Below are 461373 nucleotides of genomic sequence, written 5' to 3'. Positions count from 1 at the left end.
ATCGCAGGATTACTATTAACGAGTCTAACTAATTTTAATGAAGTACAACCATTTATTTCTAATTTTTTGTGGCAAGGCATTATTCATAAACTCCCAAAAACAATACAAAATTTTCTGTTAAAAACCTCTTTTTTACATGAATTAGAGCCTGCTATATGTGACCAATTAATAGAGGAGACGAATAGTGCAGAACTATTAGCTTATTTAGAAGAAAATGGCTTGTTCACAGTTTGTCTTCAATCATCAAAACTTGTTTTCCGCTATCACCATTTATTTGCTGAGGCATTACAAGAAGAACTGATGAAGCAATATACCGAACAAGAAATAAAGTCCCTTGTCGAAAAAACGGTTCAATTAATTTATGGAAAAGGTGATTACACTTCCGCGATTGAATTAGCATTAAAACATCATCTATATGAGCAAGCCCAACAATGGATTTCTCATCATCTTGTTCAACTTTTTTTATCAGGTCAAACTGCAACTTTCATGCGCTGGTTACAACAGCTAAGAGACAATCAACAAACAGTCCGTTATGAAATGCTTATTTTGGGCTATGAACGTGCAATTTCAATATTAGAAATGACAACCGCTACCTCCATAATGGAAGAGCTTGAACAGCGTCAACTCAGTGAACAATGGATGGAACAAAAAGAAAATATAGCTATCGCGAATATTTACGAACGAACCAAAGCATATGCCTTAGTTGCCTCGGGTGGCAAATTACAAACGGTGAAAGAAATATTAGAAAGGCAGCTTACTACACAACAAGCTCCGTGTCGTTGGGATAAAGTACGAATTCCCTACAATAATTTTGAATATAAACTCTCGCGCACAAATTTAGCTTCAAAAGGCAAATTACCTGCAATGGATGAAGTTCCTAAAATTACACAGCTATTTCGGAATACAAATTTTAAAACATTATATGTGACCGCCTATATATCTGGCATTGCTGCTGAGGTGTACTATGAGAGAAATTTACTAGAAGATGCGCAAAAGGAGCTTGATATTGCAATCCAATTAACTCAACAACAGCCAGATCCTAACTTATTTGTTCCTATGTATTTGCTAAAGGCTAACATTTACATGCATCAACAGCAAACCAATACAGCGCGGGCTATGCTGACACAATTGTTAGAAGATGTTGTTGAAAAGCATTGGCGGAATACTATCCAAATTATGATTGCTTTTTGTTACATTGTGGAGGGTGATGACGAGCGTGCAGAGTCTATCCTACAGGCTACAAAAACGAAACAGCCATTTTGGATGCTAGTGTATGCTAGATTATTATTATTAAAGAAACAACCAAATGATGCATTATCTATCGTTGTACAAGTTAAAACAAAAGCACAACAAGACGAGCAAGTTGGGACAATTATTGAAGCAACCATTCTTGAAGCCGTTTGCCAACTACGTTTAGACAACCATGATATTGCTTTAGATACTTTACACGAAGCGCTACAATTGGCAGCAAAGTTTTACTATGTACGAACCCTTTTAGACGAAAAAGAAATACTGCCCCTTCTTAACCAGTATTTTCAATTAGAGTCCTTAACATCTAAATGGAATCCTGTCCCTAAAAGTTATTTTGACTATTTACAAAAAAATTGTACAGTGAAGAAGGAACCGACTGATTTACTTACCCCGCGCGAACAAGAACTCTTCGATTTATTAACAAAAGGGCTGAGTAATCAAGAAATAGCCAAACAACTGCATTTATCTAATGGTACAGTTCGCGTTTATTTATCTACTATTTATAGTAAGCTAGGTGTCAATTCAAGAGCGAAAGTAATTGCACTTAAAAACCAACGATAGCCATTCGTAAAAAAAATGTACATCACTAAAATCGTTAGGGATGTACATTTTTATTTGTCCTTTAGACAATTGTATATTCAGTTATGTTAAGTAAGGCACCGACTGCACCGGAAAAACCGTGGTCATTGATAAAAACAGGCGTATGCTTTTTCGTGCGTGTATAATTAGCAATGACTTGTGCAAGATGTTCATTATAACTTAAGGTAGAGCCAATATACACAATATGTTGTGCATTTTTTTCCTCGGCATATTGAATACTAAGCGTCGTGATAACCTCACCAACGAGGCCTTGAACAGTCGCAATAATATCCTCAGCAGGCTGTTTCAATTCCTCAGTAATACTGACTTTACCAAAATTACTTGCCGTTAAATGCCCGTCAATAGGTGTATCCATACCTTGATAAATATCTTTGACAAGCAAGTCTACACCTTCACGATTACCCTTTGTAGCCATTTCTCGGATTTCATTGTAATCTGTAATCCCTGTTGTAAGCGCTGACAATCCAATCAAGGTTCCGCCCCCAACGCCTGTCCCTCCTACACGTATATGGGTGTTCCCCTCCATATAATGGATTGAAGTTCCTGTACCGATATTGGTAATCATACTACGCTCGAAGAAGTATCCTTCTTTATTTAGTAAAAAACGAACTCCCTTCAATGTAGCTTCAAACTCTACTATATAATGAATCGATTTCATTGTTTTGATGACATCAAGTAATTGTTCTGTACGCCCCCCCGTAACACCAATATCCTCAATATCTGGATTATTTCGAATCCACTCCATTACAGACTGCAAATCATTAGACGGAAAAGTTGTTAAAATAAGCTCATTGTGCTCGTCTAAATAAGCAACCTTCGTCAATGTGCCACCTGCATCAATACCTATAGCCTTTGGCATACCATTCTCCTTTAACTTTATTCAGCAGAAATTTTTCTACCTAAATAGATGGTTAGTTGAATATGAATACTAGTTTACTCTTTTATTCAGCGTGTGTCTAAACGCTAACTAATAAAAGTTCATGCCTCCGGCGATTGTCACGGATTTCAAAAGGAGTTTTTTGTGTATGCACAATTCAAAATCCTGACGCACTTTATTTTGCGCGAAAGCGAAAGGTCAGCGATCATTACGCCGAGGCATAATTGAATATTCGCTCTCCCTAAACTTTACCGCTGTTGAAATGATTGTGCAATAACTTGGCAAACTTTCATGTAAAATAACATGAAAAAAAGCTCGTTAAATAGATAAATTAAACAAATTATAGAAATTTATGTAAAAAAGAGCCGCTGTCAAAACAGTGAACTCTTTTTGAAATCGTATGAATTCTAACAAGCAAACATAATTATTGTGCAGAATATCCGCCATCAATTACTAGTTCGCCACCTGTAATATATGAAGCTTCATCAGATGCTAAGAATAAAATAGCATTGGCAACTTCTTCTGGTTGGCCAAGACGACCCATTGGAGTAGCACGAACTAACATATCCATTGCTTCTTTGAATTGACCGATGTTCGCAGTCATTGGTGTTTCAATTACACCTGGGAATACTGTGTTTACACGAATATTAGATTTTCCTAATTCAGCAGCAGCAGCACGTGCGATGGCGCGTAAAGAACCTTTTGATGCTGTATATGAATTTAAGCCAGAACCGATAATAGCTGTGTATGAAGATGTATTAACGATTGAGCCTTTACCTGCCTCTTTCATGTATTTAGAAACGTGTTTAATTCCTAAAAACGGACCGAATGAGTTAATTTTGTGCATAATCGCCCAATCTTGGTCTGTAATATCTTGTGGAGATTTTTGTGAAGAAATACCAGCATTGTTGATTAAAATATCAATTCGACCGTATTTTTCAATAACTGCTTTTGTAAATGCAGCCCAGTTTTCATCAGATGAAACATCTAATTTCATACCTTCTACATTTTCTAATTCAGAAATTTTAGCTAAATTTTCTTCGTTAATATCCGCAGCGATGACGATTGCGCCCTCTTTAGTGAATAATTCTGCCATTGAAGCACCCATACCTGATGCGCCACCTGTAATAATTGCAATTTTGTTGTCTAAACGACCCATAAATAAAAACTTCCTCTCTGTTCTATTTCGCCTAAGCGTCTTAAGCGCTGTAACGTATCTTTTTATACCAACAGTCACCAAGTACTTTAAAACTAATACCGATATTCAAATACTGTATAGTTTTAAATAGTTTACTATTAAACTTTATCATATATTTGAAGTGTTTTCAAAGATTATGACTAGAATTTAAACAATCTGTTTTATCTTTCTCCTGTTTTGCGATACGATATAGATAGAGGCTTGACCATTTGAACGGAGGAATACAAGTGAAAGATCAAAAAACACTTTATAAAGAAGCGATGCATGTTTTAAAAGAAACGAGTCGCACATTTTATATACCTATTACTTTTTTACAAAATGATTTAAAAATATCTGTTGCCGCTGCTTATTTAGCGATGCGTGCCATTGACGAAATTGAAGACCATGAAAAGCTATCGAATGATGTGAAGTTTGATTTACTTTCAGCAATAAGTGAATTATTAAAAAATGAATTCGATGCTGAAGCATATCAAACCTTATTAGCTCCATATGCCGATCAACTGCCGGAAGTTTCCCTTCGCCTAGCAGATTGGTTAACATTTTGTCCAGATGAATCTCGAAAAATTGTCCAAGCTTCTACAAGTGAAATGGCTTATGGCATGGGAAAATGGGCAAAAGCCAACTGGCAAGTGCATACACGTGAAGATTTGGATGACTATACATACTATGTGGCAGGTCTCGTTGGAACAATGCTGTCAGAGTTATGGGCGTGGGGTGCAGGCATTCAAACAGATCGTGATTTAGCGATTGGCTATGGTCGCGGACTTCAAGCCGTCAATATTTTACGTAACCAGCATGAAGATTTAGATGAGCGTGGTGTAAGCTTCGTGCCGGACGGTTGGACACGAGAAGATTTATTTGCCTATGCAGAGGAAAACTTAGCCAAAGCAGACCTTTATATAGAGGCTATTAATAAGCGTACCATTCTATTGTTCTGCCGACTCCCACTTGCGCTAGCGCACAAAACATTAAAAGCGATGCAAGAAGGTCGTGAAAAAATGACACGCGCAGAAGTGGAGCAAACAGTAGAAGAAGTGCAAGGAGAATAGAGGTGCCTGACACCCAAACAATTCAAACAATTCACTCCAATTTATAAAAATGCATAGGCCCTTGTCTTAAGTAAGCTTAGGACAAGGGCTTTGCTTTTATATTTCGCTGATAAATCGACTAATCAGCTCATAGCTCAAGTATAGCGAAAGTACAGATAATAATGTAAATACAATCTTTTCTACTTTTCCACCTGTTCTTGTTGTTAGTGGAAAACGAACCGACATGTTGAACGGAAAGAAAAGCTTCACTCCCTGTTTCGTTCCCATATCCAATATAATGTGACTCGACATCCCTATTAAAAGTCCCGCAACAATCGACGGATATGGAATAATTGTCTGTAACAATAGCGCGACAAGAACCACAAACAATAAACTATGTGTAAAAGAGCGATGTCCAAATAGCTTGTTTACCATTTTTGAAATAAGAGGAAAGGTTCTCCCGATTTTACTTCCTCCGTGGCAAATATCTGGAAGTAATGCACCGAGTACACCCGCTCCTACTAATACAAATGGATTATCATTCGAAATTTGTGCAAAAGCAAGGCTTGCTGTGATGCCTCCAACAATATGTGTATTCCCTTGCATGATATCTACCTCACTTTTTATGTATTAAACGTGCTACTTTTCTACTGTACCATATTCCTCATTAAAATAGAACATACATTCCAAACATACGTTTTTATTTTACAACGTTCTATCTTTTTAAAAATTTATTACACGAACATCAAAATATCAGAAATAATTCAGTAACTTAGTGTATATCTAGTATGTCGAGAGAGAAAAATGATTACTGGAGGTTAATATGAAATCGTATAAAGGAATGCTATTTATTTTAATAACAATGTGTGGCAGTGGCTTACTATGGTATTTTGCCACTCCGATTGAAACGATACATGTGTTAAATAAGCTTAGTCACATCGTCGGCGGATTGGCGATCACTGGATTTTTTCTAGTATTTTTATTAGCAACACGAGTGAAAATTCTTGAAAAATGGTTTCACGGCTTAGAATATGTTTATATGTACCATAAATATTTGGCGATTTTGTCATTAGGGTTGGTCATTCTACACAGCCAATTACAGGATTTGGTCCCTCATGGAGACCAAGCTATTGAAACGCCGCTGAGTGAATTTGCAAAAGAACTTGGAGAGCTGGCGCAAAATGGCTTTATCGGACTTATAGTGATAGCATTATTTGCTAAATTTCTAAAATATGAGCATTGGCGCTATATCCACCGCCTATTGCTAATTCCTTATGCATTAGGTCTTTACCATGCATACTTCTCAAGTAGATATGATTTATTTCAACCGACACCTTTAGGGATATTTACGGCCATTACTGCTATTGTCGGGACTATGTCCGCTCTGTACATGCTGACAATGTATCAGGACATGCGCTTTAAACATACGGGTAAAGTTTCAGGCATTCGGAAATTAGGTGACAGTGCTGTTGAATTAGAATTGACTTTAGATCGCAAACTGAGTTATCAAAATGGCCAATATATCTTTTTAAAAATTTTCCAAACGGGGCTAGAAAAAGCGCCACATCCCTTCTCTATTTCATGTGGAGATGGGCAAAAAATATATGTAACGATTAAAGCACTTGGAGATTTTACTAAAAAGGTCAATGCACTGATACAATTAGATTCAAAAGTAGCCGTTGAAGGCCCCTATGGTCATCTAGACTTTGACAAAGGTTATCAGCAGCAAATTTGGATAGCAGGCGGTGTAGGTATTACACCTTTTTTATCTTATTTACAATCTAATCCTACCGATCGAGACATTGAATTATTTTACACTTACCGTGGGCACAACGATGCGATTCACAAAGATCTTTTGCAAAAATATGCAGAAAACAATAAACATTTCAAAGTGAATTTTATTGATACGACTACTATGGACAGGCTGACATTTGATGATGTTTCAGTGCCAGCCCATACGAGTATCTTTATGTGTGGGCCTGAAAAAATGGTAAAACGTTTTACAAAACAGTTTAAACAATCTAGCACTAACGATATCGATGTCAACTTTGAAGCTTTTAAATTTAAATAATAGTCTTATTTCCAAATAAAAGAGGCTTACATCCCATAGAAGAGATGTAAGCCTCTTTATTATTGATTCATTTTGATTACAAACAACTGCCTATTTTTACCGATTAGGATACTTACTATTGCTAGTAATAGACCCGAAATCATAAATACTATTCTTATGCCGAATACATCTGCTATTATGCCCATTACTAAAGAGGCAATGCCAAATCCCCCCGTTAAGATAGCGCTTAAAGCCGTATAAACAGCAGATAATTCCTTTCTTGAAACACTTGTTTGAATAACGGTATGTTGTGGGATGCTCTTTATTTGCCCAAAAAGCCCCACACAAAAAGTTAAAAATAATGCAATGTTTGGCATGCTGTTGACACTAAATAAAATAGTGGCACAACACGTAAATAATGATCCAATCACCATCACTTGCGCTATGTTCTTTTCAATGGATGCGCTATATTTCACACAATAAATGCTGCCCACTATTAATCCCACAAAATATGTGCCATTGATAAAGCCCCACCACCGCTTGTCAACATGCAAAGCATCATGGACAAATACCAATATAATGGCTGCAATCCATACCGTACCCGCAATGGTTTCAAGAATATCAATCCATACGATTTGACGTAACAAAGGGGCATTCCACAATGTTTTCCAGCCCTTAACAACCTGATCTATTTTCCCTTGTTGTTCGAGTGATGGCTGGTCTACATTTTCTAATAAAGATAATACAAAACTTGCTATGGCAAACAAACACCCCACAACCCAAATAAGTTGCTGAGAGCTGAGAACAAGTAAAAATAGGCTCCCTACAAACCACATAATGGATTGAATAAATTGCGTGACTCCTTCATCTATGCCATTTGCTTTCAATAATTGTTCATCCTTCACATAATGAGGAACCAATGTCTGTCTTATTGGGTTGGCACAGCCATCAAGAAATGCAATCATACTGATGACAATAAACAACAGGTAAAAATTTGTTGTGGAGATGCTAACTAACAATAGCCCTAAAGCAAATAATAAACACGTTTTTCCGATTTGCGAACCTGCCATTAACCACTTTAAATTTACCTTCTCGAACAAAAGCGGCGTCAATATACTGGACACAAACATCGATGTTGCAATCGTAAATGGCACAAAGGATGCGGCAATAGCTGATCCCGTTAAAAGATAAATGATATGAATAACACTTACGATATATAAAACGTCACCTATATTGGCAAGTGACTGCCCTACAAGTAATAACCAAAAATTTCTACCCAAATTCATAAACTATCCCCCATTTTTCAAGAAAATAAATTCATTGAAATGGGCGATTTTAAATTGGACGATTCATGAAACTTGCCTCCCCCATTTTTAACGAAATACCATTCATTAAAATGAGCGATTTTTAAATTGGACGATTCATACAAACGGTCTCCTTCTGCTAGCTGATAAATCAGGGGGATTTAGATTTATCAAATTTTTATAGTGAATAACTTATTTTTCTATATTTTTATTTTCCATACAATAAAACTTGCTTACAATTATACCGATATTTATAAAAAATAGTTGTTTTTTTATTTACTTACAGAGCATGTTGAACTGGATGATATCATAAAGTGATTTAATGTTCCCTAAAGTAATTAGTCCATTTTTATAGGACTATTACGATATTTCTTGGGAAATGATGTGGATTTTATGTGCTTAAATAAACGTATTGAAAGGGGAGAGTTTTAATGAATTATTATGATCCGTATTATAGTGATTATGATGCAGTCTTTGGTGGTTTCATGGTGGTTTTCTTTTTCGTATTATTGGGCATGTTAATTGTTGGGTACGTTGTGAATGCACTTATTTATTTTATGGCTTCGAAAACAAACGGTTTTAGCGATGTAGCTTATATAGCATGGATTCCAATTATCAATATTTATAGTTTATTTCTACTTACCGCCAATGGTGATGATGATGCGACAATCCGTGCAACAGCGAAAAAAACAACATTCATTTATGCAGCATTATTTATCATTTCGTTCGTCCCATTAGTTGGATTTATTGCTTCACTTGTTATGTTCGGCTATTGGGTTTACTACACATATCGTCTTCTATTCCGCTGGACTGGTGAGTCTGGAAAAGCCGTTCTCTACATTATTTTATCTATTATTACATGTGGCTTATTCTATGCTATCTACGGCTTAATGCGTATGAAGCGACCATTTATCGTATAGTTGTAGTGTAAAGTGCCTCTTTAAATCCCTTTTCGTCCAGCAAGACGGAAAGCGGATTTTTTTGTGCTTATATCTTGTCGTTTCTGTTCATATCCCCTCCTATTTCCAATATTTTTTCCAAAATGAAGCCAGCGTTCCAGATGAATATGCTATATTATAGTTAGAAAATTTAGAATTTCTAATTTTTAAACAAAGGGGATTTTATTTATGTATGAAAATATTTTAAGACATCCAGGACCTACACCGATTCCTAAAAAAGTGCAACTTGCGATGAACCGAGATATCTTCAGCCATCGAAGCAATGAATTTGTTGAGCTATATCGTGAAACGACAGAGCTAGTGAAAGCTGTTTTCGGCACGAAGCAGGACATATTATTGCTTCCATCTGGTGGCACAGCAGCACTGGAGGCTACAGCTGTCAATACCGTTAATGCGGGCGATGATGTTGTTGTCATTACCGTAGGAGCTTTTGGAGATTATTTTGTTTCAATTTGCGAAAAATATGGCTTTAACGTACATAAGCTAGCAAAACAATGGGGACAAGCATGCACAGCTGAAGAGTTGCGTACTTTTTTACAACCTCTACAGCATATTAAAGCTGTTTTTATTACGTACAACGAAACGTCAACAGGTATTTTAAATCCCATTGCAGCGTTAGCACAAGTCGTGCGTGAAGAAAGCGATGCGTTAGTTATTGTTGATGGCGTAAGCTGTATTGGTGGAGCTCCTGCTGAGATGGATGCATGGGGAATTGATATCCTCGTAACAGGCTCGCAAAAGGCGATGATGCTTCCACCTGGGCTTTCTCTCGTTAGCGTTAGTGACAGAGCTTGGAAAGTTATCGAAGAAAATACTATGCCATCTTATTACTTAAATTTATTGAGCTATCGTGATTGGGCTCACAAAGGGATGACACCAAATACCCCTACCATCACACTTATTTATGGATTACGTGAAGTATGTAAACTCATTGAAGAAGAAGGTGGCTTTGCTCACACTGTTGCACGCCATGAATTGATGAAAAATATGGTGCGCAGTGCAATGAAAGCTCTTCACATGGAGTTATTGACAACGGATGAGTTCGCTTCACCAACGATTACTGCTATCATGGCGCCAAAAGGAATTGCATTAAATGCGTTTTTACATCACCTTAAACAACACTATCATTTAGATTTTGCTGGTGGTCTTGGGCCTTTACAAGGGGAAATTTTTAGATTTGGGCATATGGGCTACTGCTTCCCTAGCGATATTTTACAAGCCGTTTCTTTAATGGAAGCGGCATTGCAAGACTTTGCCTATGACTTTGAGCCAGGTGCAGGTGTCAGCGCAGCACATAAAGTGTTTTTAGCCGCACAGGCGAATACGATTACAAGCCCCTAATTAGCTGACCTATGAGCTTGGACAAAAGAGAAAAAATGTTAGATTGACTAAAGTCGTTCTAACATTTTTTCTTATCTAGACAATTTTCTTACAGACTATAAAGATAATAATAAAGTTGAGTAAAATCCTTTGCAATTAACGAATCTCGTTCTATAAAAAATTGTAATGTACCCGAGTCTGCTATCATAGCATATGTTTTTTTGGCATTACCTTCCATATCTAATTGAAATAGTAACTCAGCATTGCTATTTTTTTCATCAAAGCTATTTTTATCCATAAATGCATAGCCACCTATTTTCGTTCCACTACCATCTGTTTCATCAAAGTACTTTGAATAAGCAGGATTCTCTATTGGTAAGTCATAATGAACGGAGCGAGGATCCGTATACGGTACTAGCTCTTGAAGTAATGTTGCCTTCAATGCATAAGGACCCCCAAAAATAATCGGTTCACATAGCTCATACTCCATTTCTTCATCTGAAAATGGCTCGATATCATGAGAGGGATCAAAGTCCGAATAATACCGACAATAATAGCCATCCTTGTCAACACCATAATCTTCATCAGCCAACACAAAAAACTGTAGAAGCCCTTGCTGTGGATAATCTTTTAGCTTAGGTAGCTTTGCAAAATTAAGCTGTGCTATAAACATATATGGTATGCCACTACTATGTACTGGGAAGTCATCACCTAATTTACAATACGGTCTTCCACCTAATTTACTATCCGTATAAGTAACTGACTCCTCTACTGCTTGTAAAATAATCGCCTGCTTTAATGAATCCTTCAATAACGTTCAATCCTTTCCTATTAACTAAAAATATTTCCTAATTAACATCCTGCAAAATAAAAAGACACATACCACTCTAACAGAGCATATCTGTCTTTTTATTGACTTTACTCATCATTTTATCATTAACTGTGATTCATTATTTATTTTTGCTACATGTTCACCTTCGCCATGTACTGTTCTCGCATCTCTTGTGGTACCATACTTCCCCCTGTTGCCCAGACAAGATGTGTAGCTTGTTCCATTTTATCCTGTAAATGATGCATTTCTATATAGTTTTGTCCGTTCTTTAGCAAATGAATGGGGCCAAACATTCCGGCATGTGCAGAAGGCTCTAAAAATACCCCTTCACTTTCCATTGCTAAAGCAAGGGACATAAACAATTCTTCATCTTTTACGGTATAGCAACCGCTAATATACGATTCCATCACTTTTCCTACAAATTTAGAAGCACGCCCTACAGCAAGACCGTCTGCCTCTGTTTGATTGTCCAAGCCAATATCCTCTACACTGATTTCATCATGTAAGCCTGTCATAAGCCCAATCATCATACAAGGTGAGGCAGTTGGCTCTGCAAAGAAGATATGAACATGCTCCCCGAATATTTCACGTAAACCGTATGCAACCCCTCCAGGTCCACCCCCTACCCCACATGGTAAATAAACGAACAATGGATGTGCTTTGTCCACTTGAATGTTTGTCTTTTCTAACTGGACTTTTAGGCGTTTTGCTGCTACTGCATAGCCAGCAAATAAATCTTTTGAATTTTCATCATCAATAAAATGACACATTGGATTTTGTGAAGCTTCCAGACGCCCCTGTTCTACAGCAACACTATAGTCTGCTTTATATTCAATAACCGTTGCACCTTTTTCTCTTAGCAACGCTTTCTTCCACTCTTTTGCGTCACTAGACATATGTACAACGACATTGAACCCTAATTTTTTAGCCATTATGCCGATACTGAGCCCTAAATTACCAGTTGAACCTACGGCAATCGTATACTGCTGAAAAAACGTCCGTAGTTCTTCAGTGGCGAACACCGCATAATCATCTTCTATTGTTAACATACCATTAGCAATCGCCAAACGCTCTGCATGCTTTAAAACTTCATAGATTCCACCACGAGCTTTGATGGAACCAGAGATAGGCAACGTGTGATCACATTTTAAAACGAATTTACCTGGAATGGATAGTGCGAACATTCTCTCGAGTGCCTTCTTCATTTGTGCAATTTGTTGAATAGGTGATTCAATCAGCCCTTTACTGTGTAATAGTTCAGGATAAGCAATAATTAAATAGGAAGAAAAGCGTTGCAGCGTTTCTTCCGCATCTTTAACCTCCTCGTTAGAAAAGAGTGTTGTTTTTGCCTTTTTCGTCCATTTTGTATTCTCCCAAAATACAGTCTCCCGATTTTTTATCGTTTCTAATAGTGGATATTGGTGAAATAATTCGTGTTTTAGGTCATTTTCCATCTGCTGATTCCTCCATTTTTTGCGCTAAAATTGCTCGTTCACAAATTTGTCGAAATTTCATTTCGAACAGCATATTATTTTCTTTCGTTCTTTTTTTAGGTCCCTTGGTTCGTCCTCCAGCACGTCTAATTTTCTGCCCAACATGGCGCATATCGAGCAAACGTTCGATATTTTCATTAGACATTTCCCTGCCATTTTGATCGATTGGATAACCTCCACGTGCCAACACCATGGCCGCTAAACCGTAATCCTGTGTAATAACAATATCATGTTTTGAAAGCGCATTCACTAGCGTGAAATCAACCGAATCTGGACCCTTTGGTACAATAATTGTTATTACATTATCACGTTCAATACGGTGTGATGTATCGCAAAACAAGATAGTTTCAATCTCAAACTCAGATGATATAGATAGCGCTAAATCCACGACTGGACAGGCATCAGCATCAATTAATACCTTCACAATAAGGCATCATTCCCTTCTCATTATTAGATAAATCAAGTACTTGTATATTATTTTAATATAATATTTTCTCGGCCCTGTTTGCTCATTTTTTCACAAACTTATCCAACTTGGAAAAAGTATTTTATTGAATAGTGTGAAAAATAGATATACGATACACCTATCAACCAATTTGGAGGTTTTCATTATGACAACAACAACTTTAAGCAATGAACAATTAGCACAAGAATACGTTGACGGCGTGTTCGAGCAACTAAAACAACAAAATAGCCATCAAGCGGAGTTTTTACAAGCAGCTGAAGAAATTTTCCTTTCATTAGTGCCTGTATTTGCACAACACCCTGAATATATTAAAGCAAATATTCTTTCTCGTATCGTTGAGCCAGATCGCATCATTTCATTCCGTGTCGCTTGGCAAGATGATAACAACCAAGTACAAGTGAACCGTGGTTACCGCGTTCAATACAGCAATGTAATGGGTCCTTACAAAGGTGGACTTCGTTTCCACCCTTCTGTAAACGAATCAATTATTAAGTTTTTAGGTTTTGAGCAAATCTTTAAAAACGCTTTAACTGGTCAACCAATCGGTGGTGGTAAAGGTGGATCTAACTTTAATCCAAAAGGTAAATCCGATTCAGAAATCATGCGCTTCTGCCAAGCATTCATGACTGAATTATACCGTCATATTGGGCCAGATGTCGATGTTCCTGCTGGTGATATCGGTGTAGGTGCTCGTGAAGTGGGTTATCTATGGGGTCAATACAAACGTTTAACAAAAGCAAATGAATCTGGCGTATTAACAGGTAAAACTCCTGGTTATGGTGGTTCATTAGCTCGTAAAGAAGCAACTGGTTACGGTACAGTATACTTTGTAGAAGAAATGTTAAAAGATGCAAATGATTCTTTTGAAGGTAAAACAGTTGTCGTTTCTGGTTCTGGTAATGTATCGACTTATGCAATTGAAAAAGCTCAAGCTTATGGTGCTAAAGTAGTTGCGTGCTCTGACTCTTCAGGCTATATCTATGATCCAGAAGGTTTAGATCTTGATGCCGTTAAAGAAATTAAAGAAGTAAAAGGTGACCGTATATCAACTTACGTTAATTACCGTCCAAATGCTACATTTACAGAAGGTTGTACAGGAATTTGGTCAATTCCATGTGATATCGCGCTTCCATGTGCTACACAAAACGAAATCAATGGCGACGCTGCTCGTACATTAATCTCAAACGGTGTAAAAGCAATTGGTGAAGGTGCTAACATGCCATCTGACCTTGAAGCAATTAACGAATTTTTAAATGCTGGCGTATTATTTGGTCCTGCTAAAGCAGCAAATGCTGGTGGTGTTGCTGTATCTGCACTAGAAATGGCACAAGATTCAAGCCGTGTATTCTGGTCATTTGAAGAAGTAGATGCGAAGTTACACCAAATTATGAAAAATATCTACGCAGATAGTAAAGCTGCTGCTGATAAATACGGTTACCCAGGCAACTTAGTTGTTGGAGCAAACATCGCTGGCTTTATTAAAGTTGCTGATGGTATGCTATCTGAAGGCGTATATTAATAAAATCCTTTTACAATTTATTCAATCGTTCTAGCATCTAGTAACTAGAATCTATTGATAAAATTTAGAATCTTCTTAATTTCACTTAAGATGATAACGAACATTCGTTATCATCTTATTTTTTTGTAGAATATAGGTGAAAAAATAAGTATAACAAAGATTAAAACGAACATTATTTATATTATATATTTAAAACATTCGTGTTATAATTATTGTGTACTATGAAATATTGGAGGGTTTTTTGTGGAATTATTGTATACAGGTAAAACGAAAAATGTGTTCAAATTAGAAGATGGTCATTATTTATTAAAATTTAAAGATGATGTAACTGGTGAAAATGGCGTATTTGATCCGGGCGCAAATACTGTTGGTTTAACAATTGATGGTGCAGGTCTTGCAGGTCTTCGCCTAACTTCTTATTTCTACTCAAAACTAAACGAACAAGGTGTCCCTACTCACTACGTAGACGCAAACTTCGATGATGCTACAATGACTGTAAAGCCCGCAACGGTTTTTGGAAAAGGCTTAGAAGTCATTTGCCGATTCAAAGCTGTTGGTTCTTTCCTACGTCGCTATGGTGCTTACGTACAAGAAGGACAACCTTTAGACTCTTTCGTAGAAGTAACAATCAAAGATGATGATCGTCTAGATCCTCCAATTTCTGAAGATGCTTTAGCGATGTTAAACCTGTTAACACATGAAGAATATGCTATTTTAAAACAACGCACAATTGAAATTTCTAAATTTGTTGGTGCTGAGCTTGCGAAAAAAGGCTTAACACTTTACGATATTAAATTAGAATTTGGGCGTGACGCTCAAACAAATGAAATATTATTAATTGATGAAATTTCTGGCGGCAATATGCGCGCTTACAAAGGTGAACAATATATTGAGCCATTAGAGCTTGAAAAAATTATGTTAGCTGACTAATCACTAACCCCTTCATGCAACCAATGCATGGAGGGGTTTTCTTTAGTGTGTAGTAGTAATGTTTTTACATTCAATCCAAAATTTCCAATCTAACAAATTTTTTTGAAACCTTTTATCACTTCACTCGTATATTGAATAGAAACATATATTATCATCTTTGGAGGTACTTTAATGGAAAACTATAATGAAACACCGCAACAAGAAAGGTCTAAAGTGAATCCGTTTCTGTCTACTTGGATGCATCCAAAGCAAACTGCTCGCTATATGATTGATGCCAAATCAATCGGTTATGCAATTCTTGTTATGTCCATTGCCTATATTGGAGCTATGCTTACTGGTCTTATAGATAGTAATTTTTTACTTGATGTATCCCCTTGGATTATCGTGCTATTCTGTGTGATTTTAGCACCGATTTCAGCAATTATTGGTACAGCTTTTTCTACCCTAATTTTGTGGTTAGTCGGTAAATTATTTAAAGGTAGTGCAACGTTTTCTGAAATGTTTAAAGGATTGAGCTTAGCGGGTGTACCATTTATTGCGCTTATTCCATTCTACTTAATATGGCTATTTACATCACCTGAGTCTTTAATGGATGCTAACTACATGGAATCAGCCCCTTGGATTTTTTGGCCGTCAATACTTATGACAGCTGTTACTAGCATTTGGTCTATGGTTATTACAGTTGGTGTTGTAGCAGAAGCACATCGATTTTCAAATTGGAAGGCATTCTTTACAGTCCTTATTCCTTCAGTTGTTAGTATAATCATCATATTTATCCTTGTTATTATCATATTCATCGGAATAATCGGTATCAGTATGATTTAAAAAAATCTCCCCTCTCAAATTATTGAGAGCGGGAGATTTTTTGGACCATAACAATTTACATTATACCGAAAGGACGGTTTGTTGCTGGAATAACTCAGATACACCAGATGCAACGGCTGCTCCACTAACTGCACGTGAAACAATTTCAACAACACGCTCATCTAATGATTTAGGCACGATATATTCCTCAGTTAATTCTTCATCACTCACAAGAGAAGCAATCGCCTCTACTGCTGCTAACTTCATATCTTCGTTAATATCTGTTGCGCGGACATCTAATGCTCCGCGGAAAATCCCTGGGAAAGCTAGGACATTATTAATTTGATTTGGATAGTCAGAACGACCAGTCCCCATAATACGAACACCCCACGCTTTCGCATTTTCATACGTAATTTCTGGATTTGGATTCGCAAGTGCAAAGACAACTGGATTTTCATTCATTGATGCAATATGTGCCTCTGTTAGTAAATTCGCAACAGATACGCCAATAAAGACATCGGCACCTACGAGAGCATCATCCAACGTACCATGTAATTTTTCCGGATTTGTTAAATGTGCCACCGCATCTTTAATCGGGTTCATGCCTTCCGCACGGCCTTCATAAATAATTCCTTTTGTATCACACATATAAATATTTTTATAACCCATTTGTACAAGGATACGTAAAATGGCAATACCAGCCGCACCAGCTCCGTTAATAACTACTTTCATCGTCGCTACGTCCTTCTTCACAATACGATTTGCGTTTATCATCCCAGCACCTACAACAATTGCCGTACCATGCTGATCATCATGAAACACCGGAATATCACATTCTTGACGTAGACGATCTTCAATCTCAAAGCAACGTGGTGCAGAAATATCTTCCAAATTAACACCACCGAATGTTGGCGCAAGCGCCTTCACAATGCTGACGATTTCATCCGTACTTTTTGTATCTAAACATAGTGGAAAAGCGTCAACATTGGCAAAACGCTTTAATAAAATTGCTTTACCTTCCATTACAGGTAGTGCTGCTTTCGGCCCAATATCCCCTAGCCCTAACACCGCAGTACCATCAGATACAATAGCCACCATATTGCCCTTCATTGTATAGTCATAGACAAGCGATGGATTTTTTTCAATTTCAATACAAGGTGCCGCTACACCAGGCGAATACGCAAGGCTAAGATCATAAGAGTCTTGCACAGGTACTTTTGAAATCACCTCTAATTTCCCACTATATTGTGCATGCATATCTAACGCTTTTTTCATAATATCCATTCAATCCGCCCCTTTTTCTTCTGTTTTATTGTATGTCAGTATCATAATACTTTGTGAAATCGTAGTCAATGAAAAAACTCTAAAAAGCAGTATTTTCTTTGATAAATCAATATTCTCTATCATTTATAACGTTTTATTGTATTGTTATTAATTTCACAATCAATTATTATAATATAATAAATAACCTTTTTTAGCTTTTAAAAAACGTAGTCATAACAGCAATCAACCTGTTCAGCTTTTCACATAGTATTTTACTGCAGTAAATGAGAACAATTTCACAAACTCATGTAAGCGCATCCATTGTGAAATCTAACTTCGCCACATTTTATTCACATTTTTTCACAAACTTTTTTAACAACAGAAAAAAGAGTCCTTAGCAGAAGGACTCTCAGAGCGAGGACTAACTCAAATTAAAAAGGAACATACTTGCCAAGTAGTGTAGTTTACCCGCGGATTGAGCTAAAATACCCACGAAGTAGCACGCTTTACCCGCGGAAAAAGCTAAAATACCCGCGAAGTAGCACACTTTACCCGCGGATTGAGCTAAAATACCCGCGAAGTAGCACGCTTTACCCGCGGAAAAAGCTAAAATACCCGCGAAGTAGCACACTTTACCCGCGGAAAGAGCTAAAATACCCGCGAAGTAGCACGCTTTACCCGCGATGTATTTTAAGACTCTTGCTTAAATTGCTTAGTAAAAGCGGTAATAATATGTTTGGATGACCATTGCTCCCCCGACACCTTGGTGATTGGGTACTCTCGGCGAAAAATGGCTTTCGTTATGGCATCGTCTGTGTAACCTTGGGAATAGAGCTTTCGCACCTCTCCCTCCAAGTCCTCTAAATAAGCAATTTTTTCGCTTATTTTCGCCCGACCATCCGCAAGAAAACCTGCATGGCAACAATAGACCTGCTCAAAGTCAAAATGTAATAGTTTCTTTAACGATGCCAAAGTATGTACGATGTTTTCCTCATCGAGCACATCCTTTGTCTTCGTTTGAATATATAAATCTCCTGTAAACATGGCACCTGTTGCCCGATTGTAAAACGACAAATGATCTGTTGTATGTCCTGGTGTCGTAATAATGTCCCAAGTGGCAGATTTCGTTTCAAGTGTGTCTCCAAATGGCTGTGCAATAAATGCTGGTCGCTGTCCCCAGAGCGCCTGACGATAGAATGGATAGTTTCCGTCTTCCGCACAATTCGCAATGGACTCACGATGAACGTAAATCGGGATCTTTTGTTGTTGCTGAATCCAAGCAGCATTGCCCGAATGGTCTTCATGTGCATGAGTCAACGCAACTTGTTCAACCGACAGCTCGCGAAAAAAAGATTGAAACTCCTCTGCAAGCGAATTAGAACCTGTATCAATCAGGAGTCCATCCACATAAAAGCTATAGACACTCATTCCTATACCTTGAACAGCTACTTTACCATGTGCACATTGCACGTTACCGTGTTGTTCGATTTCAATACTTTTCTCTAATTTATACATATGTTTCCCCTTTCCCCTTTGTAAAAAAAGTGTAGCATAAAATGAATGACGAGTCATTTTTAGCGTAAATTTCCATTTGAAGCCCCATGAGCGATCTATTTTAATCTGGCCAAGTATTTCTGAAGAAAAAAACGCCCACCAAGGTGAGCGTCTTCTCCTAATTATTCATTTGTTCCAGTTTCTACATCGTATGCTGTAATCCAATCGCTATAGCTTCCTGTATAGAGCTGAATATTTTCATAACCTTCATCTGCAAGTACTGCGTAGAGCGGTGATGCTGTGACACCACTGCCACAATAAACCACTATCTGTTCATCTTGTGCAACCTTCGCACGAAGCGCATCATTAGCTTGCAGTGTTCCTTCAACTTTTAACTGCTCCCAATCAAAGTTTTTAGCAGTTGGGATATGACCCGCCACTTTATCAAGCGGTTCAACTTCACCACGGTAACGGGCAGCAGCTCGTGCATCTAATAGCGTTGCTGACTGTTCTCCATCAACAATTGCCTTAACTACTTCACGTGGCGCATACAGATGATCTTGCCAATTCAAATCAAGCGTTGTCGGCGCATATTTCACAATATCCTTTGTGAACGTCACTTTTTCTTCCAATGCCGTCGCTCCACCATTGACAATGACCACATTTGGGAAACCTGCATAGGTTAACATCCACCAAGCGCGCGGTGCAAACGGTGATGCTCCTTGGTCATAAACGACAATTTGATCTTCGTAGCGCAGACCTAATTCTTGAAAGACAGACGCAAGCTTTTCCTTACTCGGCATCGGATGACGGCCGTTTTCGCTTTCCATATCTGATAAATCTTGCTCTAAATCAACATACACCGCTCCTGGTGCATGACCTGCCTCAAATGCTTGCTTTCCAAATTGTTTGTTTTGTAAATCATAGCGAGCATCTACAAAACGGACACCGTCAACTTGAATTTCCTCAACTGTTTTGAACACTTTTCCCATGTGAATCACCTCATGCGTATTGTAGTTGTGCGTAAATTGATTTCCAGGAAGCTAATCGACTTTCCTCTTGTAACACAAGTCGTTCAGTTGCAATTTGCTCTAGTGCTTGATGGTAAATATGCAAGCGTAATCTTTCCGCTTCTTCACCGATATAGGCAATGGCCCAAGTCATGAGTGCTACTTTTTGTCCATCTAAATAATTTTGAGCATCTGGCTTTGTTAATGCTTCTAACGCTTCACTTAGCTTGACTTTTTCATTTTTCTCAAAAAATGCTTTTTGATTACGGAAATGCGATTTCACACTTGCATATTTTGTACCATCTGCAAATGGACCTTCAAATGCTAATAAATCTGGCTCAGATGATTCAAAGGCTAAAAACGAGAAGCTACGGTTCATTTCTTTCAGCTCACGGACTTCATCTTTAAAACGAAGTTGCATTTTCTTACTAATAAATTGGGATAAGCGGAAGTTTGTAACACGCATTTCCTGTGTAAAATCAAATCGTAAGCTTTGCAAGACTTCTTTCAACGCATGCTCTAATGCTTGCTGTGCAGGCATAGCCGCAAAGGTTGAAGGGTTATAACCTTCTTTAAAGAATTCAGGGTAGCGATAAAAGACGCGTTGTAAAACATAATACAATAATTCATCTAGTTCCTGTTTTGTTTCACTTTCCATCATGCTTGTATTTAAGGCATTAAACTTCGATTTAATGTGCTGTTCAAGCGTAGTCAGCTCAGCTAAACGCTCATCTTTACGTTTTAAGTTTTCCTCTGTTTGAGCAATTAAATCACCTAAACGTTGCTCTGTTTTGTCCACTTCTTCTGCAAGTGCCTGCACCGCTAATGCACTTAGCTCATCATTTAAAAATGTATGGAAAGCATCCTCGAACGGCGGCATGCCCGATGCAAATGAAGCACCCTCTACTTTTTCTTTTAATGCCATTAAACTAGATACCCCATATAAACGTGGGAAACGAATACCAAAGCGTTGTAATTCTGAACGAACATAACCTTTTACATCTTCTTGTTCTTCTTCTGTCGTCGCCAAATCAATCGCATTAACGATAAAGAACATTTTATCAAGTTCAAAGGCATCCTTTACACGACCTAATTGAATTAAAAACTCTCGATCCGCTTTAGCAAATGCGTGGTTATAGTACGTAATAAATAAAATGGCATCCGCATTACGAATATATTCAAAGGCAACCCCTGTGTGACGCGCATTGATGGAATCTGCCCCCGGCGTATCGACAAGCGTTACACCCATACGCGTTAACGGACTATCATAATAAAAGTCAATATTATCGACGAAGCATGATTTATTTTCTTGTGCTACAAATTTTTCAAACTCTTCACGCTCTACACGTAACACTTGTCCAAGTTCCGTTTTAAATGTTGGATAGCCTTCTTTATATGCACGAATAAATGATTTATGCACATTTAATCGTTCATCAGTAAGCTGTACCGCTAGTCCTTCATCTGCACGGTTAAATGCTTCATCTAAAGACGAAACCGTTAAACCAATCGCCGCATAAGAACCTTGGATATCCTCAAGCATTTGTGCTGCCGTTTTTAACTGAACATCTGCTGTTTCGTGAGGATGCTCTGGTGTCACCGGACGAATTTTATTAATAGCCGCTGTTGTAGGATTAGGTGATACTGGTAACACTTTTGCACCCATTAAGGCATTCGAGAAGGAAGATTTCCCTGCACTAAACGCACCGAATAATGCAATCGTAAAGTCCTTTTTCTGTAATCGCTCTACTTTATTTTCTAAATAGCTTGCTACTTCTGCAAAACCTTGGACCTCTTTCACCGCATTGGCTGTATGAAGTGCCCGTTTTATAACACCTTCAATAGGTAGACTAGATGTACTCACTGCATGTTGCGTTTCCTCTTGCTGAATAACCTCTTCTTTTGGTTTGAGCATCGACTCGTCAAATAATCGGATATCTGCTAAATCCTGCTCAAACGCTTTTTCCCAAAGTGTGAGTTGATCATTCGCTTCTTTTCGAATTTCATTGCTTGCTTGGTGCATAACACCTGCACTATATTGCTGATAACTTTCGATTTCTAGTACAGCTTGAATGGCATCTACTTTTGCCTGCATACCAGCCATTTTCAACTTAGATGGTGCTGCTGTTTCTGTTGCAACAGTTTGTAATGTTGTTGCTTGTGCATCCTTCCACACATCTGTTTCCTGTATAAAATAACGTTTCGTTGCTTCTGCAACACGGTTGGCAAAATTAAGAACAGCCTCTCCTGTTAATATAGCACCGACTTGTACTTGCTGTTCAATTAACGAAAATGGTAAATCAAATACATAAGCATCCACTGCTTGCGCACGTTCCTCACTTAACGCCCCGACATCTTTTAATGCCTTTTTCATTAACCCTTTTAAATGACCCGTAATTTGAGCGTGTACAACTGTTTGATAGGCACTGTATGCTTCTTCTTTACGACGATTACGCTCTTCCTCAGTTTTCTTTTTCGCTGAAAATAAACCGCCTACTTTAAACCCTTCCTGCTTACTTTCTAAATAAAGACGCAATTTATCTCGCACATCGGCCGGCATAATGGCTGCATTAGCAAGTAACTCTTTACGTTCTTCCTCAAATGTTTCATTCCAAGCTTCCACTGAGAATAATTCTACTTGACGATTTAACTTATTATATTGCTCTAAAATATCCTGATGATGTGCCCAATCATCGGCACTTAAAATATCTTCATCAATATCTAAACGATCTTGCTTTTCTTCCATTAAGAAGTTGTCATGCTCACTTTGCAATAAACGTAGCGTATTGGTTGCTGTCTGTACAAGCTGATCTTGCCAATCGTTCATGCTATCCATCACAATTTTTTTCACTGTTTCAAAATCATTATTTGGATGCTCTGGCTCTCGTAAAGATGTGAAAAAGACGCCTTTTGGCACAACGCCCCATGCTGAAAATGAATTGTGAACAGTCGCTTTAAAGTCTTCAAAGCTTAATTCATTTTCCTTATGCTTATCAATCATATTAACGATTAAATATACATTTGGATTATATTTCATTAATTGTTTTGTAAATTGAAAGTTCAACTCCGATTGAACATGATTATAGTCCATTGTATAGAATACAATATCTGCAATATGAAGCGCTGATTCTGTAGACATACGGTGTGCGTCATCTGTCGAGTCAACACCAGGTGTATCCATCACTGTTACGCCAAGAGGTAATGTAGAAGCGCTATGACCAATTTCAATTTGTGATACAAGATCTCCATTTTTGCTGAGTTCTTTAACGGTTTTAAAATCATATCCCGCTTCAAACTTAACAGGTTTTTCATTATGCATATAAACGACGGCGAAATCTTCTTCTGACTTATGCACCTTCACGATATTTGCACTTGTTGGTATCGGGCTTGACGCAAGTAAATTCTCACCAGATAAGGCATTAATCATACTTGATTTACCAGCAGAGAAATGGCCAGCAAAACCGATGACATATTCTTTCTGTTGTAATTTACGTGCAAATAGCGAGGTTTTATCCATACGCTCTGTATCACCATTATGCTGATAGATTATGTATTGTAATGAAGCTTGCTTTAAAAGCCCCTCTAGTTGTTGGTCAAATTCTTTCATAAAACTGTAACCCCTTTATCCTTTTAATTATTCACAATTAGTATTCTACCTTATTAGATATGCAAAGTATAACACTAATTTACTTTGAAAAGCATATATATCAAGGTTTCAGACGTAATATTCGTCAACATAGTCATGTTTATCCAAAATGAAGTAGCATGATCCTTGTAGAAAATCTACTATTTTTATCTGCAAAATGGATAGTTAACTAAGCAGTTCTTCTTTTTTTTCATATTTTAGATAAGAGTGAAGGTTAAAAAGCGGTTACAAAATAACAATTTGAGGTTCAGTACTAAACAAATCTGATACAACTATAGGGGCATAAAGATCAAAATAAAAGGAGTGATTATATAAATGGTAAAGCAAAAACATTGTTTTCAGATTACACCGTTATGCGATTGTGAAAATCAATTTAGATGGCCTCGTATTATAGCTCGTGATGTCCCTATTCCCCAACCCCCTTCCATCATTGTTCCTGAAGGGATGGTTATTCCTAGAGTAAATAGATATTTCTATATAGTAACATCCGATATTCAATTGACAAATGGGGCCACTTTAGCAGCGAATCTATTTTCTGATGACAACGGCGTAAATGTACCAGAATTTATTATCACCTATCCAAATGGCTATGTAAATCTCTATATTAACGCCGTTATGCAGGAAAGTGGCATTTATTCCGTAACACCAAATGCACTCATCTTAAATGCTGATAACGCAACTATTTATAGAGGAACACCCATTATTATTGAATCTCTCGGCTTTTTTAACGAAACTCACTAGCACTATTGAAAGGAGGTGAATGCACGTGGCACTTTCCATTATTAATATTAATGTCAATGTTTCAGGCACATCCACGAAATTTTTTAATATTTTAGCAACACCACTTGCCATTACAGATGGTACAACACTTGCTGCAACAACGTTTTTGACTGACAGTGGTACTGCAGCAACTGCTTTCCCAGTCGTAATTAATGGCTACTATAATTTATATATCAATGGTGTGCTTCAAGAAGGTGATGCCTATACAGTTTCCGCAACAGAAATAACATTTAACACTGTGACAGCGACTATCTCGGCAGGCACTCCAATTATTATTGAAGCTGTAGAATTAGTGACAACTATTTAATAGCATTAGAAGAAGTATTTTGCTATTAAATCGAGTCATTCAATGTATTTTTTAATTGGATGGACGCTCTTTTATTGAGCATCCATCCATTTTGTTATCCTATTTGTTTCCTTAACGCAAAAATCTTCTTTGCAAAAGTCAATGCATGTGGGCCATCTCCATGTATACATAATGTTTGGGCAGAAAGTTGTATTTTCTTTTGTTGGACAGACATCACTTCATTGGCAGTTAAAATACCTTTGACATGCACAAGCATTTCTTCTTCTGTTTGAATTAATGCATTCGGCTCTTCTCTACTTACCAATGTCCCATCGTCATTGTAATGACGATCCGAAAAAACTTCCTCATAGACGCGTAAGCCCTTTTCCTTCGCAATATGCACGATTTTGCTACCTGCTAAACAATATAAAACATACGCTGGGTTTAAATCATATACCGCATTGACAACGGCTGTTGCTTTTTCTATATCATTGGCACTTTGATTATACATTGCGCCATGTGGCTTCACATGATGAAGAATGCCTTTTTCTACCGAGACAAATGCTTGCAAAGCACCAACTTGATAGACCATCATATTATAAATTTCTTCCGCACTAACATCCATATTTCGACGCCCAAATCCTTGAAGATCAGGATAGCCTGGATGTGCTCCAATACGAATATTTTTACGAATAGCATTTTGTACAGTCCTATGCATGATTGTATGATTCCCTGCATGATACCCACAGGCTATATTAATTGACGTTACATAGTCTAAAATTTCGTCATCTTTGTCGAGTGTCAAAACATCCATACCTTCGCCCATATCACAATTAATATCAATTGGCATACGATTCCTCCGTTAGTACAAATCTTATTGTGTTAAACATACGCATTTGGGCAACTTTATGTAAATCATCTTCATGGATGGTAGCAATGATTGGATAGCCGCCGACTGTTTGGGCATCGGCCATTAAAACAATAGGCTGACCGCTTTGTGGCACTTGAATTGTCCCAAATTGGGTCGCTTCTGAAAGTATATCTTTCCTCGTTTTCAAATCGAGGACGTTCCCTTTTAAATAATAGCCCATACGATTCCCGCCAAAAAATTGATAGGAGCTAGCTAAAAATTGTTGGCTACTTTCTTCTGTAAATAATTGAAAATGAGGCCCTTTAAAAACCCTTACTGTAATAGCCGTATGAAAATAAGGGCGGTAAGGTGCATACAGCCCTCTTGTCCATGATAATGGCGTTGCATGTTGCCCATACAACACACTGCCCACACATGGAGTACTATCTACCATTGGTAAGCTGGCTTTACTACCAAGTACAAGGTCTGTTTGAAATCCACCTTTAGGTGTGAGATAAACAATCGAGCCGTTCTTTACGCTTTTGATAGATAAAATATCTCCCTTAAATAATTGAAAGGTTTTCCACATTTCAATGGGACGTCCATTTAATAAACACAGACAAGTTGCACCAGTCAATACATAAGTTCCATCATTTAACGCTTGAAATTCAAAACCACCTATAAACATTTCAAACGACGTTTGGTCCACTGTCGCATTATCTACAATAGTATGTGCAACTTGAAATGATACTTTGTCCATTGGCCCTGATCTAGGGACCCCAAATGCTCGGTAGCCCTCCCTCCCTTGATCTTGTATGCTACCATAAACACCTTGTTTTTTAACAATAAGAAGTGGCTTCAATTGCTACACTCCTTTACTTTTATTTCTAAAAACGCCTGTTTGGTTATTTCGTAAAATTGCACTTGACCTCCAAGAGTAAAGAGAAAAGGGGCTTTCCTATGAATATCAAATAATGTGAATGGTGTCTTACCAATAATATTCCATCCCCCTGGTGAATCGAGGGGATATATACCTGTTTGTAACCCGCCAATACCGACCGATCCTGCGGACACAAGCGGGCGTGGTTTTGTTAAACGTGGGACAAATAATTGGCTATGTAAGTCCCCTAAATAAGGGAATCCAGGTAAAAAGCCGATTAAATAGACACTATATACTTTATCCATATGCAATTTTTTTATGGCCTCAAATGGCAAAGCTGTAACATCCATCACACGGTGCATATCCAAAGCATATTCCTCATCATAACAAATTGGTATTTGTAATGGTTGGCTTGTTACTTCACCAACCTGGGCGTTAATTTGCATTGTAAGCCATTGTTCTTGTAAGAAGGCTATATCTACTTGGTGTTTCACATATGCTGTAACCGTATGATAACTAGCAACACTTTCAATAAGATTGGTATGTAGCATTTTTTTCAAAAAGCGGTTAAACTGTTGGACTAGCTGAAAATTTTCTTGCGAAATGGCTTCATCGAAGGCAAAACGGATAGTGTATTGACTAATCCACATTGTATGAGGGAACTCAATGATTTGTTTCACGAATGGTTTCCTCGATACAAAGCTTAATGCACGTCATTAAATCTTGCATATTCCAACCTGGTATTTTGCCGTGCTGAATCGCTAATTCAAAAGATGCCGGAATATGAATAAAGCCAGCACGAATCCCTGTATGTTGCTTAGCATAAGCTAGCCCTTCATACATAATATTATTGCATAGATAAGTACCTGCCGTATTTGAAATTTCTGCAGGATAACCTTCTTTACATAATCGATCAACCATTTTCCGAATAGGTAAATTGGTTATATAGGCATCCTGCCCCCCATCATCAATGCTTTCATCAACAGGCACATAGCCATTGTTATCAGGCTCTCCATCTTTCACATTAATCGCTATGCGCTCTGGTGTGATTTTAAATCGTCCACCAGCTAACCCTAAGGACATAATAATTTCAGGCTGTATTTCCCCAATATATCGCTTTAACTGCTGCGCGGATTGCTGAAAATCAACGGATAGCGTCCGTCCAACAATTTCATAGCCGTCCATTATACTCCCGTTTAAACTTTCTACAATTTGCATCGTAGGATTGATTGTGTAGTCTAAAAATGGGACAAAGCCCGTTAATAGTATTTTTTTCATATTCTTCACCTAATTTCTATCGGACATTGCTTTATCGCAAGCCCTTTTCATTTTTTTAATGAATACTGCAAAGTCGGTTCTCCAATTCCCCGAACTCTATAACCTGCAACCTGCTTCAATTTTATCAAACATTAAAAATAAATGCCCTTGATGGCTATTAAATTATGCTATTATTCTAAATTTTTCGTCCTATACTATTAAACTTTAGATGGTTCTTATCCAAGTTGAAATCCGAACTATAAAATTCCATAAATAAAAGAGTATGACACAAGTCATACTCTCAGATTTCAGAAAATAGAATTTCATAGATTTTAGTAATCGATTGTCGTTCACCAATTTTTGTGTATCCATACTTCTTTAGGAGCTATTTGCTTATAAGAAGTCACTACTACATCTCCAGCTTTATCTAGTACTAAAGTAGTTTGCGTTGGAGAATGATAAAGAATTTTCGCTCCGGTATTTTTATCTACATATTTTGTTCCATATGCCATTGCAGATGCAAAATGCCTCTCAGTTATACCTCTTTGAGCAGCTCTTTCAGCTGCATGCTTAGAAATTTTCTTTACAGCCTGTTTTCCTACCCATTTGGCAACTAATCTTACTACGACTCCAATAACAATAGGAACAAATGGAAGAGCCCTTGCTTCAATTTGAGGCTCTTCTAAATTATTGTCAGAACCTCCATTATCATCTGAATCATCCAGATAAATTGCCCAATCAAAACCTTCAACACCCTCGTGGTAATCAACTATGTAATCATCTTCAAAAACTTCATCATCTTTTGCATAACTTACAGTTGTCCCAATAGTAGCAAATAAAAGAGTAAAAACCATTAAATGAACAAGTACTTTTTTCATTTAGAGTATTCCTTTCTATTTAATTACTATTCAAAAACATTGAAGAAGGTTGAAAAACAATTTTTTATTTTTATTTCACTCATCACTTTTTCCGTTAATCTTAGTCCTATTTCATTATGTTGTTTTTCTAGATTCTCACCTCCAACAATTAAGCTATCAGAGTCCACATTTATCCATGCTCCATAATCATTTATCCATGATCTTAACTGTATCTTTAAGGAATCAGAAATCTCCATTTTATCCATATCCAAATTAAAGCCACAAACCTTACACCATAATGGATCAGCACCAATATCTGCTTCCACTTTTATTTGCACAAGTTCCTTGCAATTACATAATGAACCCATAAATTCCACTCCCGAAAAATTGTGCATCAAATATATTATCTAAAGATTCAAGAGTATGACACAAGTCATACTCTTGAATTAAATATTAATGTACTGTAAAAACGATTGAAAATCAGTACCACAAACTATAGTACTATTAATTTAAATGTGCAGTCGCCTGCTTCATCACGTATTTCCCTACTCCAATATAAATAGCTACTGTTGCTCCAATGAAAACGAATGTCATTGCTGACCGCTCCTTTTCTTCTTATTATGTACACTATAGCACAAATTCATTGATTTTGAAAATCATTCTCATTAATATAATATAAATTTCATCCGATTTCGTCAAGACATACTTTCATCTTACCCTTTCAGCATGGTAAGATGTAGAAAAGTCGGAAAAAGGATGCGGTAATGATGAGTAATTCGAAGTACTTTCAAACTATTTTAAACGGGACAATCCATGCATTAAAAACAATCCTACCTATGGACATCCAAGTGAAAGCGCCAAGTATTATTTCTGAGCCCTTTCAACAACAGCAAATGGGTGTATTAATTGGCCTAATTGGAGATGTAAAGGGACGTGTAATTATAGATTCCTCCCCTGAAGTATTTAGCGGTATCGGCAGTACAATGTTTGGTATGCCATTAGAAGGAGAAATGCTAGAATCCTTCACTGGTGAATTTGGCAATATGATTGCAGGTAATTTATGTACAGCAGTAGGACAGGAAAATTTAGAAATAGATATTACACCACCTACTGTTATGGTCGGTAACACAAAACTTTATGGTTTTGAAAAAGCATTTGTTCTACCTGTTACGATTCCCAACATTGGTGCACTTACGGTATTACTGACGATTGAAGAAGAAGTCATAACAAGTTAACTGTGGCTCTTTCAAACGATACATTCTATGTAACTACAGCTAGTATTTATGAATACGCTTTGTTATACGCATAAATCTGAAAGGAGTTGGCTCATATTATAGCCAACTCCTTTTGCATTTCAATATTTCACATTTTTTTCACACATTCTACTTAGATGTGTGATTTTTTTCACATCAAATTGAATTGGATAGTAATATTATGACTTTAAGAAAGCTACTATGAAAGCTTAGGAGGGAGTAAAAATGGCTAATAATAAAAAACCAGAAGATAATCTAAAAGGTTCACTTTATGGCGTGTTCGGAGTAGGCTTTATCATTATTTTAATTTGGATATACTGCTTCAATTTATTTATGGACCGCTTTTAATTTCCTTAGTAAAAGGCACTATTTCATTAACATGATGTAAGTAATACAACAGAGGAGGACAACAGAGATATGCATATACATAAATATGAGAAGTACTGGTTGGTATTTGGCGTAGCTACGTTAGTTGCATTTCTTATTATTCTTGGTATCGGTGCATTCCATCAAGGCTCACATCCGAACAGTAATAAGAAAACCATCGATTATGAAAAAGTAAAAGAAATTGCACCATTTACAAATCCAGGTGTACACAAAGTGGAAGGAAAGGATTGGGATTATGAGGTGGTTATTTTAGCATCTGCTTTCTTTTACAATCCACCTGAAATTGAAGTACCACTTGGTTCAAAAGTAAAATTTATCGCAACAAGTGAAGACGTGATTCATGGGTTTGAAATTGCAGGCACTAATATTAACATGATGCTTGAACCTGGATATATTTCTGAATATGTAGCTGAAATCAATCAAACTGGTGAATTTTTAATAGTATGTAATGAATACTGCGGTACAGGACATACGCTTATGCATTCTATGCTGAAGGTGGTGGATCCAAATGAGTCTAAATAACGCTATGACAAAGGTGGATCGTCGTGATGCGAAACTAGCCCTTGCCCATGTTTATGTGGCATTTATCGCATTATTATTAGGTGGTCTCGCCGGTTTATTACAAGTATTTGTACGTTCAGGTCAATTCAAATTGCCAGCTGGTATTGGCTATTATCAAGTATTAACAGTTCATGGTGTCTTACTCGGTCTTATTTTAACAACGTTCTTTATATTCGGTTTTCAAATCGCAGGTGTTAGTCGTACATCTGGTACTTTAACAGATAAACAGCGCTTGCTTGGATGGATTGGTTTTTGGTTCATGACGATCGGTACAGTTGCGGCTGCAGTCATGGTGTTATTAAATAAAGCAACTGTCCTTTATACATTTTACGCACCATTGCAAGCGCACTGGATTTTTTATCTCGGTTTAACACTCGTAGTTGTTGGCTCTTGGATTGGTTCGGCAGGACAAATTTTACGCTATGTTCAGTGGCGCAAAGAACATAAAGGCCAAACGTCTCCCCTACTATCTTTTATGGTAGTAGTCAATAATTTACTATGGTTCGTTGCTTCTTTAGGCGTAGCCGTTTCTGTTTTATTCCAACTATTACCGTGGTCACTTGGTCTTATTGAACGTGTAGATGTATTACTTTCTCGTACACTTTTCTGGTATTTTGGCCATGCGCTCGTTTACTTCTGGTTATTGCCAGCCTATATGGTGTGGTATGTAGTCATTCCTAAAGTCATTGGCGGAAAAGTTTTCTCTGACTCATTAGCTCGCTTATCATTCATGCTGTTTTTAATTTTCTCAGTACCGGTTGGTTTACATCACCAATTAACAGAGCCTGGTATTGATACAACATGGAAATTTATACAAGTAGTATTAACAATGGCAGTTGTTGTGCCTTCCTTAATGACCGCATTCTCTTTATTCGCAACGTTTGAATTACGTGGTCGTGAGCTTGGTGGTAAAGGACTTTTCGGCTGGTTTAAAAAATTACCTTGGAAAGATGCACGTTTTATCGTTCCATTTATCGGTATGCTTGCTTTCATTCCTGGTGGTGCCGGTGGTATTGTCAATGCATCTTACCAGATGAACCAACTTATTCATAATACTATTTGGGTTCCAGGGCACTTCCATTTAACATTTGCAAGTGCAGTTGTTTTAACGTACTTTGGAGCAGCATTTTGGTTAATCCCTCATTTAACAGGTCGTAAACTGACAAAGTCATTAAATTCACTTGGTATTGTTTCTGGCGTGCTATGGGCAGTAGGTATGACGATCATGTCAACAGCCATGCATATTGCAGGATTACTTGGTGCTCCACGCCGCTCTGACTATTCAGAATATGGCGGTGCACAACAAGCATATGATTGGATTCCCTATCAGATTGCGCAAGCGGTTGGTGGTACTATTTTATTTATTGCGATTTTAGTTATTACGTATGTCGTGATTAAGCTCGCTTGGTTTGCACCAAAAGGCGAAGAGGAATTCCCAATTGCTTCAATCCATGAAAGCAGTGGTCCAACACCACCTATGCTTGAAAACTTTAAAGTATGGCTGGTCATTTTAGTAGCATTAATAATTTTTGCTTACACAATTCCAATCTTTGATATTATATCAAATTCACCAGCAGGCTCAAAAGGCTTTAAGCTCTGGTAAAATATTTTAAAAACAAGCGATTTCTCATTGGAGAGAAATCGCTTGTTATTTATAGCTGATACAATTTTGTATATTTTTCTTGTAAATAGTTTGCAAGATACTTGGCATTTAAGCCTTCTCCTGTCGCCTCTTGTAGTAGCTCGAACGGCTTTTTCAGCGCACCATATTGATGGACTTTGTCTGTTAGCCATTCGCGAATTGGCAGAAGCTCGCCTTTTGCGAGTAAGTCATCAAAATTTGGAAGATCTTGATCCATCGCATGCTTCCATTGTGCCGCATAGATCATTCCTAATGCGTAGGATGGGAAGTAACCAAACATGCCCCCTGCCCAGTGTACGTCTTGTAAAACACCCTTGGCATCGTTGTCTGGTCGAATGCCTAAATATTCCTCATACTTCGCATTCCACACTTCTGGAAGGTTTTTTGCTTGTAGATCCCCATTGAACAAATCACGTTCAATTTCATAACGAATCATAATATGCAGTGGATACGTTAGCTCATCTGCTTCAATGCGAATTAATGATGGCTCTACCATATTAATAGCACGAAGAAAATCATTTAACGGAACATCTCCAAATTGTGCTGGCGAATGTTTTTGCAAACGTTCATAGTTATGCGCCCAGAACTTTTCATTGCGACCGACCAGATTTTCATAGAATAGTGACTGCGATTCATGGATGCCTGTCGATGTCCCAGTTGCTAATAGTGTACCGGCAAGCTTGGCATCAATATTTTGCTCATACATTGCATGCCCACATTCATGAATCGTGCCAAAGATAGCAGAACGGAAATCAAGCTCATCATATTTCGTTGTAATACGTGCATCGCCATGATTAATGCCAATCATAAATGGATGGACACTTTCATCTAAGCGACCTGCGTCAAAATCATAGCCAAGCTGTGTTAGCATCTCTAATGACAATGCTCGCTGTGCCTCTTTCGGAAATTGTTTAAATAACATCGTTGTATCTGGCTTATTTGGAGAAGCTGCGATTTTTTGGACAAGCGCCACAATCGTTTCACGTAATTCGCCAAATACTTGATCTAACACCTCCGTCGTCATATCTGGTTCATATAAATCAAGTAACGTATTGTATGTAGAACCGTTTTTAACGCCCCAATATTGTATAAATTTCTTTTGCCATTCAATGATTTGCTCTAGATAAGGTAAAAATTGCGCAAAATCATTTGTCGCTTTTGCTTCTTCCCAAACTGTTTCCGCTTTCGCTTGTAAAATAACATATTCTTTATATTCTTCAGCGGGAATTTTCTTATTTTGATCGTAATTTTTGCGTACTTCCTCGACTAAACGGCGTGTTACATAGTCCAGTTCTGTGTTTTGTGCCTCTAAAGCCGTCAGTAGTTCCCCTAATTGCTCACTCGTTTGCATGTCAAACAAGGAGGCCGATAATGTGCCAACTACTTCTGAACGCTGCGCTACCCCTTTCTTAGGTGCACCAGTACGCATATCCCAATAGATTACCCCCAATGCTTCCTGATAGTGCTGCATTTTTTTCACATAGTCTGTAAATTGCTGTACAGTCATATCCAATCATCCTCCTTTTTTACGTTACTAGTTTAGCATATTTCCGAAAATTTTATATATTTTGGACATTGAAATTTCGAATTACATTGAGTATTCTTTTTTCAAAAATCTATTGCGCGCTTTTGGGAAAAATATCTGCGGGACAAAGTTTATTATCTGCTTAAATAGACATTCTGTTTAAGAAAAAGGCTCCCTTGATATGTAGGGAGCCTTCAGTATATTAGTGCTTTTGAGTGCCCAGAAAATCTTAGTGGCTTGGCTTCTCCTAAAAAGTGAGTCATTAAAACGTATTCATGTGCTATAAACAACACGATATAAATTTATGGATACTTAAACTTCAACTCAAAAATATAATTATAATATTTTGGTGATTATATTACTTCCTTATTTTAAGCTCTTGTATAATGTGTATATAATTGTTGTGTTCTAGCACTATTACTGTAATACGTAATTACTAAATATCTATTTATACCTGTTGAATCCTCACATTCTCTCACTTGAATAGTTGTATATAAATTTTGACTTCTTGGAATAGTGATGAACAGAGATGCAATCCCACTACTAACAAATGTTCTAAGTCGTGTTGCTGTAAATCTACCAACAATAACAGCTACTCCACCATTTATAAGAAACGTCAATACTCTTTGTTCCCAGTTATTATAAGTCACATTATCTCTGTGTTGTGTCTCTATTATTCTACACAGGTTCGTAAAATCCCCAGGTAATGAATATGCAGAGATTCTGCTCGACAGATTTATAAATTCATACCTCAAACATTGTTCTAAAATTTCACTCTTATCTTCTAAGCTGTAAGGTTCAATTACTGGCTCATTATTAAGCTGGGGCAAGGAATCATCATTTTTCTCCTTAATGTTTGCAGCATACCCTAAATTAGGAGCAACTGCAGTAAAGGCCAACATAAATGTTAGAAATAGTAATAAAAATTTTTTCATTTACTTACTCCCTCCTAAAAATTTAGTGTAATAATTGTACAATAAAAAAATAAAATATAAAATAATTTATAGAATATTACAAAAATAGAAAGAGGGGTTTAAATGAAGTATTTTTGGTATTTTATTATTGGAGGTTTGATAGGATTAACCCTTTCATTAATTGCCACTGAAATATCACGGATAGTAGCTTTTTTAACCCTGGGCATTGTAGCTACTACAGCCTACTATTTAATAAAAAGTGACCGTCACTCAAACAATTCCAAGCTTAAATAACACTGCCAGTTTGGTAATTTCATACTTAACTAATTAAAAATCCACGGGAACTCTTGCGGGAAAGTTTCTTCTCATGCCCTATCAACATTTCCAAAAGGTTTATTGGAGTTTACTTAAATCAGCAGAATCCATCTTATTTAATTTTAAAAAGCGAAAGCTCCCTTTTAATCAAGGGAGCTTCTTTTTAAAATAATTTGGGGATAAACCAATTTTTATGCTCGGTTTCCAATCAAACATATTGTAAAGCAGACATATAACGTTGGGGAAACGCTATTTGTCTTCAAACCTACTAGTTAAATGTTTTGGCAAATTTGTAATACTTGCTTAACGGCTTGTGCTGATTGATGGAGCGCCGTTTGTTCTTCCTGTGTAAGGTGCAATTCAATAACCGATTCAATGCCATTACCGCCTAAAATCGTCGGTACACCTAAAAATAATTCATGGTAGCCGTACTCTCCTTCTAACAGGGCAATGGAAGGAATAATTTTTCGTTGATCTTTCATAATGATTTCCACCATGTGCGCACAGGCAGCAGCTGGCGCATAGTAAGCACTACCATTGCCCAATAAGCCTACAATTTCACCGCCGCCTTTACGTGTACGTTCGACGATTTGTTGTAGTCTATCTTGGGGAATAAGCTTTTCTAACGGGATGCCTCCTGCATAGGAATAACGGATTAATGGCACCATTTCATCACCATGTCCACCTAATACAAATCCCGATACATCTTCGGGTGCAATTTGTAACTCTTGTGCTACAAATGCATTAAAGCGTGCGGTATCTAATACGCCGGATTGCCCGATAATACGATTTTTAGGAAATCCTGTTTCTTTATAACATACATATGTCATCGCATCTACTGGATTGCTTAATACAAGAACAATGCTATCAGGTGCATAGTGTTTAATTTGTCTCGAAACTTGTTGAATAATTTTCGCATTTGTCGTCACTAAATCATCTCTGCTCATCCCAGGTTTACGTGGAATACCGGCTGTAATAATAACGATAGATGCGCCTGCAATATCTTCATAATTACTTGTTCCTTGGATCGACACATTAAATTTTTCAATCGGCCCTGTTTGTAATAAATCCAGTGCTTTCCCTTTTGTTGGATTTTCAGCTTCTGGAATATCTAGCAACACAACATCGCCTAATTCCTTTTGTGCGAGGAATAAACTCAATGTTGCACCCGTATGACCGGCTCCAATAACAGCAATTTTATTTTTGCGAAATGCCATTATGCTTCACCTCAATTGTCCGTAGTTGCTGCTTCTGTTGTTTTTTTAGCACGTGCCGGTGTTGAGACCGGTTTTTTCTTTGGCGTCTCTGGTCCTTTAATCATATTGAAAACATCTTCGTCTGGTCTAGGAATGACGTGTGCGCCTAATAATTCTCCAACGCGTTTTGCCGCCTCTTTACCAGCATCGACTGCTGCTTGTACTGAGCCAACATCGCCTGTTACGACGACTGTTACAATACCACCATCGACAAATTCTTGTTTAACAATCGTGACATCAGATGCTTTAATCATCGCATCCGCAGCCTCATAAGACCCCACTAATCCCTTTGTTTCAATCATGCCAATTGCGCTACTCATTGTCTTCACCTCGCATTACATCTGTAGAGTCTATAATTCCGATTACAACTGCATCAATAGGGAGGGGATTGTCCTTCATAATATAACGGGAAGACCCTCCACTCGTAATCAGTACATCATCACCAATCCCTGCACCGATGCGATCAGCTGCTACTATTTCCGTACGAATTGGCTGTTGGTTGGAATCAATTGGTTGGATAATTAATAGTTTTAAGCCATTTAACCCTTCTTCCTTACGTGTTGCCCATACGCTGCCAATCACTCTTCCCATCTGCATAAACTCACCCTCTTTAGGTTGTCTGGATAATACTTATTATTCAGAGCGAATCGTTATTTTTTTATTCAGCTCTCGTATTTTGTCATAAGCTAATGCTGTCACGATGGTTCTTTTTGGCACGACAATTTCTTGAGCTTCGATTTCCAGCACATCTACCTGTGAAAGTAGCTTTTTTTCAAAGTGATAGATAGATTGTTTTGCAGGCGCTTGCTTTGCGACTAGTGGCATTTCCTTTACAGTCAAAGGTTCCATCACTTGTCCATTAACAATTTCTGCAAAAGCACCTTGCTGAATTAAGCCTGCATTTGCTTCATCCGTATCAATATGCATTTCCAAACGATAGCGCTCAGATACACGAATCATCACATTGGATAAAATAATCGGTCGTAGTCCTTGCACTTTGATTTGTACCGACTGCCCATCTACTACTTGAAATCTTTCGCTATCGGCAGGAGACATATGAATATGCGCTTGTGCAATAATAAGACCTTCTGGCAAAACAACACTACCTTTTGGACCAATTAACGTCACAGGGCTAGAGTCTTTAATATCTCCAGAGATTCTTAATGGCGGCTTGACGCCGAGTTTCATCGCATCTGTCCAACTCACTTCTACTTGTGTTAACGTTCGTGCTGGACCTAATATGCGAACTCTTTCAATAGAACCTTTTGGTCCTGCAATGACGACCGTTTCTTCAGCAGCAAATTGTCCTGGCTGCGAAAGCTCAAACTTCGGCGTTAATTGATAGTTTTCTCCAAAAAGCTGCTCCACTTCTGCCTGTGCAAGATGTGCATGTCGCGCGGATACGCCGATTGGAATTTTACCGTCATCTGGGCGGGAAGGCTGATTTTTTAATACTTGCTGTAAAACTTCTTCGACGATTTTTTGCACTAATTGTTCTTGCATCAAACCTCCTCCTTACGAACATGATTTCACAATTCTTCCTTGTGCTTGTTGTGCAATAAAGCCCGCATTGGCCTCATCTGTATCAATATGCATTTCTAAGCTAAAATCATTCGAGACACGTACTACTACAGCACGAAATGTTACAGGTCTTTCACTGTCAACTTCTACAGAAACGATTTCATTATTGTGTACTTCCAATGCTTTCGCATCTTCTTCTGTCATATGAATATGGGCCTGTGCTATAATGACTCCTTGCTCGATCAACACTTCTCGTTGTTGATAGATAAGTTTAATACTAGCTGAATTTTCGATATCTCCCGATTGTCTTAGGGGAGGGTTTAAACCTAGTTTCATCGCATCTGTTCGACTTATTTCCACTTGCGTTGCTGCCCTTACAGGTCCTAATACACGCACATTGTGAATGACTCCTTTTGGTCCCTCAATGGAGACACGCTCTTTTGCTGCAAACTGTCCTGGTTGCGAAAGGTCAAAATCCTTTGTCAACGTTGCGTTTGGACCAAATAGTGCTTGTAAATCTTTTTCACTTACATGTATATGACGGGCTGAAATGGCAACTGGAAATGCTTGTGATTTTATATTCAAGTTAGCCACCTCTAAATCTAGTAATTGATTTTTTTACTGTTGATAGTAGGCATTCATCACATCAAATTGACAAGCGATGAATGCCTCTTCAGTCGTGTAATTAAGCTTCTGCTTTTGGTAAAATTAATTCTAATTCGTTATGAGGGCGTGGAATTACATGCACAGATAGCAATTCTCCAACACGTTGAGCTGCTGCTGCACCTGCATCCGTTGCTGCTTTTACTGCACCTACATCGCCACGAACCAAAACAGTAACAATTCCGCCACCAACATGGACTTTCCCTACTAAATTGACACTTGCCGCTTTTACCATTGCATCCGCTGCTTCAATTGCTCCTACAAGACCTTTTGTTTCTACCATTCCTAATGCTGTACTCATTTGTCATTCCTCCAATTATTTAGTTTGTAATGTAATTTGCTTTAAAACTTGATCAACAATTTGTTGCACCACTTTTGTATCCAATGATGGTGCTTGTGCCTTTATATTTTCTACCACCGGATGTAAATCAAATTCCGGAGCTGGCACCTCTACATCTTTCATGCCATAAGCCATGCGCTTAATATTTAATAAATGTCTAGCTGTAATGTTATCGGACGTAATATTACCACCAAATGTCCCACAACCTAATGTAAAGGATGGTGCTAATCCAGTCGTACCACCAACCGCACCAATTGAAGATAGCGTGTTCACAACAATACGCGACACTGGTAAATCAAGCGAAAACTGCTCTGCTAGCGCTGTATTTTCCGTATGAATAGAACAAGAATGTCCCCGTCCTCCAATATTCAGTAGATCAATCATTACTTGTTTGGCCTCTGTGCTATCCTCTACTGTGTAGAAAGCAAATATTGGTGATAGCTTTTCTAGTGAAAATGGAATGTTTTTTCCAATCATTGTCTCCAACCCAACAAGTACTTTCGTCTCTTCTGGCACCATAATGCCGATAGAATGTGCTAAACTCACCGCTGATTTTCCAACAATTTGTGGATTCACTTTGCCAGGAACAGGAGATATTAACTTTTCCATCTTTAATTTTTCTTCAGCATTCAATATATAAGCATGCTGTTTCTTTAATTCTGCTAAAACTTGTTCAGCTATCACTTTATCCACAATAATGGCCTGCTCTGTCGCACAAATGGTGCCATTATCAAAGGATTTACTTTGCACTAGCTGACGTGCGGCTTTTTGAATATTGGCTGATTTTTCGATGTAAGCTGGTACATTGCCAGGACCTACCCCATAAGCTGGTTTTCCAGAGCTATATGCCGCTTTGACTAACGCCCCACCGCCCGTTGCTAAAATTAAGTGAATCTGTGGATGTTTCATTAATTGTTGTGTCGCTTCCATTGAAGACATTGTTAAACATTGTAACAACCCTTCTGGCGCACCAGCATTTTCTGCCGCAACTCTACAAATATCTAAAGCTTCCTTTGTACATTTAACGGCATATGGATGCGGGCTTAACACAAGGCCATTTCTCGTTTTTAAAGAAATAAGCGTTTTAAAAATGGCTGTAGATGTAGGATTTGTTGTTGGCACAATTCCTGCGATAACGCCAAATGGACTAGCAATCTCTGTTACTTTCTTTAGTCGATCTGTGCCAATCACGCCAACTGTCTTTAAATCTTTAATATCTTCATATACATCTCTAGACGCTACTTCATTTTTCATTTTTTTATGATTTTGGATACCCATCCCTGTTTCTTCGACAGCCATTTTGCCTAATCGTTCTGCCTCTTTAAATGCGGCATCCGCAACAGCCTTCACAATACTATCCACTTGTTGTTGGGAATATTGCATATAGGCCGCTTGTGCTGCATTTGCTTGACTAACAGCGTCTCTCATTTCCTGAATGGCTAATAAGTCTTTATCTAATGTCGCCATAAAGCCGCCTCCTTTCTAAATAACCGGATTTCTCGCAACATGTTCAATTGCTTCTCTAAATGCATCTGCAGCAGCTTGGCAGGAAGACTGACTGCCGCTAACTATGCCACCACCAAAGTTGGTTTCGGAAGGTGGTCCAAAAAATGTTTTAGCTCTACATCTGCTGCCTTTAAAGCGGCATCTAAACCGACAACCGCCTCAAGTGGTGGTGCGATTAAATAAGCGAGCGCAGTGCCAATCTTAACGTCTGCTAACTGTGCTAAATAGCTGCCACAGCTTGCCACAGTATGCGCAAAAAGTGCATGGTTTTCATTATTATTAATGGCTTCGAAATACGTATCAAATTGCACCTTTTGCTCAATTGCCTCCAGCCCACTGCGAATTTCATCTGGGGAGCTACCCGCTATAATGCCAATCATTTCACCAGATAATGGTCCTGACGCATGAGCCGCTCCTGCATAGAAGCTTTTTGCATAAACCACTTCCACATCTGCTTTTTTTGTCGCTTCATCTAAAGCCACATATCCGACATCATCAATGGTTAGTGTGACTAGCCCAATGCTATGCTGATTTGGCTTCAACGCAAGCTGTGCTGCCAAGTCTCTATTCACTCTAGGAATCATCTGCATAGCCAAAATATCAGCCATAATTTTATGAGGATGCATTGCTTGTTCCCCCTAACCTTCTTTTGCGACAAGGTTTACGCCACTTGCCTTGTATTGCAATATTTTTTGCACGACAGTTCCTAAATAAGCTCCTGCCTCTAATGGAGGAATACCACCTTTATGAATGTTGGAAATGACCATTCGATCTGCTTCAACCGTACCTATTCTCGGCTGATAACATAAATACGCACTCATCGACTCTGCTGACACTAGACCAGGACGTTCACCAATTAAGTAAACAATGACCTCTGCTTGCAATAGCTCGCCAATTTCATCCATAAGCGCTACACGCCCTTTATCGATGTAAAAAGTAGTGCCTATTTCAATATTTAAATTGGTAAGACTTTGTTGTAATGCTAAATATACATCTTGGACATTTTCTTCAATCGCACTCGCACTTAAGCCGTTGGAAATAATAATTTGCACGGTTGGGCGTGCTTTACATGTTGATTGAATAAGTGTCTTCGCTTCATCAGATAAGCGGCGACCTAAATCAGGTCTCGTAATGTATTCTTCTTTATCCGTTACTTTTGTTGTTACTTGGAAGACATTCAGTTTTTGTAATAGTGCTTCTGTCACTTCTCCATACACTGCATCTACTGCAGCAGCATGATCGAGTCGGAATTTCAACCAAGTTTTTGTTTTTGGTCTTGTCCCCGCTCTACCAACACCAATTCTTGCAGGTGTATGCTTTTTAGCTGCTTGCACACTTTCTGATACATTATGCTCTTCAAATTGAAAAGCCTTCGCCGTTTCTACAGTTGTGGAAACATCATAATTAGTAGTATTTTGCGAATAATCCTTTGTTGAAGCTGTTTGGTAAAGCTTAATTAACGATTGATCTGATGTTGCCTGTGGACTTGATAGTTCTTCTGTATGCTTAGCTGCACTATCATAAAATTTAATTAATGGTTGTTTTTGTTCTTCAGCTGGTGGAGCTGTTTCTGAAGAAGTGCCCGATGTATTGGTCATTTTCTCCATCACAAGCTGTGTAATCATGGATACTAGCTGTTCATTCAATGGTCTCACCTACCTTTCAAATATCGATAAATCGCCAGCTCTAGCTGAAAGACGACCATTTTCGTAAATGCCCATTTTTTCTAACCAAGCTAAATATTCAGGTGCTGGTGTTTTACCAAATGTTTGGAGTAATGTTGCAACATCATGGAAGCTCATAGACTGATAGTTCAGCATAATATCGTCTCCCATCGGTGCCGCAATAATAAAGTTGACACCAGCTGCAGTTAGTAACACACTTAAATCTTCCACATCATTTTGGTCAGCCTTAATATGATTGGTGTAACAAATATCCACGCCCATAGGAATGCCGTGCATTTTACCCATAAAATGATCTTCTAACCCTGCCCGAATGACTTGCTTGTTGTTATATAAATATTCAGGGCCAATAAAGCCAACAACTGTGTTGACTATGTACGGATTAAAATGTCTAGCAAATCCATAGTTGCGTGATTCGAGTGTTACTTGGTCTATGCCCATATGTGCTTCAGCCGAGAGCTCGGAACCTTGCCCAGTTTCAAAGTAAAATAAATTTGGGCCCGTTCCCGTTCCCTGTTTCTTCACGAGTTCCTCTGCTTCTCGAATTAAGTCAGCAGAAATGCCAAACGAACGGTTTGCAATTTCTGTCCCTGCAATACTTTGGAAAATCATATCGGCAGGAGCTCCTTGCTTAATGGCTTTCATTTGTGTTGTAATATGAGCCAATACACAGTTCTGCGTTGGAATCGACCAATCAGTAATAAATTCTTTTGTCGCCTGTAACACCTTTTTAACGCTTTCGACCGAATCATCTACTGGGTTAATGCCGATAACTGCATCACCGATTCCATAGGATAATCCCTCTTTTAATGAGGCAATAATGCCATCGATATTGTCTGTTGGATGGTTCGGCTGTAGTCTTGAAGAAAGCGTACCCTTTTGCCCTATCGTAATATTGCAAGTTGATAAGATTTCTACTTTATTGGCTGCATGAACAAGATCTAAGTTAGACATCAATTTCGTAACGGCTGCAATTACTTCTGAATTCATGCCTTTACTTAAACGTTTTAACTCGCGATCACCTGTATCATTCGATAAAATGTATTCTCGAAGCTGTTCAATACTCCAGTTTTTTATTTCGCCATATATTTGTTCATTAATATCGCCTTCAATAATGCGTGTCACTTCATCATTTTCAGGTGGAACTAGCGGATTCTCGCGTATATCCTTGACTAACAATTCACTTAAAACAGCTTTTGCTGCAATTCGTTGTTGGACAGATTCAGCAGCAATCCCTGCTAGCTGATCTCCTGATTTTTCCTCATTGGCCTTAGCCATCACATCTTTTAATGACTGAAAATTATATTTTTCTCCACCAAATATCACCGATAGATTCACGTTCATCCTCCTTACTTTGAGTGGAAAGCAAGTGTTTTCACTACAATGGGGACAACACCAGAAGGTAGCACTTCCCCAATGTCAATGTAATCGCCTGTTTCTACTTTAATTTGATCGATGCATAGTATAGGAACTGTTGGATTAATGGCTTGTAGCGTTTGCCCTATGACCTTTGCATAATCTGATTGAATGACTATGATAATTGGTATGTCCTTGGAGCTTCTTGTTCCTAAGTATCGTAAAACGGCCTCGCACAATGCATGGACATCTTCAAAACTTAAATACGGTAACTCACTAAAATAAAGTGCAAAGGGTGCGCGGTGATCATCCAGTGAAAAAAGTGCATCTGCTCTGTCCACTGCTGTCTTCACGGTTTGATCAAACGCTTTCGTTGCTACACCTGAACAATTAAATACAGGAATATTTTTTAACGGTAATACATCCGCATCAACTTGAATCGTTGCACCACTAATTTCGGTTGTTTGGGTTCCTGCTCCAGTTACTGTAGCGCGAGCAGTTTCCTGCGGCTGTAGCCATAAAAACGCTTGAAGTTGCTCATGTTGTAAAAGCATGTTCGCAAGTTTTTCACCAATATCATCATATTGGCGCTGCGAACAATCATGATCATAAATGCAAGAAGCTACACCACCTGAAAAAACGATTGCATCCACAGGCTTATGCCAATTTGGTAAATGTCCTAACAATAATGGATGTTGTGCATCTTGTAGTTGTCCGCTTAACGTGTTAGCTAAAAAGTCCGCCATTTCTTGAATAAGTTGTGCAACGCGCGCGTCTTCTGCAGAGTCACCTACTTGTAATGGATTAGACCAATGCTTCATTAATTGCTTTATAGGAGGTGAGATAGAATAGACTTTGCCATGCTGAAATTCGATTAATCTACCGCCAACATGTAAGGTGCATGTACCGATTACTTCACCGAACTGCATCACTGCAATATTTGCCGTACCGCCACCAATATCTATATTGGCAATTACTTTAGCTGTGTTTTTGGACTGTTGCACAGTCCCCGCCCCTTTTGCAGCAATAATCCCTTCTAAATCCGGACCCGCAGTGGCAACTAAAAACTGTCCAGCTGCATCTGCAAGGGTATGGACAACCTCCCTAGCATTTTCTTTCGTAGCAGATTCACCTGTAATAATAATGGCGCCTGTTGAAATATCCGCTGGTGAAATTTGAGCCAATTGATATTGCTGAAATATAAATTTTGCTATTTGTTCCATATCAATAATGTCTTTCGTAACAAACGGTGTTTTAATAATAGGACTTTGATGCAACACCGTTTTTTCAATAATTTCTATTCGTGGCACATGGGTCACACCAGCAACATTTTTCAACAGAAAACTACTGACAACCATCTTTGTTGTACTTGTCCCAATATCAATGCCTGCACTATAAATTTTTTCTGTCTTCAACCTATACCTCCTCTATGCCACTATGGGCAATATATGAGATAGGGACTATCACGGTCCTTGACAAACTGGCGAATTTCTTCGTCTGACCGCAGTTGAATAAGTGGTGCAATCAACTCAATGCCCTGCTTTTGCCATGCTGATGTTTTCACAATTGGACCGTGCGTCATCACATTTTTTAACAATGCTGTTGCTCTTTCTACATCTGCAAGGGGTGCATCAATTTTGGTAATGACACCAATTTGAATTTTGGGTATACCCAAGCTAAACTGCGGAGGAAAAACACTCCTTGATGACGTGGCATCTTGCAAATAAATCACATGTGTTACTTCAAGTGATGTTGCCATAATATTTCTGTAGTACATTGGATTTTCTATATATTCTCCAGGTGTATCAACAATCCAGTCATCAAATACGAGTGCTTGGGTTTTAATAGCTTGTCCATCTTTGCCTAATAACGCATTCATTAGCGTTGATTTACCAGCTTGCACACCACCTATTATCATTACTCGATTTTTCATTTGACACATCCTATGACTTCGTTATTTTAGATGGCGTATAACCGAGCATTTCCGATAAAAAACGATTAATCTCCAACATCGCCATTTCTACTTCAGATACACTGCCAACAATAACGAGACTACCAGTAAAACGGTCTAAAAAACCTAGTTTTACATTGGCTGCCTTTGTTGCTAAATCCCCAGCAATAATAACTGTTTCGCTCGGTGTACAAGTCATAATGCCGAGCGCACCTGCTTCTTGTATACCAAGTTTTTGAAACATATCTGGATCAGGATTTGCAATAAGATGACTCAATGTTAGTTGCTTACCCGGCACAAACTCCTGAATAAAACGTTTCTTTTCCTCACTCACATTTCATCACCTCTTTCTATCAAGACTTTTGATCTGTTAAATATTCTCCCTCTTTAATAATGCCTGCCTTACGATCCTCTTGTTCTAGTTTTAATGCGGTCGGTACTGATAGCTTGTAAGCTAAAATAATGGCAAGCACCCCTGCTAACAGCTTCCCTGCTATAACAGGCAATATAATGGTTGGTTGGAAATTAGCCGTAAAAGATAAATGGTCGCCTAACAGGAATGCTGAACAAACCCCGAAAGCAATGTTGATTACTTTATCTTTTGGTGGCATCTGACGAACAAGTGTAAACATGGCCAAAATATTAGCACTTGTCGCTAAAATCCCTGCGCTTCCTACTGAAGAAAGACCTAATTTCTTCCCTGCTGTTTCAAGCGGTTTAGAAGCATATTTTCTTATTAAGTACACCATTGGGAATGCACCCGCTAACATAATACCGATATAACCAGCCGTTTCTAATGCGCGGAATTGGTCGACACTATCTGCCATGATGGGATCAAAGCCCCATGCCCCAAAAATCTTAGTAAAAATGCCTGTGAAAATTTCGACAATAGAGAATACAAGCACAAGCTTAATACCTGCATCCATCACACGACCGAAAATCATAAACCCTTTGATCATGCCATTCGGAATAAGCTTTAGCCCTAACGCAATTAAGATAACAAAAATAAATAACGGTAATAAATTAAGTAATATTTGTAAAATAGAAATGGCAAACACATAGGTTGGTGCAGATGTTGTACTAATCACTTCACGAACCTCTGTGTTAAACATCACAATCATAATCGACGAAATAAATGCACCAATCGGAATCGTTAATACGCCTGCCATAATGCCTAATGCCATATACTTATGATCACGCTTGTCTAACATCGCAAGCCCCATCGGAATCGAGAATACAATGGTTGCACCTGACATAAAACCAACGACAAGCGCCATCACCCATCCTTCATACGACTCTTTTAAAGCATTTGCTAATTGATATCCCCCCATGTCCGACGCTAAAATTGCTGTAGCTGCAATTGCTGGGTCAGCTCCAATCAATTCAAAAATCGGACTAATAAAATGACTAATAAACCACGTTAAGTAAGGTATAGCTGCCATGATTCCTGCCGCTGGTACAAAAATATGACCTACTGTATGGAGTCCATTCATAAATTCTTTACCAATTCCATACTCTGCATCTCGAATCGCTCCGATTGCCCCTAAAACTGCACAAATCATAATAATATAAACGATGATCGTTCCTATCATTGCCATCCTACTTATCCCCCCTTTGATTTTGATAAATATATATAAAAAAAAGACGCATTAAAGAAAAATTCTCTTTAAAGCGTCTTTGCTTCATCTATTTACTTGTAATGTATTTATAATTCGTTTTGCAATTGTTACCATTTCCTGTTGACTTTGCATACTCTCATTGCGAATTTTTTTATATGCCTCGTCTTCACTAAGATTTTCTACTTGCATCAGTAAACCTTTCGCTCGTTCGATGACTTTTCGCTTTTCTATCTCGCTTTGCTTATGCAATAATTCTCCGTTTAAACGGTTAAATTTATCGATTTGATGAAACGCCACTTCCAACGCTGGTAGGACATTTTTCTCAGAAAACGGTTTCATAACATACCCTAAAATATTATCCTGTTTCATGTATAATAACAATTCTTTTTCACTATAAGCAGATATAAAAAGCACTGGTATACCGAGCTGCTGTTCAATAATTTTACTCGCCTTTAGTCCATCTAGCTTCGGCATTTTGATGTCCATTAGTATCAGCTGAGGCTTATGTGTATAAGCTAGTTCAATCGCAGATTCGCCATTATTTGCCTGTGCTACTACTTCGTAACCATTATCTTCTAGCATAAACTTCAAATCAATTGCAATAAGTGATTCATCTTCGACAATCATAACTTTCCTAGTCATTTAGGATAAATACCTCCTCACTTACAGGAAACTGAATTTGAGTATGTGTACCTTGTTCACTAGGGATAATTGTAAATGTGCCAGCTAAATCATATTCAACAAGTCTTGTAATAATCTCCATTCCAAAAGATGCCTTCACCTCTTGCATCCCAACGCCGTTGTCGGAAATATGAAGTGAAATAAAAGATGCATCCTGAAGAAATTTTATATCAATTGTTCCTTCCTCACGATCAATAAAAGCATACTTTAAAGCATTTTGTAATAACTCACAAATAATTAATGCGAGTGAAACCGCCTTTTTAGAATGACAATATAGCTGTAGTTCATCGTGATGGAAGATTAATTGAATGGCTGCTGTATGAGAAGTGCCAACCATTTTATACCCTATTTTTTTAGACAAAGCGATAACATCCACTTTTTCTTCCGCATTATCCTCATTTTCTAAAATAAGTTCGTAAACAGAAGAAATACTATAAATGCGATTTAATGCTTCCTGAAAAGCACTTGCATTTGAAGCCGCTAGGTCATTGCGCATTTGCAGTCGCAATAGGCTTGTAACCGTTTGTAAATTATTTTTTACACGATGATGAATTTCCCGTATAGCAAATGTTTTCATCATCAGTTCATTTTCTTTCAGCTTTAGCTCTGTTAGATCATGAATAATAAGCAGTGTCACTTTATCATTTTGACTGCGGATAGGAATTTTTTTCACAATAAAAGATTTACGATCAATCGTAATTTCTAAGAAAAAGACATCATCGCCTTTATCATAGACCTCTTGTAAAAAAGGTAATATTTTATCCAAAGCAACATTATCGAAATTTTCTAGTCCTGAAAGTTCCGTTATAAATCGGTATCCTGCAGGATTGCTATAAATGACCTTATTTTCATGATTTGTCAGAATAATTGACTCTACTAATAAATCAGACACAACAGGAATTGGCTGCGCGTTGGGTTCGACAATATGCTCAATTAATGCAAAAGGCATATTTTGAAAATCATCCTTTGGTGCAGTTTGCATCTTAACCTTTTTTTCTTGAATCAACACGGCGATAACCTGTCCATCATCATTAAAGAGTGGGACAACGTTTTGTTCTACAGTTAGACCTTCCTGTGTGATTGCTCTCGAAATGGATGATCTTTCTTTATGTTTAAAAGCTGCAAATACTGCTGGCTCGAAGCTTTCAAAGACAAATTTTCCAATCACTGATTTTTCATATAAACCAATTTCTTTTGTAGGGAATGCCTCTGCTACAACAATTGCATGTGGTAAATTTTCCATCATACAATCTATGAACATATAGCAATCTGTCAACTCAGCATAATAAGATAGTGTAGTTTCAATTTCTACTAACTTCTCGATATCCTTACCTGATAAGCTTGTATATTTACTACACAACGATTGAATGCTCGACAGGTCCACCCCCTATCATAGAATACTCAACAGTGATTGTGACTATTCCTTTAAATTTCTTGTCATCATTATAAACCTTTTGCAAAATTATTTTCAAGAAGAAAAATTTTTATATTTAATAAAATTCATTGCATTACAAAGAACTATATAGTTTAAAACAGAAATATTCAACACTTTTTTCGACAATCTCTAAAATCGGCACAATAATTATTATTTTAAAATAGCAAAAAGGCAAGTTTACGCCAATGGTAAACTTGCCTTTTTTTTTACTTTATTTCTGGTGTCACTGCTAAAATATTTTCAAATGTTTTCTGCTGTTTCGCTTCTTCCTCATTTAACAATATATGAATATCGCCATGATCATTCGATGTGCGAATTAATCGTCCCATTCCTTGTTGCAAACGCAATTGCATAAATGGTAACTCTACTTCTTCATACGGATTTTCAGCAAACGTCCGTTTCGCGTCAAATAATGGATCATGTGGTGGGAAAGGTAAGTCATATATTATCACACGTGTTAGCGCCTCTTCTGGCAAATCTAAACCTTCCCATAAATGGTAGGAACATAGTGTTTTTACTGTACCTTCTTGGAAATCACGAACAATAGCTGATAGTTCACGATCTCCTTCAAACGCCACATACATTCGCTCCATTAGTGGTAATTCTGCTTTAAAGTTTAACATCGCTTGTTTTGATTTGAATAATATTAATGTTTTCTCACCGTCTCGTAACAATTGTTGGACACGGGCTGTTTTATTATTTTGAGATAGCTCATGTAAATAAATTCTCATCACTGCTTCATAATCAAACGGTGATGGAACTGAGAAAGATTGGTAATTATGGATACCAAGACTATAAGCAATATAGGAGAAATCCTTATTGACAGATAATGTTGCAGAAGAAAATACGATTGGAAGCTTTTTTGAGAATAACTTTTCTTCTAAAACTTCTGTAATCAGTCGTGGCATAATAACTAATGTTTCTTCACCATCTGTTTCCTCTAACCAATCAACAGCATCGCCTTGTGCAGTAAAAATGCGAAGTGACGCTTGATATTGCTCTAAATATTCCTCTGCCATATTTAACTCATACTCTGGAATCATATACATTTCTGATTCAAAAACAAATTCTTCTAGTAGTACATCTACATCGGCAATCAATTGTTTACCATACTTTAAAAGTGTCGCAGATTTATTAATACGCTTCCGTTCTTCCTCAGACGCCACAATATCATCACGTAACTGATCGAAAAATAGTTCGTGATCGTCTTGCAATTTTTCCATTGCGTACAAAGTTCGTTCACGTACCCCATCTACCATTAAACGCTCTAACAGAGGAACAATCGTCGTTGCCTGCACCTTATATGTCATTGCCTTTTGCGCCGCATATTCCAATAAATGCCCTTCATCTAGCACCATCATTGATACTTCAGGAAGTAACGCTAATTGCCCTTCACGTTCACGGGACTCTTTCGTTGCTAAATGCTCCATTAAAAAGTCTTGCGAACAAATAATTAAATCCGTTGATTTACGGTAATGTGCGCGATGTAATGTTTGACCACAGCGATTACGCAAATCACATACTGAACATTGCATGATTGCATTATAATTTACTTTATGCCAATCTTCATCACTAACCGTCGGATAATCACTGCGATCACCATATGGTTGCACTGCAATCATTGAACCTTGTGCATATACACCATCGGGAATTGAAAAAGCAATATCATCGATCCACTCATCCGTTTCGACTTTTTCTGCTTCTTCAAAACGCTTTAAGCATAAATATTGATCACGTGATTTTGCTAAACGGACATCAATTTCTAAACCGAGTGTTTTTTGTAATTTATAAATATCGCCGCCCTCTTTCACGAGCTGGTCGATTAATGTTTCATCTGCACAGGCAATGAGCGCTGGCTTACCTGTATAGCGTGCATAGGATACAGCCGGCAGTAAATAAGCAATCGTTTTTCCTGTTCCTACTCCAGCTTCAGCAAATAACACATTTTTTTCTTTTAGCGCCTGTTCAATTTGATAGGCCATGAAAATTTGCTCATCACGGCATTCAAATCCTTTTTCTGGTAATTCATCATAAAGGACATCGCCCATCCAGTCACCTAATGACTCGAAAAATGAGCGATCCTTCGTTAATGCAAATGGTAAAGATTTACGCAATTGACGTTCCCCCTCATACAATCTGTTCCTATTATACGCGACGAAACGGAAGATAAGAAAAAATCTTATCTTCCGTTATTCTAGTTAGTCTCTCTTGGACTTTTGTCCCCAATATTGATAATAATTCGTTTCAATAAAACCATTGAATAATTTACGTTTTTTCGTTGTTTGACGACCGTATAATTCTTCGAAGTTTTTCATGGAGGATAGCATGTATACCGACCAAGTTGGGTAGTTTTTCATGACTTGTCCTAAATCACGAATGACTTGTTCCACAACTTCTACATCGCCTATACGCTCTCCATATGGAGGGTTCCCAATCATTACACCATCTGTTAGCTGTGTTGTAAAATCACGAGCTTGCATTTGTTTAAACGTAATAATATCCCCAAATCCTGCTTCTAGCGCATTTTCTTGTGCAATACTTACCATGCGGTGGTCAATATCTGATCCAATTATTTCAAGTGGTTGGTCATAGTTGGCTATACTATCCGCTTCATCTCGCACAGCATCCCAAATTTTCGCTTTCATCCACGGCCAACTTTCAGAAATAAATTCTCGATTATAACCTGGTGCAATATTTTGTCCATACATTGCTGCTTCTAGGGCAATTGTACCTGAACCACAAAATGGATCGACAAACGGACGGTTCGGATTCCATTTAGAAATCTGAACAAGTGCAGCGGCTAATGTTTCTTTTAGCGGTGCTTCCCCTTGCGCTTGTCGGTAGCCCCGCTTATGTAAGCCAGCGCCAGAAGTATCAATAGTAAGTGTAGCCACATCTTTTAAGATTGAAACTTCGATTTTGTATGTTGCCCCTGATTCATCTAAAAAACCAAGGCGTTTGTAATGCTGTTTCATGCGTTCAACGATTGCTTTTTTGGTAATCGCTTGGCAATCTGGCACACTAAATAATTTAGATTTTACTGATTTCCCTGAAACAGGGAAAGATGCATCCACCGGTAAATATTTTTCCCATGGTAATGCCTTTACACTTTCAAACAATTGTTCAAAAGACTTTGCAGGAAATTGTCCTACAACAATTTTTACTCGATCTGCTACACGTAACCATAAGTTGGCACGAGCAATGGCCGTTTCATCACCCTCAAAATAAACTTTGCCATTTTCGACTGTCGTTGTATAACCGAGTGCCTGTACTTCTTGTGCTACAATCGCTTCTAAGCCCATTGCAGCCGTTGCGACTAATTTATAGTTTGCCATACATTATTTCCTTCCTTGATGTTCAATTTCCCAATACTCAATATACTCCAGCAATTCGGGAAGTGGTAATGGTTTGCTGTAATAATAGCCTTGGATAATATCACAGTTCATTTTCCGTAGTATATCCACTTGTTGCGCTTGTTCTACACCTTCTGCTACAACTTTCATTTTTAGACGATGCGACATTTGAATAATAGCATCTACAACTGCCTGTTTTTCATCGAGCGAGCAAATATGTTGAATAAAGCTACGGTCGATTTTTAAACAGTCGAGTGGGAATCGAACTAAATAGCTCAATGATGAATAGCCTGTACCAAAGTCATCAATAGAGATTTTAAAGCCAAGCTGCTTTAGACGGACAAGCTTGCTTACCGTTTCCGTTGCACTATTCATGACAGTGCGTTCTGTAACCTCTATTTCAAAATTATTGGCAGAGGTGTTATAACGTTCTAATATTGTTTGAATGGACTCTAAAAAGTTTTGCTGTTTAAAATGAATGCTCGAAATATTGATAGCAATCGGTATTTTGCGACCAAATTGTTGTAACTTAGCTGCAGCTTCACATGCTTTCTCAATAATTACTTCACTTAAAGGAATGATAAGGCCCGTTTCTTCCGCATAAGGAATAAATTCTGCAGGCGATACAAAGCCAAGTCGCTCATTATTCCAGCGAACAAGCGCCTCTAGTCCTTGTATATGTTCGTTTTCCAACATAATTTTAGGTTGGAAATGCAACTCAAATTCACGATTTTCAATCGCTCTACGCAATTCAGAATCTAACAAAAGAACGCGCTGCGTGTCTGTTTGTAATTCATCAAAATAAAACGAATAGCCGTTAAGACCATTCTTTTTGGAATAGGTCATCGCCTTATCTGCACAAGTAATAAGTTGCTCGGATGTTTCGCCATCAGCCGGATACATACTTACGCCAATGCTTGTTGAAACAAAAATTTCTTGTCCATTAATGTTCATTGGCTGTTCCATTATAGCAATAATTTGCTCTGCAAATTTTGCTGCTTCGCGAACATTTTTTACATTCGTCAATGTGACGATAAATTCATCTCCACCGTATCTTGCAATGATATCTTTGTTTTTGAGCAATGTTTGAATACGTCTTGCTGCTTCTATCAGAATCGTATCTCCCACCGCATGCCCTAAAGTATCATTTATTTGTTTAAATCTGTCCAAATCCAAGAAATAGACAGCATGCTGTACTGAATGAGAAATAGTAGAAGACGATTCCAGTAAGCTATCCATTCTCTCAATATAAGCAAATCTATTCGATACATCTGTTAATGAATCCGTTAACAAACGTTTTTCTAGTTCATTTTCTACTATTTTTCTTTCAGATAAATCTGAGAAAATGCCACAATAGTTAGTAATTTCTCCACTATCATTCGTTATGCTAACAATTGTTAACCATTCAGGATACACATCTCCTGTTTTACGACGATTCCAAATTTCCCCTTGCCATATTCCTTCTTGTCGTATCTTTTCCCACATTGTCAAATAGAATGATAACTCATGTACACCTGACTGCAATACCGCGGGCGTTTTTCCTATCACTTCATCGCGTTTATAGCCTGTAACGAATTCAAATGCTGGATTAACCATCTCTATTTTTTTATGTTTATCCGTAATCATAATGCCTTCAGATACATTTTCAAAAATTTTCTTCAGTAAGGAAGTGGGGTATTTAGAAATCGAATTAATCTTATCCAGATTAGTAATTACTCCGCCCATATTTCCGCTCCATCCTATTTATCGATACTACCCTTATTTTTAGAAAAGCGCGTTCCTACTCATTTAGTAGGTATGTATGTCGCGTTCATACGATAACGGTGATGTTATAACTTCGAAGCGTATCGACAAAGGCACAATCCATGGTATTCATATTACCTCAGGCCTATATCGCGTATGACTAGACATCGTTAAGTAACAGTTACTTCTTTTATTAGTTCAAAAGAAAAGCTCTCCACCGAATTGGAGAGCGCTTGTTATTTCGTAGATAAGCATCAAAAAATTCAATAAGCCATGTTTTGTTCCCGAGTACTCAAACAGCTTACGCCTCGTACGACCGGGTAGTAATCATCTATCTACAGAGCGAACTCTGTCCCTCTATCCGTTCAATTCCTTCAAGAGAGTGCCCCTACCATAATTTGGGTTTCTCACTCGTGGGGTTTACCTCGTTCCACCTTGTATGTTTCCAAACAAGCTTCGTCACTGTGGCACTTTCAGGAAGTGTCGACCATATCCAATAGACTTAGGTCTTCCTTCCGCCGTCAGCTTTAAGCTGCCTTACCTTATTTTTTCAGTAAGCACGAACACTACGGCCATCGCAGAACCGTGTGAGCATGGACTTTCCTCTACGACGTCTAGCGCCGCAGCGATTACTCGAATTTCATGATGATACGAAGATTATACTAGACTTTTATGATAAATACAATGTAAATGATAAAAATTATTCGTAAAGTTTACTACCAAATACATGTTTTTCTAAATTTGAAAGACGTTTTAGAATATCAAAGTTGGTTGTACCCGCTGCGGATGCGGCTGGTTGTGGTTGTCTCTTTGGTGTATTCTCGATTTCTTCTTTTAGTTGTCTATTCTCTTCTCTTAATTGAGCAACTACTTTTTCAAACGATTCATAATCTTGAATAATTTCATCAAGAAAAGAATCGACCTCTTCTACATTATAGCCTTTAAAATTTTTCTTAAATTCCTTTTCAAGAATCATTTTTGAAGTTAATTTAATGTCCATACACATCGCCCTTCCTCGCACTACATACACGAATTCATTATAGCATATTTCATAACATTATATCGTCTGCAAACATTAATTGTAAGGCTAAACTTGTCGTTTCTTGCGCTTCCCCGGGAAATTATTGCTTATTTCCTAATCTGTGCAATCTCTTTTCCCAAGAAATTTCCCATTTTTGTTTTTGTTCCATTCGCCAATCCTCAGTCGAAGTAATCAGTTGTATGCCTTCTAATGTATAAACAAGGGCCTGTTTCATATCTTTTAAGTGATGCTCATAGATTATGGCTAGTTGTTCTAGTGCCTGCAACTTTTTTCGTGGCTCTATAAAATGGAGTGAAGCAACGAAGGCATCAACAGCTTCGCTATACTGCTTATTTTTTTTAAGTTGCATAGCAAGATAAAATTGGGCATTTCCCGCTTCACGCGCATCAAATTGAGCTGTTACCTTTTCTAAAACGTTTACACTTTGTGGACGTTTCTTTAAATCAGCATACCATTTCCCAATATTCGTGTAAGTATTGGCTGATTCATCACTCGATTGTTCAAATAATAAGTAAGTGGAATGAACATACAAGGTAATGAGCGACAACAAATCCCACTCGTTATGAACAAGTACCTTCATAAGTGCATCTGGCACACCACTTTTCACAGCATCTAAGTAAATAATTGGCGCTAAGTGTCCTGGGATATCCCCAACGCGTGAGAAACCAAGCTTTTCTTCTTCTACTGATTTTAGTTTCAACCGCTCCATATCATTTTTCCATAATCGCTTCGAGCTATGCAATAAATCGATTTGGCGCTGGGTACGAAGTTTAGGTAAAACTTTTTGGTTGAGTGTCCAACGTGTTTCTAGCTGTGGCCAGTCAAAGCTTTTGCCATTATACGTAATAATTGTCGCTGTTTTTTGCCAAAGCCTTGACTCAAACAGCAAGGCTGCTTCATGTGCTGGATCAGCTAAGACATATTGTGTTAATACAAAATCGTGTTTGGTCACTTCTAAAAAACCAAGAAGAAAAATTTGTGTTCCAACACCCTTTAATCCTGTCGTTTCTGTATCAAAAAACAGGACATTTTCGTCCACATCTAATGCATAAGGATGATCAAAATCAGCGGATTGCCATTTAATTAGCGCGTCAAAAAATGACTGTAATGGATAATGACCGTGCTGATAATGGAAAGGATAATGTACTTGTCGCTTAAAAACAATACCAAACTCATTATCGATACGCGTAAGACCAGCTTTCTCCCACTGATTCACATAGTTTGGTATAACCGGCTTTTGATACGTTGATTGCTCATTGGCAACTGGTTGTTGCACCTTTTTTCCGAGCATTTTTTTCATTTGTAGTATTTTATTTTCGTAAGACATCGACTTCACTCATTTTCTACCTGTAAGATTTTTTAATATTGTTAGCAAGCTATCAATTAAGGTGGAAAGCCTGTTGCCAAAGCAAACTTATTACAATATGTTCCACTGAATAACCTTATCGATTACCTAGAATCTCTTATGCTACATATATCATACCAAATCTAGACGACTAAAAGGCTCATCGCGCTATTCTGTACCTATCATTGCCTCAATTTGTTAGTCAAAAAAGGTGTACGATAATCACGTTACTTTTAGATATGGTGAATAAAGCCAATGTTATCATACGTACCAAAATGAATTTTAATGAATTGTTATGCACCGATTGTTTGCATATGAATATCTTCATTTACAAAGTTTAAATTGTTTAATTAATGAATATTCCAACTAAAAACGCTTTTATGCCACTATTTCCCTCAATAAACAGGTCCTCTAAAACTATCATATTAAATCTTAATCATTAGTAAAGCACATCTTCTCACTTATGTAAAAAGTGAAAAGATGTGCTTTTTCGATTAGCGATTCATTGCTCGGTACATCAATGCAACAAATTGTGCACGTGTCAGAGGATCATTCGGTTTAAAATAGCCATCATCCCCTAATGCAATTCCTTCTTGTTGTAAGGTCGCTATATAGTTGTAACTCCAATGTGTCGGTGGCACATCTTTAAAATGGCTTATACCATTGGGTGTTAGCTGTAACGCTTCTACAAGCACTTTAGCCATTTGTGCACGTGTCAGAAAGGCATCTGGATGAAATTCTCCATTTGAACCATCGACAATCCCTGCCTGATATAATTTCGTAATAGCTTCATAATATGGATGACTCGGCAAAACATCCTTAAATGATACCGTCTCACGTATTGCTTCTAGCTCAAAAGCACGCGTAAACATAATGGCAATATGCTGACGTTTAATATAATCATTCGGACGAAATGTTTTATCGGGATAGCCAGTAATAATTCCTTTTCTCGTCATATCCTGAATCATCTCCCAAGCCCAATGCGTTTTCGGAACATCAGAGAAAATAATGTCTTGCGCCTCCGTCTCTGGTTTTGATGGCTCAGTATGTGGCGTTTCCACAGGATTACTTGGTTCATTTGATGGCGTTTTTGGATTCTCTGGAACGGACGGCGTTGTTGGTGTCGAAGATTGACCATCACTACCAGATGAACTATTTACAAACCATTTTGCATATAGCGCTGTATCTTTTGTCACCACATCTATTAGGAAATCCCATTGTGTTGTCAAAGTATCGCTCTTATACCAGCCCGCAAACGTATGACCTACCTTTGTTGGTGCTGCCGGTTTCGTTATTTTTTTATCATATGTTATAGTGACGGGCGCTACGGTAGTTCCACCATTTGTGTTAAAGGTCACCGTATAACTATTGATTGCCCACTTACCATACAAGGTTGTATCCTCTGTCACTGTTTCAGTCGCAAAATCCCACTTGTTAGTTAACGTCGCATCTTTGTACCAACCGGCAAATGTATAACCTGTTTTTGTTGGCGCTGTTGGCGCTGTTGCTTTTTCGCCATATGTTGCTGTGATTGGGGCTACCGCTGTACCACCATCTGTATGAAACGTCACCGTATAGCTATTTGCGTCCCATTTCCCATACAAGGTTGTATCCTCTGTCACTGTTTCGGTCGCAAAATCCCACTTGTTAGTTAACGTCGCATCTTTGTACCAACCGGCAAATGTATAACCTGTTTTTGTTGGCGCTGTTGGCGCTGTTGCTTTTTCGCCATATGTTGCTAAGATTGGGGCTACCGCTGTACCACCATTTGTATGAAACGTCATCGTATAGCTATTTGCGTCCCATTTCCCATACAGGGTTGTATCCTCTGTCACTGTTTCGGTCGCAAAATCCCACTCGGTAGTCAACGTTGCATCTTTGTACCAACCGGCAAATGTATAACCTGTTTTCGTTGGCGCTGTTGGGGCATTGATTTTGTCGTCATAAGAGATTGTTAAGTCTCCTACTGGACTACCACCGGTTGCATCAAAGCTGACCGTTAATTGTTTTGGCAAAAGTGTAACACCTGAGCTTGTTATCTGACCGAGTCCTGTTGCGTCGAATGACAACTGTGCGCCAGAAACATTTGCTGCATTCACTGATCCTAAATCAGAAAAGCTGACGATTCCAGCATTTGCTTTCGCTGTTAACGTCCCTGTTAATGTCCATGCGCCTGCGTCTTTTTTCGCCACAGTAATAATTTTAGTATAATCATTGACACTGACATTTTCATAAGCATCATAAAGTGTCACTACAGGTTGTTGACTAAATAACCCTCCATTTATTGTGGGGGCTTTAAGATCTGTCGTTACCTTCATGCTAGCCGCACTTCCCGCAACTGGTGTAATCGTTACCGAATTGCTACTAGCTGTGTTTACACCTAACACACTAAACTCAATTGACTGTGTCGTTGCTGCATTCAATTTCAAATTCGCTGTAGCTATTCCGTTCGTGAAGTCTATAGCGACTACTTGACTTGATGAAGTCAATGGCTCTCCATTTACATTCCCAAACGACCCATTGGGTGCTTGGTTGTAGCCCAAAATCGTAACGTTTTTAATGCCATTAAAGGTTGTATCTATATCTCCCAGTGCATTTTTTACAGATAACGTAATCATATTATCGGAACCTACTGTTGGCGTATTCGATGCCACCGAAGCGACCACCGTTTGCGCAGGTTTTGGAATGAATTGTACACTGGTCGTGGCGGCAATGGCATTGCCATTAACAGTTGCACTGAGTATACTCGTACCAACAGTGCTAGGAGCGGTTAGAGTCGCTGTATAGGTACCATTGTTATGAGTTGTGACGGTACCAATTATCCCTAGAGTTGACGATATACTTACTGTCGCTCCACCAGTTGTAACATCATTTCCTTGCGCATCTTTCAACTTCACGGTTACAGTCGTCTGGCTTGTTCCGTCCGCGAGCAGCGAACTATCGTTAACAGTAACGGTGCTCTTTGCTAATGATGGTGGACCAGAGACAAATTGCACGCTAGCCGTTGTTGGTATCGTTCTTCCACCGACACTTGCATTGATGCTACCAGTACCGATTGTCGTCGGGGCAGTTAGAGTAGCCGTATAGCTACCATTGTTATGATCCGTCACAGCACTAACCGTTCCTACTGATGACGCAATCGTTACCGTCTCCCCACCCGTTGTAATGTTATTTCCTTGTGCATCTTTTAACTGGATGGTCACAGTCGTCTGGCTTGCCCATCCGCTACAAGGCTAGTATTATTGATTGTCACTTGACTCTCTGCTGGGGATAGTGCGTAATCAGGAATCATATACGTTTTGAAAGTGAAATCTATTCCAAACCCTGATGAGTACCCTCTTGAATACGCATCATAGTTACTTGTAAACCACCCAAAACCAGCACTGCCACCGTTTTCAGTAGAAACAACCATTCGATACATCGTTTCCCTCGTCAAATATGGTAATATGCTTGAAAAATCAACCGATGTCCAACCCGAGCCGAATGATGCTAATTGTGCAGAGCCAAGGGGTGTCGATAAATCGCCTTCCTTGTAAATACTTACTTTTAGTGCTCCAGGTGAACCAAAACGATCCATTATGCCAATATCAATCTTGCTTAGTTGCCCAGAATAGAAAGGCGTAAATGTTTGATAGCGTGGATAATCAGAATTAACCCAAATATTACTAGAATAACTCGTCTGCTCTTGATCCAAAACATCAGAAGTAGCGGCTTTAGCACTTCCCCCAAAAAATAGAACGATACTTATTGTAACTACTAGAAGTAATACAACCGATAGCTGAAATTGCTTTTGATTGTTCATCCGTGTCCCCCACTCTTTAACCTAAAATAACCAGTTAAATATTTATCTTTTTTCTACTTTTTAATAATACTGATTTATGGTCTAATAGAAAATATTTTTTTCAGATACACACTTATTTTTTTGATTTTTTTTATAATTGTTAAAATTGTAAAACTACACAATAAATCATTCTACCTTCGGGTAATCAACATGAGGTATTCAGTATTCATCCTATGAGAAAAAAGAATATGGTAAGAATAGAGTAGAAAGCGTTCATTCGAAGTAGTCTAACTTATTTAAACAAACACCTCAGTTGATATGCGTCTTTTCTAACACACAAAAGGACTTCAAACAACATTGGTCTGAAGTCCTTATATTTGAAAAAAGATTGTTCGATATAATATATTGATGTATTCAAGCTCCCTATTGGCGCTACTTTGACAAATTTGTATGAACAGTCAAACAATGTACGATTAAGCTCATTAGGAAGTAACAGACCATGTTGATAAGGAGCTGCGGAATGCGAAGAAAGGGATGGAGCCAGTCATAACCATCATTCAAACCCCTCAACCACTACTTTCCCAATGGTTTTTCCATTTTCAAGAATTGCGTGTGCTTTTCTCAAATTTTCTGCATTAATTGGATAGAGAATTTCAGATATTGTGGTTTTTAAAATATGACTATCAATTAAAATAGCTATTCTATTTAAAAGTTTATGTTGGTTTATCATATCTTCAGTTTGATACATCGACCGAGTAAACATGAGCTCCCAAACAAACGTTACACTTTTATTTTTTAATAAAGTTAAATTAAGTGGTTCATCCGTTTCCACAATAGAACAAATCGTTCCTTGTGGAGCTATGACCTCAGCCATATTAGTCCAATAATTATTTGTGGAATTTAAACACAGAATATAGTCAACCGCTTCAATATTAAGTAAATTTAACTGTGAAACAAAGTCCTCATAGTGATTTATCGTATAGTCTACACCTAATGCTGTTGCCCAATTTTGTGACTCTTGTCTCGAAGCTGTACCTATAACAGTTAATCCAGCCCATTTAGCCAGTTGGATTGCAATAGAGCCCACTCCCCCAGCCGCACCAATAATTAAAATGGTTTTATTTTTATTATCCTTTGAAAAACTACTAATTTTCATTCTATCGAATAATGCCTCATATGCTGTAATTGAAGTCAATGGTAATGCGGCAGCTTCCGCAAAATTTAATGTCTTTGGCATATGACCTACAATTCTCTCATCAACAAGATGAAACTCACTATTACAACCTGGACGTGTTATATCTCCCGCATAATATACCTTATCGCCGGGTTTAAACAGTGTGCATAATGGCCCTACTTCTTCGACAATCCCAGCCACATCCCATCCTAAAATTTTTGGCATGTCTTCAAACTTGTCTTTCGGAGATCTCACTTTATAATCGACGGGATTCACTGAAACCGCCTTTACTCGAATTAATAAATCTCGGCCTTTCGCCCTTGGCTTTTCTATTTGTAAATCTAATAAACTCTCTGGATGATCAATAGGTAAGTATTGTTGTAAACCTACAGCTTTCATTTTTTTCATAAAGAAAATTACTCCTTTATCACTTATTTTTAATCATTTCCCTTACGTCTGTTATAATAAGCTAAATGATTATTATTATGTAAGTACGCACATTTTTGTTTGATAGTATCAATTTTTATACTAATTACTTAGGAGATATTCAAATGTCAGACAGTAAATTAAATCTTTATACAGCTTGTCCAGATGCCTATGGATGTCCCGTTGAAGCAACACTTGGCGTAATCGGCGGAAAGTGGAAAGGTGTTATTTTATATCATCTTATGTCAGGAACGAAGCGTTTCAATGAATTTAGACGCTTAATGCCCGATATTACCCAAAGAATGTTAACGTTACAACTTCGTGAATTAGAGAAGGATGGAATCATTCATAGAGAAATCTTTAAAGAAGTACCGCCTAAAGTAGAATATTCACTAACTGAGTTCGGGCGAACACTTGAACCTATAATTAAACTAATGAGAGATTGGGGAGAGCAGTACAATTTAAAAAATAATAGTATCTTAAAGTAAAAGCGTATAAATAAAAATAACCAAGTCTACGACATATGACTTGGTTTTTGTTTTTTATTCAACTACATTCGCAATAACTTTTTAATACCCCCGTTACGTTAGTGATAACCTCCCCCAGTTGCATTTTTGAGCCACACGGTGCACCTTGTTATATAATCCACCAGTTTCTATCTCCTCTTACACATAAAAGAAAAAACAATTTTTTTATCCCTCACCTCTATTACCCAACTTTTTTTCTTGCAAGTATTGAAATTAAAGTGATGTTATATCGTTCATTCAATAAAATTTATTATTCACTATATATTTAATTTTTAAAATTATTAGAATATAAAAATGCCATTTCATTATTCCTTGTCTATTTTTTAACAAAAAAATAACATTTTATAACTTTATTTCTAAAATTAAAATGATAGGATTATAACATTATTAGGAATTGGAGAGAACAACTTATGTCTATACGGAACAAACTTTACGCAGGATTTGGAACTATCATTTTATTTTTACTCATTAGCTCATCATTAGCCTATTACCAAATGAACAAATTGAATAACCAGTATACATTCTTACTGGAAGATAGAGTATACAAAACTATACTAGTGAATAAGATTTTGAATGCATCCTCGTCTCAAGGAAACTACATTCGATCGTATATACTAGAGCCGGATAATCCAACAACACTAGAGAAATTAGAATCTCACAAAGAATTAATAAATGATGAAATTACAGAACTAGAGAGCACTTTTAATGAACAACAATTACAAAAAGAAATACAAACGCTAAAGGAGAATCAAGCAAAATTTAACGCAGCTTCACAAGAAATTTTAAACATTTATAACGGTGAAAATTTACAGGAAGTTATACATATTCTAAGTAATAATGCAGGCCCAGCAAATTCAGCAATCCAATCCTCTATTAAAGAAATTGTCAATTTTCAAACTAAAAAAATGATAGAAGTACAGGCGAATTCCACTAAATCTGCAAAAGTTGCTTCCATTTTAATTATTGTTATTTCTGCGATTTCAATTATTTCAGCTATTTTTATTGCTTTAGTGTTAACTCGTGCAATTACGATCCCAGTTAACAAATTAGCGGCTTCTGCCAAAACGATTGCTGAAGGTAATTTAAATCAAGAAGATGTAAACGTCAGTACTAAAGATGAAATTCGCAAATTAGCCGATTCATTTAATCTTATGAAACACAATTTACATAAACTAGTAAATAATGTGGCGACAAATGTGGAACTAACTACTTCTTCTGCTGAAGAACTAGCAGCTAGTATAGACGAAGTATCTCATTCTTCGAAAGATGTAGCTAAACGTGTAGAAAAAATGGCCTTAAATGCAAGCCAAGCCTCATCTAATGCTCGTGAATGCTCTATGACTCTCGATGAAACTGCCAACGGTGTACAACGTATTGCAGAAGCCACGCAAATATTGAATACCAAAGCTTCAGACACTCAATTGATTGCAAATAATGGTGGCGAAATATTACAAGCAGTTGAAAGTCAAATGCTTGTTATTCAACAAACTTCCAATGATACCAATAATCGTATTAAACAACTAACCATCCAATCAGCGGAAATAGAAAATATTACAAAAGTTATAACAGACATCTCAGAACAAACAAATCTTCTTGCACTCAATGCTGCTATCGAAGCTGCTCGTGCTGGGGAACATGGAAAAGGGTTTGCTGTGGTGGCTGAAGAGGTTCGCAAACTAGCGGAAGAATCAAAAGAATCTGCTAACAAAATAGTGAACATAACATCTCTTATTCAGCAAGATACAAAAGAAGTGGATAAAGCTGTATCTGTATCTGTTCAAAAAGTTGATGAAGGCGTGTCATACATTGCGGATGCACAATCTGCATTTGGTGATATCCTAAATGCTATTGGAGAGATAAGTGCTCATATAGAAGAGGTATCTGCCTCTACACAACAAATTTCTGCTAGCACTGAAGAAGTAGCTGCATCGATCAATGAATTATCATCTATTGCTGAGCAGGTAACTGTACAGTCTGAAATGATATCCGCCGCAGTAGAAGAAGAAACGGCAACTATTCACGAAATTAATTCTGTGTCGAAATCAATGAGTGAAGGTGCTATGACGCTACAAGACGAAATCAATAAATTTCAAGTTTAAAATAGGTTAATTCATTTAAAACTCCAGAGGAAGTATTTGCTGGGGAACTGAATAAAGGAAACAACGAAAACGTTGTTTGATTCTTACGCTATAAGGATTTTGTGTAGCTTATCAAGAAGCCTAAACAACCGTTCATTGCAGTAAATGTGATAAGCTTCCCAAGTAGTATTTAAAGATAAAATCTATCTACTTGGGGAGCATTTTTTACATATTCTTTCAATATATTGTGCGGAAGAATACGATAATGGCAATTACGAGCATCCCACCGAAGAAAATAATTTGGTGGTATAACAATAATACACCCCATCCCCTCTTCTTTTGTGTATATTAATATAAAATTTGCAGTAACTCTTTAACTTTCCGTTTCATGTTTACTAAAGCATTTTGAGGCCCAATACAGGATGGGCAGCCCGATTCACAAGGGCAGTTTACGACATGATTCATTGTCTTGGTCAATAAGTCTTCCCATAAATCATACACTTTTTCACTTAAACCAATGCCGCCTGGATACTTGTCGTACACAAAAAACGTTGGCAAATTATTATGTGTAGCCTTTACCTGTGGAACTACTGCTACATCACTGGCGTCACATTGGATGAATAGCGGGATAAAGGCATTCATTGCATAGGCTGCACCTGTCATCGCCTCTGTTAATTCTGCCTCAGACCATTGTAGTGTATTGCTAAAGGACAACCATGACGAGCTTGTATGCATTTCATCTGGTGGTAGATGGATTGGACCCGAGCCAATATTATCTTGTTTATCATTCAAGCTTATTTTCTTAAAGATGGTAGCCTGTGCGACTAATCCTACATCACCAAAGCTAATAGTCCCACCTTGGTAGATGCGACTTCGATCTTCTTCAAGCACTTTCATCTCTACTGCTAAATTCGCGTCTGTGTAATAATCAACATCTACTTCTCGCACAAAAGCTTTTTTTTCTTCCCAATCAAGTTTTTCTACTTGATATTGAATGCCCTGATGCAAATAGATTGCTTCTTCATGTAATAATGTCATAGCACTATGGCGATCCATTTCCCCAATGACTTTTGTACGAGCAGGTACTGTCATATCAATAATTACAACATTTTCTTGAGATGCTGAACGGAGGCTTATATCATGTGCAGGAAAACGATCACTCATCCAATGCCATTTTTCACTCGTTTTAAAAACAACACCTTCTTCTGCTAAATAGTCGAGCAGTTCTTGTATGTCATATTCTCCGTACGTATCGCTTGTTGTGAACGGTAACTCAAACGCCGCACATTTAAGATGATCCATTAAAATCAACATATTTTCAGGATATATACGTGCCTCCTCGGGGTCGCTCCCTAGTAAAAATAGTGGATGATCTACCACATATTGGTCTAGTGCAGTAGACTGTGCAACATAAATAATAAGCGCCTCGTCTTGACGTCGACCAGCTCGGCCCGCTTGTTGCCATGCACTTGCGATATTTCCCGGGTAGCCTGTCATAATACATGCCTGTAATTGACCAATATCCACCCCTAGCTCCAGCGCATTCGTACTAACTACGGTTTGAATTGTACCATCACGAAGCCCACGTTCTATAACACGTCGCTCTGACGGTAAATAGCCTCCTCGATAGCCACGCACAGATTCATCTTGTAGCTTATTGCGCGTCAGTTCTTTCAAATAAGTAACAATCATTTCAACACGCACACGACTTTTAGCAAAAATAATCGTTTGAATGCCAGCTATATAAAGTCTTTTGGCAAGATCACTTACCTCTAAAACCGCACTACGCCGAACACCAAATGTTTTATGGATAATTGGAGGGTTGTAAAAAAGGAATGTTTTTTTACCAACTGGAGCACCTGAATCAGCAATTAAAGTGTGGGTATCATTTGTTAAATTTTCAGCTAATTCTTTTGGGTTTTTTATCGTTGCTGACGTACAAATAAACACAGGTTTACTACCATAAAATTCACAGATACGTTTCAATCTGCGAATGACATGTGCCACATGTGAACCAAATACACCTTTATATGTATGTAATTCATCAATAACGATATACTTTAAATTTTCAAAGAGCGATACCCACTTCGTATGATGCGGTAGTATACCTGAATGCAGCATATCTGGATTGGTCATCACAATATGCCCTGCTTTCCGTACCTTTTGCCGAATACCAGGAGCCGTATCACCGTCATACGTATAACTTAAAATGTCCTCTCCACTCTGTTCAATCAGGTCATTTAAATCATTTTTTTGATCCTGTGCTAACGCTTTCGTTGGAAATAGATAAATTGCCCGTGCATTGCGGTCTTCTAAAATTTTTTGTAATACAGGTAAATGATAGCAGTAAGATTTCCCTGATGCTGTCGGTGTTACGGCAGTAAAGGATTTGTGACTCGCCGCCAAATCAAACGCTTCCCGTTGATGTGTATACAATTGTGTAATTCCTCGGGCATGTAATGCTTTCACAAGCGCAGGGTGTAAATTTTCTGGGAAAGGCGCGTACTTCGCTTCGCGGCCTTCTAAAGTGTGCCAATGAATAATTCGCTCTTTTAATTCGTCATCATAGCGCCATTCATTTAACAATGCATTAATTGTCCGTTTTTTCGATAACATGATGTTGCGCCTCCTTCACTAAGCGATAAAAATTATTTAACGTATAGGAAGTAGAATGCGTTGCATCTAAAAAGCGTTTTTTACTTGTTTCTTTATAAAAAGATTGCACAACAAATTGCTCCATCGATTCAGCCGCTGAAGCAATTTGTCCTATATGCATATATTTCGGTCTGTTTTTTTGAATCCAAGCAGTCGCCTCTTGCTGCCACTCTTTCAGCAGTTGATGAATGACATCCGCATGCGGCTTGACTTCTGCAAAAAAATCTGGCGTCCGATCCTCCTCGCGCATTTGCCAAAAGCGTGCAACACATTTTTCACATTCATCTATTAATATGGAAGTTTGCTGTATTAATAACAATTTCGCACCTCATCTCTTTCATTGTACCTTTAGCTAATGATTGTGTGATTATCGTTCACAACCAATAATACACTGTGTCAAATGTTGAAAAAACATAAGTTCAGGTTCATATGCCTTCCTCTTCTCTTTACGACATACTACTGCAAACTATCTGAAAGTATCTCTTCGTCATTCTTAACACGCGCTAAAAGCATTAAACGATTGCATCTAATGAATCATTTTTATAGGTATGAGGTTAGTGTACCAAAGTCTATCATTTTTCACTACTAATAGGCGAACAAGCATTCTTTACTTGCCAGTTCTTTTCTGCTAAGCTTACTTTCTGGCTAACAGATTTGAGCTGCATAAAAAATTGCAGGCTATGTGCATTATTTTCTAATGACACCCTCGTGATAAGTAATTGATTGACCAGATCCAACTGCGCAACTAATTGTCCTAATTTGTTCAATACAACGCCTCCTTTTATCTTTACTTATGTATTCCTCGCATGTATAAAATAACCTTCATGCGTGACAAAAAAAGCGTAAGTTAGCTGAAAGAAGAAGTATTTCGATAAATTTTTAATAAATACTACCTAAGAGCAGCATTCGTAAATAGGCTGATAAAAGACTCTATCTCTACGAATCTAGCAATAAATGAAAGTATTAATAGGACAATTTCTATGACGAATGCAGTTGTTTCCTTGGCGAATTTTCTACTTTAAACAGCGAATCATGCTACGAATTAGCAATTGTCATCTAACTTTAGAGCAATGTGCTGACTGTGGTGAAGTTCTACAAAAATCATGGTAAACTATTGTGTATAATAGCAGTATTATAGAGGGTGAGCTAAGTGACAATTCGTTATCCAAATGGGAAAATCTATACCCCTGCACAAGCTATTCAAAAAACAGAAAAAAAGGGGAAAAAGAAGGATTTCTCCTATAGTAATCGAGGGAAGACGCTTGAGGATGAAATTAATGAAGCAAACGACTATTATTTAGAAAGGCGACTTGCTATTATTCATAAGAAACCTGTTCCCGTACAAATCGTCAAAGTAGAGTATCCATCACGAAGTGCTGCCGTTATTCGTGAAGCTTATTTCCGAACGCCCTCTACAACTGACTACAATGGTGTTTGGAATGGGCACTATATTGATTTTGATGCAAAGGAGACCGCCTCGAAGACGAGCTTTCCACTAAAAAATATACACACACATCAAATGAAACATATGCAGCAAGTGAAGGAACAAAATGGTGTGGCATTTATTATCGTTCGTTTTTCAGCTTTTGAGCGTTATTTTTTAGTGCCATACGAAGTTTTACAAAAGGCCTGGCATGCAATGAACAATGGTGAACGTAAATCGATTCCCTTTTCAACCATTGAAAAGGAAGCTTATGAAATTCCTACAAGCTATTATCCACGTATCGATTATTTACCTGTTCTCCAGCAGTTTATTGAAGCAACAAGTCATGGCTCTGAAAGTGAGGAGATAAAAAAATGAGTGAACGTCGTCAAACACGCGGAGAGCATCAAAAAGCTCTCGCTCAAAAAAATAAAAAGAAAGCGCCGAAAGCAGCGAAATCTTCGACTAAAGTTTGGTTGAAGCGTATTGTTCTAACAATACTTATTATAGGGATTGTTGGTTTAGTCGGCGGGGCAGGTGTATTTGCCTATTATGCAAGTACAGCTCCTGAACTGGATGAAGATTTATTGAAGGACCCCGTTTCCTCTGAATTTTATGATAAAAACGGTGAAATTTTCGCCACAATCGGTGCAGAAAATCGAAAATACGTAAAATACGAAGACATTCCTGAAGATATGATTAACGCCATTCTCGCAACAGAAGACGTTCGCTTTTTTAAACATCATGGTATGGACTTTTATCGTCTTGGTGGTGCAATACTTGCCAACTTCCGTGATGGTTTTGGGTCACAAGGGGCTTCAACATTAACACAGCAAGTTGTCAAAAATTCATTTTTACAAAATGAGAAAAAATTAAAACGTAAAGCACAAGAGGCATGGCTTGCTTTCCAACTTGAACGCAAATATTCAAAAGAAGAAATATTTGAAATGTACTTCAATAAAATGTTGATGTCCGGCCGTATTTATGGCTTTGGGACAGCAGCTCAATATTTCTATGGTAAAGAGTTAAAAGATTTATCATTGGATGAAGAAGCGCTACTAGCTGGCTTAGTTCAACGTCCAAACGCATACAATCCATTAAAAAATCCAGAGCTGGCAGAGAAACGCCGAAATACAGTTTTGGGCTTAATGTACCAGCATGGAAAAATTACAAAAGCTGAAATGGAAGAAGCGAAAAAAGTTGATGTGCAAGCAGGTCTTTCAGACGACGCTACACGCCAATCATTTGCTGGTTCTAAATACGATGCCTTCCTAGATATCGTCATTAATGAGCTAGAGAAAAATGGCGATGGTTCTGCTATGGCTGAAGGTATTAAAGTTTACACAACACTTGATCCAAATGCACAGCAAATTGTAGAAAACATCATGAATGACGATAGCAATTTCCCAACAGAGAAAATTGAATCAGGCGTTGCTGTTATTGATACAAAAACTGGTCAAATTCAAGCAGTCGGCGGTGGACGAAATTACGGCAATCGTACATTTAACTATGCAGATGACTTAAAGATTAACCACCCTGGTTCAACAATGAAGCCATTACTCGATTACGGTCCAGCAATTGAATATTTAAAATGGTCAACAGGTAAAACACTTGTCGATGATCCAATGAAATATACAGGTACAAATCAAACGATTACAAACTGGGATGGGAAATATTTAGGTGCTATGACAGCACGTAAAGCGTTATATGCTTCTCGCAATGTGCCAGCTGTTAAAACGTTTAAAGAAGTTGGCGCTGACAAAGCGAAAGAATTTATCGGTCGCTTAGGAATTAAGGCAGAAATTGCTTACGAGACAGATGCAATTGGTGGTGGTGACATTACAATATCACCTATTCAAATGGCAGCATCTTATGCGGCATTTGGGAATAACGGTGTATATACTGATCCTTATGCCATTACGAAAATTGTTTACCGCGATGGTAAATCAACGAAAGACTATACACCAAAATCTACGGTTGCCATGGAAGATTACACGGCTTATATGGTCACAGATATGTTACGTGATGTAGTCAGCAATAAACCAGATGCATCAGGTACAGCCGCAAATGTTTCAGGCTTAGATATTGCTGGTAAAACAGGTACAACCAACTATTCAAACGATGAGTTTAATAAATATAATTTACCAGATACAAGTGTGCCAGATTCATGGTTCGCTGGTTACACTACTAACTATTCAATCGCTATTTGGAGTGGATACGAAAAACGTTCGGATCCAATCACTACATGGGATGAACGCCGTTTACCACAACATCTATTTAAAAATATTATGAAAGACCTTTCTGCGAACATTGAAACTGCACGTTTCAAAAAGCCAAGCTCGGTTGTAGAAGCGACGATTGAAGTAGGCTCTAGCCCACTGAAGCTAGCTAGTGATTATACTCCAAGTGAATTGCGCCAAACAGAACTATTTGTTCGTGGTACAGAACCTACAGAGGTTTCAAATGAGTATGAAGCACCTGAACTTTCTACACCTTACAATGTAAGTGCAAGTTTAGATTTAGCAGGTCAATCTATTAATATTGGCTGGGAACATGATGCCATTCTTGACCCAGAAACAGATGAACCAATGGCTACTACTTTTGAAGTATCTGCTACACGCGAAGGTGGCGAAACGGTAGTGCTTGGAACTACTGACAATAAAGGTTTAACTGTTAGCAACACATTAGAAGATGGGAATTACACGATTTCTGTCGTAGCGATTGTAGATGGTACACGCAGTGAACCAGGAACGACATCTTTCGAAATTTCGAGTATGCCTGATGAGGATTTAGGTACCGAAGATCCAGATAATCCGGATATAGAACAACCTACACCGCCTGATCAAGGCAATGGTGAGGACAATGGCAACAATAACGGCAATGGCAATAACGGCAATAATGGTAATAATGGTAATAACAACGGTGGTAATAACGGCAATAACAGCAATAACGGTAACAATGGCAATAATGGCAATGGTACTGGCAACAATGGCAATGATGCTGGTAGCCAACCTCCTGTAACACCAACTGACCCCGTAGTGCCAAACCAAGAGAATGATAGTGAACAATAATTAATTTAAGATTTACTAAATACTAAAAAACAGGTGCAGAAACCGAAATGTTTCTACACCTGTTTTTATATTTTATAAATAAAAGAAGGTTGTCCTTTTTAAGTTCAATCACTTATCGGACAACCTTTTATTTATCATGTATACTTTAGCGTTTAGTCGCCTGTAAGCGCAAACGTGCCGTTCGTTTTTTCGTTTCTTTAAATAATTCATCTATTTGACGATAACACGCATATTGACCTGGTTTCGTTTTAATAAAAGTTAAACGTTCCACTCCATTTATGGGCAATACTTCTTCGCCTGCTTCGTTAACTAAACGTTCAAACAAACGTATAGCCTCTTCCATAAGGCCTTTTGCTTTCCCATTACGTGCTTGATGGGCTGCATGTATTTGCGCTTCTAGCAATGCCCACTCTGCAAACCATTCATCAATTTTTTCTTTTGTGATTGCATCAATATTCATGCTTTGGTCACCAGTCCTTTTTTAAAACGCTTTTGTCCTTCACGACAATCACCTAATAACGGACATGTTGCGCAACCTGGATTTTGTGCCTTGCAATGATAGCGACCGAAGAAAATAAGCTGATGATGGGTTTTCGACCACTTGTCCATCGGTGTTTTTTTCATAATCGTTTCTTCCACCTCAAGAACTGAGTCTTTCCAGCGACATAAGCCTAATCGTTTAGATACGCGCTCTACATGTGTATCGACTGCAAGCGCTGGTATGTCAAAGGCTACGGATAGCACAACATTCGCTGTTTTACGACCTACACCTGGCAAGGTAACAAGTTCCTCTCGACTTGCAGGAATTTGCCCACCATATTCAGTCAAAAGTCGCTCACATAAAAGTTGAATATTTTTTGCTTTATTTCGATAAAGACCAATAGAACGAATATCCAGTTGTAGCTCCTCTAAGGACACCGCTAAATAATCTTCGGGTGTTTTATATTTTTGAAACAATGTTTTCGTTACTTTATTAACAAGTACATCCGTACATTGTGCAGATAATAACGTGGCGATTGTCAGCTCGAACGGGTTGTCATGCACAAGTTCACAATGTGCATCAGGAAACATGCGGTCCATTTCAGCTAAACAATGCTCCCACTGTTTTTTTGTTAACATTCCCTAAAATCCCCCTATTCTCTTTCTTCTAACCAGTTATAAAATGGTACTTTATTTGTCGACTGCGTTTCTTGCTGTAACGTGCGGGATTGCGGTCTAGTCAAGTTTTGCTTTTCACGGAACTGTTCGCCTTGCTTATGTGCAGCTTGTGGTGTTGTTATATTTTTCTTTTTCCACTCCAACAAAATCCGATCGATATAGCGAATGCTTAGTTTTCCAGCAAACACAGCCTCTTTTAACGCTTCTTTAATAAGTGAAGGACTGTGCCTATCCTCATCTAACCAAGAACCAATTTTTTCTAGCTCTAAAGGAGATAAAAGACGCCCCATTTCTTCTTCAAATAAACGGAATACCTCGCCCTCTTCTTGACGAAGCGTAGTTGCTGATTTTTGTTGCTCTTTCAATTCTATAATCTGCAAGATACGTTCCCAAAGAGGGTACACCGAATATTTTTCGTACAGCTTGCCAGTTGTCTTATCAACGTCACGTGTAATCTCAAGGAAGCCTTTTTGCATAAGTCTTTGTAAGCGCGATGTAATGTCATTACTAGGCATCGTGAGACGATTCATCAGGTCTGTTGGTGTAGGAAAATCATTTCCTTCAACATGATAGGCAAGTAAATGCAAGACGATAAGCGCCTCATCATCCTCAATATTTAACTCCTTATAAAACTGAAAAAAGAGCTGAGGAATGTGTATCGTTCTCTGCTCAGTCCATGTACGGAGTCGATTATTTTTTGTATTCATGTAGACATGACTCCTTTTTTCTAAGTAAGTAGAAAAGCCGCGTAGAAATTTCACTACGCGACTTTGCAATTGTTTCTGTTTATTGCTAACCGATTATGGATATAAGCGGTTTAATAAACGTGGGAACGGAATCGTTTCACGAATATGCTCTGTCCCAGAAATCCATGCAACTGTTCGTTCTAACCCTAGACCGAATCCAGAATGCGGTACGGATCCTTGCTTACGAAGTTCTAAATACCATGCATAAGCATCTAATGATAAGTTATGTTCTTCTAGACGAGATTTTAATAATTCGTAGTCATGAATACGCTCTGAACCGCCGATAATTTCACCGTAACCTTCAGGTGCAATTAAGTCAGCACATAACACAACATCATCACGATCAGGATGTGGTTGCATGTAGAATGGTTTGATGCCTGTTGGATAGCACGTAATGAATACTGGTTTGTCAAATGAATTGGCAATGGCAGTTTCATGTGGCGCACCGAAGTCATCTCCCCATTCAATATCATCAAAACCTTGTTCATGTAATAGTTTAATGGCATCGTCGTATGAAATACGAGGGAATGGCGCTTTGATATTTTGAAGTGTAGATGTATCACGGCCAAGTCGCTCTAATTCTAGCGTACAGTTTGCCAGAACAGACTGTACAATATGCTCAACATATTGTTCTTGTACTTCTAAATTTTCTTCAAATTCCACAAAAGCCATTTCCGGTTCAATCATCCAGAATTCGATAAGGTGACGGCGTGTTTTAGATTTCTCCGCACGGAACGTCGGACCGAAAGAGAAAACCTTCCCTAACGCCATTGCTGCTGCTTCCATATAAAGTTGACCAGATTGAGATAAATACGCATCTTCATCAAAATATTTCGTGTGGAATAGCTCTGAAGTTCCTTCAGGTGCTGAACCCGTTAAAATTGGTGGATCCATTTTCGTAAAGCCATTATTGTTGAAAAACTCGTAAGTAGCACGAATAATTTCATTACGAATTTTCATCACCGCATGTTGCTTACGAGAACGTAACCATAGGTGGCGGTTATCCATTAAAAATTCAGGGCCATGCTCTTTAGGCGTAATTGGGAAATCAGTCGCTGCATGTAGCACTTCAATGCCTGTAACTGCTAGTTCACAGCCAAAGCTTGAACGCTCGTCGGCTTTCACCTCGCCAATTACATACATCGACGTTTCTTGCGTCATACCTTTTGCAATCGCAAAAATTTCTTCGCCTACTTCTTCTTTCACAACAACGCCTTGCACAAAACCTGAACCATCGCGCAGCTGTAAGAAAGCAATTTTACCACTTGAACGTTTGTTAGCTAACCAAGCACCTAGCTTGACTGTTTCGCCGATATGCTGTGGCATATCTTGAATCATAATTTTTTTCATAGAAATCCTCCAAAGTTGGTTAGAAGGATTAGTCTTGCCATTTTGATTTTACGAATGCATCAATACGACGGACTGCCTCTTCTAATAATTCTAAAGATGTAGCATAAGATAATCGCATTGTAGTTGGTGCACCAAAGCCAGAGCCCGGAATCACTGCTACGTTTGCTTCAGTTAAAATATCCGCAGCAAATGCATCTACTGAATCATAACCAGTATGAGCCATCGCTTCTGCTACATCTGGTAATAAGTAAAATGCGCCTTGCGGTTTTAATACATTGAAGCCAGGAATTGCACTAATTTGTGGATAGATTTTTTCAAGACGAGATTCAAATGCTTGGCGCATTTCTTCTACAGTGTCTTGTGGTCCATTATACGCTTCCACTGTTGCATACTGTGCAGTTGTTGTCGCGTTTGAAGTAGAGTGTGAAGCAAGGTCAGTCATTGGTTTAATAATGTCTGCATCACCTGCTGCATACCCGATACGCCAGCCTGTCATAGAGTGAGATTTAGCTACACCATTGACTACAATTGTACGTGCTTTCAATGCATCTGAAAGTTGTGCAATTGAATAATGCTCAATACCATTGTATACAAGCTTCTCATAAATTTCATCTGACACGATTAAAATATCTTTTTCTTCTGCAACAGCTGCAAGTTCTGCTAGCTCATCACGAGAATAAATCATACCAGATGGGTTGCTTGGCGAGTTAATGATGACTGCTTTCGTTTTATCCGTAACAGCTGCTCGTAATTGATCCGCAGTAATTTTATAACCTTGTTCGCGTGTTCCTTCAACATAAACAGGCACGCCACCTGCTAATTTCACTTGCTCTGGATACGATACCCAATAAGGAATAGGGATGATTACTTCATCGCCTTCATTTAAAATAACTTGGAATAACGTGTAAAGAATATGCTTCGCCCCAACACCTACGATAACCTCGTTCGGTTTATATGTAAGATTGTTGTCGCGTTGAAGTTTGTCAATAATGGCTTTCTTTAGAACTGGAAGACCGCCGGCAGGTGTATATTTTGTTAAACCTTTTTCCATAGAGTCAATAGCCGCATCTAGAATATTGCGTGGTGTGTTGAAGTCTGGCTCACCAGCACCTAGACCAATTACATCGATACCTTGCTCTTTTAATTCTTTTGCTTTTGCAGTAATCGCTAATGTTGAAGATGGTGTTAAAGTTTTCACTCGGTTTGCTAATAATTTTTTCATACGGGATCTACTCCTCTTATAAATTCTTAATGCGCTTCCACCAGTCGCCGTCCTTAAACAAAATATAGACATAGTTGAGTTTATCTTGATCGTTCAGGTATGAAATTTCCCAAACAGCTCCAGCCTCCTCATAGCCTAATTTCATATGAAGAACCTTTTGTACATTTCCTTCTTTTTTAAAAACCGATAATGCTTGCTTTTCCGTAATACCATCTTTCAAAAATACTTCCTGAATGGAATCCTCTTCTAGATTCGTTGGAACAAAGACAGCCTTTTTGTCACCGTATTCGTCTACCCCGAATACAGTAACATACGAATTTTTGCCATTATATGTGTAGGACTCCGTGACAATTGCTAGGGCTTTGGCATCAAGTGCCAACTGTTCAGCCTTTTCTTCAATTGAACTAAACGGAGCCTCGGCTTTCCAGAGTACTAAAATACTAATGACAAGTGATAAGGAAACCATAAAGACAGAAATGAAAATCAACCAGTTTTTCATATATTCACCTTATGTTTCACACCTAGCTTTTTGTTTGCTAAGAATGCCTGATATTTTTGCGTGTCGAACACTGCGCACACTTTCATTTTGCTTACCATTTTTGCCAACCTGCTTTCTTTCCTCATACCACAACATTATACACCAAAATCCCGTTGTCGTGTTTGCTAATTTCATTTATTGTACGTTGATAAACCAACGTTTTCAAATGATTAGAGTATCTATTTTCGATTTTTACTCTTTCATGAAAATAGACAGCCCTTTCCCGTCAAAAGTTCCTATTCTTTTTCACAAAGAGAAAAGTTTTTTTGAGGGAAATCTCTTTTTTCTATATTAAAAAGGATAATTATATGAAAACAAATTTATTCCCACTGCCTAGTATTGACAGTGGGAATGATGAAAGCGGATTTTTACTAAAATAGACAATGCATTTAAAGCTGCAAAACTTTTTATTGTACACTAATAACATAACTAGCACGCCCGTTATTTTTTGCTTTGTACAAGTTGCGATCTGCTTGCTTAAAAAGCTTTATATATTCATAATTTTTTTGGTCATTCAAACAAGCGCCTAAACTAACCTTTAATGGATAGCTATCATATTCATGTTCTAGTTTTAAAGTTAACATGTAGGCATGCAATTCTCTTATACTCTCATTTAAAAACATCTTACTTTTATGCCGAAGACAAATAATAAATTCATCTCCACCATAACGGATAATCACCGCTTCTTGATTATACAAAAAATCTTTTAACCCCGTAGCAAGGAGTTGCAACACCATATCTCCAAATAGGTGGCCATATTGATCATTGTATGCTTTAAAATAATCAATATCGAGTACAATTACACCAACATATTGGTGGCATGCCTGTGCCTCATTTAACCAATCATTCAGTTCTATATCAAGAAAATGGCGATTTAGGACACCTGTTAACGGATCATATAGCGCTCTTTTTTCCAGTGTCTCTTTTTGCCGATTAAATTCTAAATTCATCACCTGTTGAAGCAGATTATCTGCACTCATTTTTTCTGATAGCTCTATATAAGCGCGTTGCACATCAAATATTTCATTACGATAATCCAATTGATAAAGTACGTTTAAAAGCATTCGCATCACTTTCTTCGTAATGGGGTTATCACCATAGGATTGTGCTAATTCTATCGCTTGCTTATAATAGTCTACCGCTTCTTCAAGTCGATGTTGATGCTCGTATAAAAAACCATAGCCAAACAATGCAGCTACCTTTTCTCGTTTATGATTTTGAATAATTTCAGAATTCAATGTCTGATCCAACAAAGCTTGAGCAGTAACAAAATCGCCCTCTAAAATATACACATCCGCCATATTATTATGAATGCGAATCTCTTGTAATTTCGCTAATTCTGGAAGTGTCTTCGCAAGCTCCTCATTATAATTTCTTGCAATAAAAGCCGCTTCCAGAGCCTCCATATAACAGCCATTTTCAACTTCTAAATAGCATAGATTACTATGGCAACGTACAAGCATTTTAATATCTTTTAACTGCGTAGCATATTCTATAGACTTTTTTGTCATTTCCACCGTTTTATCTCTGAAACCAACCAAATCATATACTAAAGACATGACCAGATTGTAATTCATAAAGTCCTTTTTCGTGCCGTACTTTTGGCAGCACTCCTCATATTCTTGGATATGACGTACCATGCTTAATGTATCACCTAGCGCATGATGAATTAATATCTTTTGGAAGAATAAATCTAGTCCATACCTATGATTATCATTTTCTAATGCTACTAAAAGTCCCTGTTCAGCAAGAGTTAGAGCTTCTGTCAAACGCCCTTTCGTCCGCATTTCTAGGATTGTTTTGTTTAATTGTTCTAATGTTAACTCCAATTCATCACCACTTCTCTAAGCTCGGATTTTCCCTTATCCATCACACCTTAATGTAGCAGTTAGCCTATTCATTAATTATAAGCGAAGTCCTATACACTCGTCCGTCATTTCTATCATATCCCATAAATTACTAAACATATCGATTGATGAATGTTTTGTAAAAAGCGTATAATACTTGCCCTTCCTTTATGCTAGTAAGCCACAATAAGCAAAGGGACTGCTCGTTCATCAGCGGCCCTTACGCTATCAACTAAAAACGCTGCTTTCGTTTTATGTATAGTAAATATATGCCTTATTGGCTACTCATTAGCAGATTGCATGAATTTTTGAAATTTAATATTTTTTATATATTAGCACAAATACTTCCATTATTGTCCTCGTTTCTTATTGTTTTTACCCATATGATGAAGTTAAGTTTGTAAAAATGTAAGGGACGTGATGTTTTGAATAAAAAAATCAATCCTGCTGACCCAGCAACAATCCCCAAATTTGTAGATGCCTTACCGAAACCCGTTACCGCAAAACCAAAATTCAGTAGCAGACATCCGAAGAAAGATTATTACGAGTTGCAGATGATAGAAGCAGAGCATAGTTTTCATAAAAACTTTCCAAAATCCACGATTTGGGGATATAACGGGCTTTATCCAGGACCGACCATCGAGGCTTCAAAAGACAAAACGATTTATGTCAAATATAAAAACCAATTGCCAACCAAACATTTTTTGCCAGTTGATTATACTCTTCATGCGGCTAATGACTCCCAAGAGGTTCGAACAGTAACTCATCTTCACGGTGCCAATGTAGATTGGGAAAGCGATGGACATCCTGAAGCTTGGTATACAAGAGACTATACGTATACTGGTCCTAAATTTAATAAAGAAATACATGAATATACGAACCATCAACCAGGTACAACTTTGTGGTATCATGACCACGCAATGGCTTTAACGCGCCTAAATGTTTACGCTGGACTTGCAGGTTTTTACCTGCTTCGAGACTCCATAGAAGAACGTTCAAACTTACCATGTGGCGATTATGAATATCCGTTATTAATTGCTGATAAATCCTTTAATGAAGACGGCTCACTGTTCTATCCAGAAGGTCCTCCATTCCCAGTGCCGGTGAATCCATCCATTACACCTGGATTTGTTGGAAACACAATCGTTGTCAATGGTAAAGTATGGCCTTATTTAAATGTTGAACCTCGCAAATATCGTTTTCGTTTGTTAAACGGTTCAAATAGAAGAGGCTATGTTTTAAGCCTGTCCAACAAGCAGCCAATGATTCAGCTTGGCACAGATGGTGGCTTTTTAACTGCCCCAAATGCAATTTTCTCGGTTGAATTATTGCCAGCTGAGCGAACAGATATCATCATTGACTTTTCAACATGCGAAGGTCAAGAAATCACTTTAATGAACGGTGATACCGATTTTTTTGATGAGCATACTAGCGTCATTATGCAATTTAACGTAAATTGCCCACTTCGATATGAGGATACGAGTGAAGTGCCTGCAAGACTTGCAATGTCAATGGATTTACACCCTCATCATGCACAGGTTGAACGCAACTTACCGTTAAGTGCCACTACGGATGACTTCGGAAGACCTATGTTGTTATTAAATGACCGAATGTACCATGACCCTGCTACCGAAAAGCCTGCGCTTGATAGTATAGAAGTTTGGAATTTTATTAATGCTACGCCGTTTATACATCCTATTCATCTGCATTTAATTCAATTTAAAATTCTTGAACGACGACCATTTGACGTGGAACTCTATCAAAATGAAGGAAGGCTAGCATTTACTGGTCCTGCAGAAAAACCGCGTGACTACGAACGAGGTTGGAAAGATACCGTCAAAGCTGATGCAGGGAAGGTTACAAAAATTATTATGCACTGGAAAGACCATATCGGGAATTATATGTGGCATTGCCATTTCCTCGAACATGAGGATCATGATATGATGCGACCTATTCTCGTAATGAAAGATGTACATCCCGTATCGGAGCCACATGTTGAAGTAGCGCATGTTACAGAAAGTCCTAGCACCACAGCAACAACCATTTCAAATGATTCGGACACCACTCCCCCCTTGTTGAATAATGCTCAAAATATTACAGCAGCGCCTGAGCCAACACAGCACGCATCTAGAAGGGCTAATAAGCAAATGTCCGTTGCGAAGGAAACTGCACCTCATGTTGCGACTCATACACAAAATGTCTCACAGTTTGTACCGCTACCTATATATCCTTCAAAAACAAGCCAAACACAAGCCCACACGGCAAATAGATGGCGTAGAAGACGGTCATAGCAACCTACTTCAGCCCATATAATGCCAAATAAAAACGAGGTATTTGACATTAGCTTGTCAAATACCTCAGTTTGTAAAATAAATATTAGCTATCTCACATCGTGTTTCATTTCTCTATAATTGGATAACGGGCAATAATAAGTCTAATTGCGTAAAATCTTTATCACCTATGATAGATAATGCATTGTAATTATTGTAAATAATCGTCATTTTTTTATTTCCATTTATAGTATACTAAAAGTCTAGAAAAGGAGGTGAACAAAGTAGATTAAGATAAAATACATATTCTTCACTACCTACTAGTAGTATTTGAAGAAAACAAAAAAGCGGCACAATCTAAACCACAACGTCGCAAGTAGTCATTTGAAGAAGGTGAAAACCTCTTTTTACTTAGTATTTTATCGTAACCACTAATTATGCGAAGGAAAACCATACGAATATTTAACATTGTTATCATCATAGTACTAACTTTTATAATGGCACAAACAACAGACTTTAGTAATTTAACAACGTCGGACTATGTATATTTATCACTGTATGTTTTGATTATTATTCTTTTCATCGTTAACACTATATTAGAAGTAATCAATAAACGACGTGATATTAATGAGTAATATCCGTAACACAGATAATCCGTTATTCAAAGGTATGGATATAGCAGAAGCATCCGGATTATGCGGACTGTCTCAACTACAGATCAAATTGTTATGTAGTATACACCTATAATTGAGGAAGAATGACACCTTAGAAGCAGATAGTGAAGGCGTATTTCAATTAAGTGGAGACTTTAGCACAGAGTAAAAAATAATACGCGTGCATTTTAACTAACAAGAGGCTGGGACAAAAGAGAAAAGGGTTAGATTGATGGCAGTCAATCTAACCCTTTTCTGCTGCGCCGTTGTTGTCCGCTTCTGCGGTGCTTACCGCGGGCACACACGTAAGCCGCAACCCTCGCTAGCGCGCGGAATGCCAGCGTCTTACGCTGCGTGCATGATATGAACCCATAAAGTTGTACTGCTTTTATGTTGTTTTTTCAAATTTTTTTCTGTACTCAACTGGACTTAAACCGTCCAGTTTTTCTTTTATTCGTTTTTTCTTATAGTAATGAATGTAATCGTGGATGGCTTTTTCTGCTTCTTGAACGGATGGAAAAGATGTTTGATAAATACATTCATTTTTAAGAATGCCAAAGAAGCCCTCCATGAGCGCATTATCTAAACAATTTCCTTTACGTGACATACTTTGGGTCATCCCATACGTCTCTACCATTCGTTGAAAGCGACCAATTTGATAAAGCCAGCCTTGATCCGAGTGAATCAAGAGATGATGGGGTACTTTTTTTAATTTCCTTGCACCTATAGCTTGAGTGAACGATTCTTGAATGAGATTAAAGTTCGGATTTTTAGCTAGGGCATAACCAACAATTTCACGATTAAAGACATCGAGAAAGGCGGATAAATAGCGTTTCACTCCATTCACTTTAATCTCCGTTACATCTGTTAACCACACTTGGTTAGGGCGTTCGGCTTCAAATTGGCGATTTAATTTATTGGGAGCCACACGTCCTACTTCTCCTTTGTATGATCGATAAGTACGCTTCTTTTTGCGTCCTTTTAAGCCCATTTCCTTCATCAAGCGAAACACGGTTTTATGGTTAACTCGTACGCCTTGTTTACGTAATTGTATAGTGATGCGGCGGTAGCCATAACGTCCTTTGTGTTCTCGATAAATCGCTTGAATTTGTTTTTTCAGTTCGTTATATTTATCTACTTTTGCGGCTGCTTTTAGGTGATAATAAAAAGTTGATTTCGTTAGGTTCGCAACTTTTAATAAAATCTTTAAGGTGAATTCAAGCCTTAATTCATTAACAATCAGGACTTTTTCTTTCGTGCTAACTTTTCTTTTTCTTGAATTAAGGCATGTAACTTTTTTAAATAAGCATTCTCCGCTCTTAATAGCTCCAGTTCTTCTTGTAGCTTTTCTGTATCATTTTGTGTTGTCGTAGTAGATTTTTTTTTCATGTCTCGACGCTCCCGTTTCTTATGATAGAGAGCCCAGTCACTTTCGGTCATGTAAAGGTGCATCCATTTCCATAAAGTTGCCCGACTGTGAAGATTAAATCTCCCCGAAACTTCGGTATACGACTCGACGGTCTCTATTAAATAGTGTATGACTTCTAGTTTAAAGGAATCGTCGTAGCTCTTACAAGGGGGAGCTAATAATCCGTCTAACCCGTGATATTTATAGATCGCTAACCAGCTTGACACAACCGCTTTATTAATCGATAGTTCTCTAGCGATGGCACTGTGTGAAAGTACACCTTTCTGATAAAGTTCGACTACTTTCTTTTTCTTTTCTCTTGTTTCCATCGATGCACCCTCCTTGTGAATATAAAGTTCAACAATTTGGGTGCATCTCACATTCCCGCAGGAGTCACCGCCTCCGCTACCAACAACTAGTGAACCCTTCTAATTTATTATTAATTGCAAAAGAAATAATAGTAAATATGTTCTATATATTTTCTTAGCAAAAATTTATCAAAACCAATGTCCCTCTATTTAAGATTCTAAAGTTATGTGCCAGCCTCTAATTGTTTGCCTTTTATCCATGATTAATAATCTTATCTGTATAGAAGACTTGCTCCTTGACAACTCTTTGATGATTGGTGCATATACGACGCTAAAACACGATGAGTAATCGTAATTACTGTAAAATAATATGGATTCAACAAATAACTTTAAAAAATCATCTCACTTTTCATTTCTCTCCAATTGGATGACGGGCAATAATAAGTCTAATTGCGTAAAATCCTCTCCTCGGTACCACTCGATAATTGAGCGGGTAGGCACCCAGCTATGATGAAAAGCATATTGTAATAATTTGTGATAACCGCCTTTGATTTTTGTAGGATGTTCTTTAAATGGTAATGCTAAGCAAATACAGGCAGGCATATGTTCGATAAAATCAACACCCTTTAATCCATTTAGCATGGAATCTGCTGTCACTCCAAAACCGATTTGTACTTTTATCAAATCTTGTCCTGATAAGTAGTTTACATAATAACTTTTAATGCGTATATTGTTCTGCTTTAATTTATTCGCTCTTTTTGCAAAATACTCTCCAAACTTCCCTGTTGTCGATTGCTCAATGAACCAAATAATTTTTTCATCTTGTTTATCGATAAGATAAATATCTTCTTGAATTGAATCACTTTCTAAAAAACGTAAACTAACATCTATTAGATCACGTTTTTTCTTAATAGAACGAATCCAATTTTCCATCATGGTTTGACGAGCTATTTCATCATTTTCCTGTAAATAATGTTGAATATCTTGTAGAGGGACATCTGCAATTCGCAAAGTGGTAATTAATTTGACTGTAGCAATTTGATGCTGCGCATATACACGATAGCCATTCTCTCTTCGTTCTACTGGCAATAATAAATTTTTCGATTCATAAAAACGTAACGTGCTCTTTGCAATTCCAGTTCTATTTGAAAATTCTTGAATCGTCATATCCTTTTGCAAAGTCATCTCACTCCTTCGCTTTAACAGTAAACCTTAAAGCTACTTGAAGGTCAAGAAAATTTTCAGAATTGTTTGGGTGACTGGCACTGCCTAAAATACTGATAGACTTTTTCTAACTTTTTTTGTTGCCCTCCCTTTTTACTTTCCATATTGCCAAATTCAAAAAACTTCACCTTTTTAATTCCTACAAAATTAAACAATGCTTTTCGCATTAACACTTTATGCGCATTATTCAACCAAAAGAGTGGATAATTTGTCGGGCCTTTCATTGTAGACACACAGACGACCGACTTCCCTTTTAAAAGTCCTTCTGGAAACAAGCCTTTTTTATCTCTATAAGCAAAATTAGATGCAAATAGTTGATCGATATATCCTAAAAGCATTGCAGGCGGTCTTCCCCACCAAATCGGATAGATAAAAACAATCTGATCTGCCCATGTAAGTTGTTCTCTATATTTCTCTAAGTTAGGCTCGCGATACATATCACGTCTTCGTTTATGTTCGTGAAAATGTAAAATTGGATCAAATTTTTCCTCATATAAATCTAACACTTGTAATTCGGTTATGTACGGATTTTCATTACAACCTTTAAGGACTTGCTGTAAAAAAGCATAATTCAAACTTTGATGATTTGGATACGTATAAATGACTAACGTGTTCATAACATCCCCCTATTACTTATCATTTGATAAGTAAATAATAACGAATACTGTTTTAGTTGTCAAATGATAATTGTTTTAAGATAAGTTCTTTGATATCTTGTCAGTAAGAGGTGAGATATTTGGACAAGAATGCATTATTCAATCAATTTGTTACGTTTACCGCAGCCGTCCACCAAGTAACAAGTGACTTAACACAAAACATTAATACGGATGCTATTACGCCTGTTCAATACAAAATTTTAGAGTATTTAAAAGTAAGCCAACCTGTTACGATTACCGAAATTAGTGAATGTCATCATATGTCGTTACCCAATACAAGTCGCGAGCTCAAGAAACTTCAAGAAAAAAATTTAATTGAAAAAATAAGTGATATAGCGGATCGTCGTAAATTTTTTGTACGTCTATCAGCAGATGGTGAACAAATGATGCATGAAGCGTTTGCCCGTATCGAAGAACGCTTTCAACAGCTCATTCAACATGTTCCAGAAGAAGATTTAGAGGAAATCAAACACGCTTTGGATATTTTGCAACAGAAGGTATTTAAACAAGAAGATAGGCTTTAATATACGTGTGACCTCAAATGCAAACTGATTTGAGGTCACTTTTTTTCAAGATTTTTAATTAGTTTAGCGATATAAATTAATAACCCAATAATTGTTAGTGGTATCGAAAGTGCAACTAATGTAGCGATAACTGCAAATATATCTCCAACAAGTATTTTTGGCATTATTAAAATTCTCCTCTTTTAAATTTTTGTAATGTCAAAGAATAAAAAACTTTGACTTTGTTCTACATTAATGATTTTATTGTTGCGATTACTGGTCTTCTATATGTTTTATTTTTTATCTACATAACCTTATCACACTGACAACGATAAATAATTCTTGATTTTAATGTAGGAAGGTATGTAGCCCCTTTCACATGATTTATAATTCGGTAAACTACATTTTTAACAGAGGAGGTCAGAATTCCTTTTATTTACGAAAAAGAGTACACCAAAACAAATTTTTTTTTAAATCCCTACTCTCATTAATAATACGAATTCCATCCCAAACCAGTTCTATTATTACCCACATAGAAAGATAGACTTCTATTAAAGGAACCTATTTCAAAAATCATGTTAAATTGTGCTGATAATCGAGCTTCATCGTGCCAAGAAGTATTTACATTCGAAGAGATGGATTGGCATAACTACCCGTTACTGTCCAAACATTGTAGTTTCCAACCCAAGTAATTGAATCATATCCAAAACGATTTAGGTAGTAGTTAACATAATAGGACATCCCATAAAAAGGGGTATTATTACTAACCTTTACTGACTTACACTCTGTTCCAACTGTTGTTGTTTGACAACGACCTCCGCTAATACTAGCAAATGGAGTTATTCTTCCTAGTAGCTTTAATTCAGTAATTTGCATTTGGGCTCTAGAGCCATCTGGAAATTCATAAGTTGTTGTAGTAGTGTCACCTTCAACGATAGTATTTGAGCTTATAGCATCCTTAAAACTCATTAAATCTGCATCAGCTAGTTCTCCTTTTTTATACTTTTCGATCAATTGGTTAGCAGTTTTTTCATCGCTTCCCATTTTTAGTTGGTTTGCTTTGATTGTCATTAATTCATGCTCAGAAAGGGCTGGTTCTTTCGTTTGATTTGCATCTAATGGCATAGCTTTTACATGATTAGTTCCAAATCCAATCCCTGAAAGACCAAGAATAACTACTGATGTTAAAAGAATTGAACGAAATTTCATAGTACAGATCTCCCTATATTTATATGTTATATAATACTTTTATCTTATCAAATTATAAAAATATACAAAAGTTAAAAATAAATAATAATTAAAAAATTCAAAAAAACTTTCATATTATTTAAATATAGAATATCTGGTTAATTAACAATGGTATGCAACTATCGGTTTAACATAATTTTTTACACCATTGGAACGGCAAAATAAGCGCACTATGTAGACTAGTTATAAATAATCCCTAATATTCGTCACCCAATGACACTTTCCTTAATAGTCTAAAGATGTATAAAGGAGGTGACTCATGTGGGAGCAGTTTTTGATAAAATTTGGCTTGAACAGCATTTGGCTTCCCTTCCCTTATGGCAACAGATGGCATTTCAAGATTTTGCTTCAATGGTTGCAGATGATGCAAATGCATTTCCTTGTATTCCTGCGCGCTCAGGGTTTATTTCGAATCAACTACGCTACAGTTTCGTTGGCGATCCCCGAGAGTTACAATCAGCTAAAGATTTGGCAAATTGCTTAAAGGCGTATGGTGACTGTGCTCGATCTACTGGGAAATATACTTCGCACGCCATTTTCTTTGAGACGCCAAAAGATATGCTTGAAAATTATGATGTAGAAGATTACAGAGCTTTATTTTGGACCATGCTAAATCATGTAACTGCCTTTGACGAAAAAGAATGGCCTAGAGAAATCCCTGTAAATCCGTCTAATCACACATGGGAATTTTGTTTTAATGGGGAGCCTTATTTTGTCTTTTGCGCAACACCTGCCCATCAATTGCGTAAAAGCCGCCAGTTTTCAACTTTACTAATGGCATTTCAGCCACGCTGGGTCTTTGAAGAGATAAATGACACGACCGTGCTAGGCCAAAAACTAAAAAAGTTAATACGAAAGCGCATTGAACAATATGATGCTATTCCAGAACACCCCGACTTAAAATGGTATGGGCAAAAAGATAATTTTGAATGGAAGCAATACTTTTTAAGTGATGATGAACATAGCCCTGCCCAATGTCCATTTGTAAGAGGAAATTTACCACTCACTTTGCCACAAAAACGAAAAAATTAAACGGAGCGATGGTTGCTCCGTTTTTTCATAACAATTAATGTTGCCAGTGCAATGAAGACGATGAACAGTAAGCTTATGTAAAAACCGAGTCTGCTTGTTTTTTCGCCTAAAGTGCCCGAAACAGTTACCGCAATTAGCAGCATCCCAACAATATTTTTTACATGTTGCCACTTCGTTAATGTCATAAGTTTTGCATAGGTTACTAAAATAAAAAGCCAATTATAAATTAACATTAATCCTGCTGCCGTTATTAAGTATTCAAAAATCTTTTCTGGAATCATGAAACCGATTGTAATAGTGATAATTAAACCACCCGTGAGGAACAGAAAGGCTGGTAATGGAACTTTCATTTTTCCTTTTTTCGCTAATATCGCTGGTGCATCATGATCTTCAGCTAAAGCCGTTAAAATCGTGACAACAGCATACAAGGACGCAACCATTGTAGAAAATCCAGCAATAATTAAAATACCCGTTATGATATCCGCAACAAATGGGATATTAAAATTTGCAAGAGCAGTAATAAACGGGCTTTCGTCTATTGTGAATGATGCCCAATGTACTAATGCAAGGGAACAGACTAGAGCAATTACATAAATCGTAGTAAGGATAACAATCATTACTTTTCCGGCTTTCGGTGCCTGATGGGGATCTTTTAAATCGATTACGAGTAGCCCCATCACCTCTATGCCACCAAAAGCAAAAAATGCATAGAGTAAACCAAGCCAAACACCCTTTACTCCTTCCGAAAAAAAGCCTTGAAAGTTTGCTAGAATAACATCTACTTGCCTTGGCTCACTATTCATCCCCTTTATCATTAGGATAGCAGCAACTACAATAAACATTACAACAGCAGCGGCTTTCATTGCCCCAAATACATTTTGAAATTTTTCAAAGCCTTTCATTCCCGTCAGTATAATGAGCAAGCCAAGTGCACCAAAACCTGATGCAGTCATCCATAGCGGTATGCTAGGAAACCAAAAACGCGTGAAAATTCCTAATGCCATTAATTGGCTCCCCATAATTAATAGTTCAGAAATTAAATAGACCCAACCATTACTAAAACCTGCCCAATTGCCAAAAGCTTGTTTTGCATACGTACGAAATGATCCTTTGTCAGGATTGGCAACAGACATATTCACGAGCGCATCATAGACAATGTAGGTGCCAATGGCTGCTAAAATAAATGGAATTAAAACAGCAGGCCCACTCTTTGCAATGGCCATGCTTGTTCCAAGAAAAAAACCTGTCCCTAACGTACACCCTACACCTAACAGGGACAACTGCCACCAAGACATTTGGCCTTTGCTTGTTTTTGACTCCATAGAAATCACCTCTATACCGATTTTCGCACTAATGGTAATGTCATACAGCGAATACCACCACCGCCTTTTTCAAGCTCTGTCACGTCAATTTCCACAATATTTTTCTTTTGTAATTTTGGATGCGCTTTAAAATGCTGTTTAGTCGCCTTTTTACTGACTAACAATGTTTCGGGATTGAGATTTAAAAAATTGATATCAGGAATGGTGTTATACTTTTCTAACCAATACAACTCAAACCCATGACGATTGAAAAATTGTTCGGTCATATCAAAACGAGTCCCACTTGTTGTAATTACTTGGATAGGAAAATAACGCATAAAACTTTTCGCTATGACGACATCGTTGTTGGCAATATTACAATTCATATCTAAATGCAGTGTATCCGAGCTTCGAGGCAAATCAATAATGCCTATTTCAGAGAAACCTGCTTGAAAAATACTGTCTTTTATCTGCTCTACACCCTGCCTTGTCGTTCTTACACCTATATTAATAAGCACAGCATCACGATTTAACACCATCACATCTCCAAACTCTAATACATGGCTACTTTCCTTAGCGGGCATAAAGTGTTGCGGAAACCATTTCTGAAGTAATGTGTGCGCATGTCCATATTCAGGTCGTCTAATCGAGCTACCCGCTGCACCTGGTAGCATTCGGTTACCAAACACACATGCAAGATCACGCACAAAATAACGATTTAGAAGTTGTTCGCTAAGGTGCTGCGCATCTGCTAATAGATGTGTTGCGTAATCTATTACGTGCACGCCTGCCTGTTGTAAAGTCTCTTTCAACTCTATAAAATTTTCCATTGCTTGGGTATGTGAAACAGCCGCACTCCATTGTACATTTTCTGCCGTTTTTAAATCCGGTACATCTAATTTGGAAGGCGCACAAAGCATAACCGCAGTAAGCTCTCCGTGCTCCGACCAACAGCTTGGTTGAAATGACATCATGATGGTAACTCCCCCTTTTCGTCGCGATTATTGTTAGCCTTACCAGCAACTTAAAGATTATACGATGCAGCGCTACAAGAAAACACACCATACATAACGGTGTGTCTGAAAGTGTAAACAAACTCATAGAATGAAACTGTTTCTGGATTTCCACTTCGTACAGACGCTTTCAAGGAACAGCAAAAAATGAAATACTTCTTTTAAACGTTTACTATGACAATCTCATGACCACGTAGTATTCTTTGCAAAGGCGAGGTAGGTTTATTGTTACCTCAAAAATATTCGGCATGCTAGGAGCTTGACTAGTTGAGTGGAGTGGAAGGCGCGACGCTCCAGCTCAGAACAACACGAGCTGAAAATCCATTTTTTACGGCTTTTGTCGCAAAAATTAGTTGAAGCCGTGCCTGCGGAAAGGGAGCGCCTGGAACGGAATTCAACGATATGTTTACGTAAAATACTCTAGTTTCGCATTGGGGAAAAATTTTTTCATATAGCCATAAAGATGTTCTTTTATGTCTTCCTCTTCTTCTTTTTGATAAATATATTTACCAATCCCATATTTCCCCCACTTGTATCTTCTCGCAGTTTCATCCAATTCTAATTTTGTCATCGGATAGTTTTTTTCGATTACTTTTTTCGCAGGCTTTGTAAAGCGATGTTGAATAAATTCAAAGGTAATATCGTCCCTTACATCATGGGGCAATTCCGCATCTAGACGCTCAAACATATGATAATAGCCTTCCTCCCAACCTTCGTGCAGATAAATGGGCGCAACAATAAAACCTAGAGGATAGCCTGCTCTCGCTACTTTTCCAGCCGCTTCAATGCGCTTATCTAAAGGAGATGTGCCTGGCTCAAAGTTTTTAATCACATAGTCCGCATTTACACTAAAACGAAATCTTGTCTTGCCATTATGTTTGGCATCTAATAAATGGTCCACATAATGGAATTTCGTTACAAATCGCAGTAAACCAAACTCACTTTGTCCAAAATGCTCAATCGCTCTTTTTAACGTATGTGTTAAGTGATCAATTCCAACAATATCTGATGTACACGATGCTTCAAAGCGCGTAATTTCAGGTGCTCGTTCTGCCATATAGTTGTCTGCAGCTTCAAGTATTTCCTCAACATTGACATATGTGCGAATATAAGGCTTGCTGCCCATCGTTGTTTGCAAATAACAATAATGACAATGCCCCATACATCCAGTGGCAAAAGGAATAGCATACTCTGCTGACGGTTTAGAAGTATCAAATTTTAATGTTTTTCGAATACCCACGACGAGCGTTGACTTGGCAATCCGATACTTTTGCAAATCATTGTCTCCAGGAAGATTGCGCACTTGATTATGAGATGTAGTATAACGAATTTCTATGCCCATTTGCTCAAACTTCTCTTTTAGTTCTTGTCCAAGCGGATAGTCGAGCGCATCAGGTTCAAAATAAACGAGCTGAGGTGTAAATGGTTTTCGCATCCTCTACCTCCATCAATGAAAGTATTGATGATATGCTTGCTCCGCATCCATCTCACTTGAAAAAATAACAAAGTCATTCGTTAACGGATAGTAAGTTTCAAAAAGAAATAACGCCAATTCATTTGGATTTTCCGGATTAGTAACAACTGCCGCTTCCTGTATATTTGCGACATCTTGAATATGTGGATTGCGGTAAAAGATATAAACAATATCCCCTGCATTGTATGATTGCTGTTGCATTTCTTCATCCTCCTTTAGTCATTTCTATTAGTTTGGCTAAAGAAAGTGAAATTATGTTGTGTATTGAAATCATATTTTCACCTAGCTATTTACTTGAAGAAATTATTTCAAAATAACAAATCCCAAGACAGATCTTCTTATAATTAGATAAGTAATTATTTCCTTTATCTACTCTATTCTTTTTATCAAATTCCGTTAACAAGCAGAGTTTACTTCATATCTCTAAGTACCAGTTAGTGCAAGATGTAAAACTGACCACTATTTTTTTTACAAAATTGATACTTTTAAATAGGCCAAGCCTTTGCTAATGTTATCCTAGCATGCAGCATTGATTTACGAAGTAAGGTTTTGCGCAACTATTCTTTGACATTGAAAAAGCAAATAAGGAAGGTTTACAACTATGCAAAAATCAATAAGCTATTCACATTCACGCACTTTTGATCTCATTCTATCAGCCATGTTAATTGCACTTGTGTTTGTAGCAACACTCACATTGAATATTAAACTACCTATTAAAGCAAATGGTGGATTGGTTCATCTTGGTACAGGTATGCTCTTTATCGCATCTATTCTTTTTGGTCCTAAAAAAGGTGCCATTGCAGGTGCAATAGGCATGGGTTTATTTGACGTTGTATCTGGATGGACATTGTGGGCGCCTATTACAATCGTAGCTCGTGGCTTACAAGGCTATATCGTAGGGAAAATCGCTTGGTCGAACGGACGCAAAGGAAACAGCATTGCTTTTAATGTTCTTGCTATGATTATTTCAGTTCCATTTATGGTAGCCGTTTATTATGTTGGGGAAGGTATTTTATATGCCAATTGGGTTGCACCATTGACTTCTATTCCTGGAGACTTAGTTCAAAATGTTTTAGGAATGATTGTGGCAATTCCGGTTTGTATTCTCTTAAGAAAAACACCGATTTTCAAATAAATATTCGTAGTTCTTTGAGTTGTTCTCGCTGTTAAATCAGCGAGAATTTTTTATTTGCGATACACGCCTGTTCCCTTTACAAATAAAAACACACTCGCTTGCGCGAATGTGTTTTTCTATTTGGATAAATCTATTTTTTTATTTAATAAGTAAATGGTCACGCCACCAACAGTCATCGATAATAATTCTCCGACACCAACCGTAAACCATGTCGCCCAAAATGGCAGATCATACAGTATCGTTAATTGGCCTGCAACAGTAAACATCGATAGTGCAAAAATCACTGCTGTGATGACCATTTTCCAACTATCCTGCTTAATGTTTTTAGTTACCATTCGACAAAGAATTAATACTAGAAATGTTGCAATTCCGCCGATAGGCACATCAAGAATCCAAGTCGGCGACATAAAATTTGCTAATACAACACCTAGGGTTACTGCTACTACATAGCGTTTATTGTACAGCGCCAAATAGTTGAACATCTCTGACAAACGTAGCTGCACTGCTCCAAAGCTAATCACTGACAATAATACAGTTACAGCCACATATAAAGCTGCGACAAGTGCTACTTTTGTAAGTTCCCTTACAGAAGTACGCGGTGAATCTTTTACAATAGATGTATTCAATTTACATTCTCCTTTGTAAAATAGCAAGTTGCTATTTTAGTAATAACTACGACCAAAGGAAGAGAGCATATTGCCCTAACTGAAGTGCCGTAGTGTAAGCTGTTTTTGCTTACTTGCGTATTATAGCAGAAGAATGATTCATTGACCAATACTATTTCGCAATCCAACCACCGTCAATTGGTACCACAGCTCCATGTATATAATCAGCGGCATGACTCGCCAAAAAAAGCGTTAAATTCGCCACTTCGCTTGGTTGTGCCCAACGACCCGCTGGCGTCTCATTGGCAACCCATTTTGCCATTTCACCATCGCCTTCAAAATCCGCTTTGGTCATAGCTGTTTGAATAGCTCCTGGTGCAATGGCATTCGCACGTATCCCCTCACGACAATAATCTAAATCCAACTGTTTCGTATAGCCCACAATGGCATGCTTGGATGCTGTATAAGCCGCACCCCCACCTCCTGCAATCAGCCCAGCAATAGACGCCATATTAACGATGATGCCCGATTTACGCTTTACCATATGAGGCAAAATCGTATTCGTTACAAAAAAAGTACCCTTTACATTCGTATTCATAATTTTGTCCCATAGCGCCTCATCGGTATCTAGTGTTTTGGCAAAACCATCTAAAACGCCAGCTGTATTCAGTAAGATATCTACGCTGCTAAAGCTTGCCATTGCTGCTTGAAAAGCGTGCTCTACATCACTTTTTTTACAGACACTTCCTAGCGTATAAGCAAAGCGCTCAGGGTATTGCTGCTGTAATTGCCCTAACCCTCGCTCATCTACATCCAAACCAAAAACATAAGCACCGTTTTCTAAAAAAGCAATAGCTTGTGCTTGGCCAATACCTGACGCAGCACCTGTAATAAACACTGTTTTACCATTATATTCTGCAAACTTCATAGGATCTCTCCTTTATAAAAAGTAATCTACTATTAAAAACACTGACACAAGTCGCAGCTCTACATGCATTGTGCCAGCTCTTATCAACTATACCGCCTACAAAGCTTAACCTTCATATCAAAAAAATAGCATACTAAGAATCACTTAGCATACTATTATAACCTTTGAAACGACACTGAATTTAGTTTACGATTTTCCAATCTTCGGCTAATAAATCACATACTGTTGGTGTGAACATCGTGTAACCCTCGCCACGCACATTAATTAAAAAATAGGGGTTCAAATTCTCTCCGTCGTGCACGCTTTGACCTACAAGCTTAACATATAATTCAGCACCGCACCATCCTTCACGAATTACTTTCTCGCCCGCCTTTAAACGCGGTAATACTTCTTCAAACGTCATCTATACTCATCCTTTGTTAATCTTTTCTAATATGCCATACGAAAAAAGTATACTGGATATTTATTTTGTTTACAACAGAAGCTAGTTCATTTATAATTTTCATTCTAACTACTTTTTTGTTATATTAGTTCCTTATTTAGTAATATATTGGAAATTTAGAAACAACAGCAATATAAAAAAAGAATAGCTTCTCTACTTTTGCTCAACGTAACAACTCATTCCCTACCCATGAAAAAAGAACCCTCAATCCAAAATGGATCGAAGGTTCATAAGTTGATTAGTTTTTGTTTAGGCCTAGAGTCTCTGCTGTTGAAGTATGAACTTCTTCAAGAAGCTCTGGATTTTGTAATAATGAGATACCGTAAGATGGAATCATTTCTTTTAGTTTTGGCTCCCACTCTTTAGCTTGTTGAGGGAAACATTTTTGAATAACTTGCAACATAACGTGAACGGCAGTAGATGCACCTGGTGAAGCACCTAATAATGCAGCGATTGATCCGTCAGCAGCACTTACTACTTCGGTACCAAATTGTAATGTTCCTTTACCGCCAGCTTCAGTATCTTTGATAACTTGTACACGTTGACCTGCTACGACAATATCCCAGTCCTCGCTTTTAGCAGTTGGGATAAACTCACGTAACTCTTCCATACGTTGATCTTTTGATAATAACAGTTGTTGGATTAAATATTTTGTTAAAGACATTTCTTTAACCCCTGCCGCTAATAATGTTGTAATATTATGCGGTTTTACAGAAGCGAATAAGTCCATGTTCGAACCTGTTTTTAAGAATTTTGGTGAGAAACCAGCAAATGGTCCAAATAGTAATGATTTTTTGTTATCGATAAAGCGAGTGTCTAAATGTGGAACAGACATTGGTGGTGCACCAACTGCAGCTTTACCATATACTTTTGCATGATGTTGTTCAACCACTTCTTGGTTTTTACATACCATAAACAATCCACTAATTGGGAATCCACCAATGTGTTTTCCTTCAGGAATGCCTGATTTTTGTAATAATTCAAGACTTCCTCCGCCAGCTCCAAGGAAGACGAATTTTGCTGTATGGTATTCCATTTTACAGCCATCTTTATCATGTACTTTTAATTCCCATAAACCGTCTTTCGTACGTTTAATGCTTTCGACACTATGGTTGTAGTTGATATCTACATCTTTCGCTTTTAGGTGGTCAAATAAAATACGTGTTAGAGCACCGAAGTTAACGTCTGTACCAGTGTCAATTTTTGTTGCAGCAATGGCCTCATTTGCTGGGCGGTCTTCCATAATAAGTGGAATCCATTCTTTAAGTTTTTCTGGATTATCAGAGAATTCCATCCCTTTGAAAAGAGGATTATTTGACATTGTTTCATAACGTTTTCTTAAATACTCAACGTTTTTTTCACCTCTTACCATACTCATATGTGGTAATGGCATAATAAAATCTTGCGGATTTTGGATCAGCTTGTTCTTTACAAGATATGACCAAAACTGCATCGAAACCTGGAACTGTTCATTAACATTAATTGCTTTGCTAATATCAATAGTACCGTCTGGTTTTTCAGAAGTGTAGTTAAGCTCGCATAGTGCTGCATGCCCTGTTCCTGCATTATTCCATTCATTAGAGCTTTCCTCACCGGCGTTTGAAAGTTTTTCAAACACAGTAATATTCCAGTCCGGTGCTAATTCTTTGAGCATTGTCCCCAAAGTCGCACTCATAATTCCGGCACCAATTAAGATGACGTCTGATTTAGTTACTCTGTTACTCATTTTTACCATCCTTATATTTTAAGATTTGCAGAAATGATGTAGGTGTAAACTAGTCACACACCTTTTCTGTATCAACTATAAACTTACAATAGTCTATCACAACTATTTAAAGAATAAAATATCTACTACAATATTATAGTAATAAACTAATTAAAAAGTAGTAAAAAGTGCGAAGTCCGCTCATAATGTCCTTTGTACATATTTAAAACAAAAACCTTCCCCCTGTTTCCAGGAGAATGGTGCATTGATCAAATCGGATAAATGCATCGTCTGAAAGATGTTTTATGTTGTATAAAGTCAACTGATTGAATTTTAGTATGCTACTACTAAAATAATTTATCCATCATTTTTTAATGAAAGATATATTTTAACTTCACTCATACTAAAAGCACTAGACCTTTTAGTCTAAAAGTGCTTAATCGACTCTATTTTACATGATTTGCTAACATTCACAAGGTACCTTCAAACTAATTTTCGCTTTTTCGACGGGATATTCCAGCATTTTCACTCCAATTATGTATAAAGGTCAAAAGACACACTTCTTTAAACAAACGAAACAATTACTTCCAATCCTCTTCAATAACAAAAGCTCAACAATTATTTTTTCTCATTAAGCTAAGTGTTACAAATCAAACGATTATCTGTCACTTGCCTCATTAGTTACTGTATACGCTTCCATTAAATCTATCAAGACTTAAACCTTGGTTTTATTATCTCTTCCTTTTTAAGGAAATCATATACAACCTACAAAAATATTTTCTTCATATTGTTATATAACACAATCAAGTTTACCATACAACAACAAAAATTATTAGAATATTTTATTTTTTAAATAACTTATACATCAAGTAATTTATCTTTTCCAATAAATTCATTGCCCTAAACAGACAACTAAGGTAGGTCACTCAATGATAAGTGACCCGCCCTTTCGGTATACAAAATACAAATAATTATAAATTCAGATGTATATTTAATCGATTTTTACAATCTACCATACTACAGCGTACCTTCCTTATCTACGAAAAATAAGAAAACACCATAAGCTCTAATAAACGCAAGAAAAAAACGCCAATCCTGTATATGGATTAACGTCTCTATAAATCGGTACCGTACTTTTTCGTCGATAGAATATTGAACTATTGGTTGCCACAAACTATTACGCCCGTGCATATTAGTCTGACAGCACAATGACATTTTCTGCAACCTGCTTTTGATCAGTAGAATTGGGTATCTCAATTAAATCAAAGGAGACTTTTTGGCCTTGTTTCAGAAAGCGAAATGCATTTGGAAATCTTTCCTTATCCGGCAAAATCGAGCTAAAATGAACAAAAACATGATTGTCTTCCTCACCATTCAGCATAATACGTCCATAGCCTTTTTCATTTTTATACCATTTTACAATTCCTTCTCGTTTCATTTCTATCCCCCAAAATTATTATTGTAACGTCCCTAAGGTTGCTAAATCGGCTAATGTTAGCTGTTTTAAAATTTCATAGCCATTACCCACACCTTTGGGCTTGATAATAACGGTTCCCATGCTTGTCATTTCACCTATGGCAGTCCCTTTCGGAAAACTGTGTGCAATAATTACTTGATTAGTCCCAGGTGGTGGTTTTACTTCTAGATGTTTTTGGGCTTCCATTACAATTTGTTGTTGTTCCGTAGTGGAAATCGTTTCTGCTAATTTAGTAATTGAAAACCAGAACGGGTCAATTTGTAGATACATTGTTGGAAATGCAAGCTGTGCCGTTTCAATTGTTCGACAAAACGGACTTGTCATTATAGGTGAACTAATTGGAATTTGCCAATACCGCAGCATTTGTCCATAGTAAACGGCTTCTCGCCGACCGTAATCAGATAAATTTCTTTGCGTATAGCAGTTTTGAAAATTAACATATGGCTGATCTTCACCAACAGTTGCTTCTCCATGTCTAACATATAAAATCAATCCACCTGCTCTTAGTAAATCAAGGATTGGCTGTTCCAAATTGTTTTTATCCTCCTAACCTGCCCTATTAGATTTACTGTTAATGTATGTTTGGTATTAGCTCATACATGCTATGCAAAACATCTGCATTTTCTTAGCAACAAAAGCCTCCTACTCTATACATGTAGGAAGCTTAAGCTATTATTCTATCCTGTTAAGATGACTTTGCTTTAGCGAAAATTAGCGGTGAAGGAAAAAACCGCTAATAAACAGCCCTATAGACAAACCACATCAAAAAATTTTAATACTATCAGCCAAGTACATTTGCCCATTTACTTTAAAGGAATAATGACAATCGCTGTTGTCTCAAATTGTGCAGTAGATTGGATAGAAATGGTGCCGTTGTATTTTTTCACAACTTCTTTCACAATAAACAAGCCTTGGCCTCTAATTTTTCCTAGTTCAGCTTTTTTCGTTGTAAACCCTTGCTTAAAGATTTGATCGGGGTCTGGAATTGTTGGTCCTGTATTAACAATTTCAAATACATACTTCATTTCATCCGCATGACAACAAATTTTCATTTTGCGTTCACTTTCAGGCAATTCAGTTGTCGCATCAATCGCATTATCAATTAAATTTGATAATAATTTAATGATATCAGTTGTTTTTATTTTATCGAAAGTATCCTGTGAAACCGATATATCCATCTCAATATTATGATTTTGAGCAGCTAACTTTTTTGTTTGCAATAAAATTGACAGCCCCGGATGGTTAATATTTAATTTCAATGACTTTATTTCCTGTACCTCTTTAGATAATGATGATAAATACTGTTTCGCTTGATCTGGCTCTCCCAATTGTAAAAGCCCATGCAACACTTGAATATGGTTGGTAAAGTCATGTCTTAAGGACGATACAGAGGTAATTAACGCTTTTATTTCAGTTTGGTAGGTATCTTCTGTTACCTCTACTTCTTTTGTCACTTCTTTTTGATACCATCTCTGTAAAAAGAAAAACGATGCAATAACGATTACTATAAATATTCCATTATAAATAAACAAGAATAAATTATTTTCTAATACTTTTCCTTTGATACCATTAAGTTTGTCTGCGCTTATATCAATCCCGAGATAGCCAATAACGTGACCTTCTTCATTCTTAATAGGAGCGCCTACAGAAAGATAATCTCCGTGTTGAGGGTCATTAATGACATTCGTAACATATGTCAACCCTTGATAAGCTAGTTTGATTTGCTTTTCTGGAACAGTACAAATTTGTCCAATATCAAAGCCTACTGTGAGATGATTAGGAACACCGGCAATCATCGTTTTTGATACTTTAGGATTATCAATTTCTAACGTATAGACATTTAAGGCCCCTATTTTTTCTCGTGCATCATTTAAGTATTTTCTTATTTCCCAATAAGTTGCATTTTTCACAGGATTATTTGCAAATTTTTGATACAACTTAACATCAATTGATGATGCGATGGAAATAGCCGCTTCTAAGCTTTGGTTAGCGATAGATTCTTCCACCGTCTTTTTCATTTTCACATATGAAGTGAGCACATTTAAACTTGTGAACAATGACAATAAGACTGTCGCTAATACTAATATTAGTTTAATTTTACGATTTTTCATACAAACTGGTACTTCCTCATCTATTGTATTCATTATTTAACGATGTGTAATTACTCCTAGAACAAATTAATATTTATATTAATAACAATAATATTATACTATAGTAATTTTCGTTTTTTCATGTATATTTTTTAAAGTACGTTGAAAACAATACTTTTATCCAAGTTTATTTTTAAAACTTAGTAATTGTTATGCAAAAATGGAATAATTTATTTTTCTTTCGAAAAGCGAAATAGCTACAAAACGAAAGGAGAATAGCCCAACAAATGTTACGCCATTCCCCTATTTATTCTATTAAATTATAAACCAAGCCTAACAAATTAGATAGCCTGAATTATGTTTCCTTTAATGGTTATCGGAAAAATAAGTTTACCTTCGATAAATTGTTGGAGAGAAAATGATTGCGGCTCACAATTTTCACCTATTCCAACAACTACCTCTAATTGCTTCGGTGAGTATATAACAGTATGGAGAGTACCAAAATATTCTTGATATTGTTTAAAAAATAACGGAGAATCTCCATTATTGAAATGGTGATAGACAGACATGGTCGTACGCGCATCTACTACATAGCGATTTATAAAGCTTTTTCGTTGTTTTGAACCCTCAATGCAAGCTTTGTTTTTCCCTGCCAATTGTTGAGACTCAAAATGATTTGTGCATATAAGCGGATGTTCAGCAGAAACTACCCGCTCTATTGGTGTAGCCTCCACCACAACTGCTTTTCCACTTTGATCTGTCATGGAGTAATTGTAGCAATAGCGATGTGGAATTTTATTTAAAAGTGCAATAGCCTCTTCAATATTTTCACACTGTTCAAGCACTATTTTAACGATTGTAGTCGCCAAAAAGCCATCTCCTTTCCAATCATTATTGACAAAATGCAGCCCTACTACAAGCCCTTTTTCATTCATTCCATCTAACCTACCAATAATTTGCTGGCTAAAACCTACACTGGCATACCCTTTAGACGGTTTAGAAAAAACGAGTCTTGCATCATACATAACTGGACTAAAATCATAATTTCTTACATACTTCCCATTGTGTACAACCGAGGTACATCCCATATTTGGAAATATTATATTATAACCGCTATACATTTTTATAATGGTTTCATACGGCTGTTTTAAGCCAAACGCTAATCCCTTCATCTCTTGCAAAAGATTGGGCGAAACATGTCGCAACAGCTCTTGTACCCGCTGTGTATTACAAGTAGCAGATAAAGCTAACAGTTGTTCATTTTGCGCTAAATGTGCATTTGTTTTTATTTCGTTACTTTGTTGAAAACCTATTTCATAAGCATCGCCTCTTAAAGCTACTACAGATACGATTAATTCTTGATATTTATTCATTGAAATCCCTCCCATACAGCTATTCAATCTTCAGTATCATCGTAATCCTTCAAGTAACTGGAAGGTCAAGGGTATAAAAAAAGTTGCCTTCCTATAGGAAGACAACCTTTAACGTGACCAAATCAGTAGTAAAAGGTATAGATAAATTATTTTGGTGAAATAAAGATATTATCTTTATTTACATTATCCAAAACAAACGATACCCATTAGCTAAAGTTTTTTTCTTTTGATTTGAATGTTTTACAACACGTATCGGATGATTGAATGGCTGCTGCCTCTTCTGACATTGTATGCATTTCAAAGTCAGAAGCAAACTCCGCATCACGTTTGTTCGTATTACGTTTATCCATGTCGATTGCAATTTTTTCAGCTCCGCAATAATTACCTTTGGCATGGAAAACACAATTTGATACTGCACAGCTAACTTGGACATTCGGCATAACTATCCACCCCTTATGATTGGTCTTGAAAAATATAGAATGGAAAATCTAATCTATACTCTTCACTTTGTATTTTGTCCAATCCATAGGTTTTTACAAGTCAAGCTTAAAAATAACTTCAACATAATCGGTCAATACGATTGCAAGTAGCACATGTGATATTGTAAATTGTCGTGCTACAGAAAGACATCTAATTTTTGCCCGATGACCTCGTCTCATCTTGAGGATGTAGAAATTTTGGTCGTTTACTATATCCTTTTGGCGATAGACGTATTAATGTTTTCTTGGTATCGGACCAGTTTAAATTGGCACCAATATTTAAGTACGGAACGCTTAATACACGGATATTGGCAAAGTAAATAAGAATGAAAAACAAGGACAAAAAGAAACCAAATAATCCAAAGAAAGCGGCCATTGAGATAACAAATAACCTAAAAATACTCATTGCAGTTACAAAGGATTGATTGACAAGAGTATAGGCGGCAATACTTGAGATGGCAATCACCACGATCATGGAAGGACTCGTTATGCCTGCCTTGATTGCCGCATCTCCGATGATTAGTCCACCTACGACACTCATTGTTCCACTCAAAATAGACGGTAAGCGTAGATTTGCTTCGCGAAATATTTCAAACATAAATAACATTAGCAATATCTCCAATATCGTTGGAAAAGGCAAGCCAGTACGTGATTGGACAACCGTCGCTAACAGTAATATTGGCATCTGCTCTTGATGATAAGTCGTTAATGCTAGCCAAAAACCGGGTAAAAGCATACTTATTAATATCCCTACGATTCGTAACAGACGCTCTAATGTACCGACCATAGATGGATAATCATTATCCTCACCTGATTTAAAAAGTAGAAACATATTAGGCGGCGTAATAATTGCGTAAGATACGCCATCGACAAAAAGAAGTATTCGTCCTCTGACTAGCGCTTGTATTGCGAAATCTGGTCGCCCTGTATAATCATGTCGCGGTAAAATTTTCGCGGTTTTTTCCACACTTTCCATCATTATATCGCCACTAAAGACAACATCTGTATTAATTTTCCTTAATTGCTTTTTTAGTTCCGTGACCATATTTTTGTCCGTTATATCACCCATGTATAGGACAGCCACTGTCGTTTTAGAGCGCTTTCCGACTTCCACTGTTTCCACGCATAAAGAATTTGTAGGCAATCGCTTACGAATTAAGGCCACATTAATAAAAACATCTTCTATAAAATCATCTCTCGGCCCTTTTACCACTAGTTCTTGCTTTGTTTCTTCAGGATTTCGATTTGGTTTTTTTGTAATTTTACTTGAAAATAAAATTTTTTCCCCTTCAAAGTAAAGCAAAACAAACCCTGAATATACACGCGTAATAGCATCATCTAAAATGGTTACTTTTTGAAGATTAGGAATGTGTAAATCGTTTTTTATTTTTTCCTCTAATAAGTTTACAGAGCTGTCTTCAAACAAAGATTGAACTCGATCGATAATGACCTTATTCAATAAAAACTGATCGACCATCGACTCACATGTAATAAAATAAACATGCTGTTGTTGAAAGGTAAAGGATTGAAAAATTACGTCAGCAGAGCGTTGAAATAATTCTTTCAACATTTTCAATTCGATTTCTTGTTCTATTGATTGAATATTCCTCATCTCCTACTGAACCAAATTCAAACAAATTATTTTACTAAAATACTTATAAACATATATTTCCCAATGTCCAAAAAATTATGCAATAAATTTTACGACCATGCATCCTTTTAGCCAATCATTTTTTGTAAATTAGCCATTTCAATTGCAGACATCGCTGCATCATAACCTTTATTGCCAGACTTTGTTCCAGCACGTTCAATCGCTTGTTCAATATTTTCAGTTGTGACAATACCAAAAATTACTGGTACATTTGTCGAAAGCGATACGTTTGCAATGCCTTTAGCTGATTCGTTACACACATAATCATAATGCGTTGTAGAGCCACGAATAACTGTACCTAGACCTATAATGGCATCATATTTTTTCGTTTCAGCTAGTTGCTTTGCGATAAACGGTACTTCAAATGCACCTGGTACCCACGCAACATCTATTAAATCATCGTCTACACCATGACGCTTTAGCCCATCTAATGCACCACTTAATAATTTACTTGTTATAAATTCATTAAAACGACCAACGACCACCGCTATTCTTAAATCATTGCCAATTAATTGTGCTTCAAATGTTTTGCCCATCATTTCATTCTCCTCTTTTACATAGTAAGTGAATTTTCTATTTGCATATGTTGACGACGGTATGTTGCTAATGCGTCAATCGAAATCATTTTTAATTTATGTTTTTTTGCATACTTCACTAAATCATCAAAGCGTAACATTTCCCCATCATCGCCCATAATTTCACATATCACGCCAGCTTGTACACTGTTGCAAAGTTTAGCCAAATCGATAGTAGCTTCCGTATGCCCTCGACGCTCTAATACCCCATTGTCTTTTGCTATTAGCGGAAAAACATGTCCAGGTCTACGGAAATCCGATGCTTGTGCATGTGACGCTAGCATTTTTTGAATCGTCAAAGCACGTTCAAACGCACTAATGCCTGTTGTTGTCTCTTTATAATCAATACTGACAGTAAACGCTGTTTGGTGATTATCAGTGTTATCTACGACCATTGGCTGCAACGCTAATTTTTGTGCAAGCTGCTGTGAAATGGGTGTACAAATAAGCCCCCTACCATATTTCGCCATAAAATTAATCGTTTCTGGTGTCATGAACTCTGCAAGGGCCAGTAAATCTCCTTCATTTTCACGGTCTTCATCATCCACGACAACAATCATATTGCCCTGTTTTAAATCGGCAATCGCTTCTTCAATTGAATGTAGCAACATTGCCACCTCCTAATAGATATCACTTTATAAATTATGTTTTTTCTTTCTATAGCAGGTTAAAAACCATGCTTCGCTAAGTAATCTTTTGTAATAGTCGACGATTGCTGACTACCCTTTAGCTGGTGAATAATGTATTTGCCTACTAAATCGGTTTCGATATTGACTAGTGCCCCAACATTTTTAATTCCTAGTACGGTTTCTTTGTATGTGTGTGGAATAAGTGATACTGTGACACTGTTTTTTTCAACATGAAAGAGCGTTAAACTCGTTCCATCAATTGTGATTGACCCTTTAGGAATACAATAGCTCGTTAAGTCTTCTGAAAGTTCGATCTCAATATAGACCGCATTTGCCATTGGACGTTTACGTAAAATTTTCCCTACACCATCTACATGCCCTGAAACAAAGTGGCCACCAAATCGTCCATTGGCTGGCATTGCACGCTCTAAATTGACCGCATTTCCAACAGTTAGTTGCTGTAAATTCGTCGCTTTCACTGTTTCAGGCATTACATCCATTGTTAGCTCTTGGTCATTATAATGAGTTACTGTCAAACAAACCCCATTTACGGCTATACTATCCCCAAGCTTCACATCCGCCACTATTTTGGGCGAAATCACCGTTATTTCCATACTTCTCCTATCGCTTTGCAAGGCTTTTACTGTACCAATATCCTCAATAATACCTGTAAACAATTTTCCACCTACTTTCTTAACCCTATGTCGTAAACCTTTTGATAGTGATTATTTTAATTCCCCTTTCATTTTTTATAATCGAAACAAACAAAAAACCCCTTTCACATAAAAGGGGTTTGGGAGTACTTGTACATAAGACGTCACGAAATAAACCTAGTGGATACAAAAATTTTCCACAGGCTGCCATCTCATTGTTCTTCTCCCATCCAGACTATCACTGTCGGTTTTGGATTTGCACCAAATCAGCTTGCGCTCACGGACTTTGAATTGCTTCATCACCGCCGATTGGGAATTTCACCCTACCCCGAAGAACAGATATTTATTCAATTTTTGCCTAAATAAAAAACTTCCCAGCAGAAGCGATGGGAAGTAGTATGCTATATAAGCGTAGCCAAATAGACCTTTTAAAGTCATACGAATTTAAAAAGCTTATACTTTCATCCTTCTCCCATCCAGACTGTAACTGTCGGTTTTGGATTTGCACCAAATCAGCTTGCGCTCACGGACTTTGAATTACTTCATCACCGCCGATTGGGAATTTCACCCTACCCTGAAGGATATATTATTTAGTTACTTCATACGATAACATTATTTTAATAGATTATCCACCTAAAATTTTATTAATATTCTCAGATCCTTACTTACTTTGGCACACAAACTATACGAGCAGATTTAAAATAATGATTTATCCTTTGTTTGGATAAAGCTCTTTAACAAATACTTTCATGACTATATCTTTAGGCTATATCCAATTTAAAACACCATCAATGTATGCTTCATTGTTTCTTAAAAGAAACTTTCATCTGTTATAAGCGTTACTTCTTACATGACCACATATAACCAGCTTGACATCTAAAAATTGGAATGTTAGTGTGTGTTATTATTCAACGCTACTCATATAACACAGTCGCTTGTTACTGGCATTGTCAAATTCCCCTCATAGGAGGTTTTTTTATTGTTTACTACTATTTTTAATACAATATCAACCCAACGGATAGTAATAATTTTTTTCTTGGTACTATGCTTTATAGCTTCTGTTATTTTCGTTCAACATAACGAAACATTTTATGAGCGTCCAATCGCAGAAGTTATAAAAACAGAATTGGAAGATTCAACATCTGTCTCAGATATGTACAGTAATGACGATTATTTATACACGCAGCGGATCACAGCAGTACTAAAAAATGGAAAAGATAAGGGGCGGCTTGTTTCTTTAATAAATGAGTATTCTTCTTCTGCCGCTTTTGATCACGAATACAAGGTCGGGAATAAAATATTTGTCTCTATTAAGGCAAATACAGATAATAACGGGACTTTAACAGGTACGATTTTAGACGTCAAACGTGACCAGTACGTATTAGTGGTTGCATGGATTTTTATTTTTTCTTTACTGATTGTTGGAAAAAGACAGGGCTTATTATCAATCATCAGTTTGATGGTGAATGCACTAATATTATCATTCGCATTGGATTTATATATAAAACACGCTAACGTTAGGTTAGTATTTGTCAGTGGTGTATGTATTCTATTATTTACATGTGTTTCATTGATTCTTATTAATGGATTAAATGAAAAAACCTATGCTGCTATGCTTGCAACAATACTAGGCACTTTCGTTTCATTACTTATTACCTTTTTCGTGTTATGGATAACATCGGAAAACGGCCTACGTTATGAGGAAATGCAATTTTTAACACGACCATATCGCATAGTGTTTATGGCTGGGTTATTTATCGGAGCACTTGGGGCTGTAATGGACGTTTCGATTACCATGGCTTCTTCCATGTTTGCTTTATATGAACAAAATCCTACTATTTCAGACAAAGCCTTAAAAGCTTCAGGTCTTGATATCGGCAAAGATGTCATGGGCACCATTACGAGCATTTTATTTTTCGTGTATATTTGCGGCTCCATCCCTATGCTTATTTTATATTTAAAAAATTCTTCTACACTAGGGCTAACACTTTCCATGAATCTTTCATTAGAAATAGCTCGCGCTCTAGCAGGTGGCATCGGCGTTGTTTTAACAATTCCAATTAGCCTTTACACTTCTATTTTTTTCATTAAACGAAAGAGGGTAACAGGATGAATGTATTAGTGTGGCTATCAACCATTTTATTTATTTTGATGCTCGTTATCGGTGGTAAAAAAGGGGTACGTTCATTTCTTTCGTTATTTTTAAACTTCGGGGTACTCTTTATAACAATTTTTTTAATGACCAATCCTAAGAACAGTCCCATTGTGTTAACGTTTATTGCCTGTACAATCATTAGTTGGATTAGCCTATTTTATATTAATGAAAAGAACAGCAAAACAATTACCGCATTTATTTCGACAATGATTACCATTGTGATACTGCTAATTTTTATTGTGGTTGTCACAGAGAAATCTATGATTCAAGGATTTGGAGAAGAATCTGCTGAGGAGATTAGCATATTTTCGCTTTATATTGGCGTTAATTTTGTTCAAATAGGCGCTTCAGTTATTATTATGAGTACAATTGGAGCTATTTTAGATGTCGCCATCTCCATCTCCTCGTCAATGCATGAAATTTTTCACCACAACCCATATATGACTAGAAAAAAATTATTCACATCTGGTGTAAATATTGGGAAGGATATTTTAGGAACAGATACAAATACGCTATTTTTTGCTTTCTTTGGTGGATACCTAGGTCTTTTAATATGGTTTAAAGATTTAAACTATTCGATTGGCGAAATTATCAACTCCAAAGTGTTTAGCACAGAACTTATTACAATTTTTTGTGCGGGTATTGGTATAGCAGCCATTATTCCTATCACGTCCTCAGTTAATGCCTATTATTTAGTCAAAACACGGGAAAAAGAAATTGCCAGTCAATCCAAGTGACAGGCACTTATATTCCTTTTTTGCATTCATGTCATCATGAACGAATGACTATATTGATTTAAGTATTATGAATGGTAAAGCCAAATACCCTTTAAGGAGAAAAATACAATGAAACATATAATATTTGATTTTGATGGCACACTTGCGGATTCCACGGCAGTGTTTGCTTCTGTATGGAATACGATTGCTAAAAAACATGCATTCAAAGAAGTACAGTTAGAAGATATTGATGCACTAAAAAAATTATCGATTGCTGAACGAAGTAAATTATTTAACTTCCCGTTACACAAACTACCTACTATACTCCCGCAATTTTATCGTTTATATCAGCAATCATTACAAGATGTTCATTTATTTCACGGTATGAAAGAGGTCATACAGGAACTTGATAAGAAAGGATATACAATTGCCATTATTTCCTCCAATTCAAAAGATAATATTTTGGCGTTTTTACAAACTAATGGTATCGACCATGTGTCCGAAGTACTTTGTTCGAGCCGTATTTTTGGTAAAGATAAAGTGATAAAAAAGTATTTAAAACAAGCCAATTTAAAAACATCCGATGTTTTATATATTGGGGATGAGCAACGAGATATCGTCGCCTGCAAAAAAGTAGGTATTCCAATTATTTGGGTTGGTTGGGGGTATGATGCCATTGAGATTGTCCAATCCGCAGAACCCGATTACAAAGTATTTACTCCTGCAGAAATACTAACTATTATTTAAGGTTTATGAACTCTATCACCACTGCCTAGGCTCTAAAAAAAGACACTCTTTATAAGTGTCTTAAAATACAAGAGAAGTTGATTATTATTCCTACATCAACTTCTTTCTTATTGTGGGGGAAGCTTTGTTAAAATTTCTTGGTATTTTTTTGCTGTCCTTATTTCCACTGTCAGAAAATCTTGTCCATAGGTCGCCTTAATTAAAAATGGTACATCACTGGTGTTTTGAAATCTAAAATCTAAGCCACCATAGGACACCGTTGCATCTCTGCCCTTTGGAACATATCCTACATCTAATGAATGATAGTGTCGCTCCACAAATTTAATCGGGAGTTGATCGACTGCATTAAACAATGTTGAAGATGTTTGGCAAATCCCCCCACCAATGCCCATAACAAGCTTTTTATTAATAATTTCAGGTGCGGGCTGATAGCCATTCGCTTCATCTCTAGGGCCTACAACAGTATTAAACGAAAAAGTATCTCCGCTACCAACAATCACATTGTGAATGGCTTTTGCTGAAAGTTCAATATTTTTATTTCTTCCAACATCCGCTCCATTGAAGTAGGTTGTATAAGAAGCCACTACAACATCTTCTAAATAGGGTATGTCTTCAAAATAATAGCCACTTTCAGTAATATACAGTGGCATTTCTACTGTGCCACCCGTTGCTGATGCTGCCATAATTTTTTCTACCAATTCACTTTCTTTTAAAATAACTAATGGACTACCTTTTATAATCCGACCATTGTCATCGACTTTATCAAGCATCATTCGCTTATCAAAACCAACTTTTGTTTCTGTGCCTCTCGCTAATTGTTGTGCCAATTGTTCAATGTTCTTTTTATACAAGACTGGGTCTGTTTCAAAGCCTAATTCTATGGGCGATACGATGTGGATGATTTCTTTAGATTGTGGATTAACAATTTCAACCACTACAGGACCTACTTCCTGCTCCTTGTCCTGCGTGTACATAACGGGTTGTTGCACGTCGTCTTTTTCAATTTGTTCATGCTTTATTTTACCCTGACAACCTGCTAAAGCCATTACACTGCCTAAACAAAATACAACCATCCATTTTTTCAAGTTTAAACACCTACCTCCGACTTACTTACAGCAACATCTTATTCGACTCGTTAAGATAGTGTGTTTCTTTTTATGGATTATTATTGACTGTTGCTTAAATATTTGTTCATTTACTTTATCTTTTGCAATTAAAAACACACCCATTAAGATTTTGCTCTTGCTTTAACAGCATTTTGTAATCTTTACAAGACTATAGTTATATATGTGTCGTTTCCCATGTGTCCTGTGCAAAAATAAGAGAGTACAGCCTTATTTGAGGTCTTTTCTCACTCATTCACCAAACGGAACATATGTTTGTTTATTTTCACTGTATTCTGTATAATAAAACAGAAATGGTGCTAAGAGGAGAAGTTTGGATGTATTAGGGATGATGTTTTAATGGCATTTGCAGTAGCTAGAAGGAACATTGCAAGTATGCCAAATTAGAATAAGATATTTTATAGGAGCATGCTACACTTACTATCCATAAAAAAAATTCCCTTCACGGTTTCGTTTTTTGTTCTCCACTCCCCTGAATTACACTAAAACTAGAGGTAGGTGCATAGATGATTCACTTAACAAACCGCCAGGCACGACAATTTCTGTTGTTGAAACATGGACTTTTGGACGACTATAAATTTAGCGGGAAACGGGGTGTAATGGACTTTACTCGACAAGTTGGTTGTATTCAATACGACCCTATCGATGTTTGCGGAAAAAATGCCGAATTGGTGTTACAGTCCCGAATCAAAGAATTTACTAAAGAAATGCTCGCCGATTTGCTGTATGAAGAAAGAAGCCTTGTCGATTATCCCGACAAGAACCTCGCTATTATGCCTATTGAGGACTGGCCGTATTTTGAACGCTATAGGGAAGCCGCCCGACAACATGCTAAACGCTATCCCGAAATGGAAGCGTTGACAACGCTAGTACGGGCTCATATCCAAAATCATGGTGCACTAAGTTCAGATGATTTAAAATTGGATGGAGATTTCTCTTGGCAATCAGCCATTCACTGGAGTAGCGGAAACAATCCATCTCGCTCAGTACTGGAACAGATGTATTCAACGGGTGAGTTGATTATCCATCATAAAAAGGGAAGCCGTAAATATTACGATTTAGCCAAGAAGTACATAAAGCCAACTCTGCTGACTGCATCAGAGCCCCTAGTTGATGAACTTGCGCATTATAAGTGGCGGGTACTACGTCGAATCGGCTCGGTCGGTCTCTTATGGAATCGTGCGTCAGATGCATGGTTGAATATTTGGGGGTTGAAAGCAGCACAACGCAAAGAGGTTTTTAGCCAGCTATTGCAGGAAGATCGTATTGTTGCCGTTACTGTGGATCAAATGAAGGATATGCTGTATTGCCTTGCGGAGGATTTACCGCTTATTGAAGTGGTTTTGCAAAATCCAGAACCAAAATGGCGTTGCGAGCTGATTGCGCCGCTCGATAATTTCCTTTGGGATAGAAAACTGATTACCGCATTATTTAACTTTGATTATACGTGGGAGATTTACACACCTGCAAGCAAACGAAAATTCGGCTACTATGTGCTCCCCCTCGTATATGGCGAACGCTTCATTGGACGAGCTGAGATTATCGCGGAGCGAAAAACTAACACACTCGTTGTTAAAAACATCTGGTACGAGAACAGTGTGAAGCAAACAACTCAATTGCGTACAGCTTTAAACAGCTGTCTCAAAAAATTTGCTACCTTTAACGGGTGTGAGACTATTTCGGTAGAGTCTTTGAACGAATAGCCATAATTTTTTACCATATAGGCGATATAACATACTTAATCTCTCCACTAGTATCATCATATAATTGTTACAGAGTTGGATGCCCAAAGTAAAAACGGCAGTTCTGAAAGATTCAAAACTGCCGTTTAGGTCTATAGCTATTCGCTACATTTTAAAATTAATTCATATCATCACGCAGTGCATCGACGATATTTTCTTTTTTAATTATGCGAAGTGCGTACATTGTTGTAATAAATATGACAAGGAATACCCCCAGTACACTAATGCCCATACTGCTCCAAGGGAATGTGAATGCAACTTCCGCTCCACCGATAAACATCCCTTTATAGATTAGCCAAGCTAAAATACCTGAAATAGGGAGTCCAAATAGTAATGTTTGGAACCCATAAAGAACACATTCAAAGCGCATCATCTTATTGAAATCACGATTGGACATACCAACTGAGCGAAGCATTGCAAGCTCTCGTCTACGTAATCGAATATTCGTAGAAATGGTGTTAAACACATTGGCGATTGCAATAAGTGACATCATTATGACGAAAACAATGGTGAACAAATCAATGATGAAGATAATATTGCGGTTCTGGTCAAATATTTCATTGGCATTGTATATCGAATATTCGTATGAGGTTTCTTCCGATTCGATTATTTTTTTCATTTCATCAACTGACTGCGATGCATCCTTTGATAGGAACGTTAAGCCCCAATCCATCGGAACATCAGCTAGTGCCCATGTATCGATTAATTGATATGGTGCAACAATCATAAACGTGTACGGTCTTACTTCAGACGGTAACTTTGGTAATGGATCGACAGGATACGTATCGACAAATGTAATCGTTACATTTCGCTCTTCATTTAAGATTGCGCTAGTATTTACGTTTGGTGTAATATCTAAATTCATCGACTGTTTTGTAAACATATCTATTATGTTGTCTTTTTCCGATGCAGTAGCCGTTTTATTTTTCACTTTGGCAACGGCAATGACTTTCGCATTTTCCCCTGTATATTCAGCTATATCTAAACCTAAGCTTTTAATAAAATCTAGGTAAACACTATCCTCTAAAAACTGCATGTCTAGCGGTACATCAATCGTCTTATCGAGCTCAACATAACCTGCTGCTTGACGGTAGTCTGCTGAGAAATCATGTAAGTTAATTTTACTTGCATATTCCATCATGGATTGATAAGAGCCTTTATAAACCCCATCTACATTTTGTAGTTTGTCAAATAGCTGAAATAAATCGTTTTCTTTCATGTTCTCACTAAAGAACATAATATCGTAATCCGTATTGACAACGGATGACTCTGCAGCCTGCTGGAGCGTTGTTTTAAATGCGCTAGACGATACAAACATAACTACACTTAATATAAGTGATAGGACGATACTGCGATATCGTCTTTTGTTTCGTTTAAAGTTTTTAAGCGCAAGTGTGCGTTCTAAGCCGTAAATACGCTCCATCCATTTAGACGTATTAATGGCTTTTGATTCCACTTTAATTTCATTTGTTTGACGAATACAAGCCATAACTGGAGTATTAGCAGCTTTGCGTGCTGGGATATAAGCTGAAATTAAAATGGTCATCAAACTAATAACGACTGTGGCGATTATGATAGGTATTGAAACGGTCAAAGTTAATGGTACATTATCATAGGCAATATTTTCAAAATTTTTCGACACAAGAGAAAGAACACCTTTGATACTTGGGATGCCAACTAGCACACCAATTGGTATACCAACAGCACCAATACATAGTCCTTCAAATAATACAGAATTTCGCAATTGTTTTGCCGTTGCACCTACTGACATCAGAATTCCATATTGTCGCATACGTTCGTTTAACGAAATGGAAAAGGCATTGTATATAAGGAAAACTGAACCGAGCATAATTAAGGCAACTAACATGCCACCAATTGAGTAGAGTAGACGATTAAATAGTTTATCATTTGACAGACCCATAAATCGTAACACGTTGTCATTTGTAACAAATTGATGTTCAGTTGCGAATTCATCTGCATAATCATGCACTTTACGAGGACTTTTCATTTTAATAAAGGTACTAAAGCTACTCGCTTTTTTCATAGCATCAGTTGTTGTAATTAATGTATAACCAGGTGCCCTTACCTCTTCGAATCCAGGTCGTTTGAATGTCCCAACGACTGTATAGTGTTTCTTACGCTCAGCTACAAAGCTTTCTGGATTAGTTGAAAGATAAGGGTCATATTGTGAGAGCTGTTTATCCTCGCTTATACGTCTTCCAATATTCAATGCAAGGGTATCACCTACAGAAATCGTCACGCCCCCATTTTCCTTAAGGTGCGAAGGAATGAGAATTTCCGTGTTATTTTTAGGGTATCGACCAGCAGTAAGTGTTATTGGTAAATGGGCATACGTGTCTTGGTCAAAGCCAGCAATAAAGAGATACGGCTTGTTGACGTTTTTACCTCCCTCCAGTTTGGCATAACCAATGTTTTCAAAGGTAATGGTATTGGCTATTCGATTATCTTCATTTTGTTGTTCGATAAATGTAGCGTCAACATCAGAAAATCCAACGTGCCAATCGCCGTATTTTATTATCGAGCCATTAATCATATAGTTTTGTAGGGAGGTCGCAAAGGTCGTAACGCCTGTAATCATCGCTGCAGATAAAATAACGCCAATAATGGTCACAATCGTTCGCGTGCGGTTTTTTAGTAAACTTTGCAAGGCGACTTTATTGAAAATATTCATTATCTTGCCACCCGTTTCTCATCTCGAATAACTTTGCCGTCAGACATGGAAATAATCCGATCCGCTTGTAAGGCGATATTTTCATCGTGTGTGACTACAATCAGCGTTTGCTGATATTTTTCGTGGCTGGATTTTAACAAACGCATAATTTCATGCCCATTTTTGCTATCTAAACTACCTGTAGGTTCGTCAGCTAACATCACGGCTGGCGCGTTCATCAGTGCACGTCCAATCGCAACGCGTTGCTGCTGACCACCTGATAGTTGATTGGGTAAATGGGTTTTTCGGTCTTCGAGGCCAAGTAAGTTTAATAAGTCCATTAATCGTTCTTCATTCACTTTACGTCGATCCATCAAAATCGGTAATGTCATATTTTCTACGACATTTAACGTAGGAATAAGGTTATGAAATTGATAAATCAGACCAACTTCTCGACGACGGAAAATTGCCAGTTTTTCATGATTTTGAGCATACACATCTTGTCCGTTCAAGTAAATTTTTCCGCTTGTCGGTACATCTACGCCAGCTATTGCATGTAGTAATGTCGATTTACCTGAGCCAGATGAACCGATAATGGCAGTAAATTCCCCTTTTTCTATCGTAAGTGAAACATTGTCCAATGCTGTCACTTGATTTTCACCTTGCCCATATGTTTTGTATAAGTTTTCAATTTTTAAAAACTCCATTATGTGAGCCTCCTTTTGTGCTGTACCCTTATAATAGAATTTTTAACTTACATCCTCGTGACTCTAAAGTGAGAGATTCGTCACTTTGGGAAACGAATAGAAAAAATTGCGCCACCTTGCGGATGATTTTTGGCACTAATAGTTCCCCCTTGGCGCGTAATAATGGTTTTGCAAAGCGCTAGGCCAATGCCATATCCTGTCGTGCTCGTATTTTTCCCACGGTAAAATCGTTCAAATAAGTAGGGCACATCTTCTTTTTTAAAACCTGGTCCACTATCATGCAAGGTGATTTCTGTATACAGTATATTTTCCTGACAAACAATTTGAATCGTCCCGTTATTGCCTATACTCTCTATGCAATTTTTTAAAATGTTTTGAATGGCCTCTGAAAGCCAACCGAAATCTCCATGAATAACTAGTCTGTCCGCTGTATTCACTTGAGGTGTAATATTATGTAAATCCATCGACATAAGAAATGGATGAAGCGAATCCTTTATTAAGGTTGTGACATCCAATGGTTTCATTTTGAAATTTACAATATCTGCATCTAAACGTGATAATTTTAACAGAGAGGTTAATAGCCAATCCATTTGTACAAATAATTTTTGAATATCCCATAGCAACGTTTTACGCTCATGTTCCTCTGGATTGTTTTTCAGTAAAGATACAATCAAATTCGCTGAAGTTAGTGGTGTACGTAGTTGGTGTGCAATATCGGCTAGTGAATCAGCTAGATATATTTTCTCTTTTTTCAGTGCTTCATTTTGTTCTCGTATGCGAAGCGTCATTTTAGTAATTTCATTTTGTAAAATAGACAGTTCGCCTTCTTCTGCATTACCAATAAACAAATGATCTGTATTATGCAGCGCTAAATTTATTTGCTCTGAAATTTGTGTAATCCTTTGATAATGCGCTTTTGTAAATAAGAAAAATAAGATGCCAAACGCAACACAAGTAGAAAGTATTAATAGGCCAGCTACGGGCTGAATAGTAAAACCTAAAATGGCGGTAATGATTGTGATGCCGGTAAATAAAAGTGTAAATTGTCGAATCTCCCTATTCCGCAACATGGCTAGCTCCTAGGCGATAACCTGTACCACGAACAGTTAAAATGTATCGCGGGTTGCCAGGTTCTGTCTCAATTTTTTCTCTTAGGCGTTTTATATAGACGGTTAGGGTATTGTTCGTTACAAACTCGCCGGATGCATCCCATAATTCGTCCAATAGCCTGTCGCGCGTGATAATACTTTTAGGGTTATTTATAAACACTAATAGTAATCGGTATTCAAGCGCAGAAAGAAAAACTTCTTGCCCATACTTTTTGACTACGCCACTCAATGGATCAACATGAAGGTCCCCCATTTCAAAGACAACTGGAGAATGGCCGTTTTTTCGTAATGCTGTTCCAATTCGAGCAATCAATTCGCGTGGACGAAAAGGTTTAGTAACATAGTCATCAGCCCCTATGTTCAGCCCCGTTACAACACTGCCTTCATCGCCAGAAGCTGTTAGAAAGATTACTGGAATGTTCTGAGTTTGCTTGATATCCGTACAGACTGCAAAGCCGTTGCCATCAGGAAGTGAAATATCAAGCAATGCCAAGTCATATTTCTGCGCAGCAAGCATGAGTATGGCTTCTTTTTGCGTCGCAGCATGGGTGATGGTAAATCCTTCAGAGCGGAGTAAAAGAGCGAGGTTTTTCGCAATTTCCAAATCGTCTTCAACTAAAAATATATGTTTCATTTATTATCACCAACCTTTATTAGCATATTTTGTATTTTTAATATATAGATTTTCTGTTTCAATCGGACCATAATCCATACTTCAACACCTCTGAAATTGATTTCAAGAGAAATCATACCATGTATCTCAATGAATCCGTACAGACTATAAAGTTTTTGCATTCAATTAAGCTATGGTACCTGTCACACACTTTTCGTGGATTACGTCGCACTTATGCAACGTTTCGATTAAAATAGACAATGATTGGAACTGTGAAGTGTTGAAACGAACCTATCCAATAAAGGCGCCAAGTGTGCCGAAATCGGGTCCGTTTACTTTAGGAAAAGAGGTTGAATATGGCGAAACAACATTGTTGTGAGTATATGGATTACCATGCAAATTTCAAATGTGACATGCATATCGAACCATTTGATTGTCCTGACAAAATAATCATTTTTTCGGATAAAGATAATACATACGGTTTGATTATTCATGATGGTGGTTCTTCAAGTATAGCAATTGAATTCTGTCCATGGTGTGGTTCAAAATTATAGTTAGTTGTTGGTGCATGTGTTTATCGAATACATGAATAGTAGAATCAGATACTGAAATTGTATTGAGGGAGAGTTATAAATGAAAAAAATTAGAGCAATATTTATTGGCGATGTCAGATTTGACCAATGTCCAGTGTTTGAACTTAATGTTGAAACAAATTATTTTGAAATGCTGATTGATAAAGAACTTAGATATGAAAAAGAAGTTGTAGAAGAAGATAATGATTTTTTAGTTTTTGAAATAGAAAACGATGTCGCAACATTGATTAAATAAAATTATGGCATTTCACAATGGTGAATATAATTTTCGAAAAAACGTTGCGAATATAAATATGAATAATCTATACCTTCACTCGAGTCTAGCATGTTTAACTAACGATTTTGATAGCGGTTTTGGACTTCCTCACGTCTTGTAAATATTAGATGTTTGGGGTAGTTCCCAACGTAAATACAAAAACCAATATTAGTTATATTAAGTAAATAATGTTATATTTAAATCATAAGTAATTGAATACTATGCATGAAGGTGCTCCACACACAAGCCTGCTTAATTAATAAACTTATTGATTTAAAGGGGGTTACATTTTTGAACAAAAATATATTAGGCGTTTTATCAGTTTTGACAGTAGCAATAAGTATCATTTTTTTCTTTATCATCAGAGGACCTAACGCAAACTTAACTTTGGGTATAAATGTGTTTACAGTGCTTTCTGTACTAGGCATTATCTTTGCTATCTTATCTAAAAAACTATGGTTTATTATTACAGGAATCTTGTTAAATGGTGCCGTGTTAGTATTTGTTTATTTTCTGTTGCTTGCAGTAGGAATTAGTGAACCATAAAAAAATAAACGTCAAGAAAATGGCGTGATTGTTGTATATCCTCTTTCCTGATTCGGCTAACGTGTGCTTAAATTTTAAGGATTTATAACATTTACATAAATAAACCTACTAACGTTTCCAAATACTGTTACGTTAGTAGGTTTATAATGAATATAAAATGGTTTTAGGAGTTACTTATTTATATCTTTCGAAATGGAATAAAACTAAAGACGATTTGCGTTCAAGAATGGATTTTCAGTTCATTCATAATAGATGTGCGCATGACTGGCTGGCAGAGCCGTCATGACTTTGATACTCTCTATTCTCGCTAGCTTGGGAGAACTTCCGTTGAATTCAACTCACATTACTTTAAGTGCATTGCTTCCTCTTCTTTTAAAATCGTTCAGAACCCAAACTTCCCACTTTTATTCCAATTGGCAAGTAATACGATAAATTGTTTGTAATCATTCCACCAATGCGTAAACCAATTGCGCTTGGCTTTCCGCTAATTAAAAAGCTACCAACCAATATGTCTCCTGTTTGTTTGCCTTTTTCACTGTGAAATGTTGTTTTTGGTTGCTCGATATATTGCTGATACACCTTTGTATAGTGATGATAAGATTTTTGTGCATCCGCCTTTAGTAAATGTCCATCTGCTTCATAAATCTCTATCGTATCCCCTTCACGACCGAATACAGGTTTTTTTACATAGCGCAGCCCTTTGTCCATAAACGGGCTTTCTTCTAAATAGGTAGGTAACAAATAATCGGCAATCCACTCATGCTCTTCAGCAGAAAAAAATTCATTTCCTTCCTCGTGCAAGCCCCAAATGACAGCTTGTACCGCTTTGTTTTGTAGTAAAAAAGCAGAGGGTGGGTTGATAATCGTTAACAAATTTTGTTCAACTAACTCTAATAGCCACAAGCCGATTTTATTTTGTGCTTCATCCTCGTCTAGAATTAAATTTTCAATCGGAAACGTTTGACGATACAGGATATCGATTTGCTTCCCGTCCTCATCAAATAACCCGACACCTCTTTGAATTTGTAATTGATGCAACGGCGTAAATTTGGCTCCAGATATAAATTGCATTAAGTAAAGCGTTGTATAGTAGTCTTCTATATTTTGTTCATGCGCAGTAAAGACGATATGTGTTTTTGGAGAACATTTATTTTGTTTAACGCTTTCCTGAATCAAATCTTTTAAAACCTGCTCCGCATCAGCATTCGGATTTTCCATTGCGAACGCATGACAAATGCGTTCGTTGACAAAAAATAATTCCTTAATAAACGTCGGTGTATCTGCATTCATTTCAATACATTTATAGCTACCGTTATGTGGAATAAAGTCAAAGCGCGCAATTACGCTTTCAACCTCCATCGTTTTTAAACGGAGAAAATGGAGCGTTTCTTCCGGATAACCCATTTCAAGTAATGTCTCATTGGATACGTTGCGTAATAAATGAGCCGTTTTAAAAAAAATTTTACCCGTTCGTTCCGTTGCTAACCGAATCTTTTCAACTTCTTCCTCTGTTATTTCATACATATCATAAAGGGCATATTCCTCGTCATATAAATCGGCCCAAAACTGTTCAATTTGCGTATAAAACTGTTGGCGCTCGCTTTTATACATGAAACCATTCAGCTCACTTTCAATTCCGTTACATAAATCACATAAACGCCACGGTCCTCATCAATTTCAGTAGAAGTAACAAGCATTTGTCCGATATTAGGAATATCTACAACATTCTTTAATAAATAGCGAATAACTTCAGTATGTGTCTCACAAGGGATACGTAAGAGCAATGGATAATTTTCACGTTCATTTGGACTTCTAAATTCGATATGTATGCCTCGTTCACGAAAGCTTCGCTCATCCTCACCTGATAAATTACGGCCCATCTCTCTTAATACAAGCACTTCCACATTCCCTTCCATCTCATTCGATATAAGCTCATATTGTATACCTTGCATGATAAAATATGTACAAAGCTGTCGCGCATAAAATTCATCTAGGCCAACTTTGGGTTCCATATATTCAAAAAACGGCTCAAAATATCCATTTCCTTTATCAATATAATAAATTAACTCCTTCAGAGCTACCCCTCCTCAAACTAATATGATAAACATTTCGCAACAATCCAACCAACTGCTAATGATAACGATAATAAAATTGTTCCAACTGCTCGATTATCTTCTTCAATTGCTTTTTGAATGCTAAAACGAATCGTTATTAGTTCTGCTATGAAAAACACAACGACTTGCGCTACAATGCCGATTGCACCCCAGATGACCATATCAAATAATGAAATCGAATACTCTACAGCCGCCCCTAATACGATGGCTAAGCCGATTACTTTACCACCTAATAGCATCGCAGCACTTACATTTTTTTGCGCAATTAATTGGAACTCTTTAATTTTTGGTGTACTTAGCGTAAATAGCAACATACCGATTACTAATAAACTAATGGATACACCTAGATATGATAAAAAATTTAAATACACATTCATATTTTTCGCCCTCTCTTATCCTCCGAAACTTTTTAATCCACTGCCAAACCCTGAGCTGGATCGCCCTGCTTTAGAGCTGGTACTGCTTTTATAATTTTTGTAGTCGCTGCTACTCTTTAACGCTGACTTGGTATTATAATAGCTTCCCCCGTAATAGTAGGCTCCATAATGCCCTGAACGACTTTCATCACATTGCCATACGCCCTCTTCCTCTGACCAATCCCAGTCATTACAGCTTTCATCTGTTGGCTTTGATGGTAAGCTACTTGTTGATGTGTCACAACCAGCTAAGCTTAACGTTAAGGCTGTTGCTGATATACCAACCATCATTTTTTTCGTTTTCTCCATTTCTATGAGCCTCCATTTCCTTTCCTACTTTAACGTACGAAAGAAGAACGAGAAAAGATTCAAAAAATTTAACATCGTATAAATCTTGGAAAAAAGTGAAACTGCAATCATCGGAAAATTCACTAGTATAGGTTTTTTTGCAATGTTAACTATCTTTGTGATTTTTCCCATGAAAAAAAGACCGCAAATGATGGTCTTTTAACTAAACATTCAAATCTCTTTTTTTATAATAAACATAGGTTATGACCAAAAATGATAGAATCAATATTAGGGAGATTACGACAAAGCTTATATCTAACCCACCGCCATACATTACATTTTTCGCTTCAAAATATTTAAATGGTGTAAAATACCTTATTCCTTTTATACTCTCATTCAGATCAATAATCATTGATAACATATACATAAGTAAGAGAATTCCAGTAGCCACTGATGCAGCCGTTTTTGGTTTCTTCTTTACAGCAGCAATGGCACTGCCAATAACCATAAACAACACCTGCAAAATGAACATTGCTACCATTAAGATTGCGATTTCACCATTCACCGCTTCGCCATCACTGTATTTCCCTAAAAGAATAATAGACGAAACGAATGTTGCGAGATTGAAGATCACAATATTTATCAACGCAGCCAATAGCTTGGCTGTAATAACTTTACTTCTAGATACTGGTTTAACGAATAAAAACTCAGATGTTTTATCTCGCTCTTCTTTGGCAATAATGGTCGCTCCGAGCATGACTGCATGAATAGTTGCCATTAACACTAAATAGAGAAAAAGCATACCATAGTAACCGCTAGCTTTCGTTAAATCCAAATCATTGAAACCTAATACAGCCTGTAGCGATTTTGGCATATCTGCCATCAATTTATTTATCGATTGGCCCGATGACGAATACGCTTCATATTTAGTCATTCCTGATGCCACCATCAGGAAAACACCGATGCTCCAAAATATGAGTGATTTTCGATGAGACTTCAATTCTTTTAAAAATATATTCATTACCGAACCCCTCCATTTCGCTTTCTACAAGTAAAGCTAACATTTTTAAACCGCATGGATATCCTTCTTACTATAGACAACATAACTAGCTGCAATTGCAAGAATAATAATCACTGCACCAGCAATTAAAAATGTTGTTTCATAGCTGGAATGCTTTATGATATAAGCGGTGTCGAAGTATTTAAACGGCGAAAAATAACGTTTCACTTCATCACCAGTCGTATCGCTGAACATTCCGACAAAGTAAAAAGCAAAGACGGTAGCAAGTGAGACGGTCAGCACAGATTTAATCTTTTGGACAATAACGGAAATGATTATTCCTAAGGATAGGAATATCAGCTGAATAAAGAATATTGTAAGTGAAAGCAGCAAGAAAATTTTTAAGCTAAAATCATCAGTCTGAACTTGTAATGCCACAAAGCTAGCGGCAGCGAAATAAAAGATATTCGTCACGACAATCGAAACGAAGGCTGCTAATAATTTAGCTGTCAAGATTTTTGTACGGGTAACAGGCTTCGTTAGCAAAAAGTCCGCTGTTTTTTCACGGACTTCCTTATTGACAATGGACGTGCCGAGATTCATCGCCTGGATTGCTGCGCAAAGAGTAATAAACGATAACGGGAAACTATAGAATCCTAAAATAGTAAAAAAATTTTCTTGATTAAACCCCATTGCATTTCTGATCGCCTCTGGATAGTTTTCAACGATTTTCATAAAACCTTTTGCATCTTCAGCAAATGTAGAATACATTGACATAAAAATAATCATAATGGCAATTAACGATAGCGACCAAATAATTGTAGACTTTCGATACGTTTTCAATTCATGTATAAAGATATTCATTAATGCTTAGACCTCCTTCTCATAATAATGTAAAAAGATCTCCTCAAGGTCTGGTTCTTCAATCCACAAATTCGTAATTTCAATGTCAGCGATTTTTTTCATCACCGTATTAATATTACCTTTAAATAAAAAGCTAGTTACGTTATTGTGAATATCTAATTTATTGACCCCATCGATTTGGAAGTAATTTTTGTCTAGGGGTGCATCCGTCTCAACTTTAAACTTTTTATAGTTATTCTCTTGTAACGTACTAATCTTTTCTACCGTTACAATTTTACCTTCTTTAATGATGGCAACACGATTACATAATCTTTGAACCTCACTGAGGATGTGCGACGAAAATAAGATCGTAGCACCTTTTTTATTCTCTTCCTCTAATAGTTCAAAGAATTTTTGTTGCATTAATGGGTCTAGCCCGCTTGTCGGTTCATCTAAAATAATGAGTTTCGGCTCATGGAGGAGCCCTTGAACAATTCCGACCTTCTTCTTGTTTCCTAAAGATAGGTCATCAATTTTTTTATTCAGATCCAAGTCCATCATTTTTGCTAACTCTTTCATTCTCTTACTGCAATCTTTTTTATAAAAGCTAGCTGAGTATTTTAATAGGTCCTTTACTTTCATATTGTCATAGTAAAAGATTTCTGATGGTAAATAGCCGATCTCCTTTTTTATTTCTGGTGCAAATTGAATGCAGTCCTTGCCAAAAATCGTGGCGCTGCCGCTCGTTGGGTAAATAAGCGATAATAATGTGCGAATTGTTGTCGACTTTCCAGCACCATTAGGTCCAATAAATCCGAAAATTTCACCCTGTTCAACGTTAAAACTAACATCAGCTATTCCCCTTGCTTTGCCGTAAGTCTTCGTTAGATTTTTAATTTCTATTACGTTCATTGATAATACCTCCCTTTTTCTTCTCAAACAGTTTCGCAAAAGATTACTGTCTTATTCGTAAGTCAGCTCACAGTCAACTACGATATTTCTCTTTTCACTTTATATATACATACATTAGTATTTTTGTAAATTACAACTTGCAACATTCATTTTTCTAAATGGAATCTATAATAAAAGGGGTGTTAAAATAAAAAAAAGACTTTTGTTTTCGAGGTTGAGCTAAAATAAAAATTACAACTACTAATTTTAAGTATTTGCTGTTAGGGAGAGGTCACGAGACAGCTCTTTATATAGGGGTGCTGTTGAAGTAAGCTTACTGTTAAGCCTAGAAGCTTGTTCTCTAAAATCATAAAAAAGTCAGATCACTGTGACTATCCTAGTTTTTTGTGAAATGACCTTTATTAGTAAGGTTCACCTTCTACTTTTATTACTTAAAGGTATATACTGATTTTCCACATTAGGGGGTAAATTCGTGAAATTAAAATGCAAGTGTTTGCTATCTATCGTCTTATGTTTGAGTATATTGAGTGGATGTAGTAATGAGAATCGTTCTAACGGGACATACGTTTCTTTTGCTAGAAAAGAAAATTTATCAGACGCGTTACGAAAATCGTTATTCGAACAATTAAAAGAAAATGATATAGAATATATAATAGATACTGAAGGTTCCGTATATGTAAGTGAAAAAGATATCAATAAAGCTGTTTCGTGTTGTTCATAATACAACAAAACTTGCTATATGTCGTTAGGCTATGGAACAGTTATCAACGACACCGTCAAAGAGAGTTACATCCATTAATGGATGTCCTCACACTTTTGCAATGATTCTAATAAATAATGGGCAAAACGTAAACAACATTGCTGAACGATTAGGTATAGCTCAGCAATGTTGTTTAATTTTACGGACTTGTAATGAGAGCGTTAGAGAAGCAATCAATAGAAGTGTGTAGCATCATTTATTTTATTAATATTAAATCTGGGGATTGTGATTTTCAAGATTATCAACAAATCGCTGAATACGTTTCATTGCTTCTTGTAGTTGTTCCATAGAGGCAGCGTAGGAGCAACGAATATTTCCTTCACCGCTTTCACCGAAAACATCTCCTGGAACAACAGCAACTTTTTCAGTTAATAACAACTGCTCTGCGAATGCTTGAGAACTTAGTCCTGTTGACGCAATGGATGGAAATGCATAGAATGCTCCGCCCGGATAATGACAACTTAACCCCATATCATTAAAAGATTTAACGATAAAATTACGACGTTGGCGATAAATGTTTCTCATATCCTCTACATTGGATCTACCATGTTTTAGCCCTTCTAGCGCTGCATATTGGGCCATCGTTGGAGCACACATAATAGTGTATTGATGAATTTTTAACATGCCCTGTGATATTTCTTCAGGAGCACAAACAAATCCTAAGCGCCATCCTGTCATCGCAAATGCCTTTGAAAAACCGTTAAATAAGATCGTTCGCTTGTGCATTCCTTCTATAGAGGCAATGCTCGTATAGTTTTCATCATAAACAAGTTCTGCGTAAATTTCATCAGAAAGTACAAGCAAATCATGTTGTTCACAAAGTTCAGCAATCTTCTCTAATTCTGTTTTATTAAGCAAAGAACCAGTAGGATTATTAGGAGAACAAATCATAATCGCTTTGGTCTTTTTTGTAATAGCTGCTTCTAATTGATGCGGAAGAATTTTAAATTCATTTTCTTTTAATGCTTGCACAGTAACAGGTACGCCTCCAGCCATTGTTACGAGCGGTGCGTATGAGACAAAGCAGGGCTCAACAACAATGACTTCATCACCTGGATCTAGTATTGCTCTTAAAGCTATATCTATTGCTTGGCTAGCACCCACAGTCACAATAATTTCTGATTGCGGAGCATAAGTAACTGAAAAGTATTTTTTCATATATAAAGCAATCTCTTCTCTTAGTTCAAGTAGTCCAGCATTTGCTGTATAAGAAGTATAGCCTTGTTCTAACGATGAAATTGCAGCTTCTCTGACATGCCAAGGTGTGACAAAGTCTGGTTCTCCTACGCCAAGAGAAATAACACCTTCCATTTTTGTAGCCAAGTCAAAAAAGTGGCGTATACCAGAAGGCTTTAATTGTTCTACAGCGTTTGCTAAATAAGATTTTGTTTCGATCATTATGGGACACCACGATTCTTTTATCTTTATCTTTTGTTCGTATTCTATTTCAATAATATGTAAAAATATTGCTAAGGCTACTATCTGCTTATTATTGCTCTATCCATCATTTCTCTTTACTTTAAGTGATTTTTCAATGATCAAGTCAAGTAGCTGAGGATACGGAATACCTGCTGATTGTGCACTTTTAGGTAACAGGCTGTTTTTCGTCATTCCAGGTAATGTATTAACTTCCAATACATATGGAACGCCGTTATTGATGATCATATCAATACGGGCATAAACGCTACATTTCAATGATTTATAGCAAGAAATCGCTGAAGCAACAACACGATGATATGTTTCAGGCGGTAGCTGAATCACCTCTTCAACTGTAGTCACATCATTATATTTAGAAGTGTAGTCAAAAAACTCGTTCTGATGACGAATAGAAATTACCGGCAAAATTTTGCCATCCAATATCGAACAAGTGATTTCCTCGCCCGTTACCAGCTTTTCGATTATCACTTCGGAATCCCATTTGAATACTTCCGCAATCGTAGATTTTACCGCTTCTTTGTCATACACAATTTTTACGCCTACACTTGAGCCACCTGCATTAGGTTTCACTACTACTGGGTACCCCATGTTATCTAGCTCTTCCATATTAAGCTCTTCCATACTCATAAGATGAATCCAATCTGGTGTTTGCACACCTTCATACCTCATGATTTTTTTGGAAATATTCTTATCCATACATAAGCTACTGGACAGGACACCGCTTCCTGTATAGGGAACTCCCATAGTTTCAAGGGTACCTTGAACGGTGCCGTCCTCACCATACTTGCCATGTAACGCCAGTAACGCAACGTCAAGATTCCGTGCATTTTCCACTAAATCTTCTTTTTTCTCTATGTGGATTGGTACAATTGTATACTTATTTTTATCTAAATTAGCTATCATTTCTTCACCTGTCATAATCGAAACTTGCTTCTCGGAAGAAACCCCGCCCATAATGACGCCAACTCTCATTTTTTTAACCTCCATAATTATTTTTTAAAGTGTCTCCTATGATTTTAATTCCTTGAATAATTTCTTTCTCATGTAACCTAGAAAATCCTAACCGCAACGTATGTTGTCCACTACTGTCTGTGTAAAATACATTGCCTGTCGAAAAAACAACTCCCTTTTGGTAACACTTTTCTAAAAGCTTTTGTGAGTCAATGTTGTGATCTAGTTCTATAAAAAGGTGGAGCCCACCGTCACTTGTGATTCGCTTACATGGAATATATTGCTTACAATAATGGACAGCTAGTTCATATTTTTTCTTATAGACTGCTTTTGCTTTTTTTATATACTTCTCAAAGTAGCCATCATTTAAATATTGATATAGCACGGCTTGATCTAAAGTTGACGTATGCACCGTTCGAGCTCTTTTCATACTTTCCAAATAATAAATCAACTCTTTGTCTGCTAAAATCCAGCCAACTCGCAAGCCAGGAAAAAGAATTTTAGAGAAGCTACCAATATAAATCACATTATTGCCGTTTCCAGCAAAAGCAGCTAATGGAGCCTGATGGGACCCTGAGTAACGTAATTCTTCATTAAATCCATCTTCTATAATAGGAAGCTGATAGGCCGAAAACAGGTCCATGATTTTCTTTCTTTTTTGAGAGGATGTTACGATTCCAGTTGGATTATGATAAGACGGAATGAAATAGGCAAAATCATATTCCTGTTTAGATAAGCATTTTTCTAACTCACTAACATTGACACCGTCATCCTCCATTTCAATGCCATCAATCTCATAGCCATGTAATCGAAAGAGCTTGAGGGCTGCATGATGGGTTGGATTTTCACAAATCACACGGCCGTTCTTTTTATTTAAGGTGGATAAAAGAATATCCAGTCCTTCCGTAAAACCATTGGTAATTAAAATATCTTTGTTTCGAATGTCTACTCCCTTAATCTCCATGTAGTTAAGGAGGTAATCGATAAGCGGTTTATAGCCCTTTGCATAACCATAGTTAAGAACAATGTCTCCTTCAATGGACATACGATTTAAAAATGCCTTTTTAAAATTTTCTACATCAAATAGCTTTTCATCGGGCGCGATACTTGTAAATGAAATCATTTCTTTATTCCAACGTACTCCGTGTTTCATGAGATCTAATTTTTCAGATAAAAAGGTTTGCTCATTGATTTTTTCAGTCCAATTTAACTCGATAGTTGGAGCTTGAAAGGTCTCTACATGACTTACAAAGTGTCCTTTTCCTTTTACTGCATAAATCATGCCTTCTTGCTCTAAATCTGCATAAGCCGTAAGAACGGTATTTCGACTGATAGCTAATAATGAGCTGAGTTCACGAGTGGATGGAAGCTTTTGATGTTCAAGTAAATGCCCGTTCGTCATCATTCTTATTAAATATTCCTTAAGCTGAATATACAAAGGCCTGCCTTCCGTTATCTTAAAATCCTTAAACACTGAATTCATCTCCTTATTTACATTTTTACATTTCTGCACCGATACCAAAAGGTCCACTCAACATGGATTTTTATGGTCTGGTGGTAGGGTGTGGAACGATTCTTTTCTTTCACATAACCTACAAACGATGAAACACGTAATTTTGGTAGTATACTCACCAACATGTGAATACAATCAGGACAATTTGTTACTTCACTATTTTCTACTCTATTTCTTTTACATCACTAGCGAAGAATCATCTATTATTTGCCAAGGACGATGTGATACTTATAATCCTGGTCGTGTGCTTTCCTTTCGTACGGCGTTGCTAACCAAACTTGATTTCATGTTACGATTGTTTTTTCTTGTTGTACTAGAACCTGTTTGGCTGTCTCTATTACGAACGTAGCCATTCAAAACTATTCAGTTATTCCATTATAGAGCGCCTTTCCAGTGTAACGATAAACTAAATTTCTCGAGCAAGTTGGTTTGTTATATTGTACAGGTTCTATTGTTGTAGCTATAAAAAGAGTATTATTACATCAACCTGTTCTTAATGGTTTTTAGGATGCAGCGATTACTTCGCAAGATATATCAAAAAACGAAGGAAGAACCTTGATATTCTATATTTAAAGGAGGTGTCTTCGTTGTATAACCATGAAATTATAATTAAAAAAATTATTTTATATGTGGAAGAAAATCTACATGAACCACTTACATTAAAAAATATTGCAGCACAATCAAATTTTTCAATGTATCACTTCCATCGAATATTTCAAGCCACGGTTGGCATGACGGTAACTGAATATATTCGGTTAAGAAGATTGGCTAATGCTTCTTCCGCCTTGCTTTACACAAGTAAACGCATTCTGGATATTGCTTTATATTATCAGTTTGAATCACAAGAATCATTTACGAGAGCATTTAAAGAGATTTATAAGCTACCACCTGGTAAATATCGCAGAATAATGTCAGACGTGATGAAAATGAAGGAGGAAACAAATATGGATACAAAGGTGAAAGGTTGGTTTTTAAGTGGATCAAATCCATTTAATTACGAAATGGGAATTGATCATGAAGTTGTTCATCAGGGGAAAGCATCAGGTTATTTAAAATCCAAAACAGTGTTAGATTCAACTGAATTCGCTACTATGATGCAAACATTTAAGGCTAATCAGTTTGTTGGAAAGCGTATTCGACTCTCTTGTTTCATCCGTACGGAAGAGGTAAATACGTACGCTGGGATGTGGATGCGAGTAGACAACACAACGGAAGATGTTCTTCAATTTGATAATATGAGTAATCGCCCCATTAAAGGTACAACAAAGTGGAACCACTACTCTATTATTTTAGATGTTCCCACCCAAAGTGCTGTTATTTCGTTTGGTATCATGCTGTGTGGACAAGGAACTGTATGGGCAGATCAATTCACTTTTGAAGAAGTAAATAAAAATATTCCAACAACTAATTTAGATGTGCATGGTGAACTGCTGGACGAGCCAGTAAATTTATCGTTTGACGAAGAAATATAATTTAAGAGATGGTGATAACATGGCTAATTCCGGTAAAAAGGCTATTGGTGTAGTATTAAGTATTATCGTTATACTTATAATTATGTCTGTAAAGTTTGCAGGAATTAATACGTTAGTACATTACTTAACGTTTTGGTGAATATACGCCTAACTACACTGCAAATGTGCGCATTTCTTTAATAAAGAGATGCGTATTTTTTCATTAAAGGCTATATTGTAGTCATTCCGAATATCATTTTTGAAATTTAAGGGGCAAATTGAAGAGTCAACTTACTAACTAGAATAAATGCATCGAAACATTTGATTCGATGCATTTTTTTATATCTAATTTGTAAACTGGTTATCTTTTGAAGTAGTTTTAGAGCATGTCCTACCCATCACTATCCTGTTATAAAGTATATTTGTCCATTAAAGCATTTAAATCTCGATTTAATTCCGTTAGTGTTTCAGCAGCACTAGCAACATCAGCAATTGCTTTAATGTGTTCATCTATGGACGATGCAATTTCCTGTACTGAAGCCGCCGTCTGTTCTGATACACTGGACGCACTTTCGATTCCTTCACTCATCAACTTATTATAGGATGTCATAACGTCCATTTCTTTATTTACTGCTAATATCGATTCTACTATTTGTTTAACAGAATCAGACATCTGATTGAATTTGCTTTGTGTTAGAACAACATCATCATTTAACTTTTTAGCAGTCTCCATTGTTACTTCTACAGTTTCAACTGTTTTAGTAGTTTCTGAAACAATGGATAAAACGACTCCTTGTACTTGATGAGTAGCATTTTTTGATTGTTCCGCTAGTTTCCTTATTTCATCGGCAACAACTGAAAATCCTCTACCATACTCACCTGCTCTTGCTGCTTCAATACTCGCATTTAAAGCTAGTAAATTTGTCTGTTCTGCGATTGTTTCAATTGTTTCCATTACCTGTGTGATTTGATTTATTTTACTATTTAAATTTTTTATTTCATGACTGACTTCTTGTGATGCTGCTAATGAATCCGTATTTGATTTTTGTAATTGGTGAACGATTTCAATTCCCTCGGATGATAGTTTTTCTGCATGTTTTGTAATGTCGTACATAACTTTACTTTGTTTTTCCGTAGTATCTATTGAACAAGATAATAGCTCTACTGTTTGGTTTATCTTGTCCAAATCATGGGCTTGTTCTTGTGTACCAGTAGCAATTTCGGTAATTGCTCTACCAACTTCATCACTACTAGCTGATGTTTCTTCTGAAATTGCTGATAAGTTTGTCGCTGAATCCAATAATTGTTCACTAGTATTTTTAGTATTTTCGACAAGCGTACGTAATTGCTGTGACATTTTATTAAAAGCCATCGCAAGTTGTCCAATTTCATCACTTGATTCAGGCAAATTGGTAACCATTATATGACCATCAGCAATTTTTGATGATGTTTCAGCTACATCTTTTAGTGTATTTATTTTCCTGCGAATACCTAAATAAAACACAAGTGAGCTTAAAATAATGAGTACAACTGTTGTACCAAAGATAATATATTGTAAAATGTTTAATCCTTCATAAAATTCATCTTGAAAAACAGCAATGCCAATAGTCCAGTCCCAAGGCTCAAAATATTCTGTATAGGCTGTTTTATCTTTAAAAGAACCATCAGGCTGTTTGTCGGAATAAACGACATAACGATCTGATTCATTTTTGGACTTACCACCTGCAACTATCTTTTCTCGATTGCTTCTGTTAAGTTCATCGGTAGGAGCTCCACCTATTTTAGAAGGGTGCAGTTGCAACACTAAATCTTCGTCAAAAGCTAATATATAACCATTTTCTTTGTAAGTAAAATGGGATTTTTTATAATCGTAGTCTCCATTTTCATTTACTGGTCCATTTAGAATAATTCTCGCTTTTTCTTTCCCTTCCGCTAATGTTATTTTGCCACTTTCTACTTCTTCATTAATCAATTCTAATGAAGTATAGGCCCCCTTAACAATGCTTTGTAGTTCTCTTTGACCTGATTCTAAGAGCTGATTTTTGGCAACCAAATAACTTGTTGAGCCGATAATCACAACTGTGACAAGTATAATAGTTGTGATAAGTAGCATTAACTTCCCTGAGATACTTCGTAACTGTAAATTTTTCTTCTTCATTTGCTTCCTCCCACAACTATATATAGGTATATTTCGACAATAATCTACATAATTCAATAGTATCGAAATTATTTTTTATATTAGGAGAATGGATCTACGAACAGCTAGAAGCAAATTCTTTTTTAATCATTTGTCTTTTTCCACTGCCAATAGCCTTTTAAAGTTGTAACACTCTTGTGAGATGTCATCTAAAAGCAATCGCGTATAAATAACTATACATTGCTCATTCTTTAGTACTTTATGGTCTCCATCTTCCACAATCGTGCGTTTTTTGTGAGAAACTATGAAAGTGTTCATCTTGTTAAAGATTATATTGTTGAGTTACGCTCAATTTTTTATAATTCATTCATAACAAAAAACATGTTAGGGGGCATTGTTATGGAAATACATTGGGTAAATGGACAATATAGAGAAGATAATAGAATTTTTGATTCTCCGTTTGAAGTATATGAATGGACGGACTCTTTGTATCAAGATTTCTCAAATCACTTTTTGAGAGAAGAAAATGTCGGTTATGCCAGTCCTGATGTAAAGGTTATTGATTGTTTAACTGAACTAATACCACAATGGGCGATATACATTAATGTGGTTGTTATATTACATAGAGATGTGATAGAGGTAGATGGTAAAAATGTGTATAGGGTTTGGACGTCATATAGTAGATAAAGTTAATCAACAATCGGGCGCATTTCTTTAATAAGGAATGCGCCTTCCTCTTTTAAAGAGCCATTTTGTTGATTAACATGCTTTTGTGAAAGGTTTCAAACGGAAAAGATGCGCTTATTATGTATCATTAATATGTTCTTACGGAGACCGGTGTAAATTCTTTTATATATTGTTCCATTTTTGTAATGGAATCCGTAAATAACATCGCTTTTTGGTCAGCCATTGTTAAAAATCCACTTTTTACCATGTCATTGTAAAAATCCTTTAACTTATCGTAATAACCTGCTACGTTGAACAGGATACATGGATTTTTGTGTTGCCCAATTCTTGCCCATGAAATAACTTCTGATATTTCTTCTAATGTCCCTGGTCCACCTGGTAATGCAATATAGCAGTCTCCTAATTCAATCATTTTATTTTTTCTTTCAGACATTGAATTTACAATTTCTAAACGAGTTAAATTTGGATGACTTAGCTCTCGGTCTACTAAAAATGTCGGAATAATTCCGATTACTTCACCATTATGGTATAAAACTTCATCAGCAATGACGCCCATTAATCCTGCTTTTCCCCCACCATACACTAGCGTATGACCATGATTGGCAATCCACTTACCTAACGCTTTTGCTGCTTCAATATAAACTTCATTGTTTCCTAAACTCGCGCCACAATAAACTGCAATATTCAAATTTAACGCCTCCTTCATGCTATTATTATCATTATAGAAAAATAAGGAGTAGATTGCATTGAATATTGTAGAATATCAAAAATGGATTACAAAATTTTATAAAAAACGAGGTTGGTATGACTTAAATCCATTTATTCGTGTGAATTTTTTAACAGAAGAAGTAGGTGAAGTATCAAAAGCCATTCGTACACTTGAGATTGGTCGCGACCGTCCAGATGAAATTACACAATCTAAAGAACAACAAATCGAAAACTTGAAAGAAGAACTGGGTGATGTATTGGATAATTTATTTATTTTAGCAGACAAATACGAAATTGATTTGACAGAAATTATGGAAAGTCATAAAGATAAATTAACGAAACGCTATCAATAATACATATAGAAAGCGTCCCAAACACTGCTTGTAAAAAAATGCGGATTATCAACGTTAAAAATAGGCAAATTCTTATTCAATAATGATGAAATCGAAAGGTTTCAAATGCGCAATGCTTTTATCGTTTAAATAGGGGATTGTTAAAAATTTTACTCTGTTGCTTCCTTTTTTGGGTCGTCCAAAGTCTCCTTTTCCGCTTACTAAATAGCATAGAGACCACCATTAATAGAGTAGTCTCTATGCTATGTTGATTAACTGTTGAATCACTTCTTTTACATTTTTTTCGATTTCATTTCTTTTATTTTCTATGACTTTGCTTAATCCAAAATTAAATGATATTTTATATGGCTCAATTCCAATTAGATAACCTTTAATTTGATTTCTCAATTGATACAATACTTGGAATAAATGAAGATTATGAACTGAAAAGTCGAATGAACGAGATACAACAAGATGATCTAATGAATGAATTGTTATCTCTCCTGGTTGCCCACCTGTAATGGTACAATCTATTATAATAACAAACGTTGCATTTTCGATTTGTTGAATACAATAGTCGATGTCTGACTCTCCGATAATATACTGGGTATTTTGTGCACTTGCATCTCGCATCATTTCTTCCACTAAATAAATGCCAATCCCATCATCCATCATTAACCGATTTCCAATACCAAGTACGATAACTTTTTCCATTAGAACACCTGAATAGTTTTCACTTTTTTTCCGGGGCTGTATACATGTGTTGCACATGACATGCACGGGTCGAATGAACGTAGTATTCTGCCGATCTCAACCGGTTCATCGGGATTGGCTATCGGTGTCCCAATTAGCGCTTCTTCAGCTACTCCTCTATAACCATTCTCATCTCGTGTTGAAAAATCCCATGTTGATGGTGTTATAATTTGGTAGAAGGAAATTTTCTGATTTTTAATCTCTAGCCAATGCCCTAATGCTCCTCTTGTAGTATCTACTAGTCCCCTACCAGATGCTGATAAAGGGAGGTCGTATTTTTGCTGCATTTCCACATCCGGTATAATTTGTTTCAGTAGTATTTTCATAATTTCTGCAATTTTCTTTGTTTCTAATGCTCTGGCAATTGTACGGTCCATTGCTGAAATACGATTTATATAATTTCCACTTAAAATTAGTCTTGCTAGTGGTCCTACTTCAAAAGGAAGTCCATTATATCGTGGTGCCTTTACCCAAGAATATGCCCCTTTTTTATCCATGTCTGGTTCTAGAGCCAATTGATTTTGTTTATCAGTTTTCTCTGACAACTTGTAATAAGAATAATCTATTTTTTCTTCTATATTATTTTCGTTAAACACTTCTAGTCCTTTATTGGATAGAACAAGTGGATTCGTATACAGTGTTCCTAACTCTTTATAATTATGAAATGAACCATAAGATAGTAAGTTACCGTACCCTCCACCTAGTTGAAAATATTCGGGATAATAATGAGCAATATCATAAACGTCAGGAATCATTTTTTCGTCTATAAATTCTACAATTTTTTGTAATAGTGAATCAATCAATGCTACCTTCTCAGATGTTGCTTTTGTTGTAATACCACCGATAAACACCCCATGATTATGTGGTGCTTTCCCTCCTAATACCGCTAACATTTGGTGTGCCGAACGACTGATAGCGAGTGAATCTAAATAATGCTGTGCAATCCGATTATTCATTTCTTTAGCTAATCGAAAATCATGATGATCCGTTTCTAAGAGTGTATTTTGACCTAATTTAACATAATCTGGAACAGTATATTGATAAAAATGACGAATGTGATTTTGTAAAAACTCACAGCAATGAATGATATCTCGTAAATAGCGTCCTTGTTCCATAGGCTCAATTTTTAGTGCATCTTCTAAAGCCAGTGAGGAAGCCATAGAATGAGCCGCCGAACAAATTCCACATATTCGTTGTGTAAAGTAAACCGCATCAAAAGGACTCCTACCTACTAACATTTGTTCAAATCCTCTAAATAAGTTTCCTTTTGTTTTTGCATCCACAACTACATTGTTTTCAATCCGAACGTCAATTTCTAAAAAACCACTAATACGTGTCAAAGGATTTATGATAATTCTTTTATTCATCTTTTACCACTCTCGTTGTGTCATAGCTAATAAAAGGAGCCATCGCATCTGGAAAACCAAATTGCGCACATCCAATACAAGGTGTATCATCCCCAATTGGCCAATTTACGTGTCCGTTCCATTGCCTTGTCGGACAATCCGTTCTCGTTACTGGGCCACGACATCCAAGTTTGAATAAGCAAGTTTTATCACTTAATTTCTCCGCAAAAATTCCCCGATCAAAAAACGGTCTTCTTGGGCAACGGTCATGAATAAGCGTACTATAAAACATCAATGGGCGGTTTAAGCTATCTGTATCTGGCTCCCCATATAATAAAAGATGGGCTAAGGTTCCTAAAAACCAATCTGGGTGTACAGGACAACCAGGTAACATTATCATTTTTTTATTTGTTAGAACTTTGTTTATACCTACTGATTCAGATGGGTTTGGTTTTGCTGCTGACACTCCACCATGTGTAGCACATGCACCGACTGCCAATATGTGTGATGCTTTTTCTCCTAACAACTTGATTGCTTCTAGTCCTGTTAACGGTTTTCCTTTCCAACTACCAATGATGTTGTAAAGACCATTATTTTTTAAGGCTACTGCCCCTTCAACGGCTAAAATATAATCTCCTTCTAGTGCGTTCATTAATTTTGCAATAGCTTTTTCACCCTCCGAAACCATTAACGAATTACTGTAAAGAATATTGACCATTGATGTAAAAGCGTATTCAAAGTCTGGATTTTGCCCGTTTAACAAAGATATAATATTTCCTGAACAACCATTCAGTTCTAAATACACAAGATTCTTTTTGTTAATCAGTCCATTGTTCACATTATTTAACGCATTTGTCGTTAACCTTTTTGAAATAGCTTCATTACTTAAATCTTCCGGCGGTAAAATAAGCTTATTCAAGATATAACCTCCCCACAACAGGTAGAGTTGTTAAAATAGATTGTTGTCCAGCATGACATGAAGCAAATTCTTGTGAATATTCTTTACCAGCTAGTAAACCAAAGTGGGTCGCTGCTGCCCATGCTCGATTATTGGTGATATCATAAACAGTGCCGTTGACAGCAACATAAGCAGGATTTCCATTTTTACCATTGAAATTTGCTAATTCTCCTATTGTAAAATTACGTCCGTTTAAATGTGGAATGGATTGATTTGGCGATTGAGGTGTAGTAGGTGGCACTTGAGTGTTTTTAGGGGTACTGTTTACAGAAATTATTTGTGAATTATCAGATATTGGCTGGTAACAATTTAAAGCTTGATTGACAAGTAATTCACCAATGAAATGGATACTAGAAGTTGTATCCCATAACCTTTGAAGAATTACAGGGGTTATTGATGATTGATTAGTTGTAGAAAGTGTATAAATATCTTGTTGTACTTGCGAAACAAGGCTGTTCAACTGCCATCGAAGCATCTCGATATTTTGCATGTTTTCCTCCTAATTAGAGAGACTCCACACATTTTATGCTTCATGTTTATTTTCATTAACAAATTCTAGGTAATAGCAGGCCTGAAAGACGGAAAAGACGTCTTGTAGAACCTATAGGTGTTTTTAATAACACCTTCCCCTCTTCTTTTTGACATTCAGTAATTTGGCCAATTACTTTTGCATCTTTGCCTAGTTCGTGATTTTGTAGGATATCTAAAACACAATCTATTTGATTTTTGTCAACAATTAGCAATACTTTACCTTCATTAGCAAGATAGAGTGGGTCAAAACCTAAAATATCGCATGCTCCTTCTACCTCTTGCCGAATAGGAATTGAACGGTCTTCTATTTCAATTGTACAATGCAATTCTTCGCATAGTTCGACAAGTGCCGTTGATACACCACCACGTGTAGGATCACGCATTACACGAATCCCATCCACTTGCTCTAAAAGCTCTTGTAGTAAATGATTTAATGAAGCACAGTCACTTTGTACATCTGTCATCAAACCCAATTCCTCGCGTGCAGATACGATAGCAATACCATGGTCTCCAACTGTTCCACTTACAATTACCATATCGCCCACGCTTATATTTTCTGGATACAATTGATGTGTTTCTTTTATAAAACCAATTCCGGTTGTGTTAATAAATAATCCATCAACACTTCCCTTTTCTACTACTTTCGTGTCACCAGCTATAATTGACACACCTGCATTTTTGGCTTCTTCCGCCATACTTTTAACGATAAGTTTTAATTGCCTTATTGGAAATCCTTCTTCAAGAATAAAACCTGCAGTAATAGCTTGAGGTGTTGCACCACTTACTGCTAAGTCATTGACTGTTCCCGTAATAGCAAGCTTACCAATATCTCCACCTGGGAAAAATAAGGGTTTTACAACGTAACAATCTGTTGTAACTGCTAATTTTGAAGCGTTTAATTTAATGATTGCTGCATCAAGTTGTGTGTGCTGAAGATTACCAAAAGATTCGATAAAAACATCTTTAATTAACCGATGAGTTAACTCGCCGCCTTCTCCATGTGTTAAACTAATACGCTGCACCAAATTATCCCTCCTTCATATATTGGTAATGTGCTGCACAAGTACCTTCTGCCGAAACCATACAAGGACCAATTGGAAATAATGGTGTACACCCTTTACTAAATAGGATACATTCCTCAGGTGTTATTACCCCTTGAATAATTTCACCGCAGCGGCATTTTGTTTTTCGCGGCTCTTCAACAGACACATGAAACTTTTTCTTTGCATCGAATATCGCATATTCAGGTTTTAAAATGAAGCCACTGTTTTGAATTACGCCTATACCGCGCCATGCTTCATCGTGGTAATCTAAATATTTTTCCATCAACTTTTTCGCGACTATATTTCCGTCATTTTTGACCATATATTTATAATCATTAATAATTTCATTTTTTCCGCTTAATAATTGCTGTAATAGTTTATAAATCGCTCTTAACAATTCAACTGGTTCAAACCCTGTTATTACACCAGAAATACCGTACTCTTTTACTAAAAAATCAAAACTATTCTTTCCTGTCACCACAGAAACATGACCAGGTAATAAAAAACCATCTATATTAATCTCTTTGCCATTAAGTAGCGTCCTTAGTATAGGCTCCACTAATTTCGTTGTCATCCAAATAGTGTAATTTGTTAATCCCTTTTTTTCTGCCTCCTGAATAGTTGCCACAAGAATAGGTATAGTCGTTTCAAAACCAATACCTAAAAAAATGACTTCTTTTCCTGGATTCTCTTCTGCAATTTTAATACTGTCTAACGGGGAGTACACAACTCGTATATCCTTGCCTTCTGTTTTTGCCTCCATTAAAGAAAACTTTGATCCTGGGACACGCACCATATCACCAAATGTACAAAGAATGCGATTGGTATCACGCGATAATTCTATCATGGTATCTATGGATTTTTGATCTGTTACACAAACTGGACATCCTGGTCCTGCGATTAAACGAACATGGTCTTTCAGTCTTGTTTTAATACCAGTTTTTGCAAAAGCCATTGTATGTGAACCACATACTTCCATCAGTACAGGGATTCTACCTTTTTCTTTCTTATATTGCTCAGCAAGTTGAATGACTGCTTCCAAAGATTTTCGTAGAATAATAGGATTAGATAAATGTATCAGATGTTCCATTCATTATATTCCTCCATTCTTCCATACTCTCTTTTGCAAATTTCTCATCAACTATAGTCATGGCTTGCCCAGCATGTAACAAAACAAAATCGTTTAATTGAACTTCTGGTACAAAAACGATTCCAACAAACATCTTTGATCCCATTACATCCACTAATGCTTTCTCCGCTTTTATTTTTATTACTTTAGCAGGAACCCCTATACACATTGTTTCAAGTCTCTCCTAACTATTTTTATCTATAATTTTATGTGCAGCAATTAAAAGTTGTCCTATAGCTAAGCCACCATCATGACATGGAATCTTTTGATGTGTATATACTTGAAACCCTTCCTCACGAAGCTTATTCGTTATTTCAATTGACAAATAGTTATTTTGGAACGAGCCACCCGAAAGAACGACATTTCTATTTAAAACAGGGGATTTTTTCACAATTAATACAATCATTTTAACGCAACTTTCAACAATCGTTTGATGGAACTTTTGGATGATTTGGACAATAGGTTTTTGTTCTAATTTATCAATGACTATTTGACGTATCATAGCACTCATATCAAGTACAAATTCTTGAGGATTTTCTATAATTTCGAAGGAATACATATCCTTCGTTGATTTATTCATTGTGTCACGAGTTAAGTAATCAGATAACTTGATTGCTGCTTCTCCCTCATAAGTAGAACTTGTACAGATGCCCAATATTGCACTAACCGCATCAAATAAGCGTCCACAAGTTCCTGCCATTACTGTATTTAATTGTTTTAGAATCATTTGTTCTATGACATGAATTTCGTTTGATTTTTCAGGGAAAAGTTGTGTAGCAAATCTATTTCCTTCTTCTTTCAAAGATGAAACAATCATCCCAACTGCATTTCGCCACGGTTCTTTAACTGCCTTTTCACTTCCAGGTAAAGGTGTGTACTTTAAATGGCCTAATCTTCTGATTCTTTTTGCATCTCCATATAAAAATTCAAATCCCCAAATATGACCGTCATTACCGCAACCAGTACCATCTAAAATAATACCCAAACATGGTTCTTTGAGATTATGTTCTGCCATACAAGATACGTGATGAGCGTGATGATGTTGAATCGGTATTACTTCACTTTTCGATTGTTTTGCCAGTATAGTAGTTGCGTATAAAGGATGCATATCAACGGCGATATATTTTTCGTCAACAGTGTACCATTCTTTAAAAGATTGAAGCTGTTTGTTCAAGCTATTCATCATTTCCTCATTTTCTAAATCTCCAATTTGCGGACTAAGTACTAGACCTTTTTGACCCCCTATAGCAAATGCGTTTCTTTGATTTCCACCAAGAGCAATAATATTTGAAACATTCATATTGGATTTAATTACTTCAGGTGCCAAACCTCTAGCACTTCTAATAATGACCGTATTCTCTCCATTATGTTGTATTACTGAATCATCAATTGGATGTGCAATTTCACGATTATGCGTTAAGATATAATCACTAAGTTCACTCAAACCGTCATAATCTGAATCTTTGTAATAAATGGGAGAGCCACTTCTGTTGGCACTTGTCATAATTAGACATTCCAGTTCTGGCGTATCAAATAACAGATGATGAATAGGTGTATAGGGTAACATAACTCCAAGCTTGGTTAATCCAGGAGCAATATTAAGTGGTAATAAATTTTCTTTCTTCATTTCCAATAAAACGATAGGATTTGCTGAACTTGTTAATAATACGGCTTCATCAGATGTTATATAACAAAATTTCCGCGCGACTTCTAGTGATTTTACCATTATAGCGAATGGCTTTTGAGGACGTTTTTTTCGATTCCGTAGTAAATCTATTCCTTTTTCTTGGGTGGCATCACAAACAAGATGATAACCGCCTATTCCTTTAACGGAAATGATTTTCCCGAGTTTCAATAACTCTGTGGTTTTGGCGATTGCGAAAAGGTTATGCGCTATTAACTCACCTTTTGTATTTAGTAGATTCAATGTTGGTCCACAATTAGGGCAACAAATTGGTTGTGCATGGTGCCGTCGATTATTTGGGTTATGATATTCATTTTGACAGTCTGAACACATCGGAAATTTACTCATAGTCGTCTGAGGACGATCATATGGAAAACGATGTATTATCGTATAACGTGGACCGCATTGAGTACAATTAATAAATGGATGTTGAAAACGGCGATTTTGTGGATTCATCATTTCTTCTAAGCACAATTCACAAATTGCAGCATCTGGAGTAATAGCAAGAGTCGTAGGATGTTTGCTTTCTTTACTTTGAAGAATAGAGAAATCTTTGTAATAATGAGGCGGTATTTTTTGTATTTCCAAATCCGTGATGTTGCATATTTTTGGTGGATTACTTTTTAATTCGTGTATCATCTCGTGTAGTCTTTCTTCTTCACCCTCTATAATAATCGATACACTGCCAACGGTATTTTGTACAGTTCCTTTTAAGTCGTACTTTTTTGATAGATCATACACAAAAGGACGAAAACCTACACCTTGTATTTTTCCCTGCACAACGACATTTAATGCTTGATACATGTACGATAAACATCCTTAATCCAATTAATCCAATCATCTATACCTTCCCCTGTCGTTGCAGATACTAATTTGAATTGTGCGGTGGGATTAATTTGTGCTAAATCTTGTTTCGCCTCTTCGATGTTGAAAGCTACATATGGCAAAAGATCTATTTTATTAATAATCGTTAAATCGGTTCTTCGAAACATGACAGGATATTTCGGTATTTTATCATTACCTTCTGGAACACTTAAAACGACAACTTTATAATCTTGGCCTAAATCATAACCAGAAGGACAAACTAAATTACCAATGTTTTCTATAAAGAGTATATTAATAGATTCAAAGTTGAATTCTGGAATAGTCTTGGCAATCATTCTTGCATCTAGATGACAACCACCCACAGTATTAATTTGAACTGTTTTGATTCCAAGAGAGCGTAATCTTTCTGCATCTCGTTCTGTCGCTAAATCTCCTTCAATCACAGCAATATTGAACTTGTCCGCTAGTCTTTTAACTGTTTCTTCTAATAGGGTTGTCTTACCCGCACCAGGTGAACTCATTAAATTAATTACTAGTGTTTTATTCTCTTTAAACAAATTCCGATTAAATGTTGCCGCGGCATTCAGATCGGTTAATACTTCTTCTTTAAGTTTTATTTTCAAACTAATCACTTCCTTCATAAAATTCAACTTGAAATGTTTCTCCTGATATAATCAGGCCATCTAGTAAATTGCATTTTGGACAAAGGGCGATGCGATAGTCCGGTTCAAACTGAAATAAACAGTTTTGGCATTGTGATATTGCCTTTTCACGGATAATTGTTAGTTGTGATTCTTCATTCAGAAGACAGGCTCTCTCTTTACAAAAATACAAAAATGCCCATTCTAACGCATCTGGCAACACGTTTGATAAATCTCCTACAATCACTTGGATTTGTTTTACTTTTTGAAAACCTCTTAATTTCGCATCCTCTGAAACAAGCTGAATGATTTCATACATTAATGACATTTCATGCATCTAATAGGCGCCTTTCTTCAAACTTCTATAAAAATTTTATGTTTGATATTACTAAAAAGAACTTAAATTATAAATTAAGGATTATGCTTATTTATTTCTCACTTTGTCCATTTTAGTATGCGTGCTTCAAACGAAAGAAAGAATTCACCCCCGTAACTAGCTATGACATAACCATACATTTGGATATTAAAACACTCTAAGATAAGTAGAAGTAAAGAAAAGTCGACTGCCATCTAGAACCATTTGTAAGTCTGTATATCAAAGCCGCTAACATCCCTTCTATGAATCAATCCACTTCTTCATGCAGTTAACAAATTTCATAAAGGAATTTCTCCATTAGCCCTAGCGTAATTCCCTATAAAACATATTATGGAGATAATAAGTTGAAACTTTTTGGGGTGAGTTTATGCATAGAAATAAGACCTATAAAATCGTTCAAAGATGCTGTTCAGAACAAGAATGTAAAAAATATACTAAGATAAAAGCAGTTTGTCCACCAGAGCCACAGAGAGAAAAAGAACCTCCGGCAAGCAGCGGGCTATTGACGGAATTTGATCAAAATATCGTTATACCTACTTTTATTGAGCTTACGTTGTTACCAACACTGTTAGCTACTGTCACATTAAATATTGACGACTTAGGTGACCGAGTATGGTTTACTGGAACAGTTCAGACAAGGGTATCTACAGGTGCGCCTGCACCAGGTTTTGTACAAATTGCTCTCCAAATATTTAGAAATGACCCTACGTTCACTTCATCAATTTTCCTGATTGAAGATGTAGTAGTGAATAGCGGGTTTGTAAATGGCAATGCTACTACCTTTACCTTTGTAGACCTCTCACCGCCTACTGGTGTGAATACTTACTATCTTACTGGACAAATATTATCTACAGATCCCCAAGCTACAGGGGCTTTTGTAGAAAAAACTGTTTTTACAGGGGCAGAAATTGAAGCAAATAATTAGCTATTTTCAATTTATTTAAAAAGTGATTATTATAAGAATGCCAAAACCGTTATATGTCCCAAGCAGCAGCCGAGCGTTCTTCAATACGCTTTCCTGCTGTTTCTTTATCCACTGAATTAGAGAGCAGGCAATGGAAGTGTTTAGTAGAAGTGTAGCAATCGCGGGAATTAGTTGAAAAAAAGTATGGGTCACATATTAAAGGTAAAGAATGTTATAGCATAGGGCTCCAGCTAACCTCCCAATACTTCAACATCATCAGAAATAAGGGGGAAAGGTCCGCTCCATGTAAATGATGGGCTAGAGTCGCGCCACAAGAAATGAAGCCGGTCACCAACCAGTACGACCGATAACTTCAAGATTACCACCACCATTATTTGAAGTTACTAAAACATATCTTAACCGATGCTGGAACAAAATTATGAAGATAACCTTGTGAACCTTAAGTGAGAGGCCTTACAACATGTATGTAAAAAAACAGAGGAAACCGAAGAGGCAAAACGAATATAATATAGCGAAAGGGGATTATGATGAAGAAAATGATCAGTACACTTGCCCAAACCAACAACAGCTTGAATTTAAATACGTACCACGCTACTGGATTTATGAAAGTACAAGAAGGATCCGCTCAATTACAACAAACAACAGAAACATTTAAATCTATTAATGAAGCAATGCAACAAGTAGCGAATCATGTAGTGCGTATGATGCAAAATGTTCAAGGTATAGCGAAAGAAGGAAAAGAATTCAATGCTTCCATTCAAGAAATTACCGCTATTACAAAAGAGGCATCAGCTGGCGTTCAAGGAACAGAGCAACTAGCTACCCTGTCTACAGAACTAGATGCATTAGTCAAACAATATAAACTATAGCCATTACCTTAAACATACAAATAAAATAGCATTATAAAAGCGCAATAATCCTTACAATACAAGGATTATTGCGCTTCTATTTATTACTAAAGTTCTTTCTCTAAATCCGTTAATAAACCCAAAACAATTTCGGAATATTTCTCTAATTCTTCAAAGGCTTTCTCTATTCCTATAGGATCATTCATTTCAAAACATTTCACTGCCAGTTGAGCACTTTGATGTACTTTCATATGCGGTTGTTCCAAGTCTTTAAATGTTTTTTTGCTTTTCACATGATTAGGTAAATCTCCGTAATACCAATTGCCTAGCCTACATTCTTTATGTGAAATCATTTCTTTTGAGTCGATCGTCCCTATGCCTAAAATTAAGTTATACACTCGCCATTTCCATAGTAAATGGTCCGTTTTCGCCACTTTTAAAATATCTTTTGATGTTAGTTTCACATTGATATTTAAGAATTTTTTTCGATACGTATCCATTTTATTACTAATTTCAAAAAATGTTTTTGCTGTTCGTTTTGATATTTCTTGTGATTCCACACTATTATCATAGATACTGGCATTTCGTGAAGCGATGTCCACAATCGTAGCGGTTTGCTCTTCACTCATCGCTGCGATTTGGGAGGTTGATTCATTAATCCCTTTCATCATTTCCACGATACTGATTAATGCTTCACTTGCACTTTCTGCCCCTACAACACTCTTTTCAACTAATTTTTCCGTTTGGTCAATCCCTTCAATGACTTCCAAAGATACATTTTGCAATGACTCCATATTAGCAATAATCTTCACGATTTCTTCCTTCGTATGCTCCGACAGCTTTCTCACCTCTGAAGCAACTACCGAAAAACCACGTCCATGCTCCCCTGCACGAGCCGCTTCAATGGATGCGTTAAGTGCTAATAAGTTGGTTTGATCAGCGATTTCTTTAATGATTCTCACTATATCCTGTGTATAGTCAATTTCTTGATTCAGTTGTTCTACATTCTTTACAATTTTTCCATATACATGACCGACTTGCTTTATATCTTCCATCGTTTCATCTACGACTTTTCCGCTTTCTGCCGCTGAATGAACCGCCTCATCTGTTCCTTCTGCTACTTCAACTGCATAATTTGCTACCCCATGTATAGAAGCGCTCATTTCTTCCGTTGCGGCAGTTACACTATGGGTCTCATCTATCTTTTTCTGCATATTCGAAAGCAGTTGTTTGATTGTATCTAAACTCATCATATCATTTAACATGTCGGATACTTCGTTTAAAAAGTATTTAAACGTATTTTCCATATATACTTCAACGATTAATTGTTTGTCATAGGCTGCTAGCTTTTGTACAGCAACCACACTTTCTATCATACGCTTAGGATGTCGATGTAGTTTTTCCATTAAAATTGTGGTCATTATCTGAATCAGCAAATCATGTGCAGCAACAAAATTTTCTGCTGTCAAATTAATTCGACTATTGTACTCCCCTATTTTTATTCGCGTCACGATATAATGCTGATCTACTTCCGCTTCTAAAAATTGATCGATATATTGTTCTATCTTCTCTCTTAGACGATCGACTGTGGCGTGTTGCACAATAAGTTGATTAAATATATGTTCAGATTGTATTCTTCCGTAAAATTTATCAATCATTTCCTTCTTAAAAGGAGCTAATATATTCGCTGATTGTTTTACCCTATTAAGCGTTTCTTGGTCAACACCTAAGAACGATAAGCGCTCCTTCGCTCGTTCCCCCACTTTAGGTAAGTCTGTTTCTGAAGCATTTATATATTGATCCCAGTTGTTAGATTTATTTATGAAAAAGACCATCTTTTCCCCTCAACTTTGCATAATATTATTTTTCATTTGAATACATACATTCCATTTCGTATTTCTATTCGGTTAGTAACTTGAAGCTATTCTAGAATTAGGTATTTTAGACTATACACAATTAGAAGTTTCGAGGGCTTTTCGTATAATAATAAGGAGGGCAAAAAATCTAATAAAACCCCCTATAGTAAGTAGTGATACAAAGGTATTTCACTACTAGCTTACATCCATTCAACCGTTCATCACTTCAGCTACTTTACTCTATTATAGTTATATATAACTAAAAATCAATATTTATTATTACTTTTACGAAAAATAAAGAGCACAAAGAATCAATGTATGCGTCTTTCATTTAGGAATATAGAATTTGAAGGATTGAATCAACGCTTTAATCCGGCAGCTGTCGCCTTTGTCCAAGAAGTCTTTACTTTCCTTCTCACACAAAAACTTTGTGCGACACAATTCCTCTCTTCAGATATCCTTTTAGCTTTCGAACCTATTCGGATTTTAGATACGACGGTGTTTCAACTGCCTGACTCCTTCACCATTGATTATCAAGGCTCTAGAGGGAGTCGTAACATAGTAACGATTTATTATTTTCAGGAAATAGTTTATCCCCTTAAAAAGATGAAATGATTATAAACATTACGGGATTGCTCATTAAGCCATTTCATTTAAGGTATATTCTCTTTTTTAAACAGGCAAAAAAGCCTCATCTCCTTTTTAAATGGAAATGAGGACTTCTTTTTAATAGAAAAGGATGATTTTTTTCATAAAGCAACTAACCAATTTAATCCTTTCATTATATTTTAAATTTATTAATTTCTTCTTGCACTGTCATTGCACCTTCACTTAACGATTTAGCTACAGCATTGATTTCTTGAATCGTTGCTGTTTGTTCTTCTACGGCTGCAGCAATCATTTCGGATTGTTCTGCGGCGGTAGTTGCAGCAGAAGCCATTTCATTTACTGAAGCGGCAACTTCTTCAGTACTTGCCGAAATTTCTTCAGTAGAAGCTGAAACATCTTCAATTTGAGAAGTAATTTCTTGAATGGCCTTCATAATAGTATCAAATGATACTTGGGCATTTTGGATAAAGGTAACACCTTCTTCGACATTTTGCACAGTGACACTCACTGCCTTTTCAACTGCATTTGTTTCTTGTTGAATAGATGTTGTTAGATCAACAATTTGATGAGCAGAAGCCTTTGATTCTTCTGCAAGCTTCCGAACTTCATCGGCAACGACTGCAAAACCTTTTCCATGCTCACCAGCACGTGCCGCTTCGATAGCTGCATTAAGGGCAAGAAGATTTGTTTGCTCCGTAATATCCGTAATAACTTTTATAATTTTTTCTATCTCTGTTGATTGTGCACTTAACTGTTTAATTCGCTCATTTGTCTCATGAGAAGATTGTTGAATAACAGCCATTTGGTTTTCTGCGGTCTGTAATGTTTTTCCGCCTTCATTGGCAATCACTTGTGTGTCTAATGCTTTTGAATTAAGTAGCTGTGTTGCTTCTGCAATTCGTTGTACACCATGGGCAGTTTCATCCATTGCGGTCGCACTTTCTCGTCCCGTTATAGCTGATTGATTAGCACCCTCTGATGTTACCTCTATTCGATTGGCTACTTCATTGGATGAGATAGCTACTTGATCTGTACTGGCTGCTAATTGTTCAGCAGCGGCCGTTGTCTGCTCTACATTTGCAGCAACATTATTAATAATTGAATGTAATCTCCTTTTCATTTCATTAAATGAATCAGCTAATACTCCAATTTCATCGTTTGTTTTCACATTTATATCTTCTCCGCTTAAATCACCCTCAGCAATAACTTTTGCAGTAGCATTTAGTTTATTAATAGGTACAGTAATTAAACGAGTAATAAATACTGAAATGAGAAGAGCAAGAATTGTGGTTACGATAGCAATACCTAAAATGATCAGTGAACTATTATTTGCAATTTTAGTTGCTTCCGTGTTCGCCTTTTCCATCAGCTCCTTTTGATAAACAGAAATTTTATTCACTGCAAGTTGAATACCTTCGTTTGCAGGACGCACCAATACTTGTATTTTTTCAATTGAAGCTTGAACATCTTCTTTGTCATATGTATTGATAATATCTTGCGCACCTTGATTAAATTTTGCTTGGTTTTCTTTTATACTTTGAAGTTGTTTTTGCATTTCAGGATTTTTTATTATTTTTTCTAATTCTGCAGTTTTTTGTTCGATTAGTTCTTCCTGTTTTTCCAGGTTTTTAATTGTTTCATCACTTGGATCAAGTATGTAAGAACGAATGTAAAGACCTTGTAAAGAAGATGCGTTTAATATTGCATCGACTTGTAAAAGTTTATAGACTCTGTCTTCTATAGTAAATGAATACTTGTTATTAACACTTTTTAATTGGACAAATGCAATGGTAGAACTAAGTAGTAGAAATAACATAATACTACCAAACCCTAAGTAAATTTTCTTTTTAATTGACATAAATCTAAACCTCCCATATTTTGAAACACCTTTCTTACAAAAAGTATATTAGAATAATAATTAAATAATGCATTAACCTTTTAAAATTCATCTTGTTATATGAAAATATCCATATGTTAAAGTATGTCTTTTGTTCCTCTCGATCTTCTATAAAAGCCAGTAATCTCACCCTTAAAGCCAGTATTATGCAAATCTAAAACGATTTAAACAGTTCAATCAAATAGCTTAAAAAAAGGTAATGCAGGAATCGCCCTTCTTACAGTAACGAATCTTCCTTGGTATGTCTATAACTTAATCAAATGTTCTTCCGACTTTTTAAACTTGTTATACTCAGAGTCATTATTTAATGAATTAACCTAATTGAATAATTTAGAGTTCACTTTTTATATACAATAAGTCATCTAGGTCAATGGTGAATTTTACAAAATCCTCTCAATTATTGTACTAAATCAATAAAATAATGTGGGGAATTATACATATAACAAGTTAAATCATACGTAAAAGAATTAATATATAATAAATAGTTTTATACTAAATATTGTTCCGTTCTAAATCTAACTATACCGTTCCATTTTTCTTCAAAATTACAGAATGCCTTTTTAATTATCAACCCTCTTGATTCTATTCATTCTTCGAAATTCGAAAGACAAACAAATTGCTTTTTATTGTCTTTGGATAAAAGGCTATTTGTTTAGTGAACTCTAAGGACCACTTGGCTCAACTTGGATTTATCTAATGCTAGGACTATTAACATTCGAAATTATGTTAACGCTTGTAGTAAAATTAATTACATCATTATCCTAAATTAAAAAAATGAGGTAAAAAAGATGTCTACTACACTAGTATCTTCTAAAATAACTATTCCTCTCAATACACCTGATTTGATTGAGCGCAAGCAATTGTTTGATCTTTTACAGAACCAAACTTATAAAAAAGTGACGGTTCTCCGTGCACCAGCAGGTTATGGGAAAACGACTGTTCTAAGTAGTTGGTTCAAATGTAAGAAGGCAACGGTGGCTTGGCTTTCACTTGATGCTGCTGATAATGATCCGATTCGTTTTTGGACGTACGCTGTGCATGCCGTTGCAAAAGCCTATCAATGCCCTATCGATCAAGTACTTGCACCGCTTTTACACACCCAAGACCTAGCTACACTGGAATTTTTTATAAATTCATTTTTAGAGGAGCTCCATTCTTTAGCAAAACCGATTCAAATTGTATTAGATGATTATCATGTAATCGATAATCCGGTAATTCATCAACTTACGACACAATTTATCGAGTACTTACCTGTAGAGATACACGTCTATCTAACGACTCGAACAACCCTAGCCCTCCCTATTGCTAAGTGGCGAGTGAAACAATGGCTACAAGAATTCGATGCGGATCATTTACGCTTTACGTTTCAAGAAACGAAGCAATTTTTTTCTTGCAAACAGGTAACACCACTCAATCAACAATTTTTACAACAAATGTTGGACAAAACGGAAGGATGGGTAGCGGGCCTATTATTAACACGCTTGGCAAATGAACACCAACTTGACTTATACGATCATATCGCACAACCGTTTATTTCTGAATTTTTATGGCAAGAAATCATTCAAAACCTTCCGACAACAACGCAAAAATTTCTTATAAAGACCTCCCTACTGCACGAGCTAGAACCAGCGATATGTGACCAACTAACAAAGCAGTCAAATAGTCTTGAACTGTTGGAAAGTTTAGAAGCAAAAGGTCTATTTATTATTCGTCTCCAAACAAAAAAGCCTGTTTTTCGCTACCATCATTTGTTTGCCGAAGCTTTACAAGTAGAACTAAATAAACAGTATTCTGTGCAGCAAGTACAGACTATTGTCCAAGAAGTCTCACATGCTATTTACAATCAAGGAAATTATCATTCTGCCATTGAACTTGCACTTAAATATGAACAATATAATCAAGCTGCTTTATGGATTGCAGAACATCTTGTCCAGCTATACGCTTCTGGGCAAACGACAACATTCATGCGCTGGTTGCATCAACTTCGAAGTGCTCATTATACCGTTTCGTATGAAATGCTTGTTATCGGCTTCCTAACTTCTATAACAACAATGGACACAAAAATAGCTACTTCTCTAATGGAAGAGCTTGAACTGCGACAGCATGTAGAACAATGGATGGCGCAAGAAGAGCATGCTGCAATGGCCTATATATATGAAAGTGCAAAGGCGTATGCCATTGTCGCTTCCGGCGGAAATTTACAATTGGTAGAAGAGATTATGCGCAATTTGCTTGCGAATGGTCCTGCTCCTTCTCGCTGGGATAATGTTCCGATTCCCTATAATATTTTTGAATATAAGATTTCACGTACAAGTATTGGCTCTAAAGGAAAACTGCAACTGTTTGAAGAAGGCGAAGCTGTTAGCAAACTTTTTCGAGAAACAACATTACAAACTGCAAATGTGACAGCATTTAGTTATGGGGTTGCTGCTGAATCTTTATATGAGCGAAGTTTTATAGAAGCAGCCCAAAAAGAGTTGGAAATCGCCATTGCATTAGGTCATCAACATCAAGACCCAGGTTTATATATCCCTATGTATTTACTTAAAGCGAAAATATACGCTCATCAGCAACAGTCAAATACAGCCCGTATCATGTTGTCTCAGGTGTTAGAAGATGTTTCAGAAAAACATTGGCAAACGTCGATTCAAATTATGCAAGCCTATTGTTATATCGTCGAGGGAGATAGCCAAAACGCAGAGATGCTCTTACTAGCAACAAAAACAAAGCAACCATTTTGGCAGCTCGTTTATGCTCGTTTATTGTTATTAAAGGACACACCTCAGGATGCACTACCAGTAATCATTCAAGTTAAAACAAAGGCACAGCAAGATGATCAAGTTGCAACGATGATAGAAGCAACAGTACTAGAAGTTATTTGTCAGCATCGTTTAGGAAACACTGCTATTGCATTAGATATTTTACATAAAGTATTGCAATGGGCCGCTAAATACTACTATGTTCGGACATTGGCAGATGAAAAAGAGCTACTCCCCCTTCTGGAGCAATATTTTCAATTAGATTCATTGGCAGCTAAGTGGAATCCTTACCCAGACTATTATTTACATTATTTACAAAGCTGTACAACCAATGTAGTTCGTCATGAAGTGTTGACACCGCGTGAAAAAGAGGTATTTGATCTGTTAGCCAAGGGTGTAACCAATCGTGAAATTGCAAACATGCTAAATCTATCGGCTGGCACTATTCGCGTTTATTTATCTACTATTTATCAAAAACTAGGTGTAAAATCCCGTTCACAAGCTATTCTCCTTGCCAAAAAGTAATAAAAAGCAACTAACAGCTCTTGAAAGCTGGTAGTTGCTCTTTTTTGTCAACTTATAGACGACACGCAAAGGCCGCATAATTCATGAATGCACGTCATAAAAAAGAACTGTTCCACTTTGAGAAACAGTTCTGAATATATTATTTTTGAATAAACATTTGAGACCAATAGTTGCCGTCTTTCACAAAGCCAACTCCGATATGTGTATAGCTTTTGTTTAAAATATTTGCACGGTGTCCTTCACTATTCATCCACGCATTTACGACTTCAGAAGCTGATTTTTGACCTTTGGCGATATTTTCTCCAGCTGCTTTATACGTAATGCCAAATTTCTTCATCATTGCAAATGGTGAACCATACGTTGGGCTAGTATGGTCAAAGTAATTTTTATCATGCATATCTTGAGATTTATATTTTGCTACTCGTGATAGCTCCCAATCTTCTTTTAATGCTGGCAGACCTGCTTTCGCTCGTTCTGCATTGACAAGTTTCACTACTTCTTGCTCTACAGAAGCTTGTTCATTTGTTGGAATATTAATTTTTTGACCTATATTTATTTGATCTGGGTTTGCCAGTTGAGGGTTTGCATCTATTAATTCTTGTACACCTGTTTGTGTTTTTACAGCAATTTTCCAAAGAGAATCGCCTGCTACTACTGTATATGAGTCAGCGGCCATTGCGCTAATTGGTACCAATAAGGATAGTGATAATACGGATGCCATCGCTACTTTTTTTACTTTTCTAAACATGTAAATCATTCCTTCCTGTTTTGCTCTATATTTATGGTAAATAGATTAGTGAAATAATGCATCACTAAATATTTGGAAGGATTTTTACAGTTGTATGACATTTGAAATAATTGACGAATAGATTACGAGTTTATCAGTGTTTATTCTCAACTTGTCAGTAATAAAATTGAAATATAGTTGTAACAGGAATATATTACTACAAGATTTTAAACAGCAAAGGCACCATTCCAGTCATAAACTTCATGATAAATGGAAAACTTCCCGCCCACATTAAATTGTTTGAGTGACTGGCACTATATTCAGAATTGTTTGGGTGACTGGCACTAAACAGTCATACATAAAGGTTGCCATAGAGATAATTGTAATAAGTGGAATGCTACTATAGAAATAGAATGCGACGGCTGCAAATAATGTTCCAATCATTTTGCACACTGCAATAGACATAGATTGACCTGCCAGACTCCCCCTTGCAAAAAACAAGCCGATAAATAACCCTGACATCATTAAGTTTTGTATAAACGCAGCATATATCCGTTGCATATCATGAAGTTCATGCGAGAGTGCCAAAATAACTAAAAAGCTTGTTGCCAATGTAAAAAGGAAAGATGTATAAAAAAGTGTGGTAGACATAGTATTTTTAAATTCTTTGCGCCCATATATTAAATACTGCCACATAATTACAAGATCAAGTACAAACCAACTAAACGTAATGATTCTTTGAAAATCATTGTGTGGATATATAAACGTAAAGATAAACTCCCATGAAATATTGGCACAAATTGCAACCATTGGCATACCATATTGCTCATCATGAAAACCACGTTTTATAATAAATATGTATGTCACTATCCAAAACAGACCCATGCCTATTTGACAAATTAAAAGAAAGTAGTCTTGATTCATAAACACACTCCTTTTTACTTGAATGTTGGTAATGTAACCTCTACTTTGCTACGGTATGATAAGGTATGAATCTATTATGTCTGTTTAAAGAAAGTCCGTTTTTTATAAGTAAACACAGTGAGGTCAAATAGCCTGTAACACCAGATACATATTGCATAAGCTATACATTGGCAATCTAATCCGATATAGTTAAACGGGGTGATGATATGAAAACTAAATTTTATTACAACAATAAGCAATTCATAGCAGGAACTACCTTAAAGGACGATTTGGAACTTGAACAAAATAATATGGCACTACATGTCTGCACAAGTACTGAGGATGTGTTAAGCAATCGAAAGAAATTAGCAGCTTCGTTGCAATGTGATATCAATGATTTTATATGTACTCAACAAACACACAGTGCTAATTTTTATCGTGCAACTGTAGCAGATAAAGGTTTAGGCGCGCTGAGGCAAGATACAGCCATTGCCAATACCGATGCACTCTATACATTTGACCAAGATGTAATGCTTTGTACTTTTACTGCTGATTGTGTACCTGTTATTTTTTATAATGAACGTAGTGGTGTCATCGGTGTCATTCATTCTGGCTGGCAAGGAACAGTCAAGGAAGTGACATTGAAACTTTTCCGTCATTTAATAGAACAAGAGCACTGTAATCCACAGGATTTCCATGTTCAAATTGGCATGGCACTTAGCCAGCAAAAATTTGAGGTTGATGGTGATGTCTATGAACAATTTAATCGTCTAGGCTATGCCGATAATTTTATGTATTTCAATGCTGACACAAACAAGTATCACATTGATAATCAGCAAACTGTGAAAAAGCAATGTGAAATTGCCGGCATTCCGTCACAACAAATTACGATTGATCAAACATGTACGTATCTTAGTGAAGAAGGTTTCTCCTACCGCCAAGACAAAACATGTGGCCGACATGTAAGCTTTATTATGCGAAAATCATTCTAAAAAAAAGGCAATTATCACTTTTTCTAAATGATAAATTGCCTTTTTTATAGCTTTCAAGTCCAGTTGTATTGATGATAGCTGTGAACATATATACCTGTCAATAGTGGCACTTTCTTTACTGAATCAGTTTATTTTAATGTCCCTGTACTAATGATGGATGTTTTCACCTGTACATCAATTGCTACATTACTAATAATCTCCCGCTTTTTTTCAGTTGTCCATTTTCCGCGATGGTACATTCGGAAATATTCACTAAGACCACTTGGATCTACTTGCCATTCATTGAGTTTATCTAAAAACTTTTTAATATCTTGCTCCAACTCTTTATTCACGTCTTTTTCTAAATCCGCTAAACTTTCTATAGTAAATAAATCATTTTCTCGTGCACCTTTATATTCACTTAATGTTCCTTTGATTGTTAATGCTATCGTGAGTTTAGGTGAATGCATATTTTTATTGCTCTCAATATGCACATCATTTTCCACTAAGTCAATCAATAACTTTTCTTTGCCATGCCCTTGTTCCATTTTAATATCTAATGGCGCAAGATTTTTTCTTCCTTGGATTGCCTGAATAATGAGTGCCTCATTCGGCGTGATCAATTCAATCATCTGGTTACCTTTAAATACAGCAATCCCTTTTATTTCGATTTTATCACTATTTTTATCAATAAATGGAATAATCGGATCAAATACCGGATTCGAAATGGTATACATAAAATCATGGATGTTCGTATTAGGATTAAATGCTGTATTAATGCTAGGTTGCAATAAATCGTTTAAATAGAAATTAATATTCGGTTTATCGGGATAATTATATTTTAGCATTTCCTCTCCTTTTTCCTTTACAATGGCGATAACTACTTTATTACCAACTTCGGCATTTCGGTATAAATGCTGAAGCACTTTGCGAATATTGCCTTGACGTGCGAACTCTTCATTAAACAACACAACGCGTAACTGATTAAAAACAATTTTTTTGTCTGAAAGTTTTTCTATTTCCACAATGCCATTTGAAACAAGTTCCGTAGTCACAGAAAAAGTTTGCGTACTACGTTGCGCTTCAGGTGAATATTGAGGAATGGCGACGGTTAATTTCATACTATCCTTATCAATATAATCAAATGCGATAATGCCCACCATCCCGACATCTTCAAGTGGAACTTTTACTTCTTTTTCCGTACAGGCGGCTAAAACGAATAGTTGGATACAAAGAGTTACATAAAGAAGTTTTCTGCTCATACTTGCACCTGCTTCTTTTTTCGAAGTACATAAACCATCATTAATAATACTGGCCAAAGAATTAACATATAGCCAACATAATTGGCACTTGTAAATAATTTATCTTGAAATTCTCTGGAAGATGGCATTTTTACAACAAAGAAAATAATCGCAACTAAGATGTACAAATAAACATTACTTTTTTTAGATACTAAAGTCTCTACCCCTTTTTTTGCACACCATAAATAGGCGGCCACGGTCGATAAAATTAAAAAAACCCATAATGTAATGCCAAAAATATCAATTCTCTCAATAAACGAAAACTCTCCAGCTTTAAACAAGTTTAGTACTGAAAATTCCACATATTCTAGCTGCCATTCAGAATAATACATAACACTAATCGCTGTCGTAATAAAACAAAGTAAGATACTAATCCAAATGCCAATTAACGAATGACGGAATGCTTTTTTTTGATCGACAATGTAGGGAAAATAAAACATGACTAATTCATAACCTAGAACCGATAAATACCCTCTTTTTAATGCCTCATAAAAGTCATTTACACTAAAAAAATTAAATAGAGGTAAAAAGTGACTCATATCGCCCTTTTCAAATGCCCAATGTGTAAAATATAGAAAACCAATCGTTAGAAAAAAGGTCATGATACAAAAACGGGCAATTGATTTAATGCCTCCACTGACAATATAAATAAGCAATAATAAAAAACAAAAAACAGGCCCCGTAATGGTTTGTTCTTGAAGAGCAGTACTTTGAATGAGATGCATATAATTACTAATAATGCCTGCAATAAAAACGAGAAATTGAATAACAAAAAAAAGATTGATACATTTCCCTAACCATTTACCTAGTAGGATTTCATTGATACGAAATAGGTTGTCATTTGGAAATTTAGAATTAATCCAAATCATTGGGTACAGTGTAACACTTGCAATCACACCAAAAATCAATGGCATCAATGCTTGGCTATAGCCTAAAGAACTAAGTTGCTGAGGCAGGGAGAGAATACCAGTACCAATCATGACGCTTTGTGCTAAAAACACAACATGATATGCATTTAATAACTTTTTCTTGCTCTTACCTGTACTCAACTAAAACCACCTCAAATGCTACAAAAGCTGTTATTTTTTTTGTGCTCTAGAAATACCCTTCTTGGTTTTTAAATATTTGGTTGGAAATCGAATAATACTATCGAATAAATCACTGGCATTACGAGGAACAACCGGTGACATATACGGTGTTCCTAATGAATTTAATCGTAATAAATGAGCAAATAGCCATGCAAATGCTAGCATTAATCCGTATAACCCAAACAGACCAGCAGACAAAATAAAAATATAACGAATAAATCTACTTGTATTACTCAATAAAAAGATCGGTGGTAGAAATGACAGTAAGGCAGATGTCGCAACCAATACAATTAGAATATTACTAAGCAATCCCGCTTCAACAGCTGCTGTACCGATCACGATACCTCCAACGATACCAATCGTTTGACCGACTTTAGCAGGCATTCGCGAACCTGCTTCACGCAGCACTTCAATAATTAATTCAATAAACAATACTTCTATTAGTGGCGGAAATGGAACTTTACTTCTGGATTCCTGAAGATTTAACAAAAGCTCATAAGGTAATACTTCAGGATGAAATGTTAAAGCAGAGATATACATCGGCGTAATCATAATGGTTAGGAAAAAGCCAAAAAATCGAAGCATTCGTAATAATGAGGCTGTTGTCCAACGGTTATAATAATCTTCGACCGAAACAAACATTTCAAAAAAGGATGTAGGACAAACAATCGCAGCCTGACTATTGTCCATAAAAATCACGATTCTTCCATCAATAAGATACTGACTAACACTATCTGGTCGTACGCTCATATAATGCTGTGGGAAAGGAGATAACGGATTATCTTCAATCAGTTGCTTGAGCTCTGATATATCTGTAAAAAAAGGGAATTGTATTTGATTGATTCGCTCTCGTAGCGTGTCTAAATTTTCTTTATTTACGATATTGTCTATATATAAAATTGAAATTTTAATATTGGTTTCTGTTCCTACAGTGCGTGTTTCATTTTTTAACATTGGATTTTGAATCCGTCTTTTTACTAATGAAATATTGGTCTCTAATGATTCAGTAAAAGCATCTTGTGGTCCAATAACTGTTGACTCTGTTTCCGTATTTGTTATCGAACGCGTAGGGGCACTATAGGTGTCAATCACTCGTAGTTGCGCTGTTTTATGGAAAAACAATAAGGTTTGGCCTGCATCTAATTTTTGCAAAATCAAATCCACATCGTCTAATTCTACTGCATCAGATACTTGAAAAATTTGATTAACATGGTTCGCTAACGGTATGAAAACCATCGATTGTAAAGTCATTTTCTCGATAAGAGAAGAGAAATAGATAATTGTCGCATCCCCTGCATCAGTAACCATCTCTTTTATAACGACATCATCAATTTCTTGAACCTTGTCCTTTATCTGGTCAATTACTTGCTGTTCTCTTTCTTCCATGCCATTTCAACCCCCGTTAAACGCCTGTATGTATCATGAACACAACATATTTCTTTATGTAGCTTATCCCTTTTTTGAATAACTATGTATGGAACATCTCTAAAAAATCTTGATTCTACTATAGAAAAAAAGGATGTATCTCAAATTAAAGAGATACATCCTTTTTCTATTATTTTGTATGCTTGTCAGCAGGTCTTTCTTTTCCAATACCAAACACATAATAACTAAGTGTTACAAGTATAAGGAAAGCAATCCCTACAATTAACGAAACGCGCGTATCCTCATTAAACCACATACCGATAAGCACCATAACTAAAAAAGCGATGGTTGCATAGTTTGTCAAAGGAGCTAAAGGCGTTTTAAATGGGTGGTTTTCCATTTGCGCTGCTTTTACTTTTCTAAACCGAATTTGACTAATTAAAATGATAAACCAAGGAATCATCCCAGGAAGTACGCTTGCACTATAAACATAGACAAATAGGTTTTTTGGTGCAATATAACTTAAAATAACACCAACGACTAACCCAACTAATACGCCAGCAGTACCTAAAATTGGAACTCCGTTATTTGAAACCTTTGCAAAAAACTTAGGTGCCTGACCATTCATAGCAAGTGTATAAAGCATACGTCCCGCACTGTAAATGCCACTATTACAACCACTCATAGCTGCTGTAATTACGACAAAGTTAATAATACCGGCTGCTGCAGTAATCCCTACTTTAGCAAAAGTGGCAACAAACGGACTACCAATCGTCCCTAACTCATCCCATGGGTAAACCGTTACAATAACAAAAATTGCACCGATATAGAAAATTAAAATACGCCAAATAATACTTTGGATAGCATTGGTAATTGTTTTTTGCGGATTTTTTGCTTCTCCAGCCGTAATTCCGATAAGCTCTACCCCTTGGTAAGCCGCCACGACTAAAGATAATGCAAAGAAGAAACCTGTCCAACCACCTGTGAAGAAGCCGCCATGCGACCACAGATTGGATAAACCGATTGGCATACCGTCATTTCCAAACCCAAAGAAAATAAGGCCAATACCAGCCACAATCATAAGCACAATTGTAACGATCTTAATCATCGCAAACCAAAACTCGAATTCGCCGAATGATTTAACAGAAATAAAGTTTGCTACACCTAGTATAACCATAGCAATTAACCCAGGAATCCATGCAGGTAAATCAGGATACCAATATTGCATATATGTTCCGACTGCTATAATTTCAGACATCCCAACGATAACCCACTGAAACCAGTTACTCCACGCAGTTAAATAACCCGCCAATGGGTGAATATATTTATAACCGAATGTTGCAAAAGATCCAGTACTTGGCTCTACATAGAGCATCTCACCCATAGCTCGCATGATGAAAAATATAAAAATGCCCGAGATAGCATATGCAAGGAGCACGGATGGCCCAGTCCACTGGATAGCGCTAGCGGAACCCATAAATAGGCCTACACCAATCGTACCACCTAGAGCGATCATTTGAATATGTCGCGCCTCCAGCCCTCTCTTTAATTCTTTGTTTGCCACTTGAATACGCCTCTTTCTATCTTAATATAAGAACGATAAATTACTTTATAAATAATAATAAATTCTTCTCAAAAACACAAATGTATTTTTAGGAAAAACAATATTTTTTAAATTTTAATATAATAAATACACGATTTAATACCCTCTTTGAAAACAGTTTTACCTAGACACTACTAAAGAAGTCAACAATCCATATATATCTAGTTAAAAGAACATAATAAATGTGCTAAAGAAACAAAAATTCTTAAAATTTACTACCTGCTTTTCCCATGTATAACGCACGCTCAATTACTATATTAGTAGCGTAATAATATCGTTAAACTTCCTTCTCTTTTTAAGAGTATTATTATTTCAGAATATTCATAATTATCATTTCTACACTAAAAACCTTCTTTCTTTTCTTTAGATTTTAATATTTCTTAAAATTCAACCAATTTCACTTCGAATTCGTAAAAATAATTGACCTGAATGTCAAAAAAGTATAATATTTTTACATATTTCTAAGAAAAAGAGGCTTTCATGTGAGAAATTTATTATTTAGAAGAAAAAATATAGCGGATTTATTGAAAAAGGAAGGAACTATTCAGCTCAAACAATCGTTAGGTGCTTTTGACCTGATTTTGCTTGGGGTTGGCGCAATTGTTGGCACAGGGATATTTATCTTGCCTGGAACGGTGTCAGCTACCCATGCAGGGCCAGGAATTGTTTTTTCATTTATCATAGCCGCTATTGTTTGTGCATTAGCAGGTATGTGCTATTCTGAGTTTGCTTCAAGCGTACCTGTCACAGGGAGTGCCTATACGTATGGCTACATTGTATTTGGCGAAATCGTTGCTTGGCTAGTTGGCTGGGCACTGTTACTAGAATATGGATTAGCCGTTGCAGCCGTTGCAACTGGATGGTCATCGTATTTAAGTGCGCTCCTTGCTGGCTTTAATATTTCGCTGCCAACAGCAATCTCAGGATCATTTAACCCTGCCGCTGGTACGTATATCAATTTACCTGCCATCGTTATTATTTTTGCCACAGCCTTTTTCTTAATGCTAGGCATAAAAGAATCCACTCGATTAAATTCCATTATGGTCTTTTTGAAAGTGGGTGTTATTTTACTATTTATTGGCGTTGGCGTATTTTACGTGGAACCATCAAATTGGCAACCGTTTCTACCATTTGGCGTAAGTGGTGTACTAAGTGGCGCTGCTCTTGTATTTTTCGCTTATCTTGGATTTGATGCTGTTTCATCAGCAGCTGAAGAAGTAAAAAATCCCCAACGTAATATGCCAATTGGTATTATTGGCTCCTTATTAATATGTACAGTTCTTTATGTTGTTGTTTCACTTGTATTAACAGGTATGGTGCCCTACACTGATTTAAACGTTAGTGATCCGGTCAGCTATGTTATGCAACTTGTTCATCAAGACTGGATTGCGGGTATTATTTCCCTTGGTGCAGTTGTCGGCATGATGACGGTTATCCTTGTCATGTCCTATGGAGGGACACGCTTGCTATATGCTTTAGGCCGTGATGGTTTACTGCCAAAAAGTATGGCTGAACTGAGTCCTAAGTTTAAAACCCCTGTCAAGAACACTTGGGTATTCGCTATCCTTGTAGCCTTTTGCGCTGGCTTTGTCCCGTTATCGAAGCTTACGGAACTTGTCAATATGGGGACGCTAGTAGCTTTCACAATCGTTTCAATAGGCGTCATTTATTTACGTAAAAACAAAAATATTCCATCAGGTGGTTTTAAAGTACCGTTCTTCCCAGTACTACCGATTCTGTCATTCTTGATGTGCTTATTTTTAATTTCCCAGCTATCTATTCATACATGGATTGCTTGTGGACTTTGGTTTGTATTCGGTTTAATTGTGTACTTTGTATATGGCCGAAAGCATAGCACGATGAACTAAATCGTGCCAGTCACTCAAACAATTTGCAAACAATTTAAAAGCTGTGTTGCCCTTGTGGAAACACACAAAACGTAAGCCGCAACAATCTGCATGGTAGCAGAGGTTGCGGCTTACGCAATAGCTATTGCAATAAGGTTTGTTCCTGAAGTTTTGCGGCGAAATATTTGCGGGCATCCGCTGTAAGAATTTTCAAATGTACAACTTCTTCCTGCCGAGCAAACTCTACAAACATACCACTTAAGTTTTCATAGACATATTGTATTTTAAAGCCGCTGTCTAAAAAGTCATCAACTTTCTTTATTTCTTCCGTACTTTGTAAAAAATCTGACATGCGCTCACCCCTTCTCTCTACTAATCAGCACCTTTTATTTCTAAAAGTGGTTCCGTTTGATCTACTGCCTCAACGTCATCTGAGCCAACTGCGGGCTGTGGCACCAAATCTTGCCCAAATAGTTCATCTAAGTTATGACCAGCTGTAATCCCTAAATACTTCGCATCACTTGGATCTTCTAATTCAGCTTGAGGATACTTTTTAAACCACCAGTACTTCGCTAATACATAGTAAACCAACGCTCCAACGATAAAACCCACTAGTGATGAATAAGCAGAGAAAATATTTGCAATGACACCGCCGATAACCCAAGCGATTAAGCCAGCTAAATTAAAGCCATTCAAATATTTGAATTGACCGTTTAGCTCATACAAATCTTTGACATTGATGCGTCTTTTTCGAATTAAATAATAATCTGCGTATAAAATACCAACAATGGCCGTTAAAATACCACCTATAATTAAGAGCGCGTTGACTAAAACATCAAATAAGCTCCATGGCTGTGCAAGAATTCCTATTACACCCGCAATTACAACGCCAACCCAGAATGGTACTTTTGGGCCGCCAATATTAGAGAAAATAGTAGCTGCTGGAATCACATTAGCAGACGTATTCGTTGACCATTGCGCTAAAACAATCATTAATAATAAAATTCCAAGTATCAAGCCACTTGCACTTTGCTGTAATGCATTGATTGGATCTGCAGATGCAACCGCCATATAACAAACCGCGCCAATTGTAACGATAAATGTATTCGTGATGGGCATAACAATTAAAGAACCGACTAACTGGGTTTTGTTCCGTTTAAACCAGTTGCGCTCATTTTTAGGTGCTTTAAAGAAGCGAGACAATGATGGCATATCAGCGGCTAACGTAGCCCAGAATCCCATATTCGCCATGATAACAATCATAAATGCTGTAAAAGCCGCTACACCCGTAGTTGGCGTCTCAACCCAAGACCAGACATCTTTGCCTTGTGTTGTGGCCGCATCTGCTAATGTTATATACATCCAGCAGGAAATTAAAATAATAATGGGCGCCGCTAAATCTGCAAAACGCTCAATTGATTTAATGCCTAACGAAGTATTAAATAATTGTAGAGCAGCAAAGACTAGAAAACATAGAAACCAATTATTAAAACCAAAAAGTAAATTAAGAATGCCATTAATAGCCATGGCGCCGAAATAGGTGTTTATACCGAACCAACAGGCTGCTGTTACGCCTCGCACTAACGATGGAATGTGCGTTCCAAAAGTACCGAATGGAGCACGCATATATACAGGAAAAGATAAGCCATGCTCAATCCCGATATCACCAATTAATGTCATAAATACACCGATTAAACAAGAGCCAATCAATGTCGCTAAAATAACCATTGGCAAAGGTAAACTCATAATAGCAGAACCACCAATTGCAAATGCGGCTAGTACAATAGCCATGCCTATCCAAATGACTGCAAAACCGAATGTTCCAATATTTCTTTGTTGATGTGTCACTGGAAGTAAATCAGGGGATTTCAAATAATTCCCGTCATGTTCCATACATTTCGCTCCTTTTTGAATAGATTATGCATCGGCACAAGGAATCCGAATATCATTCGTACCATGTACTGACAGCATGCATTTATCCAGACATCGAATCATTATCCCCTGAAATCTAGCATTTTGTACCAGTTAGCTCTTACATGGGGAAAATGCTCTACTGAATAAACGAGAGATTTCCGTGACAACTCCATGAGGCTTTCCTTCCTTTTCGAAATCATTCGTAAGGAAGGTGGAAAAACAGTTAATCATTACACAGATGAACCTTTTATTTAGATAGACTATTCATTAACAATTGGCGCTCATTCCAAGTCATTGGCGCAATAGCGGATTGTCTTTCGACCATAGAAATTGCTCCATCAACCGGACAGACAATCGAACATAAATTACAACCAACGCAATCTTCTTCGCGAACCTTTAGCATAGGTTTTCCATTTTCCGTATACAAATCGATACATTGATGGGACGTATCTTCACAAGCAATATGACACTTATTACAGTTAATACATACATCATTATTGATGTCCGCAACAATTTTATAGTTTAAATCTAGATTGCCCCAGTCCGAATATCGAGGCACCGAGCGACCAACTAAGTCCTTTACCGAGGCAATTCCCTTATCATCTAAATAATTATTTAGTCCATCAATCATATCTTCGACAATACTAAATCCGTGGTGCATAGCTGCTGTACAAACTTGCACACCCGTTGCACCCATCAACATAAACTCTGCTGCATCTTGCCAATTGGAAATACCACCTATACCCGATATCGGAACCTGAATGTGAGGATTACGAGCACACTCTGCTACCATATTGAGTGCTATTGGCTTCACAGCTGGACCACAATAGCCGCCATGCGCCCCTTTACCTGCAACATGAGGTATTGTATTCCATGTATTTAAATCAACACCTGCCAAGCTGTTGATTGTATTAATCATACTAATAGCGTCCGCTCCGCCTCTTATCGCCGCTTCTGCTGTTACTGTTATATCCGTTATATTTGGCGTTAGTTTCACAATAACTGGCGTACGTGCTACTTCCTTCACCCAATACGTTTGCTTTTCCACCAATTCAGGTACTTGACCAGAGGCGGAGCCCATTCCTCGTTCTGCCATGCCATGTGGACAACCAAAGTTAAGCTCAAGACCATCTACCCCCACATCTTCTACGCGTTTGACAATTTCATGCCACTTTTCTTGCTTTGGTTCTACCATAAGGGAAGCTATAATGGCGTGATGAGGAAACCTTTTTTTCGTTTCATAAATCTCTTTTAAATTTACCTCCAACGGGCGATCGGTTATTAATTCAATGTTATTAAAACCTGCCACACGTTGCCCGTTATAACTAACCGCTGCAAAACGTGAAGAAACATTCAAAATCGGTTCACCTAATGTTTTCCAAACCGCCCCACCCCACCCTGCTTCAAATGCACGCTGCACTTGATAGCCTGAGTTCGTAGGTGGTGCGGATGCGAGCCAAAATGGATTGGGTGATTTTATCCCCGCTAAATCTATTCGTAAATCTGCCATGTCACTGCCCCCCTTATGCAATCTCGCTTGGTTTTCTTAAACGTTCATGAATCTTATAAGCAGCATCTTTTCCTTGTTGAACCGCTGTTACAACCATTGCCTCTCCTTGTCCGTTGCCAAAAACAACATCCCCACATGCAAACACTTTTTTATTCGATGTTTGCATCGTCGTTTCATCAATATCAACAACGCCATTTGTATGCTGTAAGCCAAACGCTTCAATTAATGACACAAAACGCGTTTGACCAATTGCTTTAATAACTGCATCCACCTTTAAAATAAAATTGGATCCTGCAATCTCTTCTGGTCTTTGACGACCATCTGCTCCTGCTTCACCGAGCTTCATGTGAACGCATTCAATGCCAATCACTTCACCTGCATCATTGCCGATGATTTTTTTCGGCGCTGTTAACCATTGAAACTCCACGCCATCTTGCTTGGCAAATTCAAATTCAAATTTGTATGCGGTCATTTCTTTTTGCGTTCTTCTATAAAGTATTTTCACATTATCCGCACCTAATCGCATGGCACAAGTAGCACCATCAATTGCGGTATTCCCAGCACCGATAACTGCAACACGTTTCCCTACTAAATCAGTTGGAAGCGCTCCCACTTTTGTTTGTTTTACAAATTCAATGGCATCATGCACGCCTAACAGACCTTCTCCTTCAATGCCCAGATGTGGCACAGCCCCCATACCAACTGCTAAAATGACACTGTCATATTGTGCTAATATTTCTTCTGCAGAAATGTCGCTACCTACTGTCGTATTTGTTTGAATGTTCACACCGAGTTTGACAATTTGCTCGACTTCCCAATCTGCTACCTCATTTGGTAAGCGGAACGACACGATACCATAGCTTCCTAAACCACCTGCTTTCGCTTCAGCCTCATAGATTGTGACACTATAACCAAACCGACTAAGCTCACGCGCCGCCGAAAGACCAGCTGGACCCGCCCCAATAATGGCTACTTTCAGTCCATTGCTTTCGCCTTTCTTAAATAGCTGTGCACCTGTCTCCATCGCCCAATCTGTCGCATAACGCTGTAGTTCTCCGATTCTAATTGGCTTTGTTGAGGAATTTAACACACATGCCCCTTCACAGAGCTCTTCTGTTGGACAAACTCTTGCACAACTTGCACCAATTGGGTTTGCTTCTAATATAGTAGTGGCAGAACCCTTCATATTCCCTGATGCAATTTTTTTTATGAAATTTGGGATTTGAATGCTTGTTGGACAAGCTTTAATACAGGGTGCATCATAACAATAAAGGCAACGATTTGCTTCTTCCATTGCCTCATTTTTTGTCATTCGACTTGTTAACTCAACAAAATTACGCTGAAGTAGCTTGGTCATTGCATGCTCTTGCATCGGAACCATTTCCACATCCCCCTCATGTGTTCTTGTTGAACTTGCCATTGTTTAATAGCCGATTGTTTTGTTCTCCAGTCAAAACAATCGGCCATGTATTACCTATTGCTAATTACACCTTTGCATGATTGTTTAAATCCTGCTTGAAAGGTGGTGCTACATTGACTGTGTGACAACAGTGTTGAAGCCACACGAAATATTTGCAAAAACAAGTTAGATTTTTATCGTTTCCGCAGTCGTTTTCAGTTGGCGTTTGATATAGCGACCACTGCCTAGTACACCAACAAATTCTTTCTCTTTAATAACATATTCCCCACGGACAAGCACAGTGACCGGTTCACCCGTCACTTCCCAACCTTCATATGGGTTGTAGTCCACATTCATATGGTGGGTTTTTGCTGAAATTTCGCGTTTTACATTAGGATCAAAAATCACGATATCTGCGTCAGAACCTATAGCAATTGTCCCTTTTTGTGGAAACAGACCAAAAACTTTTGCAGCATTTGTAGCAATCATATCCACAAATTCATTGACAGTTATTTTCCCTTTGGCAACCCCTTCTGAATATAAAATACTAAAGCGATCTTCAATAAACGGTCCACCGTTCGGAATTTTAGAAAAATCATTTAACCCTAATTGCTTTTTGCCGTTAAAACTAAACGAGCATTGATCGGAACCAATTGTTTGTAATTGCTTCGCTTTTAAGGCATTCCATAAATGCTCCTGATGGTATTTCGGACGAAGTGGCGGTGACCATACGTATTTCGCCCCTTCAAAGCCTGGTTGTGCTAAAGCAGACTGGTCTAATGTTAAATAAGGTGGACATGTTTCGCCATAGACGTTATAGCCTTTTTCACGTGCTGCAATAATTTCATCCACCGCTTCTTTACAAGTAACATGGACAACATAAAGCGTTGCACCTGCGATATGGGCTAGTTCAATCGCACGTTTTGTGGCTTCTCCCTCTAATTGTGCTGGACGCGTAAGCGCATGATAAATCGGCTCTTTATGTCCCGCACGTCTTGCCTCTTCGACAAGCTCATCGATAACTGAGCCATTTTCACAGTGCACCATAACAATAGCACCAACATCTTTTGCAATTTTGAACGCTTTAAAAAGCGTGCGATCTGTCGCTTGGAATTCTTTTGCATAGGCCATAAAAACCTTTACAGAGGTAATTCCTTCTTGCTCTAGTAACACAGGTAATTCCGCTTCTGTCTGTGGTGTTAAATCCCCAATCATTAAATGGAATCCATAATCAATTGCAGATTTCCCTTTTGCTTTTTCATGCCATTTTTCAACAGCAGTAGAAAGTTTCTCTTCACCTGCTGTTAAACAAAAGTCTAAAATCGTTGTGGTGCCTCCAAACGCAGCCGCTATCGTACCCGATTTCCAATCATCGTCTGTTACTGTATTATTAAAAGGCATATCTAAATGGGTATGCGGATCAATTCCTCCTGGCATTACGTATTTATCAGTAGCATCAATGATTTCCGCACCTGCAACAGATAAATTTTTACCTATCTGTACAATGATTCCGTTCTCAATAAGAATATCTGCTTCGTAGACATCTGAAGCAGTTGCGATTCGTCCACCTTGAATGATTTTTTTCATACTATCCTACCTTTCGTGGTCGATATTCAAGTAAACTATTTTCACTTTCTTCTTTTAACTTGATTCATTGCAGCATCACTTTGGCAGCTTTCTAGTTAGTAATAGAGACGTAACAATCATGATAAATTTCACATTTTAATGTAAGCTGTACGTTTGGCCCATACTGTATTTTGTTTGCATCGTTAATACCGTTTCGAGGAGAATATCTGCTCCCTTTGCGCAATCTTCAAATGATGTGTCTTCCTCCTCGCAATGACTCTTCCCATTAATACTTGGTACGAAAATCATTGCTGAAGGTATCATCGTCGCTATATATTGCGCATCATGCCCTGCTCCACTAAACATTCGATGAGCGGTATAGCCAAATCGTTGGCAAGCTGTTTCGATTTCATCACAAATTTGTCGATCAAATAATACTGTGTCTCTTCCCCATAGTTTCACAGCTTCTATACGACAACCTGTGTCTTCTGTAGGCAAGTTTTTCAATACTTCCTCGACCTTTTGCATAATAGCAGGATTTTGATGCCGTGAATCAATTGTAAACGTCACTTTATTTGGTATAACGGTATGAATATTAGGTAAAACATGCATCCGCCCAAAGGTATATACTAGTTGCTCATCAATCTTGCCAAGCTGTTCATGTAAAAATACCATTGTTTTTGCGGCAACAATCATTGGGTCTTGGCGCATTGCCATCGGTGTTGTTCCTGCATGATTGGATTGGCCAGTAAAGGTAATTTCATAACAAACCATTCCTAGTACCCCTTCAACAACACCTATTTCCATTTGCTTTGCTTCTAAAACGGGCCCTTGTTCGATATGGAGTTCAATATAAGCAAGGGCTTCCTTTAAGCGATGTTGTTGCTCACCCTCATAACCACTTGCTTGTAGTGCAGCTTGAAAAGTCATGCCATTGTTATCGACCGACTGTAGCATTTGGGCTTTTTCAAATTTTGCAGCAATGACGCCTGAGCTCATCATCGCCGGATCAAAGCGAGCCCCTTCTTCATTCGTAAAATTCACAATCATTAATGGCACATCTAACTCTACGTCATTGTCCTTTAATGTTCGAATCGCTTCTAAGGCTGTTAACACACCTAAAACACCATCAAATTTCCCACCCTTTTCAACTGAATCCAAATGAGAGCCCATAACAATTGGCGGAACTTCTTTTTTGCCTGGTAGCATCGCATAGATGTTGGCCATATCATCTACTTTGATTTCCATCCCTAATTCTTCACAACACTTACAAAAATAATTTCTAGCTAGAATATCTTCTTTCGAAAGAGATAAACGCGTGACACCACCGTTTAAAGTAGCTCCAAACTGACTAAATTGTTCAATCGAATCTTGCAATCGTCTACTATTACATTTATACATATGCAAGTCCTCTCTTTCACAGTAGTTACTAAACATTCTAAAATAGATAAATTTTAAGAGATATGGATATAACACTAAAAAAATATGTGCATCTGCACATGATATATGGTAAGTTATGTTCATAATAAGGGGGGAAACGATGGGAACGATTCGCAAAATTGTGGAGGGAGTTCAATTCCCTATGCTTACATTAGTAGCTGGACATAGTGGTGTACATCGAAGAGTTACAGGTATTAACGTAGTAGAGAGCATTGATTTAATTATGTTTTGTCGGCCAAATGAATTGGTCGTCACGACAGGTATTAACTTATCACAGCAGGAAGATTCCTTAGAACAACTCGTTAAGTTAGCTTATAGCAAAAAAGTAGCAGGATTTATTATCAATATCGGCCCTTATATTCCTGCCATTCCTGAATCTATCATCGCTTTTGCTAACGAGCATGATTTCCCTGTTTTTCAAATGCCTTGGCATTGCCGCGTAGCTGATTTATTAAAAACTACTTTTCAATTTATAGCTAACCATCATCAAGAACATTCCATTGAAGAAAAGGTACTTTTCAATTTACTTTTTCACTCCAAAAAACAGATGGATACAAGGAAAGTACAACTGGCGCAACTTGGATTCCCACAAGGTAGAGAACTTGCTATTATCACTTGCACAACAATAGGTGTACAATCTAGCATTGACCGCTATGAAGTGATGATCCAATTTGCTTTTCAACATCGTTATAAACGCTTTTTAAAACTAAAACATAAAAATCACCTCATTTTTTTAATTGACCGAGCGCAAATTAATACACCGAACATCCCCTTCTCAAAAGTAGTTGAAGAAATCTATGAAAAAATCAAACAAAAAAATGGCTTTCTCGATATCATTATTGGCAAAGGAAACTATCAAAAAGAACATGAAAATATTCGTAAAAGCTATGAAGAATCGTTAACCGTTATCCAATTAGCACAGCTTCATAACAATCGTTTTTTGTACAAATATAAAGATATCGGTGCCTACCAAATTATTATGGCCGTACAAAACCAACCATTAATGCAATCCTTTAGCCATGATATTTTAGGTCAATTACAACGATACGATGAACTGCACAATACGGATTATATAGCCTTTTTGCGCATATTTCTCGAGGAAAATGGGAGTACAAGTAAAATTAGCGAACGGCAATTTATTCACCGTAATACTGTGCTATATAAAATTAAAAAAATAGAATCACTGTTAGATATGGATTTAACAAATCCATTTACCAAAACCAATCTCTACTTAGCATTTTTAATTGAAGATGTCTTAACACATCAATAATGAATGAGATACTAAGTTTATACACCTCGTTTTATATATCAGAATTTTCGATTAATAGATAACCCTTCTAAATTATTTTTCCTATTCATATAAAGTATTATTGACGTAGCCTTTAAACGTCATAGATTACCCCCATCTGTTGGTATAAGGGAAATTGCGACAATAGGGTACTAGAAAGTTAAACAGATAAAGCATAACAAAACTACTTATTCGTCGTATCATTTTCACAATGAATAGAGTAAGAATACCTTATGTAATGTTTTTAGTGCATATAAACGAAGGAGGAATAATGAGGATGGTAACGAATACGGACGTAAAAGAATTAGGGCATTTTATTAATGGCACCGTAGTGGCGGGTCAAAGCGGGCGCTTTTCAAATGTCTATAACCCGAGTACAGGAGCTGTCATTGCCCATGTCCCACTTGCTACAAAGGAGGAGGTTCAACAGGCAATCGCTACTGCTCAAAATGCCTTTCCAGCTTGGCGCGCACTTTCAGTTGGCAAACGGGCGGAGATTGTACTGAAGTTTCGACAATTACTAACAGCACGTATGGACGAATTAATTGACATGATTTGTACTGAAAGTGGCAAAACCATTGAGGATGCTAAGGGTGAAATTACACGCGGTTTAGAGTCAGTGGATTTGGCAATTAATGCTCCTCATTTAGTTAAAGGGGAATATTCGGTCAATGTAGGCGGAAATATTAATGCCTATTCTACAAAAGCGCCCCTTGGCGTTGTGGCGGCAATTTCTCCTTTTAACTTCCCAGTGATGGTGCCACTTGCCATTACAAGCATGGCAATTGCAGTAGGAAATGCCGTTATTTTAAAACCGTCAGAACGTGTTCCTTGCTCTGCCCTCTTGCTTTCAGAGCTGTGGAAGGAAGCTGGCTTGCCTGATGGGATTTGGACGGTCATCAATGGTGATAAAGAGACGGTAACCGAATTATTAGAAAATCCTTCTGTTGAAGCGATTTCTTTTGTCGGATCAACACCAGTTGCTGAATATATTTACGCAACAGGCTCAAAATATGGAAAACGAGTAACAGCATTAGGTGGTGGTAAAAACAATATGGTGGTCATGCCTGATGCCGATTTGGAACAAGCTGCAAATGCCTTTTTAGGGGCGGCTTATGGGGCGGCTTCTCAACGTTGTATGGCGATTTCAACAATTATTCCAGTCGGTGATACAACGGCTAACAAGCTTGTTAAAATATTAGCCGATAAAATTGCCAATTTAAAAGTAGGCCCTTACACGGATCCAGAAGTAGATTTTGGTCCTGTTATTACACAACAATCGAAGGACTCCATCATCGGCTTTATCGATCGCAGTCTTCAAGAAGGTGCTACAATCGTGTGCGATGGTCGCCAACCCGATATCTCAAAAAACTCTAAAGGATTTTACTTAGGGCCAACTCTATTGGATAACGTCAAGCCAGGGATGGAAATTTACGAACAGGAAGTATTTGGACCTGCACGAAATGTCGTACGTGTACAAACATTGGAAGAGGCGATAAGCTTAATTAATAACCATGAGTTAGGAAATGGCGTCACGATTTTTACAAATAATGGGGCTGCTGCGCGTAAATTCACTTCTGAAATAGAAGTTGGGATGGTAGGCGTTAACGTACCTATTCCAATTCCTGTTGGCTACCATAATTTTGGTGGCTGGAAACGTTCAAAATTTGGCGAAGGTCATATGTTTGGGCCAGACCAAGTACGCTTCTTTACAAAGGCTAAAACAATTTCCGAAAAATGGTTTGAGGATACGAACGAGTCTGCATCCTCTTTTGCCTTCCCAAGTAATAACGACTAATAGGAGGAGCCGTTTCATTTTTTGAGGCGGCTTCTTATTATTAAAAAACTGACGCACCCAAAGGGCCATCAGTTTTAAAAAGCTTACATTTTTTTATTTCCTGAATCCTTTTTCTTCGCTTTTGGCACGTCTGTAAAATCGGCTTCTTCCCCAGCTTCCATACCATAACTCGGATTGTTGTGAATACGAGTATGTGCATCGAAGTCTTCTTCCTCATCTAAACGCTTCATAAGGATTGGGATTGATATAAGCCCAGCAATTCCGACAAGTGCATAAATCCATCTCGATAATACGGCTGTTTGACCGCCAAATAAATATGCGACTAAATCAAATCTAAAAAATCCTATTAGTCCCCAGTTAATTGCACCAATAATTACGAGAACTAAGGCAATCCTATATACTACACCCATTTGTAGCACCTCCTTCCTTCTGTTGTTCCAGCGAAGCAATCATTGTATGGTAATGACAAACCTTTACCATTCTTAAACGCAACACTGTTATAACTGTCTTGGCGATAACGCCAAAATTACTTGCCATTTCTTGAATGTGCAATGTAAATTTTTTACAACACTCATGATGACGGTCTTATTTTTTGCAATAACCGTTTTTTTATACAAAGAGCAATTTCAGCTCGTCGAGAAGAAATTGTTTTCATCAAAATTTTTTGCAATACAAAAATGCACTAATAAAATGACTATAAATAAGCATTCATTAGTGCGTAAATGCCATATAGAATGATGTTCATTTCTATTTTATCTAACGAAAGATTTACGTTACTATCCATTAAGTACCTCTTCTTTTTCAGCAATTTTTATAAAAATGATGTATTCTCTGTCTCCACTAATCGTGTTGCATTTTTTAGGATAGATACTTCATCCTAAAATGCTGGAAACGTTGAACACCCTTCGTTCCTCATTGGTCTAAGGTAACATTTGATAATATAAAAATCATGTATTTTATTGGTAAATTCAGAAAATAGCAAATAAAATATGGTATATTACTTAAGGTATATTCTTCTTAAGGAGCTAATACCCTAAGTTGCTAAGTATTACGTATAATTCTAGATACGATTAATTGAATGACTTATTTATGAAACGTAGGTGAAAGAAAAATATGAAAAAGAAAATTGTAATAAAAGTTATCGTTATGATTGCAATGTTCGCGACATTAAGTACGGTAATGCTATTTCCTTTAAAAAGTTATGCCACAGAACTTTCAGAGCCTATTGTATTAGGGCAATACTTTGATATTTTTCGTGATCCTTCAAAATCCATTACAATTGAGGACATTTTATCTGGTGATTATGATCAATCCTTTGAGACAAGTAACCAAAATTATTTGTTTTTTTGGCATACAAACGATACGATTTGGCTAAGGCTCCATACCGCAGAAATTATGGATAATAAACAAGGGCCCTATTGGCTAGAATCTATTGATAAACTAGACAATGTTGAATTGTTTTTAGTAAAAGAAGATGGTTCTTATGACCAACAAAAGAGCGGAGTTGCCCATATAAACGAGCAAAAGATTGACTACCGTTCGAATGTCTTTACTATAACAGACCCATCTACTACAGCAATTTATGTAAAGTTAGATGGTGTTCTTCCAAAAAGTTTTATGTCCTATTTGTATACAACAGAGGGCTTTTTAGAAAAAATCATTTCATATAAATTTTTCTCGGGTATGTTTTATGGCTTTATGTTTGCCTTATTAATATATAATTTATTTTTGTTTTTTTCTTTAAAAGAAAAAGCGTATTTTTATTATGTCTTGTATATGCTTAGTTTTATTTTTTATCAAGCGACGATGAACTCCTTAGATTTGGAAATTGCAGGTCATTTCTTGCCAGAATGGTTTTTTATCCGATCGTTAGTGATCAGTAGTAATTTTTTACTGATATTTATGATTTTATTTTCCAAAGAGTTTCTAGAGTTAAAAACATATTTACCGAAGTATCACTTACTCGCAAATATTTTATTATGCCTTTCGATTTTATCACTTATTGCCGTATTTATTATTCCAGATGTTGCTATTGTCAATAATTTCACAACCATTTTTGCAGTCGTAGTACTTTCCTTTCTTTGGTTATCTGGACTCCTTGTATGGTTAAAAGGACAAAAAATGGCTCGTTTTTATTTGATTGGTTGGTCAGTTTTACTAGGGTCTGTTATTGTTCAAGCGTTAGCCTTTTTAAGTATCATTCCATTTCATCCAAGAATATTCGAGGATATACCAGCAATTGGAGCTACTTTTGAAGCAATCTTTTTATCACTAGCACTCGGGGATAAAATTAATCTTATTAAAAAAGAACATCAAAAAATGCAGCAAATGTTAACTGAAACGCTTGAATATAAAGTACAGGAACGAACGCAAGAGTTAGAGAAAGCAAGGCAAGAGCTTGAAAATATCGCCAATACTGATAAATTGACGCAAATACCAAACCGAGTCCGCTTAGATGATGTATTGGATGAAGCATTAAAGCAAGCACAAAATCATGCAACGCCTCTTTCTATTATTTTGCTCGATATTGATTATTTTAAAGCCGTAAATGATGAATTTGGTCATCAAGTTGGGGATATTGTATTGATTAATGCAGCGGAGTTATTTAAAAAATCTATTCGGGAACAGGATACAATCGGTCGATGGGGTGGTGAGGAATTTTTAGTTATTTGTCCTCAAACCACATTACATGAAGCACTTCAACTTGCTGAGCAGCTCCGACATCAGCTAGAGAATTATCAGTTTCCAATCGTAAAGCAAAAAACGAGTAGCTTTGGTGTAACCACTTATGTACATGGGGATACGCTTACAACATTATTAACAAGATGCGATCAAGCATTGTATCAAGCAAAAAATAATGGACGTAACTGTGTCGCGTATTTACATAATGAAGAAACAACAATTCCCCATTTCATTTAAAAAATCCCTTCTAGCCTCATGCTAAAAGGGATTCTTTTTATTTCTGCCAATTACTTAATTCCTTCAGCAATTCTGGCAATTGGAGTTTCTTGACATCTATAGGCGGTAATGCATGAATAAATTCTTTGCCATAAGATTTTGTGCTAATACGGCGATCTAGCACAATAAATGCGCCCTTATCTTGGGATGATCGAATTAAACGGCCAAATCCTTGCTTAAAGCGCATAATTGCTTCCGGTAAAGATAGCTCCGTAAAGGAGTTGTGCCCTTGTAATGTTAGATGTTTGGCTCGTGCCTTGAACACTGGCTCCTCTGGTGAAGAAAACGGTAGTCGTACAACAATGACAGAAGAAAGTGCATCACCAGGAACGTCTACCCCTTCCCAAAAGCTGTTTGTGCCAAATAGCACTGCTTGGTTGAACTTCTGAAATGATTTAAGAATGCGCATTCGACTACCACCTGTGACACCTTGTGCAAAGAGCATATAGTCATCGAGAAGCTCACTATCTTGTATCAGCTCAACCGTTTTTCTTAACATATCTTGGGCAGTGAATAACACAAAGCAACGTCCTTCTGTCATGCGAACCGTGCGTGTAATCGCATGTGCCACTGCTTCAATATAATCTGCCTGCGTCACCTGTTGAATATCTGGCATATCTGTGACAATAAACGCTTTTGCACCAGAATAATATGATGCTGGTGCTTGTAACTGCATAACTTGGACACTATCTGAAATGCCAAGCTGACGCGTAATAAAGCGTTCATTTCCTGGTACCGTTAAAGTGCCTGAAGTCCAAACGATACTTGCTTGTTTACGAAGTGGCGCCATTACTTTTTCTATAATTGGTGTAACATTAACTGGCTTCTTATAAACATGCAGACTGCCAGGGACACTGCGTAAATCAAATTCAAACCAAACGGAATGTTCGTCCTGATGTAAAAGGAAAATTTCCTCCCATTCCGCAATTCTTAGCTTCAACTCTCGAATCCAATAGTGCCACTCAGATAAAATAAAAACCTCATTTTTGTCTAACTGTTCAATATTATTTTCAAAAGCTTTACCAGCTTCCACCGCGAGATCAAGCCAGTGCTGTAATAGTTTGCTGACTTGTAAAAGCGGCTCTTTTGCTAGTGATACATCCTCTAAGAACAGGGTACATTTGCTACTAGCCTGTTTGCCTCGAACTTGCTGTTGCATTTTTTGTACAGCATGCCCAATGGTGTCATCGAAAACGCGCTGTAATCGGATAAATTGTTTGTCAAGTTGCTGTAAACTTTGCATTGGGATGCGCTGTTTCTTTTTAGCTGCCTGACTGAATTGTTGAAAGAGCGCTGTATCTTCCATTGTTCCAATTTGGCCAAAAATATATTTCCATTGTGTGTAGGAAAAGACGGTTTCATCTTGTTGCATAGCTGCTTGAATAACTTGATGCGCTTCATCGATAATCCACCCATCGATTTGTCTAAAGATTGGTGTTTGTCGAACTAAATCACTAATGACCATCGAATGATTTGTCACGATGCAATCCGCTGTCGTACTATTTTTTAATGCTTGCTCATAAAAATCAAAGCCCTTTGTCGGTTTCTCCTCAGGCAATTTGCGAATTTTTTCTAAAAAAAGCTGTCCCCCACCGGAAACATTAAGTTCACTTAATACGCCTGTCTGCGTTTTTGTCAGCCAGACAAGCAACTGTAAAATGGTAAATGTATCATCATATGATTCATCTGCATATGCCATACACTGTTCAAAGCGAGCAAGGTCGATATAATGTTGCATGCCTTTCAGTACAGCAACGTTTACTTTTGTATCAAGAATTTTTTCGATTTTTAGTAGTTCTTCTTCTACAAGTTGCTCTTGTAGATGTGCTGTATACGTACTAATCGCAATTTTTTTATTGTTCGCCCGCGCATATAAAATACTAGGTAAAAGATAACCGACTGTTTTGCCTATGCCCGTCGAAGCCTCAATCACACATTCTTCTTTGTCATTTAATGCTTGCCAAATCGTATCCATCATCGTAAATTGCGCAGGTCGTTGCTCGAAGTTGGGCATAGCTTTTGTCATCAGTGCTTCTTTTTCATTTATTGTTTTTGGATAAGGTGCTAGCTCGGATTTTAGAACCCGTTTTTGACGACCATCACAAATTGCAATATTGCGATAGTACGTAATATTTTCATCAGTTGTTCTATGATGACGTTTAAATTGTAATGCTTCAAAGAAAAGCTGGGACAAATTAGATTTTAAACGGAATGAACGTTTATGCATTTGTTCGAGCGTTAGTTGTGGAAGGCTTAGAAGCTCTTTCCAACTACGTTTAAAAAGTTCAGCCGTTGCCAGCGCATCATCATCCGCTCTATGCGCATTTTCAAGTTCAATATTTAAGTCTGCGGCTAAATCACCTAGCTTAAAGCTAAGAGACATGGGAAATAAAATTTTTGCTAGTTCAACTGTATCCATTTTCTTACCATGCCATTTTGGTAAACCCGCTCGTTTAAATTCTGCTTGTAAAAAGGATAAGTCAAAATCCGTATTATGCGCGACAAAAACACAATCGGAAATTAATTCGTATATGTAGTCGGCATGTGCCTCGAACGGCAAGGCATCTTTCACATCCTCGTCCGTTATATGCGTTAAATCTTGAATAAAGGACGGAATCGATTTCCCTGGATGAATAAATTTTGTATAGGTACGTTCTATTTCCCAATCCTTCATAATGACAATGGCAATTTGAATCATTCGGTCACCATTTGCTGGAGAATGACCTGTCGTCTCCAAATCAACTATTGCATACTTTTGACTTTCCATCATACATCTCAACTCACAGTTCACATTAGATAGATGAATTTTATCATAAATACATCTCGCAGGTCATCCTTGCGCCATTTCAATAAAAAAATGCACGAGAATCATATGAATTATGCGAATTTTGCGAATCGTTTTGGTGACTGGCACCAAAAAAAATCCACTTCGCTTTCTGCGGATACACCGTTAGCGAAGTGGATTTTACTAAAAGAATTGTGTAGGTGACTGGCACTACAATACAGTTGCTTCTGGCTCGTAGGCAATCATTTCTTTAATGGTATTGCCTTCTCCCATAATGGCTACTGTCGGTTTATGGTCCTTGGCCTCTGCATTATCCACATAAACATAAGAAATAATAATTACAATATCTCCACGTTGTACGAGACGCGCTGCTGCCCCATTGACACAAATCACGCCTGATCCGCGCTCACCTGCAATAATATACGTTTCAAAGCGCGCACCATTGTTATTATTCACAATATGCACTTTTTCATTTGGTAACATTCCAACGGCATCTAAAATATCCTCATCAATTGTAATCGAGCCTACATAATTTAAATCCGCTTCCGTTACAGTAGCACGGTGGATTTTACTATTCATCATCATTCGTAACATGTTATTTTCCTTCTTTCACATTAAAAATACAATTATCAATTAAACGTGTTTGGCCGATGTAGACGGCGGCTGCCAAAAGAACTTGTTCCGTTTGGGCTGTTACAGGCAGGAGATCCGGATAAGCCAATAATTCTATATAGTCAATTTTGCCATGTGTGCGTGCTGCGATATGAGCTTTTGCCTTTGCAAGGGCTGCTGTTGCATCACCATTTGCTAAAAAGCTATGTTGAGCCAGTTGCAAAGCCTCATAAATCGCCGGTGCTTCTGTGCGGTCCACCTCGTTCAAATATACATTGCGAGAAGACTTCGCTAAGCCATCTTCCTCTCGGACAATTGGTACAACACGAATCTCTAAAGGAAAATGGTAATCTCGCACCATCGTAGAGATAAGTGCCACTTGTTGGGCATCCTTTTGTCCAAAGTAAGCACGTGTTGGCTGTGTTAAATGAAACAATATTGAGACCACCTGTAAAACACCATCAAAATGCCCTGGACGGCTTGCTCCGCATAGAAGCGTTGCCTGCTCACCCGCGCGGATACGAATACCACCATCATGCGGATATATCTCTTCCACACTTGGTGCAAAGATTATGTCTACACCGACAGATTGTGCTAAAGTAGTGTCCCTTGCCAAATCACGAGGGTAACTTTCAAAATCCTCATTTGGCCCAAATTGTGTTGGGTTAACAAAAATGCTCATCACAACAAGGTCATTTTCTGCACGAGCTTTTGATGCTAATGTTAAGTGACCTTCATGTAAAAAACCCATTGTTGGCACTAGTCCAATTGTTTTTTGTGCTCGTTTAGCTGCTTGAATTTCTAATGTCAGTGCTTTGATTGTAGTAATGACTTTCATTTACTTTACGCCCCCGTATAGCTGATCCAATGCTTCTTCTTTCATCGTAAAGGAGTGGTTTAATGTTGGAAATGTCCCTGTCTTCACAGCATTAACAAAACTTGCAATGCCGCTGCTGGCTTCACTTCCCATATCAGCAAATTGTGCTACAAATTTTGGCACATGGTGCGAACCATAACTCAGCATGTCATGGAAAACTAATACTTGTCCATCAGCCTCAATACCCGCCCCAATACCAATTGTCGGAATCGTAAGTGCTGCGGATACTAAATCCGTTAGTTGATGTGGAATACATTCTAAAACAACTGCACATGCGCCTGCTGCTTCACATTGTTTGGCATTTTCAATAAGTTGTGCTGCCTGTTCCGCGGTTTTCCCTTGCACCTTATAGCCTCCAAGCACGCCTGCTAATTGCGGTTGCAAACCTAAATGTGCAACGACTGGAATACCTGCTGATGTTAATTTACTAATCACTGGCACGACATCTCCTGCACCTTCAACCTTAAGGGCATCTGCACCCGTATCTTGCATCATAGATACCGCTGTTTTTAACGTGTCATTGACATCCCCGTGATAAGAACCAAATGGCATGTCCACGACAACAAACGTATTTTTTGCCCCACGACGGACAGCTTTTGCATGATGAACCATATCGGCTACTGTCACTGGCATTGTAGAAGAATAACCGAGTACAACCATTCCAAGTGAATCTCCCACTAAAATCATATCAACGCCGGCTTGCTCGGCAAATGTTGCGGAAGGATAATCGTAGGCTGTTAGCATCACGATTTTCTCCCCATTTGCTTTCATCTTTAAAAAATCTGATGTTGTCTTCAATGTGTAGTCCTCCTTTTTTAAGGAAAGAAAACAAAAAAGACCTTTCTATTCCTAAATTTGGACAGAAAGGTCATGAGTTCGTTCAGTACCGTTTTTTCCTCAGATGCATGATGAGGTTTTAACGTTAATTAGCAGATAAAAACTAGTCGCGACTTATCATTTGCGATTAGGTTCCCCACTCAATCAAGTTAAATTTTGAACGTATCGTTTTCTTCCGTCCCTGTCTATAAAAGATCAAGGCAGATATTTGTTGTAAATTGTAAAACGCTGTTGAAGGTGCCGTTCACAAGGATACTGCCCTTCAGCCATTACTATAACAGATTCACTAGCTAATCTTCAATTAGTTTTTTCTAGCAAATCACTACAAGGAGCATTTATTTGTAAAGATAATGGTAAAAAAAATTGACAAGTATATACTATACGTCATATACTATCCACATACTATACAACATATAATATAAAACCTTGTATAGGTAATAGAATGTGAGGTGGAAAGATGACATTTCAGCTTGGCTCCGCATTACTTGACGCTTGTGTACTTGCCATTGTCGATAAAGAGGATGCATACGGTTACTCGTTAACACAGCAAGTGCAATCTGTGATGGATATATCCGAATCAACGCTGTATCCGGTATTACGTCGTTTACAAAAAGCTAATTATCTAACAACGTATGACCAACCCTATCAAGGACGAAATAGACGGTATTATCAAATTACCGAGCAAGGGCGTAAACGATTGCTCGAGCTTTTACAGGAATGGCAAATGTATAAACAAAAAGTTGACTGTGTACTTTTAGGAGGGAAATTAGATGGATAGAGAAAGCTATTTAAAAAAGCTACGAGGGAAATTACGGCGTCTTCCAGCGCATGAACTAAATGCAGCGCTTGTCTACTATGAAGAGTATTTTGATGAAGCAGGCGTAGAAAATGAGCAACAAGTTATACAACAACTAGGCTCTCCTTCTGTTGTGGCCTCACAAATAATGGCTGATTTTGCCTTAAAGGATTTAGATGCGACACCCGCTTCTACAAAGAAAAATATGACGGCTATTTGGCTTATTATTCTTGCAATCTTGTCGGCACCACTATCTTTACCATTACTTGCCGTAGCGGTAGCACTTATTATATCGGTTGGAGCAGTTATTTTTAGTTTTGTTATTGCAATCGTTGCAATGGTATTAAGTATTTTTTTTGGCGGTATTGTAGCACTTATTTCAGGAGTGCTCGTATTAACCGAACACTGGCCAACCGCATTACTCTTTATAGGCATAGGATTAGTAGTAACAGGTTTAGGTGTCCTGCTTTTCCCAATCGTTGCCCGCCTACTAAAGAAAATTGGTATGGTTTGCGTGGAAGTATTAGCAAACTTGTTCCATAAAATGACGAAAAAGCACAAGGGGGGACTATAGATGACTTCACGACATAAGCTCATCGCTTTTAGTATGATTACTTTAGGGATTTTACTTGCCGTCGTTGGTTTTACCTCTGGTGGTAAATGGGTAATTGTAAAAGGGGATAACGGCTTCTCTGTACCAAGTAATAATGGGCTCGAAAAGAATTCCCATACACTCGAAGCATTTTCAGATATTCATGTAATAAACAACTATGGAGATGTTGAAATACTTCAGGGCGATAGCTACACATTAGAAACAAATGTTGTTAAAAACACAGATGTATCTTACAGCATGGATAATGGTACATTAACAGTTGAAACAAAAAGTAAAGGAAAAAATGGCGTCACATTTGGCATTGGAACGTTTAAAACACCTTCTATCATCATTACTGTGCCAAAAGATGCAAAGTTAAATTCGGTTATAGTAGACAGTGATTTTGGCGATACGATGCTTCAAGGACTACACTACCAACAGCTAAGTATCAAAGGGGATTATGGGGATATCCTACTCCAAAATATTACTAGTGACAAAACGGAGATTACACAGGCTTTCGGGGATTTGACACTCGAACAATTCATCAGTAATGGCTTTGTTGTTGAAAGCGAGCATGGAGAAATTGATATAGAAGGAACACTTAACGGTCAATCACAAATCACTTCTAACTTTGGGGATACAACGTTAGACTTGCAAAATAAAAAAAGTGAACTAGGCTTTGAGTTAAAAACAAGCTTTGGGGAGATTACAGTGAATGATCGTGAGCACAATAGCAAGGCTTCACAACCTCTTGAAGGACATAATCAGCTAAATGCGTCTCTGTCACATGGGGATTTAGAATTATCCTTAAACTAAACGTCACATAGCCTCAGCGCTCATCATGAAACGTTATCTTACTTAAAAAACAAGAGAATGGGACAAAACTAAAAAAATTTAAGGAACAGAGGAAAGCTGTTCATAAATTTTTGCTTTATGTGGACCTTAGCTATTCTTGCTTTTGCAATTAAAAAAATTAGAAGTGTTCACTAGTTGTTGGCAGCGGAGGTGGTGACTCCAGCTCAGAACAGCACATAATGTAAGACGCGGGCAACAACCGCATAGCAAAAAAGTGTTAGATTGATTGGGTTCAATCTAACACTTTTTCTCTTATGTCCCATCCTCTTTCATTTTTTATAAAATTTTAATATCACCTGAATAAATCGTTCGTATTGTCCCATCGTTTTGCGTTAGCTGAAGCACGCCATCATCTGTAATACCGCTAGCAATTCCTTCAAAGCGTTCTCTTAAAGTTGTCACTTCGATGCGTTGACCAATCGTGCACGACATCTGCTCCCAAAGCGCTTTAATACTAGAGAAGCCCTCTTTCACGTACAGTGCAGTAAACTGCTCCAAATATTGCAAAATTGTTGCGACAAGTGCAGCACGGTTAATTTCCTCCCCTGCCGCAATACGTAACGATGTCGCAATATCTGCGATGTCTGGTGAGAAATCGTTTTCTAGCTGGTTGGCATTGATGCCGATTCCTACAAGTAATGCTTGTACAAGATCTGCCTCTGCCTGCATCTCTGTTAAAATACCTGTGCATTTCTTACCGTTTATCAGTAAATCATTTGGCCATTTAATAGCAGGCTCTACATGTTTATACAATGTTTTAATCGCCATTGTAACCGCAACCGCTACGACAAGTGTGAACGAAGATGCTTGCTGTGGTGAGACATCTGGTCGTAAAATAATGGTCATCCAAATACCCGTACCATTTGCTGATTCCCATGGTCTTGCCATACGTCCACGCCCTGCTGTTTGTTCTTCACTAATCACAATTGTGCCATCTGGAGCACCTTCCTGTGCAAGTTTATGGGCAATGGTTTGTGTGGAATCGACTACATCAAAATAGTGAATTTCTCGCCCAAAACGCTCTGTATTTAAAAATAATTCTATTTGTGTAGGACTTAAGCTATTCGGTACACCAGTCAACATATAACCTTTTTTCTTAACGGTTTCAAAAGTATAGCCTTCCTCTTGCAACGTCTGCATATGCTTCCAAATAGCCGTACGTGAAACCCCTAGTGAATCTGCCAACTCCTGTCCTGAAACCGCCTCACCGCTAGATGCTAATAATCTTTTTAAAATTTCATCCTTCATGGACATACTCATATTCAAACCAATCCTTTAGTATTTTTCTTCATTGCAAACCTTAACCCATAACCTATCTCATTAGCACGAAATGCGAATAAGATTTACCATTCATGCTTTAAAATACTGAATAAAAGAGAATCTCGCCAGCCGTCTTTTAGTAGCAAATCTTGCCGTATTCTACCTTCGTAAGTCATACCGATTTTTTCTAACACTTTTGCCGAGCCTAGATTTCTTGGGTCACAAGTAGCAAAAATACGGTGTAAATTGAATGCACTAAATCCAAATTCAATCAGAAGCTTTGCTACTTCAGTAGCGTATCCCTTTGCCCAATCATCTGGATGAATAATATAACCAATCTCACCTTGTCTATTGGTAAAATCCCGAATATTCATTTCTCCAGCACCGATGACTCGATTCTTTTCCATAACAGCAAAAACGAAGCGACTTCTCGGAACGTTAGCCGCCTCCAAAACTACTTGTGTTACAAAATCTTGTGACTCTTTCTCGGAATTCGGACCCCATGGTTGATATTGGCAAACAATTGGTTGCGATGCATATGCATGCACAGCGCTCCAATCTTGTTGTTCCATTTCTCTCAGTATCACTCTCTCACCTTTTAAATGGTTCATGTCAATCATCACCCAAACACCCCTTGATTGAAATTTACTTCACGATTTATGTATAAAGTGTGTGCTATGTCCCAAAAAAGATAAAGCAAGTGACCCTTTTAATGACGTATTTTCATGGTCACTTGTTGTCACTTGCTTAATTTACTTTATATCAACAATGATTCATCCTTTATGGACATACGCACGCTCAAACCAATCCTTTATGTGGTTTCGCTCATTTATTAGCTCCCCGTTAACAACAGCCGTTAGAATCCTTTGCAACGCTTCTTTTAACCATGGACCACGTTTTTGTTCAGACCATTGTAGTAAATCCATTCCATTGACTACAAGCTCTTGGCGATTTCTTATTGGTAATCTTGCCTGCACTTCACGTATACTGTGCTGCGAAATGGTAACTTGCTCTTTCAATTGTGCAAAGTAGTGTGCTGTTTCAAGCTCCTCAAGCGAATACGTAAAATAGTCCATGCTCGTCCAGCCATTCTGTAAGGCATGGAACGCACTTAAAACAGCCTTCACAAATGCCATTTCCTTATTCGATAAACGATAAGCACGCAACACTTCCTGCCAATTTTCTTTTTGTCCAAGAGCAAAATACGCCCAACCGCAAGTTGCATTTTCTACAGCAAAACCACGCCAATGGTCTACTTGGAAATCCCCTTGTAAATAAGACACAAGTCCACTTTCTTCAAGCTTTTTAATGCCATTATATACATCTTTTCCTAGCCATAGCTTATCAAGTTCAGCCTTCATGCGCTCTTTGGCAACCCATGCAATATCGGGGGCCTTTTGCTGCATTGCCTGAAGGGTAGCCACTTCAATCGAAAAGCCAAGCTGTGCTGAAAATCGCACAGCTCTTAACATTCGTAAGGCATCCTCGGCAAAGCGCACCTTCGCCTCCCCTACAGCTCGAATCACGCTAGCCTCAATATCACGTTGTCCACCGTAAAAATCAACAAATGACCCATCTCTACGCATGGCTATAGCATTCATCGTAAAATCACGGCGCTGTAAATCTTCTTTCAAGGAACGTACAAAATGAACTTCCTCAGGTCTTCGATGATCTGTATACTCTCCATCTGTGCGATAAGTTGTTACTTCAACAGGCCCTTCTGGCACAATGACAAGTACAGTTCCATGTTGAATACCGATATCAACGGTACGATTAAAAACAGTTTTAACTTCTTGTGGCAATGCATTTGTCGCTACGTCAACATCATGTGCAGGACGATTTAAAATTGCATCTCGCACAGCGCCACCTACGACAACTGCTTCAAAGCCAGCCTCCTCCAATTGCTCAATAACTGTGAAGGCTGCTTGCCATTCTTTAGTGTTTTGCATGGTTTATTTCCGCTACCTTTTCATACAGTTGTTCATACTGCTCGACAATTTTAGATGAATGGAATTTTTCATTGACTGCGCGCATTGCTGCTTCACGGAAACGAAGTAATTTATCTTCATCATTTAATAATTCTACAGCATACTCAGCTACTGCATCTGTATCGCCTAATTCTACTAAGTAGCCATCGACACCATGATCAATGACTTCTGGTATTCCACCAACGTTCGAACCGATACATGGCACACCACAAGCCATTGCTTCTAGCAGTACAAGGCCAAAAGATTCCTGTTGAGACAGTAATAGCTTTAAATCACTAATAGCGTATAATTCAGCTAAATTTTCTTGCTTGCCTAAAAATAAAACATCCTTCACATATGGACTTTCCTTTACTTGGTCCATCACACGATGCTTTTCAGGTCCATCTCCTACTAACAATAGTTTCGCTTTCATATTAGCGCGGATTTTCATAAAGGCATCGACAATATGAGGAAGGTTTTTAATTTTACGGAAATTTGACACATGAATGATAACTTTTTCATCAGCTTGAATACCAAACTGTTCTTTTAAGTTACCAGCGTCAAGTGGACGATATTCACGCTCATCTACAAAGTTATAAATTGTTTCAATTGGTTTTACTGTATCAATTAGTTTGTAAGTTTGTTCTTTGAGTGACTGTGATACTGCTGTGACAATATCAGATTTATCAATGCCGTATTTAATAGCTTGTGAAAGCGTTGAATCCTGTCCAAGTACGGAAATATCTGTGCCGTGTAGCGTTGTCACAATACCTATATTTTGCCCACTCATTTCTCGGGCTAGCACCGCACATACAGCATGTGGGATAGCATAATGTACATGGAGTACATCTAGCCCTTCATCTTTAATCACGTCCGCCATTTTACTCGCTAATGCAATATCATACGGCGAATACTGAAATACTGAATAATTGTTTACTTCTACTTCATGGAAAAAGACGGTCGGATAAATTTTATTCAATCGAAATGGTACGCTGGAGGTGATGAAATGTATTTCGTGTCCTCTCTCTGCAAGCATTTTTCCTAATTCTGTTGCAATCACACCAGAGCCTCCAACAGTTGGATAACAGGTAATGCCGATTTTTAGCTTTCTCATTCGATGATCATCCTTTCTAAAATCACGTCTTTTAGTCTCGTCTTTCTTGAATCAGTCTCCAATCCACAAAGCCTTCTTGTAGGCCTTTTAGTAATATTTCTGCAGTTCCCATATTTGTTGCCAGTGGCACTTGGTAAACATCACAAAGACGGATAAGTGCAGAAACATCTGGCTCATGTGGTTGTGCTGTTAATGGATCACGGAAGAAAATCACCATGTCCATATCATTGTTGGCAATCATAGCGCCAATTTGTTGGTCTCCTCCAAGAGGACCTGAGCGAAAACGTGTAATTTCTAAGCTCGTAGCTTCCATCACACGTTGCCCTGTTGTACCTGTAGCATAAAGCGTATGCTCATTTAAAATATCGCGGTAAGCAATAGCAAACTGTACTAGATTATCTTTTTTGCGATCATGTGCAATCAATGCAATTTTCATAAGTATTCCATCCGTTCTTTAGATGATGTTTTCTAAACCATAAACGAGCTGATCCATTTTCATAACTTCTTCTACACAAAAAGCAACGCCAGACATAAAGGAATTACGATTTAATGAGTCATGACGGATTGTTAACAGTTGGCCGTCTCCTCCAAATAATACTTGCTGGTGTGCCACTAAACCAGGTAAGCGAACAGAATGAATGCGCATGCCATCAAAATCTGCTCCTCTTGCTCCTTCAATCGTTTCTTTCTCCTCTTGATGACCTTGCATTTTTTGTGCACGCACCTCTTGGATCATTTGTGCTGTTTTAACCCCTGTACCAGATGGTGCATCTAACTTCTGGTCATGGTGCATCTCAATGATTTCTACATCAGGTAAATATTTTGCTGCTTCTTTAGCAAATTTCATCATCAGAATCGCGCCAATCGCAAAGTTTGGTGCAATAATACAACCTAACTCCTTCTCATTCGCAAGTGCTGATAATTCTTCTAGTTGTGCATCTGTAAAACCTGTTGTACCAATCACTGGTCGTACATTTAAATTTAATGCTTCTTGTGTATGATGATATACTGCATGTGGATTCGTTAAATCGACTAAAACATCAGGGGCCGTTGCCTCTACTAGTTCATGCATATCTGTAAATATTGGTGCTGTATAGCTTGCTGGGAACATTTCTAAATCAGCTAATGTATGACCAACCTCTTTATAATCTAGTACAGCTACTAACTCCATTTTGGCATGTTTCATGACTGTATGTACAGCTTCTGCTCCCATTTTTCCTCTTGGCCCTGCAATGGCTACACGAATCGACATTATTCCTCTTCCTTTCTTGTCCAGCGATCCTTATCTCTCGTCTCAAATTTATGTATGACACGCAACAGTGCCTCATCTAATTTTATACCTTGTGCATTTGCAAAGCATACTAAAACAAAGAAAAAGTCACCTAGTTCTTCTTCAATACTATTCGTTTCTTCTGTGCTCTTTTTCTTTTTTTGACCGTAAACGTCCTGCACTTCGCGCGACAGTTCTCCAAGCTCTTCCGTTAAACGTGCGAGTAGTTCAAAAGGTGGGAAATAACCTTCCTTAAATTGCCCAATGTAATCATCCACACGTTTTTGCAAGGCTTGCATCGTAATCTGTTCTGTCATCTAATATCACACTCCTAATTACCATCGTATAAAATTTACACCATTGTTGTCAAAAACAATAAAATGACAGATAATAGAATCCACTACTTCATAGCTAAGAACTACAGGAGGTCTTATGTTTAAACAGATTAAAATACGTAATATTATCGCAATAATGCTCGGAGCAGCCATTTTTAGCTTTGGTTTTGTACACTTTAATATGCAAAATCATTTAGGTGAAGGCGGTTTTAGCGGAATTACCCTTGTTCTCTATTTTACACTAGGTTGGGACCCCGCATTACTTAATTTACTGTTGAATATTCCAATGTTTTTATTAGGTTGGCGCTTACTAGGTAAAAAATCTTTTATTTACACATTAATTGGTACCATTTCAGTATCAATTTTCCTGAAAATTTTCCAGAAATACCAATTCACTATTCACTTAGAGGATGATTTATTTCTCGTGGCATTGTTTGCCGGTATCTTCGTTGGACTTGGACTAGGAATTGTGTTCCGCTTCGGAGGTACAACTGGTGGTGTGGATATATTAGCACGTCTCGGACATAAATATCTAGGCTGGAGTATGGGGAAAACCATGTTTATATTCGATGCCATTGTTATTTTATTATCTTGGCTAACATTTTTAGATGCACGTTCAATGATGTACACGCTTGTCGCTGTATTCGTAGGTGCTCGTGTTATTGATTTTGTACAGGATGGCGCCTATTCAGGGCGTGGCGCACTCATTATTTCAGAAAAATCTAGTGCGATAGCGGATATGATTACTTTGCGCATGGAACGAGGTGTCACGATTTTAGAAGGTCACGGTCACTTTACAAAACAAGCAAAAGAAGTAATTTACTGCGTTGTTGGACGCAATGAAGTTGTACGCTTAAAATCGATTATTCATGAGGTCGATCCGCATGCTTTTGTCTCTATTTCAGAAGTTCGGGATGTTGCGGGAGAAGGCTTTACGCTGGACGATCAAAAGCAACCTTTACATTAAGGTTCACATATTGCAGTAGCGCAGATGAAATAGATTCTAAAATACTAGCTATGTAAATAAATTAAAAAAACTTGTTATAGTGGTTAACCCACTATAACAAGTTTTTAGTCGTCACTACGCATATTTGTAAATATTAATATTAAACGTAATAATTCTAATACAGCTACTGCTGCTGCTGCCACATAAGTTAACGCAGCGGCACTTAACACTTTACGTGCAGGGCGTTCTTCTTCATTGGTAATAATACCAAGGGAATTCATTTGCACTAATGCACGCTTCGATGCATCGAATTCAACTGGTAGCGTAACTAATTGGAACACTACGCCTGCTGCTAATAGGACAATACCTAGTAATAACATGTTTGATAACCCAGAAAAAATACCAATCATAACGAATATCCAAGATGCGTTTGATGAAATATTTGCAACTGGTACAAGCTTACTACGTAAAGTAAGCATTGAATATGCCTCTTTATGCTGAATAGCATGACCTACTTCATGGGCAGCAACTGCTGCGCCAGCAACACTTGCTTCATAGAAATTGCTTTCTGATAATGCGACTGTTTTTGTCGCAGGATTGTAGTGATCAGATAACACACCTTGGGTTGGCACAACTCGCACATCGTACAAACCGTTCGCATCTAAGATCGCCCTAGCTACCTCAGCACCAGTTTGTCCCTTCATGGTACGTTCCTTTGCAAACTTTTTATACGTACCTTTTACCTTCATCTGTGCGTACAATGGCAGCAGCATAATAATCGCAAAATAAACAATATACATGCTTGTTGACAATTTTCTAACCCCTTTCTATCTCGATACTATAATTCTATAGAGATTTCCCTAATTGGGCAAATATTTGCGCCACCTAATTGAGAAAATGGCGATAAAAATACAAGCAATTGATAACCAAAATGTAAAATAGCCAATGATACTTGTATAGTCTGCTAAATCACGGTACATTGGCATTTGTCCAAATACATAGTCAATAACATCATTGTGCAAAGTCCATACCGCAGCAAAAGCAACATGCCAATATGAAAATACATATTTACCGATATAAAGAACACCTTGGACAGCCATCGCAAAATGTGAAGCAATCAGCATCCAACCTTGCCAGCCTATATAGCCCGTTTCAACTAGCGTCCAAAGATTCATCACATCTGCCCAAATACCATATTTAACCAATGTCACAAGCGCTAATACTTCCATCAATGGCCATCGTTTTCCTAAAATCCATGCCAGCAGCACAAAACAAAAAAATAAACTAGCAGTGGGACTATCTGGTACAAAAATATAAAAAATGGGCTTTGTTATCGCAAGTTGCCAACCATACCAGTAATAGCCGTAAATGGTTCCTAACAAGTTAATAAGCAGTAAAATGATTAAAAATGTTTTATGCGTAAGGAGATACCAAATGTTTGCAGGCGTTATTTGCATGATTAAAACTCCTTTACTATCCGTCTATTCTAAGATGTCTTTTTTCCTCGATTTTTATGTATGATGTGACGGCTGCGCTTCTTAGTCCACTATGTCATATCGTAGTTTCCTTTCAAAGCTGTGCCTTATTAAGTATATCGTAAACATCGATATAATTTTGATAAAAACTAGAAAAAAAGAGTCAGTTTCCTGACTCTTTTTGAAATTATTCAGCTTTTAAGCTTTCGATAAACTCAGCAAGCTTTTGAAGATCTTCATCAGATCCTGTCCATAGACCTGCTGGCATTTTACCGCTAGGCGTACCATTGTGTGCGATATCCTTAATTTCATCAGCTGTTAAGCCAGTGTTCATAAGTGTTGGCGCACCAGCACCACCTTCTAAGCCTTCACCGTGACATGTAATACATGCAGAGCCGGCATAGATTTGGTAACCTTCTGAGCCTTTATCGAACTCTACAGTTTCCACGATAGCACCTTGAATTTTTTGAGCTTCCCAGTCATGATTAACAACTGACTCCCAAGTTAAATAGAACATAGCAGCCAATGTTAATAACATAAACGCAGTTGGTAACGGACGTTTAGACGGACGGCGTTCTGGACTCTTATCTAAAAATGGCATTAATAATAGCGCTCCAAATGCTAGACCTGGAATGACAATTGCTCCGATAACATTATATGGACCAGAAGCAAATGAGTATTTTAAGAGTTGGTACATGAATAAGAAGTACCAGTCCGGTAATGGCGTGTATGCTCTTGTTGGATCAGCTGGCCCTTCAAGTGGAGATGGGTGAGCGACTGTTAACAGTAAATAACCGATTAAGAAAACAGCACCTACCATCCATTCTTTTAGTAAGAAGTTCGGCCAGAAAGCTTCAGTTTTACCTGGATATTCGGAATAATCCTTTGGAACGTTCGGCATTCTGTGATTCGCTTTGATACGAGAATCGCCGACAAATTTCATTCCTTTTCCGCGATGCATAGTGTCCCCTCCTTTAAAAAATCATCGAACCGTCAAGAAGTATTACAACGGCCCTGAAATTCCTTGACGACGAATCATGATAAAGTGTGCTGCAAGTAACCCAAACAATACTGCAGGCAAGAAGAATACATGAATCGCAAAGAATCGTGTTAACGTTTGAGCACCAAGAATAGTACTGTCACCCGCTAATAATACTTTAATCATCGAACCGATAAACGGTACAGATGCTGCAATTTCGATACCTACTTTAGTAGCGAATAATGCTTTCATATCCCATGGTAATAGGTATCCTGTAAAACCAAGACCCATCATTACTCCAAAAATACCTACACCAACCATCCAGTTTAACTCACGAGGTTTCTTATAAGACCCTGTGAAGAATACACGAAGCGTATGTAAGAACATCATTACAATTACTAATGAGGCTCCCCAGTGGTGCATACCGCGCACGATTTCACCAAATGCTACTTCGTTTTGTAAATAATAAACTGACTTCCAGGCATTCACGACGTCTGGTACATAGTACATTGTTAAGAACATACCAGAAAGAATTTGAATTACTGTGATGAAAAATGTTAATCCACCAAAGCAGTAAACGAATGCTGAAAAATGGTGTGCAGGGTTCACGTGCTCTGGCACTTCGTGGTCGGCAATATCACGCCAAATTGGTGTAATATCTAATCGTTCATCGACCCAATCATAAATTTTATTTAGCACTGAATTCGTACCCCCTTACAAATTAAACTAGAGTATTTGCTCTTGCTGGACCAATCATTAAATAACCATCTTTTTCTTGTACTTCAAATTCATCCAACGGACCTAGAGGTGGTGTACCTGCAATGTTTGCCCCGTTTTTCTCGTAACGCCCTGCATGACAAGGACAGAAGAATTGATCTGGGTGTGCTTTATCGCCACCCCAGTCCACCATACAACCTAAATGCTTACAAACTGGTGATAGAGCAATTATTTGGTCGCCACTTTTGTAAACCCAAGCTACGTTTGTAACGTTAGATTTGTACCATGCGTCAACTTGTTCAAAAGTAAAGTCAACTTTAATTGGCTGTTCAGTAATGTCGGCGACTTTATGTTCGGTTTTGATAAAATCCCCACCTTCATGCTTTTGTAAGACTGGGTCAATTGCAAAACGAACCATTGGCATCAACATACCTGCCGCCATAAATCCGCCAACACCAGTAAGTGTGTAGCTTAGAAATTGACGACGTGAAACTCGATTGTTACTCATCCTTTTCCCCCCTCTAACTTTAAAGGTCAGTCCAACGGACATACTTTTACAAATAGTAATACTAGGACATATCTATGATATATCAAGTCCATAGCTTGGTCAATATAGCATTCTGTGGAAACCTGGAGAATGTGAACATTTATTGAAACAAATTGCTAAATTTGTGACCATTTAGTCGAAAATACAGGGATTACTTGCCGTAACTGATCTTCGAGAATGGTGTTTTTCACGCCTTTATCCATGGATTCTAACGGAATAGCTGGCAACCAAATTATATTTACTACATCTCCAATATTTGTCCAAAAATGGTCACAAGTAATGAAGAACACATGCTTAAAACCAGCAGTATGTAATTGTGCTTCTAATTGCGCTGGCAATTCTTCGTTTTTCAAGGTCGTACTATATGAAAATGGTGGCATCACTAGTAAACGTCCTTTAAACTGTTGTTCAATAAAAGCCGTTAACGATAATAAGTAATCTGCTTCTGCGCCACTTTGCTTCAACTTTTCAGCAGCAAAATCGATCCCTACGAGTGGTACAATCGCTGTATCGATAAAATCCTTCTGCGCTAAAAAAGATGTTACATCGTTTGCATTAAAATACATCCAACAACCCTCCTTACGATTACAAAATAAAAATGCCCTTTTCCACTCTTTAAATAGGATAACCAATAAAAAGTGAAAACAATCATTCACTAGTCATGTTACCATATAGAGGTGGAGAAAGGGCATTCAATTTTTACCTATTCGGCTTGAGATTATTGTAAATTAGCAGTTTCCTTTAAAACTTGTAACAAATTAGACAATTCATAAAATCGTTCTTCATCGCCCTTATCTAGAGCTTCATCAATTTGCGCAAGTAATTTTTCTTCTTGGAATACGAGTAAACTATTGGAAAGTAACTCTTCAGCCAGTAAACGATCCTTTTCACTAACAATCAATGTTTCTGGCATATAAGGGTTTTCTTCAAGAACTGCTAAGTATTGTGCACTTGGCGGTATATTTGGAAAGTTCAATTGTATATACATATCTTCTTGCTCATGTAAACGTAAGTCATGGAAAGATTTCTCGGCATCGGCTGTCATCACATTGCCTTTATAAAAACGAAATGGTACACCTGTTGAGTCTACTGTAGACATCACCATTGCTCTAGGACAATAGTGTGCTTCTTCTACAAACCGTATTCGTTTTAACAACTCATCATTACTTAATAAGTAATTTAAAATCCATACACACTCACGACGTTTTAATTGGTAATTTTTCAAAAACCAGCGAACAAATGCTTTTTTATCGACAACTGATACAGAAGCAGTCATACCCACTCCCTCCTTTACTCTAATTCTAAGCCTTCTAACATCTCTTGCCATTGTGGTTCACCTGGCTGAAGCTTGATTAAATGACCGATTACCTCTTTAACCTCTGAACGCTTGCCTTCTTCTAATAAGAAATAAACATATTTCTCTAAAAATGCTGCGTCTTCCTTAAAATCAGTATATGCCAAACGGTAAAATTCGTATGCACGGTCGTACAATTCTAAATTTGCATATGCGTCGGCAGCGTAAGGGTATAAAGTGTTCCACTCAAAATCATTTTTTTGCAATGTCTCAAATAATTCAACAACATCTTCAAAACGTTCTTGCTGTGTCAGTATAGAGATAAGTGTTAATACTGCCTCCATATATTCAGGATCTAAGGCGATCGCTTCACGTAAATAACTTTCAGCTTCATTTGGCAATGCATTTTTTAATGCCATTTTACCTGCGAATAAGAATAATGATTTGTCGTACTCATCACGCTTTAAACCTTCTTTAATGGCAGCATATGCTTTTTTATTGTCTTCCGTCATAGCATAACTTTCCGCAAGTAATAAATAAGCAGAGAAATAATCAGGATCCAATTCCTTTAAGTCCTCTAATTGTTTAATCGCCATTTCATATTTTTGTGATTGGAATGCAGCGTATGCTGCGCCAAATAAAATATCTGGCTTCACTTCGTCCTCAAGTGCTGCTAAATAATAGTCTAAAGCTGTTTCATAGGCAGCGCCTGCACGATATACTTCAGCTAATCGTTCAACGAGACTGATACCTGCAAAGTCTTCCTGCTGTTCATGTAATTCTTCATAAAGGCGTGCGGCCTCTAGAAAACGTCCTGTCTCAAATAACAGCTCGGCTTTAGCAAATTGTAGTAGTGGCTCATCAGGTAAGATGGCTAGCGCTTCATTAATGCGCTTTTCTGCTACCTCAAATAACCCTTGCATTTGATAATAATCAGCTAGCACTAGTAATGCTTGCGGGTACTCTGGAGCGGTATCTTCGACTGCTAACAACATGTCTAACGCCTCGTCCTCATCACCAAGCTCCATTAAAACATTGGCACGATCAATTTTTAATTGTGCCTCTTCAGGGAATAAAAATTGCAAATGCTCCAGTACACGGTCCGCTTCTTTCATATACCCATATTGCATAAAAACTTCCGCCAGTGCGTAAATTTCCTCAGGTAACTCCTTCATTAAAAAAGATTCGAGTAGCTGGTCTATTAAAGCTAAATCCCCTTGCTCAAGTGCTTGCATCATTTCAGTCATCGCATTATTCACAGTCATTCACCTATTCTTTCTTGTATATCTTTATGCTACAAAATATTTTCTTTCGAAACAAGAAAAAACTCCCCAAAAGGATTGGGGAGTCCAGACTTTAGACAACCCAAAGAATGACGCATTTGTCTACTGTCTTGTTTGATTAAAAATACTTTTACATTATTACTGCCTGTATTAATTGACAACCTACTGTAAAATACTAGAATTACAGCCAACTGCTACATCAACTAAACTATCATGTAAGAAATTTAAACGATAGAGAATGGCAATAGATGAAAGCATACACTTGCAGACTATTTCTTCACAGCTTCAACATGCTCGAAAAACGATGGGTAGGATACAGCGATGCATTCCGCATCATCTAATGTCACTGCACCATTCGTAATTAAAGCTGCCACAGCGCCCATCATACCGATACGGTGGTCTCCGTATGTTTGTAGGCTAGCCCCTTGTAATGGCGTTGGCCCTTCAATCACCATGCCATCCTCAGTTGCTTCAATACGTGCACCAAGTTTTTGTAGTTCATCCACCACAGCCGTAATCCGATCTGTCTCTTTAACCTTAAGCTCCTCAGCGTCTTTAATAATGGTTGTACCATGTGCTTGTGTTGCTAAAAGTGCAAGAATCGGAATTTCATCGATTAGTCGTGGAATTATATCGCCTTCAATAATTGTCCCTTTTAATGTAGACGTTTCAATTGTAATAGTTGCTGTTGGCTCAAATTGATCGTCTTCATTTGGCACTACTGTCATCGACGCCCCCATATTTCGAAGCACTTCAATAACCCCATCACGCGTTGGGTTAATGCCCACATTTTCTAAAACAACTTTACTATCTTGGCAAATAGCACCCGCCACTAAGAAAAATGCTGCGGAAGAAATATCTCCTGGTACCGACACATGTGTTCCTAATAGTGTTTGTCCACCTTCAAATGAGATAACGCCTTCCTCCACAGTTAGTTGTGCCCCAAATTGACGTAACATGCGCTCTGTATGATCGCGAGAAATTTCCGTTTCGCGCACTACTGTTGTGCCTTGCGCACGTAAACCTGCTAGTAAAATAGCAGATTTCACTTGTGCACTCGCAACAGGCATTTGGTAGTCTATCGCTTGTAGCGTTGTACCCTGTATGGCAAGAGGTGTATATTGTCCATCTGCACGTCCCGTAATATGAGCACCCATTTGACGTAGTGGATCGATGACACGTCGCATCGGACGCTTCCCAATTGATGCATCCCCTGTCATTACAGAATGTACGTTAGAGCCTGCTAGAATGCCAAGCATTAAGCGAGTCGTTGTACCGGAGTTCCCTGTATAAAGCACTTCGCTAGGCTCTTGCCATGCTTCCATTCCTGCACTTTCAATTGTTACATTTGTACCGTCCACATCAATTTTGACGCCAAGCTTGCGGAAGCAATCAATTGTGCTTAAACAATCCTCTCCAAGTAGAAAGCCATCCACCGTTGTTTTCCCTGTTGCGATAGCGCCAAACATAACTGAACGATGTGACACTGATTTATCACCTGGGATTGTTAAGTGTCCTTGTAATGATGGTTTATGATATTGTAATACTTTTTCACTCATCGTTATCTCCCGCCTCCATATGAAGATAGAAAGCGCCGATATATCGACGCTTTCTTCATTATTAGTAATCCAACGTCTGTTCTTAACGTGAATGCACTTACCTATGAAATATATGTTTCAAATTTTGCACGCTGTTGAATACATGCAGCTGCACGCTCACGATCACTTTCACTTTGTAAACTAATGACAAGTATACCGAAGACATCTTCGCGAGATTCTACGATACGTAAATTAGTAATACTAATTTTTTCATCTGCAAGTAAACCTGTTACTTCAGAAATTACCCCTGGGTAGTCAGGAACATCGACATACAAATCAAACGACGTGAACATTGCCCCAGCACTAATTGGTAATTCATCACGAAGCTCCTTAGCAATTGCAAAATAGTTTTCAATATCAGCAGAGCTTCCATTTAGTAAAAGCTCCTTCACACGATTCATTTCGGATTGCCATCCCTCAAGCTGGGCTACTAATTCATCACGATTTTGTAGTGTAATATCACGCCATAATATCGGATTAGATGATGCAATACGCGTGACATCACGGAAGCCCCCTGCTGCCAGTGAGCGTGTCATCGGATACTCACCATTTTCTCCGCCTAATTGATGCACAAGAGATGCCGCAATAACATGCGGGAAATGGCTAACTACGGCTGTCATATGATCGTGCTCACGTGCAGATACACTAACAACTTTGGCATGAGTGAATTTCAATAGACTTTCAAGCTGGGCCATATTGATAATTTCTTCACCCGCTAGTGGTGTTAACATATAGTACGCATTTTCAAAAAGATGAGCCTTTGCAGCTAAAACACCACTTTTATGAGACCCTGCCATCGGGTGTCCACCGATAAAGGTAATACCTAATTCACGTAACTCCCCAGCTTTTTGCATAATCATTTTTTTCGTGCTACCTGTATCTGTTACAATCACTTTATTTTTTAACGGCCATGTTTTTAATTGTTCCATCCACTCAAGTGTAGCGTTAACAGGAGTCCCAAATATAATGATATCAACTTCTGCTGCAACATCTTGTGGATTTGTCACAATGTCATGAACAATATTTAATGTTTTAGCATGTTCACGTGTTGTTTCGTCCATATCATAGCCTATAATTTTTGTGTTAGGTGCTTTTTGTAAAGCAAGAGCAATCGAGCCCCCAATTAAGCCTAAACCAATTACAAGAACTTTGCGTGTCATGCAAAAACTCCTTGTTCTTGTAACACGGCTTCAAGATGCTGTAACAACGCCGCATTTTGCGCTTCAGTACCAATAGTTACACGAATAAAACCAGGGGCACCTAAAGCGTTCCCACTGCGAATAATAAACCCGCGCTTCATAAGTTCCTGAAAAACAACATCACTATTAGCTTTCGTATCAAATAAAATAAAGTTCGTATCAGATGGGTAGTATTTCAAATTATGCTTTTCACAAAAATCAACATATTGCTTTTTACCTAGTTCATTTGCTTTACAGCAATTTTTAATATAGTCTTGATCATTTAATGCAATCGCCGCAACTGCTTGGCTTAAAATCGTATTGTTAAACGGTGCACGCACTGGATCTAGTTTAGCAATGACTTCAGGTTGACCAATTGCGTAGCCTACTCGGAAGGAAGCAAGACCGTATGCTTTTGAGAATGTGCGCATTAATAGTACGTTTGGATACTCGTTAATTAATGGTAGTGTTTCTTTATGACCAGGGTGTGTCACATATTCGATATACGCTTCATCTAACACGACCAGTACATCGCTTGGTACTTTCGCTAAAAACGCTCGTAAATCCGTATCTGCAATGACAACACCTGTTGGATTGTTCGGGCTACATACCCACACAATTGAAGTATGCTCGTCAATTGCTGCCGCCATAGCATCCAAGTCATGTGCACCATCAATACAAGGAATTTTACGAACTTCTGCGCCTTCAATTTCAGCATTATGAGCATATTGTGAGAATGATGGATCTGCCATGATTGTATTCACACCTGGATACAACAGCGCACGAGTAAGAATCGCAATAATATCATCTGAGCCATTGCCAAAAAGAAGCTGTGTTTCCTTGACACCTACATGATTTGCTACAGTTGTACGTAAGTTTTGCGCATAGCCGTCTGGATATAATGCATGGTTTACTGCACTATTGTGTAAATATGCTGTTACCTTAGGGGAGCAACCAAATGGGTTTTCATTTGATGCTAACTTTACGACTTCTTGTAAGCCAAATTCACGTTGTACTTCTTCAATTGGTTTACCTGGTTTATATGCTTGCATCCCGTCCAATTGTTGTTTCCATTTCATCTCAAACATCTCCTCTTATTATTTAGCTTGGGCTAAATCTGGTCTTAATTTGATTGCATCATTTAAATAAATATGCTTTACATCTTTTTGCGCCATTTCGACATTCGCATGAATTAACACGCGAATGCATAATGGCAAAGCTCCAGGCACGTCCATTTCATGCATACACATGACAGGAACATACTGCCAGCCTTCCATTAACCTAACAGCACGCGCTGGAAACGCTGATGTAATATCCGGCGTTGTCGAAATGACAATAGAGGCAATATCCTCTACCGCAACACCGTTTACTGCTACTACTTCACGTACTAATCTAGCTGTCTCATCCCATACAAGCTCTGGCTTGTCCAATTCAATTGTAATTGCGCCTCTTAAACCACGAATCATCCAAGCACCTCCGCTAATAATTGGCGGAATTCTGCATCTATTTCTTTGCATTCTGCTAACTCAATTGGTCGCACAAAAGGTTTCCCAATTTCTTCTAGCAGGACAAATTGTAATACACCATATTCCGCTTTTTTATCTTTTAATAAATACGTTGTTAACTGTTCAAATGAATAATCATTCACCGCTTCGAAAGGATAGCCGTTTTTTACAGCAAAATGTAAAAATGCTGTTGTAAAGTCACGATCCAGCTTACCATATCGCTCACTCAGTAAAAGACAATACACCAGACCAATCATCACTGCCTCACCATGTGCGACTTTCCCATAACCTGCTGCTGCTTCAATAGCATGGCCATATGTATGACCTAAGTTTAAATATTTGCGCACAGATTGTTCGGTTTCATCTTCAGACACAATTTTCGCCTTTACCTCAATGCCAGCCTTTAGCTGTTGAGCCAATTCCGTTGTACTAAAATGAATGACTGATTCAGCCCCCATTAATTGCTGTAGCCAGGAAGCACTTGAAATCATCGCATGTTTTATAACTTCAGCTGTTCCCGAACGCACCTCACGCTCTGGCAAACTCTCAATAAAGAGCGTATCGTATATTACCCCTTCAGGCTGGTAGAAAGCACCAATCATATTTTTGCCTAGTGGATGATTGATAGCTGTTTTACCTCCCACTGCTGAGTCATGTGCTAAAATCGTCGTTGGGATTTGAATAAACGGTACTCCTCGCATATAGGTAGCTGCAACAAAGCCTGTTAAATCGCCAACTGCTCCGCCGCCAAAGGCAAAAATAAATGATTTTCGTGAACATTTTTGTTCAAGTAAGAAAGTTTGTGCTGCATTGTATTGCTCAAAAGTTTTACAAGCTTCACCACCCGGTAGCACAAAGACCTCAAAGTCATATGGGAAATGGCCCTTAAAATATTCCCCTTGGGCAGCCCACACATTGGCATCTGTAAAAACAATGAGTTTATCTGCTTTTTGCAGTTTATCGTCAAATGTTTTGACTGCTTCAGCTAAAAAATTATGCCCAAGCACTACTTCATACTGATGTGATGTTGTCGCTACTGGTACACGCATATATCAAAACTCCTTTGCGTAACGGCGTTGTTCTTCAATTTGAGCTTGTAGTTGTGGCAATTGATCTCCGTGGAATTGCTCCATAATCGCATTTGCTATTTCCCAGGCAATAACATGTTCGGCAACAACAGATGCCGCCGGTACTGCACAGCTATCAGAACGTTCAACACTTGCTTTAAACGGTTCTTTTGTTTCAATATCAACACTTTGCAAAGGTTTATACAGCGTTGGAATAGGCTTCATAACACCGCGAACGACAATTGGCATACCTGTTGACATACCGCCTTCTAAGCCACCAAGTCGATTCGTTGCACGTGTATATCCTTCTTCTTCTGACCAAATAATTTCGTCATGGACTTCTGAACCTTTGCGACGAGCCATTTCAAAGCCAATACCGAATTCAACACCTTTAAAGGCATTAATTGATAACATAGCTGCCGCTAATTTCGCATCAAGCTTGCGATCGTAATGCACATAAGAGCCAATACCAGCTGGCATACCCTCAACAATTACTTCAACAACACCACCGATAGAGTCACCTGCTTTTTTCGCCTCATCGATTGCCTCCACCATTTTTGCAGAAGCAACAGGGTCTACACAGTAACATGGATCTGCTTCAACAATCGTACGAATTTCTGCTACTGATTTCCCTTCAATTACAGAAGTGTCTGCCTTAATGCCTACGATTTCTGTAACATGTGACACAATTGATATACCAAGCTCATTTAATAATGCTTTAGCAACGGCACCAACAGCTACGCGGACAGTTGTTTCACGCGCAGACGAACGCTCTAAAACATTGCGTAAATCGCGATGCCCATATTTCATGCCGCCTACTAAATCTGCATGACCCGGACGCGGACGTGAAATCTGACGTTTTATATCTTCTGGATTAATATCCTCTGCTAATGGTTCGGCCCCCATAATTTTTGTCCAATGCTTCCAGTCATCATTTGTGACAACAAGCGCAACTGGAGAACCTAGCGTTTGTCCGTGGCGCACACCACCTACTATTTCTACTGTATCTGTCTCAATTTGCATACGGCGACCGCGGCCATGTCCTCCTTGACGACGTTTTAAATCATGATTAATTTTCTCTGCTGTAATTGGTAAAAGTGACGGTAAACCCTCAATTATCGTTGTTAATTGCGGTCCGTGTGATTCACCTGCTGTTAAATAACGCATAAACGCTTTCTCCCTTCAACTCGCTAAAGTATGTATTTTTCACTATATCATATATTCTCTAAAAAAACAGTCCTTTTACAAATGTCATACCACCTTGCTATTAATACGATCAAATAAACAGCACAGTATTATATGCGAATATTCTGAACGATTCATTTAAAAAAAGAAGGTTTTCTAGTAACACATCCAACTATTCTAACGCTACACATTCTACTGGAAATTATCGGCAGCAAAATGGTGAACTTAATAAAAAAATACGCTTTTTGCTTATGACAAGCGAAAAGCGTACGATCATCTATGTCTAGTGTCTTGGCAATTTTATGTACGTGACAGTCATCTTGTTCACTGTACGAATGCTTTTCATCATATAGTTTGCTATTTTTTTCGATAGAAGAATGTATCCTCTACCTCAAATTCATAACGCGAAGGATTAAATATTTGCTCCGTTGAGCCGACAAATAAAATGCCATCTTGTCGTAATGCTTTACTGAAGTTTGCATAGATTTGATCCTTTGCTTCTTCGGTAAAATAAATCATCACATTGCGGCACACGATCAGATCATAATTGGCATCATAATGATCGTTAAGCAAATTATGCTTTTTAAATGTCACACAACGTTTAATTTCATCTTTCACTCGGTAGAAGCTTCCCTCTTGCTCAAAATACTTCGCCTGAATATCTTTTGGAACCTCTGCTAAAGAACGCTCTGGATAGACGCCCAATTTAGCTTTTTGAATGACATTTTCATCTAAATCTGTGGCGATTATTTGAATTTGCGATAACGGTACTAATTGTGATAATACCATTGCTAATGAATAAGGTTCTTCCCCAGTAGAACAGGCAGCACTCCAAATTTTCAAACGCTTGTTGGATTGCAACAACTTTGGAAAAATTTTCTTTTGCAATACTTCCCAGCGCTTTCCATTTCGATAAAACTCCGAAACATTAATGGTCATTCGATCTAGAAATTCATTCATTAAATCGCGATCTTGTTCAAGAGCCTTAAAAAAATCAACAAAATTACGATATCCCTTTTTCTCATAGAGTGAAGTTAATCGTCTTTTCATTTGCGCTTCTTTATATAACGCTAAATCAATACCTGTTTTGCGCTTAATACCTTCTACAAATTGTTCATAATCTGACATACGGTCATCTTCCCCTCTAGCGTCGTATTTCCATTATAGCGGAAAAATGCCTTTACTGAAATAGTCTTTCATGTGTATTCAAAGTTACCTCGTTGTATTTTTCTTCTCTTCTAATAGTAGCACTTTCGAATGTTCCAATTCTAGTCGCAGTTTTTCGGTTTCTTTTGTATATGATTCCAATCTTAGCTTCTCTAATTCCACTTCTTGTTCGATTGTCTTTAATTTAAGTTTTTGTCCCTTCGTACGCGCATCAGTAAATATCCCAGCCAAAGCGACCATAATGCCGCCAATAATAGCAACAATAGCGATTTCCATAATTTCTCTTCCCCCTATCTATAAAGATTATACGATAAAACAAGCAAATAGTTTCCTTTTTTAAGTGTACTCCATCCATTTTCTAATTAATCAACAATGGAAAAACTAGTTCGAGGAAAAACACACGTCTTTTGTTATAGACATCAAGCGTTTTCTCTCAACACAGCATCCAATGCAATAAAAGGCATCAAAAGAGAAAAAGTGTTAGATTGACTGCAATCAATCCAACACTTTTTCGCTATGCCGTTGTTGTCCGCTACGGCGGTGCTTTCCGCTCAGCACAGTAAGCCACAACCCTCGCTAACGCGCGGAATGCCAGCGTCTTACATTGTGTGCTGTTCTGAGCAGGAGTCACCCCTTCCGCTACCAACAACTAGTGAACACTTCTAATTTTTTTATTGCAAGAGCATGAATAGCTAAGTTCTCCATATAGCAAAAAATTATGAACACCTTTCGTCTGTTTCTTAAATTTTTTGAGTTATGTCCCAGCTCCAGTCTATTACCATATTAATATAACTGTTAAATTTTCACACGATAATCTTTTAAATTTTCCCTTAACTTAGCTTTCATAAATTTGCCAACGGATGTTTTCGGCACTTCATCTAAAAAAACAACATCATCGGGAATCCACGTTTTATGGAACTGTGTACGCAAACTATCGAGCAGTTCCTCCTTCGTAATGGAATCTTTATATTCAGGCTTAGGAACGACACATGCCAGCGGACGTTCCAACCATTTCTCATGTGGAATGGCCACCACGGCCGCTTCAAACACTTTCGGATGTGTCATTAAGGCATTTTCAAGCTCCACAGATGAAATCCATTCCCCACCACTCTTAATCAAGTCTTTTGTACGATCTGTAATTTTTATATAGCCATCAGGGGTCATCACCGCAATATCTCCAGTATATAGCCACCCATCTTTAAAAGCTTCTGCCGTGCGCTCATCTTTATAATATTCACTAGCAATCCAAGGGCCTCTTATTGTAATTTCCCCCATCGTCTTGCCGTCCCACGGTACCTCACCATGTTCATTAACGATTCGCATATCAAGAAGTGGCATCGTGATCCCTTGCGTTGTGCGAACGTGCATTTTTTCGTCTGTCGTATAGTGTTCCATATGTGATAAGTAGGTCGATAAGCTAACAAGTGGTGATGTCTCGGTCATACCGTAGCCCGTAAAATACGGAATTTTTTGTTCTTCTTCAAAACCGCGCACAAGACCAATGGGCGATGCAGAGCCACCACAAATAATCGAACGTAACGACGATAAATCACGTGGTTGTTGACGTTGCGCTTGTAACACACCAAGCCAAATCGTTGGAACGCCCGCTGTTAATGTTACTTTGTACTGTTCAATTAAATCCGCTAATAGCTGCGGTGTAAACATCGGTCCAGGTAGTACTTGAGTAGCCCCAAATAACACGCTAGCAAACGGTAAGCCCCAAGCATTGGCATGAAACATTGGGACGACCGGTAACACGACATCACGTTCACATATCGCGATGCTATCAGACAGCCCAGCTGTAATGCTATGAAGAACAATGCTCCGATGTGTATAGACAACACCCTTTGGCATACCTGTTGTTGCACTTGTATAGCACATGCCAGCAGGTGCATTCTCCTCTATATCGTCTGGAAATTCAAAATCACCACTTGCCTCTGCAAGTAGGTCTTCATAAGACAGCGCATTGGGTAATGCCGAGTTTTGCAATTCCACTGCATCCCCCATAACAATAAAATACTTCACTGTTTTAAGCTGAGACACGATTGGTGCAATGACAGGAACTAGATTTTCATCAATAAGTAAAATTTCATCTTCTGCATGATTTATCACATACACGATATGCTCAGGCGCCAAGCGAATATTAATCATATGCAGTACTGCACCAGCACACGGTACGGCAAAATATGCCTCTAAGTGACGATGATGATTCCAAGCAAAAGTACCCACTTTTATACCTCGGTCCATGCCTAGTGTTGTTAAAGCATCCGCTAATTTACGAGTACGAATAGCAAACTCTTTATAAGTAAACTCATGAATCGTTGTAGGGCATGTACGCGAATAGATTTTCTTCGCATGAAAGAATCGTTCTGCCCGACTTAAAAAACTTGTCAGTAGTAAAGGTGTATCCATCATATGCATAACATCGCTCCCTTTCATTATCTTGACGTTTATCACGCCCTAATTAAACCGAAGCTGACCGCTGCTACAAAACATTTGTTTTTATCGACGACTATTCATTTACATCATAAGTACTTCAATTTTATTATTTCGGTTGCATGCGTATCGCACCATCAAGGCGAATGACCTCGCCATTAAGCATAACATTATGAATAATACTTTCTACAAGCAATGCATATTCGGATGGTTTGCCAAGACGTTTAGGAAACGGTGTCATAGTTGCTAGTGCTGTACGAGCTGGTTCAGCTAGCGACGCAAACATCGGCGTTTCAATTAGCCCAGGCGCGATCGTCATTACTCGTATTCCTAACGCTGCAAGCTCGCGCGCAATTGGCAATGTCATCGCCGCTACTCCACCCTTTGAGGCACTATAAGCCGCTTGTCCTATTTGACCATCAAATGCAGCCACAGATGCTGTATTAATCATAACGCCTCGCTGCCCATCTTCATCAGGCTTATTATGCTGCATTTGTTCGGCTGCAAGACGAATAACGTTAAATGTCCCAATTAAATTGACAGCTATCACTTTCGAAAATAACTCAAGTGCATGGACACCTCGTTTTGAAATGACTTTACTCGCATCCGCAATCCCTGCACAGTTAACAGCTACATTAATCAGTCCAAATGTTGCTATCGCATGTTCAATGCCCGCTGCCACATCCGCTTCCTGTGTCACATCAACACGGACATAGCGGACATTATCACCTAATTCTTGCACAAGTGTCTGCCCTCTCTCATCATTGACATCAAAAATAACAGCTTTACCACCTTCTCCAACAATTTTCCGGACAGTTGCCTCCCCTAAACCTGATGCACCACCTGTTACAATCGCTACAACTTCATGACATTTCATCCCACACAACCCCTTTACATTTTTTCAATAATTGTGGCATTTGCCATACCCATACCCTCACATATAGCAATGAGGCCATAGCGTAAATTTTCACGTTGCATCCGATATACCATTGTCGTTAACAACTTCGTACCCGTTGCTCCTAATGGATGCCCTAAAGCAATAGCACCACCATCTGGATTTAGCTTTGCTGGGTCTGCACCGATATCATGTAACCAAGAAAGTGGCACAGGAGCAAAGGCTTCGTTGACTTCATACGTATCTATCTCTTCAATTGTCAGTCCTGCACGTTTCAAGGCTTGTCTTGTAGCTTCAATTGGACCCGTAAGCATAAGCGTCGGATCAGAGCCTACCACAACGCGTGTAACAATTTTTGCAAGCGGTTGAATGCCAAGCTCTTGTGCTTTTTCTAACGACATCAGCACGACAGCCGATGCCCCATCACTCATTTGGCTTGCATTACCGGCTGTAATAACCCCTTGCTCTTGAAAGACGGTTTTTAAGTTATTTAATCGTTCCATAGTGGTATCTGCTCGAGGCCCTTCATCGACATTAAATATGGTAACCGTTCCGTCTTCTTGTGTGAGATGGACAGGCATGATTTCCTGTTGAAAAAGACCTGCCTCAATGGCTGCTAAAGCTCGCCTATGACTCTCATAAGCAAAATGATTTAAATGGTCTTTTGAAAATTGCCATTTTGCCGCCATTTTCTCAGCTGATAGCCCTTGATGAATAATCGTATAATTTTCTTGTAAGCGTTTGCCTTTATGGGCACTCTGCATATTTGAAAACATTGGCACCCTTGTCATACTTTCTACACCACCAGCAATGACAGTATCCATATCACCTGCTAAGATAGCTTGTGCGCCAAAATGCACAGCTTGCTGGCTAGAACCGCATTGTCGATCAATCGTGACGCCAGGAACTTTCTCTGGGAAGCCTGCCATTAATAACGCTGTGCGGGCAATATTTGCACCTTGCTCACCTGATTGCGTCACACAGCCGAAAATAACATCCTCCACTTGACCTTTGTCAATCCCTGCACGCTTTACTACTTCTTGTAATACATCTGCTGCTAAATCATCTGCACGTACATCCTTTAAAGCGCCTTTACTACGTCCAACTGCGGTACGAACAGCTGCTACTATTACTACTTCTCTCATATCACTACCCCTTTTCTAAAACGTTTCTGTCATTCCCCTTAATGCATTACGTTTAAGTTTATTTGCTTGCTAGAAAATATATACCGCTTTATAAAACTATTTACTAGCAACGAATTATCTGAATATTATAGCATTTATCTAAAAAAAGTTATAGCTTATAAGGATTGCACTCTCAGCCAAAACAGATGGAAAGTTTGTAAATTCATATGTCTTTCAATAGCTATTTTGTCACTTATTATAGCGCCTTCCATTGTTATGCTTTCTCCAATTGTGTCAAGAAAGGATTTATTAAACATAAAAAAGAAAAGATGACTTTTATAGTCACCTTTTCACTTGTAAGTAGCAATTTAGTTATTGAATATTTGTTCGTAACGGTGGAAGAATGCCACTGTGTGCGCTCTTGCTAGAGAATCATTTGGTTTAAACTCTTCATTTGTTTTAGTAGTTGTTAAACCATTATCACGAAGGAATTTAATAGCCTCTGACTGAGATACGGTCTTACCATAATGCATTGAAACTAAGATACGAGCGAAGTTACCTCGTGTGATATCCTTCCCTGCAATGGCTTGTTTGGATGCTGTGTTTGCACCTAGGACTGGTAGAGAGTATTTTGTAGCCAGTTGGTAGTTTACGTCTCCATACCATGAAGTATTAGCTTTCGTTGAAGCTAGTTCTGATGGTTTGAAGTAACGGAATAGGATAGATAACATTTGGTTTTCCGTTAAGTTCGTGTACGGTTTAAGTAAGTTTTCGTACTTACCTGTTGATGGGTTTTTCACATTTGGGTATCCACTGATGATACCGATGTTGACTGCCCACTTAAAATCCTCAGCCCAGTATTGGTTTGCATTGTAATCAGCAAACTTTGATACATCAATGTTGCCCGTTGTGGGCGGTGTTACTGGAGGTGTTGGTGTTGCAGCTGAGTAGTTTAAATAACTTGATGCTACATAGCCCTCTGTCCCGTCACTTCTTTTCACAGGATACCACACAAAATGGTTTTTCTTCGTTGATACTTTTTCATATTCAAAAGGACCTGTAATGGTAACAATTTCACCTTCACGTAAAGTACCCAAAGAAGGACTATCCGTAGTAGGTCGTGTCCTAATTGTTACATTCGTTATTGCACTAACTTTTTGATTTTTTTCAAAATAATACTTAGATTTTGTTAATGGTAAATCAAAGTCATAGTTCATCGTTGAAAATTTAATATTTTCCCTGCTGTTAGAGTCATACTGAAAATGTTCACGTGAAAAAGGCAGCTCTGTTAAGTCTATTAATTCCAATTTATTAATAATACGGAGAATTCTTTCTTGATAGGCATTGGTATTTCTTTCACCAGTTGCTTGAACAATTGGACTATTTACTGGCTTAGTACCGTTATAAGCCATAATAGCGAAGTACCAATGTTCCAGTACATCTCTTTCTCCACCGTTGATGCTAGGTAAATCCTTTCGCTTAAACATATTATCTAGCGTCTCTACACCAGCTTGAATATTATAGACAATATCGCTTTTTAGTCTATCTTGGTTGTAGCCTGCTTGATTTGTAATTTGCATAATGCCTATTCCATTATCAGCTGTCACAATTGCTTCACCATTCTTATCAAAATGACGCCAATTTCCACTTTCACCTTCCGCTATTGCCTTCACAATTTCAGGAGGAACATCATATTTCAGTGCTGTTTCAGTTAACAAACAGTTCATTGTGGAATAATCAGGGTTTACTTTCGATGTCGAATTATACGCACATGTATTTGCAATATTATTAGCGAATACATTTTTATCGATGTTTATAGATAGAGAGAGGGTACCAATGGCAATAACACTAATCAATGGTTTCAATATCTTTTTCATATATGATTATTACACTTCCTTTCATAAGTATTTAAAGTTAAAAGATTCAAATATATGTTATCATAATCCCAATATTTGAGATAGAGGTATTAGTCATTTATTCCTTAATTTAACATAGTAGAATGATAAATGATAGCTCAAACATATATTGTTTAATTTTAATTCGGTGAAAAGTTTGTACATAGTGATTGTTATGAAATAGGTAAGCTTCCTAACGTCCATTGAAACAAGCCCAAGCAAAATCTATCAACTCTTGCAAGCTCGTTAAAGTACTCTATAAGCTTGCTACCATTGTTGTTGTAAGCTGGCTGACTCAAAGTTGAAAGAATAGCACTTTGTTACACGCCTTATTACCACCATGAGCTTGTGTTCGCTTTGTCGCTTTATATTTATTCATTAATCTATTCATATAGAAAAGCACACCAACTTAATGATAGGCTACCGCAATCTCATCATAATCTGTTTTATAATCTCGCACTTCTACACACCCATTAATTCAACTGAATAGAGGGAATCTTTCTTCAAGAAATTATTTATCAGGTCGATAACGATAATAATGTTTTAAGTAAAAATCAAACGCAACCACATGGTTGATTTATCCAAAAGCAATAACACTAATGCTAACTCTTTTTCTGTAGCAGCTTCCTTAACGCTTGAATTTACTTTTATTTTGATGTTTGTGCAAAACTTTAAGTATATCGTAACACTTGCTTAAAACGGCTTAAACGACCATATAAAGAAATGTCCTTCACAAATATTGATCAATTTTTCATTATTAATTTTATGTAGATATTCAACTTCGGTTACCTCAACAAAACGCTTAAAATTATAGTTATACCTAATCAATTGTCCTTGGTCTTAATCCACTTAGTCACCACTGTTGATTTAAAATTTGTGTCGCGTATTGAATTGTTATATTTTTGTTGTCCAACTCATCAAAAGAATCCATTTTAACTATTGAGTTATTGATTTTTTCACCATTGCTTTCTTTGGTGTTCTATTTCAGTTTTGCTAGTCAAAAAGCTTAAATCAATGTTTGCGTTCTTCACTTTATTGAGAGATATTTGAACAAACAAAAAACCCCCTAACATTTTTTGTTAGAAGGTAAAAGTTACATCGGAAAAATAGATGATTTTTTTTTGAGTTCTATTCGTAGTTTTTTTTCGCTATGCTTCTTAAGAAGTGCGAATTAAACTAAATCTTCACCGAAGAATAAACCGATTTCGCGCTCTGCAGATGCAAGAGAGTCAGAACCGTGGATGATGTTGTGAGATACAGTTGTAGCGTAGTCACCACGGATTGTACCTGGGTTAGATTCTTCTGGTTTCGTAGCACCCATCATTGTACGTGCAAGTTTGATTACGTTTTCGCCTTCCCATACCATAGCGAATACTGGACCAGAAGTGATGAAGTCTACTAATTCACCGAAGAATGGACGTTCAGCATGCTCAGCATAGTGTTTTTCAGCTAATTCTTGAGGAATTACCATTAATTTAGCGCCTTTTAATACAAAACCGCGACGTTCAAAACGGTCAACGATGTCACCTACTACTTGTCGTTCTACGCCATCAGGCTTAACCATTAAAAAAGTTTTTTCGATTGCCATGTTTAAAACACTCCTTAAATTCGTCTAACAGGTTTTACACCTACCGATAAATATTAACAAAAAATAAGCTTTAGCACAACAAAAAGCTAGAATTTACGCTTGCCCATAAACAAAGCGATGTCACGAAGCTTTTTCTTAATTGGATGTTTTGGTAAAGCATCTATTTCTTGTAAAGCTTTTTTCAAATACTTATCACTCATTTTATTAGCTTGTGTAATTGCGTCAGATTTACGCACATATTGCAACAAATTTTGGCGCTCAAGCTCCGTTAATGTCCCTGCAAACACTTTTGCTAAGTAAGGTTGCATTTGTGGATCATCTTTTAATAACAAAATCGGCAAGGTAATATTACCTTGCAATAAGTCACTACCTGCTGGCTTCCCTAATTCTTTATCTGTCGCCATAATATCTAATACATCATCGATTATTTGAAAGCTCATACCAACAAAGTAGCCAAAGCGTTTCAAATGGCTTACTGTTTTTGCATCAACACCTGCTGCCACTGCACCAATCTCACAACTTGAAGAAATAAGTAATGCCGTTTTTCGTTTAATACGTCTGAAGTAATCCTTTAAGCCCTGATCCAATCTAAACTTGTCCTCAATTTGTATCACTTCGCCATTGCAAATTTCTACCATTGTACGTGCCAAAATTTGATGAACAAGTGGATCCTCTAGCTTTGTGATGTACTCAAGTGCACGTGCAAAAATAAAATCGCCCGTGTACATTGCTACTCTGTTATTCCATTGGGATTTGACAGTTGGACGTCCTCGTCGCATATTGGAATCATCAATCACATCATCATGCACTAGCGACGCCATGTGAATGAGCTCTAAAGGCACAGCCACATTTTTCATCTTTTCGATATCATAATCGCCAAATTTTGCGCCAAGCAACACAAAGATTGGTCGGATTCGTTTGCCACCAGCTTGTAATAAATGGAGAGAAGCATCGTTAATTAAATGCGAAGACGAATTCACCGCTTTTTCTAATTCTTGTTCGATGATATCAATATCTGACTTCAAATCGGAATAGAGTAGTTTTAACTTCATCTTTTCCACGCTTGAAAACCTTCCCCCATTAACGTACCTTTTTAAAGCCCATATGCATTGCCGCAGCACCGCCACTGTATGCTTTGTACGTTACTTTTTCTAAACCTGCCTGTTCAAACATTGCCGCTAGCTTCTTCATACCTGGGAAATCATTTGCAGATTCCTGTAACCAAGAATACTCTTTATAACTTTTCGCAAAAATTTTACCAAATATCGGCATAATATATTTAAAATAAAAACGGAATAGTTGTCGATAGCCAGGTATTTCTGATTGAGATGTTTCTAAACATACAACCATGCCCCCCGGTTTTACAACACGATTCATTTCTTTTAACACTTGTAAATAATCAGGAACATTGCGTAGACCAAAACCAATCGTCACATAATCAAATGTATTGTCTGGAAATGGTAATTCCATTGCATTTCCTTGTATCAGTTCAATTTGTGGGTAAGGCGTTATTTTTTTTTCGCCCACTTGCAGCATGTTATGACTGAAATCCAGTCCCTTAACTTCGCCACTTTCTCCAACTGCTTCAGCTAGTGCAATTGTCCAGTCAGCTGTACCACAACAAACATCTAGCGCTTTCGATCCAGGCTTGACAGCCATGCGCTTCATCGTATCGTTGCGCCAGCCTACATGCATTTGGAAGCTAATTACACCATTCATTTTGTCATAGCTTTCAGAAATACTTTCAAATACTTCGTGAACGTGCTCTTCTTTTGATTTAGCCATTTTAGAAAAACCTCTCTTATCCGTTTGTAGAAGCAATCGATGCATCTACACGTGCTTGTAGAGCTTGTTTCACATCACTTTGTAAAAATGATGCTTGTGCTATTACTTGCAACAGCTCTGTTTTTAAGCGGGCAATTTTATCTTGTAAGACGCTATTGAAGGTCGCGCCTGTCTGTAATGCACTTTGTTCTAGCACTTTACTCATCAATGATTTTTGTCCACGTTGATACATAGCCCATTCTCTTTCTAATCGTAAGATCAATAAGCTCTTCTCCATTATTGGAATATAATGATGCAATGCATAAAGCTCAAAAAATTTCGCAATTAAACCTGACTCGATATTGCTAATTGAAGAACACCATTGTTCCACTGTACGCTGTTTTGCCTCATACACTTTTATTTGATGTTCGCAACGTGACACGATACCTTGTGATAAATTCCGAATTAATGCGACATTTCCCGACATTGCTAAAATTTCATAATACCGGCCACTATAAAAATCCCCAGCCAAAACGGTTAGCTGCTGTTCCTTTGAAGTGGCATCTAATTCTTTTATATGATCATGTGCCGCTAACGCTGCATATACAATTCCAACAGTTATTGCAGCTTCCCTTTGCTCTTGTTGCCACTCTTCTCCATTCAAGAAGGGCACTAACAAGTAAAACAGTTGATTTTCATCGAGCACAGGCGCTCCTGTGTATTTTTGCAAAGTTCTATGACGAACATCCATGAAAATCTCTGTTTTTAACTGTGCAATTGAATTTTGAATGTATGTTGCATTCATAGACCTTACTCCATTTCACTTTCAAATACGTTCATCATCAACATGACTTAACGCTTGCTTACTGAGTCATTATAGCATAAGCATCTATTCGGAATAAAAAGTTTTTGCTTTCACCAACACGAACGGGCAGTAGAACCCTACCACGGAAAGTACAAGAAAAAAATGGTAGGAAATCTACTTGCCCGTAAAAGCCAGTTTCACCAACACATATTACTTTTTTCATATGCATTTGGCACATCTGCAGATTATAACTAACCAGTCATCAGCACTGTATGTTGACTCTACCGACGGAAGCTAACTTACATGACTATGCTACTTTTTACCTTCACTTTGAATAACACCATGTGCTGTGTGGATTTGTGCTTTGCCACGAATTTTCATGGCAGAAGTATGCTCAGTAAATTGAGCAATCATTACTTCCCCTGCATCTAATTTTTCAGAATGATGGAATTTCGTATCCGTACCACGTGTTAACCCAATTACATGTACACCATCTTCTTCTGCCTGTATTACTATATAATCTTGCGCCATTGTCTGTACACTCCTTAAATCCGACAAATTCTTAGTCCATCATAACATAATTAGACATGCAGTTTAAGACATTTGAATAAATGACAAGACTTCTCTACGTTTTACCTCATCTTGTTCATAAATGCCACGTGCAACTGATGTAACCGTTTTAGATCCAGGCTTTTTCAGTCCACGCATAGTCATACACATATGTTCTGCTTCAATAACGACATAAACACCTTTAGGAGATAGCATTTCCATAATCGTGTCGGCTACTGATGATGTAATCCGTTCTTGTAATTGCGGACGACGTGCAATCGTTTCCACTGCGCGACCTAATTTACTTAGGCCCGCTACAATGCCGTCGTTTGGTATGTAAGCTACATGTGCTTTGCCGTAAAATGGCACTAGATGATGCTCACACATTGAGTAAAATGGGATATCCTTTACAAGCACTAGTTCTTCATGATCCTCATGGAAAACCGTTTTAAAATAATCTTTTGCATCTTCATGTAAGCCACTAAACATTTCAGCATACATTTTAGCAACGCGTTTTGGTGTATCGAGTAATCCTTCACGATTCACATCTTCGCCCACAGCTTCTAAAATCATTTTCACTGCTTGTTCTATTTTCAATAAATCTACATTCGACATTCGTAAAAACCCTCCTGCGTATCAAAACATTACACATTTCCCTATGCATCGTAGCATATCCAAAAGTTAAGCGCAAAACGACTTACTTGAATTAAAAGAAATTCAACATAACTTCTGTAATTAGGCATTAACTGCCGTCTTTGTTTCCAAATTTTATATTCAAGTTTGCTCAAAAAGTCATCTTAAAATCCATGCTATCCTTCTAGAGCATTTAACATAAATCAATCTTTGATGGAATGCTTGCTCTTATCCGTTCCTATTTGGCATTTATCCTCATTTTTAGTAATAAGGGACTTGTGGTGAAGCAAGTTATAGTTGTCGTTCATTATGCTATGTATACAAATCTTAGTAAAACGATTTCATGTATTACTGCTATAAGTCATTTTATAAATTAAGTTAAAAAGAGCAGCCCTCATGCTCGTTTACATGAAGACTGCTCTATGTAACTACTAGACGTGTATTATTTTACAGCATCTTTAAGCGCTTTACCTGGTTTGAAAGCAGGTACCTTGCTAGCAGCGATTTCGATTTCTTTACCAGTTTGTGGGTTACGACCTTTACGAGCCGCACGTTCACGTACTTCAAAGTTACCAAAACCAATTAATTGTACTTTGTCACCCTTTGCAAGAGCATCTTGAATTGTATCAAATACAGCTTCAACTGCTTTAGAAGCGTCTTTTTTAGAAAGACCTGCAGCTTCAGCAACAGAGTTTACTAATTCTGTTTTATTCACACCATTCACCTCCTCTCAAAGGGTCATGAACCAATTCTGTAAAAAGAGTAACACATAGAAAACCGCGACGCAACTGTATTCATTCATGATTATAACCAAAAAATGCGTTTTTCACGCAAAAAACAAAAATAACAGGACTTTTCGCATAAATACGAATAGTCCTGCACTATTTTTTTGCTCAGTATTTTCCATTTTATCTCTATAAAATAAATGTCACTAATCCTCTATCACCTTCATTCACCATACGCTCAATTGTTTGACGCATACGTTTTTTAGCTGTAGGTGGTACTGCATTCATTTTATAACGTATGCCCTCTTTTAACACTTCATGCAATGGCGTACCGAAAAGTTGTGTTTGCCAAAGCGCATCACGATCATGTAAATAAGCATGGTTTAAATCTTTTAATAACTGCTGACTGTGGAATTCAGAACCAATAAGTGGCGCAAATTCTGATTCCATATCAACACGAATAATATGATAGGATGGCGCTTTTGCTTTCATCCGTACGCCGTAGAAATTATTTTGCTTAATTAGTTCTGGAGCAGTTGGTTCGAATTCTTGCATCATTGGCAATGTTACGCCATAACCACTATTATCTGCTTCAGTAATGGCATCTTTAAAGCGTTTTTGGGCTTCTTTTGCTTCAGCAGCCTCTTTAATAAATAGCAGCCAATCGCGCTTTGTTTCAATCGGCTCTTCCAACCATTCATTACAAACAGCTTTATATAATTCACCTTGTAATGACACACGAATAACCGCTGTACCGATTCCTGAATCGACATGTACCACTTCACTTTGATCGATAAAATCAATCGCTTTAAAGGCATCAGAAGCTTGTTGCACGTCCCTAATTTTCATCACAGACGAAAGCACTTCTTCCATCGAATCAATTAATGCCACGTTTAGTGGGTGAGTAGCATCAAGGACATCGAGCCAATCTGGTTTTTCAACCTCAATCGTCCGAATCGGAAACTCAAATAGTGCCTCTTGTAAAATATATTGAATATCAGAAGCACGCATTTGATCGATTGAAATCGCAATTACCGGAACATTATATCGTTCAAATAGCTCATTTCGAAGCTGTACCGTTTCTTCTCTTGCCGGCATTTGACAATTTAACACAATAACAAAAGGCTTGCCAATTTCGGTTAATTGCGCAACAATCTCTTCTTCCGCTTTTTCAGCTGCACGACGGCTGATGCCATTTACTGTTCCATCTGTTGTCACAACAATCCCGATATTCGCATGGTCACGAATCACTTTATCTGTGCCAATTTTCGCTGCTTCTTGGAAAGGAATTGGCTCAGTATGCCAAGGCGTATGCACGTATTTCGGACCATTTTCATCCTCATAGCCCTTTGTACCTTCAATCACATAACCAACGCAATCTGCTAAACGAATTTGGAATGTCATTTCATCTTCGCCAACCGCAATACGAGTCGCTTGAGCAGGCACAAACTTCGGCTCAGCAGTCATGATAACTGGGCCTGGCGAGCTTTGTGGCAGCTCGTCCTGTGCTCGCATTCTTTCTGTATCATCCACAATATTCGGCAATACTACAGCTTCCATTACTTTTTTTACAAATGTTGATTTACCTACCCGAACTGGACCAACAACACCAATATAAACATCGCCATTTGTGCGCTCTGCAATTTCTTTAAATACTGCTTCACTCAAGGTTTCTGCCTCCTTTATCTACGCTTTTTCACTATATGCGCCCATGCAGATAAATATGAAAATGTATGAGAATTGTTTGAGTGACTGGCACATAAAAAAAATCCCCAATCATTAGACCAACATCTAATGATTGGGGTGAAAAATTTATTTTGAATCCGTAGCTTTGCTTTCTTTCTCTTGCGCGGCTTTAGCTTCTTCCTTAGCTTTTTTGACGTCTGCATTATAAGCATCCATCATATAAGTTGGCTCTCCATTTTCATCCACAGTATATGGCACTGAATAAGCTGGAACAACAGGATACTTTTCGACAAGCAATTGACGAATATCATCACCTGGTTTCACATCTGGCTTGTCTTCTTTTAAAAGTTGGCCTAAATCAATAGAATAATCCACATGCATTTCGCCATCACCAGTCATAAAAATTGGTAATTCAGCACCTGAATATGGACTTTTCACCGTCACTTCTGATTTATAGCCTAATTTTTCAAAGTTAATTTGATACACATTATCGGCAATTGCCCCCTTTGTCGGGATATATTGCGTACCCAATTTTCGAATATTAATCTCTCGCATGCGCTCAGCAGAGTTTAAGTCTACTAACTTAACTTCAGCACTGTTTTCCGGATCCCAAATAATGTATTGATAAATACCGCCCTTTTCATAGGCATTTCCAGGAATTTGAGCAATATATTTTGGCATAAGTTTTTCAAAATCGATTAAATATTTTATATAAATATCTGTATCCATTTCACTGTTTTTAATTGGCACAAGGCCACCAGTCGCTTCACGATATTCATTGACAGCACGTTGTACGGCTGCTAACTGATCGACATCTGGCACTTGGTTTGCGGCTTTTTCTTCCTCAGGATAGGCACAGCCACCTAACAAGACGGCAATTGCCACTGTTAAAAGAAAAGCATTTAGTTTTTTCATAACACGTTCTTCCTCCTTTTAAGGCCATGTGGCAATAATCAGTACCATTAAAAATGTTCCAAGTCCAAACAGTATGTATGCTAATAAATTTACGATTGTACGTAAAAAACCATTTGAAATTTTATTGCGGCCTAAATAAATTAAACCCACCGACAAAATCATAAAGCCGATACAATAAAAAGATACCCACATGACATCTAGTGCAGGCATATGTGCTAACGGACCCATTTTCGTCTACCACCTTTCTTCAATGACACGAGACAATCAACGTTTATTATACTATGGGCAACTTCAAAAAAGAAATGGCGCTGTAGCAAAAAAGAAAATAGCCTAACGACTTTAGTGAAAATACTATTTTTTTGATATACTTATAAAATCCAAGAAATGTACTACAGAAATAAGAACATAGCTATATTCAATTATATACCCATGGAAATTATAACATATATTTACTAAATAGAGAGAGGATTATACACATTAAAAGGACTTTTTGCATAATTGCATTATGAGAAAAGTACTAAAAACAACATTTCTCTTTTGTCATTTAAATTAAAAAAGGTATCTCACAGTGTGTCTGAGATACCTTTTTGTGTCCATTTCATGACAAATTCTTGCTGTTTAATAAAATAAAAGTTACGGTAATTTAATGCATCATTTCGTCAATTTCACGCTTTTTCATACGCATCATTAATGCATCAACCGCCACTTTTGGTTCTACATCGTTGAACAATACACCATAAAGTTCTGTTGAAATAGGCATTGCGACATTATATTTTTCTGCTAATTGATAGGCTGCCTTTGTTGTTCGTACGCCTTCCACTACCATACCCATTTGATCGAGTACTTCTGGTAGTTTCATACCCTTACCTAACATATTTCCAGCACGCCAATTACGAGAATGCACGCTTGTACATGTAACGATTAAATCACCCATACCTGTCAGCCCCGCGAATGTAAATGGATTTCCGCCCATTTTGACACCTAAGCGCGTAATTTCAGCGAGTCCACGTGTAATTAGTGCCGCTTTTGCATTATCACCATAATTTAGCCCATCTGTAATGCCTGCCGCTAACGCAATCACGTTTTTTAATGCCCCACCCATTTCTACGCCTATAACATCCTCATTCGTATAAACGCGGAAAAATTGATTCATAAACAAATCTTGGACTTTTTCAGCTGCTTCAATATTGGCACAAGCTGCCGTAATCGTTGTCGGATGATGTAATACGACTTCTTCTGCATGACTTGGCCCCGAAAGTACTACAATGTCTTCGATAAATTCAGTTGGCAAGCTTTCAGCCAAAATTTCAGATATACGTTTTAATGAATCAGGCTCAATTCCCTTTGATACATGGACAAATAATACTTTTTGATCTAACGTAGCATTCATCTTTTCACAAACTTCTCGAATAGCCTTCGTTGGTACTGCTACAATTATTGTATTGGAGTGAGCTACTGCCTTTGCAATATCATTCGTTGCATGTAAATTCTCCGGTAATAGCGTTTCAGGTAAATACTTTTTATTTGTATGTTGCGTATTCATTTCTTCAGCCTGATCTGCTCTATGCGTCCAGACAAGCGTATCATGTCCATTTTCCGCAAGTACCATTGCTAGTGCCGATCCCCATGAGCCTGCTCCTAGTACACAAACTCGTTCCATTGTTATTCCCCCTTTTAATTCCTACAGGTTAATTGCTAAAGGTCCATATGCATGCTAGACATATTTTAACCAATTAGTGATTTAGCCTAATCCTTTGAAAAAAGACGCCACCCAACAACAATTGTCGGGTTGGCGTACTGAAGTGTAATATTTTAAATTATGCACGTGCACGTGTAATTAAACGAATTGGCGTCCCTTCAAAATCGAATGTTTCACGAATTCTATTTTCTAAAAATCGCTCATAAGAGAAGTGCATTAATTCTGTTTCGTTGACGAATACCACAAACGTTGGTGGTTGAATCGCCACTTGAGTAGCATAGTAAATACGTAAACGGCGACCTTTGTCAGTCGGCGCTGGGTTACGTGCCACAGCATCTTCAATCACTTCATTCAGAATAGACGATTGAATACGCATTGCATGATTTTCACTTACGCGCTGCACAATCGGTAAAATTTGATGTACTCGTTGTTTTGTATTGGCTGATACGAAAATAATTGGAGCATAGTCTAAGAATAAAAAGTGCTCACGGATTTGCTGCGTAAAAACATTCATTGTTTTTTCGTCTTTTTCAATCGCGTCCCATTTGTTAACGACAATAACAATTGCTTTTCCAGCCTCATGTGCATAGCCTGCAATTTTTTTATCCTGTTCCTGAATGCCCTCTTCAGCATTCAGAACAACTAATACAACGTCAGAGCGTTCAATGGCACGAAGCGCACGTAACACAGAATATTTTTCTGTCGTTTCGTACACTTTTCCTTTTTTACGCATACCGGCTGTATCAATAATGACATATTCATGCCCATCATATTCGTAAGGTGTATCAATTGCATCTCGCGTTGTCCCTGCAATGTTGCTGACAATAACGCGTTCTTGACCTAAAAAGGCATTGACTAGTGATGATTTTCCGACATTTGGACGACCAATTAAAGAGAATTTAATTACGTCATCGCCATATTGATTTTCATCCTCTTGAGGGAAGTGTTTTGCACACTCATCTAATAAATCCCCTAAGCCTAAGCCATGAGAGCCTGAAATTGGCCAAGGTTCACCAAAGCCAAGTGCGTAAAAATCATAAATCATTTCACGCATGTCCGGATTATCAATTTTGTTGACAGCAAGAACGACAGGCTTTTTTGTTTTGTATAAAATTTTTGCAACTTGTTCATCTGCTGCTGTTACGCCTTCACGGCCATTCGTCATAAATATAATAACGTCTGCTTCTTCAATAGCGATCTCTGCTTGTTGACGAATTTGTTCTAAAAACGGCTCGTCTCCAATTTCGATACCACCTGTATCAATAATATTAAAATCATGTGTTAACCACTCTGCCGAACTATAAATACGGTCACGTGTTACTCCCGGAATATCTTCTACAATCGAGACACGTTCTCCAACGATACGATTAAAAATCGTCGACTTACCTACGTTCGGACGACCTACGATGGCTACTACTGGTTTCGTCATCTGTACTTCATCCTTCCAACTTCTTATCTTTCGCTATTATACACGAAAAATGCCATTATATCATAACATATCCATCGAGGAGAGTACTTTTTACTTTTCTGCTCGACATAATCGTTGTTTTTTGTCCCAACGTGCTCTTTATTCCTCGTATTATTCACCTATTTATTTTCCTTTGCGCACGTGCCATTTCGCTTAGTATCACCAAATCGGCAAATTAACATGTAAACAAAATAAGCCCCACCAAATAGGCTTCTGTAGGCAGCAAACTAGACATGGCTTCACTCATTTATTAGGCAAATGCCATGGATAGAAGCTCTTACTCGCTCACTAGAAGCGCAGTGATGGGGCTTGCATAGTTACATTACTATGTAGCTTAATTATCATATGATGACAGACGAAAGCGAGGATACAACATCATATCCTCGCATGTCATGATTATTTAAAGTTTTTCAGTTGATCGCCGATGACATCACCAAGAGAGAAACCTGTGTTTTCTTCTGGTAATTCATAATCGATTACTTCTTCTGCCTCTGGATTTTCCAATAAATCTTTTATACTTAATGCTAGACGACCTTCGTCAACGTTAACATCCAGCACCTTCACCTGTACTTCTTGCGCTTCTTTTAACGCTTCATGTGGTGTATTAATATGTTTATGCGCAATTTGCGATATATGCACTAAGCCTTCCACACCAGGGAACACTTCTACAAAAGCACCAAACGATGTAAGGCGTTTGACTTTCCCTACAAGTATTGTGCCTTTCGCTGCACGCTCTTCAATATTCGACCAAGGTCCAGGAATTGTTTCCTTAATGGATAATGAGATACGTTCATTCTCTGGATCTACCGACAGAACTTTTACCTTCACTTCTTGTCCTTCTGATAAAACCTCACTGACATCACTTACATGCTCATGTGATACTTGTGAAATATGAACAAGGCCATCGATACCACCAAGGTCAATAAATGCACCAAACGATGCTATACGTTGCACTTTACCGTCTAATACATCACCAGCTTTAATTTGGTTAATGACATTTTTCTTCTGAGATGCTTTCTCAGATTCAACTACAGCTCGATGTGATAAAATTAAGCGGTTTTTTTCTTTATCTAGCTCAACAATTTTAAAGCTTAATACTTTCCCTTTATAATCTTCAAAATCATCAACAAAATAATCTTCTACTAAGGATGCCGGAACGAAGCCACGAACTCCTAAATCAACAACAAGACCACCTTTAACAATATCCTTTACTTCCGCTTCGAAAACTTCCTCAGCAGTAAATTGTTGTTCAAGTGTATCCCATGCTTTTAAGGCATCTACTTTACGTTTTGATAATACATAGTTTCCTTCTTCAACTTTTGTAATCATCAATTCTAACTCATCCCCAACGGAGATTGCGTCAGACGCTTTTTCAATGTGTAAGCTCGATAATTCACTTATTGGTACGATACCGTCAAACGGTGCACCTGGAATTGAAACAGTTACCGCTTTTTCATCAACCTGCTCTGCAATACCTTTGACGATATCACCTTCGTTAAACGTTTGTTCTGCATAGTTCATTTCTTCAGACATATGTAACCCTCCTTCGCATCTTCCCTTACTATTTTATTCGATATTGAAGACAAAGACAAAAATAAATCCTTTAAATTCAAAAAATGTCTGAAATTTTAGGATTTATACCATTTTTTCTTGTGCTAATTTTAAAATGGCCTGTGCTGCGGCATCAATTGATAGCTCCGTTGTGTCTAAAAATATAGCATCCGCTGCTTGAATCAGTGGTGATGCTTCGCGCTCACTGTCCATTTTGTCGCGCAAAGCAATCTCTTCTTGGAGCTTTTCTATTGAAGACGCGATCCCTCTTTTTTCATTGTCAATAAAACGACGTCTTGCACGTTCTTCTACAGTAGCAGACATGAAGATTTTGAGTTCAGCATTTTTTAACACATGCGTCGCAATATCCCGTCCATCCATCACAACACCACCATTTGCAGCAAGTTTTTGCTGCTGTGCGACCAACAATTCACGTACTTTGGCATGTGCTGCTACTTGTGAAACAGATGATGTCACTTCGTTAGAGCGTATTGCATCTGATACGTTTTCGCCGTCTAAAAAAACAAGTTGACCTTGAGGAGATGGCTTTAATTCAATTGAGCTAACGGCTAACATTTCTGCTAATTTTGCTTCATCATCTAAATGTATGTTTTGTTGCATCGCTTTATACGTAACTGCTCGATACATTGCACCCGTATCGATATACGTGAATCCTAGTGATTCTGCAACGATTTTCGCGATTGTACTTTTCCCAGCTCCTGCAGGTCCGTCAATCGCAATTTGAATGTTTTTGTTCATTATGCTTCCCTACTTTCTTTCACACCATATTGTATCATACTAACAAAAAAAAGCCCTCTATTTACAAGAGGGCTACTGTGATTTTAATCATCGAAAGGATTTAATTCTTTACGGCGATTGACTAGCTGACGTTCGAAGCAGAAACGTACAATATGTTGTTGATCGATATCATCCGTATCTGTTAACTGAATGGTAGCAATTGTCTTATCTTCTTTTTCAAATATCTTAACAACAGTAGCTTCTGTTACGACATAAATGACATCTCCATTGGCAAATGGTAAGACAATCGTTAACTTAACATCATCATCGTCTTTGAAAGCTACATCACCTTTCAAAATTAGTGCAATACCACCCGCACTGATATCCGCTGTGACTAATTGATACTTAAATTCATTAAATTGAACTGCCACATCAACAGGTGTTTCAACACGAACATATTCACGACGTTGAATTTTAATAAAATCATCTTCTTGAGGGCAATGCAACATAATCATCGGTATATTGCCCGCCTTGCGTCCTATTACTTCTGTATTGAATGCATAGGAAAGCTTATCCTCTGTTCGAAAGGTTGCCCTAAATTCTGAACCATCTATTAAAAAAGCGGTTTTCTTTGTTACTACATTTGTTGGATAGTCAATATAAAGAATATTGTCTTTTTGTTCAACTACTTTACAGCGGAATTTCTCTATACGTTCTGTATAAGTAGGTTCTAGTTGTAATAGTGTTCCAATTTTTATTTCCATGAGCATCTCCCCGAACAATATATATACCTCCATTATCGCATGGGATGTAAATTTTGGCTATATGAACTGGGAGCTTTTTCTTTATCTTAGGTTAAATATTCTACTTTTAAAACATTGTGATTTTCAGCATCAATGACAATACGGAATGTTTCTTGCGTCTGTTCATCTCGAACAGCTATCACTTCATAGCAAAGTCGTTGCTCGAATTGTCCATTATCCGTATAAATATTTTTCACTTCTTCCACACGCACATTATTATCAAAGAAAGATTTCCAATCAATTGGATTGGCCTTTTGAGGTTTGATTGATTCTTCTTGGATATATTCCATTGCATTGGCACCTAGTAATTCCCCAGTATCTTTTGCAATTTTTAACTGAACACCATCCGCATAGATTAATGCATTATCACCAGGATGAACGCGTGCAAATGTAACATGCCATGCTAAATGATTTTCACGAGCTTCAACATAAGCAACATCTTTCATTTCCAATCGCTTTAAATGTTCTTCAGCTTTTTTAATTATTTCATCTTGGGAAAGTTTTGCTTCATCCACAGGACGTTCCACTAAATAGGACAGTAAATGTCCTCCTTTTTCAGTTAAATCTACATAGCCTAAGCGAATTCCTTGGTGGAACTGTATGTGATAAAACGGATACGGTGCGGTATCACTACTTTTGGTCACAGTAAATGTAGCATCTTTAATAAGCGGGAATAAATATTTCACTTTTTCCAATGCTTCTTTTTCCGTAATAACTGAATCTTGTAACGCTTTTAATTCTATTTTCTTTTGCCAATCTGCTTCACTTAAAGTAAGCGGGAAATCACTTTCACCATAATCTTTTAGGGTCTTTTGAATATTATCGAAAGAGGTATTAGGATTTTTATTGTCTACTTGACGCATCCAAACATCCATTTTTCCATCTTGCTTGTAGTAATCAACCGTTGCTGTCGTCCACTCGTCAGATAAAGCTTGTAAATTCGTAGAAATTTGCGGCATTTTTTCTCGCCATGCTTCATAATCCCCCGATTTAGCTGTTTTCTTTGCTTCATCTCCTAGTTTTCCCAAATAACCTAGCCACTGATTAGAAAGTTCTTGCCCAATTGGAATATTCGCTATAGAAGAACGTACTTCAGAGCTTAGTCGCCAAATAGAATCTAACTCACTATCGATCGCCTGTTCATCCTTAAATAATAAGGATTGTGAAACGGCTCTTTGTAAGTATGATAATTTTTCAGAAGCGTCCGTTAATTTTTCTGTATACTGCGCATGTACAGTACGTTGTAAACTTTCTTTATCGCCATGTAAATCAATGCTATAGGCACCCAAACCAATTACTGCTATTGTTAAAATAACGAGCATTGTTCTCAATTGTTTTCCTCCTTTCTATGAACAGAAAATATGCTCACCTATTTGTTTTATTTGAGGACGAGTCCAAATCCACTTACTTGTTGCTGTTTTTGGATTAAAGTAATACAGGGCATTTTCCGATGGATCCCAGCCATTCATAGCATCAATGACCGCTTCTTTTGCACGTTGGTTCGGCTCTAACCAAATTTGTCCATCTGCTACTGCTGTAAATGCTAATGGTTGGAATATAATACCTGATATTGTGTTAGGGAAATCAGGGCTTTCTAGTCGATTTAAAATCACTGCTGCTACAGCAACTTGCCCCTCATAAGGTTCTCCCCTCGCTTCTCCGTAAACGGCATTAGCGATTAGCTGTAAATCTCGCTCTGTATACTTTGGTGGAATTTGTGTATCGGTACCATTACTATTGCTGCTACCACTGCTGTCACCACGATTTGCTGTACTGCCTCCACCACTATTTTTCACCTGTTGATCAAGAGGCACACCACCATAATAGGTAAATTGATTGCCTGCTTTTAATTGCGCTTTTACCCAATTCTCATCATAATCTGAATAGCCAGCTAACGCTTTTTTCGTCTTTGCCCCCGCTATTCCATCAATCGGCAATCCATATTTTTCTTGGAAATTTCGCAGTGCCCAATACGTGTTGTAGCCAAATTTCCCATCAATTTTACTTTTATAAAATCCTAAGTATTGTAGTCTAGCTTGCAGCTCAATCACGTCATCTCCATAAGCACCACGAGCAATCTGTTGATCGCTAAACGCTATGGCGTCATTTTGCGGTATCGAGACTATACTAATAGCAAATAGGAAAGCAAAAAGTATGCTTAATAAACGCACAATCATCACTCCTTTTTTTTATAGCTTGAAACAAAAGACACTTTTTATACATTGAATAAAAAAGAAAAAAACGTAGAAATCGTTTTTAGATTTCTACGTTTTTATATTTTTTTTATGCATATGCAAATGTTGGACAAGATGATAGTGCGCTAGCTTTACTTTACGTAAGCCAAACCACCATAAAAATAACATAAACGGTATCATTAAATATACCCAATGCCCTTTAAATGATAATATTGTATTGTATAAAATGTGTAATACTACCGGTGCGCAAATGGCCATTGCAATCATTTCTTTCGTCTTTGCATTTTTTGAAAATTTAGCACGTCCATAGTAATAGCCCATTACTACACCGAACAGAGCATGACTGGATACGGGTAATAACGCGCGCATAAAGGCCGTGTTTAAACCGAAAGAAAATAAATATAATATATTTTCTATCGTAGCAAATCCAAGAGATATACTCGCACCGTACAATATACCATCATAAGGATCATCAAATTCCACATGATTGTAAATAGCTATTAACAGAACAAACCATTTAAAAAACTCTTCAATGACACTTGAAAAAAGGACATCTTGTAAATAAAGATATCGAAAAACTCCCTCCTCCGTTAATACATATTGTAAAAACAAGATAGGGAAAGTTAGAAAAGCACCATACAAAAACGTTTGAAGTAAAGTTCTTCTTGGCTCCGTTGCCATTTGATTGCGCAAATAGAAGTAACTAAAAAGCGCTAGACCGGGAGCAATGGCAGCTGATAAAAGAATGATCATGTTGCCGGCTCCTTTCAACAATAGACTGATTTCATTATACCATGTAATGACAAAAAAACTTTTTAAAAGGAGATATATTTTTATGAAAAAAACAATTTTATTAATTCATACGGGTGGCACAATTTCCATGGCAATGAGTGATGAAGGTGCGGTGATGCCTAACAAGGAAAATCCATTAATAAAAGAGAGTAAAAAACTTGATACACTGGCATCTATAAAAGAAGTGGAGGCGTTTAATCTTCCTTCACCACATATAACACCAAAAGAAATGCTTCATTTACGTAACTTAATTATGGAAAAAACTTCAACAGAACATTTTGATGGTGTGGTCATTACACACGGCACAGATACTTTAGAAGAAACAGCCTATTTTTTAGAGTTAACAACCAATTTATCCATTCCAATTGTCTTAACAGGTGCAATGCGCTCCTCCAATGAGCTAGGTGCTGACGGCATATACAATTTAGTGGAAGCTGTTCGTGTAGCGATAGATGCTGAAGCAAAAGACAAAGGTGTGCTAGTTGTGATGAACGATGAAGTCCATTTGGCTGTCAACACAACAAAAACGAGTACGAGCTCAGTCAATACATTTCAATCCCCACAATACGGCCCAATCGGACTTATTACAAAAACACGTATTCTGTTTCATCATGCCCCGATTCGTCGCCAATATGTAGATGTACAAGGCTTAACAAAACGAGTAGCGATGCTGAAAGTATATGCGGGAATGGAAGTTGATTTACTTGATGTGGTCCTCGCCTGCCAATATGATGGTGTTGTACTTGAAGGACTCGGACAAGGCAATGTACCACCAACAGTTGTAAAAGGCATTGAAAGTCTATTGGAACGAGGTATTCCGGTCGTTTTAGTTTCTAGATGCTTCAATGGCATCGCAGAAGGCGTATACGGCTACATTGGTGGTGGTAAAATGCTGGAAGACTTAGGCGCCATTTTCGCCACAGGTATTAACGGACAAAAAGCACGCTTAAAGTTACTAATCGGTTTAAATACAGCAGGGAATCCTTTAGACTTAAAAGAGTTTTTCCAGTAATAGTACTGCCCCAATTGTTAGACACCACCTAACAATTGGGGCAGTTTATAGTTATTTGATATGTCACTTATAAATCAACTGTTTGCTTATAGAAAGTTAACAAATTTTGCAAGCGCCTATAGGCTAACTCAAAATCAGGTTGAATCACCGATAACTGTATAAAATTTCGATGTTTTAAATAGTTACTATCTGCATGCACAAATAACCCGTTTAATTTTAAATCTGTTGCTAGCTTGGTTAAGCCATTTGGACATTGTATAGTGATGATCATTGGATATGCTGTGATTGGTAAACGATAATGCATAAAAGGCAACTGCAACAATGCCTCATAGCGCTGCTGTAGTTGATGATAACGCGCTGGATAGGCTTGTAAGGCTTCCACTACATTCCCAACAAGTGCTGCTGGTAGTGTATAGGGAATTGTTCCATGTTGATAATTGGTTAAATCCAAATAGGCAGGCAACGCTGTCACAGGCTCTACAAGTTCTTGAGAAAACACAAAGGCCAAACCACTCAATGCCCCAATAGCTTTACCACTCACCGCTGTCGCTAAATAGCAATCGTCCAATAAAAACGGCATAGCACCAAAAGAGCTAATACAATCAACACAAAGTTTTATGTTATAGCGCTTAGCCAACTGCTTCATCCCGTGTAAATCATTGCATGCACCTGTTGACGTTTCTCCGTGCACCATAAGCAACCACTGATAAGCCCCCGTTTGTAATAAATCCTCCAATGCCTGCATGTCAAATGCGCTTCCCCACGCTTGCGTAACAACATCAAAATCCAATAACCAACGTTCTGCCTGCTTCTGAAGACGCTCTCCAAATTCGCCATTTGTTAAAATAAGTCCATGCCCCGCTTGTTGAGCCTTGAGTTGCCCAAGCATCACTTCATTTGCGAGCGTCCCTGATCCAACGATTGTAGCGACTTGTTTAGCCCCAGATAATTCAAGCAACTTGCTACGCATACGTGCATAGAGCGATTGAAAGGCTTGTGACCTGTGCGACATATCAGAATACACAATTGCTCCCTGCTGTTTCACTGGTCCTGGATAAAATGTATAACTTTCTTGCGCAAGCTTGTGTTGCAACGACTGTTCAAATTGTTGCCTTGTTAAGACCATTGGTAAAAACATTGCTTCGTTTGTTCCTACCGCAGGTGCGAATTGGCTAAAGCCCATTTGTTTATACATCTTTTCCTCACGTGTAGTACCTGAGATAACAGCTGCTGAGTACCCCTTTTCATAGGCAAATGCATTTAATGCTTGTGTTAATCTGATTAGTACTCGACCTGAGCGGTAAGGCTTTTTCACTGCGAGTAAGCGAATTTCACAAAGCTTTGTACAAATTTCCTTTGGTAAAAATTGCTCTACTTCGCCAATTTTTTCATCAATTGAAAACGGTCGCTGATCTCGAAAGGCTAGCATACCGATAAGCTCAGTACCTTTATACACCACTAAATACGTATTTTCTTTATGGAAACGATCGACTTTTCTTTTTAGCGCATTTGGTTCATGTTGTGGAATTTCCTCAACAAAAGTTTCATAATTCAACTGCGCAATTGCATCAAATTCCTTTTCTGTCTGTGCGACTTTACACCAGTACATAAATTCACTTCCCTCTTCTCAATGACTCCTTTATATTGGATGAATGCTTCAATAGCATACACATAATGGCAACAAGTATCGGTATGTATAACTGTAAATGTCCTGTCAGTACAATTGCGCCAATGTAAAATACAAAGCCACCTAACATGCCGAGTGTTAAACTTCTTGTTACACCAAGTACAATAGCTGTACCGACAATCATCATTGAAAATAAAGATGGAGAAAGGGCAAGTCCAACACCAATAAACGTTGCAACCCCCTTACCACCATTAAATTTTAGCCAAATCGGATATAAATGACCGAGAATCACGAAACAGGCTCCAGCCATAATAACCCACTGTTCCAAATGCCAGAAATAGCCCAATGTTACAACTAGTACACCTTTTAATGCATCCCCCAAAAATGTCCACATAAATGCAGCCTTGCCAATTACACTCCCTGCATTTCTGGCTCCTAGATTTTTACTACGTTCTTGTTGCAAATTGACACCATACATTTTTCCAACGAAATAAGCCGTCAAAAAGTTTCCAACACTATAACTAAATAGCCAATAAAGCCAAGTCATTATTCCCCTCCTTCTACAGTCTAAAGAAGCTGTATAAGCAGTGCATGCCTATACAGCTTCCTTTTTCTTTTATAGCTTTCTTTCCGCAATAGCTTGAGCAATACAATCCCCATGGAAGCGGCCATTTTCTATAAAAATTTCATTGGCATTATTCCCTGCTGCAATAACCCCAGCAATAAATAATCCAGCTACATTGGTTTCCATTGTTTCTGGATGACAAAATGGTCGACCTGTTTCTTCGTCAATTGTAACTCCCATCGCACGGATAAATGAATGGTCTGGATGATAGCCTGTCATAGCAAAGACAAAGTCGTTTTTTATCATTTCTTCACGACCATCAATATTAATGATGACTTCATGCTCACGGATTTCCTTCACAATTGTATTAAAATGCATTGTGACTTCTCCATTGCGCACAACACCTTCAAATTCTGGTAAGACCCATGGCTTAATACTTGATGAATACTCGCTACCTCGATAAACAACTGTGACACGAGCGCCCGCTTTGTTTAATTCTAAAGCTGCATCTACTGCTGAATTTTTGCCACCAATCACAAGGACATCCGTATCAAAAAATTCATGACCTTCTTTAAAATAATGGTGAACTTTAGGTAATGCCTCGCCAGGAATATTCATATAGTTAGGATGATCATAGTAACCCGTTGCAATGACCACATAGGGTGTTCCATATACATCCTTATCAGTCGTAACAGTAAAAAGTTCCCCTGATTTGACAACACTTTCGACTTTTTCAAAACGGTTTACTTGAATATTTTTCAAGCGTACTACTTCACGATAATAAACAAGTGCCTGATTTCGCTTTGGCTTCCGTCCTTCAATAATAAATGGTACATCACCAATCGCTAAACGTTCACTCGTACTAAAAAAAGTTTGATGTGTAGGATAATTGTAAATAGCGTTTACGATATTTCCTTTTTCAATTACAATCGGTTGTAAACCAATTTTTTGCAAAGATATTGCTGCGGCTAAACCACAAGGGCCTCCTCCAACAATAATTGCATCAACTTGTTGCATTGTTTGACACTCCTATCAAATTGGCATCAGCGTATTAAACACAGATGCTTAACTGTTGCAGATGAGCTCCCTTTAGGGCATCTACAAAATGATTTCAAAATCCACTATCGTTTCCATTATACGCCTTCTATACATTTTTGGTTGTTTATTTATCCGAAATATCGATGTCAATAATATGACACTCTGGTTTCGCGCCTAAACGTAATGGCAATAAAGTTGTACCATAGCCATTACTTACGAGCGTCATAATGCCTTCACGTTGTCGATAGGAGCCTAGCGGATGCACACCATATGGCCCCACTCGTATTTGCCCACCATGCAAATGTCCACCAATCATTAAGTCAGCTCTAAATTTTGCTCTTACTCGGGCAAAAACACCTGGATTATGTGAAATAAAAACGACTAAATCCTCCTCACCCACTTTTTCAAAAGCAGCATCAAAACTATATTTCATTGTCGAAGTATCTTCAATCGCACTTATCCAAAAGCGGTTCTTATTAGGCAATAACACAGCATCATTGGCGATAATCTTTACACCATGCTGTTGTAAAATAGCTCGGAGTCGCTCCTCGCCCACTTCTCTATCATTATTTCCCCAGACAAAATAAGTAGGACCTAACGGTGTCAATAAATCGAGATTTTCATGAATACGCTGAATTGGCGTGCGTCCATCTGCAAAATCTCCACCGATGATGACCGCATCAAATGTACTTTCTAATCGTTCAATCATTGAGCGATTTATTTTCCGTAAATGCGTATCTGAAATAAAAAATAGTCGAATCTTTTCTGGTTGACCTTTAAGTGATAATTGATGATGCAACACATTATTTTCGTGCGCGACCTTCCACATGTAGAGTAGGAAGGCGATAACTATTAAAAGAAATAGTCCAATATATAGCATTCCCTCACTTCTCCTTACGATAGCAAAAAGGCGATTCAATACGCTATAGAATCGCCTTTTTGCTAATTAGACGTTTGCCTCAACCTTATGTTGGTGTTGACGTTTGTCCTTTATTTTATACTAGAAAAACATCGTTGCCAAAGAATGACACCGTTTTTCTTATGGTAGTTTAATGACTTGCCCAACAATTACCGTGTCAGAAGTCATACCGTTCGCAGCTCGAATTTTCGCTAGCGTTGCTTCACTACCATCACCGTAGTGATTCAATGCAATACGATATAGATTTTCATTAGGTTTAACTGTATGTGTTTTTACTGGTGTCGCATTTTGCTTTTCTTGTTCGGCTTTACGAGCTTGTTCCGCTTTACGTGCTTGCTCCGCTTTTTTCGCTTCCTCGGCCTTTTTTGCTGCCTCTGCCTGTTGCTGTGCTTTCTTCGCTTCTTCCGCTTTTTTCGCCTCTTCAGCTTTTTTCGCTTCTTCTGCCTTCTTTGCTTCGTCAGTAGCTTTTTGTTGTGCAGCTAGCTTTTCAGCATCTTTTTGCGCTTGTTCTTTTGCTTGTTCATTTGCTTTATCATCTTTTTCTTTATCTGCTGATGTAGATGCTTCCGCTTTTCCATCAGTCTTATCAATTTCTACAACAGCATCCATCGTATCTTTTTCAGCTTCTTCAATCGTTTTACCAGGATCATAGAATTGCACAAAATAAATTAATATAGTTAATGGAATTAAGATAAATGTAACAAAAAGAATCGTCATTAAAGGAAATTTACGTTGTTTTGTATTTTTCGGCTTTTTGTTATTACTTCCATTTTTATTCATTCTTGAAACTCTAGATAGATTTTGCTGTTCTTGTTGTTCTTCTTCAAATGACTGACGATGTTCTTCGATTTTATCACGATAGTCTTCTTTACTCATTCGACTTTCCTCCAACCTTGCTACGCATTCTTCTATCATTCTATTATGACGAATTTTGCGAAAAAAGTAAATGACCGTAAGTTTAGTCTAGTCGCTTATTAAAAGCTGTTTTAATCGACTTTCCCACGCCATCATTTCTACTTTCTTCTCTTCCTTCATGCGTACTGTATTGATTTCATCATAATGGATTCCACAATTTTCACAACAGTTTTCAGGTTTTTTCTTCAATTTTTGCCCAAAATACCCGATAAGTTGCTCGCGCAAACAATCTTTTGTCTTTATAATTTTTAACATTTCATCCACTGCCTGATATTTTTCAAGTGCAAAATGACGAAGTCGTGCTTTTACTCGTTCTTCAGGTTCCTGATGGAGCCAATAATCTAGCACACGAAAGGCTGTTTCACTCAACTCACCATTTTTTAACATTTGAGAGGGGGCAATACGCTGCAATACAAGCTCTTGATAGCGATCGACATGACTAGATGACGGTAAATCTCCTGTTACTACAAATTTCGCCAGTTCCTCGTCACCATCGCTGTAAAGTAAAATCGCAAGAGCAGGTTTACCATCACGACCTGCGCGCCCAATTTCTTGCATATAATTCGCAACATTGGCAGGCATTGTCTCATGTATCACCTGTCGAATATCTCCCTTATTAATGCCCATACCAAACGCATTGGTCGCCACAATCCAATCTAACTCTCCATCGATAAACTGCTGTTGAATAAATTGACGATCCTCCGCACTATAGCCTGCATGATATGCGGCAGCTCGCAAACCCGCTTGCATAAACAGTTCACAATATTGCTCAGCACGCTTGCGTGATGACAAATATAAAATACCTGGTCCAGCGGTTTTTTTTACATGCTCCACTATCCATCTTGCTTTATCGCCCCTATCCTCGAAAAGAACACGTCCGAGGTGAATATTTGGACGATCAACATTATACATAAATTCAAACGGTGCATGCAGTGATAGTGTAGCATGAATATCTTTTACTACTTTTTCAGTTGCAGTCGCAGACAACGCTAATACAGGGGGACGATTACCTTGTGAAAACCAGTCGCCGATGCGCAAATAATCCGGACGAAAATCAAATCCCCACTGCGAGATACAATGTGCTTCATCTACAACGATAAGACTTAACGTCATATTTGCTAACTTCTCCTGTACCTGTTGTTGTAACAACATCTCCGGCGATGTGAAAATAAAGCGATACTGTTCTAAAAAATGGAGAGCATATCGTTTTTCTTCTACTGTTAAAAATGAATTTAATGCTACTACCCTTTTTTCACCAAATCGCTTCAGTTGCTCTACTTGATCTTGCATTAAAGACAATAGCGGAGACACTATTAACACTGGTTTTTGCAATAAATAAGCGGGCAACTGATAGCACAATGATTTACCCATGCCTGTTGGCAATAATGCAATAACATCTTTCCCGCTAAGAATTGCTTCAATTACCTCTTTTTGCCCTGGTCGAAAGGTGGCATAACCGAAATATTTTGCTAATGTTTGCTCTAGTTCCATTATACTTCTCCTTTCGCGAGGACAAGTCTGAGCTGGAAATAACTCAAGTCATTGACCACTTCATGCAATGCCTTTAATTTCTTTGTTTGATATTGCTTGGATGCCTGCCAAACTTTTTCCGCTTCCTCATAAGAGACGAACGGACCAATCGAAAAGTTCGGTTCGTTCATTGCTATTTCAACTAAATGATCTTCAATTGTACTTTGTTTCAACTTTCTAATTTGAACAATCTGCTCAATTGAATACCCTTGTTCATATAAATAAGCGGTTTGCTGTGTCGAATCTGTCAACAATGCCTTTACTCGCAATTCTTCTGCTATTTTGCCAAGCAACGGGTAGTTGTTTGTTGCATGCACTTCATTCAATAGTGTATGTAGTAACTCAATAAATGCTAATTGACTATCAAGTACCGTTTCTTTGCGTTCAACGGAAAGTTGCTGCCATGTCCAACCTGGTAAACTATAGCCACTCAATCGATAAAGGGCAAGTTGCTTATTACTTTCAGAAACGGCTAGTGTTGCGAACACACGCAAGCATTCATCCAGTAATTGCTGTTGCAAATGCCCTGATTGATACTGCTGATCTTGTAAAAAAGCACGTACCCATGATTGTACTTGCGTATCCTTACTAATTGGTGAAAATGACCGAATTCCCTCTTTTTGATAGGACAAACTTTGTACAACTAAGGAAAGCCGCGCAAAAAACACATGTTCATTTCCTCGATAATGCCAACCGTCAAATAAAAAAGTTGGTGTTTGCGCTGCTCGCTGTAAACCTAGCTTTTTCATGGAATAGTGACCTGATTCCTGCATAATTAACCAACTATATTGCAAAAAGGTAGAAACAGCTTCATCAAATGTCGCACGAGGTAATTTTGGGAGTAATCCAAAATAGTTATGTAACTGAAACAGTCCCACATCTTGAATTGTCTGGCCTGAACGCTTTCCTCTAAGGATATGATAGGCCGCTGATACGGTTCGTTCATTATTTAATTTTTGAAAGATTTGCAATAAAATTTGATAAAACATTGAAGCAAATTCCTCCAATTTAATAGTATTAGGTTGAAATGTCAGTTAAACATCTTTAAAATGAGTATGAAGCTTTGTAGGAACATCGTAAAAGGAGAGAAAGAAATGGCTAAATACACAATTGTTGATAAAGATACATGCATCGCTTGTGGCGCATGCGGAGCCGCAGCACCAGATATTTATGATTATGATGATGAAGGAATTGCCTTCGTTATTTTAGATGATAACATGGGAACTGCTGAAGTTCCAGAAGATCTACTAGAAGACATGCAAGATGCTTTTGAAGGTTGCCCAACTGATTCTATCAAAGTGGCTGACGAACCTTTTGACGGCGACTCTTTAAAATTCGAATAGTCTATACCTTACTAAAAAGGCATCCAATAAAGGATGCCTTTTTGCATGGATTCACCGTTAACAATCTCAATGATTCCTAGAATTGAAGAACGCATTGAAATCAATTTTATGCCCTTTTCATCTTATTATTGCAACCATAATTTATGTATGATAAGATTTTAGTAGTTGGTACTAATAACAGATATTATTTCGTAAAGGGGATTCTTATAAATGATGGATAATTTATTACAATTAAAAGATAAAAATATTGTCGTAATGGGCGTTGCAAACGATCGCAGTATTGCTTGGGGGATTGCTAAACGTTTATTTGATGTAGGGGCAAACGTGATTTTCACATATCGTCAGGAACGTTCTTTAAAAAAATTACAAAAACAACTTGAAAATTATGGGCATGCAGATGCTCTTGTTGTGCAATGCGATGTGAACAGTGATGAAAGCACAAAATCAGCATTCGATGAAATCGGTTCAAAAGTTGGGGTTATCCACGGTATTGTGCACTCAGTAGCATTTGCCAATGCAGAAGATTTACACAATCGCTTTTTAGAAACAACTCGTGATGGCTATGCATTTGCCCAAGATACAAGCGCCTATTCCCTTATTTCTACAGCCAAAGCAGCACATCCATACATGACAGAAGGCGGCTCAATTGTAACAATGAGTTACCTAGGTGCAGAACGTGTACTTGACGGCTACAACGTAATGGGTGTTGCCAAAGCAGCATTAGAAGCATCTATGCGCTACCTTGCTGCCGATATTGGTCAAGACAATATCCGTGTCAATGCAATATCTGCAGGTGCTATTCGTACACTTGCTGCGAAAGGCGTTCCTTCATTTAATACAATTTTACACAAAATTGAAGAGACAGCACCGTTAAAACGTAATGTTCAACAAGATGAAGTAGCTGATATGACAATCGTGATGTTATCTCACTTATCACGTGGTGTAACAGGCGAAACAATCTATATTGACGCAGGCTATAATATAATGGGTTAACACCTAAAAAGTGTTAGATTGACGACAATCAATCTAACACTTTTTCTTTGCTTTTATTAATGCCTAGTTGTAACACTAACTTAGCACCTCACGCTAATGCCCAGTAAGGAACCGTTGTTTGGCAATAACGCTTTTTAAAACAAATGTTAGCCCACAAGCAATGACTAAAAAGACAGTGATCATGGCAACCACACCCATCCAGCCAAAATGCATCCAAAATATGCCTCCTACCGTTCCACCGACACTAGAGCCAAAATAGTAGAAAAATAAATATAAAGACGATGCTTGTGCTTTATCATGAGTAGCTCGTTTGCTCACCCATCCACTTGCGATTGAATGGGCTGCAAAAAAACCAAAGGTAAACACTGTAATTCCTACTATTTTTAATAAAAGTAGACCTTGTAGAGTAATAATGGCACCAGCTAGCATAATTGCAATGGCTAACAATAACATTTTCTGACGCCCAAAACGATCAGCTAAACTGCCAAACCACGCAGAGCTAAATGTCCCAACTAAATAAATTACAAATATCCAACCGACAATTGTGGCACTCAAATGATAGGGAGGTGCCATTAATTTAAAACCAATATAATTGTAAAGTGTTACAAAGCTTCCCATTAGCACAAAACTAATAGCAAACAAGCACTGCATGGATGGATCCTTTAAATGCTGCATAAGTGATTTGGTTAAAGCTTTTATTTGTAACGGCCGTGCCGAAAAATGCTGCGAGTTCGGTAGCATCCAGACAAATAACACACTAATGATTAAGCTAATGATACCAAGTACAATCATACCAACCTGCCAGTTATAAAGGTCTGTTAATGTACCAATAATGACACGTCCACTAAGACCACCTACAGAATTGCCACTTATGTAAAGTCCCATTGCAATACCTAGGCTAGATGGGTTCATTTCCTCTCCTAAATAAGCCATCGCAATTGCTGGTAAGCCTGCGAATACAACACCTTGAATTACACGCAATACTAATATGGTTTCAAAATTTGGTGAAAAAGCGAGTGCTAGCGTCAAAATAGATGCTGCAAATATCGAAATCGTCATTAATGACTTTCTACCCCACGCCTCAGATAATGAGCCAACAATGATCATACTAATTGACAGTGCCAATGTGGTCACCGATAGTGACAAACTCGCTACTGCTGGCGAGACATGAAATTCCTCTGCAAATGTCGGTAACAATGGCTGCGAAACGTATAAATTCGCAAAGGTAATAAAGCCTGCTAAAAATAAAGCCCAATTTGCTTTGTGGAATGCCTTTGTTCCTTTCTCTATATACTCCATTTCAATCTCCTTCCATTTACGAGTCCATCTATCTATTATTCTAATACAATATTCTCCAAAATACAGTGTGAATTGTCGAAAAATAGACAAAAATAAAGAACTTCTTTATATTTTCTACCATTTTCATTTGACAATTCTATACATTACTAAATAGCATTCTTTCTATTTTTTCCAATTAATATATTTAATAGAAATAATAGTGATTTAATGTTAAATGCATGTTTTTGCTATGTTGAATTCGGCGTTTATATGCTACAGTGAGTAATATAATGACTGTTATTCTACAATTTGGAGGTATTTCATGAAAATAATCGAAGCTTTAGCACAATCAGCGCACTATATCCATCTTGCATTAAAAGAAGAAGCCATTGTAGCTGTCGTTGATAAAGAAAGTGAAACAGTTGTAAAATACTTAGCAGGCAAACGTGTTGACTCAGGTTATGTAGATGGGCAACAAGTAAATGCAAATGATCAAAATGTTTACATCGCCTTTACTGGAAAAAATGCAGATGTCATCATACCCGAGGATGTATATGGCATTGCCATTAACGCCTTTGCATTTCCAATTCGAGAAAATGGCAAAGTGATTGGCGCTCTAGCGTTTGGACTTCCTATCGATAATGAGCTAAAACTCGAACATTATATGAATACAATGGATAGTATCGTCTATAACCTTCAAGATAAAGTACATAACATCGCCTCTCATTCGGAGGAGTTAGCTGCCACTAGTGAGGAGATTAATAAACAGGCACAACATGCCCTAGAAGATTCTGAAAAAACAAATGATGTCACAGATTTAATAAAAAACATTTCTCAACAGACAAATTTACTTGGCTTAAATGCCTCGATTGAAGCTGCGCGTGCGGGTCAGCATGGAGCTGGTTTTAATATCGTAGCACAGGAAGTTAGAAAGCTTTCTTTTGAAACGTCAAGTGCCACGGAAAATATTGAAGCTTCTCTGCGCAATATTACTCGAAATCTTGATAATTTAAAGAAAAACATGGGTCAAATCTCCGATGCGACTAATGAACAAGCACAACTTGTCCAAGATTTTAGTGAAATTATCGACGAACTTACAACCTTAAGTCAAGAAATGAAGGGCTTCATGCATAATGCCTTGAAATAAACTACGGAAATGGAGGGCTACAATACCAATGCAGATTACAATCAATCACGAACTAATGTTAAGAACCATCACGCTTGATGATGCAGAAACGGTTTTCGCACTAACGGATACATCGAGAGCATATTTACGTGAATGGTTACCATGGTTAGATTTTACAAAGGAACTAGCGGATACAAAAAGCTATATAGAAGGCTGTATTGCTGGTTATGAAACAAAAAGTAGTATGTCCTTTGTGATTATTTTCCGCGATAAAATTGTAGGAATTGCGGGTTTTAATACGATCAATCATGCTAATAAAATTGCAGCCATTGGCTATTGGCTTAGTGCAGATGCTCAAGGACATGGCATTATGACAACAACAGTACAAGCGCTATTACAGTATGCTTTTGTCGAGCTCCAGTTAAACAAAGTGGAAATTCGTGCTGCTGTTGGCAATACAAAAAGTCGCGCGATTCCAGAGCGACTTGGTTTTAAAACGGAAGGAACCATTCGCGCGGCAGAATGGCTATACGATCACTATGTCGATCACGTCGTTTACGGCATGCTTGCGAGCGAATGGACATCAGCATCAGTACTATTGGGTAACGATATTCGTCGCTAATAGTATCCATCCCCACTAAAAGTTCCACTTAACATAAAAAAGCTACCTAATCCCGAAGTTTTAGGTAGCTTTTCTCAATGTTTATTGTTCGACGGTTTCTTTTACTTGTTCTGTCGTCGCAACAGGCTCTGGCTTTTTCACTAGCTCCGTTGCAATACGCTCAAGCTCTGGACGCAATGTATGCTTGCCCGCATAGCTTTCGATTAACTCCTTCATATCAATACCGGAAGTTTCCTTTAATGTTTCTTGCAAGGTTGACATTAAATTCGTTGCATAAGAAGTGACCTTGTTCGCACCACTGCCTCCTTCTCCACTACCCGTGTCAACAACTGTAATTTTGTCAATATTGCCAAGTGGACTTGCAAGCTCTTTTGCATACTCAGGCATCATGCGTACAACCATATCCAGGACAGCTGCTTGACCGTAGTATTCAAAGGCTTCCGCAATTTTACGTTTTGCTTCTGCTTCCGCTAGACCACGAAGACGAATAATATCGGCATCTGTTTCACCCTGTGCACGCTCAGCATCTGCTTTCGCAATACCATCTAAACGTATTTTCTCCGCTTCCGCTTTTGCTAACGACTCAATACGATATTTTTCCGCATCTGCCTGTGCAAGCTCACGCATTTTTTCCGCCTCTGCATTTTGCTCAACTGCATAGCGGTCGGCATCTGCCTTTTTCTTCACTTCTGAATCATATTGCTTTTCACGACGTAGAATTTCTTTTTCTTCTAATTCAATTTGCTTTTGACGTTCAATAATGCGAATTTGCATTTCTTGCTCTGTTACTTCCTGCTTCGCACGTGCAGTTTCTAATTCATAAGCTTGGTCGGCACGAGCTTTGGCTATATCTTGCTCACGACGGAATTCCGCCACTTTTAATTGATTTTCTTTTTCCGCTTCCGCAATTTCTGTTGCCCGTTCTAGCTCAGCTTTTTGCGCTTCTTTTGATGCTTCTGCTCGTTTAATGCGCGTTTCTTTTTCTGCCTCGGCAGTTGCAATATCTGCATCACGTTTCACTTGTGCAATTCTAGGCTTCCCTAGTGAATCAAGGTAACCATTTTTATCGCGCACATCTTTAATTGTAAAGGACACAATGACAAGACCCATCTTCGCTAAATCTTGAGAAGCTACACGTTGTACCTCTTGCGAAAATTTATCGCGATTTTTATAAATTTCCTCAACTGTCATTGATCCTAAAATAGAACGTAAATGTCCTTCTAATACTTCACGTGCTTCCCCTTCACGTTCTGCCTTTTGCTTTCCTAAAAACTGTTCAGCCGCTGTAGCGATTTCTGAAATGGAACCACCAATTTTAATAATCGCTGTACCATCCGCCATTACCGGAACACCTTGCTCTGTATAAACTTCAGGCGTTGTTACTTCTAACTTACTTGATAATAGACTTAATGGTTGTGCTTGCTGGAAAATTGGGAAGACAAATGTACCGCCCCCACGAATAATTTTAATACGGTTTCCTGACTCATCTATATGTACATTTTTTGAGCCAAGATAGCTACCTGTCACAATCAGTGCCTCATCAGGACCCGCTGTACGATACTTTGTTACATACAGTGCCACTAGTGCGATTAAAATAAATGCTACAATTCCCAAGACAATTAAAATCTCCATTGACATGACTGTATCTCTCCTTTATATAAACTTTTTTTCATAGGCTCTTACAAAAAGAGTGCCTTCCTTCACTTCAACAACAAGGACGGTCGAATCATAATCGATGACCTCATTGTCATAGCCTGCTGCGCGCTTTGCAATCATACCGCTCGTTGTCTCAATAACAACTTCACCGAAGCCATCTTCTGGTATTGGTACAATCACTTTACCTAACTGCCCCTCAAGAGATTGTTCCGTATAGGCTAATGAAACATCCGCTGATTTTAGTGGAACAAGAATAAATAAATAAAATAGGGCACTTAAAATCACGCCGATGATAGCAGCCACACCTATGTTCCATGCGCTAGAGAAAAAGGCTAACTTTTCTAATATAAATCCAGCTGCTGACATCAATGTGAAGAATGATAAAATGACACTTGGATTAAAAATCGGTAGACCATCCCCAATGCCCTCGACTACTTCGCCGAAAAACATAAACAAAATCGTTGCAAGTCCCGCGAAAATCAACACCACCAAATAAATTTGCTCGAGTGAATAGCCAAATAGCGTCAAGTTGTTCACCCCTTTTCATCATATTACCTACTATACGGATGCCCTAAGGAAAAAGTTTCATAATTTTTAAAAAATACAATAATTTCTTTGCAATGTCCTATATTTGCCATTAAAATTGCTAGTTTTCAACTTCACACTGCACATATTAAGGAAGTTGGACAATACGTAATTGCACAGCATGTCTACCGTATTGCGTTGCAATTTTTTCAGATTCTACAAGAATATCTAACTTAAAACCTTTGATGGCTCCACCTTTATCAGCTGCAATTGCAATAAACGATTCATAAGGCGTCCTTATTTCTACAATTGTTCCTAATGAAATAACTTTAGGATCCACCGCTACAATCCTCATTCCATTATAATAGTAGGTTTCATGAACATTAATACCTGTAACTGTAATACCACTACATCCATTGCAATCGGGTCCATAATAGGATGCATTAAATTGCATCCATTTTTTAGAGCTTGTTTCTTGATTCTCTGGATTACTGTTTATTTGTCCTTTCTCTTTAGAAAACGAATTTTTATTTTGTTCAACTGGTATTATTCCTTTTTTATGCATAGTTTCATGTTCTATCTTCTGCTTTTTCTTTTCTACTTGTAACCTTTCTTGCCTTAATGTTATTGCTTTATTGCGAATCATATCCATAGAGGCTGCAAGCTTGTGTTTTGATGAATATTGTAATAACTCTTCACCTTTATCGCTGCTTACATTTGTTATTTTATTTTCATAGGTAAAGTTCTTTAACATAAAAAGTAGTATTACTATAAATGTTATTGCTTTATATACATTCATTAATGTACCTTTCTCTTCAACAGAAAACCATTCTAAATATCGAATTTTTATATTAATTCATCCAATATAGTTATTATATTTATGTATCTTATGTATTAAATGCTATGTATTAAGTATTTTTAATTAAAATATTTATTGTCTTTAAAAATGCTTCTACTGTTTTCATTGTTTCGATTTCTAAATGCTCCATCTCTTCTGAAATCTTTAAATTCAATTTGCCCATTTCCTGATAGGCTAAAGCCATTGCATAACGATCAACTTTATTTCTATTTAAATTTCTGTTGTTGGAAGCCTTCATGTATTTCCCTTCCCTTCACCTTAGCAATAATTTAAATCATTGAGCATCAACCTGTCTTTCTAAAAATTCAATTAGCTTATTCAACCTTTCTAAAGTTTGTTCTTTTTCTGATTGAATTTGTAATTCCTCTACATGCTTTGTAAAATCCCTTAACTTTAATTGAAACCCTTGACTTCTATGCAAAAAATCTTTCATATTAATGTCACTTTCAAATACTCTTCCTTGATTAACAGCGCCAAAAATATAACCAAAATCTAACGTCAATTCTTTTAATAATTTATTTATCGTTTCCATATGAACCCAACCTTTATTATGTAATATCATTTTTAAATTATTTCACTTAAATAATTCTTCTATGTCGATTTCATTTATGCGTTATTAACTTATCTTCTCTAAAATTCTATGCTTTGGATAGTGATTATTTAGATATTCTTTTAAACTTTCTAAACATGTAATACTATCATCAAATATCGACTTTCTTAAAAAACCATTATATAAATAAATTATATTTTTAAGCTCCACAACACAAAATAAATTTTCTTGATTATCATCCAATTGAACTAAACTATCATATTGAATATCTATATTTTGTGATTGTTGATAGATAAATTTTGTATCATCAACCCCTTTAATTAATTCTAGTTCATCCTCATTCCAAGTATCCATTAGTATTAAACTAGATACAGAACTGTCCATACATTTACATTCTAAAATATTTCCTCCCTCATCGCTTAAAATAACATTTGTAATTCCACCATTAAAGTCCTTCAATAACTCGCGTGAGATATTACTTTCATTGAAAAGAACTAACTCTAAAATAGCTGTTGTTTGTAATTCATTCACTTATATAACCTCCCAGTATTACACTAAACTAACATATTTTTCTCAACAATATTAGATTCGTTCTTATTTTATCACGAACAGATGTTCGTTTACAAGTTATTTTAGAGAATTTTTACATTTTATTTACTGTTTAATTAAAAAGATACCCTGAAAACTAGAGGAATGAATTGATAAAACTTAAACTAGCTAACCTTGTCAATGTCATTCTCTAAAAGTGCTCTTAAAATTCTGCAATAAAAAAAAACTGGTATCACACCAGTTCTATAGTTCTATATTAAAATGTCCATAATTTTTTTTCATAAAATCAAAATCTAATTTATGTTTAAGCACAGAATAACTTACATATTTATTATCTTTGTTTGCAAAACCTGTATCATATTTAAGGGCCACTTTCTCAAGTAGTTCTTTATTCACTACTTTTATTTCATCATCTTTAATAATCTCCCAAATATACCACATCATCCCTGAGATTTGGATGGTGCTAGCAATTAAATTATTATTATCAAAAACTATTTTTGCTAATTCTAATGCTCTATTTCCGAAGGAAGCTCTCAGTTGAATATCACTACTTTTTACATTCGCTTTTTTAAAAATATAGGTATTGTCAGAGAAGTATTTTTGTCCTTGTTTAGGTATTAAACTTGTCGAAGACACCTTGTCTAATTTTTCAAGTTTCCAATAAAGATCTTCTGTAATATTTATTTTTCTTTTATAGCCTTTATTACTTATTAATCTAGCAAAATAATGACCATTTTCTTCGCTTAAATCTTCCATTTTTAAATTTAGTATTTCACTATAGCCTTCTCCTTTTATTCCTTCGAATAAACATAATAAAAATACTGCATGTCTTTGGTCATCAAATGAACGCATATAAGTAAATAATTGGTCTCTAGTGTATCTTACAATTGATGCTTTAAAAACAAATCTACTACAGTATTCCATATCAATGATGCTCGGTAACCTTTGTGAACGATTTTTTGTATAACCGTTCATTATTGCCCAATCGATATATCTAGAAATAAAACCGATAGACGCACTTAACGGCTGGGGGCTAGGAGATTTTAAGCTATAAAATAGTTCTTCTAACTCCACTTTATTCATATCAAAAATATCTTTATTTTTTTGATTTTCAATTTGTGTCGCTTTATTAAAGAGAGAATAATACGTAGTTAAACTATTATCTTTTACATCTAATGTTGCTAAATACCATTCCTTTATATCCTTATTAAATACATTATCTTTTAGCATCAGTTGTACACCTCATTATTGGATTAAGTTCCTAAATATTTCCCGAAGTTTTTTTCTATTTTGAACGCTAAGTCCACCATACTGATGAATACCTAGCTCTTCCCATAACGGATTTTGAATAGAAAAGTCTAGCTGATTTAAGTAATTACTCAAACCTTCAAATGTGATATTTTTATTATGCATTTGTGCTGCCAATTCAATATGACCATTAAACATTCGATTTCTAAACATTAAAGAGTTTTTATCATTTAAATGTTCTTTATAAAATGCAAAAAGATACATCATATAGTCATTAATCACTTTGGCTACCTTTACTACCTCTATTCGACTTTCCAATTGAAAGCTACTTTCGATTGCATTTGAAAGCTCTGAAAAAGTAACGACTTCACCATATGAATATTTAATATTAGAACTTGAAGTGATCCTTCCCTTCAATTCCCCTTCCACCTTTAATTCAATCACCACTTCATCCGATAACTTATCTTTAGCCAATTCTTGCAATCTTGGTTTTGGAATCGGATTAGCTTTTGCCATATCTACTTGAACTCTTTTGCATTGTGCTTCTGTCATATTTGAAAAGATAACAATCATATTTCCCTCTAGTTCAGTCTTTTTCATATAGGCGTTATAAATAGAGAACGTTCTATGTGCACCATCTAATACATCCAATATAGTACCTTCTAACAAAGTCAGCGTTTTTTCCTTGTCATCATAAAATAATTCCACTCCTTCATTCCCTGTACCAACTTTAGCATTGTATCTCAAAGTAGAAGTAATCAAATCTCCATTTAAAGTTTGTTTTTCAATCTCACGTAATGATTTAGGATTTAGATTCATCACTTCTATTATTTCGCTTTTTAGCTTTTTCTTTTTTGCTTGTCGCTGAATATTGGGGTTATACATCGTAATACCACTCATCCACAACTTCCCAATGATTGCATTTGGTATCACTGCAGTGAATTCGTTATGTCCTGTTTTTATCACATTTTCAAAAGAATAAGGTAAACTGATAGTCTCTTCATAAGGTGACACTCTTTTATACAATCTTAATTCTTTGATTTCAGAAGGATTTAACCATTCCTCTATCCAATTTGAATTAGTTTCTTTAAGTTTTAAATTAAATTGTTCACCTAATAATAATAACTCAAATAAATTTGCTTCTTGTAATACATCTTCGTCGTTAATCATTTCTAAAATATTTCCGATATTTATGTTATGTCTATTGAGTTGAATAGCCATTTCATCTAAAAATAAATCATTCTGAACGATTAATGGAATTTTAGCTATAATCTCTTCAATTAATAATTCGCGGGTTTTACCAATTTTCAACGTTTACACTCCCTCGTTTTTCCATTAATTATCTAATTATTTCAATAGTACCATACGAGAAATTAAAATGTAACTATTATAAATGAATTAATTAAAGTTATAATCAATTGATTGAAACTTTGTTAAAAATTTTTAAAATACCTTTATATAGGTAGAAACACAGTAAATATGTATATCGGAAATTTTTTATAAATGAATTAATTAAAAATATGTTGAATAATTCTATGTTACGACTATAATAACATTAAGAGCGACTGAATTAAATGAAAGGAGACGATGTTATTGGCTCATCAAACAGCTAAAGATGCGCGATTCAAACAATTAGTATTATCAGATGAAACAGTAATTAAGGAATTATTGACGTATAGAGGTTCGATCGATGATACGTTGTTAAATGGAAACCAAGGAGGCTGTACGTCTAGCACTTTAAAAATGAATACGGATGTTATTAGTTTATTTATTGATTTAGATGAATTAATTAAAAAAAGTTTGAACGAGGAACAGATAAAATTACTTACCTACATAGCTAAAGACTATTCATACCATAAAATTGGACAGCTTTTAGAAATTCCTATTAAAACAGTGGGACGCAGACTATCTACCATTTGCTCACGAATAAAACAAGAAAATGATCGACAATGGAGAAAAACTGTTTATACGGAGAAATTGCATTTAAAATCGAAACGATGTAGCAAATGTAAAGAAGTGCTTCCTGCTACTGATGAATTTTATAGCATAAACAACAGTAGCAAAGATTTATATCATTCACAGTGTAAAAAATGCAAAAAGTAAGGGAAAAAATATTTGGGCGAAAATAGTAGTTTTTTAGATACACTAGTCAACTTAATAAGTAGAAGGAGCATTTATATGAAACTACAATTACCTCACGCTATCGTAGAGCTGAATGTAAATCTTCCAATTGAGGAAAGAGTTCAGTATATAAGATGTATGCTAGAAAATGAAAAATTAACTTATAAAGGCGAAGAAATTCCGTTAGAGTTATATTTTAGCATCACAGCAAATACATATAATACATTAATTCTATTGGACATGATAGGTTATTATTTAACAAAAGGTTATTTCACAAAAGAGGAATTACTTTTAGAAGAAGAGAATTTGAAGTTTATTAAAGAAACAAAAAAACGTAATAAAAGACGTAGAGAAATCACTCAATTACTTAAAAGCCAAGGGGGGCAGCATCGCTTGCAAGATAATTATGTACTATCTCATTATAAACAAAAGGAAATCAAAAAGGGATCAACAAGACATAACACTTTTTCAAATACTTCCTATTTAGAAGCTATTACTTTCGGCATTGAAGAGGTAGAAGAGGAGTAAGTTAAATAGATGAATTAATTTAAAAACACATAATGAAGGTTTCAAATGTATCTATGGCACTTTGCATGGATACATCATGAAGGTTTCATATAAAAATTTTCAATAAGTACATAATGTTTAAGCTTAAATTCAATAAATAAATAGTAGGTGATGCCATTGCATGAATTAATGTAAAAAAACAAACGAAACCTTCAGAAATATACCCTTCTCTTAGGAAGTGAGGACAAAGGAGAATGAAAATTGTAAATAATTTATCTACATTTTATCAACTATTGATAAATGATAAAAAATTACTTCGTTTACTATATTATTTACCAAAAGATGATGTAAACGACCCACTGGATGAGTCCAAAATTGAGGTATCTATGTTACCTGAAAAAGATCTTATTATAAACAATTTACTTGTAATTGGAGACAAAACAAACGATTTAACAATGGATTCTTCTTTTTGTCGAATATGTTTATATACCGGTTCACGAACACCTCAAAAACATTATCTTAACAAAACAAAACAATTTATAGATAACCCTTATTGTAGCACGCAACAATATATTTTCGATATTTATACACCCAATTCAATTAATAACGTAGATTTTCGACTTGATTGGCTGGGTGAAGCGCTTAATGAAGTACTATTTCATGGGGAACAAGGAGAATTAAATGAGTTGAGATTCCATAGTGGGATGCCACTATTAAATATGCCTAATGGTTTTGTAGGTTATCGTTGGACTTACATCCTCCCTTCCGACCAAAAAGCACGAGGTTATCAAAAATGAGCATTTCAACAATAAAAGCATTTGGCAAGCCCACCCCTTACAAGGGTTTACATCTTCATCCTATCCGAATGAAGGATGCTGATGAATTTTACGATTGTGTACAATGTTTACTTTTGCCTAAAAATGATTTTCAAGAACCCGAAGTCATTAGAATGTCTTATTTCATGTTTCTCCTAGCTCTCTCCCAAAATAAAGATGGTAATGATTTAATAGTAAAGCTATTGGCATTATACCGGCTGATCTTTAAAACAGAAAACATACAGTTAACTGTCAATGAAAAAGGTATGGCGTTTATTATTGTCGACGGAATTTCCTTACACGAACGTGACTTTGATAAAATCAAGACCATTATTAGTGAGCAAAACCTAATCGATTTAGATGATGAATTTATCGACCCAGATACTAAAAAAGCGATTCAAGATGCGCGTGCATTTATGGCTAAAAGAAAAACAAGACAAGCAGATATAGAGCAGCAAATAGTAGCCTATCATTGTAAATCTGGGCTCCCCTATCACGAAATACAAAACTTAACCCTTTATCAATTTCACAAAGGATTAGTACGTATGGATTATATGATTAGTAGCGATGCAATTTTAAATGCTCGTTATTCCGGTATGGTTGAATTTAAAAATGAGCAAGATCTCCCCCATTGGTTAGGACATATAGAAGAACCAAAGAAAAATGAAGATGTCATTATGACAAAAACTGCATTTGATAAACAAATGAAACAACTAGGACTTGATCCCAGTTTCAATAAAAAACAATAATCTAAAAGGATGGTAATTTATTATGACACAACAAAATCAATTTTTAACTTCAGTAGCAAATGTTCGTTTATTTGATCGTTTAACAGATGAATTAATTCTTAATGGGAAAACATTATTAAATTCATCAATGACACAAGCAATTCAAACACAAGCAATTCATGCAGGGAAAGGCTCTAAAAAAGTTTATGAACTTAACTACCAAAAAGAATTGACATTCTCCATTGAAGATGCCGCATTCGATACGGCTTATATTGCTTTGCAAAATGGGACAGAAATTAATCATCAATTAGCGGAATTCTATACAGATGAAATTATTTTACTTGATGAAAATGGGAAAGGATCGTTAACTGATACGCCTATTGGCAAAGTCCATGTGGAACAATTAAACGGCACGTTCTCCCAATCCACTCCAACTGGTAAAGATATCTCAATTCCAACTTTAGCTGGTAAAGAAGTGCAGGTTGTCTATGCAGTACAGGAAATGATGGATACGATTGAAATCTCAGCTGATTCATTCCCGAAAGCTGTGCGTATGGAATTAAATGTAGATATTCGCTCTAACAATGGGAAAACAGGTGAAGTCATTATTGAAGTGCCTAACTTTAAACCAAATGGTGCAGTGGAAATTTCCATGACGCACGAAGGTGTAGCTTCTTCTTCTCTTGCAGGTAGCTCACTGGCTGATAAAAAAGGAAACTACGCCTACATTAAACTTCGTAATTTAACGGATGAAAAGGTACAAGTTACAGCATTAGCTTCAAATCCTTCTCGTTTAGTTCTTGATTCAGCTGTTCCTGGAGATTCACAAAAAATCACTGTACTAGGTATTCGCGGTCCTGGTTACAGTAATGTACTTTTACAAAACAGTGATCTAACATGGACTTCAAAAAATCCAACAATTGCAACTGTCGATACTAATGGTGTTGTAACGTTAGGCGCAAGTGCTGCAACGAATGGCCAAACAGTTATTGAAGTAACAGATGGTACATATATTGAAACAATTACTGTAGATGTCATTTAAATAAATTAATTTAAAAATGGTAGAGAATATAATTCTCTACCATTTTTATTCTAAAAGAAGGAGTCGAGAAAATGGCTAAACGTGAAACGAAATTAACTTTAGTAGATATTCAAAAAAATGCTGATGAGCTAAACAAAAAGCAAAAGTTTTACATTGATAAAAATCTTGGAAAATTTATTTATTACTATCCAAAGTTCAGTAAACGCAGAAAAACAATGTTAATTAATGATTTAGCAAGTACATTTGAATATGTTCAACAAAACAACTTGGATTTCTTTAAAAATGACCATGAATTACAACACTATATTCTCTTTTTAATTATCAAACATTTTACTGAACTAAAAGCTGAACTGAAAGATAAATCAATTGAAACTCACTTTGCTACGATGCACAATCTAGTAGAGCTTGGCTGGTATGACCTATTCCTAATGGACATGTTCTCTGTTCAAGAAATCTCGCATGTTCTCGAAGAAATTAGTAAGCAATTCAATATAAGCATCCAGTTTTTGGAGCTCGAAAAGCTATTAATGAGTAAATTAGAATCCAATGCCAAAATAGAAAAATAAATAGTTAAAATTTTGAACTACTCCCCTACCTTTTTAGGTGGGTATTTGAACATTTTAGGATATTTATATATTCGTAGAAAATTAGATAAAACAAGAATACAGTTACTATTTTAGGGCTGTATTCTTGTTTTATCTCATATTAGGAGGGAAAAACTATTGAGTACTAACCGTACACGATCAAATAAACCAATGAATTTATTAGTCGCACTAGGAGTCAATGACGAAGTTTCAAAAAAGAATATTAATACCTACATAGAGAGATTAAAAAACATTAATACATTTACAGTAAACCTAGACGTAAAAGGTTTTAATACGAATCCATTTATGGAATACGAACAGCAAATTATTGCCCTACAACAGCAATTAAACACGTTAAATTCACAAATTCAAAATATTGGAAGTGAATCATCCCCTACCCTTTCACGATTTGAAGAATTCAAACAACAAATAACCACATCAGTAAATTCGATAGCTAAGTTTAATGAAGCAGTCGATGATAGCAATATAAATGTAAAACAATTTTATAAGCATTTAGCAAATATTCCTACTGGTGACTTACAATCACTAGAGCAACTCGTAAAGCAATTAAAAAACGAAGTAGAAAAAGTAAGTTTCAACCATTTTCAATTAAATGGTGTACAAGAAACTCAACAAAGTCTGCAAAATCTCGAAACAACATTATCCAACTTTTACGCATTATATAATGGCTATGCAAACAACACGGACTTTGAACAATTAACGGCTCAAATTACAGATTTAAACTCTCAGATTACAGACATTCAATTCGGTGAAGGTTTCAACATCGCTGGTATATCAGAAATCTCAAGCCAACTAGAAAAAATTAATCAAGGAATTATAGGTTTTAATAAAAATACAATAGAAACCGCCCAAAACTCTACTTCTCTTACTGATACATTAGTGGGTGCAATAGAAACAACAACCACACTGAAAGAGACCTTTTCAACCGCTGGCACAACTGTAGCGACGTTTGGAAGATCACTATTATCTGCAACAGGCATCGGCTTAGGCCTTATGGCTGTTGACTTTGTTATAGGGAAAATTAGTGAAAGCATCGCAAAAGCAAAGCAAAAGGCAGAAGATTTTAAAGCCTCTCAAAAAGAAATGCTGGATACTTATAACCAAAATTCAATTACAATCGATAGTTTAATTCCTAAATATGAACGATTAAGCGAAATTGTTAACAATGGGAATGCTGATAATAATACCCTTGCAGAGTATCGTGATATTCAAAATGAATTAGCTACGCTTCTCCCTTCACTAGCCACAGGTGAAGAAGAATATGGCAAGAAAATGGTGGGGTCAGTTGAATCTATTAAAATAAAAACAGCATTGTTAAAAGAGCAATTAGAAATTGAGAAAGAAATAGAAAATGCTAAATCTGAGGAAGATAAAACTAGAGTAAATTTCATTGAGGATAAATTAGATAGCTATGATAATCATAAGTCCAATATTGAAAGTAAACTTAAAATGTTTGCCAACATAAATGACTCTAATATCTACAAAAATGTAAGTCCCAATTATAAAATAGATTTTTTCGAGAAAAAAGAAAACTTTTGGGATGAAAATATACCTATTTATAACTCTGTTGAAAAATTGGAAAAATTACTTCCTGAGCTTAAAAATAAACTAGCAGATGCCAAAATAGGAGGAACAGAAGAAGATGTTAAATACTTAAATTCATTAATATCAAGTACAGAACGATACATTAAATTACTACAAGACCCATCTCTCGAATTAAATAAAGTATCCTCTGAAATAAAAACAGGCTATATTGAGAACTTAGAATCTATCATCAGTAACAATGAAAATATAAAAGGAAGTTCTATTGATCTAGCTCAAACGCTTAGTTCTCAATTAATTTTTTCATCGAATACAAGTGAAGTCCAAAATTTAAACTCTGCGTTAGAAACTTTATTTCAGAATACAAATGCTTCTGATTTTATAAATAATATTAACTCTCAATTCAGTAAACTGGAATATGCTTCTCCAGAAAAGTTTATAGAAAGGCAAAAAGAAGTAGAAGATTATTTCAACGGAATAAAAGATCAATTAAAAATAGCTTATCCTGATATAGATGATAGCAAACTAGCTTCTATTCAAGAAGGCTTAAAAAGACATCTTGGAAGTATAACTACTGATTACAATAAATATAAAAATGTAATGAATTCAACTGGCTTGTCACTTCACAATTTCACTTCAGGTGCTACAGCATCAGGCAATGAACTAGATAATCTTGCCTCCAAAATGAAGAACTATAAAGACGTGACTGAAGAATCATTAGGTATTTCAAGTACTTATGTAGATGCTTTAGATGATTCTTTATTTAGTTATGAAGCCTTAACAAATCAATTAGCTGGTTATTCTCAACAGACTTTAATAGATATTTTTAACAAAGAACAATTAACTGAAAAAGAACAACATGTAAAAGATTTATTAAATAATCGATACAAAATTATACAAGATTTAGCTTCTGTCTATCCAGAACTCATGAACAATGATTATAAATTTATTGGTCTTTCTTCAGAAAAAATAAATATGATGAGCGCAGAAAATAAGGCAAATGCTGCATTATTAAATGCCTATAGATTGTTTCGTGAAAATAAACTTACTGAGGAACAAAAAGCCACTCTTGATCTTGCACTTGAAACGAATAAACGTATTACAATTATTAATTGTGAGATTGCAGCACTTGAAGAAATAAGTGATAAAATAGACAACCCATCTTCTTCATCGGACATAACAAATCTACAAAATGAAATGAGTTATCATAGAACAGCTGATAAAGTAACTCCTAAAAAAGCTAAATTAGTTGATTTAAAAAAATTACAAATACAATACGGTGAAGAATTAAGCAAAATTGGTAATAATGTCGCTTCAGTAAATACAGCTGAAAAAAACGCTAATAAAACAACCCAACAATCCATTTATGTTACTGACAAATATAAAATGTCGCTAGAAAACCTAAATCTTGAAATTCAAAAGCAAGTAAAACTTCAATCTACTTTTCCTAAGCATTCTGAAGAATATCGAAAATCACTAGAACAGCAATTAAAACTAGAAAAAGATAAATTATCTATTATAGAAAGACAAGCCAGCTCCATTCAATCTCAAATCTCTTCATCAAAAATCAATAAAACCGGTGTGATTACAAGTAATGAATCGACATCAAATACTGCAAAAAAAATAAGTGGATGGTCGGGTAAAATTACAAGTTCTTACGGAGGACGTCTAGATCCTATTACTGGTCAACCAGATAAACATTCAGGTATAGATATATCAGCTAAAAAAGGGACCCGATTAGAAGCAAACGTATCTGGTACTGTCGTAAAAGCAGGTAACGCTGTAAAAAATAATGAAGATGATACATATGGAAATATTGTAGTCATTAGAGATGATTCGGGCATTGAACACCTTTATGCTCATTTAGATAAAACTGTAGCCAAAGTTGGTGAATACGTTCAAGCAGGGACCTATATTGGTGACATAGGAGAAGAAGGACGGACAACTGGTCCCCACCTTCATTATGAAGCGCGTAAAAACGGCCAAAAAATTGACCCAACAGCTTATTATAAAAATGCAAATTCAGGCACAATACCTGATTCATCAAATGTTACTGCAAGTGGACAACAAGCAATTGATCAAGCAAAATCTGAACTAATCAATTTGCAAATGGATATTTTAAATCAAAAAGAAGCGATTGCAAAATTAGAAAAAGAAATTATAGATGCTTACTTACTTCCATTCGAATATAAGAAATCTAATTATGATAAATTCCTTGAAAATAGTGCTAATCGTTTAAAGAAATATAAAGAATCATCAAAGGAGTACCGTAATGAATTAGATAAGCAAGCACAAGCTTTAATTGAAAAAAGGAAAATAAATGTTGCTGAAATTGAGCAATTAAAACAATTTATTAATAGTGGTCAACTATCCGCCTCTGTCGTCGATGAGTATACTGAAAAATTACACGAATTAGGGAAAATCAATAGCGAAATTGATTTTGCAATTGTTGATGTTGATACGGCAAAACTAGAGTCGTATGTAAACCTTGTAGAAGATCTAATCAATTCCTTTGAAGATAAACGTAAAACGAAAGATTCCGCCCTTGATTACGAGTATTTGGTTTTAAATGAACTCGATACTGCATCACTCAAATATCAACGATCACTTGAAAAAATTAATAAAACAATGAGTGAAAAACAAAACATTAATCGTCAAGAATTAAGTGATATTCAAAAATTAATTAATAATGGCCAATTATTTGGCGAGGCATTAACGAAAGCAAATGATAGAGCGACCGAATTAAAAACGGACATTAAACAACTCCAGCTTGATTTACAAAAAAATAATTATGAAATCATTATTAATATTAAAACCCAATCTGATGTAGCTATTGCCGATATGCAATTTGGGCAAGATAGAGCAGAAGCAATTCGTAAAATGTATGAAGAAGGTTCTGCAGACTATGCCAAATATACTGATATCATGCTAAAGCAGCAAAAAAAAATCGCAGAGAAACATTTAGAAACAAGCAATAATTTAGCTGAAGAATTAAAACGACAAGATATAACAATTGAAGATGCCAAGAAAACTGAAGATTTATTAAAAGCGGAAACTTTAGCTTATATTAATGCCACATTGGCAGTAAAAGATTATAAAAAACAGCTTGAAGAAGCTAATAAATCCAAATTAGAAAAAATTGCGAATGATTTAATTTCCGCATATAAAGATTATGTTCAAGAACGTAGAGATGAGCATATGAAATTAATTGAAGATGAAGTCAATCAAGAAAATGAAAAACATGAAAAAATCATGAATAATCTTCAAGATGAAATGGATTTATTTAGAAAGAATGTAGAGGATAAATTAAAGCTTCTAGATAGGCAAGAATCTGAACGTGATTATGAAATGGAAATAGGCGATATGGAAAAAGAAAGAAATACTGCCCAAAGCCAATATAACCTATTACTACTTGATAACTCACATGAAGCAAAATCTAAGCGAAAAAAACTGCAAGAACAACTAGCTGAAATTGATAAACAAATTGCCGAACGTAGACATGATCGAGAAATTGAATTACGTAAAGAGTCTTTAAATGATGCACTTGAAACAAAAGAAGAAGAAATAGACGAAAAAACCAAGCTTCAAGAGAATGAACATGAAAATGTCCTCAACAACATTAACCGTGAAAAAGAGTATTGGGAAAAACATTATAATGATTTACTTAATGATGAACGAAAGTTTGCACAATTAAGAGAAGACATTATGGCAAAAAACTTTGATAAAATTACTGCCGATTTCCAAGGATATATTAATGAAATGAATTTAACCATGCCAGGATTAAAAGATACAATGAATGGCACTATGGAAGCAGTTGGTATATCTATTCGTTTAAATGTTATAGACCAACTACAAGAAGCCTTAAATTTAATTGATAAATTTAAGGCTTCACAAGTTGAATCAAATGGTTTACCAGAAGGCTATAATCCTGAGATTGATAAAAATTACGGCAATGGTACTTCATCAAAAGGGAATTTATCTGAAGCACACTTAAAAGTGCTACTAGGAAAATTTTTAACTGATAATGTCGCGAATATGTTGACAGGTGCTGAAAAGGAACAAGCTCATTATAAAGGGAATATTTATGGGGAAGCAGGTCGCAACCAAGGAGCTAATAATATTTCAAAAGATATTAGTTTTGATTCTGCGATATCTGGACTAACTCAAGCTGAGATGGAAACTTTAAAAGCATACTTTAAAGAACAATCTAATATTAACGATGGAGCCTATTCAAAATACTTTAATCAGTTTTTAAATGGTGGTGCTATAGGTGGCTCTTCTGAAAACTCCTATAACAATGCTTCTAAATATGGTATTGGTGCTTCAATAAGCCTAGGAGATTCTAGGGTGTTAACTGCTAAATACTTTAAGGATGTGTTGGTCGACCAAATTAGTGACCCTATACAGCAACAAATATTACGTAATACTGCTGATAATATGGCTAAAGCTGGTAGAGATCAAGGTTCAAAAATCCAGACGAATGCAGGTTACAGAGAGATAACTAATACTTTAAATGCAACTCAAAAATCCCAATTAAAAAATATGATGCAAAATTACATAGAATTTATTCAAAACCCTAAATTACAAGATTATTTTCGAAGTCATATAGCATCATTAGATTCAGGCGGGTATATGAATTGGTCTGGAAGTGGTATTGATGGTAAAGGTGGTAAAGCAATCATCGCACATCCAAATGAAATTATGTTAGATTCGGCAGATACTAAAGGTTTGTTTAACTCCATTAATGTCATGGATAAAATTTTTAGTGCCCTATCCCCTTCTTCATTCCGTTTGCCTGAAACGTCAATGTTAAAATCTTATCATTCTGAAGGGGCTACATACGGCAACATAAACATTGAATTCAATATCGATAAAATGAATGGCGATATGAATGATCTTAATAAATTTAGCAAAATGATTAACGATAACTTACTACGTAAGAAAGGAATGAGAACTTAGTGTTAGAATCTATTCATTTTATGTATGATCATATTTCATCAAAGGATATGGGCGTTTATATTGGATGGTCTTCGGGTAAATTATTCGAAGAGAATTTTTTACCGCAACGTCGCATTATCGAAAAGAAAATCGCCAATAATGAAACACCTTACTTTCAGAGAGTGGAACATGATCCACTCTCTTTTACATTGTCTTTTTATATTGATGATTGGGTTAATGCGCACGACTTGAGAAAAATTGCACGTTGGCTCTTTCAGCCCTATTACAAGCCACTAGTCTTTGATTCTAATCCTAATCGAGTGATGTATGCACTTGTAGAAGGTGATTCTCAATTAATTCATAATGGGCTCAAACAAGGATTTGTCGAGTTAACTTTCCGATGCAACTCCCCTTATAGCTATTCTCATGAACAAATAATAGATAAAGTCGCGTTCAGAGAAGCTAATAAGCGCTATCTGCTAAAAGATGATACCGCTACATTTGCGGAAGGACAATTGTATAATATGAAACTCACTTCCAATGGATTAACTATCGATGAACTAACGAACACTTGGGGCACTTTATATGCAAATACTTTAAGATGGAGTGATATTTAATGGAAACTACAACTAAATTGGACTTAAAAATTGTAACAGAAGATACCTTTGAACAAGATGATATTAAAGAGACCATTATCAACTATGGTAAAAATTTTTCTAAGCTGGAAAAATACTTGAAATCTACAGTACAGTCTATTGAAGATTTAAATGAAAATACTTTCTACGCAATCGGTCATGTGATATGGAACAAAACACCTGCCATTGGGAGCCATATTGGCTGGGTTGCCACAAGAGAAGGCATTCATGCTAAATCGAGAATAAGGAATAAAGAATATGTGGTTGGCGAGTTAATAAAAGCTGTTCCAGATAATGGTGGTTTGTACGAATGTGTAGTGGATGGTAGAAGTTCAACTAGCTCCCCTACCTACCTTACTGGATTAAATCAAGAGTTCTACGATACAAACGGAAACAATTGGCGCAAAGAATATAACTATGAAGTAGGCGATATTATTTATCCTACTAACGGTAATAAACAATACTACTATATTTGCGAAACAGCAGGATTGTCTTCAACAACTGAACCTGAATGGACTGCTATTCAAAATGGAATTACATCTATTGATGGCTCTGTCGTTTGGCGTAAAGCAAAAACAATTAAATGGAAACGGATTGGCAGTAGCTGTGAGTTCAGACCGTTTGGCAAAATTGAATAGGGGTGCTTATTATGAAAAAATGGGGTGCTGTTCTAAACGTAAAAGGCTCTTATATCTCTAAAATTCATTCAATTTCTACTAATGCTCATAAATATTTTACTACGATTGCGGCAAGTATTATAAATATCCATGCCCAACAAGTCGAATTTTATTATTCAGTTTCATACGATACAGTCGATTGGACAAATTGGGTACCAATAAATTTTAATAGTACCGATTTACTAGATCAATACGGTCTTCAAAACTTGTCTTTTCGCTATAAAATTGTCATGAGTACTACTAAAGAGTATCAAAAGCCATATATTCAAGCATTTTCTATTGATTTTGATCCATGTGCCGTTATAGAAAACTTGGGTGATTTCAATTTAAAACCTAAGCTTTGGATTACTAAAAGAAACGGAAATGGATCAATCGAAATCATTAATACCGTGACAAATCAAAAAATGCAATTGCAAAATTTAATTGATAACGAAGAAGTTTATATTCATTGTCAAAAAGAAGAAATCGTGTCAAATAGACAAAATTTAGGGGTCTATCGCTATGATGATCATAATGATGAATTTTTAGATTTAGTTGTTGGAAAGAACTACATTCAAGCAAACGGTGATTTTGATATGCATATTAGGTATCAGCATCAATTTATTCAACAATAACTTCAGTGAAAGGAGGTGATAAAGTGAGAATAGGTGACATTAATTATGATTTAAAAGTAGTAAAACCGCGAATATTCCTTTGCCGCCCTGATAAAAAGACAATTGCACCACTAAGTGAAGCCTATGATATTAGTTATAGTACAAAACTTTCTGTATTAAATGAACTATCATTTAAGATTCCCACTGTGGTTTTCCAAGACGGTGTGCCAATGGACAATAGAAATATACAAGCGATTAAAAATCGTTATCTATTTAAATTGAAATTTGGTCCTATTACAGAATACTTTTTATTAAATGAATCAAACAAAACGTATAGTGATGATGAATATATACAGTATTCCGCCCTATCTTTAGGTGTGCAATTAAGTGACAAAAATATTCGAGACTTCGAAGTAGTTAGTAAAACACTTGCACAAATAGCTACAGAAATATTGGCATCAACCAATACGAAGTGGAAGGTTGGATATGTCGATAGCTTTTTTGAAACGCATCGAAGTTACGAAGTTTCCTCAAATAATATATTAGAAATCATTTATGATTTAGCAAACGTATGGAACGCCCTTATCGTTTGGGATACTGTTACATGTGAAATCCATTTCTATAAACCCGATAATATTGGCAATAATAAAGGTTTTTATATTCGAGATGGCAAATATATAGAAAGCTTTAATTTATCTACCAATACGATTGATACGATCACTCGCTTAAAAGTATACGGTCAAGAAGGACTAACCATTCATCGATTAAATCCAACAGGCCAGTCTTATTTAGAAGATTTTAGATTCTATCTCTATCCCTTCAAACGAGAAAATGGAGTTGTCGTTAGCCATTCAGAATATTTGAGTGATGAGTTGTGTATAGCATTAGAAGATTATCGTACATTAGTTGACTCATTGGCAGAAAAGTTTACTTATCTAACTACAGTAATCACCACACAAACTGCTGTTATTCAAACTGAAAATCAGCTACTTAGCACTTTAATTACACAAAAAATCATTTTGGAAGATGAGTTAGATTTATCTAACGCCAATTTTCAATCCAACTCCCCTGCCCATTTAGATATTATTAGCCGATTAGAGGCAAAAAGAAATGAGATTTCCAATCAAGAGGCATTTATTCGACAATTAAGTTATCAGCTAAAAAACTACGAAGATGAGTTGGAACAATTAAGAAACAAATTACAAAGAGAAAATAATTTCTCAAATGAGCAACTAGCAGAACTATCTAATTTTGAAATCGAAAAAGAATACACAAATGACTCCATTGTCGATGATCAAGATTTATTAACAGAAGCGCAAGAAATTTTTAGGCAATATTTAGAACCAAAAATAAAATTAGATATGAATATCATTGATTTTTTAACCGTCGTAGAATGTCAAAATGATTGGGATAAACTCAATTTAGGGGATATCGTTTCTGTTCGTTACGATCGATTACAAGTAGATATTAAAGCAAAAATTACGGAAATTACATTTGACTTTGAAAGAGAAAGTATTTCAGTAATTATTACGAACGAAATGGACGAAAAAAATACTTGGTTAGAGCAGCTTAGTAAAGCTGGTAATACTTCTACCCTTGTCCAAATGGAGAAATGGAAGTGGAATCTTTCCGAAAAAAACAACGGTGCCATTAATGACATCATTCATAATAAATGGGACGCGTTAAAAAATGCGGTCATGGCAGGCTATAATCAGCAAATTGAAATCAATGAACGTGGGATTACTGTAAAAGATTTAACAGATCCTTTAAGCTGGTTAGTAATACAAAATGGATTTTTAGCAATTACCAATGATAACGGTAATTCATGGAAACATGCTATTTCGAAAGATGGCATTTTTGGCGAGCGCATTTTCGGCAAAATTATTTCCGGTGTGAATTTAATCATCGAGGATGAATCAGGTATTTGGCTCACCCAAGGTTCACGGACAACAATCTATAATCGAAACGGTGATGAAGTCATGCGTTTAGGGTTAGTAACAGATGACCCAGAACCCGAATGCTTTGGATTAACTTCATGGAACGATATTACAAGAGTTGCTATTACAACTTGTGAAGGGTTCGCAGTTAGTCAAAAAGAAGATGACAATTGGAAGAAAATTTTATGGGCGAATACAGACGGAACATTATATTCTCGGAACATGGTAGCTGAAAATATTAAAATCGTTAATAATCTGGAGCAAGTAATTATAGATGCTGAAAATAATTATTTTGATATTGGTTTATTTGATAAAATAGTTGCAGATGGTAAGTTAACGACACTTGAAAAATTGGAGCTTATTAAAGAATTATATAAAATCCACACCGACTATCAGTTACTACTTCAACAAGCCCAAAAATATATACGAAGTGAACGAGATAATGAGACGGATGTAAATGGTCCATTTGATATTGCTACTCAAACCTTCCCTACTGTCTATTCGATAACAGATCGATACTCAACAAGTAAAGTGAAAGAAGCCTATTTAGCATTAATGAATTACATAGATAGTTACATAAAAGTATTGAAAAACGGTTACCGTGAGTCTGAAAACTTAGAAATCGATATGACTGATCCCCTTACTGAATCCACGAGTTCTATTGAAAATCGTGGCTTTTTTGTACAAAAATTTAAAGACTATTACGACGAAGCTACACGTTTACGACAAGCAATTGAAGACTCCCTTTTTTATTCAGGCATTCATATGGGCTCTTATAATAACAATTTAATCATGAATGAGTTTGGGTTTATCGCTGTTCGAAGTGATGGGAAATATCGCGCATTCCTCAATGCCACAAATGGACTTGCCCTACAAAAGTGGGAAAATAATCAATGGGTAAGTAAATTATTTGCTACACTGGGTGACGATAAGTGGGAAGACGGTACCCTCTACGCTGAAGGATTGGTGACAAAAAATCTTCGTATTGTAGACGGCAATTTAGGTGATGCTATCACGCTTGATTGGGAAAAGGGGATTACCATCTACGGAAAAAACAGAGAAATAATTAAGCTTAATGCCAATGAAGCAATTTCTATTTATGTGGGGAATGAGAAGAAATTTTACGTTGGCACTGACGGTAGGCTTTATGCAAAAGATATTACCACACATAATCTTAAAATTGTGGACGGGTCTTTAGGAGAGAAAATTATTTTCGACCAAACTAAAGGCATTACGATTAATGGGAATAATGGAGAACAAATCCGCTTAAATGCGAATGAAGGAATTGCCATTGATGCTAAAGGTGAAAAGCGTATTTGGATTGGGAAAGATGGGCTTATTTACGCTAAAAAGCTTCTTGTTATGGGCAATGATACCGATGAAATCATTAAAGATGTGGACGGCAGCTATATTTCAGATTTAACCGTTAATAAATTAAAGACACTTAATTCCAATCAACCTCAAGATTTTATTCATATTAAGGACAATTTCTTTAAAATCAAAACAAATTATGGCGGTGCTGAAAAAGATAAGCTCACCATTACAGTAAAAGAAACAGGCGATGCCGCTTACCCCCATATGACTTGGGGTGCTGGCGGTGATACAGGCGCTGGAAATAATGTGGGTTACCAATACAAAAAAAGTGATGGTTTCTATTTTGATTATGTAGGTACAGATGGCCAAAAACGCGAATTTGCCCTTAAAAATGGCGATGAATCTATTTTAATGAAGACACCCCATTCTATGAACTTTGATGGTAAAAACATTAATTTCAAAGCCTCCTCTGCCATTACTCTAGCTGTAGGAGAAAACAAAATCATTATTAATGGTGAAGGTGTCAAAGTCAATGGTACACGAATTAACTTAAACTAAGGAGGCGGTGACATGCCAGAAGTAGCGATAAAAGGTGCCAAAATACAAAATAGTATGGCACCAAATCATATTCAAGTAAGAAAGCTTAATCCTGATACTCTTCCTCCCTACTCCTCCTATATTTATGATTACATTAACGCAACCATTGAAGGAGAAATTAACGAAGGCAGTTCCAATGTATTTGTAAATGGAAAGGAAGTGGTATTCTCAGGCGCCAAAACAACCGAAAATGATAGTTATTCCCTTCCTGATGGTTGGACTTATGATAGCGGTGCTCATACAAATACGAATGGTTCCGTTACTAATGGCAGTCCTACAGTTTTTGTTAATGGAAAGCCATTAGGAAGAAAAGGGGATGCAATTAAAACACATGCTGGCTCAAATGCAATAATTACTGAAGGTTCTAGCAATGTGTTTGCAAATTAATTATGAAGAAAGAAGGTGATACTTTGTCATTACCTATAAACTATTTAGAATTTAATAACCCTATCCATATCGTTTGGAGAAAAGGCTCACCAAACGACCCTTTTATCGATAGACTTGATATTGCACGTGTAGTAAATCAACGTGTGTGCTTATTAGAAATTCCTGATGAATTGTTTAAGGTACGTATTGCAAATATGCTTGAAATAAACTATGAAGCATTTATAAAACATAATCTCAGTGATCATGAGTTTTACGTTGACTATACGAATGGTTTTGTTTATTTTCATCAATCAAAAGAAGCACAAACACTGTCCATTATTTATAAAGGAAGAGGCCTTATCCTCTACCCTTCCACACGGATTATTCACTATGACGGAACAACTGCTACTGAATCATTGCATCACATTATTGAAAAAAGCAAAACTCAAGTACAAGAATTAATAGATCGAACAGATACATATGAAAATTACTTAAAACGCCTTGTGGTTGCCATTAATGATGCTTCTAATGCAACCGATCAGGCATTAATTGCAACACAAAAAGCACAAGACGCCACAGAATTGGTCAAAGATGCATATGAAACAACCGTGTTAATATATCAGCCTTATGTTCATACATATAAGGATATTGCCAAAAAGTACCCTTACCCTGAAGTTGGCTGGACAACTCACGTTTTTGATACAGGTATACGCTATCGCTGGAATGGTAAAGATTGGACTCCAATTGATGCATTAGGCGGTAATATCCCATTAGCAAGTGAACTATTAAATGGCTTAATGAGTAAAGAACATTTCATTAAATTAAAAGGTATTACAGAATTTGTTAACGACAAAACAATTGTATTTATTATCCCAAAAGATATTTTAGAAGGTGTGCAAGACCCTCATATAGTTTTTGATTATGCTGGTGAAATTGTCGAAATCAAAGCTTCCGTTACATCAAAAGGCTTAGCACCAACTCCTATTTGGGTACAAAAATCAGCTAACTTCGCGGATTGGTTCAATGTAACCGATAATCCAATAATGATTAGAGAAAACAATAATCTTGATGATCAATCTCATACTTTAACAGCATTTACCGTGCAAAAAGGTGATATTTTCAGATTAAATATTCCCTCCTTTTCTGTGGATGCCCAAAATCTATCTGTCAATGTCAAAATCATGTTAACCGACTCTTTAAACTCCTAGCGGGACTTAAAGAGTTTTTATTATATAAAAAACAAAATGAACTAGAAAGAAGGAATTTATTTATGTCTAACCAACCAATCGTATCATGGTATGAAGGTACTAATGAATTATCAAAAGAAGTTAATTACACAGTGAACTACGATACTGTTGATGCTGCATCCCGATCAAAAACAAAGATATTCTATATTTGGAACAATCGAGAGCAAGCAACCGATGCTCCTAAAATGGAAGAAGTAACATTTACAACACGGGATCGAAGCGGTGGGACAGGCGATTCAGATGGAATGGTTGTAGAAGCTGTAAAAAACAATTGGTTCCATGTCCGTGTTGATAGTTTATCAGAGTCCCGCTTCTTACCTGTTGGAAAAGGCGGAAATCCTCTTAATCCATCCGGTACTAAGGACTTAGGCACAAACGGTACTACTACAAATATTAACGCTTCAACTGCTCAAGTTTGGTCTGCTGAAACAGCAATGACACTAGATGCATACGTTCAACCAACATCAAGTAATGATTATATTTATAAAGTAACGAAAGCTGGAACGACAGGTGTTACACAACCTTCATGGCCTACTGTAGAAGGCAACCCTATTATGGATGGAACGGTAGAATATATTGCAATTAAAATTAATAAAACACCGAAGGCTAAAGAAATTTTAGGTTTAGCCAATGCTACGAATGCCGAAGGAACTAACGCAGATTTAGCAGGCGGTAACTTCGTTAAAATTTCTGTTTATGCAGATGTTCCAATGGATGCATCTGCAGGTAAAAACCTACTAATGCAACGTGTTTCTTATCGTTACGTATAAAAATTAATACAATACGAGTAGTTTTCAGGGTAAGGGTCAGTCCCCTACCCTGTTTTTATGCAATCAATAAAACACTTCAATACAATGAAGGAGATGGGTATTATATGTTATTCACCAATACTGAAAACTATCAGGCAATCAATATCCCCTTTAATTGGAATGCCGATTACGCCAATGGTAAAAACTTCGCTGAGTATGACCTACTTACGCATAAAAAAAATGATTTTTATTTAATTCAGAGAAACCAGGTCATTCGTTTTGGTTTGTTTGGACAAAGGATGAAATTTTATTTCGAAATGTCAGATGGCTCCTTCAACATAGATGGTAGAAAAATTGAAATTGAATATGTGAAAGAAGATGGCACAACCTATCCTTTAACAACGAATTACGAGCATAAAGACCTTATCACATATAAAGAAGCCTTTACTGATTTTAGTAATCAACAAGGAGTTCAACGATCGAATATCAAATCGATACATTTTGGCTATAAAACAAATTACAAGATGGAAGATATCCAACTGTTTTTTCAACCGATTGTCACATTGCCATTTAACGAGCATGCCTTCATTGCTGTAAAGCTTACTTCAACTAAAGCAATGAACGGATATTTGCTTTTCAAAACAAATGGCATTGAAGTAGGACGGTTTTATGCTCCATTAGAAGCCAATCGAGTTGGTCAAATAAACTGGATTATTAAATAATTCATATAGAAAGGAAGAAGGGAAAATGAAACGATTTTGGTTGCAACTACCTGACAAAAGCAATTATTTTGAGATTACTGCAGCTAACAACAAGTTCTCACTATTTGAATCATCCACTGAACGAAGCTATACAATAGCTGTGGGAAAATACACATTAGAAAAGCTTATTGAAATGTTCTCAAACGAAGGCTTGGTTGCCAAAATGGGCGGTATCAATGCTGATAAGAAAGCTAAATTTCTTGTGTTGTTTTTAAGTCAATCTATTACGAACATTAATGGAAACTTTCTTACGTTCATAGGCGGGATAGAATCGATTGATACTGGAGATAGACAAGAAGAAAGTATCATTCATTAAGAAAGGAGGATGCTCTCATGGCTTTAATAGGCGGTAATGTAGAGAAAAAAGAAATAGGGCTAGCCCTCGGTGTATCTGGTACATATAAAAACACAGAAATCGACAAAACAACAGGACATTTACGATTAACTCAAATCGATTTTGATAGTAATGAAAACCCGATCTATGCCGCAGAAGGCAGTTGGACTTCTGATGTAATTAATCTCGGAGATAGATTTAATCGCTACGAAAAAATATTTACAACAAAAACAACAAATGGCTCAAGCTCATTCACAGTATCCACAAGAGTATCAGCTAACGGTGTAAATTGGTCCGATTGGTTACCTATTGCAACGGACGGAACAATCCAGTCAGCTATGAAACCATACATACAAGTAAGAATTCATTTACTTGCAGGGTTTGTGTCGGATGAATTTATTATTGCTAAAGGGGATTTTGAGGCTAACCCATACGTTAAAGAATCTCCATCTAGAGTTGGGAACTATATTGTACCAAAATTAACTTCTAATACATCATCACAAATGGGTTTTGCTTTCTCCGAAACAGTATATAGCTCAAGTTATCCTGCATGGAAAGCATTTAGTGGAATTGATAACTCAGAAAGCTATATTACTAAAAGTGGAGTTCTTGGTGGTTTTTTAGGTTTTTATTTTAAAAATAAAATTAGAATAAATAAATACAAAATTAGAAGTATGGCAGGCGCTTATTTAAATTCTATGCCCAAAAGTTGGGTGCTAGAAGGCAGTTTAAATACAACTGATGGTATTGATGGCACTTGGTTAGAACTAGACCAAAGATCAAATCAATCTTGGTCAACAAACAATACTGACAAAGAATATGAGTTCTTCAATAATAAAGGGTACAGGTCATATAGGATAAAATGGAATGGTAATAATGGCCATAGTAGCTACACAGGAATTGGTGCATTAAACTTCTTTCAACCTTCAGAATCCACAATATCATTAAAAAGAGATTACAATTTTGACATGAATATTGATTCAACATGGTTAGAGGCAGGTAGTATTCATAGACAGCAAATAAGTCGTAGCCAATGGTTAAGTATTAATAGATTGGATGTGAAAAGAAAATGACAACATGGAATCCAATTGAAAAAGGCTCTGTTACAACACTCAGCAACGGAAATTTAACTGCCAACAATATACTTCAAAATAGCTCAGTTAAATCAACTGACCCAAAATCTAGCGGAAAATGGTTTTGTGAAATTAAAGTTGACGCATTAAATATTAACTGCATAGGGATAGGTTCATCAGATTTACTCATGACTAGTGGAATTACTTCATCTAATAATTTTTTTTATTATTACTTTGATGGGAGAAAAAGTAATGGTGGTTTAACCTCGACTTACGCTTCTACACTATCTGTTGGGGATATTATAGGTATCCTCATAGACTTTGATGCTGGTACTCTTACTTATTATAAAAATGGAGTGAACTTAGGAATAGCTTTTGACAATATTAAAAAACTATCAAATTTCTGCATTATGGTATCAAGTGGAACTTTGAGTGGAAACGGAGGTGTTACTGCCAATTTTGGTGCAACACCTTTTAAATATCCTCCTATTGCTGATACTTTACCTTTTGGAGTTAAAAGCTATGATGGTTCACAGACTCTATCACATGAGAGTAAGTCTTTTATTTTTCATGAGTATCAATACAAAAAATTTATTTCAAAAACATTAGGTACGCCTGCTCATTGGGAAATTGTTTCCTCTACTCTACCTTGTTCAACTATCTTTTTTGAGCAAGGTATGGATATTTTATCATTAATTGACCGAAAAGTAATGAATTTAGAGTCTACTACAATGACACAAAGAAGTGACATTCTAGGTGAAGAAGTTGGTAAGGTATTTAGTAAAACTATAGATTTAAATAGATATTTTGATATTAGAATTATCATGGTTGAGGTGAAATAAATGAATTGGTATTTAAAAATAGAGGGTTCAGGCGGTGGCGCTAGTGGTAGTGGAATAAATTTCATTGAAGTATATGACCAATCGGGCGCAATATTAGGGTTAACAAAAAGTGATGTAGTTGAAACCAATGCAGCTTTTAGAATAGATGAAACAAACTATGTTCAAATGTTTCAAACAAGAGGTGCATTAATACCTTATAACGGTAATGCTAGTGGAATTTATTATGTGATTAAACTTCCTGAACATGTGGTAGGTTTTACAAAAGTATATTTAAAAAATTGGGGCAATGGTTCTTACGACATTAGAAATATCAGAGTGAGTGTTTCAAATGACAATCTTGACTATAAGGAAATTTATTATGGTGAGTTTGGGACATCCGAAGAAAAATATATTTTACAAAATTATTTTCTAAACAAGAGAAGATTACTTGTTCAATCAAAAGATCATATTTATTCTCTTATATATAGTGATTCATTTGAGCCATTAGCCATGACCTCTTATACAACACCCTCACCATATGAAATAACATCTAGTGGTGATTACAGTACTTCTTACGCTTGTTGGAAAGCTTTTGATGGGAAAAACGTAGGCTACGGCGATTCATGGTTGACAACAAACGGAAGTCCTTTAGGTTGGCTTCAAGTAAATTTTGGCACAAGTAAAAGATATAATAAAATATCTTTCACAACAAGAAACTATAGTGACAGCAATACTACTGCTCCAAAAGAGTTTAAGATATTAGGCTCTCCTGATGGATTGCTTTGGACAGAGTTAGCATTAATCCAAAATCAAACAAGTTGGAAACAAGATGAGACTAGAATATTTGAGTTCAATAATACAAGAGCTTTTCAGTTTTATAGGATTCAAATAACAGCAGCAAACTCATCAACCTACTCTGCTATTGGTGAGGTGGTTTTTGGTTACAAAGGTATTTCTATATTCAGTTTGAGTAAAAAAACAGCAAGTGATTTTTCTAAATATGGAGTAATGGAACTAAAAAATCTCGATGGTGCTATTAACGTAGTTAACTATGTTGTGCAAGAAATTGAGAAAAAGACTCTTACAACAAAAAAAGTAGACAAAAAACCCCTCAGCATCGGAATAATCTAATGCTGAGTTTTATTTTAAATTAAATACAAAGGAGTACAACAATGACTGTTACATGGAGTAGCACACTTAAAAGCACTGACGCAACTGTGTCTTCTGATGGAAAAACAGCTTCTATTAGAGGTGGTTGGGCAGTCACTCAAGAAAACATCACAAGTGGAAAGCATTATTTTGAGTTTGTAATAAATACTTATGCTCAAATAGTAATAGGTATTTCTCAAAGCATATCAGCACCTATAAAGCCAACAGAAAGTCAAGTAAGAGCAATATTTGGTTATGATGGGAACAAAGTATATCCTAGAAGTACTTATGGGAGTTCTTTTAATGCATCAAACATTATAGGAATGGCAATTGAAATGGATGTAGGAGAAATATCTTTTACTAAAGATGGTGTTAATTTAGGGGTCGCATTTAGAAATTTAAAAGATTTAGGAGAAATTAAATTGTACGTTTCCACTTCCACAATTGGAGGAAATGAATCTATCACAATTGTAGATGACTTAGATAAAATGAAATACTCAGATGTAGCAAGAGATTTTCTATTTCACAAATGTTTAGCATTAAAAAATCCTAGCAATCATGCTCAACCCTATTCCTTATCACATAACACTCTTATTCACCTTTCTGACAATTCACCTCAAAACATGATCTTATGGGGTGTTGAGAAAGGTAAAGAAGTTCAATTAGATACAACTTTCACTAAACAAAGCTACCCTAATGATTTAAGTAGCTATGGAAATAACATAGAGAATAGAATTGTTTCCTCAAAGCTAGCGAAAAAACCAAAAACAATTATCTTAAAAACATAAATAAAAAAACAATTTAAAAGAAAGGAAATGATTATTTTGTCAGAGCTTGTGTGGTATGAAACTAATATGACTTCTAACACATCTCCTTCTCCATTAGTTGTGAGTGCTAGTAGTGAATTTTCAGGTGCTTTCAATGCATTTAAAGAAATGAGCAACAATAGCTTTTGGGGCACAACTAATTATTCACAAAATAACTCATGGGTAAAAATAGACTTCGGTGAGTTAAAACTTGTAGATAAATTTAGAATAAAAGGTCATTCTGCACTTACAGAAAACCCAAAAACATTACGGCTTGAATATTCACTAGATAATAATAGTTGGACTAGAATATATGAGGGTATAGAGCCTGCTTGGACAGCCAATGAAATACGAGAGTTTAAAGTACCCAAAACAATTGGAAGATACTTCAAACTAACTGTAGTAAATAATCATGGTTCTTCATATTCATCAATAAAAAAATTACAATTTGGATTTTATGATGTACTTGCTAAATTTATTATTCAGTCTAATACTGATTTTTTCAGTTTTGATACATCAACAAAAACATTAATACATCTACCGAATAATTCTGCTTCAACTCTTATGAAATTTGGGGTAGACAAGAACAAAGAAATTGATTTAACTACTCCATATAAGAATCACAAGTATGTCACTTATGATGCAACAAATGATGTATACAATGAATCAACATTATTAGTAACAGAAGGATTCTCCGTTTATGATTATTTAGTTGATAACCCTATAATTACAGTGATTTCTGAATCTGATGTTGCAATAATTGAAACCGAAACCGAACCATTTAGTGTGTATGACTATATTGGTGATTTTCCTGAAGTCATAGTTTATACAGAAGATAAAGAAGACGTTATTGTATCAATCAACAGTGAACCATTCGACATTTACGATGAATTCGGGGATAGTGTTGAAGTACTTTACTACACTGACGATCCAGAGGTCACAAATGCTGATTTAATCTTAGAAGCCAATTGGTCACCGCTTGATGAATTAGAGGGTGATTTCGAGGTTGTGACATGGACTGATGAAGCGCCTGAGACTGCACAGAGAGTACTTGAAATGAAAGCTATACCTAAACCTCAGTTTATTAAGTTGGTCAATCCAAAGCGAATCTATGGTGCTTTAGATGAAGTGTTAGTGAATGATCTCTCTCAATCCTATCGTGATGAAGCTCGTTATTTTATCTCTGGCACGGATACATCGAAGTGGTATGTTTGGAATAAGGTTCTTAAGAAGTTTGTCATAGCCGATGCTTCTAGTGAAGAAGCTATTATCGCCAATGGTATGAAACATACAGACTTAAACAACATCACTGACACAGAATGGCGAACATGGAATGAACAGTTCTTAAATATTGGGATCTTCTTAAAAGACAATCCTCGTGATACCATCGTTTCAGTTGTTGAAAATGTTTCATATGAAGATTATCTTCCACGTCATACATCCACAATTCAGGACACAAGTCTTTATATTTTGAATACAACTGCCAAAATTGATATTGCTTTTAATGGAAATGTTTTAAAAGGAATGTTAAGTGATGATGACTTAACACGCGTTCAATATCGGGTAATACTGAACAATCGCTACTACTACCCTGCTGATGGCAGCTTTACACAACTAGGTGAATCTCCTCAAAATATTGAGTTAGTAATACGAAGTAAGGACATTAAAATTGATGATTGGAATACTTTAAAAGTAGAGTTTCAAGATTCCTTTGGTACTACCGATTATTGGTCCACAAACTTTATGGGTACATATACAGGACTTATGTTTAAAGATGTTTACGGTGAATACTTTTCTAATGAAATTGGAGAAGTATTAAAATATCTTGATTTTGGTGTCATTATAGCAGGACAAACGACTATCGAGCATGAGGTATTTCTAAAAAACCAATATGGATATGATGTTAAAAATGTGCACTTACTTGCAAATACAACTAATTTCCCAAGCGATATGACGGTCGAGTTTAGTCAAAGTAATTCACCTTTTACACCTCATTCAGATTTAAACCTCAGTGGTATGCTTGCGAATAATGCTGAAACGTCCTTTTTTATTCGCTTAAAAACAAAATTAGGTTCAACGCCTGACGCAAATGGATCGTTTGACATTATCGTGAGAGCTGATAAAGCCTAATCACAATACAATGTGATAAGGAAGTGAAAAGATGAACGAAGATAATAATATTGAAATAGTGAAGGACCCTCCCCTATACCAACAGACAGATGAAAGCGAAACCTTGCAAAACGATTGGCTGGGCATAGAATCTGTTCTTACCGTTAGTAATAGTTTTAAGGCAAAGTATAGTTTAATTGCGGTTGGCAGCGCTGATATTTATACAGAAATTATTTCAAGACCTAAAAAAAATGCCGACGTTCATATGGAAATTATTTCTCGTGCCTATGAAGAGTCTTCGAAAGAAACTTACATAAACATAATGTACCGAGGAAATGCTGATGTACTAACAGTAATTCAACCAATTGGATATAATAACCTACTGGCCGAAATAGAAGTGCCGCCGCACAACAGAATGTCGGCTATTTATGAAGTTCAGCAACCGCCAATTATTACGAATGTATTCACCCCTACTCAAGACGCTTTTACTCGTGAAAAAACGGAATATCAAACGATTAACTATGGTGATTATTCATCTATGTTGGTAGGTCACGGTCATGATGATATTTGGCGATCTTTTGTACAATTTGACGTTTCTTCTATCAATCCTTCTTTTGTCTTAACAAATGCATATGTAAGGCTGTACTACAATGGTAGTATTCCTAATGGCATTCAACTGGAACTTTTAAATTCTGGTAGTAAATGGTCAGAAACTAGTATTACACACTTAAATCGCCCTACGCCTATTCAACTAATTACCAATCAATACACTATCAATGAACAAGCAGGTTACGTTGAATTTAACGTGTTCGATATCGTAAAAAGTTGGGTCTCCCTTAGTCAAGTGAATAATGGCTTTATTATTCGTGTATCGAATGAAATAGCTAATGGCTCCGCTAACTTTAAAACAAAAGAATCGCTGCAACCTCCTGAACTAGTAGTAAATTATTTTGACTCTACAATATTTAGTTTTGGTAGAAGTCAGCACATTACTGAAATTTTTGTTTATACGTCGCGGCATTCAGTTAAAGAAGCGGAAATCACAGTTGGTTCAACATTTGAACATTCTGATCATGATACATTTCTATACGTTCACCGTGCTGAAGTACCTATCGACGAAGATATTTTCGTAGATATACAAGTGAATCAACCGTTAATTCCAAGTGAGCTAGTAGTAGCTATTCCAGATGAAAGCAAGATTTTGACGGAGATTAGCGTTAAAGTTGCAAGAACATCTTCAATTTTTACAGATATTACTATTAATAAACCGAATATTCCAATTGAAATAACAGCATCCGTAAGTAAAGATGAAGAGCATGAAATAGAATTAGTTGTAAATAAGCCTTTCACAGAAGCAGAAATCACTATACCTTCACATAAGGATAGTGATATGAATACTGAAATTGATATTAACACTATTTTTTCAAGTATTGTACATACAGAGATTCTTGTAAGTAAAGATACTATTCCTGTTGAAATTTCATCACGAGCTCTTAAAGATCATAACTTATATTCAACAATTTCTATTTCTAAACCAAAGATTGAAGCAGAAATCGCGGTAAACTATCGAGACGATATTTGGATTGAAATCGAACCAAATATCATTAGTGATCTTGCAACTGAACTTGTTGTATCAAAGCCTGCAGTTGCAACTTGTATAGCCATTAGAGTACAAAAAGCTCTAGATTTAAATGCCGAAATTTTTGTCTCTTACATAAATGAAATCCATACCGAGATTACAGCAAAAAAAGTCAGCCAGTTACCTACTGAAATTGATATTAAGGCTGTTAGTCAAATTGACACGATATTAATTGTATCAAAACCATCTATCCCGACTCAAATTACAATCCCAACTTGGGATAATTCAGATATTTTAACAACAATAAAACCGCGAATATTGTATGTAGACAACATAAATACAATTATTAGGGTAAACGGTGGCGTTTCAGGTTATGTATTTATAATGTAAAACGGAAAAAGGAGAAAAAACGATGATTATTAAAAATTACGAAATTAGTGAGTTATATGCTTTTCTATTTAACCTTATTTTAAAAGGGAAAGAGTCACGCATGCGTACCAGGTTTCTCAAACTATTGGAAGATCAGCTAAATTTAGTAAATCAGGAAAGACAACAATTAGTAGCTGATTATGCCGATAAAGACGACAACGGAGAAGTTTTATATAACAAAGAAATTGTTGATAATAAGGAAATTGAAATACCTATTTTCGGTAAAGATGCTGAAAAAGAAGTTCAGCGTCAAATATTAACATTACTTCATGAAGATTTTATTATCGAGGAAACTGCAGATAAAATAGACATGCTGCAAGTTTTACAAGAAATACTGTTAAATTTAGATTTAGAGTTCACTGGTAAAAAAGCAACTTTATATAATCGATATTGCGAAATTTTCGAGGACATTCAATTACTTGAAAAACAATAGAAGTATTCTTTTGGGATAGTTGTGGACTGTAAATCCACACTATCCTTTTATTATTTTTTAAAGTTGGTGATGAATATGGAAATTGAAAAACATGGAGAACGATTGGCGACTGTAGAAGTAGAAATGAAGAATCACGAAAAAAGAATATCAAAATTAGAAGGTAACCATGAATTATTACAACGTTTAACAGTCGTTTCAGAACAACAACAAGAAATGAATAAATACCAACAAATTCAATTAAATCGAATGGATAAAACATTTAACAACATCAATATCAATCTAACGAAACTAAACATGTCACAAGTAGAACTGCAAGATGATGTAAAAGGTATTGGTAAACGAGTAGACAGTATTGAAGAAGATTTAAAATATGAATCTGCAAAAGATAACATTTCCATTAGCGAAATCATTAAACAATATCTAAATTGGTGGATTCTTATTCCTCTCACCATTTTAGGCACTGAAATATTAAAATGGCTTGGTTTATAAGAAAGGAAGGATTATATATGAAAATCAACTGGAAAGTACGTAGTCGAAACCCTCAATTTTGGATTACGTTTGGATTATCTATTATTACCCCACTATTCGCCTACTACGGCATTACTGGAGCTGATTTAACTACTTGGGATAGTGTACGGAGCTTAATAATCAATGCCGTGTCTAATCCCTACGTATTAGCTTTAATGGCAGTAAGCACCTATAATGCCGTTTTAGATCCTACCACAGCTAATTTTAGTGACTCTCAAAACGCATTGACATATGTGAAACCGAAACGAGATGATTTTATTGACAATTAATATTAAACAACATTTAGTACATCCTTCAAAATATACGATTAAATGCCCTTATACGATTAATGCGCAATTTTTAACGGTACATAATACAGCTAATGATGCATCAGCAGCAAACGAAATCAATTATATGATTAGTAATAGCCAACAGGTATCCTTCCATTATGCTATCGATGATAAAGAAGTAATCCAAGGTTTACCTTTAAACCGTAATGGTTGGCATTGTGGCGATGGTAAAGGATTTGGAAATATGCAATCAATTGGTATTGAAATTTGCTATTCTAAATCTGGTGGTAATCGTTATGCAAATGCTGAAAAATTAGCTACACAATTTATAGCGCAACTTTTACTAGAACGAGGTTGGAAAATTGATAGAGTAAGAAAACATCAAGATTGGAGTGGTAAATATTGTCCACATCGCATTCTTGATGAAGGAAGATGGGCATCGTTTTTAAATAGCATTCAAAAAGAACTGAATAAACTCACTAGCAATAAAGGAGGCTTCACTGTGTCACAATATGAAGAATTAAAAGCTGACTGTCAAAAAATTTTCCAACAATTAGCATTTATTAATGCAATGTTAGGAATAGAAGAACGACCTGTTAACAAAGCTCATGAAACAGGATGGAAATGGACTCAAGAACAAGGTTTATTAAATGGACAAAACCCACAAAAACCACTTACTAGGGAGCAATTTGCTACAGTTCTTTATAGATTAAATAATCAAAAATAGTTCTTTCCTTGTAAAAAATATAATCCTTAGAAGGTTGTTAGCGGAGAGAGACGACCCCTATTCAGAACGAACAAAACAAAAACAAGTGTTGTCAGTTTACGGTGCTAAGGCAAAAAGTACGGCGCCGTAGCGGACAACAACAGCAGAGTAAAACATTTTTTCTCTTTTGTCACGCCACGAGTTTTTCGCACTACATTTTCAGCTGAAGGATGATTAAACATGCAAACTCAAACCATGTTACAATAGAAAAGAATAAAGGCATCGAAGGAGATATTGCATGAAGCGATCAACAATTATTAATGTTTGTATTTTCATTTTTTTCACTTTACTATTCGTCAATGATTTTTTCCCTGCCACTCCGTTAGCAGAAATATTGTCGAAGAAAATTATTCTTGTTATATTAATTGTCCTAGTTGGTATAAATCTAGTGTCATCAAAAGGTACATATAAAAAGCTATCCAAAAAAGCATATGCTGGTTTAACACTTTATACAGTTGGTCTTTGGATTGTGCTCACATTATTAGGTGGCGAGTCCGAAATTGGCTTATCTTATAATAGCCCTATTTTCTATCTTATCGTGATTGTACTAGGGTTTGACTTATTACGAGTTTATCGCCAATGGAAGCGTGAAGAAGCAGAAAAAAATAATGCAAAATAAAAGCATGTTGCCAATTAGCAATGAACACTAATTGGCAACATGCCTTTTTTGTATATAGCAGCTTAGGATTCTAGTACATTTAAAATCGTATCAAGTTCATTGACAGCGTGGTCTAATCGTTCCTTTGCCTCAATGTTTTGTTGCTTTAACTGACTATACTCTAATAAATTTTTTTCATGCTTTAATTTAATAGAAGATAAGCGCTCAATGCGTGCTTCTACTTTGTCAATTGCTTGCTCACAAACGCTAATCCATAATTTTTCTGATTGCTGAATTTCTGTCGTGGATGGATTGTGCTGACGCATAATACGTGCATATATTGCTTCTATTTGCTCAATCATTTCACTATAAAAATGACGCTCAACTCGCGTAGTTTGGAAAGTAGGATGCTCTATATCTTTTGCATATGGCGTAATTTGACGTAACAGCTTTCCAGCATTTTCACCAAAACTATGCGATAAATTCAATACATTCATCAATTGCAATAATAAGCGAACTTCTTCAAGATTAATAAGCTGTGAATCGATATTTTCTTTGACTTTTAGCGACTCCATATAGCGGCGATCGAAATGCTCAATTTCCCCTTTATGTTGCTCTACTAAATGGGCACTCGCATTTTCTTTTAAACTTTTAATATATCGGATTGCATGACTTCTTAGCTCCTCCATTGAAAGCATGTTGTCATTATCTTGTTGTGGTTTTCCTCGTTGAACATACGCAAATGCATCCACTTTTCGGGGCCATTTTGCTTCTTGGTTTTTTTCTGAGACATTGTAGCGTATATAAATTCCGTGCATTCCATATCCTCCAAGTCCATTTAACAAGTATCTCTAAAGACAATAAATCGAATACCACTTTTTTTCAAGTAATTTACCTTCAAAAATTTACTTATTTTGCAGACCTTATTTCTTGAATTGTTTTCCCTTCTGTAAATGCATGTATTGATTTTATTTTACCAAAAGAATAAAAATTTGCCTTTTCATATACTTTAGCGACTTGCTCATTAATAGGCAATAGCCAAAGATGTTCTAAGTTATTTTTAACAGCTTCTTTTTGAATATGTTGCAATACATAACCAATCAATCCTCTTCCACGATAGCTTTCTAATGTTGCGACACTTTCAATTCGACCTTGACGACCAGATAGAAACAAATTGGCCGTACAGCAAGCAACACCATCTATTTTTAATAAATAGTACGTAAAATGCGGTGAACAGTACATGTTTTCGAACGCCCTTTTTATTAAAGCAGGCTCACCAAATGTAGAGATAGTCATTTCTACTTCAAGTGCTTCTTGTACATTTGCATCTGTCACACGTTCAATGCGAATCGCTGGATTATGCGGTAATATAACAAATTCGCCATTCCAACACTGGATGTCATCCGTAAAAGACTCATATTGAAAACCATGTGATGATAATGCCTCCACACAGTGATGATTTTCCTCAACATTATATAAATACATTCTCGGAATTAATCCTTTTGAGAGATAGAATTGTTTTACATTAGTTAAAAATGTCTCTGCTTGCTCTACTCTCTTCCATATATGTGCATGGTTGGCGTCATAGTACATAGGCATTTCCTTATTGTAAAAAAATACTCCTTCCGGACACCGTTCCATCTCACTAAACTCATTGATATAGTCAATATCTAACTGCATAATGTCTTGGAGCTTATGCATGTGTTGTTCCTCCTTCCAACCATTTAACATATAGAGCTTCTAACTGTTGCTCCAATTTTTGACGTTGCTCTTTAGCAAGTGTAGGTTCTTTTAATTTAAATTCTACTTTTTCAATTTGTTCTTCAATTGGGAGTTCTTTATCACTGTGATCTTTTGTCTTTGTGCTGCTATCCACTTTTACTTCAGGCACTTGCTCAACGAGGGCATGCTTTGTTCTTGCCCATTCATAATCCCCTTCATATACATAAATCTTTTCTTGCTCAATCCATGCAATTTTTGTAAAGATTTTTTGTAAGAAGTAGCGGTCATGGGATACACCAATAATAGTACCTGTAAAGGATTCAAGGGTGTCTTCTAATACCTCTCTTGCTTCTATATCTAAATGGTTAGTCGGTTCATCTAAAATAAGTAAATTAATATCTTCATGCATTAATTGTGCAAGACGCAGACGCATCTTTTCTCCACCACTTAAGTCCTTCACTTTCTTAAAGACATCGTATCCATAAAACAGAAACTGTGCTAACAAATGACGTGCCTCTGCTTCTGATACGGATACACATTCCCGAAAGGCATCAATTAAACGAATAGCAGGATTTTCATGGTCAAATTGCTGCGATAAATATCCTATTTTTACACTACTACCTACTTTACACTCTCCTTGATTCGGTACAATCTCCCCTAACATCATTTTTAATAAGGTCGACTTTCCACTTCCATTATTGCCTACAATCGCGAGACGTTGTCCAAAATAGACCGATAGATGACTATTGTTAAATAATGGCTTATCAAATGCATGACTTATCGCTGTCATCTTTATCACTTCTTTCCCACTACGTTCAGCCATCGTTAAGGCGAGATTCATTTTCTTTTTTGTGCCAGGTTTTTTAACTCGTTCTATACGATTCAGTGCCTTTTCCATACTTTTAGCACGGCGAAACAATGCGGCATTCGGTGGGTTCGCTTCATTTGCCCACTGTCTTAAACGTTTAATCGCTTCTTGCATCTTCTTAATTTTCTTTTGCTGTTCCTCATATTCAGCAAATTGCTGTTCAACTTTCGCTTCTTTCTGTGCAGTAAAATCATCATAATTTCCTGCATAGGTAAACGCCTCTCCATCCTCAATTTCAATGATTTTTTGCGCTACTTGATTCATAAATTGACGATCATGCGAAACAGCAATGACAATGCCAGCAAAGTGTTGTACATACTGTTCAAGCCACTCAATTGCTTGCATATCTAAATGATTGGTTGGTTCATCTAAAAGTAAAATAGATGGGTTACTTAAAAGCATTTGACCTAGCATTACCTTTGTTTTTTCGCCACCGCTTATGCTTGCAAAGGGCACAGGAAGTAAAGATGTAATGTTCAGTCCATTTGCAATAGTAGCTAATTGCGCATCGACTTCATAGCCCCCCTGCAGCATAAATTGTTCCTGAACTTGACCATATTGTTGTAACACTTTGTCTGTACTATTCACTTGCATTGCCTGTTCCAGTGTGGTCATTTTTGCCTTCAGTTTGTAGATGTCAACAAATGCTTCCTCCAGTACTTCTTTAACAGTAAGCAAAGGATAGCTTGGAATTTGGTGTAAGTAGCCAATAGTTGCTCCTTTACTTTTAATAATACGACCAGCATCAGGTGTATCGAGCCCTGCTAATAATTGCAGTAAAGTTGTTTTTCCACTACCATTCACACCAACAATCGCTACATGTTCCCCTTTATTGACTTCCAGTTGCAATCCTTCAAATAATACGTTTCCACCGATGATTTTTTGTATTTGTTCAGCCTTTATTTGCATTGTTTTTTCCTCCATGAAACGCGCGAAAAAACATCTCTAGACAACAAAAAAGACTGCTCAATTAACAAGCAGTCTTTTTCTTCAATATATGTGAAAAAGAATGGTTAATTCGCTACGTTTAGTATTTGATTTTGCTTAAAAATAGACAGACTTATCCCGTTGTTAGCAAAATCGAAAGTTTGAACACGTGTAAAATAAATAGCTATATCTATATTTCCACCTGTTCTCGTAGCGTTTAAATTCATTCCTTTTCACCTCCGTTCAAATTAGTTAGGTATAGCATACCATATTCCATATAATTTGGGAATGTTCAATTTCAACAACTGGAACAACCATCATTGCAAAATTCCACTATTTAGCAATGAAATAATCTAAATGTCACTAATTATATTTAATTTTGAAATATACAAATAGCGTAAGTAATTATATACTAGTAAAAATACAATGTTTTCCTGAAATACATACAATTACAGCAAGTTACTTTGCAATACTTGCTGTCTATTTATGTGGACAAAAACGTGGAGGGAATCTATGAAAAATTTAACGATGCAAATGAAAATGAGCTTATTGATTGTAACAGTTATTTTATTTGTTTTAATTGCTGTTGGTATTGTCAATACAAGCGAAATGAAAACGACCATTGAAGCAGAAAATAAAGCACGTCTTAGTCAAATCTATGATTTAAGTGTTTATAATTTAGATCAGGCATTACCTGGCGAATGGCATTTAAAAAATGGGGAGCTGTACAAAGGTGACGCTAAAATAGCAGAAGAAACTGCATTAATTGATAAATTAGGAGAATTATCCCACGCAGCTATTACTATTTTTGCTCAAGATACACGAGTTAACACGAATATACAGGTTGATGGACAACGTGCGATTGGCACAACTGCCGATCCTAAAGTGACAGAAGCAGTGCTTACACAAGGAAGTCTTTACAAAGGAGCAGCTGATGTAGTTGGCAAACCTTATTTTACACAGTATGGACCCATTCAAAATGCGAATGGAGAAACGATAGGTATGATTTTCGCTGGTGTTCCCTCCTCTGAAATCAATGCTATCGAACAAAAAATGCTTCTTAAAATGGCGGTTGTTGCCATCATTGCAGCAATTATCGCTGTCATTGCTGGAACATTGCTTGTGCGTAATATTGTTAAGCCTTTAAAGCGTTTAAATAGGCAGTTGGAAACCATTTCAGCTGGCGAAGGCGATTTAACGCAACAGTTAGTTGTAACAACGAAAGATGAAATCGGAGATCTTGCTACATCCTTTAATGCAATGCTTGCAACACTCCGAAAAATGATGCAACAAGTTGATGAAACAGCCAATGAAGTCTCGGCATCATCTGCTGAGCTTTCTGCAACAGCAGGCTCTACAACAAGAACAACGGAACAACTAACAGCCAATATGCAAGAATTAGCGAGCGGTGCAAGCACCCAAAAACAAAGCGCCAATGAAAATGCAGAAGCCATGCAGGATATTGCAGGCGGTATTCAGCTTGTAACGGAAACAAATATGGAAGTTTCATCTCAAGCTTCAGAAGCGTTTGATACGGCTAAACATGGCGAAAAAACAGCACATGCTATGCAAACTCAAATGCATGCTATGACCGAAGCCGTCTTACAAAGCGTCAATTCAATCGTAGCATTGGATAAACACGCCAATACAATTGGAGACATTGTAGAGGTTATTCATGCTATAGCCGATCAAACAAACTTACTTGCTTTAAATGCATCTATAGAAGCTGCACGTGCTGGAGAACATGGCAAAGGCTTTGCTGTTGTCGCAGAGGAAGTTCGTAAATTAGCCGAGCAATCTAAAACATCTGCCGCTCAAATTACCGAGACTATTCATACAATGCAACAATTAGCAAAAGAAGCAAGCGACTATATGCAACAAAGTGAAAAAGAAGCCGCTTCAAGTGTAGAAATAGTGCGTACAACAAATAGCGCATTTGAGAACATTACAACAAAAGTAGCGGTAGTCACACATAAAATTCAGGAAGTTTCGGGTATTGCAGAGGAGCTATATGCGCGTATTGAACAAGCCAATGCCTCTACCCAAATCATGGCTGAAATTGCGGTTGATGCACGCGAACAATCAAAAGTCGTGACCCAAATTGCCGAGACAAATCTTTACTCTATGGAAGACATTAATAACGCAGCTACAACACTTACAAAAAATGCCGAAACACTCCAAAACTTAATTCATCAGTTTAAATATTAAGGCCAAAAGATTGTTCATCGCGGGAACGTATGAGCAATCTTTTTTATTCTCTAATCATGAACTTTCACCTTTTTGACAAACACCTTTACCAATGGGACAAGAAAGACAGATACTATCAATACCCTAAATAGCTGAAAAGCGGTCACAATAGTTACATTTGCATGTATAGAAGCGGCTATAATGCCCATTTGATCGAGTCCCCCTGGTACAATACTTAAAAATCCTGTACGGAAATCAAGGCTATACAAATGTTTCATCACAAAAGATAAAACATAAGCAGCACCGATAAAAAGACTTGCTGACGCAAAAGCATAAAATACATGCTTCTTTGATAAATGTAAATCTTCCTTTTTCAATAAAAGACCAATATAAATACCGATTACTAGCTGTGCTATATGCAGCAATGATAATGGCATCTTTGGCACAGCAACTTCTGCTATATTCAACCCCATTAATAAAAATACTGGTCCTAACATATAGCCCGTTGGAATTTTTACCTTTTGAGCAAGCCACCCTGCTAAGCCGCAAATAAGTAGTAAAGTTAGCAACTGCCAAGAAAAGACTCCATCTACCATGACAAGATTTTCACCAGTGCCTGTCACCATTAATGGCACAAAGCCAACGATTAAAAGGACTCGCAATACCTGATAAAACGTAATGACAGCCATATTCATATTGCCTTGCTCCTCGGCAAATGCAATAATTTGTGTCATGCCTCCTGGTACACAACATGTGAGCGCAGTGGAAAAATCTAAATCCGTACGCCTTGCAACTAAAAAACTGATGGCAAAAAATAAAATAGTAAAAATTATATTTAGCACAATTATACTGCCTAAAAACTGTTGAATATCCTGAATGGCTTCTTTAGTAAAAGCAAATCCAATGGAGTAGCCCGCCACGACTAATCCAATATTGCGGAAATAACGATGCCATCGCAACTGTATGTTTGTAAATAACTGCACGCAAAGTACAGCGGCAATAGCCCCTAACAACCACGGCATCGGAATATGTAAAAGTTGAAATAAAAGCGCTCCTAACAACCCTATACATAGTGTTAGGAACATCTGCTTATAAAATGTAAACATTGCTAGCAACCCCTCAAGAATGAATAGTTCTATTATGACGTGAACATCCCCAATTTACTACCCATGCCTTTTACTCAACGTGCCTGTCACCAAAACAAATTTGAATATTCAAAAAAATATAAATGCAATGGAAATAATTGATGTTAGTTGCCGTTATTGTATAAAACAAACCTGTTAGTCATTAATTTTTACCACTTATTAAACATTTAGCCTTCGTTAAAAATTTCTATGCTACATTAATATTAAGCTGATTCAGTACATAAATGCCTTTTTCTTTTACGGGAGATGAGGTAATACGATTACCAAAGGAGGCCTCCAATGAAAATTCATTTAACCATTAATAGTGCGCTAGAAGAAACAGAGATTCATATACATGCCAAAGAATACAACGAACATATTGAAAAATTAATGAAGCAATTACAAGCAGTCCAAACAACCATGCTTGATGGCTATTTACAACAGGAAATTCATCTAATCAAAATCACAGATATTTATTCGATTTTTGCTGAAGGGGCAAAAGTTTTTTTGCAGACTGAGGAGCAAGAATTTGAGTCCAAACGCAAGTTATATGAGCTAGAAGCCCAATTAGCAAAAGACTTTGCAAGAGTTAGCAAATCGACGCTCGTCAATATCAATAAAATTTCATCTATTCAAATGGGTAAAATTGGCGCAACAGAGTTACTGCTTGAAAATGATGTATCCATTCATGTTAGCCGAAAATATTTAAAAGAATTAAAACGCCAATTAGGTATAGGGAGGGAATTATAATATGAAAATATTACGCATGATGATAATTGGACTACTGATTTCACTAAGCTCATCCTACATTTTAGTAACAATAAGTGTTATGTCGAATCATTCAACAATAGTAGGAGCAGAACTTTTCGAACAAATAATCATAGCCGCCATACTTGGTGTTGTAATAGGTTCACTATCCCTCATCTTTGAAATAGAACGTTTAGCATTTTCTATTCAGCTCATTGCACATTTTATTGCTGTGACATGTTGCGTAATGATTGCTGGTTATTTTGGGCGTTGGTTTGAGCACTCGAGCATACTGTATGTGCTTGTAGCGGAAATTATCATTTACTCCATCGTATGGTGCATTTTATATGTACTGCAAAAAAACGATATTGAAGAAATCAATAATCAAATCCAAAAAAGAAAGGAATAGACGAATATGACATTTGCCATTCAAGTTGACCACTTACAAAAGCACTATGGCGAGCATTTAGCTGTAAGAGGAATTTCTTTCAAGGTGGAGCAGGGCTCCCTCTTTGCATTTTTAGGTGCTAATGGCGCCGGTAAATCGACGACCATCGAAATTTTATGTACACTACTACAAAAATCTAGTGGTACCGTTACGATTAACGGTTATACACTTGATGATAAATCACATAATGCAAAAATACGCAAATCTATCGGCGTTGTTTTTCAGCAAAGCCTCCTAGATGAACGATTAACCGTTCGAGAAAATATCCTGCACCGCGGCAAAACATATGGCTTATCGAAAGCACAGCTGACAAAAAATTATCAATTCGTCTCGACCTATTTACATTTAGATGATATTGAACTGCAAAAATACGGGACATTATCAGGCGGACAAAAAAGACGCGCGGATATCGCTCGGGCACTTATTCATCGGCCACAAATTTTATTTTTAGACGAGCCTACAACTGGTCTCGACCCCCAAACACGCCAATTTGTTTGGCAAGCAATCAAACAACTTCAGGCAGAAACAAATATGACCGTATTTTTAACTACGCACTATATGGAAGAAGCTGCCGTGGCGCATCAGGTGATTGTCTTAAAACAAGGTCGTATTGTCGCTGAAGGAACCCCAGATGCCTTAAAAACAAAATATGCCTACGACCAGATGGCACTTGTATTTCATGATCGTTCATTAGGGCTGAAGTGGCTTAAGGAAAATACCTTACCGTACACAGAAAAGCAAGGCATTTTCTATGTTCGAGTTAGCTCTACACTGACAGCACTTACACTTTTAAAAAGTGCCGAGCCCCTATTAGCCTCTTTTGAAGTTATGAAGGGCACGATGGATGATGTCTTTCTTCATATCATGGCACAAGGAGATGATACAAATGGAAGCAATGATTAGCTTAATACAGCGCAATAGTAAAGTTTTTAGAAGAGATAAAACCCAAGTCTTTTTCTCTCTGCTTTCCGTCATTATTGTGATTGTTCTTTACGCAATTTTTCTCCAAAAAATGCAGGTGGATGCGATTGAGCAAGTAACAGAGGCTACTCCTGAGTTGATTACAATGGTCAATGAATGGCTTGTTGCTGGTCTATTATCAATGATGGCGGTTACGACAACTTTAGGTGCATTTGCCATTGCGGTGCGCGATATGGAGTCAAAAGCAACTGCAGATTTTCTCACAGCTCCTATTTCTCGTGCAACGATTCACATGAGCTATGTATTGAACGCTTTTATTATCGGTTGTCTGTTCTCCTTCGTAGCGCTAATAGGCTGTGAGATTTTCATTGTATCAACTGGCGGAAAGCTACTTAGTTTTAGCGCCTTCATCAACGTGATTGGCATACTTTTATTATCCGTATTCCTTGCGAGCGTATTTAATATGTTTCTTGTATTATTTGTTAGCACGCAAAATGCCTTTTCTACATTAAGTACAATCGTTGGTACAGTACTCGGTTTTTTATGTGGTGTTTATGTCCCTGTGGGCGTCCTCCCTAGCTTTGCTCAACAACTAATCATGTATTTTCCAATTAGTCATACTACATTACTATTGCGAAATGCCTTTATGGAAAGCTCGATTGCGAAAGTTTTTGATGGCGTTCCGACGGAGCATGTGGAAAGCTATAAGCTGAATTACGGTATTATTTATGAGTTTAATGGCCATGCTGTTAGCCTAACTACAAGTTATATAATTATTTTAATAACTATTGTTCTCCTTGCTCTATTATCAATTATTATTTTCAAAAAGAAAAATCACTAGGTTCATTTAAGATACACATCGGCGATAAATGCGGTGTGTATTTTTATTGCTTTTTAACAAACGTTTTGTTATTTTAAATATAAATAAGCAAACAAAAATTAAATACGTTTGTTTTTTTAAAAGGAGGTTCCATATGGATCTAAACCAATTATTTTGGCAGGCTTCTATCGAGGACATTAAGCAAGGCTACACAGATGAAGATACACACTACACTTGCCTTCTTTGTGGAGAGAAAATTGAAAAAGGGATTATATATCCACATGAAAATGTCCTGTATGAAGCAAAAAAATTTATGCAACATCATATTTCGGCTGCACACCAATCTGTTTTTCACTACTTAAATGGATTAAATAAAAAAATGACAGGCTTAACGGACCATCAAAGTCACATTTTGCGTTTATTTTACGAAGGTAAAACCGATCAGGCCATTAAAGAAGAGCTTGCCATTGGCAGTGCCACAACGATTCGTCACCACCGTTTTGCCTTAAAAGAAAAAGAACGTCAGGCTAAAACATTTCTTGCCATGATGGAACTATTAAAAGAACAAGGTCAAAAGGAAGAACCTTTTGTCCCTATTCACAAAACAGCTACGATGGTGGATGATCGCTATAACATCACCTTGGCCGAAGAACAACAGCTACTGGCTAAATACTTCCCTCATGGTATTGGGCAGGAGCTTGTCCGCTTTCCAAAACGAGAAAAACATAAAATTGTTGTGCTCCGTGCCATTACAAAGCTTCTCGATGAGTCAATACACTATACAGAAAAGGAACTTAATGCAATTATCCAGCCGATGTATGAGGATTATGTACAAATTCGTCGCTATTTAATTCAATATGGATTTATGGATCGTCAGGATGATGGTAGTGCATATTGGGTAAAAAAATAAGAAAGTAGGGTTATGAATGGACCACAAAAAAGAATTAAAAGAACTTTATAAAGAAATGAAAATTGAAGCAGGCGTTTTTACCATGACGAACAAACAAAATGGCAAAGTGTTTGTTGGTAGCTTCAATAACTTAAAGCGCCTAAATGGCTTTCAGTTTATGCTAAAGACAAATACGTATACAAATAAAGCGTTACAAGCAGATTACAATACATTTGGTACGGATGCCTTTCAGCTCGAAGTAGTGGAGTATTTGAAGCAGAAAGAAGAGGGATTTTTTGATGCCAAAAAAGAACTCGAAAAGCTTGAACAAAAATGGCTTGAAGAGCTACAACCTTATGGCGAACAAGGCTATAACTCTTGAGAATTGTTTGCGTGACTGGCACTCAAATGCCTATTTCCTGTTGTGCTTTTTTTGTTAGCTTTTCGAATACGAGCTCGTAGGAATGCTGAATTAAATGTTCAAGTAACTCGTTCGGTATATTGGCATCTAAATAAATAGAATTCCAGTGTGTTTTGTTCATATAGTAACCTGGAATAATGCCTTCATAGGATTCTCTTAATTCTTCTGCACGACTAGGTGCACATTTTAACGTAATAATCGGTTTTCTCGTTGCATCTCCGCCCATCATGGCAAACATTTTGCCACCGATATGATAGCGATCAGCCTGCCATTCGTCCTTGTAATCATGCGTTGTGCCACGAAGTTTTAAACAATACGAATGAATGCTATCTTTTTGCATGTTTACTCCTTTCTTCAACAAAAATTTAAAAACACACGTTCGATTATATTATAATCAATTACGTGTGTTTTTAAAATACATTTTTTGCAAATGATTGAACTTTCCTATCATTTGGAACCGCGGTCAAACATACCAATCACTTCTGTTGTTTGCAAAATATTCACAAACGCTTTTGCATCTGCTTCTTTTATTAGGCTTTTCACTTCAGCAAGCTGATAACGTGTAATGACGGTAATCAGCACTTTTCGCCCTTCTCCTGAATAGCCACCTTTCGCATCCATCATCGTAATCCCTCGATGCAGCCTAGCTAACAGTTGTTGTTTCACATCTTCACCGTTGCTAGTAATAATCATAAGCGTCAGTTTAATATTACTCGTATGGATGGTATCAACAACTTTTCCAGTGGCATATATCGAAACGAGCGTCAGCAAAGCGGCATCCCAACTAAAAACAAAACCTGAAATCGCTACTACGACCCCGTTCATAGCTGAAATAAGTACCCCCAGTGGAAAATCCCTTTTGCGACTCAACAACATCGCAATAATATCAAAGCCACCTGAGGAGCCAGATGCGCGAAAAATCAAACCTACACAAAGGCCCACAATAACCCCACCAAATAAGGAAGCTAAAATCGGTTCCTGTGTTGCCTTATAAATCGGAATAATTAACAAGGCGATAGACATCACCGCAACTGAAAGAATTGTATAAGCAATAAAACGTTTCCCTAACTTCATCACACCTAATATAAGCAAGGGCAAGTTTAATAAAAGATTTAACACACCTGTATTCAACGGCGTTACGATGCCAAGCATAATGGCAATCCCACTTAATCCACCACTTAAAATCTCATGCGGTATTAATAAAAAATTATAAGCAAATGCCATTAAAATGGATGCAAGCGTTATAATAACAATATTGCGCATAAACTCCCCTACCATTCTAAAACGAACAAATTTTGATCAACTTATCGTTAGAATACCCAATTTATTCGTCTGAAAAACCTCGGCAATTGTGGATTATTAAACTTCCATCATTACCTCGTTTTTTTCTGTTCTTCTTTTATCGGCTTTTCTTTGATTGGTTCTTCCGTTTCCGCTACTTTCATAATGCGGTCAAGCATGGTTGGATGTGTATAGCGGAACCATTTCACAAGAAGCGGTGGGTTCACTTCACTTAATCCTGATATGGTAAGCTTTTGGAATGCCGTTACAGCTGCCTGACGATCGTCCATCATTGATATGGCATATTGATCGGCTCGCGTTTCCTGATATCTTGATATAAAATTCGATAAAGGGCTCGAAGCAAATAATAAAAAAGATGTAATAAGTAAAAATAGTGGCAAAGAATTGATGTCACTTATTTTTGTAATTTTTAATGCATGTCCGTAACGGGCTATTACCCACCGCATAATTTTCGCTGTTATCCAAAGCCCGACTAAGGTCATTAATAAATAACCCGCAATGCCAAAGTAAATATGTTTCTCAACATAATGCCCCATCTCATGTGCCATAATAAATAAAATTTCATTATCTGTTAAACGATTTAACGTCGTATCCCACAGCACAATTCTTGAATTACTACCAATACCCGTCACATAAGCATTTAATGCATTGGTCTTTTGTGCCATATTCACTTCATACACATGCTCTGCCGGAATATCCGCTTGTTCTGCTATTGCTAATATTTTGGTTTCTAGCTCCTTGTTTTTTAGCGGATAAAAATCATTGTATAACGGATCAATTACAACGGGCTGAATAAACATTACAAAAATTGTAAAGGGAATCGTTAATATCCACGCATATAGCCACCATCTCTTGGCACTCTTTTTCATAAGCCAATAAAGAACGGATACGATAATAAAAGTCATGCCAAAGTTAACCCAAAAATCGATGACACCGTCACGCATCCAAGACGGAAAAGCTTGAGTGCTAATGCCATAGCTTTTACTTAAATAGTAACGATAGTATTCAATTGGGAAAAGGACTACATACAGCAAAAACGATAATAAAAATAAATAAGCAGCATTTTGTAACGGCTTCCTTTTCGTTTGGGACGTCGAAACTTTTTCAAAATAGCGAGAAACACCCATTAACAAAATCACAATATAAGCAAGCCATTCAAATGGTGTTACTACAAAAAATAAGAAATTTCGTATTTTCGAATATTCCAGACTTAAGTTTAGTTCTTTTTCAGACATAAACATAACTGGGTCCGCAACGGAGCCTTGAAACGCTCGCGGTATTGTGCCACCACCACTATGAAATATATACCAATACATGCCCAGAACGTAGGCACCAAATATTAGTAGTGCCACAACTCCCATTTTTTTCGCTATGTTATTTCCCCCTTACTCCACACAAAGTTCGTCCTATAGTAAGTGTAAGCTAAATTAAAAAAGTTAGAACAAAGTTTATAGGTTTTATTTTCACGCTTTGACCAATTCACTCCATAGTCAACACGATATTTATTACCTACTAGGCTGTTCATTATCCATACTTATTTTAAAGCCGTAAATTAACAAAAAAATCCCGTGAACGTATCACGAAAAATTTTTTTCATCCGTATTTAACAATATTATTGCAGGTCCTCGTTCTTCGCGGGTATTTGTCTTTGTTCCGCGGGTAAAACCTCTCACTTCGCCGGTATTTCACCTTGTTCCGCGGGTAAACTCTCACTTCGCGGGTATTTTACCTTGTTCCGCGGGTAAACTCTCACTTCGCGGGTATTTCACCTTGTTTCGCGGGTAAAACCTCTTACTTCGCGGGTATTTTACCTTGTTCCGCGGGTAAAACCTCTTACTTCGCGGGTATTTTACCTTGTTCCGCGGGTAAACTCTCACTTCGCGGGTATTTTACCTTGTTCCGCGGGTATTCTTATTGCTCCATTACAAAGGCTGTTTTTCCACGTTGATCCGCACTAAGATATCCAGCTGCTTCTAGCTGATCATGCCATACTTGCTCAATTACTGCATCTTTTGTGGCGTCGTCTTCTTTAGTAGATAGTTCTATCATAACATCCCCTTGATAATGCCAAACCTCGATATCAGCCTCATAGCCTGCATAACTTCCTTTATAGGTTGTTGCATTGGCAGGCCCATACACGATGGCTTGCGATAACGTGTTGTTATACCATGTTGCCGAATCCCAATTTAAAATTTTCTTTGGAACATTATCTAAAATCATTTTTTTCGCAGCATTTTCATCCACTGCATCGAAAGAAACTTTAGTCGTTGCTTTTAACGATTCTTTGCGACTAATTGTAAATGTACGATTTCCCCCCTTAATATCCATTTCAAACTTATAGTTAGATTCATCCCCTGTAAAGCCGTGGCTTTGGGTGATTGCTAGTGCTTCGTCAAGCGGTGTATTCAGAAATCTCTTTTTATACGTAATATCGATTTTCGTGCTATCTTTATAGACACGTAAACGGTTGTTATAATCTGCATTTAAAAATTCTTGATTATTTGTATCGAAATAGTAAATCTTTACTTCATCTTTTTTCGTTGCTGCAAAAAGTTTTAAAATGGCTGATTCATTAAATAAATCCGTTCGCAAATTATATTTAATCTCATGACTAGGCTCTATTGCTGCTTTCGCTTGTACTGTATTCAATAGGCCAAGCGTGCCCAGTACCATGACCATTACGACCAATTTCAGTGCAACTCTTTTAAAATGATTCATCCTATATCCGCCTCTTTTCCGATTAAAGTTAATAGTGTTGTTTCTTCATTTGTAAAATGGCTGTGAAAATAAATGGTTTTCTCAGCATTTATGTGCTTGGACAGGGCAATAATATCCTCATAATCCGGATGTGTTTTGTAAAAAAACTGTTTTACTTGATGGGGTGCTAATGGTTGAATATAACTAGCTTTATTCAAATATCCTGTAAAGATAACAATTGCTGATGGATTATTTTTGAGTAGTTGCGATATTGTTGCTTCCTCTCGCTCTGGAACAAAATAAATAGCATTTTCCTCCACAGTCTTCTCTTGTAAGCATTCACTTCTAAACAACGGCAATATCGGAGTAGGTACCACATTTTCAGGTGCTGCATAGTAATCTTCAAACAATGGGAAAAACTGATGATCAATACACACTTTTCTTGTACTATGCGCAAAAAGATAAATCGCAATATCAGCCGTTTTGCCTGAAAAGGACGAAGGGAAAATAATCGGTCTACTAGCGTTCGTACAAATAAACTCCACTATTTGTTGCAATACTTCTTCGTTCTTAATGGTCTTTTCAACATGCCCACTATCGATAAACGCGACGTTATACTTCCCACAATCCTCATACGGAAGATTGGCCTTTAATAGATAGGAATCTAAAACATAGTCTCCCGAAAAAAATATCACCTCCCCCAAAAATCGAATGCTGTACCAAACACTTCCTATTAGATGCCCACTAAAACCCCATTGAAAAGAAAGATGCTGATTAATATGTAACCAATAACCAATCGATTCTGGTGAAAAGGTTTGAATGTTTGGATAAGCGTGTTTTAATTGTTTTGCTGTCATCTCACTCATAATTAGTTGACCATTGTAACCCCACTGTTCCAGTAAAGGAAGCGCGCCGACATGATCAATATGCGAATGAGAAATAAACACAGCATCAAGTTTTGCCACATGAGCGGGAGTTAAGGTTGGCATCGTTTTTTCTCGATTATTCATGACACCACAATCAAGTAATATCGCTCGTCCGTCCTTTTCGAGATAAAAGCAATTTCGTCCGTACTCTCCAACCCCTCCTAAAATCTCTACATTAAGCACGTACATGTCCTCCCCATCTTTGAAGCCAATTTAATAGGAACATAAAAACAACGGTCATCGCGACTGTAATAACTGCAACAGCCATTCCTATCCCAACATTGCCTTGTTCAAATTGGCTGTAAATAAATGTTGCGCCTGTCTCAACTGAAGGAGGCAAAATAAGGAGACCCGCGACTAGTTCGCGCATTGAAATAATAAATGTCATCATCATACCAGCAAGTATTCCTTGCATTAGCAGGGGGATGATGATAGCTCGATACACGTCCCAACTATTGCGTCCAAAAATCGCAGCTGATTGGAAAATAGATTGATCTAGCTGTGATAAAGAGGATTTTGTATATTGCACAGCGTAGGGTAAGAACAGCACACAATAAGTTACAACAACCATCGCCTTTGTATTGTAAATGGTTGCTGGTAACCATGGGGCATTCCAAAACATAATTAAGCCGACAACAAAGACGATACCAGGAATAATATTCGGCATTAGACTAAAGAAATCTAATAGTTGTTGCTTTTTCGTTTCTCCTTTTTTAATGTAAAGGGCAATAAATAAACCAATTATCGCTGTAATAACTGCTGTAAATATTGAAAAAACAACGCTATTTAAAAATGCCGTTAAGCCAGCGCTACCACTAGTAAAGACAGCCTGATAAGACGCTAATGTGAAATTGCCTGCACGTAAACCGTCTCCCCTTACTTTTTGTAGCGAGGTTACAATTATTGAAAAGTAAGGAATACCGATTGCAAACAATAATACAAAACCTACATAAAACCATGATCCCAATTGGATAAACCATTTATCTTTTATTTCACGTGCAGCGGGCGTTTTTCCTGAAAGTACGCTATATGTAAACTTTCGTCCGATAAGATTTTGAAAATACCAGATAATAAGACATACGGAAAGCAAAAATACAGAAAGCGATGTAGCCATTCGAATATCTACTGGCCACCTTGAAAGATAAGCATGAATTTCTGTCGTAAAAACATGAAAACCGATACGGCTTCCAAACGTAGCAGGCGTCCCGAATTCCGCTAGCGTTTTAATGAAAATTAACAATACCCCAAGAACATAACTAGAAATAAGTAACGGCAGTATTACTTGTAGCCAGTTGCGCAAAGAGCTACGTCCGAAAATAAGTGCAGCATCCAAAAAGGAACCATTTATTCTAAGCAACGTATTTTTCAGCATTAAGTATAGAAAAGGAAATAGATGTAGACTCATAACCATGACCATGCCAAATAAAGAAAAAAAGGCATCAGACAACCAAGCTGTGCCTGGCACTAGTTGCTGTAAAAATCCATTATTTTGCATAAATAATATCCATCCCATGGAACCGATATAAGGGGGTGTCATAAAAGGAATCGTTAGGACAATATCTAGCCAATCATATTTTTGTAAAGTTGTTTTCGTGCGAATAAATGCCATAGGCAATGCTAATATCGTCGTACCTAAAATAACCAATACACCTAATAATAATGAGTTGCCTAAAGTCTGCCATAATCTTTCATTAGCAAACATGCTACTAAATTGTGAAACATCAACTAGACCATCATGGACAAATGTATAATACATAATGGCTATTAATGGTGCGATCGCAAACGTTGCGACAATCGTCAATAACAAGCCAAAACTTCGTCTGCTTTCCATTATCATGTTGCGTTATTCCTTTCAAAGAGCTTTATTTTCAAAAAATTCGCAATAGTCAGTATTATAAAGTTATGACTGACCAATAGCGAATTTTACACACGCAGGATGATTGCATCATCTAGAAGGAAGCTTGCAACTTAACGAAAAATATCATTGAACTTCGTTAAAATATCAAGTTGCTTTGCTTCTGAACCTTTCCAGCTCACATTTAACTGCGGGATTTCATCCAATGCTGCGCGATCTTTTACAGCTATATCATGATTGCCAGGTAGTAGATAAGCATCTGCCACTAGTTTTTGTCCTTCATCTGAAAGTAAAAAATTCACATAGGCCTGCGCACCTTCCACATTTTTAGCATCTTTCATAATGCCTACTGCTCGCGGACTAACAACCGTTCCACTCTTCGGATAAACAATTTCTACTGGTTCCCCACTCGCTTTCGCTTTATACGCCATATAGTCAACACCTGAAATGGTTGCATTTTTATCACCTGTAATAACAGCATCCAATGCTTCCTTATTGGCTCCATTCACTTGTAGTCCATTGTTTTTCCATGCTTGGATTGTATCCCATGCCGATTTTTCCGCTTCTGTATAACCGTAAATAAAATCAACAGCAGATCCAGACAAACTTGGATCAGGAATATTTATTTTACCTTGCCACTGTGCTTTAGCTAAATCTGTCCATTCGCTTGGTATGTCTTTCGTATTTTTCGTATTGTAGGCAATGCCTAATGCCGATGCGCTATAGCCATAATAATAGCCTTCTGCATCTGACCAATCGGGGTTCATTTTACTAGCATTTTCAGCTTCTTTGTAACTTTGTAATTGGTTGGCTTCCTTTAATCCATCCATTGATGCAATAGAAGCTAGCACAACGACATCTGCGACCGGATTATTTTTCTCTGCTTCTAAACGCGATAAAATTTTGCCCGTTGTCCCTTGGAACATCTCTACTTTCATGCCCGTTTTTTCTTCAAAAGCTTGTTGAATATTTGCTGCCAAGCCATCAGGACCAGCAGAATAGACTGTTAGTGTTTGCACTTCATTTGGCTTTGCACTGGCTGCATCATTCTTCACACTGTCAGTCGACTTTGTAGCGTTGCACCCTGCTAATGTTAATGCCACAAGAAAGCTCGCTGTTGCTAATAATTTGAAACGTTTTTTCACTGTAAACCCTCCAATTGATAGATTTGTTTAGTATCCACAAAAACTTCCAGTTGCTGTCCGTGTTCAAGCGGTACAGCTTCATAAAAGCTCCATTGCTTCCCTTCAACTTGCGCATGAACTAAATAGCGATCACCAACAAAAGTACTTTTCACAATCATTGCCTGTTTCGCAATGCTTCCAGGATAGTGTTGTCTCGATACTCCCTCCGGACGTACAATTCGATTCCCTTTACCGAACCAATTGACCTTCCCTATAAAATCCGCTACATAAGGTGTTGCCGGCGTATGATAAATTTCCTCAGGTGATCCAACCTGCGCAATTTTACCTGATTCCATCACAATTATTTGATCCGACATCGTCATAGCTTCTGTTTGATCATGTGTTACAAAAATAGCTTGGCAATCCAGTTCATAAATAATATGCATAATTTCATCCTGCATTTTTTCTCTAAGTACGGCATCTAACGCTGATAATGGTTCATCAAACAAAATTAACTTTGGATTCGTTGCCAATGCCCTTGCCAATGCAACTCGTTGTTGTTGGCCTCCCGATAATTGTCCCGGCTTACGTTTTTCATATCCTTCCATCTTCACTAACCGCATCACATATGCTACTCGCTCTGGTATTTCTTCTTTTGGCATCATTCCTTTTAAGCCGAATGCGATGTTTTGGAAAATGGTCATATGAGGCCATAATGCGAAATCTTGAAAGACCATGGCAATATTGCGTTTATTTGGTTTAACATTTTTGTGAAGCTTAGACGAATAAATGATTGTGTCATCGAATGCAATTTCACCATTTGTTGGCTTTTCAAGACCAGCTAGTATTTTCAAGAATGTTGTTTTACCACAGCCCGATTGTCCTAAAATTGTAATGAACTTACTATCTAATTCCACATTAATGGGCCATAACGCTTGTGCCTGTCCATATTTTTTCTCTAAGTTCGTTATTGAGATTTTCATGGTATCCTCCTCGTCTATCTCTACTATAGTTTCCAGATATTTAGAAAATATTAACCTACTATTAATATGTCGTTAAAAAAAGTCTAATAAACTTAAGGAAATGCAATACTTTTTCGAATTTCCTTTAGGAGGCTAAAATGAATCATCTGAAATTACAGGCATTTTGTTTACTCGTCGATTTTAAAAAATTAGCTCCTGTCGCTAAAGAGCTAGGTATTACGCCGCCTACGGTGTCCTTTCATATTCGCTCGATTGAAGAAGAGTACGGGATACGTTTGTTTCGCACAAATGCGGGTGGCTATCGTTTAACAGAAGCTGGAGAGGGGCTCTATCACTACGCAAGACAAATTGTCCAACTACAAAACGATATGAATCGTTTCATTGAAAATCTATTAGCAGGCAATATTGGCTCCATTCGATTAGGTGCAAGTGCCCTACCTGCGCATATTTATATGCCTGAAATTATTAATCAAATTTCCACTACATATCCTGACATCCGTATATCCTTAGAGGTTAAAACAGCACCTGAAATTGAAAAAATGGTAGCCCTGCAAGAACTAGATTTTGGGTTAATTATGGAAACAAAGCAAGAAAACAAAGCATTAATCTATGAAACAATTGGTGAAGATTCGCTTGTTTTAGCTCTAAGCCCTCGTCACGAGCTGGCAGCAAAAAAGGACATCTCGCAATCCGATGTCCTTAAAAACAAAGTATTATTACATACTTCCTCTAGTTCAACCAATCATTTTATCGAAAAATGGTTGGACCCTTTCCAACCAGCATTTAATACCATTGAACTCGATTCTGTAAGTACGATAAAAAAAATGCTGACGTTTGGTAAAACCATTGCTTTTCTTTCCGTTTCCCTTATTGAGGACGAACTGCAATCTGGCTTATTAATCAAAAAAGATTTAAATGATATTACGCTAAAACGGAAAATCCAACTAGTTTACCCGCAATCTAGACTAGACAATCAAATTGATGTATTTGTCAAAAAAGTGATTTACGAGTTAGCACAAAAAATCAAAACATAATCCGCTTCAAGCAATGAGTCTCACAGCATCAACCAACTGTGAGCTCTCCCTCATCTATCTGCATAAAATAACTTTCAACTTACTCCCTTTTTCAACATATTTACTAAAAAAATTCAGTAATCTGACATAATTACATAGCAACCATTAATAACATGGATAGAAGACATGTTGTGCTCTAACGAAAGGAGGAATGACAAGTTGCTTACCGAATTGCTTCAGAGTGAGACTATCCAAATCACAAACGAAGTAGCAAACTGGCAGGATGCTATACGCTTTGCTGCATCACCACTCTTACAGCAAAACAAAATAGAAAAGCGCTATATCCAAGCCATGATCGATTCCATTGAACAACACGGTCCCTATGTTGTACTTACACCTAAAGTAGCAATTCCACATGCGCGGCCATCCGATGGAGTAAACGAATTAGCGATGAGTTTATTAGTTTTACAAAAACCTGTATATTTCGGACCCGATAAACCTGTGTATGTAATCATTATTTTAGCAGCGACAGATCATACAACCCATTTACAGGCATTAGTAGATTTAACACAAGTCTTACAAGAACCTAGCCAAATCGATAACATTATCGGATGTAAGCGTGCAAAATGCGTCATGGATAAAATCAAACAATATGCAACAAAGGAGCAATTATAAATGAAAATTTTAGTCGTTTGTGGAAATGGCTTAGGCAGTAGCTTCATGATGGAACTGACTATCAAAAAAGCATTGCTAGAACTCAGCAAAGAAGCAGAGGTAACGCATACTGATTTAACATCTGCAACTTCTGAAAAGGCTGATATTTATATTGGTGCAGGAGATATCGTCGACCAACTAGATAATGGTGTGCGAAAAATTGTGCGAATCGTCAATATGATGAGTATCCCAGAAATCAAAGGAAAACTTGCCCCACTATTGTAATGGACAATATGATGTGCAGTTGTAACGCTTACGTTGCTTTTAAAATTGGATAAGATGAGGTGTTGGTATGTTAGATGTTATGATGAATGACATTTTAGGTACACCAGCAATACTAGTCGGCCTATTTGCGCTTGTCGGCTTATTAATCCAAAAGAAATCTGCTTCAACTGTTCTTTCAGGGACGTTAAAAACTATTATGGGCTTTGTCATTTTAGGTGCCGGTGCAGCTGTTTTAATTGGTTCTTTAACTCACTTTAGCAAAATGTTTGATCATGCCTTTCAGGTACAAGGGGTTATCCCCAATAATGAAGCCATTGTTGCTGCGGCACAAACGACATTTGGCACATCCACAGCCTTGATTATGGTATTCGGGATGGTAATGAATCTTTTGCTAGCGCGATTTACGCCTTTAAAATATATTTTTTTAACTGGTCATCATACATTATTTATGGCGTGTTTAATCGCAGCTTCCCTCTCTGTTGGGGGGATGAGTGGCGCTCCTCTCATTATTTTCGGTTCTATATTGTTAGGTTTATGTATGGTGATTTTCCCTGCCATTTTACAGCCTACCGTGCGTCAAATAACAGGAAATAATGACTTTGCAGTTGGACATTTTGGCAGCATTGGCTACTATGTATCTGCTAAAATTGGTCAACTATTTGGCAACAAAGCCAAGTCGACTGAAGCAATAGCAGTGCCTAAATCACTTGGATTTTTAAGAGATACATCCGTTGCCATTTCCTTAACAATGAGCTTATTTTTCATTGTTGTCGCTTTATTCGCAGGTCGTTCTTATATTGAAGCGCAATTATCCGGGGGATCGAACTTCATTGTTTTCGCGATTATCCAAGCGATTACCTTTGCAGCGGGGGTCTATATTATCCTTGCGGGTGTTCGTATGCTGATTGCAGAAATTATTCCTGCATTTAAAGGGATTGCTGATAAGCTCGTACCAAACGCTAAACCTGCTTTAGATTGCCCGACAATTTTCCCATTCGCACCGAATGCCGTTATTATCGGTTTTCTCTTTAGCTTTTTAGCTGGCTTATTGTCGATGTTTGTCCTGCCGCTGATTGGGCTTAAAGTTATTGTTCCTGGCCTAGTGCCACATTTCTTTACAGGTGCTGCGGCAGGTGTTTTCGGTAATGCAACGGGTGGTCGTATTGGCTCCATGGCAGGTGCATTTGCTAACGGGATAATCATTAGCTTTATCCCAGCGATTCTCCTTATCTTTATGGGTGATATCGGCTACGAAGGAACAACATTTGGTGATTCTGACTTTGGCATCGTAGGCATTATTATTATTAATATTTTAAAATTATTTGGTGCGGTGTAAGCACATCACTTCATATTTAAAAACTCGTTCTAACATGCAGAACGAGTTTTTAAATTATCAGAATTGTTCGGGTGACTGGCACGACTATCTTTTTTACTTAGCACTGATTATAATTAGTTATGTCTTGTTATAACGAGTTATAAAAGGAGTAAAATCAGTGAAAAACTTTTATCGTTTATTTGCGACACTGGCTCTACTAGTAGGTCTATTAGTAGCTTGTGGTAACCAAGAAAAAGAAGGGACTGCAAACGAACCTGTTGAATTAACGATTTCTGCGGCAGCTAGTTTACAGGATGCCTTAGAAGAACTTAAAACAACGTATGAAAAAGAACACGATTCGGTCAATATCCTCTATAACTTTGGCGGCTCTGGTGCATTGCAACAACAAATTTCACAAGGTGCACCGGTGGATTTATTCTTTTCAGCAGCGAAAGATAAATTCGACGCCCTAGTAGAAAAAGAAATGATTGAACAACAGCAAGGAACAGATCTTTTAGCTAATGAGTTAGTATTAATCGTTCCTAAAAACAACGAAAAGCAAATCCATTCCTTTGACGATTTACTTCAAGCAGGAAAAATTGCGCTTGGCACACCCGAAACGGTTCCTGCTGGGCAGTATGGCGTCGACACATTAAAAAGCATGCAGCTTTGGGAATCACTTGCTTCTAAAGTGGTATATACAAAAGATGTGCGTCAAGTACTTACTTATACTGAAAGCGAAAATGTAGATGCTGGCATCGTTTATAAAACAGATGCCCTCGTCTCCGATAAAGTCGATGTCATTGCGACTGCCGATGGTGCGACCCATGCACCGATTATTTATCCTGTAGGCGTCCTAAAAGCGAGTAAGCATGAACAAGAGGCAAAAGATTTTTATCAATATTTACAAAGTGATGAGGCAATGAATATTTTCAAAAAGTATGGCTTTAAAGGAGCTCAATAAATGGGTACCGATTTTTGGTCTCCTCTTAGGCTTTCCATTGAAATTGCCTTTGTTGCTGGAATTACTGCTATTATAGTTGGTATTTTAATGGGTAAATGGATGGCAACTCGCCATTTTAAAGGCAAACTCTTGTTAGAAACGGTGTTGCTTTTACCCTTAGTATTACCTCCTACTGTAGTTGGTTTTCTGCTCATCGTTATTTTTGGAAAAAATAGTGTATTAGGAAATCTAATTATGTGGCTTTTCGATCAACCAATCATGTTCACATGGTGGGCTGCCGTCATCGCTTCTACAATTGTTGCCTTTCCATTAATGTATCAATCCGCGAAAACGGGCTTTGCCTCTGTAGATAAAGATATTGAAAATGCAGCACGTGTTGATGGGGCGAATGAATGGCAAGTCTTTGTTTGTGTATCTATTCCGCTCGCATTAAAGGCACTTGTATCTGGTGGAATTTTAAGCTTTACACGTGCTTTAGGGGAGTTTGGGGCGACCTTAATGTTTGCGGGGAACATTCCAGGAAAAACACAAACAACACCGCTAGCGATTTATATGGCACTTGATTCAGGTAACATGACGCTAGCTTGGACATGGGTTTTGTGCATGATTGCTATTTCCTTTCTAATGCTTCTTAGTATCCATTTACTAAAAGTATAAAAAGAGAAAAAGTGTTGGATTAATTGCAGTCAATCCAACACTTTTTTGCTCTATCATTGATGTCTGCTACGGGTGGTCTCTTTTCGCTCAGCACAGTAAGCCACCGCCCTCTGCTTGACCGCTAAATGCCCTCGTCTTACGGTTGAACAGGAGTCGCCTCTCACCGCATTCATCAACTAGTTTTAACTTCTAACCAAAATTTATAAACAGCTTTCCTCTGTTCCTTCAATAAATTTTTTGTTTTGTCCCAGCTTTTTTGATAGCTGTTAACTACGGCTGATGCTCTCGTAGCGCTACTTACCGCATAGTCTCTTTCATCATCCCCCGCTAATAGGTGGGATAAAGGCGATAGTATCACCCGATTTAACAATTGTCGTATCGGTTGCAAATTCCTCATTGACTGCTGTCATTATTTGTTGTAATGCTAGCTGCGGATAGTGCTTTTCTAGCCACTCTTTTAACTGAGCAACTGTGACATCTGACAGTGCTACCTTGAGTTGTGATTCACCAACTTGTTCCTGTAAGTGAGCAAATAATAAGATGTTAATCACGCTTTCCCTTCCTCCTCTTGAATAACTGGTGTTCCTTGTGGATAGGGGATATTTTCTAATTGGTCACCAATCCATTCCGTCCCGTCCTCCCAATGCTCTTTTTTCCATATTGGAACAATTTGTTTAATGCGATCAATCGCATATTCATTTGCCATATAAGCTACTTTACGATGTGGTGATGATACAGCAATAACAACAGCAATGTCTGAAATATCCAAGCGACCTACTCGATGCGTAATAGCCACGATCGCTTCTGGCCACTGCTCTTGAATTTCCTTTGCAATCTGTTCAAACATTTTTATCGCCATCGCGGGATAGGCTTGATATTCCAAATGCAATGTTTTTTTACCATTTGTAATTTCACGTACGGTGCCGATAAATAGTGTAACGGCACCAGCATTTCGATTTAGTACTTTTTGTCTTACTTGCTCGACATCAATCGGTTGGTCGATAATTTCAAACAACGCTACCGTCATGGTCTTCCCTCATTTCTTTCAACAAAAATTCCATATATTTTCTTTCTTCATAAATTGAATACGCTGGGATTGTTAAGGACGGATTGAATGGATAGCTCGGCCAATAAATGACACAAATAATATTGGTTACTTGCTGCAATAGCACTTGGTCCTGTGCTGTTCGGAGTAGTACTACTTTTGGATAATGTTCCTGTTTATATCCTTCAATCAGCACGACATCCATCGAAAAGGACGCATAGATTGCTAGAATTTCAGCCAATTGCCAGCTATTTTGGTGAATACTCATACGTAAAGTACCCTCCCCTTCCACAGCAGTCACAATCGCACCTGCCTGCTCATGCCGACTACTATCTTTGGACGTTTCGATCATTGGCGCACCACCATGTCCGTGATGCTTAATCGTTCCTACTCGTAGCCCTTCCAGTGAAGCTTGTTTAATTAATTGCTCCATTAATGTTGTCTTTCCACTATTTTGATAGCCAACTATCTGTAAGATTTTTCGAGTTTGTCCCAAGGCCACTCACTTCCTTGTAAATCTTCTAACAATAAGACTGCTACGGACATGCCTCTTTCATAACCTCGTGAACCACCTGGTAAAACGATAAAAGCATTAGCTGTCGCCAACGAAGAAACAGCACTCGATTTATCAAAACCAGATGGCACAGCAACTAGCTGCCCTGTTTCGTAATAAGCTGTCGCGCGCACAAATCGTGTAAAGGGATTCGGCTTTGTAAAATCCGCCCCTAATATAGCTTGCTCTCTGCGTAAATGAGGTTGCGGATGACAATAGGCAGTGCGTATAATGGGGCGTACAAATAGTTCAAAACCAACATAGCAGGCTGAAGGATTACCAGAAAGGCCGAATAACAATTTACCATTGCAAGCAGCGACAGTTGTTACACTGCCTGGACGCATTGCTACTTTATTAAATAATACCTTTGCATCCATCGCCTGATAAATGGCCGGTAAATAATCATAATCACCTACGGAAACGCCCCCCGTTGTAATTAGAATATCTACTTCCTGCAATGCTTTTTCCACGATTTTAATACATAATGCCAAATCATCGCTAAACTTGCCAAAATATTTGACTTCTGCGCCTGCACGTTCAATTTGTGCCATCATCATATAAGCATTACTATTTCGAATTTTGCCCGGCTGTAAACATTCACCTGGCTCTAGTAATTCGCTACCCGTGGCTATCACACCAATGACCATTTTACGATAAACCGGTACTTGCTCGTAGCCAAACGTAGCGAGTAAAGCCATCACACCGGGGTTAATATATTGACCTTTGTCAATAAGGATTGTACCCTGCTGTACATCTTCCCCCTTGTAGGAAATATTAGTCCCCGCTTCAATAGAGCGTTTAATCGACATATACTTTTGTTGATTTTCTTCAAAAGTATGGGTTATTTCTAGCATAACCACCGCATCACAGCCTTGTGGTATCGGTGCCCCTGTCATAATGCGAACAGCTTGACCTTTCTCCACTACACTGTCATAGACATAGCCTGCGCCAATTTCCCCAACGACCTGAAATCGAACTGGCTGCTGTGAACAAGCGCCTTGACTATCAATGGAACGAATGGCATAGCCATCATACGGTGAACGATCAAAAGCTGGGACATCTTGATCGGCTCGAATCGCTTCTGCTATAAAGCGACCATGGGCTTGTGTTAATGGTACAAGTTCATTTTTTGCTTGAAAGGCATAGTCCATTACACGATGAACAGCTTCTGCCACAGGAATTGGTTGTCTTTTTTCTAGCATTTAGCACACTCCTTTAACCTAATAAACGATAGTAAATTGTTTTAGCTTTTTGTATATCTTGTATACCATGAATCACAACTCGCCCATCTTGAAAAATAACGATTCGATAATCGTCCGCTTGACAAGAAAGCAAATAAGGATTCATCTGAATTTCACCATAGGAACGAAGCTGATGTGCCAACTGCTCGAACTGATAGTAAATGGGCTTTGGTGGTCGAATTTGCACAGCGTCCCGTCCACAAAGTATTTGTAATTTCGTTTGATTTTCATAGGATAAGTAAGGATATGTTGGCGCATTGCCGCAAGATGGACAATCAGCCTGTCTCATTTTAGCGACATTGATTTCATAGTGTTGATTTTGCCAAACATCAAATGTTAAATAGCTTTTTCGTAGCGCTTTGTCATCTCCAACAAGCACTTTTAACACTTCAGCCACTTGATATGCGGCAACGATTTGAACCGTTGGGCTAATAATACCTACCGTATCACAAGTCATCCCTGTTTGGGGTATTGCTTTTAATAAGCAGTGCAAACAAGGTGTTTTGCCTGGCACAATCGTATAGGTTGCGCCATAACTACCGACACAAGAGCCGTACACCCACGGAATTCGATACTTTTGTGCAAGGTCATTCATTAGAAAACGAACATCAAAATTATCGGTCGCATCAACCATTACATCTACATCTTTTAGCAATGGTAGCAAAGTCTCTATACATGCATCCATAATGGCAACATTGATTTCAACCTCTGTGTTAATTTCTTGCAGACGTTTTTTAGCTGCGATGGCTTTTGGCATTTTTTCTTGGGCATCTTGCTCTGTATATAATTGTTGTCTTTGTAAATTACTCCACTCTACATAATCACGATCAATCAGTGTTAACTTGCCGATACCAGCACGTACAAGTGCTTCGGCACTAGCACTCCCCAATGCACCGACACCTATTAAAAGGGCATGTTTTTGTTGGATCGATACTTGCCCAGATTGTCCGATAGGGGTAAATAATTGTTGTCTCGAATATCTATTTTGCATACGTATAGAGCCTTTCTTTCTATGAATTTCGTTTGACCTTTTTATTTATAGCATTATAATAAAAGCAATGTTTTTTAGTAATTTTGAAGGAGGTCTTTACTGTGCATCCCACACATCATCAGCAACCCATTCAAGTTGCTCTTTTAACTGTCAGTGACACACGCACAAAGGCAAATGATCACGCTGGACAGCGTATTCAAACTTTACTTCAAGAAGCAACATTCGAAGTAGTGGACTACCAACTCACAAAGGATGAACCACGGGATATCGCTCGTTATGTGAAACAGTGGTCCAGTGATCCATCCATCAATACCATTATCGTAACGGGCGGAACAGGCTTTACACCAAGAGACCAAACTTACGATACCATTTTGCCTCTTTTCGAAAAGGAAATGATGGGATTTGGTGAGTTATTTCGAACACTTAGCTATGACGAAATTGGCCCAAGGGCAATGTTTAGTCGTGCCACTGCTGGGACTATTCAACAAACAGCCATCTATGTTTTACCTGGTTCCACAAATGCGGTATCACTAGCTATGACGAAACTTATAGTACCCACTGTTCAACATTTTGTTGGTGAGTTGAATCGTCTATGAAAATTGCAGGGATTATATTAGCAGGTGGTCAATCCTCTCGATATGGTAAACCTAAAATGTTCGAGCTGTTTGCTGGGCAGCCTTTATACAAGCATAGTCTTATCGCTTTACAAAAAAATCAGCTATCCCCTATTATTATTGCTACAAACGCACAGTTACAACATCAGTTTGAGCAGGAAAACGTCCAATGGATTATCGACAAACAGCTACATCAAGGACCACTTTTTGCTTTACATCATATCATGACAGCCTACCCTGATGTGGAATGGTTTTTTGTCGTGGCTAGCGATATGCCTTATATGAATGCTGATTTTATCAAAAAAATGGTCGGTCGAATAAGTGACGATTATGATGCAATCGTTCCTATGCAGGCGCAAAAACATCAGCCATTAGCTGCATTATTTCGACGTACAGCTTTACCTAAAGCACAACAATTAACGAAACAAAACAAACGAAGTATGAAAGTACTGTTAGAGCAACTGCGAGTTTGTTACGTCCCTTTTGATGACGATGACACAACATTTATCAATATTAATGCACAACAAGACTGGTCTCAAACAAGGAAAAAGGAGTCTAATAATGAATAATTTTACACACTGGAACGCAGAAGGTCGTCCTAAAATGGTTGATATTTCAGAAAAAGAAATCACAACACGTACAGCCATTGCGCGTAGTACAATCACGTTATCCGATGCTGTCTATGAAGCCATCCAACAAGGTGGCATTAAAAAAGGCGATCCAACACAAGTTGCCCAAATTGCAGGGATTATGGGGGCTAAAAAGACCGCTGATCTTATTCCCATGTGCCATCCTATCATGTTACAAGGCACGGATTTCCAATTTAACTATGACAAAGTAGAGAAGGGCTATGAGCTTCATATTCAAGCTACAGTCAAATGTAGTGGGAAAACTGGTGTTGAAATGGAAGCCCTCACAGCTGTGACGATCGCTGCCTTAACTTTTTATGATATGTGTAAAGCAGTTGATAAAACGATGGTCATTAAAGACACCTATCTTGTTGAAAAAACGGGTGGGAAAAGTGGCACTTTTGTGCATAAATAAACAGAAAAATTCGGCATCACTTTGCCGATTTTTTCTGTTTTTTTCGCACTACCCCCCAATATGAGACATTTCAATTTTGGCATTTTTCCTTGTTGTCATCGTTTGTTCATTGCGTTCATCTGAGTAACGATCGTCCCTTGTTTCCCATACCTTTGATACACATTCACGGATAGCGGCATCATCTTGTCCTGTTCGTAACAGCTCTCTTAAATCTGTTCCCTCTGTTGCAAATAAACAAGTATATAAGGTCCCTTCTGCTGAGAGACGAGCACGTGAACAATCGGAACAGAAGGAATCTGTAACGGATGAAATCACACCTATTTCCCCTTGTGCATCTTGATATTGATAACGTGATGCCACTTCCCCTTTGTAATTAGGCGCTACTTGTTGTAGCGGAGAAAACTGATGGACTCGCTCAATAATATCCTGCTTCGACACAACATCCTGTAAGTTCCAACCATTCGAATTGCCTACATCCATATATTCAATAAAACGTAAAATATGCTGTTTTTCTTTAAAATATTGTGCCATTGTAACAATATCTTGGTCATTCTTTCCTTTTTGCACAACCATATTAATTTTCACTTGTAAACCTGCTTCCGCAGCCTTTTCTATGCCCTCTAACACCGTTAATACCTTACCTCGATGTCCATTCATTTCCAAAAATCGTTCATCATTCAATGAATCTAGACTAACAGAAACGCGAGTTAAGCCTGCTTGAGCCAATGCTTGTGCATATTTTTTTAATAAAGTGCCATTTGTTGTTAAAGCAATATCTTCTACACCTTCAATGCGGTGAATGCGTGCAATTAATGCTGGTAAATCACGACGAAGCAAGGGCTCTCCACCTGTAATTCGGATTTTTTTCACATTCAACGACACAAATATTTTTACTAATCGTTCAATCTCATCAAAAGTTAATATTTTATTAGATGGTAAAAATGCATAATCTGGACCAAATACTTCAGCTGGCATACAATAGCGGCAACGGAAATTACAGCGATCTGTTACAGATATTCTTAAATCTCTTAAAGGTCTATTGAATTGGTCTTGTAGATTTGGCATTTAATCTCCTTCTTTCAGTGCATTCTGGGCTGGTAATAGGATGCGTCGTGGCTGTGTATAAATATTCAAAGCTTGTTGTCGGATAAAACCTACCGTTGTAATGCCGAGCTGCTCTGCTAATTGTAATGCTAAGTCCGTTGGTGCTGATTTAGATAGCACAATTTCACAGCCTATTTTGGAGACCTTTAGTAAAATTTCTGACGATAATCGTCCGCTAAAGACGATAATTTTATCTTGCATACTGATATTGTTGCGCAGACAATAGCCGTAAATTTTATCTAACGCATTATGACGTCCAATATCCATGCGACTTAAGACAATGCCATTGACATTACATAGTGCAGCATTGTGCACACCACCCGTTTGCTTAAAAATGTCTGCACCTTCCTGCATATCATGCATTAAACGGAAGCAATCCTCGGTTGTGATTTGCACATGCACATCGTCCATTTTTTTTGCCACTAATGCATCATTCGTAAAAACAAAGCCTTGTCGACTCATTCCACAACAAGAGGTAATATAGCGTTTGTTTTGCGTCTGCTGGTAATAGGGATTAACATGCTTTGTTTTAATATGCACAAAGCCTTCTTTTTCTTGGTGCCAAATTTCCTCAATATCATCAAAGCTGCGAATAACTCGTTCAGAAGCTAAGTAGCCAATAACCATATCTTCCACATACTCTGGTGAACATACCATCGTGACAAATTCTTGCTGATTGATTTTTACAGTTACAGCGTATTCTGTGACGATTACATCATCCATTTCTTTTACTTGCTGTCCTTCAACGCGCATAATTTTCCTTGTGATTGCTCGTTCCATAAGGCATCCCCTTTAGACACTGATATTCTTTTCAAAAACAAAGACGGAAATTGCAAAATCCTCTTCAATTTTAATATCTGAAAATAAGTGGAGCAATTTGCTGCCCATCAATTCTTCCATACCCTCTGGCGGTGATTGTGCATATAAATCTTGAATCATAGTTGTCCTTGCAGCATGCACCATTTTTAGTCCTTCTGGTGTACTGGCAATAAATTTTTCGGTTGGTGTTATATTTCCATACAAAGTAGATACAGCCATATTCTCGACAAAAACTGTATGAATACGCTCTGGACCTTTACCAAATACTTCTTTTCTTAATTTACGTATCATATCATTAAATTCATGTATTTTTTTAGACATAGCAACGATTCTCCCATCGTAATAAAACTTTTTAGTCAATTTAATATGACGGTCACCCTTACAGTTTGTTAATGATATAGCAACTTGAAAAAAATTAAAAGAGAAAATACTTTTTGATAACCATTATCATCTAATAATTTTTTATGATAAATATTGTTCATTTTGTAGAAAAAGGCTATAATTATTGTTATTCCAAATGGAGTTTATCTATTTTGATCCCTTTCTCACGATGTTGGAAAGTGGTTTTAATAGTTACATTCTATTGTTATTTAACATAAAAGTAGATTGAGTTTTTAGCAAGACCTGCTAAGAATTTTATCCACCATGAATGATTAGCATGTCTTGGACATGTAATTTCATGGTGGATTTTTTTATTTTACAAACCAAGACATGGAGTACTGGTTATGAACTAGACATTTAACTATTTCTAGGTAGATTAAAGACGAAGTGGGAATTACAATAATAACAAGACAATCAATTCTATCAACAACTCAATTCGTCATTCCCTTTTTGTCTTAAGCCGTAACAAGTTGTTTCATGAGTCTCAACGTGCAAAAGGAGGAAGTATCTTGACTCAAATTCTTATTAATGGGGTACCGTATGATGTCAAAGAAGGAGCTACAATACTTGATACCATTAATCAACATGACATTCCTCATCCACAGATTTGTCATGTGCCAGCTGTAGACCCAATCGAAACATGTGATACATGTATCGTGGAGGTAAACGGCCAATTAGTTCGTTCTTGCTCCACAAAGGCAGTAGAAGGCATGAATGTGTTATTAGCTTCTGACAAAGCTAAAGCAGCACAAACAGAAGCGATGGACCGTTTACTCGAAAACCATTTACTGTACTGTACAGTGTGTGATAATAACAACGGAAATTGCTCATTACACAATACAGCCGAATTAATGGAAATCGAACATCAAAAATATCCGTACAAACCAAAAGTTGAACCACATGAAGTAGACATGTCACACCCATTTTACCGATATGACCCGAACCAATGCATTGCATGCGGACAATGCGTAGAAGTTTGTCAAAATTTACAGGTAAACGAAACATTATCCCTCGATTGGGAGGCAGAAAGACCACGTGTAATTTGGGATAAAGGTGCTGCCATTAATGATTCTTCCTGTGTAAGCTGCGGACAATGTGTAACCGTTTGTCCTTGTAATGCTTTAATGGAAAAATCCATGCTTGGAGAGGCTGGATTTATGACGGGTTTAAAACAAGATATGTTAGATCCCATGATTCATTTGATTAAAGAAGTTGAACCAGGGTATAGCGGTATTTTTGCGGTTTCTGAAGTGGAAGCTGCCATGCGTAGTAAGCGCACGAAAAAAACAAAAACAGTTTGTACTTTCTGTGGTGTAGGTTGTTCATTCGAAGTTTGGACAAAAGACCGAAAAATTTTAAAAGTACAACCTTCTGATGGTCCGGTCAATGCCATTTCTACATGTGTAAAAGGAAAATTCGGTTGGGATTTCATCAATTCGGAAGAACGCATTACCAAACCACTTATTCGTAAAAATAATGAGTTTGTTGAATCTTCTTGGGATGAAGCGTTAGATTTAATCGCCACAAAACTTGGTGGCATTCAACAACAATATGGTCCAGGTTCTGTCGGTTTTATCTCTTCTTCTAAAATTACAAATGAAGAAAATTACTTAATACAAAAAATGGCACGTCAATTATTTGCAACAAATGACGTCGACAATTGCTCTCGTTATTGTCAGTCTCCCGCTACGGACGGTTTATTACGTACAGTAGGTTTAGGCGGTGACGCTGGTACGATTCAAGATATTGCCAAAGCAGGCCTTGTCATTATTGTTGGTGCTAACCCAGCCGAAGGCCATCCTGTTTTAGCAACACGTGTGAAACGTGCCCACAAATTACATGGTCAAAAATTAATCGTTGCCGATATTCGTAAACATGAAATGGCTGAGCGTTCAGACATCTTTATGCATCCAAAACAAGGTACTGACCAAGTGTGGATTATGGCAGTTACCAAATATATCATCGATCAAGGATGGCATGACGAAGCCTTTATTCAAGACAATGTCCTGCATTTTGAAGATTTTAAACAAGTGCTTGCAACCTATACCCTTGATTACGCTGAAGATATGACAGGAATTAGCAAGGAAACATTGATTGAAGTTGCTGAAATGATTCGTGATGCAGACGGCACTTGTGTTCTTTGGGGTATGGGTGTCACGCAAAATACGGGAGGCTCTTATACATCAGCGGCTATTTCGAATTTACTATTAGCAACTGGTAACTATCGTCGTCCTGGAGCTGGGGCTTACCCGCTACGCGGTCACAATAATGTTCAAGGTGCCTGTGATATGGGGACATTACCAAATCTATTGCCTGGCTACCAAAAAGTGACCGATGATGAAGCACGAGCAAAATTCGAAAAAGCTTATGGTGTCCCTATTCAATCTCAACCAGGTCGAAATAATATGCAAATGTTAGATGCTATTATGGAAGGTAAAATGAAAGCGATGTATTTAGTGGGCGAGGATATGGCACTTGTTGACTGTAATGCCAACCATGTAGATGAGGTTCTTTCACAAATAGAATTTTTTGTTGTCCAAGATTGCTTCCTATCACGTACTGCCCAATATGCAGATGTGATTTTACCAGCAGCCCCTTCGCTTGAAAAAGAAGGCACATTCACGAATACAGAACGTCGCGTTCAGCGTCTCTATCAAGTTTTGCCAACACTCGGTGAGTCAAAAGCAGATTGGGAAATCCTTCAAGCAGTCGCACGTCGATTAGGAGCAGATTGGCAGTATAATCATCCAAGCGACATTTTCGATGAAATGGCGAGTCTATCCCCCCTATTCTCACAAGCCAACTATGAAGTCTTAGCAGGCTGGGGTAGCTTCTGTTGGGGTAGTCATGATGGCAAAGATACACCATTATTATATGAAGACGGATTTAACTTCCCTGATAAAAAAGCACGTTTTGCTTTACATGATTGGGTGCAACCGGTTGAATTTGAGGCACAATACGATTGTCATATTAATAACGGTCGTATGCTCGAGCACTTCCACGAAGGAAATCTAACAAATAAATCGAAAGGTATTCAATCAAAGGTACCTGAAATTTTCGTTGAAGTTTCACCACAATTGGCGAAAGAACGAGGCATTGAAGATGGCGCCCTACTCCGTTTAGTATCTCCATATGGCGCATTAAAGCTCAATGCATTAGTAACAGATCGCGTGCAAGGGAATGAATTATTTTTACCAATGAACTCTGTTAGCAAAGATTCAGCTATCAACTTCTTAACTGGTCCTGCAGCAGATATTAATACATCAACACCAGCCTACAAACAAACAAAAGTTCGAGTAGAAGTGCTAAAAGCAAAAGGCAAGACGCCGTTGCCACGCACTAACCCGCGCTATAAAAAGCGTCATCCTCAAAATGGTGTAGAGGTACAACGAAAATGGAATCGTCCTGGCTACGTTCACTTAACAACCCTAAACGAAAGAGAGTGAGAACATGGCTGAACCCATTACAAGCATAAAAAAACAACAAGTAACAGACGAACAGCTCAAGGAACAAAAATTAGATAATCTTAAACAACTGCTTTCTGAGCAGGAAGAAGCGGTCAATCAAGTATTGCTTATTATGGCTGAATTAAATCATATCGGTGCACTAGAAGCCGCAATGAAACTACTAGAAGCCAAAGAAGAAGTGGCCCATATTGCGCTTGGACAACTAACAAGAAAGCCTGTAACCAATATGATTAATAATTTAATGGGGGTTGCAGGAGCTTTGACAGAACTCAAACCGGAAACAACAGCGAAGCTTATTGAAGGCTTAAATTCAGGTGTAGAAGAAGCTAACAAAGCACTTGAATCCGATGACAAAGTTAGCACCTTTAAACTTGTCAAAATGTTAAATGATCCAGATGTCAATCGCGCACTCAATTTTGGTGTTCATTTCTTAAAGGGACTTGGCAAAGGGTTAAAAGAATAAGGTGGTTCTAATATGTTAGTACAAGAAGATGTTATCAACGCATTACAACAAGTTCAAGATCCTGAGCTTCATCAGAGTATCGTCACATTGAATATGGTACGCAATATTCACATAAGCGGCACCCATCTATCACTGGATATTATGTTAACCATACCAGGCTGTCCGTTAAAAGCGAAAATTCAGCAAGATGTGGAGGAGGCACTACAAGCAATTGGTGCCTCCAGTGTTGCCGTTACCTTTGGTGTTATGACTGAACAGGAACGTCGTGCACTATCGTCCCTGCTACAAGCGAAAAATAGTAACGAACAAGGGATGCCAAACATGTTGCAGCTTCATTCAGGTGTGCAGTTTATTGCTATCACAAGTGGTAAAGGCGGCGTTGGGAAGTCGACAGTGACCATTAATTTAGCGGTCGCTCTTGCTCGTCTTGGCAAACGTGTAGGCATACTAGATGCTGATATTTACGGCTTCAGCATTCCTGCAATGATGAACATTGAGCAAAAACCTATTATGCTTGACCAAACAGTGATACCAGTTGAAAGTCATGGGGTTAAATTAATGTCAATGGGCTTTTTCACCAATGGGAACCAGCCTGTTATGTGGCGTGGACCAATGCTCAACAAATGGATTCGCAATTTCCTTGTCAACACCGTATGGGGAGAGTTGGATTTTCTGCTAATTGATTTACCACCAGGAACTGGGGATGTGGCGATTGATATGGCCGCGATGATTCCACAAGCACAAGAGATTATCGTAACGACACCGCATTTGGCCGCTTCTCACGTCGCATCCCGTGCAGGCTTAATGGCTCAACATACGAAACATTCCATTATTGGTGTAGTTGAAAACATGGCTTATTTTGAAGGGGCAGATGGTCAAAAAAACTATCTATTCGGACAAGGTGGAGCCGAACATTTGGCAAAATTACTCCAAACTGAAGTGATTGCCCGTATTCCTTTCGCCCAGCCTGAAGAAAATACAGGTTCCTCCATATATGATGAAGAAACAGTGATTGGCGAAATCTTTACTCATCTAGCAGAAGATTTACTATATCAATAAAACAACAATCCCTTGATTTGCTTATTCACAAATCAAGGGATTTTCATTGCTACAAATAACCCGCTTTTTTTAACACTTGTATGAAATAAAAACGATACGTATTTTGGACAAATGTATCTAAAGGTAACCCTACATGCACCTGATACTTTGTAAAAATAAAATAAAAGCGTTTATCCCATTTTAAACGTAATAACGCTCCTGCCTCTTCACCATATTTCGCTGTAAATTCTCCAATCAAAGGCTCAATTATGTTGTAACAATAGCTTTTTAAATGTGCTAATGCTTCAATATCTTTATCCCTTTGAAAGCGTATAATCCAATCTACTAATTGCTCATTCATGTTGTCTAAATGCCATCCTTCAATATAGAGTTTCTTCCTATTTAAATAATACTCCATATTAACGCAATTGATAAGCGAATAATTTTCAGAATTGTTTGGGTGTCTGTCACTAAAACTAAATCGGGGTAGCAAATATTTGTTTTTCTTTTGGGTCCCATAGAACAATGCCGATATCTTGGTTTTGATCGATAATACGAATCGACACAGGCACATAGTCAAATAAAATAGTATTTAGTTTTGTCCCTATAAACTGTAAAAGCCCAATCAGTTCGGTATCGTTTATTAAAGGGGCATGTACCTCTATTTTTATATCTGCTAGCTTGCCATTTTCATATCGCAACTTTCCAATTATTTTAGGATTTAAATGTTTGAAATTCTGTTGTATATCTTCCTTAAACTTTAATAATTGATTATATGTATCTTGATCTAAACTATATAAGGCATCAGAAGGAAACGTATAGTCTTTTTTATCAATGTCATTCCATTTATCTATTTTCTCCTTCCCCTCTGCAATATAAGTATCAGCTAAAAAAACACCTGGAATAATATCGTTTTTATTGGACTCTTGATACAATGTTAAATAGATTGGAACATTAGGTATTGCGGCATTTTTCCTTAGATCTTTTATGATGCTTTCAGCCACTTTTTTGCCATACTCAGCAACATCATTCACATCATCATCAGTATTATCTACTTTCACTTGCCCTGTATAAATCAAGCCTTTATCGTCGGATACCCGAATATCATAAAATTCATTTAACGATATAGCTAAAGACATTCCTTCTATTTTCCCGCTTTTTTTGTTAATAAAATTTTGCTCTAACACATGTGATAATATAAGCGGATTCATTTTTTCATCCTCTAAAACATTGCCCGTACTATTTTCGATAGCTGGATTTAACCCTAAACCTTCTTCAGTTTTTCTAGCTAACCATTGATTTATAATATTTTTATCTAAATATTGTCCTTCTTGCATATAAAAACTCTTGGGAGAAAAATGGTCAACTGATAAATTCATGAGCCCTTTTTCGATTTCATTGATATTGATTGAATTGTTCATGTGACCAACAATTAGCCCTCTTGAAACGTTCGATTTGGCAGGCTGTTGAATTTCATAAATTTCCTTCTTTTGAATTGAAGAAATATACATTTTTTCTTCTTTCGTATTTACATCGTCATTATCACTACAAGCAGCTAAAAAAAACAAAGGGGATAACCAAATTAGCGCACTCTTTTTTATATCCATTTCTTTTTGCTCCTTAATCATTGTCATTTCAGGCAATTCTCTACAAATAATTCCACACCTAATATTACCATAAATTGTACAAATATTGGTTAACGCCATCAATAACCTTTACCTGATTAACTGCCCTCTTATTCTATTTTTACACCATACAAAAAACCCTGTAATAAAACAGGGCTTTTAATGAATTCATAATCAAACATGTCTTGTTTTTTGGATTAACGACAACAATACTACCCCTACTACACAAATACAACCAATAAATAACAACAAAAATCCTATTGGTATTAAAAAGAACGGTTCCTCTAATGTACCATCAGGTGCAACACTACTCCCCTTTATCATAAAGATTAAAAAGCTGATGACTCCTAAAACAATTGGTGTTGAAGCTAACACATATTTCTTCATTTCTTTGTCCCTCCATATAAATAATTTTGGATTCAGTGTTTTAATTTAGCACCAAATCCCTTGCTATCCTGTTGCTATCATAAACGAATCATTTAACCTAAGTCAATTATTTTTTATCGTAAATCGATAAATTTTTACTCTTTAATACGTTCTTTTATTTTTGACTTTTAAAATCTAATATTATAAAATAACCAAAAATCTTATATAAATATGGAAGGGTGTTTTTATGAACTATGAGGATTTAATGCAGCGAGAAGGTTATTTATTTTTAGATAAGATAACAGAGCCTGGAACAAACGCTTTAAGGATTTCGATTAATAGAGCTTCTATCAGTTCAAAAAGCGAGGATGTCAACATTCATGAATTTCAATTACATGATGCCTATCCTATTGAAATTGATAAGACACTACCACAAATCCATATCGAATTCGATTCGTATGTAGCGTACACTGTTTTTGATGAGTCATTCCACTTTGTCAATAACGAAGATGAATTTCGAGGTCATGCCATACGCATATTTACAAAATCCGCCTATTTAGATTTTGTATGTAAAACAACGATTGCACAGGAAATATATTCTTATAAAGAATTAATCCACTATCAGATTGTTTGTCTAGACCATATAGTAGATATTGTTTCCTTCGAACAACCTAGCATTTGGACAAGCGAAAAATAGATTTCAAAACAGACAATCATCATATGTCTGTTTTTTTATTTTCTATTCATTTCATTGATTTTAGAGAATTTATGAAACAGCAATTCTATTATTTGGTATAAACACGCTATCATTTGCATATTCTATTAAATAGAAAACTAAAGGAGGACACTGTAGTGAGTAATGCCGAAAATGATAATCTCTTAGAAAATAAAACGATTACATCTCTTTCTACATCTCTCCTAGAAAATATTAAGACCATTAAAAACTCACTAGGTAATAGCAATGATATTATTATCCGTGAATTTTTAGTTGGCAAACCGGTGGAGATACCAATCGCTATTATTTATACGGATGGTCTGGCAGATAATACCTCGATTAACGACTTTGTCTTAGAGTCTATTATTTCTAATTTTGAAGTGACATCTGAAACTACTTTGCAAGAAATTGCGATTCGATTAAAAGCTTATTGCATAACCGTTGGCAGTATAAAAGATATTGCGGACTTTTCATCATTGTTAAATGCTATTTTAAGTGGCGAAACTATTTTATTAATAGATGGGCTTGCTATCGGTATTTCAACAAGTACTAAACGAGTCAAAGATAGGGCGATAACAGAGCCCGTTACAGAAGCTGTTATTAGGGGGCCTAGAGAATCATTCACCGAAACTTTACGAACGAATACAGCTTTAATTCGACGGAAAATAAAAAGCCCTAATCTATGGATAAAATCAAGAGTGATAGGTGAGGTTACACAAACAGAAATCGCCGTTATGTATATAAACGGCATAGCCAATGAAAAAATAGTGAAGGAAGTACTGCATCGATTAGATCAGATTGATATTGATGGTATTTTAGAGAGTGGTTACATTGAACAATTAATTCAGGATACAAAGTTTACTTTATTTCCTACTATCTACAATTCCGAAAGACCAGATGTTATAGCTGGAGAATTACTAGAAGGAAAGATTGCGATTCTAGTGGATGGTACACCTTTTGTTTTAATTGTACCTGCTTTATTCACTTCCTTTTTGCAATCAGCAGAAGATTATTATCAGAGCGCATTTGTTAGTTCGTTCATCCGTCTTATTCGATTTATAGGGATTAGTTTGGCATTAGTTGCGCCATCTCTTTATATTTCTTTAACGACCTTTCATCAAGAAATGCTACCAACATCGCTACTAATTAGTATTTATGCGCAGCGAGAAGGCGTTCCATTCCCTGCTTTTGTTGAAGCTTTAATAATGGAAATCGCCTTTGAAGTTTTAAGAGAAGCTGGTTTGAGGATGCCGCGAATGATTGGATCAGCCATTTCGATAGTCGGCACACTTATTATTGGACAAGCAGCCGTTGAGGCCGGCATTGTGTCCGCAGCAATGGTCATTATTGTAGCTTTAACAGCTATTTGTAGTTTTCTGTTCCCGGCATATGGTCTTTCCAATTCAATTCGTATTTTACGCTTCCCATTAATGGGGTTGGCAGCGATGTTCGGGCTGTTTGGCATATTTATTGGAATTATGCTATTAATTATTCATTTATGTAGCTTACGTTCTTTTGGCGTTCCATATATGAGCCCATTTGCCCCTTTAATACCGAAGGATCAAAAAGATGCTTTAATTGTTTTACCGCGTGGTTCTTTACTAACACGTCCGCGACTCATTAGTCAAATTAATAATGTAAGAGGACGAAAAAATCGCTAATCACTATCTGGTTAAATGAGGGTACCTAATGAAGAAGACCATACTAATAATTTCATTAATCTTTCTAATTTCAATTCTTAGTGGTTGTTGGAGTAAACGTGAATTAAATGATTTGGCACTTGTTGCTGCTCTAGGTATAGACTTTGTTGATGATGAATATGCCATTTCTGTACAAGTAATTGATCCTAGTCAAATCTCTTCCAAGCAGACGGCATCTAGACAAGCACCAGTCGTTACTTATCACGCGAAAGGAAAAACTGTCTTTGAAGCCATTCGAAAAATATTAGCCTTGTCTCCAAGAAAATTATATTTTGCGCATGTACAATTAGTTGTACTTGGAGAGGACTTAGCTGTAGACGGTATACGAGATTCTATTGATTTTCTAGCAAGAGATCAGGAGATACGAAACGATTTTACGATTATCGTTTCGCAGCAAGCAACAGCCAAAGATATTTTAAATGTCTTAACCCCAATAGAAAAAATACCAGCAAAAAAAATGTTAAATTCGCTTACCGTTACCCAAGATGCATGGGGCTCTACTTTAGAAGTCGATGTTGAAGACTTAGTAACAAAATTAGGAGTAGGAAATCAATATTTTGTTCTATCAGCTATTGAAATTCAAGGGGATAAAAGTTTAGGCATTGACCAAACAAACGTAGAAAGAATTGAAACACCTGTAAAACTTAAGTTTACTGGCCTTGCCATTTTTAAAGATGATAAATTAATCGGTTATCTCGATGAGTACGACAGTAAAAGTTTTAATTACTTAAACGATAATATAAAATCAACTATTGAAATTATTGCATGCCCTTCTGATGGTGTGTTAACAACTGAAATTACGCAATCCAAAACAACAACAAAGGGAGCAATGAAGAACGGTTCACCTACTATCAACGTTAGTATCGACATTGTCCAAAATGTTGCAGAAGTTAAATGTGACATCAATTTAACAGAATTGACCACGATTGATTGGATTAATCGTCAAACCGAGTTATCTATCAAAAAGAATATTGATGAATCGCTGCATGTTCTCCAAGAAAAATTTAACGCAGATGTTCTCGGTTTTGGAGAAGCGATTCATCGTGCTGACCCTAAAGAATGGAAAAAAATAAAAAAGATTGGCATACCATTTATCCTAATGTTGAAGTAAATGTCAAGGTAAACGTCAATACGCAAGGTTCAGGAACGATGCAAAATTCAAAATTAAAGGAGTAAAAAACACTATGTTCATTGCTCTAGGTATATTAGTGATTTCACTTGCTATTGTTTTGGTCGAACGTCCTAAATTAAAAAAGGAAGGAAAAAAGCTAATTTGGACATTTTCCATTTTTTTAGTCATAGGGACATCCTTAAACATTGCTATCAGTTTGCAAACTTTTATTCCTAGCCCACTGGACGCAATTATGTATATTTTTCATCCAATTAGTGATTTTCTAAAAGAAGCATTACTAAATAAAAAATAACAAATAAGAGGCTATTATGAAAAAACAATTGATAAGCTCCCGTCAATTCACAATCATTGTTATCCTTTATACAGCTGGAACAGGAGTACTAATAATACCTGCAAGTATTGCCTTAGAAGTACAGCAAGATGCTTGGATGGTAGCAATAATCGGCACTCTATTAAGTTTATTATTAATAAAGCTATTTATTATGTTATCAAATAAAATGGCGGATCTTTCTCTTGTAGAAGTAACGGAAAAGTTTCTAGGGAAATTTATCGGGAAAGTTGTTTCTATCGGATTTGTACTGTTAACTCTTTTTTCATCCGGTGAGTTACTATATTTCATTGGTAATTTCCTACAAACAGAGGTGATGCCTGAAACACCTCCAGTCGTATTTGCTATACTTTTTTGCTGTATTATTTTATTTGCTGCATATCAAGGGATTGAAGTATTTGCACGTACTTTAGAGATTCTATTTCCTGCCTTTTTATTGGTATTTATGATTTTCTTGTTCTTTGTTTCACCCCAAATAGAAATAAAACATGTGCAACCAGTTTTTGAAGTGTCCTTTCAACCATTTATCTATAGCATTATACATTTTATGGGGCTATTTTCTTTTCCATTAATCGTACTATTAATGATTTTCCCTTCCGTAATCAACAACCTACAATCAGGTAAAAAAGGATTTTATATAGGCACATTAATGGGAGGATTTATTATTACTTCCTTTATAGCCTTATCAATACTCGTATTAGGCGTTACCAATACCACTATCAGAACCTTTCCTAGTTATACATTGGCACAAAAAATTTCTGTAGGGAAATTTTTGCAGCGCATTGAAATTATTATGGCATTTATGTGGATGGTCACAATATTTGTACGAGCGTTTATGTATTATTATGCTTCTTTAATTGGCATTAGCCAAATACTGAAACTAAAGGATCATCGACCATTAATTTTGCCACTTGGCATGATCTCAATAGCACTCTCTCAAATTGTTCATGCAAATATTATTCATTCCGATAAATACAACCAACAAACATGGCCACTTGCTATCGCTGTTTTTTCTATTTTTCTACCCATCATCTTGCTATTGATAGCGATGTTTAAAAGATCAAAAAATAAGAAAAAAATTGACCCAGCTATGGACGATGGTGAAACGCCTCCTAATGCATCATCATAAGGCTCAATTTAACACTAAGAGAATCACAAAAAAATCGGTAGCCAAGGATTTTTCCACTGGCAACCGTTTTTTTATATTCCGTATCTATTAATATCTTGCCGCTTCAGAAGAAGGATTTAAAATTATAACGCCGAAATTGCTAATGCTGATATTTCCAATTCATGTGTTTACACTCCTAAAACAATGTTAGTTTAGATTTTATTGATAATGATTGTCAATATCAATTATTGCTCTACAGGATTGTATCACTATGAGTCAACACCCTCTTCATATTTTATAATCATCTTATGAAATACAAAGGCTTAAAAAAGCCCTTCTGTATGATACAGAAGGACTCCATGTAACAACTATAGTTTTTCTAAGCACTGTATTTAAGGGACGTCGCATTCTCTCGAAAAAAAGATACATACTATTTTAGGGTCGTAACGATTTCCAATGTATAAAATTATCGTTTTATTCTGCTGGAATAGCTTCAATGACTATGGCAGCTAAAGCTTGAATCGTGTCGTAGCTATCACCTGGAAATTCCGCTTGAGCAAAATCAACTTGCAGTTCTTCACATATTATCTGACATTCACTTCCGATTTCAAAATAAGACTCGACATCTGCTGAAAGAGAAAGTAATTCACATGTGACAAAACCTTGGGCACCCTCTCCATGTAATATATACATCATATCTTTTATATCGGGACCAAGCCAGCCAGCTTTTCCATGACTACTTCGATATGTCAGATGCCAGTTTTCTATCTCAGCAGCTTTTGAAATGGCTTCGGCTAATTCAAAATACTGGTTTACGTAATTTTCATTGTTTTCAGAATTAGTCGGTTGACTATGTACTGTATATAAAACATGTGTTTGCGCTTGTTTTCCAGTAGGCATCCATTCGTATGCGCGTTGTACACGATCTTTATAAACAGCAAGCAATTCAGCGTTTTTATGCCAATTTTTTGCATGAATAACTGTGACATTATGAGAAGCTAATATCGCACTTACTTCATCATGAAACGCGCTAGCACCTGAAGACATAATCGGATTTACAGGCAGTGTAATAAAAGTTGTAATGCCATCTTTTAGCATTGTATCCACAACATCAGGTATATAAGGTTTGGTATGTTTGTAAGCATTATATACTTTTATAGGTTGCTTGAAACGTTGCCGTAAAGCATGTTCTAACCCTTTAGCAATGCGCTCGGTATTTGCTGCTAAAGGATCAACAGCACCTAATTTTTTAAATTGTGCTGCTATACTATCTATCACATGTGGTGGTGGCGTTTTTCCCTTCATAATATGCGTGAAATAAGGGATAACGTCATCTAAAGATTGCGGTGCGCCATAAGCGTAATAAACTATACCAATCATTTTGATAAGCTCCTTTTCTTCATTGTAATAAGTTAATTTTTATATGTGTTGTGGCTCATATTTCTATCAGAGCACAGTTTTACCGGAGTAAAGATTGGATTTCCATCTTGCATATAAATTTCAGCATCTATTTCAAAAATTGATTGGAACATTTCTTTACATAATACATAAAATGGTGAGCCATCATAATATATTTTCCCTTTCTTTAGTACAATCAGACGTTCGCTATTTTGGGCTGCTTGGTTAATATCATGTAACACCATAATCACTGTCATATTGTATTTATGATTTAACTCTTTTACGAGCTCCATCACTTCTAATTGGTGTGCAATATCAAGGTATGTTGTTGGTTCATCAAGTAGCAACACCTTGGGATGCTGTGCTACAGTCATAGCAATCCAAGCACGCTGGCGTTCACCTCCAGACATCGAAGGCAACACCCGATTTTGTAAATGTCTCAAGCCAGTTACGTCAATTGCCCAATCGACTATTTCTTTATCTGCTGTTGACAGAATCGTCTTCCCTCCACTATGTGGATGGCGTCCAAACTCTACTAACTCTCGCACAGTTAAATCTAATTGATGGCTATTCATTTGTGGGAGCATCGTTAGTGTTTTTGCGACTTCTTTCGTCTTCATTTTATGAATGTTTTGCTCATCTAAAAATACTTTACCACTATTTGGTTTTAAAAGGCGTGAAATCACACGTAATAATGTTGATTTCCCAGAGCCATTCGGTCCTATTAAACTAACTACTTCTCCTTCATTAATTTTCAAGTTAATATCCTCTAACTGAAAATTGGTGAACTCATGTTGGTATTGAATATGCTCAGTTCGCAGCAATGGAATTCCCCTTTCTATGAATTAAGTATAGGAAGTAAGGTCCTCCGATGAATGCTAATAAAATGCCAACAGGAACCTCAATCGGATCAAATAATGTTCTTGCAATTGTATCAGCGAAAATTACAAGTAAGCCACCAGCAAATGCTGAAGCAGGTAGTAAATACTTATGATCTCCGCCGATAATTAATCGTAAAATATGCGGTACAACTAAACCTACAAAACCAACTAAACCAGCAACACTTACTGCAATCCCCGCCAATAACGTACTCAATGCAATTAAAAAGAACCGACTTCGTTCAACATTGTGCCCCAAAAGGCTTGCCATTTCATCTCCTAGACGCATAATACGAATATGTTTAATTGCAAAAAAAGATAAAATCATTACGACAATGACATAGTAAATAATCATCTTAAATTGCACCCAGCCAACACCTGTTAAACCACCAGAAAGCCATGGCAATACAGATTGCACACGATCGCTATACAAAATCATTAGTGCATTTGTTCCTGCACCACAAAGTGCATTAATGGCTACCCCTACTAAAATAATACGCATTGGGGATGTACCACCTTTTTTCACTGATAAAGAATAGACAATCATTGCAGCAACAAAAGCACCTAAAAAAGCTGCAATAGGTAAATAAATAATATAGCCAGGAAACACTACCATAACTGCTACAGCCATAATGCCAGCGCCAGAAGTAATACCAATAACTCCTGGATCAGCTAATGGATTTTGCATAACACCTTGTAAAATCGAACCTGCAATAGCCAAACAAACACCAACAATAATACCTGTTAGTATACGGGGCATACGGATTTCCCAGACGATTCGCCGTGCCAATGTATCTTCTGAACTAAAAATCCCACTAAACACGTCACTTACTGAAAACGAAACTTGCCCGATCATAAGGCTTCCGATACTTACGATGACCAAAAGTATCGGTAAGACAATTAGCGACAGTCTTCGTTTTTTAGCAAGAGGGTGTGCATATTTTTCCTCTTCTACTATCATCATTATTTCCCCACTATAAAAATTGATTAAACTGCTTCTTCAGCTTTCTTTAAAACGTCTCGCATATAGTCAATGGCTTCGATGACTTGTGTGCCAGGATTGTCAAACAATTCTGCTGGTAATATAATAATTTGATTATTTTTTACTGCATCTAAATTTTTCCATGCGGCATTTTCTTTCAATTGTTTTTCAAAACCTTCTTTTACTACAGCTGGATTCGCATGTGTAATTAGCATAATAACTTTTGGGTTACGCTCAACTATTTTCTCAACACTTAAATTTGCATAACTAGGATATTTATCTGTCGCCGGTAAATCAGCCGCGATATTTTTTCCACCTGCATTCTTTAATATATCTCCGTATAACGAATTATCCAATGCGGCCAAATATGTACCTGGTGCTCCATAAACAATTAGCGCATCTAACGTTGATTGTGTAGCGCCTTGTGCAATTTTCTCATCAATTTGTGCCACTATCTTTTCAGCGGTTGCTGTGTTATTAAACAACACTCCATATTTTTCAATCGTATTTTTAATATCATCAATGGAATTCATAGTAGAGTAGACTATTTTCGTTCCTGTTGCTTCTACCGTTGTAGCAAACTGCTGGAAGTTAGGTGGCACAATCAGCACTTCCGCATTCAATGCAGCAATTTTCTCAAATGATGGTTCATGCGGATTACCTATCTCTTGTATCGCTTTTACTTCTGCCTTCATATCAGAAGAAATTGTAGGACGACCCGTAACGTTTGCACCTAACGCAAGCAAAATATCCAGTACTCCTCGATGTAACGTTGCAACTGAAGCTGGCGTTACGGCAAACTCATGCTTAATTCCAAGGTCATCTATTAATGTTACCGCCCCCCCTGTTTCTACTTGTTGTTCCATTTCCACTTGATCAGATGAAGCATTAACATCCGCTTGTTTACTTTCCTCTCCACATGCAGCTAATAATAATGCTAACGCAACTACTAATAAATATTTAAACCTTTTCATTTTACTACCAACCTTTCTATTATTTTTATATCTAATTGATAATCATTCTCATATATTTGCTTATGATTTTATTCTAAATTAAGAATGATTGTCAACCAACTCGTAACGGATATTACTTACTTGCCATTTGTTCAGAAACAGTTGTATCTTTCAAGTATTCGAGATTTATATAAGCGAAATTATTGCTTGAAACTGGATTTGTACTGCATACGTTAGCCCAAGTCAATTATTTGCCTGAAGGGTGTACATTGCAAAGTGACCAAGGCGCGATGTATACATCTTATCACTAACAATAAGCTGTATAAGCAAAAGGCATTACCATGAGCATGTCCCGTAAAGGTACGCCCGCTGATAATGCCCCAATCGAATCGTTTCATTCTGTATTAAAGTCTGAAACATTCTACTTAGACAATTTGAAAAATACTACGACAGCCATCGTAGAACAAACTGTCAAAGACTATATAAATTATTATAACAATAACCAAATCCAAACGAAACGAAATAACCAGTCGCCGGTTCAATACCGACAACTGGTTGGATGTTGCTTTTTGATTGCTGTCTTATATACGGTAGTTCTTTTTATTATCCAGCTGCACAATCAAAGTGTCGTCCAATGTTTCGGAAAGCCATATGCCTTACTTCTACAACTATTATTTAAAATTATATTGTGTAACAATTGGCTCACGGTTTAGTTGTTGATCTTTAAAATACTCATACAAGCTAATTCCTAAAAATGAGCCCGAGATATTGTAAACTTGATCATAACCATTATGCTCTAGCACCATTACCGCATTGTAACTACGTTGTGCAGAACGACAATGGACATAGACAGGTACGTCCTTTGGAATTTCATGCATACGCTCACGTAATTGACTTAATGGAATGTTTTTTGCACCCTTGATTGCACCATTTGCAAATTCATTAGGCTCACGTACATCAATTATAACTGCGCCTGACTCGACTAATTGGCGTACTTCACTGACACGCACTTGCTTAAAACGACCTGCCATAATATTTGTTGCGACAAGAGCCGCTAAATTGACGACATCTTTCGCGGTTGAAAACATTGGTGAATATGAAAGCTCTAGCTCTTTTAAATCTTCAATTGTCCCATTCATTGTCATCAATGTCGCAATGACATCGATTCGTTTATCTGCATTCCCCTTACCAATCGCCTGTGCGCCAACAATTCGTCCAGTTGGTACTTCATAAATTAATTTAAAATGAAGTGGATTACTTGTAGGCATCAGCCCAACTTTATCTGGCGCAATGATATACACGGCATCAACTGGTAACCCCATTTGCTTTGCTGTCCGCTCATTCAATCCTGTTGCAGCTGCTGCATAATCAAAAACTTGAATACTCGATGAACCTATAACACCTTTATTAGCCGAAGTTATTCCATATATATGATCCGCAGCTGCACGAGCTTGCTTTTGTGCAGGCCCAGCTAATGCTAAACGAGTCGCTTTATTCATCAAGCGATGATACACTTCTATGGCATCTCCAATAGCATAAATGCTCGGGTCATTCGTTTGATAATTTTGATTTACTTTAATGGCACCAGTTGCACCAATCTCTAGTCCTGCCTCTACTGCTAATGTTGTTTCTGGACGAACGCCAATCGCTAAAACAACGATGTCAGCATCCATTCTTTTTCCTGAATTTAATGTAATAGAGTCTGTCGTAATTTCTGCTAAGCCATCCCCTACAATCAAGTTCACACCATGATCTAATAACTCTTTGTGTAAAATTTGAACCATATCTTCATCAAAGGGTGTTAAAATTTGTGGGGCAAATTCCACTAAAGTAACACCGCGTCCAGCTAAGCGGAGGTTTTCAGCTACCTCTACACCAATAAATCCGCCACCAATAACTGCGATATTTTGAGCATCTTTTTTAACAATTGCTTGTTGTAATTGTTCAATATCTACTACATTTCGCACAGTGAACACATGTGGTAAATCCGTACCTTGAAGATTTGGAACAATCGGGCTAGCTCCTGGAGATAAAATTAATTCATCATATACTTCTGTTGATAGCTCTCCTGTTTGTGTACTTCTAATCGTTACTGACTTTTCATGACGATTAATGGCAATCACTTCACTATTTACACGTGCATCAATTTTATATTTTGATTCAAAAGACTCCGGTGTCATCATTAATAAACGTTTACTATCTTCCACAACACCGCTTAAATAAAAGGGTAAAGAACAATTTGAAAACGATACATGAGGCCCTTTTTCAAACATGATAATTTCAGCTTGCTCGTCTAACCGTCTAATTCTCGCCGCAGCAGAAGCGCCTCCAGCAACTCCACCAATAATAATAATCTTCTTCATCAAAATCCCCTCCAAAAAATATGTAGAATACAATACATGTAATTGATTAGCACTTTCACAATACACTATATACCCGTAGGGGTATATAGTCAACTAAAAATTTACCAAATTAAAGGAGCATTAGAAAAACTTTCGATTTTGCTTCACAAAAGCAACATCACAAATTTCGTCATGCACGTCATATAAAGTAACAATATATTGCTTCTTTCCATACTTTAAAACCCTAAATTTAGCGTCTCCCACAAACAGAAATACTCAAAGGGCGTAAAGCACTGGAAATGCTTCACGCCCTTAAAAGATTTATTGCTGCATCGCTCGGTATAAAAATGCTGCTAATTGTGCTCTTGTCACAAAAGCTTCAGGTCGGAACTTACCATTATCTCCTAATGCAATCCCTGCTCGTTCTAATGCCCCAATATACCCCGCACTCCAATGACTACTATCTACATCTGTAAATGAACTTGTAGTTTGTGGTTGGAGCTGTAATGTATTCGCTAATATTTTCGCCAATTGGGCGCGTGTAAGATGGTCGGCTGGATGAAAGGCTCCATCAATCCCGTCTATAATACCCGCCTGCTGTAAGATCGTAATCTCATGATAATACGGATGATGTGATGCTACATCTGAGAAAGCTATTGATGGACGACTCGCCTCAAATGTAAATGCACGTGTCAAGAGGACCGCTACGTGCTGGCGGCTTATCGTCTCATTTGGACGGAAAGTACCATCCTTATAGCCTGTAATGACCCCTTGCGTCGCCAATGCCTCAATTATTTCCTGTGCCCAATGGTTTTCAATATCTTGGAAAGTCACGATTGGCTGCAATGGCTGTGGTGTTTTAGGTGGCTGTGAATTTATCGCTTCTTCCTCTGGTAAGGCTGTCCATTTTGCATAGAGCGTTAAACTTTCTTTCACCAGCATCCCTTTATCCCACAGTTTCGTTAATTCCTTGTCTTGATACCAACCAGCAAAACGGAAACCTTCTCTTGTCGGTATAGGTAAGTCGTTGACTGTTGTATTATAGGCAATCTCTATGTCCTTTAAAGATAACCCTCCATTTGTCTCGAGGGATATTTGAATGAATCTTGATGGATTAGCGTGAATTGTACCTTCCGATGCAGATGGACCCGTGACATTACCTTCACTTGGTGTAGAAGGATTCGATGCCCACTGTGCATACAATGTGACATCTGCTTTTCCCATTTGGAAGGTTGCATTTTCGACATAGGAAATGCCTTTTCCATCTGCTTGAGTATTCCAGCCTGCAAACGTATAACCAGTTCTTACTAGCTGTCCACTATTTCCTTGAACTGTTACCGTTTTGTTTTCTTCATACTGGGTACTGTCCTGTGGCACAGTGCCACTCGTTGCGCCATTTGCATGATAGATTACGGTATACGTTGGCGTATTAGGTTTCGTCCAGTGTGCATAAAGAATTACATCTGCTGTACCATTGGAAAGTTGCATTTGCATTATACCCCTGTGTGCCTTGTCCATCCGCTTGTGTATTCCAACCTGCAAACGTATAGCCTGTTCTTACTAATTGTCCACTATTTCCTTGAACTGTTACCATTTCATTTTCTTCGTATAGCGCACTATCCTGTGGTACAGTACCACTTATTGCGCCATTTGCATCATAGGTTACGGTATACGTTGGCGTATTAGGTTTCGTCCAGTGTGCATAAAGAATTACATCCGCTGTACCGATTTGGAAAGTTGCATTTGCATTATACGCCGCGCCTTGTCCATCCGCTTGTGTATTCCAACCTGCAAATAGATAGCCATCTCTTACTAGATTGCCGCTATTTCCTTGGACTGTTACCACTTCATTTTCTTCGTATAACGCACTATCCTGTGGTACTTGACCACTCGTTGCGCCATTTGCGTCATAGGTTACCGTATAATGATTCTTTATCCATTGTGCGTATAGAATCACATCCGTTGTACCGATTTGAAAAGTTTCATCCGCAAAATACGGCTCTCCTTGTCCATCCGCTTGTGTATTCCATCCCGCAAATAGATAGCCATCCTTTACTAGATTACCGATATTCCCTTGGACTGTTACTATTTTATTTTCTTCATACTGGGTACTGTCCTGTGGTACAATACCACTTGTTGCGCCGTTTGCATTATAGGTTACTGTATAGTACGGTGTCGTTTCGTATACACCTAAATCAATGGCTGCGCCTTGAATTCGTCTTTTCCCTGCTAAATCTGTGGCAATACTATGTGCATCTGAATTCCCTGCATCAATTGCTGGTCCGCCAACTTTTAAATGCAGATTTCCGCTAGTTGGGGAGACGAATACATCATCAGGCACATAAGTTGCAGGACGGGTAGGATTTGAAGTTGCATCAAACAATTGACCTTTGTATCCTCTTTCTACCGGCACATCGAGCAAACTCTTTGTTGTCTGCCCCTGATAATCAGTCAGTGCTGCTGTATGACCATTTCCAATAATAATACTATTAATAATTTTGCTATTTGCAGCACCTCCGTAAATAGCTGCTGGACTATTTGAATAGATGGTCGCATTTATCAAGCTAAAATCCGCAAAAATATTATAAAGAGCACTACCCTTATTCGCATTATTTGAAATAAATAGGGCATTAATTAATGATGGATTGCCAGACTCATTAAGTAATCCACCACCTAACTCGCTTTTATTTCCATTAAAAATTACATTTGTGATAAGTGGATTACTTTGCAATCGATTGTATATTCCACCACCCCTACTTATTGCTATATTCCCATGAAATTCGACGTTATTTAATTCCGGAGCACTTCTGTTAGCATTAAACATAGCTCCTCCACTATCCGATTCATTGTTCCTAAATATTACATCTGTGAATTTTGGGCTACTCTCTCTATCATTAACTATTCCCCCTCCAAAATACGCTGCTTTATTTTGCTCAAACATGACATTGGTTAAGATTGACTTATTACCAGGTCCATTATTGTATATCCCACCTCCTTGTTGCGATGCTATATTTTGACTAAATGTCACATCTGTTAAGGTTGAGGCACTATTACCGTAATTTGCTATACCTCCTCCGTGAGCCGCTTCATTGTTCGTAAATTTTGCGTGCTCTATTATAATGTCACATGAATTATTTTGAATGCCCCCACCACTACGTGTTGCTTTATTTTTATTAAAAATCACATTTGATAGCTTCGGAGCACTCTCATTCCAATTGAATATACCTCCTCCTGAGGTCGCTTCATTGTCAGTAAACTCAACATTCATTAAGGTTGGTGAACTTTGCAAATTGTACATCCCACCACCAAAATAGTTTGCCTTATTGCCATAAAAAATAACATTCCTCAAAGTTGGGTTATTTCCTGAATTGTACATACCTCCCCCATGCATATGAGAAGTGAGATAACCATCCGCATGTCCTGCTGTGATTGTGACGCCATCAAGGATTGCAGTTGCATTTAATTTTAAATCATAATTATTTGGATGATAAAAAACATGATATGCCGCTTCTCCACTTGGAAGTGCACCACTTAATATCGTTTTATTGTGCGTGAAATCTCGATTCTCGACTGTCTCCTCGTCACTATCTCCTTTAAAGCCACCGTAAATAGCTACACCGTTTTTCATTTTGAAATGGGCAGTACGAGCGTCCCTCACATCATCTAGTCGTGTCGGTATATATGTTCCTTGTGCTATCCAAATTTGGTCGCCAGTCTTTGCCTTTGATAATGCGCTCTGTAAATCTAGAAAAGCATTCTCCCAACTTGTACCATCTTTTTTACCACCAGCAGCATTTGTATTCACATAAATAATGTTGCTCGCCGCTAATAACGAGCTTTGCTGGACTGTCTGATTATTCATTGCTGCAAGCACAGGTATACTGCCTATTAAGGAATATGCGATTAATAAAAATAGAGAAAAAATAGGTATCACCTGTCTCCATATCTTTCTCATACCATCCCTCTTTTCGTTTAACCTTGTTAGAAATTGTTACTATAGCCCGCATATATTACTCAAAAGTAATATAATGATACATCGTGATGATTTCAGTACTGCAACCGCACACCTTCTGTCCGTGGACTCTACTAACCTCCTTTCTATTTATTTTATCTTCTCTCTGACTATATATAAAATACTGGAATTATATTAACGGAGGGAATTGCTTAAAAAGCCTTGAGCATACATCCCGATACGACATAGCTATAGCCAATTTCATTTCCAATTTTATATTACTGAAAAGTAATATTCAACTATAAAAAGAAAAATATAAATTTTCCTTTTTAACTCCATTTGAGAACACTATTTTTCTCTATTTAGCATTCCTTCTATCAGTAAATCGACAATATCCGTTGCTATTTCTTGTGGTTGTTTTTTCTGTGGTAGTAATTGAATGAATGTTAATCGTTCAATTATGCCTATTAAGCACTCTGCCACTGTTTGCGTATCTAAATCTTTCCGAAAGTAACCTGCATCTACTTCAAAATCCAGATTGTCTTTTATTTGCTTGACCATTTGCGCTTTTATTTCATCTGCCTTTGTTGATAAATAAAACCCAATACGTGTTAAATTAGGGTTTTTAGAAAAAAACACCAGTAATTCTTTTACGTTATATATAATACGCTCTTTTACTGTTGCTTGCTCCAATGCAGGCTGTAAGCGGCTTTTTTTGGCAAAATCAATCATGCGTAAGCGAAATAAATTTTCTAATTCTTCGAAAATAGCATCCTTATTTTTAAAATACAAATAAAAAGTGGGTTGACTTAATGAAGCAGCTTTAACAATCGAACTCACTTTTGTATCATGATATCCATGTTGTGCAAATTCATTTGCTGCGATTTCAAGAAGTAGTGCCCGACTTTCTTCACCACTAGCACCTTTAGGTCTTCCTCTTTCTCCCATTCAAAACACTCCTACATAAAAATTACTACTAGTCCCACATCTACATTTCATTATAATGTATATGTAGTTACAATTTCTAAACGAACAATCAAAAATTTACTGATACTATACATGAAAGTGACCAATTAGGCAAATACTTTTCCATTCATTCAATTACTTTATTTTGCGACCTTTTATCGCACATCAACATTGTGACACACTATTGGCAAAAGTATAACAAATACACCTCGTAAAAATTAGACATGAAATCTATCTTTTACGAGGTTGTCTTTTGTTTGGCTCACCATCTTTTTTTACTATTGAAATTTTAAAATCTGCTCATTACTATTTGCCAGACTTAATCCGCCGTGGTAACAAACTACGGATTCTATGTCTAGATTTATATATTTCTTTAATGATTGGCGAGCAGCCTCTATATTTAAAGTAGTTGGAAGATGAACTCCCTGCAGTACACCGTTTACACTATACATCGAATCCCCTGCAACAAGTGTTTTACTTTGCCTCAAATATAGACTAATGTGACCTGGGGTATGTCCTGGCGTATGGATTACGAGAATTCCCCCACAATATGGCAGCTCTTGACCGTCATGTAACGTCTCATCTACTCTTCCCTTCGGTGGATTCGCTATATGCCCATCTTTCAGAAGTGGAAAATCCCCTTGAATATAAGGTTTATCTAGCTCATGCGCGTATACTTTCATATTACTTCCATCGTTTTGTAATATGTCAGGTAGGTTCCCTATATAATCTATATCCTGATGTGTCAAAATCACAACTTGTATATTGTCAAAAGCCACGCCTATCTTATCTATTGCTACGCGCAAATCTTCCATTTGTCCAGGAAATCCAGTGTCTATTAAAACGGCCATGTCTTGATCCCATAAAAGCGTGGGATAGATCATGGTCCCATTAAATTCAAGCTCCAAAACCTCTACTCCTTTAGAAACTTGCATAACTTTGCCTCCTTGACAATTCGATTTTTTAATAAGATTTTCTTACATTAGAAAATCTTTTGCTTAATAACATGCTGCAAAGTCCCTTTCTGCCAGAGTAACTTCTTCAATGTTTCGTAATTGACGAGAACCGTTCCAACAATAATCGTCAAAGTACCTATGCCAGTTAACCAAGATAGATATTCTTGATAAAAAATAACACCTAATACTACAGCGATTAAGGGAGAAATATACAGCCATGTAGAAGGAAAAATTGGATTTGTCCGTGAAACAAGCCAATAATAAATGCTATGCCCAATCATTGAGCCTACAATAATTAAATAAAGAAGGGAGCCCATTGAAGCGAGATTTAACAGATTGTTAAACTGAATGTTCTCGGTAAAAAACGATAAAATAATTAATAGCATCCCGCCGTACATCATTTGCACTGCATTTAAGGCAATTGGTGATGTCGTTTCAAATTTTTGGATAACATGTTTCGTATAAATCGTTCCTATTGCATAAAATAGCTCACCTACTATGATGGCGAGACAACCAACCATCCAGAAGGTACTTATTTCAATTGAAAAACTAGGTATAATCAACAGTGTGACACCAATAACCCCGACAACACAACCGATCAATGATTGACGATTTCCTTGTTGTTTCAATACCAATGTTTGAATAATGATAATCATCATCGGACCCGTAGCAGATAAAACAGCTGCAATTCCTGATGTCACATACTGTTCTGCCCAGTATAATGCGGCAAACGTTCCAAAAGTCAAACATACCCCTGTAAAAAACATCTCTTTCCGCCATAATAACCGGATTGTCGTTTTTTCTCTCCAAACCATAAAACTAAATAGCAGCAAACCAGCAATGAAAAAACGAAGCCCAGCTGATAAAAACGGAGGTACCCCTGCATCAACACCAATTTTAATCGCTAAAAAAGTCGTACCAAAAATCAAACACATAAAAATATAATTAATCATCACCATATCAATCTCCTCCTTTTTTCTATCATAAAAGAAGGAACGTAGAACAGATTGAAAAAGATAGAACAGATTAACATCGTTCGTGATACAATCTTTTTGAATAGGGGGAATCGAAGTGGACAAAACGATTGAACATAAAGATTATCTTTTTAAGAAAGTATATGATTATGTACTACACCGTATAGAACGCAACGAATGGAAAGAACATGAAAAGATTCCCTCCGTCCGCCAATTAGCTTCTGAAATGAATGTTCATCGATTAACGGTCTTAAAGGCTTATCAATTATTAAAAAAGCATGACAAAGTTTATGTAAAAGATAAAGCAGGCTATTTTGTCCAATCAATCGAAACAAAACATTTTGAAAATCTAAATCAAAGCAATCCGATTGTTTCTGCATACTTACAAAAAAATCATTTATCTGAAATCCATCAGCCAGCTGTTTCCTATCAATTTTCGCAGGCGTTAATTGATCCCAATCTTTTACCTAATCATTATTTTTCAGATTACGTAAAGAAAGTGTTTGATCTTTATCCAAAAGTACTTGCAACTTACTCAACTGTGCAAGGTGATTTAGAACTACGTGAAACACTCACACAGTATTTTATCAACCAGTATAAAACACATATTAGTGCAGATGAGTTGCTCATTACTTCTGGCTCACAGCAAGCGATTCACCTTATAGCCCAAACTTTTATTAAGCCTAGAGACGTCGTTTTATTTGAACGTCCAAGCTATAGTGCTGCGATTGATATTTTTAAAGCACAGGGAGCCCAGATTGTTACGGTGGATATTCATCCAAAAGGGTACGATTTACAACAACTTGAATTATATATTAAGCAATATAAACCGCGATTATTTTATCTCAATCCGACATTTCATAATCCGACTGGCTATACTGTTCCTATTGAGCAGCGCAAAAAATTAGTAGAATTAGCTGAACAATATCGACTGTTATTAATTGAAGATGATGCTTATCACGACATATATTTTGATGAACCCCCTCCGCCACCCATTTATACCTATGATAGTGCTGGGACAGTCATTTATATCCGAAGTTTTTGCAAATATATTTCACCTGGTTTAAGAATTGCGACTGTTATTTGTCAATCATCATTAATGAACGCATTGCTAACAACTAAATCGTTAGCGGATAATGGCTCACCACTTCTCAATCAAAAAATTTTTCTCCATTACTTTTCATCTCTAAGATTGCAACAACACTTGGAGAAAATTCGAATTGCTCTTCAAATTCGAAAGGAAATCATGGAGGAAGAGCTAGCCATAACAGATTGGCGATGGACCAGTCCAAAAGGCGGTTTGAATTTATGGGTACAGCTTCCAAATAATTTTCCAACTGAATTATTATTAAGCAAAAGTTTCGAACAAAATATTTCCTTTGTGCCAGGACAAGTTTGTGATCCATTAAAACAATTATCTTCTTGGATTCGTTTAAGCTATTCTTACGCAAATGAAAAACAATTAAAAGAAGGGCTAAAAAGGTTTGTAGCAGTGGCACAATCACTTTCTAAGTGAGCTGCCATACAACAAAAGTGTTAGATTGACTGCAATCAATCTAACACTTTTTTGTTATGTCGTTGATGTCACCAAAGGCTCCGTTACCGACAACTAGTTTTTCATTCTATTTTTTGCAAAAGCAAAATACACGAACATTATTTCTCTGTTTCTTAAAACTTATTCGCATTGGCCCAGCCTCGATACGATAGACAAAGAAAGTTCAAGTTATTTCTCGTATGTCATTTGTCTTTTTCTTCTCATATACCATACAGATTATTTTTCTACTATTACTTGTATGACACGGCGAGTACTTGTTTGAATCGACGTATCATATTGTTCTACTTCCCCCGTAAAATAATGTTTTAATTTATAACGACGAGCCCATCTTAAGATATTCTCCGCATTATATAAATGAGACATATCTTTTGGTCCCCCCGTATTGTATAAAAGCTGTGCGTATTCATATACCTCAAACATAAATACACCGTTTAGTTTTAAAGAGTTCATAATTTTATCAAGTACTACTAATTGGAAGCTATGAGGAAAATGCCCAAAAACCATTATTGCGCCATCATAGTTTTCTTTAGGCAGTTTGTACTCTATTAATTCTACCCTTTTTGTGTCGATCGTTACGCCATTCATATTTGCCAGTAATTGAACTTTAGCTAGTCCTTGTGAAGTAGAATTATAAACCGTTACCTTATATCCGAGTTTTGCTAAAAATACTGCATTCGCTCCCTCATTTTCTTCATACGCAGCAATTTTGCCATGCTTTGGGAAATAATGTACAGAAGACTTAATAAATCGATTCGCTTCCGTTCCATACACATATAGTGGTGGACTCTCTTGTTCACGCCCCATGCTCATACCCTTCCTCCCATTTATACGTAAAACGATTCCAGTATTTTAAACTGATGTTTTTATTACCATCATTATAAAAAACAATTGAGAAATTCTAATGAATTTTAGTAACAAAAAAGTAAATTTCATTTACAGTCGATATTTTACTCTCAACAATTAGCTTCTATTGCGTGAAATCAAGAGAAATCGGACAAACCATTTCTACGTTATACATACTATTTTGACAAACTAATGAAGTTTAGTTGCTTTGGATTTCACATATTACTCATCTGCGTTTCAAATCTATTTAGTATGATATGCGTTGAATGTCATTAAAAACAGAAAGGAAGAGGAACTATGAATTTTCCATCGGTCGATTATACTTGGTTTGGGAACGGCAGTGTCATTGCTCTTATTGCCATTATTCATGTAATTATTAGCCATGGCGTGGCAATTGGAACCTCTGTTTTAGTTGTATCTACTGAGTATAGAGCCATGAAAAGAAAGAACGAAGCTTTAGATCAAGTAGCAAAAACAATGTTGAAATGGGTATTAATCATTACTACAACTATGGGAGCTATGACTGGAGTAGGGATTTGGTTTTCAACAACCGTCATACAACCGGACTCAATTTCTTCTTTACTACGCATTTTCTTTTGGGCATGGGTTGTGGAATGGGGCGCATTTATTTCTGAAGTGATTATTCTTATTGTCTATTACTATACATGGGATAAATGGAAAGAGGGCGAACGTAAACGAAAGCATATTATGTTGGGTGTCGCACTTAGTATTGCTTCATGGGTAACGATGGTAATCATTACAGGTGTCTTAGCCGCAAAATTAACGCCGGGACGTTGGATTGACACATTTTCATTTTGGAATGCATTTCTCAACCCAACTTACTTCCCTTCACTCGGATTCCGTATGTTTTTAGCAATAATGCTAGCTATCTCGTTAGTATCATTTTTCATTCGTTGGCGCATTAAAGATAAAGCGTTACGAACAGAAGTTTTTCGAGTGTTTGCATTCTGGGGTGCTATCGCCTTACCACTAACTTTTATTACGGGATTATGGTATTTATGGGCCATCCCAACTGAAGCCTATAACATGATTGTTTGGTCGACAGGCATGTCTGAGGTCATTTTCAAAAGTCTCAATATTTTAGGTTTTAGTATCCTTCTTATTTTCTTAGTATGGCTCGTTAAAAGTCCAAAAAACGTTCCGTGGATGCTATCAATTGCTGTCATGTTTTCTTCGATCGGTTTTATTGGGGAATTTGAAGTTGTAAGAGAGAGCGTTAGAAAACCATACATTATTTATAATTATATGTACGCAAACGGAATGTTAGCAAAAGATGAAGAAACACTGAAAAAAGAAGGTTATCTAGCAAATGCAACATGGGCAAAAGAAAAAGAAGTTACTGACAACAATATGGTGGAAGCTGGTCGAGACGTTTTCGTTGGTCAATGTATTACTTGTCATACGATTGATGGATGGCGAGATACACGAGCTTTAGCTACTAGAATGAAAGGTTGGGATAAGGAAGCCATTATGTCCTTTATTCCTAATATGCATTATGCACAAGTAGCGATGCCGCCATTTATGGGGACAGAAGAAGAGATTGAAGCATTAGCCACTTATATTGTAACAGAATTGGAAAATGATAAAGAGGTGACCCAAAAATGAACCATCTAGTTTTTGCATTAATTTCTTCTGATAACCCTTTACCGATTCCTGCACCTATTGGTTTACTAGAAATTTTGATTGTCTTAACATTTATTCTTCATATTATTTTTGTGAATTTTACTATTTCATTGACTGCAGGTGCTGTTGGGCTAGAAATTACGGGGATAATGAAAAAAAATAGTTTATTTGATAAAATGGCACAAATTTGTTCCTTCCATGCTTCAATACATAAAAGTATTGCAGTTGTTTTAGGTGTTGGTCCATTATTAATTGTAAGTGTCTTATATACACAATATTTTTATTCTTCCACAATTTTAATAGGGAAGGCTTGGATGAGTTTATTAATCCTACTCATTGCTGCATTCCTTTTGTTATACATTTATAAGTTCACTTGGGTTAAATTCCAAACAAACAAATTATTGCATTTGAGTATTGGCCTATTAGCCATGTTAATTTTGTTTTTTGTCCCTCTTATTTTTATTGTCAATGTCACTTCCATGTTATATCCGGATCGTTGGGGAGAAGCAAATGGTTTTTTTGAAAGCTTATTTTACTATCCTCAAATTTGGCAACGTTACCTACATTTTATGTTAGCGAGTTTAGCAACAGGTGGCTTTTATATGTTTGTCTATTTTGCTTATTTGAAACGAAAGCAGAAGAAACTAGAGCAACATGAACAAGCATTAAAACTTTTTGGTGCCAAAGTAGGCTTTTGGGTTACAATTACACAGTTAGTAACTGGTTTTTTATTATTATTTTCTTTCAATACGAATATTCGTATGCTTTATTTAGGCGAAGATTTATTGTTAACTTCTTTACTTATTATTTCTATTGTCTTAACAGTCATCCTTTGTATGCTACTCTATGCAGCAGGCTATAAGGATTCTGCTAATTCTTTTCTCGCCTCTATTTTGGTCTTTATGTTTGTTATTGGTATTATGGGCTGGATGCGTCATGAATTGAGAGAAGCCTATTTATCACCTTATCTCGATGAACATCCACGAACAGAGGAGCGATTAGAGTCTACGTTAAAATAGAAATATAGACCGCAAGGAACACCGTAGACAAAGTCGATTTATTCGACTTTGTCTATTCAATATATAGTGATTACGTTTTAAACACTCGTAACTTACTATTCTTCTTGCAGCAGAAACTCTTCCTCATCTGGTTCCCACGCTTGACCAAATGAATGATCTTTAAATAGTGCTGCAAGTCCTGTAATCTGCTTCAGTCGTAATATTTCATCGCGATCCATCCCCAAATGCTTTGCAATCCATGCATCAGAGCGCCCCAGTTCGTGTAGTTCTTTCACGATGTTACTCATTAAATCTACATTATGGCTTCCTCTAGCACGGTTATGTCGTATGGTACTTGCTATTCGCTGATCAATCGGCTTATCTATGATAGATACAGGTAGCATACCTCCTTCACGCTCATAGATATCTGAAAACTCCTTCATAATTCGATAACGATGAAACCCATCCACAATAATATAGTTATCCTCTTCCTTGTTATGATAACAAACGATGGGCATTGTATAGCCGTCATTTTTAATACTATCGTACAACAGTTTCATCTCGGGTGGCGCAACGGCATTCGGATTATAATCATTCGGTAAGATTTTTTCGAAAGGGATTGGGTAAATTTGATAAACTGGACTCTTACTCTTCACTATCCATATCCTCCAAACTTCTATATTTTTTTTTGATATAGTCAAGTTGGGATTGTTGTTGACGTGTTAAACCATATCCCATAAATCGGCATATATGATCATTCTTCAAAATACAGAAACACATCCGTTTCCAACTTGGAATATCCTTAGTTGACTTGATATCATCCGTATCATCTGGTATTTTTTGCAAAAAAATGATGCGCGAATTCTTAAACGTCGTATAGTTAGACACGCCATTCCTTTTAATTTTATAACCGTTTTCTTCCAATTCTCGAATTGTTTCTTCTTCGAGTCCACCACCAACTGTATGCCAAAATTCAATGGATTTATTAAATTTCTTAATATAATTATTCCGTAGTTGTAAAGGCAAAGTCTGCAATAAAAATTGCGTATAGGACTTCCATGTATGCCCTTCTGGAAGTGTGACTGTCCGATATCCCATGGCTTTTGTCTTTGCATATATCTGCGTAAAATTAGCACCTTGTACTCTTCCTACTAACTTCACCCAAATTTGTGGATCAAGAATTCGGTAGAGGTTCAAGGAATCTTTAGCATAATCTTGAAACGGGGAGGCAACACGCATTTGAGAAGCTGTTAATCCAGCCTTATAATACAAGTCATAAAGTGGATTATAATCATAGTTGAAAGCATAATAGGCATGCCAAACATCTTCAACAGACCAGTCGTAAAGCGGTGAAGCTGTCCAAACATCCTTAAACTGTTGTGTAATCCAGCACTGTTCTTTATAACCATACTTCTTATTTACAAATCCACTATACCGTTGCAGAGACTCGTCTGCGCGAATTCCTAGTAAGCAGACCGTTTTCTTCCCTCCATGTGACTGTCGATACCATCGGCCAAATTGCTTTGCCAAATCTTCCTGATGCATCTTATAACGGTAAGTATGTATTGGATTATTCTCAAGATTAATGACATAGTCGTATTTCGGCATTGCTCTGACCCAACTATCTTTCTTACTATCATCCCATGGATACCAGTACATTTCGTAACTACTTAAAGCCGTTCGAGTAGCCATCGGCAAGCATACCCAATAACGCTCCACTCTATCTGTCAAGCGTTCAAATGTTTTTTCTACATATTCTGTCGTTACACTATATTGCGCTTCAAAATCCTGATGAAATACGCCAATTATCTGATGTGGATAATAAGTATCTCTAAAATCCATCAAAAGATTCAACAATAGACCGCTGTCCTTCCCACCAGAAAACGAAAGATAGATGACATCAAATTCACTAAAGATAAAATGCAACCGCTCCTGTAATGCTTGGTATACATTTTTTTGAAGATAATTTCTCCGCACACATACCTCTCCTTGTCATTTTCAACAATGTCCTTAAAATCAACAAAAAAACAGCTATGCAACTGTGTTAGATCAGTCGATACCTGTCTTTTTCTTTCAAAACTAATCCTTCACATAGCTTTAATAGCAACTGTTTAATCCGTCAATAGATTACCAATATTGCTAGACTAGCCCTATTTTTAGCAACAACAGCTTGTTAAACACAGTGACATTTCTTCGAATACCGATAAATTATGTACAAAGTTAGTATAAAAAATTTTCTATTGAGTGAAAAGCATCTTTTTTTCGAAAATTTCGTGAACTAATTGTACTTTGGCTTAGGTCTTATCTCTTACATTAAAACATTGTATGTTTTGTTAGAAGAAAGTAATTAAAGATAATCAGGCAACGATAACTATTCCGTTTCTTAAAATAATTGACATCAAAGTAACCAATGGTTATTATATAACCATTGGTTACTTTATAAGGGAAGCAGGTAATTTAGTGAAGAATAAACAGGCGGAACGGTCAGAAGAAACAAAAAGGCAAATAGTAACATCCGCGGGAAGATTATTTTCCGAAAAAGGATACGATTCTGTGACAATACGTGCAATTGCAAAGGATGCTGGTTGTTCTCATACAACCATTTATCTTTACTTTAAAGACAAGGAGGAATTATTACATCACCTTTCTATGCCTCCTTTGCAGGAACTACATCAACAATTTTTGTATCTTTCGAACTTAAGTACATTATCTTCAGAAGACAAATTGAAACAAATCAGTCTTGAATATATTCAATTTTGTCTACAGAATCGAAATTTGTATGATATTTTCTTCAATACAAAGTCAACAAGGGTAGATGAAGACAATCCAAAACTTGAGATTAATAGACTGCGGATTGAGCTCTTTGACATAATGAAGAAATTAATTCAGGAATGTCTTGCTATATCAAACGAAAATCAATTATTAGCTTTTTCTCGAATTTATTTCTTCAACCTAAATGGGATTTTAAGCACTTACTCGTATCAACATGAACCTCTTAATGTTCTAATAGAAAGATTAAATCCAACATTTAATCTTTCTATAGAAATTCTTCTTTTAGGCATTAAAGAAAAATTAAAAAGGGGAAATGAAAATGAAAGCTGAACAAATCTCAGACCATATCTGGAGTCTAAAAACGTGGATGATTGTTCCAATACATGTGTGGGTAGTTATTGAGGAGGATGGGGTCACTTTAGTAGATGCGGGAATGCCGATGATGGCAAAGGGTATTATAAAATTTATTCAACAGCTAAATGCAGGCCCTTTGAAAAGGATTCTCTTAACGCATGGACACTCCGATCATGTTGGAGCAATAAAGGGAATACTGGCTCAAAGTAAAGTACCCGTATTCGCACACGCTATAGAAATACCATATATGGAAGGTAAGGTTCTATATCCAAAAAGGAAGAAACTTGAAAATAATATCCCTAAACAATTAGCTCAGCCTCTTCTAGAGCGTACGCATGGAACGTTACAAACAATTGCTGGACTTACACCTTATTTAACACCTGGTCATTCTCCAGGACACGTAGTTTATTACCATGAAAAAGACCAAGTCCTGCTAGCTGGTGATCTTTTCAACTCTAAAAAAGGGAAATTTCGTCCACCAATGTTTACCCCTTATATGGAGGAAGCATTACAAAGTAGTTTAATTGTAAAAGAATTAAAACCTGAGCGAGTAGAAGTGTGTCATGGCAGCACCGTATTTCGTCCAGCAGAGCAACTAGATGAATATGTTCGACAAACGAGAAGAAAATTAGAGAGCTAGTTTTAGTGTGAGAAGGATAATGCCTTGACTATGGGACGGGTATTTTCTTCTCTTTTGAATGAATAGGCTAGACTTCTATACTTCTCATTTGCAATTGAATTTGCCCATGTATCAGCCTCATATAGAGAATCAATAATAACTCTTCGACATTCCACCCAGACTTACACAGGCGTTCAGACTACAAATGCGATGAACTTGACACAAAAAATTGTACCGGATATAAAAGAAAACGGTAGCCAATGATGTTCCTCCTGGCAACCGTTTAAACTTTAATACACTATTTTCTATTTAAATATACAACAACGAATAAAACAATTAGTGCTAAGAAGTTTGTAACCGGCACCCATTCATTCTGATTCTTCCAAATTACTAAATATCCAAAATATATATTTAATGCAAATATAGGAATGAAAAATAATATAATAAAATAATGTTTTTTCATTATAACACCCCGCCTCATTTCCTTATTATTGAGACGTAATATTATAAATTGTTGCCCAAGTCATATCTACGATAACACCGCTACCTTTATTATTAGCATTTAAACGCTCCGAAAGTAGCCAGAAGTAACCAGACGTCAGTCCAGAAATAGCACCAACAGCAAGCAAAGGAGGGAACCAAACCCCAAGAGCAGTAAGACTCGTTGTCGTTATCGCGCCACCTGCTGCAATTGTACCTGCATCAGAACTCACTTTAGCCGTATCACAACTATTTAACTTTGTTTTATAACCCCACCAGAAATATTCAGGCGAGGTAGTTACACCTCTACACCTTGTAAATCGTATAAATGTATTGTTTTGATTTTCATTATTATTTGATAGTCTCTGGATAGTTAAATCTGATGCTACACTAATCGCATTTAATTTAACCTGCTGATTTAAAAAAATAAAATACTCTTGTTGGCCTTTTATTAATATAGAATCAATTCCAGCTTCACTTGCACCGTTTTCATTAAGGACGAAAAAACCATCTTCGACATGGACAAAAGGCTTTAACGATAGAATATCTTCAAAAGTATAATCTTTAAAGTCCTCTATGCTATCCTTTTCTATTACAGAAGGTCCATAACTTTGAGCCGTTGCTGGATTTACAGTAGGAAGCAAAAAAATTGTTAGTAATGCTAAAATAAATATTTTACGCAATTTCAATTCCTCCATTCATGTAAATAACTATTTTGTAATTATTATAAAATGGAGTACAACATGGGAAAAGTTAAATTATTTGAAAATTCAGTGAAATAATTTTATTCCATAATTAAAAAAGATTTACATTAAAAGCATTGTGTATTTTGTAAGTAACCTTAACTCGAGTGTCAAACTTTAACTAACTTGTTACTTTATTATTTTACAACATGTAACCAGTCCATAGTTATCTAGATAATAAAACTTGATTCTCTCGTGCTTTTTTAAACGAACTTTTAAATCAAAAATTTTACTATTTATCTACCCTCTTTTCTCTTCATTTTATAAAGAATAATTTTTTACTAGAATTTTCTTTTTAGATATTTTTATTATTTGGATAACGATATAAAGTTATAAGTATGAAGTATGACTAAGAAATAATTATGAAAGAGTGACCCCAAACAGTTACATTTGAGGTCACTCTTTTTAGCAGTTATGTCGAAATTTAATCATCATAGTCACTTTGAAGCTTTAGAATAGTACCTGTTATTGCATCTATCTCAATATCGTATTCTATACGACCATTTTGTATTTCGATCTCATAAATAGCAATTCCATCATCATAGTCCAACTCAATCTTTGTAACATTACCTGAAACCTTCTCTTTTGCTATTGCAATTGCCTTGTCTTGAGATATGAATTGAGCTAATGAAGGTTTTGAAGGTATAGTATAGTTTAGATCTGACATTGTATCACTCGTTGTATTGAGTGTATAAACATTTAAAGCAACAGATGAAATATTAGTAATATTAGCGTAATTTAATCTATAAAAAAACGTTACCAATTGCTTTCTAGTCAGCACATTTTCTGAACCAAAATATTTTTGAATATTGATATTTTGATATTCATTATTTTGCCCTGTCGTTATTTTATTTTGTAATAAGTATTGGATAGATTCATTCAAATTATTACTTCCATTTGCTAAATAAGCAATTGCTTGTGCAACAATACCTCTATTCACAGCCATATCTTTCAACTTAGTATCGTTATATCCGTTTAATGGAACCCCATACTTAGCTAAAATATTATAATTTAATTCCGTTTCTGAAACGTTGCCATTGCTCTTATTATCTAGCTTAAAATAATTCACCAGTATTTTTGCGAACTGTCTTTCTGTCACAATATTATTCGGTCTAAAAGTCCCGTCTTTATACCCATTTATTAAACCCATTTTTCTAGCCCAATAAATAGGCAAATTATTAGGATCATTGACATCTACATCTATAAAGTAATTATTAACCTCACGTTCTGTAACCCGTATCTCACCTGTATTAGCATCAACATCCATTTCAACTTTTTCTGTATTCGTTAGAACAGTGATTTCGAAATGAGATTCATCATTATCAAAACTCGCTTCAATTACCTGCCCCCCAAATTTCTTAATAGCAATTTCTTTTGCTGTTTCTAGTGTAATGTTTGTCGTAGAAGCAGAAGCCTTCTCTTTTACAATGCCAATTAGACAAAACAAAGTAAAAAATACAACAAGTACTGTTTGAATATTTTTCAAAATAAAGTCCTCCAAATTTAATTTTTCATTGTAACTATGAATTAAAATTTCCAACTTACTGTTGTCATTTCTGGAACTTGATATTAGGTACAAACCATAAAAATTGCGTCAGTTGGCTTAATCATTATGGTAATCTAGAAATATTTTAATATCCCTATCTATTTCAATTTATCTATTAGTCTTGATTTTGCATCAATCTCCATCTCATATTGCAATTAAGTTTTGATTGATATAAAGTAACAATCCCTTTAAGAGATACCCCCTGCACCTATCCACCGGGTCCAAAACTTGGATAATAAGAATAAATAAACCTATTATACTAAGTATAATTCAGAACAGAAGTGAATTGAAGAATTAAATCATTACAATTTTTTAACAGGTATTCCTGAAAATTTTACACACAACTACAAAATAACTTGACTAAATACCCCCTTGATTTGTCATGTCGACTAACTCTGATTATCGTTCATATTTACTTCCAATAGACCAAACTGATTGGTTAATTTCATCAAAAAAACTTTTTGTGACACCTAATAAAGTCATCTGATCCTAAAAGCATAAAATACTGTGAAAAGAACCTATTCTATAGTAACAATTATTTACTTCCAGCACTTGCTTGCACTGTATTTTTCAATTACTACCTGCCAACCGTAGTTACCTTTATTGATTTAATTTACATTTTTGTTCAGAATGTTTATTAATAACTCTACGCAAAAGTAAATTTACTTTCAAATGGTAAAACATTCTCAAAAATAGCCTGCCCAAAAGCAATGATTATATTTAACCCTTCATATCATCAATTTACAAAACAACTCAATGAAACCATATTTTAATAATTGATAACGTTTACTAAAGTAATAGATAATAAAGTGGATAAAATCTATTACAAAGGAAGAAAGTAATGAAGAATCCATTAAAAAAATATTTGGTAATACCAGCTATGCTCACTACTTTATTAGCTACTCCGTTTAGCGCTAATGCCTCAGAGAGTGATATACATATGTCCTATTTATATAGCGGAAATACAAGCTCTTTCATAAAAAATATAGATATGACCCAAGGTGCGTTAAATATGGCAACACCTAACTTTTTTAATTTAAATGCAGATGGTAGTTTGAGTGCTACGATTGATAAAAGTTTAGTCGATGCAATGCATAATAGAGGATTAAAAGTTGTGCCATTCATTTCTAATCATTGGGACCGTAAATTGGCTCAAATCGCAATGACAAATCGAGAAATATTGTCTACTCAAATCGTCAATTCTATTGTGAAAAATAATTTAGATGGCGTCGATATTGATATAGAAAATTTAAACTATACAAATAAAGAAGAGTTTACAGATTTCATCCGATTATTACGTGAAAAAATGCCTAATAATAAAACAATATCCATAGCAGTCGCTGCAAATCCATATGGGTGGACAACAGGTTGGCATGGTTCTTATGATTACACGAAACTAAGTGAGTATAGCGATTATTTAATGCTGATGGCGTATGATGAAAGCTATAATGGTGGTTCAGTCGGTCCTGTCGCAAGTTTATCATTTGTTGAAAATTCGATTAAATATTTATTAGATAAAGGGATTCATCCAAATAAAATAGTATTAGGCCTCCCTTTTTATGGACGAATTTGGAAAGATGATGTGGAAATTGGAGGCGACGGCATTGCTAATAATGCCGTAAACTCTATTGTGAATAGCCATAATGGAAAATTTTATTTTGATAATACTTCAAAATCAGCATTTGCCAAATTTACAGTAAAAAGCAGTGACTCTCCTACTTATATCGGTGGCAAAAAGCTAGTACCAGGAAATTACACGATATGGTACGAAAATGATTTATCTTTAAAATATAAGTTAAGACTTGTAGAGAAATATCAGTTAAGAGGAACAGGTAGCTGGGAGTTAACTCAAGCGGATAATGGTATTTGGAAATTTTATTCTTCTTGGGCAAACGGGGAACATAACTTTATAGATTCGGAAAATCATTGGGCAGAACAGGATATTATGGCCCTTTACCGAAAAGGCTGGATTAGCGGCAAAAACGAATACACTTATGATCCAAATGGTAATTTAACAAGAGCTCAGGCTACTGCTATCCTTATTAATGCCATCGGTTTAGACACAACAAACGAAACTGTACCTAATTATTTCAAGGATGTGCCAGCAAATCATTGGGCGAAACGTGCTATTGAAATTGCCTATAAGTATCATATTGTGAATGGAACAAATGAAAACATTTTCGATCCAAATGCCAATATCACAAGAGCACAATTAGCAGGTATATTATCGAGAGTATTAAATTATCCATTACCTACGGATGAGTCCAGTTTTTATGATGTTCCAAAAGATTTCTGGGCAAATGCGGATATTTTAAAATTAAGTAGTAAAGGGATTATAAAGGGAAGAGAAGATGGAGGATTTTATCCATTTGATCATGTCACGAGAGGTCAAATGGCAGCAATGGTAAACCGCGCAAGTGCAGACTTAGAAAAGTATGCAGTAAAAAAATAAATTCTTTCACAATAGTTAATAATAACTCAACTAGTTTAAATAAAATAGCTAATCAACAAAAATGAGGAGCTATAAAACGAATTGTACATCGATGGTTTCTTACATCATAACTTGTTTATAATGTCGCTCATATAATAAAAATGTACATTACTAAATTCAATTTTAATAGTGTACATTTTTTATTTTGCTTAATATTTCTACTAATATTTACCAAAAGATGTAACATTTACAATAATCAAAGTTACCAATATCTTGTTTATTTATATAATAATCGGTATTCACTTATCACAACGCCCACAGCAGATTGGAACATGAATTACAAAAAGGAGTGCCCCCAAAGCTTATCTACTCTCCAGAACCTCATTTACTTATGATACGGTTCACCGTAGTATCACACATTACCCTCTCACAAATGCCACTGGGTTCAACTAATTTAGTTCATTTTTATGTAACAATGATTAATGAAAACATTTGTTTTAAAGCAAGACATTCTATTACAATCCAATGACTAATGGCATTATTATAAATTTGATGGAAACAATTTTTAAAATTTTCCATTTTAACCACAATTATCATGAAATGAACCTGCTGTGTATTTTTATCACATCGACTCCCTCCTTTTATTCCCGAAACTAATCACCATCTAAAATTCCTCTCATATTCTATAATTAGACCTATTTTGAGGGGGAAACTATATGGGGATTGAACTTACTTCTCTCCATTGGATTTATGTTGTTTTTATTGTTTTAATTATTGGCTTTATGGTAAAACGTCGGGATACTACCCTCATTTGTATTCTTGGCATTTTCCTACTTGCGATTATCGCTACGGGTGATCTCACCTCGTCTATAAGTGGGGTTTTTAACAGCTTTATTTACGCGATTACGGAGCTGTTATCGACCATTTTGATTATCTCCATTATTGTTGCAATGAGTCGTGTGTTAATAACTTCTGGTATTAATGAGGTCATGGTTGCACCATTTACAAAAATTATTAAAACACCGACACTCGCCTATTGGACGATTGGTATTTTAATGATGATTATTTCTTGGTTTTTCTGGCCCTCTCCTGCTGTAGCATTATTAGGAGCAGTGCTACTACCTGTAGCGATTCGAGCGGGTTTACCAGCGTTGGGCGTAGCCATGGCAATGAACTTATTTGGTCACGGAATTGCTTTATCTAGTGATATTGTGATTCAAGGCGCTCCAAAGTTGACTGCAGATGCAGCAGGTATTCCAGTAGGGGATGTTGTTTCAGCCAGTATTCCGCTTGTTATGACGATGGGTCTTGTGACGACGATAGCTGCTTTTATCTTATTAAAACGTGATATGAAGCGAGGCACTCTTCAGTTAACAACTTCATCTGTAACGAATGATGGTATAGAACAAGTGACAGATGAACATTTGCTTACCCGTGGACAAAAACGATTTTTTGCGATGCTTATTCCATTCACCTTTTTGCTCGATGTTATTGCGATGTCGGTATTAAAACTGCAAGGCGGTGACGCTACTGCTCTAATTGGTGGGACAGCTGTCTTTATATTGTTTGTGCTCTGTCTTGTTGCACATAAAAAACAAGGATTTGAGAAATCAACAGATTATTTAATTCAAGGATTCCAATTTGGATTTAAAGTATTTGGACCCGTTATCCCCATTGCAGCTTTCTTCTATCTTGGTGACTCCGGATTCACCAAAATTATCGGTGACTACCTCCCTTCCACTTCTCATGGCATTGTCAATGATCTTGGTGTCGGCTTAGCCGCCGTTGTACCATTAACGAAAGAAATTGCGGTCGTGACCCTTGCGATCGTAGGTGCCATTACAGGTTTAGACGGCTCGGGATTCTCTGGCATTTCGCTAGCTGGGTCAATAGGTAGCTTATTTGGCAATGCGATTGGAGGAGGTACAGCAACCCTAACCGCACTCGGACAAATCACTGGAATTTGGGTTGGTGGAGGTACACTGTCACCAATGGAAGACATATAAAAAAGGGGCTTCTAATACAAGGTATCAATTTAAAGCAAAACGGAAAGAATTCGAAAAAAATAAAAAAACGGCTTGAAATTATCAAGCCGAAAATAAAAAGAGAGAGTTAAATTATTAGTGAATTTATTATGCTAATTTATATATTTATTATAGTAATTTGTCTTTTAAAGCATCCGTTAAAGTTTGGGAAAAGTTTATACCTTGTTTCATACCTAAATCATTTAAATAGCTAGGAATAGTTAAAGTTTTTTTTACTGGTGTTAAATCTAAAGCTTTCTTATGTGCCTCTATATCAACATCTACAAGTGTTACAATATCTTCTTCTTTTGGCGTAAAAGAAACAGTATTCGGTTTATTTATTGGTTCATCAGCAAAAGCTATAGCATTACCTATATAATCCCTTGCATACTCAATAGCTTCAGCAATAGTTTCCCCTTGGGTAATCCCGTCAATATCAGGAATTGTCACTAAGTGAAAACCGTCTGCTGATAGGGGTGAAATAACCACAGGATAAACTACAACATTTTTCATTTTCTACCTTCTTTCGTTTCTATTTTTATTGGGCATGAAAGCCAACCCTTTTACAGGTTGTGCTTTCTAATTAACCCTTTTGCTAATTCTTCATTAACTTCTCTATGCCTAGGAATTTGTTCTTTCTTGCCTGTTGGTGACATCCATATATCATGTTTACCACCATGGGTCAAAAATTCCCATCCTTTAGCCGAGAAGCGTTTCTCTAACTCTCTCTTTTTCATTTTTTAACCCCTTTCCGCTATACGTATATTATACGTATCAAAAAGAAAGGAGTCAATGAATTTATACGTATTGTTTACGTATAACTAAAATTTTATGCAGGCGATTATTCATTTATGTTCATCGCCATTTCACTATATGTAGCCCTTGTTATTGCTACGATTATGCTTGTTTTTTTTGGATTTTGAAGGACGAGCAAGAAACGCAACACCATTTTCATTAATCACTTTGCATAGTTCAAATATTTTTGTGTTTATATTAATTACACAATTTAATGAACTATACCCTTTTATTATTCAAACAATCTGTATCATGCTATTTAAAAATAAGTATCGATTACAGTATTCTCTATTGAAATCCAAACAAATTTTTTTGTTACAATTTTGTGTATTATATTTTCAGTTTTAGGTTTTTTATTTAAAATATAAGAATAATCAGAATATTATAGGAGGCGTTATACAAATGAGGAAATTATTTTTTATGCTGACTTGTTTGGTTCTCTTATTCTTTTTCACGGCAAATATTGGCTTACCTGCATCCACTGTTTCTGCAGCTGAACAGAAAAACGATTTTGCCATTACCATTTTAAATGAAAGTACCATGCGTTTAGATTTGTTAAATGAAGACGCAAAAATTGAAAATGATGAAGTTGGAAATATAATGGTTACAAAAGGGGATTATACAGAAATACTGCCAACTCAAGCGATAGATAGTCATGGTAATGAGGTGCATTTAATTTATAAATCAATTGCTAATGGACTGATTATAGAATTACATAACCATGAACAACAGATTCATACGACTAGATTGGCTCGTTCTAAATGGAAATGTACACTAGGTGTTCTTGGCGGGTATTATCTTGGTGCATTAAGTGGCTTAGGGGCAGGAGCTGGTGTCGGATCCGTTCTTCCTGTTATCGGAAATGCGGTAGGTGCTGCTGGAGGAGCTATTATAGGTGCAGCAGGCGGAGCAATGTCAGGTGCAGCGTCCTCTTGTTTTGATTAGTGTATAGGAGGAATTGTATGCTGGATTTAGATAAAGTTTTTTGTTTGCCCATGATATTGGCCTATTATGTCTGCTTGATTTTGTGGATTTTATTGCTTTTAGCATTAGAATCAAGTTTACTTTGGGCTTTATTAAATCCGTTAAATTTTTGTTTAATTTTTAACATAGTATTTGGTATTACTTATCAAATTAAAATGAAAAAAAAAGAATAAGATAACAATAAAGCCCAGGCTCAAAATCTTCGAGCACCTGGGCTTTAAAACGATACAAATATGCATTTTTTCACTATGTCAGCACGTTAATAAATCGGTTTTAATATTCCAACAGGAAGCCACGTACATTGTTCATCTTTTGCCTCCAAGTCTTCTTTTACACATAGATAAGCATTAATGGAATCACTTACTGAATAAACCATGCTTCCTTTTGGCATCATTTTTTCTGTTTTCGAGCCTATTAATGGATAGGTTTTCGCTTCGGAGTCTTCTGTTACTTCATAACGAACACCGGTTTTTTTAAATATTGTATCAGCTACTTTCATATCTGAACCTGGATAATGCTTTTCGCACTTTAACCCATTTCCAGTGTCCCTGCAATAACTCAACATTTGATCACCATTCATATCCTTGATGGAAGTATCACGCCATTCCGTAAAGAGTTTCCCATACTCTCCGCTGTTACGATTAATATTAATATACGTTACATTTGGATAGAAAGATGCACGAATTTTCATCGGTATTTCTTTAAAAACTACTAGATTGGTTGCTTGTACTCGATATGGCCCCATTTGATAAAAGGTTTTGCCATCATATTTTTCAATTTCATACGTTCTAAAATAATTATTGCGTTTCACCACTAACGAATCAAATGTACCGTCTTCATTTTTCTTATAAATCTTAATGTCTTTGGTAAACGTCATTTTCCCCGTTTGGTCTTTATGTACTTCTGCACCATCATACCTAATAGCCTCTGATTTTGTTGGATTTACAATCGCAAATACCACTGCTGCTAATAACACAATAAATAATTTTTTCATTATGCTCCTCCTACTCTGTTTTATAATACTTACTTTATCTACTAATATCGTAATATTTTATCAATAGAAATAGAGGATGTCAAAAATCTAACAAAACTAGAATTTTTTATCACTGTTTTAAATTACTCCAACTTTGGAATAAATTTTTACCACCACATCTACAGTAATTAATATTTTTCTTATACTAATTATTGTTTAAAAGAGAATTTATTATATAGAAACTATTATTATTTTAATTGGATATTTCCATGATTTTAAAACTTTAATAATATTCTGTAGCCAATTTAAACTCTTTATCTGCAATTAAATTTGCAATAGTACTAGCTATAGCTATATAACCATAGCTAGAAGTTATACCGTTAGAGATACATTTATTTTGAGCTGTTGTAAATTCTACTGTTGGTCTCATTAAATGCCATCCACAAACTACAGCTCTAGTACCGATTTGAGGTTTTTCAGAAATATCGATTTGATTGTAGTGACCCCTTCATAATCATCGTACTTACTCAATACATTTTCAAAAACCCCTCTATATATACCCTAAGAAATAACCTTTTTCGTTTGTAACTACACCTTTCTCATAAATTAACTCTAAGGAATCTTCCATTAATGCAATTTCTTCTTCTAAGTTCTCGCTTTCATCGTATTCTCTTGCATTAGTATTTTCAGTAAATACCCCTAGAATAGAAAACATAGCGATTGCTACTAATAGTTTTAAATAATTCATCTTTGGTTTTAATTGTTATATTATCTATATAAGGGAATATAACATCATTTTATTTTTTGTTTTTCAAAGGATAATTAAATAAGAAAAATAACGCAGAAATAATTATTGCAATAAAAATTATTAACAAATTTAAATTTGTTTGTAGCTTCATAATAAGTAATAATGATACAAAGAAAAAAACAGACGCCCAAAGCACTCTATTTTTTATTATATTTTTTTTACTACTCAACTAAAATCACCTCATTTTAATATAATATTTACTTAATTAATTATTCACCAATATATGTATATTAACAACTTGAATTAGTTCTTAATACTATATTCTTATAAATAAATGTTATTATTACTTCTAAGCTGATTCTCATTTGGTTTAGTAAAAAAGCCACACTTTGTTAAATGTGACTTCTTTTTTTCTTATATTCGATAATATCGACATTGCTTCTTCTTCCCCCCACATCGGATTCTTCTCCTTTAAAAACAATACCGGTTGATTTCATCTTAAATCCCTCCTAAGTTGTGACTATCCAATCATGCTAAAATGCTTTAACCCTTTCCCATAATTCTAGTGACTGCGCTATTTCGCGCAATCGTCCTTATAAACCGTAATACCACCAACAGTTAGATCCTTTAATGTTACCTTCCTTCCATATTCCCGTGAAAGAATACTTTCAATGATCGGTAACAATTTGCGAACCTTTTCTTCCGTCATCTTTACGCTCCTCATATCCAACACTCCTTTTTTATCAGAATATGTCGAATGGGCTTGTCACTTTCGTTAAGACAAATTGTAATTTAGATTAATAGGTATGCGTTCCTTTCATTTTCTTTATCAATTCAGCTTGTTTCTCATCATCTGACATTGCTCGCCATTTTAAGTTGGTTGTGTTCATAGAAATATCCTTTTGATTCTTACTAGAAGCCTCTAACAGCTTCAGCATTAGTTATGAATTTTAAATACATAGAATTTTATGAATATGTTTAATGTGTTCCTGAGCCCTTGGACCATCTTTACGCCCTCGATCTACCGACCATTTTCGCAAGCTCTTTTTGACCCATTTTATATTTAAATAATTCTGATCTAATTTGTGCCCCTAATTCTTCAACATCGCTGTACCTCCTTTAAAACGTATTGCACTGCATCAATGAAATGGCTGCATTGATTTTTGGTACCCTAAATGAATTTAAGGTCCCCATTTATGGACCTTTCTGTTAAAATGATTGTAGAAAGGAAGGTGACTGAAAATTAAAACAACAGAAAAAGAGCAAATGTCTGTTGGTTTAACACAGTTTATCGATTTCACCGTTAGGCAAACCATGCTGGCAAAGATGAACAAAATTAATGAAATTAAAAATCAAGGCGAGTATCATCCAGTAAAAGATCATTGGAAGCAGTTGCGAGAGCGTATTAAATGGTGCTATGAGCAAAATCAATCTCTCAATCAATTAGATTCATTACTAATTGAAGTCCATGAACGAAAAATCAATTCCTATACCGAAGCAATAAAGGCATTTAAAAAATTTACACGGAACAAGAAAATTGAATGGTTTGATCCACCTAAATCCCTGTGGACATCTACTAATGGCTTAGTAGTCCGTTCATCTCCCGAACTCGGTTTAGTGATAGACAGCGTACCCCATTTAATAAAATTATTTTTTAAAGGAAATACAGAAAAAATTAATGAACGCAACATTCAACCAATCCTAACGTTAATGTTAGAAGCACAATCGAAAGACCCTTATCCACCAAACATTGTATTTGCTGTATTAAACGTGAAAACAGCTAAATTACATGTAGCCACGCAAGTAAACCCTAAAATTCTTCAAGCACTTCAACTCGAAGCACAAACGTTTGAAAATATCTGGATAAACTAATTAATTTAAACCTTCAATCATTCTTCTGTTATGTACATTGACTCAAATCCCACTTTCATTATGACAACCTTCCATTAAAATAAACCATTCTTGTTTCTGTATCATGCTACTTATTACCCCACATCGTTTTAGAATAATTGTGACATTAACCGAAGTATAGTCTTAAACATAGGATGCTCGTAATAAATTATGTTATATAAAGGCTCTTTCGTTGCAGGCATTTTAGTATCTGTGTAAAAGTCAGTTATAAAATTGTTATTCGTTCTTAGAAATAATAACGCTAAGAGTGGGAGTGACATACTTATGAAATGCGTTATCTACGTTCGCGTTAGCACCGACGAACAGGCGAAGCATGGGTTTTCGATTGCTGCACAAATTGAAAAGTTAGAGGCTTATTGTGTATCACAAGGATGGGACATTGTTGAGACGCCTTACGTCGATGATGGCTATTCTGCTAAAGATTTAAATCGCCCCCATTTTCAAGCAATGTTACAGCGCATTCAACAAGGGGGCATTGATGTTTTACTTGTCTATAAGCTAGATCGTCTAACTCGCTCTGTGCCTGATTTACATACGATTTTGGCTGAGTTGGACCAATATGAATGTAAATTTAAATCGGCTACGGAAGTGTACGACACGACCAATGCAATGGGACGTTTGTTTATTACGTTGGTAGCGGCGATTGCGCAATGGGAGCGAGAAAATACCGCTGAACGGGTGCGTTTAGGCATGGAAAAGAAAGTGAAGTTGGGCTACTGGAAAGGAGGCACCCCTCCCTATGGCTATCAAGTAGTGAATGGTGCATTAATAATCGATGAAGAAGAGGCGCAAATTGTAAAGGATATATTTACGTTAGCAAAAACATTGGGGTTTTACACAATTGCCAAGCAATTAACGAGTAAAGGTGTCCCTACTCGAAAAGGCGGACAATGGCATGTCGATAGTGTGCGGGATATTGCCAATAATCCGACATACGCGGGTTATTTAATGTTTAGCTTAAATCCAAAAGACATAAAAAAACCACCGCGTGAACGGGTGCTATTTGAAGGTAATCATGAACGCATTATCGATCGAGATGAATTTTGGGCACTACAAGATTTGTTAGATAAGCGTAGAACATTAGGTGGCAAGCGCGAAACGAGCAATTACTATTTTTCCTCGCTTTTAAAATGTGCACGCTGTGGGCATTCGATGGCTGGTCATAAAGCAGGCAAGAAAAAAACATATCGATGTTCTGGTAAGAAAGCTGGTAAAGCTTGTACTAGTCATATGATTTTAGAAAGTAATTTAGTGCAAGCCATTTTTGCACAATGGGATGACTTGGTCGGTGGCCATTTTACAAGTAATGAGGGGGATGCTAGCTTTCCAGCGGCACAATTGACTGCATTACAACAGGAACTAGCTGTTGTGCAAAAGCTTTTACACAAGAAAAAAACGATGTTTGAACATGATATTATTGGTATTGATGAGTTAATTCGAGACAGCGAAAAATTGCGTAACAAAGAAAAAGAAATTCAAGCAAGTTTAAAAAAGATACAGCTGCTGGACGATCGCCATCATGAGGAAATTCGGGCCATAATTCGCAATATTGATACCCTATGGATCAATGCCGATGATTACGAACGCAAACAATTAATGACCACCATCTTCGAACAAATAGTCGTTGATACAAAGGATGATTATAGGAGCAGTAAACAAGCTAGAGAAATAACCATTGTTACAGCTAAATAATATGTCTTTTATTGGTGGCGGTACACTTATTCCATGGGCACTCATTCCAGCAGCTGCGATTTGCAATGTAAGTCCATTTGAGCTTGCAAGGCGCAATTTATTACCTGTAGCGATAGGTCTTATTGTAACGACCATTGTCGCAATGTTTTTACTATAAATCTTATAGAAAAGGCCATCTACTATTATCGATTGTCGATTACTAGCAGATGGCTGAATTATTTTTTATGGTTACGATTATTCTGATTGTGGAAGATAATCTTGATTGTTTATTGTTAGTTTAGAAGCGAAGAATAGAATTTCTTTATTTAAAGCAAAATAAGGTTCTAGAATGTTGTAAAACGCTTCCCATTTTTCGTCAGCCTTTTCATTATCAAGTTTCATGGCTTCTTCATATAGCTTTTTTAATTGCTCTTTATCTTCTTTACTAACTTCGAAGTCATAATCAGACATGTATTCTTCAAATGTTAACGGCTCGATGAATTGACTAAGAAGATCATGGAATTGATTCCATACCGTTTCAGACAACTCCATATTCTCATCATTTTCAGCTTTTTGTGCATCTTCATATAACGTTTTTAACTTCGCCATCGTTTCAGCAGGAATGTCTAATTCCATTCCTTCCATGTATTCTTCAAACGTTTGTGGTGGGTATAATTCATCAAGATATGGTTGAAGGATTGTATACAACTCTTCATATTTTAAATTAGCTTTTTCTTCATCACCACTTTTTTCAAGCTTTACCCACTCTTCATAAATAGCTTGAAGCTGTTTTTTATCATTTTCTTTAATAGCTATATTTCCCTCACTAAACCCAAAGCCTTCTAAATATTGTTCAAAAGTCTCTGGTTCCCAATTTGCTAATATATAAGGTTTTGTAATTTTATACATTTCGTCATAAATTTTTTCCATTTCTTCATATTTCTTTTCAAGCTCTTCTTCTGTTACTTCTTTTTCAACCTCAACTGACGCTTCTTTTTCTAACTTTTTAATTTCGTTAAACAACTTTTCCAATTTTCCTAAATCTTCCTTAGTTACCTCTTTAGGAAGGTCTTTTTTATACACTTCAAATGTATAGAAGTCTGAATAATCGTCTACTACTTTACCTTCTATAGAAATTTCTTGTCCTACTACTAAGTTCATTTTCTCAATTTGTTCAGTAGAAAATTTACTAAAACTAATAAAGTAATTTTTACCATCTATTCCTTTCAAGTTCATGCCATCGCCGAAGACTTCTTTAATAGTGCCGGATATTTTTTGTTCTAATTGAACATTAATATTACTATCCTTTGTTTCTAATGTTGTAGCTCCCGCTTGAAGTGGTGTTAGGATAGCCATCCCTAGTGTAAATGCTGATGCAATCATCCAAGTTTTTTTAAATGGTTTTTTCATACTTTATTTCCCCTTAATTATATAGATTGGTGTTACTAATACTTATACGCTTTTTCTACAGAAAATGTTTCATTAATTAGCAAAAAAAGTTTATTAAATTAGATACTTCAAAATTAACTATAATTCAGTACATTTTATTACAATATACTTTCACGGTTATTATTAGTATTTTAATATAGCGAAACTTTACCAATGTATTATTTAATTATAGCTTTTTATGCTGATGCAATAGGATTTGAATTAATATGAGTGTGAAAACGCACTAGCTAAAGAATCAACCTCGATTAAAATTTTTGCGTAGATACCCTTACTCGATTATTTGCTATGCGTCTCCATACAGTTTATTTAGTAAAGGGAGATTATTATGTTTTGAACAACCTAAATTATTTTTTACTGACCTTCAAAATCTTGTTTCATTATAATTTGCATTGTTAAAAGTGCACTAATAAAAGCAGTGGTTAACAGTATTATTCCATCAGCATGAATGAAATTAAAACCATAAACGATGCTCCCACAAATGACACAACTTACCGTATTTATACCGAATAAAACGCCCCATACCACTTCTTTGAAGCGTTTATATGCTCTACTGCCTGCTAAAAACTTGATGTAAAAGAAACAAATTAAGCCTATACCCAACACTACTATCATTGAGTTAATGAAAGATGCTGTAAAGTTAATAGGTTCCTCCCAAGCCATATCTACAGCAATAACATTTGTCAAATTCACCAAATTGAAAACAACAATGCAGAGTAGAACATACAAGAAAAAAATCCATTCCGCTACGTACACAATTGGCACAACCAATTTTTTCACTACAGACGAACTAACCACAAATTATCCCTCCTTAGATTTGTTAATTTTAATATTAGAAGGAAAAATTATACAAAAGTTCTAGTAGCACTAAACCACTAAGTTAAAAATATTTCAATAACCTAGCTTCCTTTATATTTGTAATAGAGACAGCCTACCCTTAATTGAATTGAAGGAGTTCTGATTTGTCGGGGCTCCTATTTTATATGTCAAATATGAGTTACATTTCATTTGCCCCAGCTTAATAATGCTTAAAAAAAATTCCGTTAGCATTTTACTGTACATTTGGATAAAAATATAATATATTTTTTGATAATGTTCTCAAAATGATAACATTTGTTTAGTCTTTCTACATATCATTTCTTCAATATAGGAGGCTCGTAGATGCGTAATAAAGCAGAGGTTTTAATGCATCCTGTGAGAATGAAAATTTTACAAGCGCTGATGCATAATACAGACGAAGGCTTAAGTACCTTAGAGATGATTTCTGTTATTAAAGATGTACCGCAAGCTACTTTATATCGCCACATTCAAATATTAATGGATGAAAGCATCATTAAAATTGTGAAGGAGCGAAAAGTACGTTCTGTAACGGAAAAATTTTATGCATTAAATGAAGATGCTGCAAAAATAAGTAAGGAGGATTGGTCAATACTAACGAAAAAGCAAAAACTCAACTATATTTCGTACTATCAATTAGCTCTACTATCTCAGTATCAAAATTATTTAAACTTATGTGAAGAAGATGAACATATCGTAGATTCTGCAACTTTTTCATTACTGGACTTATCCTTAACGAAAGAACAGTTTAACCACTTTCAAAATGATTTGAACGATTTATTAACGAGATACTATAATATGTGCGATTCAAGCCATACAACGGAAACAAAAACAATCGCAGTAAATATTATTCCAAAATCGTAAGTAACAACACAGGATTTAATTTGTAAGGAAATGGAGAAGATTTATGAAAAAAAGCAAGTCACTTGAAAATATACGAAAATTTATCATGATTATTACAGGGGCAATCATCGCAGCGTATGGACTTGAAGCTGTATTAATACCAAACAATGTGATTGATGGTGGCGTTACAGGTCTTAGTATTATGGGTGCCCATTTATTTGAAATTCCATTAGGCGTGCTACTCTTTGTATTAAATATTCCGTTTATCTATATTGGCTACAAACAAGTAGGAAAAACATTTGCATTAATGAGCTGTGCTGGGATTGCTGCGTTATCGATTTCCACAGTTCTATTACATGACGTTAAAACGATTTTAGGACCGAATGATCCTTTATTAATTGTTTTATCTGGTGGTATGTTACTTGGAATTGGGATAGGAATTGTTTTACGTAATGGTGGTGCTTTAGATGGCTCTGAAGTATTAGCCGTACTACTATCACGTAAAATACCGTTTTCAGTCGGAGATATTATATTATTTATCAATGCCTTTATTTTCTTAGGGGCAAGCTTTATTTTCGGATTAGAGAGTGCTTTATATTCCGCTTTAACGTACTATATTGCGAAAAATGTTATTGATATTATTCAAGTTGGTTTAGAAAAATCTAAAGACGTCCGTGTTGTCAGTGCAAAATCTGAGGAAATTGGGGATGCCATTCAAGCTCGTTTAGGGCGTGGCGTTACTTATACACAAGGGCGTGGCGGGTTTTCAAACGAACCAACTGAAATATTAAACTGTGTTATTAACCGTATGGAAGAAAATAAGTTGGTATCCATTATTAAAGACATAGATAGCAGTGCGTTTGTCGTCATTTCTGATGTTTCAGAAGTGCGCGGTGGCAATTTCAAAAAACGCGATATTCACTAATACAAAAAGTAAGCAAGTGCATCTCTTGCTTACTTTTTATTTGTTGTTTTCCCTGTAATCAAGATCCTGGGTGCAACTACAGAAAAGAATGACATCTGGCGTTGGTCTAAAGGCTCTTTCAAGACAATTTCAACTAAAAAAGCTATAATAATAATAATTCTTATACTTGTGACTTTACATTTTGAAGGAGAACTTAATGGACTTATTTATAGCAAGTGATCGCCAATTGCCAATTCGTTATTATGTAAATGAAGCTATTTGGATTCGCCGTGGCTGTTTTTCGCCACCCCAATTAACTTTGCCTTTTTTTGTGGAGGTAGAAATTAAAAATAACGACAATTTGCCAATTATTACACAGTATATCCGAGAATTTCAATGTCAATATAAGTATACAGAGATGCAAATTCTAATAAAGGACAACGTTATATTTACTGAAATGCAAGATATGCTCACTAAACAGCTATTGAGTAATCATCTGATTTCTATCCACCCACTCTTATTAAAGTAGGCATTTTCTTACTGCTTTCATATTATAAAGATTACATAAATAATGGACATAAGCTTCAATCTAAATTTTGTAAGCTCATGGTCATTAAAGAAAAGATGAAAAAGGCTTGATAACCAGTAAATGGATATTTTTGTTTTGATCAACACGATTTTCTTTATGGCTGACTTCAATTGACTCTTCTATATTCGCTCTAGCATTACTTGTTTAGCTAAAACCTTGGTTTACCACCATTCTTGATTCAGTTTGTTGGAAGCACGCCATTAATGTAAAAAGGTTTTCTCACTCCTCCATTTAACAAACTACCATCTCGCTAGAAAGCTTAAAAACATCAAATAATCCTACTTTAAATAGGCATACATTTGCACTTAAAAGAATAGAAACCTAGTAGAGAGTTTAGTTCAAGAAAAATAAAGTGAGGTGTAGAAGTAATGCTAGAAATAAGTGATGCAAAAGAGTTGGTACTCGGAGTTGTGCAGCATGATCCATTGTTTGTCGTACTACAACATACACCATTAGTAGAAACACTTTATGGTGATGCCTATTTAACACATATCCATGAAAAAGAATATTATAGCATTTCAGAAGTCGCAGGTTGGTTTGAAATAACAGATGCTATGCTGCGTTATTATATCAAACCTTTCGATCAGTATATTTTTGATAGCGCCTCTTATCATCAAACCACTAATATTCGCTTAGACCTCCCTGCTATTTTACGACTTCGCATGATTCTACTTTTGAAGGATGAATACCGTGTTAAAGGTCTAAAACTACTGCTAGGTATTGATGACAGTCATCAGCAGATTAAACATCAAATTACTGCCACTACTCTTGATTTTACGGATAATTTAGCCCACAAAGTCGATGTATTAGGTAGTGTCCTTCAGCAAATGATACAAACTGGTTTATTTCATATGGAACCAGATGAAAAGCAAGGGACATTAAACATTACGATTAATCAAGATTTTTTAGCGCAAAATCTACAAGAGCTCTCTTCCGAATCAAGCCGCCAAATAGAGGAAATTCAAAATGAAACAGCCGAATTGAAACATCTAAATGAAAATCTCCAAAAGCAAATGGTAGAGTTACAAGAAGGTAGTGTCAAAGATATCGTCAAAAAAATCCGTGAGCGTCATATTGAAAACGAAATCGTGTCCACTTTACGCACAGAGGCACTACAGCAATACTCTATGGAGAATAAGTCAGGGTTTTTCGCAAAAATTTTTAAATCCTCGCAAATTGAAATGGAAAAAGAACAATTTGTTGTTGGCTATATTTCACAACATTTAGAAGAACGCTTGGAAACAGCACTAAATAAATATTACAGTACCTGATTTTTTTTACGTGCCTGTCACTCAAACAATTCTGAAAATTTCGAGTGACTGGCACTAATCACTAATAAAAAGGTGTGTACGAATGAATACGTTAATGGAAGTTCAAAACATTTCTAAACAATATAAAACAAAGAAAGTTTTAGATAACATTTCATTCTCCATTTATGGAGAGGAAATTGTCGCACTTGTAGGGAAGAATGGTTGTGGTAAAAGTACGCTACTAAAAATTATTGGAGGTATCGTCGATTCAGATAGTGGCGCAGTTACTAGTCATGTACAATCTTTAAAAATTGGGTACGTCCCCGAAATTACTCCTCCACATGTACTCTTTACGCCCGAAGAGTATCTTTTTCATATGGGTAAAATAAGTGGTGTACCTCGTAAGCCATTACAACAAAAAATAAATCAATTACTTGAGCTATTCAATATGCAAGAGGTTCGGTCGACACGAATTACTCATTTTTCAAAAGGCATGAAGCAAAAGATTATGATTATGCAGGCAATGCTTGAAGAAACACATCTTCTAATTTTGGATGAACCTTTATCTGGACTTGATCCTCGTGCCCAAAATGAATTAGAAAACACCCTTTTGTCTTTAAAAGAGAATGGATATAGTATTATATTAACCTGTCACGAAACCAAATTATTAGAAAACCTAGTGGATCGGATTTTATTAATGGAAGGCGGCCAAGTGGTACAACTGGAATCATTTACAGACGCTTCTAACCAAAACAATCTAATAGTGTTTGAGTTACCCAGCGACCAATCACTTGATACAGTACTTTCCTTTATCCAAATCAAACAAATGCGCACATTAAATAATGGCAATCAAGAGCTAACTGTAACGGTAAACAGTGGAGATACAGACAAAACCCTTTTGGCCTTACTTCAACACGAAGCTACCATTAAACAGCTTATGCCTCTAAATTCAAAGAAGGAACAATTTCATAGTCATTTCTAGGAGGCTTATTAAATACATGATAAGTTTATTACACTATCAATTTAGTAATTATATAAGAACTTATAAATACATTCCCCCTTTTTTCATTTTCATTTTATGTACGGTAGTCAACTATGCATTTGTACCAAATCCAATATTGGACAGTTACTCATTTACTTCGACTCTTCTATTTTTACTAATGGGATGGTTTACAGTAACAATATTTCATGCGGAGGACGAGGGACAAAAAGTCATTACTATACTACATGCTAAAGGGCAAAATGTGTATTTTGTTACGCTTTATTTGATTTGTTTTGTAATTGGCTTTTGTCTAAGCTGTGTGTCAGTGTTGTACCCTATAATAATTGGTGCATTTGGTGAACGACCAAGTTTATGGCATATCATATTGGGTTTCCTAGCTCATTTTAGCCTTTCTATGCTTGCTATTGCACTCTCTGCCATCTTCACAAGGGAACTAGTCAAGAATAAACAAAATTCTTGGTGGGGTGTACTTAGTATCTTAATTATTTCTTTAGCTATCGCCTCTTTAAAAAGCGTTATTTTACAAGTAAAGGGTCTATTATGGCTCTTACCTCCAGTACATCTTTCTTTAGAAATGATGAGTTCAGATGATAGCATCAACGTAATACCAGCCATTTTTTATTGGCAATATATTTGGATTTTTATTTATAGTATTTTAGTAATATGGTTATACTTTTTTATGTTGAATCGAAAAAGGAAAATGTAAGAAGTGCCTGGCACCCAAACAATTGTGAAAATTTCGAGTGCCCGGCACCTAAAGTTTTAATCAAGTAATTCTTTTAACTGGTTAATTTCAGTAATTGTTAGCTCTGTTAATTCTGCGATTGTTTCAATATTGGTTTCTCTCTTCAATAACTTTAACGCAATTTCCTTCTGCACCTTTTTTTCTCCGTGTTTAATGCCTTGTTCTATACCCTGTTCTATACCTTGTTCTATGCCTTGTTCTATTCCTTTCAATAGTCCTTCTTGCTCAGCTATATATTTTGTATCTTCTAGCTTCGCCGCCTCATCAAGGATATATTTCAAACGAGATTGATATGCATAATAATCTTCAGGGGACTGACTTAAATCATGCCAAACATTCATAGCATTGAATAACTCCTCATCTTTCATGGCAAGCTCCTCCAATTCTAAATAAATTTCTTCATAGACTTTCTGTTTACGTCCATCAACCATTCCCAGTAGCATTAACCATCTATCCAAGACATTTTTAAAAGAATCCAATTGTTTTGCATACCATTGCTGTATAAATCGATTAATATCGATAAAATGTATTTCAAGTACGTCATCCATTTTCAAATTATCTTGATTATCATAAAGTTGAAAAATAGAATGATAATTTTTTGTGTGTTCAAATAACGTAAAATTACAAATATTTATAGTAATTGTCGGTCGTAATTTATGATACCCCATCCCTTTACGCAGTTGCGAAGTATAAATTCTTGACCAATAGTACAGTGTTCGTTTCATCATATCGTATTGATTGGTTAATTGAATTTCAACATTAACAAATAACTCATCTTGTGTTTTCACTAAAATATCCAAGCGAGATTGCTTATCATCTACATGTTCACTACCAAATTCTTGACTTATAAAAGTAACTTCTTTAATAGCATTTCTCCCTGTACGATTTAATAAAGCATTCAGGAATACTATAGTAATAGCCTTATTTTTATCCGTACCAAATAATTGTTTAAAAGCATAATCTACTTTTAAATCTATAAATTTTTCAAGTGGGATTTTACGAAAAGTATTTACACTCATGCGCATTACTCCAATTGATTTACCACAATTATAACATTTTTTTGATTTAGAAAAAAACGAAAAAGGTGCCTGACACTTGAAGGATTCTGGTGACAGGCACTCAAACAATTCAGAATATTTCGGGTGTCAGGCACCCTTAACTGGCACCCTTAACTAATGATTAGATTGGATGTTTAAATTGGCTATCTTCTCTTGTTGTTTTAACACGATCCACTTACCGCATAACATTACAATTAGCCCTAGCAATACAATGCTGCCTGCAAAAATGAGTGCTGCCTTGTAGCTGCTAAAAATGACCACAAGTTGTCCAGCTATAATTGGCCCGATAATTTGTCCAAACGCATAGAACGTTGTCAACAATGACACGACTGGACCACTTTGTGTTGGAAATAGCTGTCTAGCATAGGCAGTTGTTAGCGTAACAATACCGACGAATGTTAAACCAAATAAAAATGAAGACAATAGCACACTCCATACTGTTTGTGAAAATACCGGCAACAAAATCCCTAGCACTTGTAGTATGTAAGCCACAAATAAAATTTTTATTGCAGAAAACTTCTCTAATAGTACTGTCCAAACTGGAGCAGATGGAATAGCCGCTACACCAACAATGACCCAACTATAAGAGGAATATGCTTGGAGCGATGGAATGTTGTGAATAATATCCACTAAAAATGTACCTGTTATAATATACCCAAGCCCCTCAAACCCATATGCCGCAATTAGCCAAGGCATAAAACCCCGCGACATTTTTGCATCTGCCGTTTTCGTTACTTTCACGCTATCGTGTACTTGTAAATTTCTCCATAATAGAAATGTAATCACTAAAAATAGTGCGGATAAAATGCCTAAGCCAATCCAAGTACCTTGCCAAGCAAAACGTGCTTCAATAAAAGGTACGAATAAACCTGAAATGGCAATACCAAGCCCTATACCACTAAATAAATAGCCTGACCACTTTGTGAGCGTTTGTTTGGCCAAATAATCCATAATAATACTAGAAGTTAAAACAAAAATAAGTCCCCCTGTAATACCTGCAATTAATCGTAGAACAAGCCAAACACTATAGAGCTCAATTAGCCCCATAAGCACAACAGAAATGACATTTAATACCACACTCAACAGTAAAAAATGTTTCCGCTGTCGGTAAATAAATCCCGCCCATAATGCCCCAATAAAATAACCAATATAATTACTAGATGCTAAAAAGCCTGCAACCTCAAATGAAAAGCCAACATCCTCCCGCATAAACGGCAAAATCGGCGTAAATGCAAAACGGCTAATCCCCATCGCTACAACTAGTAAAAGTACTCCCCCAAATAAAATACCAATGTGTTGACGATTCATCGCATCCTCTCCCCCTTTGTTAATAAAAGGATACTGAATGCTCATTAATAAAGCAATTAAATTTATAAATTTTACCAATATTCAAAATAATAAAGGGAGGTATACAAAAAAGACCCAAGCATTAACACTTGAGTCGTCGATTAAGCGATTCATTTAATAATTAGCTTTTAAACTAATAACAAGTAATACTATTAGCAAAAAAATACCAACACACACACCCATAATTAGGCTTAGTTTCTTACTAAGCATGTCCTTTCAATCCCCTCCTTTTGAGCATTTCCTGAAAATCTTATATATCCCCTATCTATTCCGAATTTCCCACAATTAACTATGATAATAATTCTCATTTATAGTTTATATAGAAATTATTAATTTGCCAAGCCTCATTTTTTCACTATATTCTACATCAGGCAAAAAGTAAAAATATTCGTTTTTTCGTAGACTTCACAGTTTTTTTATCCTATAATATTCCCTGCTGATAACAAAATACGAACATTGAGGTGTAAACTATGTTTAAATATACGCAAATTTTTAAAGGGACTGCTTTTTCAAGTAAGTCTTCAAAAGAAGTACAAATTTTACAAGACTACCTGTTTTGTATTAACGCGGACGGAATAATCGAAAAAACGATTGCGCCAGAACATCCTGACTATCAAACAGTACTACATACATATAAAGGGAAAGAAAATTTCTACCAATTAACTGATGGCCAGTATTTCTTCCCAGGCTTTGTCGATTTGCATGTCCATGCACCACAATGGGCTCAAGCCGGTACTGCTCTAGATATCCCCCTATATGACTGGCTCAACACCTATACCTTCCCTATCGAATCGAAGTTCTCGGACTTAGCATTTGCGAAAGAGGTCTATGAAGATTTAGTAAGTACCCTTCTTGCCAATGGCACAACAACATCGTTGTACTTTGCAACAGTTCATAAGGAAGCAAGCCTATTATTAGCTGAAATCTGTGCTACAAAAGGACAACGTGGTCTTGTTGGGAAAGTTGTCATGGATGACCCTGAACAAAACCCTGCATTTTATCGAGATGCAAATACGGCAACAGCATTAGCGGATACAGAAGAGTTTATTTTAGCTGTTAAAGAATTAGCGAAATCTACCAAGCAAGGCGTATATCCTGTTGTAACACCTCGCTTTATTCCAAGTTGTACAGATAGTGCTTTAAAAGGTTTAGGTGAATTGGCAGCTAAGTATGATACACATATTCAATCTCATTGTAGTGAAAGTGACTGGGAGCATAGGTACGTGCAAGACCGCTTCAACAAAAATGATGCCTACGCTTTACATGATTTTGGTCTATTAGGTGATAAGTCTGTTATGGCACATTGTAATTTCTTAAACGATGAAGATGCCACACTATTTGCTGAAACTGGTACTGCTATCGGCCATTGTCCAATTTCAAATGCTTATTTTGCTAACAGCGTTATTCCCATTGCCCGCTTCCATGCAAAAGGTGTAGATATTGGTTTAGGCTCAGACATTTCAGGTGGCTTCTCACCTAGTCTTTTTGATAATGCAAGACAGGCGGTAATGTCATCTAGAATGTTGGAAGATGGTGTGAATACAGCACTTTCTGCAGACAAACGTGGCGTGCCAAATTCGCGCATTACTATCAACGAAGCATTCTATTTAGCAACAGCTGGCGGTGGTGAAAGTTTAAGTCTTCCAATTGGTCGCTTACAAGAAAACTATACGTGGGATGTTCAAGTAATCGATACAAAAGTAGCATCTGCTAAACTACCAATCTTTGATAACAAAGAAGAACTGATTGATATCTTCCAAAAAATCATGTATCTAGTACGTCCTGAAAATATTCGAGAAGTATGGGTGCAAGGCATTAAAGTGCACGAAAGAACAGAATAATCTAACGCAAACAGTGGTCTCCCCTTCTCTGTAGCAACAGATGGAGGTCACTAAGTCGTTTTATTTATAAACTTAACATTTGAGGTGGGCATCTTAGTGGAAACGCAAAAAAACAATTTAGCAAACAGTAATACCGCACATTTAACCGTTTTACCCGATGACAAAGTACCATTCGGTCAATCCGCTCTTCTAGGTTTACAACATGTAATGGCCATGGACGTCTATGTCGTACCTTTCCTAATTGCGATGTTAATAGGCATGCAATCAGGACAAGCAAGTGCTTTAATACAATCAACATTTATCGCAGCAGGGATTGCGACGATTGTCCAAAGCCATTTCTGCATGAAGCTTCCAATCGCACAAGGACCCTCGTATGTACCATTAGGAGCGATAGTTGGTATCTATGCCGCAAGTGGCAGTGGCGAACTTGGTTGGAGCGCTGTACTGGGTGCAAGCCTGATTGGGGCCATTTTTGTCATCATTTTAGGTTATACAGGTATTTTCAACAAAATCGTTAAAACATTTATTCCCCCAATTGTAGGCGGTACAATTATTTTCGTCGTTGGCTTATCCCTTATGCCCGTTGGTTTAAGTAGTAATATTTTTGAAGGCGCTGGTGCTACGATTAGCCAAAACATATACTTGGCGCTTATTTCAGCTACCGTATTAATTGGCTGCGTAATGTTAGGCTCTATATTCCGTCAAAAAGGTCGAGTATTTCGTATTGCCTCCGTTATTATCGCGTTGCTTATCGGTTGTGTCGCTGCAAATATTATGGGTATTTTAGATTTATCGGCTGTTGGAAAAGCAAATTGGTTTAGCTTACCGCAATTGCCTTTTGTAGATTACGGCTTTACATTTAACTTTTCAGCTATTTTAACAATGGTGATTATCTATATTGTCTTAATGGCTGAAACGACGGGTACATGGTTTGCTGTAAGTAATGTAATTGATAAACCATTGACAGATAGACAAATTAATCGTGGGGTAATTGGTGAGGGTATTGGCTGTTTCATCGCCTCATTACTCGGTTCTACGCCGGTAACTGGCTATTCAACAAATGCAGGGGTTATTTCCATCACAGGTATTGCAAGCCGTCGTATCTTTATTGTTGCAGGTTTTTGGTTTATTTTGTTCGGTTTTTCCGGTAAATTGGCTGCCTTAATCTCTGCCATTCCCTCAGCAGTGATCGGTGGCGTCTTTGTCATCGTCTGTGGCATTATCGCCATTAGCGGGTTACAGGTAATGAAAAATGAACATATTGGCGAAAAAGAAATGTACGTCATTGCTGTTCCTGTTATCTTAACATTAGCGTTAACACTATTACCAAAAGATTTCTTATATGCTTTACCTACAACGGTACAATATTTATTCGGCTCTCCAATAGCAACAGCTGCGCTCGTTGCCATTATGTTAAATAAAGTATTACCAAATGTTAAATAGGTAAGGTTTGGAGACTGTAGATAAAGAGAATTTATCTACAGTCTTTTTGTCTTAAGTGAATCCTATAATATAAAGGCAAAAAAGTACAAACTTTATAGAAAGGATAAAGATATTGGCAAAACAACAAAAGTCATTACAAATAGTTACAAATAAAAAAAGCCATAACACCTCAAGCACTTGAGGTATTATGGCTTTTTATGTTGTCTCTTTTGTCATTTTCTCAAATTCACATAAATCAATCCATTTTTGAATAGACGCTATGACTTCCTGAAATGCTAAGCCATTTGGTGTTAATGCATATTCTACCTTTTTTATCGATGAATCAATGTATTTCTTTTCAATTAATCCTGCATTAACAAGCTCATTTAAACGTTCTGTTAGTAAACGATCAGAAATGCCGGGTATTGTGGCATGAATTTCATGATACCTTTTTGGACCAGGCAACAAAGTATAAATAATCATTCCCATCCAACGTTTCCCTATAAACTCTATTGCCTGATGATAACTACTACATATATGTGAACAGTTTGATTGTGTCATCTCATAACCTCCTGTCTGTAATTCCTTATTCTATTGTAGCACACAAAATATTTTTTATTTGACGAATAAACTTACTAATGGTAAGATTCTAATCATCAACTTACCATTAGTAAGTTTTAAGGAGGACATTATGTCAGCAACTAAAACACAAACCAATCTATATACAATTATGGAAGAGCGTAAATCCGTTCGCGTCTATGATCCAGCTTTTAAAATTCCACAAGTAGAGCTTGAAGCAATTATTCAAGAGGCTACTAGCGCTCCGTCATCTAGTAACTTGCAACCATGGAGATTCCTAGTCATTCAAGACGAAGCTGTAAAAACAGAACTACGTGCTATTGCCAATAACCAAGAACAAGTTGAAACATCTTCAGCTATTATTGCAGTGTTAGGCAATGCCGAAATGTATCAGCAAGTTGAACAAATTTACACGCAAAATGTAGCAGAAGGGCATATGGGTGAAGCACAGAAAGATTTAATGATTACGAATACTCTACGTACTTACCCAGCTGCACCACTTGAAGTCAGAAAAAATATTGCAACATTTGATGCAGGTCTTATCTCAATGCAACTAATGCTGATTGCGAAAGAAAAAGGTTATGATACGGTGACAATGGGCGGATTTGATAAAGAGAAATTTGCACAACGTTTTGAATTACCGGAGAATATTTTCCCTGTTGTTCTTATTGCCATCGGGAAAGCAGCAGCACCTGCTTATGGTTCATCGCGTTTACCATTAAAAGACATTGCTCGTTTTATTTAATTCAGTAATAATCTGTTGGCTAACAGGTAAGAGAAAAAGTGTTAGATTGACTGCATCAATCTAACACTTTTTTGCTCGTTGTATCATTTGTTTATGTATTCTAAGCAAGAGTTGTCCCTTAAAACACTCTTCTTTTTAGTGATGTCCTAGCCTTTTCGTGTTTTCCTATAATCCCTATTTAAGTTGTTGCAAAATTCTCATTTCTTTTTTGCTATACTAGAGAAAGAAAGTAGGGATGACTATGATTTATGATGTAATTATTGTGGGTGCTGGTTCAATGGGAATGGCGGCTGGTTATTATTTAGCGAAGGCAGGAAAAAACGTCCTTATGCTCGATGCTTTTGATCCACCACATGAAGAGGGCAGCCATCATGGCGAAACAAGAATTATTCGTTTTGCTTACGGTGAAGGAGCGAGTTATGTCCCTTTCGTGCTACGCGCTGGACAACTATGGAAAGAGCTTGAAGCGGAAACAAGTGAATCTTTATTTTTACAAACAGGTGTGATGAATGTTGGTCAATCAGATCATACCTTTCTTCAAAATGTTAGAACAAGCGCGAAACTATACGATTTACCTTTAGAACAGTATACAGCCGCCGAAGCGATGGAAAAATGGCCTGGATTAGCATTGCCTGAGGATTTAGTAGTGTGCTATGAACCAACTGCAGGTGTATTGCATGTAGAAGCCTGTATCGCTGCCTATAAAAAGTTAGCATTAGCACAAGGTGCCATTTTACATACAAATGAAAAGGTCCACGCTATTAAGACCGAAGACATTGTACAAATACATACAAAAAATGGGCTATATGAGGCAAGAAACCTCATTGTCACAGCAGGTGCTTGGGCATCGGAATTGCTCCAAACCATGAACCTTTCATATCCTATTACACCAACACGCAAAACATTTGCTTGGTTTGAAGCAGACGAACAGCTTTATCGTGACACTACTTTCCCCGCCTACTGTTTCGAATTTGCTGATTCTGCCTATTATGGTTTTCCAAGCATTCATGGGGCAGGCTTGAAACTAGGTCGCCATGATGGTGGTGAGCCTATCGACCCTAATGAGCCAATGCGTCCATTCGATAATCAGGATGCTGCTGATTTACAACATTTTCTCAATCGCTTTATGCCACAACATGGTGCACTTGCATTCGGCAAAACATGTAAATATTCTGTGACACCTGATGAACACTTTATCATTGATTTTTTACCTAATCATCGCAATATTGTCATTGCTGCAGGATTTTCTGGTCATGGCTTCAAATTTAGTAGCGCAGTTGGCGAAGTATTAACAGAACTTATATTAAATGGTACAAGCAAGCAAGATTTATCACTTTTTCAGCTTAATCGCTTTGCCTAAATCATAACAACCAAGAGAAATATTACGTTCTCTTGGTTGCTTTATTGTTGTATAACATTACATCCAATAGGCTAACGAACGTTTTTTCATGGACGTACGATATTGTTTTGTGGAAATTGGTAACACTTGATTTGTTTTGTAATCCATAATAACGCCATAGCGACGTACAACGTCCATTTGATTGATTTCACCTGTATTGTACATACGCTCCACTTCATAGGGGTCTGTTTCAAGCCATTGTTGACGATTTTTTCGAATATACGCTCGCTCTTTCACGGTAGCTGCCATATCAATTTCAAATGCATCAATATCACGATCAATTTCACGGATAACAACGCCATAATCAAGTTTCGCACGTTCAAGCGAAACATATTCATCGATGACATCCTCTAAAACTGCGTTGACATCACGCTCAAGAGGGTCCCCTAATCCTCCCCCGCCAGCAGATGGACGTGTAAAGGAGTCTCCCTTTTTCAATGCGACATTAGAAAAAATGGTACCCAAAAATTCCTCACCAGCTTGATTTGGGTTTAAAATCGCGCCTTGTGCAATGGATGGTAAGCCGCCCATAATGCCCCACGTAATAGAACGAGAACGGTCACAACAATATGACATCACGGTGTTGTTTATATCTGTTAATAACCCACCTTTTTCAACACCACAACCACCGCGATATTTCCCTGGACCTGCTGAATCTGTAATAATCTCATGTTTTGTCGTTAGTACAGGAGACAAGCGCTCTTGCCCTTCACACGGTTGGACACTTAAGCCGACCCCAAATACAGGTGATGTCGTATTTGCGCCATCGCGATCCACACGCCCACCATGTCCTCCTGCCATCCAGTCATACCACATAAAATACCCATTATTATTTTGTCGTTGATCGTAGCCACCAATTAACAAATACTCTAGGTTAAATGAACAAGCAATTGCACGTTCAGGCATGATGTTTGACCATAACTCAAAACATGCATTCATTATCTTTTCAAAAGAACCTGAGCAATAGCCAGATACCGCAATAGGACTCGGCGCATTGACAACAGTATTTTCGGGCAAATGTATTTTGACAACTCGATAGAAACCTGAATTTAATGGAATTTCCGGAAAGAATGTTTTCGTTCCTGCATAAATACCAGAAAGTGCCGAACCGAATCCAGCATTTAAAAAGCAACTTATAGCAGGGTGTGACCCACTTAAATCATAGAAAATTTCATCTTCACGAATTGTCATTTTCACATGCACTGGTATTAAGCCATCCCCTAGCTCTGGGTCCATATCAATATAATCGACTGTTTCCCATTGTCCTTTTGGTAAGGCTTTAATCTTTGCACTCGTCAAACGTTCTACATAATTTTGTACCTCTTCAAATGCTAGTAAAACCGTATCGATACCATATTTGTTAATCATCTCATTCAATTGTTTTTCGCCAATTTTAGCCGCTTCTACTTGTGAACGTAAATCGCCAATTCGTTCCTCGGGAATACGCATATTCATCACGATAATATTCACAACATCTGCTAAATACTGACCTTTACTATAAATGCGTACAGGGGGTATTCGTAAACCCTCTCCATAATGTTCCTTTGCTGTAATATCAAAAGAACCTGGATTAGAACCACCTACATCTGCCCAATGACCGTTTGTTTGCATCAGGGCAATCAGCTTATCGCCATGGAAAACAGGTAGTATAACCCGAACATCGCTAAAATGCGTGCCCCCCCGATATGGATCATTTACTAAAAATACGTCACCAGGGTGAATATCATTTGCAAAATCCTCTAAAACCGCTTTCGCTGTTAGATGTAAAGTACCGACATGTACCGAAATATCTTGTGTTCCCTGCATAACTGTATTTCCTTGTGCGTCACATAATGCACAACTAAAATCCCGATTATAAATAACAAAAGAATAGCAAGTACGCAGCATTTGTTCAGCCATTTGATCGACTAAATTTACAAAGCCATTTTTCAACACTTCAAATGTTACTGGATCCAGATTTTTAATTTGATTATTTAGGAACAATCCTGTAGTACTCATAGACTTTCCCCCTTATCATGTATTAGTTCACTGTAATAATGATATTTTTATAAGCATCTACTTCAGCCGTAAATCCTGGTGGAATGACCGTCGTCGTATCTAATTGATCCACAATTGCAGGACCTTGTAATTGTGCATGCACTGGAATTTTATCGCGATAATAAACGTTTGTTTCAACATATGCCCCATCAAAATAGACAGGTCGTGTCTCTTTATAAGCATCTTGTAAGGAGCCAGTTGATTCAAATTGTGGGAAATTAGGTTTTGGCACTGTACCTATTGCAGTCACACGTAAACCGTAAATCTCAACAATCTGGTCCTTATCTGAAAATGCAAATTCTCGCTCATGTTCTTGGTGGAATGCTGCTAATACTTCCTCCAAGGAAGTGACGTAATCTGGTACCACAACCGCTAAGGAGCGCCATTGTCCCTTATAGCGAAGATCCATATAATTCATCAAAGTCGATGTTTCTTCAGAAATCCCTTCTTCTTCTAATAATGCTTTCGCCTCTTTCCGTAGTGCCTGATATTGAATATCGAGCTCTTCGACTGATACTTCATTTGCTTTTTTTACAAACGTTTTTGAAATATCGTGGCGTACATCTACAAGTAAGCACCCCATTGCTGCTGCTACGCCCGGATGTGTAGGGATAATGACTTTCGGGATATTTAAATCTTTTGCTAAATGTGCGGCATGAAGTGGCCCTGCACCTCCAAAGGCTACAAGAGCAAAATCACGTGGGTCATAGCCCCTTCGTACAGAAATTAAACGAACGGCATCACTCATATTGGCATTGGCAACTTCAATAATGGCACTCGCAGCTTCTTCAATTGTCTGATTGAAAGCTTGCGCAATTTTTGTTACAGCCTGCTGTGCCTTTCCTTTATCTAATTGCATCATCCCATCTAATAATGTCACACCAAGACGTCCTAAAACGACATTAGCGTCTGAGTTAGTTGGCTCTGTACCACCATGACCATAGCAGGCTGGACCTGGTATAGCACCAGCACTTTGCGGCCCATTTCGTAATGATCCACCTTCATCTTGCCAAGCTAAACTACCACCGCCAGCACCTATCGTTAATATTTCAATACTTGGAAATCCTATTGGATAACCATATTCAATAGACCAATCCTTTGTAATTCGAATTTGTCCTTTGTACATCAGTGAAATATCTGTACTCGTTCCTCCCATATCCAAGCCTATCGCATTTTCAAAACCGCATAACTTTGCTATATGTTTGCTCGCAATTGCTCCCGCAGCAATTCCTGAGCTCGCTAATCTAGCGGCATAGCGAGGCACTGTACTAGACGTCATGACACCTCCGCCAGAATGTAAAACTAAAATTTCCTCCTCATAGCCTCTTTTTTGCATTTCATTACTTAATTTACTAATATAATTGCTCATGATTGGTCCTAGAACAGCATTAATAATCGTTGTACTCATCCGTTCATGCTCGAATATTTCAGGTAGTACTTCACTTGAAGTACATATATAAACATCTGGCAGTTCCTCAAGTAAAATCTTTTTCACTTTTGCTTCGTTTTCTCCATTCACATAAGAATTGATAAAACATATAGCAATGGATTCTGTCCCGCGACGTTTCAATTTCTTTGCTAATACCCGAATTTCTTCCTCATCGATAGCTTGCAATACTGTTCCTTCATAATCTATTCGCTCAGTGACTTCAAAACGATCGCGGCGTTGAATATAGGGCTTTGCCGTATCTTTGTACGTATCCCAAATATCCTCCTTTGTGCCGCGACGAATTTCTGTGACATCGCGAAATCCTTTTGTCGTAATTAGAGCGGTTTTCGGTAGCTTTCGCTCAATTAATGCATTCGTACCAACCGTCGTGCCATGAGAAAAAATTTTAATATCCTGCCCTTTCAACTCTGCCTTCTCAACGCCATTTAAAATTCCCTGTTCAGGGTTTGATGGGGTGGATGAAGTTTTTGTTACAAATATTTCTCCTGTATCTTCATTAAAAACAAACACATCTGTAAACGTTCCACCAACATCTATTGCTAAGCGAGTTTGTGCCATAGAGATACCTTCTTTCGTTTAATAGTGTGAAAATATGCATAACAATCTACTAACCTATAAGAAAAAACAGTCTCCCATATGTAACGGGCTTTAAAGCCCATTACATTCCCTGTGTGCGGATTGTCACCGTTTTAAATGTTGTGAAAAATTCTTTTGCTGCTTGCCCTTGTTCACGTGCGCCAGTACTTGAATTTTTCATGCCGCCAAATGGCGCTTGTGGTTCAGCACCACCTGTCTCGTCGTTCACTTGAACAAGCCCCACTTCGCTACGCTGAATAAAATCAAAAGCTTTTTGAATGTTGTTCGTATAAATAGAAGCACTTAACCCAAATTCAGAGTCGTTGGATAATCGAATTGCTTCTTCATAATCCTTTACCTTAATCACAGCTAGGACTGGTCCAAAAATTTCATCACGCGCAATGCCCATAGCATGTGTTACATTTGTAAAAATCGTCGGGTCAATATAATAACCTTCTGATTTACCTTGCGTCGGTCCACCACCATAGACAAGTTTGGCACCTTCTAATTTTGCTTTTTCAATGGCAGCTAAAATACTCTCATATTGACCTTTTGAGGAAACTGGACCCATTGACGTGCCGACTTTGATTTCCCTCGCTTGTTCAATTAAACATGCTAACACCTCATCATAAACTGCTTCCTCAATATAAACTCGACTAGTTGCTGTACAACGTTGTCCGGTTTGCTTCATTGCTCCTTCAATTGTTAACTTTGCAGCGAGATGAATGTCCGCATCAGCTAATATAATGGCAGCGTTTTTACCGCCTAGTTCAAGCTGAATTTTTTTCTTAGTTGATCCTGCGCTATCTAAAATACTTTGCCCAACACCATTTGAACCGGTAAATGTTATTGCTTTCACTTCTGGTGCTTCAAGCAAAACTTGCCCAACTTTCGAACCGCGTCCTTGTACGACGTTTAACACATTCTTTGGTATACCTGCTTGTTCAAAGAGCTCACCGATAAGTTTTCCCGTTAAAGCGCTTTCAATAGAAGGTTTCCAAACAACCGTATTGCCGTATACTAATGCGGGCGCAATTTTCCACAAAGGAATAGCTACTGGGAAATTCCATGGTGTAATAGCTGCAACTACACCAAGAGGGACACGCATTGTGTACAACATTTTGCCTTCACTGGCAGACGGCAATACTTCACCTGTCGCCCGCATTCCTTCTTGTGCAAAATAGCGCAAAATAGAAGCGCCACGTTTCACCTCCCCAATCATTTCATTTTTGGTTTTACCCATTTCGTTGGAAGCTGTTTCAGCTACTTTATCAATATTTTGTTCGAGCAAGTCTGCAGTGACACGCAATAGTTCCCCACGCACTACTGACGATGTATTTTTCCAATCTTCAAATGCTTCATTTGCCGCTGTAACGACTTCCTTTGTCTCATCCACTGTCAAAAGCTCTACTTGACCAATACATTGCGATGGTTTTGCAGGATTAAATTGCTCTCGAATTTCCCTAATGATAGTTGTCATAAAACCCCTCCTTGATTAAGTAACTGATTCTTCATATTAGCTCGCATTAAAGCCATACATATTAATCTTTTGCAATAATCGTTTTACGCACAAATTGAAAAGTCTCATCTAGAATACGTAACATTTCGTTTAATTCTGCTTTCGATAAAATAAGTGGTGGTGCAAAAACAACTGTATCTTGCTCGTACGTGACTGTTCGTAAAATTAAGCCTCGTTTCATCGTTTCTTGAACAAATATTGGGCTAATGGCAGTCTCGAAAAGCTCACCAGTTTCACGATTTTTAACTAGCTCAATAGCACCAAGCAAACCAATTGTTCGAACATTTCCGATAAAGCTATATTTTTCTTGAAGCGCTTTAAAACCTGTCAACATCGCTTCTCCCATAGATGCTGCGTTTTCTATCAACATTTCCCGCTCTAGAATGTCAATGTTTTTTAAGCCTACTTGGCAAGCCAATGCATGACCACTATACGTATAACCGTGCATTAAAGTCCCTTTGGAAAGCTGGCAATATGTTTCATGAATTTTTTCGGAAATTACCACACCTCCAAGCTGTGCGTAGCCACTCGATACCCCTTTAGCAAATGACATCATATCTGGTACAACGCCATAATGCTCCATGCCAAACCATTTACCCGTACGACCGAAACCGGTAATTACTTCATCCGCTATAAATAAAATGCCGTACTCATCGCAAAGTTTACGTACTTCTTTAAAATAATCTTCTGGCGGAATATTGACTCCTCCCGCTCCTTGAATCGGCTCGGAAATAAACGCTGCTACTGTTTCTGGACCTAGTGCTTCAATCATTTCTCGAAGATCGCGAACAGATTGATTGTAAACATAATGGAAATCAGGTGCAGGAGAGTTGGTAAAGTTACGAAATGCCTGTATACCCGTCGCATTTGTCGCTCCCATCGCCACCCCATGATAGGATTGTGTACGTGAAATAATTTTTTGACGCGCTGGCTGACCCTTTAATAACCAGTAATGGCGAGCTAGTTTAATCGCCGTATCATTTGATTCTGATCCTCCAGAAGTAAAAAATACTGTATTTAAATCTCCTGGTGTTAAAGAGGCTATTTTCGTTGCTAAACGAATAGCTGGTTCATTACTAAATGAAGCAAAACAAGAGCTAAATGCTAATGTAGCCATTTGTTCTTTTGCAACTTCTGCAATTTCCTCACGACCGTGTCCAACGTTTACGTTCCATAAAGAAGACATGCCATCAATATAACTTTTCCCCTCTAAATCTTTTAAATAGATGCCTTTCCCCTCTGTAAAAATAGCAGCAGGCCCTTGTGTTTGCTGTTGCTCAATCGACGTCGTTGGATGTAGAAAATGCTTTTGATCTAAAGTTTTCAATTCTTCTTTTAGTTGAATTGTCATCAATACCAGCCTCTTTTCATTAAAAGTTTTATACACTTTATTACAAGCAATTTTCATGCCAACTCCATAAAAAAAGAGACATTATTAAAAAAATGCCTCTCTAATTTATTGAATTCGTCCATCATTATTCACTATTGAGCACCTCGAACAACTTGGTAGTTTTCAGAATGTCGATATTTTTTCGCTGCAATAAACATCTTGTTAGAAACACATACGCCTATTCAAATATCACTAGCATTTCATGCTTTTTTGCACTAATTATGCAAATATACAAGCAGTGATGCATAACTGCATCATTATTCTTGATAGGAGATATGCCGTGTCAATTGGAATTTTTGTATTTTCCTTACTAACGTAGATTGATCGCAACCGAGCGCTTTGGCTGCTTGTCTTATACTCGGATGTTCAGATAATGCTTGCTTAATCAATTGCTTTTCAAACATTGCCACTTGCTCTTTTAATGTACCTACTAAAAGTGGAACTGCAAGCTGTTGTTTTACATTTGGCTGTTGCACTGTATTGTCGACTTGTCGAATAACTAGTGGATTGCTATCAAGCTCTTGTTGAACTGTACTTGCCGTAATTTCAGGTTGGGTAGCCAATAAGCAAAGGCGTTCCACCATATTTTTTAATTGCCTGACATTTCCCGGCCATGCATACGCTTCTAACACTTTCATAGCTGTTGACTCAATTGTTCGATGAATGCCATATTTATCACCTATCAACGCTAAAAAATGATTAACTAATGGAATAATATCTTGCCGACGCTGTCTTAATGGTGGAATTTCAATAGGGATAATGTTTAAGCGATAATATAAATCCTCCCGAAAGCTACCTTGCCTAACCATATCCGCTAAGTTTCGATTCGTTGCTGCGATAATTCGTACATCGATTGCAATTGGTCTGCCACTTCCTATGCGCTGTACCTCCGATTCTTGTAGCACTCGCAATAATTTAGCTTGGAGCTGCAAAGGCATTTCTCCAATTTCATCTAAAAACACCGTGCCTCCTGATGCAATTTCAAAGAGTCCGGCTTTTCCACCTTTACTAGCTCCCGTAAATGCCCCTGATTCATAGCCAAAAAGTTCAGATTCAAGTAATGTTTCTGGAATTGCACTACAATTGATTGTTAAGATTTGCTTATGACTTCGTCTGCTATAGGCATGAATAAGTTTTGTAATCTCCTCTTTGCCGACTCCCGATTCACCACCAATTAGCACGGTAGAATCTACTTCCGCTACACGCATCACCCTTTTGACTACTTGCATCATGGCGGAAGATACGGCAATTAAACTACTTTTTCTCGATTCTTGATTATGTAAGGCTTGTAGTTTGTATTTAAAATTTTCATTTTGATCTTCTAATTTTTGTACTTCTTGTTCAAGCAATTTGAGTTGTGTCATATCCCGTGTGATGGCAACAACATATTGTAATTTGCCATCTTCGTCAAAAATAGGCTGACCTGTTACTAAAAAACATCTACCGTTAATGAAAGTTTGCAATATCGTTACCTTTTCTTGCGATTCAATTACTTTCATCGAAATAGAATCACTCATTAACCCTTCAGCAATGACATCTTTTGCATATCTCCCCCGTAAATCGATGCCAACAATTTCAATATCAATATCATTTTGAAATAAAATTTTGCCGTGACGATCACAAATTGTCACCCCATCAGAAATTGAGTTCAACAACTTATGTGACAGGGGGTTCATAAAATCGATATCGTTAAACTGCTTCAATGATCTAGCTGTAAACAGCGTACCTTGAGATGTTTCTACTACATGGACGAAATATTCTTGCACCTCAAATGTTTCTTGTCCTTTACAGTATTTCTCACTTATTTGTTCAAGAAGCTCTTGTTGGATATCACTTTTGACAATCACTTCACCATTTTTCACAATAAAAAAATGTTCTTCCTTATGAAGTTCTGTTACTGACATCTGAACCGCTTCCTTTCCAAATCCATTTTATTATTTTTAGAAGTAATGCAAAAAATCCGCTCCCTATCCACGGAATCTCTAGCAAACAACTACTTGCGTAGTTGTTTGCTAGGCTTGCATTCCCGTAAGCGTGTCGCGAATTTAATCTCATCGTATAGTTCCCTCACACTCGTCTTAGCCTCGTAGTAATATTCTACTCTGAAGCTAACTTATCCTCTAATTGCTCTGCTGGTTTAGTTGAAAGTTTTCGCATGATGACAAATAGCACAATTGACACAATCAATACTAATGTACTTAAGTAAAACTGCGTACGCAACGATTCAATTAACACTTGGCATAAATAGACAATCGTTAAAACACCAATCGTAACATACGATAAGTATGGAAATAACCACATCCTAATCGATAATGGCTCGCCCGAAACTTGATCATAATACCGTCGAAATCGTATTTGTGAAATAGCGATAAAAATATAAACAGCAATCATTAATCCTCCAACACAATTACCTAAAAAATAAAAAATTACTTCTGGGGAAATAAAATAGAGCATGGCACAAATATATGCAACTAAGGTACTTCCAATAATAGCTGGTACTGGTGCACCACGGCGATTTCGTATTTGTGAGAAGATTTTTGGTGCATCTCCTTGACGTGACATTTCAAGTAACATGCGTGAACTTGTATAAAGTGCTGAATTAAGCACCGAAATTAATGAAATAAATATAACGATTTGAATAATTTGAGCTGCAATTGGAAGTCCAGCCATCGTTAAAATATTGGCATAGGGTGCTGCTAAAAACGTTGAATCATTCCACGGGATAATCATGACCATAATAGCTACTGAGCCGACAAAAAATAATCCGAGACGGAATACGACATTGCGAATAGCACGAACAATATTTTTTGCTGGATTTTCAGACTCTGCCGCAGCAATCGCTGCAACTTCAGCACCGCAAATAGAAAATATAACAAAGACAATTGCGGTAAATATTGGAACAACCCCATTTGGTGCAAAGCCACCAAATGCTGTTAAAATCCCTAATCCTTTAGGCTCATAATTAGGCCATATACCGAAAATCATTGCTGTTCCAACTACTAAAAAGATAATGATTGCCGTAACTTTAATAAATGATAGCCAATATTCAAATTCACCGAAAGATTTCACCGAATAAATATTAATAATGGTCATTAACAATGTAATGCCTACACTTCCAACCCAAATCGGTATAAATGGAAACCAGTTATGCAGCATACCCCCGATTAATGCAGCTTCTAGTCCAACAATGAATACCCAGCTAGCCCAATAAAGCCAGCCAACTGTAAAACCTGCCCATGGCCCAATATACTTTCCTGCATAAGATGCAAATGAGCCTAACTCCCCCGATTGACCAGACTTCTCTCCTAATGCGATTTCCCCAGCCGCCATTTCACCAACCATTTGCATAATTAAGACAATGAGCAAACACGCAATTGCATAGGATATGACTGCTGCTGGACCGGTACTTAAAATGTTTTTTCCGGTTCCGACAAAAAGCCCGGTTCCAATTACCCCACCAATGGAAATCATTGTAATATGTCGTGTTTTCAGTGATTTTTGCAAAGCTCCCATTAAACCACCCCTTAGTGTTTTGATATAGACATTTACTAGCCCCTTTCTCTAATGCATGTCTTCTGTTTAATGAGCAAGTTCTATGCCAAACACTACAAAAAACTTAAAATTTATAAAATTCTGTTAAATAAGCTTGTAGTTTACTAGCTTCTTATCTCGCTTCATCCTTTTATGGTGGGCACAGCTTATCAAGATGACGCGGTACGAATCGCTTTTGCACAATGCACAATTAAAATTTTGATGCACATTTGCATCATCGATTTATTTTTTACATCACATTACCCATACGCTCGATTATATGAACTTAAAATATTTAATTCCTCTCGATACTTTGCAACAGTTCTTCTTGAAATTTGAATTCCTTCTTCACATAAAATATTTGTCAATTGCTGGTCTGCTAAAGGATTTCGTTTATCCTCGGTTTCAATCAACTTTTGTAAGCGCTTTTTAATGTACATAATCGAATCCATTTTTCCGGAAGAATTCAGCAAGCCCTTTGTAAACAAAGATTGTAATGCATAAATGCCTTTTGGCGTTTGAATATACTTCCCTCGAATAGCACGACTAATGGTCGATTCATGTACAGCTAACAAGTCAGCAAGATCTTTTAAACGCATAGGTTTTATCGCTTCTAACCCCTTCGTAAAGAAATTTTCCTGCTGTTGCAATAATAATCTAGTTAACTCATAAAGCGTCTTATCTCGCTGTTCAATTCCTTGCAATAAAGCTAATGCATCTTTCATGGAATCTCGGTAGTACGTTTGATAATTTGGATCATTTTTTAACAGCGCAACATAACTTTCATCAATCGATACGATAGGTAAGTGGTGACGAGTTAACTGAATCACCCATTCTCCAGCAATTGCTTTCACTTCGATATCTGGCATCACATAGGGAATCGATTCTAATTTATCCCCCATCATAATCGGTTTCAATTTTTTTATATAGTGAACCGTTTCGATGACATCTTGTAAAGGCATCTTATATTTTTTGCTCAACTGTTTAATCGCCTGCGTTGCAACTAACTCTAAATCCGAACGAATAAAGGTCGAAGCCTTTTTGGGCGCAAACTGATCATTATCCAATTGGATAAGTAAAAATTCTTGGTAACTTCGTGCGCCTACGCCAATCGGCTCAAAAGTTTGTAATAAATCTAAAATTGCCTCTACATGCGAATAACTAGTTTGAAACTTGTCTGCTACAATCTCTAACTCTACGTCCAAAAATAAGCGATTATCCAACGATTGGATTAAAAATTTTAAAATTCGTAAATCAATAGAAGATAAATTTTGATGCATCGGCACTTGCTCTAAAAGGAATTGCTCATAATTTTCTTTTTCAGCAAGCTTCATCTCAATCATATTAAATTGGTTACTGCTAGACCTATCATAGGATGATGAAAAATGATGAACAGAACAATTTGCTAATTGCATAATCTCCTCATATTGCGTTTTTTCTTTTGCGTCGTTGACTACTAATAATGGATTTTCTGTTGCTCTTTCATAAATGTATTGCTCTAGCTCAGTCGCCGAATATTGCAATATTTCTAAATGCTGGACTAACTGTGCTGATAATATTTGTGTGACCTTTTGAGAAGTTTTAATCGTCATTTGCATCTTCTCACACCCCCAAAACGTAATTTTTCTACATAGTAACATGTTTTTTCTGTTTTTTTACACTTTTTCGTAAATTAAATACTTTTTACTATTTGTAAGGCTTATCGCTAAAAGCTATCTACTAATTTATATATGCTGTAGCCAGTTTTCACTTACGGAATTTTCTAATTATTCTAAAAAACATTTGACTTATTTACATAACGAATCATAAAATACACATATAATGTAATTGTTATCACAATGCGGTAAAAAGGAGGAGTTATTATATGTTTCAATTACCAACAGTGCAATTTACAGAAGCGCAAGAACAATTCCGTTTAGAAGTTCGAGCATTTCTACACGAAGAACTAGCAAAAGGAACCTTCGTGCCGAAATGTGATTCTTGGTTAAGTGGAGATAACCCTGAATTTTCTAAATTGATAGGGCAAAAAGGCTGGATTGGCATCACCTGGCCCAAAAAATATGGCGGTCAAGAGCGCAGTACTATTGATCGTTATATTTTAACGGAGGAATTTTTAGCTATAGGTGCGCCGGTTGCAGCACATTGGTTTGCTGATCGACAAACAGGACCACTACTTTTGCGTTATGGCACAGAACAACAGCGTGCATTTTTCCTACCGCAAATTGTGAAAGGTGAATGCTACTTCGGCATTGGGTTAAGTGAACCAAATAGTGGTTCAGACTTGGCTTCTGTCAGTACACGTGCTGAAAAAGTAGAAGGCGGCTGGATCGTAAACGGTCAAAAAATATGGACGAGTAATGCGCATCTATGCCACTACATGGTGACTTTAGTTCGAACGAGCCCATATGATGGCAAACATAAACATGCGGGATTAAGCCAACTAATCGTCGATTTACAAGCGGATGGAATTACAGTAGTCCCAATCAAATTTTTAACAGGTGAACATCATTACAATGAAGTATTCTTTGATAATGTCTTTGTTCCTGACAATATGGTTGTCGGTGAAATTGGCAATGGTTGGGTTCAAGGTTTAGCAGAGCTAGCATTTGAACGCAGTGGCCCAGAGCGTATTTTAAGCACGTTCCCTTTAATCGATGAACTCATTCAAGAATTAAAAAGACAAAATAACATTGAAGGGTTAAAACAAGCATCTAAGGTTGTCGCACGCCTCTGGAGCTTACGCAATTTATCAATTGGTGTAGCCCAGCTTTTAGCAACTGGAAACGGCGATGAAGTCTCTATTCCCGCTGCTCTTGTAAAAGCGCTTGGCACCAAATTTGAACAAAGCATACCAGAAATTACTCGTTTATTAGTGCAAACCTACCCTACACTTGACGCGCAACGTAAAATCGACCGTTTAATGGCAGAGTCTATTTTACATGCACCAGGTTTTACAATTCGAGGAGGCACTTCAGAAGTACTTTATGGCATAGTAGCGAAAGGAGTTGTCGCACAGTGAGTGAAATGAAAGAAATGATTCTTGAAGTAGTAGAACGAATGCTAAAAGAAAATGTTAGTAAAGATTTAGTTGATATTGTCGAGCAAGGCAAGTGGGCATCGGATATATGGAATTTGTTCGTGGAAAACGGTATGACGGCTGTCGCCATTTGCGAAGAAAGTGGCGGTGCGGGTGGCGATTTAGAAGATTTATTAAATATTGTTCGTTTAACAGGAAAATATGCAGCTCCGATCCCATTTACAGAAACAACATTAGCAAACTACTTATTAGCATATACTAACCTACAAGTAATGGATGATTTGGCAACCTATGCGCTAGCTGAAACGCCGAGCTTTACACTTGAAAACGACAAACTAACGGGCACAGCACAACATATTCCTTGGGCGCGCCATACAAAGCATTTAGTAACACTTGCACACAGCACAAAAGGTATCCATTTAGTTGCAATTGACTTAAACCAAGCGGCTATTTCAACGGATAAAAACTTAGCTGGTGAGCCACGTGATACGGTAACATTCCAAAACGCCAATGTTTGCCAACAATCTACTGTCTTAACTTCTAAACAAATTCAGACTATGACAGCCATTGCAACAGCCTTTCAACTAGCTATGATGACGGGCGCTATTGAAAAAATAAATGACTTAACCGTGCACTATACAAAAGAGCGTGAGCAATTTGGTCGTCCTCTCCATCGCTTCCAGCTTGTTCAGCAACATATTGTGAACTTAGCAGGTGAAACAGCGTTAGCTTTAGCAGCATTTAATAATGTGACTGTTGCCCTCGATGCACAAAGCCCTCTGAGTGAAGTGGCCTATGCACGAATTCGTTTTGAAGAAATGATTCAAACGGTAGCGACCATTTCCCACCAAGTGCATGCTGCAATTGGTACGACACACGAACATAGCTTACAACAGTATACACGTAGGCTTTGGTCATGGCGTGATGAAGGCGCAAGCACTTTTTATTGGACTGATTTGGTGGCAACTCAATTACTAGAACATAGCGGTGACAGCTTATGGGCTTATATGACGTCATTCACTAACAATTCACTACTGCTCAAAGCTCAGAGCTAAAAACTATACTTTGTTAGTTGAAGTAAGCAGTGCAATTCTACAGCACAAGCCAGACAAAATACCAATTATGTAAAGGGAGAGATGAACATGGCAGATTTATTATTTGATGTTAAAGACCATATTGCCACAATTACGTTAAATCGACCGGAGGCGTATAATGCGTTTAGCGAGGAAATGATTGCAGAATGGATTACAGCGCTTGAAACCGTACGTGATTCAGATGATATTCGTGTGGTTATCGTGAAAGGAAATGGCAAATCATTCTGTGCAGGTGGCGATATTAAGGCGATGCAAGCTGGAGAAGGTTTTTTCAAAAGTGAGGATGATATTTCTTCGACTGGCTTAGCACGAAAAAATTCGCTATGGAAAAAGATTCAACGTATTCCATTGCTGCTTGAAGAAATTGATAAGCCAGTAATTGCACAAGTGCACGGTTTCGCAATGGGTGCCGGTCTTGATATGGCTTTAATGTGTGATATTCGGATAACGGCAAAATCAACAAAAATCTCAGAGAGCTACATAAACGTAGCAATCGTTCCTGGTGATGGTGGCGCCTACTATTTACCAAAGCTTATCGGCATCGATCAGGCACTGGACATGTTTTGGACTGCGCGTGTTTTAACAGCTGAAGAAGCGAAAGCGAAAGGCATCGTTACCTTTGTCGTAGAAGACGAGGCACTCGAAGAATACACATTACAGTATGCACAAGAACTAGCAAGTCGCCCAACAACAACAGTACAATTCATTAAACGTGCGGTCTATCAAAGCCAACGCATGGATTTACGCACAGCACTCGATTACATTTCTTCTCAAATGGCGATTGTAACAGAACTAGAAGATTTTAAAGAAGGTGTAACAGCCGTCGTAGAAAAACGTAAAGCAGTATACAAATAACGTTTGTGGGAGGAAACCATATGCAACCTCTTAATAATATTCGGGTGTTAGATTTATCACGTGTCTATGCCGCTCCTGCCGGCTCCATGTTGCTAGCTGATTTAGGTGCTGAAGTTATACGTGTAGAGCATCCCGATGGCTCTGATAGTATGCGTGACTGGGGTCCATTTTTAAATGAACAAAGCACCTATTATTTATGTGCCAATCGCAATAAAAAATCGATAACATTAGATTTAAAAACAGATGAGGACAAAGAAAAATTTAAAGAGCTAGTAAAGGATGCAGATATTATTCTTGAAAACTTTAAAACTGGTGATATGGAGCGGATGGGGCTAAGCTATGAGGAATTAAAAAAAATAAATCCGCAACTCATCTATTGCGCGGTGACCGGCTTTGGTCAAACAGGTCCCCTCGCCTACGAACCAGGGTTTGATCCGGTCATACAGGCGATGAGTGGATTAATGCATGTAACAGGTGCAACGGATGGTGAGGCGACAAGAGTCGGTGTCCCAATTGCAGATATTTTAACTTCCCATTATGTCGTCATCAGTATTTTATCTGCATTACGAATGCGAGATATAACGAATAACGGGCAGTTTATTGATTTAGCATTATTGGATGTTCAAATGAGTAGCTTAGCAAATGTTGCGAGTGCCTATTTAAATACAGGATTTGCTTCTGAACGTTTAGGCAATCGGCATAATAACGTAGCGCCCTATCAAGTATTTAACTGCGCAGACGGTCCTTTAATGATATGTGTTGGTACTGATGGGCAGTTTCAAAAATTTTGCACAATGCTTGAACGTCAAGAGTGGGCAACCGAAGCACGTTTTAAAACAAACACGATGCGAAAGCAACATGAAGTAGAACTGGTACAACTCATTTCGGACATTACAATAACTAAAACGCGTGATGAATGGATTGCGTTATTACAACAATATAAAATACCCGGAGGTCGTGTGAATTCCATTGCGGAAGCACTTGAACAACCACAAGTTATGGCACGTGACATGATTGGGGAAATCGAACACAAAAAATATGGCAAAATAAAATTCGTCAAAAACCCGTTGCAGTTTTCAAATTTAAATATTCAATATAAATTAGCCCCACCTATACTTGGGGAACATACAAATGAATTCCAAAAATCGTCTCTACCGAAATAAATTTACGCTATAATAGTAATAATTTTATCATCATACAACCCTCATGAAGATAAAGGTTATAGCCGATAAGCGAAAGTAAATTTATGTAAGTAGGTGACGAGATGAATCAAGAAACTTTCGAAAAAAACTATACAATGTCATCGTTGCACAAAGCGATTAAAGTATTAAAAGCATTTACAAAAGAAGAACCTAACCTCTCTTTAACAGAGTTGAGTAAAAAAACAGGTATTAGCATCTCCAGTTTACAACGTTTTGTTTCTACCTTTGTGTATGAAGGATTTCTTCATAAAGATGAGGGAACAAAACGCTACCAATTAGGTCATTCACTGCTCTATTTAGGAAACCTAGTCAAACAAGAGTCCAGTCTAATTATTGTTGCAGAGCCTATTTTAAAAAAGCTCAATGAAGATATGGGTGAAAGTGTCTCGATGAATATTATCGACGGCTTAGAAAGGCGCTGTATAGTAAACTATGATTCTACCTACCCTCTATCAACGAAAATGTATGTAGGTGACACCTCCCCACTTTATGCAGGTGCATCTTCTAAAACATTACTCGCATTTATGCCAAATGTTGAAGATTATGTAGAACATATCACACTTGAACCAATTACAGATAAGACGATTTGTTCCAAAGAACAGCTATTAAACGAATTACAGCAAATTCGCGCGCAACGTTTTGCCATAAGTAATAGTGAGCGGGTGCGCGGCGCCTGTTCTGTATCAGCCCCAATATTAAATGCTTCGCATCAAATTATTGCTTCCGTCACACTCGTTATACCGGAAGTCCGTTACAATGATTACGATGAAAATCATTTAATTGCAACGATTCTAAAAGTCGCTGCAAATATTGAAAAACAACTGTTTTAAAACAAAAAGGAATGGTACAACGAAACCCGTTATACCATTCCTTTTAATCATTCATTTTGCTTAAAAACTCATGCCAATGATGCATTCGAGGTAAATTCACATACTGGTTGTAAGATTGGTTTTTTAATATCACTTTTGTGTGGATGTCTTGTAGTGTTTCTAATACAGCTGGTTTATCATCTACATAAACATCTAATACAAGTTTTTTAATAATGTTCACTTTCTCCGCGTCTTGCATACCACAATAGAAATGCCCCTCTTCCACAGGAAAACCTTGAGCCTTCATCCATTGTTGCGTTTGCTGACAATATTGCTTCGGACGTGACGTAATATAATAAATTTCATGCCCCTCTTGATGTAATGTTTGTAGCGTTTCAAGGGCCATTTCAAAAATTGGACAATCCGTAAAGTATATTTCCTCTAAAGAACTATTCCACATTGCGGCGCCTTCTGCATCTGTTAAGCCAAAGGGCTCATGAATCTCCACTCTTTCTAAAGCATGAAAGGCTTCCAGTGTGATATCTTTACCTAGTTTTTTATTATAAAGTGAAAAAGCATGTGCCCGTAAATTGATCAATGTGTCATCTATATCAAAACCAAATTTCATCTATGTTTTCTTCCTCTCAAGATGCCCTATCGATGAAGTGAAAGGCAAAAGTCTGTTCTTTTTCAATTTGCTGCGCTAATACTTCTTCAATCGCCTGTGCTCGCATTTGTTGAAAATCTTGCACATTAAATTGACTAATTGTCTCTTTGTTTAGTAAGGATGCAAGACAATCTGCATCTTTTAGCGCGCTATTTAAGCCGAATGCGCCAGTAGGTGTCATGGTATGGACAGCATCACCTAACAGAACAAGTCCTGCTGTACCCCAACAATCGCAATGACTACTAAATACATCGAGTAACACAAAGTCCTGCCATGATTGAATATAGTGTGTAACAATATCATCTAGCTGTGGAAAGGCCTCAATTAGCTTGTGAACAAACGGTGTAAATGGCTGCTTTCTCAGCTGCGCAAAATTTCCTTGTTCAATATTCCAACCAATTTGAATAAAGCCCCCAGTCTGGGAGAATAGCGACAATTGTTTTTCATCAATTAATGCCATTTTAATAGCTGGCTCCCAATCTTGAGGAGCTGGAATTTTCGCCCACAGTAAATCAAAACCATGTTTCTGTTTTTGGCTGGCAATATGGGCTCGCTTTCGAATAGTCGAGTATCGACCATCCGCTCCTATAATAAGCTGACTTTTGATTTCAATTGTTTCATCGTCTTTCCTAGCCACAACACCGATATATCGCCCTGAAGTATCCATCAAAAGTGTTGTCACTTTAGTATGCAAGAAACACTTAAAGTTTTGAAAGTGAACTGTTTGTTGAAGTATTCCCTTAAGCAAATGAGCTTGAGGCACATGAATACCTAAATGCCCTATAATGGCATCTGGAACAATCGTTTTAATGACTTCGCCCTTCGCATAATATTCTAATTTCTCCATTCGTAATAAACCAAGTGCTTCAACCGCTTCAAAAAGAAAATGCTTTTTGAGAACCGCCTCACCTTCTTCGTTTAAATGCTCACCACGAAATGCCTGCCCAAGCGTTGCGTTTTGTTCCAATAGTATGACGGATAGCCCCTTTTTAACTAGCAAATGCGCAAGAAGTGCACCAGCTGGTCCAGCTCCGACAATACAAACATCCGCATGATAATTCACTTTCCTTCACCTTTTTTCGGATAAGCAATAATGCGTAAATCTTGCCCTAACTTATTAAATGAATCAAATTCAACATCCCATGCTTCATCCATCGTTGCTGCATTGTAACCAGCGATTGGTGTTAATGATAGACGACCACCTAAAACTTTAGGCGCTACATAGATGATATATTTATTGATGACAGCACTTTGTAAAAATGAGGCATTAATTGCGCTACCACCCTCCACTAAAATATCTGTAATACCAAGTACATAAAGTTTCTCTAACATATCATCAATATGCAATCCTTCATTATCTCTTCGCACAGGGAGGACCGTAACACCTTTTGCCTCAAAAGTGCTAATTTGCTCTTGTTTGACTTCCTCACTGCAGACAATAATCGTTTGCGTTTCTTCTACATTTAATACATTTGCATGTGCTGGTGTACGAAGATAGCTATCCATAATAATTCGTATAGGATTCTTGCCTTGTCGATTATTTAATCGCGTCGTTAAAGATGGATTATCAGCAATCACTGTTCCAACGCCGACTAATATGGCGTCTACTTCATGACGAATATGGTGCACATCTTCCCGAGCTTCTGCACCCGTTACCCATTTGGAATGCCCTGTATGCGCTGCAATTTTGCCATCCAATGTCATAGCATATTTTGAAATAACGAATGGACGTTTAGTAAGCATATTGTGTATAAAACGTTCGTTTAAACTTCGAGATTGTTCTTCTAGTACACCTACCTCCACCTCAATGCCTGCATCACGTAGCAATTGTATACCTTTGCCCGCTACAGCTGGATTCGGGTCCTGCATCGCTACTACAACTCGACTCACTTCAGATTCTTTAACTAAATTCGCACAAGGTGGCGTTTTACCAAAATGTGAGCAAGGCTCAAGCGTAACATAAAGAGTAGCACCTTTAGCGTGCTCTCCCGCCATACGAAAGGCATGCACTTCCGCATGAGGCTCCCCTGCTTTACGATGCAAACCAGTGCCTACAATAACACCATCTTTTACAATAACAGCACCCACAAGAGGATTCGGGTTCGTATTCCCTCTTGCACTCGCCGCCAAATCTAATGCCAATTGCATATATTTTTCATCTGTCGTCATCTTTACACCCTCCACTTACTTCATGTCACGGATATGACCAGATTTTTCAACTTTTGTATCTAAATAAAAGCGGTTTGTCTCTGTTACCCCACCCCATAACGGGATATGTCCATTTGCTGTTAAACCGTGCATCTGTAAAGCGGCTAGCTTTTTCGGATTGTTCGTAATTAGTGTTACAGGTTTTGAACGAAGAGCCGTTAAAACCGTAATCGCCTCTTCATAAGAGCGCGTATCATCCTGGAAGCCAAGTGCATGATTCGCTTCTACTGTATCTAAACCTTCTTCTTGTAGTAAATACGCAAGCGATTTTGAGAATAATCCGATGCCACGCCCTTCATGGTCTGCTAAATAGAAAATCGCACCGCAACCATGCTCTACAATCATTTTCATCGATTCATGCAACTGGTAGCCACAGTCACAGCGTTGGCTTCCAAAGATATCACCTGTATGACAGATGCTGTGCATACGAATTAAAACATCTTCCTCATTTGCAAAATCCCCATAAACAAGTACAGATGATTGCTGAGAAAATGCTAAATTTGCTGTTGCTAGCCCATCAATTATTTCTTCTTTTGATAGATTACTATCAATTTTTAACCAGTTATACCATTGGAATGTCGCTGAAAATTCACCTTGCTTAACAGGTAATTTCACAGGACCTACAAGACAAATATTTTCAGTTTCTGAATGCTTTACAATTGTCATTTTGTCCTTCACTATATCCACTACTTTAGTAGTAATTGTCATATTTATCGCCAACTTTCTATGTTAAACATTTAGGTTATATTTACTAACTGAACATTTCATTATATTTAACTTACTTAACGTAACTTAGTTTATAATAATAACTTAAAACTGTCAAACAACAGCTCTTTTCTACTAAAATATCATATTTGAATAGAAAGCTGTTAAATGATGCTTAGAACCTATACTAATAGCTTATGGAGATGCTATTTTTTCTGTGCAGGCTAGTCTATAATAAGCGAAGGTAGGTTTGTTATGACGAAAGGAAGTTTAAGCATGAACTTAGAAAAAAATGTTCAAGTAAAGCAACCAAAATACCAGCAAATAGCGGTAGACCTTGCTTCAAAAATTGTAGAAAAAAAATATCAAATTGGCGATAAAATTTATGCAAGATCTTCATTGGCTAGCCAATACAATGTATCGGCTGAAACGGCAAGAAGAGCGATAGCCGTGTTGCAAGATTTAGAAATTGTCGAAGCATCCAAAGGTAGCGGTGTCATCATTAAATCGTATGAAATGGCGGCGCGCTTTGTCCGACAGTTCCAAGATGTTCAATCTGTTCATGAACTACAAAATGAACTGTTGATCAGTATTCAAAAACAACAACAGGAATTGTTGTATTTACAAGAAAAAACAAAACAACTAATTAGTCGCACTGAACATTTCCGTTCCGTTAATCCTTTTATTCCATATCAAATTGAAATGACAGCTGATAGCCCGTGTATTCATCACACATTGCAAGAATTAAATTTTTGGCAAAATACATCTAGCACGATTGTTGGTATCCGTCGTGGCAATGAATTATTACTTTCACCAGGACCATATGCTTCAATTGAAGAAGGAGATATTATTTACTTTATCGGCAATGATGAAAGCTTAGGCCGCGTGCAGAGCTTTTTATATCCAAATTAAAATCCGCATAAGCGCTGATATAACAGCGTTTATGCGGATTTTTTCTCATTTATCGATTTGACAAAAGTAACAACTCTTTGTTAACGTTAAGTTGTTACTTGTTCATTTTTGGTTTTCATTATCCTCAAATAGTTTCAAATAAAACAATTCGCCCACAGATTTGTTTTTAAAGTAACTACATTCTCCCTCTACTAATTGAGGTTGTATCTCACTGTATATTTGTAAGTGGGATTAGTTTTTGAAAGGAGCGGTTCTATGGAAAAAATAAAAGTAGAACATGTTTCTAAAGTTTTTGGTAAGCATATTCCTCAAGCTTTAGAACTCGTCAAACAACAAAAAAGCAAGACAGATATTTTAAAAGAAACAGGTGCAACGGTTGGTGTTTATGATGCTAGCTTTACCGTCAATGAAGGAGAAATTTTCGTCATTATGGGCTTATCTGGTAGCGGGAAATCAACACTTATTCGACTGTTGAATCGTCTTATCGAACCAACGAGTGGCAATATTTATATTGATGGCGAAAATATTTCTAAAATGGGAAAAGAAAGCTTACGAACCGCTAGAAGAAGCAAAATGAGTATGGTTTTTCAAAACTTCGGTTTATTCCCTCACCGTACACTTCTACAAAATACCGAGTATGGTCTTGAAATACGAGGTATCTCTAAAGAAGAGCGCAAAGCTAAAGCAGAACAAGCTTTAGCAAACGCAGGCTTACTTGCCTATAAAGATCAATATCCAAACCAACTATCTGGCGGGATGCAACAACGTGTTGGCTTAGCACGCGCACTCGCAAACGATCCAGAAATTTTATTAATGGATGAAGCATTTTCTGCTCTCGATCCTTTGATTCGGAAAGAAATGCAGGATGAATTACTCGATTTACAACGAACATTGAAAAAAACAATTTTATTTATTACTCATGATTTAAATGAGGCACTACGCATTGGTGACCGTATAGCCATAATGAAGGACGGTTCTATTATTCAAATTGGGACTGGTGAAGAAATTTTAACGAATCCAGCAAATGAATATGTAAAAACATTTGTTGAAGATGTCGATCGCTCTAAAGTATTAACAGCTGAAAACGTAATGGTTCGACCAGTATATGTCAACGTTGACCTTGATGGACCTACAGTTGCACTGAAAAGAATGCGTCAAGAAGCTGTTAGTTTACTAATTGCTGTTGACAAAAACAGACATTTGAAAGGATTTATTACTGCTGATGATGCACTAGCGGCTGCAAAAAAACAGGAACAAACAGTACATTCGATTGTTCAATCCGAAATGTTAACCGTTCCTCCAGATATGCTTTTACAGGATATTTTAGGCATGATTCATAACTCCCCTACTCCTATTGCAGTTGTGAAAGACGAACGTTTACTTGGTGTTCTTATCCGTGGCGTGGTTATCGAAGCACTTTCAACATGCACTGAGGAGGACGTAACACATGAATAATTTTTTAGACAATATTCCAACCTTACCACTTGCCCCATGGGTAGAATCAGCCATGGACTGGTTGACGAGTAATTTTTCAGCATTCTTCGATGTGATACAAAAATACGGAAAACTACTCATGAACCAGGTCACGGATTTATTAATTAGCATTCCCGCTATTATTCTTATTTTACTTGTCGTTATTTTAGCATTTTTCGCTGTAGGCAAAAAATTGGGGCTTGCAAGCTTTACACTAATAGGTCTGTTATTTATTTACAATCAAGGTTTATGGGATCACTTGATGGAAACGACAACACTCGTATTATTCTCTAGTATCATTTCTATCATCATCGGTATCCCACTTGGTATTTTAATGTCCAAGTCAAGCGTTGCTGAAAATATTATTAAACCAATTCTTGACTTTATGCAAACGATGCCTGGCTTCGTATATTTAATCCCCGCAGTTGCCTTTTTCGGCATTGGCATTGTACCTGGTGTATTTGCATCCGTTATTTTTGCATTGCCCCCTACTGTACGTATGACAAATTTAGGAATTAGACAAGTACCAAAAGAATTAGTAGAAGCTGCTGATTCATACGGCAGTACCGCAGCACAAAAATTATTTAAAGTAGAAATTCCACTTGCCAAATCAACCATTATGGCCGGTATTAACCAAACGGTTATGTTATCTCTATCAATGGTTGTTATCGCGTCGATGATTGGGGCACCAGGACTTGGTCGTGAAGTATTAACAGCATTGCAACGTACACAAGTCGGTAATGGATTTGTTGCTGGTTTAGGACTCGTGATTTTCGCGATTATTATCGATCGCTTAACTCAAAGCTTTAATCGAAAAAAAGAGCTGTAATAGCGCATTTTAGCATTATATCAGCAAGTTACAATCGCATTATGTCACTAAAATGCTAAATACGTAGAGAAGAAAGGAAGATTTGAATGAAACTAAAAACATTATCAAAATTAGGGATGGCTCTAGGGCTAAGCTTTTTACTAGCCGCTTGTAACGAAGGTGATACCACTAAAAAAGAAGATGCAAAAGATGTTAATTTAGCCTACGTTGAATGGGATACTGAAATCGCTTCGACAAACGTTGTCGGTCAAGTTTTAGAAGATTTAGGGTATGATGTTACTTTAACTCCGCTTGATAACGCTATTATGTGGGAAGCTGTTTCTAAAGGGGAAGCAGATGGCATGGTCGCTGCATGGTTGCCACATACACATGGATCACAATATGAAAAATATAAAAGTGACTTAGATGAACTTGGCGAAAACTTAGCAGGTGCGAAAATTGGTTTAGTCGTACCAAGTTACATGGATGCTAATTCTATTGAAGATTTAACAAATGAAGCAGACCATACAATTACAGGCATCGAGCCAGGTGCTGGAATTACGGCAGCAACTGAAAAAGCGTTAGAAGAATATGATAATCTTTCTGATTGGAACTTCTTAACTTCATCTTCAGGAGCGATGACAACAGCACTGTCGAAAGCAATTAAAAATAAAGAAGAAATTATCGTTACAGGTTGGTCTCCTCACTGGAAATTTGCCAAATATGATCTGAAGTATTTAGAAGATCCAAAAGGTGTTTATGGCGGAGAAGAAACGATTAATACATTTGTTCGCAAAGGTTTAAAAGAAGACCACCCCGATGTTTATACTGTTTTAGATAACTTCCACTGGACATCAGAAGATTTAGAATCTGTTATGCTAAATATTTTAAATGGCGATGACCCAAAAGATGCAGCAAAACAATGGATTAAAGATAACCCAGAAAAAGTTGCTGAATGGACGAAAGATATAAAAAAATAACGAAAAAGAACGCTGCATACAGTCCTTTAAGGGCTAAAAAACCCACCTTACTCTCTGCTGGCACATTCCAGCAAGAGTCTAGGTGGATTTTTACTTTACAATGAAATTGTTTAAAATTGTTTGGGTGACTGGCACTACTTAAGATAACAATTTTAAACAAATCGCAGCTCCTAAAACGAGCACAATACAGACGATTCTTCGCCAATCTTTCGATTCATTAAAGAACAACATGCCTAGTATAGCTCCCCCTGCTGCCCCAATTCCCGTCCAAATGGCATAGGTTGTTCCCATCGGCAAGGTTTCCATGGCATAGGCAAGGCCTAAAAAACTAACCGTAAATACGGCAATTAATAAGACTAGGTTTTTTATATTTTTCACTTCATTGTACTTACTAATCATAAAAACACCCATCATTTCACAAAGTCCAGCGATGACTAATGCTACCCACGCCATTATCCCTTCACCTCTTTCTCTTTTGGCTCACCCGTCACAAGCTTCAAGCCTACAACACCTGCGAGTAAAACGACAATACACAAAATTTTTGCTAGTTTCCACGGCTCTCCAAACAGCAGACTATCAGCACATACCGTACCTGCCGTCCCCAAACCTACAAACACTGCATAAACCGTGCCAACAGGTAAACGCTCTCCAGCCTTAATTAATAAATAGAAACTAATAAAAATAGCAATTGCTGTTCCTAGCCATTCTAGTGTACTATTAGCATGCTTTAAGCCAATAACCCAGCCAACTTCAAAAAAAGCCGCTACAAAGACACTAATCCATTGTTTGTTCATTTTAAATCCCTCCATTTTCGACAAATAAAAAAAGCCTACAGAAACACTGTTTTTCAACAGTATCTCCCAGGCTTTTATCCTTCCGTGTCACAAAATATATTTTGTGGTTTTCTCTCGGACCAGACTAGCTAGCGCTACGGAACCCTAGAAAACTATCATATCGAATTGTTACCATCATTATAGCCAATAAGCTAATCATTTTCAACTGGCACATAACCAACCTTTTCAACTAATGCCTGTCCTTCAGGCGACACAATCCAATCAATAAACTTTTTAACATTTGGATTATCCGTCCCAGCAGTTACTGCGTAAAATTCGGATATTAGTGGATATGTACCATTACGAATATTTTCCTTTGTCGGCTCAATACCATCAATGGATAATAATTGTATTTCATTATTCCCAACCATTTCTGTCGAGTAATATCTAAACGTATAACCAATTGCATTTTTATAATTGCGATATTGAGAAACTTCATGGATTATGCCACCCATGCCAGTTGCTACATTTTCTGCAGGTGCTTCCATTATAGGTGTATCGCCCATAATTTTTTCTAACGTCGTCTGACTACCACTATCAGCTGGTCGTTGGAATGCACGAATGGAGTCATTATCGCCACCAACTTCGTGCCAATTTGTAATTTGACCTGCATAAATTTGCTTCAGCTGTTCAAGTGAAAGATTTTCAACGCGGTTTTTATGATGCACAAAAAAAACAAAAGCCTCACGCCCAATCGGGGTCATAGCAAATGTCAGCCCATTTATTTCCGCGACTTTTACTTGTGAATCTGATGGGGCTGCTGCAAAAATCACATCTACATCACCAGCAATTAAATTTTGATAAGCTTCAGGCGTTCGACTTACTTTCACCTCGCTATCATAGTATGGATAGCTTTTGTTCGGATAGGTCGCCTCTACAAAGGCCGCATATAACGGGTACATCGCCGTTGCTCCATCTATACGAGGAAGTGGCTCTTCCAAGTGTAAGGACGCGTCTTGACTATTTTTCACAACCTTATTGTGTACTGTAAAAGGTTCATAGGCAGATACATCGATTTCAGCATCAACAGTAGCCATATTCATTTTATAATAGTACTGAATCGGTGCTACAGAAGCAATAAGCAGAGCTACACCAATAATCGTGGCGAACAATGTTTTGCGCTTTTTTGTCGTAAACCAGTCAAAAATCATACACGTAATAAATAAAAAGAAGCTAATTGATAACACAAAAAGAAGATTTAAAAAATGGATATCTCCATTTAGTACTAAAGTCAAAGCAATTATTCCTGTGAAAAATAACAAAACTATAAACACTAGTATCGATTGTATAACCCTCATTGCCGTTACCTCCTTATTCTTAAAAGTGTAAATTTACACTACTACTATTTACCTTATAAGATTTCCTTTTAAAACGCAACCATTAGTTATGAAAATATTGGAAACAGACCATAAAAATTGAAGCATACAAAAAAGGATGGGACATAACTAAAAAAATTTAAGGAACAGAACAAAGGTGTTCATAAATTTTTGCTATATGGAAAACTAGCACACTTAGCTATTCTTGCTTTTGCAATAAATAAAAAATTAGAAGGGTTCGCTAGTTGTTGGTAGCGGAGGCGGTGACTCCTGCTCAGAACGCACACAGCTTAAGACGCTGGCATTCTGCGCGTTAGCGAAGGTTTTCGGCTTACGTGTGTGCCCTCGGAAAGCACCGCCGAAGCGGACAATAATGGCGCAGCAAAAAAGTGTTAGATTGACAATCAATCTAACACTTTTTCTCTTTTGTCCCAGCCTCTAATCGTTACTATAGCAACTGTACTGCCTATCCAATATAAACCCCATCACATGTGTCAGGTGCTGGTTCATAAAAACAATGGTTTTTAAACTGTCCTGCAAATGGTTGACCGTACCATGTTGGTGGGCACGGCGCGTACGGATTAAAGTACCAGAGTGCGTATTTCCCTGGGTGCTCTCGCCAATAATCTAAATTTTGTTTAGCTAATCTTTTCTCCGTTTCTCTTGCTCTTTGATAGAACATATTTCCTTTTTGAACTGCTTCAAATGAATAATTTCCGCCTTGGACTTGATAAATAACATCTTCAATTGATCTTAAATCTTTAAAGTCTAAACAATTGGAAACTAGCCGATTGACAATCACATTGCCAACATACAACATCCCTTGTTTCCCTTCACCTACAGCTTCTGCTCTCATCATCCTCGCCATTAAGTCAATGTCTGCATCACGATATTTTACTCTTGGCAATTCATTCACCCCAAAGTTAGTGTATGACTACAAAACGATAAATGTGTCATATGAAGACGAAGAAAAATACTTTTAACACGGACCATTAGCATCGTGTCTAATTTTAAAGTAAACGTTATAGGGCCGCGGATTTATAAAACCCAATTTAGTCCCTAAATTAATTGAAGCTTGATTATCAATATCACAGTCCCAACGAGGTTGAATATGAGCGGCTAGGCAATCATCGATAAATTGTTCCGCAACGATACTTGCTAATCCTTTTCCTCTATAATGGGAATCTGTCACAATATCTATTTCAGCAAATTTTGTAGATTTAAAAATTGATACGCTTGCGCTAATAATTTGCTCATTATCCTTGACACAAAATCCTATTCCATTTTGGATAAAATTATCCGTTGAATCCCAATATGTATCGTAATATTTGTGGTCAAACTCCAAACAATGTTGGATATCCGCCTGCCCAATTTTAGCTACGTCATATTCGCTTTTATCACTGTTTTTTCTTTTTTTATACGTCTGTGCGTCAAATGAAAAAGCATAACGCTGGACTTTGCCTACCTGCTGCTTCAGATATTTTTCAATTTCACGATCCCACGCTGCACTAGGTGAAAATAATGTAAAGCGCTTTCCTTGCTCTACAGATGCATCAAAAATTTTTACGAGGTGCTGAAGGAATCGTTCATCTAATACCTGTCCAGCAACATAATTTAATCCTGAATCCGTTGCGATTAGCAATGTCTTGTAATCAACAGCATCTGCATAAACCGTTCCTTTAATCATCGAATCCAATATGCTAAATACAAACGTTGGTGCTTCATTAAGTTTCGTTTTAATCAACTGAAAATGGTCTTTTGATACTATAATCATATGACTATACCTCTTTATTTTATCTTCTTTTCGAGTCCTAAAGTAAATAAGACATATTTGTTCCGTTATTTTACGTGACTACCCATTATTTTAGCAATTTTTCCAAAATAACTAAATTCCGTTCCAAAAACACAGCATTTTTCTCAAGTCCACGGCGTTTACACCATCCGATACTATTGAAAGCATCTGTAAATCGATAAAAAGGCAATACCACATCTAAATCGCTTAATGGCCTAATACTGTTGTATCCTTCTTGATAAGCTTGAAATAATGTAATATCCCGACTTAAAAAATCTCGATATAGCTTTGTAAAATCTATTTCGGTGGAACCAAATCGGACAGATTCAAAATCGATTGTACCTAATACTTTATTAGCATCCACAATAATATTCGCTGGCCGAAAATCCATATGTATCAAACTTGGTCCATCAGGTGATGGGAGCTGTTGTTTCATTTTTTCAAAATGAGCCATGGCTTGATTGTATAAACAAACATCTACCACATCTTTAACATCTTCTGCAAAACTATAAAACTGGCGTTCCACAAAATTAGACCAACTAGCAAACTCATTATCAATGCCGATTAATTTGTGCAAAACAGGAGGTTGGACGGAATGGATGGATGCGTGCAAGACCCCTACTTGATAAGCTACTGTTGGTGGAGCTTCAAATGTTAACGGTTTACCTTTTAATTCGGATAATAAAAATGCTCCTGTACAGGCTTCATCACCAGCCCAACAATCCAGCATGTCTGGTATAGCTACCCTTCCTTTTAATAGCTCATACGCTTCTAACTCTCGTTGATATTTTAATTTTGAAAAAGGTATCTTCACAAAAACATTTTCCTTATTACGTAGTGCACATTTAACAACTGTTGAACTATTGGAATCTTCCACCTCACTGACTAATACAGCATCTAATCCAAAATGTTTAAGAACACGATCTACCATCTATATGAACCTCCATTTTATAAATTTCATTGTTGAATCGTTCATCACTTGCATAAATGAAAATTTTTACCATTTTCTATTATCTAGAATATTTGATGATTATGCAAATGCCTTAAAGATGAGAACATAAACTGCAATATTCCTACAAAAAAAACATTGCGTAGAATAGTTTTAAGTTAAAGGAATTTCTTTATTTCCATATTGCATTTCAACTAAAAATGTCTTGATTATTTTTAACGTACGTAAACAAACAATTGTATGCTCCTACAGTACAAAGAGCCTAACGTTATATCTATTGTTATAATAAAAAAATTTATTTAGGTAGTTAATGTTTTCTTAATCATCTTATTGACGAATTAATAACTATTCTATAAAATTAATTTCGTGGCAAAAATTACCTAATAAAAGACCTGACTCAGCCATTAGTATTACATTCTTAAAAAGATTTTTTTTCAAGAAAAGAGGAAACCTTAGTGAAAAGCATCAAACATAAATTATTAGGCGTATTTTTAATTATCATCCTATTAATTACAGCTTTATGCGTATATAACTTCAAGTCCGTTGTGAAATTCAATCATGATACCGACGCTATAATAAAAGAAGATTTACCATTGTTAATCGCTGATGAAGAATTAGCCTTTAATATTGCCCAACGAATCGCGTTAGCACGTGGATACATATTGTATAATGACCCTTCCTATAAAGAGGCATTTCTTCAATATACGGAGGAAAGTAAAGCATTACAAAATCAAGTCCTTCAAGAAACAAATTCTGAAGAAGCAAAGCAACTTATTGATAAAAGTATAGAATGGCGTAAAACAATTACTGAAGAAGTGTTTGTAGCGTTTGATAAAGGGAATAAGGAACAAGCACTTGCCATTATGGCCAACAAAGTGCAGCCCCTAGGTAGGGACTTGATGTCTGGTTTTAAAGACATTGCTGATAAAAGAAAAGACATCATTCTTAACGAAGGTAATGATGTAATGGATACAGGAACAAGCATTAAAAAAGCCAGTTTAATGATGTCTATTATTATCATTATGGTTGCCATTATTTTAGCAATAGTAACAGCGAGAATTATTTCAACGCCAATTAAAAAGGTTGTTGACCGTATGTTACAAATTGCGGATGGAAACTTACAATCTACCAATCTTGTCACGAAGGCAAAAGACGAAACAGCCCAATTAATTGAAGCTACGAATACAATGAATAGTAATTTGAAAAATGTTATTACCAATATTATTAACGCAAGTGACAATGTAAAAGAGCAAAGTAAAGGGCTTTCCGCTTCTGCAAATGAAGTGAAGGAAGGTAGCTTACAAATTGCGATCACTATGGAGGCATTAGCTTCAGGTTCTCAAGAACAAGCGCAAAACTGTGCCAATCTCGGTGAAACACTTTCCGACTTTATAGAAAAAATTAAATTATCAAATGAAGAAGGGATACAAGTAAGAACCCTTACTGAAAAAGTAAAAACAGCTACAATCAGTGGCAATAAACTGATGTCAATATCCGAGAGCAATATGCATAATATAGAAGATTTAGTGGAAGATTCCGTTACGAAGGTGAAAGAATTAGATCAAAAAACTGCCAAAATTAATGACATCATCTCTGTTATTACGAGTATTTCAGAACAAACCAATTTATTAGCGCTAAATGCCGCAATCGAAGCTGCAAGAGCAGGTGAACATGGAAAAGGCTTTGCTGTAGTTGCAGACGAAGTAAGAAAGCTTGCTGAAGAAGTAAAATTTAGTGTTAATGACATTACAAGTATTGTTAACGATGTGCAGCTAGAATCTGCCGAAGTTGCATCATCATTAGAATTCGGCTATAAAACGATCCAAAACGGAACATCCCAAATAAAAGAAACCGCAAAAACGTTTAATTTAATTGCGGAGCTGATTGAAAACATGTCAACAAAAGTTGGTTTTATTTCGAATGAACTTGAAAGTTTTGTAGATAAAGGACAAATACTTAACATGTCAGTTACTTCAATCGCAAGCGTGTCAGAAGAATCTGCTGCTGGTGTAGAAGAAACAACTGCTTCGACTGAAGAAATAGCCACTCTAATGGAACAAATATTAGCCAGCGCTCAAATGCTAGCTGACCAATCTGAACAATTAAACAACATCACCAAAAAATTTACAGTCTAATGAGGATAAGATGTGTACTGAAGTCATTACAGTACACATCTTTTTTTATTTTAGTATGAACGTATGGCAATTCTCATGGTTTTTGTGGCGATTTCTTATGACTTAGTGGCGATTCCCCCATTTTAGTGGCGTTTCGCAGTTTCATTATTGACCCCAAGGCTGCTCACCATATCTTTTGAGCGCCACAACTTCACCGTCATTATTTATCAATCGATTATAAACATACTTAATTTTGTATTCGTTGTATTTTTCTAATTCTAGTTTTTCATAATAGCTCTTCGATAAAGACAACTCGCGATTATCTATGAGTAAATAGTGCTCACCATTTCTTTCAATAATACTTTGCTCATCAAGTTTATAGATACTTTCGATTTGTACATCATTCATAGTATAAAAACCCGCTATAATCAGTCCACCAAAGATGACTAACAAAAAGATAGCGAAGATTTTACTTCTGCTCATGTGTATCCACCTCCCATTAACTTTTGTATTTAACTTCTATACGTTTCTACATATTACAAAGGTAAGGAATATCATTATACATCGCTTCAAAAGTATCTTATTTTCTTAACTTCGTTACTTGCACTCTAAATGGTTTATTTTTTCTGGAATCTTTTCGAAGATTTCTAATGGTATAATAAGTAAAATATAATTTTTTATGAAACAGGAGGAACTTTTCATGTCATTATCCGATATAAATATTTGCGTTTGGAAGCCACTTTCAACATCACCGCCACCACCGTATACTCCGAATAAGCTTATATACAAAACAGATTAAGAATCTGCGAGATATAAGCTGTTTCGCAGATTCGAAGGAGTATACAATGAAATCAAACATTCAGTTTATTTTATCCATGGTCATTTTCGGTACAATTGGTTTAGTAGTACGAAATATTGACCTATCTTCGAGCGAAAGAGCTTTGCTAAGCAGTTTTATTGGATGCTTGTTTTTAACAATCGTCTTTTTTATTTTGAAGAAAACAATAGCATGGCAGTTGGTAAAAGCGAATGCTGTCATTTTGGTGTTTTCTAGTATTGCCTTGGGGGGAAATTGGATTTTCCTTTACCAATCCTACGACTATACGACAATTGCCAATGCAACACTTGGCTATTATTTTGCGCCCGTGTTTGTCATGCTTCTTTCTCCATACGTACTGAAAGAACCATTGTCTTGGAAAAAAATTGTTTGCGTTCTGGTTGCGATTACCGGTTTAGTATGTATTGTCGGTGAAGGTCTAAGTGCATCAAAAACCGATGATCTTCTTGGACTTTTTTATGGATTAATTGCCGCCGCTTTTTACGCTATATTATTGTTATTAAATAAATTCATTCAGGATATAGAAAAACTGGAACTGACGATTATTCAGCTTGGAACTACCGCTGTACTTCTCTTGCCTTACGTGTTGTTAACGTCCGGTTTTGATATCGTAAAAGTATCTGGTTCATCCATTCCTTTTATTTTAATTTTAGGGATTTTTAATACGGGGATTGGATTTTGGCTATTCTTCTCGGGTATGGAGAAATTAAAGGGGCAAAGTATTGCCATGCTCAGCTATGTTGATCCCTTTGTAGCCATCTTGATTTCCGCTTTTATTCTACAAGAGCATATGACAATGCTTCAAATACTTGGGGGTATATTACTACTAGCCTCAACTTTTGTTAGTGAAATAAAAACGAAATCACTGAAATTTATAAAACACTAAATGAAGAAGACACAGTGGGAAGTATTGATTTCCCACTGTTTTGATGGAAATAACTTGATTGAAACTACCACGTTAAATCATGTAAAAAAGCAAGTATATCCTGGTTTATGTCATGCAGATCTAACCCTAATGTCATCAAATGTTTAGAGTTTGGATACCCTTTTATTATTTTATGCTGCGACACAACGTTGTGAAAAATAACTTCGGCACTTTCTTTATACAACGGATCATCCAATGCACCATACATTATTCGAATAGGTGCTGTAATCAATGCCAACTTATCCATTGTTACATCAATTAACTGTTGAAATTCCACCAATGTATGATTAGGCAAATTTTGTAGAAGGGCCATTTCCATATTTATTTGGTCCTCGTTTTTTCCTTCGAGTCGTTTGTATTCCTTTGCATAATAAAAGGCGCGCTTTTGAAGAAATAAAGCTTCCCTATGTCTTGGTACGGACATTGTCACAACACCATTTACCTCTAATTCTTGAGCAATTTTAAAGGCAAACACGCCACCAAGAGAAAGGCCGATTACCGCTATTTTTTCATACCCTTCATCCTTCAACAACTGGTAAGCTTGTCGTACATCCTCCCACCAATCACTCGGTCCAAACGTCAGCAATTCTTCTGCTGGTAAACCATGTCCTTTGTACAAAGGTGCATAACAAGTATAATTGTGCTGTTGCAAATACTTTCCTAGCTTTTTCATATCCATCGTATTGCTTGTAAAAGAATGTAATAATAAAACCGCTTGCTTTCCACCTTTATAGAAAAAAGGCTTAGGTGGTACAATGTTCATCATAATAATTGAATCCCTCGCTAAAATATACTTTGACGTTCACATAAAATATACCATCCAAAATAGTCGCAAATTACCACGAACTCAGCTTCTTAGAACTGCGGAAAAATTATCAAATGCATGTAATACATCATCACATAATGGATGACCAAATTCTTGTTCTTTTAAAGGTAATATCCCTTCCTTTTCAAGTTGCTGTAGATAGCTTAAAAATGCGCAAGAAATAGCTTCCATATAAACCTTTAGCTTAAATTGATATGTATCTGTACGTTGTGGATAATGGCCTACATGTTCAATAAAAAGATTTTGACCATCACTTGAAAATAAATAATAATCAGCATTCCCGTGACAATCTAGCTGTGCCTCGCTGATTTCACCTTTATAAAGTGCCGATAACGTTATAAAAAAATGCGGAATTGCTACAAAGCCTATACCTGATTGAAAACGAAATAGCTGCATATCATCAGAAACGTCGAATTGTATATCTCCACCGCTCAGTCGAATATCGATACAACATTTATAATTACCATTCATAAATCCTACCTCCAAAAAAGAAAAGGACCAAAGAATGGCCCTATTCCTTATTCAACTACTCTATCAAACTTGTTACTCTACTATCTTGATTACTGCCATTTCCTTACCGAATCTATCCCCTTCATCCATAAATCCTAAACTTGTATATAAATGATGGGCTTCTAAATTTTCTGGATGGTAACCTACAATTATTTTCTTTGCATTCGGTAATTTAGCCATCTCTGAAAGCATTAACGTAGTTGCAACTTTTCCAATACCCTTACCTTGGAAGGTCTTATCGACCATTATTCGATATATCCAATAGCCATCAAGTTCTTCTTGAACGGAATTGTACATTAAAAAGCCAACCACTTTTTCATTATCATAAATAGCATATGGCTTTAAAGTCGGCTCAAACTTTGATTGGGCAATTGAGATTGCATTGGATTCCATGAATTTTTTTTGCTCTGGTGATACTTCTAATTCACAACAGTCATACCAGTTTTCTGCATTTAATTCGACAATTTGGACATTTTGTTCCATCTTCATTTTCCCCTTTCATTTTTCGGGGAAACGCTAAATAACTTTGTTAGTAAGGCGTTATCCCCTTGTAACCATTCACATTCAATCTCGTATTTTCCATACTGAACGCCTCCTTTAACAATTGCTGTTCTTCACACTTTTTAATTATACCTTTTTTCCACTAAAAACCTTTTATATCAAATTTCCATTCCTAGTCAGCTCGAACATTAGTAAACATCAATTTCAATGGAATCCCACAATTCCTTGATTAATTGACCATCCAGTTTAATCTTTCGAAGTAAATCTTCAGCGTCTTCGCCAATTATTTCACTCGCTGAATCATAGAATTTCCAAAACATAAACTGACCAGTTCCACGACCTATATAGTAATTTTCTTTTTTATAAATGAAATGAATTTCTCTCCCCATCGTTAGATCATGCTGCAAATCTGTATAATTGTAATCTTTCATAAATCTTCATTCTTTAAATGTTTGGCATTTATAAAAAAGGCTGTGCCAATTAAAAATAATCCTAGACAAATGAACATAGCTATCCCCGAATATTGATCTTGCAATATAGTTGTGCTTATTAACATAACGACCATCATTAGTACAAGTGCTCCATATAAGCCTTTAATATACTTCATTAGGTATTCCTCCTTATCCAACATATGGATTGCTAAAGTTTCTTGCGAGTTTGAGAAAAGATAAAGAATACGACAAATAAAAACGCTAAAATCCCCAAACCTTTAAAGATATAGTGTATATAGCTTTTTTTGTAAGTATAGGGGCCTTCTCGGAAGGCTTTGATATACTGATTGTCTCCAACTTGGACGGCAATTGTATCATCCGTATTAATACCAACAATTGAATAATATTTTGTCCCAATTGGATATACATTTGAAAAGTTCCCTCCATATTGTTCCATATCGGAATACTTCGTGACTTCTCCAATTTCTTTATCAATATTATTTACATTTTCATCGCTCATCACATAAATATAATTGTCCCAAACCACGAAAGGATATGCCCAACTTGTTGCGTTTGCTTTGCATGGAAAAATGGCTATAACTAGCATACTTACAATAACTACAAAAGAAATAATTCTTCTATAACTCAAGTGCTCCACTTCCTCACTCAAACGTTTGCCTAATTTGACGTTGCCAACAGAAAGAAAGTTACAAAATATTCCACAATAAAAACTTGTTGAACGCACGGAGCTTTAACTTTAAATTCTGAAAATTATGTTAAAATAGATAAAGAACACAGCAAGGAGGGTTTTAAATGGCAATTGAAAAAGTACGTGAGCATTTTGCACAGTGGAATTTACAACACAAAATACAGGAACTAAGTGAAAGCTCAGCAACCGTTGAAATGGCTGCAAAAGCACTTGGCTGTGAACCAGAGCGTATCGCTAAAACACTATCATTTCTTGTAAATGATGGGGCGATTTTAATTGTAGCAGCGGGTGATGCCAAAATTGACAATGCTAAATATAAAGCGATTTTTGGCACGAAGGCTAAAATGCTTGCCAAGGAAGAAGTCAATGCACGTATTGGACATGATATCGGGGGTGTTTGCCCATTCGGTATTCATGATGGAGTTGCCGTTTACTTAGATGAATCGCTTAAACATTTTGCAACGGTATTTCCTGCCTGTGGCAGTAGCAATTCCGCTATTGAACTTAGCATTCAGGAACTAGAAGCATATACACCTTATCAACAATGGATTGATGTCTGTAAAGGTTGGAACGATTAATAAACTAAAATGGAAAGTAAAAATCCACTGAGCCTCCTGCATAGACAGAAAGCAAAGTGGGTTTTACCTTATTTATAGCCTATAGCTAACCAATGGGAATCCCATTCGGTAATTTGATTGCCTACGCGACAAGACAAACCACACGCGCGATTATCAGCGATAAAAGAGCCGATGAGCCATTTCTTAGAATGGAAGCCATCCGTCTGTTGAATATTGATGGAAGGCATTTCAACGTACTGCTGGTAAATAAACAAATTATCATCATAATGTGTGTAGGCAGATGCATTTGTTTTAGAGCCGTCCCCGGCATAAATTTCTACTGTATTGCCTTCACGAGAATAGACAGGTTTTTTCACAAAAGGCACTCCATCTGCTACAAATGGCTCTGCGGACAAATAAGTTGGTAACATGTACTTATTAATTGCAGACCGCTCCTCCGCATTAAATAATAGTGGATCATTTTTCCGCTCCCAAATTAGCCATAATAAAATTTTGGACTGAAGAACATAGGCCGCTGGCGCATTAATAATGGCAAGCTTACGATCTTTTACAAGTTCTAGTAATTGCAGACCAATTCTTTCACCATCAGATGCTATATCGTCAATTAAAAACTCCATTGGATGTGCGGGGCGATATAAAATATCGATTTTTTCCATAGAAGGTGTATAAAGCCCTCTCTTTACGCTAGGCGTATCTTTAGAAAAAATAATTAGCTTTTGGATAGGTACATATTCAATATCAAATGGGACACAAGTTTTTAAAAAATTCACCTGGCAATATTCCTCAAAATCCTCTTCAGCCGTTTTTCCTGTTATAACTATTTTAGGTTTTTTAACATCATGTAAATAATGCATTGCGGCAAAAAGTGCACCAGATAGCGTTTTTTGCAATGCTGCTACATCATTAGGATTTTCTAGTTGGAAATGCTGACAGAGCTGTTCATTCATTTCAAACGTTTCTTGGACAAGAAATGGTGTTTCTCCATTCAGTTCTAGACATTTTATATCGCCTTCCTCCGTACAAATAAAATCAAAACGAGCAAGGATGGACTGTTGCTGTAAATAATCCAATTCGATATAAGGCATCATTTCCGACCGAATGCCAAGGGCAAAAAGCTGTTCGTCTGTTAAATGCTTAAATTGTTTTCCAACTTTTAAAAAGATTTGCCAAAGCATCTTCGTGGCGTAATAAATCTCGTCTATCTTCTCTTTTTGCAGTTCCATCACATCGTATAAAGCATATTCTAGATCTTCAAAATCAGAAAAGAAATTAGGAAATTGCGAATAGAATTTTAGCCGTTGCTTACTATATGTAGCGTGTTCCATCGTGCTTCCTCCTTCTCCAGTCGGTTAGGACGAAGACGAGCCTCCTCTAGAAGCCCCTCCAGAGCCGAAACCTGATTTCCCAGCGTTTGATGAAGAGCTATTATACGAACTACCACTTGAAGAGGAACTAGAACCATTGGAATATGAACGCTGACCGCTCGAATAAGAATTCGTGTTAGTCGAATTTGTGTTTGAACCACTAGATGTTGAAGCATTCGAATTCGTATTATTTGATGTAGAACTATTTACATTTGAGCTTGAACCACTTGTTGAGGTACCAGATGACGTCGAAGAAGAACCTCCCGTTGTGATGCCATTTTTCGAGTTTGTAGCATTCGACTTATTCGTAGTCGTTGTCGATCCTGCCGCGCCGCCACTGTGATTGTTACGCTCCGTGCCATTTTTTAAATTACGACTTTTGTAAATGGCACTACCAATCATTGCACCCGCAGTAGCATACATTAACCCATTAAAGAAATGCTGTGCGTAATATGAAGAATTTTCGTCTAAACATTCATAGGAACCATCATCACTTTCTTGCCACTCATCACAAGCATCAGCCATCTCACTGTTATGTACATTTAGCAATTCATCTTCATTCGTCGTTTGGGAATTATTTTCAACCGTATCCGTCGTATTAACGGGGTCAGACTCCTTCACTACCTCCGTTTCAGCATTACCGCATCCTGCTAGTTGCATCACCATAAACGACGCTGTAGTCACTGCCATATATTTTTTTAATTGTTTCGTCATATTTGTACTCCCCTTATTCTTGTTATCTATTTTACGGATAACTTGTCATTTAGTTTCATTAATTTTACAAATTTATACTTTCAATAGTAACAGTATATGATTGTTATTTCAAAAAACGCCAGTGCAATAATGCCCTGACGTTAATTTTTTGCTATTTATGATTTTACCGATACTTTTTTTCCATAAGTCATCCATCTCCACACTTTTTCTAACGGACCCATTTTAAAGAATTTAAACCATATAACACTAAAGATAATTTGAATGACAAAAATGATAATGGCAATTATCACTATATAGGAAGTTGATAGGACTTCAAGTCCCATTAACTTTATTATAGCTAGCCCTATAAAGCTCTGAGCTAAGTAGTTTGTAAAAGCCATTTGTCCAACACGTCCAATAGGCTTTAATATTTTTACAATTGGCTCATGTTCTAAAATAAGCAATAAGCAAGCTACATAAAAATAGGTCGTCGGGATTACACCTAAACCAAGTAGTAAATGAAGATGCGCATCTTGATTTTGAGAGGCAAACCCAATCCAACTAGATAAGCCTATAAACAATGGACATGTTACATAAATCACCCATTGAATTTGCTTGGTATGTTGTCTTACGTTGCCTATCCAATTAGCTTTTGCAACGAGAAAACCAGTTAAAAACATAATAAAAATCGTCATGATATCATTGCCTAAGAAATCAAAAATTGTAGATAAGAAACTTATATTTGGCATAAACATTTGGCCCAATATGCTCACAATATAAACCGCAATCAAGCTAAATAGCCACTTGCTCATTGTAGAAACTTTTGCATGATAAAATGGCAACAAAAAAAGACCGATTACTGCATAAGCAGATAAAATGGAGCCCCAGAAAAAAATTAAATGGACAATCCCTATAAGAAATAATGCTAGTAATCTTCTTGCAAAGCGCCATCTCGGCTTATCCCCCCGAGCTTCAGCACGTGAAGTGAAAATATAATAACCTACACCGAAGAGTAATGAAAAAATCGAAAAAAATTTCTTCTCGATAAATATATCAATTACCGTATCTAGTATGCTATTGAATTTGCTATAAACAGGCAATGGTTGTCCTTCAACTACCAACTGATAAGCCCCCACATTTATAAATAATATGCCAAATAGCGCTAAACCACGAATAATATCTAAGGAAACAATCCTTTCTTTTTGTGTAACGGTTGGATTCATTCTCCATAACTCCTTTCATCAATACTGTATTTTTTGCTCCTTCGCAAGTATAACTACGCAACCTTACAGCAGTTTTTTAATTAGCTTACAAAAACCTTAACTGTTCTCCACCTTCTACTAATTAGTAGAAACAAACTTCATAATATGATAGCGTATGTAAAAAATAAATCACTTGAAGGAGTTCATATGACCATTCGCCTCCAACATATTCGACACGCAACGTCGATTTTATTTATCAACGAAAAACGCATACTAATTGATCCAATGTTAAGTGATGTCAGTAAACTTGCACCCGTGCCATTTACCCGAAATTATCGTAGAAATCCATTAACTCCATTACCTGTTCCACTAAACATTTTTGAAGATATGGATGCCATCTTATTAACGCATCGTCACTTTGACCACTGGGATAAAAGAGCGATGGCTATCCTGAACAAACAGATTCCTGTCTTTTGTCAGCCACAAGATGCCACAGCAATACGGTCTGCGGGTTTTAAAAAGGTAATAGCTATCAATGATTGTTATGAATGGGAAGGAATTCACTTGAAACGACTAGCAGGACGACATGCACCTGGTATTACTGGCAAATTACTAGGACCTGTTTCTAGCTTTTTCTTAAATACGACGGAAGAAGGTTCCATTTATATCGTCAGTGATTGTATTTGGACACCAGCTATAGACAGAGCTTTCAGAGAGTTGCAGCCGGATATCGCCATTTTAAATGCATCAGAGGCACAGATGATATGGGGAACTGTAATAACAATGACGCGCGAAGATGTTGCACGTATTGCTCGCTTATCCCCAAACACAAAGCTTGTGATTGTCCATCTTGAAACCATCAATCATTGCAAATTAAGCCGAGCGCAGTTAACTAATTTTCTAGACGAGCAGCGACTGGCACATGCCGTATCAGTGCCGAATGATGGTGATATTTTGTCGCTTTAATTTTCACTACTTTATCCATTCTTTTTTGATTTATCACTAGTTTTTCATCTCTTTTCAAATGTGAACGCTACATAATGTATAGTATGAAAACTTTTTTGAAAAGAGGTTATCACTGTGAATAGGAATAGAAAAATAGGATTTTGTTATCCAGGCTATAGATATTGTGGACCAGGATGTTCAGGCCCAGGCGCACCAACAAATGCAGTTGATTCTTGCTGTAAGAAGCATGACGAATGTTATGCCAAATACGGTAGAACAAAATACTGTGATGATAGGTTTCAAAAATGTTTATTGCCACAAATGAACACCAACAGCAAAATGAGCAGGGACGCTAAATTGTTCTATAAAGTATTTCATTTGCGCCATAACTTATTTTAGAACAAAATTTTAAGTCTGCTCGACAAACAAGTCAAAAAGCCAAGAATAAATTACATTCTTGGCTTCACTACTCTTTACGAAGTTACAAATTGTTTGAGAATTGTTTGCGTGCCTGGCACCGCCTTACTACTTAATCGGTATCCAAATTTCCGAATATAAATTTTCACTTGTAGGATCTTCATCCGTATAAACTTCTAATTCAGCTGTTCCAGCAGGTACATATGGATTGGATGGGAACCATTCCGAGAAAATTTTCTTCCAAGCATTTTGCATCGCATCAGGCATCGGGCCTCGCACTTCAAATACAACCCATTTGGATGCCGGTACTTCCATTGCTAACATATTTTCAGGTACTTCTCCTACGTGATTTGTTGCAATCCAATAGTCTATTAAACTGTTATCCTTATAGTTTTCATCTGGTACACACACACCAAGTACCCCTTTGATTTGCCCGTTGTTTAATGTAAATAATTGCTCGTCCATACCTTGCCCATTTAGTTCATTCCAAAATTGAGGTATGCCTTGTAAATTCTCACCTGTTTGGCAATTATACGTTCTTTTAACACCCACGACTTGAAACTTCTCTTTCTCTACAATGTTATATTTCATTGGTTCTGCTCCCTTCAAAGTCACCTGGATTATCAGGCGATTGTATGATTGTAATGGTCCTTGCTGTTTACGTACTTCACTTGGCGTTACGTTATGCTGCTTTCGAAATGCTTTGGTAAAAGCTTCAGGAGAGTCGTAGCCATATTTGTAGGCGATGTCGATTACTTTACTATCTGTATTGATTAACTCTTGGGCAGCCAACGTTAATCTTCTTCGTCTAATATAATCTGCTATAGACATATCTGTTAAAATAGAAAATGTCCGTTGAAAATGAAAAACAGAGGCATTTACTTCTTGTGCTATTTGTTCCATCGTAATGGTTTCATGTAAATGCTCTTCTATATAATTTATTGCCTTTTGAATCGACTCAATCCAACTCAAATGCCCTCACTCCTTACTTCAAGATTATCGTATTCAATTAATTTCATCCTGTCTTTTTATGCTATCTTTGGACAGGTACCCCCACTTTAATTTCCAAACCTTTACTTCAATCATAATCGTTTCGACGTGCTAATTACATACATAGTTAGCATTTGAAAGTAGAAGACTCTAATTATGCCTATCTTGGACGTCACAACTAAAGCACATGATGCTCACCTTATGAAAAAACATTTCTTTATCTATGTAATGTTGGAATTTGTTGAATTAAATAAATATTTCAGCAATTTTATTAATTATTAGTAGATTCTTAGTATTTCATTAATTTAAAATAAACAGTATTATTAAGTATTATAGATAAATCACCTAATGACATAAGACGCGGAGGATATGACGATGTTAGAAATTAAAAAAGAATTAACAACACAACCAAAAGAAAAACCTGCAGTAGACCAATTAGGGTTCGGACAATTTTTTACAGATCACATGTTTATAGTCGATTATACTGAAGGAATGGGATGGCATGATCCACGCATTATCCCGTATCAGCCACTTTCTATCGATCCATCAGCAATGGTCTTCCATTATGGACAAGCTGTATTTGAAGGCTTAAAAGCTTATGCAACAGTAGATAACGGCGTGCTATTATTCCGTCCAGACCGTAATTTCAACCGTTTAAATCATTCAAATGAGCGTATCGTCATTCCAGCAATTGATGAAGAACTTGCGTTAGAGGCGTTAAAGCAATTAGTAACATTGGATCGTGAATGGGTTCCAACCGCACCAGGAACATCTCTTTATATCCGTCCATTTATTATTGCAACCGAGCCTCACTTGGGCGTACACCCTTCGAATAGTTATCAATTTATTATTATTATGTCACCGTCGGGTTCTTACTACAAAGAAGGCATTAATCCAGTCAAAATTATGGTGGAACAGCACTTTGTACGAGCTGTTGTGGGGGGAACTGGCGAAGCAAAAACCGCTGGTAACTATGCAAGTGCCCTGAAAGGACAAGAAATTGCGCACAAGGAAGGCTACTCTCAAACATTATGGCTTGACGGCAAGGAACACCGTTATATTGAAGAAGTAGGGAGCATGAATATTTTCTTCAAAATAAATGGTACTGTCATTACGCCAGCATTAAACGGAAGCATCTTACCAGGTATTACGCGTGATTCGATGCTGCACGTATTAAAAGCAAAAAACATCCCAGTCGAAGAACGTCGCATTTCAATTGATGAAGTGGTTGAAGCCTATCATAACGGCACATTGGAAGAAGCATTTGGTACGGGCACGGCAGCAGTTATTTCACCTGTCGGAGAGTTGAAATGGCGCGACGAAAAAATCCTAATTAATAACGGTGAAATTGGTGAAATTTCACAAATGCTTTACGATACATTAACAGGCATCCAAAATGGCACGCTTGAAGATTCATTCGGTTGGACAATTAAATTATAGAAATAACAAATAAAAAATAGCTTGAAAAAGCAAAAGTGTTAGATTGACCACAATCAATCTAACACTTTTTTGTTGTCTACTTTGGAAAAAGCTTTTCTCCTCCTCTGCTAAAATATTTTTACTAATGGATGATTTTTAATGACATTGGAATAACACTAAAATAGTAGTACCTTTAGCGCTTTTCCAAAGCTCTACAAAAAAGCAATAGCCATTAGGAAAATCATTTAAGCAAGCTTCATCATCAAGGCTAATATTATTTTTATACTTTGTACGCCATTCAGACTTAACATCATGCGTTACTAAACGCTTTAACGTACTTATTCGTTCCGTTTGATAGTGACAGATAAAAATTTCTTCTAATTCGCCACTAAAAATCATTTGTTCAAGTTCCCGTAACGTAACATTATTAGCGTAAATTTTATTTGATACGCATACTTCATCGTGAAACATCTGATTGTTTTCTTTGTCTATGAAGTAGCCTTTTCTTATCACGTTGTTCAACCCTTTTTGTTTAGTACTTGCCTAAGTAAATTTCGATAACCGTTTGTTACAAAGGTCTGTCATTTCAATCTACCTATACAAAAACTCATACATTTACATTATAAGTTAATGTTAACTCATCTCCAGGCAGTCCCCGTATTCCCCAATTATGTTTTGGCGTTTCAAAAATCGTAATTTCGATATCTTGAGGCGCTATACGCAGTTCACTATGAATCTTGTCAAACAACAATGTAAATAATTGCTTTTTCGTTTCCACTGTTCGACCTTCAAACATGCTTATTTCAATAATGGTATAGGCATCACTTCTATCACTGGGAAAGCAAAAATCTTCTTTATCCATCGGAAAAATACGATGAAATTTCTTATCTGAAGGCAATGCAAGTGCCTCTACCATACATGCATGAATAATCGTCGATAATGTTGCCTTAATAGGATTTAAGCTATCTTTCACACCATATATTTTAACTTGCCCCATATCATCTCACCCTTCTGGTTACCCCACTTATAACAATTCTATAAAAACTGCGAATGTCCTTTCAATCACTGTCGCTAATGTTGATTGACAATTGCATCGGCTACATGCATGCCACCTAATGTCACAAGAGGTGATCCCCCTCCTGGATGCGTACTGCCACCTACAAAGTATAAGTTTGATGCAATCGAACTCTTATTGGGATGACGAAAAAAAGCACTGCGAAAACTATTGGATGCATACCCATATAAAGCACCCTTATAGCTATTGAAATCTTGTTCAATCGTTTGTGGCGTAATAATTTGCTTTTGTACAATGGCGTCTTTTATATAAATGCTATATCGCTCAAGTTGTTTCATTATTATTTCATCATATTGGTCAGGTGGTGTTTGCCCAGCGGGTGCATTCACTAAAATAAGCAAATTATCACCTTTAGGAGAACGAGTCACATCTGTTTTAGATGAATTGCAAATGTAAATTGTCGGCTCGTTCGCATAAACCTTTTGCTCAAATAGTTGCTCAAACTCGTTAAAATAGTTTGGTGAGAAAAAGACATTATGATGTTCCAAAGATGCTATCTTTTTATTTAAGCCTGCTAGAATAACGAAAACCGAGGACGATGGCGTAATCTGCCTCTTTTTTGCGAGAAAGCTACTGTCCATTAACGTTGGCATTGCCTGTAAAATATCTGCATTTACTACCAATAAGTCACTAGAAATTTTCTCACCCTGTTTGAGTTCAATACTTTTTGCTACACCATTGTCTATATCAATATTTATTACTTCACTGTTCGTATAAATTTTCACCCCAAGCTCGCGTGCACGCCTTTCAAAACCTTTGGCAATTGAAGCTGTCCCACCAGGTACATAATAAACGCCTTCCACAAGTTCTAAATAAGCAATCATTGCAAATGTGGCAGGTGTCTTATACGGAGACGACCCAATATACGTTGCATACCGCATAAAACATTGCAAAACAAAAGGATTCGTAAAATAACGTTGCAAAAACTTTTCCAATGTTTCAAAGGGTCGAACTGCTAAAAGCGCTTTGGCTAGTTTCGGTGATATAAAATCCTTTTTTGATAGAAAAGCTTTATTTAAAAAATGCTGTCTTGCTAAAAAGTATAGTCGAGATATTTCTGTAATAAAGGCTGGATAATTTTTTGCCCCATGTGGATCTAAATGCTGTAACTGACGAATCATAAACGCTCGATTATTTGATAAATAAAATGTTTCGCCATTTACTCCTACATTTTTCATATGTGGTTGTACCTCAACAAAGCGAAAATAAGGGGCTGCATCAACACCTGTTTGTTCAATTACTTGATTAAAGACATAAGGCATCGTTATCGTATTCGGTCCAAAATCAAAATAGTAGTCACCTAACATAACTGGACGCATTTTACCGCCCAGCGTACTATTTTTCTCAAATAAATGCACATCGTATCCTTTATGTGCAAGTGAAATGGCACAGGCAAGCCCGCCTAACCCACCACCAATAATACTAACCTTCATTTATAAGACCTGCCTTTCCAAGTATAAGCTCCCCCTGTTTTCGATAACACAACTGAACGCCATAAAATACATAACAACGCCACAACAGACCCTGAAATACCCAAACTATAAACGATTGGTGTTTTACTTGCGATATCACAAATCATTCTGTGTATAACTGTGATAATAAAAGGAAGTATGAAAAGTGGTTGCCACGTCGTCACACCATACACACCAAAGATCAATGGCACGATATACAATAGCGAATAAAATAATGTTAAACCAATTGCCATTGGGAGTGATCGACCAATTCCTACAAAAATATTTTTAGAAAAACCTTCCCATGTCTCTTTACTCGTTTCATACATATGACAATGCACACAATCCGTAACATTGGTCAGTAATACACGATGGCCATTCCGCTTCAGTATTTGTGCAATATGTATATCTTCTACTAAAGAGCTTTTTACTGCCTCATGTCCGCCTATTTGGTCATAACTTGCCGTTTCAAAAAACATAAATGCGCCATTTGCAGCCGTGGTAGCCGGAATTTTGGTAAAGTTTGCAAGCGCAATTGGTAAATGGAAATAGACAATAAAATGCATCATTGGAATAAGCATTTTATCAAGCCAATTTGTATAATGGAATTTAGGAAACCCTGTAACTAGTGACGCATTGTATTGTTTAGCTCTTGCTATTGCATAGGTAAGCGTATGTTGATGTAGTGTCACATCTGCATCAATAAAAGCTAAGAAACGACCATGTGCATGTTGGCGGAGCTGATAACAGGCGTGTACTTTTCCAATCCAGCCTTCCGTTAATGGTTCGCCACGAATAACTTGAAATCTAGTATCATCCCCAATTTCTTGAAGTAATAATGAATATGTGCTATCAGTCGATTGATCTTCATAAATTATTATTTCTATATTTTCATAGCGAATATTTTTCAGCATTGCAATGCAATTTTGCACATTTCTTGCTTCATTTCTCATCGGCACTAATACTGAAATCAAGGGATACTCATGCAAGGTGAAGTGGTTTTTTAAGTTTGGTAAGAAAGTGAGATTTAAAATCGTCCATATGCAAAAACCTAGTAAGATGCTCATTAAAATAATCAAATTCACACCTCATAATATATTGATATATTTTTCATAATGATTTGTAACTACATCTTGCTTCAACGAATTCAATTGGGCTGTCATAATTTCCTCAAAATGCTGTGTAAGAATTTCATTGTTTCTTCCTTCTGTCTCGATGGGACCTCCAATAGAAATCCATACTTCCCCTTTTATCATATGGCGAAAAGTATAGTATATCGTAACTGGAATAACAGGAATTCGAGGAGATTTTCCCGCTAAAAAAGCGGCCCCCTTTTGAAATTGTAATGGTCGTGCTTCTAAATGAACCTCTGCCCCTTGTGGAAACAAGGCAACACTTTTTTCTTCATATAATAACTTTTGTGCATAACGGAGCGATTGCACCACATGCTTTGTACTTTGAGAATTGACAGAAAAAGCACCGATCCATTTAAAAATCGGTACTTGTTTTATGCCATCTTCATGCGTCATCATATAAATTGGTGGTACTTTCTGTCGCTTTTCCAGTTGAAAAAATATAAGTCCATCCCACCAGCTACTATGATTGGCAATAAAAAGGGCATTTTTTGGCAAGGGCTCCTCTATAGCAAGCCAAATTTTATGAAAATAGCGATTTAATAACCTTTGTTGCACGAGGTGAAACATCCAAGCAGCAACTTTACTTTTTTTTGCCTCAAACATAATGTTCATCTCGCTTCATAGTTACAAGTAGGATAGCTAAAACGATTACTGGAATGATTGCTGCTAAATAGAGTTTGTTTAACAGGGCGATAAATGCAAACATACAAATCATTAAGCTATATAAAAGAACCATACGTCGTTGCCACTGCTTATCTACGTTTAGCAAGTTGCCAAAGAGCCCTATGACAATATGTAAAACCAAAGCAGTTAAAAACCAGCCAAGAAAATTCGTCAGTGGAATGTCATAATAATACCCGCTCTGTTCCCATATCCAATATTCTTTGACTTTAAAGGAAACAGGATCAAGCACTAAATCAAACACCACTGCTAATAGACTAGCAATGATAGAGCGAATCCACCTATTTGGTAGACGAACAATATGCACTATCGCATGTGAAGTGGCAATCACCATAATCCAAGCGAAACCAATTGCAATAGGCACGCCAAAAAGATTAGGTGCGAAATATTGCGTATAATGATAAGAACCAAAAAGTATGGAATGAGTAGCTCCTAAATATTCGACAATAAACGTTGTGATAAAAATGAGTGTACTAATACTCACACCGTAAATTGCGCCAAATCCCCTAACAAAATAAATTACCCCAAGCACACCCGCTGTGATAATAAAAACACTGTTTGCCCATTCAAGCCATGTTGGCAATAGATTAAACCCTACTAAAATCACACCGAAGCTATACCAAATAAGAAAAAAATAAAAAATATAATGTTGCCACCTCATAAAGTTGTGCTACCCCACCTTTTTGTATTTTTAAAAAGATTCATACTAACCTTATGAACTTAATCCTTAGACATTGCTCCGGTGCGATGAAAGGAAAACACTAGATTACTAGATTTATCATTAAATTTGTACCGCATCAATGCCGTTACCATGCCCTTTTGGCATTTTAGGGTCAAAGAGTTCTACTTTTGGTAATGGCTTGACAGCAAATTCAGTCATCTTCTCTTTTCTTAAAATACCATTTGCCGTAATACGTGCCGACTCTAAAATAATAGGTAATCCACTTCCTGGATGCGTACCTCCTCCTACTAACCAGCAATGATCTAACTCTTCAAATTTATTATGAGGACGGAATGTTAGCATTTGTGTTAACTGATGTCCTAGATTAAAGGTCGCCCCTTTATATACATCCATTTCCTCTTCCCAACCTCTTGGTGAAATCATTTTTTCTTCCTCAATATATTGCGCAAGATTGTCAACCCCAAGTTTCTGTTCAAGCATTCCTATTAACATATCACGATAGTCTTTTTCACATTTCTCCCATTCGATATTACTAAAGTTATTCGGTACAGGTGCAAGAATATAGAGCGTTGATTTCCCTTGTGGTGCAACTGTAGGATCAGTCACAACAGCGTTTTGGATATAAATGGAAGGGTCATCTGATAATATTTTGGCATTCGTAATATCTTCCACATTTTGACGATAGTCCTCAGCAAACCAAATTGTATGGTGTGGCAAATCAAATGTTTTATTGACACCTAGATATAACATAAATGTTGAACAAGAGTATTTTTTCTTGTCTAACTTTTCCTTCGAATATTTTTTTAGTACACCTGGTTCTACTAGATTCGTCATGGCATGAGCAAAGTCTCCGTTAATAATGACATCATCAGCCGCAACTTTTTCACCATTTTCTAAAATAACACCTCTTACTTTACGTCCATCTAACCATAATTTTGATACACCAGTGCCTGTAAAAATTTCTCCATTATTTTCACGTACAACTTTAGCCATCGCTTGTGTCAACTTGTTCAAGCCACCTTTAACATGATAAACCCCATAGGCATGCTCAATATAAGAGAGAATCGAAAAGGCACCTGGACTTTCCCAAGGAGACATACCAAGATATTTCGCTTGGAAAGTAAATGCAAGCTGTAATTCTTCTTGTTTATAATAACGCGATAATGTATCAATTAAAGATTTACCGACTTCTAGCTCTCCTAATGCTTTTAAAACCTTTGGTTGAAGTAAATCTGTAAAGCGATTCATACTCGTTTGTAGAACAGGGGCTAATTTTTCTAATTTGCGATTTGTTTCCTTCATATATCGCTCATAGCTTCCTTCATTTCCCGGGAAAAGCTCATTCATTTGGCGAATCATTTCGTTTCTGTCACGTGTCATTTTAATTTTTTTATCACTAAAAATCAGCTCATACATAGGATTCAAGTCAATTAGCTCTATGTAATCATGAATATTTCTTCCAGTAAGTTCAAAAATCTCTTCTACAATATATAGCATATTTAAAAATGTAGGACCCATATCAAACTTGTATTCGCCTAGCTGTATTTCGCTCGTTCTCCCACCAATATAATTCTTTTTCTCAAATACTTTTACATTGAAACCCTTTGCAGTTAGCAACATCGCTGATGCTAACCCACCCGGGCCAGCTCCGATAATAATGATTTCTTTGTTCTTTTTCATCATAAAACCTCCCTATATCCTTAGTTAGCTAGTATTTGCAAAGTTGTTTTAAATGGTCATGTTCTTGTATAAGTAATCCAGTTTTATATTATACAATAATTCTACAACAAGTATACAACTGCTGTACAAAAATTTGCAAATAATAAAGAAGCTAAAAAATGCAAAAAAATATCCTGAACAAAAGCTTGTACAACACAAGCTTCATTCAAGATATTATTGTTTATGATTTTACAGTTTCCGTTGAGGATGCATGCTCGGTTTTCCAAAGAGGTAACCTTGAAAAAGTTGATAACCATTTTCCTTTAACCATTCAAAATCTGCTCTGCTCTCAATACCTTCTGCTAACGAAATCGCATTCACTTCAAAGGCCTTCGCTAAAAACTGCTTGGCTACTGCTTGCTTTTCACTATTTCCGCTAACACCTTGAACATATTTGATGTCCAATTTCATATATTGAGGCTTTAAGTCTGCAAGCATTTCCAGCGTGTTGTACCCTTCACCAACATCATCCAAGGCATATTGAAAGCCCTTTTGCTTATAGTAATTGAGAATGGATTTTAAATGCTCAATGTCATCGACTTTGTCTGATTCGACTACTTCAAAAACAAATTGATTCGGATCAATGCCTAATTGATTTGCTAATTGTACCGTTGTTTGCAAACAAAACTCTGGGGAATAAATAGACGTGGGAATAAAGTTTATAAACGTCTTTTTCTTCAATACTGCTGAATAGCTCACTGCCGCCATTCTACATATGCGATCCAGAGCATATAACCGTCCTCGACTTCTCGCTGCAGTAAAAATTTCATTAGGATAGATGAGAGAACCATCCTCTCTCGGAAACCTAGATAATATTTCATAAGCATAAATTTCTTCATTTGCATCGACAATCGGTTGAGAGTAGCTAATAACAGATTTCTTCCTGATTACTTCATCAATCCACTTCATCTCTAAAATCGGCTCGATTTCTGTAATAGGCTGCCACGTTCTATTGTCAAAACGAAAATAAACTTGCGCTAAATCCATATAATCATGGCAAAAATCAACAAATTCCCTAACGCCTGACTCTTGAATCATGAAGTAATCATCCTTCACTGAAAGCAAAAAGCCTCTTCTTTTAAAATGATTAACTACCTTTTCCATTAGTGATAGATTTCGATGGCCCTTTAACTGTATGTCAAACTGTAACTCTAAAACTAAACAGCTTTTACAAGGCATATTTATTCCCCCAGTATAGTAACGAAATGACGAATTTTTATTCTTCCCTGTCGAACTCGATTAGTCTAATGAACGAACAAAATAACGACTCTCCTCTTATTTTCGTTAAATTATACAATTATGGATTTTCATTATCAATTAATCACTACGCATTATTACTAGTTCTTGCGTTTTTCTACGCCATACACTTAGCTTAGAAGGATTTCAGATGGCTACAAACTGTTAGTTGTCAAATGCCTATTTTCGTCAAACTCACTTTAAAATTCAATTTCTTTCTTTAACAGTTTTCTGTTACTAAAACTTTGAATAATATTTCTCCTGACAAACCATCAATATACACAATAGAAGCTCGATAATCTTTTTGCAAAGCAACGATGTATGAAGTAAAAAAATAGGGCAAGAATAAAAGTATAAATTTCATTATGAGGTGAATGAATGAAAAAATTATTTATCGGTACATTTACAGCAATTCTAGCAACAGGGCTATTATTTGGATGTGGTACATCAAAAGATAAAACAGAGCCCAATGATACGGAAGCACCATCTACACACAAAGAACATATGGAAGATCCCAATAAAACAGAAGACACATCAAAAGAATAACTTCTCCTATAATGCAAGAACAGTAACCAAAAAACCAGCTCAAATCATCAATCGAGCTGGTTTTTAATTATTTACAAAAACATAATGTTATTTCATGCAATCGAGGATAAAATTGTATATGTATAGAAAGAAAACTATATTTTAGGAGGGTTTTAATGTTCCAAACTGTAGACCATTTTATACACTCTTGGGCATTTGAAGCGAGTGCCACACAAAATTACCTCAACACGTTGACAGATCAATCACTTACGCAAGCCATCACAGCAGAAAATTGGACTTTAGGACGCATTGCTTGGCATACTGTAACTGCTATTCATATTATTACATCCAATACAAACTTAACGTTCGAAGCTCCAACAGTAGATGTTCCTGTCCCTACCTCGGCTCAATATATAGCAGACCATTATCACCAAGCTAGCAGTGCATTTGTCCATGCATTAAAAACGCAATGGAATGACAAGACCATGACGGAATATATACAATTTCTAGGCCAAGAAATACCGAATGGGTCACTATTATTGTTTTTAATGCAACATCAGAGCCACCACCGTGGGCAAATGAGCGTTCTTATGCGACAGGCAGGATTAACCGTTCCAGGTATTTATGGTCCTTCAAAAGAGGAATGGGCAAACTTTGGTATGGATGCCCCACACATGTAGCGCAATTTAAAAATGATGAAAAGTGTTAGAATGCCTGCCGGCAATTCTAACACTTTTTTGCTACGATAGGGACTTATCGAAAATCTATGCTAATTTCCAAACTTCTATCAGCCTAGGGAGTTTTTTTGTAGTGTTGTCTAGTATAATTCGCCTTTTGTCAAGATTATGGCATTTCCTCCCACCATCACTCTTGGATCATTGTTATGTATTAATTTAGTGATAATGGTAGAAGGTCTGCCCATGCTATAGCCTTGCAAAAACGTGAATTCTTCATTAAATTTCGTTAACACGTGATTATGAAAAAGATAATACGTTAACGCACCATTGGAAGTCCCTGTTGCTGCTTCTTCATCAATCCCATAGAGCGGGCAAAAGTTTCTACTCTCTGCTATTCCCTTGTCTGTGTCCAGTGTAAATGCATGAACGCCTCCTATATTATGGCGTTTGGCATATTGTGTAAGGGCATTAAAATCAGGGTTTAACGCGTATAATGCATCTTTTGTTTTGATTGGAAGCATCATATCCCAAAGCCCAGTGCTTACAGCTTGAGGCACTAGTTTAAAGTGATTATCGCCAATCTGCTCTTTATCCATATTAAAAAGAGTAGACAGCTTATCATAATCATCAAAAATTTTCCCAAGTCTTGGTTCAGCTTGCTCCATCATGACAAATGATTCACTTCAACAGCCAGTGTGCCCGCCAGTGTTTTCATATAGTAAGTATGGTTATCTTCAATCGCTTGACAGTCCAATAGCGCTTTAAAGGAGGCTATTGTAGCATGGCCACACAGTGCTACTTGGGAAGTTGGTGTGAAAAATTTTATATCAAAATGATTATTGTCTATTTTTTTAATAAAGGCTGTTTCTGAAAAACGAACCTCTGCAGCAAACTTTTGCATAAATTCTTCGTTTAATTGTTCATAAATCACTACGCCTGCCGGATTTCCGCCAAACTTTGTCTCTGTAAAAGCATCAATTACATAATAGTACAAAGCTAATTCCCCTTTCTATTGTATAATTTGCCATGCTGAAATCGGTGAACGAAGCAGGACATTGATTAAAATGCTTTACGTTGGTAAATTGCTGTAGTAATACCCCACGAAAGTAAAAATACTAGCAAAATCACCACTGTTGCAGCAATATAAATTGTTGTAATGGATAAGTGGATAATAAAATCCGTTATGGCTGTTAAATGTTCAGCTAAAAAGATTACAATAGACGGTCCTATACCTGCTAAAAGGATGAAACTAATCATGATAACCATTGTGATATACCCTGGTTTAAATATATAAAACATTGGCAAAGTAAGGGAAACAAATAATATAAATAACCCTACAGAAATTGCGATATCTGTTAGTGAAAACGTTTTATTAAAGACCATTAATGCTAAGCTTGTCACGGCAATGGATAAAATCATATAAACTAATGCTCCAAGATAGCGTGAAGCAATAATTTCCTTGCGTGTGTATGGTAAAGAATTTAATAAAATATTCGTTTCTGCTTTTTCATCGTAAGCATAAGCATTAAAAGGAATAAAAATACTAGCTACTAAAAAGATAAGAGCAGGATGCGAATCCATAAAAATAAAGAATGCTATAAAAGGAATAAACGTTAAGAGTAGCTTTTTTTGCATGATTACATCGCGCCAGATTAAATTAAACATAGCTTCCTCTCCCTTTCATGTAATACATAATATCTTCCAATGATGCTGGGTCAATGATAACGGACTCTCCGAAAATATTTTTCACTGCGCTAATATTATCCGTTAATGCTTCAAAACCTGTAGATGCACGATGAATGTGTACAAAGGCTTGTTCTGTATCTCGATCCAGCAGATCCAATCTTCCTTTCACAATAGCATAGTTTTCTGTAACATCATGAATGGACTTATTAAACACTAATTGTCCTTTTTGTATAAAAGCTATATAATCTGCAATTCGATTTAAGTCTGTGGTAATATGCGTGGAAAAGAAAATAGTACGATTCCCATCAATCATTAACTCTTGTAAGAGATTCAACAGTTCTCGTCTAAAAATTGGATCTAAACCTGCAGTTGGCTCATCCATGAGTATTAGCTCGGCATGATGTGATAACGCTATCGCCAACGAAGCCTTCATTTGCATTCCTTTTGAGAAAGTTTTCACTGCTTTATTCATCGGTAATTCGAATTGTTCCACATATTGATAAAATAATGTATCATCCCAATTTTTATAAGCTGGTGCAACAATACGCTTGATATCTTTTAAGTTGAGCCCTTCAAAAAATACATTGCCATCATATACAAACCCAATGCGTTCCTTGATTGCCTTCTCATGGGTCTTGTAGTCTAACCCAAAAACCTTCACTTCCCCTGCATCTGCCTTTAATAAATTCATCATCATCTTTATCGTTGTCGATTTACCAGCCCCATTTGCCCCTATAAATCCTGTTACAAACCCTTGCTTTACTTGTAAATCAATATTTTTCACTGAAAAACCTTTAAAATGTTTTGTTACGTTTTTTAACTCAATTACATTTTCCACTTATCTCACTCCTCAGACAAAATATCCAATAATTGATGCAATTCATCGAGTGACAGGCCAATTTCTTTACTATTCGTTATAACGGCACTCAACTGCTCCTCAATGACCTTCTGTTTTTTCTCTCTAATTACTTCAAGATTTTGCTCTGCGACAAAAGAACCCTTTCCAACAATAGAATAGATAAAGCCTGCTTTCTCTAATTCCTCATAAGCACGTTTAGTCGTGATCACACTAATTTGTAAATCCTGTGCGAGTTTGCGCATCGAAGGTATGGCTGCACCCTCTTGTAGCTCCCCAGCTAAAATAGATGATTTAATTTGATTTGTAATTTGTTCATAAATCGGCTCCTTTGAACTATTGGAAATAATTATTTGCATGCTAATCCCTCTTCTTCCTATTTTCAAAACCTCTTTGTATGATGTCATGTATTGCTTGAATGAGAATGGCAATCACGTGAACTGTTGTGACCAAATTAAAAAATGGAAAGGAATAAGGAGCAATCCATTTAGTAAAGAGCTTCAAATCGAGTATCCATCTTGCAATTCTGGCAAATAAGTTGCCACTATCGTTGATATTTGGCTCCAGTAAAGTGCCATCAATAGCGATAAAAATCAATTGAACAATCAAAAAGGCACCAATGGTAAGCACCCATCGTTTTCCAAGTTGATTGTTATATACTTTATCAGTTCCTATCATTTAATCTCCTCTCTATAGCTCGCTTAGCACTCCAAATTCATTATAATGTATATATACTATATACACATTATATACAAAATTAAAATTTGTGCAACTTTTTCCAAAAAAAATTCCCGTGGCTATTCTTCAAAGTTATGACCAAACCTATCAGTAGAATTAAAAAAAGACACGCACAAAGCAGGTTATGACCCTGTCTGTTCATGCCTTTGAATTTCATTGCTCCAATTTCTAGTTATCTCCAAATTTACCTCAATTCCTTCTAAAATGCTCTTAGCTTTAGTTAACTACAGCTTTCGTCATCAAGTAATCATCCTTTCGTGTAGCGTCATATAGCCCACCATTACTTTTCGATTTCTTCAGCTAACTCCAAAATAATGCCCTCTGGACCTCGCACGTAGCAAAGCTTATAGCGTTCTTCGTATTGCTGTATCTCACTAAAGATTTCCTTACCGTTCTTTTTTAGTTTGGCAACAATCGCTTCAATATTTTCAACAGCAAATGCGATATGTCGGATACCCAAAGTATTAGCACAGGGTAGCTGAAAATCCCCTTTAGCTAACGGGGAATAAAATTTTATTAGTTCTATCCAAGTCTGACCGTCCGGCATGCCCAATCCCACACACGCTACTTTTGCGTCAGAAAGCCCAGCTGCATATCCCATCAACTCTCCTGCCATTTCCCATTCCCCTTTCACCTCAAGTCCAAAATCGAGAAAAAACGCTTTAGCGGCAGAGAGGTCATTGACAATTATCCCTATATGATCCATTCTTTTAATCTTCAACTTTTACCCCTCCTATATCCCCTTATTTTACTATTATGTACACTGCAACTGCTAATAATAGCCTACCAGCATAGCCAGTAAAAATTTTATTTTATGTGCATTCTTCTCTATATATTTTTTCTGGATTGATTAGCTCTTGGGTTACTTAACTTAAAACTTCGTTTTGGAATTACTGTCTATATAATTTTCACCTCTCCTTACATAAGAACTCGACTTTCTTAAAGATTGTCGTTATCAACTTAAAAGCCATTTTCATCTAACGAAGTTTTCACTTAAGTTTATCGAATTTGAATATGTAAAAAAAAGAATTGTTGATGTTATTAGGTGATAGAATTGTTGGCATTGAACATATAAGAAGCACTTCTATAAAGGGATTGGAAGCGAAACCAATAATCAATATTATTGTGGGTGTCGAAGATTTAGATGAAGTTTCCAGCTTTATTACCCCTCTTAGTGAAATCGATTTTGAATATGTTCATAAACCTGAGTTTATATATAGATGTTTTTTTAGGAAAGGACTATGGGGACAGGGTACTTGTCATTTGCATATTTGTGAAATTAACAGCAGTGAGTGGATTGAAAAATTATTGTTTCGAGATTATCTTAGATTACCCCTCCACATAGCTAAAGAGTATGCTTCATAAAAAAAGAACATGTTTCTAAATATAAGTTCGATAGACCAACATATACAAAGAAGAAAGAAACGTTTATTAAAACCATTATTGAAAATAGCCAAGAAGGAAATTACTGAAAATAAACATCTTTTATTCATGTTACGGGGAGCTTTAGTGAAAACAGCGACAACCATTGCATCCATCTGGTTAACCATCATAAAACATCATTATTCACTGCTCGCACGGTTGACTCAAACGATTTTGTATTTGAATTGCTGTTAGGGTAGTCACCATGAATGCACCTCTTTTTTTAAAAATAAAAAGCCACCCAAATGAGTGACTTAATAAGTTAATTTAAATTTATTATACCTGTTTCTGTTCCCCAAAAACCAGTTTGAACTTGTAAATCAAGTCCAGTTAAACCTGCTGGAACTTCAAATAAAACATTTCCTGTTAATGCAAGACCTGGATTTATACCTTCATATAAAAAATATTTATCATCTGCAACAATAATGGATGATGGTGAGTATTCTGCCCCATTAGATGCAATTAGTTTAAAGAAACTTGAATCTGTATTAATTGATTCTGTTCCATCATTTCTCACAGTTACGTTTACATTTAAGAAAACAGCACCTTCTGCTTCAGGTTTATACTTCATATAACCACCTGCAGCACTAATCTCATTAGTTTCACCTATAGAATTAGCTTTAAATGTCACTTTACCTACAGTAAGTTCTTGACCAATACTAACTTTTTTATTTTCATTAGTAGATTCCTCTTTTTTACCATCGTCTTTAGTTGTGGCTGAAACAGGTTCTTTTTCTTTTTCAGTTGCTTTATTACTATTATCACCAAGTAATGCACCGATAATGATTAATAATACGAATAAAGCAACAATACCACCACAACCAAATTTAAAAAATTTTTTCATAAATATATCCCTCCTATCCATAAATATACATGTATTTGAATTACAATTCTATTACTATTTTCATAAAATTACTTTTTTAATTCAAATTTCAACATTATTCTCGCCTCTTCCAATGAAAAAACACCCTTAATTGAGAGTGTCTATTATCTAAAATAGTTTTACTTTCTCTATTACCTTATTCAAAAGAGTATGTTCAGTAAGAATTAAATCGATTTCAAGGACATACCATTTGTCCCAGAAGAGTTTTTACATGGTGATATTTGTTCCACCGCACTTGGTATGTAGATTTAGTGTTCAACATGCTTTTAATTGTATAACAAGTTACGATCAAAAATTTTGTGATAAGTATAAGGTTTTCAAGATAGGAACATTCCATTAAACCAATAAAAATTAATGGTATCTCCAATATTTATTTTTTCCAGATAAGGATTTATATATCCAATTTAAATACATACTGGATAAATCCTCTGGTATGATAAATAGACCATGAATTAACTCTTATATTATTGCGTGATAACAAATCGCCTCTACACTGGGCAATTTGTAGACAGCAAAACAAACCCATGTGGGCAAAAAAATAAAGAAGTGTCGGCGCCTTACAGCCCCAACACTTCTTTGTTAGTACATCGTCAAATATTCATCGCGTTCCCAGTCGTGGACGCGTTAGGGGTTTTCTGTCCCTATTAAATATGGAAAATCCCCAAATGTATGCTAAAAATCCAATTTTTTTAAAATCTCAGGAAGTTTTAAATAATCATCAATTATTGCATCTGCTTCTATATCAGTCCATTGATTATCTCTTTTCCAAATCCCCTTCATTCCAACGTTTTGAGCAGCTTTCACATCATTTTCTGGATGGTCACCAATAAATACACTTTCTGAAGGTTCTACGTTTAATTTTTCTAATGCATTTATAAAGATTTGAGGATTAGGTTTCTTCATTCCTTCCCATTCAGATACTAATATTACGTCAAAATATTGATCAATGTTCAAAGCTTTAATATTTTCCATTTGGAACTGACCGAACCCATTTGTAATCATGCCTAAAGCGATTTTATTATTTTTCAGCTCCTCCAACATTTCATGAATATGAGGAAATCCTACACAATGATTTTTGAATTCTTTTAAATAATCTTGTAGAAATACTTCGCATGTTACTGAAGATATATTAAATTCATCAATCAGTTGTTGGTATACTTTATCCTTCCAAATATATCCACTATTGTCTAATTCAATAAATCTTGAAATATACTGCTCTTTTGAAATATGAGATAGTAACTCAAATAATCTTTCATATTGCTGGTTTATAAAAAGCTCAATCGATTTATCACGATTCAATAAAGTTCCATCTAAATCAAATAATACAGCTTTAAACATTTTAGAATTCCTCCCACAGGACAATATTTACTCAACATTAATATTACCAAAATAATCCACTTTGTAATATAAACATTTCCCAAAGCAGGATTATAGGATATTTTTCTCTTAACATTATAAATTTCAAATGAACTACAATAAATAATTGTTTTTTAGTTCTAAAAGGAGAGCTACTATTATTAAGTGACATGGAAACAATTTTTAGAAACTATAACAGCAAAACAAACCCATGTGGGCAAAAAAACAAAGAAGTGTCGGCGCCTTACAGCCCCAACACTTCTTTTTTAGTACATCGTCAAATATTCATCGCGTTCCCAGTCGTGGACGCGTGTGCGGTATTTGTTCCATTCAATTTCTTTCGCTGCAGTGAACTTTTCAAAAATATGAATGCCTAGTGCGTCACGAACGGTATGGTCCATTTCTAGTTCTATCAGTGCATATTCTAATGAAGATGGTAAACTATCGATGCCATTCATTTCACGTTCTACACGATTCATTTTATAAATATTTCGGTCCACAGCGTCTGGTGGTGTTAAGCCTTTGCGAATCCCATCGAGCCCAGAGGCTAAAATAACTGCCATTGCTAAGTATGGGTTGGCTGCTGGATCAACAGAACGCAATTCAATACGTGTGGAAAGTCCTCGCACCGCAGGGATACGAATAAGCGGTGAGCGATTTTGTGCTGACCAAGCTACGTAACATGGCGCCTCATAGCCAGGCACTAAACGTTTGTAGGAATTGACTAATGGATTCGTTACTGCTGTAAAGCCGTGCACATGCTTCATAATCCCTGCCATAAAACTACGTGCCGTTTGACTTAATTGCAATTCTGCATGTTCATCATAGAAGGCATTATTTTCTCCTTCAAATAATGACAGATTAAAGTGCATTCCTGAACCATTCACTCCAAATAAAGGTTTCGGCATAAAAGTTGCATGCAAGCCGTGTTGAGCTGCTACCGTTTTAACAACTAGTTTAAACGTTTGAATGTTATCACATGCTTCAATGGCACTGGCATATTTAAAGTCAATTTCATGCTGACCCGGTGCCACTTCATGATGGGACGCTTCAATTTCAAAACCCATGCCCTCTAGCTCCAGCACAATATCCCGTCGACAGTTTTCACCTAAATCCGTCGGCGCTAAATCGAAATACCCACCGCTATCATTTAATTCCAGTGTTGGATGGCCTTTTTCATCTAGTTTAAATAAGAAAAATTCTGGTTCTGGTCCTAGGTTAAACGAAGTAAAGCCCAATTCTTCCATTTCTTTTAAGACGCGCTTCAAGTTAGAGCGTGGATCGCCCTCAAATGCTGTACCGTCTGGCCGTGCAATATCACATATAAAGCGTGCTACCTTGCCTCTTTCAGCCGTCCACGGGAAGATTACGAATGTATCAAGATCCGGGCGTAAATACATATCGGATTCCTCAATACGAACAAATCCTTCAATCGAGGAACCATCAAACATCACTTTATTGTCTAATGCCTTAGCTAACTGACTAACTGGTATTTCTACATTCTTGATTGAGCCCAATATATCAGTAAATTGTAGGCGAATAAATTTCACATTTTCCTCTTTCACCATGCGGATAATATCATCTCTAGTATGATGTTTCATTCTTCACCACTCCAATTTGTCATTTTTCTTAACATCCGTTTTTTAGAACTGCTTTTAAATTACACTAAAACAACTAGTGAGCGCAATGGGCATGTTATGTTTTATTACATAGAATTTTTAGAATATTCTTATCTTCTTTTTAGATGTATAGAAGCCTACTTGTTGCCCTTCATTGTCCACCCTAAATAAAAGGCTAGTGAAATAGTCTATAAGTATCAATATCTGAGCAAAAAATAAAACTTAAATATTAATTAAAATATATTTTATATAGAACATTAGTCTTGATTTTTTTATATTTTACTGGTACATTAAAAGCGAATTTATTTTTATAGAGTTTATTGGATACTTTGAACTATTCAATAAATGGATATTTACCATTGTCTATTAAAGTAATTGTATAATTCGAAAGTACCTTTTATAATTATGACGTTGGTGGATAAAGACCTTTAATTCCATCTAGTTCTATACTCCCTTTAAACGGTCTTAAACTACCAAGTTAAAGCCCAACTTCGCAAGCTCCAAGTAAAAGATTAGTCATCGCCAAAATTTCCTTAACAATGCATGGTCACCAACTAAAATACATAGACTTCCTAGTATTTTTCACTGCTATAGGTGTGACATGTACTACGAGGGTGATAACAGCAATATTTAAAACTATACGTTGCGAGTAAACTCGTTCTCTACTTGTGAATACACACTACCGTTAAATAACGAACTTGTTTCAAACATTACGGATTGTGATTAAATCGTTAGCTACATAATCTAGCGTTTAGAAGGTTACACAGAGCCTAACAAGGTATATTTATGACGATAATGACAGCTTTTGTATGAAAAGAAACATTTTTTATGCGCTAAAAGCCTTTCCCTTTATGGCGTCAGGCACTTCCATTTATTATTTTCTCACTATAATGGCGATGACCTATTTTATTTGCTTACATTTTTTACTGAAATGCTAGCGAAAATGTAATTGTTATTTCAAGTACAAGATAGGTGATTGGTATTGGAATTTACACTGCGAGTTCAAGCGAATATGCAAGCAGTTCATTTTATAGATAAGACAATGGAAAATTATACAACGCTTTATAATGTACCTTTTAGTAGAGAATTACGTTTTGTCTTACACGAATTAGTTATTAATGCAGTTGAAGCAACGGAAAAATCATTACATCCCCTCTCCCACAACACAATTCAAGTGAAAGTAACACACAACGACGAGGAAATTAAGTTAACCGTTATCGATGAAGCACAAGGAATTACCGAAAATAATTTGGAAAAGGCTTTGCAATTTGATCTTAACGAACATAATTATACAGATCGAGGTCGCGGGTTATTTTTTGTCAAACAAATGGTGGATTCTATTTGGTTCAAACATATTTCGAAAACAAAATTTTTAGTCGGTGTTTCTAAGAAAATTCATGGATAGGTACATCTGAGATTAGGAGGGACTTTTTATGAAATGGACAATCCGCAAAAAAATTAACTTACTACTCATTACTTGCATTTTACTTATGATTACGGTAATAACGATTGTTGATTATACCGATGCTAAAAATAATCTTATAAAAACCATCAATACAAAACTACTATCGGATATAGATTCAAGTTACGAGTATTTAGATGCTAAAATTCCCGGTGACTGGCACATCAAAAATAATGAATTGCATAAAGGAGATGTGAAAATTGTTGGTAATTTTGATATTGTTGACAAACTCAGTAAACTAACACATGGTGATGCCATCACAATCTTTCAATATGATACTCGGGTTAGTACAAATATTATTGAAAATGGAGAGAGAGCTATTAATACAAAGGCTCCTAGTGAATTAATCACGACCGTTTTAGAGCAAAAAGAACAGCGCTATATCGGTTCAGCAGATGTGCTAGGGGAGCCATACGAAGTCGTTACAGGACCTATTACAAATAACTTGAACGAAATTATAGGCATGTTGTCAATTGCCTTACCATTAGCGACCTATACGAATGCCGCTATTGAAAGTGTCATGAAAAATGTTATCGTGTTATTAATTATTTCAGCTCTACTGTTTGTCATCATCAGTTGGTTTCTACAACGCCAAATTATTTCGCCCATCAATCAATTAAGCGCCAATGCCAATGAACTAGCAGATTTAAATTTAAATGTGAAAATATTACATCCTAAAGGACAAGATGAAATTGCTAATTTAGCACAAGCTTTCAATGCGATGAAGACTCGTATAACTGAAACAATCAACGTTGTCGCCAATAGCGCCAATCAAATCGCTAGTTCTTCGCTAGTTTTAGCAGAATCTTCTCGCCAAACTAGCGAAGCCTCAAACCAAGTGGCATTAACAATGAATGATATTGCAAGCGGCACTAGCACGCAATCCGATCAGGCGGAGCATATTGTGAAAATGATGCAAAAAACGAATGATGAAGTAGCCAATAGCTTACAAAAGGCAGAAGCTACTTTAGAGAGAGCCATTCAATCGACCCACATCGCACGAAAAGGCGAGGATGCGATTAACGAAGCCATAAAACATTTAAACTCTGTCACGCAAACCGTTTCCTACGCTACCGATTCTATTCAAAAACTAGGCAAACGTTCCGAAGAAATCGGCGGTATTATAACTGTTATTACAGGGATTGCGGAACAAACAAATTTATTGGCATTAAACGCCGCTATCGAAGCAGCTCGAGCGGGTGAGCAAGGAAAAGGTTTCGCCGTAGTAGCTTCCGAAGTACGCCAGCTAGCCGAACAATCAAGTTTAGCTTCTGGGCAAATTACGAGTTTAATTAAAGATATACAAGCCGAAACCGCTGTAACCGTTCGGACAATGGAAAGTAATTTACTCGCTGTCGAAGAGCAGGTACACATCATTAGTAAAGGAGGCAATGCTTTACAAGAGATCGTCGAACAAGTTGTGGAAACAGAGCAAGGTGTGAAGGAAATGAAATCAGCATTCACCCATGTCAATGACAATTCATTAGATGTCCAACAAGCTATACATGATATCTCACGTATTATTGAAGATTCTGCAGCAGCGACCGAAGAAATTGCAGCAACTTCCGAAGAACAGCACGCAACCGTTGCGGAAATCTCACAAAACTCAGAGGAATTAGCCGAAATTTCGACTAACTTACAAAACGAAGTAAATAAATTTACAATCTAACTTTAAACATATAAGGAGGCGTAATTTATGAATCAGAAAAATATGATTAATATTGATACTAAGGCTGATTATATTTTAATCGCCTTTACTGGTAAATTAGAATATGGATTGATTGGGGATTTAAAAGAGGAGCTTCACGCGATTAGTTTTGACACAAAACACGGCTATATTATCGATATGCAAAAGGTGACGAATATTGATAGTACTGGTTTTGGTATGATTATCAATTTTGCAAAGAAAGTCACAACGCTCGATAAGAAAATAGCGATTATTGTGACAGATGATTTTATTCGTAAATTATTTGCCATCTCACAATGCGATAAAGTTTTCCCTATTGCCAAAAGTGAACTCCAAGCGAAGCAGTTCATTAAAGAAGAAAAATGGTTCGGCGAACTCGCACTAAGTGAATATTAAATGGTGACAGGCACGCAAACAATTCTGACAATAGTTTAAACAGCGGAGCAGACATATATTCGTCTGCTCTTTTTTGTCTAAGGCTATAGAGAAATAAGTTAAATGCACACACAGGCAAAAAAAGATAAATTAAATAAACTAGTAGAAAAATGTATTAGGAGGTACAGTCTTTGAATCGTTGTCCAAAAAATTGTTCATGCGAACGTTGCCAATCTAGTTTGCCTGTTATTAAAGCCATCGATATTTGTCACATCAATCCAAACGCACAACCGCCAGCAGTATCCCCTTCCACATACGGGAACTTTTTTCAAACAAATTTTATCACGCTTGCTACCAATCAAGCTATGCCTTGGAACGGTATGGGGGAAACAGCTGGTATCACGTTAGACCCCGATACAGTGACTATCAGAGTGTCCCAAGGAGGGGCGTACTATATTGATTATCATGTAAATGGAAACTTCTCCCCATTCGGGACAGGTAACGTTACAATCGTTACAGCTCTTTTTGTTAATAATGCCGAAGTGAATCCAATCCAAACGAGATATGGAGCATTAAATACAGAAGTCGATAGATATGAATGCGTACCAATTACTGGAGGAACAATTGTGTTTATCCCAGATAATGGAACAGTTCAATTAAGAAATATCGGGCCAGACTTCCGTACTTGCGATGGCGGAATTGTACTCGCCGCTTCAATAAATTTGATAAAAGTTAGCTCATCTTAATGTCTTGAAGTGCCAAAAACATAGTACCTGTAGTTAAAACACTTGCAAAGAGTGCTTTAATGGCAGGTATTTTTTTCACTACCACTTGGTGCTTAATCGAAAAAAAGATGGTTCCTGTACAATACAAGAACCATCTCTAAGCTGCTTTACAATTATTTTTGTAGAAGCATATTTAATAAAACAACGATAATTACAATTGGGACGACCACTAACATAAGTAGCCGATACGTGTTATAAAACCCTTGCCCCACTTGACTTCCCATAAGCAATTCTTTTTTCACAAAGTCTTTATCTACTACATAGGCAATAAAAATGGCTATCAATAAATTGCCCAATGGTAGCATTAAATTAGACACTAAATAATCAGTAGCATCAAAGATTGACTTGCCAAATATGGAAACATCCGCTAATAAACTTGACGATAATGCCGATGGAATTGCCGCAACAAAAACAATGACTCCAAGTAATAACGTTAAGACTGAACGCGAAATATGCCATTTTTCAATAAATGCTGCCACGATGATTTCATATAAACTAAACGACGAAGTTAATGTCGCAAATAAAAATAGTAATAAAAACAGGGCTAAAAACACTTCCCCAAAAGGCATTTGACTAAATGCTGTCGGCAGCACCATAAATAATAAGCCAGGCCCAGCTTGTGGTTCTAAATCAAAGGCAAATACAACTGGGAAAATAGCTAGTCCTGCTAATAACGACACAAGTACCGTCAAGATAACAACGGAACCTGCTGAGTTTGGTAAACTAACATCTTTTTTCAAATACGAACTATATGTAACCAAACAAGAGAACCCTACTGCCAAACCAAAGAATGACTGCCCTAGCGCCTCTAGTAACGCTTTACCTGTTATATTAGAAAAATCAGGCCATAAGAAGAATTTCACACCTTCCATTGCCCCATCTAAAGTTAATGCACGAATAACAAGAATGATAAACATCACAAATAATAATGGCATCATCCACTTATTTGCTTTTTCAATACCATTTTGTACACCTAGCGAAATAACAAGTACATTGGTTAGTGTAAATAACGCTAAACCTAGTAATGTAATCCACGGTGTGCTAATAATCTTTCCAAATAAATCGCCTGGATTAACTGAAGAATCAATAACTGCACCTGATACACCAAGGCCGCTGTAAATAAAAATCCATCCTCCTACAACACTGTAAAAGGTTAATAACAGAAAACATCCCAGTACACCCATACGTCCAATCCAAGCCCAAGCTGGTTTCGTTGGCACAATTTTTTTATAGGCAGTGACAGCTTCCGATTGCGTACCCCGCCCTAAAATATACTCGGATAATAACATCGGTAGGCCAATCAATAATGTAAAAAGCACAAAAATTAGGAAAAATGCGCCTCCACCACTTTGCCCTGTGACATAGGGTAACTTCCAAATAGCCCCTAGCCCAATTGCCGCACCCGCTGATGCTAAAATAAACCCTAATTTACTGGACCACTGTCCTTTATTCTCACTCATCTCTTCAATCTCCTCAAAACTAACTAATCTCTTATTAATTGTACATTAAAATAGTAAATTAGACTAGACAGTTCCTAAATTTCCCAGTACGCTATTGGCTCTATATAAAAAACCTCGAACATAAATATGTTCGAGGTGAAATGAATTATTTCGATAAATACATTGTGCGTTGTTGGTTGATCCATTGGCGCATCGTTGTGAATAACAATGCCATAATCGCCGTTAATAACACACCTTTCACGATATTAAATGGTAAAATGCCTGCAACAATCATTGTGTATAATGAATCGCCAACGACTGGCTCCATACCTAAGAAATAAGCTAAATGAGGGAATTAGCGTAAAAAGTATAAGTATCAATAGTTTATAAGTAATGAACACTAATTTATTCAATGTTAATATCGATTGTAATGGAGTTATTACTGAATTACAAGTATGTTCTTAACTGCAAGATAATCTCACTACCGAAAAGTTAGGAGTGAAAGTTAGGAACTTGAAATCCTATTGCTACACTCTGCACTCAACCAGCTTAGGAAGCATCCATAGATACCATCAAAGAATGAATCAACTTTCACACTCACAGGAGGTTCACAGACGTTCCTACAACTCCATAGATAACTTTGTACTTTACATGATACAATTTAATACTGTTATAAATCTTATGCCGAGAATAATCTCAAATTAAAAAACGAGATAAACACTTAATTATCTCGCTTCTTTGCTTCCATTTGGCTTCATAGGAACGCTATCAAGCCATTCTGTAACCTTGAAATACCCCTCAGACATGCCCATTTTGAACACTCTGTTTTGTAGAAGAAAATTTCCTAATAACTAGTCCTATTCGCCATTAAAGAATCTTTCAAGTTCTGCTCTCTTTTCTTCCTCCGTCATATCTTCTATTGGCTTGTATTCTCCATCTACATTATAATCAGCAGGATTGTCGCTAGGACCATTTTCAGGGACATATTCACCGTTTGAATTGTAATCATTCGGATTCGTAGACGGAGCTAAAGGGTCATTTATTAGTTCATCTTCCGTATAAGGTGAACTCGTATTACCTGTGTCATTTGTATCTTCATATGAATCAATATCACTTGAATCAACATCGCTTGAATCACTGCAAGCCGATAAAACTAGTAATACAAGCATGGAAAATAAGAGTACCAACCTTTTTCTTTTCAAAATTCACCAATCCTCCAATTTTGTAAATCATAGGGATTATATCATAAATGGTTCTTGTTATACTTACTATCTTTCAAGTATTTTCAGGACAACTGTACTTTCCATAAATTAAAAATATAATGGTTTATTAAAGGTGAGGAATCACATTTTATCAAAAGCAGACAAGTTTCTTAACATAGCATATCCCCCTTGAGTAGTAAGCTCTTTGGTTGACAGTGAAAAGTCTACATCAAATAATCCTGTCTTATTGGTCATAAAAAAAATCCTCCATACAATTGAATTGGAAGATAATTTCGGTACAATATTTACGTAATTTTCAAGGTAATAAAAAAGGGATTCTGAATCAGTGACCGAAGACCTAGTTTCTCTCAAATCCAATTGTATCAATGGTTTGCTACTGTTTTTTTAGACGTCCCCAGGAGGGGCAGCCTCTGTTTAGCCAACTTTTTTGGGCTTTAATTATCTGGTCTGTGCTACCTCGTCAATCGAGTGGCAGATAGGGCTTAAAGATGAACTGGCATTTAACGTAAATTATGCTAATAAAAACTGGATGAATTTATTTAATTAACACGTGTGATATTTTTTGTGTAACGAAATGAAACCAAACATTTATGTCCATTACTCATGGTAAGCATTCTTTCTTTAGGAGAAAACTCTATCATGTAATCTATATTTATTAAATAACTATTATGACAACGTCGGAATCTGCTATCTAATTTTTCATAGTCTTTGAGTTTCCCATAAAATTCGTATGTTCCATCTTTGGTATGTAATCTCAGCTTATGAGCCACTGTTGCTGTTTCTAAGTAATAAATATTTGCGTATTTAATATTTTTAATGTTTTCTCCAACCTTTATCTGTAACATATTAACTCTATCACTTTGTTGACCAATAGAAACATATCGTTGGTATGCAGTATTTAAAGCAAGTGTTAGGTTTTCTTGAAAAATTTCTTTATCAGGATCTTTTACAATATAATCCATCGCAGCAATTTTATATTTAAAAGTTAACCTTAGCTTATCAGCAAACATTGTAACAAAAATAATATTTGCTAATGAATCCTTTTCTCTAATTAAGCTTGCCAATTCTAATCCACACATAATGCCTTCTAAATCAATATCTAAAAAGTAACAATCGGCTGGATATTGATTTATATAACTTAATACTTCGGCACCACTTGAAGCACATAAAACAACCTCAGTGCCGGGTAAATGAAAGTTAGCATATTGAACAATCTCATTTAAAATAAATTGCCGTTGTGAAATGTCGTCTTCACATATAATAACTCTCAAAATATCACTTCCTATAGTTTAATTCTAATTCTTGAATAAATATTTGATTCTCAATTTGAGTATTTAATAGAACATTTGGATATTTTTTAATAATTTCAGTAACATTTGTAAGACCATTTCCACGATTATTTCCTTTTTTCGTTGAATAGTTTTTATTGAAAATTTGATTAATGTCTAGAGTATCTTCAAATGAGTTTTCGATTACAAAGAGTATTGATTCATTCGCTGTTTTTAATATAGCAAGATTTATTACTCCGTTCTTAGATTCTTCATTTGCTTCAATTGCGTTATCGATTAATATCCCTAAAATTCTCGAAAAATCAATTATATCGATAGGAATACTACTGATTTTTTGCGGGAGTTCAATATGAAATTTTATATTTTTTTCTAGTATTAATAATAATTTTGTTAAAAGGAGACCCTTTAATTCAATAATAGCTAAGTTACTAATATTCTTCATAAATTGATTTTTTAATAAAGTATCGCTCTCTACTTTTAGGATTTTTTTGTTAAAGTAGGTTTTCAAACCTTCTATATCCCCTTGTGAAATATATCCATCCATAGTCAATAAAATATTCATATAATCATGCTGGAATTTTTGTATATCTTGATTAACAGCTTCTAAAGAAATTAAATATTGATTGTATTGAGACTGTTGCAGTTGCTTATATTTAAGAGCATTCTCTTTTTTTATAATTTTTATTAGAAACATAATTAATGTAGAGATTAGAACTAAATATACAAGCTGTATGGTTAAATTAATTTTAGTCAGCTGCATTTCTTCATATGTTGAAGGAATAAAAATATTTAAGTATAGTACAATGACAGTTACACTGAAAAGCAATACAAAGATTATTTTGGTTATTAAAGGAAAATCAATGATGCTAATATCTTTCTTCAATTTGTGTATAATGAGATTTAATAGGCTGAACAAAGATACATAAATTAAACTAAATAAAATGAGCTGAGAATTAGTCGATTTACTAGAGCCTAACATAATTTGTGATAATGACTCAGACAGAATTCCAATAAAAATGATAGTAGTTAAATCAATACATATTTTTAAAAAATTGGATTTAAAGCTTAAAAAAATAAATATAGTTATAAAAAGAAAAGAGATCACTTTCCAAGACTCAACGTATAAAAATGCTGTTGCTGCTAATATCCAAATTAATACAGTTGAACTTATAGTAACCAAATTAAATTTTAAATTCTGTAAGTAATATATAGAACCCGTTATAATAAAAAATTCAATAATTACTAATATTAAGAAATTACTTTCTATTTGAGTATCCTCCAATACTTAATTAAAATTTACTTTCTTTTTTTAAACTTTCTGGTATTTTTACTTCGTGAAAAACTAAGTTACATGCATATGTAGTCGCAGAAGTTGCGAATAAAATAACCAAGTTCGATACCTTATTTAATAATTGTTTTCTAATTTTCATAATTACTTCCTCCAAATATTTTTTGAATTAATACTGATATTGCTAATAAATTTATTGCATACAAAATAAATAATTGATAATCGCCTTTTAAAACGAAAATAATAGTCCATAGAATTGATAATCTAATGAACAATTGTTTTCTTAAATAGTTTCGGTGATTTTGATTAAAAACGGGTCTTTTTGTAGTTCCAACAGGAGCTATTAATAGTAAAAAAAGAGTCGATAATATACCAATTAAAAATATAAAATGGTCAGCATTTATATGGTTGCTATCGATTATGTATAAACCGATTGGCAAAGAAACTATACTTGCAACTAAGCAAATAAGGCTACTTTGAAAATGAAAACCAAAAGATACTTGTCGTAATACAATAAATGTAATATGTGTTATTAGTGTGGCCATAAAGCAATTCAAAAGGAATGCCACTATATAAATAAACAGTATTTTCCAAATATCATTTACAATTAGTTGTATACCGAATCTAATTTTCTCCTTTTCTATCTCATTGTGGTTTTCCTGAATCAGAGCCTTCGTAATGATATTTTCAAGCTTTAATAAAGCCTCCATATACTCCCCCCTCCTCTTTTTATATTACTAAATTATTTAATAATTTAGTATTGTAAATCTTAAGTGTTACAAAAAGCTTCTTAAATGTATTAAATTGGGTATTAATCGCTGTAATGTTTCTTTTTTGTTTATAAAAAAATAATATTGTTAAAATATTCCACTTACCCTATATTAATTCTTAAATTTTCTTAATAGATTAGCTATAGAATCACTCCATTCATCAGATTTTAAAGGTGAAAATAAGTTAATCAACATATGTAATTATTCGTAAATATATTTGAGTATCAAAATTTCCAGTCATATAAGTGGTTATTCGTTTTTACACTTAGGTGTATACCCGAAATTTGTGATGGTTATTCTACCTAAGGTGACTTCCTAAAATGTCACATTCGCTAACTGTTAGACAGATTTGTGACATGATTTCCTGAAATTCGATCGTAACGAGGGAATATGGACTTCGATTATTGTGATTAATTGAATCGCTTAGAATGTCAATTTAAACATCTTTCACCAGTAAAACGTTGAAAAGTTCGTCAAAAATAATCGAAGCCCATTGTGGAGAAATTCTTGAAAGGGGTAAAGGACTTATCTTTTTTTGGAAAAACGTGCTCGCAAAAGCAGCAGATACAAATTAAATCGTGTACAAGGGTTAAAGGGCTTTTCTATTTGACGATTAGATTGAAATCGATAATCGTCCAGCCGAAAATGCAATTCGCCCAATCGTAATCGGTCGAAGAAAATTGGCTTTCTCTGTAAGTGAAGTTGGTGCGAAAGCCAATGCAATCTGTTTAAGCTTACCAGAGACGGTCAAAGCAAATGGCATCAACTCGTCTTTGTCAAAAAACATCCCAGACACATGCACAAAATAGCCAGCTAGCCGAAAAAATTTCGGATAGCTGGCTATTCGTTGTGCTTGCCATAAAGGTGCGCTATTTTATATTTCTGGCTTACTCTAGATAAATAAGTAAATTTAATTTAGAATAATAGCTAAATTATTTTTATCAATTTTTCCATTTATATTTATTGGTAATTTATCTAATACAACATAATAGGATGGCACCATAAAGTCTGGTAAAAATTTATATAAATATTCTTTCAAATCTGTAGCAGAAATAGTTTCATTTATTACTATATAAGCAGTTAAATATTTATTTTTATCTTTGTTTTCTCTAGCTATAACACACGCTTCTGTAACATTTGGATGCTCTAGAAGTTTTTCTTCCACTTCACCTGGTTCAGTTCTTCGTCCACAAATTTTTATTTGATTATCAATCCTACCTAAAAACTCAATATTCCCATCTGGTGACCACCTTGCTAAATCTCCAGAAATATACATTTTCTCATTCGGTATGAATGGATTTTTTACAAAGCGCTCACTTGTTAAATCAGGGCGATTCAAATATCCGCGGGAAACACCAACACCTGAAATACACACTTCTCCTGGAACTCCAATAGGAACTGGTTTTCGATTTTTATCTAAAATATATACTTTATAGTTAGCGATAGGTTTACCGGTTGGAATGCCACTTTGTATTCTCTCACTTGTTACTTCATAATACGAGATACAAACAGTTGTCTCTGACGGACCATAAGTATTATATATCTTAACTTTATCAATTAAATTGTTTATATATTCTTTTCTTAGTACGTCTCCACCACTAATCATTGTGTGAACCGATTCTACAGGAGGATATTTGTTTAATTCATTCAATAATAAAGGGAATCCGCTAATCATGGTAACTTTATTATTTCTCATTACAATTAAAAGCTTTTCTATTGAGGCTACTTCATCTTTACATGCTATAACCAAAGTTCCGCCAGTTAGTAAAATAGGAAAAATTTCTTCTACAGAAATATCAAATGATACTGTTGATTGCTGCAACATAATATCATTTTCAGTTAATTTAAATTCATCTATAAAACTATGATAGTATCCTACAACATTTCTATGCTCAACAGTAACTCCTTTTGGTTGCCCTGTTGAACCAGAAGTATATAACGTATAGATTAGATTTTCTGCATTATGTAATCTATCTAAATTGTCAGTTGGATATTGATTTAAAGGATAATTATCTAGATATATTTTTTCACAAGGAAATGACAAATCTATATTTAAATGACTATGTGTTAATAGTAAATCAATTTCCGCTTGTTCATACATATAATTAATACGTTGTAATGGGTAAGCTGGGTCGACAGGAAGATAAGCTCCGCCAGCTTTAAGAATCGCCAATATACCAATAATTAAATCTTCGGATCGATCTACTACTAATCCTACTAATTTTTCTGGTTTAACGCCTTTTTGACGTAGTAAAAAAGCTAATTGATTGGATTTCTTATTAAGTTCATCGTATGTAAAACTTTTATCCTTACAAATTAAAGCTACTTTATTGGGATTTTTTTTAACCTGCATTTCAAAAAAGTCATCGACAGTTTTAGTAATATCATAATTAATCGATTTATTATTAAATTCATACAATACTTGATTTTTTTCTTTTTTTGAAAGAATAGCAATATCCTCTAATTTAGTATGTGAATTTAAGGTAAGTTCAGATACTAAATTAAAAAAATGTTCTTTCAATTTCGATATTGCGTAATTATCAAATAAATTATCGTTGTAGGAAATACTACATTTTAACGAAAAATCTATTTCAAAACACATCTCAATCTCATTTTCTTCTAAATATTCTGACAAAACCGCTTTTGATTCACCACTCGAAAATATTGAACCAAATAAACCACTTTTTAAACCCAGTTGATTATAAGAAAAAATTTCTTCTTCTGTTACATTTTTGTATAATTTTATCAATTCTAATTCATTCTCAATTTGTCTAATATATTTTATAGATGTAATATCAAAATATGTTTTAACACAAAGCGGTAGAACTTTACCTTCTGTTGTACTTGTACCAAATACAACATAATCTGTATCATTATAGTTGTGAAGTAATAATCCCCAGGCTGAATATAAAATAGAATTTACATTGACATTATAAGTATCAGCAAATTGTGAAAGTGATTGCATAATTTTTTTATCTAAAAAAAATGTATCGTTGACCAATTTAAATCCATTATTTTTAAAAGTACCTAAAGTTACTTTTGATTTAAGTTCAAATTCTTTTAAAGCAGCACTCCAATAACTTTCCTTTGTATCTAACTCTAATGTGTTCATTTATATCTCTCCTTTTAATCATGGGTTTTGTATCATCATCACTAAAAGATGATGGAGTTGCAGTCGCTTTTGATTTATATATGTTCGTTTTGAATTAGGGTCCGATTTATTGCTGGTTTTTTTATGCTCTTATTTTGAGAATAAACTAAAACGACTAAACTAATTAAAACGAACATTCCTCCAGTAAGTTGTGAAAATTGTAATCGTTCATTTAAAAAAACAAGAGCAAATAAAGTAGTAAATACAGGTTCTACCATGCTAATCATCGAAACGTTAGAAGAACTCAACAATTCCAGCGACTTAAAAAATGTAATTTCAGCAAAAATAGTTGAAAAAATCACAATACTAATAATGTGTATCCATGCTTGGTTATTAAAATTTAAAGAGATATCTTGCTTCACTACACCAATTATGAAAACGCCAAAAGTTGCAAATAGTGCTGTATAGGCACTTATTATTACTGGTGAATTATTAATAGTTACTCTTTTCCCCACAATCATATATATTGCAAAGATCAAAGCTGCAAGAAGGGATAAGACTATTCCATAGACATTCATTTTATCTAATGAAACTCCAAGTAAATAAATCATGCTAATGAAAGTTGCTACTAAAGCTAGTATTGATCCTATACTTAATTTTTCTTTATATAAAAAATAAGAGATGATACAAACTAGTAAAGGAAAACAATATAAGAGCAAGACTGCCATAGATGATGATATATATTTTAATGATTCAAAATGGAAAATAGACAAAAGTGTGAATAGTATACCACCTAGTATAAAAAGATTTTTCACCTCATGTTTACCGATTCTTATATTTGTACCTTTCACAAGGAAGAAAAGGAAAAAGATGATAGAACTTAATCCGAATCTTAAAAAAAGTAAAGTATACACTGTCACACCATATTCATAGGCTTTAACTGTAAAAATTGGCATAATCCCATATCCTATGCTCGAAAGAACTGCATAAATAGCTCCCTTGATAAAATTATTCATAAATCTCCTCCTTTCACTTCACTTACAATAAAATTTAATGGCATTTTTACTATATAGTTATTCCCTTTTAAAACAATTACTACCACATTTCATTTAGAATTTATTATATCTAAATTTTGAAAACGAGTTCTTTAAATTTCGTAACAAATCGCATCTTAATTATTCTATTCAAGAATGTAAAAATTTGTATGAACTATCAGTACTGATAAAAAGATTATAGTATAAAAGTAAATTTAAATAGATACATTTCCTAACATATAACGTTTTAGTCTTTAGCGTTGAATTTAAGCGAACATTATAATTAAACAGAAGAAATGTAACACAAAGTTATGACATTAACTTCATATACAAGTGTTGATTTACTATGATGTCTAGAATCTTATGGCATCACACCTTCATACGCTCATTAACAGTTTTCTAGGAGTGTTTTTTGTTTTATTCTTAATTGAAGATTTATCCTTGAAAGCATTGTCCAGATGGAGTTTTTCGTATAAACTTAACCATAATTTTGGTCCTTTATTAGTGGATTTGGACAGGTTACCACCTGATTTTATCCATTATAAAGGACCTTTTTTATACATAATAAAATGATTGAATATTTTTTTTCTTTAAAGTATAGTTAATTTAATGTAACGCTAGTAATATCTTTTAATTTATTTGAGATATAACAAGAAAATTATTGGACGTGAATAAAATATGGAACTAAACATTCAATCCCATAATAACGATTGTGAAAATAATTTAATGAATTATTCTCTTTATATACCTCGTTATAGTCAAAAGTTTTGTATGAATGACTGGCCAAAGGGATTACTTATTGAAGAAAGAAGTCATGACTATTGGAGCGATAGATGTTGTGGGTTGGCGTGTTTACGAATGGTTATATCTCATTATAAAATACCTATACCAACCCAATTAGAATTACTTAAAGAAGGTTTAAAAAGAAAGTATTATATTTCGAAGGGATGGTTACACCAAGGTTTAGCCGATTTAGGAGAAATGTATGGGGTGAAGGGTAACCCTATAGTTGTTAAAAGCGGTAAACAACTTGAAAACTTGCTTGTAACAAAGGGCCCAGTAATATGTTCTATTGCTCCAAAGTTCCCTAAAAACGGAAGCAAAGGGGGACATTTGGTAGTAGTATGTGGTCGAATTCATACCTCTAAAGGAAGACTAATTTGTTTTAGAGATCCATCTCTTTGGGGAGAAACAAATAGTATAGTATTTGAAGACAGGTTCTTTAGCAGTTTTAGTGGTAGAGCAATTGTTTTTTCTTTGGATTAATAGAAGATATGATATTTTCATTAGAACTGTACGCCTGTAATCGAATAAAGCATATAACTGACCTGGCACCTCCGAGATGCGAATAAAGTAGTATACTTATTTAAAAGAAATCTCCCACAAAAATCAAAGGTATTGTCGAAATTTGCGGGAGATTGAGCAAATTTATTATCTAAACTTGACTAATTTAGTAGCAATTCGCTTCAAGTTTTTGCGTTGACAATTATCCCAATAACAGCTTCAATACCTAAACCAATGGTAAATATCATACATTTTTTCATTCCCCTCATAATTTTTTTGTTATTTTAACCTAATGACCTTGGATAATAACTTTTACTTCCCTCATACTAAAATCACCTGTAAAAAGTCAATATGGTTTGCTGGTACTTTCTTTCGATATTCTTCCATGTGAGTCGATATTGCATAACCTTTTAATGTATTTCTACTTAAATTTTGTAGTTCTTTTTTGGAAAGTAAATCTGAAATTACAAATTTAAGCAACAAAAAAACACCTCCTAGACATAACAGTCTAAAAAGGTGTCATTACTTGAACACTATCCTAAATCATACTTTTTTACGCTTATTTCGATAAATACATTGTGCGTTGTTGGTTGATCCATTTGCGCATCGTTGTGAATAACAATGCCATAATCGCCGTTAATAACACACCTTTCACGATATTAAATGGTAAAATGCCTGCAACAATCATTGTGTACAATGAATCGCCAACGACTGGCTCCATACCTAAGAAATAAGTGTACATCGGTAAAAATACTGCGATATTTAACAAGCTCATGCCAACCGCCATCACAATCGTTCCTGTTGCTAATCCTCCAACAAGACCTCCAATCGTTTTAAAACGGTTAAAAATAAATGATACTGGCAAAATAAATAATATGCCTGTTACAAAGTTTGCAATATGACCAACTGGCACTCCTGTTGGCGTACCAGAGAAAATCCAATCTAAAACATTTTTAAATAGCTCTACTAAAATACCTGCTACTGGGCCCATCGTGATGGCTGCAAGTAAGGCAGGCATATCACTGAAATCCACTTCCAAAAAGGCTGGGAACGGTGGAATCGGGAAATTAAATAACATTAATAAAAACGAAATACTACTCAGCATACCAATCGTAATAAACGATTGCAGTTTGACATTTTTCTTCATTGAAAACTCTCTCCTCTTTGCTGATTCAATCTTGCAAGAAGAAAGGTTACGACGTAATCGATTGTTTTTCACGAAAAAACCCTTATGCAAATCAGCATAAGGGAGAAAAGGCATGAGTAAATAACGCCATTACTAGCTATTTTTTGTGCATAGCGTGCATTTAAAGACACACTAAAAAAACGTTCGCACATAGCTTAATTCGTAACAACGAATGACGATCGTACCTCCATCTTCTCCCATCCAGACTATACTGTCGGCCTTGGAATTACACCAAGTCAGCCATGCAAAAAAATCTTTGCACAGGTCGCGGGCTGAAGAGCCATCTAGTAAATCATGCGAGCTACTGTAGCTTACTACTACACTAGCGATTTACAACTCTATTACCGCCGGTCGGGATTTTCACCCTGCCCCGAAGATGAATCAATATTATTTTATAAACTAACTATAATGTTTTATCACATAAAAGTAAATACTTCTGCTTAAAATAATCCGATTAAATTTGTATGGTTTAATAAATCAAGCACTTTGTGAGAAATAATGGAGTAGCTTATCCGCGGAACAAAGTCACTTACCCGCGATTTATTATCATTTACCCGCGAATCAAGGTGCTTTACCCGCGGTATTTCCATTAAAAAAAACAGCTATCTACTATCTGATAGCTGTTTTCTATATTATGGCATCATTTGTTTATTGGCACCTACAGGCATGGGTAAAAACTTTGTTAAATCAAAGCCTTCCCAACTTTCCTGGACAATGTTATCTAAACGTATCTTTTTATCAAAGCTTGACGCAGTCAACATCATCGCCTCGATTAATTGTGTTGCCCGTACGGCATCCATTGTCGTTAAATCAAGTGGTGCGTCAAATGTGACCACAACCCCATCTTCTTCTTCTTTTACAGTGTATGTGACATTTTCCGGAACAACTGGCACATAAACATCATCCTTTTTGTCTCGCATCGCCAGTAGAGCCTCTGTCACAGTAGGATACGTTTGATGGAAATCAGGCGATAAATATTCAGTCCCGTTTCCCTCTGTATATAAATAATAATTGTAATGATTATCTTTTGTTAGCGCTATAGGCTCACTCGGCTCTTCTGCTTGCGAAAACTCGTAATCAGAACCATCTGCCTGTTTAATGGCAATGGCTTTATATTCGGACTCGGAAAAAGTATCTTTTAACGAGTTTAAATATTTCGTGACAGAAGCCGAAGCTACATCATAATCATTTTCTTCTGGTAATACGTGCACAAGCGTTTTACCTTCTTCTTTTAACTCACCTTTGTACGGATGATAGTCTGTTAAACCCATTGCTTCTTCATCAATTTGAGGTGCATATTTTTCATACATTTGTAAAGTTGTTGGCTTCTTCTTCCCAAAATCAGCAGTTATTTTTTTGTTCGGAATAATATAGGTCATTGGTATGCTATCAGCCTTACCACCAGGTAATCCAATTCTGAAAACGACTGCATCGACTAAATCATCTTCGTAAACAGATGTCCGCAACGATAGGATACGAGCATGCTCAGCACCAATATTCGCTTTCATTACACTATCTGCATCTGCATTTTCACTTTCTGTGACCGACCGATCCTCCTGCACAGAAGAATAATTTTCGATTGGGGCGTTTGCCTCATCCTTTACGGAAGAATTATTTGATACATAGATGTACCCTGCTATTGATAGGACAAAAATTGCAGCAACACTACTTAAAATAGGCCACCTACTCTTGCGTCTTTTTATAGGTTTAGTATTTTCTTGAGCAGGCAATGATTGCGCTTGTTGTTCTTTTGCCTCAGCTACTGGTTGTATCGCCTCTTGAAGATGTATGTTGTCTTGTAAACGTGCATCAGCAAGCAATCTTTTTAACACTTCGTCTTTCGAGCGGTGGTCAGTAAGCTTCGGGGCATTGTTCAACATTTGTTCAAGTTGTTCATCGTCAAATTGTTTATGCGTCATTGCCTTTTCGCCTCCTGTTCCCTAACCTGTTGTAGATGTTGCCTTAAAAACTTAATGGCTCGATGTTGCGTCGTTTTAACCTTTGCCTCTGTCCAATCAAGTATTTGCGCAGTTTCAGTAATAGATAAATCTTGGAAATAGCGCATAATAATAACCATTTTTTGATCCCCTGTACAATTTTCAAGTGCAAACTCTATCTGCTTTAATTCATCACTGGCCTGTAGCACATCTTCCGGTGATGGTGTGGTTGAATGTAATTGTTCCGTTTCCCAGTCAAAAAAATCGAGTGAATGTTTTTGGCGCACAGCTTGCTTTCGAAAATGATCAATTGCGACATTTTTAGCAATAGCAAAAAGCCAAGTTTTTTCACTGCTATTCCCTGCAAATTGTTCATAAGATCGCAGCACACGGACATAAACCTCATGTGCAAGGTCCTCAGCAAGTGTGCGATTTTTTACTAGATAAATAAGAAACTGGAACACGTCTTGATGGTATGCATCGTATAGTCGATGGAACACGGAGTCATTCAAAGCACTCCACCCCCGTTCTCATAGTATTTGTCGTCTAACACTCGCACAAGTTACATTTAAATAATATTTTGATTTTAATTTTGCTATGTGTCTAAACCCGAGCACAAGCCGACGTATAGCCTCTAACAGGTATTGGTATTGTTGCCAACTAGTTCAGCTAGTTCTAACTATACCAATGACCCGTGGAAGCATGAAAGAGCATTGTCAGATGGCATCAGCTACAAGGACTTCTTCATGAACTTATTCGAATGGTAAATAGAAAGTAAAAGTTGTGCCCTCTTTTAACACACTATCGACCATAATATTGCCAGAGTGTGCCTTGACAATATTTCGAGCAATTGCAAGCCCTAAACCCGTTCCGCCTTTAGAACGTGTCCGTGCTTTATCCGCTTTATAAAAACGTTCAAAGACATATGGTAAATCTTCCTGTGGAATCCCATGTCCTGTATCCTGAACAGATATTTTGGCAAAGGTTGGCTCTTGCTCTATCTTGACAATGACAGAACCTTCGTCTGTATGACGCAGTGCATTATCTACTAAATTTGTTAACACTTGTTCGATACGATCCTCATCCATACTGATGCGGGCATCATTATCAAACTCACTATTAAATAAAAGTTGCACGTGTTTTTCTTTTGCCACTTGAGCAAATTTTTGCGTAATACGTTCAAATGTGGAATTAATCGGTACTTCATCTTTGTACAGTGTCATATGTCCTGATTCCATTCGCGCTAAATCCAATAAATCGGTTACTAAACGTCCCATACGCTTCGATTCATCATAAATAATTTTCGTGATTTCATTACGTTCTTCTTGATCTTGAATAAAATCATCATCCATTAATGCCTCAGAATAGCCTTGTAGCATGGAAATCGGTGTACGTAGTTCATGTGATACATTGGCAATAAAATCAGAACGTAGCTTTTCTAAACGATGCTGCTCTGTCATATCACGGATTACAGCAACTGCTCCACGAATTAATTCCCCACTATAGAGCGGGCTAATCGTAAATGTATAATAATTTCCATCCATTTCTATTTCTTCTTCTAACTTATCTTCAAACATTAGTACATGATCGAGCATATGATAGAGTTCAGGTGGAATAGGCTTTGCGCTTTGCGAGCCTTTATTAACAAACCATTTTTGCATTAAACGTTCCGCTGGTGGGTTGCTCAGTAAAATTGTTCGATCACGGTTAAACGTTATAACGGCATCTGTCATGGATGTTAAAATATTGGACAATTGCTCATTTTCTTGATTAATTACTTCTAAGTTATGCTTTAACTGACGCCCCATTTGATTGAACGCAACAGCTAGCTGGCCGATTTCATCATTTTGCGTTGTCGGCATTTTTGCCTCGAAATTCCCTTTTGCAATTTCAAAAGCTAGCTCACGCATTTTACGTAATGGGGATGTAATACGGGATGATAAGAAAAATGCAAAAAATGTCGTTAACACAAACGCAATAAATGCCGCTAAAAAGACAATTTTGGTCGTCTCTTTCGATGTTTTATGTAACGCATCTGGACTTTGGTAAATAAATACAGCGCCATGCACTTCATTTTCCACATTTAGTGGAAACCCTAGCACGACATAGGATTCCATTTTTCCTTGATCTGTTGAAGATGGCATCATCATTTCCTTTATAATGGGTTCATCTGATTGGAAAATTTCATGGAAGGATTTATTCGCTAAAATTTCATCTTGAATTTCTTTCTTGTTGACGCCTTCTTGCAGCGCAAATGAGACTTCTAAATGATTTATGGCGATAAGTGCATTTGTACCCTCAGGTAAAATATCTGTCAGGAGTTGCGAAGTCGATTCTGCCGTCTCATTGTCATCCACTATACTCGCTATTGTTGCAGCCGTTTGACGCAGCGAAATCTCTGCTTGCTGCATATGATAGTTTTGAAGAAATTCGAGCATTAAAACCGTGAAAACAAATAATACAAATGAAACGAGAAGCAATATGGTTACCCATAGCTTCCCGACAACACTGTTCCATATTCTATTCATTGACAACCTCAAATTTGTAGCCAACGCCCCAAACAGTGACAATCATTTTCGCTGCGTTCTCTGATACACGATTCAGCTTCTCACGTAGACGCTTCACATGGGTATCGACTGTTCGTAGGTCTCCAAAGAAATCATAATGCCAAACCTCTTTTAGTAATTGTTCACGGTCAAATACTTTGTCTGGAGATTTTGCAAGGAAGTACAATAATTCATACTCTTTTGGTGTTAAATTCACTTCGATACCTTCCGCTGTTACACGGTGCGCATCATGGTCAATCATCAAATGTTGGAATACAACTAAATCTTTTGATGACGATGCATTTGTCGTAGGTGAAAATGCTTGTGAACGACGTAAAATAGCTTTTACGCGTAGAACCACCTCACGAGGACTAAATGGCTTTACAATATAATCATCTGCTCCAAGCTCAAAGCCTTGTACACGGTTTGCTTCCTCGCCTTTTGCAGTTAATAAAATAATTGGCGTTGCAGCTCTTTCGCGAATTTCTGCACATACCTCAAGCCCATCTTTTTCAGGCATCATAATATCTAGTAAAATACAGTGGTACTCTTTTTCTAAAGATTTTTCGATCGCTTCTTCACCATTCTCTGCTTCGTCAACTTGATACCCTTCGCGCTCCAAATACATTTTTAATAAGCGTCGAATACGATCCTCGTCGTCTACTACTAATACTGAAATATTTTCTGACACTTTCACGATCCCTCTCTTCCGATCTTTCTCTACCCTTCTATTGTACATGGTACGCTACGACTTGAAAAGAAAAGAAAGCCCTTTCGCAGCAGCGAAAAGGCTTTTCGTTCCCCTGTTACGCGTAGGAGTGTAAACCTGCAAGAATTAAGTT

At 36.6% G+C, this 461373-nt stretch carries 440 protein-coding genes, 1 other RNA gene, 5 pseudogenes and 4 riboswitches (2 of these 450 cut by a window edge); of the genes and pseudogenes, 149 read left to right on the top strand and 297 right to left on the bottom strand.

Annotated elements, in window-relative coordinates; genetic code table 11:
• Positions 1 to 1812: the 3' portion of a winged helix-turn-helix domain-containing protein gene (locus T479_RS08180; RefSeq protein ID WP_025219188.1), read on the top strand. Its footprint begins 669 nt before the window's first position; only the last 1812 of its 2481 coding nucleotides appear in the window; its start codon lies beyond the left edge, outside the window; the stop codon is at positions 1810 to 1812.
• Between the two features lie 61 nt (positions 1813 to 1873).
• Here the strand turns inward: T479_RS08180 and coaW are convergent, their stop codons facing one another.
• Both coaW and T479_RS08170 read right to left on the bottom strand, forming a co-directional pair.
• On the bottom strand, positions 1874 to 2710 hold the full coding sequence (gene coaW, locus T479_RS08175; RefSeq protein ID WP_024363421.1) for a type II pantothenate kinase: 837 nt from the start codon (positions 2708 to 2710) through the stop codon (positions 1874 to 1876).
• Between the two features lie 442 nt (positions 2711 to 3152).
• Positions 3153 to 3887 (bottom strand): SDR family NAD(P)-dependent oxidoreductase, encoded by a 735-nt coding sequence (locus T479_RS08170; protein ID WP_024363420.1) that lies wholly within the window; start codon positions 3885 to 3887, stop codon positions 3153 to 3155.
• Between the two features lie 266 nt (positions 3888 to 4153).
• Between T479_RS08170 and T479_RS08165 the strand changes: the two genes are divergently transcribed.
• On the top strand, positions 4154 to 4975 hold the full coding sequence (locus T479_RS08165) for a squalene/phytoene synthase family protein (RefSeq protein WP_025219187.1): 822 nt from the start codon (positions 4154 to 4156) through the stop codon (positions 4973 to 4975).
• A gap of 96 nt (positions 4976 to 5071) precedes the next feature.
• On the opposite strand, the gene T479_RS08160 is transcribed toward T479_RS08165, so the two are convergent.
• Positions 5072 to 5560, bottom strand: coding sequence for a metal-dependent hydrolase (locus T479_RS08160; protein ID WP_024363418.1), 489 nt, complete (start codon positions 5558 to 5560; stop codon positions 5072 to 5074).
• A gap of 217 nt (positions 5561 to 5777) precedes the next feature.
• Here T479_RS08160 and T479_RS08155 point away from each other — a divergent pair, with 217 nt between their 5' ends.
• On the top strand, positions 5778 to 7025 hold the full coding sequence (locus T479_RS08155; RefSeq protein ID WP_025219186.1) for a ferredoxin reductase family protein: 1248 nt from the start codon (positions 5778 to 5780) through the stop codon (positions 7023 to 7025).
• Positions 7026 to 7084: 59 nt separating this feature from the next.
• Here T479_RS08155 and T479_RS08150 read toward each other — a convergent pair whose 3' ends face one another.
• The gene (locus tag T479_RS08150; RefSeq protein WP_025219185.1) at positions 7085 to 8290 is read right to left on the bottom strand and encodes an MFS transporter; all 1206 of its coding nucleotides are present in this window, start codon (positions 8288 to 8290) and stop codon (positions 7085 to 7087) included.
• 449 nt (positions 8291 to 8739) lie between these two features.
• Between T479_RS08150 and T479_RS08145 the strand changes: the two genes are divergently transcribed.
• Positions 8740 to 9228, top strand: coding sequence for a hypothetical protein (locus T479_RS08145; RefSeq protein ID WP_024363415.1), 489 nt, complete (start codon positions 8740 to 8742; stop codon positions 9226 to 9228).
• A gap of 207 nt (positions 9229 to 9435) precedes the next feature.
• Positions 9436 to 10608 (top strand): pyridoxal-phosphate-dependent aminotransferase family protein, encoded by a 1173-nt coding sequence (locus T479_RS08140; protein ID WP_025219184.1) that lies wholly within the window; start codon positions 9436 to 9438, stop codon positions 10606 to 10608.
• Positions 10609 to 10696: 88 nt separating this feature from the next.
• Here the strand turns inward: T479_RS08140 and T479_RS08135 are convergent, their stop codons facing one another.
• The 3 genes from T479_RS08135 to T479_RS08125 all read right to left on the bottom strand — a co-directional run bounded on the left by T479_RS08135 (position 10697) and on the right by T479_RS08125 (position 13336).
• Positions 10697 to 11398 (bottom strand): YwqG family protein, encoded by a 702-nt coding sequence (locus T479_RS08135; protein ID WP_025219183.1) that lies wholly within the window; start codon positions 11396 to 11398, stop codon positions 10697 to 10699.
• Between the two features lie 152 nt (positions 11399 to 11550).
• On the bottom strand, positions 11551 to 12873 hold the full coding sequence (locus tag T479_RS08130; protein ID WP_025219182.1) for a D-serine ammonia-lyase: 1323 nt from the start codon (positions 12871 to 12873) through the stop codon (positions 11551 to 11553).
• Positions 12863 to 13336 carry a YaiI/YqxD family protein gene (locus T479_RS08125; RefSeq protein WP_024363411.1) on the bottom strand — a complete coding sequence of 158 codons (474 nt, stop codon included), beginning with the start codon at positions 13334 to 13336 and terminating at the stop codon, positions 12863 to 12865. The genes T479_RS08130 and T479_RS08125 overlap by 11 nt, the downstream gene beginning before the upstream one ends.
• Positions 13337 to 13523: 187 nt before the next feature.
• Between T479_RS08125 and gdhA the strand changes: the two genes are divergently transcribed.
• From gdhA to T479_RS08110, 3 genes are all read left to right on the top strand, one after another.
• Positions 13524 to 14897: an NADP-specific glutamate dehydrogenase gene (gdhA, locus tag T479_RS08120; protein ID WP_024363410.1), complete on the top strand. Its 1374-nt coding sequence runs from the start codon at positions 13524 to 13526 to the stop codon at positions 14895 to 14897.
• Between the two features lie 243 nt (positions 14898 to 15140).
• Positions 15141 to 15827, top strand: coding sequence for a phosphoribosylaminoimidazolesuccinocarboxamide synthase (locus tag T479_RS08115; protein ID WP_025219181.1), 687 nt, complete (start codon positions 15141 to 15143; stop codon positions 15825 to 15827).
• A 171-nt stretch (positions 15828 to 15998) separates the two neighbouring features.
• The gene (locus T479_RS08110; protein WP_025219180.1) at positions 15999 to 16652 is read left to right on the top strand and encodes a YIP1 family protein; all 654 of its coding nucleotides are present in this window, start codon (positions 15999 to 16001) and stop codon (positions 16650 to 16652) included.
• A gap of 60 nt (positions 16653 to 16712) precedes the next feature.
• On the opposite strand, the gene T479_RS08105 is transcribed toward T479_RS08110, so the two are convergent.
• The 4 genes from T479_RS08105 to T479_RS08090 form a co-directional block, all read right to left on the bottom strand.
• Positions 16713 to 17915 (bottom strand): NAD(P)-dependent malic enzyme, encoded by a 1203-nt coding sequence (locus T479_RS08105; protein ID WP_024363407.1) that lies wholly within the window; start codon positions 17913 to 17915, stop codon positions 16713 to 16715.
• A gap of 669 nt (positions 17916 to 18584) precedes the next feature.
• Entirely contained in the window at positions 18585 to 19409 is an 825-nt protein-coding gene (locus T479_RS08100; RefSeq protein WP_025219179.1) for an MBL fold metallo-hydrolase, read from the bottom strand.
• Between the two features lie 161 nt (positions 19410 to 19570).
• Positions 19571 to 20380: a sulfurtransferase gene (locus T479_RS08095; RefSeq protein WP_025219178.1), complete on the bottom strand. Its 810-nt coding sequence runs from the start codon at positions 20378 to 20380 to the stop codon at positions 19571 to 19573.
• 10 nt (positions 20381 to 20390) lie between these two features.
• Positions 20391 to 24002, bottom strand: coding sequence for a dynamin family protein (locus T479_RS08090; protein ID WP_025219177.1), 3612 nt, complete (start codon positions 24000 to 24002; stop codon positions 20391 to 20393).
• A 354-nt stretch (positions 24003 to 24356) separates the two neighbouring features.
• Between T479_RS08090 and T479_RS08085 the strand changes: the two genes are divergently transcribed.
• Positions 24357 to 24782 carry a DUF4183 domain-containing protein gene (locus T479_RS08085; protein WP_025219176.1) on the top strand — a complete coding sequence of 142 codons (426 nt, stop codon included), beginning with the start codon at positions 24357 to 24359 and terminating at the stop codon, positions 24780 to 24782.
• A gap of 25 nt (positions 24783 to 24807) precedes the next feature.
• On the top strand, positions 24808 to 25128 hold the full coding sequence (locus tag T479_RS08080; RefSeq protein WP_024363402.1) for a DUF4183 domain-containing protein: 321 nt from the start codon (positions 24808 to 24810) through the stop codon (positions 25126 to 25128).
• Between the two features lie 94 nt (positions 25129 to 25222).
• Here the strand turns inward: T479_RS08080 and T479_RS08075 are convergent, their stop codons facing one another.
• From T479_RS08075 to T479_RS08050, 6 genes are all read right to left on the bottom strand, one after another.
• A complete protein-coding gene (locus T479_RS08075) occupies positions 25223 to 25957 on the bottom strand; it encodes a 5-oxoprolinase subunit PxpA (RefSeq protein ID WP_025219175.1) in 735 nt (244 codons plus the stop codon).
• The gene (locus T479_RS08070) at positions 25947 to 26819 is read right to left on the bottom strand and encodes a 5-oxoprolinase subunit C family protein (RefSeq protein ID WP_025219174.1); all 873 of its coding nucleotides are present in this window, start codon (positions 26817 to 26819) and stop codon (positions 25947 to 25949) included. Before T479_RS08070 ends, T479_RS08075 begins: the two co-directional genes overlap by 11 nt.
• Positions 26816 to 27517, bottom strand: coding sequence for a 5-oxoprolinase subunit PxpB (gene pxpB / locus T479_RS08065; RefSeq protein ID WP_025219173.1), 702 nt, complete (start codon positions 27515 to 27517; stop codon positions 26816 to 26818). The genes T479_RS08070 and pxpB overlap by 4 nt, the downstream gene beginning before the upstream one ends.
• Positions 27501 to 28115 carry a pyroglutamyl-peptidase I gene (locus T479_RS08060; protein ID WP_025219172.1) on the bottom strand — a complete coding sequence of 205 codons (615 nt, stop codon included), beginning with the start codon at positions 28113 to 28115 and terminating at the stop codon, positions 27501 to 27503. The genes pxpB and T479_RS08060 overlap by 17 nt, the downstream gene beginning before the upstream one ends.
• A 329-nt stretch (positions 28116 to 28444) precedes the next feature.
• Positions 28445 to 28972 carry a hypothetical protein gene (locus tag T479_RS22770; RefSeq protein ID WP_025219171.1) on the bottom strand — a complete coding sequence of 176 codons (528 nt, stop codon included), beginning with the start codon at positions 28970 to 28972 and terminating at the stop codon, positions 28445 to 28447.
• A gap of 26 nt (positions 28973 to 28998) precedes the next feature.
• Positions 28999 to 29319 (bottom strand): immunity protein CdiI family protein, encoded by a 321-nt coding sequence (locus T479_RS08050; RefSeq protein ID WP_025219170.1) that lies wholly within the window; start codon positions 29317 to 29319, stop codon positions 28999 to 29001.
• 399 nt (positions 29320 to 29718) lie between these two features.
• Between T479_RS08050 and T479_RS08045 the strand changes: the two genes are divergently transcribed.
• From T479_RS08045 to T479_RS08035, 4 genes are all read left to right on the top strand, one after another.
• On the top strand, positions 29719 to 30186 hold the full coding sequence (locus T479_RS08045; RefSeq protein ID WP_024363397.1) for a chemotaxis protein CheX: 468 nt from the start codon (positions 29719 to 29721) through the stop codon (positions 30184 to 30186).
• A gap of 243 nt (positions 30187 to 30429) precedes the next feature.
• A complete protein-coding gene (locus tag T479_RS24185) occupies positions 30430 to 30552 on the top strand; it encodes a hypothetical protein (RefSeq protein ID WP_255313800.1) in 123 nt (40 codons plus the stop codon).
• A 69-nt stretch (positions 30553 to 30621) separates the two neighbouring features.
• A complete protein-coding gene (locus T479_RS08040) occupies positions 30622 to 31113 on the top strand; it encodes a cupredoxin domain-containing protein (protein ID WP_024363396.1) in 492 nt (163 codons plus the stop codon).
• A complete protein-coding gene (locus T479_RS08035) occupies positions 31100 to 32755 on the top strand; it encodes a b(o/a)3-type cytochrome-c oxidase subunit 1 (RefSeq protein ID WP_024363395.1) in 1656 nt (551 codons plus the stop codon). The genes T479_RS08040 and T479_RS08035 overlap by 14 nt, the downstream gene beginning before the upstream one ends.
• A 49-nt stretch (positions 32756 to 32804) precedes the next feature.
• Here the strand turns inward: T479_RS08035 and T479_RS08030 are convergent, their stop codons facing one another.
• Both T479_RS08030 and T479_RS08025 read right to left on the bottom strand, forming a co-directional pair.
• Positions 32805 to 34301 (bottom strand): carboxypeptidase M32, encoded by a 1497-nt coding sequence (locus T479_RS08030; protein ID WP_025219169.1) that lies wholly within the window; start codon positions 34299 to 34301, stop codon positions 32805 to 32807.
• Positions 34302 to 34690: 389 nt separating this feature from the next.
• A complete protein-coding gene (locus tag T479_RS08025) occupies positions 34691 to 35254 on the bottom strand; it encodes a hypothetical protein (protein WP_025219168.1) in 564 nt (187 codons plus the stop codon).
• 102 nt (positions 35255 to 35356) lie between these two features.
• Between T479_RS08025 and T479_RS23680 the strand changes: the two genes are divergently transcribed.
• Positions 35357 to 35527 (top strand): hypothetical protein, encoded by a 171-nt coding sequence (locus T479_RS23680; protein WP_158497873.1) that lies wholly within the window; start codon positions 35357 to 35359, stop codon positions 35525 to 35527.
• Between the two features lie 293 nt (positions 35528 to 35820).
• Here the strand turns inward: T479_RS23680 and mdh are convergent, their stop codons facing one another.
• From mdh to T479_RS07905, 25 genes and pseudogenes are all read right to left on the bottom strand, one after another.
• Positions 35821 to 36765 (bottom strand): malate dehydrogenase, encoded by a 945-nt coding sequence (gene mdh, locus T479_RS08020; protein WP_025219167.1) that lies wholly within the window; start codon positions 36763 to 36765, stop codon positions 35821 to 35823.
• A gap of 11 nt (positions 36766 to 36776) precedes the next feature.
• Positions 36777 to 37124: a BMC domain-containing protein gene (locus T479_RS08015; protein WP_029747308.1), complete on the bottom strand. Its 348-nt coding sequence runs from the start codon at positions 37122 to 37124 to the stop codon at positions 36777 to 36779.
• A complete protein-coding gene (locus T479_RS08010; protein ID WP_024363391.1) occupies positions 37117 to 37401 on the bottom strand; it encodes a EutN/CcmL family microcompartment protein in 285 nt (94 codons plus the stop codon). The genes T479_RS08015 and T479_RS08010 overlap by 8 nt, the downstream gene beginning before the upstream one ends.
• A 36-nt stretch (positions 37402 to 37437) precedes the next feature.
• Positions 37438 to 38307, bottom strand: a complete 870-nt coding sequence (pduL, locus tag T479_RS08005) for a phosphate propanoyltransferase (RefSeq protein WP_025219166.1) — start codon at positions 38305 to 38307, stop codon at positions 37438 to 37440.
• Positions 38308 to 38319: 12 nt separating this feature from the next.
• The gene (locus T479_RS08000) at positions 38320 to 38910 is read right to left on the bottom strand and encodes a phosphate propanoyltransferase (protein ID WP_036205335.1); all 591 of its coding nucleotides are present in this window, start codon (positions 38908 to 38910) and stop codon (positions 38320 to 38322) included.
• A gap of 100 nt (positions 38911 to 39010) precedes the next feature.
• Positions 39011 to 39289 carry a BMC domain-containing protein gene (locus T479_RS07995; RefSeq protein ID WP_024363388.1) on the bottom strand — a complete coding sequence of 93 codons (279 nt, stop codon included), beginning with the start codon at positions 39287 to 39289 and terminating at the stop codon, positions 39011 to 39013.
• Between the two features lie 15 nt (positions 39290 to 39304).
• The gene (locus T479_RS07990) at positions 39305 to 40795 is read right to left on the bottom strand and encodes an aldehyde dehydrogenase family protein (protein ID WP_024363387.1); all 1491 of its coding nucleotides are present in this window, start codon (positions 40793 to 40795) and stop codon (positions 39305 to 39307) included.
• Between the two features lie 15 nt (positions 40796 to 40810).
• A pseudogene (gene eutL / locus T479_RS07985) lies at positions 40811 to 41460 on the bottom strand (ethanolamine utilization microcompartment protein EutL).
• Between the two features lie 12 nt (positions 41461 to 41472).
• Positions 41473 to 42480 carry an ethanolamine ammonia-lyase subunit EutC gene (gene eutC, locus T479_RS07980; RefSeq protein ID WP_025219165.1) on the bottom strand — a complete coding sequence of 336 codons (1008 nt, stop codon included), beginning with the start codon at positions 42478 to 42480 and terminating at the stop codon, positions 41473 to 41475.
• A gap of 9 nt (positions 42481 to 42489) precedes the next feature.
• Positions 42490 to 43860, bottom strand: a complete 1371-nt coding sequence (locus T479_RS07975; protein WP_029747306.1) for an ethanolamine ammonia-lyase subunit EutB — start codon at positions 43858 to 43860, stop codon at positions 42490 to 42492.
• Positions 43861 to 43865: 5 nt separating this feature from the next.
• Positions 43866 to 45287: an ethanolamine ammonia-lyase reactivating factor EutA gene (locus T479_RS07970; RefSeq protein WP_025219164.1), complete on the bottom strand. Its 1422-nt coding sequence runs from the start codon at positions 45285 to 45287 to the stop codon at positions 43866 to 43868.
• 20 nt (positions 45288 to 45307) lie between these two features.
• Complete coding sequence (locus T479_RS07965; RefSeq protein WP_024363382.1) at positions 45308 to 45805, bottom strand: EutP/PduV family microcompartment system protein; 498 nt, start codon at positions 45803 to 45805, stop codon at positions 45308 to 45310.
• A gap of 10 nt (positions 45806 to 45815) precedes the next feature.
• Positions 45816 to 46157 (bottom strand): ethanolamine utilization microcompartment protein EutS, encoded by a 342-nt coding sequence (gene eutS, locus T479_RS07960; RefSeq protein WP_024363381.1) that lies wholly within the window; start codon positions 46155 to 46157, stop codon positions 45816 to 45818.
• Between the two features lie 19 nt (positions 46158 to 46176).
• A complete protein-coding gene (gene eutH, locus T479_RS07955) occupies positions 46177 to 47421 on the bottom strand; it encodes an ethanolamine utilization protein EutH (protein ID WP_024363380.1) in 1245 nt (414 codons plus the stop codon).
• A gap of 84 nt (positions 47422 to 47505) precedes the next feature.
• On the bottom strand, positions 47506 to 48084 hold the full coding sequence (locus T479_RS07950) for an ANTAR domain-containing response regulator (protein ID WP_024363379.1): 579 nt from the start codon (positions 48082 to 48084) through the stop codon (positions 47506 to 47508).
• Positions 48077 to 49483 carry a histidine kinase N-terminal domain-containing protein gene (locus T479_RS07945; RefSeq protein WP_025219163.1) on the bottom strand — a complete coding sequence of 469 codons (1407 nt, stop codon included), beginning with the start codon at positions 49481 to 49483 and terminating at the stop codon, positions 48077 to 48079. The genes T479_RS07950 and T479_RS07945 overlap by 8 nt, the downstream gene beginning before the upstream one ends.
• Positions 49484 to 49764: 281 nt before the next feature.
• On the bottom strand, positions 49765 to 51672 hold the full coding sequence (locus tag T479_RS07940) for an ATP-dependent DNA helicase (RefSeq protein ID WP_025219162.1): 1908 nt from the start codon (positions 51670 to 51672) through the stop codon (positions 49765 to 49767).
• A gap of 84 nt (positions 51673 to 51756) precedes the next feature.
• The gene (locus tag T479_RS07935) at positions 51757 to 52893 is read right to left on the bottom strand and encodes a THUMP domain-containing class I SAM-dependent RNA methyltransferase (protein WP_025219161.1); all 1137 of its coding nucleotides are present in this window, start codon (positions 52891 to 52893) and stop codon (positions 51757 to 51759) included.
• Between the two features lie 3 nt (positions 52894 to 52896).
• Positions 52897 to 54636, bottom strand: coding sequence for a sensor domain-containing protein (locus tag T479_RS07930; RefSeq protein WP_024363375.1), 1740 nt, complete (start codon positions 54634 to 54636; stop codon positions 52897 to 52899).
• A gap of 280 nt (positions 54637 to 54916) precedes the next feature.
• Positions 54917 to 55295: RNase P RNA component class B (gene rnpB, locus T479_RS23135), an RNA gene on the bottom strand.
• Positions 55296 to 55354: 59 nt separating this feature from the next.
• Complete coding sequence (gpsB, locus tag T479_RS07925) at positions 55355 to 55654, bottom strand: cell division regulator GpsB (RefSeq protein ID WP_024363374.1); 300 nt, start codon at positions 55652 to 55654, stop codon at positions 55355 to 55357.
• Positions 55655 to 55775: 121 nt separating this feature from the next.
• On the bottom strand, positions 55776 to 57023 hold the full coding sequence (locus T479_RS07920) for a ribonuclease H-like domain-containing protein (RefSeq protein ID WP_025219160.1): 1248 nt from the start codon (positions 57021 to 57023) through the stop codon (positions 55776 to 55778).
• 512 nt (positions 57024 to 57535) lie between these two features.
• On the bottom strand, positions 57536 to 60244 hold the full coding sequence (locus T479_RS07915) for an InlB B-repeat-containing protein (RefSeq protein WP_025219159.1): 2709 nt from the start codon (positions 60242 to 60244) through the stop codon (positions 57536 to 57538).
• Positions 60241 to 60843, bottom strand: a complete 603-nt coding sequence (locus T479_RS07910; RefSeq protein ID WP_025219158.1) for a hypothetical protein — start codon at positions 60841 to 60843, stop codon at positions 60241 to 60243. The genes T479_RS07915 and T479_RS07910 overlap by 4 nt, the downstream gene beginning before the upstream one ends.
• 532 nt (positions 60844 to 61375) lie before the next feature.
• A complete protein-coding gene (locus tag T479_RS07905; protein WP_025219157.1) occupies positions 61376 to 62395 on the bottom strand; it encodes a zinc-binding alcohol dehydrogenase family protein in 1020 nt (339 codons plus the stop codon).
• A gap of 152 nt (positions 62396 to 62547) precedes the next feature.
• Here T479_RS07905 and T479_RS07900 point away from each other — a divergent pair, with 152 nt between their 5' ends.
• Positions 62548 to 62910, top strand: a complete 363-nt coding sequence (locus tag T479_RS07900; RefSeq protein ID WP_025219156.1) for a winged helix-turn-helix transcriptional regulator — start codon at positions 62548 to 62550, stop codon at positions 62908 to 62910.
• Between the two features lie 449 nt (positions 62911 to 63359).
• Complete coding sequence (locus tag T479_RS07895; protein ID WP_025219155.1) at positions 63360 to 65048, top strand: methyl-accepting chemotaxis protein; 1689 nt, start codon at positions 63360 to 63362, stop codon at positions 65046 to 65048.
• A gap of 327 nt (positions 65049 to 65375) precedes the next feature.
• Here the strand turns inward: T479_RS07895 and T479_RS07890 are convergent, their stop codons facing one another.
• The 3 genes from T479_RS07890 to T479_RS07880 form a co-directional block, all read right to left on the bottom strand.
• On the bottom strand, positions 65376 to 67643 hold the full coding sequence (locus T479_RS07890; RefSeq protein WP_025219154.1) for a DEAD/DEAH box helicase: 2268 nt from the start codon (positions 67641 to 67643) through the stop codon (positions 65376 to 65378).
• A complete protein-coding gene (locus tag T479_RS07885) occupies positions 67618 to 68001 on the bottom strand; it encodes a YppE family protein (RefSeq protein WP_024363368.1) in 384 nt (127 codons plus the stop codon). The genes T479_RS07890 and T479_RS07885 overlap by 26 nt, the downstream gene beginning before the upstream one ends.
• A gap of 253 nt (positions 68002 to 68254) precedes the next feature.
• The gene (locus tag T479_RS07880) at positions 68255 to 68449 is read right to left on the bottom strand and encodes a hypothetical protein (RefSeq protein ID WP_024363367.1); all 195 of its coding nucleotides are present in this window, start codon (positions 68447 to 68449) and stop codon (positions 68255 to 68257) included.
• A 383-nt stretch (positions 68450 to 68832) separates the two neighbouring features.
• Here T479_RS07880 and recU point away from each other — a divergent pair, with 383 nt between their 5' ends.
• Together recU and T479_RS07870 are read left to right on the top strand one after the other, a co-directional pair.
• Positions 68833 to 69483, top strand: coding sequence for a Holliday junction resolvase RecU (gene recU / locus T479_RS07875; protein ID WP_025219153.1), 651 nt, complete (start codon positions 68833 to 68835; stop codon positions 69481 to 69483).
• On the top strand, positions 69480 to 72176 hold the full coding sequence (locus tag T479_RS07870; RefSeq protein ID WP_025219152.1) for a transglycosylase domain-containing protein: 2697 nt from the start codon (positions 69480 to 69482) through the stop codon (positions 72174 to 72176). The genes recU and T479_RS07870 overlap by 4 nt, the downstream gene beginning before the upstream one ends.
• A gap of 145 nt (positions 72177 to 72321) precedes the next feature.
• Here the strand turns inward: T479_RS07870 and T479_RS07865 are convergent, their stop codons facing one another.
• The 7 genes from T479_RS07865 to T479_RS07835 all read right to left on the bottom strand — a co-directional run bounded on the left by T479_RS07865 (position 72322) and on the right by T479_RS07835 (position 79019).
• Positions 72322 to 72636, bottom strand: a complete 315-nt coding sequence (locus T479_RS07865; protein ID WP_024363364.1) for a YpoC family protein — start codon at positions 72634 to 72636, stop codon at positions 72322 to 72324.
• Positions 72633 to 73295, bottom strand: coding sequence for an endonuclease III (gene nth, locus T479_RS07860; protein WP_024363363.1), 663 nt, complete (start codon positions 73293 to 73295; stop codon positions 72633 to 72635). The genes T479_RS07865 and nth overlap by 4 nt, the downstream gene beginning before the upstream one ends.
• Before the next feature lie 14 nt (positions 73296 to 73309).
• Positions 73310 to 74041 carry a DnaD domain-containing protein gene (locus T479_RS07855; protein ID WP_024363362.1) on the bottom strand — a complete coding sequence of 244 codons (732 nt, stop codon included), beginning with the start codon at positions 74039 to 74041 and terminating at the stop codon, positions 73310 to 73312.
• A gap of 93 nt (positions 74042 to 74134) precedes the next feature.
• Complete coding sequence (asnS, locus tag T479_RS07850; RefSeq protein ID WP_024363361.1) at positions 74135 to 75430, bottom strand: asparagine--tRNA ligase; 1296 nt, start codon at positions 75428 to 75430, stop codon at positions 74135 to 74137.
• Positions 75431 to 75458: 28 nt separating this feature from the next.
• Positions 75459 to 76652, bottom strand: a complete 1194-nt coding sequence (locus tag T479_RS07845; RefSeq protein WP_024363360.1) for a pyridoxal phosphate-dependent aminotransferase — start codon at positions 76650 to 76652, stop codon at positions 75459 to 75461.
• Between the two features lie 16 nt (positions 76653 to 76668).
• Entirely contained in the window at positions 76669 to 77151 is a 483-nt protein-coding gene (locus tag T479_RS07840; RefSeq protein ID WP_024363359.1) for a cell wall elongation regulator TseB-like domain-containing protein, read from the bottom strand.
• A 446-nt stretch (positions 77152 to 77597) separates the two neighbouring features.
• The gene (locus T479_RS07835; protein WP_025219151.1) at positions 77598 to 79019 is read right to left on the bottom strand and encodes a tetratricopeptide repeat-containing diguanylate cyclase; all 1422 of its coding nucleotides are present in this window, start codon (positions 79017 to 79019) and stop codon (positions 77598 to 77600) included.
• A 443-nt stretch (positions 79020 to 79462) separates the two neighbouring features.
• Here T479_RS07835 and T479_RS07830 point away from each other — a divergent pair, with 443 nt between their 5' ends.
• Complete coding sequence (locus T479_RS07830) at positions 79463 to 81328, top strand: multicopper oxidase family protein (RefSeq protein WP_025219150.1); 1866 nt, start codon at positions 79463 to 79465, stop codon at positions 81326 to 81328.
• Between the two features lie 1020 nt (positions 81329 to 82348).
• Here T479_RS07830 and T479_RS07825 read toward each other — a convergent pair.
• The 4 genes from T479_RS07825 to T479_RS07810 form a co-directional block, all read right to left on the bottom strand.
• Complete coding sequence (locus tag T479_RS07825) at positions 82349 to 83203, bottom strand: IS3 family transposase (RefSeq protein ID WP_249038305.1); 855 nt, start codon at positions 83201 to 83203, stop codon at positions 82349 to 82351.
• Positions 83200 to 83697 (bottom strand): helix-turn-helix domain-containing protein, encoded by a 498-nt coding sequence (locus T479_RS07820; RefSeq protein ID WP_025219148.1) that lies wholly within the window; start codon positions 83695 to 83697, stop codon positions 83200 to 83202. Before T479_RS07820 ends, T479_RS07825 begins: the two co-directional genes overlap by 4 nt.
• Positions 83698 to 84078: 381 nt before the next feature.
• The gene (locus tag T479_RS07815; RefSeq protein ID WP_227665425.1) at positions 84079 to 84861 is read right to left on the bottom strand and encodes a MerR family transcriptional regulator; all 783 of its coding nucleotides are present in this window, start codon (positions 84859 to 84861) and stop codon (positions 84079 to 84081) included.
• 56 nt (positions 84862 to 84917) lie between these two features.
• A complete protein-coding gene (locus tag T479_RS07810) occupies positions 84918 to 85517 on the bottom strand; it encodes an NAD(P)H-dependent oxidoreductase (protein ID WP_024363355.1) in 600 nt (199 codons plus the stop codon).
• 119 nt (positions 85518 to 85636) lie between these two features.
• On the opposite strand from T479_RS07810, the gene T479_RS07805 reads away from it, so the two are divergent.
• On the top strand, positions 85637 to 86080 hold the full coding sequence (locus T479_RS07805; protein ID WP_025219146.1) for a MarR family winged helix-turn-helix transcriptional regulator: 444 nt from the start codon (positions 85637 to 85639) through the stop codon (positions 86078 to 86080).
• 35 nt (positions 86081 to 86115) lie between these two features.
• On the opposite strand, the gene T479_RS24180 is transcribed toward T479_RS07805, so the two are convergent.
• Positions 86116 to 86244: a hypothetical protein gene (locus tag T479_RS24180; protein WP_256093166.1), complete on the bottom strand. Its 129-nt coding sequence runs from the start codon at positions 86242 to 86244 to the stop codon at positions 86116 to 86118.
• A gap of 436 nt (positions 86245 to 86680) precedes the next feature.
• Positions 86681 to 87268 (bottom strand): hypothetical protein, encoded by a 588-nt coding sequence (locus T479_RS07800; protein ID WP_025219145.1) that lies wholly within the window; start codon positions 87266 to 87268, stop codon positions 86681 to 86683.
• A gap of 300 nt (positions 87269 to 87568) precedes the next feature.
• Here T479_RS07800 and T479_RS07795 point away from each other — a divergent pair, with 300 nt between their 5' ends.
• Complete coding sequence (locus T479_RS07795; protein ID WP_025219144.1) at positions 87569 to 88339, top strand: YqcI/YcgG family protein; 771 nt, start codon at positions 87569 to 87571, stop codon at positions 88337 to 88339.
• Here the strand turns inward: T479_RS07795 and T479_RS07790 are convergent.
• From T479_RS07790 to T479_RS07775, 4 genes are all read right to left on the bottom strand, one after another.
• A complete protein-coding gene (locus T479_RS07790) occupies positions 88336 to 89661 on the bottom strand; it encodes an amino acid permease (protein ID WP_025219143.1) in 1326 nt (441 codons plus the stop codon). The two genes, T479_RS07795 and T479_RS07790, sit on opposite strands and share 4 nt — an antisense overlap.
• Positions 89662 to 89672: 11 nt before the next feature.
• Positions 89673 to 90614, bottom strand: coding sequence for an arginine deiminase family protein (locus T479_RS07785; RefSeq protein ID WP_025219142.1), 942 nt, complete (start codon positions 90612 to 90614; stop codon positions 89673 to 89675).
• A 445-nt stretch (positions 90615 to 91059) separates the two neighbouring features.
• Positions 91060 to 92088 carry a spore photoproduct lyase gene (splB, locus tag T479_RS07780; RefSeq protein WP_024363350.1) on the bottom strand — a complete coding sequence of 343 codons (1029 nt, stop codon included), beginning with the start codon at positions 92086 to 92088 and terminating at the stop codon, positions 91060 to 91062.
• A gap of 12 nt (positions 92089 to 92100) precedes the next feature.
• Positions 92101 to 92328, bottom strand: a complete 228-nt coding sequence (locus tag T479_RS07775) for a transcriptional regulator SplA domain-containing protein (RefSeq protein WP_024363349.1) — start codon at positions 92326 to 92328, stop codon at positions 92101 to 92103.
• Between the two features lie 400 nt (positions 92329 to 92728).
• Between T479_RS07775 and T479_RS07770 the strand changes: the two genes are divergently transcribed.
• Positions 92729 to 93262, top strand: coding sequence for an ECF transporter S component (locus T479_RS07770; protein WP_024363348.1), 534 nt, complete (start codon positions 92729 to 92731; stop codon positions 93260 to 93262).
• 116 nt (positions 93263 to 93378) lie between these two features.
• Here T479_RS07770 and T479_RS07765 read toward each other — a convergent pair whose 3' ends face one another.
• The 13 genes from T479_RS07765 to ribE all read right to left on the bottom strand — a co-directional run bounded on the left by T479_RS07765 (position 93379) and on the right by ribE (position 105893).
• Positions 93379 to 93888: a QueT transporter family protein gene (locus tag T479_RS07765; RefSeq protein ID WP_024363347.1), complete on the bottom strand. Its 510-nt coding sequence runs from the start codon at positions 93886 to 93888 to the stop codon at positions 93379 to 93381.
• 151 nt (positions 93889 to 94039) lie between these two features.
• Positions 94040 to 94795: a 3-oxoacyl-ACP reductase gene (locus T479_RS07760; RefSeq protein WP_024363346.1), complete on the bottom strand. Its 756-nt coding sequence runs from the start codon at positions 94793 to 94795 to the stop codon at positions 94040 to 94042.
• Between the two features lie 181 nt (positions 94796 to 94976).
• Positions 94977 to 95198 carry a DUF2829 domain-containing protein gene (locus tag T479_RS07755; protein ID WP_025219141.1) on the bottom strand — a complete coding sequence of 74 codons (222 nt, stop codon included), beginning with the start codon at positions 95196 to 95198 and terminating at the stop codon, positions 94977 to 94979.
• Between the two features lie 277 nt (positions 95199 to 95475).
• Positions 95476 to 96963, bottom strand: a complete 1488-nt coding sequence (locus T479_RS07750; protein WP_024363344.1) for a malate:quinone oxidoreductase — start codon at positions 96961 to 96963, stop codon at positions 95476 to 95478.
• 1171 nt (positions 96964 to 98134) lie between these two features.
• A complete protein-coding gene (locus T479_RS07745) occupies positions 98135 to 98380 on the bottom strand; it encodes a cold-shock protein (protein ID WP_024363343.1) in 246 nt (81 codons plus the stop codon).
• An 18-nt stretch (positions 98381 to 98398) separates the two neighbouring features.
• Positions 98399 to 98950 (bottom strand): histidine phosphatase family protein, encoded by a 552-nt coding sequence (locus T479_RS07740; RefSeq protein ID WP_025219140.1) that lies wholly within the window; start codon positions 98948 to 98950, stop codon positions 98399 to 98401.
• A gap of 272 nt (positions 98951 to 99222) precedes the next feature.
• Positions 99223 to 100530, bottom strand: coding sequence for a sensor histidine kinase (locus T479_RS07735; protein WP_024363341.1), 1308 nt, complete (start codon positions 100528 to 100530; stop codon positions 99223 to 99225).
• A gap of 320 nt (positions 100531 to 100850) precedes the next feature.
• Entirely contained in the window at positions 100851 to 101882 is a 1032-nt protein-coding gene (locus T479_RS07730; RefSeq protein WP_024363340.1) for a choloylglycine hydrolase family protein, read from the bottom strand.
• A 206-nt stretch (positions 101883 to 102088) separates the two neighbouring features.
• Positions 102089 to 102322, bottom strand: coding sequence for a DUF1540 domain-containing protein (locus tag T479_RS07725; protein WP_025219139.1), 234 nt, complete (start codon positions 102320 to 102322; stop codon positions 102089 to 102091).
• Between the two features lie 190 nt (positions 102323 to 102512).
• Positions 102513 to 103973 (bottom strand): spore germination protein, encoded by a 1461-nt coding sequence (locus T479_RS07720; protein WP_038509582.1) that lies wholly within the window; start codon positions 103971 to 103973, stop codon positions 102513 to 102515.
• A gap of 107 nt (positions 103974 to 104080) precedes the next feature.
• Positions 104081 to 104548, bottom strand: a complete 468-nt coding sequence (gene ribH / locus T479_RS07715; protein ID WP_024363337.1) for a 6,7-dimethyl-8-ribityllumazine synthase — start codon at positions 104546 to 104548, stop codon at positions 104081 to 104083.
• A gap of 17 nt (positions 104549 to 104565) precedes the next feature.
• Entirely contained in the window at positions 104566 to 105198 is a 633-nt protein-coding gene (gene ribB / locus T479_RS07710; protein WP_051147754.1) for a 3,4-dihydroxy-2-butanone-4-phosphate synthase, read from the bottom strand.
• Positions 105199 to 105254: 56 nt separating this feature from the next.
• Positions 105255 to 105893, bottom strand: coding sequence for a riboflavin synthase (ribE, locus tag T479_RS07705; protein ID WP_025219137.1), 639 nt, complete (start codon positions 105891 to 105893; stop codon positions 105255 to 105257).
• Positions 105894 to 106083: 190 nt separating this feature from the next.
• Positions 106084 to 106209: riboswitch (FMN riboswitch) on the bottom strand.
• A 120-nt stretch (positions 106210 to 106329) separates the two neighbouring features.
• Positions 106330 to 106455: riboswitch (FMN riboswitch) on the bottom strand.
• Between the two features lie 393 nt (positions 106456 to 106848).
• On the opposite strand from ribE, the gene T479_RS07700 reads away from it, so the two are divergent.
• The 3 genes from T479_RS07700 (at position 106849) to T479_RS07690 (ending at position 109487) form a co-directional block, all read left to right on the top strand.
• Positions 106849 to 107982 (top strand): YibE/F family protein, encoded by a 1134-nt coding sequence (locus T479_RS07700; RefSeq protein WP_025219136.1) that lies wholly within the window; start codon positions 106849 to 106851, stop codon positions 107980 to 107982.
• Positions 107979 to 108761 (top strand): YibE/F family protein, encoded by a 783-nt coding sequence (locus T479_RS07695; RefSeq protein ID WP_025219135.1) that lies wholly within the window; start codon positions 107979 to 107981, stop codon positions 108759 to 108761. Before T479_RS07700 ends, T479_RS07695 begins: the two co-directional genes overlap by 4 nt.
• A 108-nt stretch (positions 108762 to 108869) precedes the next feature.
• Positions 108870 to 109487 (top strand): HAD-IA family hydrolase, encoded by a 618-nt coding sequence (locus T479_RS07690; RefSeq protein ID WP_025219134.1) that lies wholly within the window; start codon positions 108870 to 108872, stop codon positions 109485 to 109487.
• A gap of 107 nt (positions 109488 to 109594) precedes the next feature.
• Here T479_RS07690 and T479_RS07685 read toward each other — a convergent pair whose 3' ends face one another.
• Positions 109595 to 110560 carry a VanW family protein gene (locus T479_RS07685; RefSeq protein ID WP_038510230.1) on the bottom strand — a complete coding sequence of 322 codons (966 nt, stop codon included), beginning with the start codon at positions 110558 to 110560 and terminating at the stop codon, positions 109595 to 109597.
• Between the two features lie 557 nt (positions 110561 to 111117).
• On the opposite strand from T479_RS07685, the gene T479_RS07680 reads away from it, so the two are divergent.
• Positions 111118 to 112314: a winged helix-turn-helix domain-containing protein gene (locus T479_RS07680; RefSeq protein ID WP_025219132.1), complete on the top strand. Its 1197-nt coding sequence runs from the start codon at positions 111118 to 111120 to the stop codon at positions 112312 to 112314.
• Between the two features lie 157 nt (positions 112315 to 112471).
• Here the strand turns inward: T479_RS07680 and T479_RS07675 are convergent, their stop codons facing one another.
• From T479_RS07675 to T479_RS07660, 4 genes are all read right to left on the bottom strand, one after another.
• Complete coding sequence (locus T479_RS07675) at positions 112472 to 115045, bottom strand: ABC transporter permease (RefSeq protein ID WP_025219131.1); 2574 nt, start codon at positions 115043 to 115045, stop codon at positions 112472 to 112474.
• Entirely contained in the window at positions 115045 to 115731 is a 687-nt protein-coding gene (locus tag T479_RS07670; protein WP_025219130.1) for an ABC transporter ATP-binding protein, read from the bottom strand. The genes T479_RS07675 and T479_RS07670 overlap by 1 nt, the downstream gene beginning before the upstream one ends.
• Before the next feature lie 80 nt (positions 115732 to 115811).
• A complete protein-coding gene (locus T479_RS07665; RefSeq protein ID WP_407080996.1) occupies positions 115812 to 116519 on the bottom strand; it encodes a sensor histidine kinase in 708 nt (235 codons plus the stop codon).
• Positions 116520 to 116787: 268 nt separating this feature from the next.
• On the bottom strand, positions 116788 to 117474 hold the full coding sequence (locus T479_RS07660) for a response regulator transcription factor (RefSeq protein WP_025219128.1): 687 nt from the start codon (positions 117472 to 117474) through the stop codon (positions 116788 to 116790).
• 335 nt (positions 117475 to 117809) lie between these two features.
• Here T479_RS07660 and T479_RS07655 point away from each other — a divergent pair, with 335 nt between their 5' ends.
• From T479_RS07655 to T479_RS07645, 3 genes are all read left to right on the top strand, one after another.
• On the top strand, positions 117810 to 118007 hold the full coding sequence (locus tag T479_RS07655; protein ID WP_025219127.1) for a DUF6980 family protein: 198 nt from the start codon (positions 117810 to 117812) through the stop codon (positions 118005 to 118007).
• A 79-nt stretch (positions 118008 to 118086) separates the two neighbouring features.
• Positions 118087 to 118281 carry a hypothetical protein gene (locus tag T479_RS07650; protein WP_024363321.1) on the top strand — a complete coding sequence of 65 codons (195 nt, stop codon included), beginning with the start codon at positions 118087 to 118089 and terminating at the stop codon, positions 118279 to 118281.
• 312 nt (positions 118282 to 118593) lie between these two features.
• Positions 118594 to 118848, top strand: a complete 255-nt coding sequence (locus T479_RS07645; protein ID WP_025219126.1) for a hypothetical protein — start codon at positions 118594 to 118596, stop codon at positions 118846 to 118848.
• Between the two features lie 372 nt (positions 118849 to 119220).
• Here the strand turns inward: T479_RS07645 and T479_RS07640 are convergent, their stop codons facing one another.
• From T479_RS07640 to T479_RS24335, 11 genes and pseudogenes are all read right to left on the bottom strand, one after another.
• Positions 119221 to 120459, bottom strand: coding sequence for a glutathionylspermidine synthase family protein (locus T479_RS07640; RefSeq protein ID WP_038509578.1), 1239 nt, complete (start codon positions 120457 to 120459; stop codon positions 119221 to 119223).
• A gap of 8 nt (positions 120460 to 120467) precedes the next feature.
• Positions 120468 to 120860, bottom strand: a complete 393-nt coding sequence (locus tag T479_RS07635) for an RNA helicase (RefSeq protein WP_227665424.1) — start codon at positions 120858 to 120860, stop codon at positions 120468 to 120470.
• A gap of 80 nt (positions 120861 to 120940) precedes the next feature.
• A complete protein-coding gene (locus T479_RS07630) occupies positions 120941 to 121339 on the bottom strand; it encodes a DUF350 domain-containing protein (protein WP_025219123.1) in 399 nt (132 codons plus the stop codon).
• Between the two features lie 15 nt (positions 121340 to 121354).
• Positions 121355 to 121687: a hypothetical protein gene (locus tag T479_RS07625; protein ID WP_024363316.1), complete on the bottom strand. Its 333-nt coding sequence runs from the start codon at positions 121685 to 121687 to the stop codon at positions 121355 to 121357.
• Between the two features lie 202 nt (positions 121688 to 121889).
• Positions 121890 to 122687: a DUF2705 family protein gene (locus T479_RS07620; RefSeq protein WP_025219122.1), complete on the bottom strand. Its 798-nt coding sequence runs from the start codon at positions 122685 to 122687 to the stop codon at positions 121890 to 121892.
• A gap of 45 nt (positions 122688 to 122732) precedes the next feature.
• On the bottom strand, positions 122733 to 123530 hold the full coding sequence (locus T479_RS07615; RefSeq protein ID WP_025219121.1) for an ABC transporter permease subunit: 798 nt from the start codon (positions 123528 to 123530) through the stop codon (positions 122733 to 122735).
• Positions 123531 to 123536: 6 nt separating this feature from the next.
• On the bottom strand, positions 123537 to 124421 hold the full coding sequence (locus T479_RS07610; protein WP_024363313.1) for an ABC transporter ATP-binding protein: 885 nt from the start codon (positions 124419 to 124421) through the stop codon (positions 123537 to 123539).
• Between the two features lie 970 nt (positions 124422 to 125391).
• Positions 125392 to 126579 (bottom strand): aminotransferase, encoded by a 1188-nt coding sequence (locus T479_RS07600; protein ID WP_025219120.1) that lies wholly within the window; start codon positions 126577 to 126579, stop codon positions 125392 to 125394.
• A 99-nt stretch (positions 126580 to 126678) separates the two neighbouring features.
• The gene (locus T479_RS07595; RefSeq protein ID WP_025219119.1) at positions 126679 to 127590 is read right to left on the bottom strand and encodes a D-alanine--D-alanine ligase; all 912 of its coding nucleotides are present in this window, start codon (positions 127588 to 127590) and stop codon (positions 126679 to 126681) included.
• 4 nt (positions 127591 to 127594) lie between these two features.
• A complete protein-coding gene (pdxR, locus tag T479_RS07590) occupies positions 127595 to 129043 on the bottom strand; it encodes a MocR-like pyridoxine biosynthesis transcription factor PdxR (RefSeq protein ID WP_024363309.1) in 1449 nt (482 codons plus the stop codon).
• A 17-nt stretch (positions 129044 to 129060) separates the two neighbouring features.
• A pseudogene (locus T479_RS24335) lies at positions 129061 to 129252 on the bottom strand (hypothetical protein); the annotation flags it as partial.
• Between the two features lie 417 nt (positions 129253 to 129669).
• Here T479_RS24335 and T479_RS07585 point away from each other — a divergent pair.
• On the top strand, positions 129670 to 130554 hold the full coding sequence (locus tag T479_RS07585; RefSeq protein WP_024363308.1) for a helix-turn-helix domain-containing protein: 885 nt from the start codon (positions 129670 to 129672) through the stop codon (positions 130552 to 130554).
• Positions 130555 to 130942: 388 nt separating this feature from the next.
• Here the strand turns inward: T479_RS07585 and T479_RS07580 are convergent, their stop codons facing one another.
• Positions 130943 to 132691 carry a methyl-accepting chemotaxis protein gene (locus T479_RS07580; RefSeq protein ID WP_025219118.1) on the bottom strand — a complete coding sequence of 583 codons (1749 nt, stop codon included), beginning with the start codon at positions 132689 to 132691 and terminating at the stop codon, positions 130943 to 130945.
• A 378-nt stretch (positions 132692 to 133069) separates the two neighbouring features.
• Here T479_RS07580 and T479_RS07575 point away from each other — a divergent pair, with 378 nt between their 5' ends.
• Positions 133070 to 133357 (top strand): hypothetical protein, encoded by a 288-nt coding sequence (locus T479_RS07575; RefSeq protein ID WP_025219117.1) that lies wholly within the window; start codon positions 133070 to 133072, stop codon positions 133355 to 133357.
• A 127-nt stretch (positions 133358 to 133484) separates the two neighbouring features.
• On the opposite strand, the gene T479_RS07570 is transcribed toward T479_RS07575, so the two are convergent.
• Positions 133485 to 134045 carry an LOG family protein gene (locus tag T479_RS07570; protein ID WP_025219116.1) on the bottom strand — a complete coding sequence of 187 codons (561 nt, stop codon included), beginning with the start codon at positions 134043 to 134045 and terminating at the stop codon, positions 133485 to 133487.
• Positions 134046 to 134103: 58 nt separating this feature from the next.
• Here T479_RS07570 and T479_RS07565 point away from each other — a divergent pair, with 58 nt between their 5' ends.
• Positions 134104 to 134418: a MazG nucleotide pyrophosphohydrolase domain-containing protein gene (locus tag T479_RS07565; protein WP_025219115.1), complete on the top strand. Its 315-nt coding sequence runs from the start codon at positions 134104 to 134106 to the stop codon at positions 134416 to 134418.
• A gap of 237 nt (positions 134419 to 134655) precedes the next feature.
• On the opposite strand, the gene T479_RS07560 is transcribed toward T479_RS07565, so the two are convergent.
• Genes T479_RS07560 through T479_RS07515 form a run of 10 tightly spaced genes read right to left on the bottom strand, consistent with a single transcriptional unit; the run spans position 134656 to position 143644 of the window.
• Complete coding sequence (locus tag T479_RS07560) at positions 134656 to 135111, bottom strand: hydrogenase maturation protease (protein ID WP_025219114.1); 456 nt, start codon at positions 135109 to 135111, stop codon at positions 134656 to 134658.
• Complete coding sequence (locus tag T479_RS07555) at positions 135111 to 136517, bottom strand: nickel-dependent hydrogenase large subunit (protein WP_025219113.1); 1407 nt, start codon at positions 136515 to 136517, stop codon at positions 135111 to 135113. Before T479_RS07555 ends, T479_RS07560 begins: the two co-directional genes overlap by 1 nt.
• Complete coding sequence (locus T479_RS07550; RefSeq protein ID WP_025219112.1) at positions 136510 to 137415, bottom strand: hydrogenase small subunit; 906 nt, start codon at positions 137413 to 137415, stop codon at positions 136510 to 136512. The genes T479_RS07555 and T479_RS07550 overlap by 8 nt, the downstream gene beginning before the upstream one ends.
• Positions 137408 to 137944, bottom strand: coding sequence for a cytochrome b5 domain-containing protein (locus T479_RS07545; protein WP_024363300.1), 537 nt, complete (start codon positions 137942 to 137944; stop codon positions 137408 to 137410). Before T479_RS07545 ends, T479_RS07550 begins: the two co-directional genes overlap by 8 nt.
• Positions 137945 to 137999: 55 nt before the next feature.
• Positions 138000 to 139007, bottom strand: a complete 1008-nt coding sequence (hypE, locus tag T479_RS07540) for a hydrogenase expression/formation protein HypE (protein WP_024363299.1) — start codon at positions 139005 to 139007, stop codon at positions 138000 to 138002.
• A 4-nt stretch (positions 139008 to 139011) separates the two neighbouring features.
• Positions 139012 to 140118 carry a hydrogenase formation protein HypD gene (gene hypD / locus T479_RS07535; protein WP_025219111.1) on the bottom strand — a complete coding sequence of 369 codons (1107 nt, stop codon included), beginning with the start codon at positions 140116 to 140118 and terminating at the stop codon, positions 139012 to 139014.
• Entirely contained in the window at positions 140093 to 140326 is a 234-nt protein-coding gene (locus tag T479_RS07530; protein ID WP_024363297.1) for a HypC/HybG/HupF family hydrogenase formation chaperone, read from the bottom strand. The genes hypD and T479_RS07530 overlap by 26 nt, the downstream gene beginning before the upstream one ends.
• 15 nt (positions 140327 to 140341) lie before the next feature.
• Positions 140342 to 142645: a carbamoyltransferase HypF gene (hypF, locus tag T479_RS07525; protein WP_025219110.1), complete on the bottom strand. Its 2304-nt coding sequence runs from the start codon at positions 142643 to 142645 to the stop codon at positions 140342 to 140344.
• Entirely contained in the window at positions 142630 to 143289 is a 660-nt protein-coding gene (gene hypB, locus T479_RS07520) for a hydrogenase nickel incorporation protein HypB (protein ID WP_025219109.1), read from the bottom strand. Before hypB ends, hypF begins: the two co-directional genes overlap by 16 nt.
• Position 143290: 1 nt before the next feature.
• The gene (locus T479_RS07515; RefSeq protein ID WP_025219108.1) at positions 143291 to 143644 is read right to left on the bottom strand and encodes a hydrogenase maturation nickel metallochaperone HypA/HybF; all 354 of its coding nucleotides are present in this window, start codon (positions 143642 to 143644) and stop codon (positions 143291 to 143293) included.
• 406 nt (positions 143645 to 144050) lie between these two features.
• On the opposite strand from T479_RS07515, the gene T479_RS07510 reads away from it, so the two are divergent.
• Together T479_RS07510 and T479_RS07505 are read left to right on the top strand one after the other, a co-directional pair.
• A complete protein-coding gene (locus T479_RS07510) occupies positions 144051 to 144608 on the top strand; it encodes a hypothetical protein (RefSeq protein ID WP_025219107.1) in 558 nt (185 codons plus the stop codon).
• 524 nt (positions 144609 to 145132) lie between these two features.
• Positions 145133 to 145477 carry a hypothetical protein gene (locus tag T479_RS07505; protein WP_137036904.1) on the top strand — a complete coding sequence of 115 codons (345 nt, stop codon included), beginning with the start codon at positions 145133 to 145135 and terminating at the stop codon, positions 145475 to 145477.
• An 86-nt stretch (positions 145478 to 145563) separates the two neighbouring features.
• Here T479_RS07505 and T479_RS07500 read toward each other — a convergent pair whose 3' ends face one another.
• On the bottom strand, positions 145564 to 147291 hold the full coding sequence (locus T479_RS07500) for a methyl-accepting chemotaxis protein (RefSeq protein ID WP_025219105.1): 1728 nt from the start codon (positions 147289 to 147291) through the stop codon (positions 145564 to 145566).
• A 369-nt stretch (positions 147292 to 147660) separates the two neighbouring features.
• Between T479_RS07500 and T479_RS07495 the strand changes: the two are divergent.
• Positions 147661 to 147870, top strand: a pseudogene (locus tag T479_RS07495) (IS4 family transposase); the annotation flags it as partial.
• Between the two features lie 223 nt (positions 147871 to 148093).
• On the opposite strand, the gene T479_RS07490 reads toward T479_RS07495, so the two are convergent.
• Positions 148094 to 149779 (bottom strand): methyl-accepting chemotaxis protein, encoded by a 1686-nt coding sequence (locus T479_RS07490; RefSeq protein ID WP_025219103.1) that lies wholly within the window; start codon positions 149777 to 149779, stop codon positions 148094 to 148096.
• An 827-nt stretch (positions 149780 to 150606) separates the two neighbouring features.
• Here T479_RS07490 and T479_RS24300 point away from each other — a divergent pair.
• A complete protein-coding gene (locus T479_RS24300; RefSeq protein ID WP_025219102.1) occupies positions 150607 to 153102 on the top strand; it encodes a winged helix-turn-helix domain-containing protein in 2496 nt (831 codons plus the stop codon).
• Positions 153103 to 153241: 139 nt separating this feature from the next.
• Here T479_RS24300 and T479_RS07480 read toward each other — a convergent pair whose 3' ends face one another.
• Positions 153242 to 153850, bottom strand: a complete 609-nt coding sequence (locus tag T479_RS07480) for a YkwD family sporulation-associated protein (RefSeq protein WP_025219101.1) — start codon at positions 153848 to 153850, stop codon at positions 153242 to 153244.
• 270 nt (positions 153851 to 154120) lie between these two features.
• Positions 154121 to 154753, bottom strand: a complete 633-nt coding sequence (locus T479_RS07475; RefSeq protein ID WP_025219100.1) for a transmembrane-type terpene cyclase — start codon at positions 154751 to 154753, stop codon at positions 154121 to 154123.
• A gap of 206 nt (positions 154754 to 154959) precedes the next feature.
• Here T479_RS07475 and pgeF point away from each other — a divergent pair, with 206 nt between their 5' ends.
• Entirely contained in the window at positions 154960 to 155724 is a 765-nt protein-coding gene (gene pgeF / locus T479_RS07470; RefSeq protein WP_024364227.1) for a peptidoglycan editing factor PgeF, read from the top strand.
• 128 nt (positions 155725 to 155852) lie between these two features.
• Here the strand turns inward: pgeF and T479_RS07465 are convergent, their stop codons facing one another.
• From T479_RS07465 to T479_RS07450, 4 genes are all read right to left on the bottom strand, one after another.
• Complete coding sequence (locus tag T479_RS07465; protein WP_025219099.1) at positions 155853 to 156965, bottom strand: Ger(x)C family spore germination protein; 1113 nt, start codon at positions 156963 to 156965, stop codon at positions 155853 to 155855.
• Positions 156962 to 158053, bottom strand: a complete 1092-nt coding sequence (locus T479_RS07460) for a GerAB/ArcD/ProY family transporter (protein WP_024364230.1) — start codon at positions 158051 to 158053, stop codon at positions 156962 to 156964. The genes T479_RS07465 and T479_RS07460 overlap by 4 nt, the downstream gene beginning before the upstream one ends.
• Positions 158054 to 158083: 30 nt before the next feature.
• Positions 158084 to 159478 carry a spore germination protein gene (locus T479_RS07455; protein WP_024364231.1) on the bottom strand — a complete coding sequence of 465 codons (1395 nt, stop codon included), beginning with the start codon at positions 159476 to 159478 and terminating at the stop codon, positions 158084 to 158086.
• Between the two features lie 169 nt (positions 159479 to 159647).
• On the bottom strand, positions 159648 to 161021 hold the full coding sequence (locus tag T479_RS07450; protein WP_025219098.1) for an amino acid permease: 1374 nt from the start codon (positions 161019 to 161021) through the stop codon (positions 159648 to 159650).
• Between the two features lie 521 nt (positions 161022 to 161542).
• Between T479_RS07450 and T479_RS07445 the strand changes: the two genes are divergently transcribed.
• Positions 161543 to 162928, top strand: a complete 1386-nt coding sequence (locus T479_RS07445) for a branched-chain amino acid transporter BcaP (protein ID WP_024364233.1) — start codon at positions 161543 to 161545, stop codon at positions 162926 to 162928.
• A gap of 121 nt (positions 162929 to 163049) precedes the next feature.
• On the opposite strand, the gene T479_RS07440 is transcribed toward T479_RS07445, so the two are convergent.
• The 6 genes from T479_RS07440 to T479_RS07415 all read right to left on the bottom strand — a co-directional run bounded on the left by T479_RS07440 (position 163050) and on the right by T479_RS07415 (position 170697).
• A complete protein-coding gene (locus T479_RS07440) occupies positions 163050 to 163259 on the bottom strand; it encodes a hypothetical protein (protein WP_025219097.1) in 210 nt (69 codons plus the stop codon).
• Positions 163260 to 163279: 20 nt separating this feature from the next.
• A complete protein-coding gene (locus tag T479_RS07435; protein ID WP_025219096.1) occupies positions 163280 to 164800 on the bottom strand; it encodes an NCS1 family transporter in 1521 nt (506 codons plus the stop codon).
• 268 nt (positions 164801 to 165068) lie between these two features.
• Positions 165069 to 166331 (bottom strand): NAD-dependent dihydropyrimidine dehydrogenase subunit PreA, encoded by a 1263-nt coding sequence (preA, locus tag T479_RS07430; RefSeq protein WP_025219095.1) that lies wholly within the window; start codon positions 166329 to 166331, stop codon positions 165069 to 165071.
• A gap of 13 nt (positions 166332 to 166344) precedes the next feature.
• Positions 166345 to 167712, bottom strand: a complete 1368-nt coding sequence (locus T479_RS07425) for an NAD(P)-dependent oxidoreductase (protein WP_081769867.1) — start codon at positions 167710 to 167712, stop codon at positions 166345 to 166347.
• Positions 167713 to 167916: 204 nt separating this feature from the next.
• Positions 167917 to 169317: a dihydropyrimidinase gene (gene hydA, locus T479_RS07420; protein WP_024364238.1), complete on the bottom strand. Its 1401-nt coding sequence runs from the start codon at positions 169315 to 169317 to the stop codon at positions 167917 to 167919.
• 135 nt (positions 169318 to 169452) lie between these two features.
• Positions 169453 to 170697 carry a Zn-dependent hydrolase gene (locus T479_RS07415; RefSeq protein WP_025219093.1) on the bottom strand — a complete coding sequence of 415 codons (1245 nt, stop codon included), beginning with the start codon at positions 170695 to 170697 and terminating at the stop codon, positions 169453 to 169455.
• Positions 170698 to 170836: 139 nt separating this feature from the next.
• Here T479_RS07415 and T479_RS07410 point away from each other — a divergent pair, with 139 nt between their 5' ends.
• A complete protein-coding gene (locus T479_RS07410; RefSeq protein ID WP_025219092.1) occupies positions 170837 to 172006 on the top strand; it encodes a PucR family transcriptional regulator in 1170 nt (389 codons plus the stop codon).
• 295 nt (positions 172007 to 172301) lie between these two features.
• Positions 172302 to 173822, top strand: coding sequence for a CoA-acylating methylmalonate-semialdehyde dehydrogenase (locus T479_RS07405; RefSeq protein WP_025219091.1), 1521 nt, complete (start codon positions 172302 to 172304; stop codon positions 173820 to 173822).
• 83 nt (positions 173823 to 173905) lie between these two features.
• Here the strand turns inward: T479_RS07405 and T479_RS07400 are convergent, their stop codons facing one another.
• Positions 173906 to 174232 (bottom strand): DUF378 domain-containing protein, encoded by a 327-nt coding sequence (locus tag T479_RS07400; protein ID WP_024364242.1) that lies wholly within the window; start codon positions 174230 to 174232, stop codon positions 173906 to 173908.
• A gap of 703 nt (positions 174233 to 174935) precedes the next feature.
• Between T479_RS07400 and T479_RS07395 the strand changes: the two genes are divergently transcribed.
• A complete protein-coding gene (locus T479_RS07395) occupies positions 174936 to 176741 on the top strand; it encodes a sensor domain-containing diguanylate cyclase (protein ID WP_025219090.1) in 1806 nt (601 codons plus the stop codon).
• 37 nt (positions 176742 to 176778) lie between these two features.
• On the opposite strand, the gene dinG is transcribed toward T479_RS07395, so the two are convergent.
• From dinG to panB, 4 genes are all read right to left on the bottom strand, one after another.
• Positions 176779 to 179550, bottom strand: a complete 2772-nt coding sequence (gene dinG, locus T479_RS07390; protein WP_025219089.1) for an ATP-dependent DNA helicase DinG, 3'-5' exoribonuclease type — start codon at positions 179548 to 179550, stop codon at positions 176779 to 176781.
• A 225-nt stretch (positions 179551 to 179775) separates the two neighbouring features.
• Positions 179776 to 180159, bottom strand: a complete 384-nt coding sequence (gene panD / locus T479_RS07385) for an aspartate 1-decarboxylase (RefSeq protein WP_024364245.1) — start codon at positions 180157 to 180159, stop codon at positions 179776 to 179778.
• Position 180160: 1 nt separating this feature from the next.
• Positions 180161 to 181015 carry a pantoate--beta-alanine ligase gene (gene panC / locus T479_RS07380; RefSeq protein ID WP_025219088.1) on the bottom strand — a complete coding sequence of 285 codons (855 nt, stop codon included), beginning with the start codon at positions 181013 to 181015 and terminating at the stop codon, positions 180161 to 180163.
• Positions 181016 to 181852, bottom strand: coding sequence for a 3-methyl-2-oxobutanoate hydroxymethyltransferase (panB, locus tag T479_RS07375; RefSeq protein WP_025219087.1), 837 nt, complete (start codon positions 181850 to 181852; stop codon positions 181016 to 181018).
• A 496-nt stretch (positions 181853 to 182348) separates the two neighbouring features.
• On the opposite strand from panB, the gene T479_RS07370 reads away from it, so the two are divergent.
• The 3 genes from T479_RS07370 to T479_RS07360 are packed head-to-tail and all read left to right on the top strand — an operon-like array spanning position 182349 to position 184095.
• Complete coding sequence (locus T479_RS07370; protein ID WP_024364248.1) at positions 182349 to 182669, top strand: PadR family transcriptional regulator; 321 nt, start codon at positions 182349 to 182351, stop codon at positions 182667 to 182669.
• The gene (locus tag T479_RS07365) at positions 182662 to 183261 is read left to right on the top strand and encodes a DUF1700 domain-containing protein (protein ID WP_025219086.1); all 600 of its coding nucleotides are present in this window, start codon (positions 182662 to 182664) and stop codon (positions 183259 to 183261) included. Before T479_RS07370 ends, T479_RS07365 begins: the two co-directional genes overlap by 8 nt.
• Positions 183262 to 184095 (top strand): DUF4097 family beta strand repeat-containing protein, encoded by an 834-nt coding sequence (locus T479_RS07360; protein WP_025219085.1) that lies wholly within the window; start codon positions 183262 to 183264, stop codon positions 184093 to 184095.
• Between the two features lie 315 nt (positions 184096 to 184410).
• Here T479_RS07360 and T479_RS07355 read toward each other — a convergent pair whose 3' ends face one another.
• The 7 genes from T479_RS07355 to T479_RS07325 all read right to left on the bottom strand — a co-directional run bounded on the left by T479_RS07355 (position 184411) and on the right by T479_RS07325 (position 190062).
• Positions 184411 to 185394 (bottom strand): biotin--[acetyl-CoA-carboxylase] ligase, encoded by a 984-nt coding sequence (locus tag T479_RS07355; RefSeq protein ID WP_024364251.1) that lies wholly within the window; start codon positions 185392 to 185394, stop codon positions 184411 to 184413.
• Positions 185395 to 185477: 83 nt separating this feature from the next.
• Positions 185478 to 186014 carry a GNAT family N-acetyltransferase gene (locus T479_RS07350; protein WP_029747403.1) on the bottom strand — a complete coding sequence of 179 codons (537 nt, stop codon included), beginning with the start codon at positions 186012 to 186014 and terminating at the stop codon, positions 185478 to 185480.
• A 153-nt stretch (positions 186015 to 186167) separates the two neighbouring features.
• Complete coding sequence (locus T479_RS07345) at positions 186168 to 187343, bottom strand: CCA tRNA nucleotidyltransferase (protein ID WP_025219084.1); 1176 nt, start codon at positions 187341 to 187343, stop codon at positions 186168 to 186170.
• A complete protein-coding gene (gene bshA / locus T479_RS07340) occupies positions 187330 to 188475 on the bottom strand; it encodes an N-acetyl-alpha-D-glucosaminyl L-malate synthase BshA (protein ID WP_024364254.1) in 1146 nt (381 codons plus the stop codon). Before bshA ends, T479_RS07345 begins: the two co-directional genes overlap by 14 nt.
• A 31-nt stretch (positions 188476 to 188506) precedes the next feature.
• Positions 188507 to 188911 (bottom strand): methylglyoxal synthase, encoded by a 405-nt coding sequence (gene mgsA, locus T479_RS07335; protein WP_024364255.1) that lies wholly within the window; start codon positions 188909 to 188911, stop codon positions 188507 to 188509.
• Positions 188912 to 188929: 18 nt separating this feature from the next.
• The gene (gene dapB, locus T479_RS07330; RefSeq protein ID WP_025219083.1) at positions 188930 to 189727 is read right to left on the bottom strand and encodes a 4-hydroxy-tetrahydrodipicolinate reductase; all 798 of its coding nucleotides are present in this window, start codon (positions 189725 to 189727) and stop codon (positions 188930 to 188932) included.
• The gene (locus tag T479_RS07325; RefSeq protein WP_024364257.1) at positions 189727 to 190062 is read right to left on the bottom strand and encodes a nucleotide pyrophosphohydrolase; all 336 of its coding nucleotides are present in this window, start codon (positions 190060 to 190062) and stop codon (positions 189727 to 189729) included. Before T479_RS07325 ends, dapB begins: the two co-directional genes overlap by 1 nt.
• 115 nt (positions 190063 to 190177) lie before the next feature.
• On the opposite strand from T479_RS07325, the gene T479_RS07320 reads away from it, so the two are divergent.
• Positions 190178 to 191047 (top strand): YitT family protein, encoded by an 870-nt coding sequence (locus T479_RS07320; RefSeq protein WP_025219082.1) that lies wholly within the window; start codon positions 190178 to 190180, stop codon positions 191045 to 191047.
• Between the two features lie 104 nt (positions 191048 to 191151).
• Here T479_RS07320 and T479_RS07315 read toward each other — a convergent pair whose 3' ends face one another.
• The 38 genes from T479_RS07315 to prsW form a co-directional block, all read right to left on the bottom strand.
• Positions 191152 to 191826 carry a zinc metallopeptidase gene (locus T479_RS07315; protein ID WP_024364259.1) on the bottom strand — a complete coding sequence of 225 codons (675 nt, stop codon included), beginning with the start codon at positions 191824 to 191826 and terminating at the stop codon, positions 191152 to 191154.
• Between the two features lie 60 nt (positions 191827 to 191886).
• A complete protein-coding gene (locus T479_RS07310) occupies positions 191887 to 192483 on the bottom strand; it encodes a lipoprotein heptaprenylglyceryl N-acetyltransferase LhaT (protein WP_025219081.1) in 597 nt (198 codons plus the stop codon).
• 205 nt (positions 192484 to 192688) lie between these two features.
• Entirely contained in the window at positions 192689 to 193462 is a 774-nt protein-coding gene (locus T479_RS07305; protein ID WP_025219080.1) for a menaquinol-cytochrome c reductase cytochrome b/c subunit, read from the bottom strand.
• Positions 193463 to 193504: 42 nt separating this feature from the next.
• Positions 193505 to 194179 (bottom strand): menaquinol-cytochrome c reductase cytochrome b subunit, encoded by a 675-nt coding sequence (qcrB, locus tag T479_RS07300; RefSeq protein ID WP_024364262.1) that lies wholly within the window; start codon positions 194177 to 194179, stop codon positions 193505 to 193507.
• Between the two features lie 22 nt (positions 194180 to 194201).
• Positions 194202 to 194705 carry a QcrA and Rieske domain-containing protein gene (locus T479_RS07295; RefSeq protein WP_024364263.1) on the bottom strand — a complete coding sequence of 168 codons (504 nt, stop codon included), beginning with the start codon at positions 194703 to 194705 and terminating at the stop codon, positions 194202 to 194204.
• A gap of 155 nt (positions 194706 to 194860) precedes the next feature.
• The gene (locus tag T479_RS07290) at positions 194861 to 195310 is read right to left on the bottom strand and encodes a DUF2487 family protein (RefSeq protein WP_024364264.1); all 450 of its coding nucleotides are present in this window, start codon (positions 195308 to 195310) and stop codon (positions 194861 to 194863) included.
• 152 nt (positions 195311 to 195462) lie between these two features.
• Positions 195463 to 196020, bottom strand: a complete 558-nt coding sequence (locus T479_RS07285; RefSeq protein WP_024364265.1) for a ReoY family proteolytic degradation factor — start codon at positions 196018 to 196020, stop codon at positions 195463 to 195465.
• 14 nt (positions 196021 to 196034) lie between these two features.
• Positions 196035 to 197303, bottom strand: a complete 1269-nt coding sequence (locus T479_RS07280) for a tetratricopeptide repeat protein (protein WP_029747404.1) — start codon at positions 197301 to 197303, stop codon at positions 196035 to 196037.
• Between the two features lie 287 nt (positions 197304 to 197590).
• Entirely contained in the window at positions 197591 to 198880 is a 1290-nt protein-coding gene (gene aroA, locus T479_RS07275; protein WP_025219079.1) for a 3-phosphoshikimate 1-carboxyvinyltransferase, read from the bottom strand.
• Positions 198881 to 198981: 101 nt separating this feature from the next.
• Positions 198982 to 200079: a prephenate dehydrogenase gene (locus T479_RS07270; RefSeq protein ID WP_025219078.1), complete on the bottom strand. Its 1098-nt coding sequence runs from the start codon at positions 200077 to 200079 to the stop codon at positions 198982 to 198984.
• The gene (gene hisC, locus T479_RS07265; protein WP_024364269.1) at positions 200076 to 201176 is read right to left on the bottom strand and encodes a histidinol-phosphate transaminase; all 1101 of its coding nucleotides are present in this window, start codon (positions 201174 to 201176) and stop codon (positions 200076 to 200078) included. The genes T479_RS07270 and hisC overlap by 4 nt, the downstream gene beginning before the upstream one ends.
• A gap of 18 nt (positions 201177 to 201194) precedes the next feature.
• On the bottom strand, positions 201195 to 201563 hold the full coding sequence (aroH, locus tag T479_RS07260; protein ID WP_024364270.1) for a chorismate mutase: 369 nt from the start codon (positions 201561 to 201563) through the stop codon (positions 201195 to 201197).
• Entirely contained in the window at positions 201560 to 202651 is a 1092-nt protein-coding gene (gene aroB / locus T479_RS07255) for a 3-dehydroquinate synthase (RefSeq protein WP_024364271.1), read from the bottom strand. Before aroB ends, aroH begins: the two co-directional genes overlap by 4 nt.
• 3 nt (positions 202652 to 202654) lie before the next feature.
• Positions 202655 to 203836, bottom strand: a complete 1182-nt coding sequence (gene aroC / locus T479_RS07250) for a chorismate synthase (protein WP_024364272.1) — start codon at positions 203834 to 203836, stop codon at positions 202655 to 202657.
• 375 nt (positions 203837 to 204211) lie between these two features.
• Entirely contained in the window at positions 204212 to 204982 is a 771-nt protein-coding gene (locus T479_RS07245) for a CheR family methyltransferase (protein ID WP_024364273.1), read from the bottom strand.
• 84 nt (positions 204983 to 205066) lie between these two features.
• Positions 205067 to 205297 (bottom strand): hypothetical protein, encoded by a 231-nt coding sequence (locus tag T479_RS07240; protein WP_024364274.1) that lies wholly within the window; start codon positions 205295 to 205297, stop codon positions 205067 to 205069.
• 519 nt (positions 205298 to 205816) lie between these two features.
• Complete coding sequence (locus T479_RS07235) at positions 205817 to 207442, bottom strand: long-chain fatty acid--CoA ligase (RefSeq protein ID WP_025219077.1); 1626 nt, start codon at positions 207440 to 207442, stop codon at positions 205817 to 205819.
• A gap of 124 nt (positions 207443 to 207566) precedes the next feature.
• Positions 207567 to 208334, bottom strand: coding sequence for a 3-hydroxyacyl-CoA dehydrogenase (locus T479_RS07230; protein ID WP_025219076.1), 768 nt, complete (start codon positions 208332 to 208334; stop codon positions 207567 to 207569).
• A gap of 14 nt (positions 208335 to 208348) precedes the next feature.
• Positions 208349 to 209497 carry a thiolase family protein gene (locus tag T479_RS07225; protein ID WP_025219075.1) on the bottom strand — a complete coding sequence of 383 codons (1149 nt, stop codon included), beginning with the start codon at positions 209495 to 209497 and terminating at the stop codon, positions 208349 to 208351.
• 347 nt (positions 209498 to 209844) lie between these two features.
• Positions 209845 to 211353 carry an SH3 domain-containing protein gene (locus T479_RS07220; RefSeq protein WP_038509567.1) on the bottom strand — a complete coding sequence of 503 codons (1509 nt, stop codon included), beginning with the start codon at positions 211351 to 211353 and terminating at the stop codon, positions 209845 to 209847.
• 1189 nt (positions 211354 to 212542) lie between these two features.
• Complete coding sequence (gene ndk, locus T479_RS07215; RefSeq protein WP_024364284.1) at positions 212543 to 212959, bottom strand: nucleoside-diphosphate kinase; 417 nt, start codon at positions 212957 to 212959, stop codon at positions 212543 to 212545.
• An 86-nt stretch (positions 212960 to 213045) separates the two neighbouring features.
• On the bottom strand, positions 213046 to 214020 hold the full coding sequence (hepT, locus tag T479_RS07210) for a heptaprenyl diphosphate synthase component II (protein WP_025219073.1): 975 nt from the start codon (positions 214018 to 214020) through the stop codon (positions 213046 to 213048).
• Positions 214021 to 214039: 19 nt separating this feature from the next.
• Positions 214040 to 214744, bottom strand: a complete 705-nt coding sequence (locus tag T479_RS07205) for a demethylmenaquinone methyltransferase (RefSeq protein WP_024364286.1) — start codon at positions 214742 to 214744, stop codon at positions 214040 to 214042.
• Between the two features lie 16 nt (positions 214745 to 214760).
• Positions 214761 to 215528, bottom strand: coding sequence for a heptaprenyl diphosphate synthase component 1 (locus T479_RS07200; RefSeq protein WP_024364287.1), 768 nt, complete (start codon positions 215526 to 215528; stop codon positions 214761 to 214763).
• 312 nt (positions 215529 to 215840) lie between these two features.
• Positions 215841 to 216059, bottom strand: a complete 219-nt coding sequence (mtrB, locus tag T479_RS07195) for a trp RNA-binding attenuation protein MtrB (RefSeq protein WP_010858802.1) — start codon at positions 216057 to 216059, stop codon at positions 215841 to 215843.
• Positions 216060 to 216122: 63 nt separating this feature from the next.
• Positions 216123 to 216692 (bottom strand): GTP cyclohydrolase I FolE, encoded by a 570-nt coding sequence (folE, locus tag T479_RS07190; RefSeq protein ID WP_024364288.1) that lies wholly within the window; start codon positions 216690 to 216692, stop codon positions 216123 to 216125.
• Positions 216693 to 217152: 460 nt separating this feature from the next.
• Entirely contained in the window at positions 217153 to 217425 is a 273-nt protein-coding gene (locus T479_RS07185) for a non-specific DNA-binding protein Hbs (RefSeq protein ID WP_004232618.1), read from the bottom strand.
• Between the two features lie 199 nt (positions 217426 to 217624).
• Complete coding sequence (gene spoIVA / locus T479_RS07180; RefSeq protein WP_024364289.1) at positions 217625 to 219103, bottom strand: stage IV sporulation protein A; 1479 nt, start codon at positions 219101 to 219103, stop codon at positions 217625 to 217627.
• Between the two features lie 144 nt (positions 219104 to 219247).
• Positions 219248 to 220036: a YphF family lipoprotein gene (locus tag T479_RS07175; protein WP_024364290.1), complete on the bottom strand. Its 789-nt coding sequence runs from the start codon at positions 220034 to 220036 to the stop codon at positions 219248 to 219250.
• A gap of 18 nt (positions 220037 to 220054) precedes the next feature.
• Complete coding sequence (locus T479_RS07170; protein ID WP_024364291.1) at positions 220055 to 220264, bottom strand: DUF2768 domain-containing protein; 210 nt, start codon at positions 220262 to 220264, stop codon at positions 220055 to 220057.
• A gap of 415 nt (positions 220265 to 220679) precedes the next feature.
• On the bottom strand, positions 220680 to 221696 hold the full coding sequence (locus T479_RS07165) for an NAD(P)H-dependent glycerol-3-phosphate dehydrogenase (RefSeq protein WP_025219072.1): 1017 nt from the start codon (positions 221694 to 221696) through the stop codon (positions 220680 to 220682).
• A 157-nt stretch (positions 221697 to 221853) separates the two neighbouring features.
• Positions 221854 to 223164, bottom strand: coding sequence for a ribosome biogenesis GTPase Der (gene der / locus T479_RS07160; protein WP_024364293.1), 1311 nt, complete (start codon positions 223162 to 223164; stop codon positions 221854 to 221856).
• Positions 223165 to 223599: 435 nt separating this feature from the next.
• A complete protein-coding gene (gene rpsA, locus T479_RS07155; RefSeq protein ID WP_025219071.1) occupies positions 223600 to 224736 on the bottom strand; it encodes a 30S ribosomal protein S1 in 1137 nt (378 codons plus the stop codon).
• Between the two features lie 102 nt (positions 224737 to 224838).
• Positions 224839 to 225513, bottom strand: a complete 675-nt coding sequence (gene cmk, locus T479_RS07150) for a (d)CMP kinase (RefSeq protein ID WP_025219070.1) — start codon at positions 225511 to 225513, stop codon at positions 224839 to 224841.
• A gap of 83 nt (positions 225514 to 225596) precedes the next feature.
• On the bottom strand, positions 225597 to 226256 hold the full coding sequence (locus T479_RS07145) for a flagellar brake protein (protein WP_024364296.1): 660 nt from the start codon (positions 226254 to 226256) through the stop codon (positions 225597 to 225599).
• Positions 226257 to 226342: 86 nt separating this feature from the next.
• On the bottom strand, positions 226343 to 227617 hold the full coding sequence (locus T479_RS07140; protein ID WP_036205511.1) for a PepSY1/2 domain-containing protein: 1275 nt from the start codon (positions 227615 to 227617) through the stop codon (positions 226343 to 226345).
• Positions 227618 to 227641: 24 nt separating this feature from the next.
• Positions 227642 to 228466, bottom strand: coding sequence for a spore cortex-lytic enzyme (sleB, locus tag T479_RS07135; protein WP_024364298.1), 825 nt, complete (start codon positions 228464 to 228466; stop codon positions 227642 to 227644).
• A 93-nt stretch (positions 228467 to 228559) separates the two neighbouring features.
• The gene (gene prsW, locus T479_RS07130; RefSeq protein ID WP_025219069.1) at positions 228560 to 229243 is read right to left on the bottom strand and encodes a glutamic-type intramembrane protease PrsW; all 684 of its coding nucleotides are present in this window, start codon (positions 229241 to 229243) and stop codon (positions 228560 to 228562) included.
• An 82-nt stretch (positions 229244 to 229325) separates the two neighbouring features.
• On the opposite strand from prsW, the gene T479_RS07125 reads away from it, so the two are divergent.
• A complete protein-coding gene (locus T479_RS07125) occupies positions 229326 to 230294 on the top strand; it encodes an asparaginase (protein WP_025219068.1) in 969 nt (322 codons plus the stop codon).
• A 67-nt stretch (positions 230295 to 230361) separates the two neighbouring features.
• Here the strand turns inward: T479_RS07125 and T479_RS07120 are convergent, their stop codons facing one another.
• The 7 genes from T479_RS07120 to T479_RS07090 form a co-directional block, all read right to left on the bottom strand.
• Entirely contained in the window at positions 230362 to 231903 is a 1542-nt protein-coding gene (locus T479_RS07120) for an aminotransferase class V-fold PLP-dependent enzyme (protein WP_024362350.1), read from the bottom strand.
• A 4-nt stretch (positions 231904 to 231907) separates the two neighbouring features.
• Positions 231908 to 232468: a glycerol-3-phosphate acyltransferase gene (locus T479_RS07115; protein ID WP_025219067.1), complete on the bottom strand. Its 561-nt coding sequence runs from the start codon at positions 232466 to 232468 to the stop codon at positions 231908 to 231910.
• Positions 232469 to 232537: 69 nt separating this feature from the next.
• Positions 232538 to 233503 (bottom strand): YpdA family putative bacillithiol disulfide reductase, encoded by a 966-nt coding sequence (locus T479_RS07110; protein WP_025219066.1) that lies wholly within the window; start codon positions 233501 to 233503, stop codon positions 232538 to 232540.
• Positions 233504 to 233648: 145 nt separating this feature from the next.
• Positions 233649 to 234404 carry a metallophosphoesterase gene (locus tag T479_RS07105; RefSeq protein WP_024362353.1) on the bottom strand — a complete coding sequence of 252 codons (756 nt, stop codon included), beginning with the start codon at positions 234402 to 234404 and terminating at the stop codon, positions 233649 to 233651.
• A gap of 159 nt (positions 234405 to 234563) precedes the next feature.
• Positions 234564 to 235319, bottom strand: coding sequence for a LysM peptidoglycan-binding domain-containing protein (locus tag T479_RS07100; protein ID WP_025219065.1), 756 nt, complete (start codon positions 235317 to 235319; stop codon positions 234564 to 234566).
• A gap of 87 nt (positions 235320 to 235406) precedes the next feature.
• A complete protein-coding gene (locus T479_RS07095) occupies positions 235407 to 236849 on the bottom strand; it encodes a RecQ family ATP-dependent DNA helicase (RefSeq protein WP_025219064.1) in 1443 nt (480 codons plus the stop codon).
• Positions 236849 to 237877 (bottom strand): YpbB family protein, encoded by a 1029-nt coding sequence (locus tag T479_RS07090; protein WP_025219063.1) that lies wholly within the window; start codon positions 237875 to 237877, stop codon positions 236849 to 236851. The genes T479_RS07095 and T479_RS07090 overlap by 1 nt, the downstream gene beginning before the upstream one ends.
• A gap of 105 nt (positions 237878 to 237982) precedes the next feature.
• Between T479_RS07090 and T479_RS07085 the strand changes: the two genes are divergently transcribed.
• The gene (locus tag T479_RS07085) at positions 237983 to 238231 is read left to right on the top strand and encodes a ferredoxin (protein WP_024362357.1); all 249 of its coding nucleotides are present in this window, start codon (positions 237983 to 237985) and stop codon (positions 238229 to 238231) included.
• Between the two features lie 210 nt (positions 238232 to 238441).
• Positions 238442 to 239224, top strand: a complete 783-nt coding sequence (locus T479_RS07080) for an enoyl-ACP reductase FabI (protein WP_081769866.1) — start codon at positions 238442 to 238444, stop codon at positions 239222 to 239224.
• Positions 239225 to 239317: 93 nt separating this feature from the next.
• Here T479_RS07080 and T479_RS07075 read toward each other — a convergent pair whose 3' ends face one another.
• Positions 239318 to 240523, bottom strand: a complete 1206-nt coding sequence (locus T479_RS07075; RefSeq protein WP_025219061.1) for an MFS transporter — start codon at positions 240521 to 240523, stop codon at positions 239318 to 239320.
• Positions 240524 to 240824: 301 nt separating this feature from the next.
• Here T479_RS07075 and T479_RS07070 point away from each other — a divergent pair, with 301 nt between their 5' ends.
• Together T479_RS07070 and T479_RS07065 are read left to right on the top strand one after the other, a co-directional pair.
• Positions 240825 to 241649: a methyl-accepting chemotaxis protein gene (locus T479_RS07070; protein ID WP_024362360.1), complete on the top strand. Its 825-nt coding sequence runs from the start codon at positions 240825 to 240827 to the stop codon at positions 241647 to 241649.
• 28 nt (positions 241650 to 241677) lie between these two features.
• Positions 241678 to 242250, top strand: coding sequence for a GNAT family N-acetyltransferase (locus T479_RS07065; protein ID WP_024362361.1), 573 nt, complete (start codon positions 241678 to 241680; stop codon positions 242248 to 242250).
• 81 nt (positions 242251 to 242331) lie between these two features.
• Here T479_RS07065 and T479_RS07060 read toward each other — a convergent pair whose 3' ends face one another.
• The 8 genes from T479_RS07060 to T479_RS07025 form a co-directional block, all read right to left on the bottom strand.
• Entirely contained in the window at positions 242332 to 243888 is a 1557-nt protein-coding gene (locus T479_RS07060) for a flotillin lipid rafts scaffold protein FloT (protein ID WP_025219060.1), read from the bottom strand.
• 15 nt (positions 243889 to 243903) lie between these two features.
• On the bottom strand, positions 243904 to 244434 hold the full coding sequence (locus T479_RS07055; RefSeq protein WP_025219059.1) for an NfeD family protein: 531 nt from the start codon (positions 244432 to 244434) through the stop codon (positions 243904 to 243906).
• Positions 244435 to 244579: 145 nt separating this feature from the next.
• A complete protein-coding gene (locus T479_RS22765) occupies positions 244580 to 245230 on the bottom strand; it encodes a 3D domain-containing protein (RefSeq protein WP_025219058.1) in 651 nt (216 codons plus the stop codon).
• Positions 245231 to 245339: 109 nt separating this feature from the next.
• Positions 245340 to 245528: a hypothetical protein gene (locus tag T479_RS07045; protein WP_025219057.1), complete on the bottom strand. Its 189-nt coding sequence runs from the start codon at positions 245526 to 245528 to the stop codon at positions 245340 to 245342.
• Between the two features lie 36 nt (positions 245529 to 245564).
• A complete protein-coding gene (locus tag T479_RS07040) occupies positions 245565 to 245822 on the bottom strand; it encodes a hypothetical protein (protein WP_025219056.1) in 258 nt (85 codons plus the stop codon).
• Positions 245823 to 245906: 84 nt separating this feature from the next.
• A complete protein-coding gene (locus tag T479_RS07035) occupies positions 245907 to 246371 on the bottom strand; it encodes a hypothetical protein (RefSeq protein ID WP_025219055.1) in 465 nt (154 codons plus the stop codon).
• A 261-nt stretch (positions 246372 to 246632) separates the two neighbouring features.
• A complete protein-coding gene (locus tag T479_RS07030; RefSeq protein ID WP_025219054.1) occupies positions 246633 to 247619 on the bottom strand; it encodes a phage lytic cycle repressor MrpR family protein in 987 nt (328 codons plus the stop codon).
• 15 nt (positions 247620 to 247634) lie between these two features.
• Positions 247635 to 248948 carry a ParB N-terminal domain-containing protein gene (locus tag T479_RS07025; protein WP_025219053.1) on the bottom strand — a complete coding sequence of 438 codons (1314 nt, stop codon included), beginning with the start codon at positions 248946 to 248948 and terminating at the stop codon, positions 247635 to 247637.
• 282 nt (positions 248949 to 249230) lie between these two features.
• Between T479_RS07025 and T479_RS07020 the strand changes: the two genes are divergently transcribed.
• From T479_RS07020 to T479_RS06890, 27 genes and pseudogenes are all read left to right on the top strand, one after another.
• Entirely contained in the window at positions 249231 to 249740 is a 510-nt protein-coding gene (locus T479_RS07020; protein ID WP_025219052.1) for a hypothetical protein, read from the top strand.
• A gap of 75 nt (positions 249741 to 249815) precedes the next feature.
• On the top strand, positions 249816 to 250286 hold the full coding sequence (locus T479_RS07015) for a hypothetical protein (RefSeq protein WP_025219051.1): 471 nt from the start codon (positions 249816 to 249818) through the stop codon (positions 250284 to 250286).
• Between the two features lie 233 nt (positions 250287 to 250519).
• Positions 250520 to 251062, top strand: a complete 543-nt coding sequence (locus tag T479_RS07010) for a YomW family phage-derived protein (protein WP_025219050.1) — start codon at positions 250520 to 250522, stop codon at positions 251060 to 251062.
• A complete protein-coding gene (locus tag T479_RS07005; RefSeq protein WP_025219049.1) occupies positions 251059 to 251829 on the top strand; it encodes a hypothetical protein in 771 nt (256 codons plus the stop codon). The genes T479_RS07010 and T479_RS07005 overlap by 4 nt, the downstream gene beginning before the upstream one ends.
• A 22-nt stretch (positions 251830 to 251851) precedes the next feature.
• Complete coding sequence (locus T479_RS07000) at positions 251852 to 252850, top strand: YomU family phage tail tube protein (RefSeq protein WP_025219048.1); 999 nt, start codon at positions 251852 to 251854, stop codon at positions 252848 to 252850.
• Between the two features lie 71 nt (positions 252851 to 252921).
• A complete protein-coding gene (locus T479_RS06995) occupies positions 252922 to 253416 on the top strand; it encodes a YomO family phage-derived protein (protein WP_025219047.1) in 495 nt (164 codons plus the stop codon).
• A 156-nt stretch (positions 253417 to 253572) separates the two neighbouring features.
• Positions 253573 to 259956: a peptidoglycan DD-metalloendopeptidase family protein gene (locus T479_RS06990; protein WP_025219046.1), complete on the top strand. Its 6384-nt coding sequence runs from the start codon at positions 253573 to 253575 to the stop codon at positions 259954 to 259956.
• A complete protein-coding gene (locus tag T479_RS22760; RefSeq protein ID WP_025219045.1) occupies positions 259956 to 260552 on the top strand; it encodes a distal tail protein Dit in 597 nt (198 codons plus the stop codon). The genes T479_RS06990 and T479_RS22760 overlap by 1 nt, the downstream gene beginning before the upstream one ends.
• Positions 260552 to 261208 carry a hypothetical protein gene (locus T479_RS06980; protein ID WP_025219044.1) on the top strand — a complete coding sequence of 219 codons (657 nt, stop codon included), beginning with the start codon at positions 260552 to 260554 and terminating at the stop codon, positions 261206 to 261208. Before T479_RS22760 ends, T479_RS06980 begins: the two co-directional genes overlap by 1 nt.
• Before the next feature lie 11 nt (positions 261209 to 261219).
• On the top strand, positions 261220 to 261861 hold the full coding sequence (locus tag T479_RS06975) for a phage tail domain-containing protein (protein WP_025219043.1): 642 nt from the start codon (positions 261220 to 261222) through the stop codon (positions 261859 to 261861).
• Between the two features lie 23 nt (positions 261862 to 261884).
• On the top strand, positions 261885 to 265649 hold the full coding sequence (locus T479_RS06970; protein WP_025219042.1) for a phage tail spike protein: 3765 nt from the start codon (positions 261885 to 261887) through the stop codon (positions 265647 to 265649).
• Positions 265650 to 265661: 12 nt separating this feature from the next.
• Positions 265662 to 266075, top strand: coding sequence for a PAAR domain-containing protein (locus T479_RS06965; RefSeq protein ID WP_025219041.1), 414 nt, complete (start codon positions 265662 to 265664; stop codon positions 266073 to 266075).
• A 23-nt stretch (positions 266076 to 266098) separates the two neighbouring features.
• Positions 266099 to 267262 (top strand): hypothetical protein, encoded by a 1164-nt coding sequence (locus T479_RS06960; protein WP_025219040.1) that lies wholly within the window; start codon positions 266099 to 266101, stop codon positions 267260 to 267262.
• A 62-nt stretch (positions 267263 to 267324) separates the two neighbouring features.
• Complete coding sequence (locus T479_RS06955; RefSeq protein WP_025219039.1) at positions 267325 to 268071, top strand: hypothetical protein; 747 nt, start codon at positions 267325 to 267327, stop codon at positions 268069 to 268071.
• A 104-nt stretch (positions 268072 to 268175) separates the two neighbouring features.
• Complete coding sequence (locus tag T479_RS06950) at positions 268176 to 268772, top strand: hypothetical protein (RefSeq protein ID WP_025219038.1); 597 nt, start codon at positions 268176 to 268178, stop codon at positions 268770 to 268772.
• A 25-nt stretch (positions 268773 to 268797) separates the two neighbouring features.
• Complete coding sequence (locus tag T479_RS06945) at positions 268798 to 269127, top strand: hypothetical protein (protein ID WP_025219037.1); 330 nt, start codon at positions 268798 to 268800, stop codon at positions 269125 to 269127.
• Between the two features lie 17 nt (positions 269128 to 269144).
• Entirely contained in the window at positions 269145 to 270218 is a 1074-nt protein-coding gene (locus tag T479_RS06940) for a hypothetical protein (protein WP_025219036.1), read from the top strand.
• Positions 270215 to 271060, top strand: a complete 846-nt coding sequence (locus tag T479_RS06935) for an SPRY domain-containing protein (RefSeq protein ID WP_025219035.1) — start codon at positions 270215 to 270217, stop codon at positions 271058 to 271060. Before T479_RS06940 ends, T479_RS06935 begins: the two co-directional genes overlap by 4 nt.
• A complete protein-coding gene (locus T479_RS06930) occupies positions 271061 to 272170 on the top strand; it encodes a discoidin domain-containing protein (protein ID WP_025219034.1) in 1110 nt (369 codons plus the stop codon).
• Between the two features lie 41 nt (positions 272171 to 272211).
• A complete protein-coding gene (locus T479_RS06925) occupies positions 272212 to 272976 on the top strand; it encodes an SPRY domain-containing protein (RefSeq protein WP_025219033.1) in 765 nt (254 codons plus the stop codon).
• Between the two features lie 66 nt (positions 272977 to 273042).
• Positions 273043 to 275124, top strand: coding sequence for a discoidin domain-containing protein (locus T479_RS06920; RefSeq protein WP_158497872.1), 2082 nt, complete (start codon positions 273043 to 273045; stop codon positions 275122 to 275124).
• 31 nt (positions 275125 to 275155) lie between these two features.
• Complete coding sequence (locus T479_RS06915) at positions 275156 to 277072, top strand: DNRLRE domain-containing protein (protein ID WP_025219031.1); 1917 nt, start codon at positions 275156 to 275158, stop codon at positions 277070 to 277072.
• A gap of 22 nt (positions 277073 to 277094) precedes the next feature.
• Positions 277095 to 277544: a hypothetical protein gene (locus T479_RS06910; RefSeq protein ID WP_025219030.1), complete on the top strand. Its 450-nt coding sequence runs from the start codon at positions 277095 to 277097 to the stop codon at positions 277542 to 277544.
• A gap of 102 nt (positions 277545 to 277646) precedes the next feature.
• Positions 277647 to 278033 (top strand): hypothetical protein, encoded by a 387-nt coding sequence (locus T479_RS06905; protein WP_144340672.1) that lies wholly within the window; start codon positions 277647 to 277649, stop codon positions 278031 to 278033.
• A gap of 17 nt (positions 278034 to 278050) precedes the next feature.
• Positions 278051 to 278341, top strand: coding sequence for a phage holin family protein (locus tag T479_RS06900; RefSeq protein WP_025219028.1), 291 nt, complete (start codon positions 278051 to 278053; stop codon positions 278339 to 278341).
• Positions 278331 to 278873 (top strand): annotated as a pseudogene (locus T479_RS22755) (peptidoglycan recognition protein family protein); the annotation flags it as partial. The gene T479_RS06900 and the pseudogene T479_RS22755, both read left to right, overlap by 11 nt.
• Positions 278874 to 279345: 472 nt before the next feature.
• Positions 279346 to 279726 (top strand): hypothetical protein, encoded by a 381-nt coding sequence (locus T479_RS06890; RefSeq protein WP_024362364.1) that lies wholly within the window; start codon positions 279346 to 279348, stop codon positions 279724 to 279726.
• Positions 279727 to 279788: 62 nt separating this feature from the next.
• On the opposite strand, the gene T479_RS06885 is transcribed toward T479_RS06890, so the two are convergent.
• From T479_RS06885 to T479_RS24295, 4 genes are all read right to left on the bottom strand, one after another.
• Positions 279789 to 280523 carry a hypothetical protein gene (locus tag T479_RS06885; protein WP_024362365.1) on the bottom strand — a complete coding sequence of 245 codons (735 nt, stop codon included), beginning with the start codon at positions 280521 to 280523 and terminating at the stop codon, positions 279789 to 279791.
• Between the two features lie 91 nt (positions 280524 to 280614).
• The gene (locus T479_RS06880; RefSeq protein WP_025219026.1) at positions 280615 to 281406 is read right to left on the bottom strand and encodes a GNAT family N-acetyltransferase; all 792 of its coding nucleotides are present in this window, start codon (positions 281404 to 281406) and stop codon (positions 280615 to 280617) included.
• Complete coding sequence (gene abc-f / locus T479_RS06875) at positions 281399 to 283204, bottom strand: ribosomal protection-like ABC-F family protein (protein ID WP_025219025.1); 1806 nt, start codon at positions 283202 to 283204, stop codon at positions 281399 to 281401. The genes T479_RS06880 and abc-f overlap by 8 nt, the downstream gene beginning before the upstream one ends.
• 104 nt (positions 283205 to 283308) lie before the next feature.
• Positions 283309 to 283449, bottom strand: coding sequence for an RAxF-45 family protein (locus tag T479_RS24295; RefSeq protein ID WP_279633374.1), 141 nt, complete (start codon positions 283447 to 283449; stop codon positions 283309 to 283311).
• 286 nt (positions 283450 to 283735) lie between these two features.
• On the opposite strand from T479_RS24295, the gene T479_RS06870 reads away from it, so the two are divergent.
• Positions 283736 to 285430, top strand: a complete 1695-nt coding sequence (locus T479_RS06870; RefSeq protein WP_024362368.1) for a methyl-accepting chemotaxis protein — start codon at positions 283736 to 283738, stop codon at positions 285428 to 285430.
• 50 nt (positions 285431 to 285480) lie between these two features.
• Here T479_RS06870 and T479_RS06865 read toward each other — a convergent pair whose 3' ends face one another.
• Entirely contained in the window at positions 285481 to 286515 is a 1035-nt protein-coding gene (locus T479_RS06865; protein WP_025219024.1) for an AbrB family protein, read from the bottom strand.
• A gap of 318 nt (positions 286516 to 286833) precedes the next feature.
• Here T479_RS06865 and T479_RS06860 point away from each other — a divergent pair, with 318 nt between their 5' ends.
• The 6 genes from T479_RS06860 to T479_RS06835 all read left to right on the top strand — a co-directional run bounded on the left by T479_RS06860 (position 286834) and on the right by T479_RS06835 (position 290740).
• Positions 286834 to 287283, top strand: a complete 450-nt coding sequence (locus T479_RS06860) for a LytTR family DNA-binding domain-containing protein (protein WP_025219023.1) — start codon at positions 286834 to 286836, stop codon at positions 287281 to 287283.
• 1 nt (position 287284) lies between these two features.
• On the top strand, positions 287285 to 287689 hold the full coding sequence (locus tag T479_RS06855; RefSeq protein WP_025219022.1) for a DUF3021 domain-containing protein: 405 nt from the start codon (positions 287285 to 287287) through the stop codon (positions 287687 to 287689).
• 6 nt (positions 287690 to 287695) lie between these two features.
• The gene (locus tag T479_RS06850; RefSeq protein ID WP_025219021.1) at positions 287696 to 288631 is read left to right on the top strand and encodes an ABC transporter ATP-binding protein; all 936 of its coding nucleotides are present in this window, start codon (positions 287696 to 287698) and stop codon (positions 288629 to 288631) included.
• The gene (locus tag T479_RS06845) at positions 288615 to 289490 is read left to right on the top strand and encodes an ABC transporter permease (protein ID WP_025219020.1); all 876 of its coding nucleotides are present in this window, start codon (positions 288615 to 288617) and stop codon (positions 289488 to 289490) included. The genes T479_RS06850 and T479_RS06845 overlap by 17 nt, the downstream gene beginning before the upstream one ends.
• A gap of 133 nt (positions 289491 to 289623) precedes the next feature.
• Positions 289624 to 290379: a DUF2087 domain-containing protein gene (locus T479_RS06840; RefSeq protein WP_025219019.1), complete on the top strand. Its 756-nt coding sequence runs from the start codon at positions 289624 to 289626 to the stop codon at positions 290377 to 290379.
• Positions 290380 to 290395: 16 nt separating this feature from the next.
• Positions 290396 to 290740, top strand: a complete 345-nt coding sequence (locus T479_RS06835) for a GIY-YIG nuclease family protein (protein WP_024362375.1) — start codon at positions 290396 to 290398, stop codon at positions 290738 to 290740.
• Between the two features lie 22 nt (positions 290741 to 290762).
• On the opposite strand, the gene T479_RS06830 is transcribed toward T479_RS06835, so the two are convergent.
• From T479_RS06830 to T479_RS06795, 8 genes are all read right to left on the bottom strand, one after another.
• The gene (locus T479_RS06830; RefSeq protein WP_024362376.1) at positions 290763 to 291119 is read right to left on the bottom strand and encodes an MmcQ/YjbR family DNA-binding protein; all 357 of its coding nucleotides are present in this window, start codon (positions 291117 to 291119) and stop codon (positions 290763 to 290765) included.
• Positions 291120 to 291226: 107 nt separating this feature from the next.
• Entirely contained in the window at positions 291227 to 292042 is an 816-nt protein-coding gene (locus tag T479_RS06825) for a YitT family protein (RefSeq protein WP_024362377.1), read from the bottom strand.
• 110 nt (positions 292043 to 292152) lie between these two features.
• A complete protein-coding gene (locus T479_RS06820) occupies positions 292153 to 293454 on the bottom strand; it encodes a M48 family metallopeptidase (RefSeq protein WP_025219018.1) in 1302 nt (433 codons plus the stop codon).
• A 538-nt stretch (positions 293455 to 293992) separates the two neighbouring features.
• Positions 293993 to 294799, bottom strand: a complete 807-nt coding sequence (locus tag T479_RS06815) for a hypothetical protein (RefSeq protein WP_025219017.1) — start codon at positions 294797 to 294799, stop codon at positions 293993 to 293995.
• Positions 294796 to 295887: an MBL fold metallo-hydrolase gene (locus T479_RS06810; protein ID WP_025219016.1), complete on the bottom strand. Its 1092-nt coding sequence runs from the start codon at positions 295885 to 295887 to the stop codon at positions 294796 to 294798. Before T479_RS06810 ends, T479_RS06815 begins: the two co-directional genes overlap by 4 nt.
• Positions 295880 to 297541 (bottom strand): ABC transporter permease, encoded by a 1662-nt coding sequence (locus tag T479_RS06805; RefSeq protein WP_025219015.1) that lies wholly within the window; start codon positions 297539 to 297541, stop codon positions 295880 to 295882. Before T479_RS06805 ends, T479_RS06810 begins: the two co-directional genes overlap by 8 nt.
• 131 nt (positions 297542 to 297672) lie before the next feature.
• A complete protein-coding gene (locus T479_RS06800) occupies positions 297673 to 298704 on the bottom strand; it encodes an ABC transporter substrate-binding protein (protein ID WP_024362382.1) in 1032 nt (343 codons plus the stop codon).
• Complete coding sequence (locus T479_RS06795; protein WP_025219014.1) at positions 298701 to 299666, bottom strand: ABC transporter ATP-binding protein; 966 nt, start codon at positions 299664 to 299666, stop codon at positions 298701 to 298703. The genes T479_RS06800 and T479_RS06795 overlap by 4 nt, the downstream gene beginning before the upstream one ends.
• A gap of 137 nt (positions 299667 to 299803) precedes the next feature.
• On the opposite strand from T479_RS06795, the gene T479_RS06790 reads away from it, so the two are divergent.
• The 6 genes from T479_RS06790 to modB all read left to right on the top strand — a co-directional run bounded on the left by T479_RS06790 (position 299804) and on the right by modB (position 304554).
• Positions 299804 to 300700: a LysR family transcriptional regulator gene (locus T479_RS06790; protein WP_025219013.1), complete on the top strand. Its 897-nt coding sequence runs from the start codon at positions 299804 to 299806 to the stop codon at positions 300698 to 300700.
• A gap of 198 nt (positions 300701 to 300898) precedes the next feature.
• A complete protein-coding gene (locus tag T479_RS06785) occupies positions 300899 to 301354 on the top strand; it encodes a PTS sugar transporter subunit IIA (RefSeq protein ID WP_025219012.1) in 456 nt (151 codons plus the stop codon).
• On the top strand, positions 301355 to 301618 hold the full coding sequence (locus T479_RS06780; RefSeq protein ID WP_024362386.1) for a PTS sugar transporter subunit IIB: 264 nt from the start codon (positions 301355 to 301357) through the stop codon (positions 301616 to 301618).
• 67 nt (positions 301619 to 301685) lie between these two features.
• Positions 301686 to 302954 carry a PTS ascorbate transporter subunit IIC gene (locus T479_RS06775; protein WP_025219011.1) on the top strand — a complete coding sequence of 423 codons (1269 nt, stop codon included), beginning with the start codon at positions 301686 to 301688 and terminating at the stop codon, positions 302952 to 302954.
• A gap of 157 nt (positions 302955 to 303111) precedes the next feature.
• On the top strand, positions 303112 to 303897 hold the full coding sequence (gene modA, locus T479_RS06770; RefSeq protein WP_025219010.1) for a molybdate ABC transporter substrate-binding protein: 786 nt from the start codon (positions 303112 to 303114) through the stop codon (positions 303895 to 303897).
• Positions 303898 to 304554, top strand: coding sequence for a molybdate ABC transporter permease subunit (gene modB / locus T479_RS06765; protein ID WP_024362389.1), 657 nt, complete (start codon positions 303898 to 303900; stop codon positions 304552 to 304554).
• A gap of 317 nt (positions 304555 to 304871) precedes the next feature.
• Here the strand turns inward: modB and moaD are convergent, their stop codons facing one another.
• The 5 genes from moaD to T479_RS06740 are packed head-to-tail and all read right to left on the bottom strand — an operon-like array spanning position 304872 to position 308384.
• Positions 304872 to 305105 carry a molybdopterin converting factor subunit 1 gene (moaD, locus tag T479_RS06760; RefSeq protein WP_025219009.1) on the bottom strand — a complete coding sequence of 78 codons (234 nt, stop codon included), beginning with the start codon at positions 305103 to 305105 and terminating at the stop codon, positions 304872 to 304874.
• Entirely contained in the window at positions 305102 to 305581 is a 480-nt protein-coding gene (locus T479_RS06755) for a molybdenum cofactor biosynthesis protein MoaE (protein WP_025219008.1), read from the bottom strand. Before T479_RS06755 ends, moaD begins: the two co-directional genes overlap by 4 nt.
• Positions 305562 to 306095 carry a molybdopterin-guanine dinucleotide biosynthesis protein B gene (gene mobB, locus T479_RS06750; RefSeq protein ID WP_025219007.1) on the bottom strand — a complete coding sequence of 178 codons (534 nt, stop codon included), beginning with the start codon at positions 306093 to 306095 and terminating at the stop codon, positions 305562 to 305564. Before mobB ends, T479_RS06755 begins: the two co-directional genes overlap by 20 nt.
• Complete coding sequence (locus tag T479_RS06745) at positions 306065 to 307354, bottom strand: molybdopterin molybdotransferase MoeA (protein ID WP_025219006.1); 1290 nt, start codon at positions 307352 to 307354, stop codon at positions 306065 to 306067. Before T479_RS06745 ends, mobB begins: the two co-directional genes overlap by 31 nt.
• 13 nt (positions 307355 to 307367) lie before the next feature.
• Positions 307368 to 308384 carry a thiazole biosynthesis adenylyltransferase ThiF gene (locus T479_RS06740; protein WP_025219005.1) on the bottom strand — a complete coding sequence of 339 codons (1017 nt, stop codon included), beginning with the start codon at positions 308382 to 308384 and terminating at the stop codon, positions 307368 to 307370.
• Positions 308385 to 308485: 101 nt separating this feature from the next.
• Between T479_RS06740 and T479_RS06735 the strand changes: the two genes are divergently transcribed.
• Genes T479_RS06735 through moaC form a run of 3 tightly spaced genes read left to right on the top strand, consistent with a single transcriptional unit; the run spans position 308486 to position 310042 of the window.
• The gene (locus T479_RS06735; protein WP_024362395.1) at positions 308486 to 308980 is read left to right on the top strand and encodes a MogA/MoaB family molybdenum cofactor biosynthesis protein; all 495 of its coding nucleotides are present in this window, start codon (positions 308486 to 308488) and stop codon (positions 308978 to 308980) included.
• On the top strand, positions 308977 to 309567 hold the full coding sequence (gene mobA, locus T479_RS06730) for a molybdenum cofactor guanylyltransferase (RefSeq protein ID WP_024362396.1): 591 nt from the start codon (positions 308977 to 308979) through the stop codon (positions 309565 to 309567). Before T479_RS06735 ends, mobA begins: the two co-directional genes overlap by 4 nt.
• Positions 309560 to 310042, top strand: a complete 483-nt coding sequence (moaC, locus tag T479_RS06725; RefSeq protein ID WP_024362397.1) for a cyclic pyranopterin monophosphate synthase MoaC — start codon at positions 309560 to 309562, stop codon at positions 310040 to 310042. The genes mobA and moaC overlap by 8 nt, the downstream gene beginning before the upstream one ends.
• Positions 310043 to 310090: 48 nt before the next feature.
• Here the strand turns inward: moaC and moaA are convergent, their stop codons facing one another.
• The 3 genes from moaA to T479_RS06710 are packed head-to-tail and all read right to left on the bottom strand — an operon-like array spanning position 310091 to position 312286.
• On the bottom strand, positions 310091 to 311107 hold the full coding sequence (gene moaA, locus T479_RS06720; protein ID WP_025219004.1) for a GTP 3',8-cyclase MoaA: 1017 nt from the start codon (positions 311105 to 311107) through the stop codon (positions 310091 to 310093).
• Entirely contained in the window at positions 311108 to 311926 is an 819-nt protein-coding gene (gene fdhD, locus T479_RS06715; RefSeq protein ID WP_024362399.1) for a formate dehydrogenase accessory sulfurtransferase FdhD, read from the bottom strand. It lies immediately after the preceding gene.
• A gap of 12 nt (positions 311927 to 311938) precedes the next feature.
• On the bottom strand, positions 311939 to 312286 hold the full coding sequence (locus T479_RS06710; protein WP_025219003.1) for a Na-translocating system protein MpsC family protein: 348 nt from the start codon (positions 312284 to 312286) through the stop codon (positions 311939 to 311941).
• A gap of 569 nt (positions 312287 to 312855) precedes the next feature.
• On the opposite strand from T479_RS06710, the gene fdhF reads away from it, so the two are divergent.
• The 3 genes from fdhF to T479_RS06695 are packed head-to-tail and all read left to right on the top strand — an operon-like array spanning position 312856 to position 317335.
• A complete protein-coding gene (gene fdhF, locus T479_RS06705; RefSeq protein ID WP_025219002.1) occupies positions 312856 to 315792 on the top strand; it encodes a formate dehydrogenase subunit alpha in 2937 nt (978 codons plus the stop codon).
• Positions 315793 to 315796: 4 nt separating this feature from the next.
• On the top strand, positions 315797 to 316276 hold the full coding sequence (locus tag T479_RS06700; RefSeq protein ID WP_025219001.1) for a helical membrane plugin domain-containing protein: 480 nt from the start codon (positions 315797 to 315799) through the stop codon (positions 316274 to 316276).
• A gap of 12 nt (positions 316277 to 316288) precedes the next feature.
• Positions 316289 to 317335, top strand: a complete 1047-nt coding sequence (locus T479_RS06695) for an Mrp/NBP35 family ATP-binding protein (protein ID WP_025219000.1) — start codon at positions 316289 to 316291, stop codon at positions 317333 to 317335.
• Positions 317336 to 317384: 49 nt separating this feature from the next.
• On the opposite strand, the gene T479_RS06690 is transcribed toward T479_RS06695, so the two are convergent.
• From T479_RS06690 to T479_RS06680, 3 genes are all read right to left on the bottom strand, one after another.
• Positions 317385 to 317675, bottom strand: coding sequence for a hypothetical protein (locus T479_RS06690; protein ID WP_025218999.1), 291 nt, complete (start codon positions 317673 to 317675; stop codon positions 317385 to 317387).
• Between the two features lie 115 nt (positions 317676 to 317790).
• Positions 317791 to 318921 carry a CamS family sex pheromone protein gene (locus T479_RS06685; RefSeq protein WP_038510199.1) on the bottom strand — a complete coding sequence of 377 codons (1131 nt, stop codon included), beginning with the start codon at positions 318919 to 318921 and terminating at the stop codon, positions 317791 to 317793.
• 192 nt (positions 318922 to 319113) lie between these two features.
• Positions 319114 to 319326 (bottom strand): DUF3955 domain-containing protein, encoded by a 213-nt coding sequence (locus T479_RS06680; protein ID WP_024362406.1) that lies wholly within the window; start codon positions 319324 to 319326, stop codon positions 319114 to 319116.
• A 226-nt stretch (positions 319327 to 319552) separates the two neighbouring features.
• Here T479_RS06680 and T479_RS06675 point away from each other — a divergent pair, with 226 nt between their 5' ends.
• The 5 genes from T479_RS06675 (at position 319553) to T479_RS06655 (ending at position 324309) form a co-directional block, all read left to right on the top strand.
• Positions 319553 to 320002, top strand: coding sequence for a hypothetical protein (locus tag T479_RS06675; protein WP_025218997.1), 450 nt, complete (start codon positions 319553 to 319555; stop codon positions 320000 to 320002).
• Between the two features lie 155 nt (positions 320003 to 320157).
• Positions 320158 to 321681, top strand: a complete 1524-nt coding sequence (locus tag T479_RS06670; protein ID WP_051147728.1) for a spore germination protein — start codon at positions 320158 to 320160, stop codon at positions 321679 to 321681.
• Between the two features lie 28 nt (positions 321682 to 321709).
• Positions 321710 to 322831, top strand: coding sequence for a Ger(x)C family spore germination protein (locus T479_RS06665; protein WP_227665423.1), 1122 nt, complete (start codon positions 321710 to 321712; stop codon positions 322829 to 322831).
• Positions 322832 to 322904: 73 nt separating this feature from the next.
• On the top strand, positions 322905 to 323144 hold the full coding sequence (locus T479_RS06660; protein ID WP_024362410.1) for a hypothetical protein: 240 nt from the start codon (positions 322905 to 322907) through the stop codon (positions 323142 to 323144).
• Between the two features lie 16 nt (positions 323145 to 323160).
• Positions 323161 to 324309 carry a GerAB/ArcD/ProY family transporter gene (locus T479_RS06655; protein WP_025218996.1) on the top strand — a complete coding sequence of 383 codons (1149 nt, stop codon included), beginning with the start codon at positions 323161 to 323163 and terminating at the stop codon, positions 324307 to 324309.
• A gap of 453 nt (positions 324310 to 324762) precedes the next feature.
• Here the strand turns inward: T479_RS06655 and T479_RS06650 are convergent, their stop codons facing one another.
• Genes T479_RS06650 through T479_RS06635 form a run of 4 tightly spaced genes read right to left on the bottom strand, consistent with a single transcriptional unit; the run spans position 324763 to position 328520 of the window.
• A complete protein-coding gene (locus T479_RS06650) occupies positions 324763 to 325668 on the bottom strand; it encodes a ferrochelatase (protein WP_025218995.1) in 906 nt (301 codons plus the stop codon).
• Positions 325669 to 325700: 32 nt separating this feature from the next.
• Positions 325701 to 326510 carry an ABC transporter ATP-binding protein gene (locus T479_RS06645; RefSeq protein WP_025218994.1) on the bottom strand — a complete coding sequence of 270 codons (810 nt, stop codon included), beginning with the start codon at positions 326508 to 326510 and terminating at the stop codon, positions 325701 to 325703.
• Positions 326497 to 327528, bottom strand: a complete 1032-nt coding sequence (locus tag T479_RS06640) for a FecCD family ABC transporter permease (RefSeq protein ID WP_025218993.1) — start codon at positions 327526 to 327528, stop codon at positions 326497 to 326499. The genes T479_RS06645 and T479_RS06640 overlap by 14 nt, the downstream gene beginning before the upstream one ends.
• 23 nt (positions 327529 to 327551) lie before the next feature.
• Complete coding sequence (locus T479_RS06635; protein WP_025218992.1) at positions 327552 to 328520, bottom strand: ABC transporter substrate-binding protein; 969 nt, start codon at positions 328518 to 328520, stop codon at positions 327552 to 327554.
• Positions 328521 to 328610: 90 nt separating this feature from the next.
• Here T479_RS06635 and T479_RS23125 point away from each other — a divergent pair.
• Positions 328611 to 329059, top strand: a pseudogene (locus tag T479_RS23125) (transposase); the annotation flags it as partial.
• 111 nt (positions 329060 to 329170) lie between these two features.
• Here T479_RS23125 and T479_RS06630 read toward each other — a convergent pair.
• The 6 genes from T479_RS06630 to T479_RS06605 form a co-directional block, all read right to left on the bottom strand.
• The gene (locus tag T479_RS06630; RefSeq protein ID WP_025218991.1) at positions 329171 to 330865 is read right to left on the bottom strand and encodes an FAD-dependent oxidoreductase; all 1695 of its coding nucleotides are present in this window, start codon (positions 330863 to 330865) and stop codon (positions 329171 to 329173) included.
• A gap of 297 nt (positions 330866 to 331162) precedes the next feature.
• On the bottom strand, positions 331163 to 332329 hold the full coding sequence (locus T479_RS23120) for an S-layer homology domain-containing protein (protein WP_158497871.1): 1167 nt from the start codon (positions 332327 to 332329) through the stop codon (positions 331163 to 331165).
• Positions 332271 to 334796 carry an InlB B-repeat-containing protein gene (locus tag T479_RS22750; protein WP_025218989.1) on the bottom strand — a complete coding sequence of 842 codons (2526 nt, stop codon included), beginning with the start codon at positions 334794 to 334796 and terminating at the stop codon, positions 332271 to 332273. The genes T479_RS23120 and T479_RS22750 overlap by 59 nt, the downstream gene beginning before the upstream one ends.
• Positions 334797 to 335141: 345 nt before the next feature.
• The gene (locus tag T479_RS06615; protein WP_024362414.1) at positions 335142 to 335741 is read right to left on the bottom strand and encodes a TetR/AcrR family transcriptional regulator; all 600 of its coding nucleotides are present in this window, start codon (positions 335739 to 335741) and stop codon (positions 335142 to 335144) included.
• Between the two features lie 296 nt (positions 335742 to 336037).
• On the bottom strand, positions 336038 to 336694 hold the full coding sequence (locus T479_RS06610; RefSeq protein WP_025218988.1) for an MBL fold metallo-hydrolase: 657 nt from the start codon (positions 336692 to 336694) through the stop codon (positions 336038 to 336040).
• 47 nt (positions 336695 to 336741) lie between these two features.
• Entirely contained in the window at positions 336742 to 337674 is a 933-nt protein-coding gene (locus T479_RS06605) for a DMT family transporter (RefSeq protein ID WP_024362416.1), read from the bottom strand.
• A 112-nt stretch (positions 337675 to 337786) separates the two neighbouring features.
• Here T479_RS06605 and T479_RS06600 point away from each other — a divergent pair, with 112 nt between their 5' ends.
• Positions 337787 to 339205: an aminotransferase-like domain-containing protein gene (locus T479_RS06600; protein ID WP_025218987.1), complete on the top strand. Its 1419-nt coding sequence runs from the start codon at positions 337787 to 337789 to the stop codon at positions 339203 to 339205.
• A 255-nt stretch (positions 339206 to 339460) separates the two neighbouring features.
• On the opposite strand, the gene T479_RS06595 is transcribed toward T479_RS06600, so the two are convergent.
• Positions 339461 to 340054, bottom strand: a complete 594-nt coding sequence (locus T479_RS06595) for a class I SAM-dependent methyltransferase (protein WP_025218986.1) — start codon at positions 340052 to 340054, stop codon at positions 339461 to 339463.
• A gap of 330 nt (positions 340055 to 340384) precedes the next feature.
• Between T479_RS06595 and T479_RS06590 the strand changes: the two genes are divergently transcribed.
• Both T479_RS06590 and T479_RS06585 read left to right on the top strand, forming a co-directional pair.
• Positions 340385 to 341713, top strand: a complete 1329-nt coding sequence (locus T479_RS06590) for a c-type cytochrome (RefSeq protein WP_025218985.1) — start codon at positions 340385 to 340387, stop codon at positions 341711 to 341713.
• On the top strand, positions 341710 to 342750 hold the full coding sequence (locus T479_RS06585) for a cytochrome ubiquinol oxidase subunit I (RefSeq protein WP_025218984.1): 1041 nt from the start codon (positions 341710 to 341712) through the stop codon (positions 342748 to 342750). Before T479_RS06590 ends, T479_RS06585 begins: the two co-directional genes overlap by 4 nt.
• 95 nt (positions 342751 to 342845) lie before the next feature.
• On the opposite strand, the gene T479_RS06580 is transcribed toward T479_RS06585, so the two are convergent.
• Together T479_RS06580 and T479_RS06575 are read right to left on the bottom strand one after the other, a co-directional pair.
• Positions 342846 to 343385: an IbrB-like domain-containing protein gene (locus T479_RS06580; protein ID WP_024362421.1), complete on the bottom strand. Its 540-nt coding sequence runs from the start codon at positions 343383 to 343385 to the stop codon at positions 342846 to 342848.
• Positions 343375 to 344706 (bottom strand): phosphoadenosine phosphosulfate reductase, encoded by a 1332-nt coding sequence (locus T479_RS06575; RefSeq protein ID WP_025218983.1) that lies wholly within the window; start codon positions 344704 to 344706, stop codon positions 343375 to 343377. Before T479_RS06575 ends, T479_RS06580 begins: the two co-directional genes overlap by 11 nt.
• A gap of 483 nt (positions 344707 to 345189) precedes the next feature.
• On the opposite strand from T479_RS06575, the gene T479_RS06570 reads away from it, so the two are divergent.
• The gene (locus T479_RS06570) at positions 345190 to 345831 is read left to right on the top strand and encodes a TetR/AcrR family transcriptional regulator (protein ID WP_025218982.1); all 642 of its coding nucleotides are present in this window, start codon (positions 345190 to 345192) and stop codon (positions 345829 to 345831) included.
• Positions 345821 to 346495, top strand: a complete 675-nt coding sequence (locus tag T479_RS06565) for an MBL fold metallo-hydrolase (RefSeq protein ID WP_025218981.1) — start codon at positions 345821 to 345823, stop codon at positions 346493 to 346495. Before T479_RS06570 ends, T479_RS06565 begins: the two co-directional genes overlap by 11 nt.
• Positions 346496 to 346962: 467 nt before the next feature.
• Here the strand turns inward: T479_RS06565 and T479_RS06560 are convergent, their stop codons facing one another.
• Together T479_RS06560 and T479_RS22745 are read right to left on the bottom strand one after the other, a co-directional pair.
• Positions 346963 to 347637 (bottom strand): hypothetical protein, encoded by a 675-nt coding sequence (locus T479_RS06560; protein WP_025218980.1) that lies wholly within the window; start codon positions 347635 to 347637, stop codon positions 346963 to 346965.
• 484 nt (positions 347638 to 348121) lie between these two features.
• Entirely contained in the window at positions 348122 to 349183 is a 1062-nt protein-coding gene (locus T479_RS22745) for a PepSY domain-containing protein (RefSeq protein WP_052599459.1), read from the bottom strand.
• A 901-nt stretch (positions 349184 to 350084) separates the two neighbouring features.
• Between T479_RS22745 and T479_RS06545 the strand changes: the two genes are divergently transcribed.
• On the top strand, positions 350085 to 351695 hold the full coding sequence (locus T479_RS06545; protein ID WP_025218979.1) for a glycosyl hydrolase family 18 protein: 1611 nt from the start codon (positions 350085 to 350087) through the stop codon (positions 351693 to 351695).
• Positions 351696 to 352390: 695 nt separating this feature from the next.
• Complete coding sequence (locus T479_RS06540) at positions 352391 to 353680, top strand: hypothetical protein (protein ID WP_025218978.1); 1290 nt, start codon at positions 352391 to 352393, stop codon at positions 353678 to 353680.
• Between the two features lie 147 nt (positions 353681 to 353827).
• On the opposite strand, the gene T479_RS06535 is transcribed toward T479_RS06540, so the two are convergent.
• The gene (locus tag T479_RS06535) at positions 353828 to 354211 is read right to left on the bottom strand and encodes a type II toxin-antitoxin system HicB family antitoxin (RefSeq protein ID WP_025218977.1); all 384 of its coding nucleotides are present in this window, start codon (positions 354209 to 354211) and stop codon (positions 353828 to 353830) included.
• A 50-nt stretch (positions 354212 to 354261) separates the two neighbouring features.
• Positions 354262 to 354435, bottom strand: a complete 174-nt coding sequence (locus T479_RS23500; RefSeq protein WP_108029659.1) for a type II toxin-antitoxin system HicA family toxin — start codon at positions 354433 to 354435, stop codon at positions 354262 to 354264.
• Positions 354436 to 354895: 460 nt separating this feature from the next.
• On the opposite strand from T479_RS23500, the gene T479_RS22740 reads away from it, so the two are divergent.
• Together T479_RS22740 and T479_RS06525 are read left to right on the top strand one after the other, a co-directional pair.
• Positions 354896 to 355438: a hypothetical protein gene (locus tag T479_RS22740; RefSeq protein WP_025218976.1), complete on the top strand. Its 543-nt coding sequence runs from the start codon at positions 354896 to 354898 to the stop codon at positions 355436 to 355438.
• A 17-nt stretch (positions 355439 to 355455) separates the two neighbouring features.
• Entirely contained in the window at positions 355456 to 355650 is a 195-nt protein-coding gene (locus tag T479_RS06525; protein WP_025218975.1) for a hypothetical protein, read from the top strand.
• Between the two features lie 86 nt (positions 355651 to 355736).
• Here T479_RS06525 and T479_RS06520 read toward each other — a convergent pair whose 3' ends face one another.
• From T479_RS06520 to T479_RS23660, 4 genes are all read right to left on the bottom strand, one after another.
• A complete protein-coding gene (locus T479_RS06520; RefSeq protein WP_025218974.1) occupies positions 355737 to 356471 on the bottom strand; it encodes a hypothetical protein in 735 nt (244 codons plus the stop codon).
• 262 nt (positions 356472 to 356733) lie between these two features.
• Complete coding sequence (locus T479_RS23670) at positions 356734 to 356880, bottom strand: hypothetical protein (RefSeq protein WP_158497870.1); 147 nt, start codon at positions 356878 to 356880, stop codon at positions 356734 to 356736.
• A gap of 120 nt (positions 356881 to 357000) precedes the next feature.
• Positions 357001 to 357165, bottom strand: coding sequence for a hypothetical protein (locus tag T479_RS23665; protein WP_158497869.1), 165 nt, complete (start codon positions 357163 to 357165; stop codon positions 357001 to 357003).
• A 607-nt stretch (positions 357166 to 357772) separates the two neighbouring features.
• Positions 357773 to 357922 (bottom strand): hypothetical protein, encoded by a 150-nt coding sequence (locus T479_RS23660; protein ID WP_158497868.1) that lies wholly within the window; start codon positions 357920 to 357922, stop codon positions 357773 to 357775.
• A 542-nt stretch (positions 357923 to 358464) separates the two neighbouring features.
• Here T479_RS23660 and T479_RS06510 point away from each other — a divergent pair.
• The 3 genes from T479_RS06510 to T479_RS23655 all read left to right on the top strand — a co-directional run bounded on the left by T479_RS06510 (position 358465) and on the right by T479_RS23655 (position 360958).
• Positions 358465 to 359070, top strand: coding sequence for a hypothetical protein (locus tag T479_RS06510; RefSeq protein ID WP_025218972.1), 606 nt, complete (start codon positions 358465 to 358467; stop codon positions 359068 to 359070).
• Positions 359071 to 359373: 303 nt separating this feature from the next.
• Entirely contained in the window at positions 359374 to 360801 is a 1428-nt protein-coding gene (locus T479_RS06505) for a recombinase family protein (protein ID WP_025218971.1), read from the top strand.
• Positions 360785 to 360958, top strand: a complete 174-nt coding sequence (locus tag T479_RS23655) for a hypothetical protein (protein WP_158497867.1) — start codon at positions 360785 to 360787, stop codon at positions 360956 to 360958. The genes T479_RS06505 and T479_RS23655 overlap by 17 nt, the downstream gene beginning before the upstream one ends.
• A 77-nt stretch (positions 360959 to 361035) precedes the next feature.
• On the opposite strand, the gene T479_RS06500 is transcribed toward T479_RS23655, so the two are convergent.
• Both T479_RS06500 and T479_RS06495 read right to left on the bottom strand, forming a co-directional pair.
• A complete protein-coding gene (locus tag T479_RS06500) occupies positions 361036 to 362190 on the bottom strand; it encodes a hypothetical protein (protein WP_038509542.1) in 1155 nt (384 codons plus the stop codon).
• Between the two features lie 390 nt (positions 362191 to 362580).
• Complete coding sequence (locus tag T479_RS06495; protein ID WP_025218970.1) at positions 362581 to 363024, bottom strand: hypothetical protein; 444 nt, start codon at positions 363022 to 363024, stop codon at positions 362581 to 362583.
• 363 nt (positions 363025 to 363387) lie between these two features.
• Here T479_RS06495 and T479_RS06490 point away from each other — a divergent pair, with 363 nt between their 5' ends.
• The 6 genes from T479_RS06490 (at position 363388) to T479_RS06465 (ending at position 368358) form a co-directional block, all read left to right on the top strand.
• The gene (locus T479_RS06490; RefSeq protein WP_025218969.1) at positions 363388 to 363927 is read left to right on the top strand and encodes a helix-turn-helix domain-containing protein; all 540 of its coding nucleotides are present in this window, start codon (positions 363388 to 363390) and stop codon (positions 363925 to 363927) included.
• 43 nt (positions 363928 to 363970) lie between these two features.
• Positions 363971 to 364831: a YitT family protein gene (locus T479_RS06485; RefSeq protein WP_024364791.1), complete on the top strand. Its 861-nt coding sequence runs from the start codon at positions 363971 to 363973 to the stop codon at positions 364829 to 364831.
• 196 nt (positions 364832 to 365027) lie between these two features.
• Positions 365028 to 365339, top strand: a complete 312-nt coding sequence (locus T479_RS06480; protein WP_024364790.1) for a hypothetical protein — start codon at positions 365028 to 365030, stop codon at positions 365337 to 365339.
• 428 nt (positions 365340 to 365767) lie between these two features.
• On the top strand, positions 365768 to 366670 hold the full coding sequence (locus T479_RS06475; RefSeq protein WP_025218968.1) for a hypothetical protein: 903 nt from the start codon (positions 365768 to 365770) through the stop codon (positions 366668 to 366670).
• Positions 366671 to 366752: 82 nt separating this feature from the next.
• On the top strand, positions 366753 to 367631 hold the full coding sequence (locus tag T479_RS06470; RefSeq protein ID WP_024364788.1) for an ABC transporter ATP-binding protein: 879 nt from the start codon (positions 366753 to 366755) through the stop codon (positions 367629 to 367631).
• Positions 367632 to 367647: 16 nt separating this feature from the next.
• Positions 367648 to 368358: a hypothetical protein gene (locus T479_RS06465; RefSeq protein WP_025218967.1), complete on the top strand. Its 711-nt coding sequence runs from the start codon at positions 367648 to 367650 to the stop codon at positions 368356 to 368358.
• A gap of 56 nt (positions 368359 to 368414) precedes the next feature.
• Here T479_RS06465 and T479_RS06460 read toward each other — a convergent pair whose 3' ends face one another.
• Positions 368415 to 369416, bottom strand: coding sequence for an Rpn family recombination-promoting nuclease/putative transposase (locus T479_RS06460; protein ID WP_025218966.1), 1002 nt, complete (start codon positions 369414 to 369416; stop codon positions 368415 to 368417).
• A 153-nt stretch (positions 369417 to 369569) separates the two neighbouring features.
• Positions 369570 to 370763, bottom strand: a complete 1194-nt coding sequence (locus T479_RS06455) for a YbfB/YjiJ family MFS transporter (RefSeq protein ID WP_025218965.1) — start codon at positions 370761 to 370763, stop codon at positions 369570 to 369572.
• A 509-nt stretch (positions 370764 to 371272) separates the two neighbouring features.
• Between T479_RS06455 and guaD the strand changes: the two genes are divergently transcribed.
• The gene (guaD, locus tag T479_RS06450; protein ID WP_025218964.1) at positions 371273 to 372643 is read left to right on the top strand and encodes a guanine deaminase; all 1371 of its coding nucleotides are present in this window, start codon (positions 371273 to 371275) and stop codon (positions 372641 to 372643) included.
• A gap of 96 nt (positions 372644 to 372739) precedes the next feature.
• Positions 372740 to 374086, top strand: coding sequence for a uracil-xanthine permease family protein (locus T479_RS06445; RefSeq protein WP_025218963.1), 1347 nt, complete (start codon positions 372740 to 372742; stop codon positions 374084 to 374086).
• A gap of 195 nt (positions 374087 to 374281) precedes the next feature.
• Here T479_RS06445 and T479_RS06440 read toward each other — a convergent pair whose 3' ends face one another.
• Positions 374282 to 374626 carry a winged helix-turn-helix transcriptional regulator gene (locus T479_RS06440; RefSeq protein WP_024361405.1) on the bottom strand — a complete coding sequence of 115 codons (345 nt, stop codon included), beginning with the start codon at positions 374624 to 374626 and terminating at the stop codon, positions 374282 to 374284.
• 130 nt (positions 374627 to 374756) lie between these two features.
• Between T479_RS06440 and T479_RS06435 the strand changes: the two genes are divergently transcribed.
• Positions 374757 to 375389, top strand: a complete 633-nt coding sequence (locus T479_RS06435; protein ID WP_025218962.1) for a nitroreductase family protein — start codon at positions 374757 to 374759, stop codon at positions 375387 to 375389.
• A 241-nt stretch (positions 375390 to 375630) separates the two neighbouring features.
• The gene (gene solA, locus T479_RS06430; protein WP_025218961.1) at positions 375631 to 376749 is read left to right on the top strand and encodes an N-methyl-L-tryptophan oxidase; all 1119 of its coding nucleotides are present in this window, start codon (positions 375631 to 375633) and stop codon (positions 376747 to 376749) included.
• A gap of 57 nt (positions 376750 to 376806) precedes the next feature.
• Here solA and T479_RS06425 read toward each other — a convergent pair whose 3' ends face one another.
• The 7 genes from T479_RS06425 to rpoN form a co-directional block, all read right to left on the bottom strand.
• A complete protein-coding gene (locus T479_RS06425) occupies positions 376807 to 378786 on the bottom strand; it encodes a hydantoinase B/oxoprolinase family protein (protein ID WP_025218960.1) in 1980 nt (659 codons plus the stop codon).
• A 22-nt stretch (positions 378787 to 378808) separates the two neighbouring features.
• A complete protein-coding gene (locus T479_RS06420) occupies positions 378809 to 380833 on the bottom strand; it encodes a hydantoinase/oxoprolinase family protein (RefSeq protein WP_025218959.1) in 2025 nt (674 codons plus the stop codon).
• 100 nt (positions 380834 to 380933) lie between these two features.
• A complete protein-coding gene (locus tag T479_RS06415) occupies positions 380934 to 382331 on the bottom strand; it encodes an aldehyde dehydrogenase family protein (RefSeq protein ID WP_024361410.1) in 1398 nt (465 codons plus the stop codon).
• A 61-nt stretch (positions 382332 to 382392) separates the two neighbouring features.
• On the bottom strand, positions 382393 to 383721 hold the full coding sequence (locus tag T479_RS06410) for an aminotransferase family protein (RefSeq protein WP_025218958.1): 1329 nt from the start codon (positions 383719 to 383721) through the stop codon (positions 382393 to 382395).
• Between the two features lie 296 nt (positions 383722 to 384017).
• Positions 384018 to 385664, bottom strand: a complete 1647-nt coding sequence (locus T479_RS06405; protein WP_025218957.1) for a sigma-54 interaction domain-containing protein — start codon at positions 385662 to 385664, stop codon at positions 384018 to 384020.
• Positions 385665 to 385857: 193 nt separating this feature from the next.
• Positions 385858 to 387273 (bottom strand): amino acid permease, encoded by a 1416-nt coding sequence (locus T479_RS06400; RefSeq protein ID WP_024361413.1) that lies wholly within the window; start codon positions 387271 to 387273, stop codon positions 385858 to 385860.
• Positions 387274 to 387551: 278 nt separating this feature from the next.
• On the bottom strand, positions 387552 to 388889 hold the full coding sequence (gene rpoN, locus T479_RS06395; RefSeq protein WP_025218956.1) for an RNA polymerase factor sigma-54: 1338 nt from the start codon (positions 388887 to 388889) through the stop codon (positions 387552 to 387554).
• 266 nt (positions 388890 to 389155) lie between these two features.
• Between rpoN and T479_RS06390 the strand changes: the two genes are divergently transcribed.
• The 5 genes from T479_RS06390 (at position 389156) to T479_RS06370 (ending at position 394309) form a co-directional block, all read left to right on the top strand.
• Positions 389156 to 390310, top strand: a complete 1155-nt coding sequence (locus T479_RS06390; RefSeq protein WP_024361415.1) for an acyl-CoA dehydrogenase family protein — start codon at positions 389156 to 389158, stop codon at positions 390308 to 390310.
• Between the two features lie 5 nt (positions 390311 to 390315).
• Complete coding sequence (locus T479_RS06385; protein WP_227665452.1) at positions 390316 to 391383, top strand: acyl-CoA dehydrogenase family protein; 1068 nt, start codon at positions 390316 to 390318, stop codon at positions 391381 to 391383.
• 87 nt (positions 391384 to 391470) lie between these two features.
• Positions 391471 to 392277, top strand: coding sequence for an enoyl-CoA hydratase/isomerase family protein (locus tag T479_RS06380; RefSeq protein WP_025218954.1), 807 nt, complete (start codon positions 391471 to 391473; stop codon positions 392275 to 392277).
• Between the two features lie 20 nt (positions 392278 to 392297).
• Complete coding sequence (locus tag T479_RS06375) at positions 392298 to 393440, top strand: CaiB/BaiF CoA transferase family protein (protein WP_025218953.1); 1143 nt, start codon at positions 392298 to 392300, stop codon at positions 393438 to 393440.
• A 101-nt stretch (positions 393441 to 393541) separates the two neighbouring features.
• The gene (locus T479_RS06370) at positions 393542 to 394309 is read left to right on the top strand and encodes an IclR family transcriptional regulator (RefSeq protein WP_024361419.1); all 768 of its coding nucleotides are present in this window, start codon (positions 393542 to 393544) and stop codon (positions 394307 to 394309) included.
• A gap of 43 nt (positions 394310 to 394352) precedes the next feature.
• Here T479_RS06370 and T479_RS06365 read toward each other — a convergent pair whose 3' ends face one another.
• Genes T479_RS06365 through T479_RS06350 form a run of 4 tightly spaced genes read right to left on the bottom strand, consistent with a single transcriptional unit; the run spans position 394353 to position 397871 of the window.
• A complete protein-coding gene (locus T479_RS06365; RefSeq protein WP_024361420.1) occupies positions 394353 to 394916 on the bottom strand; it encodes a 5' nucleotidase, NT5C type in 564 nt (187 codons plus the stop codon).
• Positions 394917 to 394932: 16 nt separating this feature from the next.
• Positions 394933 to 396018 (bottom strand): FAD-dependent monooxygenase, encoded by a 1086-nt coding sequence (locus T479_RS06360; protein ID WP_024361421.1) that lies wholly within the window; start codon positions 396016 to 396018, stop codon positions 394933 to 394935.
• On the bottom strand, positions 396015 to 397124 hold the full coding sequence (gene ribD, locus T479_RS06355) for a bifunctional diaminohydroxyphosphoribosylaminopyrimidine deaminase/5-amino-6-(5-phosphoribosylamino)uracil reductase RibD (protein ID WP_025218952.1): 1110 nt from the start codon (positions 397122 to 397124) through the stop codon (positions 396015 to 396017). The genes T479_RS06360 and ribD overlap by 4 nt, the downstream gene beginning before the upstream one ends.
• A gap of 15 nt (positions 397125 to 397139) precedes the next feature.
• A complete protein-coding gene (locus tag T479_RS06350; RefSeq protein WP_024361423.1) occupies positions 397140 to 397871 on the bottom strand; it encodes a GTP cyclohydrolase II in 732 nt (243 codons plus the stop codon).
• A gap of 273 nt (positions 397872 to 398144) precedes the next feature.
• Between T479_RS06350 and T479_RS06345 the strand changes: the two genes are divergently transcribed.
• The 4 genes from T479_RS06345 to T479_RS06330 all read left to right on the top strand — a co-directional run bounded on the left by T479_RS06345 (position 398145) and on the right by T479_RS06330 (position 402041).
• Positions 398145 to 398780 (top strand): TrkA C-terminal domain-containing protein, encoded by a 636-nt coding sequence (locus tag T479_RS06345; protein ID WP_024361424.1) that lies wholly within the window; start codon positions 398145 to 398147, stop codon positions 398778 to 398780.
• A 255-nt stretch (positions 398781 to 399035) separates the two neighbouring features.
• A complete protein-coding gene (locus T479_RS06340; protein WP_024361425.1) occupies positions 399036 to 400235 on the top strand; it encodes a quaternary amine ABC transporter ATP-binding protein in 1200 nt (399 codons plus the stop codon).
• Positions 400228 to 401082 carry an ABC transporter permease gene (locus T479_RS06335; RefSeq protein WP_024361426.1) on the top strand — a complete coding sequence of 285 codons (855 nt, stop codon included), beginning with the start codon at positions 400228 to 400230 and terminating at the stop codon, positions 401080 to 401082. The genes T479_RS06340 and T479_RS06335 overlap by 8 nt, the downstream gene beginning before the upstream one ends.
• An 86-nt stretch (positions 401083 to 401168) precedes the next feature.
• A complete protein-coding gene (locus T479_RS06330; RefSeq protein ID WP_024361427.1) occupies positions 401169 to 402041 on the top strand; it encodes a glycine betaine ABC transporter substrate-binding protein in 873 nt (290 codons plus the stop codon).
• A 138-nt stretch (positions 402042 to 402179) separates the two neighbouring features.
• On the opposite strand, the gene T479_RS06325 is transcribed toward T479_RS06330, so the two are convergent.
• From T479_RS06325 to T479_RS06300, 6 genes are all read right to left on the bottom strand, one after another.
• A complete protein-coding gene (locus tag T479_RS06325; protein ID WP_024361428.1) occupies positions 402180 to 402494 on the bottom strand; it encodes a DMT family transporter in 315 nt (104 codons plus the stop codon).
• Positions 402494 to 402835, bottom strand: a complete 342-nt coding sequence (locus tag T479_RS06320) for a DMT family transporter (RefSeq protein ID WP_025218951.1) — start codon at positions 402833 to 402835, stop codon at positions 402494 to 402496. Before T479_RS06320 ends, T479_RS06325 begins: the two co-directional genes overlap by 1 nt.
• A 61-nt stretch (positions 402836 to 402896) precedes the next feature.
• Positions 402897 to 402994, bottom strand: a riboswitch (guanidine-I (ykkC/yxkD leader).
• 32 nt (positions 402995 to 403026) lie between these two features.
• Positions 403027 to 404172, bottom strand: a complete 1146-nt coding sequence (locus T479_RS06315; RefSeq protein ID WP_025218950.1) for a PstS family phosphate ABC transporter substrate-binding protein — start codon at positions 404170 to 404172, stop codon at positions 403027 to 403029.
• A 484-nt stretch (positions 404173 to 404656) separates the two neighbouring features.
• The gene (locus T479_RS06310) at positions 404657 to 405097 is read right to left on the bottom strand and encodes a cell wall hydrolase (protein WP_024361431.1); all 441 of its coding nucleotides are present in this window, start codon (positions 405095 to 405097) and stop codon (positions 404657 to 404659) included.
• Between the two features lie 72 nt (positions 405098 to 405169).
• Entirely contained in the window at positions 405170 to 405964 is a 795-nt protein-coding gene (locus T479_RS06305) for a GNAT family N-acetyltransferase (RefSeq protein ID WP_025218949.1), read from the bottom strand.
• 85 nt (positions 405965 to 406049) lie between these two features.
• A complete protein-coding gene (locus T479_RS06300) occupies positions 406050 to 406913 on the bottom strand; it encodes a phosphotransferase family protein (RefSeq protein ID WP_025218948.1) in 864 nt (287 codons plus the stop codon).
• Positions 406914 to 407386: 473 nt separating this feature from the next.
• Here T479_RS06300 and T479_RS06295 point away from each other — a divergent pair, with 473 nt between their 5' ends.
• Positions 407387 to 409066, top strand: coding sequence for a methyl-accepting chemotaxis protein (locus T479_RS06295; protein WP_025218947.1), 1680 nt, complete (start codon positions 407387 to 407389; stop codon positions 409064 to 409066).
• Positions 409067 to 409210: 144 nt separating this feature from the next.
• Here T479_RS06295 and T479_RS06290 read toward each other — a convergent pair whose 3' ends face one another.
• Entirely contained in the window at positions 409211 to 409528 is a 318-nt protein-coding gene (locus T479_RS06290) for a hypothetical protein (RefSeq protein ID WP_025218946.1), read from the bottom strand.
• A gap of 362 nt (positions 409529 to 409890) precedes the next feature.
• On the opposite strand from T479_RS06290, the gene T479_RS06285 reads away from it, so the two are divergent.
• On the top strand, positions 409891 to 410769 hold the full coding sequence (locus T479_RS06285) for a DMT family transporter (protein ID WP_025218945.1): 879 nt from the start codon (positions 409891 to 409893) through the stop codon (positions 410767 to 410769).
• Positions 410770 to 410833: 64 nt separating this feature from the next.
• Here T479_RS06285 and T479_RS06280 read toward each other — a convergent pair whose 3' ends face one another.
• The 6 genes from T479_RS06280 to T479_RS06255 form a co-directional block, all read right to left on the bottom strand.
• Entirely contained in the window at positions 410834 to 411574 is a 741-nt protein-coding gene (locus T479_RS06280; RefSeq protein WP_227665422.1) for an alpha/beta hydrolase, read from the bottom strand.
• Positions 411575 to 411655: 81 nt separating this feature from the next.
• Entirely contained in the window at positions 411656 to 412105 is a 450-nt protein-coding gene (locus tag T479_RS06275) for a hypothetical protein (RefSeq protein WP_025218943.1), read from the bottom strand.
• 72 nt (positions 412106 to 412177) lie between these two features.
• Entirely contained in the window at positions 412178 to 412627 is a 450-nt protein-coding gene (locus tag T479_RS06270) for a GNAT family N-acetyltransferase (RefSeq protein ID WP_025218942.1), read from the bottom strand.
• Between the two features lie 206 nt (positions 412628 to 412833).
• Positions 412834 to 413076, bottom strand: coding sequence for a hypothetical protein (locus T479_RS06265; protein WP_025218941.1), 243 nt, complete (start codon positions 413074 to 413076; stop codon positions 412834 to 412836).
• Positions 413073 to 413252, bottom strand: a complete 180-nt coding sequence (locus T479_RS06260) for a hypothetical protein (protein WP_024361441.1) — start codon at positions 413250 to 413252, stop codon at positions 413073 to 413075. Before T479_RS06260 ends, T479_RS06265 begins: the two co-directional genes overlap by 4 nt.
• A gap of 32 nt (positions 413253 to 413284) precedes the next feature.
• Positions 413285 to 413725 carry a hypothetical protein gene (locus T479_RS06255; RefSeq protein ID WP_024361442.1) on the bottom strand — a complete coding sequence of 147 codons (441 nt, stop codon included), beginning with the start codon at positions 413723 to 413725 and terminating at the stop codon, positions 413285 to 413287.
• Positions 413726 to 413889: 164 nt separating this feature from the next.
• On the opposite strand from T479_RS06255, the gene T479_RS06250 reads away from it, so the two are divergent.
• Positions 413890 to 414363 carry a YbaK/EbsC family protein gene (locus T479_RS06250; RefSeq protein WP_025218940.1) on the top strand — a complete coding sequence of 158 codons (474 nt, stop codon included), beginning with the start codon at positions 413890 to 413892 and terminating at the stop codon, positions 414361 to 414363.
• Positions 414364 to 414431: 68 nt separating this feature from the next.
• Here T479_RS06250 and T479_RS06245 read toward each other — a convergent pair whose 3' ends face one another.
• The 3 genes from T479_RS06245 to T479_RS06235 form a co-directional block, all read right to left on the bottom strand.
• A complete protein-coding gene (locus T479_RS06245) occupies positions 414432 to 415688 on the bottom strand; it encodes a glutathionylspermidine synthase family protein (RefSeq protein ID WP_025218939.1) in 1257 nt (418 codons plus the stop codon).
• 24 nt (positions 415689 to 415712) lie between these two features.
• Positions 415713 to 416441 carry a hypothetical protein gene (locus tag T479_RS06240; RefSeq protein ID WP_025218938.1) on the bottom strand — a complete coding sequence of 243 codons (729 nt, stop codon included), beginning with the start codon at positions 416439 to 416441 and terminating at the stop codon, positions 415713 to 415715.
• Positions 416442 to 416596: 155 nt separating this feature from the next.
• The gene (locus tag T479_RS06235; protein ID WP_025218937.1) at positions 416597 to 417643 is read right to left on the bottom strand and encodes a DUF418 domain-containing protein; all 1047 of its coding nucleotides are present in this window, start codon (positions 417641 to 417643) and stop codon (positions 416597 to 416599) included.
• Between the two features lie 186 nt (positions 417644 to 417829).
• Here T479_RS06235 and T479_RS06230 point away from each other — a divergent pair, with 186 nt between their 5' ends.
• On the top strand, positions 417830 to 418588 hold the full coding sequence (locus T479_RS06230) for an MBL fold metallo-hydrolase (RefSeq protein ID WP_038509534.1): 759 nt from the start codon (positions 417830 to 417832) through the stop codon (positions 418586 to 418588).
• A gap of 114 nt (positions 418589 to 418702) precedes the next feature.
• Complete coding sequence (locus T479_RS23110) at positions 418703 to 418966, top strand: Parvovirus coat protein VP1-like protein (protein WP_081769861.1); 264 nt, start codon at positions 418703 to 418705, stop codon at positions 418964 to 418966.
• A 126-nt stretch (positions 418967 to 419092) separates the two neighbouring features.
• Here T479_RS23110 and T479_RS06225 read toward each other — a convergent pair whose 3' ends face one another.
• Entirely contained in the window at positions 419093 to 419956 is an 864-nt protein-coding gene (locus T479_RS06225) for an AraC family transcriptional regulator (protein ID WP_025218935.1), read from the bottom strand.
• Positions 419957 to 420343: 387 nt separating this feature from the next.
• Between T479_RS06225 and T479_RS06220 the strand changes: the two genes are divergently transcribed.
• Entirely contained in the window at positions 420344 to 421414 is a 1071-nt protein-coding gene (locus T479_RS06220; RefSeq protein WP_024361450.1) for a branched-chain amino acid aminotransferase, read from the top strand.
• A gap of 135 nt (positions 421415 to 421549) precedes the next feature.
• Here T479_RS06220 and T479_RS06215 read toward each other — a convergent pair whose 3' ends face one another.
• The 8 genes from T479_RS06215 to T479_RS06180 all read right to left on the bottom strand — a co-directional run bounded on the left by T479_RS06215 (position 421550) and on the right by T479_RS06180 (position 429316).
• Positions 421550 to 421906, bottom strand: coding sequence for a hypothetical protein (locus T479_RS06215; RefSeq protein WP_025218934.1), 357 nt, complete (start codon positions 421904 to 421906; stop codon positions 421550 to 421552).
• Positions 421907 to 422000: 94 nt separating this feature from the next.
• The gene (locus T479_RS06210; RefSeq protein ID WP_024361452.1) at positions 422001 to 422390 is read right to left on the bottom strand and encodes a tautomerase family protein; all 390 of its coding nucleotides are present in this window, start codon (positions 422388 to 422390) and stop codon (positions 422001 to 422003) included.
• A 74-nt stretch (positions 422391 to 422464) separates the two neighbouring features.
• On the bottom strand, positions 422465 to 423901 hold the full coding sequence (locus T479_RS06205) for a phytoene desaturase family protein (RefSeq protein ID WP_025218933.1): 1437 nt from the start codon (positions 423899 to 423901) through the stop codon (positions 422465 to 422467).
• Entirely contained in the window at positions 423898 to 424893 is a 996-nt protein-coding gene (locus tag T479_RS06200) for a glycosyltransferase family 2 protein (protein WP_158497866.1), read from the bottom strand. The genes T479_RS06205 and T479_RS06200 overlap by 4 nt, the downstream gene beginning before the upstream one ends.
• A gap of 114 nt (positions 424894 to 425007) precedes the next feature.
• Positions 425008 to 425658: a lysophospholipid acyltransferase family protein gene (locus T479_RS06195; protein WP_024361455.1), complete on the bottom strand. Its 651-nt coding sequence runs from the start codon at positions 425656 to 425658 to the stop codon at positions 425008 to 425010.
• Positions 425651 to 426397: a carotenoid biosynthesis protein gene (locus tag T479_RS06190; protein WP_025218931.1), complete on the bottom strand. Its 747-nt coding sequence runs from the start codon at positions 426395 to 426397 to the stop codon at positions 425651 to 425653. Before T479_RS06190 ends, T479_RS06195 begins: the two co-directional genes overlap by 8 nt.
• A 120-nt stretch (positions 426398 to 426517) precedes the next feature.
• Entirely contained in the window at positions 426518 to 428098 is a 1581-nt protein-coding gene (locus T479_RS06185; RefSeq protein WP_024361457.1) for a phytoene desaturase family protein, read from the bottom strand.
• Between the two features lie 228 nt (positions 428099 to 428326).
• Complete coding sequence (locus T479_RS06180; protein ID WP_025218930.1) at positions 428327 to 429316, bottom strand: EAL domain-containing protein; 990 nt, start codon at positions 429314 to 429316, stop codon at positions 428327 to 428329.
• A gap of 435 nt (positions 429317 to 429751) precedes the next feature.
• On the opposite strand from T479_RS06180, the gene T479_RS23900 reads away from it, so the two are divergent.
• Positions 429752 to 429919 (top strand): hypothetical protein, encoded by a 168-nt coding sequence (locus T479_RS23900; protein WP_167331264.1) that lies wholly within the window; start codon positions 429752 to 429754, stop codon positions 429917 to 429919.
• A gap of 155 nt (positions 429920 to 430074) precedes the next feature.
• Entirely contained in the window at positions 430075 to 430578 is a 504-nt protein-coding gene (locus T479_RS06175) for a DinB family protein (RefSeq protein WP_025218929.1), read from the top strand.
• 137 nt (positions 430579 to 430715) lie between these two features.
• Here the strand turns inward: T479_RS06175 and T479_RS24175 are convergent, their stop codons facing one another.
• The 7 genes from T479_RS24175 to T479_RS06145 form a co-directional block, all read right to left on the bottom strand.
• Positions 430716 to 431243, bottom strand: a complete 528-nt coding sequence (locus T479_RS24175) for a PhzF family protein (protein ID WP_265101590.1) — start codon at positions 431241 to 431243, stop codon at positions 430716 to 430718.
• Positions 431240 to 431569 (bottom strand): PhzF family protein, encoded by a 330-nt coding sequence (locus tag T479_RS24170; RefSeq protein ID WP_265101589.1) that lies wholly within the window; start codon positions 431567 to 431569, stop codon positions 431240 to 431242. The genes T479_RS24175 and T479_RS24170 overlap by 4 nt, the downstream gene beginning before the upstream one ends.
• A gap of 65 nt (positions 431570 to 431634) precedes the next feature.
• A complete protein-coding gene (locus T479_RS06165) occupies positions 431635 to 432240 on the bottom strand; it encodes an ABC-2 transporter permease (protein ID WP_025218928.1) in 606 nt (201 codons plus the stop codon).
• Positions 432233 to 433099 carry an ABC transporter ATP-binding protein gene (locus T479_RS06160; protein ID WP_025218927.1) on the bottom strand — a complete coding sequence of 289 codons (867 nt, stop codon included), beginning with the start codon at positions 433097 to 433099 and terminating at the stop codon, positions 432233 to 432235. Before T479_RS06160 ends, T479_RS06165 begins: the two co-directional genes overlap by 8 nt.
• Positions 433100 to 433104: 5 nt before the next feature.
• Positions 433105 to 433476, bottom strand: a complete 372-nt coding sequence (locus tag T479_RS06155; RefSeq protein WP_025218926.1) for a GntR family transcriptional regulator — start codon at positions 433474 to 433476, stop codon at positions 433105 to 433107.
• Position 433477: 1 nt separating this feature from the next.
• Entirely contained in the window at positions 433478 to 433795 is a 318-nt protein-coding gene (locus T479_RS06150) for a YfzA family protein (RefSeq protein WP_025218925.1), read from the bottom strand.
• Between the two features lie 340 nt (positions 433796 to 434135).
• Positions 434136 to 434576 carry a VOC family protein gene (locus T479_RS06145; RefSeq protein ID WP_025218924.1) on the bottom strand — a complete coding sequence of 147 codons (441 nt, stop codon included), beginning with the start codon at positions 434574 to 434576 and terminating at the stop codon, positions 434136 to 434138.
• 314 nt (positions 434577 to 434890) lie between these two features.
• Here T479_RS06145 and T479_RS06140 point away from each other — a divergent pair, with 314 nt between their 5' ends.
• The gene (locus tag T479_RS06140) at positions 434891 to 435220 is read left to right on the top strand and encodes a GrpB family protein (RefSeq protein WP_052599457.1); all 330 of its coding nucleotides are present in this window, start codon (positions 434891 to 434893) and stop codon (positions 435218 to 435220) included.
• A 319-nt stretch (positions 435221 to 435539) separates the two neighbouring features.
• Here the strand turns inward: T479_RS06140 and T479_RS06135 are convergent, their stop codons facing one another.
• The 3 genes from T479_RS06135 to T479_RS06125 all read right to left on the bottom strand — a co-directional run bounded on the left by T479_RS06135 (position 435540) and on the right by T479_RS06125 (position 439117).
• A complete protein-coding gene (locus tag T479_RS06135) occupies positions 435540 to 436121 on the bottom strand; it encodes a DUF4352 domain-containing protein (RefSeq protein ID WP_025218923.1) in 582 nt (193 codons plus the stop codon).
• A gap of 711 nt (positions 436122 to 436832) precedes the next feature.
• Positions 436833 to 437498, bottom strand: coding sequence for an HAD family hydrolase (locus T479_RS06130; RefSeq protein WP_025218922.1), 666 nt, complete (start codon positions 437496 to 437498; stop codon positions 436833 to 436835).
• A 284-nt stretch (positions 437499 to 437782) separates the two neighbouring features.
• Complete coding sequence (locus tag T479_RS06125) at positions 437783 to 439117, bottom strand: glutamine synthetase family protein (protein ID WP_025218921.1); 1335 nt, start codon at positions 439115 to 439117, stop codon at positions 437783 to 437785.
• A 1000-nt stretch (positions 439118 to 440117) separates the two neighbouring features.
• Between T479_RS06125 and T479_RS06120 the strand changes: the two genes are divergently transcribed.
• The 4 genes from T479_RS06120 (at position 440118) to T479_RS06105 (ending at position 443405) form a co-directional block, all read left to right on the top strand.
• A complete protein-coding gene (locus tag T479_RS06120; RefSeq protein ID WP_025218920.1) occupies positions 440118 to 440540 on the top strand; it encodes an ATP-binding protein in 423 nt (140 codons plus the stop codon).
• 28 nt (positions 440541 to 440568) lie between these two features.
• Positions 440569 to 442266: a methyl-accepting chemotaxis protein gene (locus T479_RS06115; protein WP_025218919.1), complete on the top strand. Its 1698-nt coding sequence runs from the start codon at positions 440569 to 440571 to the stop codon at positions 442264 to 442266.
• A 27-nt stretch (positions 442267 to 442293) separates the two neighbouring features.
• Complete coding sequence (locus T479_RS06110; RefSeq protein ID WP_025218918.1) at positions 442294 to 442680, top strand: STAS domain-containing protein; 387 nt, start codon at positions 442294 to 442296, stop codon at positions 442678 to 442680.
• Between the two features lie 170 nt (positions 442681 to 442850).
• A complete protein-coding gene (locus tag T479_RS06105; protein ID WP_025218917.1) occupies positions 442851 to 443405 on the top strand; it encodes a hypothetical protein in 555 nt (184 codons plus the stop codon).
• Between the two features lie 152 nt (positions 443406 to 443557).
• Here the strand turns inward: T479_RS06105 and T479_RS06100 are convergent, their stop codons facing one another.
• From T479_RS06100 to T479_RS06080, 7 genes are all read right to left on the bottom strand, one after another.
• On the bottom strand, positions 443558 to 444904 hold the full coding sequence (locus T479_RS06100; protein WP_025218916.1) for a sodium-dependent transporter: 1347 nt from the start codon (positions 444902 to 444904) through the stop codon (positions 443558 to 443560).
• Positions 444905 to 445049: 145 nt separating this feature from the next.
• Entirely contained in the window at positions 445050 to 445211 is a 162-nt protein-coding gene (locus T479_RS23495) for a hypothetical protein (protein ID WP_227665421.1), read from the bottom strand.
• 529 nt (positions 445212 to 445740) lie between these two features.
• Positions 445741 to 446085, bottom strand: coding sequence for a hypothetical protein (locus tag T479_RS06095; protein WP_025218915.1), 345 nt, complete (start codon positions 446083 to 446085; stop codon positions 445741 to 445743).
• A gap of 560 nt (positions 446086 to 446645) precedes the next feature.
• Entirely contained in the window at positions 446646 to 447377 is a 732-nt protein-coding gene (locus T479_RS06090) for a LytR/AlgR family response regulator transcription factor (RefSeq protein ID WP_024361477.1), read from the bottom strand.
• Between the two features lie 4 nt (positions 447378 to 447381).
• A complete protein-coding gene (locus T479_RS06085) occupies positions 447382 to 448575 on the bottom strand; it encodes a GHKL domain-containing protein (protein WP_137036956.1) in 1194 nt (397 codons plus the stop codon).
• 109 nt (positions 448576 to 448684) lie between these two features.
• Complete coding sequence (locus T479_RS23105; protein WP_080653286.1) at positions 448685 to 448825, bottom strand: cyclic lactone autoinducer peptide; 141 nt, start codon at positions 448823 to 448825, stop codon at positions 448685 to 448687.
• Complete coding sequence (locus T479_RS06080) at positions 448815 to 449393, bottom strand: accessory gene regulator ArgB-like protein (protein ID WP_025218913.1); 579 nt, start codon at positions 449391 to 449393, stop codon at positions 448815 to 448817. Before T479_RS06080 ends, T479_RS23105 begins: the two co-directional genes overlap by 11 nt.
• Positions 449394 to 450070: 677 nt before the next feature.
• Between T479_RS06080 and T479_RS24330 the strand changes: the two genes are divergently transcribed.
• Positions 450071 to 450262: an IS66 family transposase gene (locus tag T479_RS24330; RefSeq protein WP_107895164.1), complete on the top strand. Its 192-nt coding sequence runs from the start codon at positions 450071 to 450073 to the stop codon at positions 450260 to 450262.
• Positions 450263 to 450363: 101 nt separating this feature from the next.
• On the opposite strand, the gene T479_RS06070 is transcribed toward T479_RS24330, so the two are convergent.
• Together T479_RS06070 and T479_RS06065 are read right to left on the bottom strand one after the other, a co-directional pair.
• Positions 450364 to 452565 carry a non-ribosomal peptide synthetase gene (locus T479_RS06070; RefSeq protein WP_025218911.1) on the bottom strand — a complete coding sequence of 734 codons (2202 nt, stop codon included), beginning with the start codon at positions 452563 to 452565 and terminating at the stop codon, positions 450364 to 450366.
• Between the two features lie 74 nt (positions 452566 to 452639).
• Positions 452640 to 453560 (bottom strand): DMT family transporter, encoded by a 921-nt coding sequence (locus tag T479_RS06065; protein WP_024361482.1) that lies wholly within the window; start codon positions 453558 to 453560, stop codon positions 452640 to 452642.
• Positions 453561 to 454256: 696 nt separating this feature from the next.
• Between T479_RS06065 and T479_RS06060 the strand changes: the two genes are divergently transcribed.
• Positions 454257 to 454844, top strand: a complete 588-nt coding sequence (locus tag T479_RS06060; protein WP_025218910.1) for a C39 family peptidase — start codon at positions 454257 to 454259, stop codon at positions 454842 to 454844.
• A 339-nt stretch (positions 454845 to 455183) separates the two neighbouring features.
• Here T479_RS06060 and T479_RS23650 read toward each other — a convergent pair whose 3' ends face one another.
• The 7 genes from T479_RS23650 to ccsB all read right to left on the bottom strand — a co-directional run.
• Positions 455184 to 455342 (bottom strand): hypothetical protein, encoded by a 159-nt coding sequence (locus tag T479_RS23650; RefSeq protein WP_158497865.1) that lies wholly within the window; start codon positions 455340 to 455342, stop codon positions 455184 to 455186.
• Between the two features lie 79 nt (positions 455343 to 455421).
• Positions 455422 to 456009, bottom strand: coding sequence for an ECF transporter S component (locus tag T479_RS06055; RefSeq protein WP_024361484.1), 588 nt, complete (start codon positions 456007 to 456009; stop codon positions 455422 to 455424).
• A 224-nt stretch (positions 456010 to 456233) separates the two neighbouring features.
• Positions 456234 to 456430: riboswitch (FMN riboswitch) on the bottom strand.
• A 250-nt stretch (positions 456431 to 456680) separates the two neighbouring features.
• Positions 456681 to 457967, bottom strand: a complete 1287-nt coding sequence (locus T479_RS06050) for a hypothetical protein (protein WP_025218909.1) — start codon at positions 457965 to 457967, stop codon at positions 456681 to 456683.
• Positions 457964 to 458497, bottom strand: a complete 534-nt coding sequence (gene sigX / locus T479_RS06045; RefSeq protein WP_024361486.1) for an RNA polymerase sigma factor SigX — start codon at positions 458495 to 458497, stop codon at positions 457964 to 457966. The genes T479_RS06050 and sigX overlap by 4 nt, the downstream gene beginning before the upstream one ends.
• Positions 458498 to 458737: 240 nt before the next feature.
• A complete protein-coding gene (locus T479_RS06040) occupies positions 458738 to 460513 on the bottom strand; it encodes an ATP-binding protein (protein ID WP_024361487.1) in 1776 nt (591 codons plus the stop codon).
• Complete coding sequence (locus T479_RS06035; protein ID WP_024361488.1) at positions 460506 to 461222, bottom strand: response regulator transcription factor; 717 nt, start codon at positions 461220 to 461222, stop codon at positions 460506 to 460508. The genes T479_RS06040 and T479_RS06035 overlap by 8 nt, the downstream gene beginning before the upstream one ends.
• Positions 461223 to 461337: 115 nt before the next feature.
• On the bottom strand, positions 461338 to 461373 hold the 3' portion of the coding sequence (gene ccsB / locus T479_RS06030; protein WP_024361489.1) for a c-type cytochrome biogenesis protein CcsB. It continues 1146 nt past the right edge of the window; the window shows 36 of its 1182 coding nt (coding positions 1147-1182); its start codon lies beyond the right edge, outside the window; its stop codon occupies positions 461338 to 461340.

Origin of the sequence: Lysinibacillus sphaericus (assembly GCF_000600105.1) — a bacterium.
Taxonomy (GTDB): Bacteria; Bacillota; Bacilli; order Bacillales_A; family Planococcaceae; genus Lysinibacillus; species Lysinibacillus sphaericus.
This window is presented reverse-complemented; position numbering and strand designations above follow the sequence as displayed.

Coding starts and splice junctions, on each gene's coding strand:
- coaW (WP_024363421.1), bottom strand. CDS start 2,710: ATGCCAAAGGCTATAGGTATTGATGCAGGTGGCACATTGACGAAGGTT.
- T479_RS08170 (WP_024363420.1), bottom strand. CDS start 3,887: ATGGGTCGTTTAGACAACAAAATTGCAATTATTACAGGTGGCGCATCA.
- T479_RS08160 (WP_024363418.1), bottom strand. CDS start 5,560: ATGCAAGGGAATACACATATTGTTGGAGGCATCACAGCAAGCCTTGCT.
- T479_RS08155 (WP_025219186.1), top strand. CDS start 5,778: ATGAAATCGTATAAAGGAATGCTATTTATTTTAATAACAATGTGTGGC.
- T479_RS08150 (WP_025219185.1), bottom strand. CDS start 8,290: ATGAATTTGGGTAGAAATTTTTGGTTATTACTTGTAGGGCAGTCACTT.
- T479_RS08145 (WP_024363415.1), top strand. CDS start 8,740: ATGAATTATTATGATCCGTATTATAGTGATTATGATGCAGTCTTTGGT.
- T479_RS08140 (WP_025219184.1), top strand. CDS start 9,436: ATGTATGAAAATATTTTAAGACATCCAGGACCTACACCGATTCCTAAA.
- T479_RS08130 (WP_025219182.1), bottom strand. CDS start 12,873: ATGGAAAATGACCTAAAACACGAATTATTTCACCAATATCCACTATTA.
- gdhA (WP_024363410.1), top strand. CDS start 13,524: ATGACAACAACAACTTTAAGCAATGAACAATTAGCACAAGAATACGTT.
- T479_RS08110 (WP_025219180.1), top strand. CDS start 15,999: ATGGAAAACTATAATGAAACACCGCAACAAGAAAGGTCTAAAGTGAAT.
- T479_RS08105 (WP_024363407.1), bottom strand. CDS start 17,915: ATGGATATTATGAAAAAAGCGTTAGATATGCATGCACAATATAGTGGG.
- T479_RS08100 (WP_025219179.1), bottom strand. CDS start 19,409: ATGTATAAATTAGAGAAAAGTATTGAAATCGAACAACACGGTAACGTG.
- T479_RS08095 (WP_025219178.1), bottom strand. CDS start 20,380: ATGGGAAAAGTGTTCAAAACAGTTGAGGAAATTCAAGTTGACGGTGTC.
- T479_RS08090 (WP_025219177.1), bottom strand. CDS start 24,002: ATGAAAGAATTTGACCAACAACTAGAGGGGCTTTTAAAGCAAGCTTCA.
- T479_RS08085 (WP_025219176.1), top strand. CDS start 24,357: ATGGTAAAGCAAAAACATTGTTTTCAGATTACACCGTTATGCGATTGT.
- T479_RS08075 (WP_025219175.1), bottom strand. CDS start 25,957: ATGCCAATTGATATTAATTGTGATATGGGCGAAGGTATGGATGTTTTG.
- T479_RS08060 (WP_025219172.1), bottom strand. CDS start 28,115: ATGAAAAAAATACTATTAACGGGCTTTGTCCCATTTTTAGACTACACA.
- T479_RS22770 (WP_025219171.1), bottom strand. CDS start 28,972: ATGAAAAAAGTACTTGTTCATTTAATGGTTTTTACTCTTTTATTTGCT.
- T479_RS08050 (WP_025219170.1), bottom strand. CDS start 29,319: ATGGGTTCATTATGTAATTGCAAGGAACTTGTGCAAATAAAAGTGGAA.
- T479_RS08045 (WP_024363397.1), top strand. CDS start 29,719: ATGAGTAATTCGAAGTACTTTCAAACTATTTTAAACGGGACAATCCAT.
- T479_RS24185 (WP_255313800.1), top strand. CDS start 30,430: ATGGCTAATAATAAAAAACCAGAAGATAATCTAAAAGGTTCACTTTAT.
- T479_RS08040 (WP_024363396.1), top strand. CDS start 30,622: ATGCATATACATAAATATGAGAAGTACTGGTTGGTATTTGGCGTAGCT.
- T479_RS08035 (WP_024363395.1), top strand. CDS start 31,100: ATGAGTCTAAATAACGCTATGACAAAGGTGGATCGTCGTGATGCGAAA.
- T479_RS08030 (WP_025219169.1), bottom strand. CDS start 34,301: ATGACTGTACAGCAATTTACAGACTATGTGAAAAAAATGCAGCACTAT.
- T479_RS08025 (WP_025219168.1), bottom strand. CDS start 35,254: ATGAAAAAATTTTTATTACTATTTCTAACATTTATGTTGGCCTTTACT.
- T479_RS23680 (WP_158497873.1), top strand. CDS start 35,357: ATGAAGTATTTTTGGTATTTTATTATTGGAGGTTTGATAGGATTAACC.
- mdh (WP_025219167.1), bottom strand. CDS start 36,765: ATGGCATTTCGCAAAAATAAAATTGCTGTTATTGGAGCCGGTCATACG.
- T479_RS08015 (WP_029747308.1), bottom strand. CDS start 37,124: ATGAGTAGCGCAATTGGCATGATTGAAACAAAGGGATTAGTGGGGTCT.
- T479_RS08010 (WP_024363391.1), bottom strand. CDS start 37,401: ATGCAGATGGGAAGAGTGATTGGCAGCGTATGGGCAACACGTAAGGAA.
- pduL (WP_025219166.1), bottom strand. CDS start 38,307: ATGCAAGAACAATTAGTGCAAAAAATCGTCGAAGAAGTTTTACAGCAA.
- T479_RS07995 (WP_024363388.1), bottom strand. CDS start 39,289: ATGAGTACAGCATTAGGAATGGTAGAAACAAAAGGTCTTGTAGGAGCA.
- T479_RS07990 (WP_024363387.1), bottom strand. CDS start 40,795: ATGGCGACATTAGATAAAGACTTATTAGCCATTCAGGAAATGAGAGAC.
- T479_RS07975 (WP_029747306.1), bottom strand. CDS start 43,860: ATGAACGTGAATCTATCGGTGATATTTGGTGGAGAAAAATATAATTTT.
- T479_RS07965 (WP_024363382.1), bottom strand. CDS start 45,805: ATGAAAAATCGAGTAATGATAATAGGTGGTGTGCAAGCTGGTAAATCA.
- eutH (WP_024363380.1), bottom strand. CDS start 47,421: ATGGCAATGATAGGAACGATCATCGTTTATATTATTATGATTTGTGCA.
- T479_RS07950 (WP_024363379.1), bottom strand. CDS start 48,084: ATGACTAGGAAAGTTATGATTGTCGAAGATGAATCACTTATTGCAATT.
- T479_RS07935 (WP_025219161.1), bottom strand. CDS start 52,893: ATGGCAAACTATAAATTAGTCGCAACGGCTGCAATGGGCTTAGAAGCG.
- T479_RS07930 (WP_024363375.1), bottom strand. CDS start 54,636: ATGGGCGGAGTAATTACTAATCTGGATAAGATTAATTCGATTTCTAAA.
- gpsB (WP_024363374.1), bottom strand. CDS start 55,654: ATGGACATTAAATTAACTTCAAAAATGATTCTTGAAAAGGAATTTAAG.
- T479_RS07920 (WP_025219160.1), bottom strand. CDS start 57,023: ATGTCTTACGAAAATAAAATACTACAAATGAAAAAAATGCTCGGAAAA.
- T479_RS07910 (WP_025219158.1), bottom strand. CDS start 60,843: ATGAACAATCAAAAGCAATTTCAGCTATCGGTTGTATTACTTCTAGTA.
- T479_RS07905 (WP_025219157.1), bottom strand. CDS start 62,395: ATGAAAGCTGTAGGTTTACAACAATACTTACCTATTGATCATCCAGAG.
- T479_RS07900 (WP_025219156.1), top strand. CDS start 62,548: ATGTCAGACAGTAAATTAAATCTTTATACAGCTTGTCCAGATGCCTAT.
- T479_RS07895 (WP_025219155.1), top strand. CDS start 63,360: ATGTCTATACGGAACAAACTTTACGCAGGATTTGGAACTATCATTTTA.
- T479_RS07890 (WP_025219154.1), bottom strand. CDS start 67,643: ATGTTATCGAAAAAACGGACAATTAATGCATTGTTAAATGAATGGCGC.
- T479_RS07870 (WP_025219152.1), top strand. CDS start 69,480: ATGAGTGAACGTCGTCAAACACGCGGAGAGCATCAAAAAGCTCTCGCT.
- T479_RS07865 (WP_024363364.1), bottom strand. CDS start 72,636: ATGAATATTGATGCAATCACAAAAGAAAAAATTGATGAATGGTTTGCA.
- nth (WP_024363363.1), bottom strand. CDS start 73,295: ATGTTAACAAAAAAACAGTGGGAGCATTGTTTAGCTGAAATGGACCGC.
- T479_RS07855 (WP_024363362.1), bottom strand. CDS start 74,041: ATGAATACAAAAAATAATCGACTCCGTACATGGACTGAGCAGAGAACG.
- asnS (WP_024363361.1), bottom strand. CDS start 75,430: ATGAAAAAAATTATGATTCAAGATATGCCACAGCATATCGGCGAAACA.
- T479_RS07845 (WP_024363360.1), bottom strand. CDS start 76,652: ATGAAAAAATTATTAGCAAACCGAGTGAAAACTTTAACACCATCTTCA.
- T479_RS07840 (WP_024363359.1), bottom strand. CDS start 77,151: ATGAAAAACTGGTTGATTTTCATTTCTGTCTTTATGGTTTCCTTATCA.
- T479_RS07820 (WP_025219148.1), bottom strand. CDS start 83,697: ATGGAAACAAGAGAAAAGAAAAAGAAAGTAGTCGAACTTTATCAGAAA.
- T479_RS07815 (WP_227665425.1), bottom strand. CDS start 84,861: ATGACTTTGCAAAAGGATATGACGATTCAAGAATTTTCAAATAGAACT.
- T479_RS07810 (WP_024363355.1), bottom strand. CDS start 85,517: ATGAACACGTTAGTCATTTATACGTATCCAAATCATCAAAGTTTGAAT.
- T479_RS24180 (WP_256093166.1), bottom strand. CDS start 86,244: ATGCCAAAAATACTTGTTGGAGATATATTTGCAGTTATCGCTACATTA.
- T479_RS07800 (WP_025219145.1), bottom strand. CDS start 87,268: ATGAAATTTCGTTCAATTCTTTTAACATCAGTAGTTATTCTTGGTCTT.
- T479_RS07790 (WP_025219143.1), bottom strand. CDS start 89,661: ATGGAGTCAAAAACAAGCAAAGGCCAAATGTCTTGGTGGCAGTTGTCC.
- T479_RS07785 (WP_025219142.1), bottom strand. CDS start 90,614: ATGATGTCATTTCAACCAAGCTGTTGGTCGGAGCACGGAGAGCTTACT.
- splB (WP_024363350.1), bottom strand. CDS start 92,088: ATGCGAAAACCATTTACACCTCAGCTCGTTTATTTTGAACCTGATGCG.
- T479_RS07775 (WP_024363349.1), bottom strand. CDS start 92,328: ATGCAACAGCAATCATACAATGCAGGGGATATTGTTTATATCTTTTAC.
- T479_RS07770 (WP_024363348.1), top strand. CDS start 92,729: ATGCAAAAATCAATAAGCTATTCACATTCACGCACTTTTGATCTCATT.
- T479_RS07760 (WP_024363346.1), bottom strand. CDS start 94,795: ATGAAGTTTGCAGAATATAATGGTAAAACAGTGTTTATTACAGGTGCT.
- T479_RS07755 (WP_025219141.1), bottom strand. CDS start 95,198: ATGACGTTTGAAGAAGTATTACCGCGTTTAAAGGCGGGCGAGAAAGTA.
- T479_RS07750 (WP_024363344.1), bottom strand. CDS start 96,963: ATGAGTAACAGAGTAACTAAATCAGACGTCATCTTAATTGGTGCCGGA.
- T479_RS07745 (WP_024363343.1), bottom strand. CDS start 98,380: ATGAAACGAGAAGGAATTGTAAAATGGTATAAAAATGAAAAAGGCTAT.
- T479_RS07735 (WP_024363341.1), bottom strand. CDS start 100,530: ATGAAAAATCGTAAAATTAAACTAATATTAGTATTAGCGACAGTCTTA.
- T479_RS07730 (WP_024363340.1), bottom strand. CDS start 101,882: ATGAATAAATATCAAGAATTAATCGTATCTGTAGTAGCTTTAAGAGGC.
- T479_RS07725 (WP_025219139.1), bottom strand. CDS start 102,322: ATGCCGAATGTCCAAGTTAGCTGTGCAGTATCAAATTGTGTTTTCCAT.
- T479_RS07720 (WP_038509582.1), bottom strand. CDS start 103,973: ATGAGGAATATTCAATCAATAGAACAAGAAATCGAATTGAAAATGTTG.
- ribH (WP_024363337.1), bottom strand. CDS start 104,548: ATGGGCAAAACATTTGAAGCACAATTAATTGGCAATGATTTAAGAATA.
- ribB (WP_051147754.1), bottom strand. CDS start 105,198: ATGTTGCTACATTCAATTGAAGAAGCGATTGCCGATTTAAAACAGGGC.
- T479_RS07695 (WP_025219135.1), top strand. CDS start 107,979: ATGAATGTATTAGTGTGGCTATCAACCATTTTATTTATTTTGATGCTC.
- T479_RS07690 (WP_025219134.1), top strand. CDS start 108,870: ATGAAACATATAATATTTGATTTTGATGGCACACTTGCGGATTCCACG.
- T479_RS07685 (WP_038510230.1), bottom strand. CDS start 110,560: ATGGTTGTATTTTGTTTAGGCAGTGTAATGGCTTTAGCAGGTTGTCAG.
- T479_RS07680 (WP_025219132.1), top strand. CDS start 111,118: ATGATTCACTTAACAAACCGCCAGGCACGACAATTTCTGTTGTTGAAA.
- T479_RS07675 (WP_025219131.1), bottom strand. CDS start 115,045: ATGAATATTTTCAATAAAGTCGCCTTGCAAAGTTTACTAAAAAACCGC.
- T479_RS07670 (WP_025219130.1), bottom strand. CDS start 115,731: ATGGAGTTTTTAAAAATTGAAAACTTATACAAAACATATGGGCAAGGT.
- T479_RS07665 (WP_407080996.1), bottom strand. CDS start 116,519: ATGACGCTTCGCATACGAGAACAAAATGAAGCACTGAAAAAAGAGAAA.
- T479_RS07660 (WP_025219128.1), bottom strand. CDS start 117,474: ATGAAACATATATTTTTAGTTGAAGACGATTTGGAAATTGCGAAAAAC.
- T479_RS07655 (WP_025219127.1), top strand. CDS start 117,810: ATGGCGAAACAACATTGTTGTGAGTATATGGATTACCATGCAAATTTC.
- T479_RS07650 (WP_024363321.1), top strand. CDS start 118,087: ATGAAAAAAATTAGAGCAATATTTATTGGCGATGTCAGATTTGACCAA.
- T479_RS07640 (WP_038509578.1), bottom strand. CDS start 120,459: ATGTATAAAAGCGAGCGCCAACAGTTTTATACGCAAATTGAACAGTTT.
- T479_RS07635 (WP_227665424.1), bottom strand. CDS start 120,860: ATGGAACCCAAAGTTGGCCTAGATGAATTTTATGCGCGACAGCTTTGT.
- T479_RS07630 (WP_025219123.1), bottom strand. CDS start 121,339: ATGAATGTGTATTTAAATTTTTTATCATATCTAGGTGTATCCATTAGT.
- T479_RS07625 (WP_024363316.1), bottom strand. CDS start 121,687: ATGGAGAAAACGAAAAAAATGATGGTTGGTATATCAGCAACAGCCTTA.
- T479_RS07620 (WP_025219122.1), bottom strand. CDS start 122,687: ATGAATATATTTTTAAAAGAATTGAAGTCTCATCGAAAATCACTCATA.
- T479_RS07615 (WP_025219121.1), bottom strand. CDS start 123,530: ATGAATATCTTTATACATGAATTGAAAACGTATCGAAAGTCTACAATT.
- T479_RS07610 (WP_024363313.1), bottom strand. CDS start 124,421: ATGAACGTAATAGAAATTAAAAATCTAACGAAGACTTACGGCAAAGCA.
- T479_RS07600 (WP_025219120.1), bottom strand. CDS start 126,579: ATGATCGAAACAAAATCTTATTTAGCAAACGCTGTAGAACAATTAAAG.
- T479_RS07595 (WP_025219119.1), bottom strand. CDS start 127,590: ATGAGAGTTGGCGTCATTATGGGCGGGGTTTCTTCCGAGAAGCAAGTT.
- T479_RS07580 (WP_025219118.1), bottom strand. CDS start 132,691: ATGAAGAAGAAAAATTTACAGTTACGAAGTATCTCAGGGAAGTTAATG.
- T479_RS07575 (WP_025219117.1), top strand. CDS start 133,070: ATGGAAATACATTGGGTAAATGGACAATATAGAGAAGATAATAGAATT.
- T479_RS07560 (WP_025219114.1), bottom strand. CDS start 135,111: ATGGAAAAAGTTATCGTACTTGGTATTGGAAATCGGTTAATGATGGAT.
- T479_RS07555 (WP_025219113.1), bottom strand. CDS start 136,517: ATGAATAAAAGAATTATCATAAATCCTTTGACACGTATTAGTGGTTTT.
- T479_RS07545 (WP_024363300.1), bottom strand. CDS start 137,944: ATGCAAAATATCGAGATGCTTCGATGGCAGTTGAACAGCCTTGTTTCG.
- hypD (WP_025219111.1), bottom strand. CDS start 140,118: ATGGAACATCTGATACATTTATCTAATCCTATTATTCTACGAAAATCT.
- T479_RS07530 (WP_024363297.1), bottom strand. CDS start 140,326: ATGTGTATAGGGGTTCCTGCTAAAGTAATAAAAATAAAAGCGGAGAAA.
- hypF (WP_025219110.1), bottom strand. CDS start 142,645: ATGTATCAAGCATTAAATGTCGTTGTGCAGGGAAAAATACAAGGTGTA.
- T479_RS07515 (WP_025219108.1), bottom strand. CDS start 143,644: ATGCATGAAATGTCATTAATGTATGAAATCATTCAGCTTGTTTCAGAG.
- T479_RS07510 (WP_025219107.1), top strand. CDS start 144,051: ATGCATAGAAATAAGACCTATAAAATCGTTCAAAGATGCTGTTCAGAA.
- T479_RS07505 (WP_137036904.1), top strand. CDS start 145,133: ATGATGAAGAAAATGATCAGTACACTTGCCCAAACCAACAACAGCTTG.
- T479_RS07500 (WP_025219105.1), bottom strand. CDS start 147,291: ATGGTCTTTTTCATAAATAAATCTAACAACTGGGATCAATATATAAAT.
- T479_RS07490 (WP_025219103.1), bottom strand. CDS start 149,779: ATGTCAATTAAAAAGAAAATTTACTTAGGGTTTGGTAGTATTATGTTA.
- T479_RS24300 (WP_025219102.1), top strand. CDS start 150,607: ATGTCTACTACACTAGTATCTTCTAAAATAACTATTCCTCTCAATACA.
- T479_RS07480 (WP_025219101.1), bottom strand. CDS start 153,850: ATGTTTAGAAAAGTAAAAAAAGTAGCGATGGCATCCGTATTATCACTA.
- T479_RS07475 (WP_025219100.1), bottom strand. CDS start 154,753: ATGAATCAAGACTACTTTCTTTTAATTTGTCAAATAGGCATGGGTCTG.
- pgeF (WP_024364227.1), top strand. CDS start 154,960: ATGAAAACTAAATTTTATTACAACAATAAGCAATTCATAGCAGGAACT.
- T479_RS07465 (WP_025219099.1), bottom strand. CDS start 156,965: ATGAGCAGAAAACTTCTTTATGTAACTCTTTGTATCCAACTATTCGTT.
- T479_RS07455 (WP_024364231.1), bottom strand. CDS start 159,478: ATGGAAGAAAGAGAACAGCAAGTAATTGACCAGATAAAGGACAAGGTT.
- T479_RS07440 (WP_025219097.1), bottom strand. CDS start 163,259: ATGTCAGATTTTTTACAAAGTACGGAAGAAATAAAGAAAGTTGATGAC.
- T479_RS07435 (WP_025219096.1), bottom strand. CDS start 164,800: ATGGAACATGACGGGAATTATTTGAAATCCCCTGATTTACTTCCAGTG.
- preA (WP_025219095.1), bottom strand. CDS start 166,331: ATGGCAGATTTACGAATAGATTTAGCGGGGATAAAATCACCCAATCCA.
- T479_RS07425 (WP_081769867.1), bottom strand. CDS start 167,712: ATGGTTCCGATGCAAGAGCATGCAATGACCAAGCTACTTCAGCGTAAT.
- hydA (WP_024364238.1), bottom strand. CDS start 169,317: ATGAAAAAAATCATTCAAGGTGGACGAATCGCAACTGCTTCAGATGTC.
- T479_RS07415 (WP_025219093.1), bottom strand. CDS start 170,697: ATGTATAAATGTAATAGTAGACGATTGCAAGATTCGATTGAACAATTT.
- T479_RS07410 (WP_025219092.1), top strand. CDS start 170,837: ATGGGAACGATTCGCAAAATTGTGGAGGGAGTTCAATTCCCTATGCTT.
- T479_RS07405 (WP_025219091.1), top strand. CDS start 172,302: ATGGTAACGAATACGGACGTAAAAGAATTAGGGCATTTTATTAATGGC.
- T479_RS07400 (WP_024364242.1), bottom strand. CDS start 174,232: ATGGGTGTAGTATATAGGATTGCCTTAGTTCTCGTAATTATTGGTGCA.
- T479_RS07395 (WP_025219090.1), top strand. CDS start 174,936: ATGAAAAAGAAAATTGTAATAAAAGTTATCGTTATGATTGCAATGTTC.
- dinG (WP_025219089.1), bottom strand. CDS start 179,550: ATGATGGAAAGTCAAAAGTATGCAATAGTTGATTTGGAGACGACAGGT.
- panD (WP_024364245.1), bottom strand. CDS start 180,159: ATGTTACGAATGATGATGAATAGTAAAATCCACCGTGCTACTGTAACG.
- panC (WP_025219088.1), bottom strand. CDS start 181,015: ATGAAAGTCATTACTACAATCAAAGCACTGACATTAGAAATTCAAGCA.
- T479_RS07370 (WP_024364248.1), top strand. CDS start 182,349: ATGACATTTCAGCTTGGCTCCGCATTACTTGACGCTTGTGTACTTGCC.
- T479_RS07365 (WP_025219086.1), top strand. CDS start 182,662: ATGGATAGAGAAAGCTATTTAAAAAAGCTACGAGGGAAATTACGGCGT.
- T479_RS07360 (WP_025219085.1), top strand. CDS start 183,262: ATGACTTCACGACATAAGCTCATCGCTTTTAGTATGATTACTTTAGGG.
- T479_RS07355 (WP_024364251.1), bottom strand. CDS start 185,394: ATGAGTATGTCCATGAAGGATGAAATTTTAAAAAGATTATTAGCATCT.
- T479_RS07350 (WP_029747403.1), bottom strand. CDS start 186,014: ATGATTGACATGAACCATTTAAAAGGTGAGAGAGTGATACTGAGAGAA.
- T479_RS07345 (WP_025219084.1), bottom strand. CDS start 187,343: ATGCAAAACACTAAAGAATGGCAAGCAGCCTTCACAGTTATTGAGCAA.
- bshA (WP_024364254.1), bottom strand. CDS start 188,475: ATGAGAAAGCTAAAAATCGGCATTACCTGTTATCCAACTGTTGGAGGC.
- mgsA (WP_024364255.1), bottom strand. CDS start 188,911: ATGAAAATTGCATTGATTGCACATGATCGCAAAAAAGATAATCTAGTA.
- dapB (WP_025219083.1), bottom strand. CDS start 189,727: ATGTCGATTCGTGTAGCCATTGCAGGGCCAAGAGGAAAAATGGGAGCA.
- T479_RS07325 (WP_024364257.1), bottom strand. CDS start 190,062: ATGACAGAACAGATTACGATGCAAGCCTTGCAAAAACGTGTGGATGAT.
- T479_RS07320 (WP_025219082.1), top strand. CDS start 190,178: ATGTTTAAACAGATTAAAATACGTAATATTATCGCAATAATGCTCGGA.
- T479_RS07315 (WP_024364259.1), bottom strand. CDS start 191,826: ATGTATATTGTTTATTTTGCGATTATTATGCTGCTGCCATTGTACGCA.
- T479_RS07310 (WP_025219081.1), bottom strand. CDS start 192,483: ATGCAAATAACGCCTGCAAACATTTGGTATCTCCTTACGCATAAAACA.
- T479_RS07305 (WP_025219080.1), bottom strand. CDS start 193,462: ATGCATCGCGGAAAAGGAATGAAATTTGTCGGCGATTCTCGTATCAAA.
- T479_RS07295 (WP_024364263.1), bottom strand. CDS start 194,705: ATGAGTAACAATCGAGTTTCACGTCGTCAATTTCTAAGCTACACACTT.
- T479_RS07290 (WP_024364264.1), bottom strand. CDS start 195,310: ATGTATTTTAATGCAAACGATGTAACATCTTTTTTAGCGCAGAAGGAT.
- T479_RS07285 (WP_024364265.1), bottom strand. CDS start 196,020: ATGACTGCTTCTGTATCAGTTGTCGATAAAAAAGCATTTGTTCGCTGG.
- T479_RS07280 (WP_029747404.1), bottom strand. CDS start 197,303: ATGACTGTGAATAATGCGATGACTGAAATGATGCAAGCACTTGAGCAA.
- aroA (WP_025219079.1), bottom strand. CDS start 198,880: ATGAGTGAAAAAGTATTACAATATCATAAACCATCATTACAAGGACAC.
- T479_RS07270 (WP_025219078.1), bottom strand. CDS start 200,079: ATGACACGCAAAGTTCTTGTAATTGGTTTAGGCTTAATTGGGGGCTCG.
- hisC (WP_024364269.1), bottom strand. CDS start 201,176: ATGAAATGGAAACAACAATTGGACGGGATGCAAGCATATAAACCAGGT.
- aroH (WP_024364270.1), bottom strand. CDS start 201,563: ATGATTCGTGGTTTAAGAGGCGCAATTACAATTGAATTGGACAAGCCA.
- aroB (WP_024364271.1), bottom strand. CDS start 202,651: ATGCGTGTACCAGTAGCGACAACATCACATCAGTATGAAGTAGTGCTT.
- aroC (WP_024364272.1), bottom strand. CDS start 203,836: ATGCGTTATTTAACAGCAGGTGAATCACACGGACCGCAATTAACAACG.
- T479_RS07245 (WP_024364273.1), bottom strand. CDS start 204,982: ATGTCAGATTATGAACAATTTGTAGAAGGTATTAAGCGCAAAACAGGT.
- T479_RS07240 (WP_024364274.1), bottom strand. CDS start 205,297: ATGGAAATCGCTATTGTTGCTATTATTGGCGGCATTATGGTCGCTTTG.
- T479_RS07235 (WP_025219077.1), bottom strand. CDS start 207,442: ATGCATATGATGGATACACCTTTACTACTGACAAGTTTTTTAAGTCGG.
- T479_RS07230 (WP_025219076.1), bottom strand. CDS start 208,334: ATGAAATGTCATGAAGTTGTAGCGATTGTAACAGGTGGTGCATCAGGT.
- T479_RS07225 (WP_025219075.1), bottom strand. CDS start 209,497: ATGAGAGAAGTAGTAATAGTAGCAGCTGTTCGTACCGCAGTTGGACGT.
- T479_RS07220 (WP_038509567.1), bottom strand. CDS start 211,353: ATGAAAAAGATATTGAAACCATTGATTAGTGTTATTGCCATTGGTACC.
- ndk (WP_024364284.1), bottom strand. CDS start 212,959: ATGGCAATCGAAAAAACTTTTTTAATGGTTAAGCCTGATGGCGTAGAA.
- T479_RS07205 (WP_024364286.1), bottom strand. CDS start 214,744: ATGGCTAAATCAAAAGAAGAGCACGTTCACGAAGTATTTGAAAGTATT.
- T479_RS07200 (WP_024364287.1), bottom strand. CDS start 215,528: ATGAATGCAACATACATTCAAAATTCAATTGCACAGTTAAAAACAGAG.
- mtrB (WP_010858802.1), bottom strand. CDS start 216,059: ATGGCGCAAGATTATATAGTAATACAGGCAGAAGAAGATGGTGTACAT.
- folE (WP_024364288.1), bottom strand. CDS start 216,692: ATGTCGAATGTAGATTTATTGAAAATAGAACAAGCAGTGAAAATGATT.
- T479_RS07175 (WP_024364290.1), bottom strand. CDS start 220,036: ATGAAAAAACTAAATGCTTTTCTTTTAACAGTGGCAATTGCCGTCTTG.
- T479_RS07170 (WP_024364291.1), bottom strand. CDS start 220,264: ATGGGTCCGTTAGCACATATGCCTGCACTAGATGTCATGTGGGTATCT.
- T479_RS07165 (WP_025219072.1), bottom strand. CDS start 221,696: ATGGAACGAGTTTGTGTACTAGGAGCAGGCTCATGGGGATCGGCACTA.
- der (WP_024364293.1), bottom strand. CDS start 223,164: ATGACGAAACCAGTAGTAGCCATCGTAGGTCGTCCGAACGTAGGTAAG.
- rpsA (WP_025219071.1), bottom strand. CDS start 224,736: ATGTCTGAAGAAATGAACTATGCAGAACAAACGTTTAACGAAGGTGAT.
- cmk (WP_025219070.1), bottom strand. CDS start 225,513: ATGAACAAAAACATTCAAATTGCGATTGACGGACCTGCAGGAGCTGGG.
- T479_RS07145 (WP_024364296.1), bottom strand. CDS start 226,256: ATGGAAATAAAAATTGGAACACTATTACAACTAGAACCTACTTATACA.
- T479_RS07140 (WP_036205511.1), bottom strand. CDS start 227,617: ATGCTCGTTATTTTAACAATAGCAGTAATTGGTTTGGGTGCCTATAGC.
- prsW (WP_025219069.1), bottom strand. CDS start 229,243: ATGATCATTCTTTTATCAGCTGCCATTGCTCCCGGTCTAGCGCTTTTT.
- T479_RS07125 (WP_025219068.1), top strand. CDS start 229,326: ATGAAAAAAACAATTTTATTAATTCATACGGGTGGCACAATTTCCATG.
- T479_RS07120 (WP_024362350.1), bottom strand. CDS start 231,903: ATGTACTGGTGTAAAGTCGCACAGACAGAAAAGGAATTTGATGCAATT.
- T479_RS07115 (WP_025219067.1), bottom strand. CDS start 232,468: ATGACTTGGCTTTATTGGCTATTTAGTTATAGTGTTGGAAACTTTTTG.
- T479_RS07110 (WP_025219066.1), bottom strand. CDS start 233,503: ATGCAACAAGTTGATGCAATTATTGTTGGAGGAGGCCCTTGTGGTTTA.
- T479_RS07105 (WP_024362353.1), bottom strand. CDS start 234,404: ATGCTATATATTGGACTATTTCTTTTAATAGTTATCGCCTTCCTACTC.
- T479_RS07100 (WP_025219065.1), bottom strand. CDS start 235,319: ATGAGTAAAGAAGACTATCGTGATAAAATCGAAGAACATCGTCAGTCA.
- T479_RS07095 (WP_025219064.1), bottom strand. CDS start 236,849: ATGGAACTAGAGCAAACATTAGCAAAATATTTCGGTTATGCCACCTTT.
- T479_RS07090 (WP_025219063.1), bottom strand. CDS start 237,877: ATGTTTTATCAAATTTTATTGCAAATCTTTCAAAAATTAAATAATGAA.
- T479_RS07085 (WP_024362357.1), top strand. CDS start 237,983: ATGGCTAAATACACAATTGTTGATAAAGATACATGCATCGCTTGTGGC.
- T479_RS07080 (WP_081769866.1), top strand. CDS start 238,442: ATGATGGATAATTTATTACAATTAAAAGATAAAAATATTGTCGTAATG.
- T479_RS07075 (WP_025219061.1), bottom strand. CDS start 240,523: ATGGAGTATATAGAGAAAGGAACAAAGGCATTCCACAAAGCAAATTGG.
- T479_RS07070 (WP_024362360.1), top strand. CDS start 240,825: ATGAAAATAATCGAAGCTTTAGCACAATCAGCGCACTATATCCATCTT.
- T479_RS07065 (WP_024362361.1), top strand. CDS start 241,678: ATGCAGATTACAATCAATCACGAACTAATGTTAAGAACCATCACGCTT.
- T479_RS07060 (WP_025219060.1), bottom strand. CDS start 243,888: ATGTCAATGGAGATTTTAATTGTCTTGGGAATTGTAGCATTTATTTTA.
- T479_RS22765 (WP_025219058.1), bottom strand. CDS start 245,230: ATGAATGTATATAAAGCAATAACATTTATAGTAATACTACTTTTTATG.
- T479_RS07045 (WP_025219057.1), bottom strand. CDS start 245,528: ATGAAGGCTTCCAACAACAGAAATTTAAATAGAAATAAAGTTGATCGT.
- T479_RS07040 (WP_025219056.1), bottom strand. CDS start 245,822: ATGGAAACGATAAATAAATTATTAAAAGAATTGACGTTAGATTTTGGT.
- T479_RS07030 (WP_025219054.1), bottom strand. CDS start 247,619: ATGCTAAAAGATAATGTATTTAATAAGGATATAAAGGAATGGTATTTA.
- T479_RS07015 (WP_025219051.1), top strand. CDS start 249,816: ATGAAACTACAATTACCTCACGCTATCGTAGAGCTGAATGTAAATCTT.
- T479_RS07010 (WP_025219050.1), top strand. CDS start 250,520: ATGAAAATTGTAAATAATTTATCTACATTTTATCAACTATTGATAAAT.
- T479_RS07005 (WP_025219049.1), top strand. CDS start 251,059: ATGAGCATTTCAACAATAAAAGCATTTGGCAAGCCCACCCCTTACAAG.
- T479_RS07000 (WP_025219048.1), top strand. CDS start 251,852: ATGACACAACAAAATCAATTTTTAACTTCAGTAGCAAATGTTCGTTTA.
- T479_RS06995 (WP_025219047.1), top strand. CDS start 252,922: ATGGCTAAACGTGAAACGAAATTAACTTTAGTAGATATTCAAAAAAAT.
- T479_RS06980 (WP_025219044.1), top strand. CDS start 260,552: ATGGAAACTACAACTAAATTGGACTTAAAAATTGTAACAGAAGATACC.
- T479_RS06975 (WP_025219043.1), top strand. CDS start 261,220: ATGAAAAAATGGGGTGCTGTTCTAAACGTAAAAGGCTCTTATATCTCT.
- T479_RS06965 (WP_025219041.1), top strand. CDS start 265,662: ATGCCAGAAGTAGCGATAAAAGGTGCCAAAATACAAAATAGTATGGCA.
- T479_RS06955 (WP_025219039.1), top strand. CDS start 267,325: ATGTCTAACCAACCAATCGTATCATGGTATGAAGGTACTAATGAATTA.
- T479_RS06950 (WP_025219038.1), top strand. CDS start 268,176: ATGTTATTCACCAATACTGAAAACTATCAGGCAATCAATATCCCCTTT.
- T479_RS06945 (WP_025219037.1), top strand. CDS start 268,798: ATGAAACGATTTTGGTTGCAACTACCTGACAAAAGCAATTATTTTGAG.
- T479_RS06940 (WP_025219036.1), top strand. CDS start 269,145: ATGGCTTTAATAGGCGGTAATGTAGAGAAAAAAGAAATAGGGCTAGCC.
- T479_RS06935 (WP_025219035.1), top strand. CDS start 270,215: ATGACAACATGGAATCCAATTGAAAAAGGCTCTGTTACAACACTCAGC.
- T479_RS06930 (WP_025219034.1), top strand. CDS start 271,061: ATGAATTGGTATTTAAAAATAGAGGGTTCAGGCGGTGGCGCTAGTGGT.
- T479_RS06925 (WP_025219033.1), top strand. CDS start 272,212: ATGACTGTTACATGGAGTAGCACACTTAAAAGCACTGACGCAACTGTG.
- T479_RS06920 (WP_158497872.1), top strand. CDS start 273,043: ATGACTTCTAACACATCTCCTTCTCCATTAGTTGTGAGTGCTAGTAGT.
- T479_RS06915 (WP_025219031.1), top strand. CDS start 275,156: ATGAACGAAGATAATAATATTGAAATAGTGAAGGACCCTCCCCTATAC.
- T479_RS06910 (WP_025219030.1), top strand. CDS start 277,095: ATGATTATTAAAAATTACGAAATTAGTGAGTTATATGCTTTTCTATTT.
- T479_RS06900 (WP_025219028.1), top strand. CDS start 278,051: ATGAAAATCAACTGGAAAGTACGTAGTCGAAACCCTCAATTTTGGATT.
- T479_RS06890 (WP_024362364.1), top strand. CDS start 279,346: ATGAAGCGATCAACAATTATTAATGTTTGTATTTTCATTTTTTTCACT.
- T479_RS06885 (WP_024362365.1), bottom strand. CDS start 280,523: ATGCACGGAATTTATATACGCTACAATGTCTCAGAAAAAAACCAAGAA.
- T479_RS06880 (WP_025219026.1), bottom strand. CDS start 281,406: ATGCATAAGCTCCAAGACATTATGCAGTTAGATATTGACTATATCAAT.
- abc-f (WP_025219025.1), bottom strand. CDS start 283,204: ATGCAAATAAAGGCTGAACAAATACAAAAAATCATCGGTGGAAACGTA.
- T479_RS24295 (WP_279633374.1), bottom strand. CDS start 283,449: ATGAATTTAAACGCTACGAGAACAGGTGGAAATATAGATATAGCTATT.
- T479_RS06870 (WP_024362368.1), top strand. CDS start 283,736: ATGAAAAATTTAACGATGCAAATGAAAATGAGCTTATTGATTGTAACA.
- T479_RS06865 (WP_025219024.1), bottom strand. CDS start 286,515: ATGTTTACATTTTATAAGCAGATGTTCCTAACACTATGTATAGGGTTG.
- T479_RS06860 (WP_025219023.1), top strand. CDS start 286,834: ATGAAAATTCATTTAACCATTAATAGTGCGCTAGAAGAAACAGAGATT.
- T479_RS06855 (WP_025219022.1), top strand. CDS start 287,285: ATGAAAATATTACGCATGATGATAATTGGACTACTGATTTCACTAAGC.
- T479_RS06850 (WP_025219021.1), top strand. CDS start 287,696: ATGACATTTGCCATTCAAGTTGACCACTTACAAAAGCACTATGGCGAG.
- T479_RS06845 (WP_025219020.1), top strand. CDS start 288,615: ATGGAAGCAATGATTAGCTTAATACAGCGCAATAGTAAAGTTTTTAGA.
- T479_RS06840 (WP_025219019.1), top strand. CDS start 289,624: ATGGATCTAAACCAATTATTTTGGCAGGCTTCTATCGAGGACATTAAG.
- T479_RS06835 (WP_024362375.1), top strand. CDS start 290,396: ATGGACCACAAAAAAGAATTAAAAGAACTTTATAAAGAAATGAAAATT.
- T479_RS06830 (WP_024362376.1), bottom strand. CDS start 291,119: ATGCAAAAAGATAGCATTCATTCGTATTGTTTAAAACTTCGTGGCACA.
- T479_RS06825 (WP_024362377.1), bottom strand. CDS start 292,042: ATGCGCAATATTGTTATTATAACGCTTGCATCCATTTTAATGGCATTT.
- T479_RS06815 (WP_025219017.1), bottom strand. CDS start 294,799: ATGAATCATTTTAAAAGAGTTGCACTGAAATTGGTCGTAATGGTCATG.
- T479_RS06805 (WP_025219015.1), bottom strand. CDS start 297,541: ATGATAATGGAAAGCAGACGAAGTTTTGGCTTGTTATTGACGATTGTC.
- T479_RS06795 (WP_025219014.1), bottom strand. CDS start 299,666: ATGAAAATCTCAATAACGAACTTAGAGAAAAAATATGGACAGGCACAA.
- T479_RS06790 (WP_025219013.1), top strand. CDS start 299,804: ATGAATCATCTGAAATTACAGGCATTTTGTTTACTCGTCGATTTTAAA.
- T479_RS06780 (WP_024362386.1), top strand. CDS start 301,355: ATGAAAATTTTAGTCGTTTGTGGAAATGGCTTAGGCAGTAGCTTCATG.
- T479_RS06775 (WP_025219011.1), top strand. CDS start 301,686: ATGTTAGATGTTATGATGAATGACATTTTAGGTACACCAGCAATACTA.
- modB (WP_024362389.1), top strand. CDS start 303,898: ATGGGTACCGATTTTTGGTCTCCTCTTAGGCTTTCCATTGAAATTGCC.
- T479_RS06755 (WP_025219008.1), bottom strand. CDS start 305,581: ATGACGGTAGCGTTGTTTGAAATTATCGACCAACCGATTGATGTCGAG.
- T479_RS06745 (WP_025219006.1), bottom strand. CDS start 307,354: ATGCTAGAAAAAAGACAACCAATTCCTGTGGCAGAAGCTGTTCATCGT.
- T479_RS06740 (WP_025219005.1), bottom strand. CDS start 308,384: ATGCAAAATAGATATTCGAGACAACAATTATTTACCCCTATCGGACAA.
- mobA (WP_024362396.1), top strand. CDS start 308,977: ATGAAAATTGCAGGGATTATATTAGCAGGTGGTCAATCCTCTCGATAT.
- moaC (WP_024362397.1), top strand. CDS start 309,560: ATGAATAATTTTACACACTGGAACGCAGAAGGTCGTCCTAAAATGGTT.
- moaA (WP_025219004.1), bottom strand. CDS start 311,107: ATGCCAAATCTACAAGACCAATTCAATAGACCTTTAAGAGATTTAAGA.
- fdhD (WP_024362399.1), bottom strand. CDS start 311,926: ATGGAACGAGCAATCACAAGGAAAATTATGCGCGTTGAAGGACAGCAA.
- T479_RS06710 (WP_025219003.1), bottom strand. CDS start 312,286: ATGTCTAAAAAAATACATGAATTTAATGATATGATACGTAAATTAAGA.
- T479_RS06700 (WP_025219001.1), top strand. CDS start 315,797: ATGGCTGAACCCATTACAAGCATAAAAAAACAACAAGTAACAGACGAA.
- T479_RS06695 (WP_025219000.1), top strand. CDS start 316,289: ATGTTAGTACAAGAAGATGTTATCAACGCATTACAACAAGTTCAAGAT.
- T479_RS06690 (WP_025218999.1), bottom strand. CDS start 317,675: ATGAATGAGCAATTAGTAGATTGGATTATACGCTTTCAAAGGGATAAA.
- T479_RS06685 (WP_038510199.1), bottom strand. CDS start 318,921: ATGGATATAAAAAAGAGTGCGCTAATTTGGTTATCCCCTTTGTTTTTT.
- T479_RS06680 (WP_024362406.1), bottom strand. CDS start 319,326: ATGAAGAAATATGTGTTAGCTTCAACACCAATTGTTTTAGGAGTCATC.
- T479_RS06675 (WP_025218997.1), top strand. CDS start 319,553: ATGAACTATGAGGATTTAATGCAGCGAGAAGGTTATTTATTTTTAGAT.
- T479_RS06665 (WP_227665423.1), top strand. CDS start 321,710: ATGAAGAAGACCATACTAATAATTTCATTAATCTTTCTAATTTCAATT.
- T479_RS06660 (WP_024362410.1), top strand. CDS start 322,905: ATGTTCATTGCTCTAGGTATATTAGTGATTTCACTTGCTATTGTTTTG.
- T479_RS06655 (WP_025218996.1), top strand. CDS start 323,161: ATGAAAAAACAATTGATAAGCTCCCGTCAATTCACAATCATTGTTATC.
- T479_RS06650 (WP_025218995.1), bottom strand. CDS start 325,668: ATGATTGGTATAGTTTATTACGCTTATGGCGCACCGCAATCTTTAGAT.
- T479_RS06640 (WP_025218993.1), bottom strand. CDS start 327,528: ATGATGATAGTAGAAGAGGAAAAATATGCACACCCTCTTGCTAAAAAA.
- T479_RS06635 (WP_025218992.1), bottom strand. CDS start 328,520: ATGAAAAGGTTTAAATATTTATTAGTAGTTGCGTTAGCATTATTATTA.
- T479_RS23120 (WP_158497871.1), bottom strand. CDS start 332,329: ATGCAACTTTCCAATGGTACAGCAGATGTAATTCTTTATGCACACTGG.
- T479_RS22750 (WP_025218989.1), bottom strand. CDS start 334,796: ATGAGAAAGATATGGAGACAGGTGATACCTATTTTTTCTCTATTTTTA.
- T479_RS06615 (WP_024362414.1), bottom strand. CDS start 335,741: ATGGGAGAAAGAGGAAGACCTAAAGGTGCTAGTGGTGAAGAAAGTCGG.
- T479_RS06610 (WP_025218988.1), bottom strand. CDS start 336,694: ATGCAAGTTTCTAAAGGAGTAGAGGTTTTGGAGCTTGAATTTAATGGG.
- T479_RS06605 (WP_024362416.1), bottom strand. CDS start 337,674: ATGGTGATGATTAATTATATTTTTATGTGTTTGATTTTTGGTACGACT.
- T479_RS06595 (WP_025218986.1), bottom strand. CDS start 340,054: ATGAGCATGGGGCGTGAACAAGAGAGTCCACCACTATATGTGTATGGA.
- T479_RS06590 (WP_025218985.1), top strand. CDS start 340,385: ATGAATTTTCCATCGGTCGATTATACTTGGTTTGGGAACGGCAGTGTC.
- T479_RS06585 (WP_025218984.1), top strand. CDS start 341,710: ATGAACCATCTAGTTTTTGCATTAATTTCTTCTGATAACCCTTTACCG.
- T479_RS06565 (WP_025218981.1), top strand. CDS start 345,821: ATGAAAGCTGAACAAATCTCAGACCATATCTGGAGTCTAAAAACGTGG.
- T479_RS06545 (WP_025218979.1), top strand. CDS start 350,085: ATGAAGAATCCATTAAAAAAATATTTGGTAATACCAGCTATGCTCACT.
- T479_RS06540 (WP_025218978.1), top strand. CDS start 352,391: ATGGGGATTGAACTTACTTCTCTCCATTGGATTTATGTTGTTTTTATT.
- T479_RS06535 (WP_025218977.1), bottom strand. CDS start 354,211: ATGAAAAATGTTGTAGTTTATCCTGTGGTTATTTCACCCCTATCAGCA.
- T479_RS23500 (WP_108029659.1), bottom strand. CDS start 354,435: ATGAAAAAGAGAGAGTTAGAGAAACGCTTCTCGGCTAAAGGATGGGAA.
- T479_RS22740 (WP_025218976.1), top strand. CDS start 354,896: ATGAGGAAATTATTTTTTATGCTGACTTGTTTGGTTCTCTTATTCTTT.
- T479_RS06525 (WP_025218975.1), top strand. CDS start 355,456: ATGCTGGATTTAGATAAAGTTTTTTGTTTGCCCATGATATTGGCCTAT.
- T479_RS06520 (WP_025218974.1), bottom strand. CDS start 356,471: ATGAAAAAATTATTTATTGTGTTATTAGCAGCAGTGGTATTTGCGATT.
- T479_RS23670 (WP_158497870.1), bottom strand. CDS start 356,880: ATGAGACCAACAGTAGAATTTACAACAGCTCAAAATAAATGTATCTCT.
- T479_RS23665 (WP_158497869.1), bottom strand. CDS start 357,165: ATGTTTTCTATTCTAGGGGTATTTACTGAAAATACTAATGCAAGAGAA.
- T479_RS23660 (WP_158497868.1), bottom strand. CDS start 357,922: ATGAGGAGCGTAAAGATGACGGAAGAAAAGGTTCGCAAATTGTTACCG.
- T479_RS06510 (WP_025218972.1), top strand. CDS start 358,465: ATGTCTGTTGGTTTAACACAGTTTATCGATTTCACCGTTAGGCAAACC.
- T479_RS06505 (WP_025218971.1), top strand. CDS start 359,374: ATGAAATGCGTTATCTACGTTCGCGTTAGCACCGACGAACAGGCGAAG.
- T479_RS06500 (WP_038509542.1), bottom strand. CDS start 362,190: ATGAAAAAACCATTTAAAAAAACTTGGATGATTGCATCAGCATTTACA.
- T479_RS06490 (WP_025218969.1), top strand. CDS start 363,388: ATGCGTAATAAAGCAGAGGTTTTAATGCATCCTGTGAGAATGAAAATT.
- T479_RS06485 (WP_024364791.1), top strand. CDS start 363,971: ATGAAAAAAAGCAAGTCACTTGAAAATATACGAAAATTTATCATGATT.
- T479_RS06480 (WP_024364790.1), top strand. CDS start 365,028: ATGGACTTATTTATAGCAAGTGATCGCCAATTGCCAATTCGTTATTAT.
- T479_RS06475 (WP_025218968.1), top strand. CDS start 365,768: ATGCTAGAAATAAGTGATGCAAAAGAGTTGGTACTCGGAGTTGTGCAG.
- T479_RS06470 (WP_024364788.1), top strand. CDS start 366,753: ATGAATACGTTAATGGAAGTTCAAAACATTTCTAAACAATATAAAACA.
- T479_RS06465 (WP_025218967.1), top strand. CDS start 367,648: ATGATAAGTTTATTACACTATCAATTTAGTAATTATATAAGAACTTAT.
- T479_RS06460 (WP_025218966.1), bottom strand. CDS start 369,416: ATGAGTGTAAATACTTTTCGTAAAATCCCACTTGAAAAATTTATAGAT.
- T479_RS06455 (WP_025218965.1), bottom strand. CDS start 370,763: ATGAATCGTCAACACATTGGTATTTTATTTGGGGGAGTACTTTTACTA.
- guaD (WP_025218964.1), top strand. CDS start 371,273: ATGTTTAAATATACGCAAATTTTTAAAGGGACTGCTTTTTCAAGTAAG.
- T479_RS06440 (WP_024361405.1), bottom strand. CDS start 374,626: ATGACACAATCAAACTGTTCACATATATGTAGTAGTTATCATCAGGCA.
- T479_RS06435 (WP_025218962.1), top strand. CDS start 374,757: ATGTCAGCAACTAAAACACAAACCAATCTATATACAATTATGGAAGAG.
- solA (WP_025218961.1), top strand. CDS start 375,631: ATGATTTATGATGTAATTATTGTGGGTGCTGGTTCAATGGGAATGGCG.
- T479_RS06425 (WP_025218960.1), bottom strand. CDS start 378,786: ATGAGTACTACAGGATTGTTCCTAAATAATCAAATTAAAAATCTGGAT.
- T479_RS06420 (WP_025218959.1), bottom strand. CDS start 380,833: ATGGCACAAACTCGCTTAGCAATAGATGTTGGTGGAACGTTTACAGAT.
- T479_RS06415 (WP_024361410.1), bottom strand. CDS start 382,331: ATGACAACTATCATTAGGGAAATTCGAGAGCAATTTAATCCTGCAAAA.
- T479_RS06410 (WP_025218958.1), bottom strand. CDS start 383,721: ATGACAATTCAACTAAAAGAAGAATTGAAAACTTTAGATCAAAAGCAT.
- T479_RS06405 (WP_025218957.1), bottom strand. CDS start 385,664: ATGTCAGTAACAGAACTTCATAAGGAAGAACATTTTTTTATTGTGAAA.
- T479_RS06400 (WP_024361413.1), bottom strand. CDS start 387,273: ATGGGAGCTTTGCAAAAATCACTGAAAACACGACATATTACAATGATT.
- rpoN (WP_025218956.1), bottom strand. CDS start 388,889: ATGCAAATGACGATTAAAACTTCTCAAAAGGTCACACAAATATTATCA.
- T479_RS06390 (WP_024361415.1), top strand. CDS start 389,156: ATGTTTCAATTACCAACAGTGCAATTTACAGAAGCGCAAGAACAATTC.
- T479_RS06385 (WP_227665452.1), top strand. CDS start 390,316: ATGAAAGAAATGATTCTTGAAGTAGTAGAACGAATGCTAAAAGAAAAT.
- T479_RS06380 (WP_025218954.1), top strand. CDS start 391,471: ATGGCAGATTTATTATTTGATGTTAAAGACCATATTGCCACAATTACG.
- T479_RS06375 (WP_025218953.1), top strand. CDS start 392,298: ATGCAACCTCTTAATAATATTCGGGTGTTAGATTTATCACGTGTCTAT.
- T479_RS06370 (WP_024361419.1), top strand. CDS start 393,542: ATGAATCAAGAAACTTTCGAAAAAAACTATACAATGTCATCGTTGCAC.
- T479_RS06365 (WP_024361420.1), bottom strand. CDS start 394,916: ATGAAATTTGGTTTTGATATAGATGACACATTGATCAATTTACGGGCA.
- ribD (WP_025218952.1), bottom strand. CDS start 397,124: ATGACGACAGATGAAAAATATATGCAATTGGCATTAGATTTGGCGGCG.
- T479_RS06350 (WP_024361423.1), bottom strand. CDS start 397,871: ATGACAATTACTACTAAAGTAGTGGATATAGTGAAGGACAAAATGACA.
- T479_RS06345 (WP_024361424.1), top strand. CDS start 398,145: ATGAACTTAGAAAAAAATGTTCAAGTAAAGCAACCAAAATACCAGCAA.
- T479_RS06340 (WP_024361425.1), top strand. CDS start 399,036: ATGGAAAAAATAAAAGTAGAACATGTTTCTAAAGTTTTTGGTAAGCAT.
- T479_RS06335 (WP_024361426.1), top strand. CDS start 400,228: ATGAATAATTTTTTAGACAATATTCCAACCTTACCACTTGCCCCATGG.
- T479_RS06330 (WP_024361427.1), top strand. CDS start 401,169: ATGAAACTAAAAACATTATCAAAATTAGGGATGGCTCTAGGGCTAAGC.
- T479_RS06325 (WP_024361428.1), bottom strand. CDS start 402,494: ATGGCGTGGGTAGCATTAGTCATCGCTGGACTTTGTGAAATGATGGGT.
- T479_RS06320 (WP_025218951.1), bottom strand. CDS start 402,835: ATGAACAAACAATGGATTAGTGTCTTTGTAGCGGCTTTTTTTGAAGTT.
- T479_RS06315 (WP_025218950.1), bottom strand. CDS start 404,172: ATGAGGGTTATACAATCGATACTAGTGTTTATAGTTTTGTTATTTTTC.
- T479_RS06305 (WP_025218949.1), bottom strand. CDS start 405,964: ATGATTATAGTATCAAAAGACCATTTTCAGTTGATTAAAACGAAACTT.
- T479_RS06300 (WP_025218948.1), bottom strand. CDS start 406,913: ATGGTAGATCGTGTTCTTAAACATTTTGGATTAGATGCTGTATTAGTC.
- T479_RS06290 (WP_025218946.1), bottom strand. CDS start 409,528: ATGAGCAGAAGTAAAATCTTCGCTATCTTTTTGTTAGTCATCTTTGGT.
- T479_RS06285 (WP_025218945.1), top strand. CDS start 409,891: ATGAAATCAAACATTCAGTTTATTTTATCCATGGTCATTTTCGGTACA.
- T479_RS06280 (WP_227665422.1), bottom strand. CDS start 411,574: ATGATGAACATTGTACCACCTAAGCCTTTTTTCTATAAAGGTGGAAAG.
- T479_RS06275 (WP_025218943.1), bottom strand. CDS start 412,105: ATGAATGGTAATTATAAATGTTGTATCGATATTCGACTGAGCGGTGGA.
- T479_RS06270 (WP_025218942.1), bottom strand. CDS start 412,627: ATGGAACAAAATGTCCAAATTGTCGAATTAAATGCAGAAAACTGGTAT.
- T479_RS06265 (WP_025218941.1), bottom strand. CDS start 413,076: ATGAAAGATTACAATTATACAGATTTGCAGCATGATCTAACGATGGGG.
- T479_RS06260 (WP_024361441.1), bottom strand. CDS start 413,252: ATGAAGTATATTAAAGGCTTATATGGAGCACTTGTACTAATGATGGTC.
- T479_RS06250 (WP_025218940.1), top strand. CDS start 413,890: ATGGCAATTGAAAAAGTACGTGAGCATTTTGCACAGTGGAATTTACAA.
- T479_RS06245 (WP_025218939.1), bottom strand. CDS start 415,688: ATGGAACACGCTACATATAGTAAGCAACGGCTAAAATTCTATTCGCAA.
- T479_RS06240 (WP_025218938.1), bottom strand. CDS start 416,441: ATGACGAAACAATTAAAAAAATATATGGCAGTGACTACAGCGTCGTTT.
- T479_RS06235 (WP_025218937.1), bottom strand. CDS start 417,643: ATGAATCCAACCGTTACACAAAAAGAAAGGATTGTTTCCTTAGATATT.
- T479_RS06230 (WP_038509534.1), top strand. CDS start 417,830: ATGACCATTCGCCTCCAACATATTCGACACGCAACGTCGATTTTATTT.
- T479_RS06220 (WP_024361450.1), top strand. CDS start 420,344: ATGACGATGTTAGAAATTAAAAAAGAATTAACAACACAACCAAAAGAA.
- T479_RS06210 (WP_024361452.1), bottom strand. CDS start 422,390: ATGGGGCAAGTTAAAATATATGGTGTGAAAGATAGCTTAAATCCTATT.
- T479_RS06205 (WP_025218933.1), bottom strand. CDS start 423,901: ATGAAGGTTAGTATTATTGGTGGTGGGTTAGGCGGGCTTGCCTGTGCC.
- T479_RS06195 (WP_024361455.1), bottom strand. CDS start 425,658: ATGTTTGAGGCAAAAAAAAGTAAAGTTGCTGCTTGGATGTTTCACCTC.
- T479_RS06190 (WP_025218931.1), bottom strand. CDS start 426,397: ATGAGGTGGCAACATTATATTTTTTATTTTTTTCTTATTTGGTATAGC.
- T479_RS06185 (WP_024361457.1), bottom strand. CDS start 428,098: ATGAAAAAGAACAAAGAAATCATTATTATCGGAGCTGGCCCGGGTGGG.
- T479_RS06180 (WP_025218930.1), bottom strand. CDS start 429,316: ATGCCTTGTAAAAGCTGTTTAGTTTTAGAGTTACAGTTTGACATACAG.
- T479_RS23900 (WP_167331264.1), top strand. CDS start 429,752: ATGAAAAAATTATTTATCGGTACATTTACAGCAATTCTAGCAACAGGG.
- T479_RS06175 (WP_025218929.1), top strand. CDS start 430,075: ATGTTCCAAACTGTAGACCATTTTATACACTCTTGGGCATTTGAAGCG.
- T479_RS24175 (WP_265101590.1), bottom strand. CDS start 431,243: ATGATGGAGCAAGCTGAACCAAGACTTGGGAAAATTTTTGATGATTAT.
- T479_RS06165 (WP_025218928.1), bottom strand. CDS start 432,240: ATGTTTAATTTAATCTGGCGCGATGTAATCATGCAAAAAAAGCTACTC.
- T479_RS06155 (WP_025218926.1), bottom strand. CDS start 433,476: ATGCAAATAATTATTTCCAATAGTTCAAAGGAGCCGATTTATGAACAA.
- T479_RS06150 (WP_025218925.1), bottom strand. CDS start 433,795: ATGATAGGAACTGATAAAGTATATAACAATCAACTTGGAAAACGATGG.
- T479_RS06140 (WP_052599457.1), top strand. CDS start 434,891: ATGTTATTAGGTGATAGAATTGTTGGCATTGAACATATAAGAAGCACT.
- T479_RS06135 (WP_025218923.1), bottom strand. CDS start 436,121: ATGAAAAAATTTTTTAAATTTGGTTGTGGTGGTATTGTTGCTTTATTC.
- T479_RS06130 (WP_025218922.1), bottom strand. CDS start 437,498: ATGTTTAAAGCTGTATTATTTGATTTAGATGGAACTTTATTGAATCGT.
- T479_RS06125 (WP_025218921.1), bottom strand. CDS start 439,117: ATGAAACATCATACTAGAGATGATATTATCCGCATGGTGAAAGAGGAA.
- T479_RS06115 (WP_025218919.1), top strand. CDS start 440,569: ATGAAATGGACAATCCGCAAAAAAATTAACTTACTACTCATTACTTGC.
- T479_RS06110 (WP_025218918.1), top strand. CDS start 442,294: ATGAATCAGAAAAATATGATTAATATTGATACTAAGGCTGATTATATT.
- T479_RS06100 (WP_025218916.1), bottom strand. CDS start 444,904: ATGAGTGAGAATAAAGGACAGTGGTCCAGTAAATTAGGGTTTATTTTA.
- T479_RS23495 (WP_227665421.1), bottom strand. CDS start 445,211: ATGGAGCCAGTCGTTGGCGATTCATTATACACAATGATTGTTGCAGGC.
- T479_RS23105 (WP_080653286.1), bottom strand. CDS start 448,825: ATGAAAATTAGAAAACAATTATTAAATAAGGTATCGAACTTGGTTATT.
- T479_RS06080 (WP_025218913.1), bottom strand. CDS start 449,393: ATGGAGGCTTTATTAAAGCTTGAAAATATCATTACGAAGGCTCTGATT.
- T479_RS06070 (WP_025218911.1), bottom strand. CDS start 452,565: ATGAACACATTAGAGTTAGATACAAAGGAAAGTTATTGGAGTGCTGCT.
- T479_RS06065 (WP_024361482.1), bottom strand. CDS start 453,560: ATGAATAATTTTATCAAGGGAGCTATTTATGCAGTTCTTTCGAGCATA.
- T479_RS06060 (WP_025218910.1), top strand. CDS start 454,257: ATGGAACTAAACATTCAATCCCATAATAACGATTGTGAAAATAATTTA.
- T479_RS06055 (WP_024361484.1), bottom strand. CDS start 456,009: ATGAAGAAAAATGTCAAACTGCAATCGTTTATTACGATTGGTATGCTG.
- T479_RS06050 (WP_025218909.1), bottom strand. CDS start 457,967: ATGACGCATAAACAATTTGACGATGAACAACTTGAACAAATGTTGAAC.
- T479_RS06040 (WP_024361487.1), bottom strand. CDS start 460,513: ATGAATAGAATATGGAACAGTGTTGTCGGGAAGCTATGGGTAACCATA.